This is a genomic window from Anaerobacillus sp. QJM3NY_17 (assembly GCF_056173665.1).
Window position 1 is genome coordinate 57672 of the sequence record NZ_CM149685.1, and the last position, 461373, is coordinate 519044.

Annotated in this window: 438 protein-coding genes, 54 tRNA genes, 21 rRNA genes, 3 pseudogenes, 5 riboswitches and 2 other annotated features (2 of these 523 running past the window's edge); of the genes and pseudogenes, 431 read left to right on the plus strand and 85 right to left on the minus strand. The window is 41.4% G+C overall.

Annotated features, from left to right (window positions below; all coding sequences use genetic code 11):
• The 16 genes from recR to rsmI form a co-directional block, all read left to right on the plus strand.
• Positions 1-371 carry the 3' portion of a recombination mediator RecR gene (gene recR / locus AC0VYV_RS00285; protein ID WP_194222575.1) on the plus strand. 226 nt of this gene lie to the left of the window's left edge, so the window shows 371 of its 597 coding nt (coding positions 227-597); its start codon lies off the left edge, out of view; it ends in the stop codon at positions 369-371.
• 17 nt (positions 372-388) lie between these two features.
• Positions 389-604, plus strand: a complete 216-nt coding sequence (locus AC0VYV_RS00290) for a YaaL family protein (protein WP_194222576.1) — start codon at positions 389-391, stop codon at positions 602-604.
• Positions 605-674: 70 nt separating this feature from the next.
• On the plus strand, positions 675-941 hold the full coding sequence (locus AC0VYV_RS00295) for a pro-sigmaK processing inhibitor BofA family protein (protein ID WP_194222577.1): 267 nt from the start codon (positions 675-677) through the stop codon (positions 939-941).
• Positions 942-1243: 302 nt separating this feature from the next.
• A 16S ribosomal RNA gene (locus AC0VYV_RS00300) occupies positions 1244-2795 on the plus strand.
• A gap of 237 nt (positions 2796-3032) precedes the next feature.
• Positions 3033-5962 (plus strand): 23S ribosomal RNA (locus AC0VYV_RS00305).
• A gap of 170 nt (positions 5963-6132) precedes the next feature.
• A 5S ribosomal RNA gene (gene rrf, locus AC0VYV_RS00310) occupies positions 6133-6249 on the plus strand.
• The 16S, 23S and 5S rRNA genes sit together here, the layout of an rRNA operon.
• A 665-nt stretch (positions 6250-6914) precedes the next feature.
• Entirely contained in the window at positions 6915-7112 is a 198-nt protein-coding gene (locus AC0VYV_RS00315; protein ID WP_226616831.1) for a sigma factor G inhibitor Gin, read from the plus strand.
• 168 nt (positions 7113-7280) lie between these two features.
• Positions 7281-8720 (plus strand): aminotransferase class I/II-fold pyridoxal phosphate-dependent enzyme, encoded by a 1440-nt coding sequence (locus tag AC0VYV_RS00320; RefSeq protein ID WP_475374362.1) that lies wholly within the window; start codon positions 7281-7283, stop codon positions 8718-8720.
• Between the two features lie 4 nt (positions 8721-8724).
• The gene (gene tmk / locus AC0VYV_RS00325) at positions 8725-9363 is read left to right on the plus strand and encodes a dTMP kinase (protein ID WP_226616834.1); all 639 of its coding nucleotides are present in this window, start codon (positions 8725-8727) and stop codon (positions 9361-9363) included.
• Positions 9364-9401: 38 nt separating this feature from the next.
• Positions 9402-9731 carry a cyclic-di-AMP receptor gene (locus tag AC0VYV_RS00330; protein WP_048313368.1) on the plus strand — a complete coding sequence of 110 codons (330 nt, stop codon included), beginning with the start codon at positions 9402-9404 and terminating at the stop codon, positions 9729-9731.
• 26 nt (positions 9732-9757) lie between these two features.
• Positions 9758-10744, plus strand: coding sequence for a DNA polymerase III subunit delta' (holB, locus tag AC0VYV_RS00335; protein ID WP_475374363.1), 987 nt, complete (start codon positions 9758-9760; stop codon positions 10742-10744).
• A gap of 4 nt (positions 10745-10748) precedes the next feature.
• The gene (locus AC0VYV_RS00340; RefSeq protein ID WP_194222582.1) at positions 10749-11576 is read left to right on the plus strand and encodes a PSP1 domain-containing protein; all 828 of its coding nucleotides are present in this window, start codon (positions 10749-10751) and stop codon (positions 11574-11576) included.
• Between the two features lie 16 nt (positions 11577-11592).
• On the plus strand, positions 11593-11937 hold the full coding sequence (gene yabA, locus AC0VYV_RS00345) for a DNA replication initiation control protein YabA (RefSeq protein WP_098445898.1): 345 nt from the start codon (positions 11593-11595) through the stop codon (positions 11935-11937).
• 89 nt (positions 11938-12026) lie between these two features.
• On the plus strand, positions 12027-12764 hold the full coding sequence (locus AC0VYV_RS00350) for a tRNA1(Val) (adenine(37)-N6)-methyltransferase (protein ID WP_475374364.1): 738 nt from the start codon (positions 12027-12029) through the stop codon (positions 12762-12764).
• The gene (locus tag AC0VYV_RS00355; protein ID WP_226616837.1) at positions 12751-13053 is read left to right on the plus strand and encodes a GIY-YIG nuclease family protein; all 303 of its coding nucleotides are present in this window, start codon (positions 12751-12753) and stop codon (positions 13051-13053) included. Before AC0VYV_RS00350 ends, AC0VYV_RS00355 begins: the two co-directional genes overlap by 14 nt.
• Entirely contained in the window at positions 13013-13882 is an 870-nt protein-coding gene (rsmI, locus tag AC0VYV_RS00360) for a 16S rRNA (cytidine(1402)-2'-O)-methyltransferase (RefSeq protein ID WP_430243507.1), read from the plus strand. The genes AC0VYV_RS00355 and rsmI overlap by 41 nt, the downstream gene beginning before the upstream one ends.
• Positions 13883-13933: 51 nt before the next feature.
• Here rsmI and AC0VYV_RS00365 read toward each other — a convergent pair whose 3' ends face one another.
• Complete coding sequence (locus tag AC0VYV_RS00365) at positions 13934-14212, minus strand: AbrB/MazE/SpoVT family DNA-binding domain-containing protein (protein ID WP_136948810.1); 279 nt, start codon at positions 14210-14212, stop codon at positions 13934-13936.
• Between the two features lie 536 nt (positions 14213-14748).
• Between AC0VYV_RS00365 and metG the strand changes: the two genes are divergently transcribed.
• The 132 genes from metG to AC0VYV_RS01025 all read left to right on the plus strand — a co-directional run bounded on the left by metG (position 14749) and on the right by AC0VYV_RS01025 (position 127014).
• Positions 14749-16689: a methionine--tRNA ligase gene (gene metG, locus AC0VYV_RS00370; protein ID WP_475366277.1), complete on the plus strand. Its 1941-nt coding sequence runs from the start codon at positions 14749-14751 to the stop codon at positions 16687-16689.
• Positions 16690-16968: 279 nt separating this feature from the next.
• The gene (locus tag AC0VYV_RS00375; RefSeq protein WP_303536035.1) at positions 16969-17739 is read left to right on the plus strand and encodes a TatD family hydrolase; all 771 of its coding nucleotides are present in this window, start codon (positions 16969-16971) and stop codon (positions 17737-17739) included.
• 160 nt (positions 17740-17899) lie between these two features.
• The gene (locus AC0VYV_RS00380; RefSeq protein WP_475374365.1) at positions 17900-19186 is read left to right on the plus strand and encodes a ubiquitin-like domain-containing protein; all 1287 of its coding nucleotides are present in this window, start codon (positions 17900-17902) and stop codon (positions 19184-19186) included.
• A 155-nt stretch (positions 19187-19341) separates the two neighbouring features.
• Positions 19342-19899, plus strand: coding sequence for a ribonuclease M5 (gene rnmV / locus AC0VYV_RS00385; protein ID WP_226616842.1), 558 nt, complete (start codon positions 19342-19344; stop codon positions 19897-19899).
• The gene (gene rsmA, locus AC0VYV_RS00390) at positions 19896-20789 is read left to right on the plus strand and encodes a 16S rRNA (adenine(1518)-N(6)/adenine(1519)-N(6))-dimethyltransferase RsmA (RefSeq protein ID WP_283153212.1); all 894 of its coding nucleotides are present in this window, start codon (positions 19896-19898) and stop codon (positions 20787-20789) included. Before rnmV ends, rsmA begins: the two co-directional genes overlap by 4 nt.
• Before the next feature lie 204 nt (positions 20790-20993).
• Complete coding sequence (gene yabG / locus AC0VYV_RS00395; protein ID WP_194222590.1) at positions 20994-21872, plus strand: sporulation peptidase YabG; 879 nt, start codon at positions 20994-20996, stop codon at positions 21870-21872.
• 291 nt (positions 21873-22163) lie between these two features.
• Positions 22164-22421: a biofilm formation stimulator Veg gene (gene veg, locus AC0VYV_RS00400; RefSeq protein ID WP_098445908.1), complete on the plus strand. Its 258-nt coding sequence runs from the start codon at positions 22164-22166 to the stop codon at positions 22419-22421.
• Between the two features lie 140 nt (positions 22422-22561).
• Positions 22562-22744: a small, acid-soluble spore protein, alpha/beta type gene (locus AC0VYV_RS00405; protein WP_430243497.1), complete on the plus strand. Its 183-nt coding sequence runs from the start codon at positions 22562-22564 to the stop codon at positions 22742-22744.
• Positions 22745-22918: 174 nt separating this feature from the next.
• Complete coding sequence (gene ispE, locus AC0VYV_RS00410; RefSeq protein ID WP_404684326.1) at positions 22919-23788, plus strand: 4-(cytidine 5'-diphospho)-2-C-methyl-D-erythritol kinase; 870 nt, start codon at positions 22919-22921, stop codon at positions 23786-23788.
• A 61-nt stretch (positions 23789-23849) separates the two neighbouring features.
• Positions 23850-24704, plus strand: coding sequence for a pur operon repressor (gene purR / locus AC0VYV_RS00415; RefSeq protein WP_194222593.1), 855 nt, complete (start codon positions 23850-23852; stop codon positions 24702-24704).
• Positions 24701-25075, plus strand: a complete 375-nt coding sequence (locus tag AC0VYV_RS00420) for a RidA family protein (protein WP_475374366.1) — start codon at positions 24701-24703, stop codon at positions 25073-25075. Before purR ends, AC0VYV_RS00420 begins: the two co-directional genes overlap by 4 nt.
• A 258-nt stretch (positions 25076-25333) precedes the next feature.
• Positions 25334-25624 (plus strand): septation regulator SpoVG, encoded by a 291-nt coding sequence (spoVG, locus tag AC0VYV_RS00425; protein WP_098445913.1) that lies wholly within the window; start codon positions 25334-25336, stop codon positions 25622-25624.
• Between the two features lie 190 nt (positions 25625-25814).
• Positions 25815-27182 (plus strand): bifunctional UDP-N-acetylglucosamine diphosphorylase/glucosamine-1-phosphate N-acetyltransferase GlmU, encoded by a 1368-nt coding sequence (gene glmU, locus AC0VYV_RS00430; protein ID WP_475374367.1) that lies wholly within the window; start codon positions 25815-25817, stop codon positions 27180-27182.
• Between the two features lie 114 nt (positions 27183-27296).
• Entirely contained in the window at positions 27297-28247 is a 951-nt protein-coding gene (locus tag AC0VYV_RS00435) for a ribose-phosphate diphosphokinase (RefSeq protein ID WP_194222596.1), read from the plus strand.
• Between the two features lie 76 nt (positions 28248-28323).
• Positions 28324-28974 carry a 50S ribosomal protein L25/general stress protein Ctc gene (locus AC0VYV_RS00440; RefSeq protein ID WP_194222597.1) on the plus strand — a complete coding sequence of 217 codons (651 nt, stop codon included), beginning with the start codon at positions 28324-28326 and terminating at the stop codon, positions 28972-28974.
• A gap of 121 nt (positions 28975-29095) precedes the next feature.
• Entirely contained in the window at positions 29096-29653 is a 558-nt protein-coding gene (pth, locus tag AC0VYV_RS00445) for an aminoacyl-tRNA hydrolase (RefSeq protein WP_430243493.1), read from the plus strand.
• Between the two features lie 57 nt (positions 29654-29710).
• Positions 29711-29941, plus strand: a complete 231-nt coding sequence (locus AC0VYV_RS00450) for an anti-sigma-F factor Fin family protein (RefSeq protein ID WP_283153210.1) — start codon at positions 29711-29713, stop codon at positions 29939-29941.
• 232 nt (positions 29942-30173) lie between these two features.
• Entirely contained in the window at positions 30174-33707 is a 3534-nt protein-coding gene (mfd, locus tag AC0VYV_RS00455) for a transcription-repair coupling factor (protein WP_475373176.1), read from the plus strand.
• Positions 33708-33858: 151 nt separating this feature from the next.
• Positions 33859-34389: a stage V sporulation protein T gene (spoVT, locus tag AC0VYV_RS00460; RefSeq protein WP_194222601.1), complete on the plus strand. Its 531-nt coding sequence runs from the start codon at positions 33859-33861 to the stop codon at positions 34387-34389.
• A 124-nt stretch (positions 34390-34513) separates the two neighbouring features.
• On the plus strand, positions 34514-36106 hold the full coding sequence (locus tag AC0VYV_RS00465; RefSeq protein ID WP_475373177.1) for a putative polysaccharide biosynthesis protein: 1593 nt from the start codon (positions 34514-34516) through the stop codon (positions 36104-36106).
• 3 nt (positions 36107-36109) lie between these two features.
• Positions 36110-37564 carry a bifunctional methyltransferase/pyrophosphohydrolase YabN gene (yabN, locus tag AC0VYV_RS00470; protein WP_430243487.1) on the plus strand — a complete coding sequence of 485 codons (1455 nt, stop codon included), beginning with the start codon at positions 36110-36112 and terminating at the stop codon, positions 37562-37564.
• Positions 37565-37582: 18 nt separating this feature from the next.
• A complete protein-coding gene (locus AC0VYV_RS00475) occupies positions 37583-37843 on the plus strand; it encodes an RNA-binding S4 domain-containing protein (protein WP_194222604.1) in 261 nt (86 codons plus the stop codon).
• Between the two features lie 161 nt (positions 37844-38004).
• The gene (gene yabP / locus AC0VYV_RS00480) at positions 38005-38313 is read left to right on the plus strand and encodes a sporulation protein YabP (protein ID WP_194222605.1); all 309 of its coding nucleotides are present in this window, start codon (positions 38005-38007) and stop codon (positions 38311-38313) included.
• Complete coding sequence (yabQ, locus tag AC0VYV_RS00485; RefSeq protein WP_430243485.1) at positions 38310-38900, plus strand: spore cortex biosynthesis protein YabQ; 591 nt, start codon at positions 38310-38312, stop codon at positions 38898-38900. The genes yabP and yabQ overlap by 4 nt, the downstream gene beginning before the upstream one ends.
• 12 nt (positions 38901-38912) lie before the next feature.
• On the plus strand, positions 38913-39296 hold the full coding sequence (locus AC0VYV_RS00490; RefSeq protein ID WP_226616861.1) for an FtsB family cell division protein: 384 nt from the start codon (positions 38913-38915) through the stop codon (positions 39294-39296).
• Positions 39297-39370: 74 nt separating this feature from the next.
• A complete protein-coding gene (locus AC0VYV_RS00495; RefSeq protein WP_194222608.1) occupies positions 39371-39856 on the plus strand; it encodes a S1 domain-containing RNA-binding protein in 486 nt (161 codons plus the stop codon).
• Between the two features lie 272 nt (positions 39857-40128).
• Positions 40129-40205 (plus strand) — tRNA-Met (locus AC0VYV_RS00500).
• 12 nt (positions 40206-40217) lie between these two features.
• Positions 40218-40292, plus strand: a tRNA-Glu gene (locus AC0VYV_RS00505).
• 491 nt (positions 40293-40783) lie between these two features.
• Positions 40784-43243, plus strand: coding sequence for a stage II sporulation protein E (spoIIE, locus tag AC0VYV_RS00510; RefSeq protein WP_430243483.1), 2460 nt, complete (start codon positions 40784-40786; stop codon positions 43241-43243).
• A 60-nt stretch (positions 43244-43303) separates the two neighbouring features.
• The gene (locus AC0VYV_RS00515) at positions 43304-44035 is read left to right on the plus strand and encodes a vWA domain-containing protein (RefSeq protein WP_404684336.1); all 732 of its coding nucleotides are present in this window, start codon (positions 43304-43306) and stop codon (positions 44033-44035) included.
• Entirely contained in the window at positions 44004-44981 is a 978-nt protein-coding gene (locus AC0VYV_RS00520; RefSeq protein ID WP_430243479.1) for a serine/threonine protein kinase, read from the plus strand. Before AC0VYV_RS00515 ends, AC0VYV_RS00520 begins: the two co-directional genes overlap by 32 nt.
• Before the next feature lie 102 nt (positions 44982-45083).
• Entirely contained in the window at positions 45084-46469 is a 1386-nt protein-coding gene (tilS, locus tag AC0VYV_RS00525; protein ID WP_475366281.1) for a tRNA lysidine(34) synthetase TilS, read from the plus strand.
• Positions 46470-46490: 21 nt separating this feature from the next.
• Positions 46491-47030 carry a hypoxanthine phosphoribosyltransferase gene (gene hpt / locus AC0VYV_RS00530; protein WP_098445932.1) on the plus strand — a complete coding sequence of 180 codons (540 nt, stop codon included), beginning with the start codon at positions 46491-46493 and terminating at the stop codon, positions 47028-47030.
• A 70-nt stretch (positions 47031-47100) separates the two neighbouring features.
• On the plus strand, positions 47101-49035 hold the full coding sequence (gene ftsH, locus AC0VYV_RS00535; RefSeq protein ID WP_430243475.1) for an ATP-dependent zinc metalloprotease FtsH: 1935 nt from the start codon (positions 47101-47103) through the stop codon (positions 49033-49035).
• 183 nt (positions 49036-49218) lie between these two features.
• Positions 49219-50004: a type III pantothenate kinase gene (locus tag AC0VYV_RS00540; protein ID WP_475366282.1), complete on the plus strand. Its 786-nt coding sequence runs from the start codon at positions 49219-49221 to the stop codon at positions 50002-50004.
• Positions 50005-50273: 269 nt separating this feature from the next.
• Positions 50274-51155: an Hsp33 family molecular chaperone HslO gene (hslO, locus tag AC0VYV_RS00545; protein WP_430243472.1), complete on the plus strand. Its 882-nt coding sequence runs from the start codon at positions 50274-50276 to the stop codon at positions 51153-51155.
• An 87-nt stretch (positions 51156-51242) separates the two neighbouring features.
• Positions 51243-52169, plus strand: a complete 927-nt coding sequence (gene cysK / locus AC0VYV_RS00550; RefSeq protein WP_430243470.1) for a cysteine synthase A — start codon at positions 51243-51245, stop codon at positions 52167-52169.
• Between the two features lie 308 nt (positions 52170-52477).
• Positions 52478-53872, plus strand: a complete 1395-nt coding sequence (locus AC0VYV_RS00555) for an anthranilate synthase component I family protein (RefSeq protein WP_475374871.1) — start codon at positions 52478-52480, stop codon at positions 53870-53872.
• Between the two features lie 18 nt (positions 53873-53890).
• Positions 53891-54475, plus strand: a complete 585-nt coding sequence (pabA, locus tag AC0VYV_RS00560; RefSeq protein ID WP_475374368.1) for an aminodeoxychorismate/anthranilate synthase component II — start codon at positions 53891-53893, stop codon at positions 54473-54475.
• Entirely contained in the window at positions 54466-55320 is an 855-nt protein-coding gene (gene pabC, locus AC0VYV_RS00565; protein ID WP_430243466.1) for an aminodeoxychorismate lyase, read from the plus strand. The genes pabA and pabC overlap by 10 nt, the downstream gene beginning before the upstream one ends.
• A gap of 69 nt (positions 55321-55389) precedes the next feature.
• Positions 55390-56211, plus strand: a complete 822-nt coding sequence (gene folP / locus AC0VYV_RS00570; protein ID WP_475374872.1) for a dihydropteroate synthase — start codon at positions 55390-55392, stop codon at positions 56209-56211.
• A gap of 20 nt (positions 56212-56231) precedes the next feature.
• Positions 56232-56597, plus strand: a complete 366-nt coding sequence (gene folB, locus AC0VYV_RS00575) for a dihydroneopterin aldolase (RefSeq protein WP_194222620.1) — start codon at positions 56232-56234, stop codon at positions 56595-56597.
• Positions 56590-57114, plus strand: coding sequence for a 2-amino-4-hydroxy-6-hydroxymethyldihydropteridine diphosphokinase (gene folK / locus AC0VYV_RS00580; protein ID WP_194222621.1), 525 nt, complete (start codon positions 56590-56592; stop codon positions 57112-57114). Before folB ends, folK begins: the two co-directional genes overlap by 8 nt.
• The gene (locus AC0VYV_RS00585; protein WP_283153205.1) at positions 57066-57278 is read left to right on the plus strand and encodes a helix-turn-helix domain-containing protein; all 213 of its coding nucleotides are present in this window, start codon (positions 57066-57068) and stop codon (positions 57276-57278) included. The genes folK and AC0VYV_RS00585 overlap by 49 nt, the downstream gene beginning before the upstream one ends.
• A 459-nt stretch (positions 57279-57737) precedes the next feature.
• Complete coding sequence (gene lysS / locus AC0VYV_RS00590; RefSeq protein ID WP_475374369.1) at positions 57738-59231, plus strand: lysine--tRNA ligase; 1494 nt, start codon at positions 57738-57740, stop codon at positions 59229-59231.
• Between the two features lie 315 nt (positions 59232-59546).
• Positions 59547-61098: ribosomal RNA gene (locus AC0VYV_RS00595) — 16S ribosomal RNA — on the plus strand.
• A gap of 110 nt (positions 61099-61208) precedes the next feature.
• Positions 61209-61285: transfer RNA gene (locus AC0VYV_RS00600), tRNA-Ile, on the plus strand.
• 56 nt (positions 61286-61341) lie between these two features.
• Positions 61342-61417, plus strand: a tRNA-Ala gene (locus tag AC0VYV_RS00605).
• Positions 61418-61638: 221 nt separating this feature from the next.
• Positions 61639-64568, plus strand: a 23S ribosomal RNA gene (locus AC0VYV_RS00610).
• A 115-nt stretch (positions 64569-64683) separates the two neighbouring features.
• Positions 64684-64800 (plus strand): 5S ribosomal RNA (rrf, locus tag AC0VYV_RS00615).
• 9 nt (positions 64801-64809) lie between these two features.
• Positions 64810-64885: transfer RNA gene (locus AC0VYV_RS00620), tRNA-Val, on the plus strand.
• A gap of 33 nt (positions 64886-64918) precedes the next feature.
• A tRNA-Thr gene (locus AC0VYV_RS00625) sits at positions 64919-64994 on the plus strand.
• 17 nt (positions 64995-65011) lie between these two features.
• Positions 65012-65087, plus strand: a tRNA-Lys gene (locus AC0VYV_RS00630).
• Positions 65088-65094: 7 nt separating this feature from the next.
• Positions 65095-65179: transfer RNA gene (locus AC0VYV_RS00635), tRNA-Leu, on the plus strand.
• Between the two features lie 5 nt (positions 65180-65184).
• A tRNA-Gly gene (locus AC0VYV_RS00640) sits at positions 65185-65259 on the plus strand.
• Between the two features lie 18 nt (positions 65260-65277).
• Positions 65278-65354: transfer RNA gene (locus AC0VYV_RS00645), tRNA-Arg, on the plus strand.
• A gap of 26 nt (positions 65355-65380) precedes the next feature.
• A tRNA-Pro gene (locus AC0VYV_RS00650) sits at positions 65381-65457 on the plus strand.
• A gap of 11 nt (positions 65458-65468) precedes the next feature.
• Positions 65469-65544 (plus strand) — tRNA-Ala (locus AC0VYV_RS00655).
• A 168-nt stretch (positions 65545-65712) separates the two neighbouring features.
• Positions 65713-67264, plus strand: a 16S ribosomal RNA gene (locus AC0VYV_RS00660).
• Between the two features lie 237 nt (positions 67265-67501).
• Positions 67502-70431: ribosomal RNA gene (locus tag AC0VYV_RS00665) — 23S ribosomal RNA — on the plus strand.
• Positions 70432-70546: 115 nt separating this feature from the next.
• A 5S ribosomal RNA gene (rrf, locus tag AC0VYV_RS00670) occupies positions 70547-70663 on the plus strand.
• A gap of 842 nt (positions 70664-71505) precedes the next feature.
• A complete protein-coding gene (locus AC0VYV_RS00675) occupies positions 71506-71967 on the plus strand; it encodes a CtsR family transcriptional regulator (RefSeq protein ID WP_194220266.1) in 462 nt (153 codons plus the stop codon).
• A 38-nt stretch (positions 71968-72005) separates the two neighbouring features.
• Positions 72006-72542, plus strand: coding sequence for a UvrB/UvrC motif-containing protein (locus AC0VYV_RS00680; RefSeq protein WP_194220267.1), 537 nt, complete (start codon positions 72006-72008; stop codon positions 72540-72542).
• A gap of 41 nt (positions 72543-72583) precedes the next feature.
• Entirely contained in the window at positions 72584-73639 is a 1056-nt protein-coding gene (locus AC0VYV_RS00685) for a protein arginine kinase (RefSeq protein WP_408962593.1), read from the plus strand.
• A complete protein-coding gene (clpC, locus tag AC0VYV_RS00690; RefSeq protein ID WP_206759457.1) occupies positions 73636-76077 on the plus strand; it encodes an ATP-dependent protease ATP-binding subunit ClpC in 2442 nt (813 codons plus the stop codon). The genes AC0VYV_RS00685 and clpC overlap by 4 nt, the downstream gene beginning before the upstream one ends.
• 276 nt (positions 76078-76353) lie before the next feature.
• Positions 76354-77727: a DNA repair protein RadA gene (radA, locus tag AC0VYV_RS00695; RefSeq protein ID WP_194220270.1), complete on the plus strand. Its 1374-nt coding sequence runs from the start codon at positions 76354-76356 to the stop codon at positions 77725-77727.
• Positions 77728-77730: 3 nt separating this feature from the next.
• Entirely contained in the window at positions 77731-78792 is a 1062-nt protein-coding gene (disA, locus tag AC0VYV_RS00700; protein WP_194220271.1) for a DNA integrity scanning diadenylate cyclase DisA, read from the plus strand.
• A gap of 160 nt (positions 78793-78952) precedes the next feature.
• Positions 78953-80050, plus strand: coding sequence for a PIN/TRAM domain-containing protein (locus AC0VYV_RS00705; RefSeq protein WP_194220272.1), 1098 nt, complete (start codon positions 78953-78955; stop codon positions 80048-80050).
• Positions 80051-80075: 25 nt separating this feature from the next.
• The gene (gene ispD / locus AC0VYV_RS00710) at positions 80076-80768 is read left to right on the plus strand and encodes a 2-C-methyl-D-erythritol 4-phosphate cytidylyltransferase (protein ID WP_475374370.1); all 693 of its coding nucleotides are present in this window, start codon (positions 80076-80078) and stop codon (positions 80766-80768) included.
• Positions 80768-81241, plus strand: a complete 474-nt coding sequence (gene ispF / locus AC0VYV_RS00715; protein WP_194220274.1) for a 2-C-methyl-D-erythritol 2,4-cyclodiphosphate synthase — start codon at positions 80768-80770, stop codon at positions 81239-81241. Before ispD ends, ispF begins: the two co-directional genes overlap by 1 nt.
• 68 nt (positions 81242-81309) lie before the next feature.
• On the plus strand, positions 81310-82779 hold the full coding sequence (gene gltX, locus AC0VYV_RS00720) for a glutamate--tRNA ligase (protein WP_194220275.1): 1470 nt from the start codon (positions 81310-81312) through the stop codon (positions 82777-82779).
• A gap of 15 nt (positions 82780-82794) precedes the next feature.
• Positions 82795-83017: a binding site (T-box leader), on the plus strand.
• A gap of 118 nt (positions 83018-83135) precedes the next feature.
• On the plus strand, positions 83136-83792 hold the full coding sequence (cysE, locus tag AC0VYV_RS00725) for a serine O-acetyltransferase (protein WP_404684295.1): 657 nt from the start codon (positions 83136-83138) through the stop codon (positions 83790-83792).
• Positions 83782-85182, plus strand: a complete 1401-nt coding sequence (gene cysS / locus AC0VYV_RS00730; protein ID WP_475373182.1) for a cysteine--tRNA ligase — start codon at positions 83782-83784, stop codon at positions 85180-85182. The genes cysE and cysS overlap by 11 nt, the downstream gene beginning before the upstream one ends.
• Positions 85183-85185: 3 nt before the next feature.
• On the plus strand, positions 85186-85605 hold the full coding sequence (locus AC0VYV_RS00735; RefSeq protein ID WP_194220277.1) for a Mini-ribonuclease 3: 420 nt from the start codon (positions 85186-85188) through the stop codon (positions 85603-85605).
• The gene (gene rlmB / locus AC0VYV_RS00740) at positions 85598-86344 is read left to right on the plus strand and encodes a 23S rRNA (guanosine(2251)-2'-O)-methyltransferase RlmB (RefSeq protein WP_226616809.1); all 747 of its coding nucleotides are present in this window, start codon (positions 85598-85600) and stop codon (positions 86342-86344) included. The genes AC0VYV_RS00735 and rlmB overlap by 8 nt, the downstream gene beginning before the upstream one ends.
• Before the next feature lie 3 nt (positions 86345-86347).
• Complete coding sequence (locus AC0VYV_RS00745; protein WP_475374371.1) at positions 86348-86857, plus strand: NYN domain-containing protein; 510 nt, start codon at positions 86348-86350, stop codon at positions 86855-86857.
• 115 nt (positions 86858-86972) lie between these two features.
• Positions 86973-87623, plus strand: a complete 651-nt coding sequence (gene sigH / locus AC0VYV_RS00750) for an RNA polymerase sporulation sigma factor SigH (RefSeq protein ID WP_194220319.1) — start codon at positions 86973-86975, stop codon at positions 87621-87623.
• A 259-nt stretch (positions 87624-87882) separates the two neighbouring features.
• The gene (gene rpmG / locus AC0VYV_RS00755; RefSeq protein WP_194220280.1) at positions 87883-88032 is read left to right on the plus strand and encodes a 50S ribosomal protein L33; all 150 of its coding nucleotides are present in this window, start codon (positions 87883-87885) and stop codon (positions 88030-88032) included.
• Between the two features lie 91 nt (positions 88033-88123).
• The gene (gene secE, locus AC0VYV_RS00760) at positions 88124-88318 is read left to right on the plus strand and encodes a preprotein translocase subunit SecE (RefSeq protein WP_098445961.1); all 195 of its coding nucleotides are present in this window, start codon (positions 88124-88126) and stop codon (positions 88316-88318) included.
• Between the two features lie 78 nt (positions 88319-88396).
• Positions 88397-88930, plus strand: coding sequence for a transcription termination/antitermination protein NusG (gene nusG / locus AC0VYV_RS00765; protein WP_194220281.1), 534 nt, complete (start codon positions 88397-88399; stop codon positions 88928-88930).
• A 148-nt stretch (positions 88931-89078) separates the two neighbouring features.
• Positions 89079-89504: a 50S ribosomal protein L11 gene (gene rplK / locus AC0VYV_RS00770; RefSeq protein WP_048313309.1), complete on the plus strand. Its 426-nt coding sequence runs from the start codon at positions 89079-89081 to the stop codon at positions 89502-89504.
• 139 nt (positions 89505-89643) lie between these two features.
• Entirely contained in the window at positions 89644-90336 is a 693-nt protein-coding gene (rplA, locus tag AC0VYV_RS00775; RefSeq protein WP_194220282.1) for a 50S ribosomal protein L1, read from the plus strand.
• Positions 90337-90394: 58 nt separating this feature from the next.
• Positions 90395-90530: a sequence feature (ribosomal protein L10 leader region), on the plus strand.
• Positions 90531-90574: 44 nt separating this feature from the next.
• The gene (gene rplJ, locus AC0VYV_RS00780) at positions 90575-91075 is read left to right on the plus strand and encodes a 50S ribosomal protein L10 (protein ID WP_160921565.1); all 501 of its coding nucleotides are present in this window, start codon (positions 90575-90577) and stop codon (positions 91073-91075) included.
• Positions 91076-91129: 54 nt separating this feature from the next.
• Complete coding sequence (rplL, locus tag AC0VYV_RS00785) at positions 91130-91492, plus strand: 50S ribosomal protein L7/L12 (RefSeq protein ID WP_430246602.1); 363 nt, start codon at positions 91130-91132, stop codon at positions 91490-91492.
• A 116-nt stretch (positions 91493-91608) separates the two neighbouring features.
• Entirely contained in the window at positions 91609-92208 is a 600-nt protein-coding gene (locus AC0VYV_RS00790; protein ID WP_475366288.1) for a class I SAM-dependent methyltransferase, read from the plus strand.
• A gap of 262 nt (positions 92209-92470) precedes the next feature.
• Positions 92471-96013, plus strand: a complete 3543-nt coding sequence (gene rpoB / locus AC0VYV_RS00795; protein ID WP_194220285.1) for a DNA-directed RNA polymerase subunit beta — start codon at positions 92471-92473, stop codon at positions 96011-96013.
• Positions 96014-96048: 35 nt separating this feature from the next.
• The gene (gene rpoC, locus AC0VYV_RS00800; RefSeq protein ID WP_283153200.1) at positions 96049-99669 is read left to right on the plus strand and encodes a DNA-directed RNA polymerase subunit beta'; all 3621 of its coding nucleotides are present in this window, start codon (positions 96049-96051) and stop codon (positions 99667-99669) included.
• A gap of 86 nt (positions 99670-99755) precedes the next feature.
• A complete protein-coding gene (locus AC0VYV_RS00805) occupies positions 99756-100004 on the plus strand; it encodes a 50S ribosomal protein L7ae-like protein (protein ID WP_194220287.1) in 249 nt (82 codons plus the stop codon).
• A 112-nt stretch (positions 100005-100116) separates the two neighbouring features.
• A complete protein-coding gene (gene rpsL, locus AC0VYV_RS00810) occupies positions 100117-100539 on the plus strand; it encodes a 30S ribosomal protein S12 (protein ID WP_475368289.1) in 423 nt (140 codons plus the stop codon).
• 40 nt (positions 100540-100579) lie between these two features.
• The gene (rpsG, locus tag AC0VYV_RS00815) at positions 100580-101050 is read left to right on the plus strand and encodes a 30S ribosomal protein S7 (RefSeq protein WP_194220289.1); all 471 of its coding nucleotides are present in this window, start codon (positions 100580-100582) and stop codon (positions 101048-101050) included.
• A gap of 46 nt (positions 101051-101096) precedes the next feature.
• Complete coding sequence (fusA, locus tag AC0VYV_RS00820) at positions 101097-103175, plus strand: elongation factor G (RefSeq protein WP_194220290.1); 2079 nt, start codon at positions 101097-101099, stop codon at positions 103173-103175.
• 106 nt (positions 103176-103281) lie between these two features.
• The gene (tuf, locus tag AC0VYV_RS00825; protein ID WP_194220291.1) at positions 103282-104472 is read left to right on the plus strand and encodes an elongation factor Tu; all 1191 of its coding nucleotides are present in this window, start codon (positions 103282-103284) and stop codon (positions 104470-104472) included.
• 376 nt (positions 104473-104848) lie between these two features.
• The gene (rpsJ, locus tag AC0VYV_RS00830) at positions 104849-105157 is read left to right on the plus strand and encodes a 30S ribosomal protein S10 (protein WP_098445973.1); all 309 of its coding nucleotides are present in this window, start codon (positions 104849-104851) and stop codon (positions 105155-105157) included.
• Positions 105158-105203: 46 nt separating this feature from the next.
• Complete coding sequence (gene rplC / locus AC0VYV_RS00835) at positions 105204-105839, plus strand: 50S ribosomal protein L3 (RefSeq protein ID WP_430246599.1); 636 nt, start codon at positions 105204-105206, stop codon at positions 105837-105839.
• A 17-nt stretch (positions 105840-105856) separates the two neighbouring features.
• Positions 105857-106480 carry a 50S ribosomal protein L4 gene (rplD, locus tag AC0VYV_RS00840; RefSeq protein ID WP_475366290.1) on the plus strand — a complete coding sequence of 208 codons (624 nt, stop codon included), beginning with the start codon at positions 105857-105859 and terminating at the stop codon, positions 106478-106480.
• On the plus strand, positions 106480-106764 hold the full coding sequence (rplW, locus tag AC0VYV_RS00845; protein ID WP_194220294.1) for a 50S ribosomal protein L23: 285 nt from the start codon (positions 106480-106482) through the stop codon (positions 106762-106764). The genes rplD and rplW overlap by 1 nt, the downstream gene beginning before the upstream one ends.
• Positions 106765-106792: 28 nt before the next feature.
• Complete coding sequence (gene rplB, locus AC0VYV_RS00850) at positions 106793-107623, plus strand: 50S ribosomal protein L2 (RefSeq protein WP_194220295.1); 831 nt, start codon at positions 106793-106795, stop codon at positions 107621-107623.
• Positions 107624-107681: 58 nt separating this feature from the next.
• Positions 107682-107960, plus strand: a complete 279-nt coding sequence (rpsS, locus tag AC0VYV_RS00855; RefSeq protein ID WP_048313326.1) for a 30S ribosomal protein S19 — start codon at positions 107682-107684, stop codon at positions 107958-107960.
• A gap of 20 nt (positions 107961-107980) precedes the next feature.
• The gene (gene rplV, locus AC0VYV_RS00860; protein WP_048313327.1) at positions 107981-108322 is read left to right on the plus strand and encodes a 50S ribosomal protein L22; all 342 of its coding nucleotides are present in this window, start codon (positions 107981-107983) and stop codon (positions 108320-108322) included.
• A 3-nt stretch (positions 108323-108325) separates the two neighbouring features.
• Positions 108326-108985: a 30S ribosomal protein S3 gene (rpsC, locus tag AC0VYV_RS00865; RefSeq protein WP_098445978.1), complete on the plus strand. Its 660-nt coding sequence runs from the start codon at positions 108326-108328 to the stop codon at positions 108983-108985.
• Between the two features lie 3 nt (positions 108986-108988).
• Positions 108989-109423, plus strand: a complete 435-nt coding sequence (rplP, locus tag AC0VYV_RS00870; protein ID WP_048313329.1) for a 50S ribosomal protein L16 — start codon at positions 108989-108991, stop codon at positions 109421-109423.
• Entirely contained in the window at positions 109413-109616 is a 204-nt protein-coding gene (gene rpmC, locus AC0VYV_RS00875) for a 50S ribosomal protein L29 (protein ID WP_048313330.1), read from the plus strand. Before rplP ends, rpmC begins: the two co-directional genes overlap by 11 nt.
• Before the next feature lie 20 nt (positions 109617-109636).
• Complete coding sequence (gene rpsQ / locus AC0VYV_RS00880) at positions 109637-109900, plus strand: 30S ribosomal protein S17 (RefSeq protein ID WP_194220296.1); 264 nt, start codon at positions 109637-109639, stop codon at positions 109898-109900.
• A gap of 45 nt (positions 109901-109945) precedes the next feature.
• Complete coding sequence (gene rplN / locus AC0VYV_RS00885; protein WP_098445980.1) at positions 109946-110314, plus strand: 50S ribosomal protein L14; 369 nt, start codon at positions 109946-109948, stop codon at positions 110312-110314.
• 41 nt (positions 110315-110355) lie between these two features.
• Entirely contained in the window at positions 110356-110667 is a 312-nt protein-coding gene (rplX, locus tag AC0VYV_RS00890; protein ID WP_404684302.1) for a 50S ribosomal protein L24, read from the plus strand.
• 25 nt (positions 110668-110692) lie between these two features.
• Entirely contained in the window at positions 110693-111232 is a 540-nt protein-coding gene (gene rplE, locus AC0VYV_RS00895) for a 50S ribosomal protein L5 (RefSeq protein ID WP_194220298.1), read from the plus strand.
• Between the two features lie 16 nt (positions 111233-111248).
• Positions 111249-111434, plus strand: coding sequence for a 30S ribosomal protein S14 (rpsN, locus tag AC0VYV_RS00900; protein WP_098445982.1), 186 nt, complete (start codon positions 111249-111251; stop codon positions 111432-111434).
• A 29-nt stretch (positions 111435-111463) separates the two neighbouring features.
• On the plus strand, positions 111464-111862 hold the full coding sequence (gene rpsH, locus AC0VYV_RS00905; RefSeq protein ID WP_048313336.1) for a 30S ribosomal protein S8: 399 nt from the start codon (positions 111464-111466) through the stop codon (positions 111860-111862).
• Positions 111863-111889: 27 nt separating this feature from the next.
• Entirely contained in the window at positions 111890-112426 is a 537-nt protein-coding gene (gene rplF / locus AC0VYV_RS00910) for a 50S ribosomal protein L6 (RefSeq protein WP_194220299.1), read from the plus strand.
• 30 nt (positions 112427-112456) lie between these two features.
• The gene (rplR, locus tag AC0VYV_RS00915) at positions 112457-112819 is read left to right on the plus strand and encodes a 50S ribosomal protein L18 (protein WP_430246595.1); all 363 of its coding nucleotides are present in this window, start codon (positions 112457-112459) and stop codon (positions 112817-112819) included.
• Positions 112820-112837: 18 nt separating this feature from the next.
• Positions 112838-113338, plus strand: coding sequence for a 30S ribosomal protein S5 (gene rpsE, locus AC0VYV_RS00920; RefSeq protein ID WP_098445986.1), 501 nt, complete (start codon positions 112838-112840; stop codon positions 113336-113338).
• Between the two features lie 14 nt (positions 113339-113352).
• Positions 113353-113541, plus strand: a complete 189-nt coding sequence (gene rpmD / locus AC0VYV_RS00925) for a 50S ribosomal protein L30 (RefSeq protein WP_194220301.1) — start codon at positions 113353-113355, stop codon at positions 113539-113541.
• A gap of 29 nt (positions 113542-113570) precedes the next feature.
• Positions 113571-114011, plus strand: a complete 441-nt coding sequence (gene rplO / locus AC0VYV_RS00930) for a 50S ribosomal protein L15 (protein ID WP_098445988.1) — start codon at positions 113571-113573, stop codon at positions 114009-114011.
• Positions 114011-115306 carry a preprotein translocase subunit SecY gene (gene secY / locus AC0VYV_RS00935; RefSeq protein WP_194220302.1) on the plus strand — a complete coding sequence of 432 codons (1296 nt, stop codon included), beginning with the start codon at positions 114011-114013 and terminating at the stop codon, positions 115304-115306. The genes rplO and secY overlap by 1 nt, the downstream gene beginning before the upstream one ends.
• A 66-nt stretch (positions 115307-115372) precedes the next feature.
• Positions 115373-116023: an adenylate kinase gene (locus tag AC0VYV_RS00940; RefSeq protein ID WP_430246594.1), complete on the plus strand. Its 651-nt coding sequence runs from the start codon at positions 115373-115375 to the stop codon at positions 116021-116023.
• Positions 116023-116769, plus strand: coding sequence for a type I methionyl aminopeptidase (gene map, locus AC0VYV_RS00945; protein ID WP_194220304.1), 747 nt, complete (start codon positions 116023-116025; stop codon positions 116767-116769). Before AC0VYV_RS00940 ends, map begins: the two co-directional genes overlap by 1 nt.
• 16 nt (positions 116770-116785) lie before the next feature.
• Positions 116786-117106 carry a KOW domain-containing RNA-binding protein gene (locus tag AC0VYV_RS00950; RefSeq protein WP_475368290.1) on the plus strand — a complete coding sequence of 107 codons (321 nt, stop codon included), beginning with the start codon at positions 116786-116788 and terminating at the stop codon, positions 117104-117106.
• The gene (gene infA, locus AC0VYV_RS00955; protein WP_098445993.1) at positions 117099-117317 is read left to right on the plus strand and encodes a translation initiation factor IF-1; all 219 of its coding nucleotides are present in this window, start codon (positions 117099-117101) and stop codon (positions 117315-117317) included. The genes AC0VYV_RS00950 and infA overlap by 8 nt, the downstream gene beginning before the upstream one ends.
• 35 nt (positions 117318-117352) lie before the next feature.
• On the plus strand, positions 117353-117466 hold the full coding sequence (rpmJ, locus tag AC0VYV_RS00960) for a 50S ribosomal protein L36 (RefSeq protein WP_003720928.1): 114 nt from the start codon (positions 117353-117355) through the stop codon (positions 117464-117466).
• A gap of 21 nt (positions 117467-117487) precedes the next feature.
• Positions 117488-117853, plus strand: a complete 366-nt coding sequence (rpsM, locus tag AC0VYV_RS00965) for a 30S ribosomal protein S13 (protein WP_048313347.1) — start codon at positions 117488-117490, stop codon at positions 117851-117853.
• A 16-nt stretch (positions 117854-117869) separates the two neighbouring features.
• Positions 117870-118265 (plus strand): 30S ribosomal protein S11, encoded by a 396-nt coding sequence (rpsK, locus tag AC0VYV_RS00970; protein ID WP_048313348.1) that lies wholly within the window; start codon positions 117870-117872, stop codon positions 118263-118265.
• 244 nt (positions 118266-118509) lie between these two features.
• Positions 118510-119454 carry a DNA-directed RNA polymerase subunit alpha gene (locus tag AC0VYV_RS00975; protein ID WP_194220306.1) on the plus strand — a complete coding sequence of 315 codons (945 nt, stop codon included), beginning with the start codon at positions 118510-118512 and terminating at the stop codon, positions 119452-119454.
• Between the two features lie 47 nt (positions 119455-119501).
• The gene (gene rplQ / locus AC0VYV_RS00980; RefSeq protein ID WP_098445995.1) at positions 119502-119864 is read left to right on the plus strand and encodes a 50S ribosomal protein L17; all 363 of its coding nucleotides are present in this window, start codon (positions 119502-119504) and stop codon (positions 119862-119864) included.
• Between the two features lie 303 nt (positions 119865-120167).
• Positions 120168-121007 carry an energy-coupling factor ABC transporter ATP-binding protein gene (locus tag AC0VYV_RS00985; protein ID WP_475374372.1) on the plus strand — a complete coding sequence of 280 codons (840 nt, stop codon included), beginning with the start codon at positions 120168-120170 and terminating at the stop codon, positions 121005-121007.
• The gene (locus tag AC0VYV_RS00990; protein WP_194220308.1) at positions 120983-121852 is read left to right on the plus strand and encodes an energy-coupling factor ABC transporter ATP-binding protein; all 870 of its coding nucleotides are present in this window, start codon (positions 120983-120985) and stop codon (positions 121850-121852) included. The genes AC0VYV_RS00985 and AC0VYV_RS00990 overlap by 25 nt, the downstream gene beginning before the upstream one ends.
• Positions 121849-122646, plus strand: coding sequence for an energy-coupling factor transporter transmembrane component T family protein (locus tag AC0VYV_RS00995; protein WP_194220309.1), 798 nt, complete (start codon positions 121849-121851; stop codon positions 122644-122646). The genes AC0VYV_RS00990 and AC0VYV_RS00995 overlap by 4 nt, the downstream gene beginning before the upstream one ends.
• An 11-nt stretch (positions 122647-122657) precedes the next feature.
• Positions 122658-123398, plus strand: coding sequence for a tRNA pseudouridine(38-40) synthase TruA (truA, locus tag AC0VYV_RS01000; protein WP_475374373.1), 741 nt, complete (start codon positions 122658-122660; stop codon positions 123396-123398).
• A 170-nt stretch (positions 123399-123568) separates the two neighbouring features.
• On the plus strand, positions 123569-124006 hold the full coding sequence (gene rplM / locus AC0VYV_RS01005) for a 50S ribosomal protein L13 (protein ID WP_048313355.1): 438 nt from the start codon (positions 123569-123571) through the stop codon (positions 124004-124006).
• A 19-nt stretch (positions 124007-124025) separates the two neighbouring features.
• Positions 124026-124418: a 30S ribosomal protein S9 gene (gene rpsI / locus AC0VYV_RS01010; RefSeq protein WP_048313356.1), complete on the plus strand. Its 393-nt coding sequence runs from the start codon at positions 124026-124028 to the stop codon at positions 124416-124418.
• 194 nt (positions 124419-124612) lie between these two features.
• Positions 124613-125050 (plus strand): DUF2521 family protein, encoded by a 438-nt coding sequence (locus AC0VYV_RS01015; protein ID WP_194220311.1) that lies wholly within the window; start codon positions 124613-124615, stop codon positions 125048-125050.
• An 82-nt stretch (positions 125051-125132) separates the two neighbouring features.
• On the plus strand, positions 125133-125846 hold the full coding sequence (cwlD, locus tag AC0VYV_RS01020) for an N-acetylmuramoyl-L-alanine amidase CwlD (protein WP_475366293.1): 714 nt from the start codon (positions 125133-125135) through the stop codon (positions 125844-125846).
• Between the two features lie 133 nt (positions 125847-125979).
• A complete protein-coding gene (locus AC0VYV_RS01025; protein WP_194220313.1) occupies positions 125980-127014 on the plus strand; it encodes an Mrp/NBP35 family ATP-binding protein in 1035 nt (344 codons plus the stop codon).
• Positions 127015-127056: 42 nt separating this feature from the next.
• On the opposite strand, the gene gerD is transcribed toward AC0VYV_RS01025, so the two are convergent.
• Positions 127057-127692 carry a spore germination lipoprotein GerD gene (gene gerD / locus AC0VYV_RS01030; RefSeq protein ID WP_430246585.1) on the minus strand — a complete coding sequence of 212 codons (636 nt, stop codon included), beginning with the start codon at positions 127690-127692 and terminating at the stop codon, positions 127057-127059.
• A gap of 149 nt (positions 127693-127841) precedes the next feature.
• On the opposite strand from gerD, the gene AC0VYV_RS01035 reads away from it, so the two are divergent.
• Positions 127842-128444, plus strand: a complete 603-nt coding sequence (locus AC0VYV_RS01035) for a KinB-signaling pathway activation protein (RefSeq protein WP_475366295.1) — start codon at positions 127842-127844, stop codon at positions 128442-128444.
• A 34-nt stretch (positions 128445-128478) separates the two neighbouring features.
• Here AC0VYV_RS01035 and pdaB read toward each other — a convergent pair whose 3' ends face one another.
• Positions 128479-129237, minus strand: coding sequence for a polysaccharide deacetylase family sporulation protein PdaB (gene pdaB, locus AC0VYV_RS01040; protein WP_475374374.1), 759 nt, complete (start codon positions 129235-129237; stop codon positions 128479-128481).
• Between the two features lie 119 nt (positions 129238-129356).
• On the opposite strand from pdaB, the gene AC0VYV_RS01045 reads away from it, so the two are divergent.
• From AC0VYV_RS01045 to rocF, 15 genes are all read left to right on the plus strand, one after another.
• On the plus strand, positions 129357-129581 hold the full coding sequence (locus tag AC0VYV_RS01045) for a hypothetical protein (protein ID WP_194220317.1): 225 nt from the start codon (positions 129357-129359) through the stop codon (positions 129579-129581).
• Positions 129582-129829: 248 nt separating this feature from the next.
• Positions 129830-131381: ribosomal RNA gene (locus tag AC0VYV_RS01050) — 16S ribosomal RNA — on the plus strand.
• A 237-nt stretch (positions 131382-131618) separates the two neighbouring features.
• Positions 131619-134548: ribosomal RNA gene (locus AC0VYV_RS01055) — 23S ribosomal RNA — on the plus strand.
• A 256-nt stretch (positions 134549-134804) separates the two neighbouring features.
• A 5S ribosomal RNA gene (rrf, locus tag AC0VYV_RS01060) occupies positions 134805-134921 on the plus strand.
• A gap of 10 nt (positions 134922-134931) precedes the next feature.
• Positions 134932-135006: transfer RNA gene (locus tag AC0VYV_RS01065), tRNA-Asn, on the plus strand.
• A gap of 4 nt (positions 135007-135010) precedes the next feature.
• Positions 135011-135086: transfer RNA gene (locus AC0VYV_RS01070), tRNA-Thr, on the plus strand.
• Between the two features lie 6 nt (positions 135087-135092).
• Positions 135093-135167, plus strand: a tRNA-Glu gene (locus AC0VYV_RS01075).
• A 22-nt stretch (positions 135168-135189) separates the two neighbouring features.
• Positions 135190-135265, plus strand: a tRNA-Val gene (locus AC0VYV_RS01080).
• A 77-nt stretch (positions 135266-135342) separates the two neighbouring features.
• Positions 135343-135418 (plus strand) — tRNA-Thr (locus AC0VYV_RS01085).
• A gap of 11 nt (positions 135419-135429) precedes the next feature.
• Positions 135430-135514 (plus strand) — tRNA-Tyr (locus tag AC0VYV_RS01090).
• Between the two features lie 4 nt (positions 135515-135518).
• Positions 135519-135594, plus strand: a tRNA-Lys gene (locus tag AC0VYV_RS01095).
• 3 nt (positions 135595-135597) lie between these two features.
• Positions 135598-135672 (plus strand) — tRNA-Gly (locus tag AC0VYV_RS01100).
• Between the two features lie 10 nt (positions 135673-135682).
• Positions 135683-135756 (plus strand) — tRNA-Gly (locus AC0VYV_RS01105).
• Between the two features lie 3 nt (positions 135757-135759).
• Positions 135760-135835: transfer RNA gene (locus AC0VYV_RS01110), tRNA-Ala, on the plus strand.
• A gap of 259 nt (positions 135836-136094) precedes the next feature.
• On the plus strand, positions 136095-136997 hold the full coding sequence (gene rocF / locus AC0VYV_RS01115; protein WP_194222547.1) for an arginase: 903 nt from the start codon (positions 136095-136097) through the stop codon (positions 136995-136997).
• Positions 136998-137019: 22 nt separating this feature from the next.
• On the opposite strand, the gene AC0VYV_RS01120 is transcribed toward rocF, so the two are convergent.
• Positions 137020-137232, minus strand: coding sequence for an aspartyl-phosphate phosphatase Spo0E family protein (locus AC0VYV_RS01120; RefSeq protein WP_194222546.1), 213 nt, complete (start codon positions 137230-137232; stop codon positions 137020-137022).
• A gap of 216 nt (positions 137233-137448) precedes the next feature.
• Here AC0VYV_RS01120 and sigW point away from each other — a divergent pair, with 216 nt between their 5' ends.
• The 8 genes from sigW to AC0VYV_RS01160 all read left to right on the plus strand — a co-directional run bounded on the left by sigW (position 137449) and on the right by AC0VYV_RS01160 (position 146239).
• Positions 137449-138012 carry an RNA polymerase sigma factor SigW gene (gene sigW, locus AC0VYV_RS01125; protein ID WP_194222545.1) on the plus strand — a complete coding sequence of 188 codons (564 nt, stop codon included), beginning with the start codon at positions 137449-137451 and terminating at the stop codon, positions 138010-138012.
• Positions 138013-138028: 16 nt separating this feature from the next.
• Positions 138029-138658, plus strand: coding sequence for an anti-sigma factor family protein (locus AC0VYV_RS01130; RefSeq protein WP_303535674.1), 630 nt, complete (start codon positions 138029-138031; stop codon positions 138656-138658).
• Between the two features lie 240 nt (positions 138659-138898).
• Entirely contained in the window at positions 138899-139717 is an 819-nt protein-coding gene (gene cdaA, locus AC0VYV_RS01135) for a diadenylate cyclase CdaA (RefSeq protein ID WP_194222558.1), read from the plus strand.
• Positions 139717-140955 (plus strand): CdaR family protein, encoded by a 1239-nt coding sequence (locus AC0VYV_RS01140; RefSeq protein ID WP_475366296.1) that lies wholly within the window; start codon positions 139717-139719, stop codon positions 140953-140955. The genes cdaA and AC0VYV_RS01140 overlap by 1 nt, the downstream gene beginning before the upstream one ends.
• Positions 140956-140994: 39 nt before the next feature.
• Entirely contained in the window at positions 140995-142338 is a 1344-nt protein-coding gene (gene glmM / locus AC0VYV_RS01145; protein ID WP_194222542.1) for a phosphoglucosamine mutase, read from the plus strand.
• Positions 142339-142831: 493 nt separating this feature from the next.
• Positions 142832-144637, plus strand: coding sequence for a glutamine--fructose-6-phosphate transaminase (isomerizing) (glmS, locus tag AC0VYV_RS01150; protein ID WP_194222541.1), 1806 nt, complete (start codon positions 142832-142834; stop codon positions 144635-144637).
• 150 nt (positions 144638-144787) lie between these two features.
• Positions 144788-145417, plus strand: coding sequence for a LysE family transporter (locus tag AC0VYV_RS01155; protein ID WP_303535682.1), 630 nt, complete (start codon positions 144788-144790; stop codon positions 145415-145417).
• 63 nt (positions 145418-145480) lie between these two features.
• Positions 145481-146239: a YqcI/YcgG family protein gene (locus tag AC0VYV_RS01160; RefSeq protein ID WP_475374375.1), complete on the plus strand. Its 759-nt coding sequence runs from the start codon at positions 145481-145483 to the stop codon at positions 146237-146239.
• Here AC0VYV_RS01160 and AC0VYV_RS01165 read toward each other — a convergent pair.
• A complete protein-coding gene (locus AC0VYV_RS01165; RefSeq protein ID WP_475374376.1) occupies positions 146236-147546 on the minus strand; it encodes an amino acid permease in 1311 nt (436 codons plus the stop codon). The genes AC0VYV_RS01160 and AC0VYV_RS01165 overlap by 4 nt on opposite strands.
• A gap of 134 nt (positions 147547-147680) precedes the next feature.
• Here AC0VYV_RS01165 and AC0VYV_RS01170 point away from each other — a divergent pair, with 134 nt between their 5' ends.
• From AC0VYV_RS01170 to AC0VYV_RS01220, 11 genes and pseudogenes are all read left to right on the plus strand, one after another.
• On the plus strand, positions 147681-148622 hold the full coding sequence (locus tag AC0VYV_RS01170) for an arginine deiminase family protein (protein ID WP_475374377.1): 942 nt from the start codon (positions 147681-147683) through the stop codon (positions 148620-148622).
• 135 nt (positions 148623-148757) lie between these two features.
• Complete coding sequence (locus AC0VYV_RS01175; protein WP_303535692.1) at positions 148758-149087, plus strand: metal-sensing transcriptional repressor; 330 nt, start codon at positions 148758-148760, stop codon at positions 149085-149087.
• Between the two features lie 13 nt (positions 149088-149100).
• Entirely contained in the window at positions 149101-151506 is a 2406-nt protein-coding gene (locus AC0VYV_RS01180) for a heavy metal translocating P-type ATPase (RefSeq protein WP_475374378.1), read from the plus strand.
• Positions 151507-151527: 21 nt separating this feature from the next.
• Positions 151528-151734, plus strand: a complete 207-nt coding sequence (gene copZ, locus AC0VYV_RS01185; protein WP_475366299.1) for a copper chaperone CopZ — start codon at positions 151528-151530, stop codon at positions 151732-151734.
• Positions 151735-151865: 131 nt separating this feature from the next.
• Positions 151866-152585, plus strand: coding sequence for a ZIP family metal transporter (locus tag AC0VYV_RS01190; RefSeq protein ID WP_475366300.1), 720 nt, complete (start codon positions 151866-151868; stop codon positions 152583-152585).
• Between the two features lie 102 nt (positions 152586-152687).
• Complete coding sequence (locus AC0VYV_RS01195; RefSeq protein ID WP_475366301.1) at positions 152688-154802, plus strand: heavy metal translocating P-type ATPase; 2115 nt, start codon at positions 152688-152690, stop codon at positions 154800-154802.
• Positions 154803-155094: 292 nt separating this feature from the next.
• A pseudogene (locus AC0VYV_RS01200) lies at positions 155095-156860 on the plus strand (PTS mannitol transporter subunit IIBC).
• Positions 156861-156887: 27 nt separating this feature from the next.
• On the plus strand, positions 156888-159011 hold the full coding sequence (locus tag AC0VYV_RS01205) for a BglG family transcription antiterminator (protein WP_475366303.1): 2124 nt from the start codon (positions 156888-156890) through the stop codon (positions 159009-159011).
• Between the two features lies 1 nt (position 159012).
• Positions 159013-159450 (plus strand): PTS mannitol transporter subunit IIA, encoded by a 438-nt coding sequence (locus AC0VYV_RS01210; RefSeq protein ID WP_160921705.1) that lies wholly within the window; start codon positions 159013-159015, stop codon positions 159448-159450.
• A gap of 2 nt (positions 159451-159452) precedes the next feature.
• Positions 159453-160598 (plus strand): mannitol-1-phosphate 5-dehydrogenase, encoded by a 1146-nt coding sequence (locus AC0VYV_RS01215; RefSeq protein ID WP_430246641.1) that lies wholly within the window; start codon positions 159453-159455, stop codon positions 160596-160598.
• Between the two features lie 211 nt (positions 160599-160809).
• Complete coding sequence (locus tag AC0VYV_RS01220; protein WP_430246643.1) at positions 160810-161139, plus strand: DUF1516 family protein; 330 nt, start codon at positions 160810-160812, stop codon at positions 161137-161139.
• Between the two features lie 274 nt (positions 161140-161413).
• Here the strand turns inward: AC0VYV_RS01220 and AC0VYV_RS01225 are convergent, their stop codons facing one another.
• Positions 161414-161926, minus strand: a complete 513-nt coding sequence (locus AC0VYV_RS01225) for an acyl-CoA thioesterase (protein ID WP_226616780.1) — start codon at positions 161924-161926, stop codon at positions 161414-161416.
• A gap of 477 nt (positions 161927-162403) precedes the next feature.
• Between AC0VYV_RS01225 and AC0VYV_RS01230 the strand changes: the two genes are divergently transcribed.
• The 3 genes from AC0VYV_RS01230 to AC0VYV_RS01240 all read left to right on the plus strand — a co-directional run bounded on the left by AC0VYV_RS01230 (position 162404) and on the right by AC0VYV_RS01240 (position 164233).
• Positions 162404-163147 (plus strand): divergent polysaccharide deacetylase family protein, encoded by a 744-nt coding sequence (locus AC0VYV_RS01230; protein WP_475367437.1) that lies wholly within the window; start codon positions 162404-162406, stop codon positions 163145-163147.
• A 74-nt stretch (positions 163148-163221) separates the two neighbouring features.
• Positions 163222-163788, plus strand: a complete 567-nt coding sequence (locus AC0VYV_RS01235; protein WP_475366304.1) for a biotin transporter BioY — start codon at positions 163222-163224, stop codon at positions 163786-163788.
• Between the two features lie 61 nt (positions 163789-163849).
• The gene (locus tag AC0VYV_RS01240; RefSeq protein WP_475366305.1) at positions 163850-164233 is read left to right on the plus strand and encodes a DoxX family protein; all 384 of its coding nucleotides are present in this window, start codon (positions 163850-163852) and stop codon (positions 164231-164233) included.
• 191 nt (positions 164234-164424) lie between these two features.
• Here AC0VYV_RS01240 and AC0VYV_RS01245 read toward each other — a convergent pair whose 3' ends face one another.
• Positions 164425-165327, minus strand: coding sequence for an aldo/keto reductase (locus AC0VYV_RS01245; RefSeq protein WP_475366306.1), 903 nt, complete (start codon positions 165325-165327; stop codon positions 164425-164427).
• Positions 165328-165472: 145 nt separating this feature from the next.
• On the opposite strand from AC0VYV_RS01245, the gene AC0VYV_RS01250 reads away from it, so the two are divergent.
• From AC0VYV_RS01250 to AC0VYV_RS01275, 6 genes are all read left to right on the plus strand, one after another.
• Positions 165473-165673, plus strand: coding sequence for a hypothetical protein (locus tag AC0VYV_RS01250; protein ID WP_194222522.1), 201 nt, complete (start codon positions 165473-165475; stop codon positions 165671-165673).
• Positions 165674-165972: 299 nt separating this feature from the next.
• On the plus strand, positions 165973-166512 hold the full coding sequence (locus tag AC0VYV_RS01255) for a hypothetical protein (RefSeq protein ID WP_475366307.1): 540 nt from the start codon (positions 165973-165975) through the stop codon (positions 166510-166512).
• Between the two features lie 174 nt (positions 166513-166686).
• Positions 166687-167787, plus strand: a complete 1101-nt coding sequence (locus tag AC0VYV_RS01260; protein WP_475366308.1) for a M24 family metallopeptidase — start codon at positions 166687-166689, stop codon at positions 167785-167787.
• Between the two features lie 132 nt (positions 167788-167919).
• Positions 167920-168357, plus strand: coding sequence for a disulfide oxidoreductase (locus tag AC0VYV_RS01265; protein ID WP_475366309.1), 438 nt, complete (start codon positions 167920-167922; stop codon positions 168355-168357).
• Positions 168354-168818, plus strand: coding sequence for a thioredoxin family protein (locus tag AC0VYV_RS01270; RefSeq protein WP_475366310.1), 465 nt, complete (start codon positions 168354-168356; stop codon positions 168816-168818). Before AC0VYV_RS01265 ends, AC0VYV_RS01270 begins: the two co-directional genes overlap by 4 nt.
• Before the next feature lie 113 nt (positions 168819-168931).
• On the plus strand, positions 168932-169681 hold the full coding sequence (locus AC0VYV_RS01275; RefSeq protein WP_194222517.1) for an SDR family oxidoreductase: 750 nt from the start codon (positions 168932-168934) through the stop codon (positions 169679-169681).
• A gap of 55 nt (positions 169682-169736) precedes the next feature.
• Here the strand turns inward: AC0VYV_RS01275 and AC0VYV_RS01280 are convergent, their stop codons facing one another.
• Positions 169737-170954, minus strand: a complete 1218-nt coding sequence (locus AC0VYV_RS01280) for a DUF819 family protein (protein ID WP_194222516.1) — start codon at positions 170952-170954, stop codon at positions 169737-169739.
• A gap of 174 nt (positions 170955-171128) precedes the next feature.
• On the opposite strand from AC0VYV_RS01280, the gene mscL reads away from it, so the two are divergent.
• The 5 genes from mscL to AC0VYV_RS01305 all read left to right on the plus strand — a co-directional run bounded on the left by mscL (position 171129) and on the right by AC0VYV_RS01305 (position 174425).
• On the plus strand, positions 171129-171635 hold the full coding sequence (gene mscL / locus AC0VYV_RS01285) for a large conductance mechanosensitive channel protein MscL (protein WP_475367438.1): 507 nt from the start codon (positions 171129-171131) through the stop codon (positions 171633-171635).
• Between the two features lie 93 nt (positions 171636-171728).
• Positions 171729-172415 (plus strand): alpha/beta hydrolase, encoded by a 687-nt coding sequence (locus tag AC0VYV_RS01290; RefSeq protein ID WP_475366311.1) that lies wholly within the window; start codon positions 171729-171731, stop codon positions 172413-172415.
• 103 nt (positions 172416-172518) lie between these two features.
• Entirely contained in the window at positions 172519-173157 is a 639-nt protein-coding gene (locus AC0VYV_RS01295; protein WP_430241952.1) for a nucleotidyltransferase domain-containing protein, read from the plus strand.
• A 90-nt stretch (positions 173158-173247) separates the two neighbouring features.
• The gene (locus AC0VYV_RS01300) at positions 173248-173577 is read left to right on the plus strand and encodes a tRNA-binding protein (RefSeq protein WP_194222513.1); all 330 of its coding nucleotides are present in this window, start codon (positions 173248-173250) and stop codon (positions 173575-173577) included.
• Between the two features lie 95 nt (positions 173578-173672).
• Positions 173673-174425, plus strand: coding sequence for a nucleotidyltransferase domain-containing protein (locus AC0VYV_RS01305; RefSeq protein ID WP_475368297.1), 753 nt, complete (start codon positions 173673-173675; stop codon positions 174423-174425).
• Between the two features lie 58 nt (positions 174426-174483).
• Here the strand turns inward: AC0VYV_RS01305 and AC0VYV_RS01310 are convergent, their stop codons facing one another.
• Together AC0VYV_RS01310 and AC0VYV_RS01315 are read right to left on the minus strand one after the other, a co-directional pair.
• Complete coding sequence (locus AC0VYV_RS01310) at positions 174484-176427, minus strand: oxidoreductase (RefSeq protein WP_475366314.1); 1944 nt, start codon at positions 176425-176427, stop codon at positions 174484-174486.
• A gap of 213 nt (positions 176428-176640) precedes the next feature.
• Complete coding sequence (locus tag AC0VYV_RS01315; protein WP_194222510.1) at positions 176641-177498, minus strand: DegV family protein; 858 nt, start codon at positions 177496-177498, stop codon at positions 176641-176643.
• A 147-nt stretch (positions 177499-177645) separates the two neighbouring features.
• Here AC0VYV_RS01315 and uvsE point away from each other — a divergent pair, with 147 nt between their 5' ends.
• Positions 177646-178611, plus strand: coding sequence for a UV DNA damage repair endonuclease UvsE (gene uvsE / locus AC0VYV_RS01320; RefSeq protein WP_475366315.1), 966 nt, complete (start codon positions 177646-177648; stop codon positions 178609-178611).
• 288 nt (positions 178612-178899) lie between these two features.
• On the opposite strand, the gene AC0VYV_RS01325 is transcribed toward uvsE, so the two are convergent.
• On the minus strand, positions 178900-179487 hold the full coding sequence (locus tag AC0VYV_RS01325; protein ID WP_430241944.1) for a TetR/AcrR family transcriptional regulator: 588 nt from the start codon (positions 179485-179487) through the stop codon (positions 178900-178902).
• Between the two features lie 129 nt (positions 179488-179616).
• Between AC0VYV_RS01325 and AC0VYV_RS01330 the strand changes: the two genes are divergently transcribed.
• Positions 179617-180606, plus strand: a complete 990-nt coding sequence (locus AC0VYV_RS01330) for an NADPH:quinone oxidoreductase family protein (protein ID WP_430241942.1) — start codon at positions 179617-179619, stop codon at positions 180604-180606.
• Between the two features lie 94 nt (positions 180607-180700).
• On the opposite strand, the gene AC0VYV_RS01335 is transcribed toward AC0VYV_RS01330, so the two are convergent.
• Entirely contained in the window at positions 180701-181339 is a 639-nt protein-coding gene (locus AC0VYV_RS01335) for an O-methyltransferase (RefSeq protein ID WP_430241940.1), read from the minus strand.
• A 356-nt stretch (positions 181340-181695) separates the two neighbouring features.
• On the opposite strand from AC0VYV_RS01335, the gene AC0VYV_RS01340 reads away from it, so the two are divergent.
• The 6 genes from AC0VYV_RS01340 to AC0VYV_RS01365 all read left to right on the plus strand — a co-directional run bounded on the left by AC0VYV_RS01340 (position 181696) and on the right by AC0VYV_RS01365 (position 187759).
• The gene (locus tag AC0VYV_RS01340) at positions 181696-182595 is read left to right on the plus strand and encodes a hypothetical protein (protein WP_430241938.1); all 900 of its coding nucleotides are present in this window, start codon (positions 181696-181698) and stop codon (positions 182593-182595) included.
• A gap of 296 nt (positions 182596-182891) precedes the next feature.
• Positions 182892-183374: a PH domain-containing protein gene (locus AC0VYV_RS01345; protein ID WP_475366317.1), complete on the plus strand. Its 483-nt coding sequence runs from the start codon at positions 182892-182894 to the stop codon at positions 183372-183374.
• Complete coding sequence (locus AC0VYV_RS01350) at positions 183367-184809, plus strand: PH domain-containing protein (RefSeq protein ID WP_475366318.1); 1443 nt, start codon at positions 183367-183369, stop codon at positions 184807-184809. Before AC0VYV_RS01345 ends, AC0VYV_RS01350 begins: the two co-directional genes overlap by 8 nt.
• A gap of 82 nt (positions 184810-184891) precedes the next feature.
• Entirely contained in the window at positions 184892-185545 is a 654-nt protein-coding gene (locus tag AC0VYV_RS01355; protein WP_475374379.1) for a cobalamin B12-binding domain-containing protein, read from the plus strand.
• Positions 185535-186305, plus strand: coding sequence for an STAS domain-containing protein (locus AC0VYV_RS01360; RefSeq protein ID WP_475374380.1), 771 nt, complete (start codon positions 185535-185537; stop codon positions 186303-186305). The genes AC0VYV_RS01355 and AC0VYV_RS01360 overlap by 11 nt, the downstream gene beginning before the upstream one ends.
• A 117-nt stretch (positions 186306-186422) precedes the next feature.
• A protein-coding gene (locus AC0VYV_RS01365; protein WP_430241928.1) for an IS3 family transposase occupies positions 186423-187759 on the plus strand; the annotation gives its coding sequence in 2 pieces (ribosomal slippage) (positions 186423-186807 and positions 186807-187759; 1338 coding nt in all).
• Between the two features lie 70 nt (positions 187760-187829).
• On the opposite strand, the gene AC0VYV_RS01370 is transcribed toward AC0VYV_RS01365, so the two are convergent.
• Positions 187830-188591 carry a rhomboid family intramembrane serine protease gene (locus tag AC0VYV_RS01370; RefSeq protein WP_430241926.1) on the minus strand — a complete coding sequence of 254 codons (762 nt, stop codon included), beginning with the start codon at positions 188589-188591 and terminating at the stop codon, positions 187830-187832.
• A 175-nt stretch (positions 188592-188766) separates the two neighbouring features.
• Here AC0VYV_RS01370 and acpS point away from each other — a divergent pair, with 175 nt between their 5' ends.
• From acpS to AC0VYV_RS01445, 15 genes are all read left to right on the plus strand, one after another.
• Positions 188767-189126 (plus strand): holo-ACP synthase, encoded by a 360-nt coding sequence (gene acpS / locus AC0VYV_RS01375; protein ID WP_475373197.1) that lies wholly within the window; start codon positions 188767-188769, stop codon positions 189124-189126.
• Positions 189127-189183: 57 nt separating this feature from the next.
• Complete coding sequence (locus AC0VYV_RS01380) at positions 189184-190716, plus strand: NAD(P)H-hydrate dehydratase (protein ID WP_475366321.1); 1533 nt, start codon at positions 189184-189186, stop codon at positions 190714-190716.
• Between the two features lie 60 nt (positions 190717-190776).
• Positions 190777-191781, plus strand: a complete 1005-nt coding sequence (locus AC0VYV_RS01385; RefSeq protein ID WP_430241920.1) for a LolA family protein — start codon at positions 190777-190779, stop codon at positions 191779-191781.
• 292 nt (positions 191782-192073) lie between these two features.
• Positions 192074-193240 (plus strand): alanine racemase, encoded by a 1167-nt coding sequence (gene alr, locus AC0VYV_RS01390; protein WP_475366322.1) that lies wholly within the window; start codon positions 192074-192076, stop codon positions 193238-193240.
• 128 nt (positions 193241-193368) lie between these two features.
• The gene (locus tag AC0VYV_RS01395; protein WP_048312993.1) at positions 193369-193653 is read left to right on the plus strand and encodes a CopG family ribbon-helix-helix protein; all 285 of its coding nucleotides are present in this window, start codon (positions 193369-193371) and stop codon (positions 193651-193653) included.
• Positions 193654-193657: 4 nt separating this feature from the next.
• A complete protein-coding gene (ndoA, locus tag AC0VYV_RS01400) occupies positions 193658-194008 on the plus strand; it encodes a type II toxin-antitoxin system endoribonuclease NdoA (protein ID WP_048312992.1) in 351 nt (116 codons plus the stop codon).
• 277 nt (positions 194009-194285) lie between these two features.
• Positions 194286-195107, plus strand: a complete 822-nt coding sequence (locus tag AC0VYV_RS01405; RefSeq protein ID WP_430241915.1) for an STAS domain-containing protein — start codon at positions 194286-194288, stop codon at positions 195105-195107.
• A 12-nt stretch (positions 195108-195119) separates the two neighbouring features.
• Complete coding sequence (locus tag AC0VYV_RS01410; RefSeq protein ID WP_194222497.1) at positions 195120-195476, plus strand: STAS domain-containing protein; 357 nt, start codon at positions 195120-195122, stop codon at positions 195474-195476.
• Between the two features lie 3 nt (positions 195477-195479).
• Entirely contained in the window at positions 195480-195881 is a 402-nt protein-coding gene (locus AC0VYV_RS01415; protein WP_194222496.1) for an anti-sigma regulatory factor, read from the plus strand.
• Between the two features lie 15 nt (positions 195882-195896).
• Positions 195897-196907: a PP2C family protein-serine/threonine phosphatase gene (locus AC0VYV_RS01420; protein ID WP_303535794.1), complete on the plus strand. Its 1011-nt coding sequence runs from the start codon at positions 195897-195899 to the stop codon at positions 196905-196907.
• A 74-nt stretch (positions 196908-196981) separates the two neighbouring features.
• Positions 196982-197311: an STAS domain-containing protein gene (locus tag AC0VYV_RS01425; protein ID WP_048312987.1), complete on the plus strand. Its 330-nt coding sequence runs from the start codon at positions 196982-196984 to the stop codon at positions 197309-197311.
• A 23-nt stretch (positions 197312-197334) separates the two neighbouring features.
• A complete protein-coding gene (rsbW, locus tag AC0VYV_RS01430) occupies positions 197335-197790 on the plus strand; it encodes an anti-sigma B factor RsbW (protein WP_048313049.1) in 456 nt (151 codons plus the stop codon).
• Entirely contained in the window at positions 197759-198550 is a 792-nt protein-coding gene (sigB, locus tag AC0VYV_RS01435) for an RNA polymerase sigma factor SigB (protein WP_475374381.1), read from the plus strand. Before rsbW ends, sigB begins: the two co-directional genes overlap by 32 nt.
• Positions 198551-198552: 2 nt before the next feature.
• Entirely contained in the window at positions 198553-199155 is a 603-nt protein-coding gene (locus AC0VYV_RS01440; protein WP_475366323.1) for a PP2C family serine/threonine-protein phosphatase, read from the plus strand.
• A gap of 177 nt (positions 199156-199332) precedes the next feature.
• Positions 199333-201501: a Tex family protein gene (locus tag AC0VYV_RS01445; protein ID WP_475367439.1), complete on the plus strand. Its 2169-nt coding sequence runs from the start codon at positions 199333-199335 to the stop codon at positions 201499-201501.
• Between the two features lie 9 nt (positions 201502-201510).
• Here the strand turns inward: AC0VYV_RS01445 and cmpA are convergent, their stop codons facing one another.
• Positions 201511-201624 (minus strand): cortex morphogenetic protein CmpA, encoded by a 114-nt coding sequence (cmpA, locus tag AC0VYV_RS01450; protein ID WP_194222491.1) that lies wholly within the window; start codon positions 201622-201624, stop codon positions 201511-201513.
• Between the two features lie 101 nt (positions 201625-201725).
• On the opposite strand from cmpA, the gene AC0VYV_RS01455 reads away from it, so the two are divergent.
• The 24 genes from AC0VYV_RS01455 to tsaD all read left to right on the plus strand — a co-directional run bounded on the left by AC0VYV_RS01455 (position 201726) and on the right by tsaD (position 214801).
• Positions 201726-202178: a SprT family protein gene (locus AC0VYV_RS01455; protein WP_430241906.1), complete on the plus strand. Its 453-nt coding sequence runs from the start codon at positions 201726-201728 to the stop codon at positions 202176-202178.
• Positions 202179-202355: 177 nt separating this feature from the next.
• Positions 202356-202430: transfer RNA gene (locus tag AC0VYV_RS01460), tRNA-Asn, on the plus strand.
• Positions 202431-202433: 3 nt separating this feature from the next.
• A tRNA-Ser gene (locus AC0VYV_RS01465) sits at positions 202434-202524 on the plus strand.
• Between the two features lie 7 nt (positions 202525-202531).
• A tRNA-Glu gene (locus tag AC0VYV_RS01470) sits at positions 202532-202606 on the plus strand.
• A 53-nt stretch (positions 202607-202659) separates the two neighbouring features.
• Positions 202660-202735, plus strand: a tRNA-Asp gene (locus AC0VYV_RS01475).
• A 35-nt stretch (positions 202736-202770) separates the two neighbouring features.
• Positions 202771-202845: transfer RNA gene (locus tag AC0VYV_RS01480), tRNA-Gln, on the plus strand.
• 4 nt (positions 202846-202849) lie between these two features.
• Positions 202850-202925, plus strand: a tRNA-Lys gene (locus AC0VYV_RS01485).
• 6 nt (positions 202926-202931) lie between these two features.
• Positions 202932-203016 (plus strand) — tRNA-Leu (locus tag AC0VYV_RS01490).
• 39 nt (positions 203017-203055) lie between these two features.
• Positions 203056-203141 (plus strand) — tRNA-Leu (locus AC0VYV_RS01495).
• A gap of 10 nt (positions 203142-203151) precedes the next feature.
• Positions 203152-203228 (plus strand) — tRNA-Arg (locus AC0VYV_RS01500).
• A gap of 23 nt (positions 203229-203251) precedes the next feature.
• Positions 203252-203328, plus strand: a tRNA-Pro gene (locus AC0VYV_RS01505).
• 8 nt (positions 203329-203336) lie between these two features.
• Positions 203337-203410, plus strand: a tRNA-Gly gene (locus tag AC0VYV_RS01510).
• 8 nt (positions 203411-203418) lie between these two features.
• A tRNA-Ile gene (locus AC0VYV_RS01515) sits at positions 203419-203495 on the plus strand.
• Positions 203496-203664: 169 nt separating this feature from the next.
• Positions 203665-205216 (plus strand): 16S ribosomal RNA (locus tag AC0VYV_RS01520).
• Positions 205217-205453: 237 nt separating this feature from the next.
• Positions 205454-208383: ribosomal RNA gene (locus tag AC0VYV_RS01525) — 23S ribosomal RNA — on the plus strand.
• 233 nt (positions 208384-208616) lie between these two features.
• Positions 208617-208733: ribosomal RNA gene (gene rrf / locus AC0VYV_RS01530) — 5S ribosomal RNA — on the plus strand.
• A gap of 604 nt (positions 208734-209337) precedes the next feature.
• Positions 209338-210477 carry a trans-sulfuration enzyme family protein gene (locus AC0VYV_RS01535; RefSeq protein WP_430243525.1) on the plus strand — a complete coding sequence of 380 codons (1140 nt, stop codon included), beginning with the start codon at positions 209338-209340 and terminating at the stop codon, positions 210475-210477.
• Positions 210478-210717: 240 nt separating this feature from the next.
• Positions 210718-210794 (plus strand) — tRNA-Met (locus tag AC0VYV_RS01540).
• Positions 210795-210923: 129 nt separating this feature from the next.
• Positions 210924-210999, plus strand: a tRNA-Asp gene (locus AC0VYV_RS01545).
• Positions 211000-211183: 184 nt separating this feature from the next.
• A complete protein-coding gene (gene thiL / locus AC0VYV_RS01550; RefSeq protein ID WP_430243526.1) occupies positions 211184-212170 on the plus strand; it encodes a thiamine-phosphate kinase in 987 nt (328 codons plus the stop codon).
• A gap of 9 nt (positions 212171-212179) precedes the next feature.
• Complete coding sequence (gene tsaE, locus AC0VYV_RS01555) at positions 212180-212650, plus strand: tRNA (adenosine(37)-N6)-threonylcarbamoyltransferase complex ATPase subunit type 1 TsaE (protein WP_430243528.1); 471 nt, start codon at positions 212180-212182, stop codon at positions 212648-212650.
• Positions 212631-213326, plus strand: a complete 696-nt coding sequence (gene tsaB, locus AC0VYV_RS01560) for a tRNA (adenosine(37)-N6)-threonylcarbamoyltransferase complex dimerization subunit type 1 TsaB (RefSeq protein WP_430243530.1) — start codon at positions 212631-212633, stop codon at positions 213324-213326. Before tsaE ends, tsaB begins: the two co-directional genes overlap by 20 nt.
• A 10-nt stretch (positions 213327-213336) precedes the next feature.
• Positions 213337-213795 carry a ribosomal protein S18-alanine N-acetyltransferase gene (gene rimI, locus AC0VYV_RS01565; RefSeq protein WP_475373199.1) on the plus strand — a complete coding sequence of 153 codons (459 nt, stop codon included), beginning with the start codon at positions 213337-213339 and terminating at the stop codon, positions 213793-213795.
• Positions 213785-214801, plus strand: a complete 1017-nt coding sequence (tsaD, locus tag AC0VYV_RS01570) for a tRNA (adenosine(37)-N6)-threonylcarbamoyltransferase complex transferase subunit TsaD (protein ID WP_430243532.1) — start codon at positions 213785-213787, stop codon at positions 214799-214801. Before rimI ends, tsaD begins: the two co-directional genes overlap by 11 nt.
• Before the next feature lie 330 nt (positions 214802-215131).
• On the opposite strand, the gene AC0VYV_RS01575 is transcribed toward tsaD, so the two are convergent.
• Positions 215132-217054: an ABC-F family ATP-binding cassette domain-containing protein gene (locus AC0VYV_RS01575; RefSeq protein WP_430243534.1), complete on the minus strand. Its 1923-nt coding sequence runs from the start codon at positions 217052-217054 to the stop codon at positions 215132-215134.
• 263 nt (positions 217055-217317) lie between these two features.
• On the opposite strand from AC0VYV_RS01575, the gene moaC reads away from it, so the two are divergent.
• From moaC to tatC, 4 genes are read left to right on the plus strand one after another with little or no spacing between them, the layout of a single operon-like run.
• Positions 217318-217800, plus strand: coding sequence for a cyclic pyranopterin monophosphate synthase MoaC (moaC, locus tag AC0VYV_RS01580; protein ID WP_430243536.1), 483 nt, complete (start codon positions 217318-217320; stop codon positions 217798-217800).
• A gap of 45 nt (positions 217801-217845) precedes the next feature.
• A complete protein-coding gene (locus tag AC0VYV_RS01585) occupies positions 217846-218478 on the plus strand; it encodes a redox-sensing transcriptional repressor Rex (RefSeq protein ID WP_194222549.1) in 633 nt (210 codons plus the stop codon).
• A gap of 24 nt (positions 218479-218502) precedes the next feature.
• Complete coding sequence (locus AC0VYV_RS01590; RefSeq protein ID WP_194222482.1) at positions 218503-218685, plus strand: twin-arginine translocase TatA/TatE family subunit; 183 nt, start codon at positions 218503-218505, stop codon at positions 218683-218685.
• Positions 218686-218705: 20 nt separating this feature from the next.
• Positions 218706-219473, plus strand: a complete 768-nt coding sequence (gene tatC, locus AC0VYV_RS01595; RefSeq protein ID WP_194222481.1) for a twin-arginine translocase subunit TatC — start codon at positions 218706-218708, stop codon at positions 219471-219473.
• Between the two features lie 29 nt (positions 219474-219502).
• Here tatC and AC0VYV_RS01600 read toward each other — a convergent pair whose 3' ends face one another.
• Complete coding sequence (locus AC0VYV_RS01600) at positions 219503-219727, minus strand: YdiK family protein (protein WP_430243538.1); 225 nt, start codon at positions 219725-219727, stop codon at positions 219503-219505.
• Positions 219724-220434, minus strand: coding sequence for a lysostaphin resistance A-like protein (locus tag AC0VYV_RS01605; protein ID WP_475368303.1), 711 nt, complete (start codon positions 220432-220434; stop codon positions 219724-219726). Before AC0VYV_RS01605 ends, AC0VYV_RS01600 begins: the two co-directional genes overlap by 4 nt.
• Before the next feature lie 337 nt (positions 220435-220771).
• Here AC0VYV_RS01605 and groES point away from each other — a divergent pair, with 337 nt between their 5' ends.
• From groES to AC0VYV_RS01650, 9 genes are all read left to right on the plus strand, one after another.
• Positions 220772-221059 carry a co-chaperone GroES gene (gene groES / locus AC0VYV_RS01610; protein ID WP_048313430.1) on the plus strand — a complete coding sequence of 96 codons (288 nt, stop codon included), beginning with the start codon at positions 220772-220774 and terminating at the stop codon, positions 221057-221059.
• A 43-nt stretch (positions 221060-221102) separates the two neighbouring features.
• Positions 221103-222746 carry a chaperonin GroEL gene (gene groL / locus AC0VYV_RS01615; RefSeq protein WP_194222478.1) on the plus strand — a complete coding sequence of 548 codons (1644 nt, stop codon included), beginning with the start codon at positions 221103-221105 and terminating at the stop codon, positions 222744-222746.
• A 255-nt stretch (positions 222747-223001) separates the two neighbouring features.
• Positions 223002-224588 (plus strand): L-lactate permease, encoded by a 1587-nt coding sequence (locus AC0VYV_RS01620; RefSeq protein ID WP_475373200.1) that lies wholly within the window; start codon positions 223002-223004, stop codon positions 224586-224588.
• A 77-nt stretch (positions 224589-224665) separates the two neighbouring features.
• Positions 224666-225370, plus strand: coding sequence for a FadR/GntR family transcriptional regulator (locus AC0VYV_RS01625; protein WP_242057451.1), 705 nt, complete (start codon positions 224666-224668; stop codon positions 225368-225370).
• Between the two features lie 79 nt (positions 225371-225449).
• Positions 225450-226166: a (Fe-S)-binding protein gene (locus AC0VYV_RS01630; RefSeq protein WP_430243543.1), complete on the plus strand. Its 717-nt coding sequence runs from the start codon at positions 225450-225452 to the stop codon at positions 226164-226166.
• A gap of 11 nt (positions 226167-226177) precedes the next feature.
• On the plus strand, positions 226178-227602 hold the full coding sequence (locus tag AC0VYV_RS01635; RefSeq protein ID WP_475373201.1) for a LutB/LldF family L-lactate oxidation iron-sulfur protein: 1425 nt from the start codon (positions 226178-226180) through the stop codon (positions 227600-227602).
• A complete protein-coding gene (locus tag AC0VYV_RS01640) occupies positions 227602-228309 on the plus strand; it encodes a LutC/YkgG family protein (RefSeq protein WP_430243547.1) in 708 nt (235 codons plus the stop codon). Before AC0VYV_RS01635 ends, AC0VYV_RS01640 begins: the two co-directional genes overlap by 1 nt.
• A 309-nt stretch (positions 228310-228618) precedes the next feature.
• Positions 228619-229884, plus strand: a complete 1266-nt coding sequence (locus AC0VYV_RS01645; RefSeq protein WP_475373202.1) for an MFS transporter — start codon at positions 228619-228621, stop codon at positions 229882-229884.
• 146 nt (positions 229885-230030) lie between these two features.
• On the plus strand, positions 230031-232061 hold the full coding sequence (locus tag AC0VYV_RS01650; RefSeq protein ID WP_475373203.1) for a catalase: 2031 nt from the start codon (positions 230031-230033) through the stop codon (positions 232059-232061).
• Positions 232062-232128: 67 nt separating this feature from the next.
• Here AC0VYV_RS01650 and AC0VYV_RS01655 read toward each other — a convergent pair whose 3' ends face one another.
• Both AC0VYV_RS01655 and fdhA read right to left on the minus strand, forming a co-directional pair.
• Positions 232129-232482 carry a DUF488 domain-containing protein gene (locus AC0VYV_RS01655; RefSeq protein WP_475373204.1) on the minus strand — a complete coding sequence of 118 codons (354 nt, stop codon included), beginning with the start codon at positions 232480-232482 and terminating at the stop codon, positions 232129-232131.
• A 95-nt stretch (positions 232483-232577) separates the two neighbouring features.
• Complete coding sequence (gene fdhA / locus AC0VYV_RS01660; RefSeq protein ID WP_475374382.1) at positions 232578-233795, minus strand: formaldehyde dehydrogenase, glutathione-independent; 1218 nt, start codon at positions 233793-233795, stop codon at positions 232578-232580.
• Positions 233796-234155: 360 nt separating this feature from the next.
• Between fdhA and AC0VYV_RS01665 the strand changes: the two genes are divergently transcribed.
• From AC0VYV_RS01665 to AC0VYV_RS01750, 18 genes are all read left to right on the plus strand, one after another.
• Entirely contained in the window at positions 234156-235130 is a 975-nt protein-coding gene (locus AC0VYV_RS01665) for an AAA family ATPase (protein WP_430243556.1), read from the plus strand.
• Entirely contained in the window at positions 235127-236377 is a 1251-nt protein-coding gene (locus AC0VYV_RS01670) for a DUF58 domain-containing protein (RefSeq protein ID WP_475374383.1), read from the plus strand. Before AC0VYV_RS01665 ends, AC0VYV_RS01670 begins: the two co-directional genes overlap by 4 nt.
• A complete protein-coding gene (locus AC0VYV_RS01675) occupies positions 236364-238535 on the plus strand; it encodes a transglutaminase TgpA family protein (protein WP_475374384.1) in 2172 nt (723 codons plus the stop codon). The genes AC0VYV_RS01670 and AC0VYV_RS01675 overlap by 14 nt, the downstream gene beginning before the upstream one ends.
• Positions 238536-238572: 37 nt before the next feature.
• Positions 238573-238674: riboswitch (purine riboswitch) on the plus strand.
• 151 nt (positions 238675-238825) lie between these two features.
• The gene (gene guaA / locus AC0VYV_RS01680; RefSeq protein ID WP_283153160.1) at positions 238826-240364 is read left to right on the plus strand and encodes a glutamine-hydrolyzing GMP synthase; all 1539 of its coding nucleotides are present in this window, start codon (positions 238826-238828) and stop codon (positions 240362-240364) included.
• Between the two features lie 85 nt (positions 240365-240449).
• A riboswitch (purine riboswitch) is annotated at positions 240450-240551 on the plus strand.
• A gap of 183 nt (positions 240552-240734) precedes the next feature.
• On the plus strand, positions 240735-242030 hold the full coding sequence (locus AC0VYV_RS01685) for an NCS2 family permease (protein WP_475373206.1): 1296 nt from the start codon (positions 240735-240737) through the stop codon (positions 242028-242030).
• Positions 242031-242671: 641 nt separating this feature from the next.
• Positions 242672-244223: ribosomal RNA gene (locus AC0VYV_RS01690) — 16S ribosomal RNA — on the plus strand.
• A gap of 175 nt (positions 244224-244398) precedes the next feature.
• A tRNA-Ile gene (locus AC0VYV_RS01695) sits at positions 244399-244475 on the plus strand.
• An 11-nt stretch (positions 244476-244486) separates the two neighbouring features.
• Positions 244487-244562 (plus strand) — tRNA-Ala (locus tag AC0VYV_RS01700).
• 147 nt (positions 244563-244709) lie between these two features.
• A 23S ribosomal RNA gene (locus AC0VYV_RS01705) occupies positions 244710-247639 on the plus strand.
• 115 nt (positions 247640-247754) lie between these two features.
• A 5S ribosomal RNA gene (rrf, locus tag AC0VYV_RS01710) occupies positions 247755-247871 on the plus strand.
• Between the two features lie 803 nt (positions 247872-248674).
• Positions 248675-248977 carry an urease subunit gamma gene (locus AC0VYV_RS01715; protein ID WP_430242438.1) on the plus strand — a complete coding sequence of 101 codons (303 nt, stop codon included), beginning with the start codon at positions 248675-248677 and terminating at the stop codon, positions 248975-248977.
• Between the two features lie 15 nt (positions 248978-248992).
• Positions 248993-249316: an urease subunit beta gene (locus tag AC0VYV_RS01720; RefSeq protein WP_430242440.1), complete on the plus strand. Its 324-nt coding sequence runs from the start codon at positions 248993-248995 to the stop codon at positions 249314-249316.
• A complete protein-coding gene (gene ureC, locus AC0VYV_RS01725) occupies positions 249313-251019 on the plus strand; it encodes an urease subunit alpha (RefSeq protein WP_475374385.1) in 1707 nt (568 codons plus the stop codon). The genes AC0VYV_RS01720 and ureC overlap by 4 nt, the downstream gene beginning before the upstream one ends.
• A gap of 12 nt (positions 251020-251031) precedes the next feature.
• Positions 251032-251472: an urease accessory protein UreE gene (locus AC0VYV_RS01730; protein ID WP_475374386.1), complete on the plus strand. Its 441-nt coding sequence runs from the start codon at positions 251032-251034 to the stop codon at positions 251470-251472.
• On the plus strand, positions 251465-252151 hold the full coding sequence (locus tag AC0VYV_RS01735; RefSeq protein ID WP_475374873.1) for an urease accessory protein UreF: 687 nt from the start codon (positions 251465-251467) through the stop codon (positions 252149-252151). Before AC0VYV_RS01730 ends, AC0VYV_RS01735 begins: the two co-directional genes overlap by 8 nt.
• Positions 252152-252172: 21 nt before the next feature.
• A complete protein-coding gene (gene ureG / locus AC0VYV_RS01740) occupies positions 252173-252790 on the plus strand; it encodes an urease accessory protein UreG (RefSeq protein ID WP_194222448.1) in 618 nt (205 codons plus the stop codon).
• On the plus strand, positions 252787-253596 hold the full coding sequence (locus AC0VYV_RS01745) for an urease accessory protein UreD (RefSeq protein WP_430242444.1): 810 nt from the start codon (positions 252787-252789) through the stop codon (positions 253594-253596). The genes ureG and AC0VYV_RS01745 overlap by 4 nt, the downstream gene beginning before the upstream one ends.
• Positions 253597-253614: 18 nt before the next feature.
• On the plus strand, positions 253615-254247 hold the full coding sequence (locus AC0VYV_RS01750) for a HoxN/HupN/NixA family nickel/cobalt transporter (protein ID WP_475366378.1): 633 nt from the start codon (positions 253615-253617) through the stop codon (positions 254245-254247).
• A gap of 54 nt (positions 254248-254301) precedes the next feature.
• Here AC0VYV_RS01750 and AC0VYV_RS01755 read toward each other — a convergent pair whose 3' ends face one another.
• Positions 254302-254745, minus strand: a complete 444-nt coding sequence (locus AC0VYV_RS01755; RefSeq protein WP_194222445.1) for an Hsp20/alpha crystallin family protein — start codon at positions 254743-254745, stop codon at positions 254302-254304.
• A gap of 235 nt (positions 254746-254980) precedes the next feature.
• On the opposite strand from AC0VYV_RS01755, the gene AC0VYV_RS01760 reads away from it, so the two are divergent.
• The 14 genes from AC0VYV_RS01760 (at position 254981) to purD (ending at position 268673) form a co-directional block, all read left to right on the plus strand.
• Positions 254981-255508 carry a DUF2179 domain-containing protein gene (locus tag AC0VYV_RS01760; RefSeq protein WP_194222444.1) on the plus strand — a complete coding sequence of 176 codons (528 nt, stop codon included), beginning with the start codon at positions 254981-254983 and terminating at the stop codon, positions 255506-255508.
• Positions 255509-255511: 3 nt separating this feature from the next.
• Complete coding sequence (locus AC0VYV_RS01765) at positions 255512-255706, plus strand: NETI motif-containing protein (RefSeq protein WP_303533645.1); 195 nt, start codon at positions 255512-255514, stop codon at positions 255704-255706.
• A gap of 78 nt (positions 255707-255784) precedes the next feature.
• Positions 255785-255886: riboswitch (purine riboswitch) on the plus strand.
• 142 nt (positions 255887-256028) lie between these two features.
• The gene (gene purE, locus AC0VYV_RS01770) at positions 256029-256514 is read left to right on the plus strand and encodes a 5-(carboxyamino)imidazole ribonucleotide mutase (RefSeq protein ID WP_430242446.1); all 486 of its coding nucleotides are present in this window, start codon (positions 256029-256031) and stop codon (positions 256512-256514) included.
• Positions 256511-257623 (plus strand): 5-(carboxyamino)imidazole ribonucleotide synthase, encoded by a 1113-nt coding sequence (gene purK, locus AC0VYV_RS01775; RefSeq protein WP_430242448.1) that lies wholly within the window; start codon positions 256511-256513, stop codon positions 257621-257623. The genes purE and purK overlap by 4 nt, the downstream gene beginning before the upstream one ends.
• Before the next feature lie 25 nt (positions 257624-257648).
• Positions 257649-258941, plus strand: a complete 1293-nt coding sequence (gene purB, locus AC0VYV_RS01780; protein WP_194222440.1) for an adenylosuccinate lyase — start codon at positions 257649-257651, stop codon at positions 258939-258941.
• Positions 258942-258963: 22 nt separating this feature from the next.
• Positions 258964-259689 (plus strand): phosphoribosylaminoimidazolesuccinocarboxamide synthase, encoded by a 726-nt coding sequence (gene purC, locus AC0VYV_RS01785; RefSeq protein ID WP_194222439.1) that lies wholly within the window; start codon positions 258964-258966, stop codon positions 259687-259689.
• Positions 259677-259928 carry a phosphoribosylformylglycinamidine synthase subunit PurS gene (gene purS / locus AC0VYV_RS01790; RefSeq protein WP_098446125.1) on the plus strand — a complete coding sequence of 84 codons (252 nt, stop codon included), beginning with the start codon at positions 259677-259679 and terminating at the stop codon, positions 259926-259928. Before purC ends, purS begins: the two co-directional genes overlap by 13 nt.
• Complete coding sequence (gene purQ / locus AC0VYV_RS01795) at positions 259925-260608, plus strand: phosphoribosylformylglycinamidine synthase subunit PurQ (protein WP_475373211.1); 684 nt, start codon at positions 259925-259927, stop codon at positions 260606-260608. The genes purS and purQ overlap by 4 nt, the downstream gene beginning before the upstream one ends.
• The gene (gene purL / locus AC0VYV_RS01800) at positions 260592-262817 is read left to right on the plus strand and encodes a phosphoribosylformylglycinamidine synthase subunit PurL (protein ID WP_475373212.1); all 2226 of its coding nucleotides are present in this window, start codon (positions 260592-260594) and stop codon (positions 262815-262817) included. Before purQ ends, purL begins: the two co-directional genes overlap by 17 nt.
• On the plus strand, positions 262793-264205 hold the full coding sequence (purF, locus tag AC0VYV_RS01805; protein ID WP_475374387.1) for an amidophosphoribosyltransferase: 1413 nt from the start codon (positions 262793-262795) through the stop codon (positions 264203-264205). The genes purL and purF overlap by 25 nt, the downstream gene beginning before the upstream one ends.
• A 15-nt stretch (positions 264206-264220) precedes the next feature.
• Positions 264221-265261, plus strand: a complete 1041-nt coding sequence (gene purM / locus AC0VYV_RS01810) for a phosphoribosylformylglycinamidine cyclo-ligase (RefSeq protein WP_430242455.1) — start codon at positions 264221-264223, stop codon at positions 265259-265261.
• Positions 265258-265818, plus strand: a complete 561-nt coding sequence (purN, locus tag AC0VYV_RS01815; protein ID WP_430242457.1) for a phosphoribosylglycinamide formyltransferase — start codon at positions 265258-265260, stop codon at positions 265816-265818. The genes purM and purN overlap by 4 nt, the downstream gene beginning before the upstream one ends.
• A gap of 32 nt (positions 265819-265850) precedes the next feature.
• Positions 265851-267389 (plus strand): bifunctional phosphoribosylaminoimidazolecarboxamide formyltransferase/IMP cyclohydrolase, encoded by a 1539-nt coding sequence (purH, locus tag AC0VYV_RS01820; RefSeq protein WP_430242460.1) that lies wholly within the window; start codon positions 265851-265853, stop codon positions 267387-267389.
• A gap of 15 nt (positions 267390-267404) precedes the next feature.
• Positions 267405-268673 carry a phosphoribosylamine--glycine ligase gene (gene purD, locus AC0VYV_RS01825; protein ID WP_475373213.1) on the plus strand — a complete coding sequence of 423 codons (1269 nt, stop codon included), beginning with the start codon at positions 267405-267407 and terminating at the stop codon, positions 268671-268673.
• On the opposite strand, the gene AC0VYV_RS01830 is transcribed toward purD, so the two are convergent.
• Both AC0VYV_RS01830 and AC0VYV_RS01835 read right to left on the minus strand, forming a co-directional pair.
• Entirely contained in the window at positions 268651-268752 is a 102-nt protein-coding gene (locus AC0VYV_RS01830; RefSeq protein WP_337957775.1) for an EYxxD motif small membrane protein, read from the minus strand. The genes purD and AC0VYV_RS01830 overlap by 23 nt on opposite strands.
• Positions 268753-268820: 68 nt before the next feature.
• Positions 268821-269066, minus strand: a complete 246-nt coding sequence (locus AC0VYV_RS01835) for a YgaP family membrane protein (protein ID WP_226616410.1) — start codon at positions 269064-269066, stop codon at positions 268821-268823.
• 87 nt (positions 269067-269153) lie between these two features.
• On the opposite strand from AC0VYV_RS01835, the gene AC0VYV_RS01840 reads away from it, so the two are divergent.
• The 6 genes from AC0VYV_RS01840 (at position 269154) to AC0VYV_RS01865 (ending at position 278242) form a co-directional block, all read left to right on the plus strand.
• Positions 269154-270899, plus strand: coding sequence for an adenine deaminase C-terminal domain-containing protein (locus AC0VYV_RS01840; RefSeq protein ID WP_430242464.1), 1746 nt, complete (start codon positions 269154-269156; stop codon positions 270897-270899).
• Between the two features lie 158 nt (positions 270900-271057).
• Positions 271058-271354 carry a YerC/YecD family TrpR-related protein gene (locus tag AC0VYV_RS01845; protein ID WP_136948324.1) on the plus strand — a complete coding sequence of 99 codons (297 nt, stop codon included), beginning with the start codon at positions 271058-271060 and terminating at the stop codon, positions 271352-271354.
• Between the two features lie 625 nt (positions 271355-271979).
• Positions 271980-272669: a heptaprenylglyceryl phosphate synthase gene (pcrB, locus tag AC0VYV_RS01850; RefSeq protein WP_430242468.1), complete on the plus strand. Its 690-nt coding sequence runs from the start codon at positions 271980-271982 to the stop codon at positions 272667-272669.
• A 63-nt stretch (positions 272670-272732) separates the two neighbouring features.
• On the plus strand, positions 272733-274955 hold the full coding sequence (gene pcrA, locus AC0VYV_RS01855) for a DNA helicase PcrA (protein ID WP_430242469.1): 2223 nt from the start codon (positions 272733-272735) through the stop codon (positions 274953-274955).
• Between the two features lie 25 nt (positions 274956-274980).
• On the plus strand, positions 274981-276981 hold the full coding sequence (gene ligA / locus AC0VYV_RS01860) for an NAD-dependent DNA ligase LigA (RefSeq protein WP_430242471.1): 2001 nt from the start codon (positions 274981-274983) through the stop codon (positions 276979-276981).
• Between the two features lie 13 nt (positions 276982-276994).
• A complete protein-coding gene (locus tag AC0VYV_RS01865; RefSeq protein WP_430242472.1) occupies positions 276995-278242 on the plus strand; it encodes a CamS family sex pheromone protein in 1248 nt (415 codons plus the stop codon).
• A gap of 42 nt (positions 278243-278284) precedes the next feature.
• Here the strand turns inward: AC0VYV_RS01865 and AC0VYV_RS01870 are convergent, their stop codons facing one another.
• Positions 278285-279238 carry a metal ABC transporter solute-binding protein, Zn/Mn family gene (locus AC0VYV_RS01870; protein ID WP_475366390.1) on the minus strand — a complete coding sequence of 318 codons (954 nt, stop codon included), beginning with the start codon at positions 279236-279238 and terminating at the stop codon, positions 278285-278287.
• A 646-nt stretch (positions 279239-279884) separates the two neighbouring features.
• On the opposite strand from AC0VYV_RS01870, the gene putP reads away from it, so the two are divergent.
• From putP to AC0VYV_RS01905, 7 genes are all read left to right on the plus strand, one after another.
• Entirely contained in the window at positions 279885-281348 is a 1464-nt protein-coding gene (gene putP / locus AC0VYV_RS01875; RefSeq protein ID WP_194222424.1) for a sodium/proline symporter PutP, read from the plus strand.
• A gap of 242 nt (positions 281349-281590) precedes the next feature.
• A complete protein-coding gene (gene gatC / locus AC0VYV_RS01880) occupies positions 281591-281881 on the plus strand; it encodes an Asp-tRNA(Asn)/Glu-tRNA(Gln) amidotransferase subunit GatC (RefSeq protein ID WP_226616418.1) in 291 nt (96 codons plus the stop codon).
• Between the two features lie 14 nt (positions 281882-281895).
• The gene (gene gatA, locus AC0VYV_RS01885; protein ID WP_194222422.1) at positions 281896-283344 is read left to right on the plus strand and encodes an Asp-tRNA(Asn)/Glu-tRNA(Gln) amidotransferase subunit GatA; all 1449 of its coding nucleotides are present in this window, start codon (positions 281896-281898) and stop codon (positions 283342-283344) included.
• A gap of 16 nt (positions 283345-283360) precedes the next feature.
• On the plus strand, positions 283361-284794 hold the full coding sequence (gatB, locus tag AC0VYV_RS01890; protein WP_194222421.1) for an Asp-tRNA(Asn)/Glu-tRNA(Gln) amidotransferase subunit GatB: 1434 nt from the start codon (positions 283361-283363) through the stop codon (positions 284792-284794).
• Positions 284795-285101: 307 nt separating this feature from the next.
• Positions 285102-286049, plus strand: a complete 948-nt coding sequence (locus AC0VYV_RS01895) for a diacylglycerol kinase (RefSeq protein ID WP_194222420.1) — start codon at positions 285102-285104, stop codon at positions 286047-286049.
• 281 nt (positions 286050-286330) lie between these two features.
• Positions 286331-287698, plus strand: a complete 1368-nt coding sequence (gene rlmD / locus AC0VYV_RS01900; RefSeq protein WP_475373215.1) for a 23S rRNA (uracil(1939)-C(5))-methyltransferase RlmD — start codon at positions 286331-286333, stop codon at positions 287696-287698.
• A 220-nt stretch (positions 287699-287918) separates the two neighbouring features.
• Positions 287919-288230, plus strand: coding sequence for an iron-sulfur cluster biosynthesis family protein (locus tag AC0VYV_RS01905; RefSeq protein ID WP_475366392.1), 312 nt, complete (start codon positions 287919-287921; stop codon positions 288228-288230).
• 100 nt (positions 288231-288330) lie between these two features.
• On the opposite strand, the gene katG is transcribed toward AC0VYV_RS01905, so the two are convergent.
• Together katG and AC0VYV_RS01915 are read right to left on the minus strand one after the other, a co-directional pair.
• Positions 288331-290568 (minus strand): catalase/peroxidase HPI, encoded by a 2238-nt coding sequence (gene katG / locus AC0VYV_RS01910; RefSeq protein WP_475373216.1) that lies wholly within the window; start codon positions 290566-290568, stop codon positions 288331-288333.
• Positions 290569-290870: 302 nt separating this feature from the next.
• Complete coding sequence (locus AC0VYV_RS01915; RefSeq protein ID WP_475373217.1) at positions 290871-291695, minus strand: Cof-type HAD-IIB family hydrolase; 825 nt, start codon at positions 291693-291695, stop codon at positions 290871-290873.
• A gap of 390 nt (positions 291696-292085) precedes the next feature.
• Between AC0VYV_RS01915 and AC0VYV_RS01920 the strand changes: the two genes are divergently transcribed.
• Positions 292086-292736, plus strand: a complete 651-nt coding sequence (locus AC0VYV_RS01920; RefSeq protein WP_430247013.1) for an SDR family oxidoreductase — start codon at positions 292086-292088, stop codon at positions 292734-292736.
• Positions 292737-293029: 293 nt separating this feature from the next.
• Here the strand turns inward: AC0VYV_RS01920 and AC0VYV_RS01925 are convergent.
• The 6 genes and pseudogenes from AC0VYV_RS01925 to hxlA all read right to left on the minus strand — a co-directional run.
• Positions 293030-293116: pseudogene (locus AC0VYV_RS01925) on the minus strand (YjcZ family sporulation protein); the annotation flags it as partial.
• A gap of 439 nt (positions 293117-293555) precedes the next feature.
• Positions 293556-294155 (minus strand): response regulator, encoded by a 600-nt coding sequence (locus AC0VYV_RS01930; RefSeq protein WP_430247011.1) that lies wholly within the window; start codon positions 294153-294155, stop codon positions 293556-293558.
• On the minus strand, positions 294152-295288 hold the full coding sequence (locus AC0VYV_RS01935) for a histidine kinase (protein ID WP_475374388.1): 1137 nt from the start codon (positions 295286-295288) through the stop codon (positions 294152-294154). Before AC0VYV_RS01935 ends, AC0VYV_RS01930 begins: the two co-directional genes overlap by 4 nt.
• A gap of 132 nt (positions 295289-295420) precedes the next feature.
• Positions 295421-296479, minus strand: coding sequence for a Delta(5) desaturase DesA (gene desA, locus AC0VYV_RS01940; protein ID WP_194222399.1), 1059 nt, complete (start codon positions 296477-296479; stop codon positions 295421-295423).
• Positions 296480-296682: 203 nt separating this feature from the next.
• The gene (gene hxlB / locus AC0VYV_RS01945; RefSeq protein ID WP_475366395.1) at positions 296683-297237 is read right to left on the minus strand and encodes a 6-phospho-3-hexuloisomerase; all 555 of its coding nucleotides are present in this window, start codon (positions 297235-297237) and stop codon (positions 296683-296685) included.
• A gap of 6 nt (positions 297238-297243) precedes the next feature.
• Positions 297244-297873 (minus strand): 3-hexulose-6-phosphate synthase, encoded by a 630-nt coding sequence (hxlA, locus tag AC0VYV_RS01950; RefSeq protein ID WP_430247007.1) that lies wholly within the window; start codon positions 297871-297873, stop codon positions 297244-297246.
• A gap of 184 nt (positions 297874-298057) precedes the next feature.
• On the opposite strand from hxlA, the gene AC0VYV_RS01955 reads away from it, so the two are divergent.
• Positions 298058-298420, plus strand: a complete 363-nt coding sequence (locus AC0VYV_RS01955) for a winged helix-turn-helix transcriptional regulator (protein WP_098446173.1) — start codon at positions 298058-298060, stop codon at positions 298418-298420.
• Positions 298421-298463: 43 nt separating this feature from the next.
• On the opposite strand, the gene AC0VYV_RS01960 is transcribed toward AC0VYV_RS01955, so the two are convergent.
• The 5 genes from AC0VYV_RS01960 to AC0VYV_RS01980 all read right to left on the minus strand — a co-directional run bounded on the left by AC0VYV_RS01960 (position 298464) and on the right by AC0VYV_RS01980 (position 302794).
• Entirely contained in the window at positions 298464-299264 is an 801-nt protein-coding gene (locus AC0VYV_RS01960; protein ID WP_475374389.1) for an alpha/beta hydrolase family protein, read from the minus strand.
• Between the two features lie 134 nt (positions 299265-299398).
• Positions 299399-299587: a spore germination protein gene (locus AC0VYV_RS01965; protein WP_194222395.1), complete on the minus strand. Its 189-nt coding sequence runs from the start codon at positions 299585-299587 to the stop codon at positions 299399-299401.
• A 143-nt stretch (positions 299588-299730) separates the two neighbouring features.
• Positions 299731-301380 carry a lactate permease LctP family transporter gene (locus AC0VYV_RS01970; protein ID WP_475374390.1) on the minus strand — a complete coding sequence of 550 codons (1650 nt, stop codon included), beginning with the start codon at positions 301378-301380 and terminating at the stop codon, positions 299731-299733.
• A gap of 32 nt (positions 301381-301412) precedes the next feature.
• Complete coding sequence (locus AC0VYV_RS01975) at positions 301413-302363, minus strand: L-lactate dehydrogenase (RefSeq protein WP_475366399.1); 951 nt, start codon at positions 302361-302363, stop codon at positions 301413-301415.
• 188 nt (positions 302364-302551) lie between these two features.
• Positions 302552-302794: a hypothetical protein gene (locus AC0VYV_RS01980; protein ID WP_475366400.1), complete on the minus strand. Its 243-nt coding sequence runs from the start codon at positions 302792-302794 to the stop codon at positions 302552-302554.
• Positions 302795-302970: 176 nt separating this feature from the next.
• Between AC0VYV_RS01980 and AC0VYV_RS01985 the strand changes: the two genes are divergently transcribed.
• On the plus strand, positions 302971-303798 hold the full coding sequence (locus AC0VYV_RS01985) for a nucleotidyltransferase (RefSeq protein ID WP_475374391.1): 828 nt from the start codon (positions 302971-302973) through the stop codon (positions 303796-303798).
• Between the two features lie 49 nt (positions 303799-303847).
• On the opposite strand, the gene AC0VYV_RS01990 is transcribed toward AC0VYV_RS01985, so the two are convergent.
• The 5 genes from AC0VYV_RS01990 to AC0VYV_RS02010 form a co-directional block, all read right to left on the minus strand.
• Entirely contained in the window at positions 303848-303997 is a 150-nt protein-coding gene (locus AC0VYV_RS01990) for a hypothetical protein (RefSeq protein WP_283153130.1), read from the minus strand.
• A 65-nt stretch (positions 303998-304062) separates the two neighbouring features.
• A complete protein-coding gene (locus AC0VYV_RS01995) occupies positions 304063-305520 on the minus strand; it encodes a carbon starvation CstA family protein (protein ID WP_475374392.1) in 1458 nt (485 codons plus the stop codon).
• A gap of 137 nt (positions 305521-305657) precedes the next feature.
• Complete coding sequence (locus AC0VYV_RS02000; protein WP_283153128.1) at positions 305658-306386, minus strand: LytR/AlgR family response regulator transcription factor; 729 nt, start codon at positions 306384-306386, stop codon at positions 305658-305660.
• Between the two features lie 3 nt (positions 306387-306389).
• Entirely contained in the window at positions 306390-308123 is a 1734-nt protein-coding gene (locus tag AC0VYV_RS02005) for a LytS/YhcK type 5TM receptor domain-containing protein (RefSeq protein WP_475374393.1), read from the minus strand.
• 179 nt (positions 308124-308302) lie between these two features.
• Positions 308303-309679: a sigma-54 interaction domain-containing protein gene (locus AC0VYV_RS02010; RefSeq protein ID WP_475374874.1), complete on the minus strand. Its 1377-nt coding sequence runs from the start codon at positions 309677-309679 to the stop codon at positions 308303-308305.
• Positions 309680-309976: 297 nt separating this feature from the next.
• Here AC0VYV_RS02010 and AC0VYV_RS02015 point away from each other — a divergent pair, with 297 nt between their 5' ends.
• Positions 309977-311179 carry an ornithine--oxo-acid transaminase gene (locus AC0VYV_RS02015; RefSeq protein WP_475374394.1) on the plus strand — a complete coding sequence of 401 codons (1203 nt, stop codon included), beginning with the start codon at positions 309977-309979 and terminating at the stop codon, positions 311177-311179.
• A 106-nt stretch (positions 311180-311285) separates the two neighbouring features.
• Here AC0VYV_RS02015 and AC0VYV_RS02020 read toward each other — a convergent pair whose 3' ends face one another.
• Positions 311286-311663 (minus strand): PH domain-containing protein, encoded by a 378-nt coding sequence (locus tag AC0VYV_RS02020; RefSeq protein ID WP_194222382.1) that lies wholly within the window; start codon positions 311661-311663, stop codon positions 311286-311288.
• 214 nt (positions 311664-311877) lie between these two features.
• On the opposite strand from AC0VYV_RS02020, the gene AC0VYV_RS02025 reads away from it, so the two are divergent.
• The 13 genes from AC0VYV_RS02025 (at position 311878) to AC0VYV_RS02085 (ending at position 324974) form a co-directional block, all read left to right on the plus strand.
• Entirely contained in the window at positions 311878-312684 is an 807-nt protein-coding gene (locus AC0VYV_RS02025) for an alpha/beta fold hydrolase (protein WP_475373218.1), read from the plus strand.
• A gap of 246 nt (positions 312685-312930) precedes the next feature.
• Positions 312931-313965 carry an ATP-grasp domain-containing protein gene (locus tag AC0VYV_RS02030; protein WP_475374395.1) on the plus strand — a complete coding sequence of 345 codons (1035 nt, stop codon included), beginning with the start codon at positions 312931-312933 and terminating at the stop codon, positions 313963-313965.
• Positions 313966-313980: 15 nt separating this feature from the next.
• The gene (locus AC0VYV_RS02035; RefSeq protein WP_475367443.1) at positions 313981-314649 is read left to right on the plus strand and encodes a vWA domain-containing protein; all 669 of its coding nucleotides are present in this window, start codon (positions 313981-313983) and stop codon (positions 314647-314649) included.
• 261 nt (positions 314650-314910) lie between these two features.
• Entirely contained in the window at positions 314911-315516 is a 606-nt protein-coding gene (locus tag AC0VYV_RS02040; protein WP_475366408.1) for a TerD family protein, read from the plus strand.
• Positions 315517-315546: 30 nt separating this feature from the next.
• The gene (locus tag AC0VYV_RS02045; protein WP_194222367.1) at positions 315547-316128 is read left to right on the plus strand and encodes a TerD family protein; all 582 of its coding nucleotides are present in this window, start codon (positions 315547-315549) and stop codon (positions 316126-316128) included.
• A gap of 71 nt (positions 316129-316199) precedes the next feature.
• Positions 316200-316778: a TerD family protein gene (locus AC0VYV_RS02050; RefSeq protein WP_475374396.1), complete on the plus strand. Its 579-nt coding sequence runs from the start codon at positions 316200-316202 to the stop codon at positions 316776-316778.
• A gap of 88 nt (positions 316779-316866) precedes the next feature.
• The gene (locus tag AC0VYV_RS02055; protein WP_306558473.1) at positions 316867-317592 is read left to right on the plus strand and encodes a TerC family protein; all 726 of its coding nucleotides are present in this window, start codon (positions 316867-316869) and stop codon (positions 317590-317592) included.
• A 105-nt stretch (positions 317593-317697) separates the two neighbouring features.
• Positions 317698-318858 carry an HpcH/HpaI aldolase/citrate lyase family protein gene (locus tag AC0VYV_RS02060; protein WP_475374397.1) on the plus strand — a complete coding sequence of 387 codons (1161 nt, stop codon included), beginning with the start codon at positions 317698-317700 and terminating at the stop codon, positions 318856-318858.
• Positions 318785-320128: a phosphoribosyltransferase family protein gene (locus AC0VYV_RS02065; protein ID WP_475374398.1), complete on the plus strand. Its 1344-nt coding sequence runs from the start codon at positions 318785-318787 to the stop codon at positions 320126-320128. The genes AC0VYV_RS02060 and AC0VYV_RS02065 overlap by 74 nt, the downstream gene beginning before the upstream one ends.
• Before the next feature lie 8 nt (positions 320129-320136).
• Positions 320137-321255, plus strand: a complete 1119-nt coding sequence (locus AC0VYV_RS02070) for a cysteine protease StiP family protein (RefSeq protein ID WP_475374399.1) — start codon at positions 320137-320139, stop codon at positions 321253-321255.
• The gene (locus tag AC0VYV_RS02075) at positions 321252-322064 is read left to right on the plus strand and encodes an HAD family hydrolase (RefSeq protein ID WP_475374400.1); all 813 of its coding nucleotides are present in this window, start codon (positions 321252-321254) and stop codon (positions 322062-322064) included. Before AC0VYV_RS02070 ends, AC0VYV_RS02075 begins: the two co-directional genes overlap by 4 nt.
• A 178-nt stretch (positions 322065-322242) precedes the next feature.
• Complete coding sequence (locus AC0VYV_RS02080) at positions 322243-323856, plus strand: YceG family protein (protein WP_475374401.1); 1614 nt, start codon at positions 322243-322245, stop codon at positions 323854-323856.
• A gap of 17 nt (positions 323857-323873) precedes the next feature.
• Complete coding sequence (locus tag AC0VYV_RS02085; protein ID WP_194222361.1) at positions 323874-324974, plus strand: toxic anion resistance protein; 1101 nt, start codon at positions 323874-323876, stop codon at positions 324972-324974.
• A 51-nt stretch (positions 324975-325025) separates the two neighbouring features.
• Here the strand turns inward: AC0VYV_RS02085 and AC0VYV_RS02090 are convergent, their stop codons facing one another.
• A complete protein-coding gene (locus tag AC0VYV_RS02090) occupies positions 325026-325205 on the minus strand; it encodes a CsbD family protein (RefSeq protein ID WP_194222360.1) in 180 nt (59 codons plus the stop codon).
• Between the two features lie 101 nt (positions 325206-325306).
• Complete coding sequence (locus AC0VYV_RS02095) at positions 325307-326725, minus strand: alanine/glycine:cation symporter family protein (RefSeq protein ID WP_194222359.1); 1419 nt, start codon at positions 326723-326725, stop codon at positions 325307-325309.
• Between the two features lie 338 nt (positions 326726-327063).
• On the opposite strand from AC0VYV_RS02095, the gene AC0VYV_RS02100 reads away from it, so the two are divergent.
• The 8 genes from AC0VYV_RS02100 (at position 327064) to AC0VYV_RS02135 (ending at position 334538) form a co-directional block, all read left to right on the plus strand.
• Positions 327064-327996, plus strand: a complete 933-nt coding sequence (locus AC0VYV_RS02100) for an alpha/beta hydrolase family protein (RefSeq protein WP_475374402.1) — start codon at positions 327064-327066, stop codon at positions 327994-327996.
• Between the two features lie 188 nt (positions 327997-328184).
• Entirely contained in the window at positions 328185-329570 is a 1386-nt protein-coding gene (locus AC0VYV_RS02105) for a hypothetical protein (protein WP_475374403.1), read from the plus strand.
• Between the two features lie 207 nt (positions 329571-329777).
• Positions 329778-330539: a threonine/serine exporter family protein gene (locus tag AC0VYV_RS02110; RefSeq protein ID WP_475366414.1), complete on the plus strand. Its 762-nt coding sequence runs from the start codon at positions 329778-329780 to the stop codon at positions 330537-330539.
• A gap of 15 nt (positions 330540-330554) precedes the next feature.
• Positions 330555-331001 carry a threonine/serine exporter family protein gene (locus tag AC0VYV_RS02115; protein WP_194222355.1) on the plus strand — a complete coding sequence of 149 codons (447 nt, stop codon included), beginning with the start codon at positions 330555-330557 and terminating at the stop codon, positions 330999-331001.
• Between the two features lie 102 nt (positions 331002-331103).
• Positions 331104-331523 carry a DoxX family protein gene (locus AC0VYV_RS02120; RefSeq protein ID WP_475374404.1) on the plus strand — a complete coding sequence of 140 codons (420 nt, stop codon included), beginning with the start codon at positions 331104-331106 and terminating at the stop codon, positions 331521-331523.
• A 21-nt stretch (positions 331524-331544) separates the two neighbouring features.
• Positions 331545-332210: a DsbA family protein gene (locus AC0VYV_RS02125; RefSeq protein ID WP_475374405.1), complete on the plus strand. Its 666-nt coding sequence runs from the start codon at positions 331545-331547 to the stop codon at positions 332208-332210.
• Between the two features lie 171 nt (positions 332211-332381).
• Positions 332382-332565: riboswitch (cobalamin riboswitch) on the plus strand.
• A gap of 114 nt (positions 332566-332679) precedes the next feature.
• Positions 332680-333174: an acyl-CoA thioesterase gene (locus AC0VYV_RS02130; protein WP_430241612.1), complete on the plus strand. Its 495-nt coding sequence runs from the start codon at positions 332680-332682 to the stop codon at positions 333172-333174.
• Between the two features lie 284 nt (positions 333175-333458).
• Positions 333459-334538, plus strand: a complete 1080-nt coding sequence (locus AC0VYV_RS02135) for an AI-2E family transporter (protein WP_475368332.1) — start codon at positions 333459-333461, stop codon at positions 334536-334538.
• A 76-nt stretch (positions 334539-334614) separates the two neighbouring features.
• Here AC0VYV_RS02135 and AC0VYV_RS02140 read toward each other — a convergent pair whose 3' ends face one another.
• A complete protein-coding gene (locus AC0VYV_RS02140; protein WP_475368333.1) occupies positions 334615-335610 on the minus strand; it encodes an LLM class flavin-dependent oxidoreductase in 996 nt (331 codons plus the stop codon).
• A 239-nt stretch (positions 335611-335849) separates the two neighbouring features.
• Here AC0VYV_RS02140 and AC0VYV_RS02145 point away from each other — a divergent pair, with 239 nt between their 5' ends.
• Together AC0VYV_RS02145 and AC0VYV_RS02150 are read left to right on the plus strand one after the other, a co-directional pair.
• A complete protein-coding gene (locus AC0VYV_RS02145; RefSeq protein WP_475373224.1) occupies positions 335850-337178 on the plus strand; it encodes a CoA-disulfide reductase in 1329 nt (442 codons plus the stop codon).
• Positions 337179-337219: 41 nt separating this feature from the next.
• A complete protein-coding gene (locus tag AC0VYV_RS02150; RefSeq protein ID WP_475368335.1) occupies positions 337220-337972 on the plus strand; it encodes a histidine phosphatase family protein in 753 nt (250 codons plus the stop codon).
• 29 nt (positions 337973-338001) lie between these two features.
• Here the strand turns inward: AC0VYV_RS02150 and AC0VYV_RS02155 are convergent, their stop codons facing one another.
• The 3 genes from AC0VYV_RS02155 to AC0VYV_RS02165 all read right to left on the minus strand — a co-directional run bounded on the left by AC0VYV_RS02155 (position 338002) and on the right by AC0VYV_RS02165 (position 341028).
• Positions 338002-339315: an alanine/glycine:cation symporter family protein gene (locus AC0VYV_RS02155; protein WP_475367444.1), complete on the minus strand. Its 1314-nt coding sequence runs from the start codon at positions 339313-339315 to the stop codon at positions 338002-338004.
• Positions 339316-339413: 98 nt separating this feature from the next.
• A complete protein-coding gene (locus AC0VYV_RS02160; RefSeq protein WP_430241604.1) occupies positions 339414-340604 on the minus strand; it encodes an MFS transporter in 1191 nt (396 codons plus the stop codon).
• Positions 340597-341028 carry a MarR family winged helix-turn-helix transcriptional regulator gene (locus tag AC0VYV_RS02165; RefSeq protein WP_475366421.1) on the minus strand — a complete coding sequence of 144 codons (432 nt, stop codon included), beginning with the start codon at positions 341026-341028 and terminating at the stop codon, positions 340597-340599. The genes AC0VYV_RS02160 and AC0VYV_RS02165 overlap by 8 nt, the downstream gene beginning before the upstream one ends.
• 327 nt (positions 341029-341355) lie before the next feature.
• Here AC0VYV_RS02165 and AC0VYV_RS02170 point away from each other — a divergent pair, with 327 nt between their 5' ends.
• The 6 genes from AC0VYV_RS02170 to AC0VYV_RS02195 all read left to right on the plus strand — a co-directional run bounded on the left by AC0VYV_RS02170 (position 341356) and on the right by AC0VYV_RS02195 (position 352061).
• Positions 341356-342954 carry a GGDEF domain-containing response regulator gene (locus AC0VYV_RS02170; protein WP_475368336.1) on the plus strand — a complete coding sequence of 533 codons (1599 nt, stop codon included), beginning with the start codon at positions 341356-341358 and terminating at the stop codon, positions 342952-342954.
• Between the two features lie 25 nt (positions 342955-342979).
• Positions 342980-344026, plus strand: coding sequence for a HEAT repeat domain-containing protein (locus tag AC0VYV_RS02175; RefSeq protein ID WP_475374406.1), 1047 nt, complete (start codon positions 342980-342982; stop codon positions 344024-344026).
• A gap of 49 nt (positions 344027-344075) precedes the next feature.
• Positions 344076-345428, plus strand: a complete 1353-nt coding sequence (locus AC0VYV_RS02180; protein ID WP_475367445.1) for a glycosyltransferase family 2 protein — start codon at positions 344076-344078, stop codon at positions 345426-345428.
• Positions 345429-348713 carry a hypothetical protein gene (locus tag AC0VYV_RS02185; RefSeq protein ID WP_475374407.1) on the plus strand — a complete coding sequence of 1095 codons (3285 nt, stop codon included), beginning with the start codon at positions 345429-345431 and terminating at the stop codon, positions 348711-348713. It abuts the gene before it with no gap.
• Between the two features lie 101 nt (positions 348714-348814).
• Complete coding sequence (locus tag AC0VYV_RS02190) at positions 348815-349180, plus strand: response regulator transcription factor (protein ID WP_430241595.1); 366 nt, start codon at positions 348815-348817, stop codon at positions 349178-349180.
• Positions 349173-352061, plus strand: coding sequence for an ATP-binding protein (locus tag AC0VYV_RS02195; protein ID WP_475374408.1), 2889 nt, complete (start codon positions 349173-349175; stop codon positions 352059-352061). Before AC0VYV_RS02190 ends, AC0VYV_RS02195 begins: the two co-directional genes overlap by 8 nt.
• 18 nt (positions 352062-352079) lie before the next feature.
• On the opposite strand, the gene AC0VYV_RS02200 is transcribed toward AC0VYV_RS02195, so the two are convergent.
• Entirely contained in the window at positions 352080-353636 is a 1557-nt protein-coding gene (locus tag AC0VYV_RS02200; RefSeq protein ID WP_303533822.1) for an ABC-F family ATP-binding cassette domain-containing protein, read from the minus strand.
• Between the two features lie 338 nt (positions 353637-353974).
• Between AC0VYV_RS02200 and AC0VYV_RS02205 the strand changes: the two genes are divergently transcribed.
• The gene (locus AC0VYV_RS02205; protein WP_475369034.1) at positions 353975-355087 is read left to right on the plus strand and encodes an endonuclease; all 1113 of its coding nucleotides are present in this window, start codon (positions 353975-353977) and stop codon (positions 355085-355087) included.
• Positions 355088-355125: 38 nt separating this feature from the next.
• Here AC0VYV_RS02205 and AC0VYV_RS02210 read toward each other — a convergent pair whose 3' ends face one another.
• Together AC0VYV_RS02210 and AC0VYV_RS02215 are read right to left on the minus strand one after the other, a co-directional pair.
• Positions 355126-356016 (minus strand): manganese catalase family protein, encoded by an 891-nt coding sequence (locus tag AC0VYV_RS02210; protein ID WP_475366427.1) that lies wholly within the window; start codon positions 356014-356016, stop codon positions 355126-355128.
• A 12-nt stretch (positions 356017-356028) separates the two neighbouring features.
• Complete coding sequence (locus AC0VYV_RS02215) at positions 356029-356241, minus strand: YuzF family protein (protein ID WP_475368339.1); 213 nt, start codon at positions 356239-356241, stop codon at positions 356029-356031.
• A 136-nt stretch (positions 356242-356377) separates the two neighbouring features.
• Between AC0VYV_RS02215 and AC0VYV_RS02220 the strand changes: the two genes are divergently transcribed.
• On the plus strand, positions 356378-356824 hold the full coding sequence (locus tag AC0VYV_RS02220) for a staygreen family protein (RefSeq protein ID WP_475368340.1): 447 nt from the start codon (positions 356378-356380) through the stop codon (positions 356822-356824).
• A gap of 63 nt (positions 356825-356887) precedes the next feature.
• Here AC0VYV_RS02220 and AC0VYV_RS02225 read toward each other — a convergent pair whose 3' ends face one another.
• On the minus strand, positions 356888-357604 hold the full coding sequence (locus AC0VYV_RS02225) for a 3-ketoacyl-ACP reductase (protein WP_475366429.1): 717 nt from the start codon (positions 357602-357604) through the stop codon (positions 356888-356890).
• Positions 357605-357811: 207 nt separating this feature from the next.
• Between AC0VYV_RS02225 and AC0VYV_RS02230 the strand changes: the two genes are divergently transcribed.
• The 5 genes and pseudogenes from AC0VYV_RS02230 to AC0VYV_RS02250 all read left to right on the plus strand — a co-directional run.
• Positions 357812-359176 carry a sigma-54 interaction domain-containing protein gene (locus AC0VYV_RS02230; protein WP_475368342.1) on the plus strand — a complete coding sequence of 455 codons (1365 nt, stop codon included), beginning with the start codon at positions 357812-357814 and terminating at the stop codon, positions 359174-359176.
• Positions 359177-359294: 118 nt separating this feature from the next.
• A complete protein-coding gene (locus AC0VYV_RS02235; protein ID WP_475368343.1) occupies positions 359295-360692 on the plus strand; it encodes a YjiH family protein in 1398 nt (465 codons plus the stop codon).
• A 27-nt stretch (positions 360693-360719) separates the two neighbouring features.
• Positions 360720-362045, plus strand: coding sequence for an aspartate aminotransferase family protein (locus AC0VYV_RS02240; RefSeq protein WP_475366431.1), 1326 nt, complete (start codon positions 360720-360722; stop codon positions 362043-362045).
• A 233-nt stretch (positions 362046-362278) separates the two neighbouring features.
• Positions 362279-362887 carry a DedA family protein gene (locus AC0VYV_RS02245; protein ID WP_475368344.1) on the plus strand — a complete coding sequence of 203 codons (609 nt, stop codon included), beginning with the start codon at positions 362279-362281 and terminating at the stop codon, positions 362885-362887.
• A 149-nt stretch (positions 362888-363036) separates the two neighbouring features.
• Positions 363037-363459, plus strand: a pseudogene (locus AC0VYV_RS02250) (AhpC/TSA family protein); the annotation flags it as partial.
• A 129-nt stretch (positions 363460-363588) separates the two neighbouring features.
• On the opposite strand, the gene AC0VYV_RS02255 reads toward AC0VYV_RS02250, so the two are convergent.
• On the minus strand, positions 363589-364932 hold the full coding sequence (locus tag AC0VYV_RS02255) for a globin family protein (protein WP_475374875.1): 1344 nt from the start codon (positions 364930-364932) through the stop codon (positions 363589-363591).
• Positions 364933-365167: 235 nt separating this feature from the next.
• Here AC0VYV_RS02255 and AC0VYV_RS02260 point away from each other — a divergent pair, with 235 nt between their 5' ends.
• The gene (locus AC0VYV_RS02260) at positions 365168-367276 is read left to right on the plus strand and encodes a HelD family protein (protein WP_475374409.1); all 2109 of its coding nucleotides are present in this window, start codon (positions 365168-365170) and stop codon (positions 367274-367276) included.
• A 164-nt stretch (positions 367277-367440) separates the two neighbouring features.
• A riboswitch (cyclic di-GMP riboswitch) is annotated at positions 367441-367527 on the plus strand.
• 42 nt (positions 367528-367569) lie between these two features.
• Positions 367570-368472, plus strand: coding sequence for an amidase (locus AC0VYV_RS02265; protein WP_475374410.1), 903 nt, complete (start codon positions 367570-367572; stop codon positions 368470-368472).
• 55 nt (positions 368473-368527) lie between these two features.
• Here AC0VYV_RS02265 and AC0VYV_RS02270 read toward each other — a convergent pair whose 3' ends face one another.
• Together AC0VYV_RS02270 and ytzI are read right to left on the minus strand one after the other, a co-directional pair.
• Positions 368528-368722 carry a YwbE family protein gene (locus tag AC0VYV_RS02270; RefSeq protein ID WP_430241581.1) on the minus strand — a complete coding sequence of 65 codons (195 nt, stop codon included), beginning with the start codon at positions 368720-368722 and terminating at the stop codon, positions 368528-368530.
• On the minus strand, positions 368700-368879 hold the full coding sequence (ytzI, locus tag AC0VYV_RS02275; protein WP_430241579.1) for a YtzI protein: 180 nt from the start codon (positions 368877-368879) through the stop codon (positions 368700-368702). Before ytzI ends, AC0VYV_RS02270 begins: the two co-directional genes overlap by 23 nt.
• A gap of 194 nt (positions 368880-369073) precedes the next feature.
• On the opposite strand from ytzI, the gene AC0VYV_RS02280 reads away from it, so the two are divergent.
• From AC0VYV_RS02280 to AC0VYV_RS02305, 6 genes are all read left to right on the plus strand, one after another.
• A complete protein-coding gene (locus AC0VYV_RS02280; RefSeq protein ID WP_430241577.1) occupies positions 369074-369415 on the plus strand; it encodes a lmo0954 family membrane protein in 342 nt (113 codons plus the stop codon).
• A gap of 22 nt (positions 369416-369437) precedes the next feature.
• Positions 369438-370082, plus strand: coding sequence for a PspA/IM30 family protein (locus tag AC0VYV_RS02285; protein ID WP_371018531.1), 645 nt, complete (start codon positions 369438-369440; stop codon positions 370080-370082).
• A gap of 98 nt (positions 370083-370180) precedes the next feature.
• Entirely contained in the window at positions 370181-370906 is a 726-nt protein-coding gene (gene liaF, locus AC0VYV_RS02290; protein WP_242057322.1) for a cell wall-active antibiotics response protein LiaF, read from the plus strand.
• Complete coding sequence (locus tag AC0VYV_RS02295) at positions 370903-371931, plus strand: sensor histidine kinase (RefSeq protein ID WP_194220139.1); 1029 nt, start codon at positions 370903-370905, stop codon at positions 371929-371931. The genes liaF and AC0VYV_RS02295 overlap by 4 nt, the downstream gene beginning before the upstream one ends.
• Positions 371928-372560, plus strand: a complete 633-nt coding sequence (locus AC0VYV_RS02300; protein WP_283153094.1) for a response regulator — start codon at positions 371928-371930, stop codon at positions 372558-372560. The genes AC0VYV_RS02295 and AC0VYV_RS02300 overlap by 4 nt, the downstream gene beginning before the upstream one ends.
• Before the next feature lie 258 nt (positions 372561-372818).
• Complete coding sequence (locus tag AC0VYV_RS02305) at positions 372819-373667, plus strand: YitT family protein (RefSeq protein WP_194220137.1); 849 nt, start codon at positions 372819-372821, stop codon at positions 373665-373667.
• A gap of 48 nt (positions 373668-373715) precedes the next feature.
• Here the strand turns inward: AC0VYV_RS02305 and AC0VYV_RS02310 are convergent, their stop codons facing one another.
• Positions 373716-374444 carry a TspO/MBR family protein gene (locus tag AC0VYV_RS02310; protein ID WP_283153093.1) on the minus strand — a complete coding sequence of 243 codons (729 nt, stop codon included), beginning with the start codon at positions 374442-374444 and terminating at the stop codon, positions 373716-373718.
• Between the two features lie 125 nt (positions 374445-374569).
• Positions 374570-375601: an NADP-dependent oxidoreductase gene (locus AC0VYV_RS02315; RefSeq protein WP_226616501.1), complete on the minus strand. Its 1032-nt coding sequence runs from the start codon at positions 375599-375601 to the stop codon at positions 374570-374572.
• A gap of 221 nt (positions 375602-375822) precedes the next feature.
• Here AC0VYV_RS02315 and AC0VYV_RS02320 point away from each other — a divergent pair, with 221 nt between their 5' ends.
• The gene (locus AC0VYV_RS02320; RefSeq protein WP_475374411.1) at positions 375823-376548 is read left to right on the plus strand and encodes a YqjF family protein; all 726 of its coding nucleotides are present in this window, start codon (positions 375823-375825) and stop codon (positions 376546-376548) included.
• 14 nt (positions 376549-376562) lie between these two features.
• Here the strand turns inward: AC0VYV_RS02320 and rarD are convergent, their stop codons facing one another.
• Positions 376563-377504 (minus strand): EamA family transporter RarD, encoded by a 942-nt coding sequence (rarD, locus tag AC0VYV_RS02325; RefSeq protein ID WP_475368349.1) that lies wholly within the window; start codon positions 377502-377504, stop codon positions 376563-376565.
• Between the two features lie 123 nt (positions 377505-377627).
• Between rarD and AC0VYV_RS02330 the strand changes: the two genes are divergently transcribed.
• On the plus strand, positions 377628-378326 hold the full coding sequence (locus AC0VYV_RS02330) for a VCBS repeat-containing protein (protein ID WP_475368350.1): 699 nt from the start codon (positions 377628-377630) through the stop codon (positions 378324-378326).
• Between the two features lie 48 nt (positions 378327-378374).
• Here AC0VYV_RS02330 and AC0VYV_RS02335 read toward each other — a convergent pair whose 3' ends face one another.
• The gene (locus tag AC0VYV_RS02335) at positions 378375-378500 is read right to left on the minus strand and encodes a DUF2639 domain-containing protein (protein ID WP_206894414.1); all 126 of its coding nucleotides are present in this window, start codon (positions 378498-378500) and stop codon (positions 378375-378377) included.
• Between the two features lie 184 nt (positions 378501-378684).
• Here AC0VYV_RS02335 and AC0VYV_RS02340 point away from each other — a divergent pair, with 184 nt between their 5' ends.
• From AC0VYV_RS02340 to AC0VYV_RS02350, 3 genes are all read left to right on the plus strand, one after another.
• Positions 378685-379053: a DnaJ family domain-containing protein gene (locus AC0VYV_RS02340; protein WP_475368351.1), complete on the plus strand. Its 369-nt coding sequence runs from the start codon at positions 378685-378687 to the stop codon at positions 379051-379053.
• A 149-nt stretch (positions 379054-379202) separates the two neighbouring features.
• The gene (locus AC0VYV_RS02345) at positions 379203-380156 is read left to right on the plus strand and encodes an ATP-binding cassette domain-containing protein (RefSeq protein WP_475374412.1); all 954 of its coding nucleotides are present in this window, start codon (positions 379203-379205) and stop codon (positions 380154-380156) included.
• A gap of 4 nt (positions 380157-380160) precedes the next feature.
• A complete protein-coding gene (locus AC0VYV_RS02350) occupies positions 380161-380952 on the plus strand; it encodes an ABC transporter permease (RefSeq protein ID WP_194220129.1) in 792 nt (263 codons plus the stop codon).
• Positions 380953-380997: 45 nt separating this feature from the next.
• Here the strand turns inward: AC0VYV_RS02350 and AC0VYV_RS02355 are convergent, their stop codons facing one another.
• Positions 380998-381759 carry a class I SAM-dependent methyltransferase gene (locus AC0VYV_RS02355; RefSeq protein ID WP_475374413.1) on the minus strand — a complete coding sequence of 254 codons (762 nt, stop codon included), beginning with the start codon at positions 381757-381759 and terminating at the stop codon, positions 380998-381000.
• A 177-nt stretch (positions 381760-381936) separates the two neighbouring features.
• Here AC0VYV_RS02355 and AC0VYV_RS02360 point away from each other — a divergent pair, with 177 nt between their 5' ends.
• Positions 381937-383247, plus strand: coding sequence for a lysine N(6)-hydroxylase/L-ornithine N(5)-oxygenase family protein (locus tag AC0VYV_RS02360; RefSeq protein ID WP_475374414.1), 1311 nt, complete (start codon positions 381937-381939; stop codon positions 383245-383247).
• Between the two features lie 117 nt (positions 383248-383364).
• Here the strand turns inward: AC0VYV_RS02360 and AC0VYV_RS02365 are convergent, their stop codons facing one another.
• The 4 genes from AC0VYV_RS02365 to ytvA all read right to left on the minus strand — a co-directional run bounded on the left by AC0VYV_RS02365 (position 383365) and on the right by ytvA (position 386226).
• A complete protein-coding gene (locus AC0VYV_RS02365; protein ID WP_475373229.1) occupies positions 383365-384165 on the minus strand; it encodes an STAS domain-containing protein in 801 nt (266 codons plus the stop codon).
• Between the two features lie 67 nt (positions 384166-384232).
• On the minus strand, positions 384233-384505 hold the full coding sequence (locus tag AC0VYV_RS02370; RefSeq protein WP_475373230.1) for an acylphosphatase: 273 nt from the start codon (positions 384503-384505) through the stop codon (positions 384233-384235).
• 25 nt (positions 384506-384530) lie between these two features.
• Positions 384531-385280: a YwaF family protein gene (locus tag AC0VYV_RS02375; protein ID WP_475366447.1), complete on the minus strand. Its 750-nt coding sequence runs from the start codon at positions 385278-385280 to the stop codon at positions 384531-384533.
• 157 nt (positions 385281-385437) lie between these two features.
• Positions 385438-386226, minus strand: coding sequence for a YtvA family blue-light photoreceptor (gene ytvA, locus AC0VYV_RS02380; RefSeq protein WP_430241554.1), 789 nt, complete (start codon positions 386224-386226; stop codon positions 385438-385440).
• 241 nt (positions 386227-386467) lie between these two features.
• On the opposite strand from ytvA, the gene AC0VYV_RS02385 reads away from it, so the two are divergent.
• The 6 genes from AC0VYV_RS02385 (at position 386468) to AC0VYV_RS02410 (ending at position 390877) form a co-directional block, all read left to right on the plus strand.
• Positions 386468-387682 (plus strand): EAL domain-containing protein, encoded by a 1215-nt coding sequence (locus AC0VYV_RS02385; RefSeq protein WP_430241552.1) that lies wholly within the window; start codon positions 386468-386470, stop codon positions 387680-387682.
• Positions 387683-387816: 134 nt separating this feature from the next.
• Positions 387817-388218 carry a secondary thiamine-phosphate synthase enzyme YjbQ gene (locus tag AC0VYV_RS02390; protein WP_194220122.1) on the plus strand — a complete coding sequence of 134 codons (402 nt, stop codon included), beginning with the start codon at positions 387817-387819 and terminating at the stop codon, positions 388216-388218.
• Positions 388219-388220: 2 nt separating this feature from the next.
• A complete protein-coding gene (locus AC0VYV_RS02395) occupies positions 388221-388691 on the plus strand; it encodes a low molecular weight protein-tyrosine-phosphatase (protein ID WP_475373231.1) in 471 nt (156 codons plus the stop codon).
• Positions 388688-389554: a fructosamine kinase family protein gene (locus AC0VYV_RS02400; RefSeq protein WP_475373232.1), complete on the plus strand. Its 867-nt coding sequence runs from the start codon at positions 388688-388690 to the stop codon at positions 389552-389554. The genes AC0VYV_RS02395 and AC0VYV_RS02400 overlap by 4 nt, the downstream gene beginning before the upstream one ends.
• 74 nt (positions 389555-389628) lie before the next feature.
• On the plus strand, positions 389629-390030 hold the full coding sequence (locus AC0VYV_RS02405) for a hypothetical protein (RefSeq protein WP_475366450.1): 402 nt from the start codon (positions 389629-389631) through the stop codon (positions 390028-390030).
• A gap of 22 nt (positions 390031-390052) precedes the next feature.
• On the plus strand, positions 390053-390877 hold the full coding sequence (locus tag AC0VYV_RS02410) for a YihY/virulence factor BrkB family protein (protein ID WP_430241544.1): 825 nt from the start codon (positions 390053-390055) through the stop codon (positions 390875-390877).
• Between the two features lie 39 nt (positions 390878-390916).
• Here AC0VYV_RS02410 and AC0VYV_RS02415 read toward each other — a convergent pair whose 3' ends face one another.
• The gene (locus AC0VYV_RS02415; RefSeq protein WP_475373233.1) at positions 390917-392830 is read right to left on the minus strand and encodes a heavy metal translocating P-type ATPase; all 1914 of its coding nucleotides are present in this window, start codon (positions 392828-392830) and stop codon (positions 390917-390919) included.
• Between the two features lie 300 nt (positions 392831-393130).
• On the opposite strand from AC0VYV_RS02415, the gene AC0VYV_RS02420 reads away from it, so the two are divergent.
• On the plus strand, positions 393131-393928 hold the full coding sequence (locus tag AC0VYV_RS02420; protein ID WP_194220116.1) for a VLRF1 family aeRF1-type release factor: 798 nt from the start codon (positions 393131-393133) through the stop codon (positions 393926-393928).
• A gap of 147 nt (positions 393929-394075) precedes the next feature.
• Here AC0VYV_RS02420 and AC0VYV_RS02425 read toward each other — a convergent pair whose 3' ends face one another.
• Positions 394076-395242, minus strand: a complete 1167-nt coding sequence (locus tag AC0VYV_RS02425; protein WP_475366452.1) for a class I SAM-dependent methyltransferase — start codon at positions 395240-395242, stop codon at positions 394076-394078.
• A gap of 100 nt (positions 395243-395342) precedes the next feature.
• Here AC0VYV_RS02425 and AC0VYV_RS02430 point away from each other — a divergent pair, with 100 nt between their 5' ends.
• Positions 395343-395804 carry a VanZ family protein gene (locus tag AC0VYV_RS02430; protein ID WP_194220114.1) on the plus strand — a complete coding sequence of 154 codons (462 nt, stop codon included), beginning with the start codon at positions 395343-395345 and terminating at the stop codon, positions 395802-395804.
• A 38-nt stretch (positions 395805-395842) separates the two neighbouring features.
• Here the strand turns inward: AC0VYV_RS02430 and AC0VYV_RS02435 are convergent, their stop codons facing one another.
• Together AC0VYV_RS02435 and AC0VYV_RS02440 are read right to left on the minus strand one after the other, a co-directional pair.
• The gene (locus AC0VYV_RS02435; RefSeq protein ID WP_194220113.1) at positions 395843-396301 is read right to left on the minus strand and encodes a TlpA disulfide reductase family protein; all 459 of its coding nucleotides are present in this window, start codon (positions 396299-396301) and stop codon (positions 395843-395845) included.
• Positions 396302-396443: 142 nt separating this feature from the next.
• The gene (locus AC0VYV_RS02440; RefSeq protein ID WP_475373235.1) at positions 396444-397613 is read right to left on the minus strand and encodes an MFS transporter; all 1170 of its coding nucleotides are present in this window, start codon (positions 397611-397613) and stop codon (positions 396444-396446) included.
• 141 nt (positions 397614-397754) lie between these two features.
• On the opposite strand from AC0VYV_RS02440, the gene AC0VYV_RS02445 reads away from it, so the two are divergent.
• Positions 397755-398144: an OsmC family protein gene (locus AC0VYV_RS02445; protein WP_475373236.1), complete on the plus strand. Its 390-nt coding sequence runs from the start codon at positions 397755-397757 to the stop codon at positions 398142-398144.
• Positions 398145-398239: 95 nt separating this feature from the next.
• On the opposite strand, the gene AC0VYV_RS02450 is transcribed toward AC0VYV_RS02445, so the two are convergent.
• Entirely contained in the window at positions 398240-398662 is a 423-nt protein-coding gene (locus tag AC0VYV_RS02450; RefSeq protein ID WP_475373773.1) for a pyridoxamine 5'-phosphate oxidase family protein, read from the minus strand.
• 185 nt (positions 398663-398847) lie between these two features.
• Here AC0VYV_RS02450 and AC0VYV_RS02455 point away from each other — a divergent pair, with 185 nt between their 5' ends.
• The 6 genes from AC0VYV_RS02455 (at position 398848) to rlmD (AC0VYV_RS02480) (ending at position 405240) form a co-directional block, all read left to right on the plus strand.
• Positions 398848-400236, plus strand: a complete 1389-nt coding sequence (locus AC0VYV_RS02455; protein WP_475373237.1) for an MATE family efflux transporter — start codon at positions 398848-398850, stop codon at positions 400234-400236.
• Between the two features lie 74 nt (positions 400237-400310).
• Positions 400311-400913, plus strand: a complete 603-nt coding sequence (locus tag AC0VYV_RS02460; protein ID WP_430241626.1) for a YczE/YyaS/YitT family protein — start codon at positions 400311-400313, stop codon at positions 400911-400913.
• A 166-nt stretch (positions 400914-401079) separates the two neighbouring features.
• Entirely contained in the window at positions 401080-401874 is a 795-nt protein-coding gene (locus AC0VYV_RS02465; protein WP_194220109.1) for a YfkD famly protein, read from the plus strand.
• 144 nt (positions 401875-402018) lie between these two features.
• A complete protein-coding gene (gene pdaA, locus AC0VYV_RS02470) occupies positions 402019-402804 on the plus strand; it encodes a delta-lactam-biosynthetic de-N-acetylase (RefSeq protein ID WP_475368359.1) in 786 nt (261 codons plus the stop codon).
• Positions 402805-402945: 141 nt separating this feature from the next.
• Positions 402946-403815, plus strand: a complete 870-nt coding sequence (locus AC0VYV_RS02475) for a DNA-3-methyladenine glycosylase family protein (protein ID WP_430241528.1) — start codon at positions 402946-402948, stop codon at positions 403813-403815.
• An 18-nt stretch (positions 403816-403833) separates the two neighbouring features.
• Positions 403834-405240 carry a 23S rRNA (uracil(1939)-C(5))-methyltransferase RlmD gene (rlmD, locus tag AC0VYV_RS02480; RefSeq protein WP_475373238.1) on the plus strand — a complete coding sequence of 469 codons (1407 nt, stop codon included), beginning with the start codon at positions 403834-403836 and terminating at the stop codon, positions 405238-405240.
• A 316-nt stretch (positions 405241-405556) separates the two neighbouring features.
• Here the strand turns inward: rlmD (AC0VYV_RS02480) and AC0VYV_RS02485 are convergent, their stop codons facing one another.
• The 5 genes from AC0VYV_RS02485 to AC0VYV_RS02505 all read right to left on the minus strand — a co-directional run bounded on the left by AC0VYV_RS02485 (position 405557) and on the right by AC0VYV_RS02505 (position 409144).
• Entirely contained in the window at positions 405557-405727 is a 171-nt protein-coding gene (locus AC0VYV_RS02485) for a YfhD family protein (protein ID WP_430241524.1), read from the minus strand.
• 80 nt (positions 405728-405807) lie between these two features.
• On the minus strand, positions 405808-405921 hold the full coding sequence (locus AC0VYV_RS02490) for a YfhE family protein (RefSeq protein WP_194220105.1): 114 nt from the start codon (positions 405919-405921) through the stop codon (positions 405808-405810).
• A 180-nt stretch (positions 405922-406101) separates the two neighbouring features.
• Complete coding sequence (locus AC0VYV_RS02495) at positions 406102-406656, minus strand: GNAT family N-acetyltransferase (protein WP_430241522.1); 555 nt, start codon at positions 406654-406656, stop codon at positions 406102-406104.
• A 280-nt stretch (positions 406657-406936) separates the two neighbouring features.
• On the minus strand, positions 406937-408052 hold the full coding sequence (locus AC0VYV_RS02500; RefSeq protein WP_475373239.1) for an amidohydrolase: 1116 nt from the start codon (positions 408050-408052) through the stop codon (positions 406937-406939).
• Between the two features lie 189 nt (positions 408053-408241).
• The gene (locus AC0VYV_RS02505) at positions 408242-409144 is read right to left on the minus strand and encodes a TIGR01777 family oxidoreductase (protein ID WP_475373240.1); all 903 of its coding nucleotides are present in this window, start codon (positions 409142-409144) and stop codon (positions 408242-408244) included.
• Positions 409145-409275: 131 nt separating this feature from the next.
• On the opposite strand from AC0VYV_RS02505, the gene recX reads away from it, so the two are divergent.
• Positions 409276-410085: a recombination regulator RecX gene (gene recX, locus AC0VYV_RS02510; protein WP_475366459.1), complete on the plus strand. Its 810-nt coding sequence runs from the start codon at positions 409276-409278 to the stop codon at positions 410083-410085.
• Here the strand turns inward: recX and AC0VYV_RS02515 are convergent.
• On the minus strand, positions 410072-410743 hold the full coding sequence (locus AC0VYV_RS02515; protein WP_475366460.1) for an SDR family NAD(P)-dependent oxidoreductase: 672 nt from the start codon (positions 410741-410743) through the stop codon (positions 410072-410074). The genes recX and AC0VYV_RS02515 overlap by 14 nt on opposite strands.
• Before the next feature lie 96 nt (positions 410744-410839).
• Between AC0VYV_RS02515 and AC0VYV_RS02520 the strand changes: the two genes are divergently transcribed.
• A complete protein-coding gene (locus AC0VYV_RS02520) occupies positions 410840-411160 on the plus strand; it encodes a YfhH family protein (RefSeq protein ID WP_283153076.1) in 321 nt (106 codons plus the stop codon).
• 24 nt (positions 411161-411184) lie between these two features.
• On the opposite strand, the gene AC0VYV_RS02525 is transcribed toward AC0VYV_RS02520, so the two are convergent.
• Together AC0VYV_RS02525 and sspK are read right to left on the minus strand one after the other, a co-directional pair.
• Positions 411185-411343, minus strand: coding sequence for a YpzG family protein (locus AC0VYV_RS02525; RefSeq protein WP_194220098.1), 159 nt, complete (start codon positions 411341-411343; stop codon positions 411185-411187).
• Positions 411344-411368: 25 nt separating this feature from the next.
• Positions 411369-411524 carry a small, acid-soluble spore protein K gene (sspK, locus tag AC0VYV_RS02530; RefSeq protein WP_371018515.1) on the minus strand — a complete coding sequence of 52 codons (156 nt, stop codon included), beginning with the start codon at positions 411522-411524 and terminating at the stop codon, positions 411369-411371.
• A gap of 136 nt (positions 411525-411660) precedes the next feature.
• On the opposite strand from sspK, the gene AC0VYV_RS02535 reads away from it, so the two are divergent.
• Positions 411661-411930 (plus strand): YfhJ family protein, encoded by a 270-nt coding sequence (locus AC0VYV_RS02535; RefSeq protein WP_159781055.1) that lies wholly within the window; start codon positions 411661-411663, stop codon positions 411928-411930.
• Positions 411931-411995: 65 nt separating this feature from the next.
• On the opposite strand, the gene AC0VYV_RS02540 is transcribed toward AC0VYV_RS02535, so the two are convergent.
• Complete coding sequence (locus AC0VYV_RS02540) at positions 411996-412976, minus strand: metal-dependent hydrolase (RefSeq protein WP_475366462.1); 981 nt, start codon at positions 412974-412976, stop codon at positions 411996-411998.
• 251 nt (positions 412977-413227) lie between these two features.
• On the opposite strand from AC0VYV_RS02540, the gene mutY reads away from it, so the two are divergent.
• Entirely contained in the window at positions 413228-414328 is a 1101-nt protein-coding gene (gene mutY / locus AC0VYV_RS02545) for an A/G-specific adenine glycosylase (RefSeq protein ID WP_475374415.1), read from the plus strand.
• Positions 414325-415086, plus strand: a complete 762-nt coding sequence (locus AC0VYV_RS02550; protein ID WP_475374416.1) for an SDR family NAD(P)-dependent oxidoreductase — start codon at positions 414325-414327, stop codon at positions 415084-415086. The genes mutY and AC0VYV_RS02550 overlap by 4 nt, the downstream gene beginning before the upstream one ends.
• Before the next feature lie 63 nt (positions 415087-415149).
• Here AC0VYV_RS02550 and AC0VYV_RS02555 read toward each other — a convergent pair whose 3' ends face one another.
• Positions 415150-415344 carry a hypothetical protein gene (locus tag AC0VYV_RS02555; RefSeq protein ID WP_283153072.1) on the minus strand — a complete coding sequence of 65 codons (195 nt, stop codon included), beginning with the start codon at positions 415342-415344 and terminating at the stop codon, positions 415150-415152.
• Between the two features lie 217 nt (positions 415345-415561).
• Between AC0VYV_RS02555 and AC0VYV_RS02560 the strand changes: the two genes are divergently transcribed.
• From AC0VYV_RS02560 to nikC, 10 genes are all read left to right on the plus strand, one after another.
• Positions 415562-415882, plus strand: coding sequence for a gamma-type small acid-soluble spore protein (locus AC0VYV_RS02560; RefSeq protein ID WP_194220091.1), 321 nt, complete (start codon positions 415562-415564; stop codon positions 415880-415882).
• 113 nt (positions 415883-415995) lie between these two features.
• Entirely contained in the window at positions 415996-416670 is a 675-nt protein-coding gene (locus tag AC0VYV_RS02565) for an SOS response-associated peptidase (RefSeq protein ID WP_475366465.1), read from the plus strand.
• A 150-nt stretch (positions 416671-416820) separates the two neighbouring features.
• A complete protein-coding gene (locus AC0VYV_RS02570) occupies positions 416821-417042 on the plus strand; it encodes a hypothetical protein (protein WP_194220089.1) in 222 nt (73 codons plus the stop codon).
• 207 nt (positions 417043-417249) lie between these two features.
• On the plus strand, positions 417250-417777 hold the full coding sequence (gene ntdP, locus AC0VYV_RS02575; RefSeq protein WP_226616541.1) for a nucleoside tri-diphosphate phosphatase: 528 nt from the start codon (positions 417250-417252) through the stop codon (positions 417775-417777).
• Positions 417778-417877: 100 nt separating this feature from the next.
• Positions 417878-419596 carry an ABC transporter ATP-binding protein gene (locus AC0VYV_RS02580; RefSeq protein ID WP_475368363.1) on the plus strand — a complete coding sequence of 573 codons (1719 nt, stop codon included), beginning with the start codon at positions 417878-417880 and terminating at the stop codon, positions 419594-419596.
• A gap of 188 nt (positions 419597-419784) precedes the next feature.
• Positions 419785-420789, plus strand: a complete 1005-nt coding sequence (locus AC0VYV_RS02585; protein WP_283153071.1) for an ABC transporter ATP-binding protein — start codon at positions 419785-419787, stop codon at positions 420787-420789.
• 14 nt (positions 420790-420803) lie between these two features.
• Positions 420804-421784: an ABC transporter ATP-binding protein gene (locus AC0VYV_RS02590; protein WP_194220086.1), complete on the plus strand. Its 981-nt coding sequence runs from the start codon at positions 420804-420806 to the stop codon at positions 421782-421784.
• Positions 421785-421812: 28 nt separating this feature from the next.
• Positions 421813-423426 (plus strand): ABC transporter substrate-binding protein, encoded by a 1614-nt coding sequence (locus AC0VYV_RS02595; RefSeq protein ID WP_475368364.1) that lies wholly within the window; start codon positions 421813-421815, stop codon positions 423424-423426.
• A 107-nt stretch (positions 423427-423533) separates the two neighbouring features.
• The gene (locus tag AC0VYV_RS02600) at positions 423534-424538 is read left to right on the plus strand and encodes an ABC transporter permease (protein WP_226616545.1); all 1005 of its coding nucleotides are present in this window, start codon (positions 423534-423536) and stop codon (positions 424536-424538) included.
• Between the two features lie 14 nt (positions 424539-424552).
• A complete protein-coding gene (gene nikC / locus AC0VYV_RS02605; protein WP_194220083.1) occupies positions 424553-425452 on the plus strand; it encodes a nickel transporter permease in 900 nt (299 codons plus the stop codon).
• Between the two features lie 27 nt (positions 425453-425479).
• On the opposite strand, the gene AC0VYV_RS02610 is transcribed toward nikC, so the two are convergent.
• Positions 425480-426562, minus strand: a complete 1083-nt coding sequence (locus tag AC0VYV_RS02610) for an FUSC family protein (RefSeq protein WP_226616546.1) — start codon at positions 426560-426562, stop codon at positions 425480-425482.
• A 178-nt stretch (positions 426563-426740) separates the two neighbouring features.
• Complete coding sequence (locus AC0VYV_RS02615; RefSeq protein WP_475373243.1) at positions 426741-428030, minus strand: glutamate-1-semialdehyde 2,1-aminomutase; 1290 nt, start codon at positions 428028-428030, stop codon at positions 426741-426743.
• Between the two features lie 152 nt (positions 428031-428182).
• Between AC0VYV_RS02615 and AC0VYV_RS02620 the strand changes: the two genes are divergently transcribed.
• Genes AC0VYV_RS02620 through AC0VYV_RS02630 form a run of 3 tightly spaced genes read left to right on the plus strand, consistent with a single transcriptional unit; the run spans position 428183 to position 430769 of the window.
• Complete coding sequence (locus AC0VYV_RS02620; protein WP_194220080.1) at positions 428183-429196, plus strand: ABC transporter ATP-binding protein; 1014 nt, start codon at positions 428183-428185, stop codon at positions 429194-429196.
• The gene (locus AC0VYV_RS02625) at positions 429189-429980 is read left to right on the plus strand and encodes an ABC transporter permease (protein ID WP_194220079.1); all 792 of its coding nucleotides are present in this window, start codon (positions 429189-429191) and stop codon (positions 429978-429980) included. The genes AC0VYV_RS02620 and AC0VYV_RS02625 overlap by 8 nt, the downstream gene beginning before the upstream one ends.
• 3 nt (positions 429981-429983) lie before the next feature.
• Positions 429984-430769, plus strand: coding sequence for an ABC transporter permease (locus AC0VYV_RS02630; protein ID WP_430241500.1), 786 nt, complete (start codon positions 429984-429986; stop codon positions 430767-430769).
• Between the two features lie 40 nt (positions 430770-430809).
• Here AC0VYV_RS02630 and AC0VYV_RS02635 read toward each other — a convergent pair whose 3' ends face one another.
• On the minus strand, positions 430810-431355 hold the full coding sequence (locus AC0VYV_RS02635; protein ID WP_430241498.1) for an RNA polymerase sigma factor: 546 nt from the start codon (positions 431353-431355) through the stop codon (positions 430810-430812).
• A 169-nt stretch (positions 431356-431524) separates the two neighbouring features.
• Between AC0VYV_RS02635 and AC0VYV_RS02640 the strand changes: the two genes are divergently transcribed.
• The 7 genes from AC0VYV_RS02640 (at position 431525) to perR (ending at position 436257) form a co-directional block, all read left to right on the plus strand.
• Positions 431525-432331 carry a DUF4397 domain-containing protein gene (locus tag AC0VYV_RS02640; RefSeq protein WP_430241496.1) on the plus strand — a complete coding sequence of 269 codons (807 nt, stop codon included), beginning with the start codon at positions 431525-431527 and terminating at the stop codon, positions 432329-432331.
• 24 nt (positions 432332-432355) lie between these two features.
• Positions 432356-432994, plus strand: coding sequence for a class F sortase (locus AC0VYV_RS02645; protein WP_475373244.1), 639 nt, complete (start codon positions 432356-432358; stop codon positions 432992-432994).
• A 52-nt stretch (positions 432995-433046) separates the two neighbouring features.
• The gene (locus AC0VYV_RS02650; protein ID WP_430241492.1) at positions 433047-433478 is read left to right on the plus strand and encodes an ion channel; all 432 of its coding nucleotides are present in this window, start codon (positions 433047-433049) and stop codon (positions 433476-433478) included.
• A 53-nt stretch (positions 433479-433531) separates the two neighbouring features.
• On the plus strand, positions 433532-434002 hold the full coding sequence (gene bcp / locus AC0VYV_RS02655; RefSeq protein WP_475373245.1) for a thioredoxin-dependent thiol peroxidase: 471 nt from the start codon (positions 433532-433534) through the stop codon (positions 434000-434002).
• Positions 434003-434205: 203 nt separating this feature from the next.
• Positions 434206-435156, plus strand: coding sequence for a D-2-hydroxyacid dehydrogenase (locus AC0VYV_RS02660; RefSeq protein WP_430241490.1), 951 nt, complete (start codon positions 434206-434208; stop codon positions 435154-435156).
• A 2-nt stretch (positions 435157-435158) separates the two neighbouring features.
• On the plus strand, positions 435159-435713 hold the full coding sequence (locus AC0VYV_RS02665) for a cob(I)yrinic acid a,c-diamide adenosyltransferase (protein WP_475366472.1): 555 nt from the start codon (positions 435159-435161) through the stop codon (positions 435711-435713).
• A 109-nt stretch (positions 435714-435822) separates the two neighbouring features.
• Complete coding sequence (gene perR, locus AC0VYV_RS02670) at positions 435823-436257, plus strand: peroxide-responsive transcriptional repressor PerR (RefSeq protein ID WP_194220070.1); 435 nt, start codon at positions 435823-435825, stop codon at positions 436255-436257.
• Positions 436258-436302: 45 nt separating this feature from the next.
• Here the strand turns inward: perR and AC0VYV_RS02675 are convergent, their stop codons facing one another.
• The gene (locus tag AC0VYV_RS02675; protein ID WP_224598799.1) at positions 436303-436668 is read right to left on the minus strand and encodes a YgzB family protein; all 366 of its coding nucleotides are present in this window, start codon (positions 436666-436668) and stop codon (positions 436303-436305) included.
• 253 nt (positions 436669-436921) lie between these two features.
• On the opposite strand from AC0VYV_RS02675, the gene AC0VYV_RS02680 reads away from it, so the two are divergent.
• The 21 genes from AC0VYV_RS02680 (at position 436922) to AC0VYV_RS02780 (ending at position 445706) form a co-directional block, all read left to right on the plus strand.
• A complete protein-coding gene (locus tag AC0VYV_RS02680; protein ID WP_194220068.1) occupies positions 436922-437788 on the plus strand; it encodes a nucleotidyltransferase-like protein in 867 nt (288 codons plus the stop codon).
• Positions 437789-438061: 273 nt separating this feature from the next.
• A 16S ribosomal RNA gene (locus tag AC0VYV_RS02685) occupies positions 438062-439613 on the plus strand.
• A gap of 237 nt (positions 439614-439850) precedes the next feature.
• Positions 439851-442780: ribosomal RNA gene (locus AC0VYV_RS02690) — 23S ribosomal RNA — on the plus strand.
• A gap of 246 nt (positions 442781-443026) precedes the next feature.
• Positions 443027-443143, plus strand: a 5S ribosomal RNA gene (gene rrf, locus AC0VYV_RS02695).
• Positions 443144-443152: 9 nt separating this feature from the next.
• A tRNA-Asn gene (locus tag AC0VYV_RS02700) sits at positions 443153-443227 on the plus strand.
• 1 nt (position 443228) lies between these two features.
• Positions 443229-443320, plus strand: a tRNA-Ser gene (locus AC0VYV_RS02705).
• 23 nt (positions 443321-443343) lie between these two features.
• Positions 443344-443418 (plus strand) — tRNA-Glu (locus tag AC0VYV_RS02710).
• A gap of 22 nt (positions 443419-443440) precedes the next feature.
• Positions 443441-443516 (plus strand) — tRNA-Val (locus AC0VYV_RS02715).
• Between the two features lie 8 nt (positions 443517-443524).
• Positions 443525-443600 (plus strand) — tRNA-Asp (locus tag AC0VYV_RS02720).
• Positions 443601-443758: 158 nt separating this feature from the next.
• Positions 443759-443835: transfer RNA gene (locus AC0VYV_RS02725), tRNA-Met, on the plus strand.
• 16 nt (positions 443836-443851) lie between these two features.
• Positions 443852-443927, plus strand: a tRNA-Phe gene (locus tag AC0VYV_RS02730).
• Between the two features lie 4 nt (positions 443928-443931).
• Positions 443932-444007 (plus strand) — tRNA-Thr (locus tag AC0VYV_RS02735).
• A 70-nt stretch (positions 444008-444077) separates the two neighbouring features.
• A tRNA-Tyr gene (locus AC0VYV_RS02740) sits at positions 444078-444162 on the plus strand.
• Positions 444163-444169: 7 nt separating this feature from the next.
• Positions 444170-444243: transfer RNA gene (locus AC0VYV_RS02745), tRNA-Trp, on the plus strand.
• A 16-nt stretch (positions 444244-444259) separates the two neighbouring features.
• Positions 444260-444335, plus strand: a tRNA-His gene (locus AC0VYV_RS02750).
• A gap of 4 nt (positions 444336-444339) precedes the next feature.
• Positions 444340-444414: transfer RNA gene (locus AC0VYV_RS02755), tRNA-Gln, on the plus strand.
• An 8-nt stretch (positions 444415-444422) separates the two neighbouring features.
• Positions 444423-444497 (plus strand) — tRNA-Gly (locus AC0VYV_RS02760).
• A gap of 9 nt (positions 444498-444506) precedes the next feature.
• Positions 444507-444581, plus strand: a tRNA-Cys gene (locus tag AC0VYV_RS02765).
• A gap of 27 nt (positions 444582-444608) precedes the next feature.
• A tRNA-Leu gene (locus tag AC0VYV_RS02770) sits at positions 444609-444698 on the plus strand.
• 34 nt (positions 444699-444732) lie between these two features.
• A tRNA-Leu gene (locus AC0VYV_RS02775) sits at positions 444733-444817 on the plus strand.
• A 187-nt stretch (positions 444818-445004) separates the two neighbouring features.
• On the plus strand, positions 445005-445706 hold the full coding sequence (locus AC0VYV_RS02780) for a DsbA family oxidoreductase (RefSeq protein WP_475373266.1): 702 nt from the start codon (positions 445005-445007) through the stop codon (positions 445704-445706).
• 39 nt (positions 445707-445745) lie between these two features.
• On the opposite strand, the gene yvfG is transcribed toward AC0VYV_RS02780, so the two are convergent.
• Positions 445746-445967, minus strand: a complete 222-nt coding sequence (gene yvfG, locus AC0VYV_RS02785; RefSeq protein ID WP_098446367.1) for a protein YvfG — start codon at positions 445965-445967, stop codon at positions 445746-445748.
• Between the two features lie 271 nt (positions 445968-446238).
• Positions 446239-446907, minus strand: coding sequence for a B3/B4 domain-containing protein (locus tag AC0VYV_RS02790; protein WP_475366491.1), 669 nt, complete (start codon positions 446905-446907; stop codon positions 446239-446241).
• Positions 446908-446990: 83 nt separating this feature from the next.
• On the opposite strand from AC0VYV_RS02790, the gene AC0VYV_RS02795 reads away from it, so the two are divergent.
• From AC0VYV_RS02795 to AC0VYV_RS02860, 14 genes are all read left to right on the plus strand, one after another.
• A complete protein-coding gene (locus AC0VYV_RS02795; protein WP_475374417.1) occupies positions 446991-448685 on the plus strand; it encodes an ABC-ATPase domain-containing protein in 1695 nt (564 codons plus the stop codon).
• A 30-nt stretch (positions 448686-448715) separates the two neighbouring features.
• A complete protein-coding gene (queG, locus tag AC0VYV_RS02800; RefSeq protein ID WP_475374418.1) occupies positions 448716-449855 on the plus strand; it encodes a tRNA epoxyqueuosine(34) reductase QueG in 1140 nt (379 codons plus the stop codon).
• 66 nt (positions 449856-449921) lie between these two features.
• Complete coding sequence (locus AC0VYV_RS02805; protein ID WP_430243141.1) at positions 449922-450458, plus strand: methylated-DNA--[protein]-cysteine S-methyltransferase; 537 nt, start codon at positions 449922-449924, stop codon at positions 450456-450458.
• 205 nt (positions 450459-450663) lie between these two features.
• Complete coding sequence (locus AC0VYV_RS02810) at positions 450664-451293, plus strand: YczE/YyaS/YitT family protein (RefSeq protein WP_475374419.1); 630 nt, start codon at positions 450664-450666, stop codon at positions 451291-451293.
• Positions 451294-451348: 55 nt separating this feature from the next.
• Entirely contained in the window at positions 451349-452236 is an 888-nt protein-coding gene (locus tag AC0VYV_RS02815; RefSeq protein WP_475374420.1) for an amidase domain-containing protein, read from the plus strand.
• Between the two features lie 65 nt (positions 452237-452301).
• Positions 452302-452775, plus strand: coding sequence for a tRNA (uridine(34)/cytosine(34)/5-carboxymethylaminomethyluridine(34)-2'-O)-methyltransferase TrmL (gene trmL / locus AC0VYV_RS02820; protein ID WP_194220053.1), 474 nt, complete (start codon positions 452302-452304; stop codon positions 452773-452775).
• A gap of 746 nt (positions 452776-453521) precedes the next feature.
• On the plus strand, positions 453522-453827 hold the full coding sequence (locus AC0VYV_RS02825; RefSeq protein ID WP_194220052.1) for an antibiotic biosynthesis monooxygenase family protein: 306 nt from the start codon (positions 453522-453524) through the stop codon (positions 453825-453827).
• A 165-nt stretch (positions 453828-453992) separates the two neighbouring features.
• Positions 453993-455888, plus strand: a complete 1896-nt coding sequence (locus AC0VYV_RS02830; RefSeq protein ID WP_226616162.1) for a PrkA family serine protein kinase — start codon at positions 453993-453995, stop codon at positions 455886-455888.
• Positions 455889-456132: 244 nt separating this feature from the next.
• A complete protein-coding gene (gene lepB / locus AC0VYV_RS02835; RefSeq protein ID WP_194220050.1) occupies positions 456133-456690 on the plus strand; it encodes a signal peptidase I in 558 nt (185 codons plus the stop codon).
• A 59-nt stretch (positions 456691-456749) separates the two neighbouring features.
• Positions 456750-456917, plus strand: coding sequence for a hypothetical protein (locus AC0VYV_RS02840; RefSeq protein ID WP_194220049.1), 168 nt, complete (start codon positions 456750-456752; stop codon positions 456915-456917).
• 285 nt (positions 456918-457202) lie between these two features.
• Positions 457203-458369 carry a sporulation protein YhbH gene (gene yhbH / locus AC0VYV_RS02845; protein WP_194220048.1) on the plus strand — a complete coding sequence of 389 codons (1167 nt, stop codon included), beginning with the start codon at positions 457203-457205 and terminating at the stop codon, positions 458367-458369.
• Between the two features lie 167 nt (positions 458370-458536).
• On the plus strand, positions 458537-459406 hold the full coding sequence (locus tag AC0VYV_RS02850) for a ComEC/Rec2 family competence protein (protein WP_475374421.1): 870 nt from the start codon (positions 458537-458539) through the stop codon (positions 459404-459406).
• A gap of 77 nt (positions 459407-459483) precedes the next feature.
• Positions 459484-459921: a CBS domain-containing protein gene (locus tag AC0VYV_RS02855; RefSeq protein ID WP_194220066.1), complete on the plus strand. Its 438-nt coding sequence runs from the start codon at positions 459484-459486 to the stop codon at positions 459919-459921.
• Positions 459922-460041: 120 nt separating this feature from the next.
• Positions 460042-461373: the 5' portion of a bifunctional GNAT family N-acetyltransferase/carbon-nitrogen hydrolase family protein gene (locus AC0VYV_RS02860; protein ID WP_194220046.1), read on the plus strand. It continues 204 nt past the right edge of the window; the window shows 1332 of its 1536 coding nt (coding positions 1-1332); it begins with the start codon at positions 460042-460044; its stop codon lies beyond the right edge, outside the window.

The following is a 461373-nucleotide window of genomic DNA, read 5'->3' on the forward strand; positions in this document are numbered from 1 at the left end:
ATCGCGATGAGACGATTATCTGTGTCGTTCAAGATGCTAAAGATGTTATTGCTATCGAAAAAATGAAAGACTACACAGGTTTATACCATGTTCTTCATGGTGCTATTTCTCCTGTTGAAGGTATTGGGCCTGAAGATATCAAGGTACCAGAGTTATTGAAACGTCTGCAGGATGATAAGGTAACAGAAATTATACTAGCGACGGACCCGACGATTGAAGGAGAAGCAACAGCGATGTATATTGCTCGCCTGGTTAAGCCTACAGGTATTCGTATTACTCGTATTGCTCATGGTCTCCCTGTTGGGGGCGATCTTGAGTATGCTGATGAAGTCACCCTTTCAAAAGCAATGGAAGGACGTCGTGAATTGTAGCATCAGGAGGGAAGCAAATGTTCTTCAAACGTAAAGGCTATTTGCGGAAAGACGCTGATGAGCGTTTGATTCAGACGCTATACGAATTAAAAGATGTATGGAACAATCAAAAAGAAATCGTAGAGCGCAGTGTTGAGCCTTCTGGAGCCGTTCTTGCGAAGCTTAAAGTGGATGAAGCAAAATACTTCTTTCTATTAAAAGAAGCAAAACGAAGAAAGATAAGAATGGGATAAACCTCCCGTTCTTTTTTATTTGGACAGACATATGCTTTAGTAATTCTGAAAAAAAGAGCGGAGGCCTATTATGGATCCTAAACTTATTATTGGCTTATTTGTCTTCAGTATTGTTTTGCTTCTTTTTGTGGGGGCACCACTGAAGCCGATGCGTTGGATTGGGCAGGGGTTAATCAAGTTAGCAATCGGTGCATTACTTCTATTCTTTCTCAATACATTCGGCACTCCATTTGACCTCCATGTTCCTATTAATCCCGGGACAGCAGTGATCACCGGTTTTCTAGGCGTTCCTGGCCTTATAGCTCTGGCTGCAATTGAACTGATTTTGATAGGTTGAATGAAAAGGACTCATGTAACTAAAAGAGTCCTTTTTTGTTTTTCTGAAATAACTTTTGAAAAAGGGGTTGCGTAACAGAGTTAACCCTGATATAGTTATATAAGTCGCCGCAACAACGCGGTTGACGCCGAAAAGAATTTCAAAAAAGTTATTGACGCTGACGGAGTTAATATGGTATATTAATAAAGTCGCTGAAAACGACATTGAAAGAAAAAAATCGATCTTTGAAAACTGAACGAAACGCCATGTAAGTAGTTGTTTCTACGGAAACAAAACATTGTTTTAAAGCTAGATTAAGCTTTCTATCGGAGAGTTTGATCCTGGCTCAGGACGAACGCTGGCGGCGTGCCTAATACATGCAAGTCGAGCGAAGAGATGGGAGCTTGCTCCCTGATCTTAGCGGCGGACGGGTGAGTAACACGTGGGCAACCTGCCCTGCAGACTGGGATAACTCCGGGAAACCGGAGCTAATACCGGGTAATACATCGCACCGCATGGTGCAATGTTGAAAGTTGGCTTTCGAGCTAACACTGCAGGATGGGCCCGCGGCGCATTAGCTAGTTGGTAAGGTAATGGCTTACCAAGGCGACGATGCGTAGCCGACCTGAGAGGGTGATCGGCCACACTGGGACTGAGACACGGCCCAGACTCCTACGGGAGGCAGCAGTAGGGAATCTTCCGCAATGGACGAAAGTCTGACGGAGCAACGCCGCGTGAGTGACGAAGGCCTTCGGGTCGTAAAGCTCTGTTGTTAGGGAAGAACAAGTACCGTTCGAATAGGGCGGTACCTTGACGGTACCTAACCAGAAAGCCACGGCTAACTACGTGCCAGCAGCCGCGGTAATACGTAGGTGGCAAGCGTTGTCCGGAATTATTGGGCGTAAAGCGCGCGCAGGCGGTCTTTTAAGTCTGATGTGAAAGCCCACGGCTCAACCGTGGAGGGTCATTGGAAACTGGAGGACTTGAGTGCAGAAGAGGAGAGTGGAATTCCACGTGTAGCGGTGAAATGCGTAGATATGTGGAGGAACACCAGTGGCGAAGGCGGCTCTCTGGTCTGTAACTGACGCTGAGGCGCGAAAGCGTGGGGAGCAAACAGGATTAGATACCCTGGTAGTCCACGCCGTAAACGATGAGTGCTAGGTGTTGGGGGGTTCCACCCTCAGTGCTGAAGTTAACACATTAAGCACTCCGCCTGGGGAGTACGACCGCAAGGTTGAAACTCAAAGGAATTGACGGGGGCCCGCACAAGCAGTGGAGCATGTGGTTTAATTCGAAGCAACGCGAAGAACCTTACCAGGTCTTGACATCCTCTGACAATCCTGGAGACAGGACGTTCCCCTTCGGGGGACAGAGTGACAGGTGGTGCATGGTTGTCGTCAGCTCGTGTCGTGAGATGTTGGGTTAAGTCCCGCAACGAGCGCAACCCTTGATCTTAGTTGCCAGCATTTAGTTGGGCACTCTAAGGTGACTGCCGGTGACAAACCGGAGGAAGGTGGGGATGACGTCAAATCATCATGCCCCTTATGACCTGGGCTACACACGTGCTACAATGGACGGTACAAAGGGCAGCAACACCGCGAGGTGAAGCAAATCCCATAAAGCCGTTCTCAGTTCGGATTGCAGGCTGCAACTCGCCTGCATGAAGCCGGAATTGCTAGTAATCGCGGATCAGCATGCCGCGGTGAATACGTTCCCGGGCCTTGTACACACCGCCCGTCACACCACGAGAGTTTGTAACACCCGAAGTCGGTGGGGTAACCTTTATGGAGCCAGCCGCCGAAGGTGGGACAAATGATTGGGGTGAAGTCGTAACAAGGTAGCCGTATCGGAAGGTGCGGCTGGATCACCTCCTTTCTATGGAGAATTACGAAGGTAACTTACGTTACCAACCTTACATGAGCGTTTCGTTTAGTTTTGAAAGAATGATTTATTCTTTCAAACCAGGTGAAGTGATGAAGCTTAGGCGGATTCAAACAGTAGCCTTGTTCCTTGAAAACTAGATAGCACAAACAACGACATCCAATAATTATTTTTTATGCAATAACTTAGTAATAACTGATGCGTTATGGCAGCAATGCCTAACAAATCGAAGGTTAAGCTACTAAGGGCGCACGGTGGATGCCTTGGCACTAGAAGCCTAAGAAGGACGGGACGAACACCGATATGCTTCGGGGAGCTGTAAGTACGCTTTGATCCGGAGATTTCCGAATGGGGGAACCCACCATCTTTAATAGGATGGTATCCATTTCTGAATACATAGGGAATGGAAGGCAGACCCGGGGAACTGAAACATCTCATTACCCGGAGGAAGAGAAAGCAAACGCGATTTCCTGAGTAGCGGCGAGCGAAACGGAATCAGCCCAAACCAGAGGGCTTGCCCTCTGGGGTTGTAGGACGTCTCTTTGGAGTTACAAAGGCACGGATAGACGAAGCGACCTGGAAAGGTCCATCAGAGAAGGTAACAATCCTGTAGTCAAAATCCGATGCCCTCCGAGACGGATCCTGAGTACGGCGGGACACGTGAAACCCCGTCGGAATCCGGGAGGACCATCTCCCAAGGCTAAATACTCTCTAGTGACCGATAGTGAACCAGTACCGTGAGGGAAAGGTGAAAAGCACCCCGGAAGGGGAGTGAAAAAGAACCTGAAACCGTGTGCCTACAACTAGTTGGAGCCCGTTAATGGGTGACAGCGTGCCTTTTGTAGAATGAACCGGCGAGTTACGATCCCGTGCAAGGTTAAGCTGAGAAGGCGGAGCCGCAGCGAAAGCGAGTCTGAATAGGGCGAAATAGTACGTGGTCGTAGACCCGAAACCAGGTGATCTACCCATGTCCAGGGTGAAGTTCAGGTAACACTGAATGGAGGCCCGAACCCACGCATGTTGAAAAATGCGGGGATGAGGTGTGGGTAGCGGTGAAATGCCAATCGAACCTGGAGATAGCTGGTTCTCTCCGAAATAGCTTTAGGGCTAGCCTCGCGGCAAGAATCTTGGAGGTAGAGCACTGATTGGACTAGGGGTCCTTACCGGATTACCGAATCCAGTCAAACTCCGAATGCCAACGATTTATCCGCGGGAGTCAGACTGCGAGTGATAAGATCCGTAGTCGAGAGGGAAACAGCCCAGACCACCAGCTAAGGTCCCAAAGTATACGTTAAGTGGAAAAGGATGTGGCGTTGCTTAGACAACCAGGATGTTGGCTTAGAAGCAGCCATCATTTAAAGAGTGCGTAATAGCTCACTGGTCGAGTGACGCTGCGCCGAAAATGTACCGGGGCTAAACGTATCACCGAAGCTGTGGATTGTCTTACGACAATGGTAGGAGAGCGTTCTAAGGGCTGTGAAGTCAGACCGAAAGGACTGGTGGAGCGCTTAGAAGTGAGAATGCCGGTATGAGTAGCGAAAGACAAGTGAGAATCTTGTCCGTCGAAAGCCCAAGGTTTCCTGAGGAAGGCTCGTCCGCTCAGGGTTAGTCGGGACCTAAGCCGAGGCCGAAAGGCGTAGGCGATGGATAACAGGTTGATATTCCTGTACCACCTCCTTTCCGTTTGAACGACGGGGGGACGCAGAAAGATAGGGAGAGCGCGCTGCTGGAAATGCGCGTCCAAGCGATTAGGCTGGTGAATAGGCAAATCCGTTCACCGTGAAGGCTGAGTCGTGATGGCGAGGGAAATTTAGTACCGAAGTCCTTGATTCTACGCTGCCAAGAAAAGCCTCTAGTGAGGAAAAAGGTGCCCGTACCGCAAACCGACACAGGTAGGCGAGGAGAGAATCCTAAGACGATCGGGAGAACTCTCGTTAAGGAACTCGGCAAAATGACCCCGTAACTTCGGGAGAAGGGGTGCTTCCTCGGGTTTATAGCCCAGGGGAGCCGCAGTGAAAAGATCCAAGCGACTGTTTAGCAAAAACACAGGTCTCTGCAAAGCCGTAAGGCGAAGTATAGGGGCTGACACCTGCCCGGTGCTGGAAGGTTAAGAGGAGGGGTTATCCCTTACGGGAGAAGCTCTGAATCGAAGCCCCAGTAAACGGCGGCCGTAACTATAACGGTCCTAAGGTAGCGAAATTCCTTGTCGGGTAAGTTCCGACCCGCACGAAAGGTGCAACGACTTGGATACTGTCTCAACGAGAGACCCGGTGAAATTATAGTACCTGTGAAGATGCAGGTTACCCGCGACAGGACGGAAAGACCCCATGGAGCTTTACTGTAGCCTGATATTGGATTTTGGTACAGCTTGTACAGGATAGGTAGGAGCCATAGAAGTCGGACCGCCAGGTTCGATGGAGGCGTCGGTGGGATACTACCCTGGCTGTACTGACATTCTAACCCAGCACCGTGATCCGGTGCGGAGACAGTGTCAGGTGGGCAGTTTGACTGGGGCGGTCGCCTCCTAAAGTGTAACGGAGGCGCCCAAAGGTTCCCTCAGAATGGTTGGAAATCATTCGCAGAGTGTAAAGGCACAAGGGAGCTTGACTGCGAGACCTACAAGTCGAGCAGGGACGAAAGTCGGGCTTAGTGATCCGGTGGTTCCGCATGGAAGGGCCATCGCTCAACGGATAAAAGCTACCCTGGGGATAACAGGCTTATCTCCCCCAAGAGTCCACATCGACGGGGAGGTTTGGCACCTCGATGTCGGCTCATCGCATCCTGGGGCTGAAGTAGGTCCCAAGGGTTGGGCTGTTCGCCCATTAAAGCGGTACGCGAGCTGGGTTCAGAACGTCGTGAGACAGTTCGGTCCCTATCCGTCGCGGGCGCAGGAAATTTGAGAGGAGCTGTCCTTAGTACGAGAGGACCGGGATGGACACACCGCTGGTGTACCAGTTGTTCCGCCAGGAGCATAGCTGGGTAGCTACGTGTGGAAGGGATAAGTGCTGAAAGCATCTAAGCATGAAGCCCCCCTCGAGATGAGATTTCCCACAGCATGAAGCTGGTAAGATCCCTTAGAGATGATGAGGTAGATAGGTTCGGGGTGGAAGCGTGGCAACACGTGGAGCTGACGAATACTAATCGATCGAGGGCTTAACCTAAACGAAAAGCGAAGTAAGCCGTTTAAATCCGACAAGCGTTGGAGGCTTTTGAGTCAGACGCGCTTTATGCGTCAGAATCAAAAGGTGGAACGATCGAGGATTTGGCTTACGTAGCTGGACATATTGGAAAGTTGTGCGTGCTATCTAGTTTTCAGGGAACACCTGAATCGTCTAGTGATGATGGCGAAGAGGTCACACCCGTTCCCATGCCGAACACGGAAGTTAAGCTCTTCAGCGCCGATGGTAGTTGGGGGATCTCCCCCTGCAAGAGTAGGACGTCGCTGGGCAATGAAGAAAAGCGAGAGACCTGAGGGTTTCTCGATTTTTTGTATTCAAAAAATGTTGAAAGCTCGTAAGAGAAAAAGCTGCAGGAAAGACAATCAAAAACTTCTTCGAAAGCTTCGTAGGGGTGGGAGAAGCAAGAAATTCGAGGAAGCAAGTGATGTCAGACCGGAGTGGATATTCGTGAGATCCATGAGGATCTGGCATCGCGTAGCTGACGAAGAAGTTCGCCGCTTATCGCGCCCCGTATGAGAACACGGAAGTTAAGCTCGAGCGCCGATGGTAGTTGGGGGATCTCCCCCTGCAAGAGTAGGACGTCGCTGGGCAACATAAGAGAAGCGAGAGACCTGAGGGTTTCTCGCTTTTTTGTATGGTTTTTTCACGTTCGCGGAATAAATCTCAAATTCGCGGAATTATCATGGAAAAGCGCGGAATTAATCCGATTTTCGCGGAAATATCTAAAATATAGCGGAATAAAATCGGTATTTTTTTACCTTCTTAAGCTACAAGGATAATATACTTATGAAATTTCCTTTCTTTTTTAAAATCACTGACACGGGATAAGTTAAAGCCACATATCCATAGAAAGAAGAAAAAAATAGGCTAAAATGAAGTGAATCGGTATAGATCCACTATAATTGGGCAAAGCTTTTACCATGGAGGTGGGGAGATGGAGAAGACAATCAGGTATAGCTTAAGTGAGTGCTGCCTTGTTTGCGAAGAACACAGTTTAAAAGGTATTCATATTTGCGACCGATTTATTTGTTATGAGTGTGAGCGAAAGGTAATTCAAACAGATACCAGTCATGAAAACTATCAATTTTATCTTGAAAAACTACGAAAACTACGACTTAGTCGATTAGCATAAGCAGATAGCTGTTTTATAGGCTATCTGCTTTTTTACGGAAGAATGTGAAGCGGCAGTAAGTAGGAAGAGACGATACAGATTTACTTGCGCCTTTACTTCTCCGAAAGTCTAGATAATGATAGAATACTAGTATAAGTAATGAATCTTCGATAGATAGAAGTTGGTTTTATGAATAAAGCAGATCAAGCACCTTTATATGAAGCATTAACTATGTGGAAGGAACAGAACCCCCTCTCATTTCATGTACCAGGTCATAAAAACGGTAAGGTTTTTTCAACTTATAGAAGTGCGGATAACTCATTTAAAGAAATATTGAATATAGATGCCACAGAACTTTCTGGACTAGATGATCTTCATCATGCAGACGGTCCAATTAAGAAGGCAGAGCAGCTTACTGCTGATCTTTATGGAAGTGTTGAAAGCCGATTTTTGGTAGGGGGATCTTCAGCTGGTAACCTTGCGATGATCATGGCATTATGTTCTGAAGGGGACATTGTTCTTGTTCAAAACAACTGTCACAAATCAGTACTAAATGGACTTCGCTTATCGAAAGCACATCCTATTTTTCTTACTCCCTCCATTGATGAGGAAAGTCAGGTGCCAACAGGTGTGTCAGTTGATCTCATCCATCGAGCGATCACAAGATATAAGAATATTAAAGCAATCGTACTGACAAACCCCAATTATTACGGAATGACGAAAGATCTAAAACCGATCATTTCTTATGCTCATGAGAAAGGAATTCCGGTTCTTGTTGATGAAGCACATGGTGCACATTTTGTAAGAGAAAATTTTTTTCCTGAAAGTGCTTTGAAACAAGGAGCAGATGTTGTTGTTCAATCAGCACATAAAACACTCCCCGCCATGACGATGGGTTCATATTTACATATAGGTGATCCGAAGTATAGGAATGCAATAAACGATTATTTACAAGTCTTTCAATCAAGCAGCCCTTCATACCCGATTATGGCTTCGCTCGATTTAGCCAGACACTATATTTCTTCACTTCCTGACAATCAGCTCGGTCAAATTTTAGAAGAGATTCTTCAGTTTAAGCACCGGCTGAATAAGATTCCTGGTATAAACGTTATTGGAGATGTAAGTCATGCTTATAAGCAGATTGATCCAATAAAAATAACGGTCCAGTTATCTGGCACCTCAGGATATGATTTGGCAAAAAAGCTTGAGAATGAAGGTATATTTGTTGAGCTTAGTGACCCATTAAACATTTTGCTCATTTGTCCCATAACATTTAATGGTGAGGCTTATGAGCGAACGTTACAGGCATTTGAAAGGATTGCAGTTCATAGGGATGAAGCCACATTTAGAATACCTATGAATCAGTTGAATCATGAAGAGATAACATTTCCTGCTTATTCTTTTGCGAAGTTGGAAACGATGAATACCAATACAGTTAGTATTAGAAACGCTGTTGGTTTAATTGCAGCGAAAGCCATTATCCCCTATCCCCCAGGAATTCCTATCGTTCTGCCAGGGGAGCGCATAACTTTAGGTAAGATTCAACTAGTAGAAACAGTGTTGAATGGCGGAGGACACATACAGGGGATGAATGGTGATATGATTGAGATTGCAATAGAAGAGGAGTAGGGCATTGAAAGGATTATTTATAACATTTGAAGGACCGGATGGCGCAGGTAAGTCAACACAGGTTCAAAAACTAGCCGATTATTTAAACGAAGAAGGCATTCGTTTTATTCATACAAGAGAGCCAGGTGGTACAGCTATAAGCGATCAAATTAGATCTTTGATCCTTAATCCAGAACATGAAGAGATGGTGGATGAGACGGAAGTACTTCTTTATGCTTCATCCCGAGCTCAGCATGTGAGAGAAAAGATTCTTCCAGCATTAAATGAAGGATATCTTGTACTATGTGATCGCTTTGTTGATGCATCAGTGGCTTATCAGGGGGTTGGCCTTGGACTAGATGTAGAAACGATAAAGGTCATCAATGAATTTGCAACAGGAGGGCTAACACCTGATCGAAGCTATATGATTGATCTTCCTGTTTCTGTTGGTAAAGAAAGAATGGCAGCAAGAAATCAACTTGATCGGATAGAGCAAAAAGGAACCGCTTATCATGAAAAGGTGAGAGAAGCTTTCCTGGAATTATATAAAAATAATAATGAACGGATTCATTTGATTGATGGTGAAAATGCTGTCGATGAGATTTTTTCCTCAATAAAAAAGGATTTTACAGTGTTGTGGGATAACTATTGTAGTAATAACTAATTGACGGGTGCATGCTTGCCGCCCGGGGAGGGATATACATGAAACTAGTAATGGCTGTCGTTCAGGATAAGGATAGTAATCGGTTATCCAATGCCCTGGTCGATCATAATTTCCAGGCGACAAAGCTTGCGACTACAGGTGGATTTTTACGTGCAGGAAATACGACATTTCTAGTAGGTACGGAAGATCATCGTGTACAAAAGCTTCTTGATATTATTAAAGACAATTGTCAGAGTAGAGAACAGATGGTGGCACCGGTCTCTCCGATGGGAGGAAATGCAGATTCTTATGTACCGTATCCTGTTGAAGTGTCAGTTGGAGGAGCAACGGTATTTGTTCTTCCAGTAGAGGCCTTCCATCATTTTTAATATGCACGGTAGGATGAGTGATAGCAATGACAGATTGGAATGAATTAAAAGACCGGCAACCCACGGTTGTTAGAATGGTCATAAATAGTTTCAAGAAAGAACGTCTTTCTCATGCGTATTTATTTGACGGTGGGGCAGGAACAGGCAAAAAAGATATTGCGGTTCATATGGCGAAAACGTATTTTTGTCAGGAAAGAACAGGAATCGATCCGTGTCAAAACTGCAGAGACTGTAAAAGGATTGATTCTGGGAATCATCCCGATCTTCATCTCCTAGAACCTGATGGACAATCGATTAAAATCGATCAAATTCGTAAGCTTCAGAAGGAATTCTCTTATCTTGGGGTAGAATCTCGAAAGAAAGTTTATATATTGAATCATTCAGATCGAATGACAACTCAAGCTGCTAATAGTTTACTTAAATTTCTTGAAGAGCCAGGACAAATGACGATGGCTATTCTCTTAACAGAGCAAAAGCAGCATATTCTATCCACGATTTATTCGAGGTGCCAGGTTATTACATTTCAACCCCTTTCAACAAATGGGGTGGAACAAGCCTTAGTGAATGACGGAGTAACAACACACCTTGCTAAATTAGCTGCTCAATTAACGAATGATCAGCGTGCAGCAAAGGAGTTGGCGCTTGATGAGTGGTTTGCACAGGCTAGAGCGATAGTGATACAATTAACTGAAGAGTTGAAGGAAAGACCTCATCAGGTTTTCCTAACGATCCATGACAAATGGCTAGCTCATTTTAAGGATAAAACGCAGCAGGATATGGGACTTAATCTTATGCTTTTTTGGTATAAGGATATAATGAAAATACAACTGCAGGATAATCGGATTGTCTATGCAGATCAGAAGGATAAGCTCGAACGTTATGCCCTTCAATTCGGAAGAAAGAAGATAAGTCAGCATATGATGGCGATACTTGATGCCAAAAGACGTCTGAGTGCAAACACAAACCCGCAGTTTGTGATGGAACAGCTAGTACTCAGGTTACGGGAGGGATAAGTTTGTGTATGAAGTAGTTGGCGTTCGCTTTAAGAAAGCGGGGAAGATCTATTACTTTGATCCGAGTAGCCTCCAGGTGTCCAACAAAGAATTTGTTATCGTGGAGACTGCAAGAGGGGTTGAATTTGGGAAAGTCGTATTAGCAAACAAGCAAGTTGATGAAGAGGATGTTGTACTTCCTCTCAAGAAAGTAATTCGCATAGCTGATGAAAAAGATCGCCTTGCGGTAGAAGATAATAAACACGCAGCTGAAGAAGCCTTTGAAGTGTGTGTTTCTAAAATTGAAGAGTACAAGCTTGATATGAAGCTTGTTGATGTTGAATATACATTTGATCGGAATAAGATCATCTTTTACTTTACAGCAGATGGAAGAGTAGATTTCCGCGAACTTGTGAAAGGACTCGCATCCATCTTTAGAACAAGAATTGAACTTCGTCAGATTGGTGTAAGAGATGAAGCGAAGATGCTTGGTGGAATTGGACCATGTGGCCGAATGCTTTGTTGCTCAACATGGCTTGGTGATTTTGAACCTGTTTCGATTAAGATGGCGAAAGATCAAAATCTATCTTTAAATCCTGCTAAAATTTCTGGTCTTTGCGGCAGGTTAATGTGCTGTTTGAAATATGAGAACGATGCTTACGAATCCGGTAAAAAAGAGCTTCCAGACGTTGGAAAGACGATTCAAACCGGACAAGGTAAAGGGAAAGTTGTTGGGTTGAATATATTGGAACGTCTTGTTCAGGTCGAATTATTTGAACTCAACCGCGTGACAGAATATACGCTTGATGAATTGATACAAGACGGCGCAGTATCTACGCAAGCCACAGATTGATTGAGGTGGAACGGAAGTGGAGAAAAAAGAAGTTTTTTCACGTGTAAGCTCAATGGAAGAACAGATTGGTGACTTATACAAACAATTAGGCGAACTAAAAGAACATCTTGCAGGACTTCTGGAAGAAAATCACCATCTCGAAATTGAGAATCACCACTTGCGAGAGCGGTTAGAACAAACTTCAGAGCCGAAGAGTCATTCATCTGGAAAAAAGAAGCGCGGTAAACCAGAAGTTGGAGAAGGGTATGATAATCTTGCGAGATTATATCAAGAAGGTTTTCATATTTGTAATCTCCATTACGGTAGCATCCGGACAGAGGGAGATTGTCTTTTCTGCTTGTCGTTCTTAAATAAAAAGTAGTGATTTGGTCTTTCCACATCTGGAAAGACCTTTTTTACAATTAAATAACTTGTTCACTAAAGAATTAAAATAGATAGGAGAAAAGCATCATGCATTTATATGATGATGAACGGATTGACTACATCATTGAAAATGAATTAAGAATTATTCAAAGCCCAACGGTATTTTCTTTTTCTCTAGATGCCGTTCTACTTGCACGATTTGCCTGGGTGCCGATAAAACGTGGTAAAATAATTGATCTTTGTACAGGTAATGGCATTATTCCACTTCTATTATCGAGAAGAAGTCAGGTTCCGATTGATGCGGTCGAAATTCAAGATCGGCTATATGACATGGGGAAGAGAAGTGTGGATTTAAATGACCTTAATGAACAGCTTACCCTACATCATGGAGATATTCGGGACCTACCAGCTGGGTTATTAAAGGAATCTTATGATGCAGTAACATGCAACCCACCCTATTTTCAAAGTAAGCGAAATGAACAGCGTAATCTAAATGAACACCTTACCATCGCCCGACATGAAGTTATGTGTACTCTCGAAGATGTTATTCAATCTTGCAGTCGTTTAGCGAAACAGGGTGGGAAGGTATCACTGGTTCATCGTCCTGAGAGGTTACTTGATATTGTGACGCTAATGAGAAAATACCGTGTTGAACCTAAGAGAATGCAGCTTGTTTATCCGAAAGCTGGTAAAGAAGCAAACACGCTATTAATAGAAGGAATTAAAGATGGGAAGCCTGATTTAAAAGTGTTGCCGCCATTCATCGTTTATCAGAAAGATAATACGTATAGTGACGAGATGAGAAATGTTTATGAAGAACTATAGTCATTTTGTTTACATGCTCGAATGTCGAGATGGTAGTTATTATACTGGCTATACGACGGACTTATCTCATCGATTAGCTCAACATGAATGTGGAAAAGGTGCAAAATATACGAGGGGGAGAGGTCCACTACACCTTGTTTATCAAGCAGAATACGAGACAAAAAGTGAAGCAATGCAAGAAGAATATCGGATCAAACAACTATCTCGTATACAAAAAGAAAAGATAATAAAAGAAAAGAGGCAAGTTCATGTGGAGTCAGAAGAGTTACAAAGAGAGCGAGACAGGTAAACTTTATCTAGTACCAACCCCAATCGGAAACCTGAATGATATGACTTTCCGCGCTATACAGACGTTAAAAGACGTAGATCTTATTGCTGCAGAAGATACAAGACAATCAAAAAAGCTAACGAATCATTTTGAGATTGAGACACGGTTGATTAGCTATCATGAACATAATAAGGAATCGAGTGGAAATAAACTTTTGGAGCGTTTAAGGGAAGGACAAAGTATTGCTCTTATAAGCGATGCTGGAATGCCTGCTATATCAGATCCAGGGTATGAAATTGTGTCGGCATGTGTGGCAGAGGAAATTCCTGTTATTCCATTACCGGGTGCGAATGCAGCAATTACTGCTCTTGTGGCATCAGGTTTACCAACACAGCATTTCTATTATTATGGTTTTTTATCTAGACAAAAGAAAGAGCGAAAAATTGAATTACAACAGCTAAAAACAATTCCTTCACCAGTTCTATTCTATGAGGCTCCTCACCGCTTAAAAGAAATGATGAAAGCGGTTCTTGAAGTTCTAGGAAACAGAGAAATTATTATAGCAAGAGAATTAACGAAGAAATATGAAGAGTTTATTAGGGGATCAGTTGAAGAGGTGCTTCGCTGGTGTGAAGAAAATGAAATCCGTGGTGAATTTTGTGTGATCGTCGAAGGTGGCATAGTTGAAGAAGTGAATGAAGAGCTTTGGTGGGAAGATTTCACCTTACGAGATCATGTAGAACACTATATTAGTGACGGAATGAAAAGTAAGGATGCGATCAAACAAGTGTCGATTGATCGCGAGCTACCAAAAAGAGAAGTGTATCAGGCCTATCATGTAGAATCTTAGAGTACAAAAAAAGCTCCTGCCTTTATTGGCAGGAGCTTTTCTATACATTCATTATTTAGCAAGAGCTTTTTGGATTTCTTCCAATACTTGCTCCGCACCTTCGCGACTAAGGATTAGTTTGCCGTTACCGATGGCAAGATTGTCATCGGATACTTCACCAGTTACCTGGCAAGTCATGTTAGGCTTATACTTTTTTAGGATGATGCGCTCATCGTCAACGTAGATTTCAAGAGCGTCCTTTTCTGCAATACCAAGTGTACGGCGTAGTTCGATCGGAATAACAACACGGCCAAGCTCGTCAACTTTACGTACAATACCAGTAGATTTCATGTTTTATACTCCCCTATTCCCAATTTTTTATTAATTACGTCAGGATTCGACAAATTTCTCTATTTATGTTCTATATAATACCAGTGTTTCCCATAAGCGTCAATCCTTTTAATCGGGTAAATATTTCCTATAATAGGTTTGTTACGGGATTCGAAGTACTATATTATTACCAAAACCTGACTTCCTTAAATAAATGATTCGACAATTTTCTTGTAAATCCTTCGACATTAATTGTAAATTTGTGTAGGTTACGCGATTTAAGCTCCGCTTCCTTGCATTTCTTCCTTAAATTAGTTATATTTTGATGAAGAAGAATTGTACTTGAATGAACAAAATGATGTTACACAGCGATACGCAAACGCGGGCTGTAGTTGAGAGTTGCTAACGTTCTCGTCCTACATGGGGCGGGAGCTTTTTATCCAGTAGCCCCCACCTCTAAACGTGAGTCAATTTTGCGTTAAGGTGGGGGATTCACTGTTCTAAAGAACGAATTAAGCTTTTCACTTTATCACTGTTTTAATCAAGGAGGAAGCAACATGGGTGACAAGACGTTTTATATTACGACACCGATCTATTATCCTAGTGGAAAGCTCCACATAGGTCATGCCTACACAACTGTAGCAGGAGATGCTATGGCACGTTACAAGCGTTTAAGAGGTTTTGATGTTCAGTATTTAACAGGAACGGATGAACATGGGCAAAAGATCCAAAAGAAAGCACACGAGCAGGGGGTTACTCCTCAGAAGTATGTTGATGACATCGTTGCTGGCATTAAAGATTTGTGGGATAAGTTAGACATTAGTTACGATGATTTTATCCGTACAACCGAAAAGCGTCACGAGGAAATTGTCGAAACGATTTTTCAAAAGATGTATGAGAAGGGTGATATCTACCTTGACCAATATGAAGGTTGGTATTGCACACAATGTGAGTCCTTCTTTACTGAACGCCAGTTAGTCGATGGGAAATGTCCCGACTGTGGACGTGAGGTGGAGAAAGTAAAGGAAGAGTCTTACTTCTTTAAAATGGGCAAGTATTCCGATCGTCTATTGAAATTTTATGAAGACAATCCCGAGTTTATCCAGCCGGAATCTCGAAAAAATGAAATGATCAATAACTTTATCAAGCCTGGTCTTGAGGATCTTGCGGTATCAAGAACTTCTTTTGACTGGGGTGTTAAAGTTCCAGGAGATCCGAAACATGTCATTTATGTTTGGATCGATGCATTGTCCAATTACATCACCTCCCTTGGGTATGGAACTGAAAATGATGAGCTTTATAATAAGTTCTGGCCAGCGGATGTGCATCTTGTTGGGAAAGAAATCGTTCGTTTCCATACGATTTACTGGCCAATTATGCTGATGTCACTAGACCTGCCGTTACCAAAGAAAGTCTTTGCTCATGGTTGGTTGTTAATGAAAGATGGAAAAATGTCTAAATCCAAAGGTAATGTGGTTGACCCAGTTACCTTAATTGATCGCTATGGCCTTGATGCTTTACGTTATTATTTATTGCGTGAAGTACCGTTCGGTTCAGATGGCGTCTTTACACCTGAGAGCTTTGTGGAGCGAATCAATCATGATTTGGCGAACGATCTCGGCAACCTGTTAAATCGAACAGTAGCGATGATCGCTAAGTACTTCGACGGTGAAGTACCTGTGTATGAAGGATCGGTCACAGATTTTGATGATACTCTTGTAGAGATGGTAGATTCAACAATTTCCAAAGTAGAGACCTCTCTTGAAAACATGGAGTTTTCAGTTGCGCTTGCTTCGATTTGGCAGCTCATTAGTCGAACGAACAAGTACATTGATGAAACAGAACCATGGATTCTTGCTAAAGAAGAAACTCATAAAGACAAGCTTGGTGCTGTAATGGTTCACCTCGCTGAATCATTGAGACAAGTGGGTATTTTATTGCAGCCTTTCCTTACGCAAACGCCTAAAAAGATCTGGTCACAGCTAGGTATTGAAGAAGGCGAGAAAACAAGTTGGGAATCATTAGGATTCAAAAAAGGATTCGGTGGTACAACGGTTCAAAAAGATGCTCCGCTTTTCCCAAGACTTGACCGTGAAGAAGAGGTTGCATATATAGTTGAACAAATGGGTGGCAATGTCGTTAAGGAAGCACCGCCAATTGAAAAACCAGATTTAGATGAAATTTCAATTGATGACTTTACAAAAGTTGATTTAAGAGTCGCCCAAGTACTTGAAGTAGAGCCGGTGAAAAAAGCCAATAAGTTATTGAAATTAAAATTAGATCTTGGTTATGAAACGAGACAAGTTGTTTCAGGAATTGCAAAACATTATAAACCAGAGGAACTCATCGGCAAAAAAGTTGTTTGTGTTTCCAATCTTAAGCCAGTAAAGCTTAGAGGAGAATTATCTGAAGGTATGATTCTAGCAGGTGAGCATGACGGCGAGCTGAAATTGTCGACTATTGCTGAAAGCTTGCCAAATGGAACACAAATCAAATAATGACTCATGACTCGGTCTTAAAATAGACCGGGTCTTTTTTACTTTCTAATTCACAATAAATCCCTGCCATTTACTTTGCTATTTGTGACTAAACTTCCATTTTGAGTTGCAAGATAAGTATACAAAAAAGAACCAAAACACCTTAATATACTGAATATTCTAACTTATTTTGTGAGCATTGTAAACAAAATGTAATTAAAATGAAACTGTTTAGACTTAGAAAATAACTAGGACATTTGGTACACTAGCATCGTACTAGAGCGGAGAAGGAGTTTTGACATGTTATTCGACACACACACGCATTTGAATGTTGAACAATTTTCCGAAGATCAAAAAGAAGTAATTGAGCGTGCCCAGGCAGCGGGAGTAAGCAAGATGGTTGTTGTTGGTTTTGATCGTGAAACGATAACACATGCTATGGAACTTGTTGAACAGTATGATTTTCTTTATGCAGCCGTAGGTTGGCATCCTGTTGATGCGATTGATATGAAAGAAGAGGACCTTGAGTGGATTGAAGAACTTGCTGGTCATCCAAAAGTAGTAGCAATCGGTGAAATGGGACTTGATTATCATTGGGACAAATCACCTCATGACATACAAAAAGATGTTTTTCGTAAGCAAATTCAACTTGCGAAAAAAGTGAAATTACCGATCATCATACATAATCGTGAAGCGACGCGAGATGTCATTGATGTATTGAAAGAAGAAAATGCAGCTGAGGTAGGTGGCATCATGCACTGTTTCGCTGGAACTGTAGAAGAGGCTAATGAGTGTCTTGATATGAATTTCTACATTTCTCTAGGTGGACCAGTAACATTTAAGAACGCTAAACTACCAAAAGAAGTAGCGAAAGAAATACCAATTGATCGTTTGCTAATTGAAACGGACTGTCCTTTTCTAGCACCACACCCAAACCGCGGGAAGCGAAATGAACCTTCATATGTGAAGCTCATCGCTGAACAGATTGCGGATTTGAAAGAAATGGATTATGAAGAATTAGCAAGAAGAACATCCGAAAATGCTATGACATTATTCGGTATTAGTCGCTAATAAAAAAGACCGTTGTCGTTAAAAAGAAATGATAGCATGCTTTTAAAAATAACTTCTCCCATCATACAAGATCGAAGTAGATGCCTTTTCTACTAAACTAGCAATTGGGGATAAGTAAGAAGCTTTTCTTTTTGAAACACAGTCGGTTCAGGGGGTAACTATGACAATGAAATCGAACATGGAAAACTTTTTTGCTCGTGTTAAGGGTGGAAAGAACGTATTCATGATTTGTTTAAGTGTAATTGTACTAGGTTTAGTCTCCGGCTTTATCGTGTTTGAAACTACAAAAGCTTCGGTCACGCTTGTCCTTGATGGAGAAGAGAAGCCGGTAGATACACATGCAGATACAGTTGCGGAGTTATTAAAGGATGAAGAATTGAATATTGGTTCTCATGATTATTTAAGTCACGATTTATCAGCCAAGGTTGAGGCTGGAGATGTGATTGAATGGAAACCGGCTTTTCAAGTAACGCTATCGATTAATGGGGATAACCAACAAGTTTGGTCCACCAAAGATACAGTGAAAGGGTTACTTGAAGATCAAAACATGGAGCTCGGTAAGCATGATCAAATGTCTGTATCACTCGATGATGAATTGAAAGAAAATATGACGATTGCCGTTGATGAAGCTTTCAAAGTTGCGGTAAACGACGGTGGGAAACAAAAAGAGATTTGGACAACTTCGACTACGGTAGCTGGCTTTTTAGAACAGCAGAATATACAACTTGGAGAACTTGATCGCGTAGAACCCAAAAAAGATGAGGACGTTACAGCGAACTCGGAAATCAACGTGATTCGAGTGGAAAAGGTCACCGATGTAGTGGAAGAGACGATTGACTATGCAACGATTAAGAAGAATGATAGTTCAATTCAAAAAGGTAAAGAAACAGTCCTAGAAGACGGACAAGAAGGCAAGCGGGAGAAACATTACGAAGTTGTTTTAGAAAATGGTAAAGAGGTTTCCCGTGAGCTTAAGAAAACTGATGTAGTGAAGGAAAGCAGTGACAAAATCGTTGCTGTTGGTACCCAGGTTATTACACAAACAGCTGTGAAAACTAGCAGTGCCCCTTCAACTCAATCTAAATCAACAAAGACAGCTAGTAAGCCTGCTACAAAAACTTCAAAATCACCATCTAAACCTGAAAGTAAGTCGTCAGGGAAGGTAATGAACGTATCGACGACAGCTTATACGGCAAATTGTGCTGGCTGTTCAGGTATCACATCTACGGGCTTTAACTTAAAATCTAATCCTGATGCGAAAATCATTGCGGTTGATCCTAGTGTGATTCCACTCGGCTCAAAAGTTCACGTAGAAGGATATGGAACGGCTATTGCGGCTGATACGGGTGGTGCGATTAAAGGTAACAAGATTGATGTGTTTTTCTCTTCGAAGTCTGCAGCTTACGCATGGGGAAACAAGACTGTTCAAATTACAATCCTCGATTAGTGATCGAGATATGGTATGCTAATAACACAGAGTGGGGAAAGTCTCTCTCTGTGTTTTTTGTATGATAAAGAAAAGATATATGAGAGAAACTATAAAAATTCACGTGTAGTTATAATAACAGGGTAGAATCGGTTATGTATTATGGAGGAAACAGAGTGAAAGTAAAAGAAATCATTATCGTAGAAGGCAAAAACGATACATTGGCTGTGAAACGAGCGCTTGATGCGGATACGCTAGAAACGAATGGATCTGAGATTAGCGAAGAGACGCTTAGACGTATTGAGCTTGCTTGGAAGAGACGAGGCGTAATTGTTTTTACAGATCCAGATTATCCTGGTACAAGAATTCGTCAAATCATTAGTGACCGACTGCCTTCTTGTAAACACGCCTTTCTAAATAAAAAACGTGCCATCTCATCTAATGGAAAGAAAGTTGGAATTGAACATGCCTCTATTCAGGATATTCAAGAAGCCATTCTTTCAGTAAGAGAAGAGATAGAAGCTCCAGATGTTTTGATTGAATGGGAGGATCTTATCGCTGCTGGTCTGGTTGTAGGCGATCGTTCTAAGGAGAGAAGAAAAGCTTTAGGAGATCGGTTGCAAATGGGCTATATGAATGGAAAGCAGCTTTTCAAACGGCTACAAATGTTTCAAATTTCAAGAGAAGAGTTTAGTCAGGCTTTGGAAGAAGTGTTACAGGAGGAAGAGAAATGAATAAAGAAATATCAACCCCTTTTAGAACAAAAGAAATTTTATCTAAACATGGTTTTACTTTTAAGAAAAGTCTTGGACAGAACTTTTTAATTGATTCGAATGTCCTAACAAAAATTGTTGACCAGGCTAAGTTATCACCGAATTCTGGCGCTATCGAGATCGGGCCAGGTATTGGAGCCTTAACAGAGAAACTAGCAAAACAAGCTAAAAAGGTCGTGGCATTTGAGATTGATCAGCGTCTACTCCCTATTCTAGAAGACACTCTTTCTCCTTATCCACACGTTCACATACGTCATAGTGATGTGTTAGAAGCCGATGTTCGTCAAGTGATTGAAGAAGAGTTTGAAGAGGGTCAGGATTTGATGGTAGTAGCGAATCTTCCTTACTATGTGACGACGCCTATTCTCATGAAGTTATTGGAAGAAAAATTACCAGTACGTGGGATCGTTGTTATGATTCAAAAAGAAGTAGCAGAGCGTATTGCTGCAAAGCCTGGTTCTAAGGAATACGGCTCATTATCACTTGCAGTGCAATACCATGCAGTGGCTAAAACGGCTCTCACAGTACCAAAAACCGTTTTTGTACCAAAGCCCAATGTAGATTCATCCGTTCTTCACTTGGAGCTGCGTCAGGAGCCTCCTGTCGATCTTTTAAATGAAGCCTATTTCTTTGAAGTGATTCGAGCAAGCTTCGGTCAACGTAGAAAGACCTTATTGAACAATTTGCAAAATAATCTTTTAAGTAAAGAGCAAAAGCCAATGATTGAGGAAGTATTACAAGAGACAGGGATTGATGGAACACGTCGGGGCGAAACGCTCTCAATGGAAGAATTCGCGGCGTTGAGTAATGCTTTTTATAGCAGAAAAAATGAAACTAAAAAAACACCTTGATTGTGGTGCACCCCGAAAGTTAGAGTTATAAACTAACTTCCGGGGTGTTTTTTTAGTTTTCATGATTCGAACATCTTCCTAATAATCAGTGAAGGTAAACCAAGTTCTCATTTCTATATAAATCATCTTTTCTTAAAGTTCTCATATAGTAGGTAAAGGAGATGCTGTTTAGTCTTTCAGGTCAAGCGGTGTGGAGGGAAGATAATGACGATGAAAGAAGGAGATATCGTTGCCAGGCGTTCATATGGCTGTGACTTAATCTTTCGAGTAACAAGGATGAATGAGTCAAGTAAGTCAGCGGAGCTCGTGGGCGAGGATATGAGGCTAATCGCAGATGCCCCGTTTGACGACCTGGTGGTAATTGACTCCAATGAACACAAAATGAGACGGGAGCAGTCCAAAGAGAAAGAAGACTATTCCTTTCGTTTGTTTCGACAAGACTATCAACTGTTGCGAATGAAGCGAGAATATTCGGCAACTAGTCATTTTAAGAAAGAAACAAGTTTTTTTGAACTACCGGGGAAAATTCTTCATATTGACGGGGATCCACTATACCTTAGTAAATGTTTGGAAATGTATAAGCGTCTTGGCGTCCCGGTTTATGGGCTATATATGAAGGAGAGCGAAATACCGGAGAATATTATCAAATTAGTTAACAATGTTAGACCAGATATTTTGGTTATCACAGGGCATGATGCGTATACAAAACATAAAGGCGAGAAAAAGGATCTTCAATCGTACCGAAATTCACGGTACTTTGTTCGAGCTGTAAAAGAAGTGAGAAGTGTTTTTCCGAATCTTGATCACCTTGTAATTTTTGCTGGAGCGTGTCAGTCTCATTTTGAGTCACTCATTCGTGCAGGGGCTAATTTTGCAAGCTCTCCAGCTCGAATCAACATTCACATGCTTGATCCAGTTTTTATCGTATCCAAAATTGCACTCACATCTTTTACTGATCACGTTAATGTTTGGGACGCTCTTAGAAACACGTTGACTGGTGAAGATGGACTTGGTGGAGTAGAAACAAGAGGAATTCTACGCACAGGTATGCCTATGAAGGACCAGGAGGATTATTCAGAGTGAGCGAACGGGTGGAATACATATCCATCCGTTCGCTTTTTTACGTCAGTTTTAATAAAAAAATAAGCTCGTTGAAAGGGGCTAGAATAGAGAAATGTTCTTTTGCGAAACCTGAGATAACCAGCATATTTCAATGAGTATACATATTTTTCGACAAATTAAGAAACAATAAAAATACACATCATCAGTAAATAACAATTGACATTGTTTTTGCTTCGTTGTTATAATTTAAGTTTTATTTGACAAGGTGATGCAAAAGATGTTATAATTTGTCTAAGTGAGGTGGAGGTTCCGATGGCAAAAACGATTATTGAGATCAAACAAACGTTACAATCTCAGGTTGGCAAACGGTTGACCTTAAAGGCAAACGGAGGTCGCAGAAAGACAATTCAACGTTCAGGCATCCTTGAAGAAACCTACCCGGCAGTGTTCATTGTTAAGCTGGATCAGGACACGAACGCATTTGAGCGTGTGTCATACAGCTACACAGATATTCTAACAGATACAGTACAAATTACATTTAATGAAGAACAAGCGGCAGTAAGCGGTTAAGGCAAATGGTCTAACTGCTTTTTTGCTTTATTTGGGAATAAATAATTTTTCTCTTTCTTTTGGTTACATATTGGCAGTATAGCGATGGCTTTCGATCCTCACACTAAGAGTGTTACAGGATAGAAAGGAGCTTGATTCGCATGGCAAGACGTAAAGGGATTATGTCTGATCAATTGAAAGAAGAAATTGCGAAAGAGCTTGGTATTTATGATACGGTTCAGAAAGAAGGTTGGGGAGGAATAAAAGCTCGCGATGCAGGTAACATCGTGAAGCGTGCTATTCAACTAGCTGAGGAGCAACTTGCAAACCAACAAAAACACTGAACCCTGTGACGATTGAACTCTGACTAATAGTCAGGGTTCTTTTTTTGTTGCAGAGAAGTTAAACTCTCCCGTGGTTGCATCCTATTCCGTTTCTTTCTTTTAGGCTTGTTGTGTTACAATAATTCACAGTAAGTTAAAATGTCGAACGGTAGGACGAAAATGTAGGTGAACGAGATGAAAAGAAAACTGAGTGTGAAAGCACCGGCGAAAATAAATTTAGCACTCGATGTGCTTCATAAACGACCTGATGGCTTTCATGAAGTAGAAATGGTTATGACGAATGTCGATCTTGCAGATCGACTTGAGTTAACGGAATTGAGACGAAATGAAATCATTATTGAGTCAACAAGCGGTTTTGTTCCAGACGATCAAAGGAATTTAGCTTTTCAAGCTGCAGCATTATTAAAGAAAAAGTTCAACATTCGGCAGGGTTTATCGATCAAGATTGATAAGCAAATTCCAGTTGCTGCTGGTCTTGCTGGAGGAAGCAGTGATGCTGCCGCGGCATTACGAGGACTTAATGAGCTTTGGCAATTAGGTTTAACTTATGATGAGCTTGCTAATATTGGTTCTGAGATAGGGTCAGACGTTGCATTTTGTGTATATGGTGGCACCGCCCTTGCAAAAGGACGTGGAGAAATTATTCAGCCAATGGATGCACCACCTCCTTGTTGGGTGATTCTTGCTAAGCCTTCTATTGGGGTATCGACAGCAGATGTATATCGACGCCTTAGAACAGCAGAGATGAACCATCCAGACGTAAGAGGAATGATGCAAGCAATAGAGGAAAAAAATTATGAAGCGATATGTCAGCGCCTTGGTAATGTTCTCGAGGATGTTACATTGAAACTTCATCCTGAAGTACGTCAAATTAAAGAAAAGATGGAAAGCCTCGGAGCAGACGGTGTGCTGATGAGTGGCAGTGGGCCAACTGTCTTTGGTCTTACACGACATGAATCGCGCATGCAACGAATTTATAACGGTTTAAGAGGTTTTTGTGGTCAAGTTTATGCGGTACGTCTATTAGGTGAGAAGAACCCTTGAATAAATCCGTACATTAGTGATATATTATGATTAATTATTCGGATTTTTTGGAGGTTCTTCTATGAAGATGAAACGAAGTTCTCGGCTAGTGGATATGACAAGGTATTTATTAGAGCATCCACACCGGTTAGTTTCACTAACTTATTTCTCAGAGCGATACGGGGCGGCTAAATCATCTATAAGTGAGGATTTGGTCATCATTAAAGAGAATTTTGAACAACAGGGTGTGGGATCGTTGTTAACCGTTCCAGGTGCAGCTGGAGGCGTAAGATACATGCCGCTTATTAGTGAAGAAGAAGCAGATCGTGTGGTTGGTGAACTATGCGATTTTCTAGAAAGTCCTGATCGTCTTCTTCCGGGTGGTTATTTGTATTTAACAGATATCCTCGGTAATCCGGAAATTATGAATCAGGTCGGCCGCTTATTTGCGTCTGTTTTCGCTGATCGTAAAATTGATTGTGTGATGACTGTTGCTACGAAAGGAATCCCCCTTGCGTATGCTGCTGCAAGTCATCTTAACGTTCCGGTTGTCATTGTTAGACGCGATAGCAAGGTCACTGAAGGCTCAACAGTAAGTATTAACTATGTATCAGGATCGTCAAAACGAATTCAAACAATGGCGCTTGCTCGTCGAAGTTTGAAACCAGGAGCGAACGTTTTGATTGTAGATGATTTCATGAAGGCTGGTGGAACAATTCAAGGAATGGTTAATTTGCTTGAAGAATTTCAAGCAGACGTTGCTGGAATTGGAGTGCTTGTTGAGGCTGAGGGTGAAGGCGAAGAACGACTAGTTGAAGAGTACGTATCTATGATGAACCTTGGTGGAGTCGATATGAAAGAGCGATCGATTCAGGTTGCGCCAGGGAATTACAAGAAATTTCTTACGCCATTAACAGAAGGAGTGGAGAACGAATGAAGACAGTCTATACGAAATCAGCACCAGAAGCGATTGGCCCCTATTCACAAGGAATGATCGTGAATAACATCTTTTATAGCTCTGGCCAAATTCCTCTTAAAGCAGATGGAACGCTCATTGATGGAGCGATAGAAGACCAGACTCATCAAGTATTTCAAAATGTGAAAGCTGTTCTAGAAGCTGCCGGATCTTCACTCGAGAATGTCGTAAAAACTACAGTTTATATTAAAGACATGAACCAGTTTAGCTCGATCAATGAAATCTATGGTGAATATTTCAATGCACATAAACCCGCAAGATCTTGTGTTGAAGTTGCGCGTCTTCCAAAAGATGCCCTTATCGAAATTGAAGTCATTGCTCTAGTAGGCTAATCAATTTAACCCACTCATCCGCTGAGTGGGTTTTTTATTTATGAAACTTTTTTCTAATTGATTTAAGTTTTTGGAGTAAATGTCACTAAGGTGATTAATTTAGCTTCTTTCAGTCGATTTTTTATTCTGAAATAGAATCTTAGTGTGAAAGCAACTAAATTTTTATAACATTTTTTATATTTAGAAGAAGGAATTAATAACTAGAAGTTGAATAGTGCATATATGCTCTAATTAATGGAAAAAGGTGGTGCACTCAAGTTGGAAATTACAGATGTTCGCCTACGCCGTGTGAATACGGAAGGACGCATGCGCGCAATCGCTTCCATCACAATGGATCATGAATTCGTCGTTCATGATATTCGCGTCATTGATGGGAATAACGGCATGTTTGTAGCGATGCCAAGCAAAAGAACTCCAGATGGAGAGTTTCGCGATATCGCTCATCCAATTTCGTCGAATACAAGGGAAAAGATTCAAACAGCTGTATTAGCTGAATATCACCGTGTTGGTGAAATGGAAGCTGCTTATGAGGAAGCTGGAGCTTCCTAATCGTAAAAGTCTGGTCAACTGACCGGGCTTTTTTATTTGACCAGAAATTTCGCTTCATTTAGAAAAAAGTCATAGACCTTTCTTTTCCAACTTTTTATATGCTGAGGATTTAGGGAACTTCCTTGAAAATGAGGGGTTTTTGAGATATAGTCAAAGTGGAAAAATAGGATACAATGGAGGAACCATATACATGAATAGATTTGCAGTTGTGTTAGCAGCAGGTCAGGGAACACGGATGAAATCAAAGCTTTATAAAGTGCTTCACCCCGTTTGTGGGAAGCCTATGGTAGAGCATGTTGTTGATCAACTTGATGAACTTAAGCTCCAAAACATTGTAACTGTCGTCGGTCATGGCGCTGAAAAGGTTCGTGACCAGCTTGGTAGTCGAGTGAATTATGTCCTCCAGGAAGAACAGCTTGGTACAGCGCATGCTGTGATGAAGACTCAAGACACCCTAAACGATAAGGATGGCGTCACCCTTGTCGTATGTGGAGATACCCCTTTAATTACGAAAGAAACAATGGATGCACTATTGACTTATCATGAAGATCAGGGTGCAAAAGCCACGATTCTAACAGCAGATGCGGATAATCCATTTGGATACGGTCGAATTATCCGTGATGAGAATGGAAGTGTTCAACGAATTGTCGAACAGAAAGACGCAAGTGAAGCTGAGCAGAAAGTAACGGAAATTAACACAGGTACATACTGTTTTGATAACAAAACCCTTTTTGAGACGCTTCAGCTCGTTAAGAATGAAAATGCTCAGGGAGAGTATTATCTTCCAGATGTTGTTGAAATTCTTCAAAAGCAAGGTGAGATCGTAAGCGCCTATCAAACAGCAGATTTTGATGAAACAATGGGCGTAAATGATCGAGTCGCGCTTTCAAAAGCTGAAATTGCGATGAAAAAACGAATTAATGAGAAACATATGCGTAATGGCATTACGTTAATTGATCCCAATCAAACATATATTTCTTCAGAAGCAGTGATTGGTCAAGATACTGTTATCTATCCAGGAACCACTATAACTGGCAAAACCACTATTGGTAATGAAGCTAAGATCGGCCCTAACTCTGAAATTAAGGATAGTAAAGTTGGAGATAAGAGCGTTGTGAAACAATCGGTTATTCATGATAGTGAAGTGGGAAATGCTGTCAATATTGGTCCTTTCGCACACGTTCGTCCAGCTTCACAAATTGGGAACGAAGTGAAGATTGGAAACTTCGTTGAAGTAAAGAAGTCTGTTATGGGTGATGGTAGCAAAGCTTCCCATTTAAGTTATGTTGGCGACGCTGAAATTGGTAAAGATGTGAATCTTGGGTGTGGTTCAATTACAGTAAATTATGATGGTAAGAAAAAGTACCTAACAAAAGTTGAAGATGGCGCGTTCATTGGATGTAATGTGAATTTGATTGCCCCTGTAACGGTAGGTAAAGGTGCAACTGTTGCTGCTGGATCGACGATCACAGATGATGTTCCTGAACAGGCGCTATCAATTGCTCGTTCTCGTCAGACGAATAAAGAAGACTACGCAACGAAAAAGAAGGATAGTTAATTTTAAGAAGATAAGAAAGCTTGAACTCTTGGTGTCTTACTACAATGCATAATCGTTTTGAAGTGATTAAGACGCTCGCGCTTTTCTTACTAATTAATGGAGGGGTACCGGCCAATGGCTAATTATTTAGATCCAAACTTGAAAGTGTTTAGTTTAAACTCGAATCCTGATCTTGCAGAAGAGATCGTAGAACATATTGGTGTTCCGATGGGGAAATGTTCTGTTGTTCGCTTTAGCGATGGGGAAATCCAGATTAACATTGAAGAGAGTATTCGTGGGTGTGACGTTTACGTTATCCAATCAACTTGTGCTCCAGTAAACGAAAACATTATGGAGCTTCTTATCATGATTGATGCGCTAAAGAGAGCCTCAGCTAAAACAATTAATATTGTACTCCCTTATTATGGATATGCACGTCAGGATCGTAAAGCAAGGTCTCGTGAACCCATTACGGCGAAGTTAGTTGCAAACTTACTTGAAGTTGCTGGAGTAACTCGACTCATTACACTCGATCTTCATGCTTCTCAGATTCAAGGATTCTTTGACATTCCTGTTGATCAATTAATGGGGGTTCCGACTCTCGCTAAACACTTTGAAGAAAAGAACCTTGAAGATATTGTTGTCGTATCTCCAGACCATGGCGGTGTAACTCGTGCTCGCAAGCTTGCTGAGCGACTGAAGGCACCAATTGCTATTATTGATAAGCGTCGTCCACGTCCAAACGTAGCAGAGGTCATGAATATTGTAGGTAATATTGAAGGGAAAACGGCAATCATTATTGACGACATTATTGATACGGCCGGTACAATTACCTTAGCAGCCAATGCATTGATCGAAAATGGAGCGACTGAAGTCTTTGCATGCTGTACGCACCCTGTTTTATCAGGACCAGCTATTGAACGCATCGATCAATCTAAAATTAAGGAACTTGCTATCACAAATACGATTCCGCTTCCGCATGATAAGCAAATCGATAAAATCACACAACTATCTGTTGCACCTCTTCTTGGTGAAGCAATCATCCGTGTTCATGAGCAACTTTCTGTAAGTAAATTATTTGATTAAATAATTTATGTTTATTGCCTCGTGATTATGGGTATCCATATAGAAGAGTAAAACCTAATCAGGAAGGTGATTTCAAATGGCAGCAACATTAAAAGCATTAGATCGTAATACGAAAAAAAGAAGTGAACTTAGAACATTACGCGAAACAGAAGAAGGACTTCCGGCTGTTCTTTACGGTAAAGACCGCAAAAGCGCACCGGTACAGGTTGACGCTTTAGAGTTCATTAAAGTATATCGTCAGGTCGGAAAAAACGGCGTTATTGAATTGAACTTTGAAGGACAGGGCACTTACCCAGTCATGGTTTACGACATGCAAGTTGACCCAATCAAGAATCAAGTTCTTCACGTAGACTTCTATTCAGTTGACCTTAACAAGGAAGTTGAAGCGGAGGTTCCAGTTCATTTGACTGGCGAAGCTGCAGGTAGCAAAGAGGGTGGCGTTGTTCAGCAAATGCTTCACGAGATTCTCGTAAAAGCGAAGCCGAACGATTTCCCTGATAGCATCGACGTTAGTATTGCTGAACTTAACATTGGAGACGCTATTCAAGCGGGAGATCTTCCAAAAGGAGATAAATACGAAATTCTTCTAGACGCTGAAGAGCCAATCGCTTCGATTGTTCCTCCGACGGAAGAACCTGCTGAAGACGAAGAAGAAGCTGATGAAGTGGCTGAAGAGCCACCAGCAGATCAAGAAAAAACTGATGATGAAACAACGAAAACCGAATAAACTTCGAAGACGTAACCGAACGGGTTACGTCTTTTTTTCAAGATAATGAGCTAACAGGTGAATAAGTGCTCGCATTTTTGATAGGATAGAATAAAAGTAATGAAAGGTAGGGCGTCAGCTGTTGAAATTAATTGTAGGCCTCGGTAATCCGGGGAAGAAATTTGATAATACAAGACATAATGTAGGATTCATGGCTATTGATCAGCTATCGAAAGACTTAGGCATATCTTTAGATCAAAAGAAGTTTCAAGGGATCTATGGGAAAGGTATAGTAAACGGAGAAGTAGTGTACCTCTTAAAACCGCAAACATATATGAACTTGTCAGGTGAATCGGTACGTCCTTTGATGGAATACTTTAATATTGAAGTGAATGATATGCTAGTCATTTACGATGATTTGGACCTTCCTACTGGTAAAGTGAGAATTCGTCAAAAAGGTAGCGCCGGTGGTCACAATGGGATGAAGTCGATTATCACGCACATTCATACTCAAGATTTTAAGAGAGTGCGGATAGGAATAGATCGATCTGCCAGACAGTCCGTTATTGACTACGTTTTAAAGCCATTCTCTAAAGAAGAGGCAGAGCCAATTCAGCTTGCCATTGAACAGACGGTCAAAGCTTGTGAAGCATGGACAACGACGTCGTTCCCAGAAGTAATGAATCAATATAACACATGAATATCCTTCTATTCTCCCGTCCATACTAGTAAAAGTTAGGAACAGGGAGGATCTGTTATGGATATTCATTACGTATGTCGTCACTGTAGAGCTGAGATTGGAAGATTGTCACAGATGAATCACACAGCTGATGAACTCGGATTTCAGCAGCTCACTGAAGAGGAGCGGCAAGCAATGGTTCATTACCACCACGATGGTACAATTGAAGTGAAAGCCATTTGTGAAGATTGTCATGAAGCTATGGAGCGTACGCCTTCTTTTCATGAGCTTGATACATTTATTCAGTAAGAAGCTTTGGGAGTTCGTCCAAAGCATTTTTGCGTTAACAGAATGATTATAAAGAATAGTCTGTGTTATAGAATATAAATTTAAGAGAAGTCTAGCTTCAGTGACAGGTCCCTTGGGCTGCTTCGCCTTTTTCAAAACAATCAAGATTTGTTTTGACTAATTGGTGGAAGCGTTTCTTGGGACTACATGTGCGCTTGCGCTTTTCAGAGTGAGAGGGGAGAATAACCTACCGATGTTAGGCTTAAGAGAATATTTTAGTAAGGGCGATGAATTCCAGTCCGTTTTTACCGGGGTGAAAGAGGGTCTTAAAGAACAACTTGTTGCAGGGCTAGCTGGTTCTGCTCGGATGTTCCTAATGGCTTCTCTCTATCATGAAACAAAGCGCCCCCAGCTGATTATTACCCATAATTTATATCAAGCACAAAAGCTGTATGAAGACATGTGTGAGCTTGTTTCACCAGACGAAGTGTACTTATACCCAGTTAATGAACTCATTTCTTCGGAAATCGCGATTGCTAGCCCGGAATTAAGAGGGCAGCGAATGGAAGCTTTAAATTATTGGATGAAAAATAACAATGGTATTGTGATTGCCCCGATCTCGGGAGTAAGAAGATATTTACCACCGAAGAGTATCTGGGAAAGAAGCCAGATTTCGTTTACATTAGGCGACGATATTCCTTTGGATGAAACACTCGCTACTTTTGTAGCGATGGGTTATGAACGAGTACCAATGGTATCTTCACCGGGGGAGTTCAGTGTGCGTGGTGGTATCATAGATATTTATCCATTGACTGAAAATAGCCCAATACGAATTGAGTTATTTGATACTGAAGTTGATTCGATTCGATTTTTTGACATCGAGTCTCAGCGCTCTGCTAATAAAACAGAACGAATTACGATAGGACCAGCAGACGAAGTTGTTTTATTCCCTGAGCACTATGAAAAAGGGGCAGAACGTCTTCAACAAGAACTTCAGACTTCTTTAAAGAAAGTGAAGGATCAGAAAGTAAAAGAAGCAATGCATGAAAACATTACTTACGAAATTGATCAATTAAAAAGCCAGCAAAATTTTCAGGGTGTTATCAAATACATGGACTTCTATTACGATCAGCCTGCGAGTTTGCTAGACTATTTACCCGATGATGGTCTGGTCGTTTTTGATGAAGTGAGTCGCATTCAGGAAATGTCATCTGATCTGGATAAGGAAGAAGCAGAATGGCAAACAGCTCTTCTCAATCAAGGAGAGATTGTCTCGTCTGTTTCCCTATCGAGATCTTATGATACGTTATTCGCTAAGCCTGTACACTCAACTATCTATTTATCGATTTTCTTACGACATGTTCCCTATACAAATCCTGAGAATATCATTAATGCTTCAAGTAAAGCGATGCAAAATTTCCATGGTCAGATGAAAGTATTAAGTACTGAGATTGAACGATGGAAGAAAAGCGGTATGGCGATTGTCTTTCTTGCAGCAACGGAAGAAAGACGTAAACGACTTGAACGTGTACTAGAGGATTATGAAATTAATGCGATGATGGTCGAACAAGATACGCCGATCTCTCATCAGCAGCCACAGATATTAATCGGAAGTCTTAATGGTGGATTTGAACTGCCGATGCAAAAGCTAGCCGTTCTAACAGAGGCGGAAGTGTTTACGAAACAGTCGAAAAAACCGCGTCGCTCTCAAAAGATGTCTAATGCCGAGCGAATCAAGAGTTATTCAGAACTAAAAGTAGGCGATTATATCGTTCACGTGAATCATGGGATAGGAAAGTATCTCGGTATCCGAACCCTTGAAGTGAGTGGTATTCATAAGGATTACCTGTATGTGAGCTATGCTGGTAATGACAACTTGTATGTACCAGTTGAACAAATTGATCAGGTGATGAAGTACGTTGGATCTGAAGGAAAAGAACCAAAACTATATAAGCTCGGTGGAACAGAATGGAAGAAAGTTAAACGTAAAGTACAATCTTCCGTTGAAGATATTGCAGACGATTTAATTAAATTGTATGCAGAACGTGAAGCAAGCGTTGGCCACAGCTTTGAGAAAGATACGGAAGAGCAAAGAGAATTTGAAGCTGCCTTCCCTTATCAAGAAACAGACGACCAGCTTAGAGCCATTCAAGAAATTAAAGAGGATATGGAAAAAACACGTCCGATGGATCGATTGCTTTGTGGAGATGTTGGTTACGGTAAGACAGAAGTCAGTATCCGTGCCGCTTTTAAAGCTATAATGGACGGAAAGCAAGTAGCCTTGCTTGTTCCAACTACAATTCTAGCTCAGCAGCATTTTGCAACGATTCAAGAGCGTTTTGCAGATCATCCGATTAACATTGGCTTATTAAGTCGTTTTCGCTCACGTAAAGAGCAAAATGAGACGTTAAAAGGATTAAAAAATGGGACCGTGGATATTGTTATTGGTACGCACCGTCTTTTATCAAAGGACGTCACCTATAACGAGCTTGGGTTACTTATTGTAGATGAAGAACAGCGTTTTGGAGTAACACATAAAGAGAAAATTAAGAAGTTAAAAGCGAATGTCGATGTGCTTACTCTTACTGCAACGCCAATTCCACGAACGCTTCATATGTCGATGTTAGGTGTGAGGGACCTATCTGTGATTGAGACCCCGCCTGAGAATCGCTTCCCAGTTCAAACGTATGTGGTTGAATATAGCGGCACGCTTGTACGAGAGGCAATTGAAAGAGAGCTTGCTCGAGGGGGACAGGTCTATTTCCTATATAATCGAGTGGAATCAATTGAATACATGACAGACCAAATTCGTACACTAGTGCCTGAAGCAAGAGTTAGCTTTGCACACGGTCAAATGACTGAGACGGAGCTTGAATCTGTGATGATTGATTTTCTTGATGGCAATTACGATGTTCTTGTAAGTACAACGATTATTGAAACAGGCGTTGATATTCCTAATGTCAATACACTGCTCGTGTATGATGGGGATAAAATGGGACTTTCTCAGCTCTATCAACTACGTGGTCGCGTTGGGCGTTCCAACCGAGTAGCTTATGCTTATATCACTTATCAACGGGATAAGGTTTTAACCGAAGTAGCGGAAAAACGTCTTCAAGCGATTAAGGAATTTACTGAGCTAGGTTCTGGATTTAAAATTGCGATGCGAGATCTTTCGATTCGAGGTGCTGGTAACCTTTTGGGTGCAGAACAGCATGGGTTTATTGATTCAGTTGGTTTTGATTTATATTCTCAAATGTTAAAAGATGCCATCGAAGAAAGAAAAGGTGATGCACCGAAAGAGAAAGCATTTAGCGTTGAAATTGACCTTGAAGTGGATGCCTATATTCCTGGTACGTATATTAACGATGAGAAACAGAAAATCGATATGTATAAACGTTTCCGATCAATTGAATCGTTGAAAGATATTATGGACTTACAAGATGAAATGATGGATCGCTTCGGTGATTTTCCTGAAGAAGTGGACTATCTTTTCCAGGTCTCCCGCATGAAAGAGATTGCCAAAGAAGTTAAGGTTGAGAAAGTTGGCCGAAGTAAAAAAGATATACAACTTCTATTCCACGAATCGGCTCGAGAGGCGATTGGTGGGGAAACAATTTTTGAAGTAGCGAATGAATTTGGAAATAAGTTAGCTTTAGGAGCAGATGGAAATAAAGTGAAGGTAACGGTGAAAGGGAGAGGTCTTGATACAAAAGCTCACCTACAGCTTGTTGAGAAAGTCTTAAAGAAAGTGAAGCAAGCAGTAAAACAGCCAATGAATGCGAATTAAAGTCGATTTTGGATGAATCTCATAATTTTGACAGGTTTGTGAATAGAACTGATACCTCGAAAGGATACTAATGGAAACATATTGTAGAACAAACAATAGTAAAAGTGATTGGAGCAATCACCTACAACTTCCAGAAAGTGAGGCAACTTAGATGAAAGCAACAGGTATCGTTCGTCGTATTGATGATTTGGGTCGTGTTGTCATTCCGAAAGAAATTCGCAGAACCCTCAGGATTAGAGAAGGAGATCCATTAGAAATTTTTGTTGATCGCGAAGGGGAAGTTATTCTTAAGAAGTATTCTCCCATTAGTGAATTAGGTGACTTTGCCAAAGAGTATGCCGAGTCTCTTGCAGAACATTCGGGACACATTGCTCTCATATCTGACCGAGATGTCTATATTACAGCTGCGGGGGGACCAAAGAAAGAGTATTTGAACAAAAGCATTGGCGATTCTGTAGAAAAAGCAATGAATGAGCGAAGAAGTTTACTGAACGAAAGTAAGTCAGAGCTCATTGAAGGTGTTCCTGTTGATACAGGTCACGTGATAGCTCCAATTATAGCGAATGGCGATCCAATTGGTACGGTGATTCTACTTGCAAAAGAAGATGAAAAAGTGACTGAATTGGAACAAAAGCTGTCTGAAACGGCAGCTGGTTTCCTAGCAAGACAAATGGAACAATAAGTATAGAAGAAAATGGAGGCCAATGCCTCCATTTTCTTCGTTTTATGAAGCTTGAAAAGTTTCCCACTTTTATTCATGTGATATAATTCGTACATAAACTGGTACTTTCATTTGGCAGGTGTATATGACAAAAGAAGAAAATCAAAAAGGATTTTGGCAAGGCGCACTTCTGCTAACTGCAGTAGCCCTTTTTATGAAAGTCCTCAGCGTCGGCTATCGAATTCCTTATCAAAATATAACTGGTGACATCGGTTTTTATGTGTATCAACAAATTTATCCATTTTACTCAATCGCGATAATACTTGCTACATATGGGTTTCCTGTCGTGATCTCCCGACTTATTTCAGAAGAAATTGCAAAAAGTGAGTATGAGAAGGCTGAGGAGCTTTCACGGTATAGCTTTTGCGTGCTTGTGATTCTAGGCATTACAGGCTTTATTTTGCTTTATACAGGTGCGCCAGCGGTGGCGGCTTTAATGGCGGATCGAAATTTAGTTGGTCCTCTGCGAATGACGGCATTTTCATTTCTTATTATGCCTGGCATTGCTTCAATCAGAGGTTTTTTTCAGGGGCAGGAAAATGTGGTACCTACTGCATGGTCTCAAGTGACAGAACAATCGATTCGTGTTATCGCTATTCTTGCTATTTCAATTGGTCTTGTAGCGGGCGGAGCGGATGCATATGCGACTGGTACAGGTGCAGCGCTAGGGTCAATATTAGGAGGAGTCGCTGCGCTATTGCTTCTTGTAGTGCTTCGATTTAAAAAACGAGTAGCTAAAATAACGAAAATCAAATTTGAGCCTTTTCGGTTCATTGGCATTGCGCGTAGGCTCCTAACAGAAGGGACGTTAATTTGTGTAAGTGCGCTTGTATTGGTGCTATTTCAGTTAATGGATGCTTTAACGATTGTGCCGGGATTAACTGAGCATGGTCTTTCTTCTTTAGAAGCTCGTGAAATGAAAGGGGTATTTGATCGAGGACAGCCATTAATGCAGGTTGGTACCGTTCTGGCCACATCTCTCTCATTATCGATTGTCCCAGTCATTTCTAAAGCGGCTGCAGAGAATAATGAGATATTGATTCGCGAAAAAGCAGCTCTTGCTCTTAAAGTGAGCTTTGTAATAGGGCTTGCTGCTGCAGCGGGATTGGCCATTATTATGAGTGAGACAAACATGATGTTATTTAAAGATCAATCCCTTTCTGTTACGCTCAGTATCCTTGCCATTGCAATCTTTTTTAGTTCGCTTAGCATGACGGCAGCAGGTGTTTTGCAAGGAGTAGGCTTAGCGAGAAACGCTGCTCGGTATGCTGGAATTGGAATACTAGTTAAGGGATTGTTAAACCTTGTTCTAATCCCGCTTATCGGTATTAATGGGGCGGCAGTGGCCACGGTTTTTGGCTTTGTCGTTGTCGCTACGCTCGCCATTCTTGCCGTATATTACAAAGTAGGGCTTCTCCAGTACCAATTTCATTTAAGGCGTGCAGTAACAGCCGTTATGTTCATGAGTGCAGCAGTAATCATTCTGCAACTATTTATCCCCTCCTTCCTTTCTAGGGGGCTTTCAAGCGTTTCAGCACTTGGAGGCGCATTACTCGGAGGCATCGTTTTTGGGTTTGCAACATTAGCGCTGCGGGTGTTTACAGAGAAAGAATTAATGCAATTGCCAAAAGGAGAAATTATTACGATCTATCAAAATAAATTACGGAGAGGGGCATAAGCGATGCCACGTATAACAATTGTAGGAACTGGAGCGGGAGATCTCAGTCAGCTTTCACTAGGAAGTTACCGCACGCTTCAGTCAGCTGAACGGATATTTGCTAGGACGCTTGATCATCCCGTTCTTAGGGAATTGATGGATGATGGGCTATCGATGACAGGGTTTGATGAGGTATATGAAGCGAATGAATCTTTCGAGGAGACTTATCGAACCATTGTTAATCAGCTGTTTCATGAAGCACAAAAAGGATCGCTTGTTTACGCAGTACCTGGTCATCCAATGATGGCTGAAGCAACCGTACAGCTCCTGTTGGAAGAACAATCTCAACATGGTGTTGAAGTGACTGTTGCTGGAGGTCAAAGCTTTCTTGATGCGCTTTTTACTGCAGTTCGAATCGATCCTATTGAAGGTTGTCAAATTCTAGATGCCACGCGTTTTACAAAGTCTGAGGTTCAGGTACGTAATCACTTAATCTTTGTCCAAGTTTATGATCAATTTACAGCATCGAGTGTAAAACTCACATTAATGGAGCTCTTACCTGACGATTATGAAATTACTGTACTGCAAGCAGCGGGAAGTCGGGATGAGAAAATCGTCTCTGTTCCCCTATTTGAATTAGATCGTTCGATGGAAGTAAATAATTTAACCGCTGTCTACGTTCCTCCAGTAAAAGAAGAAAATCTTCTCTACCAGGATTTCGGATGGTTACGAAATGTGGTTGCAACACTGCGAGGACCTGGGGGGTGTCCGTGGGATAGAAAGCAGACGCATGAGTCTCTCAAAAAATATTTGATTGAAGAAGCCTATGAAGTATTAGAAGCTATTGATGATCAAGATGAAGAGCATCTCGCAGAAGAGCTTGGTGATGTGCTGCTTCAAGTTATGCTTCATGCTCAGATAGGTGAAGATGAAGGTATGTTTTCTGTGGATGATGTGATTCATAAGCTAAACGACAAATTAATACGGAGGCATCCACACGTATTCGGCGACGAAAATGTGCAAACAGCCGAGGAAGTAGCTGGTGTTTGGAAGCGAGTGAAAGAAGAAGAAAAGAAAATTGCACCATCACAGTTTGATCAGGTACCAAAAGGGCTTCCAGGTCTCATGCGCGCCAATGAAATCCAGAAGGCTGCTGCGAAAGTCGGGTTTGACTGGGACGAAGTTGAACCGATTTGGGCAAAGATTTATGAGGAACTAGCCGAATTTAAAGAAGCTGTAAATGAAAAATCTTTTGATGATCGAGAAGACGAATTAGGCGATTTAGTGTTCGCTGTCGTCAATTTAGCTCGGTACTATAAAGTTGATCCGGAAGTGGCGATCCATCGCACGAATCATAAATTCTTCTCGCGTTTTCAATATATTGAGAATCGGGTAAAGGAAAAGGGACTTGAGATCGAGAATTTATCACTTGAGGAACTTGATCACTTCTGGGATGAGGCAAAAGAAAAAGGAATTTAATAGGGAGCGTTGAAACAAATGAGATTAGATAAATTTCTGAAAGTATCGCGTTTAATTAAACGTCGTTCAATCGCAAAAGAAATTTGTGATAAAGGACGAATTGAAGTGAATGGAAATAAAGCTAAAGCTGGAACAAATGTGAAGGCCGGCGACGAACTGGTGATTTCCTTTGGTCATAAGAAAGTGACGGCCCGAGTTGATGAAATTAAAGAAACAACGAAGAAAGAAGAAGCTAGCAATATGTTTACCATTTTAAAAGAAGAAGCTGCAGGTGAATAAAAAAGATCCGAGAGGGTCTTTTTTTTATTGATGTTCATTTTGAAATTCTCTTTTAATGAGAAGGGAATGGGCTACTTTTTGAATCGTTTTAGCCATCAGAACAGCTTGTTCTAAATGATCTCTTCTTCTCATAGACATGTATCGAGAAGAGGAGGAGAGCGATGGATAATTATTATGAATATGGCACATACGATAAGGCTTCTAACACCCCAGAGCATGATTTAGTTATGAAGTCGCGAAAGTCGCTTGAAATTACAGGTGTGAAGCACGTCGATAGCTTCGATAATGAAGAATTTCTTCTAGAAACAGCAATGGGATTTCTTGCGATCAGAGGGCAGCATTTGAAAATGAAAAATTTAAATGTCGAGCAAGGTCGTGTTTCGATCGAAGGGAAAATCTTTGATCTTAGTTATCTCGATCATCACGAAGGGGAAAAAGCTAAAGGTTTCTTTAGCAAGCTGTTCAAATGACGCTAACGGTGCAATTTTATACGATGGTAGCCATGGTGGCTATGGGGGTGTGGCTTGGTATAGCCATGGATACCTATAGCCGTTTTCTTCATCCAGATAGAAGTAAAAGTTTGTGGCTCTATGCGAACGATATCGTTTTCTGGTTGCTACAAGGGCTGATTATCTTTTATGTTCTCTATCTTGTTAACGAGGGTGAATTACGATTTTATGTCTTTTTGGCCATATTATGTGGTTATGCAGCATATCGGTCCCTTTTTCAACCGTTATATCGCCGTTTACTTGAACGAATCATTTTAATAACTATTGCTATTATTCGTTTTGTGAAGTCTTTATTTATTTATCTTATTTATCAGCCGATAAGGTTCATATTGAAAGTTGTATTTAGCTTATGTATGATGATAGTGAGTATTATGACAACCATTTTTTGGTTTATCTTTAAGTTTTTTTGGGTACCGTTAAAGTGGGGATTCTCGTTGATCTGGCGATTAATACCACAATCGGTACAAATGCCACTAATAAAATTAGCAGGAGTTGCCGATAAAATAAAGAACTACATATACCATTGGTTAACTAAAATACGAAAGTGAGGAGGGAAAAGCTTGGTTACTGCGAATAAGCGTAAGCCTAAAGTTACGGAAGTGCATTCGGAATATCATCAAGAGAAACAGCTACAGGACAAAGTGAAAGAACGAAGAAAGAGAGGTCTTGTACGGCGTCTGACAGCCTTCGCGGTAGCTGCTTTAGCCATAGCTATTCTATTCATCTCCGTATTCACTTCACAGGCAGCAACGATCGAAGAAAAAAACTTACAGCAAAAGCAGGCTGAAGAAGAATTAACGAAACTGAAAGACCAGGAAAAATATTTAACGGAAGAAATTGAGAAACTTAATGACCTTGATTATATCGGTGAATTGGCAAGAAGAGACTACTTTATGTCAAAACCCGGAGAGACAATCTTTAAGCTTCCTTCTTCCTCAAATTGACACGTTGTTTTTTGAAGGGGTATAATTAGCGTACGACTGATCTTTTAAAGATTCTAAGGAGGAGCTTTTTTTACATGGCAATCGAAGTAGGCAGCAAGTTACAGGGAAAGGTAACAGGTATTACAAATTTTGGCGCGTTTGTTGAACTACCAGACGGCAAAACAGGTCTCGTTCACATTAGTGAAGTTGCAGACAATTATGTTAAGGACATTAATGATTTTCTTTCAGTTGGCGATCAGGTTGAGGTAAAAGTCATCCAGGTTGAAAACGACGGTAAAATTGGTTTATCGATTAAGAAAGCAAAAGATCGACCTGCTCCTGAGCGTCCTCAGGGCCGTCCACAAGGTCGCCCTCAAGGTGGAGGAGGCCGTCCACAAGGCGGTGGAAGACCTGGAGGTGGTGGTTTTAAAGGTAAGCCACGCGGTGGTGGCGGACGTCCACCGGTAGAGTCATTTGAGGATAAAATGAGCAAGTTCCTTAAAGACAGTGAAGACCGCCTTTCAACTTTGAAGAAACAAACAGAGTCAAAACGCGGTGGTCGCGGCGCTCGTCGCGGCTAGGGCTTGTTGTCTACTATTTATATTCTATAACAAACCAGGCATGCATTCGCATGCCTGGTTTGTTATATGTGAAGATGTATTCCCTGTCATCTCAGTAAATGTTTTTGGTTAATTTTCTTAAGTAAGTTGCAGTATAGGATTATACGAAATGAATCTTTTATAGTTTCTGAAGAAGATTATAAGATTTTTATGCAAAAATATTAAAAAGAAGTTGACACAAACTTTCTCGCAATGTATTATATATCTTGTGCTTAAGAAAGCAACAGTCTTATGGCGGTGTAGCTCAGCTGGCTAGAGCGTACGGTTCATACCCGTGAGGTCGGGGGTTCGATCCCCTCCGCCGCTACCATTTTTATTAATTGGCCCGTTGGTCAAGTGGTTAAGACACCGCCCTTTCACGGCGGTATCACGGGTTCGAATCCCGTACGGGTCACCACTTATTAGTAATAACTATTCATTTGAATGTTTGTTATATACATAGTCTGCTAAAAAACACCCTGCATTTTATTAATGCAGGGTGTTTTTTTTGTCTTGTCTTTCATGATTTCACTATGAGTCCTAGGATTCATAGTGAAAATAAACGTTATTAATATTCTTTTATTGGTTTTATGAGAGTTTCTTTTCTTTTTTATCTTTAACATTTCGACCTTTTATTTCTAGTTGCTTTTTTAGATAGAAAAGCATGAAAAAGCTTTATCTTTCTAATGAAAATTCATACTCTCCTATAATATGGATCGTTCCAGTTGTTTACAGGTTTCTTGTTCTGTCTACAAGTGATTGACAAGCTTCACTGAAAGAAGTCGAGAAGTTTATATCATACCTGTTCTTTTTTTGACAAAAAGCGAATTTCTATTGTGTTTTAATGATTAACACAAACTGCTTCAAGCAGATCGGTGAAAAAAAGAATGAAAGAAAGCAGGTGGGGGAATGCAAAGCGAACTAGTGATGGAAAGGTCAAAATCGAAGGTGGGCAAATGGATTCACGGAACAAAGAGTCGATTAGAAACGATTCTATTCCAGCGAGGTCTTCTGCTTTTTGTGATTGGGTTCCTACTTGGACGAGCTGTTATCCTTACTCAGGTTACTCCTTTCGCTATTCCTTTTTTTGGCGCAGTATTCTTCCTGAGACGAGAACGTGCACCTATGATTATCGTTGCTTTATTAGCTGGAGCGGTATCAACGGCTAATTTGCAGAATACAGCATTTATAATGTGTGGCATTCTTGTTTTTCTATTCATTAATCGTTTTGTGAAGTTATCTTCCCTTTCTCTTGTTAAGACGTTACCCATACTTGTGTTCTCAACGAGTATGTTGGGACGTCTGATCCTAAGTTTACTTACTGAACGTTCATTAGCTAACACAAATTGGATCCTAGCAGCTGTTGAAGGTGCTCTTGGAATGATACTAACCATTATTTTTATTCAGAGTATACCGGTATTATCTATTAAGAAAAGAACTCAGGCTCTAAAAAATGAAGAGATCATTAGTTTTATCATTTTATTAGCAACGATGTTAACAGGAACAATAGGTTGGGTTGTATATGGTTTCTCAATTGAAAATATCCTTTCTCGGTATCTCGTATTAATTTTCGCATATGTAGGTGGAGCAGCGATTGGCTCAACAGTTGGCGTGGTTACTGGCTTGATACTGGCCCTCGCTAATGTAGCTAGTCTCTATCAGATGAGTATGCTTGCGTTCTCGGGATTACTTGGTGGGTTATTGAAAGATGGTAGAAAAGTTGGAGTTGGTATGGGTTTACTGATCGGTACGTTATTAATCGCTTTATATGGGAGTGGTCCTGAGTTTCTATATCCTAATCTGATGGAGTCTGTGATTGCCGTATTACTCTTTTTCTTCACACCATCTAAAGTTACTTCACAGCTTTCTAAATATATCCCGGGAACGGTGGAACATGCGAATGAGCAGCAACAATACTTAAGAAAAGTACGCGACGTTACAGCTAATCGTGTCGAACAATTTTCAAGCTTATTTCAGGCTCTTTCTAGTAGCTTTACAGATGCCGATCTTCAAGGTGAAGAACAGTCAGAACGCGAAGTTGATTATTTTCTAAGTCACGTTACAGAAAAGACTTGTCAAAATTGTTTTAAGAAAGAAACTTGCTGGGCGAAAAACTTCGATGCCACCTATGGGTATATGACAGGGATAATGGAGGAACTGGAACAAACGGCGGAATTGACTAACTATAGTCTGAAGAGAGATTTCGATAAGCACTGCATTAAGGCAAATAAGGTGATTGATCTTATTGGAAAGGAGATGAGTCACTATCACGCCAATCGAATGTTAAAAAAACAAGTTCGTGAAAGCCGGAAGATCGTTGCCGATCAATTGCGTGGAGTGTCGCATGTTATGGGGGATTTCGCGAAAGAAATACAAAAAGAGCGTGATAACCTCCACCAACAAGAAGAGCAAATCATGGATGCCATTCAAAGTATGGGTCTGGAAGTAGGACAGGTGGAAATCTACAGCTTAGAAGAGGGAAACGTCGACATTGAGATGAAGATACCTGCCTGCGGAGGGAGAGGAGAAGGAGAAAAGGTCATCGCTCCAATGCTGTCAGATATTCTAAAGGAAAACATCGTCGTGAAAAGAGAAGTGTGTGCAGAACATGAGCACGACACATGTCACCTTTACTTTGGTTCAGCTAAAGATTTTGTGATCGAAACAGGCGTAGCAAATGCAGCGAAAGGAGGAGCTTGGATATCTGGAGACAGTCATTCTACGATTGAGCTAGGTGCAGGCAAATATGCTATTGCGATAAGTGACGGAATGGGCAATGGAGAGAGAGCGCATCAGGAAAGCACGGAAACCATTCAACTCCTTCAAAAAATTCTACATTCAGGAATTGATGAGACGGTGGCGATTAAATCGGTTAACTCTGTTCTATCTTTACGAAATACCGACGAAATATTCTCAACGCTTGATTTAGCCATGATTGACTTACAGGATGCTTCAGCCAAGTTTCTTAAAATTGGATCAATTCCAAGCTTTATAAAAAGAGGCGATCGAGTCATGATGGTGGAATCTGGTAATCTACCGATGGGGATTATTCCAGAATTTGATGTAGAGGTCGTAAGTGAACAATTAAAAGCTGGGGATCTCTTGATCATGATGAGCGACGGTATTTATGAAGGGGTTAAAAATATAGAGAATCCGGAGTTCTGGATGAAGCGGAAAATTAGAGAGCTTTCAACAGATAAGCCACAAGAAATTGCAGACCTCATCATGGAAGAAGTAATTAGGACGGAGTATGGCAGAATTGATGATGACATGACGATTGTAGTGGCAAGAATAAAACGTAATGTGCCTAAATGGTCAACTATTCCAATCTATTCAGCTCCTTCATTCAGGAAGAAAAAAGCGCAGTAGGTAAGTATAAACTCTCCTCCTAAAGGCGATGCTTGTAACAGCAAAAAAGGAGGAGTCGAGATGAAGAAAGGAACGCTAAGACAGATTCTATTAATCACAGACGGATGTTCAAATCAGGGGGAAGATCCGGTTGCAATGGCGGCTCTTGCACGGGAGCATGGAATGACAGTGAATGTAATTGGAGTGCTAGACGAAAACGAGCGGACAGATCATGGACTAAAAGAAATTGAGAATATTGCATTATCTGGCGGGGGCATCCACCAGCTTGTTTATGCTAAGCAGCTATCGCATACGGTACAAATGGTTACACGTAAAGCGATGACCCAGACGATTCAAGGATTCATTCATAAAGAATTGCAATCGATCTTGGGTAGCGAAAAAGAAATAGAAGATTTACCACCTGACAAACGGGGGCAGGTCGTGGAAGTGGTCGATGAACTGGGGGAAACGATGGATCTCGAAGTGTTGATTATGATCGATACAAGTGCGAGTATGCAGCATAAACTTCCTACGGTAGAAGATGCCCTTCTTGATCTTTCAATTAGCCTTCATTCAAGAATCGGTGAAAACGAATATTCTCTATATGCATTTCCCGGGAAACGAAAGCAAGTAGAACGTCTAATGGATTGGACGCCAATGTTGAAAGATATTCATACCATTTTTCCAAAGCTGACATCTGGAGGCATTACGCCAACAGGTCCGGCATTAAAAGAAGCGATCGAAGCTTATCAGAAAAAACGCTCAAAGAGAGGGCTATTAGATGACGGGTACTTCGAAGAATCAGGCAGCTGATGTTTCTCGTGGAACAAGACTAAGTGGGAAATGGAATCAGCAAAGCTACCAAATTATGAGGAAATTAGGTAGCGGGGCACTTGGTACAGTATACTTAGCTGACTCTGCAAGGGGGCGAGTCGCATTAAAATTAGGTACTGATAGTATGTCCATTACGTCAGAAGTGAATGTTCTAAAACAGCTTTCGGTGGTCCAGGGAACAGTTCTTGGGCCGTTTTTCTATGAGGTGGATGACTGGGAGATAAATGGGAAGCGTTATCCGTTTTATGTGATGGAATATATTGATGGTGAACCTCTTTTTACTTTCATTGAACGTAGAGGAAAAGAATGGATTGGGATTTTAATGCTTCAATTGCTCCGTGATCTTTCAGCCCTTCATAAAGAAGGCTGGGTTTTTGGTGATCTAAAACCAGACAATCTTCTAGTAGAAGGATCGCCTCCAACTATGAGATGGCTTGATGTGGGAGGGACGACTTCAATGGGAAGGTCAGTGAAGGAGTTTACGGAGTTTTTCGATCGAGGATACTGGGGGCTTGGCAACCGAGTAGCAGAGCCGTCGTATGATTTATTTTCTGTAGCTATGATCGTAATAAATGCCGCTTACCCTAAGCGATTTGACCGTCCTAAAAAAGACTCAGAAACCTATTTGCTCAATAAAATGGAACAAAGTCATCTGCTAAGGGAGTATAAGCCAATTCTTCGAAAGGCTCTACTAGGGAAGTATATACATGCTCAAGATATGCGACAGGAGCTTTTTTCCCTACTGCAAGGAGATAAGTCAAAGGTCCGTAAACGACCAGAAGCACCTTCTAACTCAAGGGTAGCCTCAAGGCAGAAGCCTCCAAAACGTGTGAAACAAAAGAGCTCAAAATGGATTGAAACCGTACTAATAGTTGCTTTTCTTCTATTCTTCTATACTTTATACTTAGTTGGTCATGTTTTTTAACAGAGCCTATATAAAAGAAAGGTTTGAAAAAGACGTAGTTGGGTTATTAGTACTAAAATGAAATGCTGTTTATCGAGACAGTGAGTGAGAGGAAGACAGAGTTTGTTGCAAGATGTCGAACGTTTTATCCACAAGCATGATTTAATCAAACATGGGGATACGCTAGTTATTGGAGTTTCTGGAGGACCAGACTCTGTTGCGCTACTTCACTACTTAGTAAGTTTAGCTCCCCGATTAAAATTATCAATTGTTGCCACGCATGTGGACCATAGTTTACGGGGAAAGGAATCTGCTGAGGATTTAGCGTTTGTGGAGAGCTATTGTGAACAAGAAGGGATCATCTTTGAAGCTTCTACGGTAGATGTGAATGCTTACAAAAAGGAGCGAAACCTCTCTACACAAGTTGCAGCACGAGATTGCCGCTATGATTTTTTTCGAAAAGTAATGGAAAAACATCATGCTAGCGCTCTGGCCCTTGCTCACCATGGAGACGATCAGATTGAAACAATGCTTATGAGACAGGTTCACGGTAGCTCAGGTTCTGGACTTTCTGGGATGCCGGTCCAACGTCCCTTCTCAACTGGAAAAATCATTCGTCCGTTTCTATGCGTTACAAAGGAGCATCTCGTGAACTATTGTAAGGAGCATTTACTTGGGTATAGGCTCGATCCATCTAATGAGAGCAATCAATATATGAGGAATCGTTTTCGGAATCATGTGTTACCTTTTCTTAAAGAAGAAAATCCCAATGTCCATACAAGATACCAATTATATAGCGAGCGAGCTCAAAGTGACGAAGCATTTTTAATGAATTTAGCTAAGGGATATCTCGATGATGTGATCATCGATCAATATGACAAATTTGTGAAGTTGGATAACAAGGCGTATGATTGCCTTCCTATTCCTTTACAAAGAAGAGTGATTCATCTAATATTAAATTATCTTTATACAGGCAATGCTCCTTTTTCTTCTATACATATTGAGGATTTGCGGTTAATGCTCGATTCTGAGCACCCTTCTGCTTCCCTTAATCTACCCCTGGAACTGAGGGCGGTAAAATCTTATACCACCTGTTATTTTTCTTTTGAAACCTTTTTGCAACCAGAACCGTATAAGTATCATCTCCCTTTATGGGGTACTGTCGAAACGCCACTTGGAACGATTACGGCCATTCCAGTTAACGACGTTCCGCAACACCTGACAAGTGATGATCTTATTATTGAGGAGCAATTGCTTCCTGCGGTTGTGCGCTCCAGGCGTCCTGGTGATCGAATTCAGCCAAAAGGCATGATAGGGACGAAAAAGGTAAAAGATATTTTTATCGACCGTAAAATAGACCGTTCAGAACGCGATGTATGGCCAATCGTTGAGGATGTGATGGGCCACACAATCTGGGTCGCTGGAGTAACTCGTTCTGAAAAGGCAACACTGTCTGCAAAAAAGAATCAGCTCGTGCACGTGCACTATGAGAAAAAAACACTTACATAGGTTGGGAGGGCAATACCACTGATGTTAAATGAAATTCAAGAAACACTAATTAGTGAAGAACAGATTCAAGAGAAATGCCGCGAGTTAGGGAAACGGCTTTCAGATGAATACGAGGATCGCTTTCCGCTTGTAATTGGCGTCCTTAAAGGTGCAATGCCTTTCATGGGTGATTTAACAAAGCGGATGACTTGTCATCTTGAGATGGACTTTATGGACGTATCAAGTTATGGCAATTCAACCGTTTCTTCTGGTGAAGTAAAGATAATTAAAGATCTTGATACTTCCGTAGAAGGACGAGACGTTCTTATTCTCGAAGATATTATAGATAGTGGGTTAACGCTTAGCTATTTGATCGACCTTCTAAAATACCGTAAAGCAAAGTCGATTAAGATTGTAACGCTTCTAGATAAGCCTACTGGAAGAAAAGTTGATTTAAAGCCGGATGTGGCAGGATTTATCGTACCTGATGAGTTTGTAGTCGGATACGGTCTTGACTTTGCTGAAAGGTATCGTAATCTTCCGTTTATCGGGATTCTTAAACCCGAGATTTATCAAGGTTAATTTGTTGTAGTCAGTTGTGCCAGTATGGTAAGATAATCTATGGTTTCCTGTTCGTGGGAGGAGGTAAGGAATGAATCGTATCTTCCGAAATACAATATTTTATTTGTTAATATTCCTCGTCGTAGTAGGTGTAGTCAGTTTCTTTAACGGAACAAATAATGACACGAATGTCCTCGATTACGGCGAATTTCAGTCCAAATTGAATAATGGTGAGATTCAAGAGTTAACGTTACAACCTGAGCGTGGGGTTTACACTGTCACTGGTCAATTAGCTGGTGGCGATGAAGACAGCGAAGATGCTAATGCATTCGTAACGAATGTACCTGACTCAGAGAAAGCTGTAGAGAATATCTTAACTGCAGCTGACGAAGGGATTGTAGAATTAACGACAGAACCAGCCCCTGAACAAAGTGGGTGGGTTACATTTCTAACAAGCATCATTCCTTTCGTTATTATCTTCATTCTGTTCTTCTTCCTACTTAACCAGGCTCAAGGCGGCGGTGGCCGTGTCATGAACTTTGGTAAGAGTAAGGCGAAGTTATACAGCGAAGAGAAAAAGAAAGTTACATTTAAAGACGTAGCTGGTGCAGATGAAGAGAAGCAAGAGCTTGTTGAGGTCGTTGAGTTTTTGAAGGATCCTCGTAAGTTTGCTGCAGTTGGGGCCCGTATTCCAAAGGGTGTTCTATTAGTAGGACCTCCAGGTACAGGTAAAACGTTGATCGCACGAGCGGTTGCTGGTGAAGCAGGCGTTCCGTTCTTCTCAATTTCTGGTTCTGACTTCGTAGAAATGTTCGTAGGTGTCGGTGCATCTCGTGTACGTGACCTATTCGAAAATGCGAAGAAGAACGCACCTTGTATAATCTTTATTGATGAGATTGATGCAGTTGGTCGTCAGCGTGGTGCAGGTCTTGGCGGCGGTCACGATGAGCGTGAGCAGACGCTTAACCAACTTCTCGTTGAAATGGATGGCTTTAGTGCAAACGAAGGTATCATTATCGTTGCGGCAACAAACCGTCCTGATATTCTTGACCCGGCACTTCTTCGTCCTGGACGTTTTGACCGTCAAATCCCGGTAAATCGCCCTGATGTGAATGGTCGTGAAGCGGTACTTCGAGTACACGCACGTAACAAACCTCTTAGTGATGAAGTCGATTTGAAAACAGTCGCAATGCGTACACCAGGGTTCTCTGGTGCAGATCTTGAAAACTTGTTGAATGAAGCTGCTCTTGTTGCTGCTCGTCATAACAAGAAGAAGGTTGATATGAACGATATCGATGAAGCGACAGACCGTGTTATTGCTGGGCCCGCTAAGAAGAGTCGCGTGATCTCTGTAAAAGAGAAAAATATCGTTGCTTATCACGAAGCTGGTCATACAATCATCGGTACACAGCTTGATAATGCAGATGTTGTTCATAAGGTTACGATTGTTCCGCGCGGACAAGCTGGCGGTTATGCTGTAACACTTCCTAAAGAAGACCGTTACTTAATGACAAAGCCTGAATTGGTCGATAAAATCATAGGCTTACTCGGTGGGCGTGTTGCCGAAGAAATTACATTCGGTGAAGCAAGTACCGGAGCAAGTAATGACTTCCAACGTGCGACAGCCATTGCCCGTAGTATGGTTACAGAATATGGTATGAGTGAAAAGCTAGGTCCGATGCAGTTTGGATCAGGTTCGGGAGGAAATGTCTTCCTTGGACGTGATATCCAAAATGAACAGAACTATAGTGATTCATTCGCCAATGAAATTGATCTTGAAGTTCAAAAGATCATCAAATCAGCTTATGAGCGTTGTCGTGAAATACTCCTTGAAAATCAGGATAAGTTAAATCTTGTTGCTGAAACGCTTAAGGAAATTGAAACGCTTGATGCTGAACAAATTCGTTCTCTTGTTGAAGAAGGAAAACTTCCTGAAGGTCACCATGCAACTGGTAGTTCAGAAGATGTGAAAGTCAACATCTCTAAAAAGGAAGATAAGCCTGAAACAGATGAAGAACAAGAATAAGTAAGATTGAAAGTAGGATGTCTTAAGGACGTCCTGCTTTTTTATTTATAATAAATCCATGTTATCTGTGAAATCGATATCTATGGTAATCGTTTTCAAAAAAGAACTTCGTTTTTAATTCCATTGTGTGGTATAACTATAGAGAGCATGATGAAAGTTAAAATTTTTTAATAAGGTGATAATATGATACTTGTGCTTGATGTAGGAAATACAAATATTGTTCTTGGTGTATACGAAGGCGAAGAGTTAACGCATCACTGGCGAATGGGAACAAGCAGAAAACAGACAGAAGATGAGTACGCAATGGTTATTAAAGGACTCTTCTCTCATGAAGAACTTTCTTTTGACGATGTGGAAGGCATCATTATTTCGTCTGTAGTGCCACCTATTATGTTCGCTCTTGAGCGTATGTGCCAGAAATATTTTCATCATAAACCGTTAGTGATTGGTCCAGGAATTAAGACAGGCCTCAATATAAAATATGATAACCCGAAAGAAGTAGGAGCGGATCGTATTGTGAATGCCGTGGCGGGGATTCAATTATATGGAGCACCGCTAATTATTGTGGATTTTGGAACAGCTACAACTTACTGCTACATTGATGAGCAAAAACAGTATGTTGGGGGCGCCATCGCACCAGGCATTAACATTTCGACAGAAGCTCTATACATGCATGCAGCAAAGCTTCCACGAATTGAAATTGCGAAGCCAAATCATATCGTTGGAAAGAATACGGTTAGCGCCATGCAAAGCGGCACGCTATATGGATACGTAGGACAAGTGGAAGGGATTGTTTCTAGGATGAAGAAACATTCTCCGAAGGAACCTACTGTAATAGCGACTGGTGGACTTGCCTCACTTATAGCAGAAGAATGCGATCTTATCGATGTGGTTGACTCGTTTCTAACATTAAAGGGATTACACATAATTTATAATAAGAACAAAGAAGAATTAAACGCATACCGATAAAACGGGGTGCGTTTTTCATTTTGCGTTTTGGGGGAAAATAAAAATAGATACTCTTTTTATCTCTTGTTTTATGGATGGATGTACCGTTTCCCATAATGATATCTAGACTTAGTTAAAAAAGCATTTAAAAAGTAAGTCGCAAGCCACAGATTTATTTAACGAAAGATACTAAAGGGAGAGCAAGTTAGTTTCTCATAATGGAAGTTCTTGAAAAAATATTGTATCGTGTAATTGGGCAATGGCCCATTAGTGAAAGGAGCTACAAACAAATGAATGATTATTTAATAAAAGCACTTGCGTTCGATGGCAATGTAAGGGCTTATGCGATATCTAGTACTGAAATGGTTGCGGAAGCACAGCGACGTCACACTACTTGGCCTACTGCATCTGCTGCAATTGGTCGTGCTATGACTGCTTCCACAATGATAGCAACAGGATTAAAAGGTGAAGAGAAAATCACTGTGAAAATTGAGGGCGGTGGTCCTATCGGAGCCATTGTTGTAGACGCTAACGCGAATGGTGAAACGCGCGGGTACGTAAGCAATCCACATGTGCACTTTGATCTTAATGATAGTGGGAAATTGGACGTTGCGCGTGCCGTTGGACAAGATGGTTTCCTATCCGTTGTAAAAGATATTGGTATGCGTGAAAAATTCACAGGGCAAGTTCCAATTGTCTCAGGTGAATTAGGAGAAGACTTTACGTACTATCTTGTGACTTCAGAACAAGTCCCTTCTGCAGTTGGAGTGGGCGTGCTTGTTAATCCAGATAATACGATCCTTGCAGCAGGTGGTTTTATGATTCAATTACTTCCTGGTGCAGGTGAAGAAACGATTCGTTTTATTGAAAAACGTATTGAAGCGATTCCTCCAATCTCTAAATTGATTGAAGCAGGGAAAACACCTGAAGAAATCTTGAATGAACTTCTCGGAGAAGAAAACATTAAAATTATCGACAATATGCCTGTTCAATTTGAATGTAGTTGTTCCAAAGAGCGCTTTTCGAATGGCATTATGGGGCTTGGCAAAGAAGAGATCAGCAGTATGATTGAAGAAGACGGTGAAGCGGAAACAACTTGTCACTTCTGTAATGCACATTATCACTTCTCGAAAGAAGAGCTTGAAGAATTACACGCTGAGAGCAAAGTTTAATAAGGTTCAAATTGACACTTTTGACCTACGGTGATATTCTTTTAGAAAGAGAATTCCTATAAAAACACTCGGGTTTGAGGAGGCGTGATGATGAGGGTAGCAAATTCTATTACTGACTTAATCGGTCAAACACCTATTGTGAAACTAAATCGCATCACTAACGAGGATCATGCAGAGGTATATTTAAAGCTTGAATTCATGAACCCTGGAAGCAGCGTTAAAGATCGTATTGCACTTGCAATGATCGAAGCAGCTGAAGAAAAAGGCGAATTGAAACCTGGTGATACATTTGTAGAACCAACAAGTGGTAATACAGGTATTGGTCTTGCTATGGTTGCGGCTGCAAAAGGTTACCAGGCTGTTCTTGTTATGCCAGATACTATGAGCATGGAACGTCGTAACCTGCTGAAGGCGTATGGAGCAAAGCTTGTCCTTACTCCTGGTTCTGAAGGTATGGGCGGAGCGATTCGTAAATCAGAAGAACTAGCGAAGGAACATGGTTATTTCATGCCTCAGCAATTTAATAACGAAGCAAATCCGGAAGTGCACCGTCGTACGACTGGTCAAGAAATTGTTGATCAGATGGACCAGCTTGATGGATTTGTGGCAGGTATTGGCACTGGTGGGACAATTACTGGAGCAGGCGAAGTGTTAAAAAAGCATTTCCCTTCAATCAAGCTATACGCGGTTGAACCAACAGATTCACCTATTCTATCCGGAGGCAAGCCTGGCCCACATAAAATTCAGGGGATTGGTGCAGGTTTTGTACCGTCAGTTTTGAATACGGATGTATATGATGAAGTTGTTCAGGTTCAAAATGAACAGGCTTTTGAATGGGCTAGAAAAGCTGCACGAGAAGAAGGTATTCTTGGAGGCATTTCTTCAGGCGCGGCGATTTATGCAGCGCTTGAGGTAGCAAAGAAACTGGGTAAAGGAAAGAAAGTGCTTGCTGTGATTCCAAGTAATGGGGAACGTTACCTCAGCACACCTCTTTTTCAATTTGATGAAGATTAAGCAACTCTAAAAACAGTCCTTAACGGGCTGTTTTTCTTTTTAGTTTTTTGAAGTGTTGATTTTTTACTATTCTAAACGAACGCTAATTAAATTAGACCGTCTATTAATTTATTTATTAGAGACAACGAAAAGCAAAATGAAAAGGTGAGTTTTTCCAAAAGGGTGTTCGGAAGAGTTTGGGGAATATAAAAAGGATGAAGCAACGAAAGACTTCATGTAGAATAGAGGCATAAACAGGGCGTACGCTTAGCTTTTGATAGGGTGTGAAAAATTTGCCGGAACAACTAGAGAAAACAACACGGTTTTCAATTTTTGAAACTCTCGAATTAAGTGCGGATGAGTGGTTTTCAGGGTATAAATCTTTTATTGAAGGCCGCGATGAACATATTTTATTGGATAGTACACGTGGTGGTCGATATAGCATGTTTGGTATTAAGCCTATTGCGAGCCTGTATGGACACGGCACTTTTCTTACGATTGATGAAGTAGGAAAAGAACCGAAAACGTTAGAGGGTAATTTACTTGAGTTGATGCAACACTGGATGGAACGGAATGTGTCGATCATGGATGAACGCTTACCTGACTTTCAGGGTGGGGCAATGGGGTTTCTGAGCTATGATATTGCGCGTCAAATTGAAAAACTTCCTGATATAGCATCAGATGACCTGGAGCTTCCTGAACTTTTCTTTGTTGTGTATGAAGATGTTGGCGTATATGATCACACTACGCAAACACTATGGTTTATTGCGCAAGTTGAAGAGGGAAATAAAGAAGAAGGTAAGCGGCGTCTCGAAGCCTATAAGGAGAAGTGGGTACAACATAGTGAAGCAAGTTCTACTGTGTGTGATTCTTATTCGAAAGCAACAACACAGACCTTTTCAATGAGTCAAGAGTCATTCTCGATTGCCGTTCGAAAAGTACAGGAGTATATTTCAGCTGGAGACGTTTTTCAGGTCAATCTTTCTTTAAGAGAGTCAAGAAGTCTCCACACAGCCCCTATTTCTATTTACGAGACGCTTAGAACAATTAATCCATCTCCGTATATGTCCTTTATTCATACTCACTCATTTGATCTTGTGAGTGCGTCACCAGAATTACTTATTAAGAAAAAGGGACAAGAATTAAGTACAAGACCAATTGCAGGGACGAGATCACGGGGAAAGAATGACGATGAGGATGAAGAATTGGCACGTACCCTTATTGAGAATGAGAAAGAGCGCGCCGAGCATGTGATGCTTGTAGATCTTGAGCGAAATGATCTGGGGCGCGTTTGTGCCTATGGAACGGTAGAAGTAGATGAGTTTATGGTGATCGAGAAATATTCTCATGTGCAGCACATTGTTTCAAACGTTCGTGGTATTTCATCACCTGAGGCGACAGCATTTGATGCTATTAAAGCCACTTTTCCAGGGGGGACAATCACGGGCGCCCCTAAGGTTCGAACAATGGAAATTATTGAAGAACTTGAGCCTGTTCGCCGAGGGGTTTACACTGGATCTATCGGATGGATTGGATTCAATGATGATATGGAATTAAATATTGCTATTCGAACTATGGTCATTAAAGATAATATTGCTCACGTACAAGCCGGTGCTGGAATTGTAATTGACTCTAATCCCGAAGCGGAGTACAAAGAGTCATTAAAGAAAGCAAGAGCATTATGGAAAGCGAAAGAGTTAAGTGAAGAGATTAGCAGAGATTAGCTTAGAGGAGGAAACAAAATGATTTTAATGATTGATAACTACGATTCATTTACGTATAACCTTGTGCAATACCTTGGAGAAATGGGAGAAGAGCTAGTTGTAAAAAGAAATGATGAGATAACTATTCAAGAAATTGAACAGCTTCGTCCGTCATTTATTATGGTTTCTCCAGGACCGTGTAGTCCTGATGAAGCGGGAATTAGTATGTCTGTTACTCAGCACTTTGCCGGTAGCATACCGATATTCGGTGTTTGTCTTGGTCACCAGTCGATTGCGCAGGTATTTGGTGGAGATGTTATTAAAGCCGATCGACTTATGCATGGGAAAACATCCCCGATGCATCATGATGGACGATCAATCTTTAAGGGGCTTGAGAACCCGTTTACTGCAACGAGATATCATTCATTAATTGTCAAAAAAGAGACATTACCGGACTGCTTTGAGATCAGCGCCTGGACACAGGAAGGCGAAATCATGGCAATTCGACATAAAGAGCTTGCGGTTGAAGGGGTTCAGTTCCACCCTGAATCGATTATGACTGGTATAGGGAAAGCTTTGCTTAAGAACTTTATAGATGAGCACCGAAAAGAGCCATGTTTATAAACGTTAACGGAGAACTTATCGATGAAAAATCAGCTGTTATACCAGCTTATGATCACGGTTATCTCTATGGCGTAGGAGTTTTTGAGACGTTTCGAACGTACGATGGACATCCCTTTCTATTTGAAGATCACTATAATCGACTTTGTGATTCCTTAAATGAACTTCAAATCGCACTACCTTTTACAAAAGAAGGGCTTCTCTTTGAGATAAGGCGAACGATTGATGTAAATGGCATTAAAGACGCATATGTTCGCTTAAATGTTTCTGCTGGAGAAGGAGAGATTGGTCTGAGGACGGAACCCTACATTAGTCCAACGGTGATTATTTATTTGAAAGAAATAGGCGAACCAGTGCGAAAAGAAAAGCGTGGTGTGATTCTTTCGCTTAGGCGAAATACGCCTGAAGGCCCTGTAAGACTTAAATCACACCACTATTTAAATAATATTCTTGCAAAAAGAGAAGTTGGAAATGATCCTTCAGTGGAAGGGATTTTTCTCTCACAAAGAGGAAAGCTTGCTGAAGGAATTGTTTCAAATTTATTCTGGTTTAAAAACGGCATTCTTTACACCCCGGACCTTACTACAGGAATTTTAAATGGCATTACGAGACAATATGTGATGGACGTAGCAAGAAAAAAAGGGATGTTAGTCAGGGAAGGTAACTTCGAGAAAAAGGAAATTCTTGAAGCGGATGAAGTGTTTGTTACAAATTCTATTCAAGAGATCGTGCCATTATCTAAGATTGAGCATAAATCTTTACCAGGACTTGAGGGTCATGCGACAAATGAGCTCATCCTTCAATATGAACAACACCGCACTTCGTTAATGAGTCGAAATGAATGCTAGCTGAGAACATATGTACGAAAAGGAGTGAGCCGTTTGTCGACGGTAATAGATAATCATAAAAAACACCCAATGATGATGAAATGGCGGAATGGATTCATTGACTGGAATGAAAAAACCTGGGTTATGGGTATTCTGAATGCTACCCCCGATTCGTTTTCTGATGGTGGAGAATATAACACCATAGTTCAAGCAGTAGCGCATGCTCTCCAACTTGTTGAGGATGGCGCGGACCTCATCGACATTGGCGGTGAATCTACCCGCCCAGGGGCTACAATAGTTCCGATGGATGAGGAGTTGAACCGTGTTATTCCAGTTATCAAAGCTGTGCGTCATACTGTGGACGTTCCTATTTCTATTGATACTTATAAAGCGGAAGTGGCTAACCAAGCAATATTAGCAGGAGCGGATATTATTAACGATGTATGGGGAGCTAAGGCGGACCCTGATATGGCAAGGGTGGCAGCGGAACATAATGTACCAATTATTCTTATGCATAATCGGTACGACACGAATTATGCGGATATCATGCTTGATATCAAGTCTGACATTGGAGAAAGTATTGAGATAGCTCGTTCTGCAGGTGTACGCACTGAAAACATCATTCTCGATCCTGGAATTGGATTTGCAAAAACTCATGAGCAAAATCTTGAAGTTATGAGGAGACTCGATGAATTTTCTTCTCTTGGATATCCTGTTTTGCTTGGTACATCAAGAAAATCGATTGTTGCTAGAACATTGAATACGCCGCCGAATGATCGAGTAGAAGGTACTGGAGCGACAGTTTGTCTCGGGATTGAAAGAGGCGTTCAAATTATCAGAGTTCATGATGTAAAACCAATGGTACGTATGGCTCGTATGATGGACGCTATGCTTAAACCACAGCTTAATTAAACAACAGGAGAGTGAATGATATGGATAAGATCTATCTAAACGGAATGAAATTTTACGGTTATCACGGCGTTTTTCCTGAAGAAAATAAGCTTGGTCAGCGTTTCTATGTTGATTTGGCCCTCGAAACAGATCTATCCAAGGCTAGTAACTCTGATGATTTAAATTACACTGTGAATTATGCAGACGCGTATAATTCAATCAAATCAATTGTTGAAGGAACGCCAAGAAAATTAGTTGAAACTGTTGCTGAGGAAATAACAAAAAAGATGTTTCAAGAATTTGAGATTGTCGATGCTTGTACGGTGAAAGTGACTAAACCGGATCCTCCAATCGATGGTCAATATGATTCTGTTGCAATCGAGATGAAGAGGGAACGTAATGAATAGTGTATATGTTGGTATTGGATCCAATGTAGGGGATCGAGAAAACTATATCAAAACATCTTTATTAAGACTTCAAGAGTACCCGGGTGTAGAGATCACATCTACATCCTCGTTATATGAAACCGCTCCTGTAGGCGTAACAGAGCAGGGTGCTTTTCTTAACATGGTGGCTTTGCTAGAAACAGAATTGAATGCATTTCAGCTGCTCGAAATTCTTCAAGGGATTGAGCAGTCTCTAGGTAGAGAGCGCGACATTCGATGGGGTCCAAGAACAATAGACCTTGACATTTTGCTCTATAATCATGAGAATATTGTAGCAGAAGGTCTGGTCATTCCTCATCCTCGTCTCATTCAAAGAGGATTTGTGGTTATACCTCTTCACGAATTGAGTCCTGATATTATTATTCCAACTACCAATAAGAGAATTGATTCCTATTTTAATCATATAGAAGATAAAGAAGGTGTACGTCTATGGAAGCGGAGATCTACGGAAGACGTATTCGCGCTTTTCGAAAGTTGAAGGGTTATACTCAGGAACAGCTTGCGAAGGAACTCGGTGTTTCGGTATCTGTACTAGGAGAGATCGAGCGAGGGAACCGAAGACCTACAAATGATTTTATGCAGCTAGTAGCTAAGCAGCTCAGAGTTCCGCTTGAGGAACTTTTTCCTTTAGAACACAACTGAATAATGAAGTGAAGCGTGTTAACGATTGGTGATGTTGCTTTATCGCACGGCTCAATACCTTGAAACCGGAAAGATTCTGGGTATCCTATGGCTAAAGAGAAGATTGATGTAGCAATGCTTCATCTTAATCGCCTTTTAGAGCTTAAAGGAGAAAGAGTCACCGTTCACGAAATAGGTAAACATGTTGAATAATACTCAATAGAACTTCGCGGTAACGATAAGGTTCTTTATCAAATCAATGTAACGACTACGAGAGATGGTCTTGCTGAATTACTATGCGGGTTTATTGCAGAGCTTGAATCTAGACAGGCAGTTTGACTTTCTAACTAGCGCTTCACCTTTGCCATGATACACCCGGCGCGTTTGTCATAAGTTTTATATAAGTGAATGCTTGCTATTCATGATGCTTTCCGATAAAGTTATAGCGGGATAAACATAGATTTGACAGGAGTGATAGAGATGAGTCAGGAGCTTGAACTGAATGACCTTCTTAAAGTAAGAAGAGAAAAGCTTGACGTTCTGAAAGAGAATAATATTGATCCATTCGGACATCGGTTTGATCGTTCTCACTCAGCTAGCAAAATGCTAGAAGAGTTCGATTCTTTTTCAAAGGAAGAATTAGCTGAACAAAGCAAGGCAGTATCCTTAGCTGGAAGAATTATGACTAAACGCGGAAAAGGAAAAGCAGGATTCGCGCATATTCAAGATTTAACTGGTCAAATTCAGCTTTATGTTCGTAAAGACACTGTTGGAGATGAGCAGTATGATCTTTTTGACTCAATGGATATTGGAGATATCATTGGTGTAAGTGGTGAAGCGTTCAAAACAAAAGTCGGAGAACTCTCTGTTAAAGTGAGTGACCTTCATTTGCTTTCAAAATCACTACGTCCATTGCCAGACAAATTCCATGGTTTGAAAGATGTAGAACAACGCTACCGTCAGCGTTATCTTGATTTAATAATGAGTCCTGACTCTAAAGAAACGTTCATCGCAAGAAGTCGCATCATCCAATCGATGAGACGTTATCTTGATGACCAGGGTTTCCTAGAAGTTGAAACACCAATGATGCACTCTATTCCTGGCGGCGCATCAGCACGTCCTTTCGTTACACACCACAATGCTCTTGATATGGAGCTTTATATGCGTATTGCCATTGAACTACATCTAAAGCGATTGATTGTAGGTGGCATGGAGCGTGTATATGAAATCGGAAGAGTTTTCCGAAATGAAGGTGTTTCTACACGACACAATCCTGAATTCACAATGCTTGAGTTATACGAAGCTTATGCGGATTATAAAGACGTCATGTCCTTAACAGAGCAAATGGTTGCTCACATCGCTAAAGAGGTAACAGGCTCTACAATGATTCAGTACGGTGATTATGAGATTAACCTCGAACCAGAGTGGAAAAGAGTGCATATGGTTGAGGCTGTTAAAGAAGCAACAGGTGTCGACTTCTGGAAAGAGATGACGGATGAAGAAGCGCGCAGTATCGCTAAGGAACATGGTGTCGAAATCAAAGAGACAATGGAATTCGGACATGTCGTAAATGAATTCTTTGAACAGAAAGTTGAAGAAACGCTCATTCAACCTACTTTTGTATATGGACATCCGGTGGCTATTTCGCCTCTAGCTAAGAAAAATCCTGAAGATGGCCGTTTCACAGATCGTTTTGAGTTGTTTATCGTAGCTCGTGAACACGCCAACGCATTTACTGAGCTTAATGATCCAATTGATCAAAGAGAACGGTTTGAAGCGCAGCTTGTGGAGAGAGAGCAAGGTAATGACGAGGCCCACATGATGGACCATGACTTTATCGAAGCTCTTGAGTACGGTTTACCACCAACCGGTGGTTTAGGTATTGGAATTGATCGGCTTGTAATGCTTCTAACAAATTCTCCTTCTATTAGAGATGTTCTTCTATTCCCTCAAATGAGAAATACGGAACGATAGAAGGTAAAAGCCTTTAGAATGAAGTTCGTTTATCGAACTTCATTCTTTTTAGTTTTTCTAAAAAGAATTCAAAAAAGGGGTTGCGTATCTAAAGTAACCCTGATATAGTTATATAGGTCGCCGCAACAACGCGGTTGACGCCGAAAAGAATTTCAATAAAGTTGTTGACATTGATTTAGTTAATATGGTATATTAATAAAGTCGCTGAAAACGACATTGAAAGAAACAAATTGATCTTTGAAAACTGAACGAAACGCCATGTAAGTAGTTGTTTCTACGGAAGCAAAACATTGTTTTAAAGCTAGATTAAGCTTTCTATCGGAGAGTTTGATCCTGGCTCAGGACGAACGCTGGCGGCGTGCCTAATACATGCAAGTCGAGCGAAGAGATGGGAGCTTGCTCCTTGATCTTAGCGGCGGACGGGTGAGTAACACGTGGGCAACCTGCCCTGCAGACTGGGATAACTCCGGGAAACCGGAGCTAATACCGGGTAATACATCGCACCGCATGGTGCAATGTTGAAAGTTGGCTTTCGAGCTAACACTGCAGGATGGGCCCGCGGCGCATTAGCTAGTTGGTAAGGTAATGGCTTACCAAGGCGACGATGCGTAGCCGACCTGAGAGGGTGATCGGCCACACTGGGACTGAGACACGGCCCAGACTCCTACGGGAGGCAGCAGTAGGGAATCTTCCGCAATGGACGAAAGTCTGACGGAGCAACGCCGCGTGAGTGACGAAGGCCTTCGGGTCGTAAAGCTCTGTTGTTAGGGAAGAACAAGTACCGTTCGAATAGGGCGGTACCTTGACGGTACCTAACCAGAAAGCCACGGCTAACTACGTGCCAGCAGCCGCGGTAATACGTAGGTGGCAAGCGTTGTCCGGAATTATTGGGCGTAAAGCGCGCGCAGGCGGTCTTTTAAGTCTGATGTGAAAGCCCACGGCTCAACCGTGGAGGGTCATTGGAAACTGGAGGACTTGAGTGCAGAAGAGGAGAGTGGAATTCCACGTGTAGCGGTGAAATGCGTAGATATGTGGAGGAACACCAGTGGCGAAGGCGGCTCTCTGGTCTGTAACTGACGCTGAGGCGCGAAAGCGTGGGGAGCAAACAGGATTAGATACCCTGGTAGTCCACGCCGTAAACGATGAGTGCTAGGTGTTGGGGGGTTCCACCCTCAGTGCTGAAGTTAACACATTAAGCACTCCGCCTGGGGAGTACGACCGCAAGGTTGAAACTCAAAGGAATTGACGGGGGCCCGCACAAGCAGTGGAGCATGTGGTTTAATTCGAAGCAACGCGAAGAACCTTACCAGGTCTTGACATCCTCTGACAATCCTGGAGACAGGACGTTCCCCTTCGGGGGACAGAGTGACAGGTGGTGCATGGTTGTCGTCAGCTCGTGTCGTGAGATGTTGGGTTAAGTCCCGCAACGAGCGCAACCCTTGATCTTAGTTGCCAGCATTTAGTTGGGCACTCTAAGGTGACTGCCGGTGACAAACCGGAGGAAGGTGGGGATGACGTCAAATCATCATGCCCCTTATGACCTGGGCTACACACGTGCTACAATGGACGGTACAAAGGGCAGCAACACCGCGAGGTGAAGCGAATCCCATAAAGCCGTTCTCAGTTCGGATTGCAGGCTGCAACTCGCCTGCATGAAGCCGGAATTGCTAGTAATCGCGGATCAGCATGCCGCGGTGAATACGTTCCCGGGCCTTGTACACACCGCCCGTCACACCACGAGAGTTTGTAACACCCGAAGTCGGTGGGGTAACCTTTATGGAGCCAGCCGCCGAAGGTGGGACAAATGATTGGGGTGAAGTCGTAACAAGGTAGCCGTATCGGAAGGTGCGGCTGGATCACCTCCTTTCTATGGAGAATTACGAAGGTAACTTACGTTACCAACCTTACATGAGCGTTTCGTTTAGTTTTGAAAGAATGATTTATTCTTTCAATTAAATATAGTTAACAAGCCTTTATGGGCCTGTAGCTCAGCTGGTTAGAGCGCACGCCTGATAAGCGTGAGGTCGGTGGTTCGAGTCCACTCAGGCCCACCATAAAAGTTTTGTTGATTCGATTTATTCCTCTTGGTTGAATGCCATTTGGATCATTTGGGGCCTTAGCTCAGCTGGGAGAGCGCCTGCCTTGCACGCAGGAGGTCAGCGGTTCGATCCCGCTAGGCTCCACCAACACATCTACTATAATGAAATGAAACAAATATGCACCTGCGTCTTCGAGTAACGCTAACGATGTTGGCTTCCTCGGTGCAAGGCAGCATAAAAGTGGATTCAAGTAGTAGCCTTGTTCCTTGAAAACTAGATAGCACAAACAACGACATCCAATAATTATTTTTTATGCAATAACTTAGTAATAACTGATGCGTTATGGCAGCAATGCCTAACAAATCGAAGGTTAAGCTACTAAGGGCGCACGGTGGATGCCTTGGCACTAGAAGCCTAAGAAGGACGGGACGAACACCGATATGCTTCGGGGAGCTGTAAGTACGCTTTGATCCGGAGATTTCCGAATGGGGGAACCCACCATCTTTAATAGGATGGTATCCATTTCTGAATACATAGGGAATGGAAGGCAGACCCGGGGAACTGAAACATCTCATTACCCGGAGGAAGAGAAAGCAAACGCGATTTCCTGAGTAGCGGCGAGCGAAACGGAATCAGCCCAAACCAGAGGGCTTGCCCTCTGGGGTTGTAGGACGTCTCTTTGGAGTTACAAAGGCACGGATAGACGAAGCGACCTGGAAAGGTCCATCAGAGAAGGTAACAATCCTGTAGTCAAAATCCGATGCCCTCCGAGACGGATCCTGAGTACGGCGGGACACGTGAAACCCCGTCGGAATCCGGGAGGACCATCTCCCAAGGCTAAATACTCTCTAGTGACCGATAGTGAACCAGTACCGTGAGGGAAAGGTGAAAAGCACCCCGGAAGGGGAGTGAAAAAGAACCTGAAACCGTGTGCCTACAACTAGTTGGAGCCCGTTAATGGGTGACAGCGTGCCTTTTGTAGAATGAACCGGCGAGTTACGATCCCGTGCAAGGTTAAGCTGAGAAGGCGGAGCCGCAGCGAAAGCGAGTCTGAATAGGGCGAAATAGTACGTGGTCGTAGACCCGAAACCAGGTGATCTACCCATGTCCAGGGTGAAGTTCAGGTAACACTGAATGGAGGCCCGAACCCACGCATGTTGAAAAATGCGGGGATGAGGTGTGGGTAGCGGTGAAATGCCAATCGAACCTGGAGATAGCTGGTTCTCTCCGAAATAGCTTTAGGGCTAGCCTCGCGGCAAGAATCTTGGAGGTAGAGCACTGATTGGACTAGGGGTCCTTACCGGATTACCGAATCCAGTCAAACTCCGAATGCCAACGATTTATCCGCGGGAGTCAGACTGCGAGTGATAAGATCCGTAGTCGAGAGGGAAACAGCCCAGACCACCAGCTAAGGTCCCAAAGTATACGTTAAGTGGAAAAGGATGTGGCGTTGCTTAGACAACCAGGATGTTGGCTTAGAAGCAGCCATCATTTAAAGAGTGCGTAATAGCTCACTGGTCGAGTGACGCTGCGCCGAAAATGTACCGGGGCTAAACGTATCACCGAAGCTGTGGATTGTCTTACGACAATGGTAGGAGAGCGTTCTAAGGGCTGTGAAGTCAGACCGAAAGGACTGGTGGAGCGCTTAGAAGTGAGAATGCCGGTATGAGTAGCGAAAGACAAGTGAGAATCTTGTCCGTCGAAAGCCCAAGGTTTCCTGAGGAAGGCTCGTCCGCTCAGGGTTAGTCGGGACCTAAGCCGAGGCCGAAAGGCGTAGGCGATGGATAACAGGTTGATATTCCTGTACCACCTCCTTTCCGTTTGAACGACGGGGGGACGCAGAAAGATAGGGAGAGCGCGCTGCTGGAAATGCGCGTCCAAGCGATTAGGCTGGTGAATAGGCAAATCCGTTCACCGTGAAGGCTGAGTCGTGATGGCGAGGGAAATTTAGTACCGAAGTCCTTGATTCTACGCTGCCAAGAAAAGCCTCTAGTGAGGAAAAAGGTGCCCGTACCGCAAACCGACACAGGTAGGCGAGGAGAGAATCCTAAGACGATCGGGAGAACTCTCGTTAAGGAACTCGGCAAAATGACCCCGTAACTTCGGGAGAAGGGGTGCTTCCTCGGGTTTATAGCCCAGGGGAGCCGCAGTGAAAAGATCCAAGCGACTGTTTAGCAAAAACACAGGTCTCTGCAAAGCCGTAAGGCGAAGTATAGGGGCTGACACCTGCCCGGTGCTGGAAGGTTAAGAGGAGGGGTTATCCCTTACGGGAGAAGCTCTGAATCGAAGCCCCAGTAAACGGCGGCCGTAACTATAACGGTCCTAAGGTAGCGAAATTCCTTGTCGGGTAAGTTCCGACCCGCACGAAAGGTGCAACGACTTGGATACTGTCTCAACGAGAGACCCGGTGAAATTATAGTACCTGTGAAGATGCAGGTTACCCGCGACAGGACGGAAAGACCCCATGGAGCTTTACTGTAGCCTGATATTGGATTTTGGTACAGCTTGTACAGGATAGGTAGGAGCCATAGAAGTCGGACCGCCAGGTTCGATGGAGGCGTCGGTGGGATACTACCCTGGCTGTACTGACATTCTAACCCAGCACCGTGATCCGGTGCGGAGACAGTGTCAGGTGGGCAGTTTGACTGGGGCGGTCGCCTCCTAAAGTGTAACGGAGGCGCCCAAAGGTTCCCTCAGAATGGTTGGAAATCATTCGCAGAGTGTAAAGGCACAAGGGAGCTTGACTGCGAGACCTACAAGTCGAGCAGGGACGAAAGTCGGGCTTAGTGATCCGGTGGTTCCGCATGGAAGGGCCATCGCTCAACGGATAAAAGCTACCCTGGGGATAACAGGCTTATCTCCCCCAAGAGTCCACATCGACGGGGAGGTTTGGCACCTCGATGTCGGCTCATCGCATCCTGGGGCTGAAGTAGGTCCCAAGGGTTGGGCTGTTCGCCCATTAAAGCGGTACGCGAGCTGGGTTCAGAACGTCGTGAGACAGTTCGGTCCCTATCCGTCGCGGGCGCAGGAAATTTGAGAGGAGCTGTCCTTAGTACGAGAGGACCGGGATGGACACACCGCTGGTGTACCAGTTGTTCCGCCAGGAGCATAGCTGGGTAGCTACGTGTGGAAGGGATAAGTGCTGAAAGCATCTAAGCATGAAGCCCCCCTCGAGATGAGATTTCCCACAGCATTAAGCTGGTAAGATCCCTTAGAGATGATGAGGTAGATAGGTTCGGGGTGGAAGCGTGGCAACACGTGGAGCTGACGAATACTAATCGATCGAGGGCTTAACCTAAAATATTGGAAAGTTGTGCGTGCTATCTAGTTTTCAGGGAACACCTGAAATAAGGAAGTTCGATTAAGTGCCACCACGTCCTGTGGTGAACACCGAACGGCTAACATCCTGTTAGTCTAGTGATGATGGCGAAGAGGTCACACCCGTTCCCATGCCGAACACGGAAGTTAAGCTCTTCAGCGCCGATGGTAGTTGGGGGATCTCCCCCTGCAAGAGTAGGACGTCGCTAGGCTTATATAGTGGAGGATTAGCTCAGCTGGGAGAGCATCTGCCTTACAAGCAGAGGGTCGGCGGTTCGAGCCCGTCATCCTCCACCATATTTTCTTATAACCCGAAAGGGTACATATATCGCCGGTCTAGCTCAATTGGTAGAGCAACTGACTTGTAATCAGTAGGTTGGGGGTTCAAGTCCTCTGGCCGGCACCAGCTTTTCTTATCGAAAAGAGCCATTAGCTCAGTTGGTAGAGCATCTGACTTTTAATCAGAGGGTCGAAGGTTCGAGTCCTTCATGGCTCACCATGCATTTGCGGGTGTGGCGGAATTGGCAGACGCGCTAGACTTAGGATCTAGTGTCTTACGACGTGGGGGTTCAAGTCCCTTCACCCGCACCAATTGCGCGGAAGTAGTTCAGTGGTAGAACATCACCTTGCCAAGGTGGGGGTCGCGGGTTCGAATCCCGTCTTCCGCTCCATTAACTAAATTAGATTTTGCGCCCGTAGCTCAATTGGATAGAGCGTCTGACTACGGATCAGAAGGTTAGGGATTCGACTTCTCTCGGGCGCACCATTATTTTGTTGGTTTTCTTCTTTTTACGGGAAGTAGCTCAGCTTGGTAGAGCACTTGGTTTGGGACCAAGGGGTCGCAGGTTCAAATCCTGTCTTCCCGACCATTCATACCAACGGGGCCTTAGCTCAGCTGGGAGAGCGCCTGCCTTGCACGCAGGAGGTCAGCGGTTCGATCCCGCTAGGCTCCACCAATTAATTTTAAAAAAGTTGTTGACACTGACAAATGAATCATGATATGATGGTTTGGTCGCTGAAAACGACATTGAAAGAAAAATTGATCTTTGAAAACTGAACGAAACGCCATGTAAGTAGTTGTTTCTACGGAAACAAAACATTGTTTTAAAGCTAGATTAAGCTTTCTATCGGAGAGTTTGATCCTGGCTCAGGACGAACGCTGGCGGCGTGCCTAATACATGCAAGTCGAGCGAAGAGATGGGAGCTTGCTCCCTGATCTTAGCGGCGGACGGGTGAGTAACACGTGGGCAACCTGCCCTGCAGACTGGGATAACTCCGGGAAACCGGAGCTAATACCGGGTAATACATCGCACCGCATGGTGCAATGTTGAAAGTTGGCTTTCGAGCTAACACTGCAGGATGGGCCCGCGGCGCATTAGCTAGTTGGTAAGGTAATGGCTTACCAAGGCGACGATGCGTAGCCGACCTGAGAGGGTGATCGGCCACACTGGGACTGAGACACGGCCCAGACTCCTACGGGAGGCAGCAGTAGGGAATCTTCCGCAATGGACGAAAGTCTGACGGAGCAACGCCGCGTGAGTGACGAAGGCCTTCGGGTCGTAAAGCTCTGTTGTTAGGGAAGAACAAGTACCGTTCGAATAGGGCGGTACCTTGACGGTACCTAACCAGAAAGCCACGGCTAACTACGTGCCAGCAGCCGCGGTAATACGTAGGTGGCAAGCGTTGTCCGGAATTATTGGGCGTAAAGCGCGCGCAGGCGGTCTTTTAAGTCTGATGTGAAAGCCCACGGCTCAACCGTGGAGGGTCATTGGAAACTGGAGGACTTGAGTGCAGAAGAGGAGAGTGGAATTCCACGTGTAGCGGTGAAATGCGTAGATATGTGGAGGAACACCAGTGGCGAAGGCGGCTCTCTGGTCTGTAACTGACGCTGAGGCGCGAAAGCGTGGGGAGCAAACAGGATTAGATACCCTGGTAGTCCACGCCGTAAACGATGAGTGCTAGGTGTTGGGGGGTTCCACCCTCAGTGCTGAAGTTAACACATTAAGCACTCCGCCTGGGGAGTACGACCGCAAGGTTGAAACTCAAAGGAATTGACGGGGGCCCGCACAAGCAGTGGAGCATGTGGTTTAATTCGAAGCAACGCGAAGAACCTTACCAGGTCTTGACATCCTCTGACAATCCTGGAGACAGGACGTTCCCCTTCGGGGGACAGAGTGACAGGTGGTGCATGGTTGTCGTCAGCTCGTGTCGTGAGATGTTGGGTTAAGTCCCGCAACGAGCGCAACCCTTGATCTTAGTTGCCAGCATTTAGTTGGGCACTCTAAGGTGACTGCCGGTGACAAACCGGAGGAAGGTGGGGATGACGTCAAATCATCATGCCCCTTATGACCTGGGCTACACACGTGCTACAATGGACGGTACAAAGGGCAGCAACACCGCGAGGTGAAGCGAATCCCATAAAGCCGTTCTCAGTTCGGATTGCAGGCTGCAACTCGCCTGCATGAAGCCGGAATTGCTAGTAATCGCGGATCAGCATGCCGCGGTGAATACGTTCCCGGGCCTTGTACACACCGCCCGTCACACCACGAGAGTTTGTAACACCCGAAGTCGGTGGGGTAACCTTTATGGAGCCAGCCGCCGAAGGTGGGACAAATGATTGGGGTGAAGTCGTAACAAGGTAGCCGTATCGGAAGGTGCGGCTGGATCACCTCCTTTCTATGGAGAATTACGAAGGTAACTTACGTTACCAACCTTGCATGAGCGTTTCGTTTAGTTTTGAAAGAATGATTTATTCTTTCAAACCAGGTGAAGTGATGAAGCTTAGGCGGATTCAAACAGTAGCCTTGTTCCTTGAAAACTAGATAGCACAAACAACGACATCCAATAATTATTTTTTATGCAATAACTTAGTAATAACTGATGCGTTATGGCAGCAATGCCTAACAAATCGAAGGTTAAGCTACTAAGGGCGCACGGTGGATGCCTTGGCACTAGAAGCCTAAGAAGGACGGGACGAACACCGATATGCTTCGGGGAGCTGTAAGTACGCTTTGATCCGGAGATTTCCGAATGGGGGAACCCACCATCTTTAATAGGATGGTATCCATTTCTGAATACATAGGGAATGGAAGGCAGACCCGGGGAACTGAAACATCTCATTACCCGGAGGAAGAGAAAGCAAACGCGATTTCCTGAGTAGCGGCGAGCGAAACGGAATCAGCCCAAACCAGAGGGCTTGCCCTCTGGGGTTGTAGGACGTCTCTTTGGAGTTACAAAGGCACGGATAGACGAAGCGACCTGGAAAGGTCCATCAGAGAAGGTAACAATCCTGTAGTCAAAATCCGATGCCCTCCGAGACGGATCCTGAGTACGGCGGGACACGTGAAACCCCGTCGGAATCCGGGAGGACCATCTCCCAAGGCTAAATACTCTCTAGTGACCGATAGTGAACCAGTACCGTGAGGGAAAGGTGAAAAGCACCCCGGAAGGGGAGTGAAAAAGAACCTGAAACCGTGTGCCTACAACTAGTTGGAGCCCGTTAATGGGTGACAGCGTGCCTTTTGTAGAATGAACCGGCGAGTTACGATCCCGTGCAAGGTTAAGCTGAGAAGGCGGAGCCGCAGCGAAAGCGAGTCTGAATAGGGCGAAATAGTACGTGGTCGTAGACCCGAAACCAGGTGATCTACCCATGTCCAGGGTGAAGTTCAGGTAACACTGAATGGAGGCCCGAACCCACGCATGTTGAAAAATGCGGGGATGAGGTGTGGGTAGCGGTGAAATGCCAATCGAACCTGGAGATAGCTGGTTCTCTCCGAAATAGCTTTAGGGCTAGCCTCGCGGCAAGAATCTTGGAGGTAGAGCACTGATTGGACTAGGGGTCCTTACCGGATTACCGAATCCAGTCAAACTCCGAATGCCAACGATTTATCCGCGGGAGTCAGACTGCGAGTGATAAGATCCGTAGTCGAGAGGGAAACAGCCCAGACCACCAGCTAAGGTCCCAAAGTATACGTTAAGTGGAAAAGGATGTGGCGTTGCTTAGACAACCAGGATGTTGGCTTAGAAGCAGCCATCATTTAAAGAGTGCGTAATAGCTCACTGGTCGAGTGACGCTGCGCCGAAAATGTACCGGGGCTAAACGTATCACCGAAGCTGTGGATTGTCTTACGACAATGGTAGGAGAGCGTTCTAAGGGCTGTGAAGTCAGACCGAAAGGACTGGTGGAGCGCTTAGAAGTGAGAATGCCGGTATGAGTAGCGAAAGACAAGTGAGAATCTTGTCCGTCGAAAGCCCAAGGTTTCCTGAGGAAGGCTCGTCCGCTCAGGGTTAGTCGGGACCTAAGCCGAGGCCGAAAGGCGTAGGCGATGGATAACAGGTTGATATTCCTGTACCACCTCCTTTCCGTTTGAACGACGGGGGGACGCAGAAAGATAGGGAGAGCGCGCTGCTGGAAATGCGCGTCCAAGCGATTAGGCTGGTGAATAGGCAAATCCGTTCACCGTGAAGGCTGAGTCGTGATGGCGAGGGAAATTTAGTACCGAAGTCCTTGATTCTACGCTGCCAAGAAAAGCCTCTAGTGAGGAAAAAGGTGCCCGTACCGCAAACCGACACAGGTAGGCGAGGAGAGAATCCTAAGACGATCGGGAGAACTCTCGTTAAGGAACTCGGCAAAATGACCCCGTAACTTCGGGAGAAGGGGTGCTTCCTCGGGTTTATAGCCCAGGGGAGCCGCAGTGAAAAGATCCAAGCGACTGTTTAGCAAAAACACAGGTCTCTGCAAAGCCGTAAGGCGAAGTATAGGGGCTGACACCTGCCCGGTGCTGGAAGGTTAAGAGGAGGGGTTATCCCTTACGGGAGAAGCTCTGAATCGAAGCCCCAGTAAACGGCGGCCGTAACTATAACGGTCCTAAGGTAGCGAAATTCCTTGTCGGGTAAGTTCCGACCCGCACGAAAGGTGCAACGACTTGGATACTGTCTCAACGAGAGACCCGGTGAAATTATAGTACCTGTGAAGATGCAGGTTACCCGCGACAGGACGGAAAGACCCCATGGAGCTTTACTGTAGCCTGATATTGGATTTTGGTACAGCTTGTACAGGATAGGTAGGAGCCATAGAAGTCGGACCGCCAGGTTCGATGGAGGCGTCGGTGGGATACTACCCTGGCTGTACTGACATTCTAACCCAGCACCGTGATCCGGTGCGGAGACAGTGTCAGGTGGGCAGTTTGACTGGGGCGGTCGCCTCCTAAAGTGTAACGGAGGCGCCCAAAGGTTCCCTCAGAATGGTTGGAAATCATTCGCAGAGTGTAAAGGCACAAGGGAGCTTGACTGCGAGACCTACAAGTCGAGCAGGGACGAAAGTCGGGCTTAGTGATCCGGTGGTTCCGCATGGAAGGGCCATCGCTCAACGGATAAAAGCTACCCTGGGGATAACAGGCTTATCTCCCCCAAGAGTCCACATCGACGGGGAGGTTTGGCACCTCGATGTCGGCTCATCGCATCCTGGGGCTGAAGTAGGTCCCAAGGGTTGGGCTGTTCGCCCATTAAAGCGGTACGCGAGCTGGGTTCAGAACGTCGTGAGACAGTTCGGTCCCTATCCGTCGCGGGCGCAGGAAATTTGAGAGGAGCTGTCCTTAGTACGAGAGGACCGGGATGGACACACCGCTGGTGTACCAGTTGTTCCGCCAGGAGCATAGCTGGGTAGCTACGTGTGGAAGGGATAAGTGCTGAAAGCATCTAAGCATGAAGCCCCCCTCGAGATGAGATTTCCCACAGCATTAAGCTGGTAAGATCCCTTAGAGATGATGAGGTAGATAGGTTCGGGGTGGAAGCGTGGCAACACGTGGAGCTGACGAATACTAATCGATCGAGGGCTTAACCTAAAATATTGGAAAGTTGTGCGTGCTATCTAGTTTTCAGGGAACACCTGAAATAAGGAAGTTCGATTAAGTGCCACCACGTCCTGTGGTGAACACCGAACGGCTAACATCCTGTTAGTCTAGTGATGATGGCGAAGAGGTCACACCCGTTCCCATGCCGAACACGGAAGTTAAGCTCTTCAGCGCCGATGGTAGTTGGGGGATCTCCCCCTGCAAGAGTAGGACGTCGCTGGGCAACATAAGAGAAGCGAGAGACCTGAGGGTTTCTCGCTTTTTTGTATTCAAAAAATGTTGAAAGCTCGTAAGAGAAAAAGCTGCAGGAAAGACAATCAAAAACTTCTTCGTAAGCTTCGTAGGGGTGGGAGAAGCAAGAAATTCGAGGAAGCAAGTGATGTCAGACCGGAGTGGATATTCGAGAGATCCATGAGGATCTGGCATCGCGCAGCTGACGAAGAAGTTCGCCGCTTATCGCGCCCCGTATGAGAACACGGAAGTTAAGCTCGAGCGCCGATGGTAGTTGGGGAATCTCCCCCTGCAAGAGTAGGACGTCGCTGGGCAATGAAGAAAAGCGAGAGACCTGAGGGTTTCTCGCTTTTTTTGTATTTCTTTCTCAACACTTTTAGATAGCTAGTTCTGTTTTAAAAGATCGCGGAATTAATTTTTCTGTTTGCATAATTGTTTTGCCTTACTATCGCAGAGTAATTCCTCAAGCATCTAAATACCTGATCGGATATATTCTCTATCTAAGCACTCTATATAATTGAGAAATAAAAGCAATTCATATAGCAGGGCTAAGAAACTTTTAATGAAAAATCTTGCTACCCTTATGTAGCAAATGAATTATTCGAGTCTGATCGTATTTTTTTTGTTTAATAGTTTTCTGAAGAAAATTTTAGTTGCTCTATTAAAAGGTGAAAACTAGAGAAAAAAGAGTCTTGGATTTATCTTAAATGGTAATGCTTTATACAGAAGAACTACGATAGGCTTGTTGCTTTGCAATCCTTGATAAAAACGTTATAATATATTTAACGTCAAATATAGTCAAAGTCAGTATGGGGACGGAGAGGAGGGAACTACGTGAGGAATGTTTCCGATATTATTGAAGCATATTTAAAGAAAATTTTAATGGTGGATGGAAGGGATGCTGTTGAAATAAAGCGAAGTGAAATAGCAGATAAATTTCAATGTGTTCCCTCACAAATTAATTATGTAATAAATACCCGCTTTACGATTGAAAAAGGCTATATTGTGGAAAGTAAGAGAGGTGGAGGGGGTTATATACGGATCGTTAAAGTTAAACCCGAAACCCACGCTGATTTAATAGACGAAATGATACAGATCGTCAAAAATCAAGTGCCACAAGTAGTTTCAGAAAATATTATTCTTCGTTTACATGAAGAAGAGGTAATTTCGGAGCGAGAAGCGAAGTTAATGTTAAGCGTACTAGATCGTACTGTGATTACTATAGAATTACCAGTTAGAGATCATCTGCGTGCGAATATGTTGCGTGCAATGCTAACTGCTTTAAAATATAAATAAATTTTATACTTTTTAGGGTAGAGAAGGAGGGTTGCCCTATGACTTGTCAGGAATGTGGTGAGCGCCCTGCTACGCTTCATTTCACTAAGATTATTAATGGTGAAAAAACAGAGTTTCACATTTGTGAGAAGTGTGCTAAGGAAAAAGGTGAGGTTGAGCCAGGCACTAACCATTTTTCTATCCATAACTTATTATCGGGATTACTAAATTTCGATACCCCTATTGAGGAGAATCCAGCTCAGTCTTTTTATAAAAAAGAGCCAATACACTGTCCAAAGTGTGGGTTGACCTATCAACAATTCACTAAGATTGGAAGATTTGGGTGTTCTGAGTGCTACAAAACCTTTTCGGATAACTTGGATCCTATACTTAAAAAAGTTCATGGGGGCAATACTGTTCACGCTGGAAAAGTTCCGAAGAGGGCTGGAGCAGCGATAGAAATTGAACGCAAAGTCCAGAACTTAAGAAGCAAAATGAAAGAGTATATCCAGCATGAAGAATTTGAAAAAGCTGCAGAAACTAGAGATTTGATTCGTTCCCTTGAAGAAAAGAGCAAATGGGAAGGGGGAGCATAATGTCACTTCAGCATTTTATCAGTGAAGCCGTAAGCCCATGGATGAAAGATGAGGGTCCAGATTCTGATATTGTCATGAGTAGTCGGGTCCGATTTGCACGTAACTTAAAGAATTATGTTTTTCCGATCGTTTCAAACAGTGAGGATAATTTACAAGTTATAAAAGAAGTTCGACAACAGTTTACAGATATTCCAGACGACCAGATTGGTGAACTTGAATTAATTGAAATGGATGAGTTAAAACCTATCGAGAAGAGAGTTCTTGTGGAGAAGCACTTGATTAGTCCTAACCTTATCGAACACTCAAATAACGGCGGCGTGCTTCTGAGCGAGAATGAAACGGTTAGTATAATGATTAATGAAGAAGATCATTTTCGTATTCAATGTCTAGTTGCAGGGTTCGAACTGAAGAAGGCGCTAAGCATTGCAAATTCATTAGATAACTGGATTGAAGGAAAAGTTGACTACGCATTTGATGAAAGAAAAGGATATTTAACAAGTTGTCCTACTAATGTGGGAACCGGCATGCGAGCTTCTGTTATGCTACACCTCCCTGCGCTTGTATTAACACAGCAATTAAACCATATTATTCCGGCTATCAACCAGCTCGGTCTGGTCGTAAGAGGTAGCTATGGGGAAGGTAGCGAAGCGCTAGGTAATATTTTTCAGATATCAAATCAGATCACTCTTGGAAAGACAGAAGATGACATCATCGAAGATTTACAAGGTGTGGTTATGCAAGTTATCGAAAAAGAACGTGCTGCTAGAAGGGCACTTCTAGATAACTCCAGAATTGAGTTAGAGGATCGTATTTATCGTGCCCTTGGTGTTCTGCAGAACAGCAGAATTATTCAATCAAAAGAAGCAGCTAAGTGTTTGTCAGATGTAAGACTTGGTATTGATTTAGGTCTTGTAAAAGGCTTATCTAAATCGATATTGAATGAATTGCTTATCCTAACGCAACCAGGTTTCTTACAGCAGTATGCTGGGGCAAGTCTTACCCCTACGGAACGAGATATCAAACGTGCTACTTTAATTAGAGAAAGACTTGAACTTGAAGATCAACTAACGAAGAATTTGGAGGGTGATGAACAATGATGTTTGGACGATTTACAGAACGTGCCCAGAAAGTACTTGCTTTAGCACAAGAAGAGGCGATCCGACTTGGCCATAACAACGTTGGTACTGAACATATCTTACTTGGGTTAGTCCGTGAAGGTGAAGGTATTGCAGCCAAAGCGTTAACAGCACTTGGACTTGGCTCAGACAAGATTCAAAAAGAAGTAGAGAAGTTAATTGGACGCGGACAGGACTCTGTTCAATCCATTCACTATACACCACGAGCTAAAAAAGTGATTGAATTATCGATGGATGAAGCACGTAAGTTGAGCCATTCCTATGTAGGTACTGAACATATTCTACTTGGCTTAATTCGTGAGGGTGAAGGCGTTGCTGCACGCGTACTTAATAACTTAGGGGTAAGCTTGAATAAAGCTCGCCAGCAGGTTCTACAATTGTTAGGTAGTAATGAAAGCTCTTCTTCTAGTCATCAAGCTGGAGGAGCGAGCGCGAATACTCCTACACTAGATAGTCTTGCAAGAGATCTTACTGTGATCGCTCGAGACAACGGACTGGATCCTGTTATTGGTCGAAGCAAAGAAATTGAGCGAGTGATTGAAGTGCTTAGCCGACGTACAAAGAATAACCCTGTCCTAATCGGAGAGCCAGGAGTTGGTAAAACTGCAATTGCAGAAGGCCTTGCTCAGCAAATTATTAACAATGAAGTACCTGAAACGCTTCGTGATAAGCGCGTTATGACGCTAGATATGGGTACTGTCGTTGCAGGTACGAAATACCGCGGTGAATTTGAAGACCGTTTGAAGAAAGTAATGGATGAAATTCGTCAGGCAGGTAACATTATTCTGTTTATTGATGAACTTCATACACTAATTGGTGCTGGTGGTGCAGAAGGAGCAATTGATGCTTCAAATATTCTTAAACCTGCACTAGCAAGAGGAGAACTTCAATGTATTGGTGCTACTACTCTTGATGAGTATCGTAAATACATTGAGAAGGATGCTGCCCTTGAACGCCGCTTCCAACCAATTCAAGTTAACGAACCGACAAGTGATGAGTCCGCTCTTATTTTAAAGGGACTTAGAGATCGTTATGAAGCTCATCACCGCGTTACGATTACTGACGATGCGATCGAAGCCGCGGTTAAACTTTCAGATCGTTACATTTCGGATCGTTTCTTGCCGGATAAAGCAATTGATTTAATTGACGAAGCCGCTTCGAAAGTTCGCCTTCGTTCTTATACTGCACCACCAAACTTAAAAGAACTTGATAAGAAGCTTGAAGAGGTTCGAAAAGAAAAGGATGCCTCTGTTCAAAGCCAGGAGTTTGAGAAAGCCGCTTCTCTTCGTGATTCTGAACAACGCTTACGCGAGCAGCTAGAGCAGACGAAGAAAGAATGGAAAGAAAAGCAAGGAAAAGAGAATCAAGAGGTTACACCGGAGGATATTGCAATTGTCGTTGCCAATTGGACCGGTATCCCGGTTTCCAAGCTAGAAGAGCAGGAAACAGAACGTCTATTGAAAATGGAAGAGATTCTTCATAATCGCCTGATCGGTCAAGAAGAAGCCGTAAAATCCATTTCAAAAGCAGTACGACGTGCTCGTGCTGGATTGAAGGATCCTAAGCGCCCAATTGGTTCATTTATTTTCCTTGGGCCAACAGGGGTAGGTAAAACTGAACTAGCTCGTGCTGTTGCTGAAACACTATTCGGTGAAGAAGATTCTGTTATTCGAATTGATATGTCTGAGTACATGGAGAAACACTCAACGTCACGTCTTGTTGGTTCACCTCCAGGTTACGTTGGATATGAAGAAGGCGGGCAGTTAACTGAGAAGGTAAGACGCAAACCTTATTCTGTTATCTTGCTAGATGAAATTGAGAAAGCACATCCAGATGTCTTTAATATTCTTCTTCAAGTACTAGAAGATGGACGTTTGACTGATTCTAAAGGTCGCGTAGTCGATTTCCGTAATACAGTCGTTATTATGACTTCAAACGTTGGAGCTAGCACGCTTAAACGTAATAAATACGTTGGCTTTTCAACTGGCTCTGAAGGTCAGGAATATAGCGATATGAAAGGTAAAGTGATGGATGATCTTAAGAAGACTTTCCGTCCAGAGTTCCTAAACCGAATTGATGAGACGATTGTATTCCATTCTCTTGAAAAGAAACACTTGAAGGAAATCATTGTTCTGATGGCCAACCAGCTTAAAGCTCGTCTATCAGATCATGGTATTGATTTTGAATTAACGGATACGGCTCTAGATAAGATCTCTGAGGAAGGTTATGATCCAGAATATGGTGCTCGACCGCTTAGAAGAGCTCTACAGCGCCATATTGAAGATCGTCTTTCTGAAGAGTTGCTTAGAGGTAACATCGAAAAAGGTCAACGAGTGAAAATCGATTATAAAGAAAATGATTTTGTTGTCGAAACCCTTTCTGAAGCAACTTCATCTTAAGAATAACAACCGGAAGGCAAATGTCTTCCGGTTTTTTTATATTTGAGGAGTGGTTTGAGATACTTAAGGGAAAGGTATTGAGACAATGATTATGTCTTATTTCGGGATGCTAGAGTAAAAGAGTTGAAAAGCAGTTTATTTCAATAATCAGGACGGTTTACTTGTCCTAGAGAACTTTTTAAATCTGCCAATCATTATGAGTTCATAGGAACTTATAAGTTGTGATAAAATAAAGATAGTAATTTGTTCGGTTGATCGTGAAGGTGAGGGTGTTAAATGGCAAAGAAAAAAACGAAATTTATGTGTCAGGATTGTGGCTATGAATCTGCTAAATGGATGGGGAAATGTCCGGGGTGCCATCAATGGAATACTATGGTGGAAGAGGTTGTACCAGGTGACAATGACCGAAGACGTTTTGTTACTTCAAGTAATGAAACTGCAAGTAAACCGACGTCCATCCGACGTATTCAAAAAGAAATGGAGCCTAGAATTTTAACTCATATTACAGAGCTTGATCGCGTGTTAGGCGGCGGAGTAGTACCAGGCTCCCTCGTACTTGTTGGAGGGGACCCGGGTATTGGTAAGTCAACTCTTTTGCTCCAAACGTCATCAAAGCTTGCTGACCAAGATCATCCGGTTCTATATATCTCTGGTGAAGAGTCTGTCAAGCAGACGAAGCTTCGTGCAGATCGTCTAGGAGTCGATGCAGAAAAATTATATGTATTAGCAGAGACTGATCTTGAGTATATTAGTAAAGCAATTGAAGAAATAAACCCCCAGCTTGTGATCATCGATTCGATCCAAACCATTTTCAGGTCAGAAGTTACGTCTGCACCCGGAAGTGTTTCACAAGTGCGGGAATGTACTTCTCAACTTATGCGTATAGCTAAAACAAGAGGAATAGCTATTTTCATTGTTGGCCATGTGACAAAAGAGGGGTCAATTGCTGGTCCGAGACTTTTAGAACATATGGTTGACGCTGTGCTTTATTTTGAAGGGGAACGTCACCATACGTTTCGAATTCTACGCGGAGTAAAGAACCGTTTTGGCTCAACAAATGAAATTGGTGTTTTTGAGATGAAGGAAGAGGGGCTTGAAGAAGTGCTGAACCCTTCAGAAATCTTTCTAGAAGAACGATCATCTGGATCAGCTGGTTCAACGGTTGTTGCATCTATGGAGGGAACAAGAACTGTTCTAGTTGAGATCCAGGCATTAATATCACCAACAAGCTTTGGGAATCCACGAAGAACCGCGACAGGGATTGATCATAATCGCGTTTCTCTATTAATGGCAGTGCTTGAGAAAAGAGTAGGACTTCTCCTGCAAAATCAGGATGCCTATTTAAATGTTGCGGGTGGTGTGCGACTTGATGAGCCGGCAATTGATCTTGCTATTGCAGTTTCAATCGCGTCCAGTTTTAGAGATCAACCAACACGTCCATCAGATATTGTGGTAGGAGAAATTGGACTAACAGGAGAAATCAGAAGGGTATCACGCATCGAACAACGAGTGATTGAAGCTGCCAAACTTGGTTTTGAGCGGGCTATTATTCCGAAGAAAAATATAGGTGGTTGGACTTTCCCTGAAGGTATTCAGGTTATTGGAGTTCAAACCGTAGATGAAGCATTAAATGAAGCGCTAGGAGGGTAGAAGATGGAGATCGATAAGCAGCAGGAAATCATAAATGAAATTCTAAAAATCGTTGCACCCGGTACGCAGTTAAGGCATGGAATCGATAATATACTACGAGCTAATACTGGCGGTTTAATCGTTGTAGGGTATGATGGGAAATTGCAGGACATTGTTGATGGTGGATTTTCAATAGAGTGTCGGTTTACCCCTGCTTACTTGTATGAGCTTGCGAAAATGGATGGAGCCATTATTTTAAACAAAGAAGCTTCTAAAATCCTTTATGCTAATACACAGTTAATACCTGAGACTTCGATCCCGTCTACTGAGACGGGTATCCGACATCGAACAGCGGAACGCGTCGCCAAGCAAACAGGTAATCTAGTGATCTCGATCTCACAGCGTCGTAACGTTATTACACTTTATCAAGGAAGTATTCGATATTCATTAAAGGAAATCGGCGTTATACTGACAAAAGCGAATCAGGCGATGCAAACACTTGAAAAATACAAATCAGTTCTTGATCAAGGGATTACCGATCTCGGAGCTCTTGAGTTTGAAGAACTCGTAACCCTTCAGGAAGTTGCTCAAGTTATCCATCGTATTGAGATGGTTTTGCGCATCAAAAAAGAGATCCTTAACTACATTAATGAGCTTGGTACGGAAGGACGACTGATTAGTATGCAGATGGAAGAGCTTGTTTCGAATCTTGAATCGGAAGCAAAGTGGCTGATTGGAGATTACGTAAAAGATGTGGATGAATCTCCAGCTGATGTTATGAAACGTTTAAAGAAGCTTTCAAGTGATGACTTACTAGAAGACAATGCCATTATGAGAATTCTGGGTTATCATGATCAAAATGAGAATGTAGCACCGAGAGGGTATCGGATCTTGCATAAAATTCCGAGACTGCCATCAAATATAATTGAGAACTTGGTAGATAGTTTTGAAAACCTTAACGCTATTTCTAAAGCCTCTATTGAAGAACTCGATCATGTAGATGGAATTGGGGCCATTCGAGCTAAGAAAATTAAAGATGGATTGAAACGAATTCAGGAGCAACTCTTTGTAGATCGCCACATATAGGGCTGTGAAATAGACATTCCATAGGGGGTGTGCTAATCTATAATTAATTTATAGTCATGCAAGCTAACCTATAATCATACTATAAAATTCACAAACTTCAAGGATTTATGTTTCAATTCTGAGAATTTGTTTATAATGTTAAAAGGAGGTGAAAACGTCAATGATAAAGTGGATTGTACAGTTATTTTTTATCATTTTAGGCGGAGCACTGGGATTAGTATACTTACCAGATTTAATACAATTACTCAATATAGGGGACCTTCCAGCAGTATTTACTAATTCTTATGCAGGTGCTGTCATAGGAGCGGTGTTGTTCTTTCTAGCAACTTTTTGGGTGACAGATTATATTGTCGATTTCATTCGTCTGGTTGAAGAAAAGGTTGTTAGTGCACCGGTTGGAGACGTACTATTTGGGGCAATTGGACTGATTATTGGACTTATAATTGCATTTTTACTAACCGTACCTCTGGCTGAGATTAATTTTCCAGTTGTGAGTAACATTCTGCCGATTTTCATTACCATTTTGCTTGGGTATTTTGGATTCCAGGTTGGATTTAAAAAGCGTGATGAGCTGATTAATCTTTTCTCGAACACCAAAGGAAAAGATAAGAAAAAGGATAACGATGAGGATGAAATTGATTCTGGTTCATCCAAATTGAAAATCCTTGATACAAGCGTAATTATTGACGGAAGAATTGCTGATATCTGTCAAACTGGTTTTCTTGAAGGAACACTCGTTATACCACAATTTGTACTGGAGGAATTGCAGCATATTGCTGATTCATCAGACGTTTTGAAACGAAACCGTGGTCGTCGAGGTCTTGATATACTAAACAAGATACAAAAAGAGCTTGCGGTGAATGTGGAAATATACGAAGGTGATTTTGAAGAAATTCAAGAAGTTGATAGTAAATTGGTTAAGCTTGCCAAGCTTGTTAATGGCATGGTTGTTACAAACGACTTTAACTTAAATAAAGTATGCGAACTTCAAAAGGTTCAAGTGTTGAACATCAACGATTTAGCTAATGCGGTTAAACCAGTCGTTCTCCCTGGTGAAGAGCTTAATGTTCAAGTCATCAAAGATGGAAAAGAATATAATCAGGGCGTAGCCTATCTAGACGATGGTACAATGATTGTAGTGGAAGAAGGTAGGAATTATATTGGCAAAACGATTGATGTTCTTGTAACAAGCGTATTGCAGACATCAGCTGGACGCATGATTTTTGCCAAACCCAAACTACTCGAAAAAGCACTTTAAGTGATAGGCGACGGGGGTTCTAGCTTTGAAATATTCAGTAGTCATTCCTGCTGCCGGACAGGGAAAAAGGATGAACGCAGGCAAAAACAAACAATTTATTATGCTTGAAGGAAAACCGATTATCGTTCATACGATATCGGTTTTTCAGAGTGACCCACATTGCGAGGAGATCGTGCTCGCTGTAAATGAACGTGAGCATGAAGATTTTCACTCGCTTATTCAGGAATATGGATTAACAAAGGTAAGTCGTGTCGTAACAGGTGGCTATGAACGTCAGCAAAGTGTTTATGAAGGACTTAAAGCATTGCAAGGGGATAAAATTGTTTTAATTCACGATGGCGCCCGTCCATTTTTTACACATGAAGTTGCAAATCAAGCGGCGACAGCAGCTAAAGATTACGATGGTGCGATTGTAGCTGTTCCAGTTAAGGACACAGTGAAGCAAGTGGATGAACTGAAGGTGCAGAAAACCATTGATCGCTCAAGCTTGTGGGCCGTGCAAACTCCACAGGCTTTTCGTCTTTCGGTCATCAAAGGAGTTCATAAATGGGCTGAGGAGAACGGTGTGATTGGAACTGACGACGCCAGTTTAGTAGAGATGAATGGACGCTCAGTCCAAGTGATCCCGGGCGATTATTGGAATGTGAAATTAACAACACCTGAAGATTTAATTTTTGCGAGAGCGATCTTGCGAGAGAAGAGGGAGAGTGGAGTTTAATGCGAGTTGGTCATGGCTTTGATGTACATAAGTTAGTGGAAGACCGTCCGTGTATTATTGGAGGGGTTACCATTCCATTTGAGAAAGGTTTGCTTGGTCATTCCGATGCAGACGTACTCCTGCATTCCGTTGCGGATGCTTGTCTTGGGGCTATTGGAGAAGGCGATATAGGAAAACATTTTCCCGATACAGATGAAGCTTTTAAAGATGCTGATTCAAAGGAACTTCTTCGACATGTATTTGGAATTGTGAAGGAAAAAGGCTTCACGCTCGGTAATGTGGATTGCACGATTATTGCGCAGCTTCCCAAAATGGCTCCTCATATTTCAGCTATGCGTGAAGTGATTGCTCATTTACTTGAGGGTGACATTAGCCAGGTGAATGTGAAAGCTACTACTTCAGAGAAGCTTGGATTTACTGGTAGAGGGGAAGGAATTGCGGCTGAAGTTGTCGTATTGCTTCAAAAAGCTTGACCGATAATTTGACGGTAATGGTAAAATAATAAGACAGTTAAAGATAATAATTAATGGTGGTGGATATAATGGGAAACGAAGTACGCGTACGTTATGCGCCGAGCCCAACAGGTTATTTACATATTGGGAATGCAAGAACGGCGTTATTTAATTATTTGTTTGCTAGAAATCAAGGCGGTAAGTTCATCATTCGTATTGAAGATACGGACCAGTCTCGTAATGTTGAAGGCGGCGTTGAGAATCAGCTTGATTACTTAAAGTGGCTAGGAATGGATTGGGATGAAAGTATCGATAAAGAGGGAGAATACGGTCCATATACTCAAATGGAACGTCTAGATATTTATACTGAACATACAAAAGAGCTTTTGAATAAAGAACTTGCATATAAATGTTATTGTACAGAAGATGAGCTTGAGGCAGAGCGAGAAGCACAGCGTGCGCGAGGAGAAATGCCTCGATATTCTGGAAAATGTCGACATCTTACAGAAGATCAGCGTGAAAAGTTAGAAGCGGAAGGTAGAGAACCGAGCATTCGTTTTGCAGTTCCACGTGATAAAGAATATTCGTTTGACGATGTTGTAAAAGACCGCGTATCCTTTGAATCGAATGGAATTGGCGACTTTGTTATCGTTAAGAAGAACGGTATTCCGACTTACAACTATGCAGTTGCTCTCGATGATCACCATATGAAGATTTCTCACGTTCTTCGTGGGGATGATCATATCTCAAACACACCTAAGCAGTTAATGATCTACGAAGCATTTGGTTTTGAACCACCTAAATTTGGTCATATGACACTGATCGTTAATGATCAGAAGAAGAAGCTTAGTAAGCGGGATAAATCAATTGTGCAGTATATTGAACAGTACCATGACTTAGGTTTTCTTCCAGAAGCGTTATTTAATTTTGTGACACTACTTGGTTGGTCGCCTAAGGGAGAAGAAGAGCTGTTTACGAAAGAGCAATTGATCGAAATCTTTGATCCAGAACGCTTGTCCACTTCGCCGGCAGTTTTTGATTCACAAAAACTCTACTGGATGAATAATCAATATATTAAACAGGCGAGTCTTGATCGAGTGGTTGAACTTACTCTTCCACATCTTGTTGAAGCAGGAAGATTCCCTCTTGAAATGACAGCGGAACAAAAGGAATGGGCTCAAGAACTAATCGCCCTTTATCAAGAACAACTTCACTATGGTAGAGAAATTGTTGAGCTTACTGAGTTGTTCTTTAAGCAAGAAATTCAGTATAATGAAGAGGCAATGACAGTACTAAACGAAGAGCAAATTCCTGAAGTGATGCAAGGATTCTTAGACCAACTTAAAGAAGTTGAAGAATTTGAGCCAGCTGCGATTAAATCAGCTATCAAGGCTACTCAAAAGGCAACTGGTCATAAAGGTAAAAAACTCTTTATGCCAATACGTGTAGCTACGACAGGTGAAACACATGGACCTGAACTACCACAGGCGATTGCCTTACTTGGAAGAGAAGCAGTTAATGCTCGTTTGAATCAAGTTCTTGCGATGAATAAAGCATAATAATAAACCAATTGACAACAAACGTTGAAGAGGAAAAGTAAATGAGTGTAATTCTTTATAGAGAGAGCTGTCCTCGGCTGAAAGCAGCTTAAGTATTCATTCATTGAAATGCCCCTCTGAGTCTTCTGCAGAAAGCCTTTATGGTGATTAGGTAGGAGCGGTGCCGCCGTTATCGGTGATAGGAACATTTGTAAAAATGTTCGAAGCAGAGTGGAACCACGCGAATAGCGTCTCTGTGTGATGGAGTCATCACACAGGGGCGCTTTTTTTTTAATAATTATTGTTCTTTGGAACGCTAAGAGGGTGAACCTACATTCTAGTTGACCTTATGGGAGTATACGGAGAGAGGTGAAGACATGTGGAAGACGTTGAAGCAGGATATCGATGTGGTCTTTGATCAAGATCCAGCAGCACGAAGTTATTTTGAGGTTATTTTAACTTATGCTGGCCTTCACGCAATATGGTCACATCGAGTGGCACACTGGTTTTGGAAAAAGAAGTTTTTCTTTCTTGCTAGAGCAGTATCGCAAATCAGTCGATTTTTCACAGGTATCGAAATTCATCCAGGAGCAACAATTGGAGAACGTTGTTTTATTGATCACGGTATGGGTGTTGTTATTGGAGAAACATGTGAGATTGGAAATAATGTGACGTTATTCCAAGGCGTAACACTTGGGGGAACTGGTAAAGAAAAAGGGAAACGTCATCCAACTCTTGGGGATAATACGCTTGTTGCGACGGGAGCGAAGGTGCTAGGCTCCATCACGATAGGAGAGAATTCCAAAGTAGGTGCCGGGTCAGTTGTTTTGCAGGATGTGCCTGTTAATTCAACTGTGGTAGGTATACCTGGAAGAGTCGTTATCCAAAATGGAGTGAAAGTTCCACATAATCTTGACCATCATAAGATGCCGGATCCAGTGGCTGATAAATTTAAGCAAATGGAACAAGAATTGCGAGAGTTAACAGAGGAAGTCCGAACGTTAAGGAAGAGGAGTGAAAGTTATGGCGATTAAGCTATATAATACATTGACACAGAAAAAAGAAACGTTTCAACCAATTGAAGAAGGTAAAGTACGGATGTACGTGTGCGGTCCGACCGTATACAACTATATTCATATTGGTAACGCGCGCCCTGCTATTGTCTTTGATGTTGTCCGTCGTTATCTGCAATACAGAGATTATGATGTGCAGTATGTTTCTAACTTTACGGATGTAGATGATAAATTGATTCGAGCGGCCAATGAATTGGGTGAAGATGTACCGGCAGTGGCTGAACGATTTATCGGTGCTTATCATGAAGATACGGGTGCGCTTGGCGTTAAGAAAGCAGACGAACATCCAAGAGTAACAGAGAACATGCAGGAAATCATTGATTTTATCACAGCTCTTATTGAAAAGAACTACGCATATGAGTCTGAAGGAGATGTGTACTTTAGAACTCGTCAATTCGAAGGTTATGGAAAACTTTCACACCAGTCCATCGATGAGCTTAAGCTCGGTTCTCGAATTGTGGTGGGTGAAAAGAAAGAAGACCCTCTTGATTTTACACTTTGGAAATCTGCAAAAGAAGGTGAAATTTCATGGGCGAGTCCATGGGGAGAGGGGCGACCAGGCTGGCATATTGAATGCTCGGCGATGGCGAAGAAATATTTAGGAGATACAATTGATATTCATGCGGGAGGAAAAGATCTGGCATTCCCTCACCATGAAAATGAAGTAGCGCAAACGGAAGCGTTAACTGGGCATACTTTTGCGAATTATTGGCTTCACAACGGGTATATCAATATTAACAACGAGAAAATGTCTAAATCACTAGGTAATTTTGTCCTTGTTCATGACTTGATTAAACAGCATGACCCAGAAGCGATTCGATTCTTTATGTTGTCTGTTCATTATCGTAATCCCATTAACTTTGACCATGAGCTCCTGGCAAGTGCTAAAACAGGACTTGATCGCATTAAGGATACGGTAGAAAACCTTGAGCACCGCCTTCAACACAGTGCTGACCTTGATGGAGAAGTTGAGAAATGGCAAGAGAAAATTGAGGGATATCGTGAACGCTTCGTTACAGAAATGGACGATGATTTTAATACGGCGAATGCGATCTCCATTTTATTTGAACTTTCTAAAGAAGCTAATCTCTACCTCCAGGGGACAAATTCATCCATGGAGATTCTTGAACTATTTATGGAGCGCTTTGAAGACTTTGGTTCCGTTCTTGGCATTTCCTTCAAAAGAGAAAAAGCTCTACTTGATGAAGATGTGGATCAACTGATAGAAGAACGAAATGAAGCAAGGAAGCAACGTGATTTTGGAAGAGCAGATGAAATTCGTGATGAATTAAAAGAACAGGGAATTCTTCTTGAGGATACACCTCAAGGTGTTCGCTGGAAAAGGATGTAGCGCATGAAGGAAATCGATGCAAAACAACTTAATTCACTTGCGCTTGCTTATATGGGAGATTCTGTTATTGAAATTAACGTTCGGAAGCGGCTGCTTTCACTTGGTCACATTCGACCTAATCAGCTGCACCGAACAGCAACGACGTATGTTTCTGCAAAAGCACAGGCAGCGTTCCTGCACCATGTATTAAACAAAGAATGGCTGACAGAGGAAGAAGCTGGTGTTGTGCGCCGAGGAAGAAATGCTAAATCGGGAACTGTCCCAAAGAATACGAGCGTAAGTACGTACAAATATTCAACAGCCCTTGAAGCTTTGTTTGGGTACCATCATTTAAAGGGAAATGAAGAGAGAGTAAATGAATTGTTACAAAAGCTTTATGAATTCGTAGAACAACCGAAGAAAGAAGTGAAGTCAGATGGATAAAGAATTTATTGTAGGACGAAATTCGGTTCTTGAAGCATTACGATCGGGACACGAAATCAATAAAATTTGGATAAATGAAGGGTCTCAAAAAGGCCCTCTTCAAAACTTGATACAAAAAGCAAAGGAACAAAATGTACTCGTGCAGTTCGTGCCGAAACGAAAGCTAGAACAACTATCCGGGGAAAGTAACCATCAAGGTGTTGTCGCTTCAATTGCGGCTTATGAATATGCTGATCTTGAGGATTTATTTAAGAAAGCAGAGGATTCTGGGAAGCCGCCGTTTTTCCTTATTCTTGATGAAATTGAAGATCCTCATAATCTAGGATCTATATTAAGAACAGCGGATTCTGCAGGAGCTCATGGAGTTATTATTCCAAAAAGAAGAGCGGTTGGTTTAACTTCTACCGTTGCCAAATCTTCTACAGGAGCGATTGAGTATATCCCGGTTGCGCGAGTAACGAACCTTGCTAGAACAATGGACGAGTTGAAAGACCGCGGCTTGTGGTTTGTGGGCACTGATGCAACCGGGGGGCAGGACTATCGTCAGGCAGACTATGATATGGGGATCGGACTTGTCATCGGAAGTGAAGGTAAAGGGATGGGACGTCTTATTAAGGATAAATGTGATTTCTTAGTAAGTCTTCCAATGGCCGGAAAAGTAACCTCTCTCAACGCTTCAGTTGCTGCAGGGTTAATGATGTATGAGGTTTACCGACAACGTCATCCTTTGGGGGAGTAAATAATGGACGTGCTGTTAGTTGATGGCTATAACATTATTGGTGCATGGCCAGAATTGCGAACACTTAAAGAGAGAGATTTCAGTAAAGCACGTGAGCTTCTAATTGAAAAAATGGCCGAATATCAAGCTTATACCGGGTATCAGGTGATCGTCGTTTTTGACGCTCACCTCTCTCATGGTATTGAAAAACGTCATAGCCAATACAGAATTGATGTTATTTATACGAGAGAAAATGAAACAGCAGATGAGCGGATTGAGAAAATGGCGAGGAAACTGAAGGGTATAAGAACGCAAATACATGTGGCAACATCAGATTTTACAGAGCAATGGGCTATCTTTGGCCAAGGTGCACTTAGGAAATCGGCGCGTGAACTTTACAACGAAATGCAAGGAATTGAAAAAGGAATTGAAAAAAGTGTAAATATTGAAAATCGTCGCAATCGTTCTGGTGGCCTGCATTTATCAGAAGAAATTAGCGAAATATTTGAAAAATGGCGAAGAGGCGGTAAATAGGCGGTTGACGATTTTTCGACACGTACTGTATAATATTTCTATATAGCGTACTGGTCGGGGGGAACGCATATTGAGTACAGTAGACCTCAAAGAAAGCACGGTAAATCAAGAACAACTGTCAGTAGACCAAAGACACCTGGAACACGTAGCATTCGATCAACTTGATGATGAAATGCTCGTCATCATGGTTCATGAAGGTCACAGTAGAGCGTTGGAACATTTGATTACGAAGTACAAAAATTTCGTACGCGCTAAGGCGAGGTCGTATTTTCTCATTGGAGCAGACCGAGAAGATATCATCCAAGAAGGGATGATCGGTCTCTACAAAGCCATTCGTGATTTTAGAGGAGACAAGTTCTCATCTTTTAAAGCGTTTGCCGAATTATGCATCACCCGGCAGATGATTACAGCTATCAAAACCGCTACAAGACAGAAGCATATTCCGCTTAACTCTTACGTATCGCTTGATAAGCCAATTTACGATGAAGAGTCTGATCGTACGCTTCTAGACGTTATATGCGGCACGAAAGTAACAGATCCTGAGGAATTAATTATTAATCAGGAAGAATTTGATGACATCGAACTTAAAATGTCAGAAATTTTGAGCGATTTAGAGAGAAAGGTGCTAATGCTCTATCTCGATGGACGTTCATACCAAGAAATTTCGGTTGATCTAAACCGTCACGTCAAGTCAATTGATAACGCATTGCAACGAGTGAAACGCAAGTTAGAGCGTTATCTCGAACTACGTGAAGTCAGCCTTTAATATGGACAAACCTAAGATGGTTAGGGAAAAGAACAGGGGCGAGTTCCCTGTTCTTTTCTTATGAGTACCTATCCGACGCTTTATTGACATGCTGAAACACGCTGTGATAAAGTGATAAAAGTAAGAATGTCAATTTTTTGTTAGGTTTGTAAGAACGTCACAGGGTAGCTGAACGTTTTTTTATTTTGCTCTTTTTTGAAATAATATAGCTTATATAAATTACAAACTTCACTACTGCGCGGCTTAGGAAGGTGTCATTATGCGAAAAAAGGCAGTACTAGCATGTGTTCAATGCAATAGCCGAAACTATACAACTATGAAAAACTCACAGACGAGCCCGGCCCGCATGGAAGTTAAGAAGTATTGCAAATACTGCGATGTTCACACTGTCCATCGTGAAACAAAGTAATGCCTCGAAGGGTGTTTGCTTCTTGAGGCAAACCTTATCAAAATAGATTCTCGGGGGAGTTTTCCACCAGATTAATTGGGGGTAACAAGTAATGGCAAGTATTGTTCAACGTTCTGGTAAGTTCTTTCGTAATGTCGCAAGTGAAATGAAGCGGGTAAGTTGGCCAACGCGTAAGGAATTAACACGCTATACGATTGTAACTGTTACAACGGTTATTTTTATAGCTGTTTTCTTCGCATTGATTGACCAGGGTATTTCCTCGATAATCCGCCTCATTTTAGGATAATTCGTTATAAATTTTCATTCAGAAGGTTAGAATGAGAGAGTAAATGAGCTGGGGAGGGAAGGACGCAGTCCTGCAAATATGGAAAAAAGATGGTATGTTGTTCATACGTACTCGGGGTATGAAAACAAAGTAAAAACCAACCTTGAGAAAAGGGTTGAGACAATGGGCATGACGGATAAGATCTTTCGTGTTCTCGTCCCGGTAGAAGAAGAAACAGAAGAGAAGAACGGCAAGAAAAAGACAGTTATGAAAAAAGTCTTTCCTGGCTATGTTATTACAGAAATGGTCATGACAGATGATTCATGGTATGTCGTTCGGAATACACCAGGTGTTACTGGATTCGTAGGGTCTAGTGGTGCTGGGTCTAAACCGACTGCATTGCTTCCGGAAGAAGTGGAATCACTTCTTAAGCAAATGGGTATGGAGCAACCAAAAGTAGATGTAGACTTTGAACTTAAAGAGAAAGTTAAAGTGAAAGAAGGTCCATTTGCTGATTTCGTAGGTTCTGTTGAAGGGATCGATACGGACAAAGGAAAGGTCAAAGTGCACGTAAATATGTTCGGCAGAGAAACGCCTGTTGAACTTAATTTCGGACAAGTTGAGAAGTTCTAATTGAAAAGTCCTTGCTTAACTTTTCGATTAATGATAGAATTTTAATGTTTCATGAGTCTCATACTAATCGAGACATTCAATTGATATATAAGGTGGGAGGGTGTAAAACACCCAAATACCACATCACGGACTTAAGGAGGTGTGTCGCGTGGCTAAAAAGGTAATCAAGGTTGTTAAATTGCAAATCCCGGCTGGGAAGGCGAATCCTGCACCGCCAGTAGGACCTGCACTAGGTCAAGCTGGAGTTAACATTATGGGATTCTGTAAAGAGTTTAATGCTCGTACTTCTGACCAAGCTGGTATGATCATTCCAGTAGAAATTACGGTTTTTGAAGACCGTTCATTTACATTTATCACTAAAACTCCACCAGCTGCAGTTCTTCTTAAGAAAGCAGCAGGTATCGAGTCAGGTTCTGGTGAACCAAACCGCAACAAAGTTGCGACTGTGAAGCGTGATAAAGTGCGTGAAATCGCTGAAACAAAAATGCCAGACCTTAACGCAGCGAATGTTGATTCTGCAATGCGTATGGTTGAAGGTACTGCACGTAGCATGGGAATTACGATCGAAGATTAATGTTACACAAGCCGTTGCGATTAAAAGGGATTCCTGCCTGTGTTATACAGGTTCGCAACTTTTATTATGATGTCGACATTTTGGCGTCATAAATAGTGGGAGGTTAATCCGCTAAACCACATTCAAGGAGGAACACAAAATGGCAAAAAGAGGTAAGAGATACCAGGAGGCTGCCAAGCTAGTTGAACGTACAACTTTCTATGAGCCTCAAGAAGCAGTTGAACTTGTGAAAAAGACATCTGTAGGAAACTTTGATGGAACAGTTGAAGCAGCAGTTCGTCTTGGAGTAGACCCTAAGAAAAACGACCAGCAGGTTCGTGGCGCGGTTGTACTTCCAAACGGAACTGGTAAAACACAACGCGTTCTTGTTTTCGCTAAAGGCGAAAAGGCTAAAGAAGCTGAAGCAGCTGGCGCTGACTATGTAGGAGAAGCAGACTATATCGCTAAAATCAACGAAGGTTGGTTTGAGTTTGACGTAATCGTTGCAACTCCAGACATGATGGGCGAAGTTGGTAAACTAGGTCGTGTACTTGGACCAAAAGGTTTAATGCCGAACCCGAAAACTGGAACAGTAACGTTCGACGTTGAAAAAGCTGTTAACGAAATCAAAGCTGGTAAAGTAGAGTACCGCGTTGATCGTGCTGGTAACGTCCATGCACCAATCGGTAAAGTATCTTTCGAAGCTGACAAGCTTGTTGAAAACTTAAACACACTTGTAGAAACACTTGTGAAAGTTAAGCCAGCAGCAGCTAAAGGTACGTACCTTAAAAACATTTCGGTTACATCTACAATGGGACCTGGTGTTAAAGTTAACGCATCAACTTACCGCTAATTAAATTAGCTGTTGACATTTGCGTAGCTATTAAATATACTTGTAAATGTTGTTTGATAAATTAATACTTTCTGTACCGTAGACAGCAGGGGTGTTCTTGCACTTAATATCCTGCCGAGGTGTGAAGTGATTCGATACGTATGTAATCGTAAAGCCTTCATGTCTTCGGATGTGAAGGCTTTTTATATGACCTCATATTCCAGGGCGGTATAGATACATTTCTTTAGGAGGTGGAACTATGAGCAGTATAGTTGAACAGAAGAAGCAACTAGTTACGGAAATTGCAGACAAACTACGTGATAGCCAATCAACAATTTTTGTTGATTATCGTGGACTTGATGTTTCTGAAGTAACTGAGCTTCGTAAGCAATTGCGTGATGCAAACGTTGAGTTCCGTGTTTACAAGAACACAATGACTCGTCGCGCGGCAGAAGAGCTTGAACTTACTGATTTGAATGAACACCTTGTCGGACCTACGGCAATCGCGTTCAGCAATGAAGATGTTGTTGCTCCTGCTAAAATTTTGAACAACTTCGCTAAGAATCACGAAGCTCTTGAAATCAAGACTGGCGTAATCGAAGGCGGCGTTGTATCAGTAGAAAAGATCAAAGAACTTGCGGACCTACCAAACCGCGATGGACTACTTTCTATGTTGCTATCTGTGCTTCAAGCACCTATGCGCAATATGGCACTTGCTACAAAAGCTGTGGCTGATCAAAAGGAAGAACAAGGCGCGTAAACGCACGGCCTATCAATTGGTATAAATAAAACAAAAATTAAGGAGGATTTACTCATGGGTAACGAGCAAATCATTGAAGCAATCAAAGAAATGACAGTTCTTGAGCTTAACGACCTAGTTAAAGCAATCGAAGAAGAATTTGGTGTAACTGCAGCAGCTCCAGTAGCAGCAGCAGGTGGCGCAGCAGAAGGTGCTGCTGAAGAGCAATCTGAATTTGACGTAGTTCTTGAAAGTGCTGGAAGCAGCAAAATCAAGGTCATCAAAGTTGTTCGCGAAATCACTGGTCTTGGCTTGAAAGAAGCTAAAGAACTAGTTGATGGCGCACCAAGCCCGATTAAAGAAGGCATTGCTAAAGAAGAAGCTGAAGAGCTTAAAGGCAAGCTTGAAGAAGTTGGCGCAGTAATCGAAGTTAAGTAGTCGTTTGAAACAAAAGCTCGCTTTTAAAAGCGAGCTTTTTGTTATTTGACGCTATTATTTTTGGTTTGGTTATAGGGGTTAGGCTTATAGAAATGACGTTGAAAAGAGGGAAAGCAATGGGTGAACATTATTATACGAAGAATCCGGGTGTGAAAAGCAGTCCGAACAAAATTGATGCGGATTTACGGGGAAGTAAATTTCAATTCACGACTGATTCTGGTGTTTTTTCAAAGAAGGAAATCGATTTTGGGAGTAAACTTCTAATCGAATCATTTGAAGAACCTGAACTTGAAGGGGATATTGTTGATGTTGGATGTGGCTATGGCCCGATCGGCATTTCACTTGCTTCTGAATTTTCAAATCGTTATTTTTATATGCTAGACATAAATGAACGCGCAACAGAGCTTGCGATGAGCAATGCCATTAAGAATCGCGTTCATAATTTGAGCGTTATGGCAAGTGATCAGTTGAATGCCGTAAAAGATAAAACGTTCGCGTCTGTCCTTACGAACCCTCCTATACGTGCAGGTAAACAAGTTGTTCATGGAATTCTTGAAGAGGCCTATGACGTTTTAAAAAAAGGTGGGACGCTTTGGGTAGTGATCCAAAAGAAGCAAGGGGCCCCATCTGCAATAACCAGACTCGAAGAAATGTTTGAGCATGTTGAAACCGTCGTGAAAAAGAAAGGATACTATATTCTTAAAGCAGTCAAGTAAAATATGAAAATATCCTTTGACTTCATGGATGGCCTATGCTAATATAACATAATGCCAATGATGGATTTTCCAGGCCTTTTTCACATTCGTTTGCAAAGAGGTATAAAATGCCGTCGTCTGGAAAAACTAATATAATCGCTTATAGTTAAGGGGAATTTTTATCAATGCCCTTTTTCTTTTTTTGTCCAACGATAGATTCTTTTTAAAACAGAATATCATTGGGCTAAGAAAATAAATACGCTGGATTTGAGGGGTGAATCATTTGACAGGCCAACTAGTTCAGTATGGACGCCACCGCCAAAGAAGAAGCTACGCGCGAATCAAAGAAGTGTTGGATTTGCCAAATCTAATTGAGATTCAAACGGCTTCTTATCAATGGTTTCTTGATGAGGGTTTACGAGAAATGTTTCAGGATATTTCTCCAATCGAAGATTTCACTGGTAATCTTGTGCTGGAATTTATTGATTACAGCCTCGGTGAACCTAAGTATCCCGTGGAAGAAACCAAAGAGCGAGATGTGACCTATTCTGCGCCTTTACGTGTAAAAGTACGCTTGATCAATAAAGAAACAGGCGAAGTAAAGGAACAGGAAGTGTTCATGGGTGACTTCCCATTAATGACTGAAACAGGTACGTTTATTATTAATGGGGCAGAACGCGTAATCGTATCTCAGCTCGTGCGTTCTCCAAGTGTCTACTATAGTGAAAAGATCGATAAGAACGGCAAAAAAGGATATACAGCTACTGTCATTCCAAACCGAGGAGCATGGCTGGAATTTGAAACTGATGCCAAAGATATTGTCTATGTACGAATTGATCGTACTAGAAAGCTACCAATTACGGTGCTGCTCAGAGCGTTAGGGTTTGGGTCTGATCAAGAAATCATAGATCTCCTAGGTGAAGATGAGTATCTTCGCAATACCCTGGAAAAAGACAACACGGACGGCACGGAAAAAGCGCTTCTAGAAATCTACGAACGCTTACGTCCTGGCGAGCCTCCGACTGTCGATAACGCCAAAAGCTTACTTGATTCTCGCTTTTTTGATCCAAAGCGCTATGATCTTGCGAACGTAGGACGTTACAAGATTAACAAGAAGCTTCATATTAAAAATCGTCTATTCAATCAACGTCTTGCGGAAACGCTTGTTGATCCTGAAACAGGCGAAGTGATTGCAGAAGAAGGCGCGATCCTTGATCGTCGTCTACTGGACAGAATCCTTCCTGCTCTAGAGACTAACGTTGGATTTAAGGACGTTGAACCTCACGGTGGAGTAATTGAAGATGAGTCTATCGGTCTGCAATCCATTAAGGTATACGCACCTGATGATCCAGAAGGGGAAAGAGTCATTAATGTAATTGGTAATGGTGGAGTTGAAACAGGCGTGAAGAATATCACACCTGGCGACATCATTTCTTCTATTAACTATTTCTTTAACCTTCTACATCAAGTAGGTAACACAGATGACATTGATCACCTAGGTAACCGTCGTCTTCGTTCTGTAGGTGAACTACTTCAGAACCAATTCCGTATCGGTTTATCTCGTATGGAACGTGTCGTTCGTGAACGTATGTCTATTCAGGATACGAACGTTATTACGCCTCAGGCGCTTATCAACATTCGTCCTGTTATCGCTTCTATTAAAGAATTCTTTGGTAGCTCTCAGTTGTCCCAGTTTATGGATCAGACAAACCCGCTAGCTGAGTTAACTCACAAGCGTCGTTTATCTGCTCTAGGACCTGGTGGTTTAACACGTGAGCGTGCTGGCTTTGAAGTTCGTGACGTACATTACTCCCACTATGGCAGAATGTGTCCGATCGAAACTCCAGAGGGACCAAACATCGGACTTATTAACTCATTGTCTTCTTATGCGAGAGTTAATAAATTTGGCTTTATTGAAACGCCATACCGCAGAGTAGATCCTGAAACAGGTAAAGTGACGGAGTTTATTGACTACCTAACTGCTGATGAACAGGATAACTACGTTGTGGCACAGGCAAATGCTAAGCTACACGATGATGGTTCATTCCAAGACGAAGATATTGTTGCTCGTTTCCGTAGCGAAAACATTATCATCGCTCGTGAAAAAATTGATTACATGGACGTATCACCGAAACAGGTAGTTTCGGCCGCAACGGCTTGTATTCCGTTCCTTGAGAATGATGACTCCAACCGTGCGCTTATGGGTGCGAACATGCAGCGTCAAGCTGTACCTTTGATGGTTCCTGAAGCACCAATTGTCGGAACAGGTATGGAGCATGTTAACGGAAAAGATTCCGGTGCTGCTGTTATTTGTAAGCATGACGGTCTAGTCGAGTTTGCATCTGCTGCAGAAATTCATGTTCGTCGTATCTCCGTCATTGATGGACAGGAAGTGAAAGGCGATCTTGATCGTTACAAATTGCTTAAATTCATTCGTTCCAACCAGGGAACGTGCTATAACCAAAAGCCTATTGTTGTTGAAGGCGATCGCGTTGTAAAAGGAGAAATCCTTGGCGACGGACCTTCAATGGAAAAAGGTGAAATGGCCCTTGGGCGTAACGTCCTAGTCGGGTTTATGACATGGGAAGGTTACAACTACGAGGATGCTATTATTATGAGCGAACGTCTTGTAAAAGATGACGTTTATACCTCAATTCACATCGAAGAGTACGAATCAGAAGCTCGCGATACAAAGCTAGGACCTGAAGAAATCACTCGTGACATTCCGAATGTTGGGGAAGACGCATTGCGTAACCTTGATGAACGCGGAATTATTCGCATGGGTGCTGAAGTGAAAGACGGAGATATCCTTGTAGGTAAAGTTACTCCTAAAGGTGTAACAGAGCTAACTGCTGAAGAACGTCTACTTCATGCAATCTTTGGAGAAAAAGCTCGTGAAGTTCGTGATACTTCTCTACGTGTACCTCACGGCGGAGATGGTATTGTACTTGATGTGAAGATCTTTAACCGTGAAGACGGCGATGAGCTTCCTCCGGGAGTAAATCAACTTGTTCGTGTTTATATTGTACAGAAGCGTAAGATTCATGAAGGAGATAAAATGGCGGGACGTCATGGTAACAAAGGTGTAATCTCTAGGATTCTTCCTGAAGAAGATATGCCATACTTGCCTGATGGAACTCCGATCGATATCATGTTGAATCCTCTAGGTGTTCCTTCTCGTATGAACATTGGACAGGTACTAGAGTTGCATATCGGTATGGCCGCACGTGCACTTGGAATTCACGTAGCAACACCGGTATTTGATGGAGCTCGTGAAGAAGACGTATGGGAAACACTAGAAGAAGCAGGAATGCCACGTGATGGTAAAACTGTTCTTTACGATGGTCGCACAGGCGAACCATTTGATAACCGCATTTCTGTCGGTGTCATGTATATGATCAAACTTGCTCACATGGTCGATGACAAGCTTCACGCACGTTCTACTGGACCATATTCACTTGTTACGCAGCAACCGCTTGGTGGTAAAGCACAATTCGGTGGACAGCGTTTCGGTGAGATGGAAGTATGGGCACTCGAAGCATATGGTGCTGCATATACCCTTCAAGAGATTTTGACTGTGAAGTCGGATGATGTTGTTGGACGTGTTAAGACTTACGAAGCAATCGTAAAAGGCGAAAATGTTCCTGAGCCTGGTATTCCAGAATCGTTTAAAGTTCTAATCAAAGAATTGCAGTCGCTTGGTATGGATGTCAAAATGCTAGCAAGTGATGAGCAAGAAATTGAAATGAAAGAGTTAGACGATGAAGAAGACCAATCCAGTGAGAAATTAAACTTGAATGTTGGGTCAAATCAGGCGAGTGAGTAAGGGTTAAACCTGAATTCTAAAGGGAGGTAGGCCCCTTGATAGATGTCAATAAATTTGAGTATATGAAAATCGGTCTGGCGTCACCGGCTAAAATCCGCTCTTGGTCAAGAGGAGAAGTTAAGAAGCCAGAAACCATTAACTACCGTACCTTGAAGCCAGAGAAAGATGGTCTTTTCTGTGAGCGAATCTTTGGACCCACAAAAGACTGGGAATGTCATTGTGGGAAATACAAACGTATCCGTTATAAAGGAGTCGTTTGTGATCGCTGCGGTGTTGAAGTAACACGTGCAAAAGTCCGTCGTGAGAGAATGGGGCACATCGAGCTTGCTGCTCCTGTCTCTCACATCTGGTACTTTAAAGGCATTCCAAGTCGTATGGGACTTGTTCTCGACATGTCTCCGCGTGCACTAGAAGAAGTTATTTATTTTGCTTCTTATGTTGTCACTGAAGCTGGAGACACACCGCTTGAGAAGAAACAACTTCTTTCTGAAAAAGAATACCGTGCATACCGTGAAAAGTATGGTAAAACATTCTCTGCAGAAATGGGTGCGGAAGCAATCCGCAGACTACTGTTTGATATCGACCTTGATAAAGAAGTAGATATCCTTAAAGAAGAGCTTAAAACTGCACAAGGTCAACGTAGAACTCGTGCGATTAAACGTCTTGAAGTACTTGAGGCATTTCGTGGTTCAGGAAATAACCCGTCATGGATGATTTTAGATGTTCTTCCGGTTATTCCTCCAGAGCTTCGTCCTATGGTACAGCTTGACGGCGGACGATTTGCGACATCGGATTTAAACGATCTGTATCGTCGTGTAATTAACCGCAATAATCGTTTGAAACGTTTGTTAGATCTTGGTGCTCCTAGTATTATCGTGCAGAACGAGAAGCGTATGCTTCAAGAAGCTGTCGATGCCCTTATTGATAACGGCCGTCGTGGTCGTCCAGTAACAGGTCCTGGTAACCGTCCTTTGAAATCTCTTTCTCACATGCTGAAAGGGAAGCAAGGTCGTTTCCGTCAGAATCTACTAGGTAAGCGTGTTGACTATTCAGGTCGTTCCGTTATCGTTGTAGGTCCTCACTTGAAGATGTATCAATGTGGACTTCCAAAAGAAATGGCGCTTGAATTGTTCAAACCTTTCGTAATGAAGGAGCTTGTATCAAAAGGTCTTGCACACAACATTAAGAGTGCGAAACGTAAAGTAGAAAAAGTTCACCCTGAAGTTTGGGACGTTTTGGAAAACGTAATTAAAGAACATCCAGTTCTTTTAAACCGTGCACCAACGCTTCACAGACTTGGAATTCAGGCGTTTGAACCCATTCTAGTTGAAGGGCGCGCGATTCGTCTTCACCCACTCGTATGTACAGCTTACAATGCTGACTTCGATGGTGACCAAATGGCCGTCCACGTACCGTTATCTGCTGAAGCACAAGCTGAAGCACGTATCTTAATGCTTGCAGCACAGAACATCCTTAACCCGAAAGATGGTAAACCAGTTGTTACGCCGTCACAGGATATGGTTCTAGGTAACTACTACCTTACTATGGAACGTGAAGGAGCAATCGGTGAGGGTTCTGTTTACAAAGATACAAATGAAGCATTAATTGCTTACCAGAATGGATTTGCACATCTTCATTCTCGCGTAGCAATCCCTGCTGCATCATTGAATAAATCTGCCTTTACTGAAGAGCAGAACAAGCAATTGCTTGTGACAACGGTTGGTAAGTTGATTTTCAACGAAATTCTTCCGGAGTCATTCCCATATATTAATGAACCGACGACAAATAACCTTGAAATCGCCACACCGGAAAATTACTTCCTTCCTCACGGAGTGAATGTGAAAGAAGAAATTGCTCAGCGCGAATTGATTTCACCATTTAAGAAAGGTATTCTTGGTAAAATCATCGCCGAGGTGTTTAAGCGATTCAAAGTGACTGAAACGTCTCGTATGCTTGACCGCATGAAAGATCTTGGTTTCAAATTCTCAACTAAAGCTGGTATTACCGTTGGTGTAGCTGACGTAGTGGTACTTGCTGAGAAACAAGAAATTGTTCATGAGGCTGAAGAGAAAGTCGAAAAAGTTCTTAAGCAATTCCGTCGTGGTCTTATTACTGACGACGAGCGATATGATCGTGTTATTGCGATTTGGAGTAGTGCGAAAGATCGTATCCAGGAAAAACTAATGAATCGACTCGAAAAAGATAACCCAATCTTTATGATGAGTGATTCAGGTGCTCGTGGTAACGCATCTAACTTTACTCAGCTCGCAGGTATGCGTGGATTGATGGCAAACCCATCTGGACAGATCATTGAACTTCCAATCAAATCCAGCTTCCGCGAAGGTCTAACAGTGCTTGAGTACTTTATTTCAACACACGGTGCTCGTAAAGGTCTTGCCGATACGGCCCTTAAAACAGCTGACTCAGGTTACCTTACTCGTCGTCTTGTTGACGTGGCACAGGATGTTATTGTTCGTGAAGACGATTGTGGTACGGATCGCGGCCTTGAAGTTAGTGCGATTAAGAATGGAAATGAATTAATCGAAGGGTTGTTTGACCGTCTTGTTGGCCGTGTTGCCTTTAAGAAAGTTAGACATCCTGAGACGAACGAAGTTCTTGTTGAGAAAAATAACCTAATTACAGAAGACATTGCTACTGAAATCGTAGAAGCTGGTATTGAGAACGTCTATATCCGCTCTGCCTTTACTTGTAGCACTAGTCATGGCGTTTGTAAGAAGTGTTATGGACGTAACCTTGCAACTGGTACTCGTGTAGAAGTTGGTGAAGCAGTTGGAATTATCGCTGCTCAATCAATCGGTGAACCAGGTACACAGTTGACAATGCGTACATTCCACACAGGTGGTGTTGCCGGAGACGATATTACTCAGGGTCTTCCTCGTATCCAGGAGCTATTTGAAGCACGTAACCCTAAAGGTCAGGCTGTTGTGTCTGAACTTGATGGTAAAGTGATTGATTTGGCTGAGGTGAAAGAGAAGAAAGAGATTGTCGTTCAAGGTGAAACTGAAACAAGAAACTACCCTGTTCCATACGGCGCTCGTTTGAAAATAGTTGTAGGAGATGAAGTGAAGGCTGGTCAACCTCTAACTGAAGGTTCGATTGACCCTAAACAACTTCTAACAATTAGTGGTATTGACGGCGTTCAAGAATACCTACTTGCAGAAGTGCAAAAGGTTTACCGTATGCAGGGTGTTGAAATTGGCGATAAACACGTTGAAGTTATGGTTCGTCAGATGATGCGTAAGATTCGTGTTATTGATGCGGGCGATACTGAAGTGTTGCCAGGATCCCTTATCGATATTCACCAGTTTAAAGGTGTTAACCGTAAAGTTCTTAAACAAGGTGGCTTACCTGCAACTGGTCGTCCGGTTCTTCTTGGTATTACTAAAGCGTCTCTTGAAACTGAATCATTCTTATCAGCAGCATCCTTCCAGGAAACAACTCGTGTCCTAACTGATGCAGCTATCAAAGGTAAGCGTGATGAGCTACTTGGTCTTAAGGAAAATGTTATTATCGGTAAACTTGTTCCGGCAGGTACTGGTATGCAACGTTACCGTAGAATCAACGTAGCAGGTGAAGCACAAGAGGCTGAAGAGCTTTTAGAACAAGAAGAAAGTGCGTTAGTTAGTCAAGAATAAACAGGGGAAGTGTTGACATCGGAAGTACAGGGTGATATTATATCCAAGGTGCTTCCGATAATCCTGTTACTTTGGAGGATATGTTCTTGTCTTATGAAAAAGTATCACAGGCAGATGAATTGATTATCGGAACGAAACAAACTCTAAAGGCCCTCCAGATTGGAGAAGCGAAGGAAGTTTTCATCGCTGACGACGCTGATCGCAGGGTAACTTCTAAAGTTGTTGCACTCGCCGAAGAGAAAAGCATACCAGTTTACCGAGTGGATTCTATGAAGAAGCTAGGTAAGGCATGTGGAATCGAAGTAGGCGCAGCAACAGTTACGATAAAAGCATAACCGTTTTTGCCGGGCAAGGCATGCCCTGTCAGGCAAAAACTTTCCTTTTATCTATACATGAACCACCTGGATGTGTGGGCTTGCTATTAACAAAAGAAGGGAGGAAAACAAAATGCCAACTATTAACCAACTTGTTCGCAAGGGACGCGTTTCTAAATCAAAGAAATCAGATTCTCCAGCATTGAACAAAGGATATAATAGCTTCAAAAAGTCTCATACTGATCTTTCATCTCCACAAAAACGTGGTGTGTGTACTCGTGTAGGTACGATGACTCCTAAGAAGCCGAACTCCGCATTGCGTAAATACGCTCGTGTTCGTCTTACTAACGGAATTGAAGTAACTGCTTATATCCCGGGTATCGGTCACAACCTTCAGGAGCACAGTGTAGTGCTAATCCGCGGAGGTCGTGTTAAGGATTTACCGGGTGTACGTTACCACATTGTTCGTGGTGCGCTTGACACTGCAGGTGTTAACGACCGTAGACAAGGTCGTTCTAAATACGGTACTAAGAGACCGAAACCAGCTAAGAAATAATAGCTATAAAATTAACTAAAACATGAAAGGGGGTTAACCCATGCCACGTAAAGGTCCAGTAGAACGTCGTGACGTATTACCAGATCCAATTTACAAATCCAAGCTAGTTACTCGCCTGATCAACCGCCTTATGGTAGACGGTCAGAAAGGTAAAGCTCAACAGGTGCTATACAAAGCATTTGATCTTATTCAGGAACGTACAAACACAGAGGCTATGGAAGTATTTGACCAAGCGATGAAGAACGTTATGCCAGTACTTGAAGTACGCGCTCGTCGTGTTGGTGGTGCAAACTACCAGGTTCCAGTTGAAGTACGTCCTGATCGTCGTACAACTCTAGGTCTTCGCTATCTTGTGAACTATTCCCGTCTTCGCGGTGAAAAGACTATGGTAGAAAGACTTGCTAACGAAATTATGGATGCTGCTAACAACACAGGTGCTTCTGTTAAGAAGCGTGAAGAACAGCACAAAATGGCTGAAGCTAACAAAGCATTTGCTCACTACCGTTGGTAATCAGCACACAACCCAAATCCCTTTATAAAAGGAAGGAGAAATACTAATGGCAAGAGAATTCTCCTTAAGAGATACACGTAATATCGGTATCATGGCTCACATCGATGCTGGTAAAACAACAACTACTGAGCGTATTCTTTTCTACTCAGGCCGTATCCACAAAATTGGTGAAACTCACGAGGGTGGATCACAGATGGACTGGATGGAGCAGGAGCAGGAGCGTGGAATCACGATCACTTCTGCTGCTACCACTGCCCAGTGGAAAGACCACCGTGTTAACATCATTGACACGCCTGGTCACGTAGACTTCACAGTAGAAGTTGAACGTTCATTGCGTGTATTGGATGGAGCAGTTGCAGTACTTGATGCACAATCTGGTGTTGAACCACAAACAGAAACTGTTTGGCGTCAAGCTACTAACTACGGCGTACCGCGTATCGTATTCATTAACAAAATGGATAAACTCGGAGCAGACTTCCTATACTCCACAGGTACACTAACTGAGCGTTTACAAGCTAATGCACACCCTATTCAGCTACCAATTGGTGCTGAAGATGACTTCGAAGGAATCATTGATCTCATCACAATGGAAGCTTTCTATTATCTTGATGATCTTGGTTCACGTACAGAATCACGCGAAATTCCTGCCGAATACAAGGAACAAGCTGAAGAGTACCGCACGAAGCTTATTGAGGCTGTAGCTGAGCTTGAAGAAGACCTTATGATGAAATATCTTGAAGGTGAAGAATTGACAGTTGAAGAAATCAAAGCTGCAATCCGTAAAGGAACTTGTAACGTTGAATTCTATCCTGTACTTTGTGGTTCTGCATTTAAGAACAAAGGCGTTCAGCTTGTTCTTGATGCTGTACTTGACTACCTACCTTCACCACTTGATGTTCCAGCAATTAAAGGTCATCTAAAAGATTCCGAAGAAGAAGTAATTCGCACAGCTGACGATAATGGTCCTTTCTCTGCACTTGCATTTAAAGTAATGACTGACCCTTACGTTGGTAAGCTTACATTCTTCCGTGTTTACTCAGGAACGCTTTCTTCTGGTTCTTATGTTAAGAACTCGACTAAAGATAAGCGCGAACGTGTAGGCCGTATTCTTCAGATGCACGCTAACTCCCGTGAAGAAATCTCAACTGTTTACGCAGGAGATATCGCAGCGGCAGTTGGTCTGAAAGATACTTCTACTGGTGACACTCTATGTGATGAAAAGGATACTGTTATCCTTGAGTCTATGGACTTCCCAGATCCGGTTATCTCAGTAGCAATCGAGCCTAAGACTAAGAGTGACCAAGATAAAATGGCTGTTGCTCTAGCTAAGCTTGCTGAAGAGGATCCAACTTTCAAAACTGAAACAAACGAAGAAACTGGCCAAACGATCATTTCTGGAATGGGTGAACTTCACCTTGATATCATCGTTGACCGTTTACGTCGTGAGTTTAAAGTTGAAGCAACTGTTGGTGCACCTCAGGTTGCTTATCGCGAATCAATCCGTAAAGCCGGTAAGGTTGAAGGTAAATTCGTACGTCAGTCCGGTGGTCGTGGACAATTCGGACACGTATGGGTTGAATTTGAACCTAACGAAGAAGGCGCTGGATTTGAATTTGAAAACAAAATTGTCGGTGGTGTTGTTCCACGTGAATATATCCCTGCAGTTGAAGCAGGACTTCGCGATTCAATGGCCAACGGTCTGCTTGCAGGCTACCCACTAATCGACGTGAAAGCTCGTCTTGTTGATGGATCTTACCATGACGTTGACTCAAACGAAATGGCATTTAAGATCGCAGCATCTATGGCTTTGAAAAAAGCTAAGACTGTTTGTGACCCTGCTCTTCTTGAGCCTATGATGAAAGTTGAAGTTGTAGTTCCAGAAGAATACTTGGGAGACATCATGGGCGATGTAACTAGCCGTCGTGGACGTGTTGAAGGTATGACTGCACGCGGAAACGCTCAGGTTATTAACGCGTTCGTACCACTATCAGAAATGTTTGGTTATGCAACTACGCTTCGCTCACGTACACAAGGTCGTGGTACTTATACAATGACTTTCGATCACTACGAGCAAGTACCTAAATCAATTTCTGAAGAAATCATTAAAAAAGCTACAGGCGAATAATTGTAGCAAACCAACTTTTGTTGTAATCTAAGATAGGCGAGATTGATTCATTCATACGCCTATCTTGGCATAGATAATTTCTTGGTAATCAAAGGAGGAAACACTAATGTCTAAAGAAAAATTCGACCGCTCCAAGCCCCATGTTAACGTTGGTACAGTTGGACACGTTGACCATGGTAAAACAACTCTAACAGCTGCGATCACTTCAGTGCTTCATAAGCGTTCAGGTAGCGGTACTGCTATGGCTTATGATCAAATTGATGGTGCTCCTGAAGAGCGCGAACGTGGAATTACAATCTCAACTGCACACGTTGAGTACGAAACTGAAAACCGTCACTATGCACACGTTGACTGCCCAGGTCACGCTGACTATGTTAAAAACATGATCACTGGTGCTGCACAAATGGACGGAGGAATCCTAGTAGTTTCTGCTGCTGACGGTCCAATGCCACAAACTCGTGAACACATCCTTCTTGCTCGTCAAGTTGGTGTACCAACTCTAGTTGTATTCTTGAACAAATGCGACATGGTTGACGACGAAGAACTACTTGAACTAGTTGAAATGGAAGTTCGTGATCTTCTTTCTGAATACGACTTCGATGGCGATGAAGTTCCAGTAATCAAAGGTTCTGCTCTTAAAGCTCTAGAAGGCGACGCTGACTACGAAGCTAAGATTTATGAACTTATGGACGCTGTTGATGAGTATATCCCAACTCCAACACGTGACACTGACAAGCCATTCATGATGCCAGTTGAGGACGTATTCTCAATCACTGGTCGTGGTACAGTAGCAACTGGCCGTGTTGAGCGTGGACAAATCAAAGTCGGTGACGAAGTTGAAATTCTTGGTCTTGCTGAAGAGAACAAGAAAACAACAGTTACTGGTGTTGAAATGTTCCGTAAGCTTCTTGACTATGCTGAAGCTGGTGACAACATTGGTGCACTTCTTCGTGGTGTATCCCGCGACGACATTCAGCGTGGACAAGTTCTTGTTAAGCCAGGAACTGTAAAAGCTCACACTAAGTTCCAAGCTGAAGTTTACGTTCTTTCTAAAGAAGAGGGTGGACGTCACACTCCATTCTTCGCTAACTACCGTCCTCAGTTCTACTTCCGTACAACTGACGTAACTGGTACAATCGCTCTTCCTGAAGGCGTAGAAATGGTTATGCCTGGAGACAACATCGAAATGACAGTTGAACTTATCGCTCCAATCGCAATCGAAGATGGAACTAAGTTCTCTATCCGTGAAGGTGGACGTACTGTAGGCGCAGGCGTTGTAGCAACAATCACTGAGTAATCTCATTGATTTAACAAAACACCCGGATTTTTCCGGGTGTTTTTTATTTTGAATCTATGTTAGATTAGACAAATGGGTTCGATCAGAACCATTTGAAATTACAACCGATTCATTGAATAGTCTGAAATTGCTTTTAGACCTTGCATTTTTCGGCGCAGGCCGTTATACTATCAAGAGTGTGCGATCGACATACTTTTCTAATTGAGCTTAACCTTGCATATAGGCGCTTAATTTAGTATAATAAGAATGTTGGTCATAAACAGCGATGATGTGGAAGGTTGCTGACACACCCGGCCCCTTTGCCATGGCGAGTGTGTTGGGTTTATTTTCACGGAGAACTGTCTATAACAATATGGGCGATAAAGGAGGGGAAATAATGGCAAAGCAAAAGATTCGTATTCGTTTAAAAGCATATGATCACCGTATTCTAGATCAGTCTGCTGAGAAAATTGTAGAAACAGCAAAACGTTCAGGTGCTCAAGTATCCGGACCAATCCCGTTGCCGACGGAAAAATCTGTTTACACAATTCTACGTGCTGTACACAAGTACAAAGATTCTCGTGAGCAGTTTGAAATGCGTACGCATAAGCGTCTTATCGACATCATCGAGCCTACACCACAAACGGTTGACTCGTTAATGCGTTTGGACCTACCGTCTGGCGTTGACATCGAAATTAAACTTTAATATAACGCTAAATAAATCATTTAAAAACAATTAGGAGGTGTGACGAATGACCAAAGGAATCTTAGGAAGAAAAGTAGGCATGACACAAGTTTTTGCTGACAACGGAGATATTATCCCGGTAACTGTTATTGAAGCAGAACCAAACGTTGTCCTTCAAAAGAAATTGGTTGATACAGACGGCTACGAAGCAATCCAAGTTGGTTTTGCTGACAAGAAGAAGTCTCGCTTCAACAAGCCTGAAGAAGGCCATGCTACAAAAGCTAGCACAACACCTAAGCGCTTCGTGAAAGAAATTCGTAACGCAGAAGGTAGTTACGAAATTGGTCAGGAAGTCAAGGTAGATATCTTTAACGAAGGTGACGTAGTTGATGTAACTGGTACGTCTAAAGGGAAAGGTTTCCAAGGTGCAATTAAGCGCCACAACCAATCTCGCGGACCAATGACTCACGGTTCTCGTTATCACCGTCGTCCAGGTTCAATGGGACCTATCGATCCAATGCGTGTTATGAAAGGTAAACTTCTACCTGGTCGCATGGGTGGCGAACGTGTAACTGTACAAAACCTTGAGATCGTTAAAGTAGATTTAGAACGTAACGTCATTCTAGTAAAAGGTAACGTACCTGGAGCTAAGAAGAGCTACGTAACTATCCAAAGCGCGGTTAAAGCAAAAGAAGCTAAGTAAGAAGGGAGGATATCCAAGTGCCTAAAGTAACAATGTTCAACCAAACCGGAGCACAGGTCGGCGACATCGAACTCGCTGAAGCAATCTTCGGCATCGAACCAAACGAAAGTGTTATGTATGATGCGGTTATCATGCAACAAGCATCTATGCGTCAAGGTAATCATGACGTAAAAAATCGTTCAGAAGTACGCGGTGGTGGAGCTAAACCATGGCGCCAAAAAGGAACAGGTCGTGCTCGTCAGGGCTCAATCCGTTCACCACAATGGGTTGGCGGTGGAGTAGTATTTGGTCCGACACCAAGAAGCTACTCTTACAAGCTACCTAAAAAAGTTCGCCGTTTGGCAATCCGTTCTGCTTTGTCTTCTAAAGTACAAACAGAGGATATGGTCATCGTGGACAGCATTTCTTTTGATGCTCCAAAAACAAAAGAAATGAAATCAGTACTATCAAGCTTATCTGCAGAAAACAAGGCGCTTATCGTTACAGGAGACTATAACGAAGCAGTTGCATTATCTGCACGCAATATTCCTGGTGTTACTGTTGTAACTTCAGCTGGACTTAACATCCTTGATGTCCTTAAAGCTGACAAACTAGTTATGACAAAAGACGCTGTGGAACAAGTAGAGGAGGTGCTAGCGTAATGAACGCTCGTGATATCATCAAGCGCCCCGTTATTACAGAAGCTACTACAGATGTAATGGCAGACAAAAAGTATACTTTCGAAGTTGATACTCGTGCTAACAAAACTCAAATCAAGAGTGCTCTAGAAGAAATCTTCGGAGTTAAAGTTGCAGGAGTTAACACTCAGAACTATATGGGTAAAAAGAAACGTGTTGGCCGCCACAGCGGATTTACACCACGTCGCAAAAAAGCTATCGTGACGCTTACACCAGAAAGCAAAGAATTGGACTTCTTTGAAGGCTAAAAATTAATAGTGAAGGAGGGAAATAAGAATGGCGATTAAAAAGTATAAACCGACCACAAACGGTCGTCGTGGTATGTCAGTATCTGATTTTGCTGAAATCACAACAGACCAGCCGGAAAAATCGTTGCTTGCACCGATTCATAGAAAAGGCGGTCGTAACAACCAAGGTCGCTTGACAGTTCGTCACCAAGGTGGCGGTCACAAGCGTAAATACCGTGTTATCGACTTTAAACGAGACAAAGATGGAATACCAGGACGCGTTGCTACGATCGAGTACGATCCAAACCGCTCTGCTAACATCGCTCTTATCAACTATGCTGATGGAGAGAAGCGTTACATTCTTGCTCCAAAAGGAATTAAAGTAGGAACTGAAATCATGTCTGGCGCTGAAGCTGACATTAAAGTAGGAAACGCTCTTCCACTAATCAACATCCCAGTTGGTACTACTATTCACAACATCGAACTTAAACCAGGCCGCGGCGGACAGCTTGTTCGTTCTGCTGGCGCAGAAGCTCAGCTTCTTGGTAAAGAAGGCAGATACGTACTAGTGCGTCTTCGTTCTGGAGAAACTCGTATGATTCTATCTACTTGCCGCGCTACAATCGGTCAGGTTGGTAACCTTGAGCACGAGCTTATCAATATTGGTAAAGCTGGTCGTTCTCGCTGGTTGGGCATTCGTCCTACAGTTCGTGGTTCTGTAATGAACCCAGTTGATCACCCACACGGTGGTGGTGAAGGTCGTGCGCCGATCGGACGTAAATCACCAATGTCACCATGGGGCAAACCAACCCTTGGATTTAAGACACGTAAGAAAAACAAAGACTCTGACAAGTACATTGTACGACGTCGTAAAAAATAACGAGATTTTCCTACGGTTCCATGGAGCCGTAGCATAATCTCAAAAGGGAGGTTCACAAATGGGTCGTAGTTTGAAAAAAGGACCTTTTGTCGACGATCATTTAATGAAAAAGGTCGAAGACTTAAATGAAAAGAGCGACAAAAAAGTTATCAAAACTTGGTCTCGTCGTTCAACAGTATTCCCAGAATTTATTGGACACACTTTTGCAGTATATGATGGACGCAAGCATGTACCGGTTTATGTTACTGAAGACATGGTCGGCCACAAACTTGGTGAATTTGCTCCAACTCGCACATATCGCGGGCACGCTGCAGATGACAAAAAAACTAGACGTTAATTTGAGGGGAGGTACAACGAATGCAAGCTAAAGCTGTTGCAAAACACGTGCGTATTGCTCCTCGTAAAGCACGCTTAGTCGTAGATCTCATTCGAGGAAAGCAAGTCGGTGAAGCTATTGCGATTTTGCGCAACACAAACAAAGCTGCTTCTCCAGTAGTTGAGAAAGTGCTTAACTCTGCGATCGCTAATGCAGAGCATAATCTTGAGCTAGAACCGAACAATCTTACGGTTTCTCAAGTGTTTGTGGACGAAGGAGTAACAATGAAACGTTTCCGCCCACGCGCTATGGGTAGAGCTAGCCGCATTAACAAGCGTACTAGCCATATCACAGTCGTGGTATCAGAAAAGAAGGAGGGATAACGAGTGGGTCAGAAAATTAATCCGGTAGGACTTCGAATTGGTGTCATTCGTGATTGGGAGTCTAAATGGTACGCAGACAAAGATTACGCTAACCTTTTACACGAAGATATTAAAATTCGTGAATATATTGAAAAACGTTTGAAAGATGCATCTGTTTCAGCTGTTGAAATCGAACGTGCAGCAAACCGAGTGAATGTTACAGTGAAAACTGCTAAACCTGGTATGGTAATCGGTAAAGGTGGTTCTGAAGTTGAGTCTCTTCGTAAGTCTCTCGCGGAACTAACAGGTAAGAAAGTTCACGTTAACATTTTCGAAATCAAACAAGCTGACATCGACGCAACTCTAGTTGCTGATAACATCGCTCGTCAACTTGAAAACCGCGTTTCATTCCGTCGCGCTATGAAGCAAACAATTCAGCGTGCAATGAGATCCGGAGCAAAAGGTATTAAAACGCAAGTATCTGGCCGTCTAAACGGTGCTGATATTGCTCGTTCTGAATCATACAGTGAAGGTACTGTACCTCTTCACACACTTCGTGCTGACATCGATTATGGTACTGCAGAAGCAGATACTACTTACGGTAAGCTTGGTGTGAAGATTTGGATCTATCGTGGTGAAGTCCTTCCAACGAAAGGAACGCAAAAAGAGGAAGGGGGAAAATAAATCATGTTGTTACCTAAACGTGTTAAATACCGCAGAGAACATCGCGGAAAAATGCGCGGACGTGCTAAAGGTGGCACTGAAGTAGCATTTGGTGAATATGGTCTACAAGCTCTTGAAGCTAGCTGGATCACTAACCGTCAAATCGAAGCAGCTCGTATCGCTATGACTCGTTACATGAAACGTGGCGGTAAAGTTTGGATTAAAATTTTCCCATCAAAGCCTTACACTGCTAAACCACTTGAAGTACGAATGGGTTCCGGTAAAGGTGCTCCTGAAGGTTGGGTAGCTGTAGTAAAGCCAGGGAAAATCTGTTTTGAAATTGCAGGCGTATCTGAAGAAGTAGCGCGCGAAGCACTTCGTCTTGCTTCTCACAAATTGCCTATTAAAACTAAGTTCGTAAAACGCGAAGAAGTGGGTGGTGACACAAATGAAAGCTGAGGAAATTCGTAACTTGACCACTGCCGAAATCGAGCAGAAAGCGAAATCTTTTAAAGAAGAACTTTTCAATCTTCGCTTTCAACTTGCTACAGGTCAACTGGAAAACCCAGCCCGCATTCGTGAAGTCCGTAAATCAATCGCTCGCGCAAACACTGTTTTGCGTGAAAGAGAGTTAGGAATCACAAACGGTTAATATGAGGGGAGGTTTGCGAAATGAGCGAACGCAATAATCGCAAAGTATACACTGGGCGTGTAGTCTCTGACAAAATGGATAAGACAATTACTGTTATGGTTGAGACATACAAAATGCACCCGTTATACGGTAAACGCGTTAAGTATTCTAAGAAGTTTAAAGCACATGATGAAAACAACACTGCAAAAATCAACGACGTGGTAACTATCATGGAAACTCGTCCAGTTTCTAAAGATAAGCGTTTCCGTCTTATGGAAGTAGTTGTAGAAGCAGTTATTATCTAAATGAACTCGGATCATTGAATAATGTCCGAAGGGAGGTCTTTCTAGATGATTCAACAGGAATCTCGTTTGAAATCAGCAGACAACTCTGGTGCACGCGAATTGCTATGTATCAAAGTTCTTGGTGGCTCCGGTCGCAAAACTGCTAATATCGGTGACGTAATTGTTTGTTCGGTGAAACAGGCAACACCTGGAGGCGTTGTTAAGAAGGGTGAAGTCGTAAGAGCTGTTATTGTACGCAGTAAATCTGGCGTTCGTCGTCAAGATGGTTCATATATCAAATTTGACGAAAACGCAGCGGTTGTTATCCGTGATGACAAAGGACCGCGCGGAACACGTATTTTCGGACCAGTTGCTCGCGAACTACGCGACAACCAGTTCATGAAAATCGTTTCTCTTGCTCCAGAAGTTCTTTAATCATTTGAAAATAGATGCCTTGTAAGGAGGTGCGCGACCTTATGCACGTAAAAAAGGGAGATAAAGTAAAAGTTATTTCTGGTAAGGATAAAGGTAAACAAGGTGTGATCCTTGAAGCTTACCCGAAAAAAGATAGAGTTATCGTTGAAGGTGTCAACCTTGTTAAGAAACATTCGAAACCATCCCAGGCTAATCCTCAAGGTGGAATCATCGAACAGGAAGCTGCGGTTCATGTTTCTAACGTAATGGCGCTTGATCCGAAGTCTGGTGAACCTACTCGCGTTGGATACAAAGTAGACAACGGGAAGAAAGTTCGTATCTCAAAAAAATCCGGTGAAGTACTCGATAAGTAGTTCGTAGCGAAAGGAGGTCAATCCGATGAATCGTTTCCAAGAAAAGTATCAAAATGAAACTAAACCTGCATTGATGGAGAAATTTAACTATTCCTCTGTTATGGAAGTTCCAAAACTTGAGAAAATCGTAATCAACATGGGTGTTGGTGATGCTGTACAGAACCCGAAAGCTCTTGATACAGCTGTTGAAGAACTTGAGTTAATCTCAGGTCAAAAACCACTTATCACTCGTGCTAAGAAGTCTATCGCTGGCTTTAAGCTTCGTGAAGACATGCCGATTGGTGCAAAAGTTACATTGCGCGGAACTCGTATGTTTGAATTCCTAGATAAACTTATTTCTGTATCACTACCACGTGTACGTGACTTCAGAGGTATTTCTAAGAAAGCATTCGATGGTCGTGGTAACTACACACTTGGTATTAAAGAGCAGTTGATTTTCCCTGAAATTGATTACGATAAAGTAAATAAAGTACGCGGAATGGACATCGTTATCGTAACAACAGCTAATACGGACGAAGAGAGCCGTGAAATGTTGACTAACCTAGGTATGCCATTTCAAAAGTAAGTAAGGAGGGAAAATTGTGGCGAAAAAATCAATGATCGCGAAACAACAGCGTCAAGCTAAGTTTAAAGTTCAAGAATACACTCGTTGTGAACGTTGCGGACGTCCTCACTCTGTTATTCGTAAATTTAAACTTTGCCGTATTTGTTTCCGGGAACTTGCACACAAAGGTCAAATCCCAGGCGTTAAAAAGGCTAGCTGGTAAACCCGAAATAGGGAAGGAGGTAATTACTAATGGTCATGACTGATCCAATCGCAGATATGCTTACAAGAATTCGTAATGCGAACACTGTTCGTCACGAAAAACTTGAGTTTCCTGCATCTAATTCGAAAAGAAGCATCGCTGAAATCCTCAAACGTGAAGGTTTTGTGCGTGATGTTGAAATGATCGAAGACAGCAAACAAGGAATCATCCGTATCTTCTTAAAATACGGTTCAAATAACGAACGAGTTATCACTGGATTAAAGCGAATCAGTAAACCTGGTCTTCGCGTATACGCTAAAGCAGACGAAGTACCACGTGTACTTGGCGGTCTAGGAATCGCTCTTGTTTCTACTTCTAAAGGAATTATGACGGACAAAGAAGCTCGTCAACAGCAAGTAGGCGGAGAAGTTCTAGCGTACGTTTGGTAATTCTTAAAGCAGAATGGAGGTGTAATTATGTCACGTGTCGGACTTAAACCGATTGAAATCCCAAGTGGTGTAACAATTGATATCAAAGAAGACGTTGTAACGGTTAAAGGACCTAAAGGGGAACTTTCTCGTTCATTCAGCTCTGATATCAAAGTAAACATTGAAGAGAACGTGCTAACAGTAGCTCGTCCTTCAGATCATAAAGAGCACCGTGCACTTCACGGTACAACTCGCAGCCTGATCGCTAACATGGTTGAAGGTGTGACTAAAGGCTTTGAAAAAGGTCTTGAAATCATCGGGGTTGGTTACCGTGCTAGTAAATCCGGTCAGAAACTAATCCTTAACGTAGGGTACTCTCACCCAGTTGAGATGGTACCTGAAGAAGGTATTGACATTGAAGTTCCTTCAAACACAAAAGTTGTTGTTAAAGGAATCGATAAAGAACGCGTTGGAGCTGTTGCAGCAAACATCCGCGCTGTCCGTACTCCAGAACCTTATAAAGGCAAAGGAATTCGTTACGAAGGCGAATATGTACGTCGTAAAGAAGGTAAAACAGGTAAATAGGTAAAAACCTAGCGGAAAGGAGTGACTTTAATGATCACTAAGGCCGATAAAAACAAAGCGCGTCAAAAAAGACACGCTCGCGTTCGTCGCACAGTTACCGGTACTACTGAACGTCCGCGTCTAAACGTATTCCGTTCTAACAAGAACATCTATGCTCAGCTTATCGATGACACTAAAGGTGTTACAATCGTTGGAGCTTCAAGTATGGAAGAAGGAATTGACGTTAAACACGGCGGTAACACAGAAGCAGCTGTGAAGGTCGGAGAAACAATTGCAAAGCGTGCTGTAGAAGCAGGTTATTCTGTAGTGGTTTTCGACCGCGGAGGATACCTCTATCACGGACGTGTGAAAGCTCTTGCAGACGCAGCGCGTGAAGCAGGACTGAAATTTTAATAAAAAGGAGGTTAACTCATGCCTAGCATTGATGCTAACAAACTAGAACTTGAAGAACGCGTAGTTACCGTTAACCGCGTAGCGAAGGTTGTAAAAGGTGGACGTCGTTTCCGCTTTGCAGCAATCGTAGTTGTCGGAGATAAAAACGGTCACGTTGGATTCGGAACTGGTAAAGCACAGGAAGTTCCTGAAGCTATTCGCAAAGCTATTGAAGATGCGAAAAAGAACTTAATTACTGTTCCAGTCGTTGGAACAACAATTCCTCACCAAATCACAGGCCACTTCGGAGCTGGTAACGTACTATTGAAGCCTGCTTCTGAAGGTACAGGAGTTATCGCTGGCGGACCTGTTCGTGCGGTACTTGAACTCGCTGGTGTAGGTGACATTCTATCGAAGTCTCTTGGATCTAACAATCCGATTAACATGGTGCGTGCAACTCTTAATGGCCTTGAAAACCTTAAGCGTGCTGAAGACGTTGCGAAGCTTCGTGGAAAATCTGTAGAAGAGCTACTAGGTTAAGGGAGGGAAATTAGATGGCTAAGCAATTAGAAATCACCCTCACACGTAGTGTGATTGGTCGCCCTCAAGACCAACGCGTGACGGTAAAAACACTTGGACTTAAAAAGATGCATCACACGGTTGTTCATAGCGACAATCCTGCGATTCGCGGTATGATCAACAAGGTATCTCACCTTGTAACTGTTAACGAAATTGATGCGTAAAAAATCTATACATTGAGGAGGTGCCCACAATGAAACTACACGAACTAAAACCATCTGAAGGTTCTCGTAAAGAACGCAACAGACTTGGTCGCGGTATTGCTACTGGTAACGGTAAGACATCTGGCCGTGGTCAAAAAGGTCAAAAAGCTCGTTCTGGCGGCGGTGTACGCGTCGGTTTCGAAGGAGGACAGCTTCCAATTTTTAAACGTCTACCGAAACGTGGATTTACAAACATGAACCGTAAAGAGTTCGCGATTGTTAATCTTGATTCGTTGAACCGTTTTGAAGATGGAACTGAAGTTTCTCCAGAGCTTCTTTTAGAATCTGGCGTAGTTAGCAAAGAAAAAGCTGGAATTAAGATTCTAGGTAATGGTAAGCTTGAGAAAAAGCTTACCGTGAAAGCCCACAAGTTCTCTGCTTCTGCAAAAGAGGCGATTGAAGCGGCAGGCGGAAATACTGAGGTGATCTAATGTTCCAAGCAATCTCCAACATTATGCGCGTAGGTGATATTAGAAATAAAGTTATTTTCACCCTACTCATGCTTGTCGTGTTCCGTATCGGAACATTCATACCGGTTCCTGGTGTGAACAGAGATGTACTTCAATTTCAAGATCAAATGAGTCTCTTCGGAGTTCTCAACACCTTTGGCGGTGGAGCGTTGCAAAACTTCTCCATCTTTGCCATGGGAATTATGCCTTACATCACTGCTTCTATCATTGTGCAGCTTTTACAAATGGACGTCGTTCCTAAGTTTACCGAATGGTCTAAACAGGGCGAAGCCGGACGTAAAAAGCTAACACAAGTTACTCGTTATGGGACGATCGCACTTGGACTTGTCCAAGGTGTTGGACTTTCAATCGGGTTTAACAATATTGTTGGAGGTCAGTTGATTAGTAATCCCGGTGTACTAACGTATCTTAATATTTCTCTTGTTTTAACAGCCGGAACGGCTTTTTTGATGTGGTTAGGCGAACAGATCACTGCAAAAGGCGTTGGAAACGGAATTTCAATCATCATCTTTGCTGGGATTGTAGCTGCAATTCCTCCAGGGCTTAATCAGCTTTATGCTCAGATGTTTGAGGGTTCTCAGGATGAGTTGTTCATTAACATCGTTACACTTGTTATTATTGCACTAGCTGCACTTGCAATTGTTGTCGCTGTTATCTTTGTTCAACAAGGTCTTCGTAAAATTCCAATTCAATATGCAAAAAGAACTGTTAACCGCAGACAAGTTGGTGGTCAATCCACACACTTACCGATTAAAGTTAATGCAGCAGGTGTTATTCCAGTTATTTTTGCGATATCACTGATCATTACTCCACCAACGATCGCCAGGTTGTTCGGAGATAATTCGGTAACGGAATGGATCGTAAGGGTGTTTGACTATACACAGCCTATTGGTATGGTCGTGTATGCGTTACTCATCATTGGATTTACGTATTTCTATACGTTCGTCCAGGTAAATCCGGAGAAAATGGCTGAGAATCTGAAAAAACAGGGTGGATACATTCCTGGTATTCGTCCGGGTAATGCTACTGAAACGTACATTACACGAATTCTCTACCGTTTAACGTTTGTAGGAGCACTTTTCCTTGCTGTTATATCGATTATTCCGGTATTTTTCACAACCGTAGCAGGACTGCCGCAGACGCTGCAAATCGGCGGAACAAGCTTGCTGATCGTTGTTGGGGTAGCGCTTGATACGATGAAGCAAATTGAAAGTCAATTAATTAAACGTCATTATAAAGGCTTTATTAAATCTTGAGGATAAACCGGGAAGAGCTTTCTTCCCCTCCTTCATCCTCGATTGGGTGACGTGCGGAGGGATTAGATGAATCTAGTATTAATGGGGCTTCCGGGTGTCGGAAAAGGAACCCAGGCAGAAAAGATTGTCGAAAAGTATGGTATCCCTCATATCTCTACTGGAGATATGTTCCGAGCAGCGATCAAAGAAGGAACGCCTCTTGGTCTAAAAGCAAAAGAGTACATGGATTCTGGAAACCTCGTACCTGATGAAGTAACTATCGGTATAGTACGGGAGCGTTTAGGAAAAGATGATTGCGAAAAAGGATTTCTCCTCGATGGTTTTCCAAGAACCGTCGCACAGGCTGATGCGCTTGAAACGATCTTAGCCGATCTTGGTAAAAAACTTGACTACGTGGTAAACATTGCAGTCGAGGAAGATCAACTCATGCAGCGTTTGACTGGACGTCGCGTTTGCCGAAATTGTGGAGCAACCTATCACGTAATCTTTAATCCACCTAAAGAAGATGGAATTTGTGATAAGTGCGGTGGAGAACTTTATCAACGTGATGATGATAAGGAAGAAACTGTGCGAACTCGCCTCGAAGTCAACAAGCAGCAACAGCAGCCATTGTTGACCTTTTATGAAGGCAAGGGCTATCTTAAAACGATTGATGGCAACAGAGACATCAATGAGGTGTTTGAAGATGTCGACCAACTCCTAAAAGGGTTGTCGTAATGATTATTTGCAAGACTCCTCGTGAACTTGATATCATGCGAGAAGCAGGCAAAATTGTCGCGTTAACACATCAAGAACTACAGAAGCACATCAAGCCTGGAGTTACGACAAAAGAGCTGGATACGATTGCCGATCGGTTTATTCGTCAGCTTGGTGCAATTCCTTCCTTTAAGGGTTACAATGGATTTACTGGAAGTATATGCGCTTCAGTCAATGAAGAGCTTGTACATGGTATTCCAGGAGATCGCGTGTTGGCGGAGGGAGATATAATTAGCATTGATATTGGTGCTAAGTATAATGGTTATCATGGCGATTCAGCCTGGACCTATCCTGTTGGCACTATCTCAGAAGAAGACGAACGGTTGTTAAAAGTTACCGAGGAATCGTTATATAAAGGGTTGAATGAGACGAAGGCCGGTAGGAGGCTTTCTGATATTTCTCATGCGATCCAAGCATATGCCGAAGCTGAGGGTTTTTCGATTGTACGAGAATATGTTGGTCATGGTGTAGGTCAGGACCTTCATGAAGATCCTCAAATTCCCCATTACGGTCCTCCAGGAAAAGGACCGAGGCTTAAGCAGGGGATGGTCCTTGCAGTAGAGCCAATGGTGAATCTGGGCTCTCGCTACGTTCGAACACTTTCGGATAATTGGACTGTAGTAACAACTGACGGTAAGAACTGTGCTCATTTCGAGCATACGATTGCCGTTACAGAAGAAGGATATGAAATACTAACAAAAGCCTAAGTGAAGGTGATGGTTCGTGAAAGAGTCGGATACCGTTCCCGAGATCGGTCAGATCGTTTGGAATAGACGGGGAAGAGACGCTGAACAATATAGCGTGATTGTAGGGATTGTTGATGAACGTTATGTTTTCTTAGCCGATGGTGACAAACGAAAGTTTGATCGTCCTAAGCGGAAGAACCTCGCACACCTTGAGCTGGTAGAGTATATATCTCCTGAGGTAAAGCGAAGTCTTGAAGAAACGGGCCGTGTCACAAATGGCAAGCTACGTTTCGCGATCTCAAAGTATATGAATGAACACGTCATTGATTTAAAGGAGGGAGAGCAAGTAGATGGCTAAAGAAGAAGTAATTGAAATGGAAGGCACGGTTATCGAACCTCTACCGAATGCAATGTTTCGAGTAGAACTCGAAAACGGTCATAAGATTCTTGCTCACGTATCCGGAAAGATACGTATGCATTACATCCGTATTCTACCAGGTGACAAAGTAACTGTTGAGCTTTCTCCATATGACTTATCACGTGGTCGTATCACGTATCGATATAAATAAGAAATTAATCTCCGTATATAAGGAGGGTTAAAATAATGAAAGTAAGACCGTCAGTAAAACCAATGTGTGAAAAATGTAAAGTTATTCGCCGTAAAGGGAAAGTCATGGTTATCTGTGAAAATCCAAAGCATAAGCAAAAACAAGGCTAATATATAAGGAGGTGCAACGTAATGGCACGTATTGCTGGTATTGATGTTCCACGCGAAAAGCGCATCGTAATCGCGTTAACTTACGTTTATGGAATCGGTAAAACAACTGCGAAACAAGTTCTAGTTGACGCTGGTGTTTCTGAAGACACTCGTGTACGCGACTTAACTGAAGAAGAGCTCGGAAAAATCCGTGAAGTAGTAGACAAAATTAAGGTTGAGGGTGATCTTCGTCGTGAAATCTCACTTAACATTAAACGTCTAATCGAAATCGGTTCTTATCGTGGTATCCGCCACCGTCGTGGTCTTCCTGTCCGAGGTCAACATACGAAGAACAACTCTCGTACTCGTAAAGGCCCTCGCCGTACAGTAGCTAACAAGAAGAAGTAAGGGAGGTAATTAACAAATGGCTAAACAACGTAAAGCAAATACACGTAAAAAGCGCGTGAAAAAGAATGTTGAGAGTGGAGTAGCTCATATCCGTTCCACTTTTAACAACACAATCATTACGATTACTGATACTCACGGAAATGCGATTTCTTGGGCAACTTCCGGAAACATGGGCTTCAAAGGTTCTCGTAAGTCTACTCCATTCGCTGCTCAAATGGCTGCTGAAACTGCAGGTAAAACTGCACAGGAGCACGGCATGAAAACTGTAGAAGTTTCTGTTAAAGGCCCTGGTGCTGGTCGTGAAGCTGCAATTCGTGCACTTCAAGCTGTAGGTCTAGAGGTTACTGCGATCCGTGACGTAACTCCAGTACCTCATAACGGCTGCCGTCCGCCAAAACGTCGTAGAGTCTAAGGTAGTAGAGAGTTCAAAAACGTAGATGTTCCCTTCGGGAGAATGCCTGGTTTTGAACAATCTCTTATGGAAAGATTCAATCTATCGGTATACAATTGATGAACATGTCAATAATGATAATGTATAAATTGTTGACGGTTGACGAATCATAATTAGGTTGTTGGTATTTGAACCACCTAAGGGGATTATTCGGTTAGACAGCATGTCTAACCGAAGTTCGACGTTTTGAAGGAGGGTTTGTTGGATGATCGAAATCGAAAAGCCAAAAATTGAAGCGGTAGCTATCAACGAGGATGCAAAATACGGTAAGTTTGTTGTAGAACCATTAGAGCGTGGTTATGGAACTACCCTGGGTAACTCCCTTCGTCGTATCCTGTTATCTTCACTTCCTGGTGCTGCTGTCACATCCGTACAAATTGAAGGAGTACTCCATGAGTTCTCTACAATTGAAGGCGTACATGAAGATGTAACAACTATCATTCTCAATCTTAAGAAGTTAGCTATGAAAGTTTACTCTGAAGAAGAGAAGACATTGGTTGTTGATGTACAAGGACCAGGAACGGTAACAGCAGGAGATATTACTCATGACAGCGACGTGGAGATCTTAAACCCTGACCTTCATATTGCTACCCTTTCTGCTAGTGCGCGTTTCCAGATGCGAGTTACTGCAATTCGTGGAAGAGGCTATGTACAAGCGGAAGGAAACAAAAATGATGAACAGCCAATCGGTGTAATTCCGGTTGACTCGATCTTCACACCTGTTTCTCGTGTTAACTACCAGGTTGAAAACACTCGCGTTGGCCAGGTAACAAATTATGACAAACTAACCCTTGATGTTTGGACAGATGGAAGCATTCGTCCTGAAGAAGCTGTTTCGTTAGGTGCAAAGATTTTAAATGAACATTTAAACATTTTTGTTGGTTTAACGGACCAGGCTCAAAATGCTGAAATCATGGTCGAAAAAGAAGAGGATCAAAAAGAGAAAGTGCTTGAGATGACTATCGAAGAGCTTGATCTCTCAGTTCGTTCATACAATTGCCTGAAGCGTGCTGGCATTAATACAGTTCAAGAATTGACTCAGAAGTCTGAAGAAGACATGATGAAAGTTCGTAATCTTGGACGTAAGTCACTTGAAGAAGTACAAGAGAAGCTTGAAGAGCTTGGGCTTGGACTTCGTAACGAAGAATAGATATTTAAAGTTGTTGATTTTATAAACAACAAAGGAGGGAATACTTCATGGCATACCAAAAGTTAGGTCGTACTAGTGATACGCGTAAAGCGCTATTCCGTGACCTTGTTACAGATTTGATCATCAATGAACGTATTGAAACGACAGAATCAAAGGCGAAAGAACTTCGTTCTTTCATCGACAAAATGATTACGCTTGGTAAACGCGGAGATCTACACGCACGTCGTCAAGCAGCTTCTTTCATCCGTAACGAAGTAGCGGATCAAGAAAGCGGTCAAGATGCAGTTCAAAAACTATTCAGCGATATCGCTCCTCGTTATGCAGAGCGTCAAGGCGGTTACTCTCGTATCCGTAAACTTGGACCACGCCGCGGTGACGGTGCTGAAATGGTTATCATCGAGCTAGTATAAGACGCACTTGATTAAAAGGGCGGGACAGGATCTCGACATTGGATACTGATTCTATGCCCTTTTTTCGTGCGTTTTTTTGTTTGAATCGCACAAATTCAAGTGGTTATTTGCTGCTTGCCATTAAAAAAAGCCTGGCATCTGCCAGGCTTTTTTTATAGGATAAGTACAGTTAATATCACGCATTAAAAAGCTTATTATACTGATAGGAAAAAGCGGCGGTTCCAACTGCCCGCCTTTTTTTCGCACCAGTATATTGCCTGAAGCGATCACCGCTTGAAATTAGCAGAGGCAGGAGGAACGAGTATGGAAGAACTAATCACCGTTCAAAATGTATCCTTTCGGTATCAGGAAGAGCAACCCCATGTATTGCATGATGTTTCATTATCTGTTCATAAGGGTGAATGGCTAGCGATAGTAGGACATAATGGTTCTGGGAAGTCGACACTTGCAAAGCTTCTAAATGGGCTGCAACTTCCTGAAAAAGGCGATGTTACCGTAGAAGGATATAACAGTAGAGATGAGGAAAGTATTTGGGAAATTAGAAGAAGAGTGGGGATCGTATTTCAAAACCCAGACAATCAGTTTGTAGGTACGTCTGTGCGTGATGATGTAGCTTTTGGTCTTGAAAATAACGGAATGGCACGCGAAAAAATGTTGGAGCGCATCCATGAGAGTGTGAATAAGGTGCGGATGGCAGATTACCTTGATCAAGAGCCACACCGTCTCTCAGGTGGTCAAAAGCAACGTGTAGCGATTGCTGGGATTATTGCCTTAAGACCATCCATTGTCATCCTAGATGAAGCCACTTCTATGCTAGATCCAGCTGGTCGTAAAGAAGTGCTTCAAACAATGCGTGAGCTTAAAGACGAAGAAGGCATGACGGTGATCTCTATCACCCATGATCTCGAAGAAGCTGCACAAGCTGATCGATTGATCGTCATGAATGCAGGAGAGGTCATTGATGAAGGTCTTCCGGTTGTTGTGTTTAAGAAAGGTGACATGCTTGAGCAAATTGGTTTAGATTTGCCGTTTCCACTTCAGGTGCAGCGAGCACTCAGTGAGAAAGGCTATGATTTCTCAAAGCTTACTTTATCTCAAGAGGAACTGGTGAATGAGCTATGGACATTACAATCAAAGATTTAGAGCATTCTTATGGTAGAGGGACCCCTTTCGAAAGAAAAGCGCTCTCTGAAATATCGTTATCTATCCCAGCACGTACTTTCCAAACGATTATTGGGCATACAGGCTCAGGCAAATCAACGCTGATCCAGCATTTAAATGGGTTACTTAAACCTACAAAAGGAAGCATTCAGATTGGCGACTTTTTGATTCGAGCTGGTGAGAAAGAAAAACGCCTAAAAGCCCTAAGAGAGCATGTAGGGATCGTTTTTCAATATCCAGAACATCAGTTGTTTGAAGAGACTATAGAGAAAGATATTATCTTTGGTCCTCGTAATTTTGGAGTATCAGAAGAAGAAGCGAAACAGCGTGCAGCGAGGTTAATTGAACAAGTGGGACTTGATCAATCATACCTTAGCCGTTCTCCGTTTGATTTGAGTGGTGGCCAAATGCGCAGAGTAGCTATTGCAGGAGTACTAGCGATGAAACCATCTATTCTAATTCTCGATGAACCTACTGCTGGACTAGACCCTAAAGGGCGACGGGAGATTATGAGTCTCTTTTATCGTTTACATCAGGAGGAGGGCCTCACTACGATTCTAGTGACCCATAGCATGGAAGATGCAGCGCAGTATTCCGATGAGATCGTCATAATGGAAAAGGGCGGTGTGGCACTTCAGGGGAAACCTGAGGAAATTTTCGCTAATTCCGATGCGTTAAAGAAACTAAGTCTTGATGTACCAGAAACTGTTAAGTTCATTCATCGGCTAGAAGAACGCTTTAATCTCAGTCTGCCAAAGAGTGTATTTACTCTCGATGCGGCAGTTGATGCAGCCCTGTCTATTTTGCAGAAAGGAGATGATTCTTGATGCAAAATATTATTATTGGTCAATACGTCCCAGGTCAATCCTTCATTCATAAACTTGATCCAAGAGCGAAGTTGCTAACGGCGTTTCTATTTGTTATTATCGTTTTCTTGGCTAACAATTGGATTACCTACGCATTACTTGGTGGTTTTACACTTCTAGCGATCCTGGTATCCAAATTACCATTGCGCTATATCTATAATGGTTTAAAACCAATTTTACTTGTTATCATTTTAACGTTTCTTCTTCATGTGTTTTTAACGAAAGAGGGACCGCTGCTGTTTGATTTTGGTTTTCTTGAAGTTTATGAAGGTGGCTTGAAGCAAGGTGTATTTATTTCACTCCGGCTATTGTTTTTAATCATGATTACTTCCTTGTTAACTCTGACGACAACGCCTATTGATATTACAGTAGGTATTGAAACGTTACTTGGACCTATGAAAAAAATTGGTCTTCCTGTTCATGAGTTTGCTCTCATGATGTCTATTGCTCTTCGGTTTATTCCGACGCTTCTGGAAGAAACTGAGAAGATTATGAAAGCACAATCTGCACGAGGTGCGCAATTTTCTAGTGGACCAATTAAAGAACGATTGAAAAGTATTGTTCCTCTGCTAGTACCTCTCTTTGTAAGTGCATTTAAGCGTGCTGAAGATCTTGCTATGGCAATGGAGGCTAGAGGATATCGTGGAGGAGAAGGAAGAACTAGCATCCGATTACTGAAGTGGTCAGGAAAAGATACAGCCTTATTTCTTATCCTCCTCCTTCTATGTGTTAGTTTGCTGCTTCTAAGAAGTTAGGGGAGAATGTGATGCAACGAATAAAAATGACCCTCTCTTATGACGGGACGGCTTTTAATGGTTATCAAATTCAGCCAAATGGCCGCACAGTTCAAGAGGAAGTGCAGTGCGCCCTGAAGCAGATGCATAAAGGCGCCTCTATTCCGATTACCGGATCAGGAAGAACGGATGCTCGGGTGCATGCTCACGGGCAGATTATTCATTTTGACACCCCGCTTTCGATTCCTTCTGAAAATTGGACACGGGCATTAAACGCTCAGCTCCCACAGGATGTGAGGGTTTTACACACTGAAACCGCTCCTAGCGATTTCCATGCGAGGTATGATGTCGTTCGCAAAACCTATCAATATCGAGTGCATAATCGTGCAGCTTCAGATGTTTTTAGAAGAAACTATGCCGTACATGAACCTCATCCGCTCAATGTTAAAGAGATGAGGCGTGCAGCCGCTCACCTCATTGGGGAGCATGACTTTACATCCTTTTGTGCTAGTAAGACTGATGTGAAGAATAAAGTGAGGAACATCTACCGAATAGAAATTGAGCGAATTCAGGATGAACTCGTTTTTACCTTTGAAGGAAGCGGCTTCCTATACAATATGGTTCGCATTTTAATGGGAACATTCCTTGAGATAGGGAGAGGGCGGCGCTCAGCGAATGAAATGGTGTCCATTTTAGAAGCAAAGGATCGAAACACAGCGGGAAAGACGGCACCACCACATGGGCTTTATTTATTGGAAGTCTCTTATAGGTAAAAAAGGAAAGAAAGTTACCAAACACTTGACATTTTCGCCCCAGTATTATAAGATATTCTTTGGTATTTCTACATCCACTTGCCCCGGATTTAGAAATCTGACTGACAACTGACAATGAAAATTCTGTGCTAGTTTTAAAATAAATTGGATTGATTTTAGGAGGGAAACTCATGCGTACAACATTTATGGCTAAAGGCCACGAAGTAGAACGTAAATGGTACATCGTTGACGCTGAAGGTCAAACACTTGGCCGTCTAGCAAGTGAAGTAGCAGCGATCCTGCGCGGTAAAAACAAAGTAACTTTCACACCTCACGTTGACACTGGTGATCATGTGATCATCCTTAACGCTGAGAAAATTGAACTAACTGGTAACAAACTTAATGACAAGATGTACTACCGTCATAGTGGACACCCAGGTGGTTTGAAATCAAGAAATGCTCTTGAAATGCGTACTAACCGTTCTGAGCAAATGCTTGAACTTGCAATCAAAGGTATGCTTCCAAAGAACAGCCTTGGTCGCCAAATGATTAAAAAGCTTCATGTATTCGCTGGTAGCGAGCACAATCACCAGGCACAACAGCCTGAAAAATACGAACTAAGAGGATAATTAAAAGGAGGGAATTAACTTGGCACAAGTACAATACAACGGCACTGGCCGACGTAAAAACTCTGTAGCACGCGTACGTTTACTTCCTGGTAACGGACGTATGGTTATTAACAACCGTGAAATCGATGACTATTTCGATCTTGAAACACTTAAGCTAATCTCTAAGCAACCACTAGTTGAAACTGGTACTGAAGGCACTTACGATATTTTCGTGAATGTTAACGGTGGTGGATTCACTGGACAAGCGGGCGCAATCCGTCACGGTATCGCTCGTGCACTACTTCAAGCTGATCCGGAATCACGCGCTACACTTAAGAGTGCAGGCTTCCTAACACGTGATGCTCGTATGAAAGAACGTAAAAAATACGGTCTTAAAGCAGCACGTCGTGCACCTCAGTTCTCAAAACGTTAATATGGTTTTTCAAAACCTCTGGCCTATGGCCAGGGGTTTTTTTGTATTTAGAAAAGATTTGCTACTATGGTCTTTTTAACAAAAGACTTGAGAATTATTCATTTTGAAGCCTGAATGAATTACCAATTTATTTGCTGTATACTCCCCAACTCTTGAGTGAGACTAAAACAATATGATTCGAGAGGATGGGTGAGATGGACAACGTTATTACTGTATTCAAGGAACGTCAGCGTCATAAACGCCTTGAATTCGAACGAAGGGTGTTGATTGAAATTTCATTGAAAGAGCTATCGGATAACATAAGAGAACTGTTTTCTCCATTTTTCTCAGAGGCTATTCTGTATAAAGGTGATGTGGAGAATGTTTGTATGGACATTGCGATCGAAGCATATTTACTTGGTGCTGAGTATAGCAAGTTTTCTTATTATGGAGAATCAATGTCGACAGCGCATAAACGGTGCTTCAAATTAGAGAAAGCATTAATTGAAGCGTTGTTTGATTACTGGCTTTTCTGGAAAACGTCAGCGGTTTACGAAGAATCATTACAAATTACGTGTGATGTATTTGTTTCGAATTGGTGGAAAGCAGGCTATGAAAAAGGAACAATGAGGCGTCGACTTCGATTACAATAAATTGATTAAGTTCCATGACTAATTCAGCTACCCGTCCCATATAGATAAGATAGGACAAAATAAGGGGCGGTGTTAGTGGGATATGAAAAAGTGGTATAAGCGATTTGGTGTTGCCACTGGAATCATCGTGCTGTTATTTATTATTAATTACAAATTCGCTATTGATTCTTCTTGGGATGCCTGGCATCTTCCTTTATCAGGACAGGTCATTGTCATTGACGCTGGACATGGAGGGGCTGATGGAGGAGCTGTTGGTGATAACGTGGTTGAAAAAGATATTGCGTTAACGATCTCTCTTAAGTTAAGGGATTATCTCCAAGAAGCGGGAGCGCTTGTTATTATGACACGTGAGACGGATACAGATTTAGCAGCAGAAGGAACTAAGGGACTTAGCAATCGAAAAGCTGAAGATTTAAGAAAACGAGTTGAGTTGATTAATGAGGGAAGTAACGATCTTTTTGTGAGTATTCATCTAAATGCGATTCCGTCTTCTAAATGGAGTGGCGCTCAAACGTTTTATAATCCAGTTAATGATGAGAGCCAGGCCTTATCTCGTTTTATTCAGGCTGAAATTAAGCGAAACCTTGAAAACACAAATCGATTGGCTAAAAACATGGATAGTGTATATTTACTAAGAGAGGCTGAAGTTCCAGGAGCTCTTGTTGAAGTTGGCTTCCTTTCTAACCCTACTGAGAGGGAGTTATTAAATACTGAAACGTATCAAAATAAAGTCGCAGCCTCTATTTATCAGGGCATTATACGATATACGACAAATGAGCCAGTACCCGAGGAATAAAGAAAACACTGGCTTATTGTACGTTCTATACTCTTTCATTGATTTGGTATATCCTTCAAGCACCGAAGTCAAAACTCTCTGAATGATATGTTATACTAGCAATGTAATCGAATTCAGAGAAGGTGGTGCCTCCATGTTAACGAAAGATCAAGTCGTTGAATTACTACAAAAGGTGCAAGATCCTATTTTACATAAAAGTATCACGATTCGTGATGTGAAAACGAAAGAAGGCTATGTCAGTGTTAAGGTTGCTCTTGCTCAAACTGAATCAGCTGAACAGATGAAGGTGCAGCAAGAAATCGTCAACACTTTAAAAGGCGAAGGGGCCGAATCAGTGGGATTGCGATTTGAACAGTTGGCGGATGAAGAGCTTCCTGAAGGAACATCTGCTAATCCTGACCTCCCGTCATTGCTTTCTCCAGAAAGTAAAACACAGTTTATCGCAGTGGCAAGTGGAAAAGGTGGCGTAGGTAAATCAACTGTAACCGTAAACCTTGCAACGTCACTTGCCCGTCTTGGAAAAAAGGTCGGCATTATCGATGCAGATATTTATGGATTTAGTGTACCGGATATGATGGGGATTGAAACCAGACCCAAAGTGGAAAACGAAAAAATCTATCCCGTTGAGCGGTTTGGCGTTAAAGTAATGTCTATGGCCTTTTTTGTAGAAGATAACGCTCCTGTTATTTGGCGTGGTCCAATGCTTGGGAAAATGCTGAATAACTTCTTTAGTGAAGTAGATTGGGGAGAGTTAGATTACCTGCTTCTAGATTTACCGCCAGGAACGGGAGATGTAGCATTGGATGTTCATACGATGCTTCCGGCTTCAAAAGAGATCATCGTGACCACTCCTCATGCTACAGCAGCTTTTGTAGCTGCGAGAGCGGGTGCTATGGCGCTTAAAACGAAACATGAAGTGCTTGGTGTTGTTGAAAATATGTCTTACTTTGAGAGTAAAGTAACAGGCGAGAAAGAATATGTGTTTGGTCAAGGTGGAGGAGATAAGTTAGCTTCCGAGTTAACAACTGACATTCTTGGTAGACTTCCTCTTGGGCAGCCAGATTTTAATGATGAAGAATTTGCACCTTCTGTTTATCAAGAAGATCATCCGATTGGACAGCAATATCTTCACATTGCACAAGAAATCTTAAAAAGAACAGCAAAATAATAATAAAAGGGCATGCGAGCGCATGTCCTTTTATTATGCAGATTATTTCTGACCAGAATTTGATCCTTCGCCACTATCTGATTCGGTATTGTCTGTGTTTTCTTCTTTCTTATTACCGCTCTCAGATGATTTTAGTTGTTCAGAAGTAATTCCAGTTAACATTTCCTGGATTTTGGCCTGGAATAACGGACTTTCAAATGTTTCGGATATAAGGTCTTTAATTTGCTGTCTCGATTGTTTACTTTCGAGTAGTTGTAAATAATGTTTTTCCATTACCGGATCTTGCAAGAGATCCATCATTTTTTCCTGGTATTCTGGATCATCCATCAGTGATTTAAATAATTTCTCATTTTCACTTTGAATGTTCTTGGCAAAGTTCTCAACGAACGCAGGATCTTTCAGCATTTCTTGCCAGTAATCTTTTCCTTCTTCAGTTGTTAGTACTTTTTGTATGGTTTCTTTCACAAATGGCTGTTCCATAACAAGTTGTTTTTTTATTTCTTCATCTGACATGACTTCTTGAATTGCTTTCTTGCCATCATCTGATTTAAGTAGATCGACAAGCATCTTTTTCGTTTCTTCGTAATTAGCCTGAGATCCTTCAGCAGAACCCGAGGCACATCCGGTTATTAAAAGAATGGTTAATCCAAGAGCAAGCAGTTTGAATCCATGACTCATAAGTCTGTGCTCCTTTCTCGAGGTGTTAACCTTAATATTAGGCGAAACTGTGAATTTATACCCGGTGAATAAAGGAAGGGTGGCAATTTAAAAGTGGCATTGGTACAATTCAACATAGAAGCACCATTAACGTTTACGGGGGTTTGATTTTGAAAACAAGAAATCTTGTTTACTTATTTTTTACAACCCTTCTGATTGGATCAACAGCAGGTATGCTCACAGGGATTGTTTTAGATTGGTCACAGTATTGGACGGATCTGAAAAATGGAGAATTTGTTTCGTTCCTCATTGTGATACTCTGGTTACTGGGAGTATCTAGTATCTTTAGTTTGATTAGTCAGATGGGATTCTTTGCCTATTTAACAATTCATCGTTTTGGTCTTGGTATCTTTAAATCAGTAAAGCTTTGGAATACGATACAAGTCGTACTTATTGCGGTCGCTCTATTCGATCTTGTCTACTTCCGCTATGCTGTTTTTGCTGAAAAAGGAGAGAGTATTCTAAGTTATATCTTGACCGCTCTTTTTATTTTGATTATTGGATTGGTAACAGCATATATTAAGCAAAAAGAAACGAATAAGCAGGCCTTTATTCCAGCTCTTTTCTTTATTGTTGTTGTAACTATTCTTGAGTGGATTCCTGGCCTGCAAAGTAATGATCCAAAATGGCTCTGGCTTATTTTGATTCCGCTATTGGTGAGTAATGTATGGCAATTGCTAACACTTCATCGATTAATTCGAAAAGAAGCTTAATACACAAAAGCAGCTCTCCTAATCGGAGGGCTGCTTATTTTACTTCCTTGGTATTTATTTTTGCATTAGATACGAGTTCACTGACTGTGACAAAAGAATAGCCTTCCTTTTTTAGAAGAGAGATCATTTCTGGAATGGCTTCAACTGTTTGTTTAGCGGAATCAGATGCATGCATAAGAATGATATCTCCCGGATCAGCTTGTGTTGTTACATTCTGAACAATTTTGTCTACTCCTGGGTTTTTCCAGTCTTCTGAATCGAGACTCCAATGAATGACTGTGTAATTAAACTTCTCAGATAGAATAAGAACACGTTTATCAAAGTTTCCATTTGGTGGTCTTAGTAATTCTGGTTGGTCATCTGTTACTTTTTTGATTGCTTCATTAGAACGAATAATGTCCTTTTTTATTTCCTCGTCCTTCATTGACGTATAGTTCTCATATCGATATCCAAGGTTCCCGATTTCGTGTCCATCTTTTGCAATTTGCTCAACAATTTCAGGGTGGCGTTCAGCCCAGGCTCCCGAAATGAAGAATGAGGCTTTCACTTTATTTTGTTTTAGCTCTTCAAGAATAGGTAGAGCTTTTGTCTCGCCCCAACTAATATCAAAGGTTAATGCAAGACGTTTATCCTCGCTTTTCACGTGATCAATTGCGAGCGGGACGTTGTTATTTGTAAATACAGCGAGGTCCCCACCTTCAATAAAAAGAATAATTGCAGCAAAGAAAGCGGCTGTAACTATAATCAGTCCATGCTTTATTCGCATGCCATTCCAAATCCAAAAAAACCTCATCATGCACCCCCTTTGTCCCATTCATATGCGAAAAGTTTCTTAACTATGTACAAACTCTAGAGGAGACACATATTTCTTAAAAGCTTAGGTCATACTGGTTTGAGGAAGGAGAGGTTCAGATGATTGGATTCTTAGTAAACTTTAAAGAGATGAAGGAAATCGAATACTTACTTAAAAGAGAAATGGAAGAGCTACTGTTAGACCTGGATAACAATCGAATCGATGGACTAATTAAAAGAGCGATGGAAGAACGATATCACCTTCTATTAGGTATCTATAAAAGAACGGCTACAGAAGCGGAGATTTCGAAGTATAGGCGGATTTTGAAAAAAAGTACAAATTAATTTAAAATACCCCTTGCCAAATAGTACAACTACCTGTATATTTATATAGGTCGCCGCAACAATGCAGTTGACGCCAAAAAGGATTTCAAAAAAGTTATTGACGCTGACGGAGTTAATATGGTATATTAATAAAGTCGCTGAAAACGACATTGAAAGAAACAAATTGATCTTTGAAAACTGAACGAAACGCCATGTAAGTAGTTGTTTCTAAGGAAACAAAACATTGTTTTAAAGCTAGATTAAGCTTTCTATCGGAGAGTTTGATCCTGGCTCAGGACGAACGCTGGCGGCGTGCCTAATACATGCAAGTCGAGCGAAGAGATGGGAGCTTGCTCCCTGATCTTAGCGGCGGACGGGTGAGTAACACGTGGGCAACCTGCCCTGCAGACTGGGATAACTCCGGGAAACCGGAGCTAATACCGGGTAATACATCGCACCGCATGGTGCAATGTTGAAAGTTGGCTTTCGAGCTAACACTTCAGGATGGGCCCGCGGCGCATTAGCTAGTTGGTAAGGTAATGGCTTACCAAGGCGACGATGCGTAGCCGACCTGAGAGGGTGATCGGCCACACTGGGACTGAGACACGGCCCAGACTCCTACGGGAGGCAGCAGTAGGGAATCTTCCGCAATGGACGAAAGTCTGACGGAGCAACGCCGCGTGAGTGACGAAGGCCTTCGGGTCGTAAAGCTCTGTTGTTAGGGAAGAACAAGTACCGTTCGAATAGGGCGGTACCTTGACGGTACCTAACCAGAAAGCCACGGCTAACTACGTGCCAGCAGCCGCGGTAATACGTAGGTGGCAAGCGTTGTCCGGAATTATTGGGCGTAAAGCGCGCGCAGGCGGTCTTTTAAGTCTGATGTGAAAGCCCACGGCTCAACCGTGGAGGGTCATTGGAAACTGGAGGACTTGAGTGCAGAAGAGGAGAGTGGAATTCCACGTGTAGCGGTGAAATGCGTAGATATGTGGAGGAACACCAGTGGCGAAGGCGGCTCTCTGGTCTGTAACTGACGCTGAGGCGCGAAAGCGTGGGGAGCAAACAGGATTAGATACCCTGGTAGTCCACGCCGTAAACGATGAGTGCTAGGTGTTGGGGGGTTCCACCCTCAGTGCTGAAGTTAACACATTAAGCACTCCGCCTGGGGAGTACGACCGCAAGGTTGAAACTCAAAGGAATTGACGGGGGCCCGCACAAGCAGTGGAGCATGTGGTTTAATTCGAAGCAACGCGAAGAACCTTACCAGGTCTTGACATCCTCTGACAATCCTGGAGACAGGACGTTCCCCTTCGGGGGACGGAGTGACAGGTGGTGCATGGTTGTCGTCAGCTCGTGTCGTGAGATGTTGGGTTAAGTCCCGCAACGAGCGCAACCCTTGATCTTAGTTGCCAGCATTCAGTTGGGCACTCTAAGGTGACTGCCGGTGACAAACCGGAGGAAGGTGGGGATGACGTCAAATCATCATGCCCCTTATGACCTGGGCTACACACGTGCTACAATGGACGGTACAAAGGGCAGCAACACCGCGAGGTGAAGCGAATCCCATAAAGCCGTTCTCAGTTCGGATTGCAGGCTGCAACTCGCCTGCATGAAGCCGGAATTGCTAGTAATCGCGGATCAGCATGCCGCGGTGAATACGTTCCCGGGCCTTGTACACACCGCCCGTCACACCACGAGAGTTTGTAACACCCGAAGTCGGTGGGGTAACCTTTATGGAGCCAGCCGCCGAAGGTGGGACAAATGATTGGGGTGAAGTCGTAACAAGGTAGCCGTATCGGAAGGTGCGGCTGGATCACCTCCTTTCTATGGAGAATTACGAAGGTAACTTACGTTACCAACCTTACATGAGCGTTTCGTTTAGTTTTGAAAGAATGATTTATTCTTTCAAAACAGGTGAAGTGATGAAGCTTAGGCGGATTCAAGTAGTAGCCTTGTTCCTTGAAAACTAGATAGCACAAACAACGACATCCAATAATTATTTTTTATGCAATAACTTAGTAATAACTGATGCGTTATGGCAGCAATGCCTAACAAATCGAAGGTTAAGCTACTAAGGGCGCACGGTGGATGCCTTGGCACTAGAAGCCTAAGAAGGACGGGACGAACACCGATATGCTTCGGGGAGCTGTAAGTACGCTTTGATCCGGAGATTTCCGAATGGGGGAACCCACCATCTTTAATAGGATGGTATCCATTTCTGAATACATAGGGAATGGAAGGCAGACCCGGGGAACTGAAACATCTCATTACCCGGAGGAAGAGAAAGCAAACGCGATTTCCTGAGTAGCGGCGAGCGAAACGGAATCAGCCCAAACCAGAGGGCTTGCCCTCTGGGGTTGTAGGACGTCTCTTTGGAGTTACAAAGGCACGGATAGACGAAGCGACCTGGAAAGGTCCATCAGAGAAGGTAACAATCCTGTAGTCAAAATCCGATGCCCTCCGAGACGGATCCTGAGTACGGCGGGACACGTGAAACCCCGTCGGAATCCGGGAGGACCATCTCCCAAGGCTAAATACTCTCTAGTGACCGATAGTGAACCAGTACCGTGAGGGAAAGGTGAAAAGCACCCCGGAAGGGGAGTGAAAAAGAACCTGAAACCGTGTGCCTACAACTAGTTGGAGCCCGTTAATGGGTGACAGCGTGCCTTTTGTAGAATGAACCGGCGAGTTACGATCCCGTGCAAGGTTAAGCTGAGAAGGCGGAGCCGCAGCGAAAGCGAGTCTGAATAGGGCGAAATAGTACGTGGTCGTAGACCCGAAACCAGGTGATCTACCCATGTCCAGGGTGAAGTTCAGGTAACACTGAATGGAGGCCCGAACCCACGCATGTTGAAAAATGCGGGGATGAGGTGTGGGTAGCGGTGAAATGCCAATCGAACCTGGAGATAGCTGGTTCTCTCCGAAATAGCTTTAGGGCTAGCCTCGCGGCAAGAATCTTGGAGGTAGAGCACTGATTGGACTAGGGGTCCTTACCGGATTACCGAATCCAGTCAAACTCCGAATGCCAACGATTTATCCGCGGGAGTCAGACTGCGAGTGATAAGATCCGTAGTCGAGAGGGAAACAGCCCAGACCACCAGCTAAGGTCCCAAAGTATACGTTAAGTGGAAAAGGATGTGGCGTTGCTTAGACAACCAGGATGTTGGCTTAGAAGCAGCCATCATTTAAAGAGTGCGTAATAGCTCACTGGTCGAGTGACGCTGCGCCGAAAATGTACCGGGGCTAAACGTATCACCGAAGCTGTGGATTGTCTTACGACAATGGTAGGAGAGCGTTCTAAGGGCTGTGAAGTCAGACCGAAAGGACTGGTGGAGCGCTTAGAAGTGAGAATGCCGGTATGAGTAGCGAAAGACAAGTGAGAATCTTGTCCGTCGAAAGCCCAAGGTTTCCTGAGGAAGGCTCGTCCGCTCAGGGTTAGTCGGGACCTAAGCCGAGGCCGAAAGGCGTAGGCGATGGATAACAGGTTGATATTCCTGTACCACCTCCTTTCCGTTTGAACGACGGGGGGACGCAGAAAGATAGGGAGAGCGCGCTGCTGGAAATGCGCGTCCAAGCGATTAGGCTGGTGAATAGGCAAATCCGTTCACCATGAAGGCTGAGTCGTGATGGCGAGGGAAATTTAGTACCGAAGTCCTTGATTCTACGCTGCCAAGAAAAGCCTCTAGTGAGGAAAAAGGTGCCCGTACCGCAAACCGACACAGGTAGGCGAGGAGAGAATCCTAAGACGATCGGGAGAACTCTCGTTAAGGAACTCGGCAAAATGACCCCGTAACTTCGGGAGAAGGGGTGCTTCCTCGGGTTTATAGCCCAGGGGAGCCGCAGTGAAAAGATCCAAGCGACTGTTTAGCAAAAACACAGGTCTCTGCAAAGCCGTAAGGCGAAGTATAGGGGCTGACACCTGCCCGGTGCTGGAAGGTTAAGAGGAGGGGTTATCCCTTACGGGAGAAGCTCTGAATCGAAGCCCCAGTAAACGGCGGCCGTAACTATAACGGTCCTAAGGTAGCGAAATTCCTTGTCGGGTAAGTTCCGACCCGCACGAAAGGTGCAACGACTTGGATACTGTCTCAACGAGAGACCCGGTGAAATTATAGTACCTGTGAAGATGCAGGTTACCCGCGACAGGACGGAAAGACCCCATGGAGCTTTACTGTAGCTTGATATTGGATTTTGGTACAGCTTGTACAGGATAGGTAGGAGCCATAGAAGTCGGACCGCCAGGTTCGATGGAGGCGTCGGTGGGATACTACCCTGGCTGTACTGACATTCTAACCCAGCACCGTGATCCGGTGCGGAGACAGTGTCAGGTGGGCAGTTTGACTGGGGCGGTCGCCTCCTAAAGTGTAACGGAGGCGCCCAAAGGTTCCCTCAGAATGGTTGGAAATCATTCGCAGAGTGTAAAGGCACAAGGGAGCTTGACTGCGAGACCTACAAGTCGAGCAGGGACGAAAGTCGGGCTTAGTGATCCGGTGGTTCCGCATGGAAGGGCCATCGCTCAACGGATAAAAGCTACCCTGGGGATAACAGGCTTATCTCCCCCAAGAGTCCACATCGACGGGGAGGTTTGGCACCTCGATGTCGGCTCATCGCATCCTGGGGCTGAAGTAGGTCCCAAGGGTTGGGCTGTTCGCCCATTAAAGCGGTACGCGAGCTGGGTTCAGAACGTCGTGAGACAGTTCGGTCCCTATCCGTCGCGGGCGCAGGAAATTTGAGAGGAGCTGTCCTTAGTACGAGAGGACCGGGATGGACACACCGCTGGTGTACCAGTTGTTCCGCCAGGAGCATAGCTGGGTAGCTACGTGTGGAAGGGATAAGTGCTGAAAGCATCTAAGCATGAAGCCCCCCTCGAGATGAGATTTCCCACAGCATTAAGCTGGTAAGATCCCTTAGAGATGATGAGGTAGATAGGTTCGGGGTGGAAGCGTGGCAACACGTGGAGCTGACGAATACTAATCGATCGAGGGCTTAACCTAAAAACGAAAAGTAAAGCAGGCTTGGTCACTTTCGTAGACCATTGGAGCTCTTGAACGTAAGGCGCTTTTCGCCTGAAGTGAAAGAGTGAAATGGGCAAGAATGTAGCCTGCGGAACTAGACATTGTTATTGGAAAACGTTGTGCGTGCTATCTAGTTTTCAAGGAATGAAAATTTTTCTTGATCTTTATAAAGAAATATAGTAAGATATATCTTGTCCTTGGTTAAACACTTTCTAGTGGAACAACCTTTGATTAGTCTGGTAATGATGGCGAAGAGGCCACACCCGTTCCCATGCCGAACACGGAAGTTAAGCTCTTCAGCGCCGATGGTAGTTGGGGGATCTCCCCCTGCAAGAGTAGGACGTTGCCAGGCTGACCAATATTCCACAGTAGCTCAGTGGTAGAGCAATCGGCTGTTAACCGATCGGTCGTAGGTTCGAATCCTACCTGTGGAGCCATTATGCTTCCATAGCTCAGCAGGTAGAGCACTTCCATGGTAAGGAAGGGGTCATCGGTTCGAATCCGGTTGGAAGCTCCAGGACATGGCCCGTTGGTCAAGCGGTTAAGACACCGCCCTTTCACGGCGGTAACACGGGTTCGAATCCCGTACGGGTCACCAATTTAATTTATCTATACTCTGTGGAGGATTAGCTCAGCTGGGAGAGCATCTGCCTTACAAGCAGAGGGTCGGCGGTTCGAGCCCGTCATCCTCCACCATTTTTCTTAATAATTGCTTTACCTTCAGGAGTACTCAGTAGAGTGCACTCTTTTTTATTTGTTAATACTATATATTTGCCGGCCTAGCTCAATTGGTAGAGCAACTGATTTGTAATCAGTAGGTTGGGGGTTCAAGTCCTCTGGCCGGCACCATTTTTTCCAGTGGAGGGGTAGCGAAGTGGCTAAACGCGGCGGACTGTAAATCCGCTCCCTCAGGGTTCGGCGGTTCGAATCCGTCCCCCTCCACCAGTAAGAGCCATTAGCTCAGTTGGTAGAGCATCTGACTTTTAATCAGAGGGTCGAAGGTTCGAGTCCTTCATGGCTCACCATATGCGGAAGTAGTTCAGTGGTAGAACATCACCTTGCCAAGGTGGGGGTCGCGGGTTCGAATCCCGTCTTCCGCTCCAAACTTTATATGCGGGTGTAGTTTAGTGGTAAAACCTCAGCCTTCCAAGCTGATGTCGTGGGTTCGATCCCCATCACCCGCTCCAAATGGGGCCTTAGCTCAGCTGGGAGAGCGCCTGCCTTGCACGCAGGAGGTCAGCGGTTCGATCCCGCTAGGCTCCACCATTTTCCTTAAACAATGTTTAGGGTTTTTTTTATGTCATAAAATCATTTTGAAGTAGGAAACTTTTCTATTTCTAATGCGCCTTGCAGATGATATATGATTCAGATCCTCCACGGCCAGGCTACTGTTCCTTATATTTATCCGTAAAGAACATCAATTTACGTAATTGTATGAATATTTATTCGTATTTTATGTCAGGTTGAGTCATTTACTGGAATATGGGTAGAATAGAGCTAGACTAGGATACGAGGAGGCTACATAATGAATAATAAACTTTCGATTATAGGAGTACCAATGGATCTTGGCCAAATGAGACGCGGGGTAGACATGGGTCCAAGTGCGATCAGATATGCTGGAATTGTAGAACGGTTATCAAATTTGAATTACGATATTGAAGATCTTGGGGATATTGAAATAGGAAGGCCAGAAAAGCGTCCAGAAGAACAGGATCATCAACTTAAAAATTTGAAAGAAGTTGCTGATGCTAGCGAAAAGCTTTCAAATGTTGTAAATGAAGTGATTAATCGAAAGCGCTTTCCACTAGTGTTTGGTGGAGATCATAGTATTGCTATTGGCACTCTTGCCGGTGTAGCACGTAATTATGAAAATTTAGGCGTTATTTGGTACGATGCGCATGGTGATTTAAATAACTCCGAAACGTCACCATCAGGAAATATTCATGGAATGCCACTTGCAGTTAGTCTTGGTATTGGTGATGAGTCTTTAACTAGCATTTCAGGATATTCACCTAAAATTAAACCAGAAAACATTGTGATTATCGGAGCTCGTTCTCTTGATGATGGTGAGCGTAAACTGATTAAAGAAAAAGGTATTAAAGTATATACGATGCATGAAGTTGACCGTATGGGTATGACGCAAGTAATGGAAGAGGCTATCGAGTATGTATCGAAAGACACTGATGGGGTGCATTTAAGTCTTGACCTTGATGGACTTGATCCGCACGATGCTCCTGGAGTAGGTACACCAGTACTTGGAGGAATTAGCTATCGTGAGAGTCATCTTGCGATGGAAATGCTTGCAGAATCAAACATTTTAACTTCTGCAGAATTCGTTGAAGTGAATCCTATTTTAGACGAGAAAAATAAAACGGCTACTGTTGCCGTCGCTTTAATGGGATCTTTATTTGGGGAAAAATTAAAATAAACACAAAGGCAGCGACTTTATCTTAAGATAAAGCCGCTGTTTTTTTATTTCGACATTGATCATATTCGTTTAATAGATAGTCCAGATAAGTGCTAATTTCAATTATTTCGGAAGAACTAAGTGGTTTGTTCCTTGCTAATAAATTCATTTTATTGCGGGAAGCCTCAATTTCTTGAAGGAGATGATCTTTCTCGCTTTTTATTTGAAAGCTTATTTTTCGATTCAACCTTTCCATGAGCCGAACCACCCTCTCAATAATTTATAGCTTTATACCCTATATATTAAAAAAATAAACTATTTTCACTAGAAAATTATGTATTTTCATTAAAAACAGTAATTCAAACGTGATAGAATAAGGAAAGATTAGAAAATGTTTTTTTAGAAAAAGTGAAACTTTGTTTTTCCTGATACGTAACTATAATAGCCGCAGGAATCAGCGGGGGTTGAAAAAATGGATGCAATCGTAAAAAGAATCGTGTTGAAAGTAAGAAAAGGGGACCATAATGCATTTGGGGAGTTAGTAGAGCTCTATAAAGATCGAGTCTTTGCTTTGACATACCGAATGCTTGGTAACAGGCAGGAAGCTGAGGATGTGGCTCAGGAGGCATTCATTCGTGCTTATACGAACATTGATCGCTATCAGATTGATCGAAAATTCTCTACTTGGTTATATCGTATAGCCACGAACTTATCGATTGATCGTATGCGAAAGAAAAAGCCGGATTATTACCTCGATGCTGAAATTTCGGGAACGGAAGGTCTGACAATGTATTCTCAAGTGTCGACTGATGAACCATTACCTGATGATGAAGTTGTATCGTTAGAGGCACAGGATGGGATACATCAGGCTATTCTAAGTTTGCCAGCTAAGTATCGAAGTGCTATAACTTTAAAGTATATTCAGGAGTTATCGCTAAAGGAAATCAGTGAAATTCTGGATTTACCAGTAGGAACGGTCAAAACCCGAATACATCGGGGTAGAGAAGCGCTTAGAAAGAAGCTTCGAGAGCAGTAAGAAAGGGGGAGAAGCTATGAAATGCCCTGCAGAAATAGTTGCAATTATGCATGATGTACTTGATGAAGAAGCTACAGATCAACAGCGTAAAGAGCTATTTGATCATTTAAAGACATGTCATGATTGCAAAGAGCATTATGAAGAACTGAAGAAAACGGAATCGTTTCTCCTCAGCTCACCTTCTATGAAGGCACCCGATGGTTTTACATCAAAGGTAATGCAACAGCTACCACAGGAGAAACGCACGGTCTGGATGAAACGATGGATGAAATCTCATCCATTCGTAACAGCGGCGATTTTATTCTTAGTATTAATGGCAGGATCTGTTTATTCTTCATGGACGAGTGAGGATCAATTATCTGCGCTCTCTGGTAATTTAAGATTTGACCAGGAAACGAATACGGTTATTGTTCCTGAGGGTGAAGTCATTGAAGGAGATCTAACAGTAAAAAACCGTAATCTTGAAATTGAAGGACAGGTTAAAGGTGATGTTCTTGTGATCAATGGAGAACAGTATATGGCCTCTGCTGGACAGGTAACTGGTGAAATCGAAGAGGTGGATCATATTCTTGACTGGACGTGGTTTCAGCTGAAACACCTTTTTCAAGATATAGGTAGTGTATTTACAAATGATGAACAAAAATAAACCGTCCTATAGGGCGGTTTATTTTTGTGAATTATTGCTGTAGTAAAAAATGATTCTTCTCCCCCGAACTCAACATTTGATCACAGAGTTACTAATTATATGAAATGTCATACTAATTGAGATGTGCTTTTTTTGAAGTTGTCAAAAATATGATATAATTAAAAAGTTACAAATGTATTTTAGCAATGCACTAGAAGTGAACTTCAGGCTAAATACAATACGTTTGGAGGAAGAGCCGTGCTGCCTGTTGGAAATGTAAATGTACTTGATTACATAACTGAGATTATTGATATTTTGCTCGTTACGTATGTGATATATAAAATTATTATGCTTATTCGTGGCACGAAGGCTGTTCAGCTTCTTAAGGGAATTACGGTCATTATTGCCGCATGGTTCTTAAGTAGTTTTTTCGAACTGAACACGCTACATTGGATTCTAGAGCGGGTCGTTCTTTATGGACTACTTGCCATCATTATTATTTTCCAACCTGAGCTTCGAAGAGCACTTGAGCAGTTAGGACGCGGTCGATTGTTTGCTCGCTCCGCTGTTGAAGAGGAAGAGACGAATAAAATGGTGGAAGCCATTATTAAGTCATCATCCTATATGGGTAAGAGAAGAATTGGCGCATTAATATCCATTGAGCGGGAAACAGGTCTCAATGACTATGTAGAGACAGGTATTCCTATGAATGCAAAATTAACTTCTGAACTTTTAATTAATGTGTTCATTCCGAATACACCACTTCATGATGGAGCGGTTATTCTAAAGAAGGATGAAATTTTAGCTGCAGCATGTTATTTGCCACTTTCAGAGAGTCCTTTTATTTCGAAGGAACTCGGTACAAGGCACAGAGCTGCTCTTGGAATAAGTGAAGTAACAGATAGCCTAACACTCATTGTGTCTGAAGAAACAGGGAGTATTTCCCTGACAAAGAACGGAGAACTTCATCGAAATTTATCTGAAGAGGTATTACGTGATCTTCTTAATGCTGAGCTAAATCCTTCTGTGTCTAAGACTGAGACTTCCAACCGCTTTAGTAATTGGAGGGGGAAAAAGTAATGGACAAATTGTTAACGAGCAACTGGTTTGTCAAAATCATCTCTTTTCTTCTCGCTCTCATGCTTTACACGATTGTTGCGATGCCTGATGGGTCTACTACTGATCCTAATGGATTACTTACTCAACAAACAGAAACAGAACGTTTACCAGATATGGAGCTTGAAGTGCTATACGATGAAGATAGCGTAGTGGTTTCTGATTTACCTGAAACCGTAGATGTCATTGTTGAAGGCCGCACAGATGGTTTAATGCTATCAAAGTTAACGAATAAAGAGGTCTATGTCGATTTGCGCAATTTAACACCAGGTCAACATCTTGTTACAGTAAAACACAGAGATTTTCCTGAAAATGTAGATGTCGCGATTGATCCAGTTAGAGTTTCTGTGACGATTGAAGAGAAAAAATCGAGTACCTTTCAAGCTGGAATTAACTTGTTGAAGGAAGATGAGCTTTCGGAAGGGTATGCGACAGAAGAACCGATCGTTTCACCTAAAACCGTTACAGTTACTGGTGCAAATTCCAAGCTTGAGCAAATTGCATTTGTTAGAGGCTATGTAAATGTGAGCGGTGCAAAAGAAGAAGTTAATGAAAGAATAACACTAAATGTGTATGATGCGAATATGGAAGAAATACAGGGGGTATCGATCGATCCTGCCGTAGTTGATGTAAAAGTACCAATTACTGCCCCTTACAAAAAGGTGCCGATTAAACTAGATCAAAAAGGAAAGCTTCCTGACGGTGTTAGTATCTCATCGATTGACCTTGAACCTTCGGAGGTTTCTGTCTTTGGTCCTGAAGAGGAACTTGGCAAACTAGAGTTTCTGGACGGTATTCCACTTGATCTATCAAAAATAACAAAGGATACAACGGTTGAGCTTGATGTACCAGTTCCGGACGGAATGAAAAAAGTAGATCCAGAAACGGTTGAAGCAAAAATTAAAGTTGGTAAAGAAGATGAAAAAGCATTTGAAGATGTACCAATTAAAGTAACTGGAGTATCTGATGGGTTAACAGCAAATATTTCAGAACCTGAAACGGGATCTACGGATATGAAGATATATGGTGTATCTAGCGTGCTTGAAAATATTCAGAATGATGATTTTCAGGCTTATATTGATGCAAGTGGTCTTTCCGAGGGAGAACATGAACTTGAATTACAATGGAACGGACCGTCTTATGTTCGCTGGTCCGGTTCATCCAAGAAGGTAACGCTGCAAATAGAGAATAGTCCTTCCTAATAGTTGGAACTGCGCGATAATAAAGGAGAGAGTATAACGATGGGTAAATATTTTGGTACTGACGGTGTAAGAGGGATAGCTAATACAGAGCTTACCCCTGAACTTGCATTTAAACTGGGCCGTCTCGGTGGGTATGTCTTAACGAAAGAGACCGAGAAACCTAAGATTTTAATCGGACGCGATACGCGTATTTCTGGATATATGCTTGAAGGGGCGCTAGTTGCCGGTCTTCTTTCCATTGGGGCTGAAGTAATGCGTCTTGGTGTCATTTCTACGCCAGGAGTTGCTCATTTAACGAAGGCACTAAGTGCTCAAGCGGGAGTAATGATTTCTGCTTCCCACAATCCAGTTGGGGATAACGGAATTAAGTTTTTTGGCCCGGACGGCTTTAAGCTTTTAGATGTTCAGGAAGAAGAAATTGAAGCGCTTATTGATAGCGATGAGGATCTTGTACCACGTCCTACAGGTGCTGATCTAGGTATCGTTAGTGATTACTTCGAAGGTTGTCAGAAGTACCTTCAGTATTTGAAACAAACAATTGATGAAGATTTCTCTGGACTTCACATTGCGCTCGACTGTGCACATGGTGCAACGTCTTCGCTTGCAGCTCATTTATTCGCTGATCTTGAAGCTGATATTTCCACTATAGGTACAAATCCTACTGGAACAAATATTAACGACGGTGTCGGATCGACGCATCCAGAAACACTGGCTGAATTTGTGAAAGAAAAGAATGCCAACGTAGGCTTTGCATTTGATGGAGATGGAGACCGTCTTATTGCCGTTGATGAAAATGGAGATATTGTAGATGGCGATCAGATTATGTTTATCTGCGCTAAATTCATGAAAGATCAAAAGCGTTTACGTCATGATACGGTTGTTTCAACTGTTATGAGCAATCTTGGATTCCATAAAGGGATGGAAGAGTCAGGTGTAACATCGCTTCAAACTAAGGTAGGCGATCGTTATGTGATGGAAGAAATGCGTAAAGAAGGCTACAACCTTGGCGGAGAGCAGTCTGGACATATTATTTTCCTTGATCACATCACGACAGGTGATGGTATGCTATCAGCACTTCAGCTTGCTAACATTATGCAAGTGACAAACAAACCGTTGTCAGAGCTTGCTGGAGAAATGAAGAAGTACCCTCAATCTCTTGTGAATGTGAAGGTAACAGATAAAAACAAGGTAGATTCAAACGAGCGTATTCAAGAAACGATTCAGCAAGTAGAAAGCGACATGAACGGAGAAGGGCGTATTCTTGTTCGTCCATCCGGAACGGAGCCTCTTGTTCGCGTCATGGCTGAAGCCCCTACAAAAGATCTATGTGATGAGTACGTCGATCGCGTTGTATCTATGGTGAAAGAAGAACTTGGAGCGTAATCGACAAAAATGAAAAGTTTGTACGAAAGGTATGCATGGGAAGCACGGAAAAAGCTACCCATGCATATTTTTATATATAGGGGAATTTTCACAAGTGATTTTCTCATTAAAATGAGTCAAAATAGAGCAAATTATAGCGAGAACGACTTGTTCTAGAAAAAAGAATTGACCAGCTTTTTACAATTGATATAATATAGAAGTGTGTTTGGTTTTTATTCTAAAAGGGAAAGAGAGGGAAGTTGGGTTACTTTTGATATAAAAGCGCCTGGACTGTTTTCGAACGGTAGAAAACAGTTGACGAGGAAGAGGTTTATCGATCATCGGCGGATACCTCTCGATTGCTCCACCACAATCGAATGGTTTTGTGAAAAACAGAGAGGTGACTTTCTGAACAAAAGCAAAACTATGGTGACAAAAAAGCTATTAATCGGAAAAGAAGGGGCAGGTCTGCCCCGTTGTATGCCTGCTCCTTCAATTGAAGGAGGACTTTTACATGTGCGGTATTGTTGGATATATTGGAAATCAGGATGCTAAAGAAATTCTATTACGAGGTCTGGAGAAGCTTGAGTACAGAGGGTACGATTCAGCAGGTATTGCGCTTCTTAATGACGGTGGACTCCACCTTTTTAAAGAAAAAGGTCGTATTGCTGACCTTAGAAAAAAAGTGGATACAAGTGTGGAAGCGACAGCAGGTATTGGACATACACGCTGGGCAACACACGGTGAACCTAGTCAGGTAAATGCTCACCCACATCAGAGCTCAACTGAACGCTTCACGCTTGTTCACAACGGTGTAATTGAAAACTATCAACAAATCAAACGTGACTTCTTATCCGAAGTTAATTTCGTAAGTGCTACAGATACAGAAGTAGTTGTTCAACTTATTGCTACTCTTGTTGAAGATCAAAATATGTCTGTTGAAGATGCTTTCCATCAAACATTGAATGAACTTCACGGTTCATATGCACTTGCACTTATTGACAATCATAATCCAGAAACGCTCTACGTAGCGAAAAATAAGAGTCCGCTTCTAGTTGGAATCGGCGATGATTTCAACGTAGTAGCAAGTGACTCAATGGCTATGCTTCAAGTAACAAGTAAATTCATCGAGCTTATGGATGAAGAAGTAGTGATTGTGAAGCGTGATTCTGTCACAATTAAAGATATGAGTGGAAAAGTAATGGAACGCGAACCATTCACAGCTGAAATCGACGCAAGTGATATAGAAAAGGGAACATACCCTCACTATATGCTTAAAGAAATTGACGAACAGCCGCTTGCGATTCGTAACATTATTACAAAGTACAAAGATGAGAATGATAACATCAAACTTGATAAAGATATTCGTGAAGCAATGAAAGAAACGGATCGTATTTACATCATTGCGTGTGGCACAAGTTACAATGCTGGCCTTGTTGGTAAACAGCTGATCGAGAACATCGCTGAGGTTCCTGTTGAAGTGCACATCGCAAGTGAGTTCTTATACAACATGCCGCTTGTTTCACAGAATCCACTCTTTATCTTTATTTCACAAAGTGGTGAAACGGCAGATAGCCGTGGCGTACTTGTGAACGTGAAGAAAAAAGGATTTAAATCTCTTACGATTACGAATGTTCCAGGATCAACGCTTTCTCGTGAGGCTGACTATACGCTGCACACACATGCAGGCCCTGAAATTGCGGTTGCTTCAACAAAAGCCTACACTGCACAAATGGCTGTACTAACACTACTTGCTGTCGATACTGCTCAGGCAAAAGGCATTAAGCTTGATTTCAACCCAATTCAGGAGCTTGGAATCGTTGCAACAGCGATGGAGTCCATGATTGACCAGAAGGAAATGATCGAAACAGTTGCACGTAACTTCCTTTCAGTTACGCGTAATGCATTCTTTATTGGTCGCGGTGTAGATTACTACGTTTGTCTTGAAGGAGCTCTTAAGCTGAAAGAAATCTCTTACATTCAAGCTGAAGGATTTGCTGGCGGTGAATTGAAGCACGGTACGATTGCTCTAATTGAGAAAGGTACTCCTGTTATTGCTCTTGCTACGCAGAAGCACGTAAATGGAAGCATCCGTTCAAACGTACAAGAAGTCGTTTCTCGTGGGGCATCACCATGCATTATTTCTCTTGCTGGCCTTGAAGAAGAAGGCGACACCATCGTCCTTGATGAAGTACATGAGCATCTTACTCCGCTAGCTTCTGTTGTACCGCTTCAATTACTTGCATACTATGCAGCGCTACACAGAGAATGCGACGTAGATAAGCCAAGAAACCTTGCTAAATCAGTTACGGTAGAGTAACCATAGATTGATTAGAACGGCCTTTCCTTACTAGGGAGGGCCGTTTTATTTTTGGTTATCATTGTTAAAAAATGACTCGCCTCTCTTTTTTCGACTACTTAAAAGCATGTCCGAATACAATGATACGAATACGAAGAAGGGTGGAGGCGTATGAGTATCTTTGTAAGCTACATATTGTTAGGACTTTCCCTTTCAGCTCCAATGGGACCGATTAATGCGGCACAGCTGGACAGGGGGATTCGATTTGGCTTTATGAATGCCTGGTTAGTAGGGTTTGGAGCTATGGTAGCGGATGGCGTATTTATGATGCTCATTTACTTTGGACTTGCTCATGTCATTGAGACGCCGTTTATGAAAACATTTCTTTGGCTGTTTGGTTTTTTTGTTTTAACGTATACAGGAATTGAAAATATCGTGAAGGCTGATTCAATTGGACTTAAGCAGACAAGTGGACGATATGAAACGAACCGCAAATCGTTTCGAACTGGTTTTTTTATCGCAATCTCAAATCCGCTGAACATTTTGTTCTGGCTGGGCATTTATGGTTCGATTCTAGCCCAAACATCTAGTATGTTTGGTGCCGCCCAACTGTTTCTTTATAGTACGGGCATTTTTTTAGGTATTACCCTATGGGATCTCACAATGGCGAGTGCATCAGCAGGTGCACGAGCGTGGGTAAATCCATTTATTTTGAAGCGAATATCGATCTTATCCGGTATCACGTTAATCGGATTCGGACTCTATTTCGGTATGCAAGCTGTTAGGTTGTTCCTTGGATAGACTGGCACCTCTTTTTGTCCCTCCTAATAGGATAACGCGTGTAGTGTTAAGGAGGGATTCCGTTTGGAACTATATACGAAATCATGGATTGATGAACACGGAGAAGGAATGGAAGGTTGGAAGCGAACTGCATTTGCTCATTTTGGAGCGATGTTAGGAGATCGTGAACATCCTTATCCTTGCATTCCTGGGAAGCAGGGATTCTATCAAGATAATTTACGATTTGGATTTGCGGAAGATCCTACAACAGATGTAGCAAGTGTACAGTTAGCTACTTTGTTGAAACAGTACGGGGAAGTAGCGAGGGAAACGGGGAAATATGCCTCTCTTGTTGTTTTTTTTGACTCCACGACGTTACAGAAACAAAAAGCCGAAGTAGATCAATACCAGGAATTATTTTGGTCGCTACTAAACAGTTTACATGAGCTTGATGAGGCGCAGTGGCCAGAACATATCCCTAAAGACCCACATGATCCTAAATGGGAGTTCTGCTTCAACGGAGAACCGTATTTTGCATTCTGTGCGACACCAGCTCACCAAGTTCGAAAGAGTCGTCAGTTTCCATCTTTTCTGATTGCTTTTCAACCAAGATGGGTTTTTGATGAAATTAATGCAGAAACAACATTTGGTCAAAAGCTTAAAAAAGCGATCCGGCAACGGTTGGTTTCTTACGATGGGATTCCAGCTCACCCCGCCTTGAAGTGGTACGGTCAACAAGATAATTATGAATGGGAGCAATATTTTCTATCTGATGATGATTCTTCTCTTTCCAAGTGTCCCTTTATGGCGATGAAAAACAAGTGGAAGAGCATTCGCTCTTAACTTTGTTTTCTTTTCATTTTCAGAAAAGTTGCCCCGGCAATGAGAACTAGAAAGCATAAACTAACCAAAAATCCAGCCCGGCTAATATGGTCAAATAACGTTCCTGAAATAGCTGTACCAATCAGGACTACGCCGGTTCCAATTTTCAAATGATCTTTAAACGTAGTTTTGGTTAGTTTCCGATATGAAAAAAGAATGAACATCCAATTATAGAGGAGCATTAAACCAGCAGCTGTCGTCAAATACTCAAAGATGTTCTCCGGTAAAAGTAGTGCAACAACAATTGAAAGTAAGACGACTAGAGTCGTGAGACCAAAAGCAGGAAGAGGAATCTTCCTGCTTTTCTTTGCAAAGAGGGCAGGTGCATCATTTTCTTCAGCAAGTGTTACTAGCATGGTCGTTACGGCATATAGGGAAGCGACCATAGTGGAGAAACCGGCAATAATGAGGATCGCATTAAATATTTGCGGGATCCAGGGTAGATGAAATTGAGTTAAAGCTGTTAAAAATGGACTTTCATTCGGATCAATGCTTTTGATCGGAATAAGTTTTAACACAACGAAAAAAGACATTACGTAAAGAAACGTTAAGACTAAAAGCATGATCTTTCCAGCTTTAGGGGCATTTTTGGGATCTTCAAGCTCATTCGCCATCAGTCCCATCACTTCAATTCCACCAAATGCATAGAACGCATAAACAAGGGCAACCCAGAGACCCATTGCGCTACCTGTGAGAAAGTCTTTTGACGTGATTTCAATTCCAGCGTTACCTTTTTGTGGTTCAAGCCATCCAAATAAGGCGGCGATTCCGATAGCGAGAAACATCACAATGGCAGCAATCTTCATTACCCCAAATACGTTCTCCATTTTTTCTACGAGTTGAACACCGATAAGAATAACGATAAGGCCAAGTGAAGCGAATACAGATGCGGTGAGCCATAAAGGAGCTTTCGGAAACCAAAACTGTGCAAATAGAGCGAGGGCTGTTAGTTGACTTCCCATAATAAGCATTTCAGATGACCAGTATACCCAGCCGTTACTAAAGCCGGCCCATTGGCCAAAAGCTTGTTTTGCATAAGTGCGAAAAGACCCTTTTTCTGGATGTTCAGCAGTTAATTTCGCAAGTGCTTCATAAACAATCCATGTGCCGATCGCGGCCAGAAAATAAGCCAATAAAACGAGATAGCCTGCTTTTTCAATCGTGATACTAGAACCAAGGAAATACCCGGTCCCGATAATACACCCTATCCCTATAAACGACATTTGCCACCAGGTTAATTTCTTTTCGTGATTTGTCGATTTACTCATTATTGCATCCCCCTCTTATCTTCTTTAGTTTGAGAATCACTGGCAGTGTTTATGTGTGTTTCTTGAATTGGAGAATCTTTTCTTCGGATGAGGAGAAAGTAAGGAGACTATGTATGATAAAGGAGTTTGGTTGAATGAACATCCATCCGAATTGTTGGAATGAATATGGAGAATTAAAAACGGTTGTCGTTTGTTCTCCTTCACACTTAGATGTACCAGATCAGCAAACTGCTACAGATGTGCAGTGGGAAAAAGCAGTGAAACAAAAGAAGGCGCAAGAAAATCATGAAGAAATGATTCGCGCAATGGAGGATGCTGGCGTTCATGTTATTGATTATTCCGTTCATTTATTACGAGAAGACCTTTTATTAAATGAAAAATTAATCAATCGTATTTTTGTACGTGATCTTGCTTGTGTATTTGGCAATACGATTCTTCCGGGAGCAGCAGGAACTTCCATGAGGCGACCTGAATATTTTCAAAGCCACAGGTTATTTCAACAGTGGTTTGATGAGCGGACGTTTCAAATGCAATCAAATAATCAGTTAAAGGCATTGGAATATGGAGATGTCATGATACTTAATAAGGATGCTGTTTTTATTAATTCTGGGATTCGGACAAGCATTGAAAGTATAGAAGCACTGCAAGGGAGTATTTTTAATGCGGGGTTCCAGGAAATCGGTGTTATTGATCTACCACGACGTCCAGATACGATGCATCTTGATATGAATTGTAATGTAGCGGGAGAGAGTATATTTATAGCGAAAAGCTATATGAGGTATCTCCCTGTACAGGTTGTGACCGAAAATGATTTTCGATATGAGATGACGGGTGATTTTTTAGAGCGACATGGATATGAAGTCGAATGGACCTCTGAGATCAAACATACTGTTGCAGATATTAATTTCTTGAATTTAAATCCTGAGACGCTATTGATTAGTACGAAAACAAATAAATCTATTCTTAAGAATCATCCTACCCTTCGTAAAAAGAAGCTTATTGAGATAGAGGTAGATGAATTAGAAAACGGTGGTGGAGGAATCCGATGTATGACATTACCACTTGAGAGGGGATAAGAGAAAGTGGCTTGAAGGCTAATTCAATATATATTTCATAAAGAATCCTGCAAAGTTGTGGGATTCTTTTACATGTGTTTTGGTTGACTATTATACCTTAGGGGGGTATATTGATAGTAAGCTAAATTAGAGGAGATGATCGGATTGACAGATGAACTAAACATCCCTTTACAGCCGGATAAAAAGCCAACTGAACCGAGAACGGATGAAGAGAAACAGCAGCTGCAGAACCGATTGAAGCGAATCGAAGGCCAAATACGCGGGATTCAGAAAATGGTTGGAGATGATCGCTATTGCGTGGATATTCTTATTCAGCTGTCTGCCATTCAGGCTGCCTTAAAAAAGGTCGGCTATACGTTGCTTGAACGTCATACAAAAACGTGTGTTGCTAGTTCCATACAAGAAGGTAATGGAGATGAGCAAATAGAGGAATTAATGAAAGTGATTCAGCAGTTCTCTAAATAAAGAGGTGAGTCAGATGGATTCGAAGAAACAACTCTCTCTTGATGTGACGGGGATGACATGTGCTTCTTGCTCATCAAGAATCGAGAAGGTATTAAATAAAATGGATGGTGTCGAGGCAAACGTCAATTTAACGATGGAAAAAGCAACAATCTTGTACGATTACGATCAAGTGAAGACAGAAGATATCGTAGGGAAAATTGAAAAACTAGGCTATGGGGTTCGGAAAGAAAAAGTGGAGCTTGATATTCACGGAATGACCTGTGCAGCTTGCTCCACAAGAATCGAAAAAGGCTTAAATCGTACGAAGGGTGTTGAGCTTGCTTCGGTTAACTTAACAACAGAGTCTGGCGTTGTCGAATATCAGCCGGGAGAAGTGACGTTAGATGACATTCTTCAGAAGGTGAAAAAACTTGGTTATGAAGCGGTGATTAAAGAGAATCGTGAAAATCAAAAAAGCCATAAAGATGATGAAATTATAAAGAAGAAACGTCGATTATTGATTTCAGCTCTTCTTTCTCTTCCGCTTCTGTTAACGATGCTTGCCCATATACCTGGGGAGTTGGCTATTCCTGTTCCTCATCTTCTTATGGAACCATGGTTTCAGTTTCTTTTAGCAACACCTGTTCAATTTGTAATAGGTGCTCCATTTTACACTGGGGCTTATCGTGCCTTAGTAAATAAAAGCGCAAATATGGACGTTCTTGTTGCGCTTGGGACTTCAGCCGCTTATTTTTATAGTGTTATTGAAGGAATCAGAAGTTATTTGACAGAAGGATACAATCCGTCGCTTTATTTCGAAACAAGCGCCATTCTGGTCACGCTCATCTTAGTAGGGAAGTTATTTGAAGATCTAGCGAAAGGGAGAACGACGCAGGCCATTACCAAATTACTAAACCTTCAGGCGAAAGAAGCGAGCGTCATTCGGGAAGGCGCTGAAGTGAAAGTACCTGTCGATCAGGTTCAGGTAGCTGATCGAATCGTCGTTCGCCCGGGTGAAAAAATACCAGTAGACGGTATCGTGGAAAAAGGGAATTCATCCGTAGATGAGTCCATGATTACAGGTGAATCCATTCCCATTGAGAAAGAAGTAGGGGCGAGTGTGATTGGCTCTACGATTAATGAAAATGGGACTTTAACAATGCGTGCTGAAAAAGTGGGGAAAGATACCGCTCTTGCTGGAATCATTAAGATTGTTGAAGAAGCGCAGGGTTCAAAGGCACCGATCCAACGTTTAGCAGATGTGATTTCAGGCATATTTGTCCCTATTGTGGTAGGGATCGCAGCGATTACGTTTCTAGTTTGGTATTTACTAGTCGATCCCTACAATTTGCCACAGGCACTTGAAGCGGGGATTGCGGTGCTCGTTATCGCATGTCCTTGTGCACTAGGATTAGCTACACCAACTTCTATTATGGTAGGGACTGGGAAGGGTGCTGAGCAAGGGATTCTGTTTAAAGGTGGCGAATTTTTAGAAGCCACTCATAAAATTGATGCAATTTTACTTGATAAAACCGGTACAATCACAAAGGGAAAGCCTGAAGTAACGGACTTTGTTGCTTTTGACCTCGATGAGAAAACGGTGCTCGAACAATTGGTTGCCGCTGAGAAAGCTTCCGAGCATCCTCTAGCAAGGTCCATTGTTCAATATGGCGCGAATCACAATGTTACTTTAGCTGAAGCTGAGCAGTTTCAAACTATACCAGGTCACGGTATTGTTGCTACTGTCAAAGGAAATCAGGTTCTTGTTGGGACTCGAAAACTTATGGAACGAGAGCAAATTCCTTATTCCACTCATGAAGAACAAATGAAAAGATATGAACTTGACGGGAAGACTGCCATGTTTGTTGCATTTGACGGTCGCGTACAGGGAATTATCGCTGTTGCAGATACGGTGAAAGAAACGTCGAAAAGCGCTATTGAGGAAATGAGATCCCTTGGAATCGATGTATATATGATTACAGGTGACAATAAACGGACGGCTGAAGCTATCGGGCGGCAAGTGAACCTAAATGGTGTGTTTGCAGAAGTACTTCCTGAGGAAAAGGCTACTAAAGTAAAAGAGTTACAGGCGCAAGGAAAACGAGTGGCGATGGTAGGGGATGGCATTAACGATGCGCCAGCTCTTGCAACAGCCGATATAGGAATGGCGATTGGAACCGGAACAGATGTCGCCATTGAGACAGCAGACGTTACACTTGTTGGAGGCGATCTTGAAAACATTGCAAAGGCGATTCATTTAAGCCGTAAAACGATGCGGAATATTCGCCAGAATCTATTCTGGGCGTTATTCTATAATTCAATTGGGGTTCCAATTGCTGCAATTGGTTTACTAGCACCTTGGGTTGCGGGGGCTGCTATGGCCTTCAGCTCTGTATCAGTCGTAACCAATTCCCTTCGTTTGAAGCGAGTGAAACTATAATTCATTGAGAGGAGAATCACGATGGAACAAACAACATTAAAAATTGAAGGAATGACATGTGAACATTGTAAAGCAGCAGTAACAACTGCTTTACAGGAACTTGAAGGGGTTTCAGAAGTAAATGTGAACGTAGAAGAAGGAACGGCAAAAGTTTCTTACAATGCTTCTAGCGTTAGCGTTTCGGAAATGAATGAAGCGGTTGAAGAACAGGGATATGACATTGTCTAAATAAGAAGCCGAAGAAGGGAGTGAATCCTTTCTTCGGCTTTTTAAATTCATAACTTTCGTTTCTTGATAATAAAATTCGCTAATAGGACAAGTGGAAGAATAAGCTTATCTTTGAGGAGGGAAAGACGCCAATGAACACTTCACTGTTCACAAGTTTATTTATGATAGGCTTCGGGGGTCTTTTGATAGGAGCTACTGCAGGGAAGGTGGCATTTACCTATTATCAACATCGTTTGGAAGCTCTTTATCTGATTTGTGGTGGTATGCTCATCGGCGTGATTTCCTTTGAACTGATACCAGAAAGCGTTCGTTCGTATTCGTTTTGGGCACTACTTGCAGGTGCGTCGCTTTCTGTTCTTTTCTTTATTTGGACAGAGCAAGTGGTTCACAGGAAGTTTCAAGACAAGAGTTACCTTCCAGTGTTTGCTTTCGTTCTTGCTGTCATCTCGCACAATATCCCAGTCGGGATCGCTCTTGGAATGACGTCAGTTAGTAGCGGAATTGGCATGTCATTACTGCTATCTTTATTTATCCATCACTTACCAGAGGGAGTGGCTTTGTATATACTCACTCGAATGAACGGATTACATCGGTTGTTTGTGATCTTAGCAGCAAGCTCTGTAACAATTATTTTAACGCTATCGGCCTGGTTCGGTATGGTTTCTTATCAATCGCATCTACTAAATGGTCTCTTTATGGGCGTAGCTATTGGATCTTTATCATATGTAGCCCTTCATGAAATGATCGGTCATGTTGTTGGAAGAGTTTTAAATCGGGAGTTGTACTTATATACAAGTCTGGGAATACTTTTACTGGCTATTTACCTTGAGGTGACTCATAAACTCTTTTGACAACATATATAAAATTCAGTAAAATTGTACATAGTCTAATATGAACACATGCTCATATATTGAATAAAATAAATAAACCACATAAGAAAGGAGTTCCCATCGATGGAAGAATATCGTTTGACAGGTTTATCCTGTCCAAATTGTGCAGCGGGAATGGAACAACAGATTCAAAAACTTGAATACGGAGAATCCGCTCAAATTCAATATAATTCCGGTAAATTAAAGCTAGATGAGAGAGTGAATCTTGAACAAGTTGAGAAAATTCTTGCTTCAGATCACGCATCATTGATTAAAAACGGAAATGGACATGCCCATGAACATAGTAAGGGTGACAACAACGGGAAGTGGCTCCTTGCTATCTCATCAGCGATTTTCGCTGCTGCTCTTCTTTTAGATGGATTTACAAACATACCAGCTATTCCTTTCTATTTAATTGCCATTATTTTAAGTGGCTATCAAACGTTTATTAAAGGTCTACAGAACTTAATAAAACTGACATTTAATATTGAGACGTTGATGACTATTGCTTTAATAGGTGCAGTCTCTATTGGAGAGTGGAAGGAAGGCACGCTTGTTGCAATCCTATTTGGACTGAATGAATATTTAGAAGGCCTAGGTATGGAGAAGGCAAGAAAGTCTATGGAGTCCTTACTAGAAATTGCGCCGAAGGAAGCCCTTCGTATTCGAGAGGGAAGAGAAGAAATCGTTTCGATTCAGGATCTAAAAGTGAACGACATTGTTTTGGTCAAATCTGGCGCAAAAATTCCATCAGATGGAATCGTCGAATCTGGCTATAGTTCAGTGAACGAAGCGGCTATTACTGGAGAAGCTATGCCGGTTGAAAAAAGTGCTAATGAGTCTGTTTATGGCGGAAGTATAAATAATGAAGGAATTCTTCGTGTGAAAATCACGAAAGCTTATGAGGATTCCTCACTAGCAAAAATATTGCATTTAGTTGAAGAAGCTCAGGAAACAAAAACACCTACGGAATTATTTATTAATCGTTTCTCAAAGTATTACACACCGATTATTATGCTTATCTCAGCACTCGTGATGCTTGTTCCGCCTTTATTGTTCGGAGGGGCTTTTAGTGAGTGGTTTTACCAGGGACTTGCAGTGCTTATTGTAGGATGTCCATGTGCACTTATTCTTTCATCACCGATTGCCAACATCTCGGGTATTACTCGAAATGCGCGTAACGGTATTCTCGTAAAAGGATCTGTTTATCTTGAACAGCTAGGAAAAATTGATACGCTCGCTTTTGATAAAACCGGTACGCTTACAAAAGGGCTACCTTATGTGGAGAAATATAAAGTTTATGACCAGGAGCATTTCTTATCAGTAGCGGCAGCGGTTGAGAAACATTCTTCACATCCGTTAGCAAAAGCAATCATGACAAAAGTAAATAGCTTTCCTTATCGTGAAATCGAAGCAACAAATATCGAAACGATATCAGGGCAGGGGATCATAGCCGACATTAATGGAAAAAGACATTGGGTAGGAAATGAAAAAAGTGTTCAACATGTAACCATCTCTGAGGATGTGAGAACATCGATTGATGCGATGAAACATGATGGGTTAACGCTGGTCCTTGTAGCCGATGAGAAACATATTCTTGGGATATTTGGAGTTGCAGATGAAATTAGAGAGGAAAGTGAGTCTGTTATTCGCGCTTTACATCATGTAGGTATTAAGAATACGGTGATGTTAACAGGAGATCATGAGAAAACAGCTGAGAAAGTGGCAAAACGTGTTGGCGTACGTTCTTATTTCGGAGGTCTCTTACCTGAAGACAAAGTGGCTAAGGTGAAAGAATTAACAACAGAAGGTAAAGTAGCCATGATCGGTGACGGGATTAATGATGCTCCGGCTCTTGCTTCAGCTGACCTTGGAATCGCTATGGGAAAAGGGACAGATAGCGCGATTGAAACAGCCGATATCGTATTGATGCAGGATCACTTAGGAAAACTGCCTGAAGCGGTCTCGATCGCTAAACGAGTGAATCGAACGATACGGGTTAATATTGCGTTAGCCCTTGGCTTAAAAATGATTGCTTTACTGCTTACTATTCCTGGGTTATTAACGCTATGGATTGCGATACTGTCTGATATGGGGGCAACAATTCTCGTGACGTTCATTAGTTTAACGATTCTATGGGAACGGAAAACAAAAGAAAAAACACATATTCATAATGAAGCAGAACCACAGCATTCGTAACCCTCTAGATGTCTAGAGGGTTTTTTTATTTATGCTGGCATTCTAGATTATTCATCATAAAAATTAACAGGAAGTATAGCTTTGTTTAATCATGTCAACAAGTGCTATGCCGAATTCGCGTTTGGATTTCGTTGTAACTGACTTTGTCTCCCTTTATGATAGTAAGTAATTAAGACAAACAATACGTGCCGGGGAATAGGGGTTCCAATTAAGCGAAATATAAGATCATGTCAACAAGTCTCCTAAAAAAATGAAAACGCTTTAACGGTGCGGAAGAAAGGGAGGATATATAATGAGTGAACAGAACACAGCAGAGAAATCTGGATTTAAAGTAAAAGTTCAGCGTTTCGGAAGTTACTTAAGCAGTATGATCATGCCAAATATTGGCGCATTTATTGCTTGGGGATTGATTACTGCTTTATTCATACCAGATGGTTATCTACCAAATGCAAGCCTTGCCGAGTTAGTAGAACCAATGCTTTACTACCTATTGCCACTCTTGATTGGTTACACTGGAGGTAAAATTGTATACGGTGGTCGAGGCGGAGTTGTTGGTGCAACGGCAACCATCGGTGTTATTGTTGGAGCAGACATTCCGATGTTCCTTGGAGCTATGGCTATGGGGCCGCTTGGGGGATATTTAATCAAGAAATTCGACGAAGCGATTCATGGCAAGATTAAATCAGGCTTTGAAATGCTCGTTAACAATTTCTCAGCTGGGATTATTGGTGGGGCTTTAACTATTATAGCTTCTCTAGCAATTGGACCAGTTGTATTAGGTTTAAACAAAGCGCTTGCTGCAGGTGTAGAAGTTATTATTGCTGCAGGTCTATTACCATTAGTAAGTATTCTAATTGAACCAGGTAAAGTACTCTTTTTAAATAATGCGATTAACCACGGGATTTTCACCCCACTTGGACTTGAACAGGTAGCGAATACAGGTAAATCGGTTCTCTTTTTAGTTGAATCCAATCCTGGTCCAGGTTTAGGGATTCTCCTTGCCTACTCGATTGTGGGTAAAGGGTCAGCAAAACAATCAGCACCAGGAGCTGCACTAATTCATTTTGTTGGGGGAATTCATGAAATTTACTTCCCTTACATTTTGATGAAGCCAGCACTTCTTCTAGCGCCATTCTTGGTGGAATGAGTGGTGTGTTCACATTTACACTTCTAGATGCAGGGTTGTTAGCGGCAGCTTCACCGGGTAGTATTGTCTCTCTTATACTTATGTCACCACGGGGTGGTTATCTAAGCGTCATTGCAGGTGTTGTGGTAGCAACGATTGTTTCTTTCCTGGTCGCTTTCATAATCCTTAAACGCTCAAAAGATAGCGGAGAAGATATTTCAGAAGCGACTGAAAAAATGGAAGCAATGAAAGGGAAGAAGAGCAGCGTATCTTCTAACCTAAAAACGAATGCAGAAGAGCCAAAAGAAGAAACAACATCTTCTTATGGCAATATAGCCAAAGTAATCTTTGCATGTGATGCTGGAATGGGATCAAGTGCAATGGGGGCATCCGTACTACGTAATAAATTCAAAAAAGCTGGGTTAACAGACATTGAAGTAACAAATACTTCGATTAGCAATTTACCTAATGATGCAGATCTCGTTGTGACTCATCAAGATTTAACCGATCGTGCAAAGGATAAGCTTCCAGAAGCGAATCACATTTCGGTTAAAAACTTTATGAACAGCCCAAAATATGATGAACTTGTTGCTGAGTTAACTTCCGCAGGTGAAGTGCCAGTGAAAGAAGAAGTAGAGCAAGTTGAGAAGAAAGATATTAATAAAGTAGTGTTTGCATGCGATGCTGGAATGGGATCAAGTGCAATGGGCGCATCAGTCCTTCGCAATAAGTTCAAGAAAGCTGGACTTCAAGACATTGATGTGACAAATACGGCTATTAGTAACTTACCAGATGATGCCGACTTAATCGTAACGCACCAGGACTTAACAGATCGAGCAAAAGCAAAACGTCCTGATGCTGAGCATATCTCAGTGGCAAACTTTATGAATAGCCCGAAATACGAAGAGCTTGTTGATAGACTTAAAAAGTAGGTATAGCCAGAATTCGAGGTGAACCATGTGTTTATTTCAGCAAGGGAACGAACAATTCTTCAGCTTCTATTAGAGAGTAATGACTATTATACGGTCAAAGGAATCGCTCAAGAACTTGAGGTAAGCGAACGAACGGTTCACCGTGATTTAGTAGGCGTAGAGGATATTCTCACTCAGTATGATTTAACCTTAAACAAGAAAGCTGGAGTAGGGGTTCGAATTGATGGTGAAGAATCCAACCGAAATGAGTTGAAAAGCTATCTAGTTGATCTAACCATTACGGAATACACGCAACAAGAAAGGGAGACGCTGATTCTATGTAAGCTATTGGAATCAGCTGATCCTATTAAGTTAATTGGTCTAGCGAATGACTTGAGAGTGACAGTTGCTACTGTCAGTCATGATTTAGACAAAGCGGAAGAATGGCTTGAAAGAATGCAGCTTTCATTAATACGAAGGCGGGGATATGGTGTGCAGGTTGAAGGGACTGAAGCCCTGAAAAGGCACGCCATGAGTTCCTTGCTTGCTTCTGAGTTTAATGATTCAGACTTTTTTACGTTGTTAAAGAAGTCGATTCAAAAGAAATCTCAAGGCAATGTTCTCGAATCTGCTTCCGAACGATTGCTAGGGTTAGTTGATCGAGATAAGCTTTTGAAAGTTGAAACAATCGTTGATGATATTAACAATGAGTTACCTTATATGATCGCTGATAGTGCATATATTGGTTTAATTGTGCATTTGACTCTGGCTGTGGAGCGTATTCAAAAGGGTGAAAAGATCGAGATTGATGAAGACTATTTAAGCACGCTAAGGAATACGAAAGAGTTTGGTTTTGCTAGAATAATCGCTACAAAACTTGAAGAATCTTTTAGTGTCTTAATACCTGAAGCTGAGATCGGTTATATCACCATGCATTTACGCGGAGCCAAATTAAGAAACACTGGAGACTACTATTTAGAAGAAACAAATTATCCGATTCTTGTTAAAACCAAGGAGTTAATCCGCTATGTAGATAAGCGTCTCAATGCGAATTTAGAAACGAATGAATCACTTCTAGAGGGTTTAGTGACACACCTCGGTCCTGCTACGCATCGTGTTAGGCAGAACATGAATATCCATAATCCTTTGCTTACAAAAATCAAAGCAGATTATGCTGACTTATTCCAACTGCTTGAAGATGCGCTAAAAGATACTTTTCCGGGGGTATCCATTCCTGATGAAGAAGTTGGTTTTCTCGTCCTTCACTTTGGTTCAGCCCTTGAAGGTCGCTTTCAACATAACGAAGTGAATATTCTTGCCGTATGCTCAAGTGGTATCGGGACATCCAAAATGCTGGCGACTCGATTGAAGCAGGAGTTACCAGAAATCCAAACTATCAAAAGCGCTTCATTATTTGAACTACAAGATGAAGATCCAGAGAATTATGATCTGATTGTTTCTACAATCCCTCTCCCTGAATATGAAGGAGAGTATATAAAGGTAAATCCTTTTTTAACGGAGGAAGAGGCAACACGAATCCGCTCGACTCTTCATAAGAAGTCGATGATGAAAAGAAGAAGCACGGTCGAGAAGCCAAAGACGGATAAGGAATCCTTGTTTTTTTCAAATGATGAAGCGAGTACCTGGTTTCGTAAAGCTGAATTATATACCAAGACTGCAGCTTCAGTAGTGGAATTATTTCGAGTAAATCAATCTGAACACAAAGAGGTGGAGAAGCTTTTAGCAGAAGAGTGTATGCGTCTAGAAATGCTTGATGCTATCAGCGATTCATCAGATGTTAAAGAAGCACTTCTAAAGCGCGAAACCATTAGTGGAGTGGGTATTCCTGAGACTTCACTTGCATTGTTTCATACGCGGACACCTGAAGTTAAGAAGCCTGTGTTTACAATTGTTCGATTAATGGAACCTGTTCAGAGAAAGGCAATGGATGGTTCATTTATTGAAATGGACACCGCTCTTTTACAACTGGCACCAGAGGATTCGCCAATTGAAAGCATTGAGATCATGAGCTACATTAGTTCTCTTATCATTGAATCAAATGAAAGCATCGCGCTTTTTTCGGGGAGCAATCAAGAATCAATTGGATTGTATCTCGCTAACAAAATGAAAAGTCATGTAGAAAAACAATTAGGATTTAAAGGAGACGATTAAAATGGCAAAAGAAATTCTATCAACTGAGAACGTATTACTAAACGAAACGGCTGCAACAAAAGAAGAGGCTATCCGTATGGCAGGTCAAATCCTTGTAGACAACGGTTATGTGGATGAAAGCTACCTTGAGCAAATGCAAGAACGTGAAAAGATCACGACGACTTACATGGGCAACTCTGTTGCAATTCCTCACGGTACGGAGGATGCTAAGAAAGCTGTGAAGCATTCTGGACTATCCATCATCCAATTGCGAGAAGGCGTTGATTTCGGAGATGGAAATATTGCGAAGATTATCATAGGTATTGCTGGTAAGGATAATGAACACTTAGAGATCCTTTCTCAAATTGCCATTGTATGTTCTGAAGAAGAAAATGTAGAAGAGTTGATTCAAGCGGATTCCAAAGAAACGTTAATCTCAATGTTTAACGAGGTGAATTAATCATGCTTGCCGTTCATTTTGGTGCTGGAAATATTGGAAGAGGCTTTATTGGTAAGCTTCTTTCTCAATCAGGATATGAAGTATGCTTCGTAGATATCAACGAGAATGTGATTAACGAGCTTAATGAACGAAATAGTTATACAGTGGAAATATTAGGTCAGGATAAGGAGAAGATTGCTGTTGAGGGTGTGAAAGGTATTAATAGCCAACAAGATCCTGAGGCAGTTGTCGATGCGATCTATCAAGCTGACCTTATTACGACCGCTGTTGGCCCGACCGTATTGAAATTGATTTCTTCTGCTATCAAAGAAGGCATCTCAAAACGTATCGCAGATGGAAAGGCTCCCGTTAACGTTATTGCATGTGAAAATATGATCGGTGGCAGTACAATGCTTCGAAAAGCTGTTGAAGAAAAGATGGATGAAGCGGATCGTAAAGTGCTAGATCAATATGCTGGTTTCCCAGATGCCGCAGTGGATCGTATTGTTCCAAATCAAACGCACGAAGATCCATTAATGGTTGCGGTTGAACCGTTCTATGAATGGGTAGTCGATCAAACTATGATGGCTGGAGAGGTTCCGGATATTGCTGGGCTTACGTACGTTCAAGATCTTGCTCCTTACATTGAGCGGAAGTTGTTCACCGTTAATACTGGACACGCAGTGACAGCTTACCTTGGTTATCAAGCAGGGTATGAGACAATAAAGGAAGCACTAGACACTGAAGATATCTATCATGATGTTAAGAAAGCTCTTGAAGAGTCTGGTGAATTGCTTCAGCATAAGCACGGTTTCGAAAAAGAGGCGCATGAGGCTTATATTACAAAAATTCTTGGTCGTTTTCTAAATCCACATCTAGTGGATGAAGTTACTCGCGTTGGACGAGCTCCAATTCGTAAAATTGGAGCTGACGACCGTCTTGTTGGACCGGCACGTCAGCTCGCGGAATTAAACAAAGAACCAAACTACCTTGCGAAAGGAATTGCAGCAGCATTACGATTTGATCCTAAAGAAGATGAAGATGCTGTAACGATTCAGAGTAAAATCAAAAACGAAGGTCTTTCTAGTGCGATTACTGCTTTTACAGGAGTAACCGAAGGAGAAACTCTATTTGATCTAATTAGCAAGCATTATAAAGAAATGGCGTAATCTCTACGCAGAAGGGGAGCTCATTAAATGGAGCTTCCCTTTATTTGTTTGAAATCTGTTCGTTTCGGAATTATTTATTAGGGATAAATAATATCTTAAATCGTATCATTTTGTTACGATTTCGTATTAGGACTTGTGCCAACCTCAATACAATTCTACTATTAAGGTATGGCGTTAGTCATATTCATTTTCAATGGGAAGGGGAACACGAATGTTCAATATATTACTTCAGTCTCACTCAGGTTCATGGGCGATTCTTGTTTTGCTATTAGTGGTTAGTTACTTTGCTCCTAAGCAAAAGATCTCGCTTATGATTCAGCGATTATTTTACTTGATTATGCTCGGTACTGGAATTGGGATGCTCTTTATCCTTGGTTTTCCGCTGATCTATGTGCTTAAAGGGATCCTGGCGGTTGTGTTAATCGGGGTTATGGAAATGATTGTTGGAAGAAGAAAGCGTGCCGAATCAACAAAAATGCTTTGGATCGCATGTATTGTTCTTATTTTAGTTATTATTTCAATCGGCTACAATTGGATTTAATGTGAAAAAGCGACAGCCAATAAAATTGGCTGTCGCTTTTTTTAGTGGCTTCAGTCCCTCGATCGCTTCACCTCATAAAATGAACACAAAGACCGTGTTCTTTTTATAAGGCTCCAGCGCTTGTCGGGCCTAATCGGTCACTTCCGCTTTTGTTACCATCCAGCTGCAGTGACCAGTCCCTCGATCGCTTCACCACTCAAAATGAACACAAAAGACGTGTTCTTTTTGAGTGGCTCCAGCGCTTGTCGGGCCTAACCAGTCACTTCCGCTTTTGTTATTCCCAAGGTTTTTCTGTGGTTAGGAGGCCGGCTAGTTCTTTACTGGCCTGGCGGTGTTCTTTGCGTTTTTCTGCTCGGGCGGGAGCTGTTTCGTGTAGGTTTTTTTCTTCTTCTGATTCAGGGATGACTTTTGGAACGGGTAGTGGTTTTTTCTTTTCATCCAATGCCACAAATGTAAGGAATGCTGTAGCTCCTATATGTCGTTCGCCCGATAGGAGATGTTCTGCAATTACTTTCACAAATACTTCCATAGAAGACTTTCCGGTGAATGTCACGTATGCTTCGAGACAAACAGAGTCGTCTGGTGTAATCGGGTGTAAGAAGTCAACAGAGTCAGTTGAGGCTGTTACAACTTCACTACGACAGTGGCGCATTGCTGCGATTGATGCAATATCATCAATGTCTCTCATCAGCTGGCCACCAAATAAAGTATTATGATTGTTTGTTGCTTCTGGGAATACGTGACTTGTTTTGACAACACGTGATTCGCGAATGTATTTAGATTCCATAGTCGTCTCTCCTTATTATGCTTTTCTTGTCGTCTATCTTTACTATGCCCTTGATTAGGAGCTGAAAAACCTCTGTCAAATATGTAAGAGTAGAGGAGTTACCTAAAGTAGCGATTATATAAATCGTCCCACTCATCTTCGTTCACGTCAAAGACTGTTTTTGAATCCCATTTTGATAAATTGTCTCAAGGTTTAAATCGATCCATGTGTTTCTTTATGTATCGAGGTTTTCAAAAGGATGTGATGTATGTGATTTTTTTGAAGTAATTGAAGAGAGAGAAGATCGGTTGACCACTTTCTGTACAGATGCGTAGTAAATACTCATCTACGTTCATACTGAAGCTCCTTTCTTCTCTCTATTTTCATGCAGTCGAATGGATAACGCAACTGATCTACCTCGGCATTCATGAAGAAGCCTTGTATGGGAATAGTAAAGGGTGAAAGGAGTGTGTGGACGTGAACAAGTGGGTTTGTTTTATGATGTTGATCGTACTTTTTCCAAGTCACGTGTATGCGGAGAATAATCGCGAGTTGGCCATTGTTATTGATGATTTTGGAAATGACATGGGTGGGACAGATGAAATGCTTCGATTACCTGTTACACTAACGGTAGCCATTATGCCGTTTCTTGAAACGACTGAAAGAGACGCAGAGGAAGCGCATCGTTATGGACATGAAGTGATCGTTCATGTTCCGATGGAACCGGTAAAAGGGAAGAGAAGCTGGCTAGGTCCAGGCGCAATTACAACTGATCTTTCTAATAAAGAAATTCAAAAGCGAGTAAACGAAGCGATTGAGGCTGTTCCTCATGCGGTTGGAATGAATCACCATATGGGTTCAAAAGCGACAGCTGATGAACGAGTGATGAGGATAGTTCTTGAAGTGTGTCGAGAAAAGGGTCTCTATTATTTAGATAGCAAGACAACAGGCAAAAGTGTCATTCCTGAACTAGCAGAAGAAATAGGGGTACCTTACCTTGAGAATGAGCTGTTTTTTGACGATGTCTATACGATTCAACATATGAGCAGACAAGCTCAAGAGTTGGCGGAAAAGCTGAAGGATGATGAGGCTCATATCGCAATTGGACATGTAGGAATCGCCGGGAAAAAGATGGTAGCTGTTTTAAATGAATTTATTCCAATGTACAAAAGCGAAGCAAAAATTGTACCTCTTTCACAGATGATTCCAGGTTTTGAAATGATTGATGAAAGCATGCCTTAAATAGAACTTCCTCCTTTCTATAATAAATGTTAACATTTATTATATATAGGTTAACATTTGAGGGGGGGAAGAAAATGCAGAAATCAAAGCTTAGAATGATAATTTTATGTGGATTCTTTATTGGCATTACAGTTATTCTTGCACAAATGGAAATCCCTTTACCACTTGTCCCTATTAGTGGACAGACTTTAGCTGTCGGTTTAACCGCCACAATTCTTGGTAGTAAATACGGTGCCATTACAATGACAGGCTATACAATATTAGGGGGGATTGGTCTTCCGGTGTTTGCACAGGCTAAAGGTGGATTAGGAGTCTTATTAGGGCCGACTGGTGGATATATTTTTGCCTTCATTATTGCGGCATATGTTACTGGCCTTATCCTAGAGAAAACATCGTATACTTTGATACATGCGATGTTGGCGAACACCGTGGCTATGATTATCATCCTTTTAATCGGTACGATTCAATTGAAATTTGTTGTAGATCTAAACTGGCATGATGCGATGATTGCGGGAGTTTATCCTTTCTTATTTGTTGGTTTAATCAAAGCATTTCTTGCAAGTTGGTTAGGTATTACTGTTCGCAAACGTCTGATTGAAGCAAGGCTCTTACAAAGTCCAGTGGGACCGATTCAAGCATAAAGTGATCCAAGGACCCTATCTGACACGTTAGCTAAGAAACAATACAAGTGAGGTGTCCATTGTGAAGAACAGAATGGAATGGGGCTTTCTGGGTGGGCGAGTAATACTCGGTTTCATTATGCTAGCTCATGGAATACAGAAACTAGGTGGAATAGGAGATACCATTGCCATGTTTGAAAAGATTGGTCAACCTGCCTGGTTAGCTTATGCTACAGCCATTATTGAAGCCGTTGGAGGAGCGTTTCTTATTGCGGGGATTTTCGTTGTCCCATCTGCGATCCTTCTAGGATTAACGATGATTGGTGCTATTGTTTTTGCAAAGCTTCCTATGGGATTAATAGGAGGCTACGAATTTCCACTCTCCCTTTTTGGATTATCACTTATATTAGCATTTACAGGTAGTAGGAAGTTGGCCTTATCTGAAGTTATTTCAAGTGAAAAATAAAAAGATGAAATAGAACGATCTTTGAAGAGATGATTTTTCAACAAATATTGTACAGCAAGATAGCTCTAAATAGTGCTAAATAAACGTTTGTTTAAGAAGAATAAAATAAAGAAGCGCCTTTCTGTAGAGAGGCGCTTCTATTTGTGTCATATCCAGATAAAATTCAGAATATATCTCGGTTAGCGATGCTCTTATGGAATATCATGTCCCATAGAACTTGTTAGAATTTCAAACCACTGATCACGTGATAAGGAGTAAGAAAGAGCTTCGACAGCACTATCAATTCGCTCTAGCTTTCCTGATCCAACGATTGGCATAATGTTTGCCGGATGGTTAAGTAGCCATGCATAAAGCACTTGATCGATCCCTTCAGCACCGGTCTCAGAGGCTATCTTTTCTATCGTCTTGCGGAGACGAACTGCTTTATCGTCTTGCGATGTGAACACATCTCCTCCTGCAAGTGGAGACCATGCCATTGGTTTCATTCGCTTTTCCTGACAAAGATTTAACGTGCCATCTTCGAAGTTCTCAAGATGGTAGGCTGAAAGTTCCAGCTGATTTGTAATTAACGGTTGATCCACATAAGATTGTAGCATGTTAAATTGATGATGTTTGAAATTAGAGACTCCAAAATGACGAACCTTTCCAGCTTGTTTTAATTCAGAAAAAGCTTCGGCCACTTGTTCTGGATCCATAAAGGGGTCAGGTCGATGAATTAACAGGACATCGATATGCTCAATCCCAAGTGCTGTAAGGGACTGTTCAGCAGAAGCGATGATGTGATCTTTACTTGTATTATAATGATGAGATTGGTGGGAGGGACGATTGGGAGACTCGATTACAATCCCGCATTTTGTGACAATCTCCATTTGGTCACGTAGAGATGGCTTGAGTGCTAATGCCTTCCCGAAAAGTTCTTCACACTCATAACTTCCATAAAGATCAGCATGATCGAACGTTGTAATGCCACGATCGAGATTATGCTCTATTAAAGAAAGTGTTTCTCCGCTCGTTTGATTCCAGTCTGCCAGTCGCCAGAGACCATGAACGAGACGAGAGAATGATAAATCTGCTGTTAGATGAATACGCTGCATCATTAAACCTCCAAAATGGTTTTGTATGTACTTTTCTTATCATAATGTAATGAAATCGTTTGCGCAACTTGTTGAACCTTTATTAGTTGGCAAATGTGCTCACCCTTAATGATAATGCTTCTCATTATCATTAAGGCGTGCTATAATGAAAAAAATAGTCAACGAAGAGGTGGGTAAAATGGTTGAAACGTTACAAATCTCCATGTTTTTCTTAATACTGGTCTTTTCCTTTACAGCATTTGCACTTGTTCTTAGAGCAGAGGCTTTAAGAAGTGGTTATGTACGTGAAAAGAAAACGAGTGCTTTTGAATCAACACCACCAATTTCATTTAAGAAAAGTTATTGACTTTCTAATTGATAAAGATTATCATTATCGGTATAGAAGAAAAGAGACATGGTGTTCCCCGACACAAATTGTCCTATATAGCTCAAACAAAGCCAAAGAAGTTCCCCCTTCTCCAATTGTTTGAATATTGTAGCTGCCAACGCCGGCAGCTATTTTTATTTGTCTCCTTTAATAAATATACATAAATGCTTTTATACCAGTGATTTAGAAAGGGTTTTTATCCATATATTTTCATTTACAAAATTTAATAACGTGCTAAACTAATTTTTGGAAGTACACATATAATGGGGGTTATACCAATGAAAAAGGTCTTTTTTGTATTGAGTTTATCAATGCTTCTCGTCGTAGCAGCATGCGGTTCAAATACAAATAGTGCTAATGAAACTAGCGGAGATGCAGAGCAGATGGACACGAAGAGTGTTCTACTTGATTTTCAATCTGAAATTGTTAGCGTATTGAAAGAAAATAATGAAGACATTGCAGCATACGAGTCAGCTAAGTTTGCTGTAAGTGACAGTGAAACACCAGAAGAGGAAAAGCCTTCAACTGAAGAACTTAAAGAGCTGAAAGGCAGTGCTGTAGAAGCAAGCAAAGCCACTGTTGAAGGTATTGAAAGCCTGGAAGTTCCATCTGAATTGAAAGACTCGAAAGAAGAAATTGAAAGCGCACTTGATGAACTAACGGAAGCCTATGAAATTCGCGCAGAGCAAGCTGCTATTGATGATCCTTCAGTGCAAGAGAAGGCATTAGAGCATTTTACGATGTTTGAAGATCAAATGGGTAAAGTATTTGAAGATGCTGATTTAATTAAGCCAAGCTTTGCGAAAGAACTAGAATAGAGAAATTTAACCCTGCATATTAAATGCAGGGTTTTTTACATAGTAGTTTTTTGTATGACGTATACGATTTCACGTATGATAAGCTAGGGGAGGAAACGCTCTTAATAATCAAGAGGCCTGTGTTCTGATAGAATGAAAAAATGAACAGGTTAATTTAAAAAAGGAAGTGTCACTATGAACGAACGTTTATCGAAATTTACGAATTACCTTATTGAGCAGAATCAAGATTTTGCCTACATCCATTCCCCTTCTAATGTCTATTATTTGACTAACTTTCATTGTGAGCCTCATGAAAGGTTGCTTGGACTTTTTGTGGTGCCGAATCAGGAACCATTCCTAGTCTGTCCTGGAATGGAAGTTTCACAGGCTAGAGACGCAGGGTGGAAATATGACATTATCGGCTATAGTGATTCAGAACAACCATTTGACTTCATTTTTGAAGCATTGAAACAACGTGGCATCCATAAACCAACTAGTGCTTCGATTGAAAAAGGTACGCTTGCTTATGAGCGAGCTGAAGAACTGCAAGCACGTTATCCTGAGCTGAGCTATCACTCAGCAGAGCTTGGACTGAATCAATTGCGCCTAATTAAGGATGAGAAAGAAATTGAAGTATTACGTGAAGCAGCAGCACTTGCTGATTTTGGTGTAGAGACTGGTGTTAAGGCTTTACGAGAAGGTGTTACAGAGATGGAAGTCCTTGCTACCATTGAATTTGAATTGAAGAAAAAAGGAATTCGTGAGATGTCATTTTCAACAATGGTCTTGTTTGGTGAGAAATCTGGACAACCACACGGTAACCCTGGAGAGCGTCAATTAAGAAAAGGAGATCTCGTCTTATTTGATCTCGGAGTTGTATTAAACGGGTATTGCTCTGATATTACTAGAACAGTGGCTTTTGGTGAGACTAACGATAAGCAAAGAGAAATTTATGAGACAGTATTAAGTGCACAAACGGAATCACTTAATATCTCAAAATCCGGGACACGACTAGGTGATATTGACCTTGCAGCAAGAAACGTTATTTCTGATGCAGGCTATGGCGAACACTTTCCACATCGTATTGGACATGGTATTGGAATTGAAGTACATGAGTTTCCTTCCATGAGCGAGAAGAATGACGACTTGCTTCAAGTAGGTATGACGTATACGATTGAGCCGGGTATCTATCTACCAGATGTTGGCGGCGTGCGTATAGAAGATGATGTTCTTGTAACAGAGACTGGTTATGAGACGTTAACAAAGTACCCGAAGGATCTACAAATTATTAAGTGAGATAAAGTCGGCTCTTCAAAGAGCCGGCTTTAAAAAGAGTTAGGTGGATTGTCATCATTCTGTTTATTTCATGTCATCAATAGTAGTGTATAATAATAATATATTTTGGCTTGAAAGAAGAGAGGTACAGCTGTGAATACTGAGAAAAAAAGTGAGTATCTTTTATTTGGAGCGTGGGCTGCTTCAGTTCTTGCCCTTGCTGGAAGTTTGTATTTTTCTGAAGTTCTTAGATACGAACCTTGTGAACTATGTTGGTATCAAAGGATTCTCATGTATCCTCTAGTTATAATTCTAGGTATCGCTGTGGTGCGAAAAGACGCATCCCAACGATTTTATGTTCTCCCATTGTCGATCATTGGTACATGCGTTTCGCTGTATCATTATTTGCTACAAAAAACATCTTTTCTAGCAGAAGCGGCACCTTCATGTGGTAGGGTTCCATGTACAGGTGAATATATTAATTACCTTGGATTTATTACGATACCGTTTCTTGCACTTATTGCATTTCTAATCATTACGATTCTAATGGTTGCCTTACATAAGCAAACAAAGAGGGAGGAAAACATGTGAAGAAAGCTATTATCTTTCTTGGTATTGTCATCGTAATATTCGGAGCACTCGCCTTCGTTACAAACTATAGTAATAGTGAGAAGACAGAAGGGAATCCATACGGGAAGAGCTCTTTAAATCCGGCTACAATAGAGCAACTTGACGATCCATTATATCAAAATCAAATTTTACCTGATGAGCTTGAGGAAGCCCTGTCTAATGAAGAAGATGCCTTCGTTTATTTCTATAGTCCAACATGTATCCATTGTAAAAATACTTCCCCAGTCCTTGTACCACTTGCCGAAGACATGGGAATTGAATTGAAAAAATACAATGTTCTTGAGTTTGAACAAGGTTGGAATGATTACAGAATTGAATCAACGCCAACTCTTGTGCGATTTAAAGATGGTAAAGAAGTTGATCGTATTGTAGGTACGCAATCAGAAGACACTTTTAAACAGTGGATCGAAAAGAATGATTAACATACTAAAGCACCCTATGAGGGTGCTTTTTGTATACAATAAAACATTGGAATGTTTACACGTCATTCAACCGGGAACTAGAGATGTGAGGATAAAACGAAAGGTGGAGAATCATGAGTCATATTAATGGAAAAGTAGTTATTATTACTGGAGCAAGCAGTGGAATCGGCGAAGCAACGGCGAAGAAACTTGCAGGAGACGGCGCAAAAGTTGTTCTTGCAGCTCGACGTGAGGACCGCCTTGAAGAATTAAAGAACGATATTACGAACAATGGCGGAGAAGCAATTATTCAAACAACAGACGTAACTTCAAGGGAACAAATGCAGGCTCTTGCCGATAAAACCATTGAGCATTATGGACAGATTGACGTCATGATCAATAACGCAGGATTGATGCCACTATCATTCATGAATAAGCTTAAGATTGATGAGTGGGATAAGATGGTTGATGTGAATATAAAAGGTGTCCTCTACGGTATTGCCGGAGTTCTTCCACATATGGAAGAAAGAAAATCTGGACATATTATTAATGTATCTTCTGTTGCCGGTCATGAAATTATGCCAGCTGGTGCAGTGTATTGTGGTACGAAATTTGCTGTACGAGCGATTACAGAAGGACTGCGTAAGGAAATGTCTCCTTCAACAAATATTCGTGCAACGATCATATCACCAGGGGCTGTTGCAACAGAGTTAACGAACACAATTACAGATGAAGATGTTCAAGAGAAGTTGAACAATCGCGGACCAAATGGTCTTGATCCACTAGATCCAGAGGCGATTGCTGATGCCGTTTATTATGCTGTTGGTCAACCTGACAGTGTATCGATCAATGAAGTACTAGTGCGTCCAACATCCCAAGGATAATGAAAAAACCGTTCTCCATTTAGGAGAACGGTTTTTAACTTTCTAGATTAAGGTTCTAGAGCAACATTGTGGCGACCATCTTGGCCAATTGCGCACAGAGAACCGCTGCGTAGCTACCGACAACATTACCTACAATTCCCATCAAAAGTCCAACAGGAGCAAGTGAAGGTTGGAAAACAGAGGCAACGATTGGTGCCGAGCTTGTCCCACCAATATTTCCTTGTGAACCTACGGCTACAAAGAAAAGAGGGGCACGTAATAAGCGCGCTGCGATGAAAATAACAAGAATATGAATACTGAGCCACACAATGCCCATTAAAACATATTGTGGTGAATCCACTACATAAGTAAGATCCGCTCTTGCCCCTATTGTTGCAAGCAAAAGATAAATGGCTGTATAGCCGACTTTACTAGCGCCATAACCCTCTAGCTTTTTAATAGGAGTGAATGAGAACAAAATACCGATGGCAGAAATAATCATGACTGTCCATGTTGTTGTAGAAAGAACAGCTGATTGTGGAAGATTCTCGGAAATTTTCAATACAATATAAGAGACACCAAAGCCAAGTCCAAGTAATCCTAGTAGCTGAGGTACTTGAATTGGGCGTTCATTCTTACGTTGAATATCATTCATTTCCTTATTCACACTTTGAATAACGGAATCGTCCGCTTTGTTCCATTTGTTAAACTTGTGCTGGAATCCTGCTAGGAAAATCATAATCCCCATCCAGCTATAGCCGACAACAGTGTCAACGACAATAATTGGGGAAAGAATTTCTTTCGGTGTCCCCACTGCTTCAATCATTGCAGCCATATTCGCTGAGCCGCCAATCCAACTTCCTGCGAGAGCAGCAACTCCTGTCCATGCGTCAGCAGGTAGCCAAGGTTGGAAGATGGCTAGCGCAATCGGCCCGCCGATAATAACACCGATTGTTCCTGCTAGGAACATTAATAAGGCTTTTGGTCCTAATCTTAACGTAGCTGGGACGTTAGCTGATAATAATAACAGCAGGAGCCCAACTGGAAGAATATACGTAGAAACGAAGCCATATAAAGTCGACTCTTGCGGAATAATCGCAAATGTCGTTGATAGCATTGGGATAAAGTATGTCCAAATTAACGGTGGGGCATAATGAAATATCTTCTGCAGAACGTTGTTTTTTGATTCGCCAAGCATGAAGATTGCTCCAACTACAACCGTTAGATAGACAAATACAGCCATCGGATCCTCAATTAATGGATTAGCCTTTGACCAGGCTAGTGCAAATGTCATTATTGTTCACTCCTTGATGTTAGACTATAGTCGCAAATAGACATTATATCATCTAAGTGACTTTCTTCGCTTTTAAAATTAATTAAAGAAAAGTTGCGAGTATTAGAAAAATTCATAGCTTGTATTAATGAAGCATACATATTGTGTAGAGCGAGGATAAAGGAGTGAATTTCCATCGGTCTATTAAATGAATTTCGTCATTTCGCTATTAGAGGTAACGCGGCTGATATGGGAATTGGAATTGTCCTAGGCGCAGCGTTTAGTAATTTTATCGATTCGCTTGTTTCAGATATAATACTTCCACCTGTAGGTCTACTATTAGCGAGAATTAATTTTTCCGATCTTTTTATTAGTTTAAATGGGCATTATTATCCTTCTCTCTCTGATGCAAAAGAAGCCGGGGCGGCAACAATCAATTATGGAGTTTTCCTTACAACGTCCATTCGCTTTTTAATCATTTTCTTTTCGGTGTTTCTTGTCGTTCGTCAGTTGAATAGATGGCGAAAACCAGGACAGGATCCTATTAATTCTATGACTAGAAAAGAATGCCCGTTTTGCTGTACACCGATACCTTCGAAAGCGGTGATTTGTCCGAATTGCTCTACATCTCTTCGTGAAGAATTTGAACCGCCTTCACTAAAGGTTCATGTTCGGAAAGATTCAAGAACATCATTTAAGTAATAGGAATGATATGTATGGGCAACAAGCGATTAACTTTTTCTTCTGATGGGAATATAAAGTGGTAACGACAGAAGGAAAGGTGAGAGGACAAACATGATTGGTTGTTTGCTCATACATGGATTTACAGGGTCACCATTTGAGGTTGAACCTTTGGCAAATTATTTTCGAAGTCAAACGGATTGGGTTGTAGCATCACCGACACTTCCAGGACACGGTGAGAACGATTCACTTAAAGGGATTACCTTTCAACAGTGGGTAGATACAGCTGAGGAATATTTAGTACAGTTATTAGAAAGGTGCGACACGATTTATCTCATTGGGTTTTCAATGGGGGGCGTTCTTGCAGGCTATTTAGCAACGAAGTACCAAATCGATAAATTAGTATTATTAAGTGCAGCTATACAGTATATCCATCCTTTTCAAATGGTGAAGGATATAAGAGAAATGATGACTGATCTATGCAGAGGAAAGCTTCTTCAGAATGAGTTATTCATTCGCTATAGCAAAAAGGTAAAGACAACGCCACTCCTTGCTTCATTAGAATTTCGAAAGCTTGTCCAACACCTCAAGCCATCCTTCGAACAGGTCTCTATTCCAACGATCATTTTACAGGGAAAGCTTGATGGAATGGTACCTTATAAAACCGCTGATACGATTTATCAGTTGATTCGTTCGGATGAGAAACAGGTTAGATTGATGGAGAATTCAAAGCATTTGATCTGCCACGGGGAGGATCGGGATGAGGTTATTCATACGGTGTACCGTTTCCTTACAAACTAGCGGGATGATTGTTTATAAAACAAAGAACTTGCTTTTAACTATAAAGAACAGCTTCATACTTGCTAGCTCCTTCTTAGGGTCTCGGTGAAAAGGAGAAAAAGAGATGCGAAATCCACTACTTACTCCAATAATGATTGAAAAATACGCTAAACGACTTGTTGTCCGATTGAAACAACCATCGTTATCTGGGATTGTTTTGACTGGTAGCTTTGCTAGAGGGGAAGCTGGTCCATATTCCGATCTGGATATCTGGTGTTTTTATAAGGAGCTCCCAAGTAAGTCGCCATGTCTCCCTGAACTAACGGGTATTTCACTTGATCTAAGAGAAGTTAGTCTACAGGAATTTAGTGAAATGGCTGATGGGTCAAAAGAGTATGTGGCTCCTTGTTTTGAGCAATTAAATGTATTTGGAGAAACACCTTTTGTCCTTCCTTCAAGAAATAAAATCAAGGTTGGTCTTATGAGCCTGCTACAGTCTATTGATACTCGCTTGCAACAGTGTGTGCCACCAATCAACCACTACGAATTATTAAATGACATCATGTACGCCCTTCGCATCGAACAGTTCTTCAAGACTTCACAATACCCCCTCACCCTATCTGAACTATACGCTATACAATTTGAAGAGAGCGATCGCTTCCTAGTAGAGTGTTATTCTTCATTCTTATTTGGAGAGCGACACAAAAGTGAGGATGAAATTCATAGCGGGATTCATCTTTTTATGGAGAAGAGATTGGAATAAGAAGGATTTTAAAATCATCTCGAGAAACAAATGGTAGAGGTATTGAAAGAAAATGATACTATACTTAGATGAAAAGGCAGGGTGGATGAAGTGGCGACGTTTGATGATTTTATGAAACTTGATATTCGTGTTGGGGAAATTATTGAAGTGAATGATTTTAAAAAGGCTAGAAAACCAGCTTATCAATTAAAGGTAGATCTGGGGGAGGAAATTGGTATCAAGAAGTCCAGTGCACAAATTAAGGACCTGTATAACCAGGATGATTTAATCGGTAAACAGGTGATGGCAGTGGTGAATTTCCCCCCACGGCAAATTGCAGATTATATGTCTGAAGTACTTGTATTAGGCGTATACGGAGATGAAGGAGTCGTGCTAATACAGCCTGATCAAAAAGTGAAAAAAGGTGATAAATTAGGATAAGGAGTGCATATAAGCATTCTTTTTTTCTTGTCTATTTACTTCCAATCCCTATATAATGATTTAATATCTAAAAAATGTAAAAATGAGGTGAGGGAGTGAAGCAAGAAGAAGCAGTTCGACTGATATCTAACAGTCTGGAGCAAGATCCTCTCGTAAAAGCAATTTTCCTTAAAGGATCTATGGGGCGAAACGAACATGATGAAAATTCGGATGTTGATCTTTATTGTCTTGTAGAAGAGAACGATGTGGAGTTGTTTCTTAAGAATCGAAAGCATCATTTAGAAGCATATGCTAATCTTCTCTTTTATGATGAAATTTTCATTATTGCTCCACAGATCATCGCTGTGTTCGATAATATGCTCCATCTTGATTTATTTACAGTGACAGCGGAATCGTTGGTAGAGAAAGATTATTGCAAAGTGATTTATGATCCCAACAATCGGTTGAGTCATTTTAATGAGGAGTTAACCTTATCGAGGCAGGAGTTTATCAATCACGTGGATGATACAGCTTTTTTCTTATTTCAATACGAGAAGTCCAGAAGAAGAGGAAACGATATTTGGTCTGTTCATATGTTAAATCAAGTTATGCTTCATTATTCAAGAGTGATATTGCACCGTTATCATCCGGATCGAGCTCAGCTTGGTTTAAAAGCATTGGATGGAACACTGAAAGAGAAAAAGGTTGAGAAGTCGAAAGAAATTTTTCAGTTTATGACGATTGAAGAGCATGAGAAATCTGCTAAGTTTATTCGAAACTGGTTGAAGGAAGAGGAAGATTGGATCATAGAGCAGTTAGAAGGTACGGTTTATAGTGTGCCTTTTCTTAAACGTATGATTTGGAATTGATATAGAACGAAAAGAAAAGGCGCTCTCTGGCGTCTCTTCTTTTCGTTTTGGGACCTAGCTAGTTAATCGATATGGTTTCGGGTTCAAACGCGATTTTAGCACCTTCATAAATGGCGCGTTTCGCATCTAGCTCACCAGCAAGACGAGCGCCACCGATAACTGCGATATCAACACCTTTTTGTGAAAGCAATTCGCATTCACGGGGTATATTCGATTCCTGCCCAGCTGCGAGAATGATGGTGTCGGCTTCGAGAAATTCTTTCTCGCCTGTCTCTGCATTTCTGATTGTAAGACCATCCTTTGTCATTTCTTCATATGAGAGATTCGTTCGAAACTTCACACCATTTTGTTTTAAATCCTGCAACATCGCCCATTTAGTTGTTTTGCCAAGGCCTTCACCCATTTTTCCATTACGTCTTAGAAGGAGAATGTTATTGATTCCTTTTTCGATTAAGAAATGAGACACATCGCATCCGATGCCACCGGCCCCAATGATAATCACATTTCTGCCCACAGCCACATTACCAGAAAGAACGTCTGGATAAGCGATGGAGTGTTCAATACCCGGAATAACCGGTTGCCGTGGTGTCACACCAGTTGCTACCACAACAAGATCTGGTGAATGATTTAAAAGCTCTTGTTCTGTTGGTTTATGATTTAAATAAATCTTAACGCCTAATCGGTTTAGTTCCGTTGTATAGTAGCGAATGGTTTCATCAAATTCTTTCTTGATTGGAATTTTTCTAGCCAGGTTAAACTGCCCACCAAGCGCAGAGCTCGCCTCATAAAGTATCACGCTATGACCTAATTCAGCATGAGCTCTTGTAGCTTCCATGCCAGCGACGCCTCCACCGAGCACAATAACTTTTTTTATATTTTCAGCTTTCTTAATGGTCCACTTGTGCTCTCTGCCAGCCCTGGGATTAACAAGACAAGAGACGGCTTTGCCTTCGAAGGCATGATCAAGGCATGCCTGGTTACAAGCGATGCATGTGTTGATCTGATCAAGTGCTTGTTCCTTCGCCTTCACTAATAGATGTGGATCGGCCAGGAAAGGTCTAGCCATTGAGACCATATCGAGTTTCTGAAGTAACTCTTCAGCTAGAACCGGGTCATTAATTCGATTACTTCCAATCACCGGGATGGTCACCGCTTCTTTAATTTGTAGAGCGGGTTCAATAAAACCAGCACGAGGCACCATCATTGAAATCGTTGGGACTGTTGATTCGTGCCAACCGATTCCAATGTTTAGAATATCAGCGCCATGGGCCTCTAATTTTGTAGCTAGTTGAACGGTTTCTTCTGGTGTTGAGGAGTCGGGTACTAAATCGAGTCCAGACATACGAAAAATCACTGGATAATCCTCTCCGACTGTTTTTCGAACTGCTTTAAGGACTTCGATTGCAAAACGGGTGCGATTCTCAAAGTTTCCGCCCCATTTATCTGCTCGCTTATTTGTTCTTGGTGATAGGAATTGATTGATTAAATATCCTTCAGAGCCCATGATTTCTACTGCGTCAAATCCAACCTCTTTCGCTTTCCTGGCAGCTTCTGCATAGGATTCAAGTAAATTAAGAATATCAAGTTCATTTAGTTCCTGGGGAGTTTCTCTGTGTATGGGCGATTTGATAGGAGATGGAGCGACAGACGGAATGCCGTTCATCTCAGAGTAAGCATATCGTCCAGCATGAAAAAGCTGTGCCGCAATACGCCCATTTGCTGTATGCACGCTGCTTGTTAATCGTTTCATGACTCGAAGATCATCGTCTCGATAGAATCCTAGAAAATGGTGTCCACCATCGCCTTCAGGTGAAACAGAAATCCCTCCTGTGACAATGAGACCTGGCCCGTTCTCTCCTGACCGTTCAGTATAAAACGAAATGAGAGCATCCTCTTGATCCTTATTACCTTCCATTCCAAGGTGCATGGATCCCATCATTACTCTGTTCGGCAGGGTTAATCTCCTTAATTGAATTGGTTTAAATAATTTTTCCCATTTCATAACTGCTCACCACACTTCTTTGTTTTGAACACATTTCGATGAATGGTCATTCATTTCCTGTAAAGAAAGCGTTTTTTTATTTTAAATTTTTATTTTATTCAAGGCAATGGTAATGAATGTTATTGATTTTTGGCTCATTTGAGTAATCAACAATATGAGCAAACATAGATTTATCCAAAAAAAAGAGCGCAAAATGCGCTCCCTAAATGGATATTAATTTTTCTTGAATGCGACAAGAAGGCCACCTTCGCCAGCATAAGTGCCAATAAGCGGCCCCATCGTCGAAAGGATGACGTTTTTAAATTTATAGCGTTCTTGAATTTGCTCGATTAATGCTTTTGCTTTATCCTCACAATTACTATGAGCTACAGCAATGACTTTATCCTCAAAATTATGCCCATACTCGCCAATTTTTTGTATGAACTGGCGTACTGCTCGCTTGTTTCCGCGGATTTTATCAAGGACCTCAAGTGAACCATCGTCATCACTTGCCTTCATAAGTAATTTAATATTCAAGGCAGAAGCAATCGTTCCTCTTACACGATCGAGGCGTCCCCCCTTGATAACGTTCTCAAGGGTGTCTAATAAAAACATTGTTAGCGTATCTTCTGTGTATTCATATGCTTGTTCAACGATGGATTCAAAGGTTTCGCCGTCACGAGCCATTTCTGCAACGTGATAAACAATGATCCCAAGACCTGATGAGGCTGTTTTTGAATTGATGACTTCGATTTTCCTGTCAGGATGTTCCTCATGAAACATTTTCTTTGCAAGTACAGCATTGTCATAAGTAGTGCTTAATGCTCCGGACAGCGCTATAACAAGAATATCGTCCTCAGGACTTGCTTCTTCAAATTTTGTAAGAAAGTCCTGTGGTGCTGGGGCAGAGGACTTAGGAAGTTCTTTCGATTTTTTTAGTTTTTGGTAGAACGTTTGCGTATCAAGATCTACTCCAGCTTTGTATTCTTCTTCACCAAAGAGAAGGTTGAGTGGAACGACCGTTACGTTCAATTCATTTAGCAGTTCTTCAGGGAAGTCGACGCTGCTGTCAGTAATGATTCGAGTTGCCATACAATTACCCCTTTTTTGTTATTACCCGCATCCAGGTATTATGTCTATTGTACCACGCTTCAACGTCTAATCGAACGTAAGTTGTGGCTAATGAATTAAGAATGGAATGGAGAGCCTAATAGAAAGATGTTTGGAGGTGAGAATGGAATGACAATTATTCGGCTAGGGTATGTCGCAATGAGTACAGAACTGAATAACAGCTCTCCGTCTCAGACGATGACATATGCTCAATTTCAAAAAATCCAAGATAGAGAAGCTGCTATTCGGAAACTGGAGCGGATTGCAATTTCAAATCTTGAGAACTGCCTACGTCTTCTTAAGCACAATAAAGGGAACGAGATTCATTTTTTTCGCTTTAGCTCAAGGCTAATCCCGCTTGCCAATCATGAAGCCCTTGAAGGGTGGGATTATCTTTCTCCACTAAAGAAATCGTTGAAACAGGTAGGTGATTTTGCAATTAGAGAAAAAATGAGGGTGGACTTTCACCCGGATCATTTCGTCTTACTTAATTCACCTAAGAAAGAAATTTTACAAGCATCGATTCAAATGCTTTCTTTGCACGTGCGCCTTCTTGAAGAAATGGGACTTCCTTCAACACATCGGTGTGTCCTTCATGTAGGAGGAGCCTATGATGATAAGGAGAAATCACTTGAACGGTTTATCCATAATTGGATGTATACCCCACACAAAATACAACAAACCATTATTTTAGAGAATGATGATACAACGTTTACGCTCCTAGATACTCTTTATTTATGTGAGAAGTTAAACGTGCCGCTCGTTTTTGATTATCATCATCATGTGGCGTGTCATAAAACAAAAGATTGGGTGACAGAATGGGGGAGAGTGGTTAATACTTGGAGAGACTCTTCACTACCTGTTAAGATGCATATTTCTTCTCCTAAGAGTGAAGAGGATTTTCGAAGTCATGCTGATTATGTAGATGTTGATTGGTTCTTTTCTTTTCTAAATGAAGTCAAAGGTAGCACAGACCAAATTGATTGTATGATTGAAGCCAAGCAAAAAGATGCAGCGCTCTTTCAACTGATGGAGAGAATTAGACAAAGAAGTGATGTTGAACTAATTGATCAATCTACGTTTAAACTAAAGTAAAACCGGGCGTGCTTGGCCCGGTTTTACTCTGTGATTTTTTTGCTTTTTTGTTTAGTGGAAGGCTTTGTTTGGTTGGCATGTTCAACAGATTGAGACAGCTCTTTTTTCATGCCGCGTTTTTTCTCCTGAGGCAAACGTCATTCCTCCTTTACTTGATGTTAGCTTGTCCTTTCTCAGTTGTTTTATTAATAAGAGTGAAAGGCTGACTTGTTTTTTGAGAGAATGAAGTTCAATAGGAAATGTGGAGCTTTTCATTGAAAAGTAGCACGGGTCGAAAAGTAGCAAAAGTTAGTTTTGTATATAGGAAAGCACGCTTCTGTAACAAGCTGTTTTATATGCGCTATGTTGTATATGGTCACCCGTCATCATCCATTGAATCATATAACCGTCTATCATGGCCCTTATTGTTCTCCCTGCCTCTTCGTTATCAATCGTACGAAAGGCGCCCTCTTTCTTCCCTTGCTCGAGAATCACTTTAGAGATGGATGAACAATTTTGATAAAAGCGTTCATTTATTTCTCTGTACCGTTTGTTTTTGGTTGCCTGCGCAAGAAAATCTAAATATACACGGTAGAATTTCTCATTTTCTTTAGGACCTACAAACACTGTATTTAAATATGCCAGAAGCATGTTAGTTGAAGTTGTTTCTTTTTCAACAGCCAGCTTCTCTTTTTCGTATATGCGATCGGTAATTTGAGCGAGCAGATGAGCAAGTACGTCCTCTTTGTTCTGGAAATAATAATTCGGGACGCCTTTACTTACGTCTGCATAATCAGCTATGTCTTGAAGTGTAACCGCCTCATAGCCTTTATCAGAGACGGCTTGATAGGCTGCTTTAATAATCTGCTGTCGCTTTAACTCAGCTTTACGTTTCATCTCATTCCTCTCCTTACAGTGATCATTATACACAAACCATATGTGTGATTAAAGAATTCAGATTAATTGACCGGTCAGAATAATTTCTGTTAAGATGAGTCCGAAAGAAAGTTGAAGGAGGGATCCTAGATGGATCAATTTAAAGCTTTAGTTGTTGATAAGGTTGATGAGAATACAGAAGTATCGATAAAGAATTTAACGAAAGACGATCTTCCTGAAGGAGATGTGTTAGTTAAAGTTCATTATTCTAGCGTGAACTATAAAGATGGGTTAGCTACTCATCCAAAGGGAAATATTGTTAAGAAATATCCCCACATCCCTGGTATAGATCTTGCAGGTGTTGTTGCTGAATCGGATCATCCAGATTGGAAGGAAGGAGATCGGGTCATTGTTACTAGCTACGAGTTAGGCGTGTCACACTACGGTGGGTTTAGCGAGTATGCAAGGGTGAAATCAGATTGGATCGTCCCACTTCCTGAAGGGTTGTCTTTTAAGGAAGCAATGGTATACGGGACAGCAGGATTTACGGCAGCTCTTTCCGTGTATCAACTTGAACAAGCTGGTGTGACGCCTGAAAAAGGACCAGTTCTTGTGACAGGTGCAACGGGTGGCGTAGGAAGTATGGCTGTTGCTATTCTAGCTAAAAAAGGGTATGAAGTGGCAGCAAGTACAGGGAAAGAATCAGAATACGATTACCTGAAGCAACTTGGTGCGACACATACAATCGGTCGAGAAGAAGTAGCCCCTGAAGGATTTAAGCCAATTGGCAAGCAGAAGTGGGCAGGCGCAGTCGATCCCGTTGGAGGAGAAACGCTTGCTGCTGTTTTAAGTAATACAATGTACGGTGGCGCAGTTGCCGTAAGTGGTCTTACTGCAGGCGCTAAAGTTCCTACAACTGTTTTTCCGTTTATTTTAAGAGGAGTTAATTTACTTGGAATTGACTCTGTCTATTGTCCAATGGAAAAACGGAAGGAAATTTGGAAGAAAGCCGCTGACGAGTATAAACCGTCTGAGCACCTTGAAGCGATTCAAAATGAAGTGACACTTGATGAACTACCTGATGTGTTGAGTTCTATTCTAAATGGCAAAGTACGTGGAAGAACAATCGTAGCATTCTAAATAAGAGGGCGATGTTAGGCGGTTTCTTCGCCTTTCAGCTAACAAAAAGAAGGGAGAGCAATGCTCTCCCTTCTTTTTTGTATATTTCTTCTAGTTAAGGTTTTACTCTACAAATCGTTAAGCCATCGCACAAAGGCAATAGAATGGACTCAACTCTATCATCAGTTGCTATTTGTTTATTAAATGTTCGAATAGCTTCCACATTCTCACTATGAATATCTTCATCGAAAACTTTATCACCTTGAAGGGTATTATCAGCTACGATGACTGCTCCGGGAGTTGCTAATTTTAGTGCCATAGTAAAATAGTTAGGATAGTTCACTTTATCAGCATCAATAAAGAAGAAATCGTATTGCTGGCCGGCATTATGGAGAGATTCCATATTTTGAAGAGCGGGTCCTATGACATACTTCACTTTATCGCCAAGTCCAGCTCTAGTGAGGTTGTCTTTAGCAACATTGGCGTAGGTTTCTTCTAACTCCAGGGATGTGAGGGAGCCTTCTTTCTCAAGAGCACCTGCGAGCATGATGCCACTATAACCGCCAAGTGCACCGATTTCCATTACGTTTCGAGGTTTTGCAATACTTACGAGTAGAGCTAGGAAGCGTCCTACTTCAGGTTTAATTGAGATTGCGGGCATACCATTTCTACGAATGCTTTCATTGACTGATTGAAGTGCTGTGTCTTCATTTCCAAATAAATTGCGAATATACTCATCATGGTTGCGTGCCAAGTGAATCTCATCCTTCCTGAAATTAGTGGATTCGTAATCATTGTTATGCAGAAGAGAAAGGGTGTCAAGGTAAAAGTCGTCCTCCTACTACTGTTTATTCACTAGTAGTAAAGAGAGCATGTCCCGGTTAAGTGGCTTGAATAGGGAGTAAAGTCCTAGTCCATTCCACAATACTTGGGAAAGTAGGAAACAATTCGCTTAATTAATCCGACGAAAGTTATTGTTATTTCCCAATACCCCCTTGACGAATTGTTTGTTAAACTAGTACTAACAGCAAGGATCGGTTATAAATATCTATCCTTTTTCCTACTTGCCTAAACGGAAGAAGGCAGCTGATTATGAAGGGAGAGTTTAGAATGCCGTTAGAGCAAGGGAACAAAGCACTTAAATCCGGTGAAAATGCCCATCACAATACTAAAACATCTGAGCGGGTCAATGTACCCAAGCTACCAATCGCAAGTGAAGAAGGCTTTTCTAATGTTGTAAGGGATTCAAACCAGAATTATTGGTTTACCAAGCAACTTTCATCTAACCATGTCGAGGTTTATGTCTTTGTTCACCACCTTGCTCAATTGAGAACATTTCAAGTAAACGGGAAGCCAAGTTTCTATGAATATCCTGAGTCAGTTTGCATTGCTTGTGAAGGGGAAGAATGGAATGGATGGATTTATGAGTTCGCAAAGGAAGACCCGCGAATCACACACCAGTGGCATGTGAATGGCATTTTCTGTGATCTAAAAAGAAAAGGAAATCAGCTAATTGTTTCTTCTTACCATGTTGAAGGAAATGAAGCTCTTTTAACAACATTCGGTGACAAAGGAAAAAAAGTGATCCCGCTAGAAGCTGGATATTCTCCAGTTAATATGATGATCGCAGAGGAAGGCATATATATTGCTGCACTATCGATCTCAGCTTCTTATCAAGATCAGATTCTTCTTCTAAATGATTCTTATCAGATAAAAAATTCCTTTAAGCTCGACTTTTCTCCAAGAACGATTCACTCCTGGAACGGGAGCTTAATTGTTCATGGCATCAATGGGCGAACAGGGAAAAGTGATCAGCTCGTTTATATATGCTCCAAAACAGGACATCAAGAAAAATTCCCTATCCCAAGTAGTGAGCTTGTTCAATGTTCAGATCAACATCTAACTTTCTACAACGCTGACTCAAAAATACTATCGATTTGGGATCATGAACAAAAAGAAATCATTAGTATGAGAGAATCCGAACGACCATATGTATCAAAGCATTTTTAATTCTGTCATGCTCATAAACGTTATTAATTTATTGGGCCTTTATCCTTTATAAGGACTTTTCGCTCGAAATGAGCCAGAATCGAAAAATCAATATTATGGACTAATATAGTTTTGATTTTAGAAAAAACTTGAGCTGAATGTCGCTCAAGTTTTTTGTTTTGTGAGATTTTGATGAAATGAAAAGGTGAATGAAGAAGGAACAAAGAATACAGTTAGAACTAGTGATAGAGGACCTTAATAAACATGATATACTAATTTAAAGAAAATAGAAGATACGAGGTAGAAGGGGGAAAAGAATGCGACTGGAACCTTCAAAACAAATTGATCCACAAGGATTGAAAGTTTGGCAAATTACTGGTGGACTGGCTTCTTTACTAGCCATTGCTCTCCTATGTGGCCTGTTTGTTATTCATTTAATGATAGTACCAATTCCTATATGGACATTGGTGATAAGCTGCATACTTGCTTTGCTCTTTTTCCTATTACAAACCTGGATTTTACCGAGATTACGATGGTCAAAATGGCGGTATGAAGTAACAGAACATGAAATTGAGCTTAAATATGGCGTTATTGTAGTGAAGCGAACGTTGATTCCAATGGTTCGAGTTCAACACGTTGATACAAGACAGGGCCCACTTTTAAGAGCTTATCGTCTATCATCTGTGACTATTTCTACTGCAGCAACGACTCACGAGATTCCAGCTCTATCAAATGACATAGCAGATGAGCTAAGAGACCGTATCTCCGTGCTTGCAAGGGTGGCGGAAGAAGATGTCTAATAAGAAACGTCTTCATCCAGTGGCTATGTTATTATCCCTTTTAAGATACGCAAGAGAAGCGGCGCTCCCTCTTATTTTCTTTATTTTTGTTGGGGGCGGAAGCGGCTATGAATGGTGGCACGTTATAGCAATAGGGGCACTCTTATTGTTTACGATCGGAAATGGTGTTCTTGGTTGGTTTTTTTATACATATCAAGTCGAAAACAATGAGCTTCGAATTCATCAAGGCTTTATATTTCGAAAGAAAAGATTCATTCCACGTGAAAGAATTCAATCCATTGATTTTTCTGAAGGTCTTATTCAACGTTTGTTCAGTCTTGTGAAAGTTCAAATTGAAACCGCTGGTGGTGGTGGCGAACCTGAAGTGGTTATGTCCGCTCTAAGACGTGAAGATGCAGAGCTATTAAGAAGTGAACTTTATGATAAAAGAAAACCAAAATTAGATGAAGAAGTGGAAGAACTTAAAAATCCAAAGACATTCGAATATAAGCTTTCATGGCAAGAGTTACTTATAGCGGCATCCACGTCGGGCGGTATTGGCGTAGTGATCTCGTTCGTTGCAGCCTTTGCTTCCCAAGTGGATGATCTTCTTCCTGATGCATTTTATGAGAGTATGACAGAGCGAGTGATGGAGGCTACCCTTCCATTTGTATTACTTGCTGTTGCCTTTTTATTATTAGTCTCCTGGATCTTCTCTGTTTTGGGGACTGTTTTGAAGTACGGAGGGTTCATTCTCACTCGAATGGAGAATGATTTAATCATTAATAGAGGGATATTAGAGAAGAGACAGTTAACGATTCCTGTGCATCGTATTCAGGCCATACGCATTGTAGAGGGGGTTCTTCGTCAACCGTTCGGCTTTTCTGTGCTTTATGTGGAGAGCGGTGGTGGCGGTGGAAAAGATGAACAGTTTTCAACGATTTTATTTCCGCTTATAAAGCGTCAGAAAGTTACCGAGTTGCTTGCAGAAATTCTACCTGAATTAGCGATCCATGAAGAATATGTCTCCTTGCCTGTTCGTGCTAGGAGAAGGTATTTTTTTCGATTCTGTATCCCCGTTCTATTACCAATAGGTGTCATTAGTTACTTTGTTCCATATGGCGCTATGTCGATATTGTTGCTACCGCTCTTTGCTCTGATTGGTTATCTTCATTATCGAGATGCTGCTTCTGGTGTGAAAAATGACGTGGCGCTGTTACAATTTAGGCAAATTGGGAGAACACGTGTCTATGTTTCTCGTAAGAAGGTTCAATCGCTGGAAATCGAGACGAATTTCTTCCAAAAGCGTCGAAAATTAGCTACATTTAAGGTATCGATTTTATCAAGTCTTGCTGGAAAACAGTTTAGAGTGAAAGACATCGGTCATTCTCATGCAGAAGAACTGTTAAATTGGTATTCCTATCGTTCAAATAAAAGTAAGGATAATAAAGAGTGAACTTCTTCTTGCAGAATGTCAGGTCATATGAAATAGCAATACTTTTAGAGGGATCATTCATCTTATAGAAAGGGGTGTGAACATGGCGATCAATATTGAAATGTTAACAGATGACTTTCTTGAAGGTGATCAAAATCAAGCATGGGAAAGAATAATGGAGCATTCTGAGTTGCTGGAAAACAGTTATTTAACCTTCGAAGTTCTTACAAAAGCGATGCATCGTATTGGAATACTATGGGAGGAAAATAAAATATCTGTAGCGGACGAGCATTTAGCTACAACAACTTGTGATTATGTTCTATCACGATATGCGCATTTTAGAAAGATGGCGAATCGGAATTCAGAAGGACCAAAGGCTCTTTTTCTTTGTATCGAACAAGAGCAGCACTACTTGGGAGTGAAAATGATTTCATTGCTCTTTGAGGAATACGGATTTCAAACAAAGCTTTTTGGAGCAAATTTACCTCTTGAGTTTACTTTAGATCAAGTTAAGAAGTGGGAAGCATCAGTAGTAGGGATTTCAGTCTCTATTCGTTACCATGCGGAGCGCTTAAATCGATATGTAACCGAACTTGAAGATTTGCCACATTCACCTGAGATAATAGTAGGAGGTAGGCTTGCATCACAATATGATTTGTCTAGCTACTGCTCTGAACAAACTACGCTAGTAGCTGATTTGTATCAGGTACGTGAATGGCTTGAAAGTTGGAAGGATAGTGTACAGTATGATTTATGATATAAATGATCATCCTCTTCCAGCTTTTTTAATTGATGAGACATTGACGATCCTTTCACAGTCCGAAAATGCTGTGAAAGCTTTCTCATTTCATTCGTCTTTCTTAGATCTAGTTGATCTTGATAGCAGAGATAAAGCGGTACGTATGTTGAGCCCCTCTCAAAATGAAGTTGAGTTAGAATTGGTCATGAATACGGTTCAGTCGCCCTATTCTCTTTTTCAGGTTTTTGCAAAATGGTCAAGTGGGATCGGGCAGATAGTTTGTATCAGACAGGATGATCGTATTGAGAAGTTGTCCACTATGCTACAGAAGCAACAGGAGAGACTAGCAGATACAAACTTTGATTTATTAGATAAAAAGGAGGAGCTTGAAGCTGCTTTATTGAAAATAAAGCAGCTATCAAGCCCCTTCTTACCAATATCTAATAATATGGGGATTATTCCTTTGTTTGGTGAACTTGAAAAGGAGCTCTTTCTTGTTAACGAATTAAATCTTTTGCAAATTTTGAACAATGGAAAGTATGAACGTGTGATTCTGGACTTTAGTGGTATTGGAGAAATTGAAAATAGCGGTGTTCTTCCGCTGTTATCGTTTTGCTCAATGCTCGAAGTTACTGGCGTTTCCGTGGTTTTATGTGGGTTAAAACCGAATCATGTGCTTCAATTAATGAAGTATGATTTTGAATTAAATCAAAACTTTGAGGTTACGGGAAGCTTAAATGATGCTGTAGATTATTATTTAAAACAGTCTTTCATGTAAAAAAACCAGTGATTAGTTTAATATGTACCCTATAGAGTAGACACTTAAAAAAAGTCTGCCCTATAGGGTACTTTTATGTATAATGAGGACAAATTCTACGATGGGAAATGATTATTAATGAGTAAGAAAGTATTCTCAGAGGAAGATGTCAAAACACTTGCCTCTAATAAATTTGTGAAATCAGTTAGTGAAAAAGGAATCACATACAGTGATGAATTTAAGCGAATATTCATTACGGAGTATGAAAAAGGAAAACTACCGAGTCAGATTTTTAAAGAAAATGGATTTGATGTCGATACTCTCGGACACGAAAGAGTACATTCTGCCGCGAGAAGGTGGAGACAGGGTTATAAAAACAAAGGGATTAATGGACTTACTGACACTCGTAAAGAAAGCTCCGGAAGATCCAAAGATAAGGAACTGTCTTTAGAGGAAAAATACAAACGTTTAGAAGCTCAAAATAACCTATTAAAAGCAGAGAATGATCTCCTAAAAAAGCTCGAAATGATGGAAAAGGGGATGGGAAAAAAGAGATAAAATTAGCTGCTTCTCTCAAGTTTGAATTAATCCGCCATATCATCCATGAGTATCAACTTAAAAATATGGTCCGATACTTATGTTCCGTAGTGGGTGTCTCACGATCTGGTTATTATCGTTATTTCACTGAAGGTGCTCGAAAGCGTCGAACAGAAAACGAGGCGCGAGACCAAGTTTTAAAAGACTGGATCCTAAAAGCCTATGCCTTTAAAAAGCGAAAAAAAGGGGCACGTCAAATCAAGATGACGCTAGCTAACCAGTATCAAATAACCTATAACTTAAAACGCATACGCAGAATCATGAAAAAATACGGAATCGTATGTCCGATCAGAAGAGCGAATCCCTATCGTCGTATGGCGAAAGCAACGAAAGAGCACAGCGTTGTACCAAACAAACTTGAGCGAAACTTCAAACAAGGCATCCCAGGGAAAGTACTTCTAACTGACATTACCTATTTGTTTTATGGAAATAAGAAGAAAGCGTATCTATCTACCATAAAGGACGGCTCTACGAATGAGATCCTAGCTTATCATGTGTCTGACCGAATTACGCTCGATCTAGCGACAGATACGTTAGTAAAACTTAAAAACAACCGTAAAGCAAAACTAGATGCGAATGCCTTTATTCATTCTGATCAAGGCTTTCACTATACTCACCCTACCTACCAAAAACAGCTAAAGAAATACGGTTTAGATCAGTCTATGTCTAGAAGAGGAAACTGTTGGGATAATGCCCCACAGGAATCTTTCTTTGGTCACTTTAAAGACGAAGCCTCAATAAAACCTTGTCAAACACTAATCGAATTAAAACGTGAAGTTAAGAGTTATATGATGTATTACAACCTGGATAGATGTCAGTGGAACTTAAAAAAGATGACCCCTGTTCAATACAGGAATCATCTTCTTAATGTTGCCTAGTCTTTTTTAAACTGTCCTTTACACAGGGTACATATTAGTTAAAATCACTGGTTTTTTTGTGTGAACTTCGTTAAACAAATCTTGCTATAAAACCAATTACGACGAGGAAAATGAAAATTCCCCATAGAATTTTTCCGCCGCGACCAGACCCTGTACGGATTTTCCTCCGTTGCCAACGATTTGGTTTAAACCGTATTTCTCCACTGTCTGCCGTTCGTCTGACGCGAATAATGCCGCGATTGATAAATGGTTTAGCTCCAATCAAAAGAATAGGTGCCAGAGCTGCCCCGCCTATAAACCCAAAGAGATGACCAAGAATGTTGATATTAGGACTTACAAATGTCATTACGAGTCCTATTCCAAGAATCATTAAAATCAATTGTGAATTTGCTTGATCAATTAATTCTTTGCGATAGAAAGCCATATAAAAATATATCCCAAAAAGCCCAAAGATTGCACCAGAAGCACCCACGTGACTGAAATTACTATCTTGCAAATAGAAGGTGGCAATATTGGCGATAATTCCAGCCCCGAAGTAGCCAACCAAGAACTTGGCTTTCCCTAACATCTGTTCTAAAGCCGGACCAAAAAGATAGAGTGAAAAGGAATTGAATAAAACGTGGGCAAATCCACCATGTAGGAAGATCGGCGTAATGAGTCTCCAATATTCACCAATTTCAATCGCTCGATTGTAGCCCACCCCAAGTCTTAAGATCGAATACAAACCAAAAAGGTTTACGAGAACAAAGAGGAGGATATGTATACCAATAAGTATGGAAATGATAGGATAATAACGGATAAATGAGCGAAAATCTTCATTTCGCACAAACATAATTCGACCACCTTTTTCAGAGAATTTATTATCAATTCAGTTCAATGGAATGTTGTAGGAGTGGCTGGTAAATTAAGCTCACTCGTTTTCTTATTAGTTTAGCATAGCTAGAGGTATAATCACTATTGAAAACACTATGCAGGCTTGTGACGAATTAGTACGAAGGAGTATAGAGATGATTAGAGGAATCGGAATAGATATGATTGAGGTTGATCGTATCAAACAGGTTGTTCAGAGGAATGCTGCATTTGCTGGGCGTATCCTAACTGAACGTGAACGTAGAGAATATCAGCAAATAAGTGGGCATAGAAGTGTGGAATTTTTGGCGGGACGTTTTGCAGCTAAAGAAGCGTATGCAAAAGCGAGGGGTACTGGGATTGGTAGACTTAGCTGGCAAGACATTTGTGTGCGGAAATCGCCAGAAGGTGCGCCGTATATTGAATCAGCCGATCAAGATGAGAAGATACATATATCCATTTCACATACGAAGCAGCATGCTATTGCACAAGTAATTATTGAGTGCTCGTCAAGCTAGTCTGCATAAGGTGGAGACTTGCCTCATATAATTTACCACGGTCAGGAGGGACCTGTTGTGAGAATCGTATCCGGAGAAGAAATGTATGAAGCAGACCGTTTTGCCATGGAGGAAATCGGGATTAGCGGTGTGATGTTGATGGAAAATGCGGGGAAAGCTCTATTTGAGGCGATGAAGAGCAGAATTCAAAAAGAAAAGCGTGTGGCTGTATTAATTGGCACAGGGAATAACGGAGGCGACGGTTTTGTTCTGGGAAGATATTTAAAAGAGCATGGATATGATGTAGATATCTGGTTGATTCCACCATATTCAAAGATAAGGGGAGACGCTAGAACTCACTTCGATATTTATCGTAGCCTCTCGTATTCTTACAAATCGTATGAAGACGGAGTTGCATTCGCTCGGGACATTCAAAACTATTCTGTAGTTATCGATTGTCTTCTAGGACTTGGCTTATCAGGGGCAATTCGTGCTCCATACGATGAGGTAATTAGGCAATTGAATCGGTCTTCTGCAACGGTTTTATCTGTTGATCTTCCGAGCGGTCTACATGCGAATGGAGGATACGTGGGCGAAGGCGTTCCGGTTCGTGCGAATAAAACTTATACGATTCAGTGTCCAAAATTAGGAGCCTTCCTTTATCCAGATGCCGATTTTTATGGAGATTTAGAGGTAGTTGATATTGGTCTACCACAGGCTGCTTTTTCATCTGTATTCAATAGAGAACTCTGGCAAAAGTCAGATGTACATCGCACGCTTTCTGATCGATCGGCGTCCTCTCATAAAGGAAGCCATGGAAAAGGGCTGGTGATTGGAGGATCAAAGGGAATGGTTGGAGCGCCTGTTATGACAGCGAAAGCTGCCTATAGGAGCGGAGCGGGGTTAATTCAGGCTTCAGTACCTGATGAAATTCTTTCTGTGGTGGCTGGAACAGTCGTTGAAACAATTTTCCAGGGGTGGTCATCTCGCGAAGGATTTTTCTCTGGAGAAGTGCCGGAGGACCTTTCTTCTTTCGATGGAATTGCTGTTGGTCCAGGTCTTGGGAGAAAACCGGGGTGTAAATCAGTCGTTGAAGCAGCGTTATCAACAACTTCCCCCCTCATTCTGGACGCAGATGCTTTGTACCACCTGGCAGAATTGAAAGGATGTCTGAAGGCAAGGGAAACACCGACTGTGCTAACGCCCCATCCTGGAGAGATGGCAAGGTTAACTGACTTGCCAATCGAGGAAATTCAGCGTAAGCGATTCGAGATCTCTCGTTCATTTGCTAAAGAATTCGGTGTTTACCTTGTATTGAAAGGCCCGAATACGATTGTAACTTCCCCAGATGGAAGTCAGTTCGTTAACACAACAGGTAATCCAGCGCTTGCTAAGGGAGGAACCGGTGACGTCCTGACTGGTATGGTACTTGCTTTCGTTATGCACAGTTCGTCCATCCAAGAAGGGATAAGCAATGCGGTATTTCTACATGGGCAAGCAGCAGATACCCTTGTTCAAACGACTCACACTACTCTTGACGTACTGGCGACTGATGTTATTGCTACGATTCCAACCGTTCTGCATTCATTTCTTAACCAACATCACGGATAGGTTTTTCACATGACAGGAACCTCCTTTGTCGTTTTAAATGAGGCAAAGGAGTTGGATAGAGTGAAAAAGTTCGGAGTCGTTTTTCTTATCGGAGTACTGATGCTTGTGGCACTATCGGGATGCGGACAGAAAAGTCAGCAGGATGTTGTAGATGCTTTAGACAAAAAGTTGAATGAGATGGAGAGCTATAAAGTAAATGCCAAAATGACGCTTGAAACAGGTGAAGAACCACAGCGTTATGATGTAGAGATCTGGTACCAAAAGCCCTCTTTTTATCGTGTTGAGTTAAAAAACGCTTCAAAAGAACAGAGTCAAATTATCTTGCGTAACGATGAAGGGGTATTTGTTCTGACTCCTGCTCTTAATAAAAGTTTTAGATTCCAGAGTGATTGGCCGGAGAATGGTAGCCAGGCCTATCTCTATAACACGCTTGTTCTAGATATACTAAATGATTCTGGAGCAGAATTTGAAGCAAAAGAAAATGATTATGTGTTTACAACGAAAACAAACTACCAGAACAAGAACTTATCAAAACAGTCTATCCAATTAAATAAGAAAGACCTTGCGCCAGAGAAAGTAACCATTATGAATCAAGATCAGAAACCTCTTGTTGATATTGAATTCTCTAATATGAAATTCAACGCTTCATTCGATAAGGGTGCATTTGATATGGAACGAAATATGACAGCTGCTCAGTTAGAAATACCTGTCATTGCTACAACAAATGAACCGTTTGAAGTTGTGTATCCAATGTACGAACCACAAGGCACAGGTCTTACAGATGAGAAAGAAGTAGCCACAAACAAAGTTATGTTAAGCTTCACTGGTGAAAAGTCCTTTACGTTAATAGAAGAGAAAAGTGAGGCGGTGCTCGAAACAAGTGCTCCTGTCTCGGTAGGTGAGGGTCAACCGGTGGACTTAGGCTTTACAATGGGTGTCATGACAGATACTACAGTTACCTGGAACCATAATGGTGTTGATTTCTTCCTGGCTTCAAATGATTTAACTCAAGAAGAGATGGCGTCTGTGGCAAGGTCAGTGTATGGTATGACGGAAATTAAATAACACTTCAAAGAGGTTCAGCTATGATTACATGGCTGAACCTTTTTTAGAAATAGCTATAGTAAACCATATTTAATAGCTTCCAGCGCTTGTCGGAATTAACGAGACACTTGCGCTTTTATTGTCTAGCTCCAGTGTCTAGTTCCTCGAGTCGCTTCAGCTTTTCCCCAGAACACAAAGGGCGTGTTCAGGAAAAAAGCTTCCAGCGCTTGTCGGAACTAAACGAGACACTTGCGCTTTTCTTGAAATCTCCTAAAATAGAGGGCAGAGTGATTTGTTTTAGGAGGAAGTTGGAATGGACAATCAGGCGTTTTATCGTGAAACTTGGGCTGAGGTTAATCTGGATGCTATTGAACAGAATGTAAAATCATATAAGCAATATGTGCCGAAAGATGTTTCCATCATGGCTGTTGTGAAAGCAAATGGGTATGGACATGGAGCTGTTGCGACAGCTAAGAAGGCTTTAAGCGCTGGGGCTAAATACCTTGCGGTAGCTATTCTTGATGAGGCACTTGCACTTCGTGAAGAAGGAATTGATGCTCCCATTCTTGTATTGGGATGGGTGCCTCCTGAGTATGTGAAAATGGCAGCAGAACATGACATTACCCTTACTGCTTTCCAAAAAGATTGGATCGAACAAGCTGCGAGAGTACTAGGGGAATTACCACTTAATATCCATTTGAAAGTTGACACTGGGATGGGGCGTCTTGGGATAAAAAAGGAAACAGAAGCAACCATGATTATAGAAAGGTTAAGAAAGCACACTTCTTTTATCGTTGAGGGGATCTACACTCATTTCGCGACAGCGGATGAACCGGATAATGCTTTCATTGAATCTCAAATAGCAACTTTTAAAAAAATGAAAGATTATTTTCGAAGAGAAGGTATTGAGCCTAAATGGGTTCATCTTGGAAATAGTGCAGGAGCGATTCGCTACCCTGATCGAATTGGAAATTTAATTCGTATCGGTATTTCAATGTATGGATTGATTCCTTCTCAAGAGATGAAGTCCATTCAACCTTTTGAGCTTAAACCTGCATTTAGTCTTCATAGTCAGCTAGTTAACGTGAAGCAAATGAGCACAGGAGAGCCGATTAGCTATGGGTCTACGTATCACACAGCTGAAGGGGAATGGATTGGAACAGTTCCTATTGGATATGCTGATGGATGGATACGTAAACTAAGTAATGCTTATGTTCTCATAAATGGCGAGCGTGCACCTATTGTGGGCCGTATCTGTATGGATCAACTCATGGTTCGTCTTTCTTCTGAAGTTGAAATAGGAACTCATGTGACGCTAATTGGAGTACAAGGTTCAGAGGAAATTACAATAGATGACATTGCTGAACGACTTGAGACGATTAACTATGAAATTCCTTGTATGATAGGACCGCGCGTTCCGAGACTTTTTCGTGAAAACGGAGAAAAAAAAGGCGTAATGAATACAATTTTAAAAAAATAGTAAAATAAAAGAAGGATTTTGGAAGAATATGATGAAATAGTCTTGTGGAAAGTTGTTTTGCAATGCGTCGTTTGCAATGGTAAGATTAATGGTGGAATACAATATGAGTAGCAGTGCTTCGGAGGTGTATGTTTGTGTCAGAGGCAAACAAAAAATCGATTGTTGTAACTCTCCCACAACATATTTTAAATGAGGTGGATGGTATTATTCAACAGGAACAGCTTGATCGTAACGAGTTCATATCACAGGCCACGACAATGTATATTCGCGAACGAAAGAAGCGACAAATTCGTGACGCCATGCGCCAGGGGTACATGGAGATGGCTAAGATTAACTTGAACCTTGCAGCAGAAGCCTTTCTTGTTGAGGAGGAAGCAGAGCACACCGTGGACCGCTTAGTAAGCGGGGTGTAGTGGCTTGATTGTCAAACGAGGTGATGTGTATTTTGCTGACCTTTCTCCTGTTGTAGGTTCTGAACAAGGTGGGGTAAGACCCGTCTTAATTATTCAGAACGACATTGGGAATCGTTTTAGTCCTACTGTCATTGTTGCCGCAATTACTGCGCAAATCCAAAAAGCTAAGCTGCCCACACATGTGGAAATTGATGCCAAGCGTTACGGGTTTGAACGTGATTCGGTTATCCTGCTAGAACAAATTCGTACCATTGATAAACAGCGTCTAACTGATAAAATCACTCACCTTGATGAGGGTATGATGCAAAGAGTGCAAGAAGCTTTGCAGATCAGCCTTGGACTCATTGATTTTTGAAAACGTATAATACCCAAACGAAGCTGCTCCTATGAGCAGTTTTTTTGTATCATATAAATGTTTTTAGGTAGAGTGCTTCCTTGCAACTCTTGGTCTGCTCCCCCTTTTATTCACCACATTTCGTGTAGCTCATAGCAGGGAATTTTCTAGTTATGTCGAAAAGTGTGTTAAGATGAAAATGATGTGATGCGCTAAGACTAGTAAGGCATAATAATTGCGAGTGATTTCTTGCAATGAGAAGATAAATGAATGAAGAAAGATCGTAGGGAGGAGCACGATGGACAAGTTAGTTATACAATTATTGAACGAAAGCCGAGAACGTATTTACACCAGATGGATGGATGAGATGGAGAGAGTACGTGATGAACATCGGCTTCAATCAATAACAGATAATGCTTATATAGAAACAAACAAAGAGTTGTTCGAAATTATTTACACGCATATTGAACAAAACGTTCATAAACCAACAGATCGAATGACGGAGTTTGCAGAGCGTTTGATGAAGATTGGGTGGAGACTGAGTTATGTCACTCAGGGATTACAAAACTTCCGTCGAATTATTCTAGGTGTTCTTCTTGATGCGAATCAATCTAATGATAGAGTGTTTAGCATGTACGATGAAATCGATCGTTGGATCGATCCAATTGTTAATCAATTAATTAATGAGAGCGCAAAAAATTGGGAGAACACTGTATCTATTCAAAAAGTTGCTCTTCAAGAATTATCTGCACCTCTCATCCCGGTATTTGAGAATATTAGCGTCATGCCACTTATAGGCACAATTGATACTGAGCGGGCGAAACTTATAATGGAAAACTTGTTAACTGGTGTTATTAAACACAGGTCTCAAGTTGTTCTTATTGAAATCACTGGGGTTCCAGTTGTTGATACGATGGTCGCTCATCATATTATACAAGCAGCAGAAGCAGTGAGACTTGTTGGCGCTCAGTGCATTCTTGTAGGGATTAGACCAGAAATTGCTCAAACAATCGTTAACCTAGGAATTGACCTTGGACAATTCCCAACGAAAAGTACGTTATTTAAAGGCATGAAAACTGCATTAGAAATGACAAAACGTCAGATGATTGAGATTGAGTAAGGGGGGAAGACAATGCGAATTCCTATATTAAAATTAAATGAGTATTTACTAATTACCATACAAATAGACCTCGATGACAAAACAGCACTTCAATTTCAGGAGGATTTGCTCGAGAAGATTCATGAAACAGGAGCAAAGGGCGTTGTAATTGATTTAACTTCTGTCGATATGATTGATTCATTTATTGCCAAAGTTTTAGGTGATGTAGTGCGCATGTCGAATTTAATGGGGGCAAAAGTAGTACTGACAGGAATTCAACCTGCCGTTGCTATTACGTTAATTGATTTAGGAATCATGATGAAAAATGTCCCGACTGCATTAGATTTAGAACAGGGGTTAGAGAAATTACAACAGGAATTGGGGGGATAAGTTATGAATATCCAATCCTGTGTGGAAGTACGAAATGAATGGGATATTGTGAAAGCGAGACAGTCTGGTAGGAATATAGCAAAAGAGCTAGGCTTCGGTACTGTTGATCAAGCTCGTATTACGACGGCTATTTCTGAACTCGCTCGTAACATATACCTCTATGCCGGGAGTGGCGAAGTAGCCATTGAACGGGTAGAAAACGGGGGGAAGTTAGGACTTAAAATCGAAGCATCTGACTCTGGCCCGGGAATTAAAGATATTAGAAAAGTAATGGAAGATGGTTTTACAACCTCTGGTGGTCTTGGAGCTGGTCTTCCTGGGGTCAAACGATTAATGGATGAGTTTACGATCGATTCGAAAGAAAATGAAGGAACTGTTATCACTTCTATTAAATGGCTCCGTTAAGGAGGATAGACAATAATGGACGACCGAGATCTTCAATATCAAAAATACAAAGCAATATTAGAGAATTATTTAGAGGAGCAGTCTGAGCAAACCTTATATAAGGGACAGCAGTTTAGTCGAAAGATGATCGAACAAAAGATATCTCCTGAAGAAGCTGTCAGTCTCCATGTGAGCGTTCTTGAGGAACTGTTCCCGGATATACCTGAGCCGCTTAAAAATTCATATGATTTTCTACTTGAGATGATGATCGGGTATGGATTTGCATACAGAGAGCATCAGAGTCTTCGTAGTCGTCAGCAACAATTAGAATCCGAAATTGAGATCGCGGCAAACATGCAGCAAACCTTGCTTGCGGGTGATAAGCCAGAAGTTCAGGATCTTGATATTGGTGCTATTAGTAAACCCGCCCAGAAAATGAGCGGGGATTACTATCATTTTGTTCAAGATGAGAACAATTGCGTTAGTGTAGCTATCGCTGATGTTATAGGCAAAGGTATTCCAGCTGCTTTGTGCATGAGTATGATTAAATACACAATGGATAGCGCGCCAGAGCAGCGAATGCAGCCGGGTGCGGTTCTTGAAAATCTAAATCGAGTAGTGGAACAAAATGTTGACCCTAATATGTTCATTACGATGTTTTACGGATTATATGATCCTAGGGTACATTCATTTTATTACGCTGGTGCCGGTCATGAACCGGGCTTTTTTTACGATGCAGAAAAAGATGAGTTCGAGGAGCTATTTACAAAGGGACTTGTCCTAGGGGTTTCAAAGAAAACGTCATATCAAGAATACCAACGTGTCCTTAATGGAAATGATATGGTTATCATGCTTTCAGATGGTGTAACTGAATGCCGCTCCACTAATGGTTTTATTGAACGTGATGAAATTGTTGCGTTAATTCGTAAATACATCCACCTCTCTGCTCAAGAAATTGTCGATGAGGTTTATCGAGAGCTTGAGCGCTTACAGGAGTTTGAACTCAGAGATGATTTCACCCTTGTTATTTTGCGTCGTGAGGTTTAACTTCTTTCTAAAAGTGGAATAAGGAATTAATGGATTTAACTAATAATTAGAAGCAACCTACAGGGGGTAATGTTATGAATTTGCAAATCAAACAAGAAGACCATGAAAATACACATCATTTACATATAGCTGGTGAAATAGATGCTTATACAGCACCTCAGCTCCGTGAAGCTTTGCTTCCGTTAACTGGAAAAGAAGGACATGAGACACTTGTTCATCTTGGTGACGTAAACTATATGGACAGTACTGGTCTTGGTGTTTTCGTAGGTGCACTGAAGTCATCTAAAGAGCACGGTAGCTCTATTAAGTTGACTGGAATGACTTCACGCGTACAGCGTCTTTTTGAAATCACTGGATTAGACGAAGTGATCGATATCGAAGACGTAAAGGGGGGATCGAAGTGATCAATATTTCAGATTTTGTTGAAATGAAAATCCCTGCACAAGCAGAATTTGTTGGCGTTACGAGATTAACGGTTTCAGGAATTGCGAATCGCATGGGGTATTCCTATGATGAGATTGAGGATATCAAAATTGCTCTTTCAGAAGCTTGTACAAATGCAGTGAACCATGCCTATAAAGAAGATGAAAAGGGTCAAATCACAATTGGATTTGGTATTTATGAAGACCGACTTGAGATGATGGTGCTCGATCGCGGTCAAAGTTTTGACTATACAAAAGTTTCCGAAAAGCTTGGACCAGTTGATAGTGACAAGTCTGTAGAACAACTCAGTGAGGGAGGATTAGGGCTCTTTCTGATTGAATCACTGATGGACAAAGTGGAAATCAGTGGAGAGGACGGAGTAGTAGTCATGATGACAAAGTTCCTCCACAGAGATGGGGTGGAAGTAGATGCCGACACAATCTCATCATCCCCGCAATAATAACAACAATGAGGTATATGAGTGGATTGAGCAATATCAAAACGATCCGACTGATGAAGTTATTCAACTAAAGCTTGTTGAGAGGTATCAGGATCTTGTGCAGTCACTCGCTCGTAAGTTCTCGAAGGGGAAAAGCATTCATGACGACCTTTCACAGGTTGGGATGATTGGGTTGCTTGCAGCTCTTCGTCGTTACGACCCTGAATTTGGTAGAAGCTTTGAATCGTTTGCAGTTCCAACGATTGTCGGTGAAATCAAACGGTTTATTCGGGACAAAACATGGAGTGTTCATGTGCCGAGAAGAATAAAAGAGCTTGGACCCCGTATTAAAAAAGCGGTTGAAGAATTAACTAATGAACTTCAGCGTTCTCCAAAGGTCGATGAACTTGCAGAGTACCTTAATGTATCTGAGGAAGAAGTTCTTGAGACGATGGAAATGGGCAAAAGTTATCAAGCTCTTTCGGTTGATAGTTCAATTGAAGCAGATCAGGAAGGAAGTACAGTTACTCTACTTGATCTAGTTGGTGATCAAGAGCAAGGGTTTGATCTTGTGGATCAGCAAATGCTTCTTAAAAAGGCTTTTGCAGTACTCACTGAGCGAGAACAAGAAATCTTGAATTGTACGTATTTTGAAAATATGAGCCAGAAAGAAACTGGAGAGAAGCTTGGTATTTCACAAATGCATGTTTCCCGCTTGCAGAGAAGAGCTCTCGAAAAATTAAGACAGGCAATTCGTATTGAACCAACGGAGGCTTTTTAATCATGATTCATCATCATGATTTTAAAAAGCTTACTGTTGCAGCTTATCAGAAACCTAAGGCAGGTAATCAGATGTGCGGGGATAGCTATTATGTAGCTGAAACATCTGATTATTTCATTTGCGCTGTAGCGGATGGGCTTGGCAGTGGAGATATGGCTAAAGATTCTTCCCTAGCCGCTATCAATGTAGTAAAAGAATATCAGGATGAAGATGTAGAAACTTTGATGAAACGTGCAAATGAAGAGATGAGAGGGAAACGTGGGTGCGTGCTTTCTATTTTTAAACTTGATCTTAAGACAAGACAGCTCGAATATAGTGGTATAGGAAATATTAATTTAATTATTTACCAACCGGATGGTAAGATTATTCGTCCTATCTCTTATTCAGGGTATCTCTCAGGAAAGCTTCAGAAGGTGAAGGTGCAATCAATTGATTATCCTTCAGGGTCCTCTTTCGTTACTTATTCTGACGGTGTTCAAATTAGTTCTAAAAACTACTCAATGATTGCTCGATTTGATTCAGTAAAGGAATCCTTTCAGCATTTAACAGACGCGCTTCCCTCTACAAATGATGACATTACTCTCCTTGTAGGGAAAACGGTATAAAAAGTTCTTCCAGATAAATCAGGGAGAGCTTTTTTATTTTGGTTTAAGTTTCTACTACTAGTAGTAGAAACCGTCTGAAGTGTTTTAGTGATTATGCTTGCGCGCTTTTAACTAATCAACTTATCCGGTAAACTAATAGTATTATCGAATGAGTCCCGAGGAGGAATTATTTTGGAAATGACAGCAGATAAAAAGCAAGCGGAACATTTTCATAAGGTAGCGCAGAAATTGCAGCTTGCTGAACGAAGTGTACGAGAAGTAATCACACTTTTAAATGATGGTAACACGGTTCCGTTTATTGCGCGTTACCGTAAGGAGTTAACAGGTGGGCTTGATGAAGTTCAATTGAGGGATATTCAGGAAGCTTGGCTTTATCTTCAAAATCTCGCCAATCGAAAAGAAGAGGTTATTCGTCTCATACGGGAGCAAGACAAACTAACAGATGAATTAAAGAAGCAACTAGAGAAGGCTACTAAGCTTCAAGAAGTAGAAGATCTATATCGACCTTATAAACAAAAGAAACGAACGAAGGCTACAATTGCAAAAGAGAAGGGATTGGAGCCTCTTGCTCTTTGGATTCTAAATGATGGAACTGGAGAAGCCTCCGAAGCGGCTGTAGAATACATATCAAAAGAAAACGAAGTTCCTACAGTGGAAGATGCCATCCAAGGAGCGCAGGATATTATTGCTGAATGGATATCAGATGATGCGGACGCACGTAAGTGGATTCGTGCAAAAACATTTCAACATGGTATTCTTCAAACCGCTGTGAAATCTGAAGAAGAAGATCCTAAAAAGATATTTGAAATGTACTATTCCTACCAGGAAGGTATTTCAAAAATCGTTCCACATCGGGTTCTGGCGATTAATAGAGGTGAGAAGGAAAAAGTTTTACGTACATCAGTCACCCCACCTACTGATTCAATCCATGATTATTTAAATAGGAAAATAATAAAAAATCAGCAGCAAAGTTGCGTCACTCTATTAGAGGAAGCCATTATTGACAGTTACAAACGTCTTATTCAACCTTCTGTAGAAAGAGAAATACGTAAAGAATTAACTGAGCGAGCTGAGGACCAAGCCATTCATATTTTCTCAGAAAACCTAAAACATCTTTTGCTACAACCCCCTTTAAAAGGAAAGAGAGTACTTGGGGTAGATCCTGCCTTTCGAACTGGGTGTAAACTAGCTGTTGTTGATGATACCGGTAAAATGCTTAATGTGTCTGTTATCTATCCAACACCGCCACGCTCAGAAGTCGAGAAAGCGAAAGCTATAGTGATACAAATGATAAAAGACTACGATATTGAGATGGTTGCTATAGGGAACGGGACGGCATCACGTGAAACCGAACAGTTTATTGCAGATGTGATAAAAGAAGTGGAAGTAAAAGTGGTCTATTTAATTGTTAATGAAGCAGGAGCGAGTGTTTACTCTGCATCAGACCTTGCAAGAGAAGAGTTTCCTGATCTACAGGTGGAGGAACGTTCGGCGGTTTCCATTGCGCGTAGAGTTCAAGACCCACTTGCTGAGCTAGTTAAAATTGATCCTAAATCAGTAGGAGTGGGACAATATCAGCACGATGTGTCTCAGAAAAAGCTGAATGATCAATTAACCTTTGTTGTGGAAACCGCTGTTAACCAGGTTGGCGTTAATGTGAATACAGCTTCTGTCTCTCTCCTTCAATATGTAGCTGGTCTTTCTCGAGCAGTTGCGATGAATATCGTTAAAAAACGAGATGAAGAAGGAAAGTTTACAAGTAGGGTGCAGTTAAAGAAAGTGCCAAGGCTTGGTGCTAAAACATATGAGCAGTGTATTGGATTTCTTCGAATAATGGGAGGGAAGCAACCTCTTGATCAAACAGAGATCCACCCTGAAAGTTATCAGGTAACAAAAGCACTTTTAGAACGCATTGATTGTAAGCCGCAGGATATTGGGACTGAAAAACTAGTGCAATCTTTGTCTGCAATTCCGATGAAGGAAACTGCAGAGGCTTTAAATATAGGGGAACCCACGTTACAAGATATTGTGGCATCTCTGCAGAAGCCGGGGCGTGACCCCCGAGATGAACTCTCACAGCCTATTTTAAAAACAGATGTTTTGAAAATGGAAGATCTTGAACAGGGTATGGAGTTAGAAGGAACAGTACGAAACGTAGTAGACTTTGGTGCTTTTATTGATATAGGGGTTAAACAAGATGGGCTTGTTCATATCTCGAAATTAACGACTCGCTTTGTGAAAAACCCTATGGAAGTTGTCCATGTAGGGCAAGTTGTTACTGTATGGGTTGATGAAGTTGATTTGAAAAGGGAAAGAATCGCTCTTACTATGCTAAAGCCATCATAAGCACTGCCCTTAGGGGCGGTGTTTTCTTCTGTAAAAAAACCAACATTGATTAAGAAGCTTGATTTGTCGGCGATTTTTCTCAAGGTAAGCTTGTTTCAGTTGTTTCTTAAACCATACAGGCAACTCCATCTCCTCCTTTAATGGATGACACTGCGTGAATGATGATGTAAATTAGTTTATGAAAAGCGGCTTGTATATGTTCGGAAAGTGAAAGGATGAATGAGTTGACTGAGAAAGAACTGCAGCGTTTAGTAGAAGCAATATCCGAGAGGTATTTTGGTATGCCTTTTCTTCATCAAGCTACATTTAATGCTCGTTTAAGAACTACTGGCGGACGTTATTTGTTAAGGTCACATAATCTTGAATTCAATAAAAAGCACTATGATCAATTTGGTGTAACAGAACTTGAAGGGATTATAAAGCATGAACTATGTCATTATCACCTACACATTCAGAAGAAAGGTTATAAACATCAGGACCAGGATTTCAAACAACTTCTTCAAAAAGTGGGGGGATCACGCTACTGCCAGGTAGTACCTGGGCAAAGAAGAGTAGAATCATATAAGTACCTTTACGAGTGTCAACAATGCCATGCTAAGTATAGAAGGAAGAGAAGGATGGACACCTTACGATATGTGTGCGGAAAGTGTAGAGGAAAGTTAAAACAAGTTTATTGAAAGTTATCATTGACGACCTAGATTGTATGTGGTAAATTAATAAAGTCTCTTCGGAGAGCAAGTCCAGATCGAATACATAACGCTTTAAGAAATTTCAAAAAAGCTGTTGACTTTGATTGCCGGATGAGTTATTATATTAAATGTCGCCGATAACGGAGACAACAAATTAAACACTATTCCACAGTAGCTCAGTGGTAGAGCTATCGGCTGTTAACCGATCGGTCGTAGGTTCGAATCCTACCTGTGGAGCCAAACGGAGAAGTACCCAAGTGGCTGAAGGGGCGCCCCTGCTAAGGGTGTAGGTCGCGTGAGCGGCGCGAGGGTTCAAATCCCTCCTTCTCCGCCATTTTTATGGCCCGTTGGTCAAGCGGTTAAGACACCGCCCTTTCACGGCGGTAACACGGGTTCGAATCCCGTACGGGTCACCAACAAATTTTAAAAATAAAATGTTTCAACAACATGATATGTAATCAGTTATAGAGGTCTCGTGGTGTAGCGGTTAACATGCCTGCCTGTCACGCAGGAGATCGCGGGTTCGATTCCCGTCGAGACCGCCATTATTTTCTAAAATGAATCTGATTATATAAATTGTTGGGCTATAGCCAAGCGGTAAGGCAACGGATTTTGATTCCGTCATGCGCTGGTTCGAATCCAGCTAGCCCAGCCATGTTGAGCCATTAGCTCAGTTGGTAGAGCATCTGACTTTTAATCAGAGGGTCGAAGGTTCGAGTCCTTCATGGCTCACCACTTTTTGCGGGTGTGGCGGAATTGGCAGACGCGCTAGACTTAGGATCTAGTGTCTTACGACGTGGGGGTTCAAGTCCCTTCACCCGCACCAATTCTTTTAAAATGCTAAGTTTTCATCAAGTAACGATGTGCGGTTGTGGCGGAATGGCAGACGCGCTAGCTTGAGGGGCTAGTGGGGGAAACCCCGTGGAGGTTCGAGTCCTCTCAACCGCACCAAATATAATATGCGCCCGTAGCTCAATTGGATAGAGCGTCTGACTACGGATCAGAAGGTTAGGGATTCGACTTCTCTCGGGCGCACCATATTTATTTACTTAATAAAATGTCGGGAAGTAGCTCAGCTTGGTAGAGCACTTGGTTTGGGACCAAGGGGTCGCAGGTTCAAATCCTGTCTTCCCGACCATCAATATCGCGGGTGTAGTTTAGTGGTAAAACCTCAGCCTTCCAAGCTGATGTCGTGGGTTCGATCCCCATCACCCGCTCCATTAAAGATGGGCCTGTAGCTCAGCTGGTTAGAGCGCACGCCTGATAAGCGTGAGGTCGGTGGTTCGAGTCCACTCAGGCCCACCATCTTTTGAAAAAAAGTTGTTGACACTGTTCAAGTCATCATGGTATGATGATTTGGTCGCTGAAAACGACATTGAAAGAAACAAATCGATCTTTGAAAACTGAACGAAACGCCATGTAAGTAGTTGTTTCTACGGAAACAAAACATTGTTTTAAAGCTAGATTAAGCTTTCTATCGGAGAGTTTGATCCTGGCTCAGGACGAACGCTGGCGGCGTGCCTAATACATGCAAGTCGAGCGAAGAGATGGGAGCTTGCTCCCTGATCTTAGCGGCGGACGGGTGAGTAACACGTGGGCAACCTGCCCTGCAGACTGGGATAACTCCGGGAAACCGGAGCTAATACCGGGTAATACATCGCACCGCATGGTGCAATGTTGAAAGTTGGCTTTCGAGCTAACACTGCAGGATGGGCCCGCGGCGCATTAGCTAGTTGGTAAGGTAATGGCTTACCAAGGCGACGATGCGTAGCCGACCTGAGAGGGTGATCGGCCACACTGGGACTGAGACACGGCCCAGACTCCTACGGGAGGCAGCAGTAGGGAATCTTCCGCAATGGACGAAAGTCTGACGGAGCAACGCCGCGTGAGTGACGAAGGCCTTCGGGTCGTAAAGCTCTGTTGTTAGGGAAGAACAAGTACCGTTCGAATAGGGCGGTACCTTGACGGTACCTAACCAGAAAGCCACGGCTAACTACGTGCCAGCAGCCGCGGTAATACGTAGGTGGCAAGCGTTGTCCGGAATTATTGGGCGTAAAGCGCGCGCAGGCGGTCTTTTAAGTCTGATGTGAAAGCCCACGGCTCAACCGTGGAGGGTCATTGGAAACTGGAGGACTTGAGTGCAGAAGAGGAGAGTGGAATTCCACGTGTAGCGGTGAAATGCGTAGATATGTGGAGGAACACCAGTGGCGAAGGCGGCTCTCTGGTCTGTAACTGACGCTGAGGCGCGAAAGCGTGGGGAGCAAACAGGATTAGATACCCTGGTAGTCCACGCCGTAAACGATGAGTGCTAGGTGTTGGGGGGTTCCACCCTCAGTGCTGAAGTTAACACATTAAGCACTCCGCCTGGGGAGTACGACCGCAAGGTTGAAACTCAAAGGAATTGACGGGGGCCCGCACAAGCAGTGGAGCATGTGGTTTAATTCGAAGCAACGCGAAGAACCTTACCAGGTCTTGACATCCTCTGACAATCCTGGAGACAGGACGTTCCCCTTCGGGGGACAGAGTGACAGGTGGTGCATGGTTGTCGTCAGCTCGTGTCGTGAGATGTTGGGTTAAGTCCCGCAACGAGCGCAACCCTTGATCTTAGTTGCCAGCATTTAGTTGGGCACTCTAAGGTGACTGCCGGTGACAAACCGGAGGAAGGTGGGGATGACGTCAAATCATCATGCCCCTTATGACCTGGGCTACACACGTGCTACAATGGACGGTACAAAGGGCAGCAACACCGCGAGGTGAAGCGAATCCCATAAAGCCGTTCTCAGTTCGGATTGCAGGCTGCAACTCGCCTGCATGAAGCCGGAATTGCTAGTAATCGCGGATCAGCATGCCGCGGTGAATACGTTCCCGGGCCTTGTACACACCGCCCGTCACACCACGAGAGTTTGTAACACCCGAAGTCGGTGGGGTAACCTTTATGGAGCCAGCCGCCGAAGGTGGGACAAATGATTGGGGTGAAGTCGTAACAAGGTAGCCGTATCGGAAGGTGCGGCTGGATCACCTCCTTTCTATGGAGAATTACGAAGGTAACTTACGTTACCAACCTTACATGAGCGTTTCGTTTAGTTTTGAAAGAATGATTTATTCTTTCAAACCAGGTGAAGTGATGAAGCTTAGGCGGATTCAAACAGTAGCCTTGTTCCTTGAAAACTAGATAGCACAAACAACGACATCCAATAATTATTTTTTATGCAATAACTTAGTAATAACTGATGCGTTATGGCAGCAATGCCTAACAAATCGAAGGTTAAGCTACTAAGGGCGCACGGTGGATGCCTTGGCACTAGAAGCCTAAGAAGGACGGGACGAACACCGATATGCTTCGGGGAGCTGTAAGTACGCTTTGATCCGGAGATTTCCGAATGGGGGAACCCACCATCTTTAATAGGATGGTATCCATTTCTGAATACATAGGGAATGGAAGGCAGACCCGGGGAACTGAAACATCTCATTACCCGGAGGAAGAGAAAGCAAACGCGATTTCCTGAGTAGCGGCGAGCGAAACGGAATCAGCCCAAACCAGAGGGCTTGCCCTCTGGGGTTGTAGGACGTCTCTTTGGAGTTACAAAGGCACGGATAGACGAAGCGACCTGGAAAGGTCCATCAGAGAAGGTAACAATCCTGTAGTCAAAATCCGATGCCCTCCGAGACGGATCCTGAGTACGGCGGGACACGTGAAACCCCGTCGGAATCCGGGAGGACCATCTCCCAAGGCTAAATACTCTCTAGTGACCGATAGTGAACCAGTACCGTGAGGGAAAGGTGAAAAGCACCCCGGAAGGGGAGTGAAAAAGAACCTGAAACCGTGTGCCTACAACTAGTTGGAGCCCGTTAATGGGTGACAGCGTGCCTTTTGTAGAATGAACCGGCGAGTTACGATCCCGTGCAAGGTTAAGCTGAGAAGGCGGAGCCGCAGCGAAAGCGAGTCTGAATAGGGCGAAATAGTACGTGGTCGTAGACCCGAAACCAGGTGATCTACCCATGTCCAGGGTGAAGTTCAGGTAACACTGAATGGAGGCCCGAACCCACGCATGTTGAAAAATGCGGGGATGAGGTGTGGGTAGCGGTGAAATGCCAATCGAACCTGGAGATAGCTGGTTCTCTCCGAAATAGCTTTAGGGCTAGCCTCGCGGCAAGAATCTTGGAGGTAGAGCACTGATTGGACTAGGGGTCCTTACCGGATTACCGAATCCAGTCAAACTCCGAATGCCAACGATTTATCCGCGGGAGTCAGACTGCGAGTGATAAGATCCGTAGTCGAGAGGGAAACAGCCCAGACCACCAGCTAAGGTCCCAAAGTATACGTTAAGTGGAAAAGGATGTGGCGTTGCTTAGACAACCAGGATGTTGGCTTAGAAGCAGCCATCATTTAAAGAGTGCGTAATAGCTCACTGGTCGAGTGACGCTGCGCCGAAAATGTACCGGGGCTAAACGTATCACCGAAGCTGTGGATTGTCTTACGACAATGGTAGGAGAGCGTTCTAAGGGCAGTGAAGTCAGACCGAAAGGACTGGTGGAGCGCTTAGAAGTGAGAATGCCGGTATGAGTAGCGAAAGACAAGTGAGAATCTTGTCCGTCGAAAGCCCAAGGTTTCCTGAGGAAGGCTCGTCCGCTCAGGGTTAGTCGGGACCTAAGCCGAGGCCGAAAGGCGTAGGCGATGGATAACAGGTTGATATTCCTGTACCACCTCCTTTCCGTTTGAACGACGGGGGGACGCAGAAAGATAGGGAGAGCGCGCTGCTGGAAATGCGCGTCCAAGCGATTAGGCTGGTGAATAGGCAAATCCGTTCACCATGAAGGCTGAGTCGTGATGGCGAGGGAAATTTAGTACCGAAGTCCTTGATTCTACGCTGCCAAGAAAAGCCTCTAGTGAGGAAAAAGGTGCCCGTACCGCAAACCGACACAGGTAGGCGAGGAGAGAATCCTAAGACGATCGGGAGAACTCTCGTTAAGGAACTCGGCAAAATGACCCCGTAACTTCGGGAGAAGGGGTGCTTCCTCGGGTTTATAGCCCAGGGGAGCCGCAGTGAAAAGATCCAAGCGACTGTTTAGCAAAAACACAGGTCTCTGCAAAGCCGTAAGGCGAAGTATAGGGGCTGACACCTGCCCGGTGCTGGAAGGTTAAGAGGAGGGGTTATCCCTTACGGGAGAAGCTCTGAATCGAAGCCCCAGTAAACGGCGGCCGTAACTATAACGGTCCTAAGGTAGCGAAATTCCTTGTCGGGTAAGTTCCGACCCGCACGAAAGGTGCAACGACTTGGATACTGTCTCAACGAGAGACCCGGTGAAATTATAGTACCTGTGAAGATGCAGGTTACCCGCGACAGGACGGAAAGACCCCATGGAGCTTTACTGTAGCCTGATATTGGATTTTGGTACAGCTTGTACAGGATAGGTAGGAGCCATAGAAGTCGGACCGCCAGGTTCGATGGAGGCGTCGGTGGGATACTACCCTGGCTGTACTGACATTCTAACCCAGCACCGTGATCCGGTGCGGAGACAGTGTCAGGTGGGCAGTTTGACTGGGGCGGTCGCCTCCTAAAGTGTAACGGAGGCGCCCAAAGGTTCCCTCAGAATGGTTGGAAATCATTCGCAGAGTGTAAAGGCACAAGGGAGCTTGACTGCGAGACCTACAAGTCGAGCAGGGACGAAAGTCGGGCTTAGTGATCCGGTGGTTCCGCATGGAAGGGCCATCGCTCAACGGATAAAAGCTACCCTGGGGATAACAGGCTTATCTCCCCCAAGAGTCCACATCGACGGGGAGGTTTGGCACCTCGATGTCGGCTCATCGCATCCTGGGGCTGAAGTAGGTCCCAAGGGTTGGGCTGTTCGCCCATTAAAGCGGTACGCGAGCTGGGTTCAGAACGTCGTGAGACAGTTCGGTCCCTATCCGTCGCGGGCGCAGGAAATTTGAGAGGAGCTGTCCTTAGTACGAGAGGACCGGGATGGACACACCGCTGGTGTACCAGTTGTTCCGCCAGGAGCATAGCTGGGTAGCTACGTGTGGAAGGGATAAGTGCTGAAAGCATCTAAGCATGAAGCCCCCCTCGAGATGAGATTTCCCACAGCATTAAGCTGGTAAGATCCCTTAGAGATGATGAGGTAGATAGGTTCGGGGTGGAAGCGTGGCAACACGTGGAGCTGACGAATACTAATCGATCGAGGGCTTAACCTAAACGAAAAGCGAAGTAAGCCGTTTAAATCCGACAAGCGTTGGAGGCTTTTGAGTCAGACGCGCTTTATGCGTCAGAATCAAAAGGTGAAACGATCGAGGATTTGGCTTACGTAGCTGGACATATTGGAAAGTTGTGCGTGCTATCTAGTTTTCAGGGAACACCTGAAATAAGGAAGTTCGATTAAGTGCCACCACGTCCTGTGGTGAACACCGAACGGCTAACATCCTGTTAGTCTAGTGATGATGGCGAAGAGGTCACACCCGTTCCCATGCCGAACACGGAAGTTAAGCTCTTCAGCGCCGATGGTAGTTGGGGGATCTCCCCCTGCAAGAGTAGGACGTCGCTGGGCAATTGAAGAAAAGTGAGAGACCAAATGGTTTCTCACTTTTTTGTATTGATAAAGTGAAGAAAACTCGCAAGAGAAAAAAGCTTCATGTGAGACAATCAAAACTTCTTCGAAAGCTACGTAGGGGTGGGAGAAGCAAGAAATTCGAGGAAGCAAGCGATGTCAGACCGGAGTGGATATTCGAGAGATCCATGAGGATCTGGCATCGCGCAGCTGGCGAAGTTCGCCGCTTATCGCACCCCGTATGAGAACACGGAAGTTAAGCTCGAGCGCCGATGGTAGTTGGGGGATCTCCCCTTGCAAGAGTAGGACGTCGCTGGGCACAAGATGAAAGGCGAGAGACCTGAGGGTTTCTCGCTTTTTTTTGTATGGTTTTTACGTTCGCGGAATTAATCTCAAATTCGCGGAATAAATTTGATTTTCGCGGAATTATATAAAATATCGCGAAATAACCGCATGCGAGTAAGCATTTTAATTCTATCCAGCCAGAATGTGGTGCTTAATAAGAATAATTAATTGAAAATTTCGAACCGTATTTCTTGAAATTACTCTCTAGAACACGTACAGTTAATGAAAAAGAATTTTATTTAGAGGAAGGGGAAAATAAATGGATTTTCATTTTGATACAAAAGCAGTACGTTTTCCACGAAAGACGAAAGCAGATACAGTTAGTAAGGTTCAACCGATTTATCAGACCTCTGCCTTTGTTTTTGAAGATCTCGATGATTTGGAATCTTTTTATGAAGGTAAAAAAGACTATTTGTATACGCGTGTTAGCAATCCGAATACAGATGATCTTGGAATGGGTGTAGCAGACCTTGAGGGGGCTCCTAAAGGCATTGCAACTTCTTCAGGTTTATCTGCTATTCTTGCAGGAGTACTTGCTGTTGTTAAGGCTGGCGACCACATTGTGGCTTGTGAAGATCTATACGGAGGTACATACTCTCTTTTTAATGAAGAACTCCCTGACTTCGGCATAGAAGTTTCTTTTGTTGATTTTACTGACAAAGAAAAAATTGAGCATGCCATACGTCCAAATACAAAGTTACTTTATACGGAATCAGTAACAAACCCGCTATTAAGAGTAGAGGATCTAACCCTTCTTAAAGAACTTGGTGAAAAGCATGAACTAATTACAATGATAGATAATACGTTTGCTACTCCGTATCTTCTTCAACCTTATCAAGTTGGAATTGATCTTGTTGTACATAGCGCAACAAAATACATTGGCGGACATAGTGATGTAACAGCAGGCGTACTAGTAGGCAGAGAAGATCTTATGGCTAAAGCAAAAGCCAAAGTGATTAACCTTGGTGCTAACCTTAGTCCATTCGAAGCGTGGCTAGGGTGCCGTGGGTTAAAAACGATGAGTGTACGAATGGAACGGCATGTTAGGAATGCTGCATTTCTTGCAAGCCAACTCAAAGACGTTAAAGGCATAAAGAATGTATATTATCCAGCATATGTAGCTGAAAGAGGATCTGGGGCAATGGTTTCCATTGAATTAGAGGAAGAAACCAATGTGAAATCGTTCTTCAAGTCACTAGGATGGGTGAAGATTATACCGACTCTGGCTGGATTAGATACTACCGTTTCTTATCCCATTGCCACCTCCCACCGAACAGTACCTGAAGATACTAGACAGAAGCTGGGGATCAATAAGCAGCTCGTCCGTATTTCTGTAGGAATTGAAAACGAAAATGATATTGTAGATGCATTCAAAAATGCTGTGGAAAAATCCCTCTAATAGGAGGGATTTTTCTTTTTCTCCTAAAGGTTGCATTCATTACATTTATCTGGTATAGTAGTATTTGTGTCCGAGAGACATATTAAGTTCTTTTATATCGTCGCGGGGTGGAGCAACGAGCGTTACTTCAATGAAACAACATCGAGTTGTTTCGACGGATACGCATCGTAGCATAATCTTGCAGAGGAAGAAACAGTGCACTGCATAAAGAAGCAGGCACAAATTATTTTTTTATATCGTCGCGGGGTGGAGCAGTTCGGTAGCTCGTTGGGCTCATAACCCAAAGGTCGCAGGTTCAAATCCTGCCCCCGCAACCAAAAATTTACCTACGTCGATTAATCTTCCTTGTTAAATTTTTATTGTAGTGAATTTAGGGGCAACCTAAACTGATAACTTGGTATTATTTCTCACAATCGTAAGTGTATATTGTTCAAACATTGCATACTGGTCTCGTGGTGTAGCGGTTAACATGCCTGCCTGTCACGCAGGAGATCGCGGGTTCGATTCCCGTCGAGACCGCCATTTCTAATAGAGCGATAGAATCGCTTTTTTTTTATACTCTAAAATCGTTTTTTTTCTATAAACCTTAGGGAAAATAGAAGTTTTTCTAAACAAACATGTGAATTTGTCGTTAAGTAAGATAAACTGATAGAAAAAGCACCTTAGGATGAAATTCCTAAGGTTTTTTTATAAAATAGAAAGAGAGATGAGTTTGGTGAAAGATGAATTTGCATTTATTCAATCCATTAAGCCAGCTTATACATTTCGTGAAGAATTGATTCAAGGGATTGGAGACGATGCTGCTCTTTATCGTATTGGATCAGACTGGGATGAAATCGCCTGTGCGGATACAATGGTGGAAGGAATCCATTTTAAAAAAAGTACGCTCTCCCCTTTCCAAATTGGCAGAAAAGCGCTCGCCGTCAATATAAGTGATATCGCTGCTATGGGCGGAATTCCGATGTTTTACCTTGTATCGATATCAGTACCTCAGACAGGCTGGTCGTCTAAGCAGCTAAAAGAAATCTATAAAGGTATGAAAGAAATTGCTGATGACTATGAAATAGATATGATTGGCGGAGATACTGTCTCGACGCGAAGCGATCTTCACATTGCAATTACTGTGATTGGTAAAATCGAGAAAGGACGCAAACTTCTGAGAAGTAATGCGCGAGCTGGAGATATTGTCTTTCTTACTGGACCTGTCGGTGGATCAGCTGCTGGACTTTCTTCTTTGCTTGAAGGGGAAGGGAATGAAGCCCCATATGTAAAATATCATCAAGAACCTAGTCCGAGAATAAAGCAAGGACGTATTCTCGCCAAAAGTGGGTACCGGATTTCATTAAATGATGTTAGTGATGGAATTGCAAGTGAGTCCCATGAGTTAGCTGAAGCAAGTGGCGTTTCTATTATACTGAATCAGGATACGATTCCAGCTCCTGAGGGCTTCGATGCTTATTCTTCCTTTCAGCGGTTAGAATGGATGTTAAATGGTGGAGAAGATTATGAACTTATCGGAACAGTTGCTGAGGAGAATTGGGAAAAGGTTGTAGAACTTTTCGAGGCGCACGATGAAGAAATTTATCGGATTGGTTATGTAGAGGATAAGCGGACAAGTGTATGGATGAATTATAAAGATCAAAAATTCAAACTGGACAAGAAGGGTTACAATCACTTCTCGTCTAAGGAATAGGTGATGACCATGAGTGGATATGCTTTCATCATGAAGTCTCCAGATGAAACGATGGAGTTTGGTAGAAAGCTTGCTGAAAAGCTTAAGCCAGGCAGTGTATTAACACTTGAAGGAGATCTAGGTGCTGGCAAGACAACATTTACAAAAGGAATCGGAAAAGGACTAGGGGTTACGAAAGTGGTAAACAGCCCGACTTTTACGATAATAAAAGAATATGAAGGTACGATTCCTCTGTTTCATATGGACGCATATCGTCTAGAAGAGAGTGATGAAGACCTTGGTTTTAGCGAATACTTTGAAGGGGAAGGTGTCACTGTAGTGGAATGGGCAAAATTCATTCAGGACATGCTTCCAAAGGAACTACTCAGAGTTGAAATTTATCATCAAAGAGAATCAGAACGTCGGCTAATATTGAGACCCTTTGGTCCTTTTTATGAGTCGTTATGTAAGGAGTTGCAACATGAGAGTACTAGCCATTGATTCTTCGAATTATTGTATGGGTGTCTCCGTTATGGTGGAGGGCACGATTGTTGGAGAAATCATAACAAATATAAAGAAAAACCACTCGGTTCGGTTGATGCCTGCTATTGAGCAATTGCTAGAAGAAGTTCAATTAAAGCCTATTGACCTTGATCGTATTGTAGTAGCGGAGGGACCAGGTTCTTATACAGGTCTTCGTATTGGTATTAGTATAGCTAAGACGCTTGCGTGGACATTAAACATTCCACTTGTGGGGGTTTCGAGTTTAGAGGTTCTGGGCCAGAACGGCCGTTATTTTACTGGAGCTATCATTCCCTTTTTTGATGCTAGACGAGGACAGGTCTATATGAGCGTATATCGAGCAAATGGAATAGAAGTCGAGAGAGAAACCGACGATCATATCGTCCTATTTGAAGACTGGTTGAAAGAGAATAAAGATCGCTATGAGCGCTTCTTATTTATTAGTGGCGATTTAAATTTACACAAGGAACAAATCGAAGCGATTTTAGGAGAGAAAGCAACTTTTGCACCGAGTAGCAGCTTGAATGCTCGTCCTTCTGATCTTGCAAGATTAGGGTCTTGTAAAGAACCGGTAGAAGATGTCCATCAGTTTACACCAAACTATGTAAGAATGGCTGAAGCTGAAGCGAAATGGCTGGCTTCACAGAAAAAGTAGGGGATTAACGATGAATGAGACGGTATCGTTTCGATCGATGACGATTGAAGATATAGAAGCTGTCATGCGAATTGAGCATGCAACGTTCCCTACGCCTTGGAGCAAATCCGCTTTCTATAATGAAATTGTAATTAACCATTTTGCTACTTATCTATTGCTCGAGGTTGGGGAAGAAATAGCGGGATATTGTGGTGTGTGGGTCATCATCGATGAAGCACATATTACCAACATAGCGCTTCATCCGGACTATAGAGGAATGAAGCTAGGAGAAGCACTACTTAAGAGAGCCATTCATTTTGCTAAATTACGTGGAGCGTTGACCATGACTTTGGAAGTTCGCGTATCTAATAAAGTTGCGCAAAACTTGTATCGGAAATTTGGATTTGAAGAAGGCGGCATTCGCAAAAATTATTACACTGATAATCATGAGGATGCGCTAGTTATGTGGGTGAATTTTAATGGAAAATAAAAATGAATTAATACTCGGTATTGAAACGAGCTGTGATGAAACGGCAGTAGCGATTGTAAGAAATGGGAAAGAAGTTTTGGCCAATGTCGTGGCTTCTCAAATTGAAAGTCATAAACGGTTTGGTGGGGTTGTACCAGAAATTGCTTCAAGACATCATGTAGAGCAGATGACGCTGATTTTAGAAGAAGCATTGGACGAGGCAAACGTTACAATGGACGATATTGATGGGATTGCTGTAACGGAAGGCCCAGGATTAGTGGGGGCACTCTTAATAGGTGTGAATACAGCAAAAGCACTTGCTTTCACTCATCAAAAACCGCTGATCGGTACTCATCATATTGCTGGGCACATATACGCGAATCAGCTTGTAGCAGAGCTAACATATCCACTGCTTGCTCTCGTCGTCTCAGGAGGCCATACAGAGCTTGTTTATATGCCATCTGAAGGTGAGTTTGAGGTAATAGGAGAAACGCGTGATGATGCAGCGGGTGAGGCCTATGATAAAGTAGCAAGAACGCTTCAGCTACCTTATCCAGGCGGACCGCATATTGATCGACTAGCCGCGGAAGGCGAGGAATCCGTCCCTCTTCCTCGTGCCTGGCTTGAAAAAGGTTCTTATGATTTTAGTTTTAGTGGCTTGAAATCCGCGGTTATTAATACTGTTCATAATGCGAAGCAAAGAAACGAAGAGTTAAAGCCTGAGGATCTTGCGGCAAGTTTTCAAGCTTCGGTCGTAGAAGTTCTTGTTACTAAAACTTTACGAGCAGCAAAAGAGTATGGTGTGAAACAGGTTGTACTTGCTGGTGGTGTAGCTGCCAATAGAGGACTCAGAAGTTCTCTAACAGAAGCATTCAATGGCAGTGAGACAGAGCTTGTGATTCCGCCACTTTATTATTGTACTGATAATGCAGCTATGATTGCAGCAGCTGGAACGATAGCTTATCGTAAAGGGAAGAGATCTAGCTTACAACTTAACGCAAATCCGGGATTAGAACTGGGAATCTAATCCCGGTTTTTTTATTTGAAGAAAAACCACCCATTTATCAGAAAGCTAAACAGACGTTCTTTTCATGTTTAAGGTGAGGTGTTTTAATGAGAACAGTTATCCACACGATGGTGGATAATGTGGATATAAGGAGAGGAAAGGGATTCCCTCGCCGTTTCTTGGAAAGTGGTCATTTTGTGGATAATCGGTTATTGACCTGTGGATAATGTTGATAGTTTTTAGGGAATTAGTCATAACAGGTGATTAATTGTGTATAAGTTTGTGGATAGTGTGAATATGTCGGAAAATTCTTACCTAATAAAAAAACAGTCCACTGTGGACTGTTTTTTCTTATGCTTCTTGTAGTTGCTCCCATTCTTCCATGAGAGTTTCCGTTTGGTGACGAAGATGATCCATTTCTTCATTTAATTTCATTACTTTTTCATGATCTTCAAAAACTTCTGGAATGCAAAGCTCTTCTTCTATTTCTGCGATGCGAACTTCAGCATTGTCGACCTCTTTTTCAATTTCTTCAATTCGTCTTTGCATTTGTCGTTCTTGGCGCTTCGTTTCCTTATCCTGCTGAAATGTTGATTTGGCAGATGGAGCATCTTGTGTGACATTGTTCTTTGGTTGCTCAAGAGCTGCTAATTCAGCAAGCTCTTGTTTTTTCTCAACATAGTAATCGTAATCACCTAGATAAGGTGTTACGCCATCAGTTGAAAGTTCAATGACGCGCGTCGCGATTCTGTTAATAAAATATCTGTCGTGCGAGACAAATAGGATTGTACCGGGAAATTGAATAAGTGCTTCTTCAAGAATTTCCTTACTATCTAGATCTAGATGGTTTGTTGGCTCATCCAGTATTAGTAGATTTGATTTTTGCATCATCAACTTGGAAAGTGCTAGGCGCCCTTTTTCGCCCCCACTTAAGTCAGAGACATTCTTCAAAACGTCGTCACCAGTGAAAAGAAAGCGTCCTAAAACTGCTCTAATGTCTTTCTCGTCTGTTAGTGGGAAGTCATCCCATAGTTCCTTTAAGACGGTTTTATTCGAGTGAAGATTGGTTTGTTCCTGGTCATAGAAGCCAATTTGAACATTGCTGCCATAGTGAATATCACCATTGAGGAGAGTTTCACCTGATACGATTGCTTTAAGTAGAGTTGATTTCCCAATTCCGTTTGGCCCTACAAGCGCAACGCTCTCCTGGCGCTTCAAATCAAATGTTAGGTTGTCGTTTATGGTGTTATTTGGATAGCCAATCGCTAGTTCTCTTAGCGTTAAGACGTCGTTACCAGTTTGCTTATCGATCCCGAACGTAATATTAGCAGATTTCTCGTCGCCTTTTGGTTTATCTAGTCGCTCCATTCGATCAAGTTGCTTGCGCCGACTTTGGGCTCGTTTTGTAGTTGAGGCGCGAACGATATTCTTCTGAACAAACTCCTCAAGTTTGGCAATTTCTTTTTGTTGCTTCTCAAACTCTTTCAATTGCTGTTCATACCGTTGTTCTTTTTCATCAAGGTAATAACTGTAGTTACCTTCAAATCTTTCCGCACGATGACGTGATACTTCATAAACTTTATTTACAATTTTATCGAGAAAATAACGGTCGTGAGAGACGATTAATAAGGCACCAGAATAGTTTTGAAGATAGCCTTCAAGCCAAGTAAGTGTTTCGATGTCCAGGTGGTTAGTGGGCTCATCTAGAATAAGTAATTCTGGTTTTGTTAGTAAAAGCTTACCAAGGGCAAGGCGTGTTTTCTGACCGCCGCTTAACGTTGAGATTTTTGTGCTGTAATCAAAGTCTTTGAAGTTGAGTCCATGTAAAACCGTACGAATGTCTGCTTCGTATTTGTATCCGCCCTGATCTTTAAAGGCGACTTGAAGTTCATCGTATTCTTTTAAAATTCGTTCATATTCAGTTTCATTCTCGTAAACATCAGGATTGCCCATCTTCTGCTCGTAACTCCTGAGTTCAGATTCCATTTTTCGCAAACGATTGAAGACGCCAAGCATTTCTTCCCAGATTGATAAATCTGATTCTAAACCTGTATCCTGAGCCATATAGCCGATGGAAACACCTTTCGGCTTAATAATGTCTCCTGAATCATAGGAAAGCTGACCTGTTATCATCTTGAGAAGGGTGGACTTGCCTGCGCCATTACGTCCGACAAGTGCTACACGGTCTCGTGATTGTACTTCTAATTTAATATTCGATAAAATGGTATCAGCACCAAATGATTTGGTGAGTCCATTAACTTGCAATACGATCATGTTCTTTCACCTCTATTTCCTTCCTTAAATCCGTGAAAAACGGTTAGTAAGGAAAGGTTATTTCCTGGTGTATCACCGATAGTTCGGCATTATCCGAGTTTCCTTTAAGTTTACCGCAGAGAGGACGAGCTGAGCAACTAAAGGAATGTGCATGAGTTAACAAAAAAAGTCATCAAAAAAACAGCAAAATCGAAAGAAATGGTGTATAGTCACAAGTAGCAGCATTATCCTTCTATCATCTTCGGATGAGGAAAGGGGCAAATATGAGTTCATTTACTCACTTTAATGAAGAAGGCCGCGCAAGAATGGTCGACATTTCTGATAAAACTCCCTCCGTTCGGACTGCAACAGCACGAACGAGCGTAAAGGTGAGTGAAGACATCTATTCTGGTATTCAATCAGGAACGATGAAGAAAGGCGATGTGCTTCAAGTCGCTCAAATTGCCGGAATTATGGCAGCAAAAAAAACATCTGATCTCATCCCCATGTGTCATCCGATAGCGCTTTCTGGCGTTGACCTTCATTTTTACTGGCAGGAGAAATCGCAAGCCTATGAGCTAATTATTGAGGCTCATGTGAAGACGAGCGGAAGTACTGGCGTTGAAATGGAAGCGCTGACGGCAGCCTCGGCAGCAGCATTGACGGTATATGATATGTGTAAAGCGGTGGATAAAGGCATCGTTATCGGGGAAACCTATCTTGTTACTAAAACAGGAGGTAAAAGCGGGGATTATGCGCGCGAATAACGTGACGATGGAGCGCGGAGATCAATATGGAGGTAGTGTATGGATATTGATCAGACAAAAATTCCGCAGGCGACAGCAAAAAGACTGCCGCTCTATTATCGATATTTAAAAAATTTAAGTGCATCAGGTAAACAACGCGTTTCGTCAGCAGAGCTTAGCGATGCCATCAAGGTCGATTCTGCTACAATTCGAAGAGATTTCAGTTATTTTGGTGCTCTTGGTAAAAAAGGCTATGGGTACAATGTTCATTATTTGTTATCCTTTTTTAGTAAGACGCTTGATCAGGATGAAACGACAAAAGTCGCGCTTATTGGTGTAGGTAATCTTGGAACGGCTTTCCTGCACTACAATTTCATTAAAAATAATAATACAAAGATCGAACTTGCTTTTGACGCAGACTCTGAAAAAGTAGGACAGGAGATTGGTGGCGTTCCAGTCTATCATATCGACGAGTTTCAAAAGCGGCTGAGAGAAAATGACGTTTCCGTCGTTATCTTAACCGTACCAGTTCATGTTGCTCAATCGATTGCCGATCAGATGGATCAAACAGGAATAAAAGGAATATTAAACTTTACGCCGGCACGATTAACGGTGCCGGATCACATTCGAGTGCATCATATTGATCTTGCAGTTGAGTTACAAGCACTAGTTTATTTCATGAAACATTATCCAGTATAACGACATGTTAAGGAGGTGACACGCATGGGAATGGGTGGCGCAAGTATCGCTTTAGTTGCTGTGGTTGCTTTAATTATTTTTGGACCTAAGAAATTACCTGAGCTTGGTAAAGCTGCAGGAAATACGCTTCGTGAATTTAAAAATGCAACAAAAGGTTTAGCGGATGATGATGATGAACCAAACGAAAAGAAAAATAACGACAAGTAATCGGTTAGGACGGATAGTGAATGGAGGATCAGAAGCAATCCATCTATGATCATTTAGAAGAATTAAGAAAACGGATTATTATTACAGTCGTTTTCTTAATTCTTTCCTTTATTGCGGGGCTGTTTCTGGCTAAGCCAGTCATTGTGTTCTTGCAACATGCTCCTGAAGCGCAGGGTATACCGATGAACGCGTTTCATCTGACTGACCCATTGAAAGTGTATTTCAGCTTCGCTTTTTTAATTGCTTTTATTATGACATCTCCACTGGCGCTTTATCAGCTGTGGGCATTTATTTCACCAGGATTATTTGAACACGAACGGAAAGTGACACTATCGTATATTCCCGCAGTGTTTATTTTGTTTCTTGGTGGTGTATCCTTTTCCTACTTTGTTTTATTTCCTTTTGTCATCGATTTTGTAGGGAATCTTGCTCAAAGTCTTAACATTCAAGAAATGTATGGAGCGAATCAATATTTCAGCTTTTTGTTTCAATTAACGCTCCCATTTGGGTTTGTTTTTCAGTTGCCAGTCATCGTTCTTTTCTTTACAAGGCTTGGTATGTTAAATCCAGCTATGCTTGTACAGATTCGAAAGTATGCCTATTTTGTCCTTCTTGTTATAGCGGGGATGATTACACCACCTGAAATCATTTCACATCTTATGGTTACAGTACCGCTGTTACTTCTGTATGAATTTAGTATCATTGTGTCACGATATGGCTACCGTAAAAGATTGCAGGCTGAAGCAAAACGGATCCTTGAGGAAGCTCAGGAAGAGAGCAATAATTAAATGCAAATAAAAAGCGATAGGGGAAGCCCCTATCGCTTTTCGTTATCATCTTTTTTCTTTAGTTCCGTTATCCTTCTTTTCAAGACGAAGAAACGAATAGCATAAACAAAATCTACCGTAGCGAGAACCATCAGCAGAATGGTATAAAAACTCCATATTTCCCCGTTACTACTAGCGCTTTGAATCGCCAGGTAGGTGAAGAGGGAGCCAAGTCCCAAGTAGAAAAAACCCATTACAATTGGTGAAAGTTTCATGAAAAGAGTCCTCCAATAAACGATTGCATCTCGTTCAGCTGCTTTTCCATCTCCATAATATCATCAGCAAAATAGACGTTAATTAATACAACAAAAGTATTCATCGTCATATGAGCAATGATTGGTACAATCAGACGCTTCGTTTTTACATAAAGAAAGGCGAAGGTGAGTCCCATTGCTGTATAAATAAGAATATGAGAAAAGTCAAAATGAATCGCTGCAAAAATAACAGAGCTGAGTATGCCGGCAATCCAAAAATTAAATCGTTTGTATAACGAACCGAAAATAACTTTTCGGAAAACAATTTCCTCAAGAATTGGTCCGATAATTGATGTCACAATAATAAAAACAGGTGCCGCTTTTGCGACTTCTATCAGCATTTCTGTGTTTTCAGAACCAGGATCAATCCCAAATACGTTCATTTCGATCATTGCAGCAATAATTTGGGAAGCATAAGCCATGAATACGCCTAGAATGCTCCATCCAACCGCCTGACCAGGAGAGACGCGCGTTGAGCGTTCAAAAGGGACGTCCGGAGTGGAACGGAGAAGAAATAGCATGATAATCAGTGCTGTCAGAAAACTAAACACAGACCAAGTGACGACTGGATCAGGGATGTTTAATTCCTGAAGTAGGGGAACGCCTACTAATCCTGAGAGCTGCATTACAATATAAGTAATCAATATAGTCCAATAATGTTTGGCCAAGAAGCATAACTCCTTTTAATGGTTTGCATGCCGTAAATGGCATTTTGCATACTCGTATTAGTTTAACACACTTTCTGAAGGGAATGCCGTTCATAAGACTTCGTATAACTATTTCATATAGCTATATCGAATATAATCGAAAAACAGGCCATAAGTCTTATCAGTTTATGTCACATGGTGACGAGTTAAGGAGAAAAGAAAAAACTGAAAAAAAATCAACTTAAGTACTTGCAAAAGAATAGTGAATTATTTATTATATACATGTGTTAGCACTCGACGATGGTGAGTGCTAAAAAACGAATCAAACCATAATTTCCATCTGAGGAGGGTGTTTGAGTTGTTAAAGCCTTTAGGTGATCGAGTAGTCATCGAACCAATTCAATTAGAAGAAAAAACGTCTAGTGGGATCGTACTTCCAGATTCTGCGAAAGAAAAGCCACAGGAAGGTCGCGTCGTGTCTGTAGGTAGCGGTGCACTAACTGATGGTGGAGAGCGTGTAGCTCTTGAAGTATCAGAAGGCGACGCTGTTATTTACAGTAAGTATGCTGGTACTGAAGTAAAGTATGACGGTAAAGAGTATTTGATTCTTCGTGAGAACGATATTCTTGCAGTCGTAGGCAAGTAAAAACAAAAATAAAAAGTACTACATACATTTAGGAGGGTAACAAATGGCAAAAGATATTAAGTTCAGTGAAGAAGCCCGTCGCGCAATGCTTCGCGGTGTTGATTCTCTTGCGAACGCAGTTAAAGTTACACTCGGACCAAAAGGACGTAACGTTGTCCTCGAGAAGAAATTCGGATCTCCACTTATCACAAATGATGGTGTAACGATCGCGAAAGAAATCGAGCTTGAAGATGCATTCGAAAACATGGGTGCAAAGCTTGTCGCTGAAGTAGCTAGCAAAACAAATGACGTTGCCGGTGACGGTACAACAACTGCAACCGTTCTTGCGCAAGCTATGGTACGTGAAGGTCTTAAAAACGTAGCATCTGGTGCGAACCCAATGGTTATCCGTAAAGGAATTGAGAAAGCAACTAGAGCTGCTGTTGAAGAACTTAAAAACATTTCTAAGCCAATCGAAGGCAAAGAGTCAATCGCACAAGTTGCGTCAATCTCTGCTGCTGACGAAGAAGTAGGTCAATTGATCGCTGAAGCAATGGAGCGCGTTGGTAACGACGGCGTTATCACTGTTGAAGAATCAAAAGGATTTGCTACTGAGCTAGAAGTAGTAGAAGGTATGCAGTTCGATCGTGGATATGCATCTCCTTACATGGTTACAGACTCCGACAAAATGGAAGCTGTTCTAGAAGATCCTTATATCCTTATCACTGATAAGAAAATTGCAAGCATCCAAGATGTTCTTCCAGTGCTTGAGCAAGTGGTTCAACAAGGTAAACCACTTCTTATGATTGCTGAAGACGTTGAAGGTGAAGCACTTGCAACACTCGTTGTGAACAAGCTTCGTGGAACATTTAACGCAGTAGCAGTTAAAGCTCCTGGCTTCGGTGACCGTCGTAAAGCAATGCTTGAAGACATCGGTACACTTACTGGCGCTGAAGTGATTACAGAAGATCTTGGTCTTGATCTTAAACAAGCGAACATGACTCAGCTTGGTCGCGCTTCTAAAGTTGTTGTAACGAAAGAAAATACAACAATCGTTGAAGGCTCTGGCGAAACTGATAAAATTGCTGGTCGCGTAAACCAAATCAAAGCTCAGCTAGAAGAAACAACTTCTGAGTTCGATAAAGAAAAGCTTCAAGAACGTCTTGCTAAGCTTGCTGGCGGCGTAGCTGTCATCAAAGTTGGTGCGGCAACTGAAACTGAATTGAAAGAGCGTAAACTTCGCATTGAAGATGCTCTTAACTCAACTCGCGCAGCGGTTGAAGAAGGAATCGTATCCGGTGGTGGTACAGCGCTAGTGAACGTCGTTAAGGCTGTTCAAGCTGTAGAAGCTTCTGGAGATGAAGCAACTGGCGTTAAGATTGTTCTTCGTGCACTAGAAGAGCCAATCCGTCAGATCTCTCACAACGCTGGTCTTGAAGGATCTGTTGTGGTTGAGCGCCTTAAAGGCGAGAAAATCGGTATTGGCTTTAACGCTCTTACTGGTGAGTGGGTAAACATGGTTGACGCTGGTATCGTTGACCCTACAAAAGTAACTCGTTCTGCTCTACAAAATGCAGCATCCGTATCTGCTATGATTCTTACTACAGAAGCAGTAATCGCAGATAAGCCTGAAGAAAATGCAGGCGGCGGTGGCATGCCTGATATGGGCGGCATGGGTGGAATGGGCGGTATGGGCGGCATGATGTAATTCATGCTCCCATCTGCTCAGAATACCTGAGTGAATGGAAAGCTTCCTCCAGTTTTATGACTGGGGGAAGCTTTTTTTGTATTAAAACTTGAGAATAGATAAATCACATCCTATTCTGTCTATATTACAAAAAATACTTGTAACAGCAAGTCTATCGGTATAAAATAAAACAACAGGTCATCTGATGACTTGTTGTTTTATGATTTTGACTGAAAACGCTAACAAAAATGAAGCTATTAAAACGGAGGGATGTTGATGTTACTACTTGTAGCTTTAAGTGCCATTTTAGCCCCATTTCTCTTTCTGGTGCTCCTTCGGATGCCGGCTAAAAAGGGAATGTTCTTCAGCGCAATCATTGTGATCATCTTATCTTTTTTAGTATGGGGAGTAGAGGGAGACGTCATTTTAGCTTCTGTTTTAGAAGGATCGCATAAGGCGCTCACGATTTTATTTATTTTGTTCGGGGCGATCGCGTTATTAAATACTCTTCGTCGAACGGGCGCTGTGAATCGCATTAATCAAGGGTTTCGAAATATTTCAACGGACATGCGGGTCCAAATTGTCATTGTCGCTTTTTTATTTGGGGCTTTAATTGAAGGGGCTGCAGGGTTTGGTACTCCAGCGGCATTGACGGGACCACTGCTTGTAGCGTTAGGTTTTACACCGTTGGCAGCTGCAGCAATTGCTCTTATCGCAGATAGCTCATCCGTCTCTTATGGCGCTGTCGGTACGCCGATTCAAGTTGGACTTAGTAATCTACCAGATGCGGGTTTGTCTTTTTATCAAGATATAGGGGTGCAAGTTGCTTTTTTTGATTTATTTGCTGGTACGTTTATTCCGTTTATATTAGTTGTCGTTCTAATTGTCTTTTTTGGAAAGAAGAAAGGTTTGAAGGATGGCGTTGAGATGCTGCCATGGACATTATTGATTGGACTTACTTATACGTCATCTGCATATATCTATGCGGTTTTGTTCGGTCATGAGTTTGTTGCGATTTTAGCTTCTCTTACTGGCTTAGTTGTCGCTACGATCACTGCAAAGAAAGGGTTTTTGCTTCCAAAGACTTCGTGGCAGGATGCCCTTCAAGAGGATTTTGTTATTGAAGAAAAAGGATCTAATATGGGATTAGCATCAGCGTGGTCTCCTTACTTGATTATTGTAGGTCTTTTGTTAATGACGCGAATTGTACCTTCCATAAAGAACTTTACATTAAGTTGGGTGGATTTATCCTGGACGAATATTATCGGGATCGAGGGTATAACGTCCAAGTGGCAAGTCTTGTATTCACCAGGTTCCGTATTAATTTTGGCAACGGTTATTGCAGTGGTCATTCAACGAAAATCTTTCCGTCATTTTTCGGCTGCTGCAAAGGAATCGATTGTATCGATGAAAGATGCCGCTTTAGCGTTATTCGCTACCTTAGCTTTAGTACAGGTTTTTACGAACTCAGGCATGAATACGAATGATTTGATTAGCATGCCTCAATACATAGCGCAAACCCTTGCGAGTGGATTTGGTTCCATGTGGGTGCTTGCGGCACCGTTTCTTGGTGAATTAGGAGCCTTTATTACCGGAAGTGCAACAGTGTCAACGCTAACCTTTTCCCCTATCCAATATAGCATTGCGGAGGAAACGGCTCTTGCGAAGGATGCAATTTTATCGCTACAGGTGATTGGCGCTGCTGCAGGCAATATGATTTGTGTTCATAATGTGGTAGCGGCAGGGACAGTCGTTGGTCTTTCTGGAAAAGAAGGGGACATCATTCGAAAAACGCTATTACCAGCTCTGCTATACGGATTATTGGTGGGATTAGCAGCCTTATTCACGACGTTACTGTTATAATGACCCGATAACTTTTCCATTTGTAAGATTTAGAGTAAAATAGAAGTAACATATGATGGGAAGTTGGAGGAAGAATGGTGGAATATAAACCGATTCGATCGAAAAAGATCTATGAACAAGTTGCAGATTCTCTACTCGAATCGTTAAAAAGTGGCAGCTTAAAGTCAGGAGATAAACTCGATAGCGTAGAAGTGTTGGCAAAGAACTTCAATGTTGGAAGGTCTGCTATACGAGAATCTTTAAGTGCGCTTCGAGCAATGGGAATTCTTGAAATGCGACAGGGGGAAGGGACGTATGTGAAGTCCTTTGATGCTTCGCGTTTTTCGCTTCCAGTATCCGTAGCATTTTTGATGAAATCAGAAGATCTAAAAGAATTATTGGAAGTGCGGAAGATTCTAGAGGTCGGCGCAGCGGGATCAGCAGCTTCCTCACATCAAGAAGAAGATTTGTCTCCTATGAAGGACGCCCTTAGGAAGATGGAAGAGGCAAAAGGTAGTGGGGAGATTGGTGATCAGGCAGACTTAGCGTTTCATATGGCTCTGGTTAATGCGAGTCACAACCAAATGCTGATTAACTTAATGAATAGTGTTTCTGAAATTATGATACAAGCGATGCGAGAAACGCGAAAATTACTGCATACGCCGGAAGGCACAGAACGTTTGTTACAGGAACATGAAAGAATATTAGATGCGATTGAATCTCGTAATGAGGAAAAAGCACGAGAGGCGATGTTAGCACATCTTAACAATGTGGAAGATTCACTAGCCCACTTTATAAAATAAGGGATCTGATATTAGCAGTTTCCTTTTTTATTTATCATAGTCATCAGATGACCTTATGTTTAAAATAGGAGGTATTATTATGAAGGTTTCGTTATTTATTACTTGTTTATGTGACACGTTCACGCCTGATGTAGGGAAGGATACGGTGGAATTGTTAGAGCGCTTTGGATGTGAAGTGGACTTTCCAGCTGGACAGACGTGCTGTGGACAACCAGCTTATAACAGCGGATACAAAAGCGAGTCGATTAAAGGGTTGAAACAAATGATCAAGGCATTTGAACAATCTGAATATGTCGTTGGACCTTCAGGTTCATGCGTCCATATGATTAAAGAATATCCGAAAGTGTTAGCTGATGAACCGGAGTGGGCTGAAAGAGCACGTAAGTTGGCAGGCAAAACATATGAGTTAACACAATTTATAGTTGAAGTGCTAAATGTAAAAGACGTTGGTTCAACGTTTACTGGAACGGCAACATATCATCCTTCTTGTCATATGACTCGTTTATTGGGTGTGAAGGATGCTCCGAGAATTTTATTGGAAAATGTAGAAGGACTAAATCTTATTGATCTGCCACTGAAAGAGGATTGTTGTGGATTTGGAGGTACATTCGCTGTCAAAAATTCTTTGATATCTGGAGAGATGGTGCAAGAGAAAGCGGAGCATATTGGAGAGACGCAAGCGGATTATTTAATTGGTGGAGACATGGGGTGCTTGATGAACATGGGTGGTCGTTTGCGTAGAAACGGACAGGAAGTAAAGTTTCTTCATATTGCACAAGTACTGAACGCTCAATAAGGAGGGATAAAATGAGTATTAAAATTGGTCAAAAATCTTATGGTGATCGTATCCAAGATGGTCTTAGTAATTCCTTTATGAGAAAAGCTGTTTCTGGAGCTCAAGGTCGCTTCCGTTCGGGGCGATTAAAAGCAGCAGAAGAACTTGGTGATTGGGAAGATTGGAGAACCCTTGGTGAAGAGATTCGTTCTCATACGATGGAAAATCTGGATTATTATTTGCGTCAATTGAGTGAGCAGGTGGAAAACCGAGGTGGGACCGTCTTTTTTGCTAAGACTGCGGAAGAAGCGAACGAGTATATTCAGGAGATTGCGAAGAAAAAACAAGCAAAAAAAGTAGTTAAATCAAAATCAATGGTGACAGAAGAAATTGGTTTGAATGAAGCGCTAGAAAAGAGCGGGTGTGAAGTTGTCGAATCGGACCTTGGTGAGTGGATTTTACAATTGGATGAAGACCCACCATCTCATATTGTGACGCCAGCGCTTCATAAAAACAAAGAGCAAATTCGCGAAACGTTTATGAAGATGAAGGGATATACCGGTTCGGATGATCCCGTTGAGCTAGCCGCATTTGCACGAGAGCAATTGCGTCAGGACTTTCTAGAAGCAGATATTGGGGTTACGGGATGCAACTTTGCGGTTGCGGAATCTGGAGCAATTACGCTTGTTACGAATGAAGGAAATGCGAGGATGGTCACGTCTCTACCTGACACCCAAATCTCAGTCATGGGCATGGAGCGAATAGTGCCAACTTGGGAGGACTTAGAAGTCGTTGTTAGTTTGTTGACTCGTGCAGCTGTTGGTCAAAAACTTACGAGCTATATTACAGCATTAACTGGAACGCGCCTCGAAGATGAAGTAGATGGCCCGGAAGATTTTCATCTTGTCATTGTAGACAATGGGCGTTCGAAAATACTAGGAACTGAGTTTCAATCGGCTCTTCATTGTATTCGCTGTGCTGCGTGTATTAACGCGTGTCCGGTTTATCGTCATGTTGGTGGGCATTCGTATGGATCGATTTATCCAGGACCGATTGGAGCTGTATTAACCCCTCTGCTGGATGGATACGAGGATCACAAAGATCTCCCGTATGCTTCGACCTTATGTGCTGCATGTACCGAAGCATGCCCTGTTAAAATTCCTCTTCATGAGCATTTAATCAGACACCGAGAAATCATCGTAGAACGCGAAAAAATGACGACCAAAGCAGAGAAAATGATGATGATGGGTTTCGCTAAATGGGCCTCCACACCAGCGGCCTATAAATTGTCGACGAAAATGGCTAGAACGACGCTAAAGCCCTGGACAAAAGACGAATATATCGAAAAAGGTCCAGGTCCGATGAAAGGCTGGACGGAACAACGCGATTTCCCTGCGCCATCGAAGGAGCGTTTCCGGGATTGGTATCGACAACGAGAGCAGAGGAGTGATCATTAATGGCTATTCATAACCGGGAAGCGTTTTTGGACAACGTCGCTGAGCAACTGGGTCGAACGCGGAGAACGAAAGTGGAATCGCCTGTTTATTCTGTTCATCCGCAGGAGCGTGTTTTTCAAGGTGCAACGCAAGATGAGCTAGTCGGGAAATTGGAAGAACAGTGTAAAGTCATTCATACTTCTTTTACGAGTACGACCTTAGAAACTCTTGGAGAAACGTTACGGACAGTACTTAACGACTATAGTGTAACCAAAGTTGTTGGTGCAGCAGGGGCGAGGAATGATGCAACTCACTTGAGTACCGTGTACGCAGAACTTCAATCTGAAGGCTATGATATTCACCTTTGGGATGAGAACAAAGGACGAGAAAATGTTACTTTTGCAGAACAGGCGGGAGCCGGGATTGTGTTCAGTGATATTACACTGGCCGAATCCGGAACCGTCACGCTGTTTAACGATCGCTATAACGGTCGTTCGATTAGCTTGCTTCCGGAAACGTTCATTGCCATTGTTCCAAAGAGTACGCTCGTACCTCGAATGACGCAAGCGAGTCAATTGATTCATGAAGAAGAAAAGAAAGGAAATCCTGTTTCCTCCTGTGTAAGCTTTGTGACTGGACCAAGTAACAGTGCCGATATTGAAATGAATTTAATTGTCGGTGTGCACGGGCCGGTGAAAGCGACGTATATACTGGTTGACGATTTGTGATGATTTATAACGAAAGTTCGTGGTAAGAAAGCTTACAGTATGTAAGGTCAGATATAGAGGTAGGGTCTTATCTCAATCACGTGATATTAACGGCATGATGTCATTCATCCTACCCCTTTCGGCCGGTAGCTCCGTATTGCAATTGAAAGCATTCTCTAGGTGATGAGCCTTTGGAATGTTTTTTTGTTTGTGAATAGACAATATTTTCTAAATCAGTCTTAAGACGGAGTACTTATCAAACTGAGGGTCATCGTCTAGATTTCTATGATTCGCTACACTTAAAGTATCAAAACAGCAGGGGTGTTAGTAATGGCGATGAAAGAAAATGTTATGGAAAGAATGCCGGATGTAAAATCAGACAAGATTGACTCCATATTTAAAAATAAAAATTTCCTTCTTTTATGGGCGGCAGCGTTTTTATCAAGCTTTGGCATTTCCTTCTTTCTTTTTGCTGAGAGCTGGTACGTGGTGAATGTTTTAAATCTTGAAGCTTCACTCGGACTCATTTACATTGCTTCAAGTATTCCAAGACTAGTATTTATGGTGATAAGTGGCACGGTAGCGGATCGCATGAGTAAGACGAAGATCATGTTCTTATCTGATTTTTCAAGAGGGGTCCTTCTTAGTGGTTTAGTACTCTGGTTTATATTTGGAGATATCACTCTTTGGACATTTGTTGGAGTTGCCTTCTTCTTTGGAATTTTAGATGCTTTTTTCTGGGCAGCAGAGAGCGCTGTGATCCCATCGATTATTCGAAAAGAAAATCTGACTCGAGGCAATTCAATTATTCAAATGACTAACCAGGCATCGTTTATTATTGCACCTATGCTCGCAGGATTACTTATTGCTTTTGGAAGCTATGAAATCGTCTTCGCTGTAACAGCGCTAATGCTTTTTCTTGGAAGCGTATTGATTTATTTGATGAAAATCCCAAAACAAGAAACAGAGCAGGGGAATCAAGACCAAACTTTTTTTGAAACTTTTAAAGAAGGTTTTCTTTATGTGAAAGAGTCTAGGATTCTGGTAGTAGTTGTACTAACAACGGTCTTTATGAATCTATTTCTCGTTGGACCACTTTCCATGGGGCTACCTCTTTTTGTGAAAACAGTCTTAAATGGAGATGCATTTGCTTTCAGTTTAATGGAAGCCGGGGCGGCGATTGGAATGTTAATTGGGGCAGTAGTAATCGGTATTCTTAATCTAACGAAAGGACGAGGAAAAGTAGCTTTGCTTGCATTAATCATTTCTGGTTGTGCTTTTATAGGTCTGAGTTTCTCGACAGAGCTGTGGATGAGTATTGTCATGCTCGTTATTTTTGGGGCGTGTCTTTCTGGAAGTAACATCCCTTTATTTTCTGCAATTCAGTCATTGATCCAAGAGAAAGTGCTAGGGCGAGTAATGGGTTTGCTGTCTTTAGCTTCAATGGGGCTTATTCCTGTTAGCTATGCGATGACTTCCCTTCTTCTCTCAGCAGGTATTGGCATTCAACATATCATGTCAGGCGGTGCGTTTCTAGTTGTGCTGTATGCTTGCTTCGTCTATGTGAAATATCATGAATTGAGAAATGTAGATTAATGCGATTATGGGTTCATAAATCATTGACATTAATAAAGGGGAGCGCAGTAACGAATACCTAATTATCTAAATATAAGGTTTGATCTTATTTTATTGAGGGAACCACTATATATACGATTTTACATATATTAGCGGGAGGTATTACTGTGAGCGAGGACAATAAGAAAAAAGAACAGTTAGAACAATATAGCACAAATGATAAAGGGAAAATGACGACAAACCAGGGTCTAAAAGTTTCGGAAGATGAATTTTCTCTTAAAGCTGGTGAACGCGGTCCAACTTTGATGGAAGACTTTCATTTCAGAGAAAAAATGACGCATTTCGACCATGAGCGTATACCTGAACGTGTCGTACACGCAAGAGGATTTTCCGCTCACGGTGAATTTGAAGTATATGATTCATTGGAAGAGTATACGGATGCAGAATTCTTAAAAGATCCTTCCAGAAAAACGCCAGTATTTGTTCGGTTTTCAACGGTGGCAGGTTCAAAAGGTTCTTCTGAAACGGTTCGAGATGTGAGAGGATTCTCAACGCGTTTCTATACAGATGAAGGGAACTACGATTTAGTTGGGAATAACATGCCAGTCTTTTTCATTCAAGATGCCATTAAATTCCCTGACTTAATTCATGCGGTCAAACCTGAACCTCATAATGGTATGCCGCAAGCTGCCTCTGCTCATGATACGTTCTGGGACTTTATTGCTAACAATCAAGAATCAGCACATATGGCGCTATGGGCAATGTCAGACAGAGCGATCCCTCGAAGCCTACGTATGATGGAAGGTTTTGGTGTTCATACATTCCGGTTTGTGAATGCAAAAGGAGAAGCGCGGTTTATTAAGTTTCACTGGAAACCAAAGTTGGGCGTACACTCACTCGTGTGGGATGAAGCGCAAAAAATCTCAGGTAAAGATGCTGATTTCCACCGCGGCGACTTATATGAGTCTATTGAAAATGGTAACTACCCTGAGTGGGAACTAGGCGTGCAAATTATCAAAGAAGAAGATGAATTCAACTTTGACTTTGACGTTCTTGATCCAACTAAGATTTGGCCTGAAGAAGATATCCCTGTCAAAATCGTTGGGAAAATGACATTAAACCGAAATGTTGAGAACGTATTTGCTGAAAACGAACAGGTTGCTTTCCATCCTGGTAATGTCGTAAAAGGCATCGACTTTTCCAATGACCCGCTACTTCAAGGGCGCTTGTTCTCTTATACAGATACACAAATCAACCGTTTTGGAAGTGCGAATTATCATGAATTACCGATTAATCGACCTGTTTGCCCGTTCTTTAATAATCAGCGTGATGGCTTTATGCGCCAAACAATTAACAAAGGCCAGGTAAGCTATCACAAAAATTCTCTTGCTGATAATCAGCCAGAACCGGCTACAGAAGAAGAGGGTGGCTACGTTCATTATCAGGAGAAAGTAGAAGGTCATAAGGTTCGCGCACGCAGTGAAAGTTTTAAAGACCATTTCTCTCAAGCGGTTCTTTTCTATAACAGCATGAGTGATGTGGAGAAAGAACATATTAAGAATGCCTTTAGCTTTGAGCTCGGCAAGCTAAAGAGTAAGTCAGTTCAGCAACAAGTGGTCGATATGCTTTCGAATATCAATCTTGACCTTGCTCAAACCGTTGCTCAGAATGTTGGAGCTAAAGAACCTACAAAAGGTGGATCAGATATCACGAAGACATCACCTGCGCTTAGCCAACTAAATACAACGTTTACTGCGGATACTAGAAAAGTAGGTGTCATTGTAGACGATGGATTTAATGGAGAAGAACTCATACAAGTGCTTAATGGGCTTAAAGAAAAAGGCATTAAGCCTGAGCTCATTAGTGACAAGCGTGGTGTAAAAAAAGCCACTGACGGAGCCGAGGCTGAAATTGATCATACGTTCCTTACAAGCGAATCCGTTTTATTTGATGCTATTTATGCGGTTGGTGGAAATCAGGAAAGCAAAGGATTCTATCAATCCGCTAATTACTTTATCAATGAAGCATTCTCACACTTTAAACCGATCGGTGGAACGCATGAAGGGATGAAGTGGCTAGAGAATAACGACTTAGTAGGTCAACCAGGAGTAGTCACTGGTAAAGATATGAATACATTCGTGAAAGAGTTCAGTGAAGCTATTGCAACGCATCGTCACTGGGATCGTGAACTAGTATAATGGAATAGAATGAAGGAAGAGAGGATTAGATCCTCTCTTTTTTAGTGGAATAAGTGAAAATCCTTGTTCAACCTTCAATTATTTCTTTTAACACTACCGCATGATTATGCTCCATATCCTTTGCCCCAAATAAAAGAACAAGTCTTTCGTTTGTAGCCATTTTCTTTAGTTCTTGTAATTTCGTCTGTGCTGTCTTACTTCCATTGATTTCTTCTTGATATGCTTTCTTAAAGTCTTCAAACTTATCAGGATCATGATCAAACCATTTTCGTAACGAAGAACTTGGTGCGATTTCCTTCATCCATTCATTTAAGTTGGCTTTTTCTTTTGAAATGCCTCTCGGCCATACGCGGTCAATTAGAATACGCTTCCCTTCAAGCGGGTGATCTTCTCCATAAATTCGTCTAAGAATAACTGACATTTAAACCACCTTCCGTATTTATTAGTTTCGCATTAGTAGTATATAACTTAAAAAAAGAAGTCAATCCTAGCGATAAGGATTGGCTTCTTTTTGATTTACCTTCTTAACATCCCATGTGGATCAATGACAAACTTTTTTGATACACCACTATCAAACTCATTATACCCTTGAGGAGCTTCATCAAGACTGATAACGGTTGCATTTACAGCTTTCGCGATATCCGCTTTTCCATTTAAAATCGCCATCATTAATTGACGGTGATACTGCATGACAGGTGTTTGTCCTGTAACAAAATGGTGGGCTTTTGACCAGCCAAGTCCAAATCTTACTTTAAGTGAGCCTTGCTTGGCATCTTTGTCATCTGCTCCAGGGTCCTCTGTTACATATAACCCTGGAATCCCCATCTTTCCTCCAGCTTCTACAACATCCATCATCGTATTTAGCACAATTGCCGGCTGCTCTTCGTTATCTGTTCCATGACCATAAGCTTCGAAACCAACTGCATCGATCGCACAATCCACTTCAGGTATACCGAGTATTTGTTCGATTTGTTCGCCGGGATCGTTGTGTTCTTTTAGATTAATTGTTTCACACCCGAAACTCCTTGCTTGAGCGAGACGTTCTTCTTTTAAATCTCCAACAATGACAACCGCAGCACCAAGCAACTGAGCAGAATGGGCTGCAGCGAGTCCAACTGGTCCTGCTCCAGCGACATACACAATGGACCCTGTCGTTACTCCTGCACTAATCGCTCCGTGGTAGCCGGTAGGAAAAATATCCGATAGCATTGTTAAGTCGAGGATTTTCTCCATCGCTTTCTCTTTATCGGGAAAGGCTAGTAATTGAAAGTCTGCATAAGGAACCATCACATATTCGGACTGGCCACCAACCCAGCCGCCCATATCAACGTATCCGTAAGCTGCGCCCGGACGTTCAGGGTTTACGTTTTGACAAATATGGGTGTCCTGACGCTTACACATTTTGCATCGACCGCAAGCAACATTGAATGGAACAGAGACAATATCTCCTTTTTTAATAAATTCAACATCTCGTCCAACCTCAATCACTTCTCCGGTAATTTCATGGCCGAGAACTAAACCAGAAGGAGCGGTCGTGCGACCGCGCACCATATGCTGATCGCTCCCGCATATATTCGTCACGATATTCTTCAAGATTACTCCATGTTCACATTTACGGCCGGCATTACTCTTGGGAACGCCTGGCCCCTCACGAAGAACTAAATCCGGAAAGCTAATATCCTGAACTTCTACACGACCTGCACCTGTATAAACGACACCGCGATTACCTACCATTTAATTTCCTCCTTTTCGTTTTAGACGAGTGGGACGAGAGGCATAGCGTAATCTTATGTACTCACCTCATTATAATGGTTTGAAGATTCAGGATTCTTTTGGTGTTTTCGTCTGAAAATTGTATTCCCTTTTTCATCCAGTATGAAACGATTTGCGATGTAGCTAGTCATATCTTTATTTGGATCAATAATGAAATTATAGGAAAACTCGCTTCTTATTAACGTGCCTAAAGTATTTTTTGTTACAATAAGGTTATGAGTATTCAGACATTTACTCTTGCTAATTTGTTGGAAAATTGATAGGTAAAGAGGCCTGTTTTTAAAATAAAAATTTTGAGAATGACTATTGGAGGAATCAGCTATGAGTTCATCGTATCAATTTGATGCGTACCACCCGGCTGTCAAACAAGTGATTGAAAATATTGAGAAGGTGATGGTTGGTAAGCGAGATGTAACAGAATTAAGCCTGGTTGCGCTGCTTGCTGGAAGTCATGTCCTTCTGGAGGATGTACCGGGTGTTGGTAAAACGATGATGGTTCGTGCTCTTGCAAAATCAGTAGGTGCAAAGTTTAATCGAATTCAATTCACACCAGACTTACTTCCGTCTGATTTAACAGGTGTATCCATTTTTAATCAACGTGAGATGAAATTCGAATTTCGTAAAGGACCGTTATTAGGCAATATTATTTTGGCAGATGAAATTAACAGAACGTCACCTAAAACACAATCGGCCCTTCTAGAAGGAATGGAAGAGGGGAATGTAACGGTTGATGGAGAAACGCACATTCTTCCACAGCCGTTTTTTGTTATGGCGACACAGAATCCGATTGAATACGAGGGAACGTATCCTCTGCCGGAAGCTCAGCTTGATCGCTTTTTATTGAAGTTACGTATGGGCTATCCATCTCCTGAAGAAGAACTTGAAGTATTGAATCGTACGGAACACGCGCATCCAATTGACTCGATTGGGACGGCCCTTGAGCTGGAAGACCTTCTTGAGATACAGAAAAAGGTGAAAGCTGTGTTTGTTGAAGGGTCTGTTAAACAATACATTATCGATATCGTGAGTAGAACGAGAAATAACTCATCGATTTATCTTGGAGCTAGTCCACGCGGGTCACTATCACTAATGAAAGCGTGTCAGGCGTATGCGTTCATGCGCAATCGCGATTATGTACTACCTGACGATGTGAAATTCTTAGCTCCTTTTGTATTATCCCATCGCATCATTCTTAAATCAGAGGCTGCGTTTGAAGGACAGAAGCCTGAGGAGATTATTAAGGAGATTCTTCATCGTGTAAGAGTTCCTCTTCAAAAGGAAGAGAAAGTGAAATGAGAGAGAAGCTAGCGAATAACAGAGTGTTAAAGTTTTTCTTTTTAGCACTGCTTTTCCTGATTACTTTTTCGTATGCGATGTTTCAGGGAGGTTTTGTGAGCTGGTTCTTGTTCTATAGTTTTTTACCTTTCGTTATCTATTCTATCCTTCTTATTTTCTATCCCTTGAGCGCAATCAAGATGACGCGATTGATCAGTCATACAGAATTAACAGATGGACAGGAGTTAACTGTTACGATCCAGATAGAGCGGAAAAGTCACTTTCCTCTTTTTTATTTAGTTGTTGAAGATATGCTTCCTGATCGGTTAGCTCCGTTTGCTAGAGAAGCCTCCTCAAGGTATCAAAAACGTTCACTTGCCTTGCTTCTTCCCATGTTCAAAAAAGAGTTAACTTATCGGTATACAATCAAGCCAATTCCGAGAGGAGAATACCATTTTAAGAAACTACGCTGTCGAACGGGGGACCTCTTTGGATTCGTCCAACATGAGAATATGATAGAGAACGATCAAGCGGTTTATGTTCTACCGCAATATCAAGAAATATCGTGGTCTCCCTATAATCAGCAGCTCTCTGGGACGAGACCTTCTCCACGTAAAGCAGATTTAGATTATTCTACGGCGGTTAGTGTTCGAGATTATGTACCAGGAGATAAATTGTCATGGATTGATTGGAAAGCAACCGCGCGTGGTTCGAAACTATTAACCAAGCAATTTGAACAACAAATTAGCCAGGATTATATGGTCTTCCTCGATCGAGAGACCGATCACTATGGTCGTGTAGCTTCGCCTATATTCGAGAAGGGTGTAAGACTAGCTGCTTCCGTGACAAACGCTGCTTTAAAGCAGAATGCGATGATCGGCCTTGTTTCCTCGGGAAAAGATCATTCTGTTCTGAATATTAATGGTGGAAGAGCACAACGAAGGAGAGTATTTCATCATCTCGCACGAGTTCAAGCTAATGGGATGACAACGTTTGATACAGTTGTTAAAAGAGAGGCTCATCATTTCCCTGCTGGAACAGGTGTTATGATCATTAGTCCTTCGCTTGATGGGGCATTCACTTCTACGTTAAAAGAGCTTGTTGCACGAAAGGTTCAAGTGGAATTCTTTTATGTCACTGAGCACATTACGTTAGCGCAACAGGCTGAGCTTAATCAGCTTACTCTATACGGTGTTAAAGCACACGTGATTGCGGGAGATTCGTTTAATGAGGAAATAAAAGGGGGTGGGAAGCGTGCAACAAGGTAATGAAAAAACAGATTGGCTTTACGCGCTTCTCCTCTATGGATTGGGTTTTCTTCTGTTCTGGGAATGGCTACGACCTCTTTCGATCATTTCAGATACAGGTCAAACAGAAATTTTTATTCTGTTTACGGCATTTTTATTTTTGCTATCTTATTTTCAGCTACCTTTTTGGCTATCTTTCCCGATTAAAGGAGTGGCGTTAGTATATGCTCTACATGCCATGTTTTTTCCGGGACCGTTCTTTGAATTTCTGTGGGTAGATTACTTTCTATCAGACTTTTCACAGAACGTCGGTTTTCTATTTGATGGTAGTTTTGTTCGTTTGTCAAATGTATTTCGAACCTTCTTGTTTTTCATATTGCTCTGGCTTATAAGTTATTTAATGCAATACTGGTTAATTCAAACAAGACGGATTTTCTTATTTCTATTAGTGACGATCGTTTACATTTCGGTTATTGATACCTTTACAACTTATCAAGCGGATAATGCGATTATTCGTATTGTGATCATTGGTTTTGTATTACTAGGTCTTCTTCAAATTCTGCGAATTCAAGAACAAGAGGGAGTTATTTTTTCAAAGGGTCGCTTCCCAGTCTATTGGCTTATGCCACTAGTTGTTGTTATTGCTTTTTCTTCTATATTCGGTTATATCGCTCCGAAGGCTGAGCCGCAATGGCCGGATCCGGTACCTTTCCTGAAGAAAACGACTGGAGATGGTGACGGAGAAGGAAGAAATGGAAACGGAATTAGTAAGATTGGATACGGAGAAGATGACTCACAACTTGGCGGCCCCTTCGTCATGGACGATACTCCTATCTTTACTGCACAAATTCAAGGTAGAGGGTACTGGCGTGTTGAAACGAAAGATGTGTATACCGGAAAAGGTTGGGAATCTTCCGTACAAGATCGAGTTATTTTTGAAGGTAGCACAGAAACATTATTTGAAGATGGTGTTGAGTTAGAAGCCTTTGATATGAAGATGAATATGACTGGGAATGAGGAATTTGATTTTATTGTCCATCCAGGACAAGTAACAAACATCGAAACGGGCGCAGAAGTTCAACTACTGGAAAATCCTCTGACTGGAAAAGTGTTTACACAAAATCTTGGTGAGTCTATTGTGCTAGATAATTATAAGCTAGATTACGAATCACCTACCTTTTCTGAAAAGATGTTACGAGAAGCACCTGTTAACTATCCAGATCGGTTGGCAAATACGTACCTTCAATTACCGGAGTCCCTTCCTGAGAGAGTCGGTGATCTTGCTGAAGAAATTACGGTAGAAGAAGAAAATCCTTATGATAAGGCGAGAGCGATCGAAAATTACTTCGTAGGGAATGGTTTTGTATATGAAACAATGGACGTTGCCGTTCCTGGGGATAATGATGATTATGTCGATCAATTTCTTTTTGAAACGCAGCTAGGTTATTGCGATAATTTCTCTAGTTCGATGACCGTTCTTTTAAGAAGTCTCGGGATTCCAGCAAGATGGGTCAAAGGATTTACCGAGGGAGAATTTGTGGCAGCTGCTGGAGACTATCGAGAGTATGAAGTAACAAATAACAACGCACACTCGTGGGTTGAGGCATACTTCCCGGAAGTGGGGTGGGTTCCTTTTGAACCAACTCGAGGCTTCACTAACCAGGCTGATTTTGTTAGCGATTATAGTGATGATGAAGCGACAAATTCTGAAGCACCTGATCCTGCACAAACTGAAGAAGAGCAGGCGCAGCAGCAGGAACAAACACCAGAGGAACAGGCATCATCAGGTTCATCATCTGTATCGTTTGAATGGACAGTGTGGTATACCGTTGTGCTTGTGCTTATTCTGTTGTTACTTGGATACGTCGTATTTAAGAATTATAAGAAATGGTTGAAGCGGTTGGTTATTTCAAGGTATAAGAAACGAGATGACGGAAAGGTGCTATCTGAAGCGTATTTTCGACTGCTATGGTTGTTAGACTTACATGGCATTAAGCGAGGGGAAAATCAGACTTTGCGGGAATATGCTGTTCAAGTTGACAGCAAGCTTCAAACAGAGGATATGAAGGAATTAACACGTCGCTACGAAGAAAATTACTATCGTGGAAAAGCGAACAGTGATGGTTGGAATGAAATGAAGGAATTATGGGAAAATTTAATTAAAAAGATGCAATCTTGACCGCTGTATAGACGGTTGATAGAATGAATCCATAGTTTGAACAACAAGTTGTAACCTTCGTATATCCCTGGGAATAAGGCCCAGAAGTCTCTACCGGATCACCGTAAATGATCTGACTATGAAGGCAGATACTCCTAGTATAAGCCAGGATTCTGCCTTTGTACCATGGCAGGGTTCTGGCTTTTTTTATATGACCTTGGATGAAAGAGATCGAAAAGCTTGTTAATCCCCTGTTTTTCGATTCGATTTCGGCAATGCTACTAGAGACTAAATAGAAGTGAGGGAATTAGATGTTAGAAGAACAGGAATCCATTATTGTCCTCGATTTCGGTGGACAGTACAATCAACTAATTGCTAGACGTATTCGTGACCTTGGTGTGTTTAGTGAATTGCACCCGAACACGATTACTGCTGAAGAAGTAAAGAAAATTAATCCAAAGGGAATTATCTTCTCAGGTGGTCCGAACAGCGTATATGGTGAAGACGCGCCGCGCTGCGATGAAGAAATTTTCGAGCTTGGCATTCCGGTTCTTGGCATCTGTTACGGCATGCAGCTAATGACACATCACTTTGGTGGAAGTGTAGAAGCGGCGAAACACCGTGAGTATGGTAAGGCGATGCTGACAATCAAGGACAAATCCCCATTATATGATGGTCTACCAGAAGAACAATCTGTATGGATGAGTCACGGTGATCTTGTTAAAGCTCCACCTGAAGGATTTGAAGTGGCCGCAACAAACCCATCTTGTCCAGTTGCGGCAATGAGCGATGCTTCTCGCCACCTATATGGCGTTCAGTTCCACCCGGAAGTTCGTCACACTGAGCACGGCAATGAACTATTGAAAAACTTTGTTTATAAAGTGTGTGAGTGTGATGGTAACTGGTCAATGGAAAACTTCATCGATGAGCAAATTAATGAAATCCGTGAAGCCGTTGGGCATAAAAAAGTTCTATGCGCCCTTAGTGGTGGAGTTGACTCTTCTGTAGTTGCCGCCCTCATTCATAGGGCCATCGGTGACCAGCTAACATGTATGTTTGTCGATCATGGTCTTCTTCGCAAAGGCGAAGCAGACAGCGTAATGAAAACATTTGGTGAAGGCTTCGATATGAATTTGATCAAAATTGACGCTGCTGATCGTTTTCTTACAAAGCTTAAAGGTGTAACTGATCCAGAGAAGAAACGAAAAATCATTGGTAACGAGTTTATCTATGTTTTTGAGGAAGAGTCTGAAAAGCTTGAAGACATGTCCTTCTTAGCACAAGGAACACTTTACACAGATATCGTTGAGAGTGGAACAGCGACTGCTCAAACCATCAAGTCCCACCACAACGTAGGCGGTCTGCCTGAAGATATGAAGCTCGATTTGATTGAGCCTTTAAATATGCTTTTCAAAGATGAAGTTCGTAAAGTAGGTACAGAGCTTGGTCTTCCAGACGAAATTGTATGGAGACAGCCGTTCCCGGGGCCGGGTCTTGGTATCCGTGTGATCGGAGAAGTGACAGAAGAAAAGTTAAAAGTTGTACGTGAATCTGACGCGATTCTTCGTGACGAAATTAAAAAAGCAGGGCTTGATCGTGATATCTGGCAATATTTCACCGCGCTTCCTGATTTCCGTAGTGTTGGTGTTATGGGTGATGCGAGAACGTATGACTACACAATTGGTGTTCGTGCTGTAACATCAATCGATGGCATGACATCTGACTGGGCGCGTATCCCATTTGAAGTCCTTGAAGTTATCTCTACAAGAATTGTTAACGAAGTGGATCACGTTAACCGCGTTGTGTATGACATTACTTCTAAGCCGCCCGCTACAATTGAGTGGGAGTAAACACGAACGAAATATAAATAAATAGATAAAATGTTCGTGTTTTGTATTGACGGCTTGTGAGAAAGCTGATACACTACAAAAGTAAATAAATAGAACGACCATCCATCGTATAACATCGGGAATAAGGCCCGAAAGTCTCTACCAGGTTACCGTAAATAACCTGACTACGAAGGAAATAGAGAAAGTATTGAAACGTCTTGCTCATGTAGCGACTCGTGGAGAACCTTCTCTTTTCCTATTAGTCCGCTCCGGGTAGAGAACCCGGAGCTTTTTTCTTTTTATGAATAGTTAACCTAAATGAATCAAGAATAAAGAATGGTTACTAACCGTTAGAAAGATGGATGAAGGGGAATAAGGGGGACTTAAAGAAATGGATCGTTTTTTTCGTTTTCATGAGCATAATACAACATATAGAAAAGAAACTATTGCTGGATTAACGACGTTCTTATCAATGGCTTACATTCTATTTGTGAATCCGGCTGTTTTGGCCGATGCAGGAATGGATCAAGGAGCTGTCTTTACTGCCACAGCACTTGCTGCTGCGCTCGGTACTTTAATTATGGGTGTTCTAGCGGGATATCCAATCGCTCTGGCGCCAGGAATGGGATTGAATGCGTTCTTCACCTATTCTGTTGTCACCGTTATGGGCGTACCGTGGGAAACAGCACTTGCAGGGGTACTTGTTTCAGGAATTATCTTTATTATTATTACCATTTTTAAAGTTAGAGAAATGATCATCAACGCGATTCCGATGGAATTAAAATACGCGGCAGCGAGCGGGATTGGACTTTTTATAGCATTTATCGGTCTTCAAAGCGCAGGAATTGTTCAAAACAATGATTCTACACTTGTTCAACTAGGTAATCTTCTCGCCGGTCCGACGTTACTTGCAGTCTTCGGATTAATTATTACTGTTATCTTAATGGTTCGTAACGTAACGGGCGGTATTTTCTACGGAATGGTGATTACAGCCATCGTAGGTATGATCTTTAACCAGGTGCCGATTCCAAGCGGGATTGTGGGTAGCGTACCAACTCTTGAACCAACTTTCGGCGTTGCTTTGGGTCACCTTGGTGATTTGTTTACAATTGACATGCTTGTCGTGGTTCTCACGTTCTTATTCGTCGATTTCTTCGACACAGCGGGTACTTTAATAGCTGTTGCGACGCAGGCAGGCATAATGAAAGACAACAAACTTCCAAGAGCAGGGAAAGCATTGTTTGCTGATTCATCTGCAACTGTTCTTGGGGCTGTACTTGGTACGTCAACAACTACAGCCTACATTGAATCTTCATCAGGAGTAGCGGCAGGTGGTCGAACTGGTTTTACATCTGTTGTAACAGCAGGATTTTTCTTGTTAGCACTATTCTTCTCTCCGTTACTAGCAGTGGTCACACCTTCAGTTACAGCACCAGTCTTGATTATAGTCGGTGTCCTGATGGTGAGCGTACTCGGTAACATTGAGTGGAAACGATTTGAGATTGCGGTTCCAGCATTCTTAACAATTGTTGCAATGCCATTAACATACAGTATTGCAACAGGGATTGCGTTAGGATTTGTAATGTACCCGATCACTATGGTCGTAAAAGGTGAGGGGAAGAATATTCATCCAATCATGTATGGTTTGTTCTTTGTATTTATCGCATATTTCGTGTTTTTAGCATAGTTCGTTTTGGAGCAGTCGAGAAATCGGCTGCTTTTTGTTATGTAGCGATACTCTTCGGTTTGTTCCATTATTAAGGTGAGAACAAATTTCGTAATTGAAGTGAGATAGTACTTTTCTGTTGCTAAAGTAGAGTGAGACGAGGAAATTCATTTTATTGGCTAAAAGGTTAATTAAACGTTTGTTTAACCTTAAACATAGTTCTTCATAATCTCCGTTAAAAAGAAGCTTCATTAAAGGGCGTCAATTAGACTTGAATATCTACTAATAATAATGTGTCTCTCTAAGCAAGCTATGTCATATTGATTTAATTAATTTGAAAAATACTATTGACCATATCATTCTTTACTGATAAAGTAGAGAACGTTGTTAAGAAAACAACAACAAACGCATGAAAAAAAGTGATTGACATCATTTCGCACTTCATGTATTATAAATAACGTTGCCGCTAAAACAAGCAGGTAACACTAAATAAAACATTTCAAATTAGTTGTTGACATCAAACGAAACAACATGGTATATTAGTTGGGTCGCTGAAAACGACAACGAAAGAAACAAATCGATCTTTGAAAACTGAACGAAACGCCATGTAAGTAGTTGTTTCTACGGAAACAAAACATTGTTTTAAAGCTAGATTAAGCTTTCTATCGGAGAGTTTGATCCTGGCTCAGGACGAACGCTGGCGGCGTGCCTAATACATGCAAGTCGAGCGAAGAGATGGGAGCTTGCTCCCTGATCTTAGCGGCGGACGGGTGAGTAACACGTGGGCAACCTACCCTGCAGACTGGGATAACTCCGGGAAACCGGAGCTAATACCGGGTAATACATCGCACCGCATGGTGCAATGTTGAAAGTTGGCTTTCGAGCTAACACTGCAGGATGGGCCCGCGGCGCATTAGCTAGTTGGTAAGGTAATGGCTTACCAAGGCGACGATGCGTAGCCGACCTGAGAGGGTGATCGGCCACACTGGGACTGAGACACGGCCCAGACTCCTACGGGAGGCAGCAGTAGGGAATCTTCCGCAATGGACGAAAGTCTGACGGAGCAACGCCGCGTGAGTGACGAAGGCCTTCGGGTCGTAAAGCTCTGTTGTTAGGGAAGAACAAGTACCGTTCGAATAGGGCGGTACCTTGACGGTACCTAACCAGAAAGCCACGGCTAACTACGTGCCAGCAGCCGCGGTAATACGTAGGTGGCAAGCGTTGTCCGGAATTATTGGGCGTAAAGCGCGCGCAGGCGGTCTTTTAAGTCTGATGTGAAAGCCCACGGCTCAACCGTGGAGGGTCATTGGAAACTGGAGGACTTGAGTGCAGAAGAGGAGAGTGGAATTCCACGTGTAGCGGTGAAATGCGTAGATATGTGGAGGAACACCAGTGGCGAAGGCGGCTCTCTGGTCTGTAACTGACGCTGAGGCGCGAAAGCGTGGGGAGCAAACAGGATTAGATACCCTGGTAGTCCACGCCGTAAACGATGAGTGCTAGGTGTTGGGGGGTTCCACCCTCAGTGCTGAAGTTAACACATTAAGCACTCCGCCTGGGGAGTACGACCGCAAGGTTGAAACTCAAAGGAATTGACGGGGGCCCGCACAAGCAGTGGAGCATGTGGTTTAATTCGAAGCAACGCGAAGAACCTTACCAGGTCTTGACATCCTCTGACAATCCTGGAGACAGGACGTTCCCCTTCGGGGGACAGAGTGACAGGTGGTGCATGGTTGTCGTCAGCTCGTGTCGTGAGATGTTGGGTTAAGTCCCGCAACGAGCGCAACCCTTGATCTTAGTTGCCAGCATTTAGTTGGGCACTCTAAGGTGACTGCCGGTGACAAACCGGAGGAAGGTGGGGATGACGTCAAATCATCATGCCCCTTATGACCTGGGCTACACACGTGCTACAATGGACGGTACAAAGGGCAGCAACACCGCGAGGTGAAGCGAATCCCATAAAGCCGTTCTCAGTTCGGATTGCAGGCTGCAACTCGCCTGCATGAAGCCGGAATTGCTAGTAATCGTGGATCAGCATGCCGCGGTGAATACGTTCCCGGGCCTTGTACACACCGCCCGTCACACCACGAGAGTTTGTAACACCCGAAGTCGGTGGGGTAACCTTTATGGAGCCAGCCGCCGAAGGTGGGACAAATGATTGGGGTGAAGTCGTAACAAGGTAGCCGTATCGGAAGGTGCGGCTGGATCACCTCCTTTCTATGGAGAATTACGAAGGTAACTTACGTTACCAACCTTACATGAGCGTTTCGTTTAGTTTTGAAAGAATGATTTACTTCTTTCAACTGAAAAGGTAAGTTTTGAAGAAGAGCAAGTCTCTTTTAAGAAACACCTCCGGCTAATGGCTATGTCGGGGTATTTACTTTTCTTTTGTGGGCCTGTAGCTCAGCTGGTTAGAGCGCACGCCTGATAAGCGTGAGGTCGGTGGTTCGAGTCCACTCAGGCCCACCATAAAAGATCCTGGGGCCTTAGCTCAGCTGGGAGAGCGCCTGCCTTGCACGCAGGAGGTCAGCGGTTCGATCCCGCTAGGCTCCACCAACACATCTACTAATGATTAATACTAATCAAATAGTAGACTTGTTCCTTGAAAACTAGATAGCACAAACAACGACATCCAATAATTATTTTTATGCAATAACTTAGTAATAACTGATGCGTTATGGCAGCAATGCCTAACAAATCGAAGGTTAAGCTACTAAGGGCGCACGGTGGATGCCTTGGCACTAGAAGCCTAAGAAGGACGGGACGAACACCGATATGCTTCGGGGAGCTGTAAGTACGCTTTGATCCGGAGATTTCCGAATGGGGGAACCCACCATCTTTAATAGGATGGTATCCATTTCTGAATACATAGGGAATGGAAGGCAGACCCGGGGAACTGAAACATCTCATTACCCGGAGGAAGAGAAAGCAAACGCGATTTCCTGAGTAGCGGCGAGCGAAACGGAATCAGCCCAAACCAGAGGGCTTGCCCTCTGGGGTTGTAGGACGTCTCTTTGGAGTTACAAAGGCACGGATAGACGAAGCGACCTGGAAAGGTCCATCAGAGAAGGTAACAATCCTGTAGTCAAAATCCGATGCCCTCCGAGACGGATCCTGAGTACGGCGGGACACGTGAAACCCCGTCGGAATCCGGGAGGACCATCTCCCAAGGCTAAATACTCTCTAGTGACCGATAGTGAACCAGTACCGTGAGGGAAAGGTGAAAAGCACCCCGGAAGGGGAGTGAAAAAGAACCTGAAACCGTGTGCCTACAACTAGTTGGAGCCCGTTAATGGGTGACAGCGTGCCTTTTGTAGAATGAACCGGCGAGTTACGATCCCGTGCAAGGTTAAGCTGAGAAGGCGGAGCCGCAGCGAAAGCGAGTCTGAATAGGGCGAAATAGTACGTGGTCGTAGACCCGAAACCAGGTGATCTACCCATGTCCAGGGTGAAGTTCAGGTAACACTGAATGGAGGCCCGAACCCACGCATGTTGAAAAATGCGGGGATGAGGTGTGGGTAGCGGTGAAATGCCAATCGAACCTGGAGATAGCTGGTTCTCTCCGAAATAGCTTTAGGGCTAGCCTCGCGGCAAGAATCTTGGAGGTAGAGCACTGATTGGACTAGGGGTCCTTACCGGATTACCGAATCCAGTCAAACTCCGAATGCCAACGATTTATCCGCGGGAGTCAGACTGCGAGTGATAAGATCCGTAGTCGAGAGGGAAACAGCCCAGACCACCAGCTAAGGTCCCAAAGTATACGTTAAGTGGAAAAGGATGTGGCGTTGCTTAGACAACCAGGATGTTGGCTTAGAAGCAGCCATCATTTAAAGAGTGCGTAATAGCTCACTGGTCGAGTGACGCTGCGCCGAAAATGTACCGGGGCTAAACGTATCACCGAAGCTGTGGATTGTCTTACGACAATGGTAGGAGAGCGTTCTAAGGGCTGTGAAGTCAGACCGAAAGGACTGGTGGAGCGCTTAGAAGTGAGAATGCCGGTATGAGTAGCGAAAGACAAGTGAGAATCTTGTCCGTCGAAAGCCCAAGGTTTCCTGAGGAAGGCTCGTCCGCTCAGGGTTAGTCGGGACCTAAGCCGAGGCCGAAAGGCGTAGGCGATGGATAACAGGTTGATATTCCTGTACCACCTCCTTTCCGTTTGAACGACGGGGGGACGCAGAAAGATAGGGAGAGCGCGCTGCTGGAAATGCGCGTCCAAGCGATTAGGCTGGTGAATAGGCAAATCCGTTCACCATGAAGGCTGAGTCGTGATGGCGAGGGAAATTTAGTACCGAAGTCCTTGATTCTACGCTGCCAAGAAAAGCCTCTAGTGAGGAAAAAGGTGCCCGTACCGCAAACCGACACAGGTAGGCGAGGAGAGAATCCTAAGACGATCGGGAGAACTCTCGTTAAGGAACTCGGCAAAATGACCCCGTAACTTCGGGAGAAGGGGTGCTTCCTCGGGTTTATAGCCCAGGGGAGCCGCAGTGAAAAGATCCAAGCGACTGTTTAGCAAAAACACAGGTCTCTGCAAAGCCGTAAGGCGAAGTATAGGGGCTGACACCTGCCCGGTGCTGGAAGGTTAAGAGGAGGGGTTATCCCTTACGGGAGAAGCTCTGAATCGAAGCCCCAGTAAACGGCGGCCGTAACTATAACGGTCCTAAGGTAGCGAAATTCCTTGTCGGGTAAGTTCCGACCCGCACGAAAGGTGCAACGACTTGGATACTGTCTCAACGAGAGACCCGGTGAAATTATAGTACCTGTGAAGATGCAGGTTACCCGCGACAGGACGGAAAGACCCCATGGAGCTTTACTGTAGCCTGATATTGGATTTTGGTACAGCTTGTACAGGATAGGTAGGAGCCATAGAAGTCGGACCGCCAGGTTCGATGGAGGCGTCGGTGGGATACTACCCTGGCTGTACTGACATTCTAACCCAGCACCGTGATCCGGTGCGGAGACAGTGTCAGGTGGGCAGTTTGACTGGGGCGGTCGCCTCCTAAAGTGTAACGGAGGCGCCCAAAGGTTCCCTCAGAATGGTTGGAAATCATTCGCAGAGTGTAAAGGCACAAGGGAGCTTGACTGCGAGACCTACAAGTCGAGCAGGGACGAAAGTCGGGCTTAGTGATCCGGTGGTTCCGCATGGAAGGGCCATCGCTCAACGGATAAAAGCTACCCTGGGGATAACAGGCTTATCTCCCCCAAGAGTCCACATCGACGGGGAGGTTTGGCACCTCGATGTCGGCTCATCGCATCCTGGGGCTGAAGTAGGTCCCAAGGGTTGGGCTGTTCGCCCATTAAAGCGGTACGCGAGCTGGGTTCAGAACGTCGTGAGACAGTTCGGTCCCTATCCGTCGCGGGCGCAGGAAATTTGAGAGGAGCTGTCCTTAGTACGAGAGGACCGGGATGGACACACCGCTGGTGTACCAGTTGTTCCGCCAGGAGCATAGCTGGGTAGCTACGTGTGGAAGGGATAAGTGCTGAAAGCATCTAAGCATGAAGCCCCCCTCGAGATGAGATTTCCCACAGCATGAAGCTGGTAAGATCCCTTAGAGATGATGAGGTAGATAGGTTCGGGGTGGAAGCGTGGCAACACGTGGAGCTGACGAATACTAATCGATCGAGGGCTTAACCTAAAATGTTGGAAAGTTGTGCGTGCTATCTAGTTTTCAGGGAACACCTGAAATAAGGAAGTTCGATTAAGTGCCACCTCGTCCTGTGGTGAACACCGAACGGCTAACATCCTGTTAGTCTAGTGATGATGGCGAAGAGGTCACACCCGTTCCCATGCCGAACACGGAAGTTAAGCTCTTCAGCGCCGATGGTAGTTGGGGGATCTCCTCCTGCAAGAGTAGGACGTCGCTGGGCACAAGATGAAAGGCGAGAGACCTGAGGGTTTCTCGTTTTTTTTGTATCTATAAAGTGAAGAAAACTCGCAAGAGAAAAAAGCTTCATGTGAGACAATCAAAACTTCTTCGAAAGCTACGTAGGGGTGGGAGAAGCAAGAAATTCGAGGAAGCAAGCGATGTCAGACCGGAGTGGATATTCGAGAGATCCATGAGGATCTGGCATCGCGCAGCTGACGAAGAAGTTCGCCGCTTATCGCGCCCCGTATGAGAACACGGAAGTTAAGCTCGAGCGCCGATGGTAGTTGGAGGATCTCCTCCTGCAAGAGTAGGACGTCGCTGGGCACAAGATGAAAGGCGAGAGACCTGAGGGTTTCTCGCTTTTTTTGTATGGTTTTTACGTTCGCGGAATTAATCTCAAATTCGCGGAATTATCATTCATTTCTAAGTTATTCACCTGATTCATTCACCATCCCCGTATTAAAAGTCCTGCATCTCCATAAAACTAAATTAACACTTGAAAATTTAGCGAGTAATATTTCATAAGTAGGATGATGGGAGAAGCGAATTGCTTCTTCTTTTTTTGTTGATCTTGCTGATTGTCAGTTAATCTAACATATTATTTTTAAATGGATTCATATAGAACATAAAAATTGTATGCGTTACCAAAACCTTATATGTTAAGGATTTTAGGTAGAAGGAATGCTTAACTTAAAATAAGACTTCAATATAAAAATAATCTAAACATATTTTTTAACTTACTATTTTATGTATAATATGAATTATCTTAATTTTCTGTTTCTATGTGCGGGAGGAGAACTTTCATTGAAGCTAATGGCGAGAGAACAAGAAAAATTGATGATCGTTGTGGCGGCAGATTTGGCGAGAAGAAGACAGGGGCGAGGGTTAAAGCTCAATTATCCGGAAGCTATTGCGATTATTACATATGAAGTACTTGAAGGGGCGAGAGATGGGAAGAGCGTCGCAGAATTGATGCAGTATGGAAGAACGATTTTAGCAAGAGAAGATGTAATGGAAGGTGTCCCAGAAATGGTCACAGATATTCAGGTAGAAGCTACTTTTCAAGATGGAACAAAATTAGTAACCGTTCACGATCCAATTATATGAAAGGGGTTCTGAGCATTGATTCCAGGTGAATATAAGTTAAGATCTTCTTCTGTTAGTTGTAATGTTGGGAAAGAATCAATCGAAATTGAAGTAACCAATATTGGCGATCGACCAGTGCAAATTGGATCTCATTTTCATTTCTATGAGGTAAATGAAGCTTTAAAGTTTGAACGTGACCTTGCTTTTGGGATGCATTTAAATATTGCTGCAGGTACTGCTGTCCGCTTTGAACCAGGTGACGCTAAAGAAGTCACGCTAGTCGCGTTTTCAGGTGATCGAAAGGTGTTTGGACTAAATAATAAAACAAACGGTTCGTTAGATAGAGAGGTAGATCAATGAGTTTTGAACTTTCAAGAAAAGCCTATTCTGATATGTTTGGTCCGACGGTTGGGGATCAAGTTCGGTTAGCAGATACAGAATTGTTTGTTGAAGTAGAACGAGATGAAACCTCTTATGGTGATGAAGTGAAATTTGGTGGAGGCAAGGTGATTCGCGATGGAATGGGTCAACATCCACTTGCTACGAGAGGCGAATCTGTAGACCTTGTTGTAACGAATGCGTTGATCATTGATTATACGGGGATCTATAAAGCGGATATCGGTGTGAAGGATGGTCGTATTGCTTCAATTGGAAAGGCAGGTAACCCTTATTTGATGGACAGCATTGATATAGTGATTGGTGCTTGTACAGAGGTTATTGCCGCAGAAGGAATGATCGTAACAGCAGGTGGAATTGATTCTCATATACATTTTATATGTCCACAATTAATCGATACCGCGATCGAGTCTGGAATTACGACGATGCTTGGAGGAGGGACAGGTCCAGCGACTGGGACAAATGCGACAACTTGTACTCCAGGGGAGTGGAACATTCACCGGATGCTTGAGGCAGCAGAATCTTTCCCTGTTAATCTTGGGTTTTTGGGCAAAGGGAATGCCTCAGGTGAAGAAGCTTTACGCGAACAAATAGAAGCGGGTGCGATAGGCTTGAAGCTTCATGAGGACTGGGGAACGACTGCTGCTTCCATTGACACGGCATTAACCGTGGCGGATGAATATGATATTCAGGTCGCGATTCATACCGATACATTAAATGAGGGTGGTTTTGTAGAAGATACCTTAAACGCAATTGATGGCCGCGTCATTCATACTTACCATACAGAAGGCGCAGGCGGGGGGCATGCCCCGGATATTATTAAGGCCGCTTCTTATGAGCATATCCTTCCATCCTCGACGAATCCTACTAGACCATTTACAACAAATACAATTGCGGAGCATCTTGATATGTTGATGGTTTGCCATCATCTTGATTCTTCCGTACCGGAGGATGTGGCATTCGCTGACTCAAGGATTCGAAAAGAAACCATTGCTGCAGAAGATATTTTGCATGATATGGGTGTCTTCAGCATTATTAGTTCAGATTCACAGGCAATGGGACGAGTTGGAGAAGTGATTTCAAGAACGTGGCAAACGGCGGATAAAATGAAAAAGCAACGTGGGGCATTACCAAAGGGTTCAGAAAACGATAATGAGCGGGTGAAACGTTATATTTCGAAATACACGATAAATCCGGCCATTGCCCATGGTATATCAGACGAGGTGGGGTCCATAGAAGTAGGGAAACTAGCGGACTTTGTTCTATGGAAACCTGGTTTTTTCGGAGTAAAGCCCGAACAGATCGTGAAAGGGGGGATGATTGCTTGGAGTGTAATGGGGGATCCAAATGCATCAATTCCTACTCCTCAACCAGCTCTCTATAGGCCGATGTTTGGCCGATACGGGAAAGCGAAATTTAGAACCTCGATTACCTTTTTATCACAATCGGCTATTGAAAAAGGTGTTCATAACCAGCTTTCGCTGCAGAAAATCATTCGTCCTGTTCAGAATATTCGTAAGCTAAAAAAGAAAGACATGAAGTACAACGGTGAGACTCCTGATATTCAGGTGGATCCACAAACGTATGAAGTCGTGGTGGATGGTGAGCTAGTTACGTGCGAACCGGCAACGAGCGTACCGCTTGCACAAAGATACTTTTTATTTTGAGGTGGTAAACAGATGATCATTAGTGAGATAAAAGGAAACATTCGTGACGAAAAGGATACGCTACCGCATGTAGAAAGAGTTTATCTTCGAAGTGATGAACTTGTGAAACGAATTCAGCGAGTAAAGACCGATCACGGAAAAGAGCTTGGGATTAAACTATCTAAGCCAAAAGATTTAGTCGATGGTGATATTCTGTATCGTGCAGATGACAATATGATTATTGTCAGTGTGTTGGAAGATGAAGTGATCGTCATTTATCCTAATTCTTTGAAACAAATGGGAGAAGTCGCTCATATGCTAGGCAATCGCCATTTGCCAGCACAATTTGAAGGAGATGAGATGATTGTGCAGCATGATTATCTAGTTATTCAGTTGCTAACAGAATTAAATATCTCTCATGTGCTTGAAAAACGAAAAATGAAAGAAGCTTTTAAATATATTGGACATGACTAATGCGCTCTTACCGATCCTTCAATTAAGTGATTCTCAGTTTCCGTCGGGGGCCTTTTCGCATTCGTTTGGAATAGAAACATATATTGCAAATGGCACCATTCATGACTCTTCTTCATTTCAACATGTTCTTGAGCTTTTTCTAATGAATCAGCTAGTTTATACGGATGGACTTGCCTGTCGGTTTGCGTATGAAGCCTTAGAAGTGGATGACACGGATCGTCTATGGGAGCTGGATCAATCATTGTATGCGTTGGGGATGGCTAGGGAGACCCGAGAAGGGAATAGAAGAATTGGGAATCGCTTAGTTAAGGTAGTTTCCACACTTTATCCGAACGCGATATTTAATCAGTATATCGTTGCAATGAAGGAGAAAAAGGTGTACGGCCATGGGGCACTGGTATTTGCGATTGTATGTTATCACCTTGGTATTGATGTTGAAAGTGCGGTTTCATGCTACGGATTTGCAACTGCTTCGTCACTCGTTCAAAACGCGGTTCGAGGCGTCCCGCTTGGTCAAACAGAAGGACAGCAAATTCTAGTTTCAATTCAGCCACTTTTAACAGATTGTGTGAAGCAGATTATGTCTCTTGAAGACAGGGACTTTGGAATTGGCGCTCCTGGCCTTGAAATTGCACAAATGAAGCATGAGGCGATCAATGTTCGTCTATTTATGAGTTAATGAAGAAAGGATGATTGAAAAATGAGTGAACCCATACGAATAGGAATTGGCGGACCAGTTGGCGCTGGCAAAACACTATTAGTGGATCGCTTAACAAGAGCGATGAATAACGAATTTAGTATGGCTGTCATCACAAATGATATTTATACGAAGGAAGATGCGATGTTTTTGAATAAGAACGGGATTTTGCCTTCTGACCGCATCATCGGCGTAGAAACAGGAGGATGTCCGCATACGGCGATTCGAGAAGATGCATCGATGAACTTTGCTGCTATTGATGAATTGAATGAACGTCATGAAGATCTTGATCTTATTTTTGTTGAAAGTGGTGGCGATAATCTAGCTGCAACTTTCAGTCCTGAGCTTGTTGATTTTTCGATTTATATTATAGATGTGGCGCAGGGAGAGAAAATCCCCCGTAAAGGCGGTCAGGGGATGATTAAGTCGGATTTATTTATTATTAATAAAACGGATCTTGCTCCTTATGTTGGCGCCAATCTTGATATCATGCGAGAGGATACGTTGAAATCAAGAGGAGATCGTCCATTTTTCTTTACTAACTTAAAGGATGAAACTGGCGTTAGTGATGTTGTACAGTGGATTAAGGAGCAGGCGTTTTTTGTAGGACTTGAGCAGTGACATATACAGGTTATCTGAAGTTAGAAGCATCTGATCGATATGGGAAATCCGTGCTTTCGGATGCTTACTATAACGGTGTTTTTAAGATTTCACGCCCTACTTACAATGAGGAAGGACTTCCTCTGTTGCAAATGATTCATGTAGGTGGAGGATATGTAGACGGTGACACGTATTATACGGAAATTCTTGTGAAGGAGAAGGCTCGGTTAGCTGTTACAACGCAGGCTTCCACTAAGGTTTACAAAACACCAAATAAGCAAGTTATACAAAAAGCGTTCTATAAATTAGAAGAGCATAGTGAATTACATATGAAGCTGGATCCGCTCATTGCTTATCGAGATGCTCGCTTTACGCAGGAAACAGAAGTACACATGGATGAAAGTGCTGTTTTCTTTTTGACAGACATTGTAACGCCGGGATGGTCAAAGGATGGCGTCCTCTTTCCTTATGAGTGTGTAACCTCTAAGGTGAAAATCTATCAGAATAAGAATCTCAAAGTATATGATCATTTACGGTTGAAGCCTGAAGAAGATATGAAGAGGTTGCTTCAGTTAGAGGGGAACACCCATATCGGTTCATTGTACTTTATTCATCCGAACGTAACAGGAGAGTGGATAGAGAAGTTAAGAGAGTACCTTGCTTCGTTCGGTGATACTCATTTCGGAATATCGTTGTTGCAGGTTCCGGGGTGCTGTTTCCGAATTCTTGCGAAGCGAACGGCACATATTGAGACGGTTTTTGCTGCTATCGAAACGTTTATTCATAACACCATTTACAAGAGGAGTGCGATATCCTGGCGGAAGTAGTGTATACAGGAGGAAAAAATGGACGCTAGTTTATTATCAATTTTAGTTATTGGATTTCTACTTGGAATCAAACATGCTATTGAACCAGATCATGTAATAGCCGTATCGACCATTGCGAGTAAAACGCGTAGTTTGTGGAAATCTTCATTAGCTGGAGTGTATTGGGGGATTGGACATACCACCACGCTTTTCCTAGTAGGAATCCTTCTATTTCTCTTCAATACGACGATAACAGATACATGGGCGATGTTGCTTGAGATGATTGTTGGATTTATGCTCGTATTTCTAGGGATAAAAGCCTTACGTACAAAAACGGAAAGTACAGGATTGAAAGGAAACCATACATACGTACAGTCTGGAGTGATCGGGTTTATCCATGGATTAGCTGGAAGTGCCGCGATGATTTTGTTAACGATGAGTACGGTTGAAACGATGTTTCAAGGAGCTATCTATATACTAGTGTTTGGTGTAGGGACATGTGTTGGTATGCTCGGGTTTACAACCATTCTTGGACTTCCGTTCGTCGCAACGAGGAAGCAGTTAAAGCTCAACCATCGATTAACTCAAGTGACTGGGATTCTCTCAGTCGGGTTTGGATTCTATTATATTTATCGTATTGGTATAACTGATGGATTATTTAGCTTCTTATAAAGTGATTCATAATAAACAGAGACGATCGATATCGCTTATCGATCGTCTCTGTTTTTAGGTTTCATCTGATTCTACGTCTTTAATCTTTAATCGTTTTTTCTCTTCCTTCGATTCAATAAGTCGGTGAAGATGAATTAAGAGTATGCCCCTACTGTAACTCGCATCAATCGGTTTTTCACGAACGGGGAATGGTAACTCAACGATGCGTTCGAAGGGACCGTGCTTATATTCTTCCTGAACATTACGATAACCTTTAAGGTTCATCGCTGTTTGGCCTTTTACCTTAAGTGTCCGATAATGGATATACACGTCAACATCATCAATTTTCTTAATGCCAGGAAGATAAACTGTGCAGATGAGTTCGTTTCCAGCTTCATAGAGATTAACAAGAGGTCCATTTGATACGAACATATCCTGAAAATCCGTCCAAAAATCATCTCCCATAAATTTATTCATTTTATTGCGCCAGTCATACATCTGTCCCCAATGGTCTCCCATGAGGTCACCTCCTGGGCTTTTTGCCAGTATATGCACCGAGAAGTGGAATGTTAAAAGAACGTACTGCTGGTTTAAACCCTTTTGAGAAGTGAATGGGAAAGATATAGGGGAAGTTTGGAAAAAATAGTCGAAAATTATTAGTCTAATTCGATAAATATCGCATGCGGTTTCAGGTTTCCTCGTGTTATGCTAGGGAAAGTTCGAGTTTGAACGATAAGGGAAAAGGAGGATGGACATGCTGGATACAGGTCTTGGCATGGTTTTGACCATTTTTGTTATTAATATCTTTTATGTATCGTTTCTCACGATGCGTACGATACTTACACTTAAAGGTCAGCGATACCTTGCAGCTGTTACAGGAACAATTGAGATTGCGATATATGTTGTAGGGCTTGGTCTCGTCCTCGATAATCTAGGGCAAATTCAAAACGTTATTGCATACGCCCTTGGTTTTGGTGTAGGAATTATCGTTGGGATGAAGATTGAAGAATACCTTGCGCTTGGTTATATTACAGTGAATGCCATCACAACAAAGCTAGAAGATGATATTCCCAATAAATTAAGAGATGTCGGTTACGGTGTTACACATTATCTTGCGCACGGGCGTCAGGGAGAACGTCTTGTCATGCAAGTTCTAACATCGCGTAAATCGGAGCGTAAGCTTTATCAGGCTATTGAGGAACTTGATCCTAAAGCCTTCGTTATCTCTTATGAGCCCCGTACCTTCCAGGGTGGATTCTGGGTTAGAAAAATTCGGAGGTAATGTATGGAAAAGAAAGCGAAGAAAAAGAAGTTTGAAGTTAAAGAAAATGAATCACTTTCTGACTGCTTAAAACGAATGGACGATGAAGGATACATGCCCGTAAGACGCCGGGAAGAACCAGTCTTTAAAGAAGGTAAGGGTTCTAAAGAACCTGAGCTATGCGGTCAGAAAATTGTTTTTGAAGGAAAGTTAAAGTAAAAACCGAACATTAGACTAAATATAAAACGCATCGTTCGATTTTCGTTGACAGTTGAACGTCGCTCTTGTTACTATGTAAGAGGAGCAAAAAGGATACCTCATATAATTTTGGGAATAAGGCCCATAAGTTTCTACCTGACGACCATGAATCGTCGGACTATGAGGGGGAAAGTCGTGTTTTGCATATGCGCAGAACAGGATGGATGTGTTTTCGCCCGAGGTAGAAGCTTCTTCTAAGTAAATAGAAGAATTCTATCTCGGGCTTTTCTGTTATTTTCACACTATTTCGATTAATTAGCACCTTCATTTAAGGAGGAATAGCATGAACACAAAAGTTGGCGTCATCATGGGGAGCACTTCGGATTGGGATACGATGAAGCATGCCTGTGACATACTAGAGGAGCTTCAAGTGCCATTTGAGAAAAAAGTTGTTTCGGCTCATAGAACGCCGGAATTGATGTTTGAATATGCAGAATCAGCAAGAGAACGCGGTTTGAACGTCATTATTGCGGGAGCAGGTGGTGCCGCTCATTTACCAGGGATGGTCGCTGCTAAAACGACACTGCCAGTCATCGGCGTACCTGTACAATCGCGGACGTTAAATGGATTAGATTCGCTTCTATCAATCGTGCAAATGCCAGGTGGCGTGCCTGTTGCGACAGTTGCGATTGGAAAAGCGGGAGCGAAAAATGCAGGACTACTTGCTGCGCAAATACTAAGTACAGCTGATGAAACGATCGAGAAGAAGCTTAGCGACTATCGAAATCTGATGAAAGAAACAGTACTCGAAAGTAGTGACAGCTTATGAGGAAAACCATTTTACCCGGTAGCACAATTGGGATTCTAGGCGGTGGACAATTAGGAAGAATGATGGCGTTAAAGGCAAGAGAGATGGGCTATCAAATCGCCGTTCTCGAACCGAAAAAAGATTCTCCCTGTGGCCAGGTGTCTGATCATGAAGTGGTTAGTGGATATGATGATTTGGATGGCGCTCGTAAGCTAGCTGATTTAAGTGATGTGATCACTTATGAATTTGAAAATATTACACACGATACTGCAAAGTGGTTGGAAGAAAATGCGTATATGCCTCAAGGTGGAGAATTGCTTCGCGTAACGCAGGATCGCTATGTTGAGAAGACAGCGATTCAGAAGTCGGGACTTCAAGTAGCACCTTTTGAAGCAGTCGATTCTCATCAAGATCTCAAGGGTGCGCTCGAGAAGATCGGTCTCCCTTCAGTCCTTAAAACACGTACTGGTGGTTACGATGGAAAAGGCCAGTGGGTTTTAAAAACAGAAAAAGATGTTGAAGCTCTCTCTTTTCCTAATGTACCTTGCATTCTGGAGAGTTGGGTACCGTTTCAAAAAGAATTGTCAGTGATTGTGACACGCAGCGTAACTGGGGAAACAACGACGTTCCCTGTAGGTGAGAACGTTCATGTGAACAACATTCTTCATCAAACCATCGTTCCAGCTCGAGTAGACGAAGCGGTCATAACGAAAGCGGATGAGGTCGGAAAGAAGATTGCAAATACCCTACAGCTTGTCGGTACACTTGCAGTTGAGCTGTTTCTTAAAGATAATGAGATTTATGTAAATGAGCTTGCACCACGACCACATAATTCTGGCCATTATACGATGGAGGCATGTGAGACTTCGCAATTTGAACAGCATATTCGAGCAATATGTGGACTACCACTTGGAAGCACTGAACTTCTAAAGCCGGTTGTCATGGGGAATTTGCTCGGTCAGCACATCACACCGCTAATGGACAGTATAGAAGAGCTCGGTGATGCAAAGCTTCATTTATATGGGAAAGACGAAGCAAAGCCTAATCGGAAGATGGGACACATTAACTTTCTTGCACCTTCAACAGAAGAAGCAATTAAGCGAATGAACTCATGGAAGTTATGGCAGTAAAGACAAGAGACCAGGAGGACTTACAATGATTGAACGTTATACCCGCCCCGAGATGGGAGCTATTTGGACAGAAGAAAACCGCTATAACGCGTGGCTTGAAGTCGAGATCCTAGCATGCGAAGCGTGGGCAGAACTTGGCATTATCCCAAAAGAAGATGTACAAAAGATCCGTGAAAATGCCGGGTTCAATGTCGATCGCATTCACGAAATTGAAGAGGAAACGCGCCATGATGTTGTGGCATTCACAAGAGCGGTATCTGAAACGCTTGGAGAAGAACGGAAATGGGTTCACTACGGTTTAACATCAACGGATGTCGTTGATACAGCACTGTCTTATCAGTTGAATCAAGCGAACGACCTTCTGATTAAAGACATTGAGAAGTTCATTGAAGTCCTAAAGGCTAAAGCGCAGGAACATAAATACACTGTCATGATGGGAAGAACGCACGGTGTTCACGCAGAACCAACAACATTTGGTCTGAAATTGGCGCTATGGTATGAAGAAATGAAGCGTAACCTTGAACGATTCAAAACAGCTTCAGATAACGTTCGTTTCGGCAAACTATCTGGTGCAGTTGGAACATATGCCAACATCGATCCATTTATCGAGCAGTATGTTTGTGAAAAGCTTGGCTTACAACCAGCACCGATTTCAACCCAAACGCTTCAGCGCGATCGTCATGCTCATTACATGTCGGCTCTAGCACTTGTGGCAACATCCATTGAAAAGTTTGCTGTTGAAATTCGTGGTCTACAAAAGAGCGAAACGCGTGAAGTAGAGGAGTTTTTCGCAAAAGGACAAAAAGGGTCATCCGCAATGCCGCATAAGCGTAACCCGATTGGTTCTGAAAACATGACTGGCATGGCGCGTGTGATTCGTGGCTATATGACGACAGCTTACGAGAACGTTGCTCTTTGGCACGAACGTGATATTTCTCACTCATCAGCAGAACGCGTTATTCTTCCGGATGCAACGATTGCGCTCAACTATATGCTGAATCGTTTTGCAGGAATTGTTTCGAAACTAACGGTCTTCCCTGAGAACATGAAGCGCAACATGACAAGAACATACGGCTTGATTTACAGCCAGCGCGTTCTTCTTTCTCTTATTGATAAAGGCATGGCACGTGAAGCTGCCTATGATCTTGTTCAACCAAAAGCAATGGATGCTTGGGAAAGAGGCATTCAATTTAGAGAGCTTGTTGAAGCTGACCCTAAGATTACAGATCAGCTGAGTGAAGCAGAAATTGAAGATTGCTTTGACTACAATTACCACCTAAAGCCGGTGGATATGATTTTTGAACGTCTCGGACTTTAATTAAGCATCGGAGGGGATCACCATGGAAAAGCAAACATTGTTGTACGAAGGAAAAGCGAAGAGAATTTATGCAACAGATGAAGCGGAGGTTGTCTGGGTCGAGTATAAAGACTCAGCAACCGCTTATAACGGGGAGAAGAAAGCAACAATTACAGGCAAAGGTCGCCTGAACAATGAAATTACAAGCCTGCTCTTTGATTATTTAAAAAGTGCTGGAATCCAAAGTCATTTTATTGAAAAGCTTTCTTCTACTGAACAGCTTGTGAAACGCGTTTCGATCATTCCACTCGAAGTGGTTGTTCGAAACATCGCAGCTGGGAGCTTTTCCAAACGCACGGGTGTGGAAGAAGGGAAGTTACTAAAACAGCCGATCGTTGAATTTTATTACAAGAATGATGACCTTGGTGATCCTCTTCTTACGCTTGATCATGTGTTAGAACTTGAACTTGCAACAGAAGAAACCGTTCAAGAATTAAAAGAACGCGCGTTAAAGATCAATACGCTATTACGCGAATACTTCCTTGAGCGTGACGTGAAGCTCGTTGATTTTAAATTAGAGTTTGGTGTAACACCGGAAGGCAAGATTATGTTGGCGGATGAAATCTCTCCAGATACTTGCCGCTTATGGGATAGTAAAACGAATGAGAAACTAGATAAAGACGTGTTTCGAAGAGATATTGGAAATTTGACAGAAGCGTACGAACAAATTTTAACTCGCCTGGGGGGCTCCGAATCATGTACAAAGTAAAAGTCTATGTAACGTTAAAAGAAAGTGTTCTAGATCCACAAGGAAGTGCCGTAAAGAATTCATTGCACAGTCTTTCGTATCATGAAGTGGAAGACGTACGGATCGGGAAATACATGGAACTCACAGTGAAAGATACGGAAAACCTTGATCAGCGAATTAAAGAAATTTGCGAAAAGCTTCTTGCGAATACGGTTATTGAAGACTACACCTACGAAATCGAGGAGGGAGTCGCACAGTGAAATTTGCGGTGATTGTGTTCCCGGGTTCTAACTGCGATGTGGATATGTATCACGCCATCAAAGATGAGCTTGGAGAAGAAGCGGTTTATGTCCGGTACGATGAGCAAAATCTAGCAAACTATGATGCGATCCTTCTCCCAGGCGGTTTCTCTTACGGAGATTACCTTCGAAGTGGTGCCATTGCACGCTTTGCACCGATTATGACTGAGGTCGTGAAGGCAGCTGAAGCAGGGAAGCCAATTCTGGGTGTTTGTAATGGATTCCAAATTCTCTTGGAAGCAGGTCTGTTACCAGGAGCAATGAAACGAAACAAGAACTTGAAGTTTATGTGTCGACCGGTTACTCTTCGCGTTCAAAACAATGAAACAATGTTTACTTCAGCTTATGAGAAAGAAGAAGAAATCACGATTCCAATTGCGCATGGTGAAGGAAACTACTATTGCGATGAAGCAACGCTTGCAACACTGCAGCAGGAAAATCGAATTGCGTTTACCTATGCCGATAATCCGAACGGCTCGGTTGAAGATATAGCTGGAATCGTAAACGAAAAGGGCAATGTCCTCGGGATGATGCCTCACCCCGAACGAGCGGTAGATGAGCTATTAGGAAGTGCAGATGGATTAAATCTATTTAAATCGATACTACGTAACTGGAGGGAATCCCATGTCACACATGCATGAACCAACACCTGAGATGATTAAAGACCAAAAGCTCTATAGTCAGATGGGTTTAACAGATGACGAGTTCGGTATGGTGGAAGCGATTCTCGGCCGTACACCGAACTATACGGAGACGGGGCTATTTTCTGTTATGTGGTCGGAGCACTGTAGCTACAAGAATTCAAAGCCAGTGTTAAAAAAATTCCCTGTTACGGGTGAGCGTGTTCTTCAAGGTCCTGGTGAAGGAGCCGGAATCGTTGATATAGGTGATGAACAGGCGGTGGTATTTAAGATTGAAAGCCATAACCACCCGTCAGCTATCGAGCCGTATCAAGGTGCTGCAACAGGAGTTGGCGGCATTATCCGTGATGTCTTTTCGATGGGGGCACGTCCTATTGCCCTTCTTAACTCGCTTCGTTTCGGAGAGCTGAGCAATCCAAAAGTGAAGTATCTTTTTGAGGAAGTTGTAGCCGGAATTGCAGGATACGGAAATTGCATTGGTATTCCAACAGTTGGTGGGGAAGTTCAGTTTGATTCTTCTTACGATGGAAATCCTCTTGTAAATGCGATGTGTGTTGGCTTAATTGATCATAAAAACATTCAGAAAGGGATCGCATCAGGAGCTGGGAACACGGTCATGTACGTTGGCGCGAGCACGGGACGTGACGGGATCCACGGCGCAACCTTCGCATCTGAAGAATTGACAGATGCTTCTGACGAAAAGCGTCCTGCCGTTCAAGTTGGTGACCCATTCATGGAAAAGCTTCTGCTTGAAGCATGCCTTGAACTTGTTTACTGCGAGTCACTTGTCGGTATTCAAGATATGGGAGCAGCTGGACTAACGTCTTCAGCTTCCGAAATGGCGAGTAAGGCAGGCATGGGACTTGAAATGAATCTTGATGAAGTGCCACAGCGTGAAAAAGGAATGACGCCATACGAAATGATGCTTTCTGAATCTCAGGAGCGTATGCTCGTTGTTGTGAAAAAAGGTCATGAAGATGAAATTAAAGCTATAACAGATCGCTGGGGTCTTTTAGCGAAAGAGGTTGGTGTAGTAACGGAAGATAAGCGATTCCGTCTCCTTCATAAAGGAGAAGTCGTTGCGGACGTTCCTGTCGATGCATTAGCAGAGGAAGCACCTGTTTATCACAAACCATCTCGTATCCCAGAATATTATATTGAAAATCAGCAGCTTCATAAGCCAATTCCAAATGTGGAAGACGCGAAGGAAATGCTCTATACCTTGTTAAGTCAGCCGACAATTTCAAGTAAGGAATGGGTTTTTGATCAGTACGACTATATGGTGCGAACAAATACAGTTGTGTCACCTGGGTCAGATGCGGCTGTTGTTCGAGTGCGTGGAACAAACAAAGGGTTAGCGATGACAACGGACTGTAATTCCCGTTATTTATATCTTGATCCTGAAGTAGGCGGTCAAATTGCAGTTGCAGAAGCAGCGCGTAACATTGTCTGCTCGGGTGGCGAGCCACTAGCGATTACAGATTGCTTAAACTTCGGTAACCCTGAGAAGCCAGAGATCTTCTGGCAAATTGAGAAAGCGACAGACGGAATGAGTGAAGCGTGTCGTATGCTGAACTCACCAGTTATTGGTGGGAATGTCTCACTTTATAATGAAACAAACGGCATCGCTGTTTATCCAACACCGGTTGTTGGAATGGTTGGCCTTGTCCACGATCTAAATCATGTGACAACACAAGCCTTTAAAGAAGAAGGAAACTTAATATATATGCTAGGTGAAACGGGAGAAGATTTTGGCGGTAGTGAGCTTCAAAAGTATCTTGATGGTAAGATCTCAGGTCAAGCTCCTACACTTAATCTTGAAATTGAAAAAGAACGTCAAAACCAACTTCTAACTGCGATTCAAGACGGACTTGTTGAATCAGCTCACGACCTCGCAGAAGGTGGCCTTAGTGTTGCACTTGCGGAATCGCTCATTGGAACAGAATTTGGTGCTAATGTACGGATTGACGGAGATACGACAACAGATCTTTTCAGTGAAACACAATCTCGTTTTCTTGTAACCATCAAGGGGGAACATCAGCAGGCATTTGAGCAGCGTACAGGAGCGAAGTTGATCGGTGAAGTAACCGGTACTGGCGTATTAACGATTATGCACGAAGATGAAACACATATCTTCGATGCTCCGGTTCAAGAGCTTGAAGCAGCCTGGAAAGGAGCTATTCCATGTTTGGTGAAATCAAAGGCTTAAATGAAGAATGTGGCGTATTTGGTATCTGGGGTCACCATGATGCTGCTTCGCTAACGTATTACGGACTGCATAGTTTACAGCATCGTGGTCAGGAGGGAGCGGGCATTGTCACAACTGACGGTGATCGCCTCTATAATCATAAAGGACTTGGATTAGTGAATGATGTGTTCGGACCTGGTGATCTTGATCAGCTTGAAGGCAATGGTGCGATTGGTCACGTGAGATATTCGACAGCTGGTGGAGGCGGGTATGAGAATGTTCAACCTCTTGTTTTCCGCTCTCAGAACGGTGGCCTTGCGCTTGCGCATAACGGAAACCTTGTAAATGCGAATGCTCTTAAGCATCAGCTTGAAGGACAAGGAAGCATTTTTCAGACGACATCAGACACAGAGGTATTGGCTCATCTTATTAAACGAAGCGGCTACTTGAGTCAGCGTGAAAAGGTTAAGAATGCTCTTACAATGGTGAAGGGTGCTTATGCCTTTATTATGATGACAGAGAAAGAAATGATGGTGGCGCTAGATCCACATGGCTTAAGACCACTATCACTTGGTATTTTAGAAGGGGCTTACGTTGTTGCTTCAGAAACGTGTGCGTTTGATTTAATCGGTGCGCAATATATTCGTGACGTACAGCCTGGTGAGCTTTTGATTATTAGTGAGAACGGACTTGAATCAGAGAGGTTCTCGTCTTCAATCTCACGTGCGATTTGCTCAATGGAATACATTTATTTCTCTAGACCGGATAGTAACATTGAGAATATTAACGTTCACACAGCACGTAAAAAGCTTGGTAAGCAACTCGCTAAAGAAGCCCCGATTGAGGCAGATATTGTAACCGGAGTGCCGGACTCAAGTATTTCAGCAGCAATTGGCTATGCGGAAGAATCTGGTATTCCATATGAAATGGGATTAATTAAAAACCGCTATGTTGGCAGAACCTTTATTCAACCTTCTCAAGAGTTGAGAGAACGTGGTGTGAAAATGAAGCTTTCGCCTGTTCGAGGAGTTGTTGAAGGTAAGCGTGTTGTTATTGTCGATGATTCGATTGTACGTGGTACAACTAGCAGACGAATCGTGACGATGCTTCGAGAAGCGGGGGCAAAAGAAGTTCACGTTCGAATCAGTGCGCCACCAATTATTAGCCCATGCTACTACGGCATTGATACATCCAATTCGGGTGAATTAATAGCGGCGAAGATGAGTGTAGATGAGATGTGTGAAGAAATTGGAGCCGATTCACTGACGTTTCTGACAACGGATGGGATGACTACAGCGATTGGAAGAGAAGAAGACGGCTCGTCGTGCGGTCAATGCCTTGGCTGCTTTACAGGAAATTATCCGACTGAAATTTATCCTGATACCGTACATCCTTACGAAAAAGTCTAACTGAAGGAGGCCGTTATGGCACAAGCATACAGGCAGGCAGGCGTTAATATAGAAGCAGGTTATGAAGCGGTAGATCGGATCAAACCGCATGTGAAAAAAACGATGCGTAAGGGAGTTATGGGAGGACTTGGTGGCTTTGGTGGCATGTTCGATCTGTCAGAACTCAATTATGAGAAGCCAGTTCTCGTTTCAGGGACGGACGGAGTAGGCACGAAACTCATGCTTGCGATCCAACTCGATCAGCACGATACAATTGGGATTGATTGTGTTGCGATGTGCGTAAATGATGTTGTCGCACAAGGCGCAGAACCGCTCTATTTTTTGGATTACATTGCAACAGGTAAGCTTGCACCAGAGCGGATCGAACAAATTGTGAAAGGCGTTGCAGAAGGCTGTTCACAGGCAGGGTGTGCTCTTGTTGGTGGTGAAACAGCTGAAATGCCTGACATGTACCAAGAGAATGATTATGACCTTGCTGGGTTTACAGTTGGCGCTGTAGAGAAGTCTCAGTTGATTACAACAGAGAATGTGACAGAAGGCGATGTTCTCATTGGCCTTGCATCAAACGGTATTCATAGTAATGGCTTTTCCCTTGTACGTAAAGTGCTTCTCAAGGATAATGATATGGATTTGAAAACGTCATATGACGAACTTGGTATGACGCTTGGAAATGCTTTGCTGACACCGACGCGTATCTATGTTAAACCTGTTCTAAATGTTCTTCAATCTAACACTGTTCATGGGATTGCACACATTACAGGCGGAGGTTTTGAAGAGAATATTCCGCGTATGCTTCCTGAAGGACTGGCTGCACAAATTGATTATGGTTCGTGGCCGGTTCCTCCTATTTTTGATTTGATCGAAAAGAAGGGAAGTCTCGCTCGTAAGGAAATGTTTACAACATTTAATATGGGTATAGGGATGGTCCTTGCTGTTCCAGAAGATGTTGCGGTTAATGTCATCAAAGCACTTGAGCAGGATGGTGAGCGTGCTTATATGATTGGACGCGTTGTAAAGGGAGAAGGAATCGAATTCGGAGGCGGTGACTTGTCGTGAAGAAGCTAGCCGTATTCGCATCTGGGAGCGGCTCGAACTTTGAAGCGATTGCCGCAGCGATTGAAAAGGGACAGCTTGAAGCAGAAGTGGCCCTCGTAGTCTGTGATCGTCCTGGAGCTAAGGTTGAAAAAAGGGCAGAACGCTTTGGCATTCCTGTCCTTTCCTTTTATCCTAAATCGTATGAATCGAAAGCTGACTTTGAAACATTTATTCTTCAGCAGTTACATGATGCTGGTGTTGAGTGGATTATTCTCGCAGGCTATATGAGGTTAATCGGTCCAACGTTGCTTCAAGGTTTCGAAGGAAGAATTGTGAATATCCACCCATCTCTTCTTCCTTCTTTCCCTGGAAAGGACGCAATCGGACAAGCATTTGAAGCAGGTGTTAAAATCACTGGCGTAACCGTTCATTTCGTGGACGAGGGAATGGATACCGGAAAAATCATTGATCAAGACAGTGTTCGGATTGATGAGGGCGACACGAAGGATGACCTGGCAAATAAAATCCAGGCAGTAGAGCATCTTTTATACCCTGCCGTCATCCGTTCCCTTCTTTAGGAAAAAAACAAAAGGTAGTAGGAGGAATCATTATGGCTATTAAACGTGCGTTGATTAGCGTTTCTGATAAAACAGATATTACAGCATTTGCAAAAGGACTTGCGGACAAAGGGGTCCAGGTGATCTCAACAGGGGGGACAAAGCGTGCTCTAGAAGAAGCTGGTGTAGACGTGATTGGCATCTCGGACGTAACTGGATTTCCGGAGATTCTCGATGGGCGCGTAAAAACCCTTCATCCAAACGTACATAGTGGTCTTCTAGCTGTGCGTGATAATGAAGCTCATCAGAAACAGTTGGATGATCTTAATATCAAGCCAATTGATCTTGTTGTTGTGAATTTGTATCCTTTCCAGGAAACAATCGCAAAACCTGATGTTACTTATGAAGAAGCGATTGAAAATATTGATATTGGTGGACCGACGATGCTTCGTTCTGCTGCAAAAAATCATCGGGACGTAACAGTTGTAGTGGATCCTTCTGATTACAATCGCGTTTTGCGACAAGTTGAAGAAAATGGTGATACAACCGGAATTCTTCGTCGTGAGCTTGCTGCAAAAGTATTTCGCCATACAGCTTCATATGATGCTGTGATTTCGGAATATTTAACTGCTCAATCAGGAGAAGAAGAGCCTGAGTCACTTACGGTAACATTTGAAAGGAAACAAACGCTTCGCTATGGTGAAAACCCCCATCAAAAAGCTGTTTTCTACAAAAAACCTTTATATACTGGAGCTTCACTTGCTTCAGCAGAGCAGTTAAATGGTAAAGAGCTTTCTTACAATAATATTAACGATGCCAATGCGGCGCTTAATATTGTGAAGGAATTTGATCAGCCGGCTGTTGTAGCTGTGAAACATATGAACCCGTGCGGAGTTGGTACTGGTGAAACGGTTGTACAAGCTTATCAAAAAGCATATGAAGCTGATTCCACTTCGATTTTTGGTGGGATTGTCGCGATTAATCGTGAAGTGGATGAAGCAACAGCGCTTAAGTTAAAAGAAATTTTCCTTGAAATTATTATGGCACCTTCGTTTACAGAAGAAGCTTTAGCTGTGTTAACGAAGAAAAAGAACCTTCGTTTATTGAAGCTTGATGTTTCTGCCTCTCCTGCGATTGAACATCAGTTAACTTCCGTAAATGGTGGCCTTTTACTTCAAGAGCGTGATCGTTATGGATTCGATGAAGCTGATATTTCGGTTCCAACCGATCGTGAGCCGACAGAAGAAGAGTGGGAAGCACTGAAGTTAGCATGGAAAGTTGTGAAACATGTGAAATCAAATGCTATCGTTCTAACGAAGAATGACCAAACGATTGGAATTGGTGCAGGACAAATGAACCGTGTCGGTGCTGCGAATATTGCCATCGAGCAAGCAGGTGAGAAGAGCAAGGGATCAGTTATGGGTTCAGATGCTTTCTTCCCAATGGATGATACTGTTGAAGCAGCAGGTCGCGCTGGTGTAACAGCTATTATTCAACCTGGCGGCTCCATTCGCGATGAGGACTCCATCAAGAAAGCGAATGAATATGGCATTACAATGGTCTTTACTGGCATTCGTCATTTTAAACATTAAGAGGAGGTTTTTCGAGTGAAGGTATTGGTAATTGGTCGCGGTGGCCGCGAGCATGTAATGGCATGGAAAGCGGCGGAAAGCAGCCTTGTTGATCAAGTCTTTGTCGCTCCTGGTAATGCAGGTATGACGGATGTTAGTCAGCTTGTGGCAATTGAAGAGAGTGATCATGAGGAACTTGTTGCCTTCGCAAAAAGGGAAAACATTGATTTAACGCTTGTTGGCCCTGAACAACCTCTTCTCGACGGGATTGTAAATCGCTTTGAGGAGGAAGGACTCCGTGTATTTGGACCAAGACAGGAAGCGGCCTTGATTGAGGGAAGTAAAACGTTCGCCAAAGAATTAATGGTTGCGCATAACATTCCTACCGCATTTTCTAAGTCCTTTACTGACTATATCGAAGCGAAAGCTTATGTTGAAAAAGTCGGGGCGCCGATCGTCCTAAAAGCAGATGGACTTGCTGCAGGTAAAGGTGTTGTGGTGGCAATGTCACTGGAGGAAGCACTTGAAAGCCTTCATGACATGATGGAGAACAATCAGTTTGGTGCTGCTAGTGAACGTGTTGTAGTAGAAGAATTTCTAGAGGGTGAGGAATTCTCTTTAATGGCTCTTGTCGAAGGTGATCGTGTTTACCCACTCGTTATTTCTCAAGATCATAAACGTGCTTTCAATGGTGACGAGGGTCCAAATACAGGAGGGATGGGAGCCTATTCTCCTGTTCCGCAAATTTCTCAAGATACTGTGGATCATGCGGTTGAGACGATTTTATGTCCTGCAGCAAAAGGAATGAAATCAGATGGCCGCTCCTTTACCGGAATTCTCTATGCTGGCCTTATGTTAACAGTTGATGGACCGAAAGTGATTGAATTTAATGCGCGCTTTGGTGATCCAGAAACGCAAGTCGTTCTCCCAAGAATGACATCAGACTTCGTCCAGGCTGTCCTTGATCTCCTCGAGGGTAAAACACCTAAGCTTGAATGGAGCGAACAGTCCGTTATTGGTGTTGTCGTTGCTTCAGGTGGCTATCCAGGTAGCTATGAAAAAGGCAAGGCGATTACTGGGCTTGATCAGGTTGGATCAGAGTCTCTTGTTTTTCATGCCGGAACAAAACAAATCGGTGAAAAACTAGTGACAGACGGGGGTCGTGTACTACTTGTTGCTTCTGCAGGTGATGATTTGAGAGAAGCGAGTCAGGTGGTATATAAAGAATTAGAAAATGTAAAAGTAACGGAAGGCTTCTATCGAACAGACATTGGGCATCGCGCTATTTCACACGTTTCTTCCTAATATAGGCGAACGCAATCGCAACGATACTTCCAATAATCATCGTATAAATTAACCATGTATCTGTTATATACTCGAGCATAAATAGACCTCCTTTTGATAAGGTAGATGAAACTTCCCTGAATGCAGGGAAGTTTTTTTATGAAAACGTTAAGAAGGATTAATCACTCTTTCAAGTGCCGTTTCATCTGGATCAAGTTTTTCATCGGGGGTCATGAGGTCAACGATGGGGCAATACCTCGTATGTCCTTCAGCTACTTTCATGGCACCGATTGCGGCGATTATCCAGGCTGATTTGGATTCTTCTTTAGAAAGCTTTGCGGTTGAATAAGCAAGAAGTGTGAATCCGGTAGCTAGTCGAACAAAGGCATTCATCATACTAATGTTTGGCTTCAATTGAAAAACTCCTTTCTTCATTCACAAATCTAAAGTAGCAACGTGTCGAAATTATGTTAAAATAAAGAAAACTTCTTGAAGCGGGTGATGGTTTTGGCAAAACGAAAAAATTTATGGACAAAGCAGCAATTACGACAACACGTTCAAGTAGTGTCTGGAGAACTGCCTCCATCGATCGTTTTTTACAATGCAACATATTTAAATAATGGACTTAAAAAATGGGTTACATCGAATATATGGGTATATGAAGATCGTATTGTTTACGTAGGCGATGATCTTCCTGAAAAGCACCCGTCAACTGAATGGATTGATTGTTACGGGAAATATCTCGTGCCAGGTTATATTGAACCACATGCACATCCATTTCAACTATATAATCCCCTTACGCTTGCGCGATATGCATCTCAGCGGGGAACAACAACAATGATGAATGATAACCTTTTATTCCTTCTAGGTTTGACAAAAGAGAAAGCGCTTACATTAATTGAGAATTTAGATCAGTATCCCGTTTCGATGTATTGGTGGGCGCGATATGATTCACAAACACAGCTTCTCGATGAGGAGGCCATTACGAATAAAAATATGAAGGAATGGCTGGCACACCCACTTGTGATACAGGGTGGAGAGCTTACCGCATGGCCTGATGTTCTCGGGGGAGATGATGAAATATTAGAATGGATGCAGGAGACGAGAAGACTCGGTAAACCAGTGGAAGGACATCTTCCAGGTGCTTCTCTCGCAACATTAACGAAGATGGGGCTTCTTGGCGTTTCATGTGATCATGAAGCGATGACAGGAGAGGAGGCGCTACGTCGCTTAGAGATGGGTATGATGACGTCACTCCGTTATTCTTCGATAAGACCTGATCTACCTGTCATTCTCGAATCATTGCTGAAAAAAGGAGTTACTTCCTTTGACCGCGTTATGATGAATACAGATGGATCAACGCCTTCATTCCTGGAAAATGGCACAACGGACAAGTTAATTGCAATAGCACTTGAGAAAGGAGTCCCTTCAGAAGATGCGTATTCTATGGTGTCATATAATGTCGCAAACCATTACGGTATAAGCGATACGCATGGTATGATAGCGCCGGGTAGAGTGGCTCACATTAATATTCTTGCGTCAAAAGAAGATCCGCTCCCTGTCTCTGTTCTAGCGCGTGGAAAATGGTTAAAGCGTGATCGTGATGAAGTAGAACAAGATTGGTCTTTTGATTGGGAAGATCATGGACTTTCTCCACTTGATAATTCGTGGGAAATCCAATCAAACGATTTAACTTTCTCTGGTCCGGCAGGAATTGAAATGGTGAATGCTGTTATTACAAAGCCTTATAATCTATCTGTCGAAACGTCAGTTGAAGAGTTACCTTCAGGTTCTGATGAAAGCTTTATGATGCTTCTCAGTCGTGAAGGGAAATGGCGTGTAAATACGATCATTAAAGGCTTCGCTAATCAAGTGAAAGGATTTGCAAGCAGCTTTTCGAATACGGGTGATTTTATTCTGATTGGGAAAAATAAAGCGGATATGATGACAGCTTTTAATCGAATAAATGAAATTGGTGGGGGGATCTCTCTTGTAGAAGATGGAGAAGTTATATCCGAAATTAAACTTCCTCTCATGGGCAAAATGTCTGATCTTCCACTTGAAGAACTAATCAAAGTTGAAAAGAGAATGATACAAGAACTAGAAGATAGGGGCTACTTATATAAAGATCCCGTTTATAGCTTGTTGTTCTTTTCTTCAACACATTTACCTTTTATTCGATTGACGCAGCAAGGAATTTATGATGTGAAAAGGAAAATGGTACTTTTTCCTTCGATAATGCGTTAAACTATAACAAAGTAACCTCTTAACGGAGTGAAGTGCATGATTTTATTCGGTTGAATTGTTAAAATGAATATAAAGCTTTATAAATAGCACATCAAGATGAACGTTACAGAATGCAACATATAGACGAAACATACTTAAGTAAGGAGAGTGGATTTAGAATGCAAATTGATAAACTTCGAGGTAAGACACTTGACCAACTTTTTGAAGCGATTCTTTCATTGAAAGATCTTGAAGAATGCTATTTGTTCTTTGATGATCTAGCGACTGTAAATGAGATACAATCGCTTGCTCAGCGTTTGGAAGTAGCAAGAATGCTACGTGAAGGGTTTACGTATCATAAAATTGAAACAGAAACAGGCGCAAGCACCGCAACGATTTCCAGAGTAAAGCGCAGCTTGAACTATGGAAACGATGGCTATCAAATGACGCTTGATCGTGTTCACAATAAAGAGTAGAAAATGAGCCGGCTTCCGGCTCATTTTTGTTTTGGTTGGCGTGTTGATGGATATTTGCCTTTTCGCGGATATATTTGAGAAATCGCGGAAATAATGATCGATTTCGCGGATAAAATGAGATTATCGCGGAATTATCGAGGAAATCGCGGAATTATGGATTTTAAATGGTTGCAGATGTTTGTGGGGGCTAAACGGGCGCTTCCGCTTTTAGGTGATCCAGCTGCAGTGGGCAGGTCCTCGATCGCTTCACCATTTCATCCGAACACAAAGGACGTGTTCAAATGAAATGCCTCCAGCGCTTGTCGGACCTAAACGCCCACTTCCGCTTTTCATGATCCAGCTGCAGCCTCCAGACCCTCGGTCACTTCACCCTCCAACTCGAACACAAAGACCGTGTTCAATTTGGAGGGCTCCAGTGCCTGCCGGGTCTAAACGGAGGCTTCCGCTTTTCATTATCCAGCTACAGCGCCCAGCCTCTCGATCGCTTCACCCCATAAAATGAACACAAAGACCGTGTTCTTTTTATGGGGCTCCAGCGCTTGTCGAGGCTAAACGGGCGCTTCCGCTTTTAGGGTATTCTTTGATATAATCCAATTTATGAGGAAAAGTGGGAGGAAGGGTTAGGATGTTTGATTTTCGAGAGTGGAAGCATGTGTTTAAGCTGGATCCGAATAAGGAGATAGAGGATTATGATCTTGAGGCGATTTGTGAGTCTGGGACGGATGCGGTGATTGTTGGTGGTAGTGATGGCGTTACGCTTGATCGGACTTTAGATCTACTTGCTAGAATTCGCCGTTACGCGGTACCATGTGCTCTTGAGGTATCCACTGTTGAGGCAGTGACACCAGGATTTGATTTTTATTTTATTCCGACAGTGTTGAATACGGAAGATAGCCGATGGGTGACCGGATTACATCATGAGGCTGTAAAAGATTTTGGCGAAATCATGAACTGGGATGAAATTGTGATGGAAGGGTATTGTATTTTAAACCAGGATTCTAAGGTTGCTCAGTTAACTTCTGCTCATACTAATCTAGATGAAGCTGATGTTCTTGCTTATGCTCGTATGGCAGAGAAAATGTTCAAACTGCCCATTTTTTATGTGGAATATAGCGGAACATATGGAGATGCAGAGCTTGTTCGGAAAGTGAGCCAGGTTCTTGACGATACGCAACTTTTTTATGGTGGCGGAATTGATTCTCCTGAGAAAGCGAAAGAAATGGCAGCTTCTGCAGATACGATTATTGTCGGGAACGTCATATACGATAATATGAAGCAGGCGATAAAAACTGTTGCTGCTGTGAAAGGAAATTGATTCTCTCCTGTCGATCAGGTAAAATAAGAAACAAGAACATACGTTTGTGAGGAGTGCGAAAACATGCAACGAATAGTTGATAAGTTACTAAACGGGCTAAATCCCGAACAACAAGAAGCGGTCAAGCACACGGATGGACCGCTTTTAATTATGGCTGGAGCAGGTAGTGGAAAAACGAGAGTGCTGACGCATCGTATTGCGTATCTTCTTGTGGAGAAACAGGTATCTCCTTGGAATATTCTTGCGATTACGTTTACGAATAAAGCGGCGCGAGAAATGAGAGAGCGAGTGAATTCGATTACGGGACCAGTCTCGGAAGATATTTGGATTTCAACATTCCACTCTATGTGCGTACGTATTTTAAGAAGAGACGGTGATCGGATTGGGATTAACCGCAACTTCACCATTCTTGATTCTGGGGACCAGCTGACTGTTATTAAGAAGATCTTGAAAGAGCAGAACGTAGATCCAAAGAAATTTGAGCCTAGAGGGATTCTTGGCAGTATTAGCTCTGCAAAAAATGAACTCGAAACCCCTGAAGATTATAAAGCTAATGCAAAGGGACCTTACGAAAGTGTTGTTGCTGATGCATATGAGCAATATCAGAAGCAGCTTCGTAAAAACCAGGCGCTTGATTTTGATGATTTGATTATGCGGACGATCACGTTGTTCAAAAAGGTGCCGGAAGTACTCGAGTTTTATCAGCGTAAATTTCAGTACATTCATGTTGATGAGTATCAAGATACAAACAAAGCACAATATATCCTTGTTAAACTCATGGCTGAGAAATATCAGAACCTTTGCGTAGTAGGTGATTCTGATCAGTCGATCTACCGCTGGCGTGGTGCGGACATACAGAACATTCTTTCCTTCGAGAAGGACTATCCAAGTGCACGCGCGATATTCCTTGAGCAAAACTATCGTTCAACTAAGAAAATTCTACAAGCGGCCAATGTAGTTATTGAAAATAATACGAACAGAAAGCCTAAAAAGCTTTGGACGGATAATGATGATGGGCCACATATTACTTACTATCAGGCAAACGATGAACATGATGAGAGTCGTTTCGTAACAGGGAAAATCCTTGATATGGTGAATAGCGGACAGCGAACGAATTCACAAATAGCGATTCTTTATCGTACGAATGCCCAGTCGCGTGTGATTGAGGAAATTTTAAATAAGTCGAACATCCATTACAACATTGTCGGTGGTACAAAGTTCTACGACCGTAAAGAGATTAAAGATGTTCTAGCATACCTCCGTCTCATTGCTAATCCAGATGATGATATTAGCTTACTTCGAATTGTGAATGTTCCAAAGCGTGGTGTTGGTGCATCGACAATGGACAAGGTAGCACAATATGCGGCTAATCAGGATATTTCTATCTTTACAGCTCTTCAAGAAGTCGAGCAGATCGGGTTAAGCGCTCGTTTCACTAAGACTCTTAAATCATTTGGTAATCAAATGGCAAACTGGTCACAAATGCAGGAATATCTAGCCGTATCTGAACTTGTTGAGGAAGTAATTGATAAATCAGGGTATCGTGATGCGTTAAGAAACGAGAATACAATCGAATCACAAACACGACTTGAAAACATTGATGAATTTCTTTCTGTTACACAAGAATTTGAGAAAGCAAGTGAAGATAAAAGCCTAATCGCTTTTCTAACAGACCTTGCGCTCGTTGCAGATATCGATAAGTTAGATGAGGATGAAGGTGAGCAGAAGGAAGCTGTTACACTTATGACGCTCCATTCAGCAAAAGGTTTGGAATTTCCTGTTGTTTTCCTCATTGGGATGGAAGAAGGAGTATTCCCGCATAGTCGTTCCCTATTTGAGGAAGAGGAGATGGAAGAAGAGCGTCGTCTAGCATATGTCGGTATTACAAGAGCAGAAGAAGAGCTTTTCATAACAAATTCTCGTCTTAGAACACTTTACGGAAAAACAAACGCGAATCCTGTGTCCCGCTTCATAGGAGAGATACCAGAAGAATTACTTGAGAAGCAAGGTCAAGAAAAGCCAGCTACACCGTTTGGTGGAACTAGTTCCCGACCTTCTTCAAGACCTGCTACTCCAAAGACGCCTAGACGTCCTCAACTTACTTCAACGGGTGGAGATTCACTCGATTGGAAAGTAGGAGATAAAGCAAGTCACCGCAAATGGGGCGTTGGTACGGTCGTTAGCGTTAAGGGTGAGGGTGACTCGACTGAGCTTGATATTGCTTTCCCTAACCCGGTAGGAATTAAGCGTTTGTTAGCGAAGTTTGCGCCTATTGAAAAGCAATAGTCATTTTAGAAGGTGAGGTTTGACGATGGAAGAAAAGCAAAAGCGCATCGAAGAGCTTCGTCAGCTCTTAAATCAGTACAATTACGAGTACCACGTTCTAGATCAGCCGACCGTTCCTGATGCCGAGTATGATCGGATGATGAATGAATTAATTAACCTGGAAGAAGAGACTCCTGAACTTAAAACGGAAGATTCTCCAACTCAGCGCGTCGGTGGCCCGCCGCTTGAAGGCTTTCAAAAAGTTGAACACAGAGTACCTATGCTAAGCCTTGGTAATGCATTTGGTGAAGAGGACTTGAAGGACTTCGACCGACGTGTACGTGATCGAATTGGCGAAAACTTTTCGTATGTATGCGAGTTAAAAATAGACGGTCTTGCCGTTTCACTTATTTATGAAGATGGAGTTCTTGTGCGTGGAGCCACACGTGGGGATGGCACGGTAGGAGAGGACATTACTCAGAATTTGAAAACCATTCCAGCTATCCCACTTCGTTTAAGCGAGAATGTTAGCATGGAGGTGCGTGGTGAGGCGTTCATGCCAAAGCCATCCTTCATGAAATTAAATGAAGCACGTGAGAAGAACGATCAGGATTTATTTGCAAATCCTCGAAATGCAGCGGCTGGTTCTCTTCGCCAGCTTGATCCAAAGATTGCTGCTAGCCGCAACTTGTCTATTTTTGTATACGGTGTAGGTACGGTTGAAGGCAGGGAAATTAGTTCACATTCAAATGGCCTTGATTTTCTCAAAGAGCTAGGATTCAAAACCAATCCAGAATGGAAGCGATGTAACACGATTGATGATGTTATTGATTACATCGGTGGTTGGTCAGAGAAACGTCCTGATCTTTCATACGAGATCGATGGGATTGTTGTGAAAGTAGATGCCCTCAATCAACAAGAGGAGCTAGGATTTACTGCGAAAAGTCCACGATGGGCCATTGCATACAAGTTTCCTGCTGAAGAGGTTGTAACGCAGCTCTTGGATATTCAGCTTAATGTGGGCAGAACTGGTGTCGTCACTCCCACGGCTGTTTTAGAACCAGTGCTTGTTGCTGGGACAACCGTACAGCGAGCATCTCTTCATAATGAGGATCTGATTCGTGAGAAGGATATTAAAATTGGAGACTATGTCGTTGTGAAAAAAGCAGGAGACATTATCCCTGAAGTTGTTTCTGTTCTCGAAGACCGTCGTACAGGTGAAGAAAAAGCATTTTCTATGCCTGAGAAGTGTCCTGAATGTGATAGTGATCTCGTTCGATTAGAAGAAGAGGTCGCACTTCGATGCATTAATCCAAAATGTCCAGCTCAGCTCCGTGAAGGACTCATTCATTTTGTTTCACGCAATGCAATGAATATTGATGGACTAGGTGAACGGGTGATTACTCAGCTGTTTCGTGAGGAATTAATTCATGATGTAGCAGATATCTATCAGCTGACACACGATCAACTTATTGAGTTAGAGCGAATGGGTGAGAAGTCAGTTTCCAACCTTCTTGAGGCGATAAGCGTCTCAAGGAATAATTCATTAGAAAAACTGTTGTTTGGTCTGGGGATACGCCATGTCGGTGCAAAAGCTGCGAAAACTCTTGCACAACAATTTGGCTCTATGGACAGTATTGTTCAAGCAAATATAGAAGATCTTGAAGCAATTAATGAAGTGGGACAGAAAATGGCTGATTCTGTTGTGCGATATTTTCAAAACGAAGAAGTGCATGAACTAATTGAAGAATTAAAAGAAGCTGGCGTTAATATGACCTATAAAGGACCTAAGCCAGTTGCGGTAGAAGACATTGATTCCGTGTTTGCGGGTAAAACAATTGTACTCACTGGTAAGTTAGAACAGTTGAGTCGCGGGGAAGCAAAGAAGAAGCTTGAAGAACAAGGCGCAAAGGTGACAGGTAGTGTAAGTAAGAGCACAGATCTTGTCATTGCAGGGGAAGATGCTGGTTCTAAGCTTGAAAAGGCAGAGTCTCTTGGCATTGACGTGTGGAGTGAGAACAGGTTCCTTGAAGAGTTAAACGAATGAGGAGAGGGAAGTAATGCCAAAGAAGCAAACGTTCATCGTTAGTATCATGGCCCTTTCGCTCGTATTATCCGGTTGTGTTCCAAGTTTTATGAAGGGCGATCAGGATGATACAGTGAAAGTGAATGATTCAGAAGGCGAAGATAGCGAAGAAATGATTGTTAGTGAAGATATCAAAACATCTGAAACGTATTATCGTTCAGTACTTGAGAAGGATGGGGATAAGAATTCTCTTGATACTTCACAAGTTAGGGGATTAATCACGGCTGGCGTTGATAACCGTCTCGATGTTGATGCGCTTGAGATGGGTTTAATCAGACTTTCTCAAGAGCAATTTGATCCTGAGAAATATTTCTTTAAAGAAGGGCAGCTTTTTGATACAGAGCAAATTCATAGCTGGCTGTATCGAGATAATGGTGTAACGAAAGAAGAAGCTGAAAAAGATAAAGAGAAGGAAGTAAATGAGGGACTTAATCCACAGCTCGGAGTGGAAGAAAATCCTGCTAATTATGAGCAAGTAATTGAAGCAGAGAAGAAAAACCCTAAATTCTTATCTTATATACATGAACAAGATTACTATGTTCAAAACAAAGATGACGAGTTACAACTAGGCGGAATTTCGATTGCCTTATCGCTTTATTCTGAATATCCTTACTCTGTTCTTGATGAGAATGGCTTGAAATATACTGGTTCAGTGAAACTAGGGAAAGAAGAAGTGATTTCTAAGGCGAAGGAATCGATTGAACCAATTGTGAAGAAAATTCGTGCTGAGCATGACGTACCTATCATGTTCACTCTGTTTTTAGAGCAACCAAGACAATCAGTTGTCCCAGGAAACTTTGTGGCGAGCACGATTGTAGGAGAGGGGAAATCCAGCCCAGATTCATGGAAGGATTTGAATGAGAAGTACGTTGCTTTTCCTTCTTCCGCAGCCTCCGACGAGTATCCTGCTGAAGCAGAGAAGTTTGATGATTTCACGCGTGAAATCCAGGATTTCTTTCCAAACTTTGTTGGTGTCATTGGCACCGGGTTCTATAAACAGGATGAGCTTACACAATTGAAGGTTGAAATACCAATTCAATTCTATAGTAAAGCGGAGGTCATTTCGTTTACACAGTTCGTAAACGGTCTTGTCAAGAAACGAAATGATACATTTCCTCAGGAGCTTCCGGTCTCCATCTACATTACAAATAACGGAGAAACGGAAAGTATGATTGTGAAAGATCCTAACGAAGAAGAACCGTTTGTTCATATTTATCAATAAACAAAAACCCTCTCAGTGTAAGGACACTGAGAGGGTTTTTGTTTATTCAGACAAGGCTTTTTGAAGTGTTTGAATGTTTTTTTTCATTAATGTGAAGTATGTTTCATTATTTTCGATATCTTCCTCGGTTAAAACTGATAGGTTATGGATGCGAAGCGTATTGAGTCCAAGCTCTTTTTGAACTGCTTTAGCAGGCTTGGGCGTAGCATTTTGTTCGAAAAGCATATACTTCAAATTGTGGCTTTTAGCTGTTTCGATAATTTCTTCCAATTGTTTTTGAGTTGGCTCTTGAGAAGGAGAAAGACCTGAGACGCTTAATTGTTCAAGGCCATAACGACTTTCCCAGTAGCTATAAGCATCATGAGAGATGAGAAATTCTTTCTTAGCTGCACGATCAGCCATTTCTTGAAAAGATTGATCCAAGGCTAATAATTCTTCTTGCAAAGAATTAAAATTAGTTTCGAATGTTTCTTTCTGATCAGGATCGAGCGTGATTAGAGCATCTTTAATATTTTCAGCCTGCTCGATTGCAAGGATGGGATCGATCCAGATATGGGGATTCATATCACCATGATCGTGATCGGCGTGCTCTTCATGTTCTTCATGCTCTTCATGCTCTTCTTCTGATTCATCTAGATGGATGTCTTTAGCAGACTCAAGAACCATGACATCCTCATTGCTTAGCGTATCCTGTGCAGCATCAGCAAATCCTTCCATACCTGCACCATTATAAATAAACAAATCAGCTTCAGCTAATTCGGCCATTGTTCTAGTTGTTGGCTCAAAGCTATGTGCATCGCTACCAGGAGGAATGATTGAGTCTGCCGTTACACCTTCTCCTCCAATCCGTTCTGCAAAGTATTCAAGGGGGTAAAGTGTTGTATAAATGGTGAGCTTCCCATCCGTTTTAGAGTCTGACTCATCTTGACCACAAGCGACAAGGATAAACGTAGATATAGATAATAATAGCGCTAATTTAAAAAAGCGATTATTCATAAATGATTTTCCCTTCCGTAAGTTTCTCTGCCACTCATTATATCGTAATCATTACGTTTTGCAAACAGTAATCTTTCCGATTAGTTTCGTTCATATAATGAAAAATCTTAAAAAGATTTTGAAGTGGGAAGGTTCAAAATTACATGGAAAATATAGTTATAATAATTAGCGTTATGAAGGTATGAAAAGAAGAGAAACGCGGCAATCTATAAAAAATATTTCAATTTAAAGATTAACATTACAAAATAGTGGGTAAATGTTACTAGAGTATGTAGATGAGGCAAATATTGGTGAATTAATTTAAATAAATTTTCCTGAATACTTATGACATAAAAGTTGCTAAAAGAAGGGAAATCTCTTTTATTGTGTATTTTTATTCATTAAAAAGTTTATCTTATAATATTTTCATTGTTCAGAAAAATATTTTGTGATATAGTAATCATTGGTTTGTAAAGGACTAATGGTCTACTTGAATAATTTGAATTCACAGCGAAAATGCATAGTTGTGAATATTGACTTTGGAGGGGGTGAAAGTGTGGAATATACCTTAACTACCGCAACATGGTTCTGGCTACTTATACCAATGCCTTTATTAGTCGTATTATCAATAATAACTTTTTTTACCGAAAGGAGAGAATAGTACTCGATGAGTATTGAGACGCCAACGTTAGTCACATTTATAGTGTACCTTGTCGGTATGCTCGCAATTGGATTAATTGCTTACAAAATGACAAGTAACTTATCTGATTATGTTCTTGGAGGAAGAAGATTAGGTGGATCTGTTGCAGCACTTAGTGCCGGAGCATCAGATATGAGTAGCTGGCTCTTACTAGGACTACCTGGTGCAATGTATGCAGGTGGTATGAGTCAAATTTGGATTGGGATTGGGCTCGCAATCGGAGCTTACCTGAACTGGCAGTTTGTTGCATCGCGTCTTCGCCGTTATACAGAAGTGGCGAATGATTCGATTACGGTTCCTGATTACCTTGAAAACCGTTTTCGTGATGGTTCGAAAGCACTTCGCGTGATTTCGGCAATTGTCATTCTTGTATTCTTTACGTTCTATACGTCTTCAGGTCTTGTTGGGGGCGCAATCCTGTTTGAAAGCTCGTTCGGAATGAGCTATGAAAGCGCATTGTGGATCGGTGCACTTGTTATTATTTCTTATACGTTCCTCGGTGGTTTCTTAGCGGTAAGCTGGACAGATTTCTTCCAGGGAATACTTATGTTCCTTGCACTTGTTGTCGTGCCAATTGTTGCCCTAAATGAAATGGGTGGCTGGAGCGAAACAGTTAATCAAGTTGGTGCAACGGATACAACTTATCTAGATATCTTTACTGGTATGAGCTTCATGGGGATTATTTCCCTGCTTGGTTGGGGACTTGGTTACTTTGGCCAACCTCACATCATCACTCGTTTTATGGCAGTTAAATCTTCAAAAGAGATTCCTAAAGCACGCCTTGTTGGTATGTCATGGATGGTTCTTTCATTGTTTGGTGCAATCTTTACTGGTTTCATCGGTATTGCCTATTTCGATGCGGGCCTTCCGAACTCGGAAACAGTCTTTATTGAATTTACACAAGTGCTCTTTAATCCATGGGTTTCCGGCTTCTTGCTTGCTGCAATCCTATCTGCGATTATGAGTACAATTGACTCTCAGCTTCTTGTATCTTCAAGTGCTGTTGCGGAGGACTTTTATAAAGCGATCCTTCGTAAGAATGCTAGTCAGACTGAGCTTGTATGGGTAGGTCGTATCGCGGTTCTTGCGATTGCGTTACTAGCTATTCTACTTGCTTACAACCCTGATAGCAGTGTTCTTGATCTTGTAAGTTATGCGTGGGCAGGGTTTGGTGCCGCATTTGGGCCAGTAATTATACTGAGTCTATTCTGGAAACGTATGACGCGTAATGGTGCCCTTGCTGGTATCATCACGGGTGCAGTAGTCGTTATTCTATGGGCTCAATTATCAGGCGGACTCTTCGACCTTTACGAATTGATTCCAGGCTTTATTCTTGCGTGGATCGCTGTTATGGCATTCAGCTTTGTAGGTAAAGAACCTGGTAAAGAGATTGAAGATGAATTTGAAGCAGCTAAGACATCTGAATTTTAATATTATCCTTTTTGAAGACTCACCCTGAGATGGGTGAGTCTTTTTATTGAGAAATGCCTTGTATAGTAGAGAACGTTTTAGTCTGCGGGTACGGCACCGCAGTCAAACAAACGTTTAATTACATTTTCTTAATTAAACGTTTGTTTAAAATTGGAACAGACGGCGTTCTGTTGCTTAATGAAGCTTGTTTTTGGTATCATCTATATATTGCAGGTTGTTCGAAATTTGTGGAGGTGAAAGTGATGTCCAGAATTACCAAAGAAGAGGTTAAGCATGTAGCGAACCTCGCTAGACTAGAAATGGATGAGGCAGAGGTCGAGAAGTTTACAACTCAGCTTGATGACATTATTTCAATGGCGGAGCAGCTGAATGAATTAGATACAGAGAACGTTGAGCCTACAACGCATGTTCTCGATTTAAAAAATGTACTTCGTGAAGACAAAGTACAGCCGTGGTTATCTCGTGAGGAAGCATTGAAGAATGCACCTGATAAAGAGAATGGTCAAGTAAAAGTTCCATCAATATTTGAGTAAGGGAGGCAACGTCCTTGTTTGATAAAAGCATAAGTGAGCTTCACAGCTTGCTTCATAAGAAAGAATTATCCGTCAGTGAACTTGTTCAAACCTCGTTTGATCGTATTCATACGGTCGACGAAAAGGTAAAAGCATTCATGACGTTAAATGAAGAAGGAGCAATGCAAGCAGCAAAAGCGCTTGATGAAAAGCTCGGTACAGAAGATGCAAGAGGGCTTCTTTTTGGTCTCCCTGTAGGTGTGAAAGATAACATCGTCACAAAAGGCCTTCGTACAACAGCGTCAAGCCAGCTTCTAAGCAACTTTGACCCATTACATAATGCAACGGTGGTTGAACGTTTAAATGCAGCGGAAACAATCACTGTGGGCAAATTGAATATGGACGAGTTCGCGATGGGTTCTTCTAATGAGAACTCTGGCTTCTTTGGCACGCGTAACCCATGGAACACCGATTATGTACCTGGTGGCTCAAGCGGCGGCTCAGCTGCATCTGTTGCTGCTGGAGAAGTTTTCTTCTCACTTGGCTCTGATACAGGTGGCTCAATCCGTCAGCCAGCTGCTTTTTGTGGTGTTGTAGGATTAAAACCTACTTACGGACTCGTTTCTCGATTTGGCTTGATCGCGTTCGCATCATCACTCGATCAAATTGGACCAATCACAAACACCGTAGAAGATAACGCCTATCTTCTTCAATCTATTGCAGGTCACGATAAGATGGATTCAACATCAGCGAACGTTGACGTTCCAGATTACCTTTCTAGCCTAACTGGTGATGTAAAAGGATTACGTATTGCTGTACCGAAAGAATACCTTGCTGAAGGTGTAGATGAAGACGTGAAGAACAGCGTCCTTCAATCACTTAAAAAGCTTGAAGAGCTCGGCGCAACTTGGGAGGAAGTATCTCTACCTCACTCTAAATATGCTGTAGCGACATACTATCTTCTTTCTTCTTCAGAAGCATCAGCTAACCTTGCTCGCTTTGACGGCGTCCGCTATGGCGTTCGTGCTGAAGCTGAGAACCTTCTTGATCTTTATAAGAAAACAAGAAGCGAAGGCTTTGGTGACGAAGTGAAGCGACGTATTATGCTTGGTACATTTGCACTTAGCTCTGGCTATTACGATGCTTATTATAAGAAAGCACAAAAAGTTCGTACGCTCATCAAGAATGACTTTGAAAAAGTATTCGAGGACTACGATGTGATTATCGGACCTACAACGCCGACACCAGCCTTTAAAGTAGGCGAGAAAATTGATAACCCGCTAACGATGTATGCGAATGATATTCTCACAATCCCGGTTAACCTTGCAGGCGTTCCTGCGATTTCCGTACCTTGTGGTTTATCAAATGGCCTACCTGTTGGACTTCAAATAATCGGAAAGCACTTTGATGAGAAGACCGTTTACCGCGTAGCTCATGCATTTGAGCAAGCAACGGATCATCATAAGGCTAAACCAGAGCTGTAAGGGGTGACGACTGAAAATGAATTTTGAAACTATTATTGGTCTGGAAGTTCACTCAGAACTGAAGACAAACACAAAGATTTTCTGTAATTGTTCAACGAATTTCGGTGCGCCGCCTAACACGAACGTTTGCCCGATCTGTCTAGGTCATCCTGGTGTTCTTCCAGTGATGAACGAACAAGCTGTTGATTTTGCGATGCGTGCGGCAATGGCATTGAACTGTGAAATCGCAGAAGATACGAAGTTTGACCGTAAAAACTATTTCTACCCAGATAATCCGAAAGCTTATCAGATCTCACAATATGATAAGCCAATCGGTGAAAACGGATGGATTGATATTGAAGTAAACGGCAAAACAAAGCGTATCGGTATTACGCGTCTTCACCTTGAAGAAGATGCTGGTAAGCTCACGCACGTTGATGGAGAGAACCATTCTCTAGTTGACTTCAACCGTCAGGGTACACCACTTGTTGAGATCGTATCTGAGCCGGATATTCGTACACCTGAAGAAGCGTATGCTTACCTTGAGAAGCTTAAAGCGATTCTTCAATATACGGAAGTGTCTGACTGTAAAATGGAAGAAGGATCTCTTCGTTGCGATGCGAACCTTTCTCTTCGCCCATATGGACAAGAAGAGTTTGGTACAAAAACTGAGCTTAAGAACTTGAACTCATTTGCTAACGTACAAAAAGGTCTTCAATTCGAAGAAGTACGTCAGGAGAAAGAACTTCTAGCAGGAAACGTGATCGGTCAGGAAACGCGTCGTTATGACGAAGCTGGCAAGAAAACAATTCTGATGCGTGTGAAAGAAGGATCTGACGACTACCGTTACTTCCCAGAGCCTGACCTTGTTCGTCTTGCGATTAATAAAGAGTGGATGGACCGCGTGCGCGAAGATATTCCTGAACTTCCAGATGCTCGTCGTGAGCGCTATGTGCAGAAATATGATCTTCCAGAGTACGATGCGATGGTACTCACTCAGTCCAAGAAAATGTCAGATTTCTTCGAAGTAGCGATTGACCAGGGAGCTGATCCTAAACAAGCCTCAAACTGGTTGATGGGTGAAGTATCGGCATACTTAAATGCGAACTATAAAGAAATTGATGAAGTGGCCCTAACTCCGGAAGGATTAGGCAAACTAATTTCTCTAATCGAGAAAGGAACAATTTCTTCTAAGATCGCGAAGAAAGTATTCAAAGATCTTATCGAAAAAGGCGGCGATCCTGAACAGATCGTTAAAGACAAAGGCCTTGTGCAGATTTCTGACGAAGGCGAGCTTCGTTCAATCGTTTCAGGTATTCTTGACGAGAACGAACAATCCATCGAAGACTACAAAAACGGGAAAGACCGCGCACTCGGCTTCCTCGTTGGTCAAGTGATGAAGGCAACCAAAGGAAAAGCAAATCCTCCAATGGTAAACAAACTCATTGTTGAAGAAATGGATAAGCGATAAATTGTGAAACCCTCCCATTGCGGAGGGTTTTTTTATTGTCTATATAGAAGTGCAAGCTTGTATACCTCATCCGCATTTTTTCGGCTTTGCTTTTTTTTAGGGAAAAGCCTATAATCAGAACAGAAGGTTAAGCGGTGGAAAACGGTCACGAGAATGTGGGCGTTTTTTGTTTGCGGCTATCATATAAATAAAAGAAGACATTACTTAAGAGAACGCGTACGATTGTTGTCCAAACCAAATCAAAAAAGTAACCATACATGCAAATCAGAATGAAAGAATTAAGATAGAGAAGATAGGATGATGAAGGATGAAACGTGCAAGACTAATTTATAATCCAACGTCCGGTAGAGAACAAGTGAAGCGCTCGCTGCCATACATTTTAGAACGCCTTGAAGTAAATGGGTACGAGACGTCTGCCCATGCAACCACTTGTGAAGGGGATGCAACGGAAGCAGCGCGCATCGCTGTAGAAAGACGATTTGATCTTGTTATTGCTGCAGGTGGAGACGGAACGATTTATGAAGTAATCAATGGCATCGCTGAGCAGCCGTATCGTCCAAAAATGGGGATTATTCCAGTTGGTACAACGAACGATTTCGCACGAGCGATTGGCGTTCCTCGCACAGTTGAAGGTGCTATGGATGTCCTATGCAACGGCCTTGAAATGCCAATTGATATTGGTCGTGTAAACGAACATTACTTTATCAACATCGCAGGTGGCGGACGCCTGACTGAATTAACGTATGAAGTGCCTAGTAAGCTTAAAACAATGCTTGGCCAGCTAGCTTATTATATGAAAGGCATCGAAATGCTTCCATCCATACGCCCGGCGAGGACTCGGATTGAATATGATGGAAAACTCTTTGAAGATGAAATTATGCTTTTTCTAGTCTCTAACTCAAATTCCATCGGCGGATTTGAAAAGCTAGCCCCTCATGCGTCATTGAATGATGGACTGTTCGATCTCATGATTTTGAAAAAGACGAACATCGCAGAATTCATTCGGATCGCAAGTAGTGCGCTACGTGGTGATCATATTAATGATCCAAATGTTGTCTATAAAAAAGCAAGTCACATCAAAGTAGAATCAGTCGATAAAATGCAGCTCAACCTGGACGGAGAGTACGGCGGCCCACTTCCAGCAGAGTTTACGAACTTATATCGTCACATCACAATGATCGTCCCGAAAGAAACGAGCGAGAAACATACAAACGAAGAAGAAGCCGCGCACAAGCGCGCTATTTCAGGTGAGTAGAAGTGAAGTGTATGGGAGAAGTCAGAGACTGAGAGCTCTGGCTTTTTCTGTTGTAGTGGAGGGAAATTGGGTTTGGCCAATAAAAATTGATTTTGGCTAATATATTTCAGATTTGGCCAATATATCGTGAGTTTAGCCAATATAATCCCATTTTGGCCAATAAACCATGAAATCGAGCTTGCCTCACATGCAAAAAGCACCGCGCTGATACATTTCGCGATCCATTCACACTGTGGTACAATTTTTGTACATGAAATTGAACGGAAAAGGACGGAAACCAAATGAGTAATCAAGAAGTACCTGTAAAAAAGAATGACGTTGTTGAAGTAGAGTTCAGAGACCTTTCCCATGACGGAGCAGGCGTTGCGAAAATAGATGGTTACACGCTTTTCGTCCCGTACGGTATCCCTGGCGAAACAGCGAACGTGAAAGTGATCAAAACGAAGAAAGGTTACGGCTTCGGAAAGATTCTTGATGTGAAAGTTGAGAGCGAAGACCGTAACATGCCGCCGTGTCCAATCTTCTATCAGTGTGGAGGCTGCCAAACACAGCACATTACGTACGATAGCCAGTTGAAGTTCAAGCATAAGCAAGTTCAAGATGTGATGGAGCGGATCGCGAAAATCGACGTACCCGTTCATCCTGTGCTTGGCATGGAAGACCCATGGCGCTACCGCAACAAAGCTCAGGTACCAGTTGGCGAACAGAATGGTAAGATCGTCGCTGGCTTCTACCAGCAGCGCAGTCACCAGATTATCGACATGGACCAGTGCCTCATTCAGGAGCAGGAAAACGATGAAGTTTTACGAGTTGTAAAAGGAATTGCTGAGAAGTACGGCATCCGTGCATACGACGAGCGTTCACATCGCGGAACGCTCAGACACGTTGTTGCAAAATACGGAAAGCAAACAGACGACATCATGGTCGTCATCGTTACAAAAAACAAAGACTTACCAAATCGCAAGAACATCATCAAAGACATCACTGAGCAACTTCCGAAAGTGAAATCAATCGTTCAAAACGTAAATCCAAAGCGCACGAACGTGATCTTCGGTGACGAAACCCGCGTCCTGTGGGGCTCACCATACATTTACGATACGATCGGCGACATTAAATTCGCCATCTCAGCTCGCTCGTTTTATCAGGTGAACCCTGATCAAACAAAGGTGCTTTACGATCAGGCGCTTGAATACGCTGGACTTACTGGGAATGAAACGGTCATCGACGCTTATTGCGGCATCGGAACGATTTCTCTTTTCCTCGCGCAAAAAGCAAAGCAGGTATACGGCGTTGAAATCGTACCAGAAGCGATTGAAGATGCGAAGCGAAATGCTGATTTAAACGGCATTACAAACGCAGAGTTTGCGGTAGGTGAAGCAGAGAACGTCATTCCAGCCTGGAAAGAGCAGGGCATCAAGCCTGATGTGATCGTCGTTGACCCACCACGTAAAGGGTGTGACGAAGCTCTACTTCAAACAATTATTGATATGAAGCCTGAGAAAGTCGTTTATGTATCATGTAACCCAGCTACGCTCGCTCGTGATCTACGCATCTTAGAAGATGGTGGTTTTAAAACGAAAGAAGTTCAGCCGGTTGATATGTTCCCGCATACGACGCACGTCGAGTGCGTAGCCGTACTGGAGCTATAATAAACTTCACTAAATCCCACCTTAACTCCAAAGTTGAGGTGGGATTTTAATTAGTTGCCATAAGGTGTTTGGTTTATAGCAGGATTAGTCTTTATAATAGTTATACTTGTTGAAATATATTTTGTGAAATTGAATAGAGTGCAATTAAATTGAATCGCATATAGTGGTGTGATATGGTTTAGGCGTGAAGCATTATTGTATTCTTGAAGGAGTGAGGATCTTGACTATTACGTTTACGGACGCTGCAATTGAACATTTAAATACAGAGGATCACGTAGCTTTTCAGCTTAATCCTAGTTTAGGTGGATGTAGTATTGGTGCGGATTGGATCACATTTAAGGCTTTGTCTTCCAAGGAAACACAGACAGGTGAGAAGTTGTTAGAGACTAATTATAAGCCTGTGGTTTTAGGAGTTAAGCACGAATCCTTTTTCAAAGAAGATATGATCATTGACTACTCTAGTAAAAGAAATGCATATACGTTAAAAAGCAAAAGTGAGATTCTCAGTTCTCGTTTGCCATTAGAAAAATAAGTTAGATTTACGAGTGAAAACATCAGGAACTGAAAGATGACCGAAAAAAAGCACCATCTCAAACTCTTCTAAGCGTTTGAGACGGTGCTTTTATGATTTATTATGCGTTAGACGCCATTTTATCCTTACTCATTTTCAGGTCAAAACGATCAGCATTCATGATCTTCACCCATGCTGACACAAAGTCGCGCACGAATTTCTCTTTATTGTCTTCTTGTGCATAGACTTCTGTATAAGCACGGAGGATGGAGTTTGAACCGAAGACGAGGTCAACGCGTGAAGCAGTGCGGACAAGTTCGCCTGTTTTGCGGTCGCGTCCTTCGTATTCATTGAAGTCAGCTGGCTTCCATTCAATTCCCATGTCGAGTAGGTTTACAAAGAAGTCGTTTGTTAGTGTACCAACGCGATCAGTGAACACGCCATGCTTCGTACCCTTGTGGTTTGTCCCAAGTACGCGCATACCACCAATAAGAACGGTCATTTCAGGAGCAGTTAGACCGAGAAGCTGTGACTTGTCGACGAGTAGCTCTTCAGGACTTAACGTGTATTCCTTCTTCTGATAGTTACGGAATCCGTCAGCCATTGGCTCTAATACGTCAAAGCTTTCAACATCTGTTTGCTCTTCGGTTGCATCCCCGCGTCCTGGTGAGAATGGAACAGTAACGTCAACACCAGCATCTTTTGCCGCTTTTTCTACAGCTGCACTACCTCCAAGAACAATCAAGTCAGCAAGGCTAACTTTTTTATCAAGTTTGCTTTGGATTTTCTCATATACGGATAGTACTTTTGATAATTGCTCTGGTTCATTTACATCCCAGTTATTTTGTGGCTCTAAGCGGATACGCGCACCATTAGCACCACCGCGATAATCAGAACCGCGATACGTACTTGCAGAAGCCCAAGCTGTTGTCACAAGCTCGCTGACACTTAATCCGGAGTCGAGGATTTTAGCTTTCAGGTTTTCAACTTCAGCAGCAGTCAATTCGTAATCCACATTCGGGATCGGGTCCTGCCAGATCAAATCTTCCTGTGGTACTTCAGGGCCAAGGTATCTTTCTTTCGGTCCCATGTCACGGTGAAGCAATTTGAACCATGCACGTGCAAATTGATCAGCGAAATATTCGATATCCTCGTGGAAGCGACGTGAAATCTTTTCATAAATTTCATCTTCACGAAGCGCCATATCTGCTGTTGTCATCATAGTATTCACTTTAATTGAAGGATCTTCAGCATCTGGTGCAAGGTGCTCTGGTTTAGGATTCACTGGCTTCCATTGGTGAGCTCCTGCAGGGCTTTTTGTTAATTCCCACTCATAGCCGAATAGTAAGTCGTAGTATCCGTTATCCCATTTTGTTGGATTAGCGGTCCATGCGCCGTCTACACCACTTGTAATTGTGTCGCGACCTTTACCACTTCCGTAAGAGTTCTTCCAACCAAGTCCCTGCTCTTCAATATCAGCAGCTTCCGGTGCGGCTCCAACGTTAGCCTCAGCATCTCCTGCGCCGTGTCCTTTACCAAATGTATGACCACCGGCAATAAGAGCAACCGTTTCTTCATCATTCATTCCCATTCGGGCAAATGTTTCACGAATGTCACGTGCACTTCCTAGTGGATCTGGTTCGCCATTTGGTCCTTCAGGATTCACATAAATAAGCCCCATTTGAACGGCAGCTAGCGGACTTTCGAGCTCGCGGTCGTCTGAATAACGGTTGTCACCAAGCCACTCTTTTTCAGCACCCCAATAAATATCTTCTTCTGGATGCCACACATCTTCGCGTCCGCCAGCAAAACCAAATGTATTCAAGCCCATTGATTCAAGCGCAACGTTCCCCGTGATGACAAGTAAATCAGCCCAAGAAATCTTATTTCCGTACTTTTGCTTGATTGGCCAAAGGAGGCGACGTGCTTTATCAAGGCTCGCGTTATCTGGCCAGCTGTTCAATGGTGCAAAACGCTGCGATCCAGTAGCGCCACCGCCACGTCCGTCACCAGTACGATATGTACCAGCTGCGTGCCATGACATACGGATGAAGAGAGGGCCATAATGTCCATAATCAGCTGGCCACCAGTCCTGGCTGTCTGTCATTAAGTCACGAAGATCCTGCTTCAGTGCATAATAGTCCAGCTTTTTGAATTCTTCAGCATAATCAAAGTCTTCCCCCATTGGGTTGCTTTTGCGGTCGTGCTGTTGAAGAAGTTGCAAGTTTAACTGGTTCGGCCACCAGTCTTTATTTGTAGTCTTCACTTTAGTCGTAGTAATGGCGCTATCTTCCTTTGTTTGGCCGTGAGAGACAGGGCACTTCCCAGCTTGGCTGTCATGCATTTCATTTTTATCCATATTTCAATCTCCTTCCGAATTTAAGAAAATTAATTATAACTCCTATTAGATTATAATTATAATAAATTAATAATCATTTTGGAAGAGTTATGCACTAATTTTCACAAAATAAATTTAATAACTCGTTTTATAAAGCGGTTACAATTAATGGGAAAGAAATAGTCACCCTTGTTTCGGGTTTATTTATCCACTTACTATATATTTTCGATTCCATTACGAGTTTACCTCTTTCAAAAAACAGTTTATGGCATATCATATAATAGAAAAGAGAGGCGGTAATCCCCGCCTCTCTTTTTAGTAACCTATTTTGTTATAAGCTGATCCTTCAAAAGAAACTTTTCAACCACTTTTGCGACACCATCATTCTCGTTCGTATCTGCAATATAGTCAGAAATCTTTTTGATGTCATCAGGGGCATTACCCATTGCAACACCTAGGCCTGCAAATTCAATCATTTCTTGATCATTGTAGCTGTCTCCAACTGCAATGACTTCTTCCCGTTTAACACCGAGCTCGTTAATAAGCTTCTCGATGCTCGTGCCTTTCGTAATCCCTTTATCAGTAAACTCGAGAAAGTAAGGCTTAGAACGCATCACGCTGAATTCTTCACCTAACTCAGCTTGAAGTTTGGTTTCCACTTTCTTCAGATGCTCCGGTTCACCGACCATCAGAACTTTTACTACTGGTTCTGTGACACGATCGATAAACGAATCGACGACAGTGATTGGTAGACCTGTTAGATCAGACTCAATCGTTGTGTAGGGATTTTTTTCGGCGGTAATAATTTCATCCTCGACGTAAGTGTGAATATAGACGTTCTCTCGAAGACTGATTTCGTAAAGTCGTTGAACAGCTTCGACAGATAATGTCTGACTGAAGAAATCCTTTTTGGAATGACAGTTAATAATCTTTCCGCCGTTAAAAGAAAGAATATAACTCTCATAGTCTGCGAGCAGGAGCTCCTCAGCATATGGGACCATTCCGAATGTTGGGCGTCCAGACGCAAGCACGACTTTGTTTCCTTCTTGCTGGGCTTGCATAAGAGCTTCTTTGCTTCGAGCAGAAATCATTTGATCAGCATTGAGCAATGTATCGTCTAAATCTAATACAATCATTTTATATGACATATGTGATTTTCATCTCCTTACTAGTTTCCTTTACCATTTTACTAGAAATAATGAGATAGAGGGGGAGGGATTAATAAATGGAAAAAAGTAATTAGTGTATTAGGTAACGAATAGAACGTTAGATCATAATTGAAATAATAGAGGACTAGTTAAATTCATGGGCTGATCATGGTCAATTCCGTGAGCCGTCCCCACACTTTTAGAATACTTATAAGCTAATTAAATAGAAAGATATATCCATTTCGCTAAACTCTTATGCTTTACGCATCATGTTAACGGGTATATGAATAATGTAGAGCATTGATGTTACAAAACCATTTATAAGAATTGATAACATTGTGCTAATGATCATTTGATAGCTTAATATACTTAGAAAGGGTGTAGTAAAGAATGAAAGTACTTATTGTTGGTGCAAACGGTCAGGTTGGAAAGCATCTTGTTTCATTTATTCAAGATCATAAAGACTTAGAAGCGAAAGTTATGATTCGAAAAGAGGAGCAAGCTTCCTACTTTAAAGATTTAGGTGCTGAAACAGCGGTAGTTGATTTGGAAGAAGACATTAACGCTATAGCAAAAGCTGCTGAAGGCGTAGATGCTGTTGTCTTCACAGCAGGTTCTGGACCAAACACTGGAGCAGACAAAACCGTTCTTGTTGATTTAGACGGTGCTGTAAAAACAATTGAGGCTACAAAACAAGCTGGTGTGAAGCGTTTTATTATGATCAGTTCCTTTGATACATCTCGTGAAGCCATCCAGTCTGCACCTTCTTCCTTTTCACCATACGTGGTAGCCAAACATTATGCAGACAAATGGTTAAGAGCAACTGATTTGGATTATACAATTATCCATCCAGGTTTATTAACAAATGATAATGGAATTGGCAAAGTGAATGCAGCATACGAAGTAGAGAGAAATGAAATTCCTCGAGAAGATGTGGCAAGTGTCATTTTGGCCACTCTTGAAAATGATGCAACCATTGGGAAAGAATTTCAGGTTGTAACTGGAACGAATTCAATTAAGGATGAAATTAGTTCACTGTAATTGAAAGGTTATGCTTGGGACTTAGTACTCGTCTCACGATACTCATAAGTTTGAAGCTTCAGAGGCTTGAATTGAGAAATGTATGAGTCAGTGAATGAAGCGATAGGAATAGATTAAAAGGAGAGCACCTGATATCAGGTGCTCTCCTTTTAAATGGTAGTTACTAACAATTGTATTTTATCAGAAACGAACCAGAATGAATGTCCTTTTTCTAAATATTTCTGAAGGGGATATGAACAGAAGGACAAAAAAACAACCACCAGGAATTCTCCCTGATGGTTGTGATAAAAAAATTAGCAATCTTGCCCTTTAACAAACGCAGCGCCAACGATAATAAGAAGAATGAACAAAACAACGATCAACGCGAAGCCATTCCCGTAACGAGCGCCACCTACCTGGTTTCCACAGCCGCCATATCCAGCGCCGCCTACCTGGTTTCCACATCCGTAACCATAACTCATGAAATCATCTCCTTTCATAGGATCTTCTTTAGTGTATGAAGGAGATATGAATCGTGCTTAGGTGATGGACTAGGTAGAAGAAAGTTAGGTAGATCTTTATAAGACTAATAACAAAATTCTGCTTTACTAAAGCAGAATTTTGTACTTTCTATTTAAAAGAAGCATACCCTTCATCAGCCATTACGACGCTACAATTAGCAACTAAAAGATCGTGATATCGTCATGGTAGAGATCGAAGAAGGAGAGCATGAAAGGGTGTATCTTGCCCTTGTTCGTCATCGAGAAGGACAAGCAACTCGAGTAGGAAAAGAGTTTGTAACTAACATAAAAAAACATTTCTAAAAAAAGGACTGGTTCATCATTTGAACCAGCCCTTTTCCTTAAATCGCGATATTGCTTCAATTCGATTTGTTACTTCTAATTTATCCAGAATAACAGAAATATAATTACGAACCGTTCCAGGGGTAATGTAAAGTTCACTTGAAATGTCTTTTGTGTTTTTACCATCAGCCATTAACTGAATGACTTGCTTCTCACGTTCTGTTAGCGGATTTTCATTACCGAAAGCTAGATCCACTAACTCAGGCGAGAATATCCTCTGACCTTCAATGATCTTTCGAATCGAGCTTGCGAGCTCATCACTCGGACTATCCTTCAGAAGATAGCCACTAACGCCAGCTTTACGAGCACGTTCAAAATAACCAGCACGAGCAAAGGTTGTTAGTATAATGATTTTACATGAATGACTGCTTAGCTCTTCAGCTGCATCAAGTCCGCTCTTAAGTGGCATTTCAATGTCCATAATACAAATGTCTGGCTGTAATTCTTTTACTAAAGAAATCGCTTCTTCACCATTCGTCGCCTGACCGACAACTTCCATTCCTTCTTCTAGGTCGAGTAAGGCGCCAAGCGCCCCAAGTAGCATACGCTGATCCTCCGCAAGCACGATGCGTATCACACCGATCCCTCCTGTTCTTTTTGTTGAATCACATTTGGTACACGAATATTTAAAATTGTTCCTGTTGAAGAATTAATATCAAGAGAGCCGTTTACGAATTCTAGTCGCTCCCTCATTCCCTGTAGTCCGTGTCCTTTGAATGAAGTTGTTCCTTCTGGGATGCCATCACCGTTATCTTCGACTTGAATGAGGACATCTGTTGGAGATTGTTCAATCAGAACTCTGCACCATGAAGCGTTACTGTGTTTGACGATATTCGTCACAGCTTCTTTGAGACACATGCTTAAGACATTTTCTACGAGTAACGGTGTATTCTCAAGTTGTTGATTACCTTCAAAACGAAATTCCATCTCTGCGGCCTGTAAAATTTGTTGTACGCGTAAAAGCTCGTCTTCAACTCTTGCTCCACGCATATTCGATACCATTTCGCGTACTTCTTTTAAAGCGGTTCTTGCTGTTTGTCGAATATCATGAATTTCATTAATAGCAGCATCAGGCTTAACAGGAATTAGCTTTCTAGCTAAATCACTTTTAAGTCCGATCATCGATAGTTTTTGCCCGAGTGTATCATGTAAATCGCGTGCAATCCGTTCTCTTTCTTCAATCACCATCAGCTGCGAAATTTTCTCATTCGCGTTTTGGAGTTGTTGCTCCAAGCGGTGCTGTTTGTTTCGATAGCGAATGGTAAAAGGGAGCAGAGCCACTCCAAGCACACAGATGAAAATAAATGGGAGCTGTGGTAGTAATGTATCATCGTGAGTGAAGAATATAATCACTGTTGCAGCAATCGTCGTTGTGAGATGAACAATATAGAGTGTTAGAAACCCTGCTTTATTCTCGATGCTACCAATAAAAAACGCTAAAAACAGAGCGAAGTAGACATAACCGAATAAAATCGTCATCACAATACTTATGGCCATTTCAATGCTGACCCATAAATAGACTAATTTACTATTTGAAATGAAAGATAATCGATAGGATAAGAAAAATAAAAGAATGACGAAGATGCCGATTGTAATTTCTATAACCGATGAAGATCGGAAAATAAAAAAGAAGGGTAGCAAACAAAAAATAATCCAAACGTAAGAACTGATCCCAGTGTTCTTAGGAATGATATGATACCAGCTTTGCATAGGGATCTCCTTTCGAGGTGCTTTAATTACAGGATATACCATCAGTATTCGCCTGTCACTTATCTACCATTAGTATAATCTCTTTAAAGATATTGAAAAACCCATCCAGGCTGAATGGGTTTTTCAGTAATGTTATTTTTCCTGGAAGCTTGGTCTTTTCGTAGTCATCATCGCAAGCTTTGCAGGATTTTTAAGAAGTGGTTTTACTTCTTTAAATGTAACGAACGTTTTATTCTTTGTATCATATAGACGGAATCGAATGGATTCAAGGCTTGATAATAACGTAATCGTCGTCGCCTTATGCAATGGAGGCGTTGATTCATGCGCCTTTTCAAGATGATAGTTTGGCACTCTTGGACTTAAGTGATGCACGTGATGATACCCGATGCTTCCGGATACCCACTGAAGAAGTTTAGGAAGTTTATAGTAAGAACTGCCATCCACGGCTGCTTTTACAAAGTCCCACTCTGTTTCATCTTCATAATAAGAGTCCTCGAATTGGTGCTGAACATAGAACAACCAGATTCCAAGTGACCCAGCAACATAAAGAATTGGAAGTTGAATGATTAGAAACGCTTCCCATCCAATAGCCAGGATCAATAGGGAATAGATCGCAACGATTGATGCGTTGGTAATGTATGTGCTCATACGCTCTTTACGTTTCGCGTCTTTGCGATTAAAACGGTTAGCGATAAGGAAAAGGTAGATCGGACCAAGCCCGAACATCACAATCGGGTTACGGTAGAGACGATAAGCGAGTCTCCCCCAGAATGTAGCTGCAGCATACTCTTCAACTGTCATCACCCAGATATCGCCTGTTCCACGCTTATCTAAGTTTCCACTTGTTGCGTGATGAATATTATGCTCGCGTTTCCATTTTTCAAACGGGAAAAGAGTAATGATCCCAGAGATCGTACCAACTATCCGGTTTGCTTTTTGACTCTTAAAGAAAGAGCCGTGTGTGCAATCGTGAAAAATAATAAAGATTCGAACGACAAATCCTCCTGCGATCATCGCAAGTGGAACGGCTAACCAGGCAGACACGCTTAAGCTCTGATAAGCCAGAAACCATAGCAACAAGAATGGAAGAAGGGTGTTCAAGAGCTGTCGTACCCCTACGACCGTGTCGGGTTTTGCGAAAGTTGATACACTTTTTTTCAATTCTTTTTGTTTTTGTTTTTGTTCATTCATATGGTTACCCCTTTGTTAGGCATAGTTGAAATAACGTTAAGCCTAATGATAGAGGATTTGGTGTCATGGTGTAAGACACAAACGTCAGGACATAACCATGATAAATGTCATGGGTTTGTTGGGGATAAAAGGAAGATAGAGTATGCTATCATGCAAAAAAGCCTGAAAAACCTCTACTTTAGAGGTTTTTCAGGCTTTTAACACTATTCTAAGTTCGCATGCTTTCCATACATCTTATTCGTATCCAACCCTTTCTTATCCATAAAGCGTAAAATTATCGCATCATAGAAAAGTAAAAGAGTCTGTTCAAATAAAGAGCCCATTGGCTGAATCGTTTCATAATCACCTGACTGATCCTTTGGTGAACCTGGTAATGTTACGATGATGTCTGCTAGCTCGCCAATTGTTGAGTCAGGATTAATTGTTACAGCAGCGATCTTTCCGCCGATATTGGCGGCCTTATTCGCAATGGAAACGAGCTGTTTCGTTTCACCAGAACCTGATCCGATGATGACAAGATCACCTTCTTCAAAGTTTGGTGTGACCGTTTCGCCAACAACGTAAGCATCAATTCCCATGTGCATCATGCGCATCGCAAAAGACTTTGCCATAAAGCCAGATCGACCACCGCCAGCAACGAAAACCTTGTTCGCTTCGAGAATTTCGTTAGCGAGCTGTTCCGCTTCTTCGTCAGCAATGAGATCTACTGAACGATTTAGCTCATCAATGATTTCAGCTAAATAGTGAGTAGTCTGCATGGTTGATTATCCTTTAATAAGCTCTTGCATTTTTGATGCAACGGCTTTTTTATCGTCTTCACCAGTAATACCGCCACCTACGATGACAAGGTCTGGTTGTACTTTTACAACTTCTTCAAGAGAATCAAGCTTAATGCCACCAGCGATTGCTGTTTTCGAATTCTTTACGACGCCTTTAATTGTTTCAAGGTCTTCGAAAGAATTCTGGCCTTTTGCTTGAAGATCGTATCCAGTGTGGACACAAATATAGTCAACGCCAAGTGCGTCTACTTCTTTCGCACGAGTTGCGAGATCTTTCACTGCCATCATATCAACAAGGATTTCCTTACCTTGTTTCTTCGCTTCTTCAACAGCACCTTTGATTGATTCATCTTCAGCAGCACCAAGAATTGTGATGATATCTGCGTTAGATTCAGATGCTTTCATAACTTCATATCCTGCAGCATCCATAATTTTAAGGTCTGCAAGAACTTCAAGGTTAGGGAATGCTGCTTTCATATCTTTGACAGCACGAAGACCTTCATTGATGACGATCGGCGTACCGATTTCAACAATATCAATATGCTCCTGAACTTCTTTCACTAGTTCAATACCTTCTTCTGTGTTTACCAAATCTAATGCTAGCTGTAATTTCATAATACGTTCACTCCCAATCCATAATTTTTCTTTCTCTCTCTTGTCCGACACCAATATAATCGATCTGTTGGTGTAGTAGCAAGTATACTGCTTACAACCTATTAATGTAAGTACGCACATTAAACTTACATAGTGTCAAAAAGTATACTATGAGTTATACTGGGCTTAAACGGAGGTGATGCGTATGTCACGTACCCAGGATAAAACATTTTACTGTGAAAAAGAATTAACGCTTGCGGTTATCGGAGGCAAATGGAAAATGCTTATCTTATGGCATTTAGGTAAGCAGGGAACGAAGCGATTTGGTGAGCTAAAGTCACTAATGCCGGGAATTACACAGCGTATGCTAGTGAACCAGCTACGAGAATTAGAAGACGACCAAATCGTACATCGAGAAGTATACCCTGTTGTCCCTCCGAAAGTAGAGTATTCCCTTACCGAGCAAGGTGAAACATTAATGCCTATACTCGACTCCATGTATGAGTGGGGGAAGAATTACAATCAGAACGTCCTTGGCAAACCGATTGAGACGAAAGAGTCTGTATAGAAATAAACGAAAAGCCGGGGCGCTCCCCGGCTTTTCGTTTATTTTAATATTCGACTAAAAGTGAAAGTTCTTCCTTAATTGTTTCCCATGCAAATGAATTCGTATCGGTCAGCACAAAGTGTTCTGCTGAGGGGAGTTCGATAAGTTTAACAAAATCGCCTTCGCCTTCAGCTTCGCGCTGGTAGTAATCACTAATCCCGATCGGAACATTAATGTCTAGCGCACCATGAACGAGAATTTGTTGCACACCAAGCGGAAGAAGTTCCACAGGGGAAGCATTTTTGTAGCGCTCTGGATATTCTCTAGGCGAACCACCTAGTAGTTCTGCGGTAGGGTTATTTGGTTCAAGAGAGAGAACTTGATCTCTGTACTCATGAACACCATGCATCATTTCAAGATCGTTCACACCTGCAAGGCTAACCACTCCGTGAATAGGAAGAGGGGTGTCCGTAATGAATAACTCACTATTCTTATCTATACGGTGACGCGCAGCAATCCATGTAGCAAGATGGCCCCCAGCTGAATGTCCAATCGTAACCACTTTGTTTAGATCGAGCGGATAGGATTCTGCAAGTGTTCTTATGTAGTCAGTTGCTTTTGCAGCATCTGTAAGTGTTCCAGGATAACCTCCGCCTTCTTGTCCCGTTCGACGGTATTCAATGTTCCACGTGGCAAATCCACTCGCTGTTAAATCTTCCGCCACTTTTCTCATGATCTCGAGTGTGAACGGTTTTCTCCAAAAGCCGCCGTGAATAACGATTGCCACGGGGAAAGGTCCTTCTCCTTCTGGAAGTCGTAGTTCGCCAAATTGATTTTCGTTCTCTCCGTAGAAAAATTTCTCCATGTTACTTACCACCTCTCAGATTGGATTAGAGTCCTCTTCATTATCGCATATCTCCTGACACTTTCATTACGTTAGGAATTGAAAAAACCAATCGTTAATCGATTGGCTTTACTTCATAAAAAGGATAATGATGCCTATTGTCCGGACTTTATTCCTTTTGCAACGCTATAAAAATTATTTACAATCATAAATGATCCTGTATTGCCCCCACCGGATCCACTAACCGTATTACTTACGGAGATTGGGGAGATCGTGTGTGCACATTGAACTACCGTTCCGCTATTATTTGTAATGATCACTGGTCCTCTAATAAAACAACCCATCCATTTCACTCCTCAAAAGCCATCTTCTGATAGCAGTATATGGACAAACTGAGTGAATGGTGTGGACATGTCTTTAAAATTAGCGTCTAAATTTAATGAAGCATAAAAAATAGGAGTCAGCTTCTTGACTCCTAATTAAATCGTTAACTTATGAAAATCGCTTGCGCAAATGTGATGCCCCCGGTGATGAGTAAAAAGACGAAGCTATATTTAAGAGTGAAACGGAAGAGATCTCCTTCTCGTCCTACTAGGCCAACCGCACCTGTTGCAACAGCGATAGACTGAGGAGATAGCATTTTTGCCATCACGCCACCTGCAGTATTCGCAGCAACGAGAACCATTGGAAGAACAGCAATTTGTTGAGCAGTAATTTGTTGCAAGTTCCCGAATAAAGCATTGTTAGACGTAACAGAACCAGTTAAGAATACGCCAAGCCATCCTAGGAGTGGAGAAAGGAATGGGAAGACACCTCCGCTTGCAGCAAGAGCTAGACCTAATGTAGAGCTCATGCCACTATAATTTGCAATGAAGGCAAATCCTAGCACCATCATAATTGTAAGTACGGGCTTTTGAAGTTCTTTTATTGTTTCAACAAAAGCTTCTAGCGCTGCTTTAGGACTCATTCTAAGAATGAAAATAGATAGGACCGCAGCGATGAAGATGGATGTTCCTGTTGCTGAAAGAAGATCAAGTTTCAACATCGCCCCATATGGTGTAGGTTCACTTACAATTGGTGCTGTTTTAATAACGAGATTATGGAGTCCGGGTACAGGAATCTGAAGGATCGTTGTTTCAAGTAATCCCCCTTCTACAAATAAATTCTTGAAAGGTTTTAGACTCCAAATTGTGACCATTGCTGTTAAAGCAATGAACGGAGACCATGCTTTTAAAATTCGTCCAGCTGTTAGCTGAGCTTCTGGATCAAGAGAAACAGCAAGCTGTGCTTCAACTGGGTCAATCGTATGGTTTTGCTGCATTTTTGGATGCCAAATCTTCACGAATACAGCTACGGCTACTAAACTAACGATAGAAGACGTAATATTAGGCAGCTCTGGTCCAATAAAAGTTACTGTCGCCCATTGTGTAATGGCATAAGTACTACCGGCTACAAGAGCTGCTGGCCATACTTCTTTCAAGCCTTTCATACCATCCATAATGACGACGAGTAGGAATGGAATTGTGAAAGAGATAAATGGAAGAGACGTGCCAAGAAATTGACCAATTTCCAGTGGAGCGAGCCCGCTCACTTGACCGGCAACAATGACAGGGATGCCCATTGCTCCAAATGCTCCACTAGCTGTATTGGCGATTAAACAAAGGCCCGCTGCTTTAAGTGGTTCGAATCCAAGTCCTACAAGAAGAGCGGCTGTAATCGCAATCGGTGCTCCAAAACCAGCTGCGCCTTCAAGAAACGCATTAAATGAAAAGGCGACGAGCAACATTTGGATTCGTTTGTCATCTGTAATGGATACAATGGAACTCCTGATAATATCGAATTGCCCACTTTTTACAGAAAGTTTATAAAGATAGACAGCACCAATAACGATGTAAGAGATTGGCCATAAGCCAAATGCAAATCCGTAACCAGTAGTCGCTGCAACCATCGTAATAGGCATATCATAGAAGAGGATCGCAATCACTATAGCGAGCATCACTGTAACAGTAGCAGCGATATGCCCTTTCATTCGAAAAGCGGTAAGAGCAAGAAAGAAAAAGATAATCGGAATAAGAGCAATAAAAGCGGATAGCCAGATGTTATTAAATGGGTCATATACTTGTGTCCATGTTTCCATGGGGATCACCTCTTAAGCGTTATAGTAGGTATTCATTTAACCGTCTCAAAACAGGGTTTCATTGCTTCGCGTAACGTCCTTGCAGAATGATGCAGTTGTTTCATCTCGGTCTCTGTGAGATCAAGCTCTACAATTTCTCGAATACCGTTTCTGTCGATAATGGCAGGTGCGCCAATATAGATGTCATTAAGACCATATTCACCTTGCATCAATGTTGAGATCGTTAGGATAGAGCTTTCGTTCCTTAGAATCGCTTTGGTCAGACGTACAAGTCCCATTGCAATACCGTAATAAGTTGCGCCTTTCCGATGAATAATGTGGTAAGCTGCGTCGCGGACGTTCGTGAAAATCTCGTCAAGTACTGGCAACTCTTCTTCTGATAGCATTTTCGTTACTGGGCGGCTACTAATGGTAGCGTGGCTCCATACTGGAAGCTCCGTATCGCCATGCTCGCCGAGGATATAAGCATGTACATTTCTAGAATCGACCTTGAAATGATCGCCGATTAAGTAACGAAGTCTTGCGGTATCAAGAATCGTACCAGAACCAATAACGCGTTCCATCGGTAGACCAGAGAATTTCCATGTAGCATAAGAGAGGATATCTACTGGATTCGTTGCAACGATGAATAGTCCGTCAAAACCACTCTCCATAACGGCAGTAACAATTCCCCTGAAGATGTTTACATTCTTTTCAACAAGATCAAGTCTCGTTTCCCCAGGTTTCTGATTTGCGCCGGCTGTAATTACGACAATGTCAGCATCTCGACAGTCTTCATAATCCCCTGCCCAAATTCTCATAGCTGATCCAAACGGCATCCCGTGATTTAAATCTCTTGCTTCTCCTTCAGCTTTTTCTTTATTTAAGTCAATGAGCACCATTTCATTTACTACTTCTTGATTTAATAAGGCGAAAGCATAGCTTGTCCCAACAAATCCAGTTCCAATGACAGCAACTCTAGTTGTATATCGTTCGTTTTTCATATTAATTCCACCAATCTATTGTATGTGATGTCTTTCACATACATAATATAACGTGGATTTAATTGCTCATATGTGACAAAGATCACATGAAAAGGTTTACATGAAAAATTAATTTTATAAGGTAAAATAAATATGATTACATGAGAAGTCTATGTAAAAAAACGCTCAAAATCTGAGCGTTTTGCTTTTTACCAGAAAAAGAAAGGTGACCAGCTATAAGCGGCGATGGAGGCAAGACCGACTGCAATGAGAGCCGCTCCGAAAAAGAAGTAGCTTCCAAAGCCTGGACCATCGTTTTGGCCATCCATTGGTCGAAGATAGACATTGTCGCGGTCACAATGATCGATGTAACCGTAATGCGTTTTGCCATCATGACAGCGAATGGCTATACACCTACCAGCGTTTTTAGTGAATTCGTCGTGATAAGACATGTTATTCCTCTTTTCTTGTTAAATGTAAGAGTCGGGAAACTCTTAGATCGTGCATTATTACTTTATGAAATTCAGATAGATGGGGTTTGGACAGGAATGGAGCTGAAACAAAATAACGGCTCTTTTGTAAAAGGAATAAAGTAGCTATGATAAGGATAGAAAGAAGGAGGGATGAAATGGACGGTATTAAACAAATTGGGTCTTTCTATCAAGTCGATCATAAGGGGTACCTTGTAAATGATACGTCCTGGGAGAAAATCAATAGAAACTATCGAAACGCGATCGATCGTGCTGTGGAGATTTTAACTATAGCTATGCCTTTAAGCAGTATTTATTTAAGAGGATCAGTGCCAAAGGGGAAAGGAATAGAAGGTGTGTCTGATCTGGATCTCATTGTTTTAACAGAGAACGGGAATGAGCAAGTAGCTGAATTATTGAATCAACAATTAGTTGATGAATTTCCATGGTTAAATGGGTGTGAGATAAGTTTCTATTCAGCTAAAGAGTTAGAGGGGTTAACTTCCTTTTCAATCATTCCATTCATGCTGAAAACGTCCAGTCTCTGTGTTTATGGAAAAGATGTGGCAAAAGCTATTCCTAGGTTCAAGCCACATAGAGCTCTTGCAAATGATCATCTGATTCAGCTAGAAAACCACATCGTTCAGGCAAAAAGCGAGCTTGTTGGAAATGAAGATAGTGAAGATATAGCGGATTGCTGCGGATGGATTATGAAAATCATTGTCCGGAGCGGTCTCGCGCTTGTGATGGAGAAAGATCCAAAGTATACAAGAGACCTTTATCCAGCTTATAAGCTGTTTAGTAATTTTTATCCACATAAAGAGTCTTATATGAAACAAGCCTTAACATACGCTGTATTTCCTACATCCTCAAGAGAAGAGATTACTCACTTTTTGGATCAGTATGGGAAATGGCTTATTCAAGAAGCGAATGATTGGCTAAATGAGTATAACCCTGAAAGAGTTCGGCATCTTTCGATTGAGTAGTAAAAAGGGAGCGAGATCATGGATTCGATCTCGCTCCCTTTTTAAAATTTCATAAATAGGTGATTAGCGCAATTCCGCAAAGAAACAAAACGCTAAGAATCACTTTTCCAAAGAGAGGGAGCTGTTCTTTTCCCTTCTCATTAATACGTTCTTCTTCCTCTTCAAGAGTCGTTTTATCTTTCGATTGGCAGCAGCCCATATCATCACACCTTTTCGGTTTAATACGCTATCCGTCAAAGGGGATTCTCTGTTCAATGTATCCCTTTAAGCAACGCTATCCTTATCCCAACCGGAGATATCGATTTCTAGTGGAATGTTGGCAGCGCGTTGCTTGCGAGCAGAGTAGAAGAAAGCTACAATAACGGCGATCGTAATGATGGTTGCGCCGATGTAGGCGACATTCATTGGTAACCGAAAGCCGATTGGTGCATTAAGAATGTAAGTTGTCGTTGCCATTGTGATAAAAATTGCTGGGATCATGGCAATCCAGTAGTTTTTCTTTGCAATAAACAAGTACATTGCACCAACCCATAAGGCAATCATCGCTGTAGACTGGTTAGCCCATGAGAAGTATCTCCATAGAAGGGTAAAATCAATTTTCGTAAGCCCAAATGCGACAACGAATAGCGGTAGTGCGATCCAGAGGCGATTTGTTACTTTACGCTGTGAGTAATTAAAGTAGTCTGCAATAATCATACGAGCACTTCTGAAGGCCGTATCGCCGGACGTGATTGGAAGGACGATAACACCAAGAATGGCAAGCGTTCCACCGATCGCACCTAGCATGAGAGTAGAAGCTTCACTTACAATCGCAGCCGGTCCACCATTAGCAAGCAGTTCATTTAACCCAACCGGTCCATTGAATAAGCTCATAGCAGCAGCAGCCCAAATCATCGCAATGACACCTTCTGCAATCATCATTCCGTAGAAAATGTTGCGACCTTGTTTTTCATTTTGCGTTGTGCGTGAAATGATTGGCGTTTGTGTAGCGTGAAATCCAGAAAGTGCGCCACAAGAAATTGTTAAGAATAGTAATGGAAAGACTGGTGCATTGTCAGGGTGGAAATTACTTAGCGTGATTTCAGGAATCGGTGCGCCAGTGAACACAAGTCCAGCACCAACGCCGAGTGCGCTAATAAGAAGAAGTGCACCAAAAATCGGATAAAAGCGTCCAATGATTTTATCAATCGGTAACAATGTAGCTAGGATATAGTAAACAAAAATTGCTCCTAGAATAAGACCCATTGTTGCCCAGCCGTTCATTAAGTTGTTCAATAGTCCAGCTGGTGCTGTGACAAACACCGTTCCTGTTAGGAGGAGAAGTAGCACAGCGAAAGCATTCACAACGTGCTTCATCACTGTTCCAAGAAACTTTCCAGCAAGTTCAGGTAAGTGAGCGCCCCTGTTACGAATGGAGATCATTCCTGTAAGGTAATCGTGAACAGCTCCTGCGAAAATACAGCCAAATACGATCCAGAGAAAAGCGACTGGCCCGTAGAGTGCACCAAGAATCGGTCCGAAGATTGGACCAACTCCTGCAATGTTCAATAATTGAATCAAGGAGTTCTTCTTCGTGTTCATTGGAAGGTAATCGACGCCATCCTGATGCGTATAGGCGGGGGTTTGACGTGCTTCCTTAATGCCAAAAATTTTCTCAACAAATTTTCCATAAGTAAAATAACCAATAATAAGAAGTGCAATTCCTGCTAGAAATGTATACATGAAATCATCCCTTTCCGTACAATGTATGCGTTTACATAAAGTATAAGAGATGAGAGGGAGGAATGGACTAATTCCGCTCTAACATGTCTGAAAGTTGGATTGAGATGTTTGTATGAAAGACTGAAATGCACTCGGAATTACAATTCAAGTTCTGTACGTAGTGCTTTTACATAATTACGACTTACAGAAAGCTTTTCTCGAACACCTTCTAATTCAAGCTGATAAGCACCATTAAACCATGGGGTCAGGCGCGTCACGTAGTGAAGATTAACAAGATATCCTTTATGAATTCTAAAAAACGAAAAGGAGGATAGTCGGCTTTCAAGTTCTTTTAGCGCCATCTTCACTTCGTACTCGCCATTTTTTACAACGATCCGTGAGACTTTTTCATCGCGAAAAATAAAGAGGATATCATTGGGATCGAGGTAATGAATCTCACCTTCTAGTTCAACTGAGAGCTTGCCTTTCTTTGGCGGAGGTTCTTCTTTAGTAGATACTTGCATCAACTTCTCTAGACGTTGTACGGTTTGATGAAGCTGTTCTTCATCATAGGGTTTCAGAAGATAGTCAATCGCTTCATATCGAAAAGCTTCTGCAGCAAATTCAGGATAAGCGGTCGCAAAAACGATTAGAGGAGATTTCTTAAGTTCCAATAAGGCTTTTGCTGCTTCCATCCCATTCATTTTGGGCATCTCAACATCAAGAAAAACAACATCTGGTTGAAGTTGAAGTGCTTTGATCACTGCTGTTTCACCTGAATCAGCCTCACCGATCACATTTATCGACTTAAAATGTGAGAGTAAATGAACGAGTTCCTGGCGGCTGTATCGTTCATCATCCACGATTAAACATTTCATTTCGTTCATCTATTAGTCCTCCATTAGTGGAATCAAAAAGCAAATGGTTGTACCGTTGCAAGGCTCGCTATGAATGGCAAGGCTTGCTTCGCTTCCAAATAGCATTGTTAGGCGACGATTAACGTTATAGAGGCCAAGCCCTGTACCAATTTCTGACGACACGTGTACTCTACCAAGCTCTGGTAAACGATCAGGGGAAATCCCTTCACCGTTATCAGTTACGCAAACAGTAACCCCGTTTGGATTTTGAGCAATTGTAATTTCAACAAGACAATCGTTTTCCTTATTTTTGATACCATGTTTAATAGCATTCTCAACAATCGGCTGTAACGTGAGTGGAGGTAATTGGACGGATAATACACTTTCATCGATTGTATATTTAACGGTTAGTCTGTCTACAAATCGTGCTTCTTCCACTTCAAGGTAGGCTTTCACGTGTTTTAACTCCTGGTTAAGCGAGGTCATGTTCGCTGTAGTACCAGATAAATTTTGTCTTAAAAAGTGTGAAAGGGAAACGAGTAATTTACGTGCTTTATCAGGTTCAATACGAATTAACGAAATAATTGTATTCAGTGAATTAAAAAGAAAGTGCGGACTGATTTGTGCTTGTAATGCTTTGATTTCGGCTTCTTTTGCGAGCTGATAGGCTTTATCCGCTTCAGCTATTTCTAACTGATTACTAAGAAGATTGCTGAGACCGAGAACGAGCTCAGTAATAATATGGGTGATCTCTTTTTCCGATCGGAAATAGAATTTTAGCGTGCCGATTGTTTTACCTCGCTGTTTAAGGGGAGCAATAATGGCTGCTCCGAGCGGACAATTCTTCTCAGCACAGTGAATGGTTTGATCATTTGCTATAACAATTTCACCTTTATGAATCACGTCTTTTGTAATGGTCGTTTGAATCTCGTGTCCTGATTGATGATGGTCGTTCGCAAGGCCAACGTGACTTAAAATGTGTGTACGATCCGTTATCGCTACTGCGCTACCTTCAATTTCTCGATGAAGAATCTGACAGACTTCATGAGCTGAAGTCTCAGAAAGCCCTTGTCTTAGATAACCAAGTGTTTGATCTGCGATACGAAGGGTTTTCTGTGCCTGAAGCGCACCAGCTTTTTCTTCCTCGTTTACAACATTTTTTATGATAAGGAGGAAGAGAGCACAGCCAATTCCGTTTGCGAGAATCATTGGAATTCCGATCACTTCTACAAGAGCCATGGCATTTTGAAACGGTTTTGAAAGAAGCAAGATAATGAGCATTTGAACGGCTTCTGCACCTGCACCGATCATAAAGGCTGATCGAAGTTTTACATGACGGTTTCGTTTGTGTAGAGAGCCAGCGATAAGTCCAGCAATAATGGAGGCAAGTCCACAAGCTACTGCTGTAAATCCACCAAGCATATAGCGATGAATCCCTGCAATTAGCCCTGCACCAAATCCAACCCTCTTTCCACCAAGAAGTCCAGCAAGAACGACTCCGATTACTCTTGAATTCGCGATGGCTTCGTCAGAAGAAACTTCAAGTGGCCATGAATTAAATTGGAGTGAATCTGTACTAAATGTTAATCCTGTATATGTTCCGATGATCCCAAAGAAACCAAAGAAGCCAATCGCAACATACTGCTGCTTACGAGCAAGCTGATCGCTGTATATCATATCTCGGAAGAAGCGAAAGCGGGTTAGCACAAACGCAATTGTGACGATAATGCCAAGTCGCTCTAGCATCGTAAGCAAGAGTTCGAACATGAGGGAAAGCTCCTTTCTGGTCTTTGTGGTGCCTGTCACCACCCGGTTTAAGTCAAATTCTGTCGAATGATAAAGCGGTTACTTCTTATTATACGTGTTTTAATGAAGAGATAAAATGGATGGAAGAGAGAAGGCGAATCACTCACACATAAGCTACGATTTCATCTAGCCTCTTATTTTTACGTTTGAATATCAAATTTCCTTAACCGATACTGCAAGCTTTGTCTACTTAGACCTAACACTTTTGCGGTTTTTGATATATTGTTTTTATTTTCTTGAAGCACCTTTTGGATATAAACTTTTTCAGATTTTTCCATTTGTTCTTTCAATGGGATGGGTTGACTGGAATGATGAATGGTAAGTTGATGAGCCTCAATCAAATGCCTTTCTTTTTGTAATGGCGATTTATTTCGATACTGAATGGGCAAATGAGAATAGTGTATGATGTCTTCGCTCATCATTAAATTCATTGCCCCTTCAATAATATGTTCTAATTCTCGTACATTCCCTGGCCAGTCGTAAGCTTGAAATGATTCAGAGACTTCCGTATCTACTCCTTTAACATCCATTTGAAAGAGATCGTTATATTTTGAGATAAACGAATCCACTAATAAAGAGATGTCCTCTTTCCTTTCTCTAAGTGGAGGGATAAATAGAGTCACAACCCCAAGTCGGTAATATAAGTCTTTACGCATTCGTTCCTTCGCAATGGCTTCAATGGGATCTTCGTTCATTGTAGCGATGATTCTAACGTCAATGGCCTTATCTTCTGTGTCACCAATGCGCCGAATTGTTTTTTCCTGTAGGACTCTCAATAGTTTCGCTTGTAAATTCATACTTAAAGAATTAATTTCATCAAGTAATAACGTCCCGCCTTCTGCTTGTTCAAATAAGCCTGGTCGCTCAGTTGCTCCTGTAAATGCGCCTCGCTTCGTACCGAACAGAAGGCTTTCAATCAAATTATCAGGTAAGGCAGCACAGTTTTGCGAAATAAACGGAGCGGAAGAACGGTGGCTACCATTGTGGATGCTTTGAGCAAATAATTCTTTTCCTGTTCCGGTTTCCCCAACGATCAAAACAGACGACGATGTTCGTGTGCTTCGTTTTGTATTCTCAATCACTTCTTGAATGGCAAGACTATCTCCAATAATGCTATCGAATGTGAATCGAGTGTTTCCTTTTCGATTCATATTGTCACGAATTAACCGTTCAAGCTTTGTTACGTCGTTAGAAATCTCGACAGCGCCTTTAATAGTTCCATTTTCTAAAATAGGAAATGAGTTGTTAATTGTTGTGATTTCCTTCCCTTTATTATTGAAATACGTTTGCTTCACATTCGACGTTTCGATGCCTTTTTGAAGTGCCTTAACAAGCGTGCTGCTCTCATTCGCTGAGAACATAAAGACATCTAATAAATATTTATCAACAACATCCTGACGATCCATGGCTTCAATTTGCATCATTTTAGGATTATAAATGATCGTTTTGCCTTTTTCATCAATCACATGAACGCCGACGTCGATTTCATCGATGATTTTTTTGTATACATGATTCATAGTTTTAAGTGCTTTCCAATCGTTCTCCGTTTCATTATCCAAGTTACGTACCTCCTTTGTTACTACCGCTATTGTATGTATGGAAGTACATGGATTGCAATATTATTTTGCACACACATGCAAAATAAATCAATTGTATGCAAAGAGGTTTTGCATGGTGAAATTGAATAATCCCCGTCCTTCCTAAGATTTAATCGTTTTAAAAAGTTGGCATAAAACTTGCTTGTTACTAAGGAGAGGGAGAGCGAAGTTCTTTTTGCTCCTCTAGGTGAGGCGAACTTTTAAAGGAGGAAGAACATGAAGACACAAACAACGACTGAGAATGTGATTGAAAAAACAACCCAATTTGGAGCGAATAACTATAACCCGCTTCCAATTGTTATTACGGATGCAGAAGGGGTGTGGGTGAAAGACCCTGAAGGTAACCGATATATGGATATGTTGAGTGCTTATTCAGCAGTTAATCAAGGACACCGTCATCCGAAAATTATTCAAGCCTTAAAGGACCAGGCAGATAGCATTACATTAACATCCCGAGCTTTTCATAACGACCAATTGGCTCCGTTTTATGAGAAGGTAGCAAAACTAACAAATAAAGCAAAAGTTCTTCCAATGAACACTGGGGCAGAAGCAGTGGAAACCGCTATTAAAACGGTGCGACGCTGGGCTTATGATGTGAAAGGCGTTTCAGAAAATCAGGCTGAAATTATTGCATGTGTCGGAAATTTCCATGGACGTACAATGGCGGCTGTATCTCTCTCTTCTGAGGCTGAATACCAGAGAGGATTTGGTCCAATGTTACCGGGAATTAAATTGATTCCATACGGTGATATTGATGCGCTACGAAATGCCATTACACCAAATACAGCTGCTTTCCTATTTGAACCGATTCAAGGAGAAGCAGGGATTGTCATTCCTCCAGAAGGCTTTTTAAAGGAAGCTTATGATGTTTGTAAAGAAAATAATGTGCTTTACGTTGCAGATGAAATTCAAGCTGGTCTTGGGCGCTCGGGTAAAACATTTGCGTGCGATTGGGAAAATGTTGAGCCGGATATTTACATTCTTGGAAAAGCGCTAGGCGGAGGCGTCTTCCCAATCTCATGTATTGCTGCTAATGAAGAGATTCTTGGTGTCTTTAATCCTGGCTCACACGGATCCACATTTGGTGGGAATCCGCTTGGCTGTGCCGTTTCCGTTGCTGCTCTTGAAGTTTTAGAAGACGAACAGTTAGCTCAGCGGTCACTCGAGCTTGGAAACTATTTTCAAGAAAAATTAAAGGAAATCGATAACCCTCTAATTAAAGAAGTACGCGGTAAAGGATTATTTATCGGAGTTGAATTAACAAAGCCAGCAAGACCTTACTGCGAAAAGTTAAAAGAAGAAGGGCTTTTATGTAAGGAAACGCATGATACGGTGATCCGATTTGCGCCACCGCTTATCATTTCAAGAGAAGATCTTGATTGGGCCATAGCTAAAATCGTAAATGTGTTGTCCAAGTAATAAAGCAACCTTACTTTATAAATTTATGAATATTGAAAACTGAACAAAGAAGCTAGTGACCTAAGGTTCGCTAGCTTCTTTGAATTTTTTTTAGGATTGTAATACATTATCCACAAAGTTCAGTAAGGATCTTTTGAATCGTGTAGATGCTATCATCCTTCTTAAACTGCTTCGAGAAGGTAGGAGCCTGTGAACTGGAAATCCAGATTTTAAGCTCTGCATCAAGATCAAAGTGTCCTGCCGTTTCAATGCTGAAGTGCGAAATGCTCTTGTATAGAACAGAATGATATTCCACTTTCTTACCTGTCATGCCTTGCTTGTCCACAAACAAAAGACGTTTATCTGTAAAGACGATTAAATCCCTCACAAGCTTAAATGCAGCATTCACCTCTTCTGTTTCTGAAAGAATGGTAGATAGCTCTTTTTGCACATCTTCTTTCTTCATCGTTGAAGCGTTCCCCATAAATCCACTTAAAATACCCATTGTAACTCCTCCTTCACATTTGTATTATGTTCTCCCTCATATTCTAGCATAGGTAGTGCCTGTCACCACCCGAACGGGCTCGAATGCTGTCGAGCAATATATGGATAAAAGAAGAGGTTCTTGCATACGTATCGTATGATGCTCGTGATAAATACGAGTTAGCTATACGATCAGGATTAACGGCAATTATTTCTTATTTATAGGAGGGGTAACAATGCCATTTTTGAATATTAAAGATGATGTAGAGCTTTATTATGAAGATGTTGGTATGGGGCAGCCTGTGATTTTCATTCATGGCGTTTGGATGAGTAGCCGCTTTTTCAAAAAGCAGCTTCCGTACTTTAGACAAAAGTATCGTGCGATTTCTCTAGATTTAAGAGGTCATGGCCAATCCTCACACGTTCAAACAGGGCACACAGTGGCAAACTATGCTCGTGATCTGAAGAAATTTATTGACCAGCTTCATCTTAAGGACGTAATGCTAGTTGGATGGTCAATGGGGGCATTTGTAATATGGGAATACTTGCAGCAGTTCGGTGAGGATAACGTGAAGGGGACAGTTATTGTTGATGAGCTAGCATCGGATTTTAAGTGGCCAGATTTTGAAATAGGCGCATTTGATCTACCGGCACTCACCGGAATGATGAGAGAGATTCAATCGGATCAAAAAGGATTGCTTCAAGGATTCATTCCACTGATGTTTAAAAAAGATTTGTCTGAATCTGAGCTCGAGTGGATGTTAGCAGAGACAACCAAAATGCCTGCTTCCATTGCAAGCGCGATTCTTTTCGATCAATCCATCATTGACTGCCGCCCTTATTTAAACCAAATAACGAAACCAACGCTATTGTGTTTTGGAAAAGAAGAAAAGCTCATCCCAGTAGCAGCAGGGGAGCACTTAAATCGAGCGATCCCTAACTCGAAACTTGAATTGTTTGAAGAAAGCTGTCACTGTCCGTTTATAGAAGAAGCTGATAAGTTTAATCGAGTAGTTGATGAATTTATTGGAAGTCTGAATTAGTGCCTGTCACCGCCAGATCAAGCTTAGAAATTAAATAAACGTTTAATTAAGAATAGAGTGTGGACCTAATAAAGGTTCGCACTTTATTTTTTGCCGTATAGAGGAGAATTTCGAAACCTGTCGAATGTTTAAATTTGGAATGAAATGATAAACGGGGAGAGTGAAATCTCGAGATAAGTATTCATGTTAAGCTAACTGTATTAGCTGAATTAAGAAACAACTTTCACAGCAAAGAAGGAGTCAAACATGACAAAAATTTGGTTTAATAGATGGTTTACTACTGTGGCACATTACATAGAGTTAATTCGACAAAACGAAGATGGAGCAGAATTTGAAGTGTATGGTTCACACCCGAACGAAGATGCTTTGTATTTACAGTATTGCGATCATTCTTTTGTTGAACCTGATATTAGTGGCGATGCGTACGTTGCGTATTGTCTACAAGTTTGTGCTGAAAAGAACATCGATTTGTTCATACCTCGTAAAGAAAATGTCCTCATCTCGAAAAACCTTTCGAAATTCCACAGCATCGGTGTAAAAGTTCTCGTATGTGACGCAGAATTAATGGCTCTTATGGATAATAAAGCGGCTATGTACCAATCCATTCTTACAAAGGAAGCAGAGAAAAAGACATCGCTCGTTCCTATTCCAGATTACGCAGTTGTTACCAATGTAGAAGAATTCAAAAAAGCTTATCATCATCTTCGTAAAAAAGGTCATACTGTCTGTTTTAAACCTGTGATAGGTGAAGGCGCCAATGGCTTTCGGGTTATTAGTGAGGGGCAGGAAACGATTGAAGAACTTCTTACGGGTGGGATATCTAGAAGAATTTCAATTGAGCATGCTTGCTCTATTTTAAGTCAAAAAGATTCGTTCCCAGAATTAATGGTCTTAGAGTACTTAGATGGTTATGAGTATAGCATCGATTGTCTTGCGTATGATGGAGAGCTGCATCTTGCTATCCCTCGTAAGAAAGTTGGGGGAAGAGTAAGAGAACTTGAGAACAATGAAGAGCTACTAGAGATTGCACGAGCTATACACAAGGAATATAACATTGATTACATATCAAATATTCAAGTTAAGTTCAGCAATGGAATTCCAAAGCTTCTTGAAATTAACCCAAGGATGGCTGGGGGATTAAATATTAGCTGCTTATCGGGCGTAAACATCCCGTACGAAGCGATTAAACTGTTGCAAAATGGTGGTGATCCGTTCCTTAATTTAAATCCAGAAATGGGTATTCGCGCTAGCCATATAGAAAAAGAAGTTATTCTTTCTTAATTTAAAGGAGGCACTCTGATGAGTATTACATTAATGAAGAAAAACGCTGGTATTATTTTGAAGAAAAAGAATTTAGATCAAGTTGTAGCTAGAGTAGGTCTTGTCCTTGATATTAGTGGTTCAATGCGGAAACTATACAAAGAAGGCGTCGTTCAAAAAGTCGTCGAGCGAGTTCTTGCAGTCGCAAGTCAATTCGATGATGATGGTTCACTAGATGTATGGGTATACGATAATGAGTTTAGTCGATTAAAGCCTGTAACAGAATTTGATTTCGAAGGTTACGTGGATCGTCAAATTCTTTCGAACGATCTCGTTCATAAATTTGGTCGAAATGATGAACCTCTCGTTATGGAAGATGTCATTAGTAAATACGTAGAAGAAGATCCATCGAAAGAGCCCGTGTTCATTGTATTTATTAATGATGGGGGCTGTAAACGTGGAATTAAGAAAGCCATTGTCGAATCTTCAGACCAACCTCTTTTTTGGCAGTTTATTGGTATAGGAGATTCAAACTTCGATGTACTTGAGAAATTGGACACAATGACGGGACGGTTCATTGATAACGCCAACTTCTTCCATATAGGAGATATTGACCGGACAAGTGATGAAGTGTTGTACAATAATCTTCTAAATGAATTTCCTGATTGGTTGGAGGAAGCAAAGGATAAAAGAGTTATTCAGTAAGTAGCTAGTTCCCTATGTTAACAGAATCGACAAAATCTTTTCATTTTATCGTTGTTGCTCAATGGTTAAAGGATTCATTTTAGCTGAAAATATGTTAGTTTTAAATAGAAAGAATTCATTTTTCTAGTTAAAAACAATTTTTTTGTTGAAACATGAAACTTTCTGAATCTAGGCACGTATTACAGAATAGGCAGTTAACTATTAAACTTAACACGCACCATCTCATATTTAACTTAAATCTACTAACAGGAGTGAAACGATTTGACAATTTCTTTGCAGAAAGGTCAACGAATTGACTTAACAAAAGGAAATGCCGGCTTATCGAAAATTATGGTTGGCCTTGGTTGGGATCCAGTTGAGCAAAAGAAAGGTGGTCTTCTAGGCGGTCTTTTTGGAGGCGGAAGCGGCGGCGCTAACGTTGACTGTGATGCTTCTCTCCTTATGCTCGAGGACGACAAATTAACTTCTAAAAAAGATTTAATTTACTTCGGTAACTTAAAAAGCGCATGCGGAAGTATCAATCATACTGGTGACAACCTGACTGGTGCTGGAGACGGTGATGACGAGCAAATTATGGTTGATCTCAGTAAGGTGCCACAGCGTATTACAAAACTCGTTTTTGTAGTAAATATCTATGATGCTGTGAAACGCAAACAGGATTTTGGTATGATTCAAAATGCGTTTATTCGCGTAGTAAACCAGTCGAATCAAGAAGAAATGATTAAATTTAATCTCACAGATAACTATTCTGGTAAGACAAGCCTCTTTGTAGCAGAAATCTATCGCCACGGCAGTGAATGGAAATTTGCCGCGATTGGTAATGGAACGAACGATGCTGGCTTAAGCGACATTGCAAAAAAATATTAAACTACTAAAATTCTAAAGGGGTTGACGAGCATGGCTGTATCATTATCTAAAGGACAAAAAGTAGATTTAACAAAAACAAATCCAGGTCTATCAAAGGTTATTGTAGGACTTGGATGGGACACAAATAAATACGATGGCGGAAATGACTTTGACCTTGACGCAAGTATCTTCCTATTAGACAGCACTGGTAAGTGTTCTTCTGATAAAGATTTTGTTTTCTATAATCAAACAGAAGGTGGCGGCGGTTCGGTTGTTCATACAGGCGATAACCGTACTGGTGAAGGAGAAGGAGATGACGAACAAGTAAAAGTTCATCTTCATGATGTTCCAGCTGAAATTGAGAAAATTTCTTTCGTCATTACGATACATGATGCTGAAGCGCGTAATCAAAATTTCGGACAAGTATCTAATGCATTTGTACGCATCCTAAATGAAGATTCAAACGAAGAGCTCATTCGTTATGATCTTGGAGAAGATTTCTCGATTGAAACAGCGATTATTGTTGGAGAACTTTACCGTCATAACGGCGAATGGAAATTCTCTGCAGTAGGATCTGGTTATCAGGGAGGACTTGCTAGAATCGCAACTGACTTTGGTTTACAAGTCGGATAAACTCTTCTTTTTTGGCAAGAGGGATGCCTCCCTCTTGCCATTCCAATATAAACGCGAATTGGGGGATCACATTGGGAATTCAACTATCTAAAGGACAGAGAATTGATTTAACAAAGACTAATCCAGGACTCGTTAAAGGACTTATTGGGCTTGGTTGGGACACGAACAAATACCAGGGAGGCTCTGACTTTGATCTAGATGCATCGGCATTTTTAGTTGATGCAAATAATCGTTGTCAGGACGATCTGGATTTTATTTTTTATAACAACTTAGAGCATCCAAGTAAATCAGTCATTCATACAGGTGATAACCGAACAGGTGAAGGTGATGGAGATGATGAACAACTGATCGTCGACTTCTCAAAAATTCCTGCGTATGTTGATAAAATTGGGATCACCGTCACGATACATGATGCTGAAACACGCCACCAGAACTTTGGACAAGTATCAAACGCATTTGTTCGTCTTGCGGATGAATCTTCTGGAGAAGAGCTATTGCGATTTGACCTTGGCGAAGATTTTTCAATTGAAACAGCCGTCGTCGTTTGTGAACTATATCGACACGGTAACGAATGGAAATTCAATGCAATAGGTAGCGGGTTCTCAGGTGGACTTGCATCCCTTTGTAAAAATTATGGCCTTGAGGTTTAAGGCTTAGCTAGTTGACATTAGGAGGAAACATCAAGTGGAAATCTTACAAGAAATTCTAAACACATATGCCTCTTTCTTTGATTGGGAAATGTGGGGAGAAGTTTTAACTGACCCTGTTTCATGGGGACTTATCGGTACGCTGGTGCTTTTAGAAGGGCTGCTATCAGCTGATAACGCACTAGTACTTGCCGTTATGGTTAAACACCTTCCACCAGAAAAACGTAGAAAAGCGCTAACCTATGGGTTAATAGGGGCATATTTTTTCCGATTCTTATTTATTGGTATTGGTATGTATCTTATTAAATTTTGGTGGATCAAAGTATTTGGTGCCGCATACCTTGCGTGGATTGTAATTCAACACTTTAGAAGTAAAGGTGAAGAAGAAGGTACGGAGGGTATGAAAAAGGATACCTGGCTTGTTCGAACCTTTGGTTTATTTTGGGCAACTGTTATTTCAGTAGAATTAATGGATATTGCGTTTTCTGCTGATAGTATTTTAGCTGCACTAGCTATTTCAGAACAAGTATGGGTACTGTTACTCGGAGGTATGATTGGTATTCTTCTTATGAGAACAGTAGCGGGTGTATTTCTGAAGTTGATTGAAAGAGTTCCTGAAATGGAAAATACAGCGTTTGTATTAATTGCAATCATCTCAGTGAAAATGTTCTTAAGCGTGTTCCATATTGAAATCCCGCACGTTGCTTTCTTTGGTATTATCGTGCTTGCCTTCCTTGGAACGTTTGTTGTTCATTACATTAACAATAAAAATCGACCATACGCTGAAGAAACAGCATCAGCAAAAGAGAACGAATAATATAAAGAGGAGGAGACGCGGGTGCTCTCCTTCTTTTTTATACAATGAAACTTTCAATTTAGTAAAAATAGAAGCTAATATAACCTAATAATTAGGACTTAGGGGGTGAAGACGCTGGAATATTTTAAATATCTATCAGAAATGCAAAAGGAGCAAATTTTCTATAAAAAACCAACACCTATTAATAAACATATAGATCGTGAACAGCTATCGTATGCGGTTGGTGCTGCTTTGTATATGCCTGCGATTCGAAAAGATATTGCTGAGATCGTGATCCAAGGCAAGTACCAAGAATTGACTACGATTGTGCTTGATCTTGAAGATGCAATTGGGGACAACTGTGTGGATGAGGCGATCGATCAGACGGTAGAACACCTTTCTTCTATCGCGCAAGCTATGAATGATCGTCAATTGTGTTGGGAGACACTGCCCCTACTGTTCATTCGTGTCCGGTCAGCTGAGCAGTTAAACGAAGTGGCAAATAAATTAGGTGCTTCTATTCACTATTTGACAGGTTTTGTGTTTCCTAAATTCTCCTCTAAGAATGGTGGAGAGTATTTACATACTCTCAAAAAAGTAGAACGAACGGCAGGTGCTCTTCTATATGGCATGCCGATTTTAGAATCGCCAGAGCTTTTCTATAAGGAATCACGCTATACAGAATTCCAACGCATATCTTTGCTATTAACAGAATACGAATCCTCTATTCTTAACGTCCGTATAGGAGCAACTGATCTATGTGGACTTTATGGAATCCGCCGCAGTGCCCAATCAACAATATACGATATATCGATAATGAGAGACTTTATATCTGATGTCGTCAATTATTTTGGTAGAACCTTTGTTATCTCGGGTCCTGTATGGGAGTATTTTAATAGCAGAAGAGAAGTAAGTGCACATGGGAACGAAACCATACTGGACTATAACACAGGACTGTTGAACGAGACGCTGCTTGATTTGACGAATGGTCTAATTGGTAAAACTGTCATCCACCCTACTCATATGAAAGTCGTACAGTGTGTAAATATTGTATCGAAAGAAGAATATCTTGATGCACTTAGCATTTTGGATCACGTAAGTGGGGATGTAGGCGTGCTGAAAAGCGAATCACAAAATAAGATGAATGAGATTAAACCGCATTATAAGTGGGCGATGAAGATCATTACGAAATCGAATATATACGGGGTGTATCATGACAAGTACAATTTCATCAAAATGCTTACCGAAACAGTACCATTTTCAGATCCTGTCGGATATGAGCGTTAAGTTAGAGGTTACTCAAAATAAATTGAACATACCGGTTGAGGAATTTTTTCAAATGGCAGCTAGAATTAATAAAAAAAGAGGTTTTTTGTTTGTTAGTAAAATGCTTGGCAAGCATATTCCGGTTCATCCTCATAAATCGCTACTTGCCTCAGGACTCTTAGCAATCACTTATTATGAGAGCGTGACAGGAGAGTCCATCGATTATTTATCAGAAGTAAGAGATGGGTTTTTAAGCGACCACCTGGAAGAAGTTAAGAAATCGTACGAGCGATTGCTAAACAATCCTCTCTATCTTGAGGAACCACCAATAGTAATTGGATTTGCTGAAACGGCTACAGCTCTCGGACATGCTGTATTTGATAGCTTTCAAGAAGGATACTATATTCATACAACAAGAGAAAATGTAAGTGATTTAGATCCAGAATTTAACTTTAAAGAAGAGCATTCTCATGCTGTGGATCAACGGTGTTATGCAGATCGGTCTATTCTAATGAAGTCTAATCCTGTTGTATTAGTAGATGATGAAATAACAACTGGGAAGACTTGTCTAAATATCATCAGGGAACTCCACGCCAACTATCCTCGCAAACATTATGCTGTTCTTTCTCTATTAGACTGGCGATCTGTTGAACATATGGAACAATATAAAGCATTAGAAATGGAACTCGGGATTACAATTAGCGTTGTTTCTTTGCTTAAAGGAACTATTAAATTCGAAGGAAAGCCTCTTGAGCATCCGATTCATGACTTTCAATCAAGTCGATATCTTAGTGATGTAGCCGAGATTAATCGCATTGATTTATCATCTTGTTTCGATTCACGTAATGAAAATGACTATTTAACTTATAGCGGTAGGTTTGGAATTAATGGAGCGGATAAGGCGAAGATAGAGGATTCATGTCAGAAAGCATCGAATCTCTTAAAGAAAGAATCACTCGAAGGGAAGACTCTATGCCTTGGCACTGGGGAGTTTATGTATATCCCAATGAAAATTGCCTCTTATCTAAATGGTGAGGTGTATTATCATTCCACGACAAGAAGTCCGATACAGCCGGTAGATATTGAAGGATATGCGATATCAAATGGATTCACATTTCAGAATCCAGAAGATCAACAAATTCAGCATTACGTCTACAACATTCTTAAAGGTGAATATGAGCAAGCTTTTCTCTTTTTTGAAAAAAGTGTCCCAGATGCTGACCTTAAAGAAATTATAGCAATATTAGAAGAACGGGATATAAAAACGATTCATATTGTAACGTGTTCTTGAAGAGAGGGATGAACAAATTGACTGTACAGACTACCAAAATGGGAAGTTATCCTGATCAAGATGTAACTTTCCTTCTAAAAGATTTATCAGACATCACAATGGAAAAAAGTACGATGGAGAGAGAACAGGCAATTCAGAAAGGTACACACTATTCTGAGATGCTTCCTATTGAGTATAAGCCGACAGATGAATATATGAAATTGTTCTATACTTCACTCGAAGAGGCGAAGCACAAAGTGGCTGTAGCAGTAGGGATTGTTGCTGAACAGCTTGTGGCGGAAAGAGGCTTTCAAACAGTACTTGTTTCGCTTGCTAGAGCAGGCACGCCAATAGGTGTATTAATCAAGCGTTACCTTTCTTATAAGTATGATCGAGTACTTCCCCATTACAGCATTTCTATTATTAGGGACAGAGGCATTGATGAGAATGCTCTTCAATTTATTTTAAATCAGCATCCTGATTCGTCTATTACGTTTATTGACGGATGGACTGGAAAAGGAGCGATTACAAAGGAGTTAACAAAGTCAGTAGCAGAATTTAATGCTAGTACTGGCAAGAATCTATCAAGCGAATTAGCCGTTTTAGCAGACCCAGGTGACTGTTCTTCTCTTTTTGGAACTCGTGAAGATTTTCTGATTCCAAGTGCTTGTTTAAATTCAACCGTATCAGGGCTTGTCAGTCGTACTGTGCTTAATAATAATTGGATCTATGAGGGAGATTTCCACGGAGGCAAATACTACTCGGAGCTTGCTGCAGAAGATGTCTCCAACTTATTCGTCGATACAATTTGTACACAGTATCCTTTGATCGCTACAGAGGTTGAAGATGGATTGCAAGATATCTCAAAGGAAGATCGCAAGCCGAAGTGGAAAGGACTTGAATCCATCGAAAACATCCAGAGGGATTATGGAATAGCAAACAGTAACCTCATCAAACCTGGTGTTGGAGAAACAACGAGAGTATTGTTACGGCGTGTTCCATGGAAAATTCTTGTGCATCCAGGTGCGGAAATGAACTTAGAACATATTCTTATTCTAGCAAGAGACCGAGGTGTTCCAATTGAAGAGTACGCAAACATGTCTTATTCATGCTGCGGACTGATTAAGCCTATGGAGAAAGAATCATGAGAGCATTTGCTAGTGATTTAGATCGCACGTTAATTTATTCTAGTAGAATGATCGAGCAAGATACCCAGCAAAACTATGAATTAATTGAAACACTCGATGGAAAGGAAATTTCGTATATTTCCAACTATGCTAGTAAGTTATTACAGAAGGTAAATAAAGAAATTTATTTTATCCCTGTTACAACAAGAACAGTTGAACAATACCGTCGTATCACACTCTTTCAAACAACGATTCAACCCGAATACGCCATAACAAGTAATGGCGGTCGAATTTTAAAGAACGGAAAAGTATTGAGTGACTGGTCGAATCGAATCAATGCTTCGTTAGAAGAGTGCTTGTCGCTTGATGCCTTTGTTCGGCAACTGGAGAACCTTATCACAGGAAACTGGGTTGAGCGAATTCGTCATGCAGACTACCTTTTTGTTTACCTAATTATTAAACGAGATCATGTATCGTCCGAAGAACTCTATCATTTATTTGAGTGGTCACGTGAGCAGGGATGGCAACCTAGTCTTCAGGGGAGGAAGCTTTATTTTGTTCCAAATCCAGTAAACAAATGGAAAGCCGTCGACTATTTGAAGAAAGAGATTGGATTATCTTACGTGTATACAGCAGGAGACTCCCTTCTTGATTATGAACTTGTTCACCAAGGTGATTGTGGCTATGTACCTGCACATGGTGAAGTTCTCGAAAGTTATCCCGATCTTCCCAAAACGACAGCCCCTGGAATGAAGGCCTCAGAAGAAATTCTAGACTCCATTGTTGGCGACTTATCTTTAAAAAAGGAATCGGTAGAACAAAAGAGTTAAGTATGGAAGAAATAGTATGTTATTCTGAAAGATAGAAGATGTTATATTGATGAAAGAATGGCTAGAAATAAATAGGGTTACTTCTTACTTGTAAAAGTATAATAAAATTATGAATGTAGGGAGGCTTGATCGGAACTGACCATCCTCCGGAAAGGAATGAGAAAGCGGGGAGAACATCATGAGTCACTATGATCAAATTCTTATCAAGAAAACACCACTTGATGATGAGAATTTAAATGAACTATTATTCAAGCCGTTTCCTGAACGAACTCCTTATGAGAACGGGAACGAATTACTTATAACGCAAATCGTGGGGAGATTTTTGGGGAGCTATTATGATGAGAATGAATATTTTCTTCAGCTGCATGAGCTATCGAATTCTAACTATTTTCATGTATTAAGTGAAGAATTGAATAAGGTAATAAGTCCTGAACGACTTCAGGCGATTCAATCGATTCATTCCATTAACCAAAAAGAAAACGGACTTTCTGCGAATCGGTTTGTAGCCTTTTTGGAAGGCGCCAAACTGATTCCTTCACACAAAAATCCTGCCTTACATCGTCATTTGCGAAAATCATTAATCTCCATTCTTGAACTGTTTGAGAAACAGCATAATGGTGGATTTAGTCACCCGGAATTTCGCAGAGTACTTGTTGATTTAATGAAATGGACTTGGAATCATCTCGCTCCATGGTTAGAGGATGTGGAGTTTGAAATAAAGATGCCCGGTATTGTATGGTACGGTGAAGCTTCAACAAGTCAGCAATACTTTTTACTATATCTTGTTCAGCTTGGATGCGATGTCCTTTATTTTCATCCTGAAGGAGTTGATTCGTTTGACGAACTCGATCCCGATGGGGAATTGATGGAGAAAAGGAAATTACCTACTACCGTCGCAATTGAACCATTTCCGATTGAAAAACCAGAGAGACGCTCTACGGTTGCTTATCGAGCAACAAAGGAAATGGATACGGTGCTTCATCATGAAGGATCGCAACTTTTTAAGCCTTGGCAGTTACGAAATTATTCCCCTAAGTCTGTTACGCTAAAAACGACTTATGATGAATTATTTCTGATTGCAATGGAAAAAGCATTTATTAGACCAAATTTTAAAGTAGAGGATGGCACGGTCCATATCCCCTCTTTATTTGCTAAGATCATGGGAGTATCTGAGAATAAAAAGGAATACTGGAACCGACTTCAAGATATTAGTGAAGCGAAATCGACTACGATGATTCGCCAGTTTCCTTTCACACAGGAGACGAGAGCGAATCAGAAATTTCACTACCAGCATACGATGAATCGGGAAGGAATGTTAGATCCTGAATTGATGATGCAGGGAAATTGGTGGCAGTATAAACACCTTCCAAATGAGACGCAAAAAGCGATTGGACAAGCTATCTCAAGAATGTGTGCAAATCCGAAGCTGCTTCCGGAAGGTAATGAAACAGAAGAGGATATTAAGCTTTATTTATTCTCTCAAACTACAAAAATCCCTGAAGAGTTTGTTCATTTAATGCAAACGTTTGATTACTCTCAGGAAGTGCCGAAAGTAGTGCTATATAATACAGAAATGAACGGGACATTATCACGATCAGATGCAGCAGTGTTACATCTGCTAAATGAGTTCGGTATTGATATCATTCTATATAATCCTCCTGGTCATCAATGTATTGAGCGCTACCTCGATTCGAATCAGTTTGATACGCATTGGTTAGAGGAAATGGCATTTCGGCAGGATTTTAAAGAACCTTCTGTATTTCGTAAGCTATTTAAATCGATTAAATTATAATCAGGGAGTGATCGTCCATGACGAATGAGACAGGCCTAACTACGCTCGATAAGAATGAAGAGATTACAGAAGCGAAGGCTGAAGATGTACGTTTAAAACTTCGCGAAGAGCAAGAAGTTCAAAAACTTGCCGGTGAAATTGATGTAAAAGACCAAATGGCATTACTCGAATTTGGTAAAGAACCAGCGGTAGAGATCTCGAAGTTCTCAGATAAAATCTTATCTATGATGCGTACAACTAGCGTCACGGACTCAGGTGAGATGCTGAAACAACTTGGGAAAATCATGGATCGTTTTGATAAAAAAGATTTTGAAGAGCCGAAAACGGGCTTTCTCTCTAAGTTTTTCAAAAAAAGCAATGATATGGTAGAAAAGATTTTTGGTAAATATCAGACGCTCGGTGGAGAAATTGAGAAGGTACACGTTGAAATCTCCAAGTACAAAGATGAAATGTCTCGTTCTACTGGGACGTTGGATGAAATGTACCAACATAATCTGAACTATTATGTAGAACTTGAGAAGTACGTCGTTGCAGGTCAAATAAAGTTAGAAGAACTTCAAGATAAGGTTCCTGCGATCCAACAAAAAGTTAGTGCTGGCGATCAAATGGCGCAAATGGAGCTAGATACTTTGAATAATGCTATTCAGACGCTAGAGGAGCGCATCTACGATCTTGAGATGGCGAGAATGGTTGCAATTCAAACAGCTCCACAAATTCGACTGTTGCAGCGCGGAAACACAAAGCTAATAGGTAAGATCAATTCAGCCTTTATTATTACCATTCCTGTTTTTAAGAACGGTGTCATTCAAGCTGTGACCGCGAAGCGTCAGAAGCTTGTTGCTGATTCAATGAACGAGCTGGACCGTCGTACAAACGAAATGTTAAAAAACAATGCGCAGAACATCTCGAATCAAAGCGTTGAGATAGCTAAATTATCTGGTAGACCGAGTGTTAAGATTGAGACGATTGAAGAATCTTGGAATACAATCGTTAAAGGCATGGAAGAAACGAGAGCCATTGAGGACGAGAATAAACGTCTGCGAGATGAAGGTACGAAGCGAATTCTTGAACTTCAAGATAACATGAAGCAAATCGGTAATAATGCTAAACGTTCATAAATAAAAGGAGAGCGGGTTCCCGCTCTCCTTTTATTTATAATTGAGTTTTATTTAGTTTTTATCCTTGAGGTTACCAGTTCGTTCCTGATATTCGCCTTTCGACTTATCACGTTTGCCTTCTTCTTGAAGGTGTTGGTCATCCTTTGCATTACCAATTTGATCTTTTACTTCACCTTTAGTTTTGGAAACAGCGCCTTTCACTTTATCACTTAGTCCTTTGCGATCACTCATTGCAAAAACGCTCCTTTCTCTTACGATTATCTAGTAATGAAAATACCCCCTGAAGGCGGATGCCAAACGGCATTTTGCTTCAAGGGGCAGAAAATAGTACATTAGTTTGATTTATCTTTTACAGGCTTATCTGTCCAAATATCTGATTTCAAGCCTTTTATCGTATCCGCGTAGAATTGAGGATCTTTACCTGCTTTTCGCTGATCGCGATAGTCTTTCAATGCTACAAACGCCACTTTACCAATAATGGAGATGACGATTAAGTTCAAGAGTGCCATAAGACCCATGGAAAGGTCGGCCATGCCCCAAACGATACCGAATCCGGCTTTAGCACCGAACATAACCATGGCAAGAACGGCCAGTCTGTAAAGAAGAAGAGCGGTTTTGCTTGATTTAATAAATTCGATATTTGTTTCACCGTAGTAATAGTTACCAATAATTGAACTAAAAGCAAAGAGGAGAACGGCAACTGCTACGAATATACCTGCGCCACTTCCTAAGTGCTGGTTCATCGCTTCCTGAGTAAGTTGTACACCATCTAGCTTTGAATCAACATAGCCATCTGACATTAGAATCATAAATGCTGTTGCTGTAGCAATAAGTAGAGTATCCACGAACACACCAAGCGCTTGGATAAGTCCCTGCTTTACTGGGTGTGATACGTCGGCAGTTGCAGCAGCATTGGGAGCACTACCCATACCAGCTTCGTTGGAGAAAAGACCACGTTTGATTCCTAGAAGCATTGCGGCACCTACACCGCCTCCTGTCACTTCTTTTAAACCAAAAGCATGTTGGAAAATCAGAGCGATCATAGCTGGAATTTCAGTGAAATTAACAATTAAAACAAAACCAGCAACAATGATATAAATCCCTGCCATAATTGGTACAATGATTTGAGAAACAACAGCAATTCGACGAACGCCACCGAAAATAATGATCGCCGTTGCAACAGTTAAGATCGCACCTAATACCCAGCGATTCACATCAAATGAATTTTCGAAAGCAAGTGCGATCGTATTGGATTGTACAGAGTTAAATACAAGACCAAAGCTGAATGTAATTAAGACGGCGAAGATAATCCCTAACCATCTAGCATTTAGTGCACGCTGCATATAGTAAGCAGGTCCACCACGGAAATCGTCGCCATCGCGCACTTTATAAATTTGAGCTAGTGTGCTTTCAACAAATCCACTTGCTGCACCGAGTAGGGCAATAACCCACATCCAAAATACAGCACCGGGACCACCGATACTAACTGCTGAGGCAACGCCGGCAAGGTTTCCGGTTCCAACACGTGAAGCCGTACTAATGAAGAAAGCTTGTAAACTAGAAACAGAGTTTTTTCTTCCTTTCATTGTGTCCTTTTCAGAAAGAACATGGAACATCTCACCGAATAAGCGAAATTGAACGAATCGAGAACGAATTGTAAAATAAAGTCCGACACCAATTAGAATGACGATTAGAACATTTGACCAAATAAGCTCATTACCAGCATCAACAATTGTTTTTAAAATATCCATATGTAGGCCCCTTCTATATATGATTTAGGAAAGAAGAATGTAAGATATGATCACACTTCCCTTAATTCAACTGAATCTAACTTACTTTATAAGTGTTTTAATAAAAATGGAAAATAAATCGTATTTTCAGAAAATAAATGACGTTAGACGCAGCAACACAATTGTTTATTATACATGTAGTACTGATTGAAAAGGACACTTGATGTAAGATAACCTCACATTGTAAAATAAACCATCTTATTTATTCTTTCCTATTTTTGTTATTCGATATAATAAATAAAAACCCTTGGGGAAAATGAGAAGTGAGTACTAAATAACAGATTTAAGGAGCGAAAGGCATGAGGGAAATTGATGTTATGGTTAAAGGCGAATTTGACTTAAGTGCAACTCTTACTCTTCCTTCCAATTCAGAAGAGAAGTATCCTGTAATCGTGATGATACATGGAAGCGGTCCTGTAGATCGTGATGAAAATGCCAAAAGTCTAAAAATAAATGCGTTTAAGGAATTCACTACTATTTTGACAAGTGAAGGGTACGCCACTCTTCGGTATGACAAGAGGGGAATAGGTGAAAGTAGAGGGGATTATTATAAAACAGGGTACTATGATCTAATTGATGATGCTGTAGACGTTGTAAAGTTCGCTAAATCACATGAAAGTATTGATGAAGAGCGAATTTATCTTCTAGCGCATAGCGAGGGCTGTCTTGTGTCACCTGTCGTCCACACTAGGACTACTGTGCAAGGAATGATTCTATTATCTCCCTCAGCTGAGCCGCTTGCAGAAACGACAGCTTGGCAAAGAAGTCAAATGAAAGAAGATATGCAAACGCTAAGTGGCTTCCAGGGGTGGTTGCTTCGATTCATTAAAGCGGATAAAAAGTTAGATAAGATGAATGATAAAATGACCCGAAAAATAAAAAGTACTGATGCGCCAACTATACGATACAATGGTCAGAAAATAAACGCGAAATGGAATCGTGAACATGAGAAGTTTGACGTGCGCGAATATTTAAGTGAGGTAGAGTGTCCAGTTATTGCAATTACTGGCTCAAAAGATGTTCAGGTAAAGAAGGAGCAGGTGAAAGACGTTTGTCTTCTTGTTAAAGGTGAATGTGAACAATATATTGTTGATGACTTAACTCATGTTTTACGAAAAACGAAAGTAGAACATCGTTTCTCGAGTATCATCAATGATTACAAGAAGCAGGTAAAGCATCCTATAGATTCAGAGCTAATCAAACTTGTATCGGAATGGTTAAAAAAGCGATAGATATATGAAGAAGAAACCTCAACAAATGAACTTTTAGCTTCATCTTTAAATTACCTAAAGGAGGTTCAACTATTCGTTTATATTAGCAGCTTCTGTAGGCTCAAGAATGATCACTTTCTTCCTGATGAATGGAGTGGTAAAATAAAGGTGGAAGGTTTAAAAATCAGCTCTGCCCGGGAGGGATTTTAATGATCGAGCAACCACAACGTGTTACTGTTATCTCGAATCAACGACAAGTCCAATTACGTGTTGAGCGACTCGTAATTCATCAAAGAATGAAGATTATAGAAGCTAAGAAGACAGATGGAAGTAACTTCTACCTTTTCTTTTATAAAGATGATTTCATTACTGGAAAAACGGCAGAAGTTAAAAATGGATCTCTTATTGAGAAAGCTTTCCAGAAAGGGATCGTACTCCAAGCACCTCACCCGCTTATTGATTACTTTCTAGCTGATCGAACACTTCATCTTAAATCTACAAAGCAAGTCTTTCAATCTGTACAGAAACGGTACACCCCTCAAGAAACATCCTTTATCTTTTCTTATTTTGATTCATTTCTCTCAACCGAAACCATTATTAAATTAATGCGAAAGCATTTTTATGACTACCGCAGAAATGGCCAATTACGGATGGCGTTTCAAATTTTAGCTGTGATGCTTTATTTCGATCCAACAAATAAATGGGCGATCGAACTATCGCGGAAATTAGAATATCAAAAAGTTAGAAGCTTCTATGAAGGAGATCATGATGGTCTTAAAGAAGTTGATCCGCTTTTTGCTGAAATTCAGGCTTATGATGACCTTCAAGCACATCAAGCCTACCTTGAATCAATCCTTCGTAAAGAAAAACGTGTTATTGAACGATCCGCTTTACGCCTTTACCTCTATCTCCAATCACCTGAAGAGGATGATCTGGACCCACTATCTCTCATCGATGTTACGCTCTCTGAATCTGAGCGAGCCCGTCTGCTATCATTGATGTATGCAGAAGCACCTCACCATAAAACTCTAAGAAACAATGCTTTTCAAGCTCTAATGTATTTAAATAAAACAAGTGAAGCCATTCAATTAATGACAGAACGAAAAGGTGAAATCACCCAAAGTGAATATGACCTTCTTCTAAGTGCATTTCAAGATGAGACTACAAATTTCAAAACCTTTGATTATCCTTCCCTTCAAAGCTGTTTGGAACGTAAAGAAAATCGTCCTTATCTAGATGGTTTACTTCAAGCACTTATCCCTAGGATGCTGCATGAATTTGGATTGGGATACGTCTATAGCTGGGTGAAGCCTTTATTCGAGAAAAACCAAGATCTCTCTATCCTATCAACGCTACAAATAATGGCGGATATTCAAGATGATCCAGATAAGCAATTTCAGCTGGGTAAGCTCTACCATAAACTTAAACAATATGATGAAGCAATTACCTGCTTCGATTGGGAGATGGAGCTGCATCCAACGGACCCAACCCCTGTTCAGTGGTTGACGAAGGTATATCGTGAGATGGGTAAAGTGGAGGAATCGAATACCTATATGTCGATTTATTCTAAAATGCAAAGAGTGTCTCAACAATAGCGCTGGCTTATGCCAGCGCTATTTTTTTAGGCAATATTAATGAGCCAAAAATCGGGAATCAACAGTATAAGCTAACATAGCCTTTTTGTTAAAGTGACATTCAAAATGATCGTCTTCTTTTTATATTACATTTGATAAACATAAGTAGGTTCATATAAACTAAGAAACAACGAACAATGAATACTTCACGGTTGTCAGGAGCGACGTATGGAAAATCAAACGAGTTATGCCTATGACATTATTCAAGTATGCCTTTTGGCTGGAAAGGTAATGCTGCAAAATGGCGGTGAAACTTACCGTGTAGAAGATACGATGACTAGAATTGCGGACGCTTATGGGGCAACGCATTCGAATAGTTACGTAACCCCTACTGGGATTATTTTCTCTTTAGAAGGTCCTGAACCTTCCAAAACACAGTTGATGCGCATTTCAGAGCGCACGACGGATTTAGATAAAGTAACGAAGGTAAATAGTATATCGAGGAGAATTAGCAGCGGTGGTCTTTCGATTAAGGAAGCTTATGAAGAGCTTGACCAATTGGATAAAATGACCGAGCGGTATACATTTCCTAAGCAGTTAGTTGCTGCTGCGATTGCAAGCGGTTGTTTTCTAATTATGTTTCAAGGGGAGTGGGGAGATTTTCTTCCGGCAGTTCTTGCAGGGGGAGGTGGCTTTTATAGTGTTTCACTATTTAACCGCCTTGTACCGATAAAATTCTTCTCAGAGTTCCTTGCTTCATTTGTCATAGGATTACTCGCTGTCCTTTTTGTGTCTACTGGAATCGGTGGGCAACTTGATAAAATTATTATTGGTTCAGTGATGCCACTTGTTCCTGGTCTATTAATCACGAATGCTGTAAGGGATTTAATGGCGGGGCATTTAATATCTGGCCTATCTAAAGGCGCAGAAGCCTTTCTTACCGCATTTGCGATTGGAGCAGGCATTGCCCTTGTTGTATCATTTTTATAGAAAGGGAGGACAATTATGACAATTATTGCTCAGGTTTTGACGAGCTTTGTGGCAAGTGCAGCGTTTGGATTATTATTTAACGCTCCTAAATCCTCCCTTATTAAAGGCGGGTTTGTTGGCATGTGTGGCTGGATGATTTATTACGGAATGGAGGCATCAGGTATTGATGCTGTCATCGCCACTGTAACAGCCTCATTTGTCATCGCTGTTATTAGTCAGGTTTTTGCAAAGGTGTATCGGACACCAGTCATTATATTTAGTGTAGCGGGGATTATTCCGCTTGTTCCAGGTGGTCTGGCTTACGATGCGATGAGGAATTTCGTTCAAAATGATTACAATAGTGCCATTAACCTTGCAGCCAGAGCATTTATGATATCGGGATCCATTGCAGTAGGGTTAGTATTTTCGGAAGTGATCAATCAAATCATTCGGCATTCCACACTCGCAAGGGGTCAGAAATAGGTCTTCATCCTTTTGCAATGTAGGCATTCATTATGATAACGTTTAGTTGGATAACTGTGTCGAACGGTGTCAAATAATGTTAGTATCTGGGGAGGATCAATAATGAAAACCTATCCCCATCTCGGGTTGTTAACAATTCGATTGGTCGTAGGTATGCTTTTTTTTGCTCATGGTTTTTTAAAGTTTTCTGAAGGGATCACGAATACAGTAGCTTTTTTTGAGACGATCGGTATTTCTGGTTTTCTTGCTTATGTTGTGGCTATAGTTGAGTTAACTGGAGGAGTTTTGATGATTTTCGGCTTAGGAACGCGAATTGTCAGCGTACTGTTTTCCATGATTTTATTAGGAGCTCTTCTCTTTGTAAAGCGATCAACTGGAATGCTGGGTGGTTATGAACTAGACATTGCTTTTCTAGCTATGTCAGTGTCTTTATTTCTAGGAGGCGGCGGACCATATAGTCTTTCAACATACCTTAAGAGAAAAGGTTGGTCGTTTAAGATCGATCAGGAGAAAGAAACATAGGATTAAAGAGGAAGTGACTGAATGGCTAAACCAAAAAAGAAGTTAAAACCGGGTGCCAAATGGTTATTATTATTTGCGGGACTCGTTATTCTATTTTTGTTTATTAACTTTCTGTTTCATCCATTTGCAAATACAAAAGGATTTAAATTAGAGTCTCAACCGCACTTGGGTGAGGAAACAGCGCCAGTTGAAATTGTGCAATTTGGTGAGTATAAATGCTCTTCATGTCAATCCTTTAATGAATCTTTGTTTCCAAAAATCCAAGAGGAATTAATTGCGACTGAGAAAGTAAAATTCTACTTTGTTAATTATCCATTCCTCCATAAAGATTCCACAAGGGCTGCTGAATTTGCTGAGGTTGTTTATCAAGAATTAGGTAATGATGTATTTTGGCAATTTCATCATGTTCTGTATGACAAACATAAAAAAGGGTCTGAGACGAAAGATGTTTTAACTGAATCTTTCTTAACGAAAACCCTTAGTGGTCTAGTTAGTGAAGAAGAAACGGACAGAGTAGTTAAAGCCTATAAGAGTGGTGCAGGTGAGAAACGAGTAGAAGCTGACCTTGCTTATGCAAATAAAAAGAATGTTTCAGAAACGCCTACCTTATTTGTAGATGGTAAGCGTTTTGACGGAACGAGTTTATCTGAATTAAAACAAATGGTTGAGGATTCAACCGACGAATAAATAAAGGCGCTGTGAAGGCGTCTTTTTTTTGTTGCATTCTAATTAATTGGTTCCTCAGCCGGCAAAAATCATTAAATAAACGTTTGTTTAAGGTATAAATAGTTAAACAAACGTTTGATTAACGAATGGTATTGACTTTTAGATCCCCGGCATGAAGAATAGAGATGTACAATTGAATAAAATGGAAAAGGTGTACTGATTTCAGTACTTAATAGGGAAATTGGTGAAAATCCAATGCGGTCCCGCCACTGTAAGAAGTAAGGACGGTGCGTTACCCCACTTATCAATGATAGGGAAGGGGCATTTGTTCAACGAAGCTTCAAGCCAGGAGACCTGCCTTTTCTGAAGCACTGGTTGACCTACGGACGATAGGGGGGTGTAACGGAGAAGACTGGGAAAAGTCTATTTGTTATGCATGCTCTTATGTAAAGAGTATGCATTTTTTATTGTTTAGAAAAGGAGAGATGATATGAAAAAGAATGTAAGCGAATCAAGAGTGTATAAGAGTAGCCGTATTTTTCCGCCTGACCTTAACAGTCATGGAACTTTATTTGGGGGGAAACTTCTTGCGGACATGGATATGCTAGCATCAATCGCGGCGACAAGGCATTCTCGTCTAGAATGCGTGACAGTGTCTATGGATACGGTGGAGTTTTTACATCCTATAACGGAAGAGGATTCGATTCATTATGAAGCTTTTGTCATATGGACGGGTAAAAGCTCAATGGAAGTTTTTGTGAAAGTAAACGCCGAACACCTTTTAACGGGTGCCAATCGTATAGCAGCGACGTGTTTTATTACGTTTGTAGCCCTTCTCGACGGTAGACCAATGAAAGTACCTGGAATTCAGCCGGAAACTGAAGGGGAAAAGCAGCTTAACGAACTAGCCCAAAAACGAGCTCAAACAAGATTGGATCGTAAAGAAACAAGCAAGAATCTAGGGGGAATCCTAACGTTGTTATAACCAGAAAAGAGGGCTGGAGTATTCCGGCTCTCTTTTGTTAGTCGTGAGACATTTTATCGTTATATTTTGGTTCATTCCTAAAAGATGGTTGTTTTGTATTTAAAACCACATTTAGCTGATTGGAGAGGGAATCACCCCTCACTCTTATAGAAACAATATTTACGAGAGAGGCTCCTTTTTAAATCCCCTGGAATCGGAAACTTTTTGTGGAAATCAAGTTAGTAAAAGAGTGTTGAGTGGTATAGGGATGAGAGTGAAATGAATAAAAACAAAGGAGACGGCCAATGTGGATTAGACATGATTTCTTCAAGTATATAACAGGTATTATTCTATTATTAATCTGTTTTTTCTTTTTGACAGAATTAGATTTATTGAAACCGGTGAAAACAATTATAGGTACATTGTTTTATCCAGTACTAATTGCTGGTTTTTTGTATTATGCAATCAAGCCTATTGTTAAGTTATTAAAAAAGATTCCATTTGTATCAGATATTGTCGCGATTTTAATTGTGTTTATAGGGATTGCGGGTATCCTCTATACTGGATTCACTTTTCTAGCAAACCCGATTCAGAGTCAGGTGTCAGAGTTTTCGAAGGAGTTGCCTGAGAAGCTGAAAGAATCAGCAAAAGAAGCTGAGAAAATGATGGAGAAAAATGATATGGGGATGCTTTCTGTAGAAAACCTCCAACAAAAAGCAACGAGCTATTTAGGTAATTTAACGCAAAGCCTCGGTGATCACATTATGCAGGTTGTGAGTGCATTAACAAGTGCTACGACAGTCCTTGTAATCGTACCTTTTGTCTTATTCTATTTTCTTAAAGATGATCATAAATTAAGCCCATTTCTCCTGAGATTTATTCCTAATAAACATCAGAGTGAAGGAGAACAGATCCTTCATAAGGTTGATAAAACTTTATCGGCCTATATTATTGGACAAATTATTGTAGCAATCGTAGACGGTGTCTTAATGTATGTTGGTTATTTAATCATTGGACTACCTTATGCATTAATATTAGGACTATTTGTGATGATCACAGCAGTGGTCCCATTTTTCGGACCAATTATTGGTGTGATACCTGCTCTGGTTGTCGCTTTAACACAAGAACCGATGTTAGCCTTGTATGTGATTATTATTACGATAGTTGTTCAACAGTTAGAAGGAAACCTGGTAGCGCCTGTTGTCTTAGGTAAAAGGTTAAACATACACCCTTTAACCATCATTTTACTACTAATTGTAGCAGCGGCTTTATATGGGTTCATTGGGATGCTGATTGCTATTCCACTTTACTCCGTCATTAAGGTCATCGTTAAGAATTTCTATGAATTTTATCGAATACGGCATCGATCCGAATTAACTGAATAACGGTAAAAGCCCCTACTTCATTGAGAAGTAGGGGCTTTTATTTGAGTAACACCTAAAAACATGTTGAGTAATCGCCTTATAAATAAATATGTGCAAGACGCTCATATGATTTTCTTCGCTCATCAAAATCATGTATGTTTGTGAGAACCATGAATTCTTCAGTTTGATAGTGTTCGGCTAATTCGTCGATTTTCTTCTTTACTGTTTCTCTAGATCCGATTATCATTCGTTTTCGATTATTTTTTATTCGTTCTTCTTCCGTTACTGTATAACGGTGCTGTTTAGCTTCGTCAATGGATGGCACTCGACTATCAAGACCTTTTTCTACTCGCAGAAGCCAGAGATCCTGACTTAAAGCAAGTTCTTCCGCCTCTTCGTCAGTTTCTCCACATACGACGAATAGGGCAATAATAGCTGAAGGAGAAGGACTATAATAAGTAGGTTGGAACAGTTGATAGTAAGTTTGGAGGGCGTTTTTACCTCGATCAGGTTTAATAAAATGCCCAAAGACATAGCCAATGCCCAATTCTGCTGCTTTTTTAGCACTATTCTCACCCATACCTAATAGCCAAAGAGAAGGGGGTGAGTCGGTTTGAGGAGCTGCTTTTATGCCGGCAAACTCGTGTCCTCTCGGCATAGAGTCAGTCAAGTAGTGGGAGAGCTCTTCTAATTGACGTGGGAATTCATTCAAGCTTTTATTAATGCCATCTGTTAAAGCTAATCGTGTTTTTGCTGTACCACCGGGTGAACGGCCGACTCCAAGGTCAACACGTCCTGGATGAAGAGCTTCTAGTTGTCGGAAATTCTCTGCCACTTTGAATGGACTATATTGTGGAAGCAGGACACCACCAGAGCCTACCTTGATATTAGAGGTTGAGGCTGCGATGTGAGACATCATAATCTCTGGAGAGGTGCTGGCAAGCCCTTTTGTACTATGGTGTTCTGCAAACCAGTATCGGTAGTATCCAAGAGCTTCTGCAGTACGTGCGAGTTCACGCGTATGCTCAAGTGTTTTATAGGCATCACTCCCTGAAGGTATAGGGACTTGATCAAGAATGCTTAATGTAACCATGGTCAGACTCCTTCCGCTTTATTAAGTAGTATTAACCTTCTATCATTATCGTAACGCGATAGGAAGGTATGTGATAGTAAGACGACTTTGTGTTTAAAATTTATTGTGAAACATTGAACAAACTTATTGCAATTAATACAAAAGGAACATATAATTACAATATAGAAATTGTGAAACACATCACATGATTGCGTCCTTTTATGTGAAATAATTCACAATTATACAAGGAGGAATTATTGATGAAAGTAGCAGTTGTTGGATGTACACATGCCGGAACGGCCGCAGTTACGAATATAGCAACACGTTATCCTGAAGCAGATATTACGGTTTATGAGCGTAATGATAATGTCTCTTTCTTATCTTGCGGAATTGCTCTTTATGTTGGAGGAGTTGTAAAAGATCCAAAAGGTTTATTCTATTCATCTCCTGAGAAGTTAGAAGAGATGGGTGTCACAATGAAAATGAAGCATGAAGTATTAGATATTGATTCTATAAACAATCGTATTAGCGTTAAGAATTTGAATACAAAAGAAGTGTTTGAGGATGATTACGATAAGCTTGTGATGGCGACAGGATCATGGCCGATTATTCCGCCTATTGAAGGAATTCAACTTAATAATATCCTTTTATCAAAAAACTATACCCAAGCTAATACAATTATCGAACGAGCAAAGGAAGCTAAACGCGTTACCGTTATTGGGGCAGGCTATATTGGAGTTGAGTTAGTAGAGGCTTTTCAGAAATATGGAAAAGAAGTAACCTTAATTGATGGAGAAGACCGTATCTTAAGTAAGTATCTTGATCCAGAGTTTACAGATATAATTGAAGAGGACTTCAAGACTCGTGGCATTCGTCTTGCGCTTAACGAAACAGTGACTCGTTTTGAAGGAGAGGAACACGTCTCTAAAGTTGTGACAACCCGTGGAGAATATGAAGCAGATCTCGTTATTCTTTCTGTAGGCTTTCGTCCGAACACAGATCTTCTTAAAGGGCAGATAGAGATGATGCCAAACGGGGCCATTATTGTAGATGAATATATGAGAACAAGTAAGGAAAATATTTTTGCTGCTGGCGATAGCTGTGCTATACAATACAATCCTACTGGTGAAAATGCGTATATTCCTTTAGCTACAAATGCTGTTCGAATGGGTACCCTCGTTGGACAGAACATTATGAAACCAACGATCAGATATATGGGCACTCAGGGGACATCTGGTTTACACCTTTTTGATCACAGTATGGCTTCTACTGGTTTAACCGAGAGGGCAGCTATTAGTGTGGGTAAGAATGTGAAAACAATCACAATAAAAGAAAACAATCGTCCAGAGTTTATGCCAGATTATGAAGTGATCACACTGAAGGTGGTTTATGAAGTGGATACGAGGAGAATTCTTGGAGCTCAAGTAATCTCTAAAGCAGACGTAACGCAATCAATTAATACACTCTCTGTTTGTATTCAAAACAAAATGACTATAGATGAATTAGGATACATCGATTTCTTTTTCCAACCACATTTTAATAAACCGTGGAACTTTCTAAATCAGGCTGGTTTACAGGCCGCTTTATAGATGATTATCCGCTGGCATATAGCTAGCGGATTTCTTGTGTAATGAGAAATAGAAACATTTTCTTCCACTTGCATCCTCTCGATACGATAGCCATAATGAAGGTTAGAATTTGTGTAGGAGAGAGTGAGCAAGTAGTGACCAATAAGAGTATAAATAAAGCAACGAAACAAAGTCATACGCGTATTTATCTTGTACGACATGGTGAAAGTGAATGGAATGCAGCAGGAGATCTTTATTGTGGACGAACAGATATTGGACTTTCTACGGAGGGAGCCACTCAAGCGAAGAATGCAGGCGACTTTCTAAGTTCGGTTTCGTTTGATCGAGCTTATGCTTCTCCATTAATACGTGCACGTCATACAGCTGAACTCATTTTAGGAGAACGAGATTTGCCGATTCAAATAGATGAACGGATCTATGAAGGTGATTTTGGAGAGTGGGAAGGTCGATCGAAAGCGGAGTTTATTAAAGAAGATCCTGACTCATGGGATAATTGGATGGCTAACCCATGGGAAACAAGAGCGGGGCGAACGGGTGAAACGGCTCGTGAAATGTATGAAAGAGCGTCATCTTTTTTTAAGGAAATAAGTGAAAAGCATTCCGGTGAAACGGTGCTCGTTGTTGCGCACAACAACACGATTCGTTTCTTTCTAGCAGGGGTACTTGGGATGCCTTTTGCCAACTATCGTCGCATCTTTCAAGATAATACAGGAATAAATATCCTTGATGTGGCTGGCGATGAAATCGTGATCCGCAGTCTGAATATCAACTCTCATCTAAGTGCAGATAGATAGAAAAAAGCGATGCAGCTGCATCGCTTTTTTTATTGAGAAAGCTCTTTATATGATTTTTTTACGACGCTACTTAAAGCGATCAGGGCAATGACGTTGGGCAACACCATGAATGCATTAAATGTATCGGCAAGCTGCCATACGAACGGCACATTTAAAACAGTTCCTAGGACGATGAAAACAAGAACAGCACCACGATAGTAAGGGACGCTTTTTTGTCCAAATAAATAATTTACATTTGTTTCGCCAAAGTAAGCCCAGCCTAAAATTGTTGTGAAACTAAAGAACAAAAGACTAAATGCAATAAAGTAAACACCAAAGCCCCCTAGGCCACTAGTGAAACTAGCTTGCGTTAATTCAATTCCAGTAAGGTTAGAACTTGCCCCGTCCGTTACAAGAATCACGAGTGCTGTAACGGTACAAATAATCACGGTATCGATGAGAACACCGACCATAGCTACAAATCCTTGCTGTGCAGGGTGTTTCACTTCTGCCACTGCGTGGGCATGAGGTGTTGACCCCATACCTGCTTCATTTGAGAATAGCCCTCTTGCAACCCCGTACCGAATCGCTTCTTTTATCGAGGCACCAAGCACTCCGCCTCCAGCTGATTCTGGAGTGAATGCCGATTCAACGATAAGTGATAGTGCTGGAAGTACTTGATCGAAATGTATGACAAGAATGATAAGAGCTCCGATAATGTAGAGTAACGCCATAATCGGAACGACATTGCCTGCAAATCGAGCAATTCGATTGATACCACCGAATAGTATTAAACTAATTAAAATCGCTACACCTATGCCGATCGCAATTGGTGGAATTTGAAATGCGGTTTGAAAAGCCTCGGCTATTGAATTAGATTGCACCATATTCCCAACAAAACCAAGCGCACAAATGATCGCAATCGCAAAGAAGGCGGCTAATTTTTTACTACCTAGACCGTCGCGAATATAGTAAGCGGGTCCACCTTTTACGACCCCATTTTCTTTTACGCGAAATTTCTGAGCTAGTACAGCTTCAGCAAAGATCGTCGCCATACCAAGAAAGGAAGAGATCCACATCCAAAAAATAGCTCCTGGTCCCCCAGCTGCAATAGCAGTGGCTACTCCGGCTAAATTCCCAGTCCCTACTTGAGCCGCAATGGCTGTTGAGAGGGCCTGGTAAGACGAAATACCTTTTTGTTTCTTTTTTGAAAACAGGGGCCCAAATGTTTGGCGAAATCCTTCTTTTAAGCCTGTAAACTGGATAAAACCAAGACGTATCGTGAAAAACAACCCAGTTCCAAGGAGGAGGGAAATCATTATGGGTCCCCAAAGAACCGCGTTAATTGCTTCTATTACTTGCACTGTTGTCAACTCGCTCTCATGAAAAAATAAGATTCTCCCATAATAGCTTACTTTTTCACTATACTTCAACCCATTAAATCGCTATGGTATACATTTCCTTAATAATTAGTTTGTGATCGAAGTTGTTTTCTCGAACTTTTTTGTTTCTGAATCCATTGATAGAAGAACAGAATACCAATCACAAAGAGCCCTAGAATCATGTAGAGATTAGCATAACCGAGAGAAGTCACAATGATGCCGAGTACGAATGACCCCGTTGCGATTCCAGTATCGAAAAAGGTGAAAAAAGTTGCCGTTGCATGCGCGCTTCTTGATTCGGGAGCTGCTTGGATAGCAAGTGTTTGGAAGCTTGGTACAATCGAACCGTATCCTAACCCGATCAATGCCCCTGCAAGAAGTAACATCCATGCTTGTGTTGTAAAACTAAGAGTTACGAGACCAAGAGCAAACAAAACAAATGCAGGAAGAATGACAGTATTAGGTCCTCTTAAATCAAACATCCTGCCAGTGAATGGTCGTGAGACAAGCATAGCTACAGCGAATACTGCGAAAAAGAATCCCGCAGCTTCAAGAAGACCGATTGATTTCGCGTATAGAGAGATAAATGAAATGACGCTTGCATAAGAGAAAGCAACAAAGAGTCCAACGATTGCAATTGGGAATGATTTTATTTCGAAAAGATCATCAAATGATAATTTTTTCTTAGGTATAGGTTCGGTATTTTCTATGGCTTTTACGCCTAGTGTGCAAAGAACCCCTATCACCATTATGGTACTTAATACAAGGAAAATTGTTATATATGAAACATATTGAAGAAGCGTTAGGGCGAGGAAGGGACCAGTAACAACTGCAAGGTTCATAGACATTGCGAAATAACCCAAACCTTCTCCACGTCGTTCTCTTGGAATTGTGTCTGCAGCAATTGCTCCGGCTGCCGTGGTAACAATACTAAACCATACACCGTGAAAGAATCGTAGTAAGAGTAAAGCATAATAGTTGTCTACTAATGGATAGATAAAAGAAGCCGCAGCAAATAGAGAAGCACTCGTTACGAGCATTTTCTTTTTGCCAAACCGATCAATCAATTTTCCAGAGAAAGGGCGAACAATAATAGCAGATAGTAAGAAAATCGTAATAATAAGACCTGCTTGAGATTCGCTTCCGCCAAGTTCCTCTGTAACGTATATAGGGAGTAAGGTTAGAAGTGCATAGAAAACAATGAAGATAAATAGATTACTAGTTGAGATATTTAAAAAGCTTTTTGTCCAAATCGGTTGTTTATTAGACATGTGTTTTCTCTCCTTTCTGTTGCCCTATTTTGTTTAGAAGATGATAAAAGTGAATCTGCTCTTCAGTTGATAGGTGTTGAAGGAGGGATTCTTCCATCTCTTTAATAGAATCTTTTATGGTAGGCAAAAGCCCTTCTGCCTCATGAGTAAGACTAACAATGCGTTCACGCTTATCGGAACCTTCCATTCGATTAATCCAGTTATTTTGTTCCATTCGAACAAGAGTACGAGTGGTAGTTGGCGCTTCAACATTTAAGTATTTCCAGATATCTGTCTGTTTCATAGGACCGAATTGATCAAGACAATAGAGAATCGTCCATTGTGAACTATACAAGTTATACTCTTTCAATAGCTCGTTTACTTCTTTTGTGATGTGTCGCACTTGTTGATTTAACGAATGAAAAATATCGCTTGTTGAAATCATGTTAATCTCCTTTTGTTTACCTGGGTAAATAATTCGCATAGATACTAGTGTACCTAAGGAAGTAAACTTTGTAAACAAATGTCGTTTGCAATGAGATAAGACTCTATTAAATTTATTAACATAACCTCGCTGTTAGTTAATGGAAGATTCACTTTGATATATACGATGATAAAAAAAGGTGTAGAAAGGTATGAATCGAAAGATAGAAGTTTATAAAATGTGGAAAAAATACACAATCTTTGTTGTGGAACATCTAAAACTAAATTATGATGAGAGTATTTAGTAATTCGACAAAATTCACTCTTATTTGAAAGAGGAGGCTTTACATTGGAGAAATATAAAAAGAAGTTTGTTTCTAATATGAAAGAGAAATATGACGAGATGATAGCAGCAAATGAGAGTATAACAGAGATGGAATTATATAAGTTTTTACATACGTTTAAAGGTACTGCTGGGACAGTTGGATATAAAGTATCCGCTGATAAAGCGGAAGAGTTGCTGATGAAGATGGATTTAGAAAGCGAAAGAACCCTAACAAATGAAGAAACAACTCAATTATTAAATAGTCTGATGGAGGAAATTCTCGAAGCGGCTGTTGAGAACAAAGGTAAGGATGAAGAAGCAAATGTTCAGAAGATGATTATGCTTATCAACCAAAATCCGATGACGTTAATTGAGCGGAAAGCTCAGCTTGAGAAGGAAGGATACATCGTCTTTGCAGCGATGGACCTTAAAAAGGCGCAAACGGCCTTATACGATATGCACCCTGACTGTATTATTGTAGATTATCTTTTAATCAAAACAGACAAATCAGGAATTGCCAAAGAAGTTAGAGAAAAAGCAGAGCTACAGTTTACTCCGTTAATTATGACAGATACAGAAAATTCGATATCTAATCGTATCGACGGTTATCGATTTGGAGCAGATGACTTTTTTGATGTAGATATAACCTTAGAGGAATATTTATTAAGGGTTAATGGGAAAATTTCCAAAAGAAAAAACATTGTTCATTCTGTATTAACAGACGAATTGACGGGTGCCTACAATCGGAAATTTCTTGATAGCCAACTGAATTATATGCGCTATGACCTTGTCCGAAATGGGGAAAAAGCTTCATTAGCCATTTTTGATATAGACCATTTTAAATCTATTAACGACCGTTTCGGTCACTTAATTGGGGATCAGGTGCTAAGAAAATTATCACAATTTATTATGGATGAAAAAAGACGTACTGATACATTGATTCGATACGGTGGTGAAGAATTTGTCTTGATTTTACCTGATACAACATCTATTCAGGCTGATAAATTTCTTCAACGTTTATTAAGTGGATTTCGTTCAAAAGTATTTCGGGTTAAAGAAGAAAGATTCTCTGTTACATTCTCTGGCGGGATCGTTGACATTGATGGTTCTTCTTCCAACAAAAAGCTATTAAATCAAGCGGATGAAGCGCTGTATCGAGCAAAGGCAAACGGGCGAAATCAAATGGTTATTTATGAAAGTGATTTAACTAATACAAAGCCTATTAAGACGATTCGAATTGCTGTTGTTGATGATGACGAAATTATCAGAACATTACTCACTTCTCAACTTCAACAGCTTCAACCAGAAGGAAATTATGAAATTGAAGTGAAAAGCTATCGTGAAGGAGAAAGTTTCTTTGAAGATAGCTGGCACAAAGCCGGTTCTTCTTGTCTTGTTCTACTTGATGGCATTATGCCAAGAATGGATGGGATTGAGGTATTGCGCAAGTTACGTAAGGAGAGTAGTCAAAACCAATACACTGTTATGATGCTGACGGGTCGTAAAGCAGAAAAAGATATAGTTAAAGCTTTAGAGCTTGGTGCCGATGATTATATTACAAAGCCATTTAGCATGGGCGAATTAGAAGCTAGAATTAGAAGGTTAATTCAAAAAATGCTATAAGAGAAAGATTGAGGCGAATGTAGATATGAGTGCAGTTTTTATTATTTTTCAAGTGTTTGTAATTCTTTTTATTGCTTTAACGGCCCTATTCCTCTTCCTTGTAGGTCAGAAAGTTCGATCTAACCGGTTCGAACAGAAGAAAGCAGATTGGAAAGTTTACTACTTAGAGCACATGAGCCCGTATATGCAAGGCTACGGAGAACTCCAGTTACCGAAAGAACCTTATATGATTGAAGCTTTTGAGGATGTTCTGACCCGCTACTATTCTCTAATGAAAGGGGATAACGATACCTCACGCAGCATTGAAGAACTTGCTGAGACAACCCTTGAAGATTATTACAAGAAAAGATTACTTCATAACCGATGGAGTATACGAATGAATACCCTCCATCGGATTGAGAAGTTTCGTATGATCACGCTAGTTGAGCAATGTGTCAGTCTTTATAAAGAAAAACGCACGAGTGAACTGGAGTCTATTCAGGTATTACGCATACTTGCGAATCTACAGGATGAGCGCATCTATACGATTCTATTAAATGAGGAAAAAGAATATCCTACCTTTTATTATTTGGACTTGTTTGGAAGATTAGATGAAGATCTATTAGACCGCTTTATTGGAACAATAGAAGAGTTTCCCCAATGGATTCAGTTGTCGCTTATTGAAGCCATGGGGGATAGTGCAGAATACAAGTATTTGCCCACAATTGAATCTTTCATAGACTCTAAAGACACAGAATTTCGAATACGTGCTCTTAAATCTCTTGTTAAGTACGGGTATATTACAAATGCGAACAAAATCAAACCCTCTTTGCACGCGTCAAGCTGGCAAGAGAGAATGATGGCTGCTAGATTGGTCAAGCCATTAAAGGATAGTCGCTTCTTAGATGATCTGTTAATCCTTCTTACTGATGAAAACTGGTGGGTTAGAACTACTGCTGCCGAGTCTATTATTGTGCAGCAGAACGGCGGGGCAATCTTAGAAGATGTTGCCGCTACTCATGTCGATCGGTTTGCGCGTGATGCAGCGAAGGAATGGCTGCTTAGAAAGGGGAGAAACAGTGTCTATCGCTAGTATTTTTTCAACATTACTTCTTATATTTACAATTTTTGTGGCAATCTATATGGTTGGAATTATCATTTTCTATTTCATCCTTTTTCTTATTTCTTCTGTTCAACTTCGCAAAGAATATAAGCTCGATCAATTTGAGCCATATGAGGAGTTAGCTCAATCCTCCTTTACGAGACCTGTATCTATTCTTGTTCCTGCATACAACGAGGAAGCTGGAATTGTGCCAAGCGTTCGTTCACTCCTTAGTATCAATTATCCTGAGTACGAAGTAGTAGTGATTAATGATGGGTCTAAAGATAAAACATTAGAATCTGTTATTGAATCATTTGAAATGGTAAAGGTTGAGAAAGTGATTCGCAAACAGATTAAGTCTAGTGAAATTATTTCTGTCTATCAATCTACTATTTATGAGAACTTATACGCAATTGACAAAGTGAATGGCGGAAAAGCAGATGCTCTCAATGCAGGAATAAACGTTGCTCATTATCCATACTTCTGCTCTCTGGATGGCGATTCTATTATCGAACGAGATGCTTTTGCTAAAGTAATGAAACCGATTATTGATTCTAAAGAAGAAATTGTAGCAGTAGGAGGGAGCGTAAGAATAGCTAACGGTTGTACAATTGAACGTGGAGAAGTCATGAAGGTTGCCCTTTCTAAAAGTCCTCTCGTTGTCATGCAGGTTATTGAGTACTTCCGAGCGTTCCTTATGGGGAGAATTGGCCTTTCAAAACATAATCTCTTATTAATTATCTCTGGAGCGTTTGGCGTCTTCCATCGCGAGAGTGTTGTTAAGGTAAACGGCTATCGAACGGACACCGTTGGAGAAGATATGGACCTAGTAGTCAGGCTTCATAAATTAATCAAAGAAGAAAAATCAGGGAAGAGAATTGTTTATGTTCCTGATCCTGTTTGCTGGACTGAAGCACCGGAATCTACGAAGATTTTAAGGAGACAAAGGAGTAGATGGCATAGAGGTCTTTTTGAGAGCCTTTGGCATAACAAGAAAATGCTAGGAAACCCTAAGTACGGTCTTGTTGGTACTGTTTCAATGCCATACTTCTTAATTGTCGAATTTCTAGGGCCTGTCATTGAATTACTTGGGTATATTATTATGGTTATTTCACCATTTGTTGGTGGTATTTATACTTCCTTTGCTGTGCTTCTGTTCTTGCTCGCAGTCATCTATGGTTCTCTCTTATCGATGAGTGCAGTGCTACTAGAAGAATGGAGCTTAAGACGATATACAAGAGTACAAGATTTAGTACGGTTGTATTTCTATTCTCTTTCTGAAGCGTTCTGGTTTCGGCCATTGACCGTGTTTTGGAGAGTCGAAGGTATTATTCAGCTGATTCGTGGAAACACAAGCTGGGGTGAAATGAGCAGAAAAGGGGTTTCAAAATAAGTGCGTAGTATAAAGCGAACAACAATTATTAGTTTTGTAGTGGGGTTACTAGCTTTAGGACTTATTCTAATGTTTCCTGTTCTTTATTGGTATATGGAGGATGAGACTAGGAAAGATGTATTTATTATTGATAAAACTATCCCTGATGAAACCTATCGTGAACACAAAGGTCTAACATGGGTTATGAATCACGAGAAGTGGGTGAAAGGGGATGGGACTCCTTACTCAGAAGTAGAGGATTATACAGGATTCCGACCAGAAGATGAAGAAGACTATACGATTGATTCCTTCCCCGAAACACTTGTAGGACAGGACTTAATTTATCTTGCTGATTCATATGGAGTATACGAAGAAGAATGGTTTGGGAAGGCGTCTGAGGGTGATCGGTCAGATATAATCTACGGAGGAATGAAGCAAGAAGAAGTTAGTTTGATATCTGAAGCTGTACAGCAGGGATCTACATTTGTTGCGGAGTTTAATGCATTTGGTAGCCCGACTGATGATAAGGCGAGAGAGGGTCTATATTCTATTCTGAATCTGGAGTGGTCCGGGTGGATCGGTCGTTATTTCGATGACCTATCAGCAGATGGTGAAGTTCCAGGATGGGCTATTAGTAACTATGAAAAACAGAATGAAGAAGAATGGGATTTTTCGGATCAAGGATTAATTTTTGTGAATGAAGATGATTCGATCATTGTTATTGAAAAAGATGAGGTTGGAAATGATACCGTACAATTCTCATTCAATGACCAAGGTAAGAAATGGTTTGAAGATTCCTTAGTAAAGGACTCTATGTCTTATCATTACTGGTTTGATATTGTGGAGCCAATCAACGAAGAAGAGGTTCTTGCAAATTATACATTAGATGTTACTCAAGAAGCAGAAGATTTGTTGGTGGAAACTGGAATTCCGCTTTCTTTTCCCGCTGTTATGAAGCATAACCAATCTTACTATTTTGCAGGAGATTTCGCAGATCGCGATACAGATTCGAATTTCTATCAGTATAAATGGCTTCCTTCTATTAATCGTTTATTGTTGAGTGGAGATGATGAAAGTCTCGAATCGTTTTATTGGAAAATATACACCCCTATGATGGAGACTGTGCTTGAAAACTTAAAAAATATTGAAACAAAACAGGAAGCTAAAAGTTTAGATATTCAATCAATCGAAGGTATCCAGGTGGCAGGTAAAGTTGGAAAAGACAAAATTCAGGTGTTTCAAGATGGTGAATGGGCCGATCTCATTATTAAAGGTGTAAATATGGGTATTGCAAAACCAGGTTATTTTCCTGGTGAGGCAGCTATTACGAAATCAGAGTATAAAAGATGGTTTAATCAAATTGCTGAGATGAATGCAAATGCAGTTCGTGTCTACACAATTCACCCACCAGCTTTCTACGAAGCCTTGTTAGAACATAACCAAGAAGCTGACACACCGTTATACATATTCCATGGTGTATGGGTAGAAGAAGAACCGCTTATTGAAACTCAAGATGCATATGCTAATGAGAACGTTCAACTGCTTAAGAAAGCAATGGAGGATACGGTCGACCTAATACATGGTAATGCAACGATTAAGGAGAAAGTTGGTCATGCAAACGGGCGTTACACAGCTGATGTTTCACCATATGTACTTGGATGGGTTCTCGGTATCGAATGGGATCCGAAAGTTGTTGTTTCAACGAACGAGAAGAATAATGATATGGAGCAATATGATGGAGACTATCTTAATACAAAAGAAGCGAGCCCTTTTGAGATATGGATAGCGAAGATGATGGATGACACGATTGGATATGAAATGGAGAAGTACAATTGGCAAAGGCCAGTTAGCTTTACAAACTGGGTGACAACCGACTTACTTGAGCATCCAGCAGAACCATCGGAAGAAGAAGATTTAGTTTCAGTGGATCCGAATGTGATTGATTTGAAGGATAATTATTATGCGGGTCAATTTGCTTCTTATCATATTTATCCTTACTATCCGGATTTTTTGAACTATGAAGAGGAGTATGTGAATTATATTGACCAGAACGGTGAGAAAAACAACTATGCCGGTTATTTAAATGCACTTAGAAAAGTTCACACTATGCCAGTTCTTGTAGCCGAATTTGGTGTTCCAGCCTCCCGAGGTATGACTCATCGGAACGTATATGGAATGAATCAGGGCGGAAATTCCGAAGAAGAGCAAGGACTAACGGATGCGAAGCTATTTGAAAACATTGTTTCTGAAGACTATGCAGGAGGATTAGTGTTTTCTTGGCAAGATGAGTGGTTTAAACGAACGTGGAATACGATGGATTACGATAACTCGGATCGTCGTCCTTTTTGGTCAAATGACCAGACAAATGAACAACAGTTTGGGTTATTAAGTTTTGATCCAGGTGAGAAGCAAAAGATTAAAGTTGATGGAAAAGTGAAGGATTGGAATGAGGCGGGGATTAAGCCTTTATTTGAATCAAATAATAAAGATCAGAACTTACAAAACTTCTACATGACAAGTGATGAGAAATATATCTACTTCCGACTAGATTATCAAGAGATGTCCGAAGAACAATTGAAAAAGGATAAAACATTATTATTATTTGATACGAACAGTGGTCAGGGGAGTAAACAGGTTGAAGATGACCCTGAAATAAACGCATCGTCTGGAATTGATTTTATACTTAACCTTGCCGGGAAAGATCAATCAAGACTTAGCGTTCATAGCTACTATGACTCGTTTTACTACCAGTATGGTGAGGATCTTGGTTTAATCGAGAAAAAGAATTATGCGAGCAAAAAGGATAATGATGTTTTTCACCCTATTCGACTAGCCCTGAATAAACAATTAACAATTCCAAGCACAAAACAAATACTTCCATTTGAAGATTATGAAACGGGTCGTCTGACCTATGGAAATGCTAATCCAGACAGTGAAAACTTTAATTCACTTTCAGATTTTATCGTAAAAAACAATTCTATTGAAATTCGATTACCATGGGCTTTATTTAATATTAAAGATCCAAGTGATAAGGAAATGATGGGCGATATGTGGAATGGCGGACTTACTAGCTCGAAGAAAACAGATGGTTTTAAAGTAGGAGTGGTGATGTATGAGGGGGATTCAAAAGGTTCGGATTTGTCGATCTCATCTATTACTGAATCAATGCCATCTATAGATAACGGGAACCTGTCAGTTAATCAATTCTACAAATTCACATGGGACAAATGGAATGAACCTGACTATCATGAAAGATTAAAACAATCGTACTATATTATGCAAGATGAGTTTAGCCGATATAAGTAGTAGAGGGAATTTCCCTCTACTCTCTTTAATATGAAGGTATTATTAAAGGGTGTTCGTGATTTAATCTTATTAATCAATATTACAAGAAATGGGTGAATGGTTTGACTCCTCGATTATTAATAGCAGAAGATGAAGAGATTCTAAGAATGTTAATCGTTGATACACTTGAAGATGATGGGTATGACATCGATGAGGCTGAAGATGGGGCGGAAGCATACAATTTTATTCAAGATAATGACTATGATTTAGTATTACTTGATTACATGATGCCTGAGATGACTGGCCTTGAAGTTATCAAAAAAGTTCGCTCTGAAGGGAACATGGATGTCAAAATCATGATGCTAACGGCAAAAGCGCAAAAGAAAGATGAAGAGATTGCAAGAGAAGCTGGGGCGAATTATTTTATTTCAAAACCGTTTAGTCCTGTTGAGCTTGCGAGCGTCGTAGAGGATATTCTTGGTGAATAGAAGATGGAAAAGTAGTTTATCACGTCAATTTGTCTGGTTTATGAGCGGGTTTTTGTTATTGATTTTAATAGTAGCCGTAGGATTGGGCCTCTATAGTCAGTCGATTGAAAAAAAGTATGAGGAAAAAGTTGTTAACCTTCGAGAAAAGCAGCAGTACGCTGTTGAACTAGAAGATAGTTTGAATGATATGTTTTTTGAAGCACGAGGCTATCTAGGCTTTCGTTTGGATGAGCCGTTTCTCAACAATTACAAAGCCAAAAAGAATTCGATCGTCGATAAAATCAATCAGCTAGAGCCGAAATTGGAGAGTCCTGAAGAGAAAGAATATCTCACATATCTTCAAGATAAATTAATAAATTATTATAACCTTTTTGAAGAAGCGAAAAGTCAGGTAGCTAGTGATAATACAACAGGATTACAAATCTTATCTCAAAATCAAGGGGGCAGCAATCTCGTTTACAATTTAAGAGATCAAACGAGAAATTTAGTCTCTGACGTTGACAACGAAATAACCGCAACTGAGAAGAATTTAATTGATCGTTTAGCAAACTTACAAATTCTATTTGTTCTTTTTGTAGTGTTCCTGCTCTTAATAGCTACCATTCTTGCTGGGATAATGGCTCGCCGTATTGGAAAACCGCTGCAAGAGCTCGCTTTGGCCTCAAGTCAAATGTCCTCTGGTGAAAATGTAGCTGTACCACATGTTAGAAGATCAGATGAACTTGGAGAGCTTGCTAGATCATTTAATTTAATGATTACTAATATTCAACAAAACGAAAAAGCACTCATTGCATCAAATGAAACGTTGGTGGAGCAAAGCGAAGAACTTCAAAGTAGTAAAAATACCCTTGAAGAAAATGTGAAAGTAATGAACGTTCAGAAGCAAGTATTAGAACATCGTAATGAATTAAACCGTTCACTTGCTTCAACGCTAAATAAGAATGAGTTATTACAAAGTATTATTACGAACATGATTCATATCTTAAGTTCAGATAAAGGGATTATTGTGATGCTGAATCAAGGGAAAGATTATGCGTCGTTAGGCATCAGCCAGGAGAAGGTACATCAGTGGATTGATCATCTTACGGATGGACCCGGAATAAAAGCAGTTCAACAAAAGCGATATCACATTGTACAAAGACCAGCCTCAGTTGGAGAAGCAGGGTATCATGGTGATGAAGTTCTCTCAAATGATCTGTATATCCCTGTAGTTTCAAGTAATGAAGTAGTAGCTTTATTGTGCATTACTAGAACTGGGGTAGAATACAAGCCTGAAGAAGTATCGGAAATCAATGGTTTATCACGTCAAATTTCTCTTGCTTTAGATAAAATCCTATTATACGAAACAACAGAGAATGAACGACAGGTGAATAGAGAAATATTGAACACGATTCGAGAAGGAATTCAACTTGTAGACAGGGAAGGAACGACGCGTGCTGTTAATGATCAAATGTGTACAATGTTGGATGCCTGTTTTCCTGATGGCGTAGATGAAAAAACATTTGCTGAGTGGAATTCGAAATTTCTTCTGCAAGTTGATTTAGATGATCGCGATGCAGTAAAGTCTTACGTGCATGACGTCATTGTGGGTGTTAAACCTAAGCAAAGTGAATTAATCTATCAAACAAATACAGAACCAGCGCTCTTTATTCAAATGTATTATGAGCATTTATATAATGGTGATAAATTCATTGGTTCGATTTTTGTTCATCGCGATATTACTCGTGAACATGAGGTAGATGAAATGAAAAATGAATTCGTTAGTACAGTTAGTCATGAACTTAGAACACCGCTTTCAAGTGTTCTTGGTTTTACAGAGCTTATGCTTTCAAAAGAGCTAAAACCTGAAAAGCAAAAGAAATATTTAAGCACGATTTATAAAGAAGCGAAGCGGTTAACCTCGCTGATTAATGACTTTCTTGATATACAGCGGATGGAAGCTGGAAAGCAAAATTATGACAAAACAAGAGTGAATTTGAAAGAAATTATTGAAGAAGTGCTCGATAACTATCGCGTTCATTCTCAGCTTCATTCTTTTATGATTGAAGACACAACAGATGAACATGAGATTATTGGAGATGCAGATAAGATCAAACAGGTCATTAATAATTTCATTAGCAATGCGGTAAAGTATTCTCCAGAAGGTGGGGCAATACTAACGCGATTCAGAGTAGGAGAAGGTCAGCTTTATGTGGATATTGAGGATGAGGGACTAGGAATCCCACAAGATTCTCTAGCTAAACTCTTTACGAAGTTTTATCGTGTTGATAATTCAGATCGACGCCAAATTGGTGGAACTGGGCTTGGGCTTGCTATATCAAAAGAGATTTTGTTAGCGCATGATGGTGATGTTGAAGTTACTTCTGAGCTTGGGAAAGGAAGTACATTCACACTTGTTTTTCCTCTAATAAGAGAAAGGTTGCCAATAGAACCGAAATCAGGGGAATTGGAGGATTCAGGCGTTTTGATTGTAGAGGACGATGATAGCCTTGCCCTTTTATTAATGGAGGAAATTACAGAAAGTGGATTTACGGCCCATCATTGCCGCAGTGGTGAAGCCGCGATCAAAATGCTTGAGACAATGACTCCTAAAGGAATTGTGCTAGATATAATGTTAGATGGCCGCATGAGCGGATGGGATGTTTTGAAAGCCGTGAAGGAATCAGAGCGTACGAAAGATATTCCAATCTTTGTATCTACAGTAAGTGAGGAGAAGCAGCGAGGTTTTGAGTTAGGTGCAAATGACTACCTTATTAAGCCTTATCCCCCTCAAAATCTTACAAAATCATTGATTAAATCTATCGTAAACAAGAATAATAACGGTAAGATACTAGTTCCGGATTATACGATTGAAGATATAGAAAAAGGCTTATCCGAATAATCGGATAAGCCTTTTTTTCTAAATTAATTTCGTTGTCCAATCTTCACAGTTCCATACATCTGTTGCAATGTCTTGATAGAATTCAGGTTCATGGGAGATCAGAATGATGCTACCCTTGTATTCGTTTAAAGCACGTTTCAATTCAGCTTTCGCTTCTACATCAAGATGGTTTGTTGGCTCATCAAATACGAGCAAGTTTGATTCTGTGTTCATCAATTTACAAAGTCTAAGTTTCGCTTTCTCGCCGCCGCTAAGAACGTCGACCCTGCTCTCAATATGCTTCGTTGTTAGGCCGCATTTGGATAAGGCAGCTCGAATTTGAGCCTGGCTGTAGTGAGGAAACTCTCTCCACATCTCTTCAATACAAGTGTTAGATGTTCTTGTCTTAATTTCTTGTTCAAAATAACCAGTATAAAGGTAGTCACCGAGCTCAACTGAACCTTCAATCGGCTTAATTTCCCCAAGTATACTGCGAAGAAGTGTCGTTTTACCAATCCCATTTGCACCCATAAGGGATATTTTTTGCCCTCTTTCCATTGAAAGATTTAATGGACGGGATAGTGGTTCATCGTACCCAATAACAAGATCTTTTGTTTCAAAGATGAGTTTGCCAGAAGCCCGAGCTTGCTTAAAATGAAATTCTGGTTTTGGCTTTTCTTTGGCGATCTCAATTACATCCATCTTATCAAGCTTCTTTTGTCTCGACATCGCCATGTTACGCGTTGCAACTCTTGCTTTGTTTCTCGCAACAAAATCCTTCAATTGAGAGATCTCCTGCTGCTGCTTTTTAAACGCTGCTTCAACTTGTTGTTTTTTCACTTCATATACAGATAAGAAGTTATCATAGTCACCTACGTATCTTGTTAGCTCTTGATTTTCCATGTGATAAATCAAGTTGATTACGCTATTTAAGAAAGGAATATCGTGAGAAATGAGTATAAACGCGTTCTCATATTCTTGTAAGTAACGCCTGAGCCATACGATGTGCTGCTCATCAAGAAAGTTTGTCGGTTCATCGAGAAGGAGAATATCAGGCTTCTCGAGAAGAAGTTTAGCAAGAAGGACCTTTGTTCTTTGACCACCACTTAAATCTTGTACATCTTTTTCAAGTCCGATTTCATCTAGTCCAAGCCCACGTGCAATTTCTTCTACCTTTGCATCAATTACGTAGAAATCATTGTTAGCGAGCATATCTTGCATTGTTCCTGTTTCTTCTAACAATTTTTCTAGCTCTTCTGGAGAAGCTTCCCCCATTTTCGCAAACAGCTCGTTCATTTCAGCTTCGTAATCAAATAAATACTGAAAAGCGCCTTTAAGGGCGTCACGAATCGTCATGCCTCGTTCAAGAACAGTGTGCTGATCGAGATAGCCGACTCTTACATTTTTCGACCATTCAACTGTTCCTTCATCTGGTTCTAACTTTCCAGTAATAATATTCATAAATGTCGACTTACCTTCGCCGTTAGCACCAACAAGTCCAATATGTTCGCCTTTTAGAAGACGAAATGATACATCATCAAAAATAGCACGGTCACCGAATCCGTGTGTTAGGTTTTTCACGGTTAATATACTCATAGGAAAACACCCTTTATTTATGGTTTAACAATCCTCATTGATTATATCGGACTATGGGCTGGGATGAAAGTAAGGAAGATGAGAAAACGATGGGAATTTTCGTAAAAAGCAGCCGTATAGTAAGAAAGACACAATATAAGGCGTGATGAGGCATTTGACCTATGATAAATAAAGGAACATTTACATCGTGTTTCATTTAGCTTAATAGTGTACGTTTACACTAGAGGGGCTTCATAAAACGGAGCTTTTATTTTAAAGGGGAGGGAATATGAATGAATACCACACGTCGTAGGGTTTATGGAACGGTTGCTTTTATGTTAGTTGTGTCGTTTATTATGATGTATTTCACGATTACACCATCTTTTGCTGATGGATCTGGAACTTCATCATCACCTTTTTCAGTTAATCAGGGAATAGCAAATCAAGGTAGTACAGGGTCAGTTGAAGGGTATATTGTTGGAAAGCCAGTCTCAACTTCCTCCGTAACTACGTCTGACTTTTCGGATGACTATGCGATCGCGATTGCCGATCAAGTGAATGAAACAAATGTAAATGAAATGCTTTTCGTCCAGGTTCCATCAACTTTCAGAAATGATTTTGGATTGCAAAGTAATCCTAGTTTACTAGGTGAAGCTGTTGTGGTCAGTGGAAGCCTAACAGATTATTTCGCTCATACAGGAGTGAAGAGTGTTTCCGATATGGAATTAAGTGATGGTGAAGGAAGTGGGGATCCTAACGACCCAGGTGATGGAGAACCATCCCCTTACGATGATACATACTATAGCTCGGCTGTTGGTAAAACCGGTAGTGCCTTAAAATCTGAGCTGCATCTTATCATCGATGATCACAATGAGCTAACTTACAGTGAAGTTTGGGATGCCCTACGCGTGACGGATGAAGACCCAGCGAACCCGAACAATGTACTTCTCCTTTATAGTGGCAGATCTCAAAGCAAATATGAGAATGGTGGTAACGTTGACGACTGGAATCGTGAACACGTTTGGGCGAAGTCTCACGGGGATTTTGGGACATCTATGGGGCCAGGAACAGATATTCATCATTTACGCCCAACTGATGTAACAGTCAATAGCTCACGTGGTAATCTTGATTTTGATAACGGTGGATCGCCTCAATCAGAAGCACCCGGTAACTATTATGATAGTGATTCTTGGGAGCCTCGTGACAGTGTGAAAGGTGATGTAGCACGAATGATTTTCTACATGGCTGTTCGTTACGAAGGGGACAGTGGTGAAGTGGACCTTGAAGTAAATAATCTTGTAAACAATGGTTCATCACCATATATTGGGAAAGTTTCTGTATTAAAGGCATGGAATGAAATGGATCCCGTGGATTCCTTTGAAGAAAATCGAAACAATGTTATTTATGATCAGTACCAACATAATCGCAATCCGTTTATTGATCATCCAGAATGGGTGGAAGCGATCTGGTAGCAAGAAAAGAGCACCTGCCCTTAGGTAGGTGCTTTTTTCTATAAATTTCGCATTAAACGTTTTGCGATCTGTTCATAATGATCCTTAGTAATGCCTGGCGCAAATTCTTCTGGAAGATCATCTAGATTAGGAATAGGAGCCCCTTCTGGTGCCCCCTCAATCACCATTAGTTTTTCACCATTTTCCGGGTTAGTCCCTTTCCATATTTGTTTAATACCTAAGTAATCGCTATCACTCCAAGTATAAAGAACGTTGTTTAATCCTTGTTCTTCAAATTTTCGAGCATAGTCAAATTTGGAGTTATCAAGGCTCGGAATCGGAAGCATTTTTGTTAAGTCTGTACCTGTCGCGATCTCGATCGCTTTTGCGTATGCAAGTACATGAGTTCCACCACGTACGAGTAAGTAGCCAATCATTTCTCGGGCTGTAGGATGATCGGTCATTTCATAGACGCGCATCTTATGCGTTCTTGCACCAACCTCCAGAAAAAAATTATGGAGTAGGTCAAGCACTAGATTGCCGCTACTGAAGACGTAATCTCCGCGCCAGGAGTTGCCCATTCCATCTGCAGCAAGAGCTGTTTGTGCTGTAGCGACAAACTGAGCTGTATTTCGCACGTCTTTACCATTTTGTAATGGAGTTAAATCAGGTGGCGCTTGAAAAGAACTTCCTGTGGTCAACAAGTTGATCGAGGTTGTTACTAATTCCACATGTCCAAATTCTTCTGCAGTAATACTGGCAACAAGGTCATAAAAAGGCTTCAACTTTTTTTTCTCACGAAAGCTAAACGACTGGAACATGTAGTTATTTAGTGTAGACAATTCTCCAAAGCGTCCTCCAAGTAAATCCTGTACAGCAGCTGCTGCGTTTGCATCCCCATGATCTGGTATCGGAAGCTCAATTAACTGCTTATTGATTCGCTTAAACATGTAATCCCCCCTTTAATTAGGAAATACCCAGACAATTTGTTGAATGCGAACAAAAAAAGGGGTTTCGTTCACTTGTAAAACAATATGATCTGGCATCACAGATTCGAGCATTCCTTGGAGTGAGCCATTTGTTGTTTGAACTGTAAGCAAACTCCCTTCAATTGATACCAGCGTTTGATAGACGTAGGGATCTACAGAACTGATTAATTGGGGTTGTTGACTCAAATTCTCTCATCCTCTCAAAAATGTCCTTTAGCTATATTAATTTACGCACTGTATAGGTTGTCATAGTCGATAAGAATGAAATGAACCCATATGAGTGATGACCCATAGTCTGTAAAAAGGAGGGGGGAAGAGATAAGTGAAGCAGAAGCTGATGGTGACGTATCGTGATGGAATGAGAGAGAAGAACTGTGTATTAGGAAGGAAATATACATTAACACATTCCGATATAACTGGAGAATTGTTTTTAACGATTGGAAAAGAATATGCCTTTGATCGTATTTCTACCATAAGAGATGAGGTGCTTGGAAGCTTTCGAAATGATTGTGGACTCTATTTCTACGTATATGTCTTAATTGACGATCCTACAGAAGAGGGGAGGTCGAGTATAAGAAATCGTATATTTCGAGAAGAGTTACCTGGTGCCTTATCGGCTATAAGAATAGGAGATGAACACTTATATCAAGCATATCCAGAACTAGATAATTTACCTATTTGGGTTTACTTTGATTCAAATGAAAAACAATGGGAAGCTTACGAGTACTATGGATCACTTAGAGAATATAGAAACAGCCAGCATAAGTAGTCTGGCTGCTTCTTTCATTTAAATTAATCGTGAGAATGAGAGTAACTTTTGTGAGAGTTTACCTTATGGGTTAGTTGTCCATAAACCTGCTGTTTTAATGAATACACGTTTGTTCATTTTTAGTTGAGCAACGATAAACTCAGCCATATCTTCTGGTTGAAGCATATTCTCTTGATTTCCATCTGTTAGGTTATTTTCTACTGCTAGATCCGTAGAAACGGTACTTGGTGTTAGCGCACTTACACGGATATCATGCTTGCGAACTTCTTGAGCTAGTGATTCCGTTAGACCCATAAGTCCGAACTTAGAAGCACTATAGGCGCTAGTAACTGGTGCCCCTTTTTGTCCTGCTGTAGAAGAAATATTAATAATATCTCCTGATTTACGTTCAATCATATCTGGCAGTACAGCACGTGTTACATAGTAAGCGCCTAGCAAATTCACTTGAATGATCTTTTCCCACTCTGTAACTTCGAGATCCATGAAGCCACCCATTTTAGCGATACCTGCATTATTAATAAGAATGTCTACTTCGCCAAGTTCTTCTTTCAATTTAGCTACAGCTGTTGTTACTTCCTCATTAGAGGAAACATCTGCAATAGCGAAGGAAGTTTTCACACCTTCTGCTTCGATTTCTTTCGCTACGTTCTGAAGTGTCTCTTCTGTACGGGCAATCATTGCGATATTTACGCCTTCTTTTGCAAGAGCAATTGCCGATGCTCGACCAATTCCTCGAGCTGCACCTGTAATTAATGCTGTTTTTCCTTTAAGAGCTACCATGTTGTTTCCTCCCTCGTTAACTTTAAGTTCCAACGTTTATTCTATAGGGTTAGCTTTAAGCAGGAAAGAATTTAGCTTTGCGATTATAATAGTGTGATAAAATACAAAAGTGAGATTATTCAAAAATGAATAGCGAATAACTTGATAGATAAGGGATTTAATAACACATTGCAAAAGTATTCAATAATGAATAGATGAGGTGGGCGTATGGCGAAATGGAATGAATATGAGGCAATCTTTCATTCTTTACAGGAGGATATACTTGTCACAGATCCTAATGGAATCATTGTGAAAGTTAGTGAAGGAACAGGGATGGTTTATGGTGTTAACGCAAATGACTTAATGGGGAAATCAGTATATGAATTGGAACGAGAAGGTTTATTCACACCACTTGCAACGCCACTGGTGGTAAAGGATAAGAAGCGTGTTACGTTTGTGCAAACGGGTTCTGATGGCAAAAAACTGCTTGTAACAGGTTTGCCAGTGTTTGATGATGCTAAAGAGCTAGTAAGGATTGTAAGTTATTCTCATGATATTACTGAACTAATGGAAATAAAGGCCGGGATGGAAGAAATGTCTTCCGAAATGGAGCGTGTTAAAAATGAGCTTGAGCAGCTTAAGCAAAGGCAGGATGATGAAGGGCTTATTGCTAGAAGTCATGAAATGAGAAAAGTGATGGCAACAGGGAAACAAGTTGCAGGTGTGGATGTTAATGTTCTCCTTCTAGGGGAGTCCGGAGTAGGAAAGACGGAAATGGGAAGATACATTCACCACAAAAGTGATCGTAGAAATGGACCGTTTATTGAAGTGAACTGTGGAGCAATTCCTGAAGCGCTTTTTGAAGCAGAATTGTTTGGTTATGAAGAGGGGGCATTCACAGGAGCTAGAAAAGGTGGACGTATGGGGTTAGCAGAAATGGCGTCTACAGGAACACTTTTCTTAGATGAAGTCGGTGAACTTTCACTGCAAAACCAAGTGAAAGTATTAAAATTAATTCAAGAAAAACGCTTTTATCGACTTGGTGGAACAAAAGAAATTCATTCTGATTTTCGGTTGATCAGCGCAACAAATAAGGATTTGGAACAAGCTGTGCAAGAGAAAACCTTTCGAGAAGATTTATTTTTTCGGTTGAATGTCGTCCCATTGATGATCCCTCCACTAAGAGATAGAAAAGAAGATATCCTTCCGCTCATTCAATCGTTTGTCGATCATTTTTCTAGACAATATAAACGAAAGCGGATGCTAAATAAGATAGTGATGCATGAGTTAACTCAGCATGTGTGGAGGGGAAACGTTAGAGAGCTGATGAATTTAATAGAGCGTCTTATTGTTACTTCAGATGCATTCGTTATACAAGAGGAAGATCTCCCTCAAACATATAAAAGTTCGAGTGAAGACTATTCAGAAATGAATAATTTTAATGAAACTTTACAAGAAACAGTTGAAAGAGTTGAGAAAGAACGACTTGAACAGGCTAGACGACAGTTTCGAACAACGACAAGGATTGCTGATGCGTTAGGGATGAGTCAACCAACAGTAGTTAGAAAACTTAAAAAATACAGAATTCAATAGTTTTTGGCATAATACTTGCATATTAAAAGAAGCAAGAAGTGAAAATTACCCTTGCTTCTTTTCTGATTTATATGCAAGAATATGAATTAATATTAAAAATGTCGAAGGAGAGTGAAGAATGGAAGTTAAACAGGAAAAATCCTATCCTCTTGAAAGTACGGGTCAATCAGCAGAGAAATCTCAAACAAAAAAAGCGTATGCATGGTTTCTTATTCCATCGTTAATCGGTATCTTATTATTTCTTGTTCCCGTTCCTTTTAATGGGAAAATGACGATTGGAGTCGGGATTTTGGCTGAGTCTATACAAATAAAACTAGCGCCTATCTTGCCTGGATTTATGACCGCCATTCTTATTTTATCTGCTATTATTCCTATTATTGCAAAAGCGTTTGAACCAAAAGCTATCATGCTTCGTCCGTTTCTGAAGCAATTATTTTATGTGAATTGGTTCTGGATTAGTACGAGGTTAATCGGTGCATTATTCGCAGTAATGACACTGTTTAAATTTGGTCCAGAATTTATCATCTCGGATGTTTCGGGTGGTACAATGCTTTACTCACTCGTTCCCGTTCTTGCAGCATGGTTTCTTTTTGCTGGTCTGTTAATGCCTCTCTTACTAGAGTTTGGGTTAATGGATTTCTTCGGAACAGCCCTTCGTTATGTGATGCGTCCTTTGTTTAAGTTACCTGGTCGCTCATCCATAGATGCGCTTGCTTCCTGGATGGGGGCAGGAACCGTTGGGGTACTGATCACAACGAAACAGTATGAAGAAGGCTATTATACAAAAAGAGAAGCTGCTGTTATTGCAACAAATTTTTCGATCAATTCGATCGCATTCAGTCTTGTTGTAATTAGCTTCATTGGTTTAGAAGATATGTTTATTCCGTTCTACTTTACGGTTGTGGTAGCAGGGCTAGTTGCTGCGTTTGTTTGTCCACGTATACCACCGCTATCTCGTAAAGCGGACACGTACTATGAGGGTACAGGAAAACAAATTTCTGAAGATGTACCTGAGGGTGTCTCTAGCTTCAAATGGGGAATACAAAAAGCACTAGAGAAGGCATCTGAAGTAAAAGGAGTGAAGCATGTAGCTGGTCAGGGTGTTAACACCGTTCTTGATATTTATTTTGCTCTTATTCCGCTTGTGATGGCACTTGGAACAATTGCCCTTATTATTGCTGAATTTACGCCTTTCTTCACATATTTATCAATGCCGATCGTACCGGTCCTTGAACTTATGCAAATTCCTGAAGCAGCTAAAGCAGCGCCGGCTATGTTAGTTGGTTTTGCAGATATGTTTTTACCTGCAGTTATAGGAACAGGGATTGAAAGTGAATTAACGCGATTTGTTATTGCAGCTATTTCATTAACACAATTAATTTATATGTCAGAGATTGGTATTTTGCTAGTGAAATCGAAAATTCCAATTTCAGTTCTAGAACTTGCTATTATTTTCTTGCAACGTACGGTTATAACACTTCCGATTATTGTTGTAATGGCCCATTTCTTTGTATAAAAGCAGAATTTAAAGGAGGATATCACATTGGCTACATCATTTGAACATAGATACAACAACATGTCAGACTATCTTGCACCAAGTATGGCAAAGGATCATCCGAATTTACCAGTCGTGAAAGAAGAGGGTTGCTATTACTATGGGGCAGATGGCCAAACGTACCTAGATTTTACTTCAGGTATTGCCGTAGCGAATACGGGCCACCGTCATCCTAAGGTAGTACAGGCTATAAAGGACGGTGCTGACTCTCTTATGCACGGGCCTTCAGGAGTAATTATGTATGATTCAATTCTAAAGCTAGCAGAACGTCTTCAAGGCATTATGCCGAAAGATTTAGATTGCTTTTTCTTTGCGAACAGTGGCACTGAGGCCATTGAAGGTGCGATGAAACTTGCTAAATATGTAACGAAACGACCGTATGTTGTTTCCTTTACAGGTTGCTTTCATGGACGCTCGCTTGGTGCTCTTGGTGTAAGTACATCAAAAAGCAAATACCGTAAATTTTTACAGCCTAATGGACTAACCTATCAAATTCCTTATGCGGATGCTGCTAGTTGTCCAGAAGGGCAAAGTGTAGAAGATTATTGTGTTGGTGAGCTTGAGAAAGATTTCGAAATGCTTTTTGATCATCAGGTAACTCCTGAAGAAGTGGCTTGCGTAATCGTGGAACCTGTTCTAGGAGAAGGTGGCTATATCATTCCACCGAAAGAATGGTTACAAAAAGTAAGAGAGATTTGTGATCGTCATGGTATGCTGCTAATCTTTGATGAAGTTCAAACTGGATTCGGACGGACTGGTGACTGGTTCGCTGCACAGACGTTTGATGTTACACCTGATATTATGGCGATCGCAAAAGGAATTGCTTCTGGGATGCCTCTTAGCGCCACAGTAGCTTCAAAAGAACTAATGAGTCAGTGGCCAATGGGAACACATGGCACAACATTTGGTGGTAATCCGATTGCTTGTTCAGCGGCGCTAGCTACTCTCGACGTAATTGAAGAAGAAGGATTACTGTCCAATTCGAAGGATATGGGTGCTTATGCATTAGAAAAATTAGCTCTTATAAAGGAAAAGCACCATGTGATCGGAGATGTCCGTGGTGTAGGGTTAATGATTGGAATTGAAATTATTGATCCAGAGACAGGCGCACCAGACGGAAATGGAATGATGCGGATACTAGATCTGTCTCTTGAAAAAGGGGTGCTTTTCTATCTGTGCGGAAAACATCAAGAAGTGATTCGAATGATTCCTCCATTGATTATTACGAAAGAGCAAATTGATGAAGGTCTCCGCATTTTTGAGGAAGCTGTTACGGAGTATGAACAAGAGAAACACGTTGTTTCTGTAGGATAGTGTTTTAATAGCCCCCATCACTTTGGACGTGATGGGGGTTTTGTTCTTTAACAGATACGTGGATATAACTAATTAATCGAGTAAATCATTTCATTTCCGCGGAAATATTTCAAACTTTGCGGGTTAAAACGACATATCCATTCATTGTTACGCATTAAAACAGTGTTACATTGGTTTCAGACTCACTGATCAGGGAACTTAATACATAGTTTTAGATTGAGAGGGGATCCACTATGCTGGAATTTCTGATTCATTTCCTGAAAGAGCTTGGAATCTGGGGTCTTTTAATAAGCAATGCTATTGAAGCATCATCTCTACCTTTTCCCGGGGGAATGATGACATTGACGTACGGTTATTTATTGAATGCTTCGATGATCGAGATGGTTGGTTTTGCATTTCTAACGAGCGGTATTTACACGATTTTTAGTTTTATTCCATATGGGATCGGTTTGAAAGTAAAGGATAAAGTCGAAAGGAAATTAAAAAAGAAGAAGGTTGAACGCGTTCAAAGATGGTTTAGAAAATGTGGATCATGGAGTATTGCAATTACACGCCCACTTGGGATAGGGAACTATGTATCCTATGTGGCTGGTATGAGTAAGGTCAAGCCCTGGATATTTGGAACACTTACCTTTGTCGGTATATTTCCTTGGACAATCGCTATGTTGTGGATTGGGCGGAATGGGAATATAAAATCAGTTCAAGCGATTTTAGGGAGCATACAGAAATATGTCTTTTTAATTGTTGTGGTGGCAGTTATTGGGTTCATTGGGTATCACTACTATCGAAAAAGGTGTAAAATCGATAGTAAGAAACAAGTGTTTAACACCGATCAAACGTAGCATCGATCAGGTAAGGAGAGATTGTATTGGATAAATTAAATTATGAACTCGATGTTCCAGGAAGTACCACTGTTACTCTGGAGCAACTGATTAATCAAAAGAAATCGATGGTCATATTTGTCCGTCACCTTGGCTGACCAGTTTGTCGAGCTTATCTTACGCAGTTGCGTAAGCGCGTAAATGAAATTGAGAATAAGGGCTTTCAGATTATAGCCATCGCCCCCTCAAATGCTACTTATATTAGCCAGTTTACAGAGGCTTTTGGAGAATTTCCTTTTGTCATTGCAGGTGATCCGAAGAGAGAAGCATACCGTGGCATGGGACATCATACGATGCCGAAGTGGAAATTACTTGGACAAGCAGCGATTGGATTTGTCACCCGTAAATTGGATGGGTTTATTCCAAAAGAACAAAAGAAAAAGGATTTTGTATTAAAGTCGATGAAAACGCAGGATGTATATATTCAAGGTGGTACGTGGATTTTTGATGAGAGAGGGAAATTAATCTGGCATCATATCGATCAGTCGCCAGAAGATCATGCGAAAATCGATTCGGTTTTGAATGTATTGTGATTGACTGTATGATGCATAGAGAAAAGCTTCTAGCTATTAGTTAGAGGCTTTTTTTATGCAACAAAAACAGAGAAGCTCGAGACTTCTCTGTTTTTCCATATCTATTATAAGGGGGGGAAGACATGTGTTTTATTGATTAACAATTTTCTTGCGAATGGCAAATGCTGAACCAGCAGCAGCTAGAGAACCTAGAGTAATCCAAAGTGCTGTTAGGTCAGATGACTGCTCACTCGCACCACCCATACCTGTTTTTGGCATATCACCAGGCATTGCTTCTCCTGCAAATTTGTCTGGCATTTGCTTAACGATAGCGCCTCCAAGAGATTCGCCTACACCAAACATGAATGCATATCCTTCACGGAATTGTTCAATTGAACCTTCGTAATCACCAGACATGTAAGCTTCAAATGATCCAATTACTTGTTTTTCATGAGCCATAAGAGCTTCAGTAGCAGCGTCGGTTGGAAGGTTTTCTTCTGTTGCTGTTCCTAGGAAAGCTCCAAAGTTCTTAGGGAATGTTGTCATCATACGTTCTTTCGCCATTTCCATAGCTTCCTCGTCTTCAGATAGAGATGCGACTACAAGGTCAGCTTGTGCAGCAATATGATCTTCTTGCCAGATTTTTTCAAACTGAGCAGCACCTTCATCTCCGTAGATAGAACCGATAGCCGCTTTAAAGTCAGCAGTGTTTCTGTCTTCAGCCCAGTTTACAAAGTCATAGTCTTCTGATTGGTCATAGCCTTTTTCAAGACCAAGGGAAGAAAGAGCAAAGTGCTCAGATGCAAGGCTGTTTAGAGTTGAACGTAAGTCTGCAGCAGGAGTATCAGCTTTTGTATTTTCAAATTTATCAGGCATCTGCGTTACAATTGCACTAGATAGTGCTTTGCTGATCGCAAACATATGCTTATGCCCTTCACGGAATGTCGTGTAAGCTTCTTCGTAATTTCCTTCTGTATACTCATCAAAAGTTGTTAGGACTTGATCCTCGTGAACTTCTAGAACATCTGCAGCGGCTTCCTTAGGAAGATTACCTTCTGTAGCTGTATCAAGGAACGTGGAGAATTCTTCAACAAATTCGTCTACTTCAGCTTCAGCTTCTTTACGAAGTTCTGCATCATCTTCGGTTGCTGCTTTTACGAAATCAGCGGAGTAATCATTGTGACCTCGAAAGATATCTTCAAATTGTGCAGCGGCTTCATCGCCATAGACAGATGCAATCGCTGGTGTCATATCAGCTGCGTTCTGATCTAGGGCTTCAGTTACTTCTTCTGCATCCTCTGTACCGTCATATGATTTCGTCATGGATGAAACAGCTAGTACAAAATGTTCAGATAAGAGCTGGTCAAGTGTTGCGCGTAGATCTGAAGCAGGCGTTTTGGCTGTTGGCTCAGCTGCCGCTGCCCCAGCAACTGTTGGGAATAATAAGGTTAGGCCTAATGCAGGAACCATTAATTTCTTGAATGCTTTTTTCATGTTCATTTTACTTTTCACTCTCCTCGATTTTTTTATCGTTTATTTGGATTACACATAGCTAACGTTCAAAGTGAATAGGTGGATCATTTTTTTATAAACTTTTTAATAAAGTTTTTTAAAATGGTAAAAACACTAATTTTAATATTCTAAAAACAATTGGTTGAACTACCTAATTTGTGGTAGTATTAAACTTCTGTCTGATTCAGAGACAAATCTCATAAGGAGGTAACTGATCTTGGACAATAAGACTCAAAGTGCCTATCGGAAAGAGAAGCAGCAACTCGATCAAATCGCTGCGGAGATTACAAAACAGCGGCAGGTGTTGGAGAACTACCCCAGGTATTCTGGCGATAATGTAACAGAACAAGTTCTTGAGAGCATTCGAGAGGAGAATCGTCAATCTCTTGTCATAGCTTCAAAAGAACCATACTTCGCACGAATGGATTTTCAAGAGGATGAGAAGGAATCACATTCGTATTATATTGGGAAAGTTGGCGTAGCACATGGAGATTCACAGGATTCTCTGGTTGTAGACTGGAGAGCTCCTGTTGCGAGTATGTTCTATGCATTTACAGGGCCAGAAGAGAATGTCTATTATGTATCGCCTGATGGCGTCATCGAAGGGAATATAGAGCTGAAGCGAAATATTGTGATTCGAGATAAAGAACTTCAGCGAGTCGTAGACACCTATGTAGAAGGTAGCGATGATTTAAGTGGCTCAGATGAATTTCTTCTATATCGTCTGAGTGAAAATAAAGATAACCGTCTCCGTGACATCGTATCAACAATACAAACAAAGCAAAATGATATTATTCGTGCTGAGCGATCGACGCCACTTATCATACAAGGAGCAGCAGGAAGTGGTAAGACAACGGTTGCGCTTCATCGATTAGCTTTCTTACTATATGAATACAGAGATACCATTCAAGCGGGTAACATGATTATCTTTGCACCGAATAGGATGTTTCTTGATTATATTTCAGGTGTCCTTCCGGAACTAGGCGTAGGGGGAATTCAACAATCAACCTTCACGGATTGGACAATAAAAACGATTGAAGAAAAGATTACGATTGATTCATCTGGACACGACCTCAGAAAGTGGTTTGGGAAGAGTCGATTCGATTTTTCAATTGCAGAAGGAAGAGTAAAAGGATCACTGGCATTTAAAGAATGGATTGATCAAGCTATACATCGTTATAGCAACTCAGTCGGTCCGGTTGGCTCCTTTCACCCATTTGAAAGAAGAGAGCTTTCAGAAACGAAGATCAAACAATGGTTAAAAGACCTTTCTGCATATCCTGTTGGACGTAAACGCGATATGATGATGAATCGATTTAAAATTTGGATAAAAGATGAGATCAAATCGGTAGAGGGAGCCCATTTAAAGAAAGAATATCGCAAACTAGCAAACGATCAGCTGAAGAATTATTTTAAAACATGGCCGAAGCAAACTGCTCTTTCGTTCTATCAATCACTCTTTCAATCGAATGTTCCTAGCTACATAACACAGTCAGAAAGAGCAGATGTTATAAATGAAGAACTTGTGATGGAAACGGCAAAGCGATTAAAAAAGAAGAAGTTATCGCCGGATGACCTTGCTCCTCTCCTTTACATTCAATTTCAATTAAACGGTATTGATAAAGAACATAGGTTTCAGCATATTGTAATTGACGAAGCTCAGGACTTTTCACCTTTTCAACTGGCGCTTCTGAAAGATGTGAATCGAAGTCAATCTTTTACAATATTAGGGGATTTGGCACAGGGCATTCATTCATATAAGGGCATTCATAACTGGGAAGAATTTAGGGTGCTTTTTAACGGTAAAGAAATTTATATGGAACTTGAACAAAGTTATCGATCGACTTTAGAAATTATTGAATTTGCGAATGAAGTGATAGCTCATGCGGATATACCGGTTCAACCGGCTGTGCCTGTTTTTCGAAGTGGGAAGAAAGTCGAAATAAGCAAAATAGATAAGAAGAGGCATGTTAGTAGCTTGATAAAATCAGCTAAAGAAATGCAAGAGAGAGGTATGAATACAGTAGCGATTGTTGGTAGGAGCGAAGAGGAATGTCGTGATTTGTATGGCAATCTTAGTAGGTATGATGAGAAGTTGCATCTTATTACTGCGAATGATCGATCTTATGAAGGGGGACTATCAATTGTGCCAATCTATCTTACTAAAGGATTAGAATTCGATGGAGTTATATTGGCAAATGCTAACGAAGATAATTATAGTCCACATGCAACAGATGCGAAATTACTATATGTAGGATGTACAAGAGCATTGCATGAATTAAAACTCTTTTATATTGATACTCCTTCACAATTGCTACCAGTTTAATCAAACGTTTGTTTAAAGGTTACCTTTGTTATTTCATACCATGAAATGAGCGATTGTTAGTACATTCAAGTATTAGCACCATTGAGCATTTACTTCACACACTCTACAAAAAAAGCTAAACTCTTTATTATTTATTGCCGATAATAAAAGTAGTTGGAATATAAAACTGAAAAAGGCAAACCTGTTGAAAAGCAGGGACGCAAAGTTATGGGCCAGCCCGCATGAATGCGAATGGTTGCCAAACCGCCAGGCTCCTTTTTGAGCTCTGGGTTGAAAAAAAGGAGAGCGTACATGTGAAGAATGTATCGGTTGCTGTTGGAATTCTCTTTTTTATACTGGGCTTTTTTGTGCAGATAATGGTTTTGCCTGAGGGGAAAGCTGAGGCGATAGAAATGGACACTTCTCTTGCTACATGGATTTGGAACACAAGGGACATTGAAACGAAATCAAATGAGATCCTTCAGTTTATGGAGGAGAAACAAGTAACCGATGCTTACTTGCAAATAAATCGTTCAGTAATGGCATCTTCTTATGAATCATTTATTGGAAATGCGACATCCAAAGGTATTCGTGTACATGCTCTAGATGGGGCACCAAATTGGGCTACAAGAAATGGTGCTACATATCAGGCGAACTTATTTAACTGGTTGGATTCCTATCAAGCTAATGCGACAGAGAATCAAAAGTTTAGTGGTGTTCATCTTGATATAGAACCTTATCTTCATTCTGGCTGGACGAATAGTTATCAAAAAACGATTGCTTTCTATCAAGACCGTTTATCAGATGGAAAAACTCGTGCGATGAGTCTTGGATTATCGTTTGGTGTCGACACTCCTTTTTGGTTTGACGAACAATCTTACAACAATCGGTATGGATCGGGCAATTTAGCTGAGTGGATTATTCAAACGGCGGATGTGACTACATTAATGGCTTACCGTGATCGTGCTGATGGTGCAAATGGAATTGTTGCTCTTATTAGCAATGAGATAGCTTTAGCTGAAAAATATGGCAAGAAAATCTCCGTTGGTGTAGAGACAGGGCAAACGTCAGAAGCTTCCTACATTTCATTCTTTGAAGAGGGAGAAGCAGTCATGATAAAGGAACTTCTCAAAGTAAAGACTGCATATGAGCATTCCTCTTCAGTACAAGGTTTTTCCATACATTACCTTGATAGTTGGATGGCGTTAAAACAATAATAAAGATGAACCCCCGGACTGAAAATCAGCCGGGGGTTATTTTTATGAATTCAGCTTACGATAAAATCGATTTGACGCGACCAACCTGTCCATCTTCAAGACGTACTTTGATACCATGCGGATGGGTGGGGGATTTAGTCAGGATATCTTTTACAACACCTCTTGTCGTTTTCCCTGAACGCTGATCTTGTTTCAAGACGATATCTACAGTTTTCCCTGGTTCTATATTACTTCTGTTCTGTCCGTTCATCAGTAACCTCTTTCTCTGTCGCTTCGTTATGCTGCTCCTCAGGCAACGGATCGACAGTATGTTTGACACTGTATCCTTTTGATACAGCCATTCCAAAAGCAGCGGCAATGACAATCGTCATAATGACAACGACGATGACTGTTATCGTAATAACCATTCCCGAACTCCTTTCCGTGATGTCTGCTTTCACTTTACCATGATTATCGCGGTTAAGATAGAACATGATCTGACGAGGGTTGTCATATAGCTTAATCTGTCTAAGTCGCTGGTCCTATATAAATATATAGCTTTAGCTCATTATGGAGGCTTTGGTAAGCAGGTAGAATCAAAGTATGAAAGGAGGCGATTATGATGAAGAAAGCAGGTTTGCTGTTACTTGGAATCATCGCTGCGATTGTATTGCTGTCGAATCTTGGTTCATTAGTAGGTATGATGATTAGCCTTGTCATCCTCTACATTGCATTTAAGAAGTTTATTCAGGCAGATTCAACAACTGGTAAAGTCATCTGGGGGATCTTAGGATTCATCGGTTTAAGTACTGCCGTGGCGAATATGCCAGCTATTCTTGGTCTCGTAGCTATCTACATTCTTTATGTCGTTTATAAAAAGTGGGATGGAGCAAGTTACGATAAGAAAGACAATGACCCATTCACAAATTTTGAAAAGCAATGGGATGAACTGAAGAAAAGTTAATCAAGCAAAGGAGAGAATGGACATGCCAAATTTACTTAATCGCATCAAAAACTCAATTGAAGCTGATTTTCATAGCATCCTTGACCAGAAGGAGGAGAAAAATCCAATTTCCCTTTTAAATCACTATTTAAGACAGTGTGAAAGAGAAGTGGAAAAGGCGAGAAAACTTGTCGAGCGGCAGTCAACGCTACTTTTAGAATTCAGAAGAGAATTAGATAAAGCGCGAAGAAATGCTGAGAAACGCGCTGGACAAGCTGTTTTAGCAAATGAAGCAGGCGAGGCTGAGCTGTATGAGTTCGCAAAACAAGAGCAGTTGCAATATGAAGAAAGAGCTAACCACTTATCACAATTGATGGATGAGGCAGATCTTGAACTTAAACGTCTTGAACAAAAGTACGAGAAAATGAAGCATAAGCTTAAAGATATGTCGATTAAGCGAATGGAATTAATGGGGAAAGAGAATAGTGTGAGGGCTCATCATAAGATGGATTTGGTTCTGGAAGAAAGGAATCTAGATCAACCATTTAATCGTTTTGATGAGATGGAGAGTTATATTGAGCAACTTGAGAAGAAAGTGAATAGAGATTACGATATGTCTACTATTGATACAAAGTTCCACTTACTTGAGAAAAAGGCGAAAAAACAAGAAACCAATTCAAATTCTTAGAGAAATAGTGGTATTCTAAAAGAGGCGCGTGCGCCTTTTTTAGTCATGAGTATAAAAGGTGCAATGACGATAAATGAGGGATGAATGGAGGGACGCTAGTGTGGAAAAATAGACATATTGACACTGTTAATGGACTTCTAATAATTGGAGTTATTCTTATCCTATTAGAAGTTTCTTTAAATGGCGGCCTCCTGTTCTTATTAATTCTTTCCGCTGCATTTGTTTATATGGGGAGAAAACGTCTTCCACGAACTTCAGGAAAAGTTTTTCTTGGACTCGGTATCTTTTTCTTTCTAACGACCGTTATGAATATGGTAGTCGTGAAGTTTTTTCTTCTTGTTCTATTAGTCTATCTTGGCTTCCAGTTTTATCAGTCCAAACAAAAACCGAAGAAAATAAGGCCGGTATTTGAAAAACCTTCAGTGTCTGAAGAAGGAATGATCCATCAAAAGCCATTGTTGCAAAACAAGTGGTCCGGTCGACAGAAAACACATGATCATGTGTACGAGTGGAATGATATTAACATTCAAGCTGGTTTTGGTGAAACGATTATCGATTTAAGTTACACGGTTCTTCCTAAAGGAGAATCCGTTATTATGATTCGAAACTTCGTAGGAAAAGTGCAAATACTCATTCCCTATGAACTCGAAGTGAATATTCAACATTCAGCTATGATCGGATCTGCCACGTTGTTACAACATGAAGAACCTGGAGTGTTTAATCAAGTTCTCTCTTATAAAACGAATGGATATGATGATGCTACTGAAAAGGTAAAACTAGTCACCTCGATGTTTGCTGGAGATTTAGAGGTGAAGCGAGTATGAGTGTCATGAAGCGTCATATGCTATTTGGTGCATTACTGTCACTCTTGCTATTTTTTCTTTTCTCTGCCGCTTATTTGACTGTTTTCCCACCGGCATCTCTTTCCCTTTTATTTGAGAAAGATTTAATGGACTTACCGTTCGGGTTAATCGTTCCAATTATATGTGTAATGATTGGAGCGGCTGTTGGAGGAATATCAGGTTTATATGCGAGTAAAGAAATTCAAAACATTGCAGATACGCTAGAGGAACTTGATAAGGGACGTGCTTTACATAACTATAGTGGTACAAGTCTAAATGTCGTTTTTGAACAAATTGATAAATTGCAAAACCGAATGAATGATCAAGTAAGACTAGCCCAGAAGCTTGCGAACGAGAAAGCAGAGGATCATGAGAAGCGAGTTCAACAAGTCGTATCCGAAGAACGCAATCGTCTTGCTCGTGAGCTACATGACTCCGTGAGTCAGCAGCTTTTCGCTGCTTCCATGTTAATGAGTACGATAACGGAAAGTCGTGAAGTAGCGGATGATCTAGAAACAAAGCACCTTAAGATGATTGAAGAAACCATTCATCAATCCCAACTAGAAATGCGCGCTCTCTTACTTCATCTTAGACCTGCCGCATTGAAAGATCGCTCACTCGAGGAAGGAATAAAAGAGCTATTGAACGAACTGTCTCAAAAGGTGCCAATACAAGTGAATTGGAAGCTTGAAGCCATTGAGCTCGATAAAGGTGTTGAAGACCATCTGTTTCGTATACTACAGGAATGTGTATCCAATACACTAAGGCATGCGAAGGCATCGACACTTGATGTTCTACTTATTCATCGAGATGGACGTACGATCTTACGAATAGTTGATGATGGGGTTGGTTTTAAGATGGACGAGAAGAAAGCTGCTTCATATGGATTACAAAACATGCATGAACGAGCACTCGAAATCGGAGGGGTTCTTAAATTGGTCAGTCTTCCACATAAAGGGACTAGGCTGGAAGTAAGCGTACCACTTGTTGGGAGGGGTAGAGAATGATTAAAGTTTTGTTTGTCGATGATCATGAAATGGTTCGGATTGGCGTTTCATCTTATTTATCTGCTCAGGCTGATATTGACGTCATTGGAGAAGCGGATAATGGAAAGAAAGGGGTAGACCTCGCGCTATCCCTTCGTCCAGATATCATATTAATGGATCTAGTTATGGAAGAAATGGATGGGATTGAAGCAACGAAACAGATTATTACACAATGGCCAGATGCAAAAATCATTATCGTAACAAGCTTCTTAGACGACGAAAAAGTCTATCCAGCACTTGAAGCTGGAGCTACAAGCTATATGCTGAAAACATCGAAAGCTGTGGAGATTGCAAATGCAGTTCGAAAAACGCACCATGGGGAATCTGTTCTTGAACCTGAAGTAACGGGGAAAATGATGTCGCGGATGAGAAGTAGAATTCAAAAGCAGCCCCATGAAGAACTCACGGATCGAGAGATGGAAATTCTCTTATTAATGGCTCAGGGAAAGGCGAACCAGACGATTGCTAATGAACTGTTTATTGCGCTTAAAACAGTAAAGGTTCATGTGAGCAACATTCTTGGAAAACTTGAAGTTCATGATCGAACCCAGGCGGTTATTTATGCGTTTAAGCATGACCTAGTAAAATGAGCAAAAACAGAAGCTGTTTTTGCTTTTTTAATACAATGAAGAGAGGTTGATTCTACTTATTTAGCAACCAAAAAATTAAGAAAATTCTTGTATATTAGTGTCGAATTCAATAGATAACATAGTAATAAAGGCCTATTTATGAGTTGTAACCGCTTCAATTAAAAATCTTAGGTTTAGGCTGTTTACAAAGCGCTGAATCCCTATTATAATCCCGATTGTGCTTACGAAACGAAAACAAAACAACGGGAGGGATAATAGATGCTTCATCACATCAAAACTTATCTGCTAATTACTTTGGGTGCGCTCGGTGTTGCTACCCACGTTCATTTCTTTCTATCTCCTAATAGTCTTGCGACGGGGGGAGTCAGTGGTTTATCGATTCTGATGAACCATCTAGTCCCGAACCTGTCAGTCGGAATGTTTATGATCATATTAAACGCAGTACTTTTGTTAGTTGGAATTCTTTTTCTCGGTCCTAAATTCGGTGTTAAAACGATCTATGCAAGTTTCGCTTTATCGCTTGCTGTATGGGCATTTGAACGCTTTATACCAGTAACTGAGCCATTTAGCCAGGATATCCTAATTCAATTAATTATTGGTCAGTGTATTGCTGCAGCAGGTATGGGACTTGTCTTTCATCAGAAAGCTTCTACTGGCGGTACAGATATTATTGCGATGATTCTTAATAAGTATTTCTCTATGGAGGTTGGAAAAGCCGTTCTAATCTCAGATATTTCAATTGCACTATTCTCAGTCGTCTTGTTTGGACCTGAAATCGGAATGTATGCGATCTTTGGTGTCATTCTAAATGGCCTTGTCATTGATTATACGCTTCAGAGCTTTGAAGCTAAGAAAGAGATTGTGATTATCAGTAAAGAAAGTGAAGAAATTCGATCCTTTATTGTTGAAGAGATTGGAAAAGGCGCAACAATCCACACGGCTAGAGGGGCGTTTACTTCTGATGAAAAAGAAGTGATTACAACAATCCTTGGTAGAAAAGATCTTCTTAAATTGAAAAAGCATGTTGGTGTTGTTGATCAGAAAGCCTTTATTACGGTTCACAGTATGAAAGAAATTCTTGGTCAAGATTTTAAATCTCTTGCATAATAGCTTAAAACCCCTTTTCCAGAATGGAAAAGGGGTTTTTACTTATAATTATTTCTTACGTTTAAAAGCATACAGAAGCGTAACGATCAAAATAAGAGCAGCCAGTACATAAGATGAGTAAACGACTAATGGTACGTCTCCATTTTGATTTTTGACACCAATCCCAATAAAGGCCCAAACAAAAACGAGTGGGTAGATCCAATCTTGCTCGCTTTTCAAGAAATAAAGAGCAAGAATTGTCGCGATGATTAATAGTAGGAATGTCCATATCGTATCGGAAATACCAAATCCATCCCAGTCAATGTATGTTAGGTAGTAACTAATGTTGGCGATCGTCGCAACGCTAATCCAACCCAGATAAACGGAAAAAGGTAACAAATCAAAGAAAGAAGCATCTGCTGCTTTCAAATTAGTATAAAGCCTAATGAGTGTGAACAGTAAAAGAAGCATAACGATCACCGATAAGCCGAAGAATTCATAATGCCACATGAAAATCCAAAGACTATTTAGAATGGAACTTAGAACAAATAGTCCACTCGTCTCCTGGTAGATTGGCAAATCTCTCCGACTTTTAGGAAATTGACGAATAACCCATATTCCTAGAAGAAGATAGATCAGCCCCCATATACTAAAAACATAGCCGGCAGGTGTAAAAAGTACGTTCAGTCTATTTGATATTTCTCCTGTCGTTTGCCCATTTAACGGTAGTGCATTTGCAAGGCCATTTACTGTTACGACGAGTATATACGCAATGAGATTAAGAAGAAATTTACCCATAAGGACCTCCTAGAAATAAAGTCTATAGTACATACTATTCCTTCTTAATCTTAAACATAACCGTCTTTTTATGTGCATGAGCACATAGAAAAACCTGCCCCTAATTGAGGGGCAGGTGAGTGTTATTAGCGATTAGGAAGTGTAGCATATTCAGGGTCTGCTACTTTTACAAGTTGTTTACCAAGGTTTGTACCTTCAAAGAGACCAAGGAATGCGTCAGGAACGTTTTCAAATCCTTCCACGATTGTTTCTTCATATTTTAACTTGCCTTCTTGTAACCATTTCCCTAATTGCTCAGCACCTTCATTAAAGCGATCTGAATAATCGCCTACAACGAAGCCTTTCATGAGAGCACTTGATTGGATAAGTTTTGTCTGAACGCGTGGACCAAGATCCGCTTCTTTCTTATTGTAAGAAGAAATTGCGCCGCAAACAGGGATACGAGCAAATTTATTTAGTAGGCTAATGGCAGCATCGCCGATTTCGCCACCAACGTTTTCATAATAAACGTCAATGCCGTCTGGACAAGCTTCTTTTAGCGCTTTGTATACGTCCTGGGTTTTGTAGTTAATTCCTTCATCAAAACCAAGTTCGTTTTTGATATAGTCGATTTTATCGTCTGAACCAGCGATACCTACAACACGGCAGCCTTTGATTTTGGCAATTTGACCAACAACAGAGCCTACTGCTCCAGCTGCGCCTGATACAACGACTGTTTCGCCTTCTTTAGGCTGACCAATATCGAGAAGTCCGAAGTAAGCTGTTTGTCCAGGCATACCAAGGATTCCAAGATGCGTGGTAATTGGAGCGATAGATGGATCAATTTTTCGAAGATGCTTTTCATTCACAACTGAGTATTCTTCCCAGTTTAGGTGGCCAATAACAACATCACCTTGATTAAATTGAGAAGATTTGGATTCGGCAACTTCTGCTACGACACCACCGTTTAATGGTTCGTTGATTTGGAAGGGTGCTACGTATGATTTTGCATCTCTCATACGCCCTCTCATGTAAGGGTCTACTGTAAGGTATAGTGCACGTAGAAGAACTTCTCCATCTTTAGGTGATGGAATGTCCGCTTCAACAATGTTGAAGTGTTCCATTGAAGGCATACCTTCTGGTCGTTTTGCTAGATGAATTTGTCTTTGTTTACTCATTCATAATCCCTCCATTATATGATTGATGCCTCATTCATTTCTTATCTAAGCTGTTCCACCTAAACGGTACCACAAAACATTACAGTTTATCAAAGTATTCGCATTGTAAATAAGCACATCTAAAAACAGTACTTTTCATCTTCTTCAACACATTCAAATTCTCTTTTTTTGAAAAGAATAGACATAATTGGTTATGATACGAAAGAGAGGAGGAAGGTCTATTGAGTCCCAGAACTAGCGGGTGGATTATGAAACAAATGTGGGAGGATCTTTTGTTCCTACACTGGTCTGTTGATCGCTATTGGCTTCAATCCATGCTTCCACCTCAGCTAGAAGTAGATACGTTTGAAGGGGAGGCATGGATTGGAATCGTTCCATTTGAAATGAATCAAATTCGGTTTCGTGGCTTACCTTCGGTTCCATTTGCTTCAAAACTACTTGAGCTTAATGTGCGGACTTATGTGAAATATGGCCAGAAACGTGGCGTGTATTTCTTTAGCCTTGATGCTAGTCATAGAGCAGGTGTTATGATGGCGAGAAATCTTTTTCACCTTCCTTACCTTCAAGCAAAAATGGGTAAAAAAAGTGATGGAAAGCAAATTAGCTTTTGGTCTTCAAGAACACATAAGGGTGTTGAAAAAGCCGATTACCATATTATTTATGAACCACTAGGAACATCTTATGAAGCGCGAAAAGGAGATCTTGATTTTTGGCTTACAGAAAGAGATCGGCTTTTTATTGTAAGAGGAAATAAAGTATTTCAGGGGAAAATTAAGCATGATCGATGGCCACTTCAAAAGGTTGATGTTGCTGTTCTTCGTGATACTCTCTCACACCCATATCACTACTCTGATCAAGTTGTTACTCATTTCTCTAAGAAGGTGACAACTTATTTGTGGCCATTTGAGAATGTAACCCAGACAGGAAAACCCCTTCACATTAAGTAAAGGGGTTTTTGATATTACGATTCTAGTGAATGCTTTCTTTGAAATGAGCGGGGTTCTATGCGACGGAATATTTTGGTGCGAGCAAGGGTGAAAATAACCAGTGCTGCCCAAATTAAAGCAAAACTGACTAAGTGCACAGAAGTAAACGACTCTCCATAGAGGAATACACCTTGTATGAGCATTAAAGTAGGTGCGATGTATTGAAGAAAACCAATCATCGAAAGCGAAATGCGGTTTGCCCCGCTTGCAAAAAGCAACAGTGGTACAGCAGTGACAATTCCAGCGCCTAGTAATAATCCGAAAAGAGTGACGTCTTCTAAATACATGGCATCTGCCACACTAGTACGCACTGTTATTAAATAAATTAACGCAAATGGCGTAATGAATAGCGTCTCAATCGTTAGTCCTGTTAAAGCACCAAGTCTCGCTTTTTTCTTCAATAAACCATAGAGCCCAAAGCTCATGGCCAGGATGAGAGAGACCCATGGTATTTCTCCAAATCGAAAGACGAGATTTAATACGCCAATTGTCGCAAGAGCAAATGAAATGAGTTGCCAGAAGGAAAGCCTTTCTTTTAAGAATAGAATACCTAGAAGAACGCTAATTAATGGGTTGATATAGTATCCAAGGCTGGTTTGAATGACGTGATCATGATTGACAGCCCATATGAATGCATACCAGTTTATAGTGATGAATACGGATGCAAAAGCGATCGCTGCTAGCTTCTTCGGCTGACGAAAAATACCGAGAAGCTCTATTTTAAATGAAGTTAATTTCCTCAGCACGATTAATATGATAATCATAAAAGCAAAGGACCAGATGATCCTATGAGCTAACACTTCTTCAGATGGTACTTGCCCGACGAGCTTCCAATATAGTGGGAGAATACCCCATAAGAAATAGGCGCCGGCACCCGAAAGTATCCCAAACATTTGTTCATTATCTGAAAATTTCATCGTTTTTCCTCGTTTCCATAAGATCACTTCACACTAGTTTAGCTTCCTTTCCAAATCATTACAACGAAAAAGCGTTCGTCTATGAACATAGACTGTTACATAAAGCGAAAGGGGCTGGAAGCAATGAGAGCAGCGCGCATTTTATTAGATCAGAAGGTGGGAGACGTAACAGGGAACGGCATTCCTGATCTTGTGACCCTTACTGGTAATAAACCATTTGGAGATGATTCACCGTTAGTCGATAGCGTGGTTCTAACGATCAAAAACGATGCCACAGCGATCGATGTCTCTTTTGCTCTTCCGGGTAGTAGTGGCTATAACCCGACCCTTTATTTGGGTGATTTTACCGGGAACAAAGTGAAGGAAATATTAGTGCGTTCTGATTCTGGAGGGAGTGGAGGAATTACGTATGACTTTTTGTATTCCTATCTAAATCAAACCCTGAGGTTACTTTTTGATCAACAGAGTTTCTATGAAGCTTTTACTTATGATGTATACTACCTTGATTATTATCAAGCGAAGGTTGAAAATAAAACGTTAAATCAAAACTATATTGTGAGTCTTCTTTATAAAGGAGAAGAGTATCTTTCGGAAATTTATAAGGAGAACGGGCAATTAAAAGCCCCGATAAAGGGAAGTGTCTTGCCTCCTGGAGGCGTATATCCAATTGATTTGCAGCGTGACGGAGTTGATGAATTGTTGGTCTATCAGAGAGTAATCGGAAAATATAACGCGGATGGGCTAGGTTTTCTTTCTACACCACTTCAGTGGAAAGAAAACCAGTTCGTTCCTATGTATCAATCTTTATGTATATTTGGATAGAGAGTATGTAAGAAAAGGGGGATGTGATCCCCCTTTGGAATTTCGTTTTTATTGCTTTTCAAGAAGAGATGCAAGTACGTGTTTCTTGAATTTCTCTGTCTTGCGTCCTTCAATGTAACGTACATCATGTTTTTTAAGCTGTTCAACGTACCAGCCTTTGCTTCCGTAATGCATCGAACCATCCTTTCTCTATTGAAAATTCTATAAGGAGTATTCAATAAACCTTAACCGTGAACCATGTTATCATCCATTGCTCTCTATGAAAAGGGGAAAAGTCTATTTTTTTGAAGGAATTTTGTTACAGGATTCATGACAATTCATAAACAACAAAGGATAATCAAAGTAAGGAGGGATGTGCATGGATTTTGCCTGGCTTGTGGCAGAGGATAAGATTAAAACAGCATTGAAAAATGGTGATTTTGACGATCTACCTGGTAAAGGAAAACGACAGAATCTTGAGGATTTATCGATGATTCCAGAAGATCTTAGAATAGCCTATAAAGTTCTAAAGAATAGTGGCTATCTCCCTGAAGAAATGGATTTAAAAAATGAGTTACTGTCTCTAGAAAAACTTCTTGAGTATTGTGAGGATGATAGGGAGAAAGAGCGTTTAAAGCAGCGAATTTCAGAAAAGCAGCTTCGTTACAATAAGCTTTATCAGGAAAGACGCTTCCGTTTAACTAAAGAATATCAGCCTAAAGTGCAAAAGAAACTAACCGAATGGTAATTGCCCCCTTTGAATTCAATTTAAGGGGGTTCTTATTTGAACGACCACACTCTATTAAAGGAGAAATTTATACTAAGGCGAATGTAAGTATAACAGCGCGGGCGTGTTTCCTTGCAGAAAAGCCTTCCAACAATAGAGGGGGATAGAGAATGGATGGGTCTATATCAGTACATGAGCTAGTTAAAACGTATAAAGGTGATGTGAAAGCTGTCCAGGGCGTCCAGGGCGTAAGTTTTGAGGTAGCTGAAGGCGAATTTTTTGCCTTTCTCGGCCCAAATGGTGCAGGTAAATCTACGACAGTTCAGATTCTTACTACGCTTGTGAAACCAACGACAGGAAGCATTCGCATTGGTGGTGTTGATGTTGGGGAAGAACCTGAACGGGTGCGATGGAATATTGGCGTGGCTCTACAAGAAACGGGTATCGATCCAGTGTTGACGGGGAGAGAGTTAATTGAAATGCAGGCAAGACTATTTGGTTTTAGTAAGAAAGAAGCCAAAACAAGAGCTGTAGAGTTACTTACCCTTGTTGACTTAAATGATGCAGCAGATCGTCCATGTGGAAAGTATTCTGGGGGAATGAGACGGAGGTTGGACCTCGCGCTCACCTTAGTTCATAAGCCTAAAATCCTTTTTCTTGATGAACCAACAACTGGACTTGATCCATCGAATCGAAAAGCCATTTGGAAGGAAATTAAGCGGTTGAATAAAGAAGAAGGAACGACGATATTCCTAACAACCCAATATCTTGAAGAAGCTGACCAACTTGCTGATCGAATCAGTATCATCAATCAGGGAAAAATCGTCGCATCCGGAAGTGCCGAAGAGTTAAAAAGGACGCTCGGATTTGATGCGATTCAACTTGTGTTCGATGAGGTTGATGAAGCGGAGCGAGCAAGTAAAACGCTAGCCGATCTTGCAGAGAATATTGAGCAATCAAAAGAAGAGATTACACTTTACACTAAGAATGGAACACAACTTCTATCAGAGCTTGTTCGTAAGCTTGATGAACACAACCTTTCCCCAAAAACATTGAATGTAAAGCCACCATCTTTAGATGATGTATTTATTAATGTGACGAACGAGCAAAAGGAAAGGGCGTGAAGCTATGGGGGAGCAAAAGAAAGGCTCTTTTCTTGTAGATACACTGGTTTTCACAAAGAGAAGTATCATAACAATCATTCGGAATCCATTGATTTTCATTCCTAATTTAATCATTAGTCTTTTCTTTTTGTTTGTTTATGAAGGAGGATTAAGTGGGATTTCAGAGCTTCCTGCATTTGAAGGAGCAAACTACCTTGCCTTTATTTTACCTGTCTCTATCGTTTCAGCTGCGATCGGGGGAGCAGGTGGAGCTGGGCAAGCGCTGGTTAAGGATTTAGAAAATGGATACTTTTCACGTCTTCTTCTTACCCCTTCCTCAAGACTTGCTATCGTACTTGGTCCGATTATTGCGGGAATGCTGCAGCTGCTCATTCAAACGGTGTTAATTCTAGTAGTTGCTTATTTTCTTGGTCTAGAAGTTGCAGCAGGATTTGGTGGAGTAATCGTCGTTCTTTTATTAACGCTTGGGTGGGGCCTTGCTTTTGCAGGGTATTCAGTTGGTGTAGCGTTACGAACAAAGAATGCTCAATCTGCACAAGCAGGGACTTTTGTATTCTTTCCACTTATTTTTCTTAGCACAACTTTTGTTCCCTATGAATTGATTGAAGCAGGTTGGTTAAAAGTGGCGGCAACGATTAATCCGACGACATATTTATTTGAAGCGATGCGCTCCGTGTTTATTGATGGTTGGGAAGCTTGGCCGCTTATTAGAGGATTTCTGGTCATAGGTCTGTTATGTGCTATTACGATTAGTTTCTCAGCGGTAAGTGCCTCCAAAGCGGTAAGTGCTGATTAAGAGAAAAAAGCTCGCATTTTATTGCGGGCTTTTTTAAAATATAGGCTATTTTTTAGCTGCATGTAGAATAAAGCGGTGTGAAGGTATATCAATAAATCCGTTATTTTCTATATTTTTATGTAAGCGATAAAGGGCGTTTCGGTAGCGGTCGATCGAGAAGTTAGGAATTTGCCATGGAATCGCTTTTAAATAATAAATGACTGCACCAATGTCATAAAAACGTGTAGAAGGAAAAGATTCTTTAGCATCTACAATGGAAAAGCCGGAAGATTCCAGTTCTTGAACGGCATAATTCAAGTTCCAATGATCGTATTCAGACTTCATTGGAGCATCCAACACTCGATTTAGTTCTTTCATATCTTCCCCGCCAACCTGCTGAGTAATAAAAGCTCCATTAGCGGATAGTATACGATGGACTTCCTTTGGAGAGTAGGAATCATGCTTGTTCATCACGAATTGAAATTCAGCATCTAAAAAAGGAAGAGTATCGTCATCCTCGAATCCTTTTACAATGACTCCTTCAGGCTCAAGTCTTGATTTGGCAATTGGAAGGTTAGGGGGATAGGCTTCAGTTGCTGCTAACTTCTTTGGAAATGGCTTTAATGCTTCAAGAAATTCTCCGCCGCCAGTACCCATATCAAGTACACTGTGGCTAGAGCGGAAATAGTGTAGAACATAAGAAGTGTACGACCACGGAAGCGGTTCGCCGTTCATTCTTTCTGTATTTGTAATATAAGAAAAATCCCAACCTGAGACCGGTGTTTCGATGTCTTTAAGGTGAAATTCAAATGCTTGATCTGTTATCACGTATAACCCCTCCTGTTATTAATTACCATTATAGCAGGGGAGATGTAGAGAGTGAGAAAAAGTTAATATAATCAATTAGGATTTAAAACTACAGAGATTAGGGTAAAACAAGATATGCGAACATTCGATTGAATCGATACTGCAAACCAAGTGAATCTGGAATGGAGATTAAAGGACGTGAAGACATTGAATACAGCTAAGTTATATGATCTTATAGGAATTGGGATTGGGCCGTTTAATTTAGGGATGGCTGCACTTGCAGATGAGACAGAAGTAGAAGCGATTTATTTTGATCAGAAAGAAGAATACAATTGGCATCCAGGGATGTTGATTGATGGAGCGGATCTTCAGGTTCCATTTCTTGCAGATTTGGTTACCATTGCAAATCCAAAAAGCCCTTATACTTTTATTAATTACTTACATGAGCATGATCGACTTTATCAGTTTTATTTTTTTAATAAATTTGATATACCGAGAAAAGAATACAACGCTTATACTAAATGGGTTGCGTCACAATTAAATAATTGTTTCTTTGGTCAAAAAGTAATTGATGTTCTTTATGATAAAGAAAAAGCATGTTATGACGTTACGATTGAAGAGGTAAAGACGGGTCGAACAGAGACCTTGCAAGCAAAGCATGTCGTCCTAGGAACAGGAAGTGTGCCAAATATACCTGATGGCTTCGACTCATATCCACCTGAAGATGTTCTTCATACAAATCATTATCTATATCACGAGAAAGAGTTGAAAAAATCACGTTCAGTAACAGTGATCGGGTCAGGGCAAAGTGCTGCAGAAGTGTTTTATGATTTGCTTCATGACCAGGAGAAGTACGGCTATCATTTGAACTGGTTGACTCGATCAGCAGGTTTTTTTCAATTAGAATCAGCTAAGCTAGGGCAGGAAGTATTCTCGCCTGATTATGTTAGCTATTTTCACGGCCTTTCGTTTGACGACCGGAAAGATGCTCTTTCAACACTTGGAACTTTAAGAAAAGGCATAGATTCATCTACATTAAAGAATATTTATCACCTTCTTTACCATCGATCCTCTGAGGGTTCGCTAGATGTGATGATACAACCTTTATCTGAGGTAAATGGTATTGAAAAGAGAGGTAAGCACTATGAACTTGCGTGTAGACAGTGGCAAGAAAATCATGAATTCCAAACGACTACGGATAAAGTTGTTCTTGCGACTGGATATAAACCTCACTTCCCTGAATGGTTTAGACGGATAGAAGACGAAATTGAATGGGAAGATGAGAATCGATTTAAAGTAGAGATGGATCAGCAGCTGGTCTTTAAAGATGGAAGAGAGAACCACATCTTTACGTTAACAAATCTCGATCATTCTCACGGAACAGGAGCAACAAACCTTGCCCTTTCTGTTGAGCGAAACAAGCGCGTGTTGAACTTCGTAGCAGGAAGATCCTTATACAAAGTTAATACAAATACCGTTTTCCAACAGTTTTCTAGTAAAGGAATGTAGGTCTTGGAGTGGATAACGTAAAGATCTTTAAAAGCGATACGGAATCACACTAGAAAAAAGGACTCCCCAACTTATCATGTTTGGGAAGTCCTTTTTCTTTCACCAGGATAAGTGATATTAGTGATTCTCGTCACGTTCTTTCAATATGAGTGAATATCCTTCAAGATTAACAACATGGTTAATACCCTGACGAAACGTTGAAAATGTAGGAATCTTTGGATCAAGATCAAGATTCATTAACCATTGCACAACCCGCTTCGTGATTCCCACATAAACGACAAGAATGCCCATCAAAGAGAGCGACTTTGTCATCGTCTCGCATAAGGCTTGTGCCGAGCTCGCATTCAATTCAGATAGCCCAGAGAAGTCAAGCAGAACATAATCCGTATTGTTAGCTGCACAATAATTTAATGTGTTGTCAATAAGCTTTTCTGACCTTTCCTCATTCATGGTGCCGATGAGAGGAATAAGGATAGCATTATCAATAATGGTTGGAATAATCGCTGAAGATAGTTCACTAACAAGTTTTTTGTTTTCCTGAAGCTCCTTTTGCTTTTCTGTTACATCGCGCCAGACAAGTAGATAACCAGTTTTTTCACCTGATTCGTTAAGGTATTCAGAAATAACGATACTAGCTGCAAATCGGTCAAATAAGGTAATGGTACTTTCATATGGCAACTGATAGAGCAAAATGTTTCTTTGGTGTGAAGGATTTTGATGGAACTCATCAATGCTTTTCCCGATTAGTTCTGAAGGGTGATTAATAGGTAAATAGGGTATAAGTGACTTAAGTAGCATTTCTGCACGTTCATTAAACCACACAATACGTAAATCTAAATCGCATACAAATATATTATCGCCTAAACTATTAAGCGCCCTTGTTGTCTCACTATGTGAAAAAAAAGTCGTTTCTGCCAACTCATTACCTCCGCAAATTTAACTAACATATTAATCATATTATAATTCAAAGCATACCAATTGCCTATTAATAACGAATAGTAAAAGACCTTTCATTCTCATTGACTTCTTTTTCTTCCATAATCACGTTATCAACGACGGAATAGGGGCTACCTGATTCTAGTGCAGAGTGAAATTGGGTCATAGTGGCTTCTTCTCCTTGTGCTTCCACTTCAACAGAGCTATCCATTCGATTCATGACATAGCCAGTAAGGCCATATTGGGCTGCTTTTTGCTGTGTATATGCTCGGAATCCTACACCTTGAACTCTTCCTTTAATAATATAATGATACCGTTTCATCTGGCTTCATCCTTTCAAAGTAGTCCTATATAGTACTTTTCCTATTTGTTGTTCTATTAAACGAGTTGCTCTTCAGTATATAGAACGGAAGATAAAGAAGATGGAAGGCGATAATGGTAATGCCTTCGAGTGAAAGTAAGTATAATGGCCATGGTCCTAAGTAGTCCAAAATGGTATGACTATGCGGCTTATTCATTAAGAACATATAGTTTGAACCGATGCTAAGATTGATTGCAAATAACACAGCTACATATAAATTCAGAGTAGTAAAGGCCGTCCATATTGAGCGATAGGAGGGGATATATTTATCAACGGCAATAAATAACCATGATGTTAGAACAATCCCGCCGTGAGCTACAAAAAAATGAAAAAATCGAAAGTGTGGATAAGAATAGAAGCCAAGATCAGGGGTGATCATGGCGAGTAGGGCGCTAGACGTCCCTACGAAATAAGTTATTTCAAACAATCCCCTCTGTTTTGTTATTAGAAGAGCAACAGATAAAAGAAGTGAAATGCTACTTAATTGAAGAGGTAAAGTCGTAGTAATGCTCCATTCGCTATAGTAAATAAACCAGAGATGAAAGCTCCCCTCTGACAGTAATAAAGCAGTGGCAATCATTATTCGCATCGCAAGATTTGCACGATTTTCTTTTAAGACTGATTTGAAGCAAAAGATAAGCAACATCATAATCCCTAAAGTAAACAACGCTGATAGATGAGGAAAAGAAAAAAGAGCAAAGCGGTTGTCTGTCGACCAGGAGAAAAAAGTTTCCATTCCTAAAAAACCTCTATTCTAATCAAGTAAGCTATTATAAAAAAGCCAAAAGCGTTTATTCGAAAGCTTTTGGCTCCATTTATTGAGATTGTTAAAGAATCTGTTCATAGTATTTTGATGAAGAAAAACCACTAAATGGCTAGCTCAGTTCAATCCTTTAATTGATTGTAATGAGAGCGTGCTGAACAGATGGAAAGCTTTTGACGGAAGACAGGGAGAAGTCAGCTTGTACACCTTCTAAGACAAAGTCAGGTCTAGCTCCGGTTAGCATTAGTTCAGCTCCCATTAGCTTAATGAGCTGATGGAGTTGATAGACTCCTTTATGAAGTTCAGAAGTGAAATGGCTGACACCAGAAAGGTCGATAATTAAGTATTCATCTCCGCTCTTCTGAATATGGGCACTTACGTTCTTTAGAATGAGATCGATTCGTTCGTCATCAATGTGCCCAACTATTGGAACGATCGAGACTTTACGGTCAATTGGAACGATAGGAGTGGATAAACGTTTCACCTGTTCGAAATAATGTTCAGATCGTTCTTCGGCCATTTTGCGTTTAGTAACATCCTGCTGTACCCCTACAAAAAATGTTTGATGTTCACTTTCGAAGTAGACTGGGTAAATTTGGAGTTCATTCCAAAAGAACTCTCCATTTTTTTTATAATTTTTGATTTCAACTTTGATTTTCTCTTTATTTTGAATAGCGGAACGTAATTGAGCAACCGTTTCTTTATCGCTATCCGCTCCTTGTAAAAAACGACAATTATTCCCGATAATTTCATCGGTTGAATATCCGCTTAATTTCTCGAAACCTTCATTTGTATAAACAATTGGATTATCGGGAAGCTCAGGATCGGTAATGACGACTCCTGTATCTACATATTCTATTGCTGTTCTAACGAATTCATTTCTTTTCATACGCTTAAGCTGTTCTTTGTTTACTTTCATAGCTTACAGCTCCATGACGTCATATTTCTCATTTGATCATCACCTTTTAAATTGAATGGTACTACTAGTATAAATCGCTCTCGTAGAAAAACCAATGAAAACCCATTTATTCGACTAGCTTATAAAAATGTTCAGATAATAAACTGAAAAAATCAGACAAATAAGATAGAGATATAAAGGATATTTAGTATTCATGCTATAATAAAAGTATTTATTTTGATTGAACGGGAGGGGTTATGTAATGGATGCACTTGATGTTATGGGAAAAAAAGAAGAGATCTTCCCATACTTCCAGCCTATTGTTAGTGCTGATAAGCAGCAAATTATCGGGTATGAAGTTCTCGGGAGAATTCGAACAGAAGAAGGAATAGATAGTCTCGGATTCTTTTTTCAAGATCAGTCTATACCTGAAGAGTACATATTAGAAATTGATTCACATATTCGAAGTCAAGCGATTGATATTCTTTTAGAGCGCGGAAACGGTCAGAGCCTATTCTTTAATTCGAGTGCCAGGCACCTTCTTTATGACCATGGTGAAACTTTCACAAACGATCTTGAAGAGTATGCGAATAAGGGGATCGCTTATGAACAAATTGTCATAGAGGTTTCTGATTATGATATTGAAGATGAAGCATTACAGACTCTTCAGCATATCCTTACGTATTATAAGAGTCTTGGTGTACAAGTAGCTGTTAGCCATGCAGGTAATACGATGAGTAATATTGAAAAAATTGCTATTCTTAATCCCAATATTATTAAGGTTGGTTTATTGAATTTGAAAGATAAAGGTATGCCTCCAGAATATCGAGAAGTTTTGTATGCCTTATCTATGTTAGGAAGAAAAATTGGTTCAACTCTACTGTTTGAAGGAATTGAAGGAGTAGGTCAGCTAAAATATGCATGGGAGAACGGCGGGCGTTATTATCAGGGATACTATCTTGGTAAGCCTAGAGCAGATTATCTTGATGTTAACCAATATAAATCTTTGTTAACAAATGAATTTCAACATTTTATCACGCATGAGAGAAAGCGTCTTCTCTCGCTTTATGAGCTGTCTCAAGACTTTAATCGTCATTTGCAGCAGCACATAAAAAGGAGCAGGCAAAATGATTGGAATACGATGGTAGCTGAAGCTGCCCATTCACTTGGTGAAGCTTGTTTTAGAGGCTACATTTGTGATGAAGACGGTCATCAAGTTTCGTCTAACTATTATAGAAATGGAGAAGGAGGGTGGGAGTTTCAGCCTGAATATGAAGGCGATAATTGGAGCTGGCGTCCATATTTTCTCGAAAATATCGTGAGGATGAAGCATGAAAAGGTTGGGATATTGTCTGACCTATATAGTGATATTGAAACAAATGAGCTCATCCGGACTTACTCTTATCCTATAAATGAATCTTATTACTTGTTTCTAGATATACCATACCTCTATCTTTATGAACGAGATGACTACTAGAGAGTGGTGAACACAAGCTCCGTAGAAAGTCATTGTTCCACGTGGATTGCGTCATATAGAAAGTTTGTGGCAAGACTAGAGTGAAAAGAGGCTTTTAAGGGTAGTAGTAAGATAGTAGCTATAGGAGGGATCAGATGCTAAAAAAAATATCTGTTAAAACAAATCGTCGAGATGAAATGATTGATATTACCTCAGAGGTTAAAAAGGTTATCCGTGATGAGAATCTTAAACAGGGGACTGTTCTCGTCTATTCCGCTCATACAACGGCTGGTATTACGATTAATGAGAATGCTGATCCAGATGTAAAGCACGATATGCTTATGCGATTAGATGAAGTGTATCCATGGGAGCACGAAAAATACCAACATGCTGAGGGAAACTCTGCTTCTCATCTTAAAACAAGTACAGTAGGTGCATCGCAAACGATCATTGTAGAAGAGGGTAGTCTTATTCTTGGCACGTGGCAAGGCATTTATTTCTGTGAGTTCGATGGCCCACGTAACCGTACCGTTTATATCAAAACAATGGAGGGATAACGATGATCCGAGTCTTATTCGTTTGTCTAGGAAACATCTGTCGTTCACCAATGGCGGAAGCAGTCCTAAGGTCGAAAGTAGCACAAGCTGGATTATCGGATCAGATTGAAATTGATTCAGCTGGTATAGGTGATTGGCATGTAGGAGAACCTCCTCATGAGGGAACTCGGGAAATTCTTTTAAAGCAACAAATTTCAGTGGATGGAATGAAAGCAAGACAAGTGAAGGAAGGCGATCTTTCTCAATTTCACTATGTGATTGCAATGGACGCAAGTAATCTTGGAGAACTTCATGAAATGGCGGGAATGAACTCATCGAGCTCAATTTCACGATTGATGGACTACGTAAGCGAAAGTGAGATTGAAGATGTACCTGATCCTTATTTTGAAGGGAATTTTGAAGAAGTTTACCAAATGGTTGAAGAGGGCTGTTCAAAATTACTTGAACATATTAGAGATGAAGAGGGCATATGAAGCTTGATATTGAAAAAGCGATTGTAGAAACAGGTGATCGAACTTCAATTGTCGATATGCAGCCTGTTTTAGGAGGCTCGATAAATCAGGCATTTTACGTTCGAACGAAAGAGCGGGAATACTTTGCGAAAATAAATAAAACAGCTTCTGAACAATTTTTTCTAGCTGAGAAAAAAGGCCTTGAACGATTACGGAATAATGGATTGATGGTACCAAATCCCCTTCTACTTAAGGGGCGTGATGAAACAGAAATGGTTTTTCTGATGGAATGGATTCGTTCCAAACCATCTGATGAAACAGGCGATCGGAGACTAGGTAGTCTTGTTGCAAAAATGCATCAACAGCATTCCAATCAGGTTGGTCTGAATGAGCCCAATTTTATAGGAGAGCTAACTCAATTAAACAGCCCTTCTTCCAATTGGGTTACGTTCTACAGAGATTTGCGTCTTGGGGCCATGCAGGGGCTAGCAATTGAAAAGGGGAGGATCTCAAGGGAGCGTGACCGCCGCTTAACGCAACTCCGCCAGAGGCTTGATTCAATCATAGGGCATAAACCATCTTTTTCACTTTTACATGGTGATCTTTGGGGTGGTAATTGGTTGTATGGTGAGAATGGGCAACCTTATTTAATTGATCCTGCTGTTTATTTTGGTGACCGAGAAGTAGATATCGCATTTACATATTTATTTGGTGGTTATTCAAAAACGTTCTACGAGCAATATGAAGCTGATTATCCGTTAGAGAAAGAATTTGAGGAGCGAATTCCGATCTATCAGTTATATTATCTTCTTGTTCATTTGATCTTATTTGGGGAAAGCTATGGAAATGCGGTAGATCGAATACTGCAAAAGTACACACTCTGAATGTTATGAAGGCGTTTCATAAGCGTGAATAAAGGGAATTAAATCGCATCTTTATATAACAAGGAGGAAATCAAATGGGTCAGACATATTCAGGCGGTAGTCAAAATAAACTGTTTAAGGCAGTCCTTATTGGTGGATTAGCAGGCGCACTTATTTCACTGTTCGATCGAGGAACGAGAGAATCCATTCAAAACGGATCAAAAAAAGCAGGCACTATTTTGCGTGATGTTAAGAATAATCCATCATACTATACGGATAAATGGAAGCAAACCGTAGATGATGCAAGCGGGCTAATGAAGGAAGTACAAGATGACATTTCAACCCTGTCTCAGAAATTCAATGGATTGAAAGAAAGTTCGGTTGAAGCGTTTAATCTTGTCAAAGAAACACAGGACGATCTTAAAGAAATAGGCTCGAGAGTTGTGGAAGCTGGTGAAGAATTAACTGGCAACACTAACGATAAATTGACACATTAATTGAGCCGCAGGAGGGTATATGGTGGATGCATCATTAGGGCAATTTTCGAAACAGCTATTTTCAAGAATAAAAGAACACCAAGTAACCGACTTATCGGCACAGCTTGCTTACTATTTTTTATTATCGCTGTTTCCGTTTCTGATCTTTGCGATTACCCTCCTCACTCATTTTGATTTCTCTCAGGATCAAATTCTTGATTTAATTGCGCAATACGCACCTTCTGAATCATTTGTGACCATTCAAGAAAATCTTATTCTCGAAGATGGAGCACGTAAAGGTCTTTTATCATTTGGGATTATCGCAACAATTTGGTCAGCATCTAATGCAATCAATGCGATCATTAAGTCACTTAACCGAGCATATAACGTACAGGAAAGTCGACATTTTTTACTAGCGAGAGGATTATCGATTCTATTGTCGTTAGCGATGATCTTTGTAATCGTTGTGGCACTCGTTTTACCCGTATTTGGGGAAACGTTATGGCGGTTTTTTGTATCGTTCTTTGAATTACCTGAATCATTAAGTTTTATGTTTGCGATCATCCGGTGGACTTTAAGCCTATCCATTATGATTGTGGTTTTTATGTTTATCTACTACTATGCTCCAAATAAACGGCTAAACTATAAAGATGTGTTGCTAGGGTCTGTGTTTGCTTCGGTAGCTTGGCAGCTTGTATCATTAGCCTTTTCCTACTACATCAATAACTTTAGCAACTATTCTGCTACATACGGAAGTCTTGGAGGGGTTATTGCCCTTATGCTTTGGTTCTATCTCACTGGCCTTGTGATTATCATAGGAGGCGAAGTGAACGCGACCTCAAATTATTTCAGGAAAAAAGCCCAATAGAGCTAGCGGCGATATGCTGCTATATCTATTGGGCTTTTGTTATTTTAATAGGCGTAATCCATTTAATATAACAAGAATGGTACTTCCTTCATGACCGAGGACTCCCAATGGAAGAGTGAGGAATTGAAAGAAATTAGATGCAATAAGGATGAGTATGACGGCAATGGAAAAGATCACGTTTTGTTTTACAATTTGATTTAATCGGTTAGAAAGATTTACGGCTCGAGTAAGCTTTCCAAGATCATTTTTCATTAGAACAACGTCTGCCGTTTCAAGAGCTACATCTGTTCCCTGTCCCATAGCAATCCCAACATCAGAAACCGCTAGAGCAGGTGCATCATTAATGCCGTCCCCAATCATGCCAACCGTTGCATATTTTTTCTTTAATTCTTTCATGTGGGTTACTTTATCTTCTGGAAGACAATTGGCGAAATAGGTTTTTATGCCAACTTCTTCTGCTATCGCCTTTGCTGTTTGTTCACTGTCTCCTGTCAGCATAATAGGCTCAATCCCGCGTTTTTTCAACGCTTTAATCATTGCTGGCGATTCACTTCGTACTTTATCTTTTAAAGCTATCATACCAGCAAAACCATGTTGATCCGCAGCAAGTACAATGGTGTTCCCACTTGATTGCAACTGGGCGTACTTTTCTTGAAAAGAATCAAATCCATCCTTATCAGTAAAGAAATCTAACTTCCCTACCTTCCAACTGATTCCATTAATTTTCGCTTCAACACCCCATCCAGAATGATCCATCATTTCCTCAGGTTCAAGCCAGTTATGTGATCCTGAATGATTAACAATGGCTTTTGCAAGTGGATGTGTCGACTGCCGTTCGATAGAGGCTACGATGTTCATAAATGTCGTCTCATCCATATCTGAACGAGTGAGAACATCTGTAACTACTGGAGAACCTTCCGTTAATGTTCCCGTTTTATCAAGTGCAACAGCTTTCATGGAGCCTAGTTGTTCGAGATGAACCCCGCCTTTAAATAGGATGCCATTTCGTGCACCTGCTGATATAGCCGATAACGTAGCAGGCATAATGGAAGCAACTAGGGCGCAAGGAGAAGCAACAACTAGAAAAACCATAGCACGATAGATCGTTTCATCCCACGTCCATCCAAAAAGAAAGTGGGGAAGGATCATAAGTAAAGAGCCCATTAGTAATACGATTTTGACATACCAGCCTTCAAGTTTTTCGATAAACAGCTGTGATGGTGCTTTTTGATCTTGGGCTTCTTGAACAAGGGCAATGATTTTTTGGAAGACGGTGTCCTCACTACTCTTTGTCATTTTAACGGTTAAATGTCCTGATATATTTAACGTTCCAGCAAATACTTCCTCATTCATTCGTTTAATGACAGGAATAGACTCGCCGGTAATTGCAGATTGATCCAGAGAAGTTTGCCCTTTCATAATTAATCCGTCTGCAGGAACTCTCTCTCCTGGTTTAATAAGAATAACGTCATCTACAGACAGCGAACTAGCAGGTACAACCATTTCAGAACCGTTTGAAATAATGGTTGCGGTTTCTGGTTGAATTTCCATCAGAGATTGAAGCTCTCGTTCACTTTTGTTCAATGTATAGGTTTCAAGGGCACCACTTAATGCAAAAATAAATATAAGTATGGCTCCCTCAGTCCAGTACCCAATACTACCAGCACCGATCGCTGCGATGATCATAAGAAGCTCAACATTCACGTCCTTCTCAGCAAACGAGTCTTCTATTCCTTCTTTTGCTTTAGCGAAACCGCCAATAACAAATGCCGTGATATAGAGACTAGCTTCAACGGAAGGTGAAAATGCGCCCTCCATGATCCAAGCAAAGGCGATGATTAATCCGCTTATTAGGGCAGCAGTTAGCTCCCCATGACGTTTCAAAGTATTCCACCAGAAAGAAGTATGTGAAGTGTAAGTACTTGATTGAATATTTGCCTGTTCCATTATCATTCCTCCTTTTTCTAATTGAGAATAATAGTCATCTTCATTCCCTTACTAAACGTGCAATGCTGTGACCACTTAAAGTGGTCACAGCATTAGAAAGCTGATAATACGGAGTTATCTAAATCGAATTGAGAATGTTTTTCATGTAGATTAGAATAATTATCATGTTTTAATAATTTTATTCTATCACATGCTTCTCATCTTGACTATAAGAAAAAGAACAATTGGGCGGAATGATTTTATGTTTAAAAATGGGAATGAACAGGGAATTGAATTTGTAACAAAGAAAAGATGAGGAGGAGTACAATGCTATTAAAAGAAAAGCTAGAACAACTGAAACATGCTCGTGTCCAAAAGCCTGATAAAGTGTTTACTCTGTATTTAAATACGGATCGTCGTGATGCGGACCGACAAAATGGTGAATGGAAAATTCAATTGAAAAACGGATTTCGAAATTTCGAGGAATACTTAAAGCAAAGTGATAATAAAGAAGATCTTGAAAAATATGAAAAAGTAAAAGAGAAAATTCAAGATGAGCTTAATCGTATAGAAAATGATTTAAAACGCGGACTTATTATTATTGCTTCTTCAGATGATCAGATTTGGTTCGTAGAGCGTACGCAAGTTCCAGTCGAAACGAACCTTTATTGGGAAGAAGAACCTCAACTAGAAGTAGTAGAAGAACTTGAAAACAACTATCCAAATACTGGTATTGTGCTTGTCCATCATGATTATGTTCGGATTATTGAAACTGAACTTGGTTTTCTAACCAAAAGTGAAGAATATGCCTGGGATCCGGACGAGGATAACTGGAGAATTTACGAGGGAACAACGGGAAATGAGAATATCTCTGGAAATGGAAGTACAGCACAGCGAGAGCTATATGAAGATCGAGTAAAAGCCAATCGTGAAAGATGGTACAAATCGATGGCTGCAAAGCTTGATAAAAAAGCAAAAACTCAGCAGTGGGAAAAAATCTACGTGGCTGGTGAAAAAGAAGAAGCAAGCGAATTAAATGAGTTAATGAATAAGGAAGCTACAGTAGTTGGTAAGAATTATTCTGATAAGCGAGATGATGAAGTGATCGAATCGCTAGTCTCATAATAATAAAAGCACCCTTGAGGGTGCTTTTATTATTATGAGCTATGTTAGCTTCCACTGTTGCTTCTCGATTTTTGACTCATTCAATTGGTCATCACAGAACGAGCAAAAATCTAGAATGTTCATGAACATTACCTTATTATATTAGGGCTATTTGACAGCTTTAACAGTGAAAATTTTCGGAATGCCTCTGTCGTGGAGCTTAATATTCGGTTCCTCTGTTACCTGTTTAATAATAAGGTTCTCATCAGCAATGCTTGTAAGAATTTCACCAAGTGTCCATTTACGCTGAAGCACCAGGCTTTCTGCTGTTTCGTTCGTTAAATGCTTCTCAAAAGCAACTTTAGTTTTGTGGATTGTCGGATCGAAATAGTTACCATCAACTTTATGCTTCTTTCCTTTAGACGAAATAAGCTTTGTTGATATAGGATGGAAATCTTGGATTACAAAGGTGCCTTCTGGCTTCAAGAGACGTGAAACAACCTTGAAGAGAGGGTGAAGATCAAGGAAGTAATGTAAAATCCCCAGTTCCATAACAATAATATCAAAACTTCTATCGAGATCATGGTTCATTTTTAAAATGTCAGTGACATAATAGGAGAGGTCCACGTTACACTCTTCTGCAATTTCTTTGGCGAATCGCTCATTTTCATAGGAAAAATCGATGACTGTTGCATTTGCACCAAGTAAACTCATTGCTGTCGCTTTCATACCATGTGATCCCATTAAGTTGGCTACTTTCTTTCCTTGTAGTGAAGGAAGATACGGTAGAAGTGATTTAAGACGTGATTTTGGATTTTCTTTTAATTTTGTTGCGGCTTCTTCAGGTTTTCCAAATCGATTAAGCAATGCTTCGTAAGTTTGTTGATTCCAAGATTTTGCATTCTGGGCTGTCACATTCTCTTGTATTTCTTTTAGGTGAGCATCAATTATATTCCGCCATTCTGGAAGCTTCTGATAGTAATAGAGTGAAAGGCATTGAACCGATTGTTCTCCTAGTGAGACTTCAATGAGATAAGGGTTCGTGCGGATAACGGTGTTGTATGTGCACTCAATTCGTACCGGACACTCATCGATCACATAAAGAGCGTAAGCAGTTTCGGAAGTGTAATCGGGTTTTGCTACTCCGTATTTAAGATTGAAATCATCTACGACGGACTCAAAAGCATCCCATTGAATCGAAACGGCTATAGAATGAGGGGCATCGACTGCTCCTTGAAGCCAAAGAGCTGTTTCATTTATAAAGAAAAAAGGAATGTTATAATTGTTTAGGTTTGAAGAAAGGTTCTTTAAGACATTTTCTTGGAGTTCTGGCATTTTTCCACCTCAATTTTGTTACATGAACATATTTTGTATAGAATACTATAGCATATAGACAGCCCATAAGGCATCTGAAGAATAGGGAGAGACGTAGGATATGCAGACTCAGAATGAAGGTGTGTCAACGCAGAAATGGGTGAAGAGGGGTGGGTCCTTCGCTTTAGGTATCTACTTACTTGCGCTTTTCTATGCGACATTGTTTATTTATAATTATTATCCATATGGTAAATCAGTTAACCTTGTTTTGTTCGATAGTATAAAGTTAATGTGGGAAAGCGGAAGCTACTGGCTCATCTTAAAAAATATTATTGGAAATATTATGTTGTTTATGCCGCTAGGATTTTTAACACCGCTAGTTTATAAAAAAGGAAAGTCTGTGCTGATTATTGGCCTGATCGGTTTTTCAACGAGTACTGTTATTGAATTATTGCAGTACTTTGTCGCTCACCGTATATTTGATATTGATGATATTCTCTTAAATGCTCTTGGAGCTATCGTAGGCTACGGTGCCTATCGCATAGTGCTTTCATTATATAGGAAAATGAAAAAGACAAAATAAAAGAGGCAGCTTGCGCTGCCTCTTTATCATTTCGTTATTTAGTCTTCTTTCTTCGCTTTATCAAGAAGTTTAGTAATACGTTTTGTAAGCATTTTACGACCTTCTCCGCCTGCTTGGAAATGACGAAGTTTACCTTCTGAATCAAACACGTAATAGGCAGGTACATATTGATTTTCGAATGCGTCTGTCAATTTGTGATCACTATCAACGAAGATTGGTTGGCTAATATCGTGTTGATCAGCTACTTGTTTAATTTCTTCAAGGTCAAGGTCTTTTTCAGAGCGTGGCATATGAACAGCAATAACATTCATATCTTCACTATATTCATCACGGAATTCGTTAACCATTGGCATAGCTTCTTTACATAGACCACAGCTAATGGACCAGAAGTGAATAAGAGTAAGTGGTTTATTACCTACGAGGTCACTCTTCTTAACTTCTCCGTTAAACCATTCTTTTGCGCCTTCTAGTTCAGGCATTTCTTCGCGTAGTTTCATTCTGTATCGACTCCTTTGTTCGGAATTAATTATAATCATTATCAGATAATCACAATTCTTATTATAGTACATATAAATCATAAGTCAATGAAAAGGGTTCATGTATTATATTATTAAGATGGCTATAAAAAGGTTTCTTTACTCACGATGTAGAATACTGAGCATGTGGTTCGGGTTTCTTATGAACGGCTGTTGCTGTAAATAAGAAGAGTAGCATCCCGCTAATCGCATAGAAAATGCTTCCTTCTGTAAACCAATCAATGAAAACTCCACCAAGATAGGGCCCGAGTATACTACCAATGCCAAAAAATATGCCAGCTAGAATGTTCCCGGTTGGGAGAAGACTATTTGGTAGCAAATCGGCCAAGTAGGTAATACTCAGTGAAAATAAAGATCCAACCATCATGCCTGCAAGGAAAAATAAGATAAAAAGTATTGGTACTGATGTGGTGAAGATCGCACTCGAAAAACTAACCCAGCCAATAAAAATACTAACGAGTAAGATATTTTTCCGACCAAATTTATCACTGATAACGCCAAGAGGCATTTGAAACACAAGACTTCCGATCACAAAGGCTGGAAGTAAAATCGAAACCGATTTTATATCAATTCCGTTCCGAAGTGCATACACAGGGAAATTACCGTGAAGAGATGCTTCAAGAAATCCGTATCCGAAAGAAGGTAAGAGGGCTACCCAGCCAACTTTCAGAACGTGCGCATATTTAGATAGAACTCGTTCAGAACCGTGCGTCAATGGATCAGGGAACTCATTTTTGATTTTTGTCAGCATCAACCATGTCACCATAGCAATGCCTGATGCCAGTAAAAATGGAAGGTACATAGAATACTCAACTAGAATAGTCGAGAGGGGACCGGCAGCGAAACCAAGTCCAAATGCAGATCCATAAATGGCTATGTTTCTTCCCCTTTTTTCTTTTGGGGTCGTTGTTGTAATCCAAAGTTGTGTTGCGAAATGAAGAAGGTTATCTCCTATTCCGACAATGATCCTTAAAATGAACCAAAACCAAAAAGCCTGCCATATAGGTATTAGCGTGATTGAAACAATAACAAGCAGAAGTCCAACGGCTATAGCTGGTTTATAACCATATTTTCGAACGGGTTTCTCAATAAAGGGTGAGGCAAAAAGGATCCCTATGTAAAGAGCCGAAGCATTAAGTCCATTCATGCTAGACGATACGCCTGCCTCCTCTAGAAGAATAGATAATAAAGGAAGCAGCATCCCTTGAGAATACCCAGAAATAAAAACGATTGAAATAAGAATCAGAAATCGGTAACGGTTTGATTCAAACAATTTGTTCACACTCCAATTAGCCAAAAAAGGAAATTCTTATCAGTGCTTATTATAATGGAATGGGGTGAAAAGAGCCACCGTTCGCATTTTTTTAAAAGCTGATCTAAAATAAGGACAACGTCTAGTAAAGGAGTGGTCATGTTGGAATTTAACATGAAGAAAGAAGAAACTGGTTTTACAGCTGATTTTGAATATGGAACGCTTCATATTTCAGGGAACGAGCAGTTTGGTTTTCGTCCATATCAACTACTTGTTTCATCAATAGCAGTTTGTAGTGGTGGTGTGTTACGCCAAATTCTTGATAAAAAGCGAATGGACTATGAAGATATTCAAATAAAAGCGGATGTCACTCGTAATGAAAAGGAAGCAAATCGTGTTGAAGAAATTCATCTTCATTTCACACTAGTTGGAGAGCTGAACGAGCAGAAAGTAGAAAGAGCGCTTGAATTAACGAAAAAGCATTGTTCAATGGCACAGTCTGTTTTGGGAAGCATTAAATTGAAGGAAACTTTCGAGATTGTATCAAAATAAAGAAACGAAAAAAAGGGTCACCGCAGTGGCCCTTTTTTTCGTTTTTTTATTTTACCTATCTATGCGTAGTAAAACTCCTCTAATGGGAGGTTATTTTATAACTCAAGTGATTCTGGTGTGTTTTCACCCTCATTCATTAAACGAATTGTGTCCGGAGTGATTTTGAGAACGACATAGTTTGGATCTTCTGGTGAATCGAACCATTTTTTCAGCTGGTCACCCCATAGTTTTTCTTTCGTTTCTTTTGAGTCATCTATCGTGACGTGACCTTGTACTTCTACGTAACGGTCATGCCAACCTTCGCCGTCGTATCCAAGCAAAACGTGCACGTTATTATTTTGCTCGATGTCTTCTACTTTATGAGTTTCCTTACTAGTTGGAGTCATTAGTGTAAGTCCATCGTGGAAGAACGTCATAAATCTTGAATGAGGCTTATTTTCCTTCACTGTGCTAAGTGTTCCTACATAGTGAGAATCAAAGATGCTTAGTACCTTGTTTTTAATTTCTGATTGAGACATTGCCATTACAAATTCTCCTTTCGAATTTAACTCTAATCTTAATCTTCCTCTAATCTCGAATTCTAAAACGCGATAATATGCCATTATTTACTACGGGAGCTTTTAGCGCATTCATTCGTTTTTCATTCAGATACTAGGGGTATAGCCATATGTAGATTCTAATTTGAACATAAGAAGGTAATCAGATGAACAAGAGCTATGATTTTACTCAAGGTAACATTACGAAGCAAATGGTTTATTTTTCATTGCCTATTTTTTTAACTAATTTACTGCAAACGTCTTATCAATTTATAGATAGCATTTGGGTTGGTAACTTACTCGGTTCAAATGCACTTGGCGCTATTTCAATTGCAGCTCCCGTCATTTTTACTGTTCTCTCCTTCATCATCGGAGTGAATAGTGCAACGTTAACAGTACTGTCTCAGCGGAAAGGAGCATCTGATAAAAAGGGATTAGTCGAGTCGCTAAATGCATTTGTTGTCGCTTTAACGATCTTATCGGTTGCGTTTGGAATTATTGGCTTCCTCTTTACTGACCCTATTCTTAAATTCCTTGGAACGCCGGATGAGATATTTGAAAGTACGAAAGTATACTTGCGAATTAACTTTTTAGGCATTCTCTTTTTATTTGGTTATAACTTTATCGGCACAGTATTACGAGCTCTAGGGGATAGTAAAACTCCGATTCGATTTGTCCTTTTTGCTGTAATTTTAAATACTGCACTGGATCCGTTGTTTATTGCTTATTTCAACTGGGGAATTGAAGGTGCTGCATATGCAACGATTATTTCTCAAGGGTCAGCATTTCTATATGGTGTGGTTTATTCTATCTGGAAGTCTAAAATCCCGTTTACTGTTCCCCATCTTCCAGACATGAAAGAGCTTAAACGAATTTCAAAGCTTGGAATTCCTGCTGGTTTACAAATGATGACTGTTTCAGCGGGAGTGACGGCGATTATGGGGATTGTTGCAAGTTTTGGTACACAAGTTGTTGCAGGTTTTGGTGCGGCGCAAAGACTTGATCGCATTATCATGTTACCGGCGTTTACTCTTGGAGCCGCTGTAAATAGCATGGCTGGACAGAACATTGGCTCTGGAAAGTGGCAAAGGGTTTCAGCGATATCTAAGAATGGGATTATTTTAATCCTTGCCGTTTCTTTTACAATTAGTGCTATTATCTTTTTATCAGCTGAATCAATGATCCGTCTCTTTATTGATGATCCTAAGACAATTGCTTTCGGTGAGAACTACTTAAAAACCGTTGCCTTTTTCTATCCGTTTCTTGGTATTAATTTTGTTTTAAATGGAGTGGTTAAAGCTGCCGGTGCTATGGTTCAGGTGCTTATACTTAATATTATTTCATTCTGGATCCTTCGCGTTCCGCTCACTTACGCTTTTTCAAAATGGTTAGGAGCAGAAGGGATTGCGTACGGTATAGGAGTAAGCTTTATTATCTCGAGCGTATTTGCTATTGGATATTACCGTTATGGAAAATGGCGTGATATAGAATTATTCGATCAGCAAAGGGAAGAAGATTCAAGTCAATACGAAAGTTCAACTCAAAGTAAGGCTTAAAAGGAATAGCTTAGAAAATGTCGTCTTTTAACTACATCGTACGTTACAATGAAAAGGATATAGTTAAAGAGAGGATGCAGTCAGTGAAAATAAAACGATTCTTATTTTATGTAATAGGGCTTTTCGTATTAACTGCTGGAATAACATTAACAATTAAATCTGATATCGGAGCAGGAGCTTGGGATGCGCTTAACGTAGGATTATCTGAGAAGATCGGTTTTACGGTTGGGACCTGGGTAATCCTCGTTGGAGTCATCTTGATTATAGTCAATGCGCTTCTGATGAAAGCCTGGCCAGATTTCTTTGCTCTTATCACGATTATCGTAACAGGTTTGTTTATTGATTTTTGGTTAATTACGTTATTTTCAAATTGGACGATTACGGACGTATTCTTTGCTTATGCGGTTTTTATAATAGGAATGATATTCATCGGCCTTGGTATTGCGATATACCTTCAAGCCAAATTTGCGGTGATCCCAATCGATGGTTTAATGCTTGCGATTCATCATAGAACTGGTTTAAGCATTCGAACTTCGAAAACGGCTGGTGAACTTATTGCGCTACTTGCTGCATTGCTTTTAGGAGGGCCGATTGGTGTGGGCACGATTGCCATTACATTTGGCATCGGACCTCTTGTCCAATTTTTCTATCCTACTTTTGAGAAAATGAACGCTTAAGCGTTCATTTTTTTTGTGGGAAATGTCTAGCGCTTGTCGGCTCTATACGTTCGTTTCCGCTTTTAATATCTAAATTTGTTGGATAAAACGGATGGTTCTAGAAAAAAATACTGATAAGAGTTTGAAGCCATTCGTTTAAATGAATGCTAACAAAGGAGAAGTTTGTATGAAGAAAATCTTGTTAATGCTCGTTATTCTAGCTGTTATTCTACCTCTAAACACACTAGCCGCAGAAGGGCAGAAAGCGGGGAAAGATCAATCGCTAAAAGTTCCTGATTCTACGGTTAATATTTCGAAAGAAAACACTTATCCAAATCCCGCACAGGATTTACCTACCTTGCAGCCGAGTGAGTTGACGAAGGAGTTAACAGGATCTGCAGATGTCCCCATTGCTAATCCTGAATTGATTCAGATTTTAAATGATTCTTCGATTTCACCGTCTAAGCTAGCGATCGGTTATCGTGCGAGTATTTATCTAGGTAAGTGGGCGTTGAATTATGATTCTGCAGAAACAAATATTAACTGGCAATACAAGCAGGCAAATATAAATCGGGTAGATAATCGAGGTGGAAGTGGTCCAATTCAGATGACGTATCGCCAAGAGGAAGAGAAGAAGGTGAATGGTGGATTAACGGCCTCAATTCCTGATAGTGAAGACGTGAAGAAGATGATGATGATGAAGGCCTCTGAAAAAACGAAGCTCTCTTTATCTTTTCAAACAATGATTGGGAAAGATACTAAAAAAGGTAATGTGTATAATGTGGGAGCTAAGAACTATGGTACTTTAACGAGCTATGTTCCTGCTGTAAATGAAAAAGGGACAGTAACATATGGAGAAGTTTATCTTGTTTTAAAAGGAAGCAAAATGAAACTTGAGGTTCGTAACGTGACTCAGCAAGGAATTGGTGCATGGATCCCGGTTCAAGACTACCTTAGTTTTGAATTTAATACGCGACAATAACCAGCAGAAATGCTGGTTTTCTTATGAGGATAACAAGGTATTCGGTTCGAGGAAGTAATTTCCTTAGCCAAAGAGATGGAATTAGGATAGAAAACAGTGCAAACTTCACACACTAAATAAGGGGACAGACAAAGGAGGGATTAAATGAGGATACTCGTAATGACGATCGTTATATTTATTGGAACAGTGACGGGAACCTATGCGATAGATAACACGTCTCATGATTGGTATTTTAAACGAAGTAAAAATCATGCACCTGCCACAACAGAGCCTGAATTTCAGGAATTACTAAAGCCCTACGACAGCTACTTCATTGGTCGAACGGATCAGAAGGAATTGTATATGACATTTGATAATGGGTATGAGAATGGGTTTACTGACGATATTTTGGATGTTCTAAAGAAAGAAGATGTACCTGCCACTTTTTTCGTTACCGGTCATTACTTAAAGGACCAGCCAGATCTCGTTAAGAGAATGGTAAAAGAGGGACATATCGTTGGGAATCATTCCTGGAGTCACCCTGATATGACGGCCATTTCTGATGAAAAGATAAGACTTGAATTAAAAAAAGTGAAGGAGGAGTACACCCGATTAACTGGAGATGAAACGATGCAGTATGTTCGACCACCTCGTGGGGTTTTTAGCGAAAGGTCACTCGCTATTTCTTACGAAGAGGGGTATCGTAACATCTTCTGGTCACTTGCCTATAAAGATTGGGAAACGGATAAGCAAAAGGGGAGTCAGTATGCTTATGATTCGATTATGAAACAAGTTCACCCGGGAGCGATACTGCTTCTTCATACAGTCTCAAAAGATAACGCTGAAGCTCTTCAGAAAGTTATTAAGGATTTAAAGAAAGACGGGTATACCTTTAAAAGTTTGGATGACCTTGTCCTAACTGAAACAATTCCTGAACCGCTTATTCCTTAATAAATATTCTAGGCTGCCAGAAATGGCAGTCTTTTGCGTGATTTAAGAAGAAAGAAGAAAGGACGACTTACTATTCTGTAACTAGTAATCCTGTTTTGGATTTGCGATAATATAGACGACCTAAGAAAGGGAGGCGTTATGATGTGGGTTGAGAAATTATATCCTAAAGCGCCATATGACGTAGATCGACTTTTCCAAAGAATGAGCATGGATCCGCTTCAGTATATCGATGGTCACAGGCAACAATTTAAGATTCCTCTTATTATTAATAATGAAAAAGCCGTATATACAGTTCAATCAACTGGAAATCGTAAATACCCTTGCTTTGAGATATACGGATATGATGTAAGTAATAAGGAACAAGCGATTACTCAGATTAGTCAAATGTTTGACTTTCATATGGACATTGAAGGGATCTCATCAGTATTAAAAGAAACAAATATTCGATCATTAATGAATAATTACCTCGGTATGCCAATTATTTGTGAGCCTGACGCTTATTGTGCACTACTGAAGAATATTATTCATCAGCAGCTTAATATGAAGTTTGCGTATACGTTGACCTATCGTTTTGTGACAAGCTATGGAACTGAAATGGACGGCGTGTGGTTCTATCCTAAACCAGAGGTGGTTAGTCGTTTAACTGTTCACGAATTACGCGATTTACAATTTAGCAAAAGAAAAGCTGAATATGTGATTGGGATTGCTGAAAAGATTGTATCAGGAGCGCTTGATTTAGAGAATCTTTACAAATTAACAACTAAGGAAGTATATGATGAACTGCTTCCTATAAGAGGTGTTGGTCCATGGACAGTTGAATGTGTACTGCTTTTTGGACTAAGACGGAAAGATATATTACCTGCAGGTGATGTTGGGATCCAAAATGCCATTATGAAATGGTTTCAATTACCAACAAAGCCTACGAAAGAAGAAGTCGCTAAGTATAAAGAGAAATGGTCTCCGTATTCAAGCTATGTGTCCATGTATTTATGGGAAAGCTTAAGCGGTTAAGTAGAAGGAGAGATATTTTTGGATAACAAAAATGTGAAAGGGACAGGGCTTACGAACGGTCAAACAATTCCTTTAACTATTAAACGATTGGGGATAAATGGAGAAGGCGTCGGTTTTTTTAAAAGGACAGTGGTATTTGTTCCGGGAGCACTACCAGGAGAAGAAATTACAGCTGAAGTCACAAAGGTTTTTTCAAATCGTGCTGAAGCAAAAATAAAAAGGCTTCGAAAAAAATCGAATGACAGAACCACTCCACCATGTCCGGTATATGAAGAGTGTGGAGGATGTCAGCTCCAACATTTAAGCTATAAGGCACAACTTCGTGAAAAACGGGATATTGTGATTCAGTCGTTTGAACGACATGCAAAATTGGGTGAAAAGGATATAACGATAAAGCCTGTAATTGGAATGAAAGATCCCTGGAACTATCGAAATAAAAGTCAGCTTCAGGTAAGAAAGCAAAAGGGAAAAGTCATTGCAGGATTATACGGAGCAGGGTCACACGAGCTTGTTGAACTGACAAACTGTTTAGTACAACACCCGGAAACAAATAGAGTCACTCGTCAAGTTGTGAAGATACTCGAGGATTTAAATATTTCGATATATCATGAAAAGAAGAGGAAGGGGCTAGTTCGTACAATCGTAACGAGAGTTGGATTTGAAACGGGACAAATTCAATTAGTGCTTGTCACTTCAGAAGAGAACATTCCGCGGAAAGAATTACTTATTAAAGAAGTGAGGAAAAGGCTTCCTGAAGTGAAGTCGGTTATTCAAAATGTAAATGGGCAGAAAACATCTCTAATATTCGGTGATAAAACCTTCGTATTAGATGGGGAAGAAGTAATAGAGGAATCATTAGGAGATTTAAATTTCGAATTATCTGCTCGTGCCTTTTTCCAGCTAAATCCCACGCAAACTGTTCACCTCTATGATGAAGTGAAAAAAGCTGCTGCGCTTACTGGTAAAGAAAACATTATAGATGCTTATTGTGGAGTAGGTACGATTGGATTATGGCTTGCCGATAATGCGCGAGAAGTCAGAGGGATGGATGTCATTAAAGAATCGATTGATGATGCAAGAAAGAATGCTAAAAGTCACGGTTTTCAGGAGAAGATGACTTACGATGTAGGTAAAGCAGAAGAGGTCGTTCCTAAGTGGATAAAAGAAGGGTTCAAACCAAACGTGATTGTGGTAGATCCACCGAGAACCGGCTGTGATGAGACGTTATTAGCTACGATGGTAAAAGCAAAGCCAGATCGAATTGTTTATGTATCTTGTAATCCTTCAACGCTTGCAAAAGATTCTTCCTATTTAATGAAAAAGGGATATGAGCTTCGGCATTTACAGCCAGTCGATATGTTTCCACAAACCTCTCATATTGAAGTAGTGTCTGTTTTTAAAAGAAACACAGGGAATAAGAAATAGTTACAAGCTTATTTATGGATAGTGGAAGTAGTTAATCACTTCCGACTGGAAGCTAAATACAGTCATTAACACTTTCCACAGACTTATGCACAATATAAATAGGTATTTATAGCGTTACTAACAAGTTTATCAACAATATCCACAAGTTAATACGAGGTTATCAACAAAAAGAGTTGTTTATAGTAAATGTGCTTTAAAAAGGGAAAGATAACACGTTATGCACATTGTTAACAGCTTGTGCATAACTTTCTTGTTAACTTCTGAATCGCTATTTTTTTCTGAAATCAAAAAGGGACCGATACGGTCCCCTTTTTGGTTATTTGTTTTTCTTCGCGCGCTGGTTTGCGGCCTTAGATCTTTCTGCTGCTTTCGCATCAGCGGTGTCGAATTCATTTGCGAATTCTACATCCTGGTTTTGTGCTGATGGAATTGGATTTTTAGCTTGACGCTTTTGTTTACCTTCTGAAAAATTTGGACGTTTTGCCATCTTAATCAGCTCCTGTAAATGTGTTTGGAGAAGATCTCTCCACTCATTAGAATGGCTTGTTTTTGTTTAATTATTCGTCTTTATTTATGCCCAGCTCGGTCAGCACGTTTGAATTCTCTTCCAAAAAGAACATCTTGGGTCTTCGTTAGCGTCATTTTTGCTTCCTTATTTTCTCTGCCTTTACGTTTATCCACAATAATCCCTCTTTTCCTTAAGATGCTACTAGCATTGCCATCACATAAAGTTCTATGCACATGTGGATAAAAGCAATGACCGGTCGCCGATAGTAAGACTGTGGATTATGGCACTCTATAGAAAAAAACCAATAGAAATAAGGCAATAATAACAATAAAAAAAGTTCCTTTAACAGGAACTTATGCTTCTAATTGAACTTCAACTGCTTCTGTACCTTCACGCATGACATGAAGATGATAGTTATCGCGTTCAATTTCATATAAATGATATGATTTCTCTCCATTATTAATTTGCTTATAAACTTCAGGCCATTTCTCATTAGCTTTCTCGACATAAGGGATTTTTTCTGCAGCTTTTTGAGAGCGAATGTTATCCTTGTTAATTCTCATGAAAATTGTATGAATTTGCTTATCAAAAAACATTTCATTGAAGAAAGCTTCTTTCGCGATTTGATTATAACCTTTGCCATGGTAAGGGGTACCAATCCACGTTCCAAGAAAGCCAGTTTGATGTTCAATATCAAACAAATTAATTGTACCAATAGGTGCACCCCATTCATCAAGAATGGTCCTAGAAATTAATTCTCCCTGCTCCTCAGCTTCAATAAGTTGTTTTGTTAAGAATAGATATTCTTCGTAAGAGCTTGCTTTATGACGTACGAATGGGAAGACAGCTGGGTCAACCATCAAGTCAAATAGCATATGACATTCCGACAGGTCACGATGTTTAATCATGAGTTTCCCTCCTGTCGAGGGCAGACTTATCCCCACCCTCGAATAATAGTATGTTGAATTATTATTCGGGGTGGGAATCGAACCCACTAGGACCAGTCACTGCTGGTGGCGCACCAATTGCCTTCCCATATTCAGATATGAAGTTGTTAGTTCATTTTATTGTAATTACAAAAGTATCATACTCGATTTATTTAAAAAAAGATACTGGTTTTTTGCGTATTTTTCACTTCTAAATGTAAAGTTATTGTAAGTGTCTATGTGACAAGAAATTTAAGCGATTTTAACGAATAATTTCCCCGTTAATCATCGTCAATATTGGACGGGCATCGTACTGGAATGGATGATTAGACCAGAGCACTAAATCGGCATCTTTTCCAACTTCTATACTTCCAATTCGGTGTTCTACTCCAAGGCTTCTAGCGGGATTTAGTGTAATTCCTTCAATCGCTTTTTCTTCGCTTAACCCTTCTCTAACAGCAAGCGCTGCACAAATGTTTAAGTACTGAATAGGAACGTATGGATGATCTGTTGTGATTGACACCTCAATCCCGTGGCTATTCAGAATACCATAAGTCGCCCAAGTTTTATTCTTTAATTCTATTTTCGAACGTCTCGTCATAGAAGGGCCTACAGTTACTTTAAGGTTTTGTCCACTAAGTTCATCTGCAATAAGATGCCCTTCTGTACAATGCTCAATTCTGAGATCAAGATTAAACTCCCTGGCAAATCGAACAGCCGTTAATATATCGTCTGCACGGTGAGCGTGAATTCTAACAGGAATTTCACGATTTAGTGCTGCAATAATGGGTGAAATTCGTGGATGCTCGATCTGATTAGATCTCCCAGCATCATAGAATGCTTCTCGAAGAAGGCCCATAATTCCCATGCGGGTAATGGAATCATTATTAGAGTGACTATGAACCCGTTTTGGGTTTTCACCTAATGCAATTTTTAGACCGGCGGTTTCTCTGACAATCATTTTCTCTACGTTCTTTCCATGCGTTTTCAGAACAGTTGTTATACCGCCAATAATATTCGCACTTCCAGGCATAACTTGGACAGAAGTTACGCCAAATGCAATCGCATCTTTAAAACCAACATCGAGTGGATTTACACCGTCAAGTGCTCTTACATGGGGAGTTAGAGCTTCTACGGTTTCATTTGCATCATTACCGGCCCAGCCAGTGCCCTCGTCATAAAGGCCAACATGTGTATGTGCATCAATGAAACCGGGTAAAAGATGATAACCTTTGCCGTCAATTACGGTCATATCAGCTTCTTCAGATATAGAGGGGGAGACTTCATGAATAAGGCCGTCCTTTACAAGAACATCAGCACATGGGAGTAATGGTGATGAAACTGGATAAACTCGAGCTTGCTTAAATAATATCGTCACATTATTCACCTATCATCCTTTAGTTTTATAACTATGCATCGTCGAAAATAGCTAGTTAATTCATTATAGCCATTATCCATCATCGATACTACCTAATCGAAGGTGCACATGCCGAAGGATTATTAATTGAAATACTACTTTTTCATTAACTATTCAAATGAAGAGAGGGTTTGAAAAAAACCTGCTGGTTTAGACCAGCAGGTTCTCTAATGCGTCTTTTAATTTAATGTAGCGGAAAGGATAGCCTAATTCTTTAGCTTTCTGTGGAAGAACGCACTGTCCTTTTAATACAATCCCACTTTTTTCTCCTAGAGCTGCTTGAACAGGTGCTTCAGGAACAGGCATCCAGTGAGGTCGATTTAATACTTCTCCAACTGTTTTACCAAAATCATTCATTCTCTTTGGTTCAGGCGCGGTTACGTTTAATGGTCCCTGGACAGAATCGTGATCAACAGCAAATCGGATCATCCCAACTACATCCATAATATGTACCCAGGAATACCATTGTCGTCCATCACCAAGTTTACCACCCATAAATAATTTATATGGCAAGGTCATTAAAGGAAGGGCTCCTTCTTCGCCAAGGACAACACCAAATCGCGCAAGAACGGTACGAACTCCATGATTCTGTGCTTTCATTGCTTCATCTTCCCATTTGCGTGTAACATCTGCCAGGAAGTCAGAACCAGGTTCTGTATCATTTTCGGTAAATGATTTATCAACTGATGAACCATAAAATCCAATAGCAGAAGCGTTTACAAGAACGCGTGGTTTATGATCAAGTTTTTGAATGATGGAAATGATCTCTCTCGTTGACGAAATGCGGCTGTCTAGAATACGCTGTTTACGCTCTTCTGTCCACCGGCCGCTATTAATTGATTCGCCTGCAAGGTTCACGATGGCGTGAATCTTTGGGAGGTCCTTCTCTGGCTCAGCATCATCCTGAAGCCACTTTACATAAGTAACCCCTTTTTTTATAGGTTTGTTTGCAGGGTTCCGTGTTAGAATAAATACCGAATGCCCGTCATTAACAAAAGAGTCTGTTAGTTCACTTCCAACAAAACCAGTTCCTCCGGTAATCGCAATGTTCATATCATCTTCCTCCTAAGCGTACGCGATATACTTCTACTAGTTCTTTACCCATATTCATATTCCTCTAATCAAATGCTTTAACTTCATTCGTTTATTCAGAAAGTGCTACAATGTGAGTGGAGGTGAGTGCATTGGTCAAGGTTACGCGTATAACAACGCAAAAAAACAATAACGAACGATTTTCGATATTTATAGATAAAGGTTCAGGTGAAGAATTTGGTTTCGGTGTTGACCAGGATGTTCTGATCAGCTTTGGTCTTCGAAAAGGCGTCGAATTAAGCGACGAGATGCTTGAAGGAATTCATTTTGAAGACCAGGTGAAAAAAGGCATGAATTACGCGTTAAATTATTTATCTTACCGGATGCGCTCTGAAAAAGAGGTGAAAGAATACCTTACTAAAAAGGAAATACCTGAAGAGGCATTCGAAGCTATTTTCAAAAAGCTTCATCGCTATGGATACGTGAATGATCTTGAATTCGCTATTGCTTTTGTAAGGACAAAAGTAAATGGAGGCGCAAAAGGTCCATTTGTCATCGCGCAAGAGCTCAACCAAAAAGGAGTTAATAAAAAGATGACCGATAAAGCACTTGAAGAATACTCATATGAGCAACAGCTTGAGATTGCAATTAAGTTAGCTGAGAAAAAAGCATCAAAGCTAAAGACTTCCTCAGCAACGGAACAAAGGCAGAAAGTAAATCAGGAACTAAGAGCCAAAGGCTTCGATCGTGACATCATTCAAGAAGTGATGCAGCAAATCGATCTAGAAAAAGGAGAAGACGAGGAATGGGAAGCGCTCGTGCTTCAGGCCCAAAAAGCGGAACGACGCTATAGCAAACTCGAGCGTCGTGAATTCGATCATAAAATGAAGCAATTTTTATATCGTAAAGGGTTTCCTTTTCCGCTTATTAATAAATATCTAGAAGAACTTAACGATCAATAAATATCTCATTTTGTCCTTCATCTTCCTCGATGATTTGGAGGGCTTTCTCAAATGGGGATTTAAGTCTTGATACATCATTAATATGATCGGAATTCGCCCAAAATGGAGTATTCATCCCTCCCATATAAACAGCAGTTGCACTGACACCCGTGCCCTCTAGTTCTTTCCATAAGCTCTCAGTAAAACCTCTTATCGCATATTTAGAAGCGACGTAGACGGTTTCGTGATTTTTCCCTTTTAAACCAGCGGTAGAAATAATATTCATGATGCGACCTTCCATGCTTTTTAATGTAGGGAGGAACGTTTGTGTTGCAAAAATGGTGCCTTTCACATTTGTATCAATAACCTTATGTATATCAGAAATAGTAATGTCTTCTAAAGCCCCGAACGTTCCTGTACCAGCATTGTTTACAAGCATGTGAATTTGTAGATTATCCCGATCCATTGCTTGTTTCAGTTTTTTAAGTTCTTCAGGATCAGTTATATCGCATTCATAAATGGAACAGACACCTTTATTATTTTTGATTTCCTGGTCAATGGATTCAAGTTTTTGTTTGGTTCGACCAACAAGTACGACATGGTGTCCTTTAGTTGCCCACTGTTTTGCAAGCTCAGCTCCGAGGCCAGAACCGGCACCCGTAATTAAAATGGTTTTCATATAAAATCACTCCTTTCTGTAAGCGTAGCATATTTTTGTCAGGAAGTAGAAAATGAACTATACTTGGGGAAGAATTGATGATGATGGAGGTCAAGGATGGAAAAGCGTTTCAGTGATATGAGTGAGCAGGAACTAAGAAATGAAATTGCCCTCTTAAGCGAAAAAGCACGTAGAGCGGAGCAAATGGGCATGGTCAATGAATTCGCCGTTCATGAACGAAGGATTGCACTTGCTAAATCGTATTTATTAAACCCGGATGACTTTATACCGGGCCATAAATATGAAATTGATGGTGATCCAGGTTCTACGTTTATTATCGATTATATGAATGGGACGTTTGCATGGGGAAACCGTGACGGTAGCGATGAGATTGAAGCATTCCCTATTTCGATGTTAATTCAAAAAGAGCAGCAGTAACGCTGCTCTCTTATTTCATCATTTTTACGATCGTTTACGTGTTTGTACCTGTAGTACGATATCGTTATAAGTTTGCTGCGTTTCTCCATTCACCTGATTATGAGCGTGTTTTGGATTTGCACGCGGAGATTGGAATGGATCCTCATATTTCGGATGGAGTCTATCTCGGTTATTTTTTCCCATAGATGCTACCTCCTGTATAAGAGAATTATCCCTGACGGTGGCCTGTCCGATTTGAAGCATTCATCCGCTCTTGTGGATGAGTGTTAATCGACCCGTCAGCACGTTTTGATGCGAATTCTTCTTTTGCGCGGGGTTCACCAGAAAATTTAGCATCTGGAAATCCGGTTTTTTTATTTCTCATCAGCGTGCGCCCCTTTCCAATATCGTGTTGTGAATCAGGCACACCATTAGTATGCGAATTCGGTCGGAATGTTATGTGCCAAACAAAGTTATTTATTAGACAGAATTTGAATTACACCACGAAAGGAGAATGCCTCATGGAAGATTTATTTCAAAGGCTTACTCATAACCTTCTTGAGAAAAATGATCACCTCTCTTATGGTCAAGCGAGAACAATGGTGGAGTTGCTTTGGGAGGATTTTGAATCGTCAAGAGCCAAGGCAGGCAGAGAGTATAAAGGTCAGGATGTAACTGAAAAAATTGTAAAGCAATGGATTGACTACTATGGTCCTGTTTTACATGATTTCATGATGAATAATCCAAAATATAAAGGGTATTTTGGAGATGACAGAAGCATAAAACATTAAACAAAAACCGGCTGGGCACATTATGTGCCCAGCCGGTTTTCTGTGTCATAAAATAAAGTTAACGACTAATCAAGAGCGGGATCTAATTTCTTTCGTAACGTATCTTCGCTGTAAACCCATCCAGTATAGGAACTCGTTATTTCGAGCTGATCTTCCATTTGTACCACGGCGACAAATGGATAATGGCCTTTATTTCGATAGCGAAGATCAATAAAGCGAACTTCATATCCAACTTCTTTTTCTTCAATCTCCCATCTATAAACTGGTGAGAATGAAAGAAATGCACTTAAGTTAGGATCTTCCTTCGCAGATTCCAGTACTGGTGTTTTAGGAACAGGAACGCGATCAAATACGTCTTGAATATGGATCGTAGTTCCTTCAGCGCGAGCTACATAAAACTGTGTCTCAGATTTAACTGCGATATGCCACCTGCTCCAACGAATTGTTGGTGAGACGATCACTTCGACTGCATCTGGAATTCGCTTTCTCACAGCATGAATCACTTTCTTCTGTTCAATTATTCTCCAAACGTAATAGAGAATAAGTATGCCGTAGATCGTGAGGAAAGTGTACCCAGGATTGACTCCCAAATACCAGAGAATTAATCCACCAATATGACTGAGAAAAATAAATGGATCAAAAATATTAATGACGCCAAGGGCTACCCATCTGTTAGAAAATGGCCTAATGGCTTGCGTTCCATATGCGTTAAAAATATCGACAAACACATGAATGAAGACAGCAAGAAATGTCCATAACCAAAGGTGGAGCCAATTTGTTTCAGGAAAAAACACCATTATTCCGCTGCTAATAATGATTGGCCAGAGAAGAACTGCAGGAATGGAATGAGTAATTCCACGATGGTGTCGGATATAGACAGCGTTATTTTTAAGTTTAAGCACAGTATCAAAGTCCGGGGCCTGCGATCCTATTAGCGCTCCAATTAGAACGCTTTGAGCGGTAATGGGGTCCTGTGCAATAGCTGGATCTAACGTTGCAAGAGCTCCAATCCCCAGTCCCATGACCACATGTGTCCCAGTATCCATAGGCTAAGAATCCTCCTTATGAAACGTATCGATCGTTTAGCTAACGATCGTAAATAGACCAAAAAGAATTTATGTCTATTTTGCATTCTTTATTTAGTTATACCCAATTTGAACGAATGTGAAAAGTTAAAAGGTGAATGAAAAGGTATGATGCGTTATTATATGTGATAGACGAAGGTTGAGGAAGTTTCTTAGTAAATTTAAATAAATCTTTTAACACCATTTAATATATCATATCGGAGAGTTGATCCATGACAGAGAAAGTGACAGACCTTTTACATTATTTCGATGAAAAGCAGTTCCAACAGGACCTTATTGCCTGGTTTAAAAAAGAGCAGCGTACACTACCTTGGCGTGAGAATCAGGATCCTTATCGTGTATGGGTATCTGAAATTATGCTACAGCAAACGAGAGTAGACACTGTAATCCCATATTTTGAGCGGTTTATGAGCCTTTTTCCTACTGTGGAGGCACTTGCAAATGCTGAAGAGGCAGATGTATTAAAAGCCTGGGAAGGGCTTGGTTATTACTCAAGGGCGAGAAATCTTCAAAGTGCTGTTCGAGAAGTAGCAGAGACTTATAACGGTATAGTGCCGAATAATCCCAAGCAAATATCTGAACTTAAGGGAGTAGGCCCCTACACTGCTGGGGCAATTTTAAGCATTGCTTATGACATACCACAGCCAGCTGTCGATGGAAACGTGATGCGTGTTCTTTCGCGAATTATTGGGATTTGGGAGGATATTGCTAAACCATCAGCAAGAAAGACTTTTGAAGAAGTAACTGGACGAATTATTTCCGATGAGGATCCATCCTCATTCAATCAGGGGATGATGGAGCTTGGTGCGATTGTATGTACACCAAGATCCCCTTCGTGTCTTCTTTGCCCTGTACAAGAGCATTGTAGAGCCTTTGCTGAAGGGTCGCAGGAAGAGCTGCCAATCAAATCAAAGAAAAAAGCCCCCAGACCCGTACCGATTGCAGTTATAGCTCTTGAGAATAATGAAGGCAAATTTCTTATTCGACAGCGTCCGGAGAAAGGACTTCTGGCAAGCTTGTGGGAATTTCCAAACGTTGAATTAACAGAAGGTGGCTTGAAAGAAAATCAGCTCAAACACCATTTACAAGATACTTATGAAATTAACTCTAAGATTGAGAAGGAATTATCCTCGTTTAATCATATTTTTAGCCATTTAAAATGGCAATTAACAGTTTATAAAGGATCATTTATTGGCCATATCGATCATGAAAAGGCGAAAATGGTTAGTAAGAATGAGTTGCGAGATTATGCCTTTCCTGTCGCTCACCAAAAAATTGTCAATTTGATTTTAGAAGGAGATGAAGCAGAGTGAATTTGAATCTTGAAAACAAGCGCGTTCTTATTACAGGAGGCTCTAAGGGAATTGGAAAGTCGATTGCGAAGGTATTCTATGAAGAAGGTGCGAAAGTGGGGATTTGCGGTAGAAATCGTGATGATCTCGAATTGGCTAGGAATGAAATTGGTCAGGACTTAGCCATTTTTGAAGCGGATGTGACGGATGAGCGGAAGCGCGTCCAGCTCATTGATTCTTTCATCATGCAATTTGGTTCACTTGATATCTTAGTAAACAACGCTGGGGGAAGCAGTGGTTCGACAATTATGGAGACGGATATATCTCAATTCCATAAAGCAATGGAGCTTAATTACTACTCAGCGGTACACCTTAGTCAGCTTTCTGCCGAAATCATGAAGCAACAGGGAAGTGGCGCAATCATCAATATTTCTTCTATCTTCGGTCGTGAATCTGGTGGGAAACCAACTTATAATAATTCAAAATCGGCTATGATTAGTTTTACTAAAGCTATGGGTGATGAGCTAATTAAAGACGGTGTCCGCGTGAATGGGGTTGCTCCAGGAGCCATTCTGCACCCATCAGGGAACTGGCAGAAACGACTTGATGATAATCCTGAGAAAATAGCTGAATTTGTAGATAAAGAAATACCAGGAGGAAGATTTGGGACAACTGACGAAGTGGCGAATGCCGTTGTTTTCCTTGCCTCTGAAAAAGCTTCATGGATTGTTGGTGCGACAATCAACGTCGATGGCGGACAATCGAAATCAAATTTCTAACATTTACTTAAACAACCTTCTGAAGAGTTTCAGAAGGTTGTTTTTTGGACGGAGAACTGGATTTTATTCGGGCATAAATGCTGAGAGCCCACCACGCTGTTCAATTTCTTTCATTATTTCTCGATGGATAGCTACGCCTTCGCTATTTAAGTAAGGAGTAACCTGTTGAAGGCTATAGTGAAAAAAAGATAGTTCTTCGTCCACCCACTCCTTTTTAGACATCATAGAAAGCTCTGTCATATCTCGATTATTCATCATTTAACCTCCTTCTTCTTCTTAGTTTGTATCATTGATTTGAACAGTATGAAGGGGAAGAGATGGAAAGCATGATGAAATGTTCATTCCTGATAAGCTATCAAGTAACAGTTCTATAAGGAATATTTTTGTTTATTTGCACCCGAAACAAGTTTTTCTAAAAACAATACATAAGAATCATGTTACTGGATATTCTATTGTTTGTGGGAGGTGATAAGCCATGGCAAAGAAACCAGGACAAACACAAGCTGGTGCAAACATTCAACAAGCGAAACAGCAGAACCAACAAGCTTCTGCTGGTAAAGCTGGTCAGCAACAATACGGTGCTGAATTTGCAAATGAAACAGATGCACAAGAAGTAAAAGCTCGCAACGCGAAGTCTGCTCAAAATAAGCAGCAAGCATCTGCAGGACAAGCAGCTCAGCAACAATACGGTGCTGAATTTGCAAGCGAAACGGATGCACAACAAGTGAAAGCTCGCAACGCGAAGTCTGCTCAAAATAAGCAGCAAGCATCTGCTAAGAACCAGCAGCAACAATAATCGAACTTCCCGGACAGGGCTGACTTAGTCAGCCCTGTTTTTCGTTAGTTAAATGCTGGTAGGGATTATAAGACAAGTGGAGAAACAATCTAATATAGGAAGGGGTGTTGGTTATGTGCGGACGATTCTCGCTAACGACAGAACTCGACGTGTTACTTGAAAGGTTTCAAATTGATCAAACGAGCATGGATGAATATATACCACGATTTAATATAGCACCATCTCAACAAATCCCGGCTGTGATTAGAACAAATCAAATGAATCGAATGGGAACCTTGCGTTGGGGGCTAATTCCATTCTGGGCAAAGGATGCGTCTATCTCAAATAAATTAATCAATGCGCGAAGTGAAACAGCTCAGGAGAAAGCGAGCTTTAAGCATGCTCTTAAGCAGCGAAGGTGTTTAATATTATCGGATGGTTTTTATGAATGGAAGCAGACGAAGGATCAAAAAATTCCGATGCGGATCCAAGTAAGAAAGGGTGAGCCGTTTGCAATGGCGGGGTTGTGGGAAAAATGGAATGATGGCGACAAAAATCATTTTACATGTACGATACTTACCACAGAAGCAAATGAATTTATGAAAGAGATACATAATCGCATGCCCGTCATTTTAACAAGAGATGATGAGAGGATTTGGCTGGATGATACAGTAAGTGATAGTGAAATCTTAAGCAGTTGTATGAAGCCCATATCCTCTAAGGAAATGAATGCGTATGAAGTTTCGACGCTTGTGAATTCCCCTAGAAATGAACAACCAGAATGTATTGCTCCTGTAGGGAGTTTATGACAAAACTCCTGACTTCTCTACAGAAGTTCCCAAAGGATTTCACATGAGTTTATGGAATTTCTTTTTTGATGAAGGCTTGCTAGAAATCGCTAATGGTATTAGCTTGCTCCATGGGAATGTCAAAAATCACAATTTGGAAGGAGAGGTTAAATGAAGGAGTTTGATGAGCTCATTCAACAGCAGCTCAAGCTTGCCGATCAAATGATTCGTACGAAGGAAGAAATTCTAAGCTTAGAGGATATTCTGGATGAAGAAAAGGGTAGAAATGCCATAATTGTAGAAAGAAAAGAGATGCTATCACTTATGGAGGATGAGTTTGAACGACTTATTTCGGACGTCATCTCTACCTTTGAAAAAACCCCTATTTATTAAGCTGAAATTGGGTGCCATTCTATTCGAGTGGCGCTTTTATTTTAATTTTATTTTGTTAAGCGTTATAATAGAGAAGAATATAGATGAGATGTAAGATTTTTGATAATAGCCATGTATTGAACGGTAAGAAAGAAAGGATGCTGTGAGTCTGCCTGTATGCAAAAGGCATTCATCGTTTTCCGGAATTTCTTAGGAAAGGAGAAGAAGATGAGTTTCCCAACGACCGGGACGAGAATTCAAATTCAAAGCTATAAACATCGCGGTACGCTACATCGTACTTGGGAAGAAAGCATCGTACTTAAAGGCACATCCAAAGAAATAATCGGCGGAAACGATCGCATTCTTGTGACTGAAGCTGATGGAAGACAATGGAGAACGCGTGAACCTGCGATTTGCTACTTTAGTGCAAACCACTGGTTCAATGTCATCGGAATGATCAGAACAGATGGGCTATATTATTATTGTAATTTAGGTACTCCATTTACTTACGATGAAGAAGCATTGAAGTATATTGATTACGATCTTGATATTAAGATCTATCCTGATATGACTTTTAAGTTATTAGATGAAGATGAGTATGAAGCACACCGCGAAGAAATGAATTATCCCGAAGCAGTCGATCGTATTATACAACAAAATGTAAAAGAACTGATGAACTGGATTCATCAAAGAAAAGGACCGTTTGCCCCTGGATTTGTAGATCAGTGGTATGAACAGTTCCTTCAATATAGGTAAGAAAAACCTGTTGAATGTTTTTCAACAGGTTTTTGCATGATATAAAAACAGCATGTGATTAACTAAAGGATGATGCCATCTGGGTAGTATAAAAAGGTATATGACCTTTGTAAGACCGTATAAAAAACAAATTGGGATAACGATTGGAATTGGAATATTAAAGTTTGGTATTCCTCTTCTCCTTCCATTGATTTTAAAGTACGTCATTGATGACATTATCAATGCAGAAATGCCAGCTGGGGATAAGTATGAGCAGCTTCTTTGGTTGATGGGAGGAGCTTTCTTTCTATTCGTCGTTGTCAGACCACCGGTAGAATACTTCCGTCAGTATTATGCTCAGTGGATTGGAAGTAAGATTCTGTATGATATACGAGATAAATTATTTTCTCATATCCAACAATTAAGTTTGAAGTTTTACTCTAATAACAAAGCAGGGGAAATCATCTCAAGAGTAATAAATGATGTGGAGCAAACAAAAACATTTGTAATTACTGGGATGATGAATGTTTGGCTTGATCTCATTACCATCGTCATCATTATCGGTATATTATCATTTATGAATGTTTGGCTAACGCTTGCAGCAATTGTTCTTCTTCCTCTGTATGGACTGTCAGTTAAATTTTTCTATAAGCGTCTTCGTGATTTAACAAAGGATCGCTCACAGGCACTTGCAGAAGTTCAAGGTCATCTTCATGAACGAGTTCAAGGGATGTCTGTGATTCGAAGTTTTGCCTTAGAAGATTATGAACAAGAGCAATTTAACAAAAGAAATACGAATTTCTTAGAACGAGCACTTGATCATACAAGGTGGAATGCCAAAACGTTTGCTGTCGTTAATACGATTACGGATGTAGCTCCTCTTATTGTTATCGCCTTTTCTGCGTATCTTGTGATTTCGGGTGGACTCCAAATCGGTGAAATGGTTGCGTTTGTGACTTATATGGACCGGCTTTATAGTCCTTTAAGAAGATTGGTGAATTCGTCTACCACATTAACCCAAGCCATTGCATCAATGGATCGTGTATTTGAATTTGTCGATGAAAAATACGATATTGTAGATAGAAAAGATGCAAAAAAGTTAAACGATGTTCGAGGAAATATCCAATTTGAACATGTTTCATTTAAATATAATGAAGAGGATCTACCTGTTCTAAAAGGAATTGATCTTAATGTACGTGCTGGAGAAACCATTGCGCTTGTAGGAATGAGCGGTGGCGGTAAATCCTCACTTGTCAGCTTAATTCCACGTTTCTATGATGTGACGGGTGGGAGTATTCTAATTGACGGTACAGACATACGGGATTATGAAGCAAGAAGCTTGAGAGATAACATTGGAATGGTTCTTCAGGATAACATCCTATTTAGTGAATCCGTTCGAATGAATATCATGATGGGGAATCCAAATGCCTCTGAAGAAGAAGTTATACAAGCTGCAAAGGCTGCTAACGCTCATGAGTTCATCATGAACCTTCAAGACGGATATGATACGCCCGTTGGTGAACGAGGTGTGAAGCTGTCTGGTGGACAAAAACAACGGATTGCAATCGCAAGAGTATTTCTTAAAAATCCGCCTATTTTAATTCTTGATGAAGCAACGTCAGCACTTGACCTTGAAAGTGAACATCTTATTCAAGAAGCGCTTGAAGTACTTGCGAAAGATCGCACAACCTTTATTGTCGCACACCGTCTAGCGACAGTGACGCATGCTGACCGTATCGTGGTGGTAGAAAACGGCCAAATTTCAGAGAGCGGGAATCACCAAGAGCTCATGAAACGGAAAGGGTCCTACCATAATTTGTTTCAAGTACAAAATTTATAGTTATTCATCAAAAAGCATCTCTTTGAGGTGCTTTTTTTGTTTAAATATGCATATTATCGCGTAAAAGCGTCAAAAAAAGACAGAAAATTACCTCAATAAGCGTTGCCAACTAACAAAAATAATGTAATAATGATAAACAGATTTTAGTTTAATTAAAAAATTCAGAATTTACGGAAAGGGGTGAGTGTATGGAACATCCAGTTTTAAATGTTAGTGGATTAGAAACGCACTTTTTTACTGATGATGGAGAGATTCCAGCAGTAGACTCCGTTGACTTTCATGTAAATAAAGGTGAAGTACTTGGGATTGTTGGGGAGTCTGGCTCTGGAAAGAGTGTGACTTCATTGTCCATTATGCAACTTATTCAGGCTCCAGGAAAAGTTGTAGGAGGAGAAATTACATACAAAGGGGAAAACCTTCTTACGAAATCAGAGAAAGAGATGAGAAAAATAAGGGGAAATGAAATCGGAATGATCTTCCAGGAACCGATGACATCCCTTAATCCTGTATTTAGAATCGGCAATCAGCTCGTTGAAGGAATTCGAATACATAAAAAATGGAACAAGAAAAAATCCTGGGAGCATGCTATATCAATTCTTAAACTAGTTGGGCTTCCTAGGGCTGAAGAACTTATGAATGATTACCCTCATCAATTATCTGGGGGGATGCGGCAGCGCGTTATGATTGCGATGGCGATGGCATGTGAACCAGAAGTACTCATTGCGGATGAGCCAACAACAGCTCTTGATGTGACGATTCAAGCTCAGATTCTAGAGCTCATGAAGAAATTGAACCAAGAAACTAATACATCGATTATTATGATTACACACGATCTGGGTGTAGTCGCAGAAATTTGTGATCGTATTGTTGTTATGTACTCTGGCAAAATCGTTGAGCAGGGAAAAACAAGTGATATTTTTCAGCATCCAAAGCATCCGTATACGATTGGGTTAATCGAATCAGTACCTGATGTGAGAGTTCGAAAAGACAGGCTGTATTCTATCCCTGGAAATGTGCCAAAACCAGGTTCGATTCATAAAGGATGTCATTTTGCTCCGCGTTGTAGTTTTGCTTTCGATAAATGCTATGAAGAGAATCCAACGTTATTAGATGCAGGACCAGGACAACAGGCTAGGTGCTGGCTTCATGAAGACGAGAAAAAAGCAGCTATATTAGAGAATGTGAAAAGCTAAAGGGGGCGCCTATTTTGCAAGAAGCATTACTTGAAGTAAAACAGCTTAAGAAGCATTTCCCAATTCAGGGAGGCGTACTTAAACAGCAGGTAGGAACAGTGAAAGCTGTGGACGGTGTAACCTTTACCTTACATAAAGGAGAAACATTTGGGTTAGTTGGGGAAAGTGGATGTGGGAAGTCTACAACTGGTCGTATGTTGATGAGACTTCTTGAGCCAAGTGAAGGGGAAGTTCTCTTTGATGGAAAAGAAATGACCAGTTTAAACAAAAAGGATCTTCGTCACCTTAGAAAAGATATTCAAATGGTGTTTCAGGATCCTTTTGCATCGCTTAATCCGAGACATACAGTTGAGAAAATTATCGAAGAACCTCTTATCGTTCATCAGCTTGGTAATAAAGCAGAGCGTAAAAAAAGGGTAAGAGAACTTCTTGAAATTGTTGGTCTTAGTGCCTACCATGCCAAACGTTATCCTCACCAATTCAGTGGTGGACAGCGTCAAAGAATAGGTATAGCACGGGCACTTGCAGTTAATCCGAAGTTAATTATCGCGGATGAACCTGTTTCAGCACTTGATGTTTCGATCCAAGCTCAAGTATTAAATCTTTTAGAAGATCTTCAGAAAGAGCTTGGACTAACATATTTGTTTATAGCTCATGATTTAGGAGTTGTTCGTCATATTAGCGATCGTGTCGGAGTGATGTACCTTGGGCGCATTGTTGAAATGGCAGATAGTGAAAAGCTCTATTTGGATTCAAAACATCCGTATACACAGGCTCTTCTTTCAGCGGTGCCGGTTCCAGATCCTGAATATGGGAAAGACAGAATTATTCTTACTGGAGATGTACCAAGTCCATCTAATCCGCCATCAGGGTGTCCTTTTCACACAAGATGTCCTAAGGCGATGGACGTGTGCAGCTCCGTAGTTCCCGAATTTAGGGAGATAGAACCTGGGCACTATACAGCGTGTCATCTGTATGAAGAAGACCATGTATAAATCACACACATGACTAAGGGGGAAGAACATGAAGAAGACCATTTTTTCATTAATGTTTGTATTGCTTCTTTCGATCGGTCTAGCCGGTTGCGGTGGATCTAACGAAACGAATGGCAATGGTGGGGGAGACTCCGGAGAAGGAGGCGAAGAAGCAGGTGGAACGTTGATCTTTGGTCGCGGTGGTGACTCCGTATCACTTGATCCAGCATCTGTTACAGACGGGGAATCATTTAAAGTAACAAAGAACATCTTTGATACTCTCCTTGATTACGGTGATGATAACACAGATGTACAGGAAGCACTTGCAACAGAGTGGGAAGTTTCTGATGATGGCAAGACGTATACCTTCACACTTCGTGAGGGCGTGAAGTTCCATGACGGTACAGACTTTAATGCAGACGCCGTTGTTTACAACTTCGAACGTTGGATGAATGGGAATGAAGAAGCTTTCTATTACTATAAATCCATGTTCGGTGGATTTAAAGGTGATGAAGGGCACGTTATTGAAAGTGTAACGGCGAAAGACGATTACACAGTTGAATTTAAATTGAAGCGTCCACAGGCGCCATTCTTAAAAAATATCGCGATGTCTCCATTTGCGATTGCTAGTCCTGATGCACTTGAAAAGCAGGGCGATAAGTTTGGTGAAAATCCTGTAGGTACTGGTCCGTTCGTATTTGATCAGTGGAACAGAAATGACAAAATCGTTCTAAATAAAAACGAAGAGTACTGGATGGATGGTTATCCAAAACTTGATAGTGTTATTTTCAGAGCGATTCCTGATAACTCAGCACGTCTAAATGCCTTAATGGCTGGGGAAATCGATTTGATGGATGGCCTTAACCCTTCTGATGTTCAGCAGGTAGAAGACAATGGCGATCTTCAAACGTTCTTCCGACCTTCTATGAACGTTGGATACGTTGGATTGACAACAAATCGTGGACCATTAAAAGATAAGCTTGTACGTCAGGCGCTGAACCACGCTGTGGACAAGCAAGCGCTTATCGATTCTTTCTATGCTGGACAAGCTGAACCAGCGAAAAACCCAATGCCTCCGGTAATCGGTGGATATAACGATGATATTGAAGGTTATGAATATGATCTTGATAAAGCGAAGGAACTTCTAAAAGAAGCTGGCTATGAAGATGGTTTTGAAATGGAGCTTTGGGCAATGCCTGTTCCACGTCCATATATGCCAGATGGTCAAAAAGTAGCAGAAGTTCTTCAGAAAAGCTTCGCAGAAATTGGCGTAGATGCTGAAATCAAATCGTACGAGTGGGCAACTTATCTTGAAAAAGCTCGTAATGGTGAAGCTGATAGCTTCTTGCTAGGTTGGACAGGGGATAATGGTGACGCTGATAACTTCCTATATGTACTCCTTGATCAGGATAACATTGGAAGCAACAACTATACGTACTATGAAAACCAGGAGCTTCATGATCTTCTAATCGAAGCACAGTCGACTCCAGATGAAGAAGAGCGTAATAAGATTTATGCAGAAGCTCAAGAAATCATCCATGAAGATGCACCGTGGATTCCTCTTGTACACTCTAAGCCTGCACTAGGTGGCTCTAGTACAATTAAAGGATTCTCACCGCATCCAACTGGTTCTGACAAGCTAACGAAAGTAACGCTTCAATAGGAAATAAAGAAGGGGAGTGATGAACTCCCCTTTTATTCTTCAAAATAAATTGGTTTTATACATATAGAACGGCATGTGATTTTACAGATGGAAGAAGAGGTGAGTAGATGCTTGCTTATACAGTTAGACGATTGCTAATGCTTATCCCGGTTTTATTTGGAATGACGCTTATTGTGTTCTTTATGATTCGAGCTATTCCTGGAGATCCTGCCCAGGTCATTTTAGGTCAACAGGCAACAGAGGAAGCGATAAAAAGTTTAACCAAACAGCTTGGCCTTGATCAGCCGTGGTATCTACAATATATCGACTATATTAAAAACTTGTTTACAGGTGATTTAGGCACATCTCTTCGAACAAGTTCAGATATTAGTGGAGAAATTTGGCCATATCTTGCTGCTACTCTTGAACTGTCGCTTGTGGCGATGGTTATAGCTATTTTTATTGGCGTCAATGCAGGGATTATTAGTGCATGGTTTCAAAACTCTTGGTTCGATTACACGGCTATGGTACTTGCGCTAGTCGGTGTGTCGATGCCTGTTTTCTGGCTTGGTTTGATGGAACAATGGGCATTCTCGCTTGAACTTGGGTGGCTACCATCCACGGGTCGCGAAAATGTGAGAAACCCTGTTGATGCTATCACGCATCTTTATCTTATTGATACCTTACTTCAGGGAAGAATGGATCAATTTGTAGAAGTGGTTAAGCATTTGATTCTACCTGGTATTGCTCTTGGAACAATACCGATGGCTATCATTGCTCGAATGACACGCTCAAGTATGCTTGAGGTTATGCGCTCAGATTTTGTTCGAACAGCTCGAGCAAAAGGTACAAAGATGTTTTGGGTTGTGTACAAGCATTCATTAAAAAATGCATTTATTCCTGTACTTACTGTTATTGGACTTCAAATGGGTCTCTTACTAGGTGGAGCTATTCTTACTGAAACAATATTTGGTTGGCCAGGAATCGGTCGTTATATTTACGACGCCATTAATTTCAGGGATTATCCAGTGATTCAATCTGGTATTCTCATCGTTGCTGTCATCTTTGTTTTTATTAATCTCATTGTCGATCTGTTATACGCTGCAATTGATCCTCGAATCAAATACAACTAAAGGGGGCTTCTAAGATGGCTGAAATCGCTCCGCAAAAAAAAGTGAATGTTCAAAAGCAACCAGATGAAGAAGTATTATCGCCATGGCGTGAAGCCTGGAAAGGATTCAGGAGAAATAAGTTAGCGATGGTCGGCATGGGGATTGTACTTTTTTTCATTCTTCTAGCGATCTTTGCAGGGGTCATCGCTCCTGAAGGGATTAACGAACAAAAATTAGGTGAACGACTTCAATCTCCATCGGCCAGTCATTGGTTTGGAACCGATGATTTCGGTCGCGATATTTTATCACGTATAATTTATGGGGCAAGAATTTCTTTATGGGTTGGCTTTTTTGCAGTACTAGGTTCAGCGGCGGTAGGGAGTTTACTAGGTATGGTAGCAGGTTATTACGGTAAGCTAGTGGATACGATTATTTCACGTATATTTGATATTATGCTTGCGTTTCCAAGTATTCTTCTTGCTATTGCTGTTGTTGCCGTACTAGGACCATCGCTAAGAAATGCACTTATCGCGATTGCTATCATTAATATTCCGAACTTTGGAAGGCTTGTTCGATCAAGGGTGTTAAGTGTGAAGCAGGAAGAGTATGTTATGGCGGCTAGAGCTGTTGGGATGAAAGATTCAAGAATCATTTTTCATCATATATTGCCAAATTCACTTGCACCTATAATTGTGCAAGGAACACTTGCAATTGCAACGGCTATTCTGGAGGCAGCGGCCCTTAGTTTTCTTGGTCTTGGTGCACAGGCGCCACAGCCTGAGTGGGGGAAAATGCTTGCAGATTCACGTTCGTATATTATTCAGGCACCATGGACTGTATTCTTTCCGGGACTTGCGATTATGCTAACGGTTCTTGGATTTAACCTACTTGGTGATGGTCTTCGAGATGCGCTTGATCCAAAAATGAAGAAATAAAAAAATCAGCCGTATCGGCTGATTTTTTTATTTGGCATGAAGTTCCTGAATATCAACTTCATTTTCTTCCTGGTGATAGGAATGAAAGCTATCGACAAGTAAATCAAGGTGTTCAAGGTGATCGTGGTAATCGATAATCATTCCGATTAGGGGGAATATTGTCATCCAAAGCTCGCGATTACATTCGCCATTTTCGTATAAGTCAACATAGCGTTCGGTTAAGGTAGACTCCCCAGATCCAACATTGTTTAACATTTCCTCAGGAGACTGGTTCCTCACTTTTCCGATATATTTTAAATGGATGCGTTCGTGATAATTTGTTAGCTCATCGAGGTGAGTCTGAATCATCTTCCTGACCTCGTCAGGCATGATCAAAATCTTCACATCAAGTTGATCAAGCATTTTTAGTATAGCAAGTGACTTTTCTGTTGTAGCAATCATCTGTCTAAATAGGACGAGCTTACGTGCTTTTACAAAATCTCTGCGTTTGAAGTACGTACGCTCTTCTTTGTATAGAAGAAAATACTGATCACTTTTAACTGTATCTTCTTTCAACTTAATTAAGTTCTCTTTCAATACTTTATGTTCGGCATCGTTTCTAGTAGCAAGCCTGATCCACTGTGAAATATATTCTGTATTGCTCACAATTTTGTGGAATAATTTCGTTTCATATCTCGGTGGCACGAAAACTAAGTTCACAAAGAAAGAACTGATCACACCGACCATAATGACTAAGAATCGGTTTGTCGCAAAAGTGATGAATTCCTCCTGAGGAGCATTCATGATTAAAATAACAGTTACGATTGCGAGTGGAATCGTACTTTCGATTTTCAATTTAATATTAATGGCGATAATGATGATCGCACCTAGACCAATTACGATTGGCTGGTTTCCAAAGAGCAGAACGAGTATAACTGCAAGCACGGCTCCAATAATATTGGATTGAAATTGATCAATAACGGTTTGATAAGATCTGTAAATCGACGGCTGAATGGCAAATAATGCAGCTACGCCAGCAAAGGTCGGAGGCTCGAGTCCAAGCCATGTTGCAATATAAAGTGCGAGAGTAATCGCTAGCCCTGTTTTAAAAATACGGGCACCAAACTTCATTCTATTGTAAGTCCTTTCGTCGAGTACTTTTAGTATAGAGAGTATCCTCTATTTCCTCTTTTAAACATATGAGACGTTCTAGTTATACATCGGAATGGTCAGGATAGCAAGCCCTATTTTCAATAATAACAAAGATAGTAGAAAAGACAGAATGAAGGAACTTCATTCTGTCTTTTCGCTAAGCCATTTGATGAAAGACGCGCTTTACTGCTTCAAGCGTATCATCGATATCTTTTTCAGTGTGTTCTGTTGTTAAGAACCATGCTTCATATTTAGAAGGGGCAAGGTTGATACCTTCACTGAGCATTAGTTTAAAGAAGCGGGCGAATTTCTCTCCATCGGAGTCTTCAGCTTGTTTGTAATTAATAACCTTCTCGTTATTAAAGTAGACAGTTAAAGCTCCTCGGAGACGATTGATTGTAATTTGGATACCAGCTTCCTGTGCATGAAGGAGGATTCCCTTCTCAAGACGTTCTCCAAGTTTGTCTAAATGATCATAGACGCCCTCTTCTTGAAGAACTTCAAGACACGCAATACCGGCTGAGATAGAGGCTGGATTACCTGCCATTGTCCCAGCTTGATAAGCTGGACCAAGTGGTGCAACGTGTTCCATAATCTCGCGTTTCCCACCGTATGCGCCGATTGGAAGGCCACCACCAATGATTTTTCCTAGTGCCGTCATATCCGGTTCAACATTAAGTAAGTTTTGGGCACCACCATACATAAAGCGGAATGCAGTGATAACTTCATCATAAATAACGAGCGCTCCATATTGATGTGTGATCTCATTTACTTTTTCAAGGAAACCTTCCTCAGGTTCAACAATTCCGAAATTCCCAACAATCGGTTCAACGAGAACTCCGGCTACTTCATCTCCCCATTTCTCCATTGCTTCTTTATAAGCTTCAATGTCATTAAATGGTACGGTGATAACTTCTCTAGCGATGCTTTTTGGGACACCCGCTGAGTCAGGACTTCCAAGGGTAGCGGGACCAGAACCGGCGGCAACTAGCACAAGATCAGAGTGTCCATGATAGCAGCCAGCAAATTTCACAATCTTGTTGCGACCTGTGTAGGCTCTAGCTACGCGTATCGTTGTCATTACTGCTTCCGTACCAGAGTTCACAAATCGAACGCGCTCTAGAGAAGGGATGGCTTCTTGAAGCATCGAACCGAACCGATTTTCTAAGACGGTTGGTGTACCGTATAACACGCCGTTCTCAGCTGCTGTTGTGATGGCCTTAGTAATATGTGGATGCGCATGACCAGTGATGATAGGGCCGTATGCTGCAAGGTAGTCTATGTATTTGTTACCATCGACATCCCAAAAATAAGGACCTTTAGCTGTTTCCATAAAGACAGGAGTGCCTCCTCCAACGCCTTTGTATGAGCGAGATGGACTGTTGACGCCACCTAGCATAATATCGAGTGATTCTTTATGATGTTGTTCTGATTTCGTGAAATTCATGTTGACCTCCTTGTAATGCTTGTTCATCAAACTCCATTGTAGCATGACTAGAGTGTAACGAAACACTCTTGCCGCTTAAGTGAAAGCTCAAATATTGTTTATTACAAGCTGCTCTTGTAAACTAAGTTGGTGTGTTAAAAGGAGGAAGACGTATGGAAAAAGTGATTGATGTACAGGAACTGCGTAAAGATTTTAAATCTCACTCGAGTCGTTCTGGTTTAAAAGGAGCGTTTCGAGATCTTTTTACGCGTAATTATAAGGTTATCTCGGCTGTTAAAGATATTTCTTTTACCATTAATGAAGGTGAAATGGTAGGTTATATTGGAGAAAATGGAGCCGGGAAGTCGACGAGTATCAAAATGCTAACGGGTATTCTAACGCCCACTTCTGGAACTGTTCGTGTAAATGGAATGGATCCACATAAAGAACGAGAGAAGTTTGTTCGATCCATTGGAGTTGTATTTGGGCAACGATCTCAATTGTGGTGGGACATTGCCGTACAAGAATCATTTCGTTTGCTTAAAAAAGTCTATAACGTACCAGATGATGTTTATAACGAGCATATGAATCATGTAATTGAGTCTCTAGATATTGGTCCTTTACTTGATAAACCGGTTCGGAAATTATCGCTTGGCCAGCGTATGAGGTGTGAGTTAGCCGCAGCTCTTCTTCATAACCCTAAGCTTCTATTTCTAGATGAACCGACAATTGGACTTGATGTGCTAGTTAAATTAAAGATCCGTAATTTCTTAAAAGAGATTAATGAGAAGTATAAGACAACGATTTTACTTACGACTCATGATCTTACGGATATTGAAGCGTTATGTGATCGGGTTGTTATGCTAGATGAAGGCCAGATTATATATGATGGCAAGCTTGCAAAGCTTCGTTCTAATTGGGGAGAAGGGAAGCAAATTGAATTTCAATTTGGTGAACAGGTTAGTGGTGAACAACTTCAACCTTTATTGAAGGAACTTGAAGCAGAATGGACAAAAGGTGATCGCGAGAATGTGTGGATCGCGAATGTAGTGAATGAAGAGCATGTCATTTCCGAAGTAATTGGGAGAGTCGTAGCAGCAAACAGGATTACGGATATTAAGATTCATGAAATTTCGACTGAAGAGATTATTCGAAATATCTATGAAGAGGGCATGCGTAATGGGTAAGTACATTGAGATGATTCGCGTCCGCTTCTTAATGATGCTTGCCTATCGGACGAACTATTATAGCGGAATTTTAATTTACAGCATTAACATTGGTGCTTACTACTTTCTATGGAATGCGATTTACGGTGGAAAAGGGGAGATTGAAGGATTATCAGTTATTCAAATGACAACATATGTTGCTGTGGCTTGGATGGCAAGAGCTTTCTATTTTAATAATATTGATCGAGAAATCGCTCAGGAGATTAAAGAGGGAAAGGTAGCAGTTGAATTTATACGCCCCTATCATTATTTAATAATGAAGACGATGCAGGGGCTTGGAGAAGGGATTTTTAGATTAAGCTTCTTCTCAATTCCAGGGATGATTATTGTTAGCCTCATTTTCCCGATTGAATTTTCGGCTGCACTGTCGACGTGGTTGTTCTTTATGGTAGCAATTATTCTAAGTTTTATTGTTAATACTCAAATTAATCTGCTGACAGGCGTTATGACCTTTTTCTTCTTTAACAACGATGGACTGATTCGAGCAAAGCGCGTTGTGATTGATTTGTTCTCAGGGTTATTACTTCCAATTAGTTTCTATCCAGGTTGGGCACAGAATGTCATGGACTTTCTACCGTTCCAAGCCATTAGCTATATTCCAAGTATGATTTTCACAGAAGGTTTTACTGGAAGTGCGGTTTGGGAAGCGATTCTTTTCCAGCTTGTCTGGGCGGTTATTTTGATTCTTCCAATTCAAGCGCTATGGGTAATTGCCAAAAAACGCTTGATTGTGCAGGGAGGGTGACAAATGAAGCATGCTAGTATTTTCTTTCTATATGTCTCGCAATATATGAAAACGAGATTAACTTATCGTGTAGATATGCTAATGGAAATTATGTCTGACTTATTGTTTCAGGCAGTTAATTTGATTTTTATACTTGTCGTGTTTGGGCATACAAATATGCTTAGCGGCTGGTCGAAGGATGAAATCATCTTTATCTACGGATTTTTCCTCGTTCCTTTTGCTATCTTCGGAGCATTTTTTAACATTTGGGACTTTAACGAGCGGTATATTGTTAAGGGTGAAATGGATCGGATTCTAACAAGACCCGTTCATAGTTTATTTCAGATTATTTTAGAACGAATGGAGCTTGAATCTTTATTTGGGGTTATCACAGGAATCGCTGTTATGGTTTATGCGGGGAATCGACTTGATCTAAGTATGTCCTGGTACGATCCTATTGTATTTCTCTTTATGGTTTTAGGTGGTGCATTTGTGTATGCAGGTATTTTTATTCTACTAGCAAGCATTAGCTTTTGGTCTGATAGCAGAACAAGTATTATGCCAATGATGTACAATATCGGGAACTATGGGAGATATCCAGTGGATATCTATAATAAAGTGATTCGTTTTGTATTAACGTGGATCTTACCATTTGCTTTTGTTGGTGTGTATCCATCAGCTTATTTCTTAGGTCGTGAAGAATGGTATGGTTATGCTTTTCTTACACCTGTTATGGGAGTGGCGTTTTTTGGATTCGCCATCTTTATGTGGAATATTGGCGTCACGAAATACAGGGGCGCAGGTAACTAAAAAGTCCAGAGGGATCTCCCTCTGGACTTTTTGTTTATGATTAGACAGTTTCTAATAATGATAAATCGATCGTTTCTTTTAATTTTTTCATGCCAAGCCTAACGCGACTTTTCACTGTTCCAAGGGGAATCTTCTTTTTGGAAGCTACTTCTGCTTGACTATAACCCTCTAAGTAGATGAGTTTAAGAATTTCTTTTTGTTCTGTATTCAAAGTATTTAAGGCTCCATCAATCATATCTTTGTTTCCAAAGTCATCTTGAATATAAAGTTCTTTATCGACCAACTGGTGATCTTCAACAACTGTTTCTTTAAAATTACGCTGCTCTTTCTTAATCCGATCAATAGCTCGGTTTCGTGTGATCTGGTTAACCCACGAGGAGAGTTTACCTTTATCAGGCTTGAATTGATTTCGCTTATTCCAAACTTCTAAATAAACATCCTGAACGATCTCTTCGGCAATTTGCTGGTCATTGACTATGCGACGGGCGATGTGTAAAAGCGTTTGATGGTTTTCAATACAAAAGACTTTAAAATGCTCCTCGTTTTCACTATCCCAGTAAGCAATCGCATAATTGCCTTTACTCATTAGTTAGTTCCTCCTCCGAGCTTTGCTAGTAGCTCTATTCCCTTGAATTCGAAATAAAAACAACAAAAGTGTAAAAAAAGTGATCCGATTGCAAATATTTTGTCGTATTAGTAAATGAACAAAGGTTATACAAAAGTATAACAAAAATTAAATAAAGGGAGTGGATTGAATGCTTAGGAAGTTTATGGCGGCCGCAGTTGCGATGGTTATGATGTTTGGGATTATTGGTGGTACGGCATTCGCAGATAATCATGAAGCAATGGTACGAGTGATTCATGCGTCTCCAGATGCACCTGCAGTTGATGTTTATGTAGATGGTGAGGCAGTTGTAGAAGGTGCTGAATATAAACAGGCGACAGAATACATGGCTCTTCCTGCAGGAGATCACGAAATTGAAGTATTCCCAGCTGGTGAGAATGGAGAAGGCGAGCCGGTTATCAGTCAGTCAGTGACGCTTGAAGAAGGCATGAAGTATTCTGCTGCTGCAGTAGGTACGCTAGATAGCATCTCCCTTTGGGCGCTAAGCGATGATATGGAAGCTTCTAAAGGAAAAGCAAAAGTAAGGGTTGTACATGCGTCTCCAGATGCACCTAATGTAGATGTAGCCGTTAAAGACGGAGACGTTCTATTCTCAGATGTAGCATTTAAATCAACGTCAGACTACGCTGAAGTTGATCCTATGACTGTTGATCTTGAAGTTCGACCAGCAGGTTCTGAAGACGTTGTTCTTGAGATTCCTGGTGTTGAATTAAAAGAAGGCTATGTTTACTCTGTTTATGCGGTAGGTCTTGTAGAAGGTGAACCAACTCTTGAAGCATGGCCGATGGTTGATGCGACAAATATGCCTTCAGACATGCCCCAAACAGGTATGGGTGGTACAGCTGATCAGTCTCATACAGTTGCATGGGCACTTCTTGGAGGAGCTATTCTAGCAGCAGGAACTGGAATTTATCTTCGTAAGAAGCAAACAGCTTAAATCAAGGTAGAAGGAGGAGCGCATATGCCGTTTAAAAAGCTTTTATTAAGTATGTTACTTTTAGGAGCAGCGGCAGGCTGCTCCTCTTCTTCTAATCAATCAGATGAAATGAAAGAAGTTTTACCTAATAATGAGGAAACACATCTGATCTCTGCTCCAAATTTAACAGCATCTTCTTCATCTAAGAGTAACGAATCCGTTGAACCTGTTTTAGTAGGAATCATTCCAGCCCAATTATCCATTCCAGCTATTAATGTAGACGCAAAAGTGGAGCATGTGGGCCAATTAACAGATGGGCAAATGGATGTGCCCAAAGATGAACGTAACGTTGGATGGTATCAGCCTGGAGCGAAACCTGGTGAAAGAGGAAATGCCGTCCTTGCCGGTCACGTTGATAACAAAACTGGACCATCGGTGTTCTTTCACCTTGTAGATTTAGAAGCTGGAGATCTCGTTACAGTTACGGATGAACATGGATTGGCGTATGATTTTGAGGTGCATGCTGTTGAGTCTTATCCTAGAAATAAAGCGCCACTCGAGAAAGTATTTGGAACAAGTTCTAAATCAAGCCTCAATTTAATTACTTGTACAGGGACATTTGATCGAGATGCAGGAACACACGAGGAGCGGATGGTTGTCTACACGACACTTGTTTCAGAATAGTTCGTCCTAAATTCAACGAACACCTCATAAACCTATTATGAGGTGTTTACTAATGCTCTTATTGATTACTTGTGCTATTATTCTTGCCCTTATTAGTGTTGGGAGAAGTATGGTAGCTCTTATGAAAAGAACGAGAGTGCCTGGTAGTCTCCTGTCTGTTTATAAGATGTTTCTACTGTTCCTTGTTTATTTAACGATGATTATCGCTTTTGGGAGTATGTATTTAAGCCTCATTATCCTTGATATTCCTGTACTTCAAGAAGGTCAAATGGATCTTGCGGATATGACATTAACACCGTTTACAAGAGTTCAATCTGTCCTTTATTTCAGTGCGGTTACGCTTCTATCGGTTGGCTATGGAGATCTTACTCCAATTGGAGTTGGAAGATGGATTGCGATTTTTGAGGCGTTAATCGGTTACTTAATGCCAGCCGCATTTTTTGTCACGACCATCGTTGACTATCGTGAAAGCCCCAAGTTGTAAGTTCGAATGAATTTCGTTACGCTTATCTTAAGAAGATTTAAGGAGGCGTAAAAATGAGTGTTGAAATTGGTCAAAAAGCTCCAGATTTTAAGTTAGAAGCAAGCACTGGTGAGACTGTGTCTCTTTCAGACTATAAAGGAAAAAATGTTGTGCTTTATTTTTATCCAAAAGATATGACGCCTGGCTGTACGACAGAGGCATGTGATTTTCGAGATCATATTGAAGGATTCGAAGAACTGGATACGGTTATCTTGGGAGTAAGTCCAGACCCAGTCGAGAAACACAAAAAATTTATTGATAAGTATGACCTTCCGTTCCTTCTCCTAGCAGATGAAGATCATTCTGCTGCAGAAGCATATGATGTATGGCAGTTAAAGAAAAACTTCGGCAAAGAATACATGGGGATTGTTCGTTCTACCTTTGTTATAGACAAAGAAGGAACCCTTGTAAAAGATTGGCGGAAAGTTCGCGTTAAAGAGCATGTGGAATCTGCACTAGGTTACATTAAAGAAAACTTATCATAAGCCTTTGTCTGCGGGACAAAAGACTATACCATTAGATGTTTGCAACATAGAGTATAGTAGATCATATCTTCAGTTGAGAGCGCATTATGCGCTCTTTTTTTGTTAGCGATGTTTCGAAGAGGTTGTTTTGTTTAAGTCATATTGGTCATTCAGCTATACTTAATACATGAAGAAAGGTTAAATAAATGGAGAGTGGTGAAATAATGCAGGTACTATCAACGGGGAAACTGAAGACAAATATTAAAGAGCGCCTTAGAGAAACATATCCAGACGTAACGTTTCATTTTTATCCATCAATGCAAGAAGCGGAGCCTAAACTTGCTGATGCAGAAATTCTTCTTACATATGGAGAGGACCTGAACGCAGAGTTAATTCAGAAAGCTTCTCACCTTAAATGGATAATGGTCCTATCGGCTGGACTTGAAAGAATGCCATTTCAGGCTATTAAAGAAAGAGGTATTCTCGTAACAAATGCACGGGGCATCCATAGCATTCCGATGGCTGAATATACATTATCTGTTATGCTTCAAGTAGCGAGGGATACAAAACAAGTGCTAGCAAATGAATCCTCAAAGATCTGGAAGAAAAAAACGCCTATACGAGAAATTACTGGTAGCTCGATAGGGGTTGTTGGTACTGGTGCCATTGGCAGTGAGATTGCAAGAGTGGCGAAAGCATTTCGAATGAAAACGCTAGGAGTCAATCGATCTGGACGTGAAGTAGACCATTTTGATGTGATATATAATAATGAAGAACTTTTATCAATGCTACCGAAATGTGACTACGTGGTAAGTGTGCTGCCTAGTACGAGTGAAACGGCAAATTATTTTACGAAAGAACAATTTGCAGCGATGAAAGAATCTGGGGTATTTATTAATATTGGCAGAGGAGATACTGTAGATGAGCAGTGTTTGATTGACGCACTAAATGAACATCAAATTGCCCATGCTGTATTGGATGTGTTTAAAGATGAACCACTTGATTCGTCACACCCATTTTGGGAGATGGAAAATGTAACGGTTACGCCGCACCATTCAGCTATCTCTGACAATTATCAACCTAGAGCGATTGAAATATTTGAGCATAACTTAATTCAATATCAAAAAGGAACGAATGACTTGAAGAATGTCATTGATCCGGATAGGGGGTATTAATAGTGAAAATTTATACGAAGACAGGCGATAAAGGAGAAACCTCTCTCGTTTATGGGCAACGGGTGTCTAAAAACGATATTCGAGTCGAGGCATACGGAACTTGTGACGAAGCCAATTCCCAGATCGGACTTGCTCTAAGTTATATTGGGGCTACGAACTTCGATGGTAAAGAAGAATGGGGGGCCATTTTTCATAAAATACAAACGTGGCTTTTCCATGTGGGAGCAGAGCTTGCTACACCTAAAGGAAAAAAAGTAGGATGGACTATTGAAGAATCGCATATTAATGAAATGGAAAACCAAATCGACAGCTGGGAGCAGCAGCTTGAACCTCTCAGGAACTTTGTATTGCCAGGTGGACACTCAGCAGGAGCTTGCTTACATGTGGCGCGTACGATTGTCCGTCGCGCGGAGCGTCTTACGACAATGGTAGAAGACGCAAATCCTCTTGTCCTTTCTTTCTTAAACCGTCTCTCTGACTTTTTATTTGTAGCAGCTCGTTTCATTAACTACCATATGGGGGAGAATGAGTCGATCCTTCATCAAGAGCACAAATAAGAAAGAGGCCTATAAGCTTGTCATTATTGACAAAACCCTCTTTCTCCATGTACACTAATTATAAACATTACAAAGTAAGAATGCTTGTTGAAAGCGAGGTGCATGACGAATGGCTGAAGAAAAACTGCATGAAGCAATTGATGCTATGAAAAATTCAGGAGTGCGTATTACCCCGCAGCGTCATGCCATTCTGGAGCATTTAATCCAGTCCATGTCACATCCTACAGCAGATGAGATCTATAAGTCTCTTGAAGGAAAATTTCCTAATATGAGTGTAGCTACAGTTTATAATAACTTGAGAGTATTTAAGGAAATTGGATTGGTGAAAGAATTAACGTACGGAGATGCTTCCAGCCGATTTGATTGTGTCACAACAGATCATTATCATATTATCTGTGATGATTGTGGTAAGATTGTAGACTTTCATTATCCGGGATTGGACGAAGTAGAAACGCTTGCGGAACAGGTAACAGGCTTCCGAGTCGGTGATCACAGAATGGAGATTTACGGAAAATGTCCAGATTGCCAGCAAAGCAAACACTAATTTAAAGAAGGCTTCCACCATTAATGGTGGAAGCCTTCTTATCTTTTACTGCGTTCTTTTTTGGGCTCTTTTCACATTGTATTTCTCATCAAATTCTTTGCCGTCCAAATTAGGGTCCATCGTTAGTGGTTGTTTGCAATGCATACAAGCATCTACACGTCCAAGAACTTTCGTTGGCTTTTCACAGTTTGGACAAACTACCTGGATTGCTCTTGTGGAGAGCATTCCGATCCAGAAGTACACAACCGCACTTGCGATCGTTGCAAGAAATCCAATCAGCATAAAGATGGTCATAAGCAAGACAGATGTCTTGAAGAATATTCCTATATACATAATCGCGATACCAATAAACACTAGACTCAGTGCGAACGTACGAATTTTATTAATCTTATTAGTATACTTTAGTTGCATTGCAAGTCCCTCCTGCACACAATTATAGCATAACCATGAGGTGTAAGCACTTTCCTTATAAGGTGAATAACGTAATCTGCATTTCATATAGTTGGATATTTTCAAGTAGATAGTGGAAACTTCAAATTCAGGGATTGCTTATTTCATTACAGGATTTATAATATGGACTGTTGAATACTTAAGTTAACGTAGGAAAAGGGAAATTGAATATCGTAAGGAAACAAAAGTATAAGTACTTCTGGAGGATCGAATTATGGAAAACCTTTTAAGACCGATTTATCAAGAGAGAGCTAGTCATCCTGATACACTGGGTGTACTAGTTATTGAAAAGACAAAGCCATTTCACCCGCTTACTGATAATTTTGATGTTGTCCTACTAATCATCGTTCAAAATAACGAGAAACCATGGTTCGTCAAACATTATGATTTTGAAGGAAAGAAAGCTGCTATGCACGTTATAACAGAGCAGCAGGTTAACGAATGGCTAATCTCTGGTAGCCACCGTCGTCTTGTGGCATGGCTTGTTAATGGAAAGATCATTTTTGATCGGAACGAGTACATAGCGGGATTGAAAGAGAGAATTAGAGATTTTCCATATGAAGAGCGCACTCAAAAAATTGGAGTGGAGTTTGCAAGACTTATTCGAAGATATACAGATGGGAAAGAACTTTTCGCTTCTAAGCAATATATGGATGCGTATAACTTTATTCTTCATGCTTTGCACCATCTTGCTCGCTTATCTGTTATTGAGCATGGGTTCCATCCTGAAATTACTGTGTGGAATCAGGTTAAACATATTGAACCTGAAATTTTCAAGTTGTATACCGAGCTTTTATCTGGAGAAGATCCTCTTGATAAACGACTGGAGTTATTGCTATTGGCTAATGACTTTTCTTTATCTTCAAAATCAAAAAACGCAACCGTTCATATAAGGAACATCATGAATGAACGTGAAAGTTTATGGACATATCAAGAATTAATGGAAGAAGAACAGCTAAAGGAATACGGGATAGACCTTGGTGCGCTTCTAGAATATATGATTGAAAAAGGGCTTATCGAAGTTCACCGAAGCGAGACTAAAGGTTCTGGTATTTTCATTCGAGAATATAGCGCTGTATAGGTGATTTATAAAACGGAGAAAAAATATCAAGAAAAGGGTTGACCGTATTTTTTCTCCGTGGTATATTATTACTTGTCGCCGCGAGAGATTAACGCGACAACGAAAAAAACTTTTAAAAGTTGTTGACGTCGACCGAGTTAATGTGGTACATTAATAAAGTCGCTGAAAACGACGTTGAAAGAAACGAATTGATCTTTGAAAACTGAACGAAACGCCATGTAAGTAGTTGTTTCTACGGAAACAAAACATTGTTTTAAAGCTAGATTAAGCTTTCTATCGGAGAGTTTGATCCTGGCTCAGGACGAACGCTGGCGGCGTGCCTAATACATGCAAGTCGAGCGAAGAGACGGGAGCTTGCTCCCTGATCTTAGCGGCGGACGGGTGAGTAACACGTGGGCAACCTGCCCTGCAGACTGGGATAACTCCGGGAAACCGGAGCTAATACCGGGTAATACATCGCACCGCATGGTGCAATGTTGAAAGTTGGCTTTCGAGCTAACACTGCAGGATGGGCCCGCGGCGCATTAGCTAGTTGGTAAGGTAATGGCTTACCAAGGCGACGATGCGTAGCCGACCTGAGAGGGTGATCGGCCACACTGGGACTGAGACACGGCCCAGACTCCTACGGGAGGCAGCAGTAGGGAATCTTCCGCAATGGACGAAAGTCTGACGGAGCAACGCCGCGTGAGTGACGAAGGCCTTCGGGTCGTAAAGCTCTGTTGTTAGGGAAGAACAAGTACCGTTCGAATAGGGCGGTACCTTGACGGTACCTAACCAGAAAGCCACGGCTAACTACGTGCCAGCAGCCGCGGTAATACGTAGGTGGCAAGCGTTGTCCGGAATTATTGGGCGTAAAGCGCGCGCAGGCGGTCTTTTAAGTCTGATGTGAAAGCCCACGGCTCAACCGTGGAGGGTCATTGGAAACTGGAGGACTTGAGTGCAGAAGAGGAGAGTGGAATTCCACGTGTAGCGGTGAAATGCGTAGATATGTGGAGGAACACCAGTGGCGAAGGCGGCTCTCTGGTCTGTAACTGACGCTGAGGCGCGAAAGCGTGGGGAGCAAACAGGATTAGATACCCTGGTAGTCCACGCCGTAAACGATGAGTGCTAGGTGTTGGGGGGTTCCACCCTCAGTGCTGAAGTTAACACATTAAGCACTCCGCCTGGGGAGTACGACCGCAAGGTTGAAACTCAAAGGAATTGACGGGGGCCCGCACAAGCAGTGGAGCATGTGGTTTAATTCGAAGCAACGCGAAGAACCTTACCAGGTCTTGACATCCTCTGACAATCCTGGAGACAGGACGTTCCCCTTCGGGGGACAGAGTGACAGGTGGTGCATGGTTGTCGTCAGCTCGTGTCGTGAGATGTTGGGTTAAGTCCCGCAACGAGCGCAACCCTTGATCTTAGTTGCCAGCATTTAGTTGGGCACTCTAAGGTGACTGCCGGTGACAAACCGGAGGAAGGTGGGGATGACGTCAAATCATCATGCCCCTTATGACCTGGGCTACACACGTGCTACAATGGACGGTACAAAGGGCAGCAACACCGCGAGGTGAAGCGAATCCCATAAAGCCGTTCTCAGTTCGGATTGCAGGCTGCAACTCGCCTGCATGAAGCCGGAATTGCTAGTAATCGCGGATCAGCATGCCGCGGTGAATACGTTCCCGGGCCTTGTACACACCGCCCGTCACACCACGAGAGTTTGTAACACCCGAAGTCGGTGGGGTAACCTTTATGGAGCCAGCCGCCGAAGGTGGGACAAATGATTGGGGTGAAGTCGTAACAAGGTAGCCGTATCGGAAGGTGCGGCTGGATCACCTCCTTTCTATGGAGAATTACGAAGGTAACTTACGTTACCAACCTTACATGAGCGTTTCGTTTAGTTTTGAAAGAATGATTTATTCTTTCAAACCAGGTGAAGTGATGAAGCTTAGGCGGATTTAAGTAGTAGCCTTGTTCCTTGAAAACTAGATAGCACAAACAACGACATCCAATAATTATTTTTTATGCAATAACTTAGTAATAACTGATGCGTTATGGCAGCAATGCCTAACAAATCGAAGGTTAAGCTACTAAGGGCGCACGGTGGATGCCTTGGCACTAGAAGCCTAAGAAGGACGGGACGAACACCGATATGCTTCGGGGAGCTGTAAGTACGCTTTGATCCGGAGATTTCCGAATGGGGGAACCCACCATCTTTAATAGGATGGTATCCATTTCTGAATACATAGGGAATGGAAGGCAGACCCGGGGAACTGAAACATCTCATTACCCGGAGGAAGAGAAAGCAAACGCGATTTCCTGAGTAGCGGCGAGCGAAACGGAATCAGCCCAAACCAGAGGGCTTGCCCTCTGGGGTTGTAGGACGTCTCTTTGGAGTTACAAAGGCACGGATAGACGAAGCGACCTGGAAAGGTCCATCAGAGAAGGTAACAATCCTGTAGTCAAAATCCGATGCCCTCCGAGACGGATCCTGAGTACGGCGGGACACGTGAAACCCCGTCGGAATCCGGGAGGACCATCTCCCAAGGCTAAATACTCTCTAGTGACCGATAGTGAACCAGTACCGTGAGGGAAAGGTGAAAAGCACCCCGGAAGGGGAGTGAAAAAGAACCTGAAACCGTGTGCCTACAACTAGTTGGAGCCCGTTAATGGGTGACAGCGTGCCTTTTGTAGAATGAACCGGCGAGTTACGATCCCGTGCAAGGTTAAGCTGAGAAGGCGGAGCCGCAGCGAAAGCGAGTCTGAATAGGGCGAAATAGTACGTGGTCGTAGACCCGAAACCAGGTGATCTACCCATGTCCAGGGTGAAGTTCAGGTAACACTGAATGGAGGCCCGAACCCACGCATGTTGAAAAATGCGGGGATGAGGTGTGGGTAGCGGTGAAATGCCAATCGAACCTGGAGATAGCTGGTTCTCTCCGAAATAGCTTTAGGGCTAGCCTCGCGGCAAGAATCTTGGAGGTAGAGCACTGGTTGGACTAGGGGTCCTTACCGGATTACCGAATCCAGTCAAACTCCGAATGCCAACGATTTATCCGCGGGAGTCAGACTGCGAGTGATAAGATCCGTAGTCGAGAGGGAAACAGCCCAGACCACCAGCTAAGGTCCCAAAGTATACGTTAAGTGGAAAAGGATGTGGCGTTGCTTAGACAACCAGGATGTTGGCTTAGAAGCAGCCATCATTTAAAGAGTGCGTAATAGCTCACTGGTCGAGTGACGCTGCGCCGAAAATGTACCGGGGCTAAACGTATCACCGAAGCTGTGGATTGTCTTACGACAATGGTAGGAGAGCGTTCTAAGGGCTGTGAAGTCAGACCGAAAGGACTGGTGGAGCGCTTAGAAGTGAGAATGCCGGTATGAGTAGCGAAAGACAAGTGAGAATCTTGTCCGTCGAAAGCCCAAGGTTTCCTGAGGAAGGCTCGTCCGCTCAGGGTTAGTCGGGACCTAAGCCGAGGCCGAAAGGCGTAGGCGATGGATAACAGGTTGATATTCCTGTACCACCTCCTTTCCGTTTGAACGACGGGGGGACGCAGAAAGATAGGGAGAGCGCGCTGCTGGAAATGCGCGTCCAAGCGATTAGGCTGGTGAATAGGCAAATCCGTTCACCATGAAGGCTGAGTCGTGATGGCGAGGGAAATTTAGTACCGAAGTCCTTGATTCTACGCTGCCAAGAAAAGCCTCTAGTGAGGAAAAAGGTGCCCGTACCGCAAACCGACACAGGTAGGCGAGGAGAGAATCCTAAGACGATCGGGAGAACTCTCGTTAAGGAACTCGGCAAAATGACCCCGTAACTTCGGGAGAAGGGGTGCTTCCTCGGGTTTATAGCCCAGGGGAGCCGCAGTGAAAAGATCCAAGCGACTGTTTAGCAAAAACACAGGTCTCTGCAAAGCCGTAAGGCGAAGTATAGGGGCTGACACCTGCCCGGTGCTGGAAGGTTAAGAGGAGGGGTTATCCCTTACGGGAGAAGCTCTGAATCGAAGCCCCAGTAAACGGCGGCCGTAACTATAACGGTCCTAAGGTAGCGAAATTCCTTGTCGGGTAAGTTCCGACCCGCACGAAAGGTGCAACGACTTGGATACTGTCTCAACGAGAGACCCGGTGAAATTATAGTACCTGTGAAGATGCAGGTTACCCGCGACAGGACGGAAAGACCCCATGGAGCTTTACTGTAGCCTGATATTGGATTTTGGTACAGCTTGTACAGGATAGGTAGGAGCCATAGAAGTCGGACCGCCAGGTTCGATGGAGGCGTCGGTGGGATACTACCCTGGCTGTACTGACATTCTAACCCAGCACCGTGATCCGGTGCGGAGACAGTGTCAGGTGGGCAGTTTGACTGGGGCGGTCGCCTCCTAAAGTGTAACGGAGGCGCCCAAAGGTTCCCTCAGAATGGTTGGAAATCATTCGCAGAGTGTAAAGGCACAAGGGAGCTTGACTGCGAGACCTACAAGTCGAGCAGGGACGAAAGTCGGGCTTAGTGATCCGGTGGTTCCGCATGGAAGGGCCATCGCTCAACGGATAAAAGCTACCCTGGGGATAACAGGCTTATCTCCCCCAAGAGTCCACATCGACGGGGAGGTTTGGCACCTCGATGTCGGCTCATCGCATCCTGGGGCTGAAGTAGGTCCCAAGGGTTGGGCTGTTCGCCCATTAAAGCGGTACGCGAGCTGGGTTCAGAACGTCGTGAGACAGTTCGGTCCCTATCCGTCGCGGGCGCAGGAAATTTGAGAGGAGCTGTCCTTAGTACGAGAGGACCGGGATGGACACACCGCTGGTGTACCAGTTGTTCCGCCAGGAGCATAGCTGGGTAGCTACGTGTGGAAGGGATAAGTGCTGAAAGCATCTAAGCATGAAGCCCCCCTCGAGATGAGATTTCCCACAGCATGAAGCTGGTAAGATCCCTTAGAGATGATGAGGTAGATAGGTTCGGGGTGGAAGCGTGGCAACACGTGGAGCTGACGAATACTAATCGATCGAGGGCTTAACCTAAAAACGAAAAGCGAAGTAAGCCGTTTAAATCCGACAACCGTTGGAGGCTTTTGAGTCAGACGCGCTTTATGCGTCAGAATCAAAAGGTGAAACGATCGAGGATTTGGCTTATGTAGCTGGACATATTGGAAAGTTGTGCGTGCTATCTAGTTTTCAGGGAATAAAATTTTCCTTGAAAAACATGATGGAATATAGTATGATATATTTTGTCGCTGGTAAATCACGAAAGTGAAATCCAGTCCTTAGTCTGGTAATGATGGCGAAGAGGTCACACCCGTTCCCATGCCGAACACGGAAGTTAAGCTCTTCAGCGCCGATGGTAGTTGGGGGATCTCCCCCTGCAAGAGTAGGACGTTGCCAGGCTGATATTATTCCACAGTAGCTCAGTGGTAGAGCTATCGGCTGTTAACCGATCGGTCGTAGGTTCGAATCCTACCTGTGGAGCCATGGAGAGCTGTCCGAGTGGCCGAAGGAGCACGATTGGAAATCGTGTAGACGGTCAAAGCCGTCTCGAGGGTTCGAATCCCTCGCTCTCCGCCACTAGCATACATAATAGCAGCAAGGGCCCGTTGGTCAAGCGGTTAAGACACCGCCCTTTCACGGCGGTAACACGGGTTCGAATCCCGTACGGGTCACCATTATATATCATTTCTACTTTGTGGAGGATTAGCTCAGCTGGGAGAGCATCTGCCTTACAAGCAGAGGGTCGGCGGTTCGAGCCCGTCATCCTCCACCATTATCTAAGGTCCCGTGGTGTAGCGGTTAACATGCCTGCCTGTCACGCAGGAGATCGCGAGTTCGATTCTCGTCGGGACCGCCATTTATATTTTAACATTATCGCGGGGTGGAGCAACAAGCGATACTTCCTTGAAACAGCAACGAGTTGTTTCGACGGATACGCTTCGAAGCATAACCTTGTAGAGAAAGAAACAGTGCACAGCGTAATGAGCAGGTGCAGCATAATTACATTCACATTATCGCGGGGTGGAGCAGTTCGGTAGCTCGTTGGGCTCATAACCCAAAGGTCGCAGGTTCAAATCCTGCCCCCGCAACCAATTATATTTTAAACATGGCTCTGTAGCTCAGTCGGTAGAGCAGTGGACTGAAAATCCACGTGTCGGCGGTTCGATTCCGTCCGGAGCCACCATGTTGCCGGTCTAGCTCAATTGGTAGAGCAACTGACTTGTAATCAGTAGGTTGGGGGTTCAAGTCCTCTGGCCGGCACCATTTTCTCGAAATGAGATCAAATTCCATTGCACTTTCATAAAATGTGTATTACAATGGTAATTGTCAATTTGGAGGGGTAGCGAAGTGGCTAAACGCGGCGGACTGTAAATCCGCTCCCTCAGGGTTCGGCGGTTCGAATCCGTCCCCCTCCACCATCTTGATAGGGGTATAGTTTAAAGGTAGAACAGAGGTCTCCAAAACCTCCGGTGTGGGTTCGAGTCCTACTACCCCTGCCAATTTTAAATTTTTATGGCGGTTGTGGCGAAGTGGTTAACGCACCGGATTGTGATTCCGGCATTCGTGGGTTCAATTCCCATCAGCCGCCCCATTTTTGGGCTATAGCCAAGCGGTAAGGCAACGGATTTTGATTCCGTCATGCGCTGGTTCGAATCCAGCTAGCCCAGCCATTTTTGTTGCGGAAGTAGTTCAGTGGTAGAACATCACCTTGCCAAGGTGGGGGTCGCGGGTTCGAATCCCGTCTTCCGCTCCATTTTAAAAAGGCGGCATAGCCAAGTGGTAAGGCACGGGTCTGCAAAACCCTTACGCCCCGGTTCAAATCCGGGTGCCGCCTCCAATCTTAATATTTTTTCTTAAAAGTCCTGCCGGAGTGGCGGAATTGGCAGACGCACAGGACTTAAAATCCTGCGGAGGGTGTACCTCCGTGCCGGTTCGAGCCCGGCCTCCGGCACCACTTATTTTTCTGCCTGAATTGAATATGGTATTTTGCCGGTGTGGCGGAATTGGCAGACGCGCACGACTCAAAATCGTGTTCCGAGAGGAGTGTCGGTTCGAACCCGACCACCGGTACCATTACATACGTTATTACAAGACTTCAACGTTCTCGTTGAGGTCTTTTTTGTATTCTTTTTAATTCCTTGTCTTATTTGATATCACTAGTTTTCAATGACTCACTGAGCAAATTCCTGCTCATTTAAAAGTAGAGGTGATAAAATACAAGTATAAGATAGATAAAACAATTTACTGAAAGAGTGATTCGATGAGAATTGAAGTATGGTCCGATTTCGTTTGTCCATTTTGTTATATAGGAAAAAGACGTCTTGAAAGTGCGCTTCAGGCTTTTCCACAGCGTGATCAAGTAGAAGTTGTCTTTAAAAGCTTTGAACTTGATCCTAATGCGAAAGAATCGGATGGGGAAAGCATGGCTGAGCTTCTAGCAGCGAAATACAATGTCAGTCTAGAACAAGCTCAGGCTATGTGTGAGAATATGAGGCAGCAAGCTGCTGGAGAAAACCTAACGTATGATTTCGATAAAATGATTCCAACGAATTCATTTGATGCTCATCGTCTTGTTCACTATGCGACAGAGCATGGTAAAAGTAATGAAATGTCAGAACGTCTCTTTTATGCCTTCTTTACCGAATCGAAAAATATTGGTGATCATGAAACGCTTGCATCACTTGGTGAAGAACTTGGGCTAGACGCTGCGGATATAAAACGTATGCTAGGGACTGAAGAATTTACGAAAGAAGTTCGCAACGATGAAGCTATGGGAAGTCAGCTTGGCATTCAGGGCGTACCGTTCTTTGTATTTGACGGTAAATATGCCGTGTCAGGTGCTCAGCCTGTTGAAATGTTTGAACAGGCCGTTGAGAAGGCCTGGGGAGAAGGAAATAAGCTTGAAGTAGTTGGTGGCAATGCAGAAGCGTGTTCTGCTGACTCTTGTGATCTTCCTAAATAAAACGTAAGAAAGCTCTCTTATTGTAAAGAGAGCTTTTTCTTATGCGTCTGTATTTTCTTGTTTAATCGTTTTGTAAGCTGAATCAAGGTTGCGAATGCGACGAACTATTTCTGAGTTTTTGTTAAGGTTGTCATAGATCATTGATGAAACAACTGATCGATAATAGCTATTCATTGCTTCTAATTTTGAAAATACATCACGATTCTTTTGTATGTATTGGCGAAAATTTTCTTCGAAAAATGGTGTTGAGAATGGTTCCATATGATTTCTCCTTTCTGTCTGTCATTCTGATTATAGGGTGATCGTCATCAGGACGTCAAACGGATTATGAAGAGTAAAATTCTATTAGCTCTGTCGTGATGAGAGACGTTTGTAAAGAAAATATGAAAAATGTGTTGTTTCTTTCATATGTTCTGTGGTATTCTATCTACATCAGCGAGGATTGTAGAAATTCCTCGAATTTTCACCATTTACCCAACGCAGTGTTTCGTTAAAATTAACGAAGCGTTGCGTTTTTTTATGTTTGCTTTCTTTAACTTGAAACCCCGCTTAAGAAGTCTCCTCCGTGAATTTGATTAAACATTTCTGCTGAGGCAGTTACAAGCTTTTCACCTTCTGAAACAGGGAGCGAAGGTTGAAGATAGAAAAGTTGAATGGCATGCTTGGTTTCTTCCGTTATAGCTGTTCGCTTAGAATCAACGATAGGACTTCCGAACGCTCCTTTGTGATCAAGTGAGAGGATTTTGTTGTTGAAGCTTACCTCACGTCCATTTAAGCCCTCATATGCAGTCGTCTCACTACCAATGTCGATTGTAATATCTCCTTCAACTTGATCAAGATCATAGATACCAATTGGAATTTTGTATTGAAGCGACAGAAGATTGTTGATGTCTGCAGCAGAGTGAACGAGAGGTAGCGAAGACCCTTTCTTTAACCGGCGTAATAGGGCTTCTGAGGACGGTCGATATTTGGCGGGATCCGTCCCGAACTTTTTGAAAATGGAACGCCACTCTGAGATAGCAGGAAAAGTGAGCAGGTCTGTCTGCTCAAGATCCATCATCAATGTTTCCTGATAGAACTGAAAGCGACCGCGCACCATTTGCGGCGACTTTTCAACAACGATATTATGGTAAATAGCATAACCAATTTTAAAATCAGGATATGTCTTTTTAATAGATGGAGCGAGAATTATACTTGTCATCACACTTTTCTCCTAACATATAATTTTTCGTTCATTTTATCATATACCTAAATTTGAAGCTTATAAGGAGGCTTGCCTCATTTATGAATAAACTTAGAAAACAATTAGAGCGTATTGATGGAAAAGGATATAAAGCATATAAAGACATTAGTGGGCACTATGATTTTGCGGATTACACCCTTTACATCGATTATGTCCAGGGAGACCCTTTTGCTAGTCCTTCTCGGATAAGAATCATCATCCCACGTAAGAAAACGATCGTAGAGCCTGAGTGGTTCGATTCGGCTGTAAGAAGAGTTCGAACAGAAGATATGATTGCTAGAAAAGTAGGAGAGGCCATTAGAAGGACTGAGAGGCATGCGAAAGGCACTGGGAAAAGTGGATTGGTCTCAATCGATATACCTGGTCAAAAGGTTATTGAGAGGGCAGCAGTGAGCGTGACAGAGGAATCTATTACGATTTGTCTATCAATAGGATTACCTGCACAAGGCAGAAAAGTTCTTGGCAGACAGGCTATAAACTTGCTTCTGCATCAGCTGCCAGACATTGTGAAGAATTCTGTTTTTGCATTAAACAAACGAATAATCTTAGAGGCATTGCATTTAGCAGACCAACAAGAGGCCATTCGTGAACAACTTACCCAAAACGGATATGTCGGATTTGTAGCGAATGGATCTATATTACCCCGCGAGAGCGGGATAAGCGATCGTCCTATGAAAAATGAGGCAGTGCAATTCCAATCACCTAAAAGCATGGAAGTGTCTTTAACAATCCCACACCGTACTGAGCCATTACAAGGAATGGCTGTTAAGGAAGGTATTACATTAATTGTTGGCGGTGGTTATCATGGAAAGAGTACCCTCTTGCATGCAATGGAGCATGGCGTATATGATCATATTTTAGGGGATGGTAGAGAGTATGTTATTACAAACCACCAGGCAATGAAAATTCGCTCTGAAGATGGTCGAAAGGTAACTGGAGTAGACATCTCGCCATTTATAAACAATCTCCCATATGGAAAAGATACGCGGTCTTTCACATCTGAGAATGCCAGTGGAAGTACGTCCCAGGCAGCCAATATCATTGAGGCGATCGAAGCGGGTTCAGATACGTTATTAATTGATGAAGATACAAGCGCGACTAATTTTATGATTCGAGACTATCGAATGCAGCAGTTAGTTGCGAAAGAGAAAGAACCCATTACACCATTCATTGATCGTGTGAAGCAAATACGTACAGAACATCATATATCAACCGTACTTGTTATGGGCGGATCTGGAGACTACTTTGATGTAGCTGATCAGGTGATTTTAATGGAGAACTACCTTCCATACGACGTAACGGATCAAGCTCGATCAATCGTACAAGAATCGGCACGCAGACAAGAAGGTGGAGAAAAATTCGGAGAGGCAAGAAAGAGAGTACCTGAGCAGAATAACTTAAACAGCCAAAAGGGAAAGAAATCGAAAGTGACTGCCCGCGGAGTGCATCATATTCAATTTGGTCATACAGATATTTCACTACTTCAAGTAGAACAGCTTGTAGATCCAAGTCAAACGCGTTTTGCCGCTGACGTCCTTCATTTTCTGGAAAGAAATCATAAGCTAGGAGATAAGTCGATTCCAGAACTTCTTGATTTCATTGATCAGAAAATAAACACAGAGGGACTTGGTTCTTTTTCACTATATAAGAATCAGCATCCAGGAGATATTGCTCGAATTAGGAGAACAGAAATGGCGGCCGTTTTAAATCGAATTCGAACGCTAAAAATTAAATAATACACTCCCAAATAGGAAGGGGGGAAACTAATGACAAACGCACAATTAAAAGCTGATATTGTGGCATACAGTAAAACGATTGGGGTTGATAAGATAGGCTTCGCGGCAGCAGATCCTTTTAAAACCCTTAAGCAACGCTTAAAGCGTCAGCAGGAGCTAGGTTATCAGTCAGGCTTCGAGGAATCTGATATAGAAAAGAGAACAGAACCTGAGCTATTGCTAAGCGGTGCAACAACGATTATATCAATTGCCATTGCGTATCCTTCGAGAATGAAAGATAGCCCTAGGAGTAAGAAGGGCGAACGAAGAGGACTTTTCTGTCGTGCTTCATGGGGAGTTGATTATCATCACCTCCTTAGAGAGAAACTCTCCCTTTTAGATGCATATATTAAATCAAAGGTTCCAGAGGCTAGAACGAGCTCGATGGTCGATACTGGCGAACTTTCTGATCGAGCTGTAGCTGAAAGAGCCGGCATTGGTTTTAGCGGTAAAAACACAATGACCATAACAGAAGAATTTGGTTCTTGGGTTTACCTTGGTGAAATGATCACCGATCTAAATATAGAACCTGATGAGCCTGTTGAGGAAGGGTGTGGTGACTGTAATATTTGTGTAGACGCGTGTCCGACTGGTGCCTTAATTGAAGGGGGGCAGCTAAACGCGAATAAATGCATCGCTTTTCTTACGCAAACGAAAGGTTTTTTACCTGATGAATACCGTACTAAATTAGGAAACCGATTATATGGGTGTGACACCTGCCAGCTCGTTTGCCCCAAAAACAAAGGAAAAGATTTTCATCATCATCCTGAACTCGAACCAGATCCAGAAATGGTAAAACCAAAACTCATACCACTTCTAACAATGTCCAATCGTGAATTTAAGTCTCAGTTTGGTCAAGCGGCTGGTTCGTGGAGAGGAAAGAAGCCTATTCAACGAAATGCTATTCTTGCTCTTGCTCATTATAAAGATGAAACAGCTATTGATACACTGGTTGAAGTGATGGAAAAAGATCCTCGTCCGGTGATCCGCGGCACTTCGGCCTGGGCGCTTGGGAAAATAGGTGGCGAGAAGGCCTTTAATGCCCTTATAAAGGAGCAATTGAGAGAAAATGACAAGGATGTGGCAGATGAGATCGCTAAAGGCTTGTCTATGCTTGAAAATAAGACTTAATGCTGATGGTCAAACGATTGAATGCGTTGTAAGATAGTGAAAAATGTATAATAAAGAAGGGATAGAATGGATAAACAAGTGATTCATTATGGGGAGTTTCTATCGCCTATAGGTGCAATAACATTGTTTGCTAGTCCTAATGGAGTTAGTAGGCTCGATTTTGGTTGCCCTGAGGATGTGCTGCCTGCTGCTGAAACATGGTATAAAAAACATCATGTCAAAGCGGACCTTGTTTTCAATTCTGATATAATCGAGCCCATCGTCATGCAACTGGAAGAATACTTCAGTGGAAAAAGAAGGTTCTTTGATCTAAAGCTTGATAAGATAGGAACGATTTTTCAACAGAAAGTATGGAACAACCTTTCGGAAATTCCATATGGTGAAACCCGGTCTTATCGAGATGTAGCTGTTGGTATTTCGGCACCAAAGGCTGTTAGAGCCATAGGCTCAGCTAACAATCGAAATCCACTTCCAATCATTGTACCGTGTCACAGAGTAATAGGAAGCAATGGTGCTTTAGTTGGATATGGTGGCGGTGTAGATAAAAAAGAATATTTATTATCACTTGAACAGCAGCATTCGATGCATGCCGTTCTACCGTAACAATATATAGTGCCAGTTCGCTATCTTGATAGCGAACTGGCTTTTTTGATTTTTTAGACTTAGGCATAAAGTTATAAAAAGAACTTCGTTTCTTGTAAAATAGCAAATGCATTCAAAAAAAGAGATACTAAAATATCTAGGGCGAAGAATGAGAGCAATTTGATACAGCTTTTAGTTTCAAGCCCTCATATGAGGAGTGAACATTATGAACAGCTTTTTATCCAAAAGTTTGATCTACGTAGCGGGATTATTTACATTAGCCTTTGGTGTTGTCCTATTAATTAATGCCGATGTTGGAATTGCCCCATGGGATGCTCTCTACGTTGCGCTTTCTGACCAACTAGGGTTTACTGTTGGAACATGGGTGTTTATTGTTGGTGGTATTTTAATTTTTATCAATAGTCTTATTATGATGAGGAAACCAAACCTAGCTGGTTTTGTTCCAATTATTCTTCTAGGATTGTTTGTTGACCTCTTGAATTTACAAATTCTCACTTTCATTGATGTTGATGGAATCGTTACCAGGTGGATCTTATTTCTGGTTGGATTAGTTATCATGGGTCTTGGAATTGCAGTGTACTTATTTGCATCTCTTGCATCTATTCCAAACGATGAACTCATGCTTGCCCTAACAGAAAGAACGGGTTGGAGTATTGGTATTACTAAGACATTAACAGAAGCACTTGCGTTTGTTCTGGCATTCTTGTTAGGCGGGCCAATTGGTGCTGGTACCTTTGTAGAAGTGCTTCTGCTTGGTATTCTTGTTGGTTGGTTTGATAAATTACTCAAGAAAATAACACACCCTTCAGCAGAGCCAGCTGTAAACCATTCCTGATTCCAAGTCATGTGTTTGATTCCCCTGTCATAAAGTGCGATGAGGGGGGACGCATATGGTGTGGGGAGACCAGTTGAAATCTTTCTGGAAAGAACAAGCGACTTGCTTACTAAATGGAACGGATCACTCAAGAATAGGAACCAGGCCTTCAGAGGAAGAAGAAGCAGTCAACCGTTATCGTAAACAGAGCCAAAATAGAGGAGCATCTGTTATTCGTATAAAAAATAAAGGGATCCTTCTGGGAAAAAAGACAGTCTCGACGAGCCAACTTTATGAATATCTTCTTCATCAGCAGTTTCTTATTAAACAGGGAGAGAAACTATATCAGGAAGAACGACTTGAAAAGAGATTGGCAAAAATGGTGGAGGGTGAACTTATTCTTGATCGATCAGCTGAGATAGAGGGAGGAACACTTCAAGTAGCAGAAGGTAAAGGCAGCGGTGATGCTCGTCTGAAAGGTTCCTATTATGATCGGTTATCAGCCCTGAAATATGCTGAGAGATGGTGGGATGATGCGAATCCGTCTTATCAGTCGTTTGATGTAGATTGTACAAATTATATTTCTCAGTGTCTTCATGCAGGAAAAGCCCCTATGCGTGGTTACCCAGATCGCACTAAGGGATGGTGGATGAAAGGAAATAACTGGAGCTATTCATGGACTGTAGCTCATGCGCTTAGGTGGCATTTAAGTAGCTCGAAGAGTGGTCTTCGAGCTCGTGAAGTAGCGAATCCTGATGATCTCATTCCTGGAGATATTATTTGTTATGACTTTGATGGAGATGGCCACTGGCAACATACTACTTTCGTCGTAGATAATGATGAGAAGGGGTATCCTCTTGTCAATGCTCATACAACAAATAGCAGGATGCGCTATTGGGCCTATGAAGATTCTACAGCATGGACGCCTGAAATTAAGTATAAGTTTTTTCATATTGAGGATTAGAGAATGATATCTCCCAATCTAAAACATGCTATAATAGTATTGTTTTGAAGTGGAGGTGAATGAATATGTCTTTAAATATTGTACTGTTTCAGCCTGAAATACCAGCGAATACAGGGAATATAGCTAGAACATGTGCAGCAACAAATACAAGTCTACATCTAATTCGCCCACTAGGGTTTTCGACAGACGATAAAATGTTGAAACGTGCGGGCTTGGATTACTGGCAATATGCTGATGTACATTATTATGATTCTCTAGAGGAGTTCTTTGAAAAGAACCAGGGTGGAGAATATTATTATATTACGAAATACGGTACCAATACACATACTGACTTTGATTACTCAGATGTGAATGAGAATACGTATTTTGTTTTTGGAAGAGAAACGAATGGTTTACCAGACGAGTTGATTGAAAATAACAAAGAGCGTTGTCTTCGTCTCCCGATGACAGATCATGTTCGTGCTCTCAACCTTTCAAATACTGCTGCTATTATGGTATATGAAGCACTAAGACAGCAAAGTTATCCAGGAATGAAATAAAAAAGAACGACTTTCAGCAAAGAGCTGAAAGTCGTTCTTTTTTTGATAGAAGTTTAAGCGCGTTTCAGAGTTCAAAAACTTTGTTTCTGAATGCTCGCCTTCGCTTTTCGTGTCTAGCTGCAGCGCCCAGCCTCTCGATCGCTTCACCCTTTAAACTGAACACAAAGACCGTGTTCTTTTTAAAGGGCTCCAGCGCTTGTCGAGGCTAAACGGGCGCTTTCGCTTTTCGTGTCTAGCTACGACTCGCAGAAACTGCGATATTTCACTCTTTCACCAGAACACAAAAGGCGTGTTCTAGTTCAAGAGTTCCAATATCTCCGTTTCTAAACGCTCGTCTTCGCTTTTCATGTCTAGCTGCAGTGGGCAGACACTCGGTCACTTCACCTTTTCAACTGAACACAAAAAACGTGTTCAAATGAAAAGGCTCCAGTGCCTGCCGTGTCTAACCGCCCACTTTCGCTTTTCGTGTTACCTACTACCTTTTTTGGTTTTGCTTGGTCGGTCGTTGTAGCCAGCTGTAAAGATGGCTGCTAGGAAAGCTAGGATTACTACTAAAATACCCAGGAAACTCATGGTCTCATCCTCCTCAGGTAAAATTGTGTCCAAATCTAACTCTCATTATAAACCATGTGCGGGAAGGTGTGAATGTTTTGAGGGGAATTCTTGTAGTGAGGAGTTGTTTGAATTGGAAAAAAACGTCGTTATTCGATAGGATAGAGAGAGAAACCTAAAGGAGGATTTATTTTATGTATGTTGTGATGAATGAATTGAAGGTCCCTGATGAAGCAAAAGACATGATGAAGCAGCGTTTTGGGAAAAGTGCTGATAGTATGAAGAACGTTGATGGTTGCTTAGAGTTTCTATTTCTTGAACAGTCGGCTGAAAACGGAAAGCTTATTGTATTTACGAAATGGGAAAGTGAAGAGGCTTATCAGAATTGGGTGCACTCCGATTCATTTAAGAACGCTCATAAAGAAAAGCGCGAATCCAAAGAGAAATCTCCAGCCACAGGAAATGAACTAAGCGAATTTACAGTAGTTTATCATACGTAAGGATGAGAGCCGGGCAACCGGTTCTTTTATTTTGTGCTTTTTCCATAACTGAGTAGAAACCCCCTAAATACTCGATTGAATCATTGGAAAGAAAGCCGAATGTTATTGGACATCCCCGCATAACATGTATTAAATCCGATGAACCAAACTTGGAGGGGGCTCTTAATGGATATCTTACGTAAAATCCAGCAGCATCGAGAAGAAGAGAGGCGGCTGAAGTGGGAAGGAACCTTCAGCGAGTATTTAGACATTATCCGGGAACGACCTGAAGTAGCGCAGTCAGCTCATTCACGTGTTTATAATATGATAAGAGATGCAGGGATTGATGAGGTTGATGGGAAAAGAAGTTATTCTTTCTTCTCTGAAGAGCTTTATGGACTTGAGGAAGCAATCGAACGTCTGGTAGAGGAATACTTTCACCCTGCTGCCAAAAGGTTAGATGTCAGAAAACGTATTCTCTTGTTGATGGGTCCAGTAAGTGGAGGTAAATCAACTCTTGTTACGGTGCTGAAAAGAGGATTGGAGAAATATTCTCATGAAGATTCTGGTGCTGTTTATGCAATTAAAGGTTGTCCTATGCATGAAGATCCACTGCACCTTATACCACATCATTTGAGAGATGAATTCCACGATGAATACGGGATCCGAATTGAAGGAAGTCTCTCCCCACTAAACGTAATGCGCCTTGAGCAAGAATATGGTGGTCGTATTGAAGATGTGATGGTAGAGCGTATCTTCTTTAACGAGGATAAGCGGACAGGTATTGGTACATTTAGTCCTTCAGATCCCAAGTCTCAAGATATTGCAGATTTAACAGGAAGTATTGATTTCTCAACGATAGCGGAATTTGGATCAGAGTCTGATCCGAGAGCTTATCGATTCGATGGAGAATTAAATAAAGCCAATCGTGGAATGATGGAATTTCAGGAGATGCTGAAATGTGATGAGAAATTTTTGTGGCACTTGCTTTCACTGACTCAAGAAGGAAACTTTAAGGCTGGGCGCTTTGCGCTAATTTCTGCTGATGAACTTGTTGTAGCGCATACGAACGAAGCAGAGTATCGCTCTTTTATATCAAATAAAAAGAATGAGGCTTTACACTCTCGTATTATCGTTATGCCGGTTCCATATAATTTAAAGGTGAGTCAGGAAGAGCGTATTTATGAGAAGATGATTCGTGAAAGTGATGTAGCCGATGTGCACATTGCCCCACATGCTCTTAGAGTAGCTGCTATTTTCTCTATCTTGACGAGGTTAAAAGATACGAATCGTCAGGGAGTGGACCTTGTTAAGAAAATGCGACTCTACGATGGAGAAATTGTAGAAGGCTTTAATCAGGTAGATGTGGATGAACTTCATAAAGAGCATTCGGATGAGGGAATGAGCGGGATTGATCCGCGTTATGTTATTAACCGAATTTCCTCTACGATTATTAGAAAAGAAGTACCGTCAATTAATGCCCTGGATGTTCTTCGTTCATTGAAAGATGGACTTGATCAACATGCTTCTATCTCAAAAGAAGATAAAGAGCGGTATATGAATTTCATCTCCATTGCGCGCAAAGAGTATGATGAAATTGCAAAGAAAGAAGTACAAAAAGCTTTTGTTTACTCTTATGAAGAGAGTGCAAAGACGCTAATGGATAATTATCTTGATAATGTTGAAGCGTATTGTAATAAAAATAAGCTCCGCGACCCTCTTACTGGAGAGGAAATGAGTCCGGATGATAAGCTTATGCGTTCAATTGAAGAACAGATTGGCATTTCAGAAAATGCGAAGAAAGCATTTAGAGAAGAAATTCTTATTCGTATCTCTGCTTATGCTAGAAAGGGTAAGAAGTTCGATTATAATTCCCATGAACGTTTAAGAGAAGCGATTCAGAAAAAATTGTTTGCTGATTTAAAAGATGTAGTCAAAATAACGACATCTTCCAAAACACCAAATGAAAATCAGCTCAAGAAAATCAATGAGGTTATCGCACGTCTCATCGATGAACATGGATATAATTCAATTTCAGCCAATGAACTCCTACGTTATGTAGGTAGTCTCCTAAATCGATAATTAGAAGAAGCATGCCTCTTTAGGTATGCTTCTTTTTATGCTGCTAAAAGGAGCGTTATTTATGAAATGGGTGAATATACTTAAAATAAGAAATTTTCTTGGTTCGTGGAATGGAAAGCTACTATAACGATGGAAGTGAATGGTGAGAATATGCAATGTAATCGCTGTCATATACGTGTGCGCTTGTGCCAGCTTATTATGAGTGATAGATTAGACGTAAAGACGTATTGAAAAGAGGTTTGAGATGAAGAAGGAACGCAATCCGCTTTGGGAGTGGATCAAGGCTTTTTCAATAGCTGTAGTCCTGGCGATTGTTATTCGTGAATTTCTCATAACGAACTATGTCGTTCATGGTGAATCAATGATGCCAACGATCCAAGATGGGAATCGTTTAATTATTAATAAAATTGGTTATGAAGTCTCAGAGCCTGATCGATTTGATCTTGTTGTATTTCATGCGAATGAAGAAGAAGACTATATTAAGAGAGTTATTGGTCTTCCAGGAGATACGATCGAATATAAAAATGATGTTTTATATGTGAATGGTGAGAAAATAAAAGAACCTTATCTTGAGCGTTATAAGAAAGATATTTTTAACGGGAACCTCACTGAGAATTTCCATCTTGAAGATAAAACTGGAAAATCAGAGGTGCCCGAGGGATATTTATTTCTCATGGGGGATAACCGAAGACATAGCTATGATAGCAGGCATATTGGTTTCGTACCAATGAATCAAGTAGTAGGGGAAGTAAATCTACGCTACTGGCCACTTGAGAAAATTGATTTCACTTTCCAAAAATAAACTAAATATGGTTATTAAGGAAGAGAATCGGGGTACTATTACTATTGAGGTGATTCAAGATGGCGGATCATAAAGAAAAACCTGAGAACAGTTCAATGGCGATGAATGAAAAAGAAATGGCCGAACTCGGTAAAGAGATGGAAGAGCTAGACACAAATGATGAGATTAAGAAAAAGGGTAAACGTCCAGATCCGATTCAACACAAAAAGGAAAATGAAACAGAGTAACTCCCAATAAGGGAGTTTTTTTTTTGAATATAAACTGAGAAGGATAAAACATAAGTATAAATGGATGAAAGTCGTCCAATTCGAGTAGTTAGAGCAATAAAAGCTGTATTTGTCAGAATTAATTGTCAATTATCGCTTGTATTTGCATAGGATAAAGTATACTATTCAACGCAGCCGAAGGAAGTCCACATTAGGGTTAAGTTTCTGAACTAACATCATGAGCGATCATCGATCATTGAATAAATTTTCGCTAGAAATTTAATTTTTTTAGGAGGGAAATAAGGCATGAAAGACAAGGACTCCAACAATTTCGTCGTCTCTCAGGAGAATTGGTCCCTCCACCGAAAAGGCTATCAGGATCAACAACGCCATGCCGAAAAAGTTCAAGATGCTATCCAAAACAATCTCCCGGATCTCATCAGTGAAGAGAACATTATTTTATCTAACGGTCGAGATGTCATTAAAATACCAATACGTTCACTTGATGAGTATAAAATTCGTTATAACTATGATAAGTCTAAGCATGTTGGGCAAGGTGAAGGCGATAGCCAGGTGGGAGACGTTGTGGCAAGAGATGGTTCTGGGGAAAAACAGCCTGGGGCCGGTAAAGGTGAAGGGGCTGGAGATCAGCCAGGAGAAGATTATTATGAAGCAGAAGTTTCTTTGGTAGAACTGCAGGATATTTTATTTAAAGAACTGGAACTGCCGAATTTACGTGAAAAAGAAACAGCCGACGTAGTGAAAAAGAAAGTAGAATTTAATGATATTCGAAAAACTGGACTTATGGGTAATATTGATAAGAAAAGAACAATTCTATCAGCGTATAAGAGAAATGCAATTAGTGGAACACCATCAATTGCACCGATTTATCAAGATGATCTACGCTTCAAAACATGGAATGAAGAAATTAAGCGCGAATCTAAAGCTGTCGTTTTAGCCATGATGGATACAAGTGGTTCGATGGGAAAATGGGAGAAATATATGGCAAGAAGCTTTTTCTTCTGGATGTCACGTTTCTTACGATCGAAATACGAAACAGTGGAGATTGAGTTTATTGCTCATCATACAGAAGCAAAAGTCGTCACTGAAGACGATTTTTTTTCAAAAGGAGAAAGCGGCGGAACAATTTGCTCATCAGCTTATCGCAAAGCGCTTGAACTCATTGATGAGAAGTATTCTCCAGCACGTTACAACATTTACCCATTCCATTTCTCAGATGGCGATAACCTGACGTCAGACAATACAAGATGTGTGAAACTGGTCAATCAAATTATGAAGGTCTCGAACATGTTTGGATATGGAGAAGTTAATGCTTATAATCGCCATTCCACCCTGATGAGTGCCTACAAAAATATACATGATCCTAAATTTAGGCATTATATTCTGAAAGAAAAGAAAGACGTCTATCACGCAATGAAAAGTTTCTTCCGAAAAGAAGAAATTCATTCATAAGCTTCCCAAAATGGGGAGCTTTTTTCTTTCAGTTAGGCTATGCGATTAAACGCTGTTATTTTCACTCAGAAGATCCACAAATTGAGAAGTCATAATAAGTTAATATTGCTTTTAGATCAGATAGGAAGGTACATACTAATAACAAGTAAAGCGTTGGAGGAATCATTATGAAATTCATTAGGTTTCTTTTTCTTTCCCTTCTTATCTTATTATTGATGCCTTATGATGTGACAGCTCAATCAAATGTGGTTGAAGTTCACTTTATTGATGTGGGACAGGCTGATAGCATTTTAATCACGTATGGAGAAAAAGCTGTGCTAGTCGACGCAGGAGATAATGGTGATGGAGAAGCGGTTTCAAATTATATAAAGAAGCTAGGCATTAGCCAATTAGATTATATTGTGGCGACGCATCCCCATCATGATCATATTGGTGGGATGGATGATGTGATAGAAAATTTCGATGTAAAAAATGTGATGATGCCCGATGTTTCTTATCCAACAGTTCATTATAAGTCCCTCATAAAGGTATTGAAGAAAAAAGACATTACCTTAGAAAAGGCACGAAAAGGTATGAAAATAAAACTAGGACATCAGGTGAATATACAGGTCATTTCACCTTCCAAAGAAGCAGAGTACGAGGATTTTAATGATTATAGTGCCGTATTACGGCTGAGTCATAAAGAGAATAGCTTCCTGTTGATGGGTGACGCTGGGGTAGAAGTAGAGAAGCAAATGCTAGAAAACGTTAAAAGGAAACAGCTTAAATCTGATGTTCTAAAAATGGGGCACCATGGTGCGAGTTCGGCTACATCAGAGACATTTCTTAAAGCTGTCACCCCAGAGACTGCTGTTATTTCAGTAGGTAAAAATAATCGTTATGATTTTCCAGATGAAAATGTGATTCAGAGATTAAATGAACATCATATTTCTGTTTTAAGAACAGATGAAATAGGGACGATTATTGCTACAAGTGATGGTGAGAACATTGTATTTCATACTGATAACAACCTAATTTCACATAAAAAGGATAAATAATAACTGGCGAAGGAGCTTACACTACATGTTGAAAGGCACCGCCTTTCTTGTCTGAACGATCATACACCTTGGGAGGAATGCTTGTGCATAACAATCTGCAAAACCTCATGTCTAAGAACATCGTATCCGTTACACCAGAGCAATCGATCCAGGAAGCAGCGGCTCTAATGAATCAGTATAATATTGGTTCATTACCTGTCATGAAAAATGGTCAGCTTTGCGGGATGGTCACAGATCGTGATATTACGACTCGTGCCACTGCAACTGGTGGAAATGCGGATTGTCAGGTGAGCCAATGTATGTCTAATAACATTGTCTCAGCTACATCTAACATGAGTGCAGAAGAAGCAGCGGCATTAATGGCTCAGAATCAGATCCGACGATTGCCTATTGTTGAAAACAATCAGGTAGTGGGAATGGTTTCGCTTGGAGATTTTGCGACGAAAACACCTGATCATCAAGAGGCCGCCACCGCACTATCGAGCATTTCTCAGAATGGAACAACACGAGGTTAAGAACCAAGAGACTGACAAATGTCAGTCTCTTCTATTTCGTTCATCCTATGATAAAATCAGGATAGAATCATGTGGAAATAGGGTACATAGTAATATAGATGGAATGTGGAGGGAAAGCATATGTCAGAATTAGATGTATCGAAATTCGAAAAAAAGATTGAGATTAGGCAAATTCATCACGAAGATATAGATGAAATCCTTTCATTACAGAAAAAATGTTTTCCTGGAATGGATCCCTGGAAAAGAGAGCATCTTGAGAGTCACCTGGAAATTTTCCCAGAAGGGCAATTTTGTGTAGAACTCGAAGGAGAAATCATAGGCTCCTGTTCAAGCTTAATGGTGAACTTTGATGAATATGATGATCAGCATACGTGGGATGACATTACGGATGAAGGATATATTACAAATCATAACCCCGATGGCTATAACCTTTATGGTATTGAAGTGATGGTGCATCCGGAATATAGAAGGATGAAAATCGGTAAGCGTCTTTATGAGGCACGAAAAGATCTTGCGCGAGAATTAAACGTCAAGAGTATTATCATCGGAGGGCGAATTCCGAATTACCATAAACACGCGAATGAAATGAAAGCATCAGAATACGTAGAAGAAGTGAAGTTCCAGAACATATATGATCCTGTTTTAACGTTCCAGCTCATGAATGGATTTAATGTAATGAGAATAAATCCGAACTATTTACCAGATGATAAAGCTTCAAAGCAATTCGCTACTTTAATGGAGTGGAATAACGTTGAATACAAAGCCGTGACAAGAAGACACTTTAGATCGTCATTCCCCGTTCGAATTTGTGCGATACAATATGCGATGAAGAAAATCTCTTCCTTTGAAGAATTTGCAAACCAAGTGGAATATTATGTTGATGTGGCAGCAGATTTTGGTTCTGATTTTGCTGTGTTTCCTGAGATTTTTACGACACAACTAATGTCGTTCATGGATGAAAAAATACCAAGCAAAGCTGTTCGTCGTTTAACAGAATATACAGAGCCGTATATCGAGCTTTTTACAGAATTAGCTGTAAAGTATAACGTTAATATTATTGGTGGTTCTCATTTCGTTTTAGAGGATGAAAAGATCTATAATATTGCTTATTTGTTTAGAAGAGACGGAACGATTGAAAAGCAATATAAAATTCATGTTACCCCAAATGAACGTCGCTGGTGGGGAATTCATGGTTCAGATGGTATTGAAGTTTTTGATACAGATTGTGGTAAAATTGCGATCCAAATCTGTTATGATATCGAATTCCCTGAGCTTGGAAGAATTGCGACGGATAAGGGCGCTAACATTCTATTTACACCTTTCTGTACCGATGATCGTCAAGGGTATTTACGCGTACGTTATTGTGCGCAGGCTAGAGCGGTTGAGAACCAAATCTATACAGTCATTGCCGGTACGATTGGTAACTTATCTCAAGTAGAGAATATGGATGTT

Coding starts and splice junctions, on each gene's coding strand:
- AC0VYV_RS00290 (WP_194222576.1), top strand. CDS start 389: ATGTTCTTCAAACGTAAAGGCTATTTGCGGAAAGACGCTGATGAGCGT.
- AC0VYV_RS00295 (WP_194222577.1), top strand. CDS start 675: ATGGATCCTAAACTTATTATTGGCTTATTTGTCTTCAGTATTGTTTTG.
- AC0VYV_RS00315 (WP_226616831.1), top strand. CDS start 6,915: ATGGAGAAGACAATCAGGTATAGCTTAAGTGAGTGCTGCCTTGTTTGC.
- AC0VYV_RS00320 (WP_475374362.1), top strand. CDS start 7,281: ATGAATAAAGCAGATCAAGCACCTTTATATGAAGCATTAACTATGTGG.
- AC0VYV_RS00330 (WP_048313368.1), top strand. CDS start 9,402: ATGAAACTAGTAATGGCTGTCGTTCAGGATAAGGATAGTAATCGGTTA.
- holB (WP_475374363.1), top strand. CDS start 9,758: ATGACAGATTGGAATGAATTAAAAGACCGGCAACCCACGGTTGTTAGA.
- AC0VYV_RS00350 (WP_475374364.1), top strand. CDS start 12,027: ATGCATTTATATGATGATGAACGGATTGACTACATCATTGAAAATGAA.
- AC0VYV_RS00355 (WP_226616837.1), top strand. CDS start 12,751: ATGAAGAACTATAGTCATTTTGTTTACATGCTCGAATGTCGAGATGGT.
- rsmI (WP_430243507.1), top strand. CDS start 13,013: ATGTGGAGTCAGAAGAGTTACAAAGAGAGCGAGACAGGTAAACTTTAT.
- AC0VYV_RS00365 (WP_136948810.1), bottom strand. CDS start 14,212: ATGAAATCTACTGGTATTGTACGTAAAGTTGACGAGCTTGGCCGTGTT.
- metG (WP_475366277.1), top strand. CDS start 14,749: ATGGGTGACAAGACGTTTTATATTACGACACCGATCTATTATCCTAGT.
- AC0VYV_RS00375 (WP_303536035.1), top strand. CDS start 16,969: ATGTTATTCGACACACACACGCATTTGAATGTTGAACAATTTTCCGAA.
- AC0VYV_RS00380 (WP_475374365.1), top strand. CDS start 17,900: ATGACAATGAAATCGAACATGGAAAACTTTTTTGCTCGTGTTAAGGGT.
- rsmA (WP_283153212.1), top strand. CDS start 19,896: ATGAATAAAGAAATATCAACCCCTTTTAGAACAAAAGAAATTTTATCT.
- yabG (WP_194222590.1), top strand. CDS start 20,994: ATGACGATGAAAGAAGGAGATATCGTTGCCAGGCGTTCATATGGCTGT.
- veg (WP_098445908.1), top strand. CDS start 22,164: ATGGCAAAAACGATTATTGAGATCAAACAAACGTTACAATCTCAGGTT.
- AC0VYV_RS00405 (WP_430243497.1), top strand. CDS start 22,562: ATGGCAAGACGTAAAGGGATTATGTCTGATCAATTGAAAGAAGAAATT.
- ispE (WP_404684326.1), top strand. CDS start 22,919: ATGAAAAGAAAACTGAGTGTGAAAGCACCGGCGAAAATAAATTTAGCA.
- purR (WP_194222593.1), top strand. CDS start 23,850: ATGAAGATGAAACGAAGTTCTCGGCTAGTGGATATGACAAGGTATTTA.
- AC0VYV_RS00420 (WP_475374366.1), top strand. CDS start 24,701: ATGAAGACAGTCTATACGAAATCAGCACCAGAAGCGATTGGCCCCTAT.
- glmU (WP_475374367.1), top strand. CDS start 25,815: ATGAATAGATTTGCAGTTGTGTTAGCAGCAGGTCAGGGAACACGGATG.
- AC0VYV_RS00435 (WP_194222596.1), top strand. CDS start 27,297: ATGGCTAATTATTTAGATCCAAACTTGAAAGTGTTTAGTTTAAACTCG.
- AC0VYV_RS00440 (WP_194222597.1), top strand. CDS start 28,324: ATGGCAGCAACATTAAAAGCATTAGATCGTAATACGAAAAAAAGAAGT.
- AC0VYV_RS00450 (WP_283153210.1), top strand. CDS start 29,711: ATGGATATTCATTACGTATGTCGTCACTGTAGAGCTGAGATTGGAAGA.
- mfd (WP_475373176.1), top strand. CDS start 30,174: ATGTTAGGCTTAAGAGAATATTTTAGTAAGGGCGATGAATTCCAGTCC.
- spoVT (WP_194222601.1), top strand. CDS start 33,859: ATGAAAGCAACAGGTATCGTTCGTCGTATTGATGATTTGGGTCGTGTT.
- AC0VYV_RS00465 (WP_475373177.1), top strand. CDS start 34,514: ATGACAAAAGAAGAAAATCAAAAAGGATTTTGGCAAGGCGCACTTCTG.
- yabN (WP_430243487.1), top strand. CDS start 36,110: ATGCCACGTATAACAATTGTAGGAACTGGAGCGGGAGATCTCAGTCAG.
- AC0VYV_RS00475 (WP_194222604.1), top strand. CDS start 37,583: ATGAGATTAGATAAATTTCTGAAAGTATCGCGTTTAATTAAACGTCGT.
- yabP (WP_194222605.1), top strand. CDS start 38,005: ATGGATAATTATTATGAATATGGCACATACGATAAGGCTTCTAACACC.
- yabQ (WP_430243485.1), top strand. CDS start 38,310: ATGACGCTAACGGTGCAATTTTATACGATGGTAGCCATGGTGGCTATG.
- AC0VYV_RS00495 (WP_194222608.1), top strand. CDS start 39,371: ATGGCAATCGAAGTAGGCAGCAAGTTACAGGGAAAGGTAACAGGTATT.
- spoIIE (WP_430243483.1), top strand. CDS start 40,784: ATGCAAAGCGAACTAGTGATGGAAAGGTCAAAATCGAAGGTGGGCAAA.
- AC0VYV_RS00515 (WP_404684336.1), top strand. CDS start 43,304: ATGAAGAAAGGAACGCTAAGACAGATTCTATTAATCACAGACGGATGT.
- AC0VYV_RS00520 (WP_430243479.1), top strand. CDS start 44,004: ATGACGGGTACTTCGAAGAATCAGGCAGCTGATGTTTCTCGTGGAACA.
- hpt (WP_098445932.1), top strand. CDS start 46,491: ATGTTAAATGAAATTCAAGAAACACTAATTAGTGAAGAACAGATTCAA.
- ftsH (WP_430243475.1), top strand. CDS start 47,101: ATGAATCGTATCTTCCGAAATACAATATTTTATTTGTTAATATTCCTC.
- AC0VYV_RS00540 (WP_475366282.1), top strand. CDS start 49,219: ATGATACTTGTGCTTGATGTAGGAAATACAAATATTGTTCTTGGTGTA.
- hslO (WP_430243472.1), top strand. CDS start 50,274: ATGAATGATTATTTAATAAAAGCACTTGCGTTCGATGGCAATGTAAGG.
- cysK (WP_430243470.1), top strand. CDS start 51,243: ATGATGAGGGTAGCAAATTCTATTACTGACTTAATCGGTCAAACACCT.
- pabA (WP_475374368.1), top strand. CDS start 53,891: ATGATTTTAATGATTGATAACTACGATTCATTTACGTATAACCTTGTG.
- pabC (WP_430243466.1), top strand. CDS start 54,466: ATGTTTATAAACGTTAACGGAGAACTTATCGATGAAAAATCAGCTGTT.
- folP (WP_475374872.1), top strand. CDS start 55,390: ATGATGATGAAATGGCGGAATGGATTCATTGACTGGAATGAAAAAACC.
- folB (WP_194222620.1), top strand. CDS start 56,232: ATGGATAAGATCTATCTAAACGGAATGAAATTTTACGGTTATCACGGC.
- folK (WP_194222621.1), top strand. CDS start 56,590: ATGAATAGTGTATATGTTGGTATTGGATCCAATGTAGGGGATCGAGAA.
- AC0VYV_RS00585 (WP_283153205.1), top strand. CDS start 57,066: ATGGAAGCGGAGATCTACGGAAGACGTATTCGCGCTTTTCGAAAGTTG.
- lysS (WP_475374369.1), top strand. CDS start 57,738: ATGAGTCAGGAGCTTGAACTGAATGACCTTCTTAAAGTAAGAAGAGAA.
- AC0VYV_RS00680 (WP_194220267.1), top strand. CDS start 72,006: ATGACTTGTCAGGAATGTGGTGAGCGCCCTGCTACGCTTCATTTCACT.
- AC0VYV_RS00685 (WP_408962593.1), top strand. CDS start 72,584: ATGAAAGATGAGGGTCCAGATTCTGATATTGTCATGAGTAGTCGGGTC.
- clpC (WP_206759457.1), top strand. CDS start 73,636: ATGATGTTTGGACGATTTACAGAACGTGCCCAGAAAGTACTTGCTTTA.
- radA (WP_194220270.1), top strand. CDS start 76,354: ATGGCAAAGAAAAAAACGAAATTTATGTGTCAGGATTGTGGCTATGAA.
- disA (WP_194220271.1), top strand. CDS start 77,731: ATGGAGATCGATAAGCAGCAGGAAATCATAAATGAAATTCTAAAAATC.
- AC0VYV_RS00705 (WP_194220272.1), top strand. CDS start 78,953: ATGATAAAGTGGATTGTACAGTTATTTTTTATCATTTTAGGCGGAGCA.
- ispF (WP_194220274.1), top strand. CDS start 80,768: ATGCGAGTTGGTCATGGCTTTGATGTACATAAGTTAGTGGAAGACCGT.
- gltX (WP_194220275.1), top strand. CDS start 81,310: ATGGGAAACGAAGTACGCGTACGTTATGCGCCGAGCCCAACAGGTTAT.
- cysE (WP_404684295.1), top strand. CDS start 83,136: ATGTGGAAGACGTTGAAGCAGGATATCGATGTGGTCTTTGATCAAGAT.
- cysS (WP_475373182.1), top strand. CDS start 83,782: ATGGCGATTAAGCTATATAATACATTGACACAGAAAAAAGAAACGTTT.
- AC0VYV_RS00735 (WP_194220277.1), top strand. CDS start 85,186: ATGAAGGAAATCGATGCAAAACAACTTAATTCACTTGCGCTTGCTTAT.
- rlmB (WP_226616809.1), top strand. CDS start 85,598: ATGGATAAAGAATTTATTGTAGGACGAAATTCGGTTCTTGAAGCATTA.
- AC0VYV_RS00745 (WP_475374371.1), top strand. CDS start 86,348: ATGGACGTGCTGTTAGTTGATGGCTATAACATTATTGGTGCATGGCCA.
- rpmG (WP_194220280.1), top strand. CDS start 87,883: ATGCGAAAAAAGGCAGTACTAGCATGTGTTCAATGCAATAGCCGAAAC.
- secE (WP_098445961.1), top strand. CDS start 88,124: ATGGCAAGTATTGTTCAACGTTCTGGTAAGTTCTTTCGTAATGTCGCA.
- nusG (WP_194220281.1), top strand. CDS start 88,397: ATGGAAAAAAGATGGTATGTTGTTCATACGTACTCGGGGTATGAAAAC.
- rplA (WP_194220282.1), top strand. CDS start 89,644: ATGGCAAAAAGAGGTAAGAGATACCAGGAGGCTGCCAAGCTAGTTGAA.
- rplJ (WP_160921565.1), top strand. CDS start 90,575: ATGAGCAGTATAGTTGAACAGAAGAAGCAACTAGTTACGGAAATTGCA.
- rplL (WP_430246602.1), top strand. CDS start 91,130: ATGGGTAACGAGCAAATCATTGAAGCAATCAAAGAAATGACAGTTCTT.
- AC0VYV_RS00790 (WP_475366288.1), top strand. CDS start 91,609: ATGGGTGAACATTATTATACGAAGAATCCGGGTGTGAAAAGCAGTCCG.
- rpsL (WP_475368289.1), top strand. CDS start 100,117: ATGCCAACTATTAACCAACTTGTTCGCAAGGGACGCGTTTCTAAATCA.
- rpsG (WP_194220289.1), top strand. CDS start 100,580: ATGCCACGTAAAGGTCCAGTAGAACGTCGTGACGTATTACCAGATCCA.
- fusA (WP_194220290.1), top strand. CDS start 101,097: ATGGCAAGAGAATTCTCCTTAAGAGATACACGTAATATCGGTATCATG.
- tuf (WP_194220291.1), top strand. CDS start 103,282: ATGTCTAAAGAAAAATTCGACCGCTCCAAGCCCCATGTTAACGTTGGT.
- rpsJ (WP_098445973.1), top strand. CDS start 104,849: ATGGCAAAGCAAAAGATTCGTATTCGTTTAAAAGCATATGATCACCGT.
- rplC (WP_430246599.1), top strand. CDS start 105,204: ATGACCAAAGGAATCTTAGGAAGAAAAGTAGGCATGACACAAGTTTTT.
- rplW (WP_194220294.1), top strand. CDS start 106,480: ATGAACGCTCGTGATATCATCAAGCGCCCCGTTATTACAGAAGCTACT.
- rplB (WP_194220295.1), top strand. CDS start 106,793: ATGGCGATTAAAAAGTATAAACCGACCACAAACGGTCGTCGTGGTATG.
- rpsS (WP_048313326.1), top strand. CDS start 107,682: ATGGGTCGTAGTTTGAAAAAAGGACCTTTTGTCGACGATCATTTAATG.
- rplV (WP_048313327.1), top strand. CDS start 107,981: ATGCAAGCTAAAGCTGTTGCAAAACACGTGCGTATTGCTCCTCGTAAA.
- rplP (WP_048313329.1), top strand. CDS start 108,989: ATGTTGTTACCTAAACGTGTTAAATACCGCAGAGAACATCGCGGAAAA.
- rpmC (WP_048313330.1), top strand. CDS start 109,413: ATGAAAGCTGAGGAAATTCGTAACTTGACCACTGCCGAAATCGAGCAG.
- rpsQ (WP_194220296.1), top strand. CDS start 109,637: ATGAGCGAACGCAATAATCGCAAAGTATACACTGGGCGTGTAGTCTCT.
- rplN (WP_098445980.1), top strand. CDS start 109,946: ATGATTCAACAGGAATCTCGTTTGAAATCAGCAGACAACTCTGGTGCA.
- rplX (WP_404684302.1), top strand. CDS start 110,356: ATGCACGTAAAAAAGGGAGATAAAGTAAAAGTTATTTCTGGTAAGGAT.
- rplE (WP_194220298.1), top strand. CDS start 110,693: ATGAATCGTTTCCAAGAAAAGTATCAAAATGAAACTAAACCTGCATTG.
- rpsH (WP_048313336.1), top strand. CDS start 111,464: ATGGTCATGACTGATCCAATCGCAGATATGCTTACAAGAATTCGTAAT.
- rplF (WP_194220299.1), top strand. CDS start 111,890: ATGTCACGTGTCGGACTTAAACCGATTGAAATCCCAAGTGGTGTAACA.
- rplR (WP_430246595.1), top strand. CDS start 112,457: ATGATCACTAAGGCCGATAAAAACAAAGCGCGTCAAAAAAGACACGCT.
- rpsE (WP_098445986.1), top strand. CDS start 112,838: ATGCCTAGCATTGATGCTAACAAACTAGAACTTGAAGAACGCGTAGTT.
- rpmD (WP_194220301.1), top strand. CDS start 113,353: ATGGCTAAGCAATTAGAAATCACCCTCACACGTAGTGTGATTGGTCGC.
- rplO (WP_098445988.1), top strand. CDS start 113,571: ATGAAACTACACGAACTAAAACCATCTGAAGGTTCTCGTAAAGAACGC.
- secY (WP_194220302.1), top strand. CDS start 114,011: ATGTTCCAAGCAATCTCCAACATTATGCGCGTAGGTGATATTAGAAAT.
- AC0VYV_RS00940 (WP_430246594.1), top strand. CDS start 115,373: ATGAATCTAGTATTAATGGGGCTTCCGGGTGTCGGAAAAGGAACCCAG.
- map (WP_194220304.1), top strand. CDS start 116,023: ATGATTATTTGCAAGACTCCTCGTGAACTTGATATCATGCGAGAAGCA.
- infA (WP_098445993.1), top strand. CDS start 117,099: ATGGCTAAAGAAGAAGTAATTGAAATGGAAGGCACGGTTATCGAACCT.
- rpmJ (WP_003720928.1), top strand. CDS start 117,353: ATGAAAGTAAGACCGTCAGTAAAACCAATGTGTGAAAAATGTAAAGTT.
- rpsM (WP_048313347.1), top strand. CDS start 117,488: ATGGCACGTATTGCTGGTATTGATGTTCCACGCGAAAAGCGCATCGTA.
- rpsK (WP_048313348.1), top strand. CDS start 117,870: ATGGCTAAACAACGTAAAGCAAATACACGTAAAAAGCGCGTGAAAAAG.
- AC0VYV_RS00975 (WP_194220306.1), top strand. CDS start 118,510: ATGATCGAAATCGAAAAGCCAAAAATTGAAGCGGTAGCTATCAACGAG.
- rplQ (WP_098445995.1), top strand. CDS start 119,502: ATGGCATACCAAAAGTTAGGTCGTACTAGTGATACGCGTAAAGCGCTA.
- AC0VYV_RS00985 (WP_475374372.1), top strand. CDS start 120,168: ATGGAAGAACTAATCACCGTTCAAAATGTATCCTTTCGGTATCAGGAA.
- AC0VYV_RS00990 (WP_194220308.1), top strand. CDS start 120,983: ATGGACATTACAATCAAAGATTTAGAGCATTCTTATGGTAGAGGGACC.
- truA (WP_475374373.1), top strand. CDS start 122,658: ATGCAACGAATAAAAATGACCCTCTCTTATGACGGGACGGCTTTTAAT.
- rplM (WP_048313355.1), top strand. CDS start 123,569: ATGCGTACAACATTTATGGCTAAAGGCCACGAAGTAGAACGTAAATGG.
- AC0VYV_RS01015 (WP_194220311.1), top strand. CDS start 124,613: ATGGACAACGTTATTACTGTATTCAAGGAACGTCAGCGTCATAAACGC.
- cwlD (WP_475366293.1), top strand. CDS start 125,133: ATGAAAAAGTGGTATAAGCGATTTGGTGTTGCCACTGGAATCATCGTG.
- AC0VYV_RS01025 (WP_194220313.1), top strand. CDS start 125,980: ATGTTAACGAAAGATCAAGTCGTTGAATTACTACAAAAGGTGCAAGAT.
- gerD (WP_430246585.1), bottom strand. CDS start 127,692: ATGAGTCATGGATTCAAACTGCTTGCTCTTGGATTAACCATTCTTTTA.
- pdaB (WP_475374374.1), bottom strand. CDS start 129,237: ATGAGGTTTTTTTGGATTTGGAATGGCATGCGAATAAAGCATGGACTG.
- AC0VYV_RS01045 (WP_194220317.1), top strand. CDS start 129,357: ATGATTGGATTCTTAGTAAACTTTAAAGAGATGAAGGAAATCGAATAC.
- rocF (WP_194222547.1), top strand. CDS start 136,095: ATGAATAATAAACTTTCGATTATAGGAGTACCAATGGATCTTGGCCAA.
- AC0VYV_RS01120 (WP_194222546.1), bottom strand. CDS start 137,232: ATGGAAAGGTTGAATCGAAAAATAAGCTTTCAAATAAAAAGCGAGAAA.
- sigW (WP_194222545.1), top strand. CDS start 137,449: ATGGATGCAATCGTAAAAAGAATCGTGTTGAAAGTAAGAAAAGGGGAC.
- AC0VYV_RS01130 (WP_303535674.1), top strand. CDS start 138,029: ATGAAATGCCCTGCAGAAATAGTTGCAATTATGCATGATGTACTTGAT.
- AC0VYV_RS01140 (WP_475366296.1), top strand. CDS start 139,717: ATGGACAAATTGTTAACGAGCAACTGGTTTGTCAAAATCATCTCTTTT.
- glmM (WP_194222542.1), top strand. CDS start 140,995: ATGGGTAAATATTTTGGTACTGACGGTGTAAGAGGGATAGCTAATACA.
- glmS (WP_194222541.1), top strand. CDS start 142,832: ATGTGCGGTATTGTTGGATATATTGGAAATCAGGATGCTAAAGAAATT.
- AC0VYV_RS01155 (WP_303535682.1), top strand. CDS start 144,788: ATGAGTATCTTTGTAAGCTACATATTGTTAGGACTTTCCCTTTCAGCT.
- AC0VYV_RS01165 (WP_475374376.1), bottom strand. CDS start 147,546: ATGAGTAAATCGACAAATCACGAAAAGAAATTAACCTGGTGGCAAATG.
- AC0VYV_RS01170 (WP_475374377.1), top strand. CDS start 147,681: ATGAACATCCATCCGAATTGTTGGAATGAATATGGAGAATTAAAAACG.
- AC0VYV_RS01175 (WP_303535692.1), top strand. CDS start 148,758: ATGATCGGATTGACAGATGAACTAAACATCCCTTTACAGCCGGATAAA.
- AC0VYV_RS01180 (WP_475374378.1), top strand. CDS start 149,101: ATGGATTCGAAGAAACAACTCTCTCTTGATGTGACGGGGATGACATGT.
- copZ (WP_475366299.1), top strand. CDS start 151,528: ATGGAACAAACAACATTAAAAATTGAAGGAATGACATGTGAACATTGT.
- AC0VYV_RS01190 (WP_475366300.1), top strand. CDS start 151,866: ATGAACACTTCACTGTTCACAAGTTTATTTATGATAGGCTTCGGGGGT.
- AC0VYV_RS01195 (WP_475366301.1), top strand. CDS start 152,688: ATGGAAGAATATCGTTTGACAGGTTTATCCTGTCCAAATTGTGCAGCG.
- AC0VYV_RS01210 (WP_160921705.1), top strand. CDS start 159,013: ATGGCAAAAGAAATTCTATCAACTGAGAACGTATTACTAAACGAAACG.
- AC0VYV_RS01215 (WP_430246641.1), top strand. CDS start 159,453: ATGCTTGCCGTTCATTTTGGTGCTGGAAATATTGGAAGAGGCTTTATT.
- AC0VYV_RS01220 (WP_430246643.1), top strand. CDS start 160,810: ATGTTCAATATATTACTTCAGTCTCACTCAGGTTCATGGGCGATTCTT.
- AC0VYV_RS01225 (WP_226616780.1), bottom strand. CDS start 161,926: ATGGAATCTAAATACATTCGCGAATCACGTGTTGTCAAAACAAGTCAC.
- AC0VYV_RS01230 (WP_475367437.1), top strand. CDS start 162,404: ATGATGTTGATCGTACTTTTTCCAAGTCACGTGTATGCGGAGAATAAT.
- AC0VYV_RS01235 (WP_475366304.1), top strand. CDS start 163,222: ATGCAGAAATCAAAGCTTAGAATGATAATTTTATGTGGATTCTTTATT.
- AC0VYV_RS01245 (WP_475366306.1), bottom strand. CDS start 165,327: ATGCAGCGTATTCATCTAACAGCAGATTTATCATTCTCTCGTCTCGTT.
- AC0VYV_RS01250 (WP_194222522.1), top strand. CDS start 165,473: ATGAAAAAAATAGTCAACGAAGAGGTGGGTAAAATGGTTGAAACGTTA.
- AC0VYV_RS01255 (WP_475366307.1), top strand. CDS start 165,973: ATGAAAAAGGTCTTTTTTGTATTGAGTTTATCAATGCTTCTCGTCGTA.
- AC0VYV_RS01260 (WP_475366308.1), top strand. CDS start 166,687: ATGAACGAACGTTTATCGAAATTTACGAATTACCTTATTGAGCAGAAT.
- AC0VYV_RS01275 (WP_194222517.1), top strand. CDS start 168,932: ATGAGTCATATTAATGGAAAAGTAGTTATTATTACTGGAGCAAGCAGT.
- AC0VYV_RS01280 (WP_194222516.1), bottom strand. CDS start 170,954: ATGACATTTGCACTAGCCTGGTCAAAGGCTAATCCATTAATTGAGGAT.
- AC0VYV_RS01290 (WP_475366311.1), top strand. CDS start 171,729: ATGATTGGTTGTTTGCTCATACATGGATTTACAGGGTCACCATTTGAG.
- AC0VYV_RS01295 (WP_430241952.1), top strand. CDS start 172,519: ATGCGAAATCCACTACTTACTCCAATAATGATTGAAAAATACGCTAAA.
- AC0VYV_RS01310 (WP_475366314.1), bottom strand. CDS start 176,427: ATGAAATGGGAAAAATTATTTAAACCAATTCAATTAAGGAGATTAACC.
- AC0VYV_RS01315 (WP_194222510.1), bottom strand. CDS start 177,498: ATGGCAACTCGAATCATTACTGACAGCAGCGTCGACTTCCCTGAAGAA.
- uvsE (WP_475366315.1), top strand. CDS start 177,646: ATGACAATTATTCGGCTAGGGTATGTCGCAATGAGTACAGAACTGAAT.
- AC0VYV_RS01325 (WP_430241944.1), bottom strand. CDS start 179,487: ATGAAACGTAAAGCTGAGTTAAAGCGACAGCAGATTATTAAAGCAGCC.
- AC0VYV_RS01330 (WP_430241942.1), top strand. CDS start 179,617: ATGGATCAATTTAAAGCTTTAGTTGTTGATAAGGTTGATGAGAATACA.
- AC0VYV_RS01340 (WP_430241938.1), top strand. CDS start 181,696: ATGCCGTTAGAGCAAGGGAACAAAGCACTTAAATCCGGTGAAAATGCC.
- AC0VYV_RS01345 (WP_475366317.1), top strand. CDS start 182,892: ATGCGACTGGAACCTTCAAAACAAATTGATCCACAAGGATTGAAAGTT.
- AC0VYV_RS01350 (WP_475366318.1), top strand. CDS start 183,367: ATGTCTAATAAGAAACGTCTTCATCCAGTGGCTATGTTATTATCCCTT.
- AC0VYV_RS01355 (WP_475374379.1), top strand. CDS start 184,892: ATGGCGATCAATATTGAAATGTTAACAGATGACTTTCTTGAAGGTGAT.
- AC0VYV_RS01360 (WP_475374380.1), top strand. CDS start 185,535: ATGATTTATGATATAAATGATCATCCTCTTCCAGCTTTTTTAATTGAT.
- AC0VYV_RS01370 (WP_430241926.1), bottom strand. CDS start 188,591: ATGTTTGTGCGAAATGAAGATTTTCGCTCATTTATCCGTTATTATCCT.
- acpS (WP_475373197.1), top strand. CDS start 188,767: ATGATTAGAGGAATCGGAATAGATATGATTGAGGTTGATCGTATCAAA.
- alr (WP_475366322.1), top strand. CDS start 192,074: ATGGACAATCAGGCGTTTTATCGTGAAACTTGGGCTGAGGTTAATCTG.
- AC0VYV_RS01395 (WP_048312993.1), top strand. CDS start 193,369: ATGTTTGTGTCAGAGGCAAACAAAAAATCGATTGTTGTAACTCTCCCA.
- AC0VYV_RS01405 (WP_430241915.1), top strand. CDS start 194,286: ATGGACAAGTTAGTTATACAATTATTGAACGAAAGCCGAGAACGTATT.
- AC0VYV_RS01410 (WP_194222497.1), top strand. CDS start 195,120: ATGCGAATTCCTATATTAAAATTAAATGAGTATTTACTAATTACCATA.
- AC0VYV_RS01415 (WP_194222496.1), top strand. CDS start 195,480: ATGAATATCCAATCCTGTGTGGAAGTACGAAATGAATGGGATATTGTG.
- AC0VYV_RS01420 (WP_303535794.1), top strand. CDS start 195,897: ATGGACGACCGAGATCTTCAATATCAAAAATACAAAGCAATATTAGAG.
- AC0VYV_RS01425 (WP_048312987.1), top strand. CDS start 196,982: ATGAATTTGCAAATCAAACAAGAAGACCATGAAAATACACATCATTTA.
- rsbW (WP_048313049.1), top strand. CDS start 197,335: ATGAAAATCCCTGCACAAGCAGAATTTGTTGGCGTTACGAGATTAACG.
- sigB (WP_475374381.1), top strand. CDS start 197,759: ATGCCGACACAATCTCATCATCCCCGCAATAATAACAACAATGAGGTA.
- AC0VYV_RS01440 (WP_475366323.1), top strand. CDS start 198,553: ATGATTCATCATCATGATTTTAAAAAGCTTACTGTTGCAGCTTATCAG.
- AC0VYV_RS01445 (WP_475367439.1), top strand. CDS start 199,333: ATGACAGCAGATAAAAAGCAAGCGGAACATTTTCATAAGGTAGCGCAG.
- AC0VYV_RS01535 (WP_430243525.1), top strand. CDS start 209,338: ATGGATTTTCATTTTGATACAAAAGCAGTACGTTTTCCACGAAAGACG.
- thiL (WP_430243526.1), top strand. CDS start 211,184: ATGAGTTTGGTGAAAGATGAATTTGCATTTATTCAATCCATTAAGCCA.
- tsaE (WP_430243528.1), top strand. CDS start 212,180: ATGAGTGGATATGCTTTCATCATGAAGTCTCCAGATGAAACGATGGAG.
- tsaB (WP_430243530.1), top strand. CDS start 212,631: ATGAGAGTACTAGCCATTGATTCTTCGAATTATTGTATGGGTGTCTCC.
- rimI (WP_475373199.1), top strand. CDS start 213,337: ATGAATGAGACGGTATCGTTTCGATCGATGACGATTGAAGATATAGAA.
- tsaD (WP_430243532.1), top strand. CDS start 213,785: ATGGAAAATAAAAATGAATTAATACTCGGTATTGAAACGAGCTGTGAT.
- AC0VYV_RS01575 (WP_430243534.1), bottom strand. CDS start 217,054: ATGATCGTATTGCAAGTTAATGGACTCACCAAATCATTTGGTGCTGAT.
- moaC (WP_430243536.1), top strand. CDS start 217,318: ATGAGTTCATTTACTCACTTTAATGAAGAAGGCCGCGCAAGAATGGTC.
- AC0VYV_RS01590 (WP_194222482.1), top strand. CDS start 218,503: ATGGGAATGGGTGGCGCAAGTATCGCTTTAGTTGCTGTGGTTGCTTTA.
- tatC (WP_194222481.1), top strand. CDS start 218,706: ATGGAGGATCAGAAGCAATCCATCTATGATCATTTAGAAGAATTAAGA.
- AC0VYV_RS01600 (WP_430243538.1), bottom strand. CDS start 219,727: ATGAAACTTTCACCAATTGTAATGGGTTTTTTCTACTTGGGACTTGGC.
- groL (WP_194222478.1), top strand. CDS start 221,103: ATGGCAAAAGATATTAAGTTCAGTGAAGAAGCCCGTCGCGCAATGCTT.
- AC0VYV_RS01620 (WP_475373200.1), top strand. CDS start 223,002: ATGTTACTACTTGTAGCTTTAAGTGCCATTTTAGCCCCATTTCTCTTT.
- AC0VYV_RS01630 (WP_430243543.1), top strand. CDS start 225,450: ATGAAGGTTTCGTTATTTATTACTTGTTTATGTGACACGTTCACGCCT.
- AC0VYV_RS01635 (WP_475373201.1), top strand. CDS start 226,178: ATGAGTATTAAAATTGGTCAAAAATCTTATGGTGATCGTATCCAAGAT.
- AC0VYV_RS01640 (WP_430243547.1), top strand. CDS start 227,602: ATGGCTATTCATAACCGGGAAGCGTTTTTGGACAACGTCGCTGAGCAA.
- AC0VYV_RS01645 (WP_475373202.1), top strand. CDS start 228,619: ATGGCGATGAAAGAAAATGTTATGGAAAGAATGCCGGATGTAAAATCA.
- AC0VYV_RS01655 (WP_475373204.1), bottom strand. CDS start 232,482: ATGTCAGTTATTCTTAGACGAATTTATGGAGAAGATCACCCGCTTGAA.
- fdhA (WP_475374382.1), bottom strand. CDS start 233,795: ATGGTAGGTAATCGCGGTGTCGTTTATACAGGTGCAGGTCGTGTAGAA.
- AC0VYV_RS01665 (WP_430243556.1), top strand. CDS start 234,156: ATGAGTTCATCGTATCAATTTGATGCGTACCACCCGGCTGTCAAACAA.
- AC0VYV_RS01670 (WP_475374383.1), top strand. CDS start 235,127: ATGAGAGAGAAGCTAGCGAATAACAGAGTGTTAAAGTTTTTCTTTTTA.
- guaA (WP_283153160.1), top strand. CDS start 238,826: ATGTTAGAAGAACAGGAATCCATTATTGTCCTCGATTTCGGTGGACAG.
- AC0VYV_RS01685 (WP_475373206.1), top strand. CDS start 240,735: ATGGATCGTTTTTTTCGTTTTCATGAGCATAATACAACATATAGAAAA.
- ureC (WP_475374385.1), top strand. CDS start 249,313: ATGAGTTTTGAACTTTCAAGAAAAGCCTATTCTGATATGTTTGGTCCG.
- AC0VYV_RS01730 (WP_475374386.1), top strand. CDS start 251,032: ATGATCATTAGTGAGATAAAAGGAAACATTCGTGACGAAAAGGATACG.
- AC0VYV_RS01735 (WP_475374873.1), top strand. CDS start 251,465: ATGACTAATGCGCTCTTACCGATCCTTCAATTAAGTGATTCTCAGTTT.
- ureG (WP_194222448.1), top strand. CDS start 252,173: ATGAGTGAACCCATACGAATAGGAATTGGCGGACCAGTTGGCGCTGGC.
- AC0VYV_RS01750 (WP_475366378.1), top strand. CDS start 253,615: ATGGACGCTAGTTTATTATCAATTTTAGTTATTGGATTTCTACTTGGA.
- AC0VYV_RS01755 (WP_194222445.1), bottom strand. CDS start 254,745: ATGGGAGACCATTGGGGACAGATGTATGACTGGCGCAATAAAATGAAT.
- AC0VYV_RS01760 (WP_194222444.1), top strand. CDS start 254,981: ATGCTGGATACAGGTCTTGGCATGGTTTTGACCATTTTTGTTATTAAT.
- AC0VYV_RS01765 (WP_303533645.1), top strand. CDS start 255,512: ATGGAAAAGAAAGCGAAGAAAAAGAAGTTTGAAGTTAAAGAAAATGAA.
- purE (WP_430242446.1), top strand. CDS start 256,029: ATGAACACAAAAGTTGGCGTCATCATGGGGAGCACTTCGGATTGGGAT.
- purK (WP_430242448.1), top strand. CDS start 256,511: ATGAGGAAAACCATTTTACCCGGTAGCACAATTGGGATTCTAGGCGGT.
- purB (WP_194222440.1), top strand. CDS start 257,649: ATGATTGAACGTTATACCCGCCCCGAGATGGGAGCTATTTGGACAGAA.
- purC (WP_194222439.1), top strand. CDS start 258,964: ATGGAAAAGCAAACATTGTTGTACGAAGGAAAAGCGAAGAGAATTTAT.
- purS (WP_098446125.1), top strand. CDS start 259,677: ATGTACAAAGTAAAAGTCTATGTAACGTTAAAAGAAAGTGTTCTAGAT.
- purL (WP_475373212.1), top strand. CDS start 260,592: ATGTCACACATGCATGAACCAACACCTGAGATGATTAAAGACCAAAAG.
- purF (WP_475374387.1), top strand. CDS start 262,793: ATGTTTGGTGAAATCAAAGGCTTAAATGAAGAATGTGGCGTATTTGGT.
- purM (WP_430242455.1), top strand. CDS start 264,221: ATGGCACAAGCATACAGGCAGGCAGGCGTTAATATAGAAGCAGGTTAT.
- purH (WP_430242460.1), top strand. CDS start 265,851: ATGGCTATTAAACGTGCGTTGATTAGCGTTTCTGATAAAACAGATATT.
- AC0VYV_RS01830 (WP_337957775.1), bottom strand. CDS start 268,752: ATGCTCGAGTATATAACAGATACATGGTTAATTTATACGATGATTATT.
- AC0VYV_RS01840 (WP_430242464.1), top strand. CDS start 269,154: ATGGTTTTGGCAAAACGAAAAAATTTATGGACAAAGCAGCAATTACGA.
- AC0VYV_RS01845 (WP_136948324.1), top strand. CDS start 271,058: ATGCAAATTGATAAACTTCGAGGTAAGACACTTGACCAACTTTTTGAA.
- pcrB (WP_430242468.1), top strand. CDS start 271,980: ATGTTTGATTTTCGAGAGTGGAAGCATGTGTTTAAGCTGGATCCGAAT.
- pcrA (WP_430242469.1), top strand. CDS start 272,733: ATGCAACGAATAGTTGATAAGTTACTAAACGGGCTAAATCCCGAACAA.
- ligA (WP_430242471.1), top strand. CDS start 274,981: ATGGAAGAAAAGCAAAAGCGCATCGAAGAGCTTCGTCAGCTCTTAAAT.
- AC0VYV_RS01865 (WP_430242472.1), top strand. CDS start 276,995: ATGCCAAAGAAGCAAACGTTCATCGTTAGTATCATGGCCCTTTCGCTC.
- AC0VYV_RS01870 (WP_475366390.1), bottom strand. CDS start 279,238: ATGAATAATCGCTTTTTTAAATTAGCGCTATTATTATCTATATCTACG.
- putP (WP_194222424.1), top strand. CDS start 279,885: ATGAGTATTGAGACGCCAACGTTAGTCACATTTATAGTGTACCTTGTC.
- gatC (WP_226616418.1), top strand. CDS start 281,591: ATGTCCAGAATTACCAAAGAAGAGGTTAAGCATGTAGCGAACCTCGCT.
- gatB (WP_194222421.1), top strand. CDS start 283,361: ATGAATTTTGAAACTATTATTGGTCTGGAAGTTCACTCAGAACTGAAG.
- AC0VYV_RS01895 (WP_194222420.1), top strand. CDS start 285,102: ATGAAACGTGCAAGACTAATTTATAATCCAACGTCCGGTAGAGAACAA.
- rlmD (WP_475373215.1), top strand. CDS start 286,331: ATGAGTAATCAAGAAGTACCTGTAAAAAAGAATGACGTTGTTGAAGTA.
- katG (WP_475373216.1), bottom strand. CDS start 290,568: ATGGATAAAAATGAAATGCATGACAGCCAAGCTGGGAAGTGCCCTGTC.
- AC0VYV_RS01915 (WP_475373217.1), bottom strand. CDS start 291,695: ATGTCATATAAAATGATTGTATTAGATTTAGACGATACATTGCTCAAT.
- AC0VYV_RS01920 (WP_430247013.1), top strand. CDS start 292,086: ATGAAAGTACTTATTGTTGGTGCAAACGGTCAGGTTGGAAAGCATCTT.
- AC0VYV_RS01935 (WP_475374388.1), bottom strand. CDS start 295,288: ATGCAAAGCTGGTATCATATCATTCCTAAGAACACTGGGATCAGTTCT.
- desA (WP_194222399.1), bottom strand. CDS start 296,479: ATGAATGAACAAAAACAAAAACAAAAAGAATTGAAAAAAAGTGTATCA.
- hxlB (WP_475366395.1), bottom strand. CDS start 297,237: ATGCAGACTACTCACTATTTAGCTGAAATCATTGATGAGCTAAATCGT.
- hxlA (WP_430247007.1), bottom strand. CDS start 297,873: ATGAAATTACAGCTAGCATTAGATTTGGTAAACACAGAAGAAGGTATT.
- AC0VYV_RS01955 (WP_098446173.1), top strand. CDS start 298,058: ATGTCACGTACCCAGGATAAAACATTTTACTGTGAAAAAGAATTAACG.
- AC0VYV_RS01960 (WP_475374389.1), bottom strand. CDS start 299,264: ATGGAGAAATTTTTCTACGGAGAGAACGAAAATCAATTTGGCGAACTA.
- AC0VYV_RS01965 (WP_194222395.1), bottom strand. CDS start 299,587: ATGGGTTGTTTTATTAGAGGACCAGTGATCATTACAAATAATAGCGGA.
- AC0VYV_RS01970 (WP_475374390.1), bottom strand. CDS start 301,380: ATGGAAACATGGACACAAGTATATGACCCATTTAATAACATCTGGCTA.
- AC0VYV_RS01975 (WP_475366399.1), bottom strand. CDS start 302,363: ATGAAAAACGAACGATATACAACTAGAGTTGCTGTCATTGGAACTGGA.
- AC0VYV_RS01980 (WP_475366400.1), bottom strand. CDS start 302,794: ATGTCTTATCACGACGAATTCACTAAAAACGCTGGTAGGTGTATAGCC.
- AC0VYV_RS01985 (WP_475374391.1), top strand. CDS start 302,971: ATGGACGGTATTAAACAAATTGGGTCTTTCTATCAAGTCGATCATAAG.
- AC0VYV_RS01990 (WP_283153130.1), bottom strand. CDS start 303,997: ATGGGCTGCTGCCAATCGAAAGATAAAACGACTCTTGAAGAGGAAGAA.
- AC0VYV_RS01995 (WP_475374392.1), bottom strand. CDS start 305,520: ATGTATACATTTCTAGCAGGAATTGCACTTCTTATTATTGGTTATTTT.
- AC0VYV_RS02000 (WP_283153128.1), bottom strand. CDS start 306,386: ATGAACGAAATGAAATGTTTAATCGTGGATGATGAACGATACAGCCGC.
- AC0VYV_RS02005 (WP_475374393.1), bottom strand. CDS start 308,123: ATGTTCGAACTCTTGCTTACGATGCTAGAGCGACTTGGCATTATCGTC.
- AC0VYV_RS02010 (WP_475374874.1), bottom strand. CDS start 309,679: ATGAATCATGTATACAAAAAAATCATCGATGAAATCGACGTCGGCGTT.
- AC0VYV_RS02015 (WP_475374394.1), top strand. CDS start 309,977: ATGAAGACACAAACAACGACTGAGAATGTGATTGAAAAAACAACCCAA.
- AC0VYV_RS02020 (WP_194222382.1), bottom strand. CDS start 311,663: ATGGGTATTTTAAGTGGATTTATGGGGAACGCTTCAACGATGAAGAAA.
- AC0VYV_RS02025 (WP_475373218.1), top strand. CDS start 311,878: ATGCCATTTTTGAATATTAAAGATGATGTAGAGCTTTATTATGAAGAT.
- AC0VYV_RS02030 (WP_475374395.1), top strand. CDS start 312,931: ATGACAAAAATTTGGTTTAATAGATGGTTTACTACTGTGGCACATTAC.
- AC0VYV_RS02045 (WP_194222367.1), top strand. CDS start 315,547: ATGGCTGTATCATTATCTAAAGGACAAAAAGTAGATTTAACAAAAACA.
- AC0VYV_RS02055 (WP_306558473.1), top strand. CDS start 316,867: ATGTGGGGAGAAGTTTTAACTGACCCTGTTTCATGGGGACTTATCGGT.
- AC0VYV_RS02065 (WP_475374398.1), top strand. CDS start 318,785: ATGACAAGTACAATTTCATCAAAATGCTTACCGAAACAGTACCATTTT.
- AC0VYV_RS02070 (WP_475374399.1), top strand. CDS start 320,137: ATGAACAAATTGACTGTACAGACTACCAAAATGGGAAGTTATCCTGAT.
- AC0VYV_RS02075 (WP_475374400.1), top strand. CDS start 321,252: ATGAGAGCATTTGCTAGTGATTTAGATCGCACGTTAATTTATTCTAGT.
- AC0VYV_RS02080 (WP_475374401.1), top strand. CDS start 322,243: ATGAGTCACTATGATCAAATTCTTATCAAGAAAACACCACTTGATGAT.
- AC0VYV_RS02085 (WP_194222361.1), top strand. CDS start 323,874: ATGACGAATGAGACAGGCCTAACTACGCTCGATAAGAATGAAGAGATT.
- AC0VYV_RS02090 (WP_194222360.1), bottom strand. CDS start 325,205: ATGAGTGATCGCAAAGGACTAAGTGATAAAGTGAAAGGCGCTGTTTCC.
- AC0VYV_RS02095 (WP_194222359.1), bottom strand. CDS start 326,725: ATGGATATTTTAAAAACAATTGTTGATGCTGGTAATGAGCTTATTTGG.
- AC0VYV_RS02100 (WP_475374402.1), top strand. CDS start 327,064: ATGAGGGAAATTGATGTTATGGTTAAAGGCGAATTTGACTTAAGTGCA.
- AC0VYV_RS02105 (WP_475374403.1), top strand. CDS start 328,185: ATGATCGAGCAACCACAACGTGTTACTGTTATCTCGAATCAACGACAA.
- AC0VYV_RS02110 (WP_475366414.1), top strand. CDS start 329,778: ATGGAAAATCAAACGAGTTATGCCTATGACATTATTCAAGTATGCCTT.
- AC0VYV_RS02115 (WP_194222355.1), top strand. CDS start 330,555: ATGACAATTATTGCTCAGGTTTTGACGAGCTTTGTGGCAAGTGCAGCG.
- AC0VYV_RS02120 (WP_475374404.1), top strand. CDS start 331,104: ATGAAAACCTATCCCCATCTCGGGTTGTTAACAATTCGATTGGTCGTA.
- AC0VYV_RS02125 (WP_475374405.1), top strand. CDS start 331,545: ATGGCTAAACCAAAAAAGAAGTTAAAACCGGGTGCCAAATGGTTATTA.
- AC0VYV_RS02130 (WP_430241612.1), top strand. CDS start 332,680: ATGAAAAAGAATGTAAGCGAATCAAGAGTGTATAAGAGTAGCCGTATT.
- AC0VYV_RS02135 (WP_475368332.1), top strand. CDS start 333,459: ATGTGGATTAGACATGATTTCTTCAAGTATATAACAGGTATTATTCTA.
- AC0VYV_RS02140 (WP_475368333.1), bottom strand. CDS start 335,610: ATGGTTACATTAAGCATTCTTGATCAAGTCCCTATACCTTCAGGGAGT.
- AC0VYV_RS02145 (WP_475373224.1), top strand. CDS start 335,850: ATGAAAGTAGCAGTTGTTGGATGTACACATGCCGGAACGGCCGCAGTT.
- AC0VYV_RS02150 (WP_475368335.1), top strand. CDS start 337,220: ATGAGAAATAGAAACATTTTCTTCCACTTGCATCCTCTCGATACGATA.
- AC0VYV_RS02160 (WP_430241604.1), bottom strand. CDS start 340,604: ATGTCTAATAAACAACCGATTTGGACAAAAAGCTTTTTAAATATCTCA.
- AC0VYV_RS02165 (WP_475366421.1), bottom strand. CDS start 341,028: ATGATTTCAACAAGCGATATTTTTCATTCGTTAAATCAACAAGTGCGA.
- AC0VYV_RS02175 (WP_475374406.1), top strand. CDS start 342,980: ATGAGTGCAGTTTTTATTATTTTTCAAGTGTTTGTAATTCTTTTTATT.
- AC0VYV_RS02180 (WP_475367445.1), top strand. CDS start 344,076: ATGGTTGGAATTATCATTTTCTATTTCATCCTTTTTCTTATTTCTTCT.
- AC0VYV_RS02200 (WP_303533822.1), bottom strand. CDS start 353,636: ATGAGTATATTAACCGTGAAAAACCTAACACACGGATTCGGTGACCGT.
- AC0VYV_RS02205 (WP_475369034.1), top strand. CDS start 353,975: ATGTATTTCACGATTACACCATCTTTTGCTGATGGATCTGGAACTTCA.
- AC0VYV_RS02210 (WP_475366427.1), bottom strand. CDS start 356,016: ATGTTTAAGCGAATCAATAAGCAGTTAATTGAGCTTCCGATACCAGAT.
- AC0VYV_RS02225 (WP_475366429.1), bottom strand. CDS start 357,604: ATGGTAGCTCTTAAAGGAAAAACAGCATTAATTACAGGTGCAGCTCGA.
- AC0VYV_RS02230 (WP_475368342.1), top strand. CDS start 357,812: ATGGCGAAATGGAATGAATATGAGGCAATCTTTCATTCTTTACAGGAG.
- AC0VYV_RS02235 (WP_475368343.1), top strand. CDS start 359,295: ATGGAAGTTAAACAGGAAAAATCCTATCCTCTTGAAAGTACGGGTCAA.
- AC0VYV_RS02245 (WP_475368344.1), top strand. CDS start 362,279: ATGCTGGAATTTCTGATTCATTTCCTGAAAGAGCTTGGAATCTGGGGT.
- AC0VYV_RS02255 (WP_475374875.1), bottom strand. CDS start 364,932: ATGAAAAAAGCATTCAAGAAATTAATGGTTCCTGCATTAGGCCTAACC.
- AC0VYV_RS02270 (WP_430241581.1), bottom strand. CDS start 368,722: ATGAACGGACAGAACAGAAGTAATATAGAACCAGGGAAAACTGTAGAT.
- ytzI (WP_430241579.1), bottom strand. CDS start 368,879: ATGGTTATTACGATAACAGTCATCGTCGTTGTCATTATGACGATTGTC.
- AC0VYV_RS02280 (WP_430241577.1), top strand. CDS start 369,074: ATGAAGAAAGCAGGTTTGCTGTTACTTGGAATCATCGCTGCGATTGTA.
- AC0VYV_RS02285 (WP_371018531.1), top strand. CDS start 369,438: ATGCCAAATTTACTTAATCGCATCAAAAACTCAATTGAAGCTGATTTT.
- AC0VYV_RS02295 (WP_194220139.1), top strand. CDS start 370,903: ATGAGTGTCATGAAGCGTCATATGCTATTTGGTGCATTACTGTCACTC.
- AC0VYV_RS02300 (WP_283153094.1), top strand. CDS start 371,928: ATGATTAAAGTTTTGTTTGTCGATGATCATGAAATGGTTCGGATTGGC.
- AC0VYV_RS02305 (WP_194220137.1), top strand. CDS start 372,819: ATGCTTCATCACATCAAAACTTATCTGCTAATTACTTTGGGTGCGCTC.
- AC0VYV_RS02310 (WP_283153093.1), bottom strand. CDS start 374,444: ATGGGTAAATTTCTTCTTAATCTCATTGCGTATATACTCGTCGTAACA.
- AC0VYV_RS02315 (WP_226616501.1), bottom strand. CDS start 375,601: ATGAGTAAACAAAGACAAATTCATCTAGCAAAACGACCAGAAGGTATG.
- rarD (WP_475368349.1), bottom strand. CDS start 377,504: ATGAAATTTTCAGATAATGAACAAATGTTTGGGATACTTTCGGGTGCC.
- AC0VYV_RS02330 (WP_475368350.1), top strand. CDS start 377,628: ATGAGAGCAGCGCGCATTTTATTAGATCAGAAGGTGGGAGACGTAACA.
- AC0VYV_RS02335 (WP_206894414.1), bottom strand. CDS start 378,500: ATGCATTACGGAAGCAAAGGCTGGTACGTTGAACAGCTTAAAAAACAT.
- AC0VYV_RS02340 (WP_475368351.1), top strand. CDS start 378,685: ATGGATTTTGCCTGGCTTGTGGCAGAGGATAAGATTAAAACAGCATTG.
- AC0VYV_RS02345 (WP_475374412.1), top strand. CDS start 379,203: ATGGATGGGTCTATATCAGTACATGAGCTAGTTAAAACGTATAAAGGT.
- AC0VYV_RS02350 (WP_194220129.1), top strand. CDS start 380,161: ATGGGGGAGCAAAAGAAAGGCTCTTTTCTTGTAGATACACTGGTTTTC.
- AC0VYV_RS02370 (WP_475373230.1), bottom strand. CDS start 384,505: ATGAAACGGTATCATTATATTATTAAAGGAAGAGTTCAAGGTGTAGGA.
- AC0VYV_RS02375 (WP_475366447.1), bottom strand. CDS start 385,280: ATGGAAACTTTTTTCTCCTGGTCGACAGACAACCGCTTTGCTCTTTTT.
- ytvA (WP_430241554.1), bottom strand. CDS start 386,226: ATGAAAGTAAACAAAGAACAGCTTAAGCGTATGAAAAGAAATGAATTC.
- AC0VYV_RS02385 (WP_430241552.1), top strand. CDS start 386,468: ATGGATGCACTTGATGTTATGGGAAAAAAAGAAGAGATCTTCCCATAC.
- AC0VYV_RS02390 (WP_194220122.1), top strand. CDS start 387,817: ATGCTAAAAAAAATATCTGTTAAAACAAATCGTCGAGATGAAATGATT.
- AC0VYV_RS02395 (WP_475373231.1), top strand. CDS start 388,221: ATGATCCGAGTCTTATTCGTTTGTCTAGGAAACATCTGTCGTTCACCA.
- AC0VYV_RS02400 (WP_475373232.1), top strand. CDS start 388,688: ATGAAGCTTGATATTGAAAAAGCGATTGTAGAAACAGGTGATCGAACT.
- AC0VYV_RS02405 (WP_475366450.1), top strand. CDS start 389,629: ATGGGTCAGACATATTCAGGCGGTAGTCAAAATAAACTGTTTAAGGCA.
- AC0VYV_RS02415 (WP_475373233.1), bottom strand. CDS start 392,830: ATGATAATGGAACAGGCAAATATTCAATCAAGTACTTACACTTCACAT.
- AC0VYV_RS02420 (WP_194220116.1), top strand. CDS start 393,131: ATGCTATTAAAAGAAAAGCTAGAACAACTGAAACATGCTCGTGTCCAA.
- AC0VYV_RS02425 (WP_475366452.1), bottom strand. CDS start 395,242: ATGCCAGAACTCCAAGAAAATGTCTTAAAGAACCTTTCTTCAAACCTA.
- AC0VYV_RS02430 (WP_194220114.1), top strand. CDS start 395,343: ATGCAGACTCAGAATGAAGGTGTGTCAACGCAGAAATGGGTGAAGAGG.
- AC0VYV_RS02435 (WP_194220113.1), bottom strand. CDS start 396,301: ATGAAACTACGCGAAGAAATGCCTGAACTAGAAGGCGCAAAAGAATGG.
- AC0VYV_RS02450 (WP_475373773.1), bottom strand. CDS start 398,662: ATGTCTCAATCAGAAATTAAAAACAAGGTACTAAGCATCTTTGATTCT.
- AC0VYV_RS02455 (WP_475373237.1), top strand. CDS start 398,848: ATGAACAAGAGCTATGATTTTACTCAAGGTAACATTACGAAGCAAATG.
- AC0VYV_RS02460 (WP_430241626.1), top strand. CDS start 400,311: ATGCAGTCAGTGAAAATAAAACGATTCTTATTTTATGTAATAGGGCTT.
- AC0VYV_RS02465 (WP_194220109.1), top strand. CDS start 401,080: ATGAAGAAAATCTTGTTAATGCTCGTTATTCTAGCTGTTATTCTACCT.
- pdaA (WP_475368359.1), top strand. CDS start 402,019: ATGAGGATACTCGTAATGACGATCGTTATATTTATTGGAACAGTGACG.
- AC0VYV_RS02475 (WP_430241528.1), top strand. CDS start 402,946: ATGTGGGTTGAGAAATTATATCCTAAAGCGCCATATGACGTAGATCGA.
- AC0VYV_RS02485 (WP_430241524.1), bottom strand. CDS start 405,727: ATGGCAAAACGTCCAAATTTTTCAGAAGGTAAACAAAAGCGTCAAGCT.
- AC0VYV_RS02495 (WP_430241522.1), bottom strand. CDS start 406,656: ATGATTAAACATCGTGACCTGTCGGAATGTCATATGCTATTTGACTTG.
- AC0VYV_RS02505 (WP_475373240.1), bottom strand. CDS start 409,144: ATGAACATTGCGATTACCGGAGGAACTGGTTTTGTTGGAAGTGAACTA.
- AC0VYV_RS02515 (WP_475366460.1), bottom strand. CDS start 410,743: ATGAAAACCATTTTAATTACGGGTGCCGGTTCTGGCCTCGGAGCTGAG.
- AC0VYV_RS02520 (WP_283153076.1), top strand. CDS start 410,840: ATGGAAAAGCGTTTCAGTGATATGAGTGAGCAGGAACTAAGAAATGAA.
- AC0VYV_RS02525 (WP_194220098.1), bottom strand. CDS start 411,343: ATGGGAAAAAATAACCGAGATAGACTCCATCCGAAATATGAGGATCCA.
- sspK (WP_371018515.1), bottom strand. CDS start 411,524: ATGAGAAATAAAAAAACCGGATTTCCAGATGCTAAATTTTCTGGTGAA.
- AC0VYV_RS02535 (WP_159781055.1), top strand. CDS start 411,661: ATGGAAGATTTATTTCAAAGGCTTACTCATAACCTTCTTGAGAAAAAT.
- AC0VYV_RS02540 (WP_475366462.1), bottom strand. CDS start 412,976: ATGGATACTGGGACACATGTGGTCATGGGACTGGGGATTGGAGCTCTT.
- mutY (WP_475374415.1), top strand. CDS start 413,228: ATGACAGAGAAAGTGACAGACCTTTTACATTATTTCGATGAAAAGCAG.
- AC0VYV_RS02555 (WP_283153072.1), bottom strand. CDS start 415,344: ATGATGAATAATCGAGATATGACAGAGCTTTCTATGATGTCTAAAAAG.
- AC0VYV_RS02560 (WP_194220091.1), top strand. CDS start 415,562: ATGGCAAAGAAACCAGGACAAACACAAGCTGGTGCAAACATTCAACAA.
- AC0VYV_RS02565 (WP_475366465.1), top strand. CDS start 415,996: ATGTGCGGACGATTCTCGCTAACGACAGAACTCGACGTGTTACTTGAA.
- AC0VYV_RS02570 (WP_194220089.1), top strand. CDS start 416,821: ATGAAGGAGTTTGATGAGCTCATTCAACAGCAGCTCAAGCTTGCCGAT.
- ntdP (WP_226616541.1), top strand. CDS start 417,250: ATGAGTTTCCCAACGACCGGGACGAGAATTCAAATTCAAAGCTATAAA.
- AC0VYV_RS02580 (WP_475368363.1), top strand. CDS start 417,878: ATGACCTTTGTAAGACCGTATAAAAAACAAATTGGGATAACGATTGGA.
- AC0VYV_RS02585 (WP_283153071.1), top strand. CDS start 419,785: ATGGAACATCCAGTTTTAAATGTTAGTGGATTAGAAACGCACTTTTTT.
- AC0VYV_RS02595 (WP_475368364.1), top strand. CDS start 421,813: ATGAAGAAGACCATTTTTTCATTAATGTTTGTATTGCTTCTTTCGATC.
- AC0VYV_RS02600 (WP_226616545.1), top strand. CDS start 423,534: ATGCTTGCTTATACAGTTAGACGATTGCTAATGCTTATCCCGGTTTTA.
- nikC (WP_194220083.1), top strand. CDS start 424,553: ATGGCTGAAATCGCTCCGCAAAAAAAAGTGAATGTTCAAAAGCAACCA.
- AC0VYV_RS02610 (WP_226616546.1), bottom strand. CDS start 426,562: ATGAAGTTTGGTGCCCGTATTTTTAAAACAGGGCTAGCGATTACTCTC.
- AC0VYV_RS02615 (WP_475373243.1), bottom strand. CDS start 428,030: ATGAATTTCACGAAATCAGAACAACATCATAAAGAATCACTCGATATT.
- AC0VYV_RS02620 (WP_194220080.1), top strand. CDS start 428,183: ATGGAAAAAGTGATTGATGTACAGGAACTGCGTAAAGATTTTAAATCT.
- AC0VYV_RS02625 (WP_194220079.1), top strand. CDS start 429,189: ATGGGTAAGTACATTGAGATGATTCGCGTCCGCTTCTTAATGATGCTT.
- AC0VYV_RS02630 (WP_430241500.1), top strand. CDS start 429,984: ATGAAGCATGCTAGTATTTTCTTTCTATATGTCTCGCAATATATGAAA.
- AC0VYV_RS02635 (WP_430241498.1), bottom strand. CDS start 431,355: ATGAGTAAAGGCAATTATGCGATTGCTTACTGGGATAGTGAAAACGAG.
- AC0VYV_RS02640 (WP_430241496.1), top strand. CDS start 431,525: ATGCTTAGGAAGTTTATGGCGGCCGCAGTTGCGATGGTTATGATGTTT.
- AC0VYV_RS02645 (WP_475373244.1), top strand. CDS start 432,356: ATGCCGTTTAAAAAGCTTTTATTAAGTATGTTACTTTTAGGAGCAGCG.
- AC0VYV_RS02650 (WP_430241492.1), top strand. CDS start 433,047: ATGCTCTTATTGATTACTTGTGCTATTATTCTTGCCCTTATTAGTGTT.
- bcp (WP_475373245.1), top strand. CDS start 433,532: ATGAGTGTTGAAATTGGTCAAAAAGCTCCAGATTTTAAGTTAGAAGCA.
- AC0VYV_RS02660 (WP_430241490.1), top strand. CDS start 434,206: ATGCAGGTACTATCAACGGGGAAACTGAAGACAAATATTAAAGAGCGC.
- perR (WP_194220070.1), top strand. CDS start 435,823: ATGGCTGAAGAAAAACTGCATGAAGCAATTGATGCTATGAAAAATTCA.
- AC0VYV_RS02675 (WP_224598799.1), bottom strand. CDS start 436,668: ATGCAACTAAAGTATACTAATAAGATTAATAAAATTCGTACGTTCGCA.
- AC0VYV_RS02680 (WP_194220068.1), top strand. CDS start 436,922: ATGGAAAACCTTTTAAGACCGATTTATCAAGAGAGAGCTAGTCATCCT.
- AC0VYV_RS02780 (WP_475373266.1), top strand. CDS start 445,005: ATGAGAATTGAAGTATGGTCCGATTTCGTTTGTCCATTTTGTTATATA.
- yvfG (WP_098446367.1), bottom strand. CDS start 445,967: ATGGAACCATTCTCAACACCATTTTTCGAAGAAAATTTTCGCCAATAC.
- AC0VYV_RS02790 (WP_475366491.1), bottom strand. CDS start 446,907: ATGACAAGTATAATTCTCGCTCCATCTATTAAAAAGACATATCCTGAT.
- AC0VYV_RS02795 (WP_475374417.1), top strand. CDS start 446,991: ATGAATAAACTTAGAAAACAATTAGAGCGTATTGATGGAAAAGGATAT.
- queG (WP_475374418.1), top strand. CDS start 448,716: ATGACAAACGCACAATTAAAAGCTGATATTGTGGCATACAGTAAAACG.
- AC0VYV_RS02805 (WP_430243141.1), top strand. CDS start 449,922: ATGGATAAACAAGTGATTCATTATGGGGAGTTTCTATCGCCTATAGGT.
- AC0VYV_RS02810 (WP_475374419.1), top strand. CDS start 450,664: ATGAACAGCTTTTTATCCAAAAGTTTGATCTACGTAGCGGGATTATTT.
- AC0VYV_RS02815 (WP_475374420.1), top strand. CDS start 451,349: ATGGTGTGGGGAGACCAGTTGAAATCTTTCTGGAAAGAACAAGCGACT.
- trmL (WP_194220053.1), top strand. CDS start 452,302: ATGTCTTTAAATATTGTACTGTTTCAGCCTGAAATACCAGCGAATACA.
- AC0VYV_RS02825 (WP_194220052.1), top strand. CDS start 453,522: ATGTATGTTGTGATGAATGAATTGAAGGTCCCTGATGAAGCAAAAGAC.
- AC0VYV_RS02830 (WP_226616162.1), top strand. CDS start 453,993: ATGGATATCTTACGTAAAATCCAGCAGCATCGAGAAGAAGAGAGGCGG.
- lepB (WP_194220050.1), top strand. CDS start 456,133: ATGAAGAAGGAACGCAATCCGCTTTGGGAGTGGATCAAGGCTTTTTCA.
- AC0VYV_RS02840 (WP_194220049.1), top strand. CDS start 456,750: ATGGCGGATCATAAAGAAAAACCTGAGAACAGTTCAATGGCGATGAAT.
- yhbH (WP_194220048.1), top strand. CDS start 457,203: ATGAAAGACAAGGACTCCAACAATTTCGTCGTCTCTCAGGAGAATTGG.
- AC0VYV_RS02850 (WP_475374421.1), top strand. CDS start 458,537: ATGAAATTCATTAGGTTTCTTTTTCTTTCCCTTCTTATCTTATTATTG.
- AC0VYV_RS02855 (WP_194220066.1), top strand. CDS start 459,484: ATGCTTGTGCATAACAATCTGCAAAACCTCATGTCTAAGAACATCGTA.